Here is a 461373-nt window from a genome sequence, read left to right as displayed (position 1 = left end):
CGCCCGAAATCGAAGTTGAACTTCAAGTCGAGCCCGAAGCCACACCTGTAGAAGAGCAGGAAGAAGAGCAGGAAGAAGAGCAGGAAGAAGAGCAGGAAGAAGAGCTGGAGGATGACGTCCTTGGCGTCGCCGAAGCCCGCGAGAAACTCCTGGCCGCCGTCGCCGCCCTGGAGCAACACAAGCCCGAACCTGAACTGAGCGACGAAGAAGCCGAAGCCAGGGCCCTCGCCGAAGCCATCGAAGCCGAACGCCGCGAACTCGAAGACTGAGCCGAATCTTCGGGCCGGTGAGATCCCTGTGGGAGCGAGCTTGCTCGCGATAGCGGTGGGTCAGGTAACAATGATGTCGATTGACACTCCCTCATCGCGAGCAAGCTCGCTCCCACAGGGGTTATGTGTTCCGGAGTTGGTAATGAGCTCAACCAAAGACCCCTGCATCAGCGTCTGCAAATTCACCGACGACAGCATCTGCATCGGCTGCGGGCGCAGCAAGCGCGAGATCAAGGCCTGGAAGAAACTCGACAAGGCCGACAAGCGCACGGTGCTGGCTGAAGCGGCGCTGCGGTTGATCAGGCTCGGCGCCACCGGTCGGCGGAAAAGCAAATAACCTGGCCTCCATCGGCTAGTCTCTGATGCGCAAACGCTGCCATGAGCGTATGATTCGCGACCCTTCGGCGATCCCTTCGCCCGAGAGCCAAGTTTCAACTCTTCAGGACCCTCACTTCAGGGGTGCCTGAACAGACCACACCGGGAGGTGCCCAGATGAGTATCAAAGACCAGAAAGACGACCAGGAAATCGGCCCAGCAGGCGAAAAGCTGCAGAAAGTCCTCGCCCGTATCGGCGTCGGCTCGCGCCGTGACGTGGAAGCCTGGATCAGCCACGGCCGCATCAAGGTCAATGGCAAAGACGCCACCCTCGGCCTGCGCGTCGACCTGCATGACGCCATCACCATCGATGGCAAGGTGATCAAGCGCGAAGAAGCCGCCGAGTCGGTACGCCGCGTGATCATGTACAACAAGCCCGACGGTGAGATCTGCACCCGTGACGACCCTGAAGGCCGTCCGACCGTGTTCGACAAGATGCCGCGCCCGAAAGAAGGTCGCTGGATCAACATCGGTCGCCTGGACATCAACACCACTGGTCTGCTGATGTTCACCACCGACGGTGAACTGGCCAACCGCCTGATGCACCCGTCCTACGAAATGGACCGTGAATACGCAGTCCGTGTACGTGGCGAAGTCGATGACGAGATGATCGAACGGTTGAAGGCAGGCGTCGTCCTCGAAGACGGCCCGGCCAAGTTCACCGACATCAAGCAGGCTCCCGGCGGCGAAGGTTTCAACCACTGGTACCACTGCGTGGTCATGGAAGGCCGCAACCGCGAAGTCCGTCGTCTGTGGGAATCCCAGGGCCTGGTGGTCAGCCGCCTGAAGCGCGTGCGTTTCGGTCCGGTGTTCCTCAATTCCGACCTGCCGATGGGGCGCTGGCGCGAAATGAGTCAGTACGAAGTCGACATTCTGAGTGCTGAAGTCGGTCTGACGCCAGTGGCCATGCCGCAGTTGAACGCCAAGAGCAAAGACAAGCTCGAGCGTATGCAGCGTAAATCGTCCCGTCCGGTGGGCAAGACCGAGCGTGTACGGACCCTGCGTCCTGCCGCCGGTGCGCCGGCAGCCGGTCCGCGTGCTCCACGTGAGCCGCAGATCGAAGGCGAGCGTCCGGCCCGCAAGCCAGCAGCACCTCGTGCAGACGGCGAGCGCGGTCCACGCACGCCGCGTCCGGCCAACGGTCGCACCGAACGTGGCGAAGGCCGCGGTGCGCCAAGCGGTGGCCGCAGCGATCGCGGTGCGCCGGCCGGTCGTGGTGAATCCCGTGGTGATACGGGTCGCGGTACGCCAGTGGCGGACCGTCCGTCCGACACCAAGCGCCCGGCCAAGCCAGCGCCGAAGAAACGCCCGGGCATCGTCCTGGTCGACAAGGACGCGCCATCGGGCAAACGCCGTGGTGCGCCAGCCGGTTCCGGCCAGCGTCCGGGCTTCGGTCGTCGCAAGCCTGAGTAATCGGTAAGCGCTTCATAAAAAACGCCAACCTTCGGGTTGGCGTTTTTTTTTGGGGTGCTTTCACTTGATGAGGTGGTGCCTGCACTGACGCCTTCGCGAGCAAGCTCGCTCCCACAGGGTGAGTGGGCGTACGCAAGGTCCGTATGCACCCCGGAACACTGTGGGAGCGAGCTTGCTCGCGATGGCGCCAGTGGCAACTCCGACCGGGTTCGGACTGGAATATCAGCGTTACGCCCTGTAACGAAAATCTGACGGAATCTACCGACGGGTCCTTTGAACTCGTGATTTTCAACGCGCTGTAACGAAATACTTCCATCTAGTTGCCATTCCGAACCCATCACAGCGCTCTGGCCCGCTTGTTTCACAGCCTCATCAAGGGTCAGATGCGCCCCATGCCTGTCGTGCAGGTGCATAACAAGAAGGAGGCGCAATGTACGCCGTGACTCATTTTCATCTCTCACCAAAGGGCGCTTTTTCCGCCGCCTCCGTCCATGACCCGCAAAGGTCTGACTCAATTTTTGCAGCCGCCCGAGACGCTCGTGGCGGACACAGGCAATCCCGGCAAACGACACGTTGATCGAGCGGTGTCTGGTAGCAGGGGGTTACAGGTGTACAATGCGCCGCGTTTTAACTGTGACCTCCTGCGCATCTGCGCAAACCTCAAGGTTATCCACCTTGTTCACTCCGACGCGTCACGAGCGTGTCGGGTCCGATTTCGTCACAGATAAAAACAAACAGGTGACGCATGACCGTTGTAAAAACGCTGGACTCCCGGTGCCTGCGCTGGGGTTTGATCGGCGCTGCTTGAAGCCGTAACCGAGCAGCAACGTCTAACGAACATCATCAAACCTTGCGTGAGACCCTTTTCATGAGTGGACAAAACTCGCATTCAGGCGAGCTGAAGCGCGGCCTGAAAAATCGCCATATTCAACTGATCGCCCTCGGTGGCGCGATCGGTACCGGACTGTTCCTCGGCTCGGCCGGCGTACTGAAATCCGCTGGCCCATCGATGATCCTCGGCTACGCCATCTGTGGCTTCATTGCCTTCATGATCATGCGCCAACTCGGCGAAATGATCGTCGAAGAGCCGGTGGCCGGTTCCTTCAGCCACTTCGCGCACAAGTACTGGGGTGGTTTCGCCGGCTTCCTGTCGGGCTGGAACTGCTGGATTCTGTACATCCTGGTGGGCATGTCGGAGCTGACCGCGGTCGGCAAGTACATCCATTACTGGGCGCCGGACATCCCGACCTGGGTCTCGGCCGCCGGGTTCTTCATCCTGATCAACCTGATCAACCTGGCCAACGTCAAAGTCTTCGGTGAGGCCGAGTTCTGGTTCGCGATCATCAAGGTCGTGGCCATCGTCGGCATGATTGCCCTCGGCAGCTACCTGCTGGTCAGCGGCAACGGCGGTCCGCAAGCTTCGGTGAGCAACCTGTGGTCCCACGGCGGCTTCTTCCCGAACGGGATCAGCGGTCTGGTCATGGCCATGGCGATTATCATGTTCTCCTTCGGCGGTCTGGAAATGCTCGGTTTCACCGCGGCAGAAGCCGACAAGCCGAAAACCGTGATCCCCAAGGCCATCAACCAGGTCATCTACCGGATCCTGATTTTCTACATCGGTGCACTGGTCATCCTGCTGTCGCTGACGCCATGGGACAGCCTGCTGGCTACCCTGAACGCCTCCGGCGATTCCTACAGCGGAAGCCCGTTCGTCCAGGTGTTCTCGATGCTCGGCAGCAACACCGCCGCGCACATCCTCAACTTCGTGGTGCTGACCGCCGCCTTGTCGGTGTACAACAGCGGCACCTACTGCAACAGCCGCATGCTGCTGGGCATGGCCGAGCAGGGCGATGCGCCGAAGGCCTTGTCGAAGATCGACAAACGCGGGGTTCCTGTACGTTCGATCCTGGCGTCGGCGGCAGTGACGCTGATCGCCGTGCTGCTCAACTACCTGATTCCGCATAGCGCGCTTGAGCTGTTGATGTCGCTAGTGGTAGCGACCCTGGTGATCAACTGGGCAATGATCAGCTTCTCGCACTTCAAGTTCCGCCAGCACATGGACAAAACCGCACAGACGCCGCTGTTCAAGGCGTTGTGGTACCCGTACGGCAACTACGTCTGCCTGGCGTTCGTGGTGTTCATTCTGGGCGTGATGCTGTTGATTCCGGGGATCCAGATCTCTGTGTATGCGATTCCGGTGTGGGTCGCGTTCATGTGGGTTTGCTACGGCATCAAGAACAAGCGCAGCGCGCAGCATGCGTTGCAGGCTGCAGTGAAATAACGCAGCCGCAGTAACGACAAACCCGGCCAAGTGCCGGGTTTTTTGTTTTCGGGTTCACACATAACCCTGTGGGCTTGCACTACCCCTGTGGGAGCGAGCTTGCTCGCGATGAGGGAGTGTCAGCCGACTCAACACTGCCTGAGACACCGCCATCGCGAGCAAGCTCGCTCCCACATTAATGGCCCGCATTCTCCTTCAGGCTATTCGGGTATCCTGAATGCCCTGAACCCGGACGCTTTTCCATGCTGGTGATTTCCAACAACGTGCATCTGCCGGATGCCGAGATCGAATTGACCGCCATTCGTGCCCAGGGCGCCGGTGGGCAGAACGTCAACAAGGTCTCCAGCGCGGTGCACCTGCGCTTCGACATTCCGGCCTCGTCTCTGCCCGAGTTCTACAAGGAGCGGCTGCTGGCACTGCGTGACAGCCGTATCACCAGCGACGGCGTGCTGATCATCAAGGCCCAGCAATACCGCACCCAGGAAGCCAATCGTGCCGATGCGCTGGAGCGTTTGACCGAGTTGATCCTCAGCGCGACCAAGGTCGAAAAGAAACGCCGTCCCACTAAGCCGACCCTCGGTTCGAAGAAGCGTCGCCTGGAATCCAAGACCAAGCGCGGCAGCATCAAGGCCGGGCGTGGCAAGGTCGATTTCTAGCGGGTTTCTCGCGCTTCGCGGTACTTCTCATTAAAGTGCTTCGGCGCCTGTCGGTACAGGTAAATGCTCAGTGCCAGGCCACTCAGGGCGGCGAGGGCAGCGAACAGAAAGATCGAGGCAAAACCAAATCCCGCCGCAATTGCCCCCGCCAGCGGTCCGGTAATCCCCAGCGACAAATCGATGAACAGCGAATAAGCCCCGACCGCCGCACCACGGCTGGAGGCCGGCACCAGGTTGACCGCTTCAACCCCCAGCGCCGGGAACACCAGCGAGAAGCCGAATCCGCTCAACGCTGCGCCGGCCAGCGCCCAATGCGCATCCGGCGCCAGCCACAGCAATAGCAAGCCCAGGGTTTCCACCGACAGGCAGGCAATCGCCACGCGAAAGCCGCCGAGGCGGTTGATCAGGTTGCCGAACAATAAGCGGGCGCCGATGAAACTGGCGCCGAACAGGCTCAGGCACAGCACCGCGTTGTCCCAGTGTTGCGTGGCGTAATACAGGGTGATGAAGGTCGCGATGGTGCCGAAACCGATGGAGCCCAACGCCAGTCCGCAGCCGTGGGGCAACACCCGCCCGAGCACATGCATGAACGGCAGGCGTTCGCCGGCCACGATCGGCGCTGCGGTTTTCGGCCAGGCCAGCGCCAGTCCGAGCACGGCCAGCAGCACGATACTCATGCCCATGCTCCACAAGCCCACTTGACTGACCAGCAGCACCCCCAGCGGTGCGCCGACCGCCAGTGCGCCATAACTGGCGATACCGTTCCAGGAGATGACCTTGGCGGTGTTCGCCGCGCCGACCCGGCCGATGCCCCAGCCGATCGAGCCTGAACCGACCAGGCTTTCCGCGCTGCCGAGCACCAGTCGGCCAATCAACAGGCTGATCAGGCTCAAGGTCGGCAGGCTCTGGGTCCAAGCCGAAATCAGCATGAACACACCGCTCAAACCGCAACCGGCGAGGCCGTACATCACCGCGAGCTTGCTACCCTTGTTGTCAATGATTTTCCCGGCATAAGGGCGGCTGAGCAGGGTGGCCAGGTATTGCACGCTGATCACCAGGCCGGCGATCACCGCGCCGAAGCCCAGGTCGCTGTGGACGTAGCCAGGCAATACCGCCAGGGGAATGCCGATATTCAGATAGCCGATGAAGGTAAAGAGGACGATGGAGACAACTTGCAGCGTGACCGCCAGGGGGCGCTGGTTTTCAGACATGAGGTAATGGTCCACGGTAAAGCAGGATAGATAGGCTGCTTATGATAACGGCGCGAGCGGCCGCGGACCGGGAAAAAGTAAAACTATTTGCCGCGGGGGCTTATTCAGGGGTGTGCGGAGCAACCAGTTGCGTCGTGACCAGGGCGGCCAAGGCGTTTTCTTCGCTGCCGAAACGGGCGAGCAAGGCGGCTTGTTTCTCGGGTGACAGGCGATTCCAGATCTCGATCATTCTCTCGGCGGTGCCGATCAGAACGCTGGCCTGGCTGTCGTTGAATTCGGTGGTCATGGGGGCGGGGCTCTGGGGTTCAGGCGGTGTGGAAAGCGCATGTTAGCGCTTTCCACACGGTCTGGCATTGCAGGTGTATCAGTCTTCGCTGTCGGCCTTGCGGCGTTCAGTTGCTTCTTCCTTCTCGGGCTGTTGGGCACCGGCTTGTTGCGTGGTCGTCTGCTCAGTTTCGTGCAGGCTTGGGAAGGGGAGATTAGGAATCTCGTGCATATCGCGCTCCTCGCTAAGTCTGTTGATAGATCTGGGTAGATCCGCGCTTTTAAAAAAGCCTGGGAAGGATACAGCAGTGGAAAAGACAAATAGAGTTTTATATCCATTTGTTTCGACGGATGGGGTTGTATAGACAGGTTTGGAAGGGGGGACGCCGACCCACTGTGGGAGCGAGCCTGCTCGCGAATACGACGGCACATTCAACATCAATGTGGCTGAAGAATCGCTTTCGCGAGCAGGCTCGCTCCCACAGGGGATTTGCGGAGCACGATGGTTATTTGCAGACTTCGGCAATGGCCTCGGCGAGCAAGTCCAAGCGTGTGGCATCGATTCCGGCGACGTTCGCCCGGCCCGTGCCGACCATGTACACGCTGTGATGATCGCGCAGGTTTTTCACTTGCTCCGGCGTCAACCCAGTGTAGGAAAACATCCCTCGTTGCACGCCAATGTGCGCAAAACGCTCGCGCAAACCATGGGTCTCCAGCGCTTCGAGCAGGCCGCTGCGCAGCTGAGCGATGCGCAAGCGCATGGTCTCCACTTCATCGGCCCACAGACTTTTCAGCTGCGGATCGCCAAGGATGGTCGCCACCACGGCGGCACCATGATCCGGCGGCGTAGACCACAGGTTGCGGGCGATGTTGGCCAGTTGGCTGCGGATATCCACCAGCTTGTCGGCGGTGTTTGCGCAGACGATCAGCGCGCCGGTACGGTCGCGGTACAGGCCGAAGTTCTTCGAGCAGGAACTGGTGATCAGCACTTCCGGCAACTCGGCGGCGAACAGCCGGGTCGACCAGGCATCCTGTTCCAGGCCATCGCCGAAGCCTTGGTAGGCGAAGTCGATCAGCGGCAGCAGATCGCGACTGCGCACCACCTCCAGCACCCGGCGCCAGTCATCATGGGACAGGTCAAAACCGGTCGGGTTATGGCAGCAGGCGTGCAGCAGGACCACATCGCCCTTGGGCGCGTCCTTGAGTGCCGCCAGCATGGCTTCGACGTCGAGACGATTGTCGCTGCCCACGTAGGGGTAATGACTGACCTTGACCCCGGCGGCGGCGAAGATGGTTTCGTGAATCGGCCAGGTCGGATTGCTCAACCACACGCCACGGCCTGGCAGGCACTGGGCGATGAAGTCCGCGCTCAGGCGCAACGCACCGGTGCCGCCCGGCGTCTGTGTGACGCCGGCCCGTTGTTCGGCGATCAGTGCGGAGTCGGCACCCAGCACCAGCTCATTGATGACCTTGCCGAACGCCGGTTCGCCGTGGCCACCGATGTAGGTCTTGGTGGCCTGGCGATCCACCAGCCGCGCCTCGGCGAGTTTCACCGCCTGCGGGATCGAAGTCAGCCCCTGGGCGTCTTTGTAGACGCCCACGCCGAGGTCGAATTTGCGCGGGTTCGGGTCCTGCGCATAGGCCTCCATCAGGCCGAGGATCGGGTCGCCGGGTACTCGACCTATGGCGTCGAAATGCATTATTTGCGGCCCTCGGCGTCCTTGGCCACTTCGTCAGTGCGTGCGGCCATGATGAAATCGTTGCGGTGCAGGCCCTTGATGGAGTGGCTCCACCAGGTCACGGTGACTTTGCCCCACTCGGTCAGCAGGCCCGGGTGGTGACCTTCGGCCTCGGAGATTTCACCGACGGCGTTGGTGAACGCCAGGGCGTGTTTAAAGTTCTTGAACAGGAAAACTTTTTCCAGCTGCATGACCGCGTCGCGCACTTCAATGTTCCAGTCGGGAATCTGCTTGAGCAGTACCGGCAGTTCTTCGTCGCTGACCTGAGGGGCGCCGGCTTGGCAGGCTTCGCAGTGGGCTTGGTTCAATGTGGACATGATGGGGTTCCTGAAATCGAGTGTTTGAGAAAACGGTCGCCAGTGGGGTCACGCTAAAGCAAAGCGTCGGCCCGTAACAGACTCACCTGATGCCAAAAGGCGCGGGTCACGCGGCCTTTGGCGGAAATTTAGGGGTGTGCAAGCCCAGCTGCATGCCTTGCTTGACCATGCTCATGATGTCTTCATGAGCCACATCAAACAGGCGCTTGAGGTTCGGCAGGACAAAGTACAGCGGTTGCAGAATGTCGATGCGATACGGCGTGCGCATGCATTCCAGTGGATCGAACGTCTGATGCTCAGGTTCGTCCGACAGGCAATAAACGGTTTCTTTGGGCGAGGAGAGAATGCCGCCGCCGTAAATGCGCATGCCTTGCGGCGTATCGACCAGGCCGAACTCGATGGTCATCCAGTACAGGCGCGCCAGGTACACACGCTCTTCCTTGGTCGCCTGCAGGCCGAGTTTGCCGTAGGTGTGGGTGAATTCGGCGAACCAGGGGTTGGTCAGCAGCGGGCAGTGGCCAAAGATCTCGTGGAAAATGTCCGGCTCTTGCAGGTAATCCAGCTCTTCGCGGGTACGAATGAAGGTCGCCACCGGAAACTGCTTGTTGGCCAGCAATTCGAAAAAGGTCTGGAAGGGGATCAGGGCTGGAACCCGGGCGACTTGCCAGCCGGTGGTTTCACCGAGCACCTTGTTGATCTCGCCCAGTTGCGGAATGCGGTCGTGGGGCAGACCGAGTTTTTCGATACCGTCCAGGTATTCCTGGCACGCACGCCCTTCGATCACTTTGAGTTGGCGAGTGATCAGCGTGTTCCACACCGCGTGTTCTTCGGCGGGGTAGTCGATAAAACCTTGCGCATCGGGCTCGCGAGCCACGTATTGCGTCTGCTTCATGCTGCTCTCCTGCTAGGGGATTTCGTTCTTGTTATGTCCTGCTATGGACTTAGAAATACCCCAAGATGTTCGACGTTGCAGCAGGTGGTTCGCAGCAAGCGTAGGAAAAAACCACGGTTTTCGTAAAGTATTCGTTACGGTTTGCCGGGTGCCGCGTAAGCATTGATATCTGCAGGTTTGAAATGGCGTCCAGGTGTCACATAATCTTGACGGCTATCTGAGTTCCTCATCAGAAAAATCGGGCGCCAACCCTGCGGGAGCCAGCCTGCTGGCGATAGCGGTGTGTCATTCGACATCAACATCGCCTGATGCGACGCCATCGCCAGCAGGCTGGCTCCCACAGGTCAATCATCGTTTATAGGTCTTGTATATGCGTATCAAAGTTCACTGCCAGAACCGCATCGGCATCCTGCGCGACATTCTCAACCTGCTGGTGTCGTACGGAATCAACGTCGCCCGTGGCGAGGTCGGCGGTGAGCATGGCAATGCCATCTACCTGCATTGCCCGAACCTGATCAACCTTCAGTTCCAGGCGCTACGACCGAAATTCGAGTCGATTGCCGGGGTGTTCGGCGTCAAGCGCGTAGGACTGATGCCCAGCGAACGTCGGCACATGGAACTCAATGCCTTGCTCGGCGCGTTGGAGTTTCCAGTGCTGTCGATCGACATGGGCGGCTCGATCGTCGCGGCCAACCGGGCGGCGGCGCAGTTGCTCGGGGTGCGTGTCGATGAGGTGCCAGGGATCCCGTTGTCGCGGTACGCCGAGGATTTCGACTTGCCGGAACTGGTGCGCGCCAATAAATCGCGGATCAACGGATTGCGGGTCAAGGTCAAGGGCGACGTGTTTCTCGCCGACATCGCGCCCTTGCAATCGGAGCATGACGACAGCGAAGCCATGGCCGGTGCGGTACTCACGCTGCATCGCGCTGACCGGGTCGGTGAGCGCATCTATAACGTGCGCAAGCAGGAGCTGCGCGGGTTCGACAGCATTTTCCAGAGTTCTAAAGTCATGGCGGCGGTGGTGCGTGAAGCCCGGCGCATGGCGCCGCTGGATGCGCCGCTATTGATAGAAGGCGAAACCGGCACGGGTAAAGAGTTGTTGGCCCGAGCCTGCCACCTCGCAAGCCCGCGCGGGCAATCGCCATTGATGGCGCTCAACTGCGCCGGGTTGCCGGAATCCATGGCCGAGACCGAGTTGTTCGGTTATGGGCCCGGTGCCTTCGAAGGGGCACGGGCCGAAGGCAAGCTCGGGCTGCTGGAACTGACGGCGGGCGGCACACTGTTTCTCGATGGCGTCGGCGAAATGAGCCCGCGCCTGCAGGTTAAATTGCTGCGCTTCCTGCAGGACGGTTGCTTCCGTCGTGTAGGCAGCGATGAAGAGGTTTATCTGGATGTGCGGGTGATCTGCGCGACTCAGGTCGACTTGTCCGAGTTGTGCGCTCGCGGGGAATTTCGCCAGGATTTGTATCACCGCCTGAACGTGCTGTCGTTGCACATCCCGCCACTGCGCGAGTGTCTCGACGGTTTGACACCGCTGGTGGAGCACTTCCTCGATCAGGCCAGCCGACAGATCGGTTGCCCGCTGCCGAAACTGGCGCCGGCGGCCATGGAGCGGCTCAGTCACTACCATTGGCCGGGCAATGTCCGGCAACTGGAGAACGTGTTGTTCCAGGCGGTTTCGTTGTGCGAGGGCGGGACGGTCAAGGCCGAACATATTCGTCTGCCGGACTATGGCGTGCGTCAGCCACTTGGCGATTTTTCCCTGGAAGGCGGGCTGGACGAGATAGTCGGGCGCTTTGAGAAAGCGGTGCTGGAGCGGCTGTATTCCGAGCATCCGAGCAGTCGGCAACTGGGCAAGCGGTTGGGGGTTTCGCATACGACCATTGCCAATAAGTTGCGCGAGTATGAGGTTGGCAAGACGGAGTCATAGCTGGCACTTGCTTTGTTTGTACTGGCCCCATCGCGAGCAAGCTCGCTCCCACATTGGATATGTGTCTCACTGAGATCCCTGTGGGAGCGAGCTTGCTCGCGATGGCGGTGGTGGCCGTTACCCAGAATCAAGCGTTGCCTATTCCCGGCATAACACCGCCGGTTTTTCGTCTTCGATACATTTCCAAAATCCCCGCAAAACCCCTCAAACCCCTTGTTTCCCGGCCCCCGCGCCGCCAGAAAAAAGTTGGTCTGCAAATTGCTTATGGCTCAGCAGTACAGCACTGGGCGGCAAACGTCCGGCAGGCAGAGGAACGACTGTGGACAAGTACCTTTATGTGGCAATGACCGGCGCCAGCCAGAATGCACTGGCGCAGAAGGCTCATGCGAACAACCTGGCGAACATCTCCACCAACGGCTTCCAGAAAGACCTGGAACAGGCGCGTTCGATGCCGGTGTTCGGTGACGGCTTTCCGGCGCGTGCGTTTGCCCTGTCGGAGCGTCCGGCCACTGACTTCTCCCCTGGCGCGCTGGTGCAGACCGGTCGCGATCTCGATGTCGCGGTGCAAGGCAACGGCTGGATTGCGGTACAGAACCCTGACGGCGGCGAAAGCTACGTGCGCACCGGCAGCCTGAACGTCGACGCCCTCGGCGTGCTGCGAGCCGGCAACGGTATGCCGGTACTGGGCAATGGCGGGCCGATTGCCGTGCCGCCCGAGCAGCAGATCGAAGTCGGCGAGGACGGCACCATCAGTATCCGGGCGATGGGCGAGGGGCCTCGGGTGATGGCCGAAGTCGACCGCATCAAACTGGTCAACCCTGACTTCAGGAACATGACCAAAGGCCTGGACGGTTCGATCCACACCAAGGATGGCCAGCCGGCGCAGGCCGATGCCAACGTCAAGCTGGTGTCCGGCTTCCTCGAGTCGAGCAACGTCAATGCCGTGGAAGAGATGACCTCGGTGCTGGCCCTGGCCAAGCAGTTCGAACTGCACGTCAAGATGATGAACACCGCCAAAGAAGACGACCAGGCCATGGCTCGGGTCTTGCAGATCAGCTAATTACCAGAACGTCGCGCCGTAAAACAGGCGCACGAGGAGAATCGAATGCTTCCGGCTCTATGGGTTGCCAAAACAGGCCTGTCCGCCCAGGACACCAACCTGACGACCATTTCCAACAACCTGGCCAACGTCTCGACCACGGGTTTCAAACGGGATCGCGCCGAGTTCCAGGACTTGCTCTACCAGATCAAGCGCCAGCCTGGCGCCCAGACGACCCAGGACAGCGAACTGCCGTCGGGTCTGCAAGTGGGTACCGGTGTGCGCGTCGTCGGCACCCAGAAAAACTTCACCGCCGGCAGCCTGCAAACCACCGAGCAACCCTTGGACATGGCCATCGACGGTCGCGGTTTCTTCCAGATCCTGCAGCCGGACGGCACGACCTCCTACACCCGTGACGGTACCTTCCACCTCGACTCCAACGGTCAGATCGTCAATTCCAGCGGCTTCGCCCTGGAGCCGGCCATCGTCATCCCGAACGATGCCCAGACCTTCACCGTCGGTCGCGACGGCACCGTGTCCGTCACCGTGGCGGGCAACCCGGCCGCCCAGGTGATCGGCAACCTGCAAACCGCTGACTTCATCAACCCGGCCGGCCTGCAGGCCGTGGGCAATAACCTGTTCCTGGAAACCGCGGCCAGCGGCGCGCCGCAGGTCGGAACGCCGGGCCTGGCCGGTTTCGGCACCACGCTGCAGAACACCCTGGAAACGTCCAACGTCAGCACCGTTGAGGAGATGGTCAACATGATCACCACTCAACGCGCCTACGAGATGAACTCCAAGGTGATTTCCACCGCCGACCAGATGCTCTCGTTCGTCACGCAGAATCTGTAATCAAGTCCATGGGGCGGCCACGCGGCCGCCAGCAACACCGTGAGGTAGGGTCATGAAGCGTTTTGTATCTGTTCTGGCATTGAGTGGGGTCACCGCGCTCGCGGGCTGTGTCGCCCCGTCGCCCAAGCCCAACGACCCTTACTACGCCCCGGTGTTGCCCCGTACGCCGCTGCCGGCGGCGGCCAATAACGGCTCGATCTACCAGGCCGGCTTCGAACAGAACCTGTACAGCGACCGCAAGGCGTTCCGGGTCGGTGACATCATCACCATCACCCTGAACGAACGCACCCAGGCCAGCAAGAACGCCAACTCGCAAACCGCCAAGAACAGCAAGACCGACATCGGCCTGAGCTCGTTTTTTGGTGGCGGCCTGAGCACCAATGATCCGGTGGGCAGCGGTAACCTGAGCCTGGACGTCGGTTACGCAGGCGACCGCGCCACCAAGGGCGACAGCAAGTCCGGCCAGAGCAACAGCCTGACCGGCTCGATCACGGTGACCGTCGCCGACGTGTTGCCAAACGGCATCATCGCTGTGCGCGGCGAGAAGTGGCTGACCCTCAACACCGGCGATGAGCTGGTACGGATTGCCGGCCTGGTTCGCGCCGACGACATCGCCACCGACAACACCGTGTCCTCGACCCGAGTCGCCGATGCGCGCATCACCTATTCGGGCACCGGTGCCTTTGCCGATGCGAGTCAGCCGGGCTGGTTCGACCGTTTCTTCCTCAGCCCGCTGTTCCCTTTCTAGGTGGCTACGTTGACTCTTAAACATCTGCTGGTGGCCGCCCTGATGCTGTCCGCCGCGTTCAACGTGCAAGCCGAGCGGCTGAAGGACATCGCCAGCATCTCCGGCGTGCGTTCCAACCAGTTGATCGGTTACGGCCTGGTGGTCGGGCTCAACGGTACCGGCGACCAGACGACCCAGACCCCGTTCACCCTGCAGACCTTCAACAACATGCTCTCGCAGTTCGGCATCAAGGTGCCGCCGGGGTCGGGCAACGTGCAATTGAAAAACGTCGCGGCGGTGTCGATCAGTGCCGACTTGCCGGCATTCGCCAAGCCGGGTCAGCAGATCGACATTACCGTGTCCTCCATCGGCAACTCCAAGAGCCTGCGCGGCGGCACCTTGCTGCTGACCCCGCTCAAGGGTATCGACGGCAACGTCTACGCCATCGCCCAGGGCAACCTGGTGGTCGGCGGTTTCGATGCCGAAGGTCGCGATGGTTCGAAAATCACGGTCAACGTGCCTTCGGCCGGGCGCATCCCGGGTGGTGCCTCGGTCGAGCGATCGGTGCCGAGCGGCTTCAACCAGGGCAACAGCCTGACCCTGAACCTCAACCGTTCCGACTTCACCACCGCCAAGCGCATCGTCGACAAGATCAACGACATGCTCGGCCCTGGCGTGGCCCAGGCCATCGACGGCGGTTCGATTCGGGTCAGCGCGCCACTGGACCCGAGCCAGCGGGTCGACTACCTGTCGATCCTCGAGAACCTCGAAGTCGATCCGGGCCAGGCGGTGGCGAAAGTCATCATCAACTCCCGCACCGGCACTATCGTGATCGGCCAGAACGTCAAAGTGTCGCCGGCCGCTGTGACCCACGGCAGCCTGACCGTAACCATCACCGAAGACCCGATCGTCAGCCAGCCCGGCCCTCTGTCCAATGGGCAGACGGCAGTCGTGCCGCGCTCGCGGGTCAATGCCCAGCAGGAAGCCAAGCCGATGTTCAAGTTCGGCCCGGGCACCACCCTCGACGAAATCGTCCGGGCGGTGAACCAGGTCGGCGCCGCGCCGGGTGACTTGATGGCCATCCTCGAAGCATTGAAACAGGCTGGTGCGTTGCAAGCCGACCTGATCGTGATCTGAGGACGACCACCATGGACATGCGCAAGGGCGGTTTGGGGGTCAGCAGCAGCGACTCGGGTTCCTATTCGGACCTCAATCGCCTGAACCAGCTCAAGGTCGGCGACAAGAACAGTGACGGCAACCTGCGCAAGGTCGCACAGGAATTCGAATCGCTGTTCCTCGGGGAAATGCTCAAGTCCATGCGCTCGGCCACCGACGCGCTGGGCCAGGACAACCCGCTCAACACCCCGGCGGCCAAGCAGTACCAGGAAATGTACGACCAGCAGCTGGCCGTATCCATGTCCCGCGAAGGCGGCGGCATCGGCCTGGCGGACGTGTTGATGCGCCAGATGGCGAAGAACAAACCGCTGGCGCCGGGTGAGGCCGCTGCAGCGTCCGCCGCCAAGCAGGCTGCCGCCAAAGCCGCGGTGGAAACCCCGATTGGCGCCGGAACTGTCGCCACCAACGGACCCTTGTCGCGCCTCAATGGCGAGCGACCGCTGTGGGCTTCACGCTCGATGAAGTCGGCGGCGAACCCGGGCGAGGGCGCGCATCACAACGACATGGCCCTGATCAATCAGCGGCGCCTGGCCCTGCCACCGAAACTGGCCGACCGTCTGCTCGCCGGGCTGGTACCGTCGGCATCGACCAAGGCGCCGGCCGTCAACACAGCGCTGCACAACACCCAGCTGCCGCCAACCACAAGCACCGGTGCCGGTCCGCTGTACAACGGCGATTGGCTGACTGCGCAAACGGACACCACCGCCAGCGGGCGCCTGCAGGTTCAGGGGCGGGTCATGGCGCAAATTCCCCTGGCACCGGCGAAGAAGGCATTCAGTTCCGCCGACGAATTCGTCAACACCATGCTGCCCATGGCCAAGGAAGCCGCCGAGCGCATTGGCGTCGATCCGCGGTACCTGGTGGCCCAGGCCGCCCTGGAAACCGGTTGGGGCAAATCGGTCATGCGCGCCCAGGATGGCAGCAGCAGCCACAACCTGTTCGGCATCAAGGCCGGTAGCAGCTGGCAGGGCGATTCGGCGCGGGCGATCACCAGCGAATTCAGAAATGGCGCAATGGTCAAGGAGACGGCGCAGTTCCGCTCCTACGCCTCGTACAAGGACAGCTTCCATGACCTGGTGACGTTGCTGCAATCGAACAATCGTTATCAAGATGTCGTGAAATCGGCCGATAACCCGGAACAATTTGTGCGCGAGTTGCAGAAGGCCGGTTACGCCACCGACCCGGACTACGCCAGCAAGATTTCGCAGATAGCCAGGCAGATGACCAGTTACCAGAACTACGCTGCGGCGGGCGCTACCACCACGCCTTTATAGGCATAAGGGTCTGAATCATGAGTTTGCTCAATATCGGGATGTCGGGTCTGAACGCCAGCCAGGTGTCGTTGGCGACCGTTGGCAACAACATCGCCAACGCCAACACCGCCGGCTATTCACGCCAGCAAACCATTCAGAGCAGTAACACTTCGCACCTCAATGGCGGGGTGTTTATCGGCAGCGGTACGACGCTGGCCGATGTGCGTCGGGTCTATAACGCTTATCTCGATAACCAGCTGCAAACCTCCACCTCGCTGAGTAACGATGCCAACGCCTACCTCGAGCAAGTGAGCCCGCTGGACAAGCTCTTCTCCGACAAGACCACGGGGATCAGCGCGGTATTGAGCAGCTTCTTTGCCTCGGTGCAGACGTCTGCCGGTGCACCGAGCGACACCGCCGCGCGGCAGTTGCTGCTGACCAATGCGCAAACGTTGAGCAACCGCTTCAACGCCCTGGCGTCGCAGATGCAGCAGCAGAACGAAGGTATCAATAGTCAGTTGACGACGATGACCGACAAGGTCAACCAGCTGACGTCGTCGATTGCCTCGTTGAACCAGCAAATTTCCCAGGCCGGCAACTCGACTGGCAGTGGCCCCAACAACTTGCTCGATGCGCGCAATGAAGCTGTGCGCACGCTTAATGAGTTGGTCGGTGTCACCGTCCAGGAGTACAACGGCAGTTACAACGTTTCCCTGGGAACGGGGCAGTCGCTGGTGATGGGCAATACGGCGAACACACTTTCGACCGTCAGAAGCGGGATCGACAAGAGTCAGCTGAATATCCAGATCAACTCGCCGTCGTCGGTCAGTGACGTGACGTCTGTGATCAGTGGCGGCAAGATTGGGGGGCTGCTGCGTTATCGCAGTGACGTGTTAATCCCGGCACAGAACGAATTGGGTCGGGTCGCGCTGGTGGTGGCAGATAATATCAATACGCAACTGGGGCAGGGCCTGGATGCCAATGGCCAGTTCGGCGCGTCGCTGTTTTCCAGCATCAACAGTGCAACCGCGATCAGTCAGCGCAGCCTGGCTTCGTCAGACAACGACGCCAAGTCCGGTAACCTTGATGTGACCATCGTCACCAGCGGCAACCTGACGATCTACGACTATCAGGTCACCTTTACCAGTGAAACGGCCTACAACGTGGTGCGCTCCGATGGAAAAGCAATGGGCAGCTTCAGTCTTAACGATGACCCGGCCAAGGAAATCGACGGATTTGTGCTCAACCTTCACGGCAAAGATGAAACCATAGCCATGGGCGACAGCTTCAGGATCATCCCGACACGCAACGCTGCCAGCGCTATTGCCACGACCATGACTGATGCCAACAGGCTTGCCTTTGCTGGCGCGATCACGGCCACCACTGGCACCGGTAACGGGGGCACGGGCACCATCACACCACCGACGCTGACCAGCGCCCTAGACATCTACGACACCGGTCTGGCACAAAGCCAGTCGGTCATCAAAGACGCCTTGCCCGTCAAGCTGGTGTTTGGTGCGATCACCAATGGCACCCAGACTTACACCGTGTATGACGCCAAGGGTAAAGATATCGGCAGCGGCGGCAGTATCGTGCCCGGCCGAGCGAATGAACTGGCCATTAACGTGACAATGCTCGATGAGAAGGGCGCCCCTATTCTCGACGCGAACGGCGACCCCAAGCATTTCGAATTCAAAACCACCGTGTCCGGCTCTCCTGCCAATGGCGACAGCTTCACCGTGGCGTTCAATGTCGATGGCAAGTCGGATAATCGCAACGCTCAATCGCTGCTGAACCTGCAGACCAAATCCACAGTCGGCACCAATACCGGCTCCGGTAGCAGTTTCACCTCCGCCTATGCCTCGCTGGTCGAACGGGTCGGCGCCAAGGCGAGCCAGGCACAGATCGACACCAGCGCCACGGGGGCGATCCTGGCGACGGCCAAGTCCAGCCGTGATTCTGCGTCGGGCGTCAACCTCGACGACGAAGCGGCGGATCTGGTCAAGTTCCAACAGTACTACACGGCGTCTTCGCAGATCATCAAGGCTGCGCAGGAAACCTTCAGCACCTTGATCAACGCCCTCTAGGGAAATAGTCGACTATGCGGATTTCCACTTCTCAGTACTTCGAGACCAGTGCGGCGAGCTATCAGAAAAACTTTGCCGACACCGTCAAGACCACGCAGCAGATCAGTTCCGGAGACCGTATCCAGACGGCAGCCGACGATCCGATAGGCGCCGCCAAGCTGTTGATGCTGCAGCAGCAGAGCGAATTGCTGAGCCAGTACAGCGGCAATATGACGACGGCTACCAACGCGCTCAATCAAGAAGAGGGCGTGCTTTCGAGCATCTTCGATGCTATGCAACGCGCAAGCGAATTGGCGATCCAGGCGGGCAGTGGCGCATTGAGCGAGCCGGATCGCGTCTCGATTGCCGCAGAAATCGGAGAAATCGAAAAAAGCGTATTCGGCATGCTCAATTCCAAGGATGCCAATGGCGGCTACCTGTTTGCCGGCTCGAAGAGTTCAACGCCGCCATACGTGCGCAACGGCGATGGTACCTACAGCTATCAGGGTGATCAGACTCAGCTAAGCGTGCAGGTTTCCGACACCTTGCGCATGGCCACCAGCGATACCGGCTACAGCATTTTCGATTCGGCTACCAACAACAGCCGCACTCAGGCGATGCGGACGGCGCCAGCGGACGGCGAGAGTCGTGTTACCGTTTCCGATGGCCTGCTCAATTCGACGAGCCGCTACACCCAATCCTTCAAGGAGGGGCAGCCGTACACATTGACCTTCAGCAGTGCGACCGAGTACAGCATAGTCGGCAACGACGGCATTGTGACGAGTGGTACATTCGATCGTAACGAAGAAAACTCCTTGACCATCAGCTTCCGCGGGGTGGACTTCAAGCTGGGTGTAAACCTGCAGCCAGACGATACCGACGTTGATGCCGCCTTCGCCAAGCATGCCTTTGTGCTGGAAGCCAAGCCTGACTCAATCAACACGACGCGCAGCTCGGGCAATTCGACGGCCCAGGTCACGCGAACGGATATCAGCGACCCTGGCGCTTACCTGAGCACCTTTCCCGGCGGCGGGGCGGTAATCAAGTTCACCAGTGATTCCGAGTTCCAGGTGTATGCCCAGCCCTACAGTGACAGCAGCATGCCGATCGAAAAAGGCACCCTCAGCGGCAAAACCATCACCGCCGCGGGTGTGACCTTCACTTTCGATCCTGCTCCCGCCGCTAACGACCAGTTCTCGGTGCAGGCCAATACCCATAACACCCAAAACGTACTCGACACCCTCAGCCAGCTTCGCCAAGCGTTGGTGCTGCCGGATTCCGATGCCAACTCAGCCAGCAAGCTGAGCAATGCAGTCGCCTCGGCCATCAGTAATCTGAGCAGTGCCCGGGATCGAGTCGATCTGGTCCGTGGGGAGATTGGCGCACGCAACAACGCGCTGGAAATTCAGAAGCAGGAAAACCTGAGCCTGGATCTGGCCAACAAAGGCACCCAGGCGGCGATCGGCGATACCGATATAGCGACGGCCTCCGTGACCCTGACCTTGCAACAAACCATGTTGCAGGCTTCGCAACTGGCCTTCTCGAGGATCTCCCAGCTGAGCTTGTTCAACAAGCTCTGAGGACCTCTGCGACCGGTGTTGGCAGACTTCAAGTAAGTCGCTGGAGCCGGTCGCGCTGCATTTGCCCATCCTTGAGCGATCCATTGAGCAATTTGAGTGTGACCAATAAGTCAAAACGCGCATCTTCCCTGTATTGTATTAGCGGATGACACTGGCCTCGGCCGTCACGATTTGCTTGAATTGCCTCGGGTATCGACTCCGCCGCCTATGCCAGGCGAGGTTATCCCGTTTTCTTTTGGCGCCCCTCAATTCATTCGAGTGGTGATCTTTTAGCTGTTTATTATTGGGAAGCCATGATGATTGGCATAAAAAGCATAGCGAGTTACGTGCCTGCGCAAGGCATTGATAACTACGCCCAGGGTGCCAAGTTCGAGAAGGACGAAGAGTTTATCCTTGGCAAGATCGGCTCGGCCTTCCTGCCGCGCAAGGATGACACTCAGGAAACTTCAGACCTGTGTGTCGAGGCCATCAACGCCTTGTTCGCCCTCAACCCCGCACTTAAGCGCGAATCGATTGACGCGCTGATCGTCGTCACCCAGAACGGCGACGAAGAGGGCCTGCCGCACACCGCAGCCATCGTCCAGGACAAACTGGGCCTGCCGACCTGCGTAGCGGCGTTCGACATCTCCCTGGGTTGCTCCGGCTACGTCTACGGCATCTATGCCCTCAAAGGCTTCATGGAAGCGGCAGGCCTGAAAAACGGCCTGCTGGTGACCGCCGACCCGTACTCGAAAATCGTTGACCCCGAAGACCGCAACACCACCATGCTGTTCGGAGATGCCGCTACCGTTACCTGGATGGGCGAGGACGCGCCTTGGCAGCTGGGCAAGGCCAAGTTTGGCACCGACGGTTCAGGCGCTCCGCACCTGAAAGTCAGCGACGGCGTTTTCTTCATGAACGGCCGCCAGGTCTTCAACTTCGCCCTGCTCAAGGTGCCGGCACACCTGCGCGAATTGCTGGACGAATCGGGCCTCACCTCCGACGACATCGACGCTTTCTGCATCCACCAGGGCAGCGCCGCCATCGTCGATGCCGTGGCTCGTCGATTTGAAGAGCAGCCAGAGCAGCAACAGAAGTTCATCAAGGATATGGTCGAGACCGGCAACACCATCTCCTCGAGCATTCCGCTGCTGCTGGAAAAACACATGTTCGATGCCAGCTGGAAGCGTGTAGCGCTGAGTGGTTTCGGCGTTGGCCTGTCGTGGGGCTCGGCGATCATTTATCGTCCGTGACCTGCTGACGGCGCCAAAAAAGGCGCGCTTGCATATCAGCAAGCGCGCCTTTTTTGTTTAACAGAACCTGTCAAACCGAGTTGGCAGGCGTGCCCCTCTTGGCAGGCTGATGTGATCAGCCTTTTTTCAGGTGCAGCAGCGTGATACGGCTGTCGAGCTGCTCATGCACACCCAGCGCGGCCTTGTGCGGCAGCTTTTGATAATGCTTGAGCTGATAGCCACGCTTGTTGGCCTGCAGCAGATAGTACTCGGCGTCGCGGTATTGGCTGTTCAGATTGAAGGCCTTGTCCCAGCGGGCATCCATGATGTCGAACAGAATGATTTCCGCGGTGTTCTTTGCCAGGCTGTCGAGCGTTTGTTGAAGCTGGCCATCGCTCAGTTCACCGAGTATCTCCCCCAATAGCACAATACTGCCGGGAAATTTTCGACCGATTTCGACCGGGCCGGTGCCCAGGTGTTCACGGGTCTGGCGTTGCAGGTCAAAGGCGATGTAGGCGTTGTCTTCACCTCTGATCAACTCAACGGCGCGGCAGTTTTCCAGGTAACCGCTCAGGAAATCCTTGATTGACCAGCCGCAGGGTGCCTGAGACGGGCCCAGAGGAACGCGTGGCGTCCAATTGCTGGCGGCGGCAACGCCTGCCTGGTAGAAGCCCTTGCGCAACGAGCGAGGGACCAGCAGGTAATTGGAAGCATGCACCAGCTCGAACGCCCGGTGAATCCGATAGTCATTCCTGGCGACCCAGGCGAGGAAAGCGCCTTTATTGGCGTTGCTGATCTCGATCAAAACGATGGGGCGACTGCGCTTGATCAGCGCTTGGGCGCCGCTGAGTACTTCCAGCTCCATGCCTTCGACGTCGATTTTCAGCAAGTCGACCAATGTCTCCGGGTGACGGTTATCCAGTGAATCAACCTGGATCGTGCCGCTGGCATCGTTCTTGATGCTGGTGGCGCCGAGGTTGCTCGCTTCCAGGCGGTCGAAGCTTGCAGTGCCACTGGCAGCGCCCACGCCGATGCGGGTGATGCTGTAGCGGTCGGTGGCGATGTCGTTGATGCGGAAGTTTTCTTCAAGCAAGTCGGCGGTGATGTCGGCCGGTTCGAAGCAATGGATTTCCTTGGCGTCACCGATGCAGGTCAGGAACAAGGCGTGGTTGCCGATATTGCTGCCAACATCGAAGATCACCGCATTGCGAGGCAGCACCAGCATGGTTTCCGACAGCTCTTTTGCTTCGAAGAAGCGCTCCTGGGCCAGTTGGTTCTGAATCAGATCAAGGGTATTGCTCAGGCGAAATTTTACCTGGCGGTCGCCGAAGGGGACGCTGGCAACAATCTCGTTATCACGGCAGAAAGCTGTGAAAACCTCTGGCATCGCCTTGTTCCAGTCCTGCCCGGTGGCCGCGCGAGGGCCTGTCGAATGTTGGCCTCGGATATTGAAGAACAGCGGTTGCTCGATCTTGATGCAGGCATAGTCTCTCCAAATTCGCAGGTAGTATTCGAAGTCTTCCCCACAATCCATTTCTGTATTGAATGGCTGCTTCATTGCCGCTTCAAGTCGAACGAAATGGCCATTGTGTAATGTCAGGAAAGGGTGATTGATCAGCACCTGTTCCAAGGAGGTGATGGGGCTGACTTCATTTTCCCTGCGTTTGATCTGTTGAGTTACCAGATCAGCTTCGTAAATTGCGCCCCACACCGCGTCGTATTCACCTAGCAAGTGCTGCGTATCCACGAATGCATTGGGCGCCATGAGCTCATCGGCATCCATGAAGAACAGCCATTCGGCGCCTTTTTCAGCGGCGGCAGCGACGCCCAGGTTGCGTGCGCGTGACCGCCCTTGGCCTAAAGTGTCATCCTGATCGATGATCTCCACTTCACTGAATGCGCCCATGCCGGTTTCAATGGCCTGTTGCACCGAGTTGATGGCACGCTGGGCTAATAATTTGTGGCCGGGGCCGACGGGGATGATTACGCAGCACTTCATTGCAAATTCCTGCAGTTGATTAGGGGGCGCAAAGGGTTCGGCTTAAACAATCTTGTCAGCCCTGAGTTCTTCACAGGTGCGTGCCAGCGCGTCCTTCCAGTCGTTCAGTTCGCGGTTGCGGATGACCTTTGCATTGCCATACCAGTAGGTGGGGCCTTCATTCAGGCCCCAGCGCCAGTTCGGGTTGACTGGTACGAGAATATAAGTCGGGATCCCTAGTGCGCCGGACAGGTGGACGGTTGTGTTGTCGATGCTGACCACTGCGTCGAGTGCTGAGATCTGCGCCGCCTGGTTATCGAGCTCACGTTTGGGATCTACGAGTTCATCATGGTAGATGTCCACTCCACAGCGTCGGGCTTCAGCCAGTTCTTCGCGAGTATCGCCATATTGCAGATCGATCAATTGGACATTCGGTAGCGAAGCCAAAATCTGCAGGTCCGCCATTGGGATCAGGCGGCTCTGCTTATCGTTCTGAACGGTGCCGCCGCCACGCCAGGACACGCCAATCAGGCGTTTTCCGGGGAACAGGCTCTGATAGTCATTTCGGTAAATCGCAGACTGCGCCTCATCCGCGCGAAGGTACTGCTTTTGCGCTGGAAAGCTCTCGATTGAAGAGCGAAAAAGCGCAGCAAGGCTGGCCATGGGGATTTGAAAATCGCTTTGCGGCCAGCTTTGTTTGAACAGTTGAACGTTGCCATGGTCTTCGCTACCCAGCTGCTCACGTCGAATGAAATTGACGCCGGCAAAGCTGCGCTGAAACAGAGAGTCCAGACGCGAATAGATCTCGAAATGCAACGTCCCGCCCAATGCTCTGAGCTCATTGAGCATACTGGCGAACATGATGTGATCGCCAATGCCTTGCTCAGCCCATACCAGCAATGTTTTGCCCTCAAGTGACTCTCCTTGCCAGCGTGGAATGGCAAACTCCTGGTATTGATCTTTTTGTGCTCGGGCCCAGCGCCATTCGTGGTGCTTCCAGCCCGCTTCGAATTCGCCCAGCCGCAGCATGATCAGGGCAAGGTTGTGGTGGGTGCCAGTGTGCTCGGGCTCCAGTGTCAGGACTTGCTGATAGTAATCAAAGGCTTCCTGGTAGCGACCGACCTGCTCCAGGGTTGCGGCAAGATTCAGCAGTTGCGACTTTTCATTGGGTCTTAATTGCAGCGCAAGCTGATAGCAGCCGATGCTGTCGTGGTAGCGCGCTTGGGCGTAGTAAAGCTGGGCCAGCAGTACCAGCACTTGAGCCTGCTCTGAAGGGGCAAGTTTTTTTTCAAGCATCCGGTGGATCAGGCGTTCACTTGCTTCCTGATCGTTGGCCTTGAGCAGGGCTTCATGCAGGAGTTTGAAACGCCACAGGTTGGGAGCGGCATCGAACCATTGCTGTGCTTGAGGCAGGTTGTCGATAAAACGCTGGCTTTTGCTCAGGTGATTAAACAAGGTCTGATCGACTTTAATCTCCGGTGGGAGTGCTAGGGCCTGCTCAATATGCGGTAAAGCGGCCAGCTCATCCTTTTGCTCCATATAAAGGTGGGCTAGCTGAGCATGGGCGACCGCCAGGTCGGGCGTTAGCTTGAGCAGTTTTCTGTAGAGGCGTACCAGTGCCTCGGTGTTGTTGTTTTTTTCTGCTTGGGTAAGTGCTTTGGCGAGGCTTTGCAGCTCTGCCTGCTGCTGAGTAGTGGGCATCGCGGTGTCCGTGTCGGAAAATGACGTAGCGTTGACGGTAGAAAAACAGGTAGCAAAAACGAGGCCATGCGGCATTCAAAGCTTGAATGCGAGAAAAAAGTTAAAAAAAGCTAAAGCGAGGCGCTTGGCAGACGATAACAACTACGAAGGTTCTCGATACCTGCTTGAAGGCTTAGCCAAGGCAGAGAGCCACAACACCCAGTAGCCCTCCATTCACAAGGATTTCGTCATGGCTCTCACTGTCAACTCCAACGTTACCTCGCTGGCGGTCCAGAAAAACCTCACCAAGGCTTCCAATGCCCTGAGCACGTCCATGAACCGCCTGTCCACCGGCCTGCGTATCAACAGTGCCAAGGATGACGCCGCCGGGTCCCAGATATCCAACCGTCTGACCAGCCAGGTCAAGGGTCTGGACGTGGCGGTTAAGAACGCCAAGGACGCCAACTCCATTGCAGCCGCAGCCGAAGGCGCTCTGCAAGAGTCCAACAACATCCTGCAGCGTATGCGTGAGCTGTCTTTGCAGTCGGCCAACGGCAGCAACAGCACAGAAGACCAGAAGTCCTTGAACCAGGAATTCAAATCGCTGACAGCTGAATTGACCCGTATTTCCGATAATACTTCGTTCGGTGGTGGTCAGTCCGGTATCAAACTGCTCGATGGTCAAGCAGGCAATCAGGGCACCATGACCTTCCAGGTCGGCGCCAACGCTAACGAAACCGTTAGCTTTACCCTGAGCGATATGAGCGCAACTGCGCTTAAAGGTACGGCGGGTCTTGCAACTGCGACCGTTGCCGTCACATTGGATGCGGATGGCAATTTGGCCTCCTCCAGTCTGGTACTTGCAGGGGCGACGATCGATATCGCTTCCGGCTCTTCGATCAATGACGTTGTAAGCTCAATCAACAACAACGTCAGCGGTGTAACTGCAGCTCTTAACAGTGCTGGCGATGCTATTGTTCTGACTTCCGGTAGCGACATCGCCATTGCATCGGGTGCTGGTGCTTTGGCTGATACAACCTCTGTTGCTGTTGTAACTTCGAGCTTCACTGTCCAGGACTTGAACATCACCGACTCCGGCGCCGCGCAACGAGCAACCCAAGTCATCGACGCCGCCCTCAAGCAAATCGATACCCAGCGCGCCAGCCTCGGTGCCGTGCAAAACCGTCTGGACAGCACCATCTCCAACCTGCAGAACGTTGCCGAAAGCGCAACCGCGGCGCGGAGTGCGATCCAGGACGTGGACTTCGCTGCTGAAACAGCGGAAATGACCAAGCAGCAAACCATGCAACAGGCCGGTACTGCCGTATTGGCTCAAGCTAACCAGCTGCCATCTGCCGTACTGAAACTGCTGGGTTAACCATCAGCCTCTCAGGCCGATAACAGAAGGGGCGCCTGGCGCCCTTTCTTGTTTTGCGTATCCGGGGTGATTACCGATGGATGTGAATGGCAATCTGAAAAGCTCAGGCATCGCCGCCTTCGTCGGCATCCGAGACTCCAGCCGGCAACCCTTGCAGGCAGAGGCCGGCAAAGTCTTGCCGCCCAGCGACAGGGCCGAGCGCGACACCGCCGCTCAAAACCTGGCTGACGCCGTCAGCAGCATTCAAACCTTCGTTCAGTCCATCCAGCGAAATCTCGAGTTTTCAGTGGATGACAGTACCGGAGAAACCGTGGTCAAGGTCGTGGCCAGGGACAGTGGCGAGGTGATTCGGCAGATACCGTCCGAAATCGCGTTGAAATTGGCGCAAAGCCTCAAGGATGCCGACAGTCTCTTGTTCAGTGACTGGGCATGACGAATGGCGCGGATTTTGTATGAAAAATTTATAGTTGCCACAAAAAGGGCGCCACGCGCCAATATTTTGTTCTGAGGGAAATGCAAATGGCCACTTCGATCAATGGAGTTGGATCTGGGATCGACATCGATTCTATCGTTACGGCGTTGGTCAACGCCCAGAAAGCGCCGAAGCAAAGCCAGATCACCGATCAGAAATCCACGGCTACCACCAAACTATCCGCCATCGGAACGCTCAAGAGTGCGCTGGCAACCTTCCAGGCCGCCATGAAGGGTGTGAATACTTCCAGTTCCTTCGCCGGGTTGGCCGCCAAGTCTTCCGATACAAACATTCTGACGACGACCCTCGGAACCGATGCGGCCGCCGGCGTTTACAAGATCAAAACATCGGTGCTCGCCACCGCCTCGAAAGTGGCCACCCAGTACATCGGTACCAGTGAAACCTTTGGTGCCGGCAAGCTGACGATCCAGCAGGGAGCCGGTTCACCACTGACGGTTAATGTCGCCGCCAATGCCAGCCTCTCGACCATTCGAGACAGTATCAATACTCAGCTCAAGGACAAAGGCATCACCGCCAACATCATCACCGATGACGGTGGGCAGCGGTTGGTGTTGAGTTCGACCAAGACGGGTGACGGCACCGATATCAGTGTCACGGCCAGCGGCGACAGCAGCCTGAGCAAGCTGGACATCGATGGGCTCGCCACCAAGGCATCACCAACCGCGGGCGGCTATATCCAGGCGCCGGCCGTCGATGCGCAATTCACCATCGACGGGCTGGCGATGACCAGCGCTTCCAATACGGTCACCAGTGCTATCGGTGGGGTTGAGTTCACGCTGGTCAAGGCAGACGAAGCTACCCTGACAGTGGCGACAAACAGCGCTGGCCTGAAGACCTCGGTCAAGACCTTCGTCGACGCCTACAACACGCTGGTGTCGTCGATCAAGAAGCTCACCAGCGTCACCACGGCAACTGACAGTGACGGTGTAACCACCAGCACCGCAGCGGCGTTGACGGGGGACTCAGCTACGCGTTCGATTCTCAGCTCGTTGCGTAATGAACTGCTGGGGTCATCGACCAGTGGCGGCTCCATCAGCATGTTGTCGCAGATGGGCGTGACCTCGAAAAACGATGGCACGCTGGAGATTGACGACAAGAAGCTCGATACCGCCCTGACCAAGAACGCCGCTTCCGTGCAAGGTTTTTTTACCGGTACGGGAGGGCTATTGACGCGCATGTCCAGCAGCCTGGATGTCTACAGCAAAGACAACGGGATGCTCGACCAGCGCACCGACTCGGCAAACGAGACATTGAGCGCTCTCACCAAACAGCAGGAAGCGCTGGATCGCCGTATCGAAAAGGTGGAGGCGACGCTGTACGCCAAATACAACGCCATGGATAACCTGATCGCTCAGCTGAACGCCACCAGCAAAAGTGTGATGACCACGCTGAATGCATTGAACAACGTCAATTCCGACGATTGATTTTTCATGGCTAGACTTTTCTTCGCTAAAAAGGGCAGGTCCAAGACCTGCCCTTCGTATTTGCACACTTCGTAGGCTGGATTGGGCGTTAAGTCAGTCTCGTTGAAAAGGGTTAAAGAATCCTTGAGTTCCGCCGATAGCCTGATATCGCAAGCATCACTGCCAGGTCATCACAAAGGTACCGACATGAACCCGATGAACGCGCTTCGCCAATACCGAAACGTGAACGCTCACTCCCAGATGGCGGACGCCACGCCGCATCAGTTGATTCAAATGCTGATGGCGGGCGGGCTGAGCCGTATTGCGCAAGCCAAGGGTACGATGCAGCGTGGGCAACTGGCCGAAAAAGGCATCATGATCGCCAAAGCATTGAGCATTCTGGGCGGTCTGCGTGAGGCATTGGATTTCGAGAAGGGCGGCGAACTTGCGCAACAGTACGCCAGTTTGTACGACTACATGGTGCGCCGCTTGAACGAGGCGAACCGGTCCAACGACAGCGAAATTCTCGATGAGGTCACAGCCTTGCTGTTAACCCTCAAAGAGGGTTGGGACGCCATCACTATTACCGAATAGGCCTCGGTGCCTGGGGAGAATGACATGAGTGCCTTACAAAAAATTCAGGATACTCGCCAAGCGCTTGTCGATGCCATGCAGTTGCGCGATTGGGAAGCCATCGGCGAGTTGGATCTGGCCTGTCGAGTCTGTGTCGAACAGGTATTGGAGGAGCAGCCGATCAACCAGGCGGTGGTGCGCGAAAACCTCGAGGAGCTTCTCAGCGTCTATGGGCAACTTATTGAAATAACTTCAGGAGAGAGAAAAGCAGTAGTCGACGAAATGTCCCAGATCACGCAAGCGAAAAGCGCGGCAAAGGTTTACCATCTGTTCGGTTGAAAAACCGGCAGTCCAAATGTAGTGCGCCATAAATTTGACTGTGCACGGTTTTTTGACTTAACTAGTGGCTGTTCGCTAATTTCAGGCGTCTACAGGCCTTATGGTCTGCAAGCGCTAGCTTGCCCACTCATTTCGGGCACCGAGTTGACTAGGGAAGTTGCTATTGCATGTGGCGTGAAACCAAAATCCTGCTGATCGATGACGATAGCGTTCGCCGCCGCGATTTAGCGGTGATTTTGAATTTTCTCGGCGAAGAAAATCTCCCCTGCGGCAGCCATGACTGGCAGCAGGCTGTCGGCTCGTTGGCATCAAGTCGTGAAGTAATCTGCGTCCTCATCGGGACCGTCAATGCTCCTGGCGCACTTTTGGGCTTGTTAAAGACACTCTCGACCTGGGATGAGTTCCTTCCGGTGTTGTTAATGGGCGATAATTCTTCCGTTGACCTGCCAGAAGACCTGCGCCGCCGAGTGCTTTCGACCCTGGAAATGCCGCCCAGCTACAGCAAATTGCTCGATTCGCTGCACCGTGCCCAGGTCTATCGCGAGATGTATGACCAGGCCCGTGAGCGCGGTCGTCATCGCGAACCCAATCTTTTCCGCAGCCTTGTCGGCACCAGCCGGGCGATCCAACACGTGCGGCAGATGATGCAGCAAGTCGCGGACACCGATGCCAGCGTGCTGATTCTTGGTGAGTCCGGCACGGGTAAGGAAGTGGTCGCGCGCAACCTGCATTACCACTCCAAGCGCCGGGAAGCGCCATTCGTGCCGGTCAACTGCGGGGCGATCCCGGCCGAGTTGCTGGAAAGCGAACTGTTCGGGCATGAGAAGGGCGCCTTTACCGGGGCGATCACCAGCCGGGCCGGACGTTTCGAACTGGCCAACGGCGGCACCCTGTTCCTCGACGAAATCGGCGACATGCCGCTGCCGATGCAGGTCAAGCTGTTGCGCGTGTTGCAGGAGCGCACTTTCGAGCGTGTGGGCAGCAACAAGACCCAGAGCGCCGATGTGCGGATCATCGCGGCGACCCACAAGAATCTCGAAAGCATGATCGAGATCGGTGCCTTTCGCGAGGACCTGTACTACCGCCTGAACGTGTTCCCTATTGAAATGGCGCCGTTGCGCGAACGTGTCGAAGACATTCCGCTGCTGATGAACGAGCTGATCTCGCGCATGGAGCACGAGAAGCGCGGTTCGATCCGTTTCAACTCCGCGGCGATCATGTCGCTGTGCCGTCACGGCTGGCCGGGTAACGTCCGTGAGCTGGCCAACCTGGTGGAGCGCATGGCGATCATGCATCCGTACGGGGTGATAGGCGTGGTCGAGTTGCCGAAGAAATTCCGCTACGTCGACGACGAAGACGAGCAACTGGTCGACAGCCTGCGCAGTGATCTTGAAGAGCGGGTGGCCATCAACGGGCATACCCCGGACTTCAGCGCCAACGCGCTGCTGCCGCCGGAAGGGCTGGACCTGAAGGACTATTTGGGTGGCCTGGAGCAAGGGCTGATTCAACAGGCGCTGGATGACGCCAATGGCATCGTCGCGCGCGCCGCGGAACGCCTGCGTATTCGGCGCACCACCCTGGTGGAGAAGATGCGCAAGTACGGCATGAGCCGTCGTGACGGTGATGAACAGACGGATGATTGACGCCTGTTTTCCAACCCCTTCATTTATGGGCGGTTTTTTTTAGGCACGGGTATTGCTATAGCCCTCGCAACGTTCCGTTTAACTGACGGTCAGCCAAGCGAGTGAGCCCCGATGCCCCAAGCCGCCCAGATCTCTCCTGTCCCTGACGCTTCGGGGCACCCCTCGTCCGTAGAGCAGGCAAGTCGGCTTGGCCTTGAGCAGTCGTTCGCGCTGTTTAACCAGATGTCGAAACAACTGACCGACTCCTACAGCATGCTTGAAGCACGGGTCACCGAGCTCAAGGGTGAACTGGAAGTGGTCAGCGCCCAGCGCATGCAGGAACTGGCGGAAAAAGAACGCCTGGCCAACCGCCTGCAAAACCTCCTCGATCTGTTGCCCGGCGGCGTCATCGTGATCGACGCCCAGGGCATCGTGCGCGAAGCCAACCCCGCGGCCTGTGAGCTGCTGGGGCTGCCCCTCGAAGGCGAATTGTGGCGGCAGGTGATTGCCCGGTGCTTCGCGCCCCGGGAAGACGATGGCCATGAAATTTCCCTCAAGGACGGTCGGCGCCTGTCGATCTCCACCCGCTCGCTGGATGCCGAACCGGGTCAGCTGGTGTTGCTCAACGACCTGACTGAAACCCGTCACCTGCAGGATCAACTGGCGCGCCATGAACGTCTGTCATCCCTGGGCCGCATGGTCGCCTCACTCGCGCATCAGATTCGTACGCCGTTGTCCGCGGCCTTGCTCTATGCCAGTCATTTGACTGAGCAAGCGCTGCCGGTCGAGACCCGGCAACGTTTTGCCGGGCGCCTCAAAGAGCGTTTGCATGAGCTCGAGCATCAAGTGCGCGACATGCTGGTGTTCGCTCGCGGCGAGCTGCCGCTGACCGATCGCGTCACGCCGAAAATGCTCTTGCAGTCGCTGCAAGCGGCGGCGCTGACCCAGGTGCAGGATTTGCCGATCCGCTGGCAGTGCGATAGCCATTCGGGCGAACTGTTGTGCAATCGCGACACCCTGGTCGGTGCGCTCGTGAACCTCATCGAAAACGCCATTCAGGCCAGTGCCGGTGAGGTGCGCTTGAAGGTCCATTTCTATACCCGCGACAACACTTTGCGTGTCGCGGTCAGTGACAGCGGCAGTGGCATCGACGGTAAAGTCCTGGCGCGCCTGGGCGAGCCGTTTTTCACCACCAAGGCCACCGGCACTGGTCTGGGCCTGACCGTGGTCAAGGCGGTGGCGCGAGCACATCAGGGCGAGTTGCAGCTGCACTCACGGCTGGGTCGCGGCACCTGCGCGCTGGTGAGCCTGCCGCTGTTTGCTGCGGAAAAATCCAGCGTGCAGGGCGCGCAATGAAGACCATGGCGATCAAGGTTCTGCTGGTCGAGGACGACCGTGCGTTGCGTGAAGCATTGGCCGATACGCTGCTGCTCGGCGGTTACGATTACACCGCCGTGGGGTCGGCGGAAGAGGCGCTGGCCGCGGTCGCTGTCGAGGCATTCAACCTGGTGCTCAGCGACGTCAACATGCCGGGCATGGACGGCCATCAACTGCTCGGCTTGCTTCGGGCGCGCCAGCCGCAATTGCCGGTGTTGCTGATGACGGCGCATGGCGCGGTGGAGCGGGCGGTGGATGCGATGCGTCAAGGTGCGGCGGATTATCTGGTCAAGCCATTCGAGCCCAAGACCTTGCTCAATCTGGTGGCGCGGCACGCGCTTGGCAATCTCGGTCCGAGCGAAGGCGAGGGGCCGATCGCGTTCGAGCCCGCCAGTGCGCAATTGCTGGAATTGGCCGCGCGGGTCGCGCGCAGTGATTCCACGGTGTTGATCTCCGGTGAGTCCGGGACTGGCAAGGAAGTGCTGGCGCGTTACATCCATCAGCATTCCCGGCGGGCCAGCCAACCGTTCATTGCGATCAACTGCGCCGCCATCCCCGACAACATGCTCGAAGCAACGCTGTTCGGTCACGAAAAGGGTTCGTTCACCGGTGCCATCGCGGCCCAGGCTGGCAAGTTCGAACAGGCTGACGGCGGGACCATCCTGCTCGACGAAATTTCCGAAATGCCCCTGGGCCTGCAGGCAAAGCTGCTGCGTGTGTTGCAGGAGCGTGAAGTAGAGCGGGTCGGTGCGCGCAAGCCGATCATCCTCGATATTCGCGTGGTTGCGACCACCAACCGCGACCTGGCCGCTGAAGTGGCGGCGGGGCGGTTCCGGGAAGACCTCTACTATCGGCTGTCGGTGTTTCCGCTGGCCTGGCGTCCGCTGCGCGAGCGCACCGCGGATATCCTGCCGCTGGCCGAGCGATTGCTGGCCAAACACGTCAGCAAGATGAAGCATGCCGCGGCGCGCCTGTCGCCCGAGGCGCAGGCGTGTCTGATCGGTTATCCATGGCCGGGTAACGTGCGCGAGCTGGATAACGCGATTCAGCGCGCGCTGATTTTGCAGCAGGGCGGTTTGATTCAGCCGCAGGATTTCTGCCTGGCTGGGCCGCTTGCTTGTGCGCCGTTGCCGGCCCTGGCGCCTGCCACGGTGCGCGCGGTGGAGGTGGAAGTCGAGTCTGCCGGGGCGTTGGGCGATGATTTGCGGCGTCGTGAGTTCCAGATGATCATTGATACCTTGCGCGCTGAGCGTGGCCGTCGCAAGGAAGCCGCAGAGCGTTTGGGCATCAGCCCGCGCACCTTGCGCTACAAGCTGGCGCAGATGCGCGATGCAGGGATGGATGTGGAAGCCTGCCTGTTCGCCACCTGATGCAGAAACGCTCTTGTAGGAGCCGGCTTGCTGGCGATAGCGGTCTATCAGCCACTGCATGTATCGACTGACACACCGCTATCGCCAGCAAGCCGGCGCCTGCAGAGGGGTCGTTGGGGCGGGCTTTTGTTTGACCATGCCATGGAGCTGGCACCCTTGTTGCTAACACCTGATTACCCGCTGAGTGAGCGTCAAAAAATTGCGGGTCGCCAACGAGAGATGACCATGAGCCAAGGTATTGAATTCAATCGGTTGATGCTGGATATGCGGGCCATGCAGATGGACGCCATGTCTGCGCCGAAACCGTCTGCCGCCGTCCCTCAATTGCCGGGCAGCAGCTTCTCCGACATGCTCGGTCAGGCCGTCAATAAAGTGAACGAAACCCAGCAGGCCTCCAGCCAGTTGTCCACGGCGTTCGAGATCGGCAAAAGCGGCGTCGATCTGACCGACGTGATGATCGCCAAGGAAAAAGCCGGTGTGTCTTTCCAGGCGATCACCCAGGTTCGTAACAAGCTGGTTCAGGCGTACCAAGACATCATGCAAATGCCGGTTTAAGGACGATATCGAGTCATGGCAGAAGCCACTGATAACGTTCCGGCCAAGGCCTCTCGGGTAGACGGCAAACCGCCGCTGTTCGGGTTGTCCTTCCTGGAAAACCTCTCCGAGATGACCATGTTGCGTCAGGTCGGCCTGTTGGTCGGGCTGGCGGCGAGCGTGGCGATCGGCTTTGCCGTGGTGTTGTGGTCCCAGCAACCAGACTACCGGCCTCTGTACGGCAGCCTCGCCGGCATGGACGCCAAGCAGGTCATGGATACCCTGGCGGCCGCCGATATTGCCTATTCCGTCGAACCCAATTCCGGCGCCTTGCTGGTCAAGGCCGAAGACCTGTCCCGCGCGCGCCTCAAGCTCGCGGGCGCTGGTGTCACTCCCAGCGATGGCAATATCGGTTTTGAAATCCTCGACAAGGACCAGGGCCTGGGCACCAGTCAGTTCATGGAGGCGACCCGCTATCGTCGCGGCCTTGAAGGCGAACTGGCACGCACCATCTCCAGCCTGAACAACGTCAAGGGTGCCCGTGTGCACCTGGCGATTCCGAAAAGCTCGGTGTTCGTGCGCGATGAGCGCAAGCCCAGTGCGTCGGTGCTGATCGAGCTGTATTCCGGCCGCTCCCTGGAGCCTGGCCAGGTGCTGGCGATCATCAATCTGGTCGCCACCAGTGTCCCTGAACTGAGCAAGTCCCAGGTCACCGTGGTCGATCAGAAAGGCAATCTGCTGTCGGATCAGGCGGAAAATTCCGAGCTGACCATGGCCGGCAAGCAGTTCGACTACAGCCGCCGCATGGAAAGCATGCTCACCCAGCGCGTGCATAACATCCTGCAACCGGTCCTGGGCAACGATCGTTACAAAGCCGAAGTCTCGGCCGATGTGGATTTCAGTGTGGTCGAGTCGACCTCCGAGCAGTTCAACCCGGATCAACCGGCGTTGCGCAGCGAACAATCGGTCAACGAACAACGTACCACCAGCAATGGCCCGCAAGGCGTGCCGGGGGCCCTGAGCAACCAGCCGCCATCGCCTGCGTCCGCGCCTGCAACCACCGGTGGCGCCACCGCGTCGGCCGGCATGGTGCAGCCGGGTCAGCCGCTGCTGGACGCCAACGGTCAGCAAATCATGGACCCGTCCACCGGCCAGCCGATGCTCGCACCGTACCCGGCGGACAAGCGTCAACAGTCGACCAAGAACTTCGAACTCGACCGCTCCATCAGCCACACCAAACAGCAGCAGGGCCGATTGAATCGCCTGTCGGTGTCGGTGGTGGTGGACGATCAGGTCAAGATCAACCCGGCCAACGGTGAAGCCACCCGCGCGCCGTGGACCGCCGATGAATTGTCGCGCTTCACCCGTCTGGTGCAGGACGCCGTCGGTTTCGACGCCAGCCGTGGCGACAGCGTCAGCGTGATCAACATGCCGTTCTCGGCCGAGCGAGGCGAAGTGATCGCCGATGTGCCGTTCTACTCCCAGCCGTGGTTCTGGGATGTGATCAAGCAAGTGGCGGGCGTGCTGTTCATTCTGGTGCTGGTCTTCGGCGTGCTGCGTCCGGTGCTGAACAACATCACCAATGGCGGTAAAGGCAAGCAGCTGGTCGGTTATGGCAGTGATGTCGAGTTGGGCGGCATGGGCGGCCTGGATGGCGAGCTGGCCAATGACCGGGTCAGCCTTGGCGGCCCGCAGAGCATCCTGTTGCCGAGCCCGAGCGAAGGCTATGACGCACAGTTGAATGCAATCAAGAGTCTGGTGGCAGAAGACCCGGGTCGCGTGGCCCAGGTCGTGAAAGAGTGGATTAACGCAGATGAATGATAGAGCCGCTGCCGCCAAACTGTCCAAGGTCGACAAAGCCGCGATCCTGCTGCTGTCCCTGGGCTCCACCGACGCCGCCCAAGTGCTGCGCCACATGGGGCCCAAAGAGGTGCAGCGGGTGGGCGTGGCCATGGCGCAAATGGGCAACGTGCACCGCGAGCAGGTCGAGCAGGTGATGAGCGAGTTCGTCGAGATCGTCGGCGACCAGACCAGCCTGGGCGTCGGCTCCGACGACTATGTGCGCAAAATGCTCACCCAGGCCCTGGGCGAAGAGAAGGCTAACGGCCTGATCGACCGGATCCTGATGGGCGGCAACACCAGCGGCCTCGACAGCCTGAAGTGGATGGAGCCGCGCGCCGTCGCCGACGTGATCCGTTACGAGCACCCGCAGATCCAGGCCATCGTGGTCGCCTACCTCGACCCGGACCAGGCCGGTGAGGTGCTGGGCAACTTCGACCACAAGGTGCGCCTGGACATTATCTTGCGGGTGTCCTCGCTGAACACCGTGCAACCGGCCGCGCTGAAAGAACTCAACCAGATTCTCGAGAAGCAGTTCTCCGGCGCCTCGAATGCCTCGCGGACCAACCTGGGGGGGATCAAGCGCGCTGCCGACATCATGAACTTCCTCGACAGCTCGATCGAAGGCCAGCTGATGGACTCGATCCGCGAAGTCGACGAAGACCTGTCCGGCCAGATCGAAGACCTGATGTTCGTGTTCAACAACCTGGCCGATGTCGACGACCGCGGGATCCAGGCGTTGCTGCGCGAAGTGTCCTCCGATGTGCTGGTGCTGGCCCTCAAGGGGTCGGACGAAAACGTCAAGGAAAAGATCTTCAAGAACATGTCCAAGCGGGCGGCCGAACTGTTGCGCGACGACCTCGAGGCCAAGGGCCCGGTGCGCGTCAGCGACGTGGAAACCGCGCAGAAGGAAATCCTCACCATTGCCCGCCGTATGGCCGAAGCCGGAGAAATCGTTCTCGGCGGGAAGGGCGGCGAAGAGATGATCTAACATCACTATGTCGACCGAACATGATGAGTCCCATACCGACCTGATCCGTGCCAAGGACGTCAGGGGTGTCGATGTCTGGGCGTTGCCCAGTTTCGACCCGAACGTCCCCGAACCCGAGCCGGAACCTGAGCCCGAGCCGCCGCAAATGGAGGAAGTGCCGCTGGAGGAAGTCCAGCCGCTGACCCTCGAAGAGCTCGAAAGCATTCGCCAGGAGGCTTACAACGAAGGCTTTGCCACCGGCGAACGGGAAGGCTTCCACAGCACCACGCTCAAGGTCCGCCAGGAAGCCGAAGCGGCGCTGACGGCCAAGCTTGCCGCGCTGGAACAGCTGATGGGGCACCTGTTCGAACCCATTGCCGAGCAGGACACCCAGATCGAAAAATCCCTGGTGGACCTGGTGCAGCACATCACCAGGCAGGTGATCCAGCGCGAGCTGGCCATTGACTCGACGCAGCTCGAACACGTCATGCGCGATGCCCTCAAGCTGTTGCCGCTGGGTGTGGGTAACGTGCGGCTGTACGTCAACCCACAGGATTTCGCACAGGTCAAAGCCCTGCGCGAGCGACATGAAGAAACCTGGCGCATCGTCGAGGACGAGGCATTGTTGCCGGGTGGTTGCCGGGTCGAGACCGAGCACAGTCGCATTGACGCGTCGGTCGAAACCCGTATTGCGCGGGTCATGGACAAACTGTTCGATCAACTGCACGAACAGGCGCTGCACCCGGCGGCGCCGGACCTGAGCCTGGAGTTGCCGGCCGGCAACACACCGCCAGTCGCCCCCGCACCGGACATGCCCGATGCGCCTTGACCGCACCAGCTTCGCCAAGCGCCTGGGCAGTTACGCCGAGGCCACCACGCTTGCCGGCGCGCCGATCCTCGAAGGACGCCTGCTGCGCATGGTCGGCCTGACCCTCGAAGCCGAAGGCTTGCGCGCCGCCATGGGCAGCCGCTGCATGGTGATCAACGACGACAGTTATCACCCGGTGCAGGTCGAAGCCGAAGTCATGGGCTTCTCCGGCAACAAAGTCTTTCTGATGCCGGTCGGCAGCGTCGCCGGGATCGCCCCCGGTGCGCGCGTGGTGCCGCTGGCGGATACCGGTCGCCTGCCGATGGGCATGAGCATGCTCGGGCGGGTACTCGACGGCGCCGGTCGCGCGCTGGACGGCAAGGGCGGGATGAAGGCCGAAGACTGGGTGCCGATGGACGGCCCGACCATCAACCCGCTCAAGCGCGAACCGATCAGCGAGCCGCTGGACGTGGGTATTCGCTGCATCAACGGCTTGTTGACGGTCGGCCGCGGCCAGCGGCTCGGGTTGTTCGCCGGTACCGGCGTGGGCAAGAGTGTGCTGTTGGGCATGATGACCCGCTTCACCGAGGCCGACATCATCGTGGTCGGGCTGATTGGTGAGCGCGGTCGTGAGGTCAAGGAGTTCATCGAGCACATCCTCGGTGAAGAAGGCCTCAAGCGTTCGGTGGTGGTGGCCTCGCCCGCGGACGATGCGCCGCTGATGCGTCTGCGCGCGGCCATGTACTGCACGCGCATCGCCGAATATTTTCGCGACAAGGGCAAGAACGTCCTGTTGCTCATGGACTCCCTGACCCGTTTCGCCCAGGCCCAGCGGGAAATCGCCCTGGCCATCGGCGAGCCGCCCGCGACCAAGGGCTATCCGCCGTCGGTGTTCGCCAAGTTGCCGAAGCTGGTGGAGCGGGCCGGTAATGCCGAGAAGGGCGGTGGTTCGATCACCGCGTTCTATACCGTGCTGTCCGAGGGCGACGACCAGCAGGACCCGATCGCCGACTCGGCCCGGGGCGTGCTGGACGGGCACATCGTGCTGTCCCGGCGCCTGGCCGAGGAAGGTCACTACCCGGCGATCGATATCGAAGCATCCATCAGCCGGGTCATGCCGTCGGTGGTGACGCCGGAACACATGGCCCGGGCCCAGTATTTCAAGCAGTTGTGGTCGCGTTATCAGCAGAGTCGCGACCTGATCAGCGTCGGCGCCTACGTCGCCGGCGGTGACCGGGAAACCGACCTGGCGATCGCCCTGCAGCCGCAGTTGGTCAAGTACCAGCGCCAGGGCCTGAACGACAGCATCAGCCTGGGTGAAAGCGAAGCCTACCTGGGGTCGATCTTTGCCCCTGCAGCTGGCGGCTGATAGCCGTGGCCCAGACCCGCGCAGCACGCCTGGCACCTGTGGTGGAAATGGCCGAAAAGGTCGAGAAAGCCGCGGTCCAGCGCCTGGGGCACTTCCAGGGGCAGGTCCGCCTGGCCGAAAGCAAACTCGCCGACCTCGAAGCTTTTCGTCTCGACTACCAGGAACAGTGGATCGTGCGCGGCAGCAGCGGCGTTTCCGGTCAATGGTTGCTGGGTTATCAAGGTTTCCTGGCGCAACTGGGCACGGCCATCGATCAGCAACGCCAAAGCCTCGCCTGGCATCAGAACAATCTGAACAAGGCACGGGAAACCTGGCAGCAGGCGTATGCCCGGGTCGAAGGTTTGCGCAAACTGGTGCAGCGCTACCTGGATGAGGCGCGGCGGCTGGAGGACAAGCGCGAGCAGAAGCTGCTGGATGAATTGTCCCAGCGGTTGCCGCGGCAGGATCCGTATTGAATCAATAAGACCGCGTTATCGTTCTTCGCGAGCAAGCTCGCTCCCACAGGTTCTGTGTCGTATTCAAATGTTGTGAACGACACAAAACCTGTGGGAGCGAGCTTGCTCGCGATGACGATCTGACCGACGCTGCATTCCCCAGCCTTGCCCCCGCCCCCGGCAGGTGCTAAACCTTCTACACGTACGTTTACCAATGACAAGGAAGCCGTTCATGTCAGTCTTATCAGAAGTATCCCAGGATGGACAAAAGCTGACGATATCGATCAAGGGACGATTCGATTTCGCCAAGCATCAGGAATTTCGTGAGTCCTACGAAAATCTCCAGCCAAAACCCGAGTCCTTCGAAGTGAACCTGAAGGACGCTACCTACCTCGACAGTTCAGCGCTCGGCATGTTGTTGCTGTTGCGTGATCACGCTGGCGGCGAGAATGCCGAGGTTACCTTGACCAACGCCAATGCAGATGTGCGCAAGATCCTCGCCATCTCCAACTTCGAACAGATCTTCGACGTGGCGTGACTGCCGTGCAATCGTTGTTCGAATCGTTGACGATCCTGATCGCCGAAGACAGCGCGGCTGATCGCATGCTGCTGTCGAGCATCGTCCGTCGCCAGGGCCACCAGGTGCTGACGGCCGCCAACGGTGCCGAGGCGGTCGAAGCCTTCCGTCAGCAACGCCCGCAACTGGTGTTGATGGACGCGATGATGCCGGTGATGGATGGCTTCGAAGCGGCGCAGCAGATCAAGGCGCTGGCCGGGGAAACCCTGGTGCCGATCATCTTTCTGACGTCGCTCACCGAAAGCGAGGCCCTGGCCCGTTGCCTGGAGGCCGGGGGTGACGACTTTCTGGCAAAACCCTACAATCAGGTGATCCTGGCCGCCAAAATCAAGGCAATGGACCGCTTGCGCCGTCTACAGGCCACCGTGTTGCAACAGCGTGACCAGATCGCCAGGCACCACGACTATCTGCTGAACGAGCAGCGGGTGGCCAAGGCGGTGTTCGACAAGGTGGCGCATTCCGGCTGTCTGAACGCGCCCAATATCCGCTATCTGCAATCGCCCTATGCGCTGTTCAACGGCGATCTGCTGCTGGCCGCGTTCACGCCGGCCGGCGACATGCACGTATTGCTCGGGGATTTCACCGGCCATGGCTTGCCGGCGGCTGTCGGGGCCATGCCCCTGGCGGAAGTCTTCTATGGCATGACCGCCAAGGGGTACGGTCTGTCCGAAACCTTGCGCGAGATGAATGCCAAGCTCAAGCGCATCCTGCCGGTGGACATGTTCTGCTGTGCCACGCTGCTGTGCCTGAGTTTTCAGCGGCGTTCGGTAGAGGTGTGGAACGGCGGGATGCCGGACGGTTATCTGCACAGCATCGCCAACGGTGAGCGCACGCCGCTCAAGGCGCGGCATCTGCCGCTCGGGGTGCGGAGCCCGGCCACCTTTGACGATCGCACCGAAGTGTTTCCGATGGCGGTTGGCGATCGGGTGTTCCTGTTATCGGACGGCGTGATCGATACCTGCGATGCCAACGAACAACTGTTTGGCGTCGAGCGACTGCAGCGGGTGTTTACCGCCAATCGTCAGCCTGATGAGTTGTTCAAAGACATCGAGCGGGCGCTGCGGGATTTTCGCGGTGAGGCCCGGGACGATGTCAGTATGGTCGAGGTCAGCCTGCTGGAAGCGGCGCAGGTGAGCCCCAAGGCGCTGGTGTATTCCGACAGCGGCCAGTCCTGCCCGCTGGACTGGTCGGTGAGTTTCGAGTTTCGCGCGGCCACCCTCAAGCGCTTCAATCCGCTGCCGTATCTGTTGCAGCTGCTGCTGGAGGTCCATGGCCTGCGGGCGCAAAGCGGGGCGCTCTACAGTGTGCTGGCTGAACTCTATTCCAATGCCCTGGAGCACGGCGTGCTGGGCCTGGATTCGGGCCTCAAACGGGATGCCTCGGGGTTTACCCGCTATTATCAACAGCGCAATACGCGCCTGGACGAATTGCAGGATGGCTTTGTCCGGGTGCATTTGCAGGTGACACCGAAGGGCGAGGGCGGTTGCCTGACGATTCGCGTCGAAGACAGCGGCAAGGGATTTGATGTCGAGCGCGTGATGGGGCGACCCGCGGATGGTGTCCGTCTGTCGGGGCGGGGTATCAGTCTGATCCGTCAGTTGAGCCATAACGCCAGCTGGTCCGACTATGGTCGAAGTGCCCGCGTGGAATTTTTCTGGGAGGCTCTGGCATAATCCACGCATTCTTGATCAAGGAGTGAGCAAGTGGCAGACACATATCTGGACCGCGACGTGCTGAGCGCGTTGCAAGAGGTCATGGAGGATGAGTATCCAATGCTGCTGGATACCTTTCTCGCCGACTCTGAAGAACGCTTGAATCTGTTGCGCAAGGCGGACAATGCCTTGCAGCTGATGAACGCTGCCCATAGTTTCAAGGGCAGCAGCAGCAATATGGGGGCCACCCACCTTGCCGAGTTGTGTGGCCAGCTGGAGCGGCGCGCCAAGGATAAAACCCTCGCGGGCATTGAAAAGCTCGTGGGTGAGATCGACCAGGAGTTCGCCAGGGTCAAGCCTCTCTATGAGGCGGAGCGCAACCGTTCTCTCTCTATCGACACCGCGTCCCGGCGCTTGTAGTTCCGTTCCCGCAAACCTGGCGCGATCTTTGCTTCATTCTCCGTCAACTGTACCTACGATCCCAGTGCGGCGGAGACCGTTTCATGCCCGTTACCCCCAATATCCTTCTCCAGGCCGCCGCCCAGGCGAAGGCCAAGGCGGCGTCCGCCAATCCGCCGGCGCAGGTCGCCGAGCCCGGGGGCAAGGCATCCAGCTTCGCTCATGTCTACGCCAATCAGGCTCAGAATAAGGTGTCTGCCGGCAACGATGGGCCGCCCAAGCCCGTGCGCGACAGCGCCGCGGATGGCCCGGACAAAAAGGATGTCAGCCACGACAAGCCTGCCGCGCAGAATCCGGCCGTTGCCGATAGCGGCAAATCCTTGCCCGCCGAGAAACAGGCGGCCGAGCACAAGACCGCCGACGATGATTCGGCTGCGGCCGACACCGCTGTCGCCGACGCGGCGGCGGGCGAGCCAGCCGTCGATCCCGCAGCGGCCACTCCCGTTGTGCAAACTCCGCCAGCGGCAGACGCCGCGCAACCACTGGGCGAGCAGCCGATCGTTGTGACAATGACGGCGGCTGCTGTCACCGCGGCCACTGGGTTCGATCCGCAAGCCGACCCCCTCGATGCCCTGCCAGCCTTGCGCATGGCCATGGAGCAGAGCGGGCACGTTTCCGCTTCCAGCCAGGCGCAGCCGACAGCGGCGCCGACCGAGGCCGAGGGCGAGCCGACGCCGGCGCAGAACTTCGTCGCGGGCATGGCGGGCATGCTCGACGTGCAGGCCGACCAGGACAGCACCCGAGGTGGTGACAAGGCCTTCAGCGGCCTGATCGATGACGGCTTGAAGGATTTGAACGCCGCCAGCGGCGATACCCGGGTCGACGATTTCGCCAACCGCCTGGCGGCGCTGACCCAGGCGGCCACGCCGAAAACCGCTAACGCGTTGCCGGTGAACCAGCCGCTCGCCATGCATCAAAGTGGCTGGACCGAAGAGGTGGTGAACCGGGTCATGTACCTGTCCAGCGCCAACCTCAAGGCGGCCGACATCCAGTTGCAACCGGCCGAACTGGGGCGCCTCGACATTCGGGTGAACATGGTGCCGGACCAGCAGACCCAGGTCACCTTCATGAGCGCCCATCCCGGCGTCCGCGAAGCCCTGGACGGGCAGATGCATCGCCTGCGTGAGATGTTTGTGCAGCAGGGGATGGGGCAGGTCGATGTCAATGTGTCCGACCAGTCCCGGGGGTCGCAGCAAGGGCAGGAACAGGCTCAACACAGTCAGAGCGGACGCACCAGTGCCAGCGGCAGTCGCCTCGACTCCAGTAACGACGAGATTGCACCAACAGTCGCCGAAATCGCGGCCAGCCCAACCAGCGTCATCGGCTCCAGCGCCGTCGACTACTACGCCTGATCCAACGCAAAACCACTGTAGGAGCGAGCTTGCTCGCGATGGACTTTAACGATAACGCGTTCTTTCAGGATGCACGCGTTGTCTTGGCGTTTTTCGCGAGCGAGCTCGCTCCTACATGGCATAACACTTGCTCTTGCCTTGCCTTGCGACTGTAAAACCTCGATTAGCGACGGATTATTGGCATGGCGAAGAGCGAAGCAGCAGTAAAAGACCCTGCGACGACAGGCAGGATCAAGTTGATCATTGCGATCGTAGTCGCCCTGCTGCTGGCGATCGGCTTGTCCGTGGGGGCCACCTGGTTCTTCATGCACGAGCCCCGGAGCAAGCCAGTCGCCTCGCCGGAAACTGCGGTCAGCAGCAAGCAGCCGGCGATTTTCGTGCCCCTGCTGCCGGCCTTCATCGCCAACTACACCCAGAACGGCCGTCAGCGCTACATGCAGGTGAGCATCACCATGCTGGGCCGCGACCAGGCCGATCTGGAAGCGCTCAAGGTGCACATGCCGGTCATCCGCAACAACCTGGTCATGCTGTTCTCCGGGCAGGACTTCGCCACGCTGGCATCGCCCGTCGGCCAGGAAATGCTGCGGCAGAAAGCCACGGCCAGCGTCCAGGAACTGGCGCACAAAGAACTCGGCAAAGTGGTCATCGAACAGTTGCTGTTCACCAATTTCGTACTGCAGTAGGAACACGACATGGCCGTGCAGGACCTGCTGTCCCAGGACGAGATCGACGCGCTGTTGCATGGTGTCGACGATGGGCTGGTACAGACCGATATCGCTGCCGAACCCGGCACCGTCAAAAGCTATGACCTGACCAGCCAGGATCGCATCGTCCGTGGACGCATGCCGACCCTGGAGATGATCAACGAGCGTTTCGCCCGCTACACCCGCATCAGCATGTTCAACTTGCTGCGGCGCTCGGCGGACGTCGCCGTCGGTGGCGTGCAGGTGATGAAGTTTGGCGAATACGTGCACTCGCTGTACGTGCCGACCAGCCTCAACCTGGTCAAGATCAAGCCGTTGCGCGGCACCGCGCTGTTCATCCTCGACGCCAAGCTGGTGTTCAAGCTGGTGGACAACTTCTTCGGCGGCGACGGCCGTCACGCGAAGATCGAAGGGCGTGAATTCACCCCGACCGAACTGCGCGTGGTGCGCATGGTGCTCGAGCAGGCTTTCGTCGACCTGAAGGAAGCCTGGCAGGCGATCATGGAAGTGAACTTCGAGTACATCAACTCGGAAGTGAACCCGGCCATGGCCAACATTGTCGGCCCGAGCGAGGCCGTTGTGGTCTCGACCTTCCACATCGAACTCGATGGCGGTGGCGGCGACCTGCACGTGACCATGCCTTATTCGATGATCGAGCCGGTACGCGAAATGCTCGACGCCGGCTTCCAGTCGGACCTCGACGATCAGGACGAGCGCTGGGTCAACGCCCTGCGCCAAGACGTGCTGGATGTCGACGTACCGATCGGTGCCACGGTGGCCCGTCGTCAGTTGCGGCTGCGGGACATCCTGCACATGCAGCCGGGGGACATTATCCCGGTCGACATGCCGGACGAAATGATCATGCGCGCCAATGGCGTGCCCGCATTCAAGGTCAAGATGGGCTCGCACAAAGGCAACCTCGCGTTGCAGGTGATCGAGCCGATCGAGCGCCGTTGACCGGCGCGTTGCCCATTCGCTTTTAACACAAGGCTTCCCGTTTGAAAGGGCAGCCTGCCGAGGACACATGATGGCTAACGATACGCATACCCTGGAAGACCAGGCGCTCGCTGATGAATGGGCTGCGGCCCTCGAAGAAGCCGGTGACGGGCAGGACGACATCGACGCCTTGCTGGCTGCCGGCGCTGCCAGCTCGCCGTCCAACCGTCTGGCGATGGAAGAATTCGGCAGCGTGCCGAAAAACAACAATCCGGTGACCCTCGACGGTCCGAACCTGGATGTGATCCTCGATATTCCGGTGTCGATTTCCATGGAAGTCGGCAGCACCGAAATCAACATCCGCAACCTGCTGCAACTGAACCAGGGATCGGTGATCGAACTCGATCGGCTGGCCGGTGAGCCGCTGGACGTATTGGTCAACGGCACGCTCATCGCCCACGGCGAAGTGGTGGTGGTCAACGAGAAGTTCGGCATCCGCCTGACCGACGTGATCAGTCCAAGCGAACGCATCAAGAAGCTGCGCTAAGTGAAAAAGGTTCTGGGGGTGGTGCTGGCCTTGCCTTTCAACGTTCTGGCGGCCGAGCCGGTGGCGACCGCCGCCACGGCTGCGGCGCCAGCGGTCGGCAGCGGTGTGGCCGGGCAATTGACGCAGCTGGTGTTCGGCTTGCTGCTGGTGCTGGGGTTGATCTTCTTCCTCGCCTGGCTGCTGCGCCGGGTCCAGCAGGCCGGGCCGGCGGGCAAGGGGCAGGTGATCGAGCTGATCGGTTCCCGCGCGCTCGGTCCGCGTGACCGACTGATGCTGGTGCAGGTCGGCAACGAGCAGATTCTGCTTGGCCTCAGCCCCGGCAGCATCACCGCCTTGCATGTGCTCAAGGAGCCGGTGCAGGTACCGAGCACCGAGAAGACCACCCCCGAGTTTGCCCTGCGCCTGATGGAGCTGATGGGCAAGGATCATAAGGATAAGAAGTAATGGCAGCGTTTCGCATCGTCTTGACGCTGGCCCTGTTGCTGGCCGCGCCGCTGGCGTTCGCCGCCGAGCCGTTGTCGATCCCGGCGATCACCCTGGGCACCAATGCCGAGGGCGCCCAGGAATACTCGGTCAGCCTGCAGATCCTGCTGATCATGACCGCGCTGAGTTTCATCCCGGCGTTCGTCATGCTGATGACCAGTTTCACCCGGATCATCATCGTCTTCTCGATCCTGCGTCAGGCCCTGGGCCTGCAACAGACGCCGTCGAACCAGATCCTCACGGGCATGGCGCTGTTCCTCACCCTGTTCATCATGGCGCCGGTGTTCGACCGGGTGAACCAGGATGCCCTGCAACCGTACCTGGCGGAAAAACTCACGGCCCAGGATGCCGTGGCCAAGGCCCAGGTGCCGATCAAGGACTTCATGCTGGCGCAGACGCGCAGCAGCGATCTTGAGTTGTTCATGCGCCTGTCCAAGCGCACCGACATCGCTACGCCGGACCAGGCGCCGCTGACCATCCTGGTACCGGCCTTTGTCACCTCCGAGCTGAAAACCGCGTTCCAGATCGGCTTCATGATCTTCATCCCGTTCCTGATCATCGACCTGGTCGTGGCCAGTGTGCTGATGGCCATGGGCATGATGATGCTGTCGCCGCTGATCATTTCCCTGCCGTTCAAGATCATGCTGTTCGTGCTGGTGGATGGCTGGGCGTTGATCATCGGCACCTTGGCCAGCAGCTTCGGCGGTGTGTCGCCATGACCCCGGAAGTGGCGGTAGACATTTTCCGCGAAGCGCTGTGGCTGACCACCGTGATGGTGGCCGTACTGGTGATCCCGAGCCTGCTGGTGGGCCTGCTGGTGGCGATGTTCCAGGCCGCGACCCAGATCAACGAACAGACCCTGAGCTTCCTGCCGCGCCTGCTGGTGATGTTGGTGACCCTGATCGTGGCCGGCCCGTGGCTGGTGCAGACCTTCATGGAATACATCCTGCAGTTGTACGGCAGTATTCCCCAGGTCATTGGCTAAACCATGCAATCGCTGCTGCAGCTGACCGACACCCAGATCAGCACCTGGGTGGCGACGTTCATGTTGCCGCTGTTTCGCGTGGGGGCGTTGCTGATGGTGATGCCGATCGTGGGCACGTCCCTGGTGCCGATACGCGTGCGCCTGTACTTCGCGCTGGCCATCACGGTGGTGATCGTCCCGGGCCTGCCACCGATGCCGGCGGTCAATGCGCTGGACTTGAGCGGGTTGCTGCTGATTGCCGAGCAGATCCTTATCGGCGCGGTGCTGGGGTTCGCCTTGCAGCTGTTTTTTCAGGCCTTCGTGATCGCCGGGCAGATCGTCTCGATTCAGATGGGCATGGGCTTCGCGTCGATGGTCGACCCCACCAACGGCGTATCGGTGGCGGTGATCGGGCAGTTCTTCACCATGCTGGTCACGCTGCTGTTCCTGTCCATGAACGGCCATCTGGTGGTGTTCGAAATCCTCACTGAAAGCTTCACCACGTTGCCGGTCGGCAGCGGGTTGATGGTCACGCATTTCTGGGAACTGGCCGGCAAACTTGGCTGGGTCCTGGGGGCGGCGCTGTTGCTAGTGCTGCCGGCGATCACCGCGCTGCTGGTGGTCAACATCGCGTTTGGCGTGATGACCCGGGCGGCGCCGCAGCTGAACATCTTCTCCATCGGTTTCCCGCTGACCCTGGTGCTCGGGCTGTTTATCGTCTGGGTCGGGTTGGCGGACATCATCAATCAGTACCAACCGCTGGCCTCCGAGGCCTTGCAGTGGTTACGCGAACTGGCACGGGCGCGCTGAGTCATGGCAGAGAGCGAAAGCGGTCAGGACAAAACAGAAGACCCCACGGAGAAAAAGAAAAAGGACGCCCGGGAGAAGGGCGAAATTGCGCGCTCCAAGGAACTCAACACCCTGGCGATCATGCTCGCCGGTGCCAGCGCGTTGCTGATTTTCGGCGGTGCACTGGCCCAGGAGCTGATGGACCTGATGCGCATGAACTTCACGCTGCCGCGGGAAGTGATCCTGGACCAGCGCGCCATGGGCAGCTACCTGCTGCATTCGGGGCTGATTGCCTTGCTGGCGATCCAGCCGGTGATGATCACCTTGCTGCTGGCGGCGCTGATCGGCCCGATTTCCCTGGGCGGCTGGTTGTTCTCGGCGGGGACCATGGCCCCCAAGTTTAGCCGGATGAACCCCGGCGCCGGTCTCAAGCGCATGTTCTCCTCCAAAGCCGTGGTCGAGCTGCTCAAGGCCCTGGAGAAGTTTTTCATTATCCTGTTCGTGGCGCTGGCCGTGTTGTCCTCGGACATCGACGATCTGCTGCGCATCGCCCATGAACCGCTGGACATGGCGATCATCCACAGCCTGCAAGTGGTTGGCTGGAGCACGTTGTGGATGGCCTGCGGCCTGATCATCATCGCCGCAGTGGACGTGCCGGTGCAGCTGTGGGAAAGCGCCAAGAAGCTGAAGATGACCAAGCAGGAAATTCGCGACGAACATAAGGATCAGGAGGGGCGGCCGGAGGTCAAACAGCGCATTCGCCAGTTGCAGCGCGAAATGTCCCAGCGCCGGATGATGGCGGCAATCCCCGACGCGGATGTGGTCATCACCAACCCGACCCACTACGCCGTGGCGCTCAAATACGACCCGGACAAGGGCGGGGCGCCGACGCTGGTGGCCAAGGGCAGTGATTTCCTGGCGTTGAAGATGCGCGAGATTGCCGTGGCCAATAATGTGCTACTGCTCGAATCGCCGGCGCTGGCGCGGTCGATCTACTACTCCACCGAACTGGAGCAAGAGATCCCGGGTGGCCTCTACCTGGCCGTCGCTCAGGTCCTGGCCTACGTCTACCAGATCCGCCAGCACCGCGCGGGCAAGGGCAAACGCCCGGATCCGCTCAAGGATGATTTGCCGATTCCACCGGATCTGCGCCGCGATTCCTGACCAGCCCCAAACCAATCAGCCACACCAGAAAACCTGTGGGAGCGAGCTTGCTCGCGATAGGGGACTGTCAGCCAACATCAATGTTGGATGTGCCGGCCTCATCGCGAGCAAGCTCGCTCCCACAGGGTATTGCGCCATGGCTCAAGCCGTTCGCTAGCCCTGTGGATCGATGTTATCCAGCGCGCGATTCACCGCCAGTTCGCCCAGCATGATCATCTGCGCAATCGCCATCATCGTATTGCGCTGAGAACCTTTCAGGCATCCAGCAAAGTCATCAGCCACGACCCTGGCCGACGCCAGCGACTCACAGGCGTGCGCCAGCAGGCTCTCGGTATCGATCCCCGGCGCAATGACAAACATCGCGCCGGGCTTTCGCGCGGTGGCATTTATGCGGGCGGACAGCTTGATGTAGTCATCGAGAGCACGGTCGGCGGCTTCGTGGAGTTTTTGCCGATCGATTGAGGCGTCTTGAGAACCGTCTTCGGTTTCCGGCGGGTTGGGCGTTACTTTGAACATAGATGGAACTCCAAATCAGAAATGAGGAGCCATCACCCTCGCTACCAAACGAAGAGGTGGTGGCCATACGCGGGTTGGTAGACCGGTGACTTGGAAACCGGCGCGCCCGAAGGCGCCCTGCGCATGGCCACCATAAAACACAGACCGCAAGGCCTGCTTCAAGTGTGCTACGCACGAAGTCTACCGGGCTACCAAACCCGATCGCTGTTGTTCAGCGACCAAGAAACGATAGAGCCCGGCCCTCAGGCGCACAAGCCAGCGGATTCTGGCAAAGTCGTAGGCTGCGGCGCAAGGATGTGTAGGCTTTGTAAGTGACTGGAGATGTCGATTAAACATAAATGTTTAAAATCAAAAGATCGCAGCCTTCGGCAGCCCAAACAGACGCATACACCCTCTCGGAGCTGCAGAAGGCTGCGATCTTTTGACCTTGAAGCGGCAGGCCGCCAGTTACTGCCTAAAGTGAATGTAGCCGGGTCGTATGCCAGGTGAGCTTGTTGGAGTTGCTGGGCGCGGCCTTTTAACCTTAACTTGAGACCGGCTAAGGGGTGTCCTCTTTTTTGTCGCAGTCCCACTTTTCCTCGATTTTTCTGCGAACTTTTAACTTCAATGTAACTTATTAATTTCAGTCACTGAATTCGCTGAGATTACTGTCGTCTAAATCATCATGGCGCTGAAAATTTCTTCTTATTTTCTGCGTATTAATAAAATGCTCTTCTCTGTTTATAAAGGCCGGGGGAGGTGGGCGCCCGATGTCAGCATTTTTTGCCTCAGATGGGAGCAGAGGTCTTCCCAAAGTTGAAGAGTGTGACTCGATGGCAAATGCACTCTTATGATAATTTGTAACGCTCTTTGCGTGATAAGGCAGTATCCCTTTTTCGAAACCTTGGATGAATGGAGTACCACGATAAGCGCTTGTTAATTTTGGCATTGTTTCTGCCGATTTATATACAATCAATTTCATTTCTTTCGATGCAAGGGCAAGATTGCGCAAATCTGCTCCCACTACTTTTTCGACGATTGCTTTATAAATATATGGATGATTCTCAAATCTTCCAAGCAGCGCGAAATTCCCCAATGCTGAAGCTGGTTTTGCTACTGGGATCACCGAGGTTGGGGTTTCGCTGAACATCATCAGCGCCTTAAGCAAGAGAGCGTGCCCTGTCGGATCCCTCCGATTAACCGGATCACCCGCGCAATACGCATACGCATTTAACCCACCCTTCCCAAACGGACTCCAACTGTCCGGGCTGTTAAATCGCATCAGCACCGGATGAAACGCCCGATATCCATTCCCCAACAAATAACACCCAGTTATCGGATCCGGCCGTTCGCCGTTGAAGCCGAGCAGGCTGAGTAATCCGCTTTCACCAGGACGATGACCATAGGGCGAGTAGGCGATGGGTTGACCGGGACTGTCGGTCTTGAGCGCCTGCAACACCGAACGCTGTTGATCGGTTGCCAGCAGCGTGGAGTCGGGCTCCTCACCCTCACTCCGTTGTTGCGCCAACAACTGGTCGCCATGCTGAATGATCGAATAGCGCATTGCGCCCTGTATCTCGGTGACGAGCCTGCTTTTGCAGTAAAAGCGCTGGCGCTCGGGGATGTCTGGCAGGGCGTGACTGGTCAGTCGATCAAGGGGGTCGTAATGATATTGGCAGAGCACGGTTTCGCGCGGCGATGGCATGGGTGGTTGCTCCGAAGATCCGAAGTGCGGGAGCTCAGTATTGGCGGCTTTGCAAGGGTTGGGTACTAGCAGAACTGATAGGTTCGCTGGGTTTGTGCGTTTTGATTTGCTGGTCAGTAGCGCGCTTTCTGAGATATTCGCTGACCCCAAAAGGGGACGCTGTCCCGTCCTGATTAAGGTTTACACCTTCGGCAGCTCCTACAGGGTGCTCGCAATACCTGTGTAGAAGCTGCCAAAGGCTGCGATCTTTTGATCTTGAAGCGGCTGACCGGCTGTCACCGCCTAAGTGTGATGTAGCCGGGTCGCCTGCCAAGTGAGCTTGTTGGGATTGCTGGGCGCGGCGGTTTTTAACCTTGCTTGAGACCGGGTATTGGGTGACTTGGCCTGCTTTGATGAGTGGATGACTCACTGAGCCCTCCGGACATTATCATTGGAACTGCTTGGTGAATCAGGTGCCCTAAGGGAAAGTGCATCATGATAATTGGGTGGGCCACCAGGTGTATAGTTAATGACTCCATCCTGCGCAAGGCGATTAACTCTTGATTCGGTAACTCGCATAGCCTCGTGATGCACGAATCGAGTGTGTTTGTCAAATATACTAGTTATTTCATCCTCCATGTTTTTGTGTAGCGATTTTCTATTGTTGACTTTAAGGTCGTAAAGGATAGCTGTGTGTTTTTTCATGTTTTGCGTGGTGGATGATCGAAGATAGAATATTTGTTCATTGTTGGTTATCTTGAATGGAGGGTTTTCAAAATAACTGAAGTCGCTGGTTATTTCAGACATGCTCTTGGTTATGGTCTTTTCCAATAAGATTTTTTCGGCTGTTGTGCCTATTTTTGCTGCCTCTTTTCTTAAAGCTCGTGCACCACCCAGACTTCTTTTTGTTGCATATAACGCATCTATGGTGTTTTTTCCTACTGGGGCTGATGAGTTTTTTGACATAGCACTAAGAAGGTTTTTTACCAAAGCGTGTCCTGTTGGGTCTGCTTTATTGATAGGGTCTCCTGCGCAATAAGCATACGCATTCAACCCGCCTTTCCCAAACGGACTCAAACCGTCCGGGCTATTAAACCGCATCAACGCCGGATTAAACGCCCGATATCCATTTCCCAATAAATAACACCCAGTCACCGGATCCGGCCGTTCGCCGTTAAAGCCGAGCAGGCTGAGTAACCCGTTTCCAACAGGGCGGTGACCATAGGGCGAATAGGCTATGGGTTGTCGTGGTTGATTCGTTTTGAGCGTGTGCAACACCGAGCGCTGCTGATCGGTGGCCAGCAGCGTGGTATCAGGCGCCTCCCCCTCACTTCGTTGTTGCGCCAACAGCTGGTCGCCATGTTGGACAATCGAATAAAGCATCGCCCCCTGTATCTCGGTGGCCAGCCTGCTTTTGCAGTAAAAGCGCTGGCGCTCGGGGATGTCTGGCAGGGCGTGACTGGCCAGTCGATCAAGGGGGTCGTAGTGATATTGGCAGAGCACGGTTTCGCGTAGCGATGTCATGGGTGATTGCTCCGAAGGTCCGAAGTGCGGGACCTCAGTATTCGCGGTTTTGCGAGGGTTGGGTACTAGCAGAACTGATAGGTTCGCGTGAGTTAGCCCGGTTGATTCAATGGGCCCGAAGGCTTCCTGAAAAGTGCTGCGGCAGTGTCGACCCCATCGCGGGCAAGCCCGGCTCCCACAGGTTTTGTGTTGTTCGTGAGATGGGCGGCAGCAGGGACGGCCTCTTCGCGAGCAGGCTCGCTCCCACAGGGGATCTGTGTTGTGCACAGAGTATGTGGCCAGCACAGATCCCCTGTGGGAGCGAGACCGGCTTGCCGGTGAAAGCGCCTGTCCTGTCGCCGCAAATTTCCGATAAAACATCACTACCCAAAAAACCCGCAAAAGTTGGAAGGCTTCTTGCAGTACCCCCTCTACGCCCGCATCTGGCGTCAAAAGTTTGCTTTAAAGGAACGGGGAAAGCCGGTGGATCGCTCTCAGTTATTCAACACTGCTCGCACGAATGTCGCCGACTTGAGTCGGGGCAATTTGGGTGTGCCGTTGTTGCTGCTGGTCATGCTGGCGATGATGATGCTGCCGATGCCACCGTTCCTGCTGGACGTGTTCTTCACGTTCAACATTGCCTTGTCGATCGTGGTGTTGCTGGTCTGCGTCTACGCCTTGCGCCCGCTGGATTTTGCGGTGTTCCCGACCATTCTGCTGGTGGCGACGCTGCTGCGGCTGGCGTTGAACGTGGCCTCGACGCGGGTGGTGATGCTCCACGGTCAGGACGGTCATGCCGCCGCGGGCAAGGTGATCCAGGCCTTCGGTGAGGTGGTGATCGGCGGTAACTACGTGGTCGGTATCGTGGTGTTCGCGATTTTGATGATCATCAACTTCGTCGTGGTGACCAAGGGTGCCGGGCGGATTTCCGAGGTCAGCGCGCGTTTCACCCTTGATGCCATGCCCGGCAAGCAAATGGCGATCGACGCCGATTTGAACGCCGGTTTGATCGACCAGAACCAGGCCAAGGCGCGACGCTCGGAAGTCGCCCAGGAAGCCGAGTTCTACGGTTCCATGGACGGTGCCAGCAAGTTCGTGCGTGGTGACGCCATCGCCGGCCTGTTGATTCTGTTCATCAACCTGATCGGCGGCATGGCGGTCGGTATCTTCCAGCACGGCATGACCTTCGGCGATGCCGGCAAGGTGTATGCGCTTTTGACCATCGGTGACGGTTTGGTGGCGCAATTGCCATCACTGCTGTTATCGACAGCCGCCGCGATCATGGTGACCCGTGCTTCCGGTTCCGAAGACATGGGCAAGCAGATCAATCGCCAGATGTTCGCCTCGCCGAAAGCACTGGCGGTCGCGGCCGGTCTGATGGCGGTGATGGGCCTGGTGCCAGGCATGCCGCACTTCTCCTTTCTCAGCATGGCGGCCCTGGCGGCCGGCGGCGCTTACCTGTTCTGGAAGAAGCAGAACTCGGTCAAGGTTCAGGCCCTGCAAGAGGTCAAGCGTCAGCAGGAGCTGCTGCCATCGCCGGCCCGCGCCCAGGAAACCAAGGAGCTTGGCTGGGACGACGTCACGCCGATCGACATGATCGGCCTGGAGGTCGGCTACCGCTTGATTCCACTGGTGGATCGCAACCAGGGTGGTCAGTTGCTGGCGCGGATCAAGGGTGTGCGCAAGAAGCTGTCTCAGGACCTGGGCTTCCTGATGCCGACCGTGCATATCCGTGACAACCTCGACCTGGCGCCGAGCGCCTATCGCCTGACCCTGATGGGGGTGATCCTGGCCGAAGCGGAGATTTACCCGGACCGGGAGCTGGCGATCAACCCGGGGCAGGTCTACGGTACGTTGAACGGCATAAACGCCAAAGATCCGGCTTTTGGTCTGGAAGCGGTCTGGATCGAAGTCAGCCAGCGCGCCCAGGCGCAATCCCTCGGATACACCGTGGTCGATGCCAGTACCGTAGTGGCAACCCATTTGAACCAGATTCTGTACAAGCACTCCAGTGAGCTGATTGGCCACGAAGAAGTCCAGCAACTCATGCAATTGCTGGCTAAAAGCTCGCCAAAACTCGCTGAAGAGCTGGTCCCGGGCGTGGTCTCGCTGTCGCAGCTGCTCAAGGTCTTGCAAGCGTTGCTGGCCGAACAGGTGCCGGTGCGGGACATTCGCAGCATTGCCGAGGCCATCGCGAACAACCCCGCCAAGAGTCAAGATACCGCCGCGCTGGTGGCCGCCGTGCGCGTCGGCGTATCCCGCGCCATCGTCCAAAGCATTGTAGGCACTGACTCCGAGCTGCCAGTGATCACGCTGGAGCCAAGGTTGGAACAGATATTGCTCAATAGTCTTCAGAAGGCGGGACAAGGCTCGGAAGAGGGCGTTCTGCTGGAACCAAGCATGGCCGAGAAGCTGCAACGTTCGTTGATCGAAGCGGCGCAGCGTCAGGAGATGCAAGGTCAACCGGTGATTCTGCTGGTCGCCGGTCCGATTCGCGCGATGTTGTCGCGGTTCGGCCGACTGGCAGTCCCGGGGTTGCATGTGTTGGCGTACCAGGAAATCCCTGACAACAAGCAAGTGACCATCGTTGCGACAGTAGGGCCCAACGGCTGAGGTAGTGGTGTATGCAAGTTAAGCGTTTTTTCGCCGCCGATATGCGTCAGGCCATGAAGCTGGTTCGTGATGAGCTGGGCGCTGATGCCGCCATCATTGGCAACCGCCGGATCGCCGGTGGTGTCGAGCTGACGGCGGCCCTGGATTACAAGCTGTCGGCGCTGGCCCCGCGGGTGCCGAACATGGAACTCGAGGACGAGCTGCGCAAGACCCAGTCGCGGATCGTCACCGCCCAGGCCGAACTGAGCCTGCGCAGCGAAGGCGAGAGCGACAATGCGACCAATCGCCAGTTGTTTGCCGGCCTGCCATTGACCGCCGCCGAACCGCTGATCGAGCCGACTTACACCGAACCCCAGCGTCCTGCGCCAGCGCCTGCCGCGGCAGCAGCAGGGGGTGTCGACCCGCGTGCGTTCGACTCGATGCGTTTCGAACTCAACAGCTTGCGTGAACTGATGGAAGTGCAGCTTGGCTCCCTGGCCTGGAATCAGCTGCAAGGCAGCCGTCCGGCCCAGGCCAACCTCTGGCGGCGCCTGCAACGCATCGGCCTGTCCGGCCCGCTGTCGCGGGATCTGCTGGCCATGATCACTGACATTGAAGAACCTCGTCAGGCCTGGCGCATGTTGCTGGCGCACCTGGCGCGGATGATCTCCACACCGGAAATCGAACCCCTGGAAGAGGGCGGGGTGATTGCCATGGTCGGCCCTGCCGGCATGGGCAAGACCACCACCCTGGCCAAGCTCGCGGCCCGTTACGTGCTCAAGTACGGCGCGCAGAACATCGCGCTGGTGAGCATGGACAGCTACCGTATCGGTGCCCAGGAACAACTCAAGACTCTGGGCCGCATCCTCAATGTCCCGGTGACGCACGTCGACCCGGGGCAGTCGCTGGTGCAGGCGCTGGATCCCTTGCTGCGCAAGCGCGTGGTGCTGATCGATACCGCCGGCCTTCAAGCCAGCGATCCGGCACTGCGCATGCAGCTCGAAAGCCTCGCCGGGCGAGGCATCAAATCCAGGAACTATCTGGTCCTGGCCACCACCAGCCAGAAACAGGTGCTGACCGCCGCTTATCACAGTTACAAGCGTTGCGGCCTCGCTGGCTGCATCCTGACTAAACTGGATGAAACGGCAAGCCTGGGCGAGGTGTTGAGCCTGGCCATCAGCCATGATTTGCCGGTGGCTTACCTGACCGATGGCCCGCGGATTCCGGATGATTTGCATCTGCCGCGTCGCCATCAGCTGGTCAGCCGCGCGGTCAGCGTGCAAATGCAGGAAGAACCCAGCGAGGAAGCCATGGCTGATATGTTCGCCGATATTTATCACAGCCCGACCAAACAGGTCGGCTGAGGTAGCAATGAATCGTTTTTGTACCTACATCGATGGTCTGCCATGCATTGTTCCGTTTGTGAACGCGCAGCCAGTAATGTGGCCTCCGTCTATGCAAGACAAGGTAATGAAATAACATGGGCAGCATGCATCCTGTACAGGTGATCGCGGTGACCGGCGGCAAAGGTGGCGTCGGCAAAACTAACGTGTCAGTGAATTTGTCCCTGGCCCTGGCGGAGCTCGGCCGGCGCGTCATGCTGCTGGACGCCGATCTGGGGCTGGCGAACGTCGACGTCCTGCTGGGACTGACACCCAAACGTACCCTGGCCGACGTGATCGAAGGCCGTTGTGAGCTGCGCGACGTACTGTTGCAGGGCCCCGGCGGCATCCGCATCGTTCCGGCCGCTTCCGGCACCCAGAGCATGGTGCATCTGAGCCCGGCGCAACACGCCGGCCTGATCCAGGCCTTCAGCGATATCGGCGATAACCTCGACGTATTGGTGATCGACACCGCCGCGGGCATTGGTGACTCGGTCGTCAGTTTCGTTCGTGCCGCGCAAGAAGTCCTGCTGGTGGTCTGCGACGAACCGACCTCGATCACGGACGCCTACGCCCTGATCAAGTTGCTGAATCGCGATTACGGCATGAACCGCTTCCGCGTCCTGGCCAACATGGCCCAGAGCCCGCAGGAAGGTCGCAACCTGTTCGCCAAGTTGACCAAGGTCACCGATCGCTTCCTCGACGTCGCCTTGCAATACGTCGGTGCGGTGCCGTACGACGAAAGCGTGCGCAAGGCCGTGCAAAAGCAGCGCGCCGTGTATGAAGCATTCCCGCGTTCCAAGTGTTCGCTGGCGTTCAAGGCGATTGCGCAGAAGGTCGATACCTGGCCGCTGCCTGCCAATCCTCGCGGGCACCTTGAGTTTTTCGTGGAGCGCCTCGTGCAACAAACGGCAGGACCGGTGCTATGACAGCCAGTGGCTATAACCTCTACAAAACGTCGGCCCGTGATTCGCAGTACGAGCTGATCGAGCGTTACGCGCCACTGGTAAAACGCATTGCCTATCACTTGCTGGCGCGTCTGCCGGCCAGTGTCCAGGTCGAAGACCTGATCCAGGCCGGGATGATCGGCCTGCTCGAAGTCTCGACCAAGTACGACGCCAGCAAAGGCGCCAGTTTTGAAACGTACGCGGGCATCCGGATCCGCGGCGCGATGCTCGATGAAGTGCGCAAGGGGGACTGGGCGCCACGTTCGGTCCACCGCAATACCCGGATGGTCAGCGACGCCATTCGCTCGATTGAAGCTAAAACCGGTCGCGACGCTAAAGATCACGAAGTTGCGGCCGAACTCCAATTGAGTCTCGACGATTATTACGGGATTTTGAACGATACCCTGGGCAGCCGGTTATTCAGTTTCGACGATCTGTTGCAGGACGGCGAACACGAAGGGCTGCACGAGGATGGCGCGAGTGCACATCCGGAGCCGTCGCGCGACCTGGAAGATGAACGCTTCCAGGCGGCGCTGGCGGACGCGATCGCCAATTTGCCGGAGCGTGAGCGACTGGTGTTGGCGCTGTACTACGACGAAGAGCTGAATCTCAAGGAAATCGGCGAGGTCCTGGGGGTCAGCGAATCCCGGGTCAGCCAGTTACACAGCCAGTGCGCGGCCCGTTTGCGGGGGCGTTTGGGGGAGTGGCGAGCGCGCTGAAGGCAGTGTGGGGACACTGCGAACGTGGCTGGTGTGGGGTTGAACCGCGCCGGTCGCGATCTGTTGTGCTCCAGACAGTCATCGAGTGCATCGCCGGATTGATTGAAATGGCGCGTCCAGGTGCTGGGCGCGTTTAAGACTGCTTGGAGGTCGAATTGGACAAGAACATGAAAATCCTCATCGTTGATGACTTCTCAACGATGCGGCGGATCATAAAAAACCTGTTGCGTGACCTCGGGTTCACCAACACGGTCGAGGCGGATGATGGCACTACTGCCATTCCGATGCTCAACAGCGGCAGCATCGACTTTCTGGTCACTGACTGGAACATGCCTGGCATGACCGGCATCGATCTGCTGCGTCACGTACGCGCCGATGAAAAGCTCAAGCACCTGCCGGTGCTGATGGTGACCGCTGAAGCCAAGCGCGAGCAGATCATCGAAGCGGCCCAGGCCGGGGTCAACGGCTATGTGGTCAAACCCTTCACGGCCCAGGCGTTGAAAGAAAAAATCGAGAAGATTTTCGAACGCATTGGTTGAGCAACTGCGCCACGGGGGAGCTATGGAACAAAAAGAATGTTCACAGGGCGATTTCGAATCGACCCTGAAAAAACACGCGGTCGAATTGGTCGAAAGCCTGGAAAAAGGCAAGTTCGGCGACGCGGTGCAATTGATCCATGAGCTCAACCAGACCCGTGACCGCGGCCTGTATCAGGAAGTGGGCAAGCTCACCCGCGAGTTGCATAGCGCGATCGTCAATTTCCAGATTGACCCGCACATGCCGCAAGCGGAGGAAGTGTCCCAGATCACGGACGCCACCGAGCGCCTGGGCTACGTGGTCCGGCTGACCGAAGCCGCGGCCAACCGCACCATGGACCTGGTCGAGAACGCCACGCCGCTGGTCAACGGCCTGAGCAACGAAGCCCAGGCTTTGAGCACTGATTGGGGCCGGTTCATGCGTCGCGAAGTCGGGGCTGAAGAGTTCCGCGAACTGGCCCGCAGGGTCGACGGTTTTCTGACTCGCAGCAGTGCAGACAATCGCATTGTGTCGAGCAACCTCAACGACATTCTGCTCGCCCAGGACTACCAGGACCTCACCGGTCAGGTGATCAAGCGCGTGACCCAGCTGGTCACCGAAGTTGAAAGCAACCTGCTCAAGCTCGTGCTCATGGCCAGTCAGGTGGACCGCTTTGCGGGCATCGAACATGACCGTGAAGCGATGCGCGCAGAAAAAGATCCGCAAAAACATCTCTCTCAGGGTGAAGGTCCGCAGATTCATGCCGATAAAAGAGAAGACGTTGTGTCCGGTCAGGACGATGTGGACGATTTGCTTTCCAGCCTTGGATTTTAAGACCTGTTAGGAGCACCCCATTAATGAGCTTCGGCGCCGATGAAGAGATCCTTCAGGATTTCCTGGTTGAGGCCGGCGAGATTCTAGAGCTACTGTCCGAACAGCTGGTCGAGCTTGAAAGCCGACCGGATGATGCGGACTTGCTCAATGCAATTTTTCGCGGTTTTCACACTGTAAAAGGGGGCGCCGGCTTCCTCCAGCTCAACGAGCTGGTGGAGTGCTGTCACATCGCCGAGAACGTGTTCGACATCCTGCGCAAGGGTGAACGTCGCGTCGACTCGGAACTGATGGACGTGGTTCTCGAAGCGCTGGACGCGGTGAACGGCATGTTTACCGAGGTTCGCGAACGCAGCCCGGTCACGGCGGCCACGCCTGAACTGCTGGCGGCCCTGGCGCGTCTGGCCGAGCCGCAATCGGCCGACGAAGCGGCGCCGGTTGCCGAAGTAGCGCCTGTGGCTGAAAGCGAGCCAGGTGACATCACCGATAACGAATTCGAACAACTGCTGGACTCGCTCAACGCCATCAAGGTGCAGGCCGAGGCCGCGCCTGCTGCTGTGACACCGGTCAGCAATCCTGCCGCGGCCAGCGACGAAATCACCGATGCCGAGTTCGAGTCATTGCTTGATCAGTTGCACGGTAAAGGCCAGTTTTGCGTCGATGCTGTGGCTGCGCCAGCCGCTCCAGCAGTGCCTGCCGCACCGACTGCTGCGAAAGCGGCAGGCGACAGCTCCGACATAACCGACGAAGAGTTCGAAGCACTGCTCGATCAACTGCACGGCAAGGGCAACTTTGCGGTCGACGCCCTGGAATCGGCGATTGCTTCGGCACCGGTCCCGGTCGCGCCCGTTGCCGCAGCGGTGGGCAGCGATCTGATCTCCGATCACGAGTTCGAAGCGTTGCTCGACGAACTTCACGGTAAAGGCAAGTTCTCTAAAGTCGGCACCGCTACCGGCGCCAGTGCTTCGGTTGCGACACCGGTCGGCAAGGCAGCAGCCCCCAAACCGGTCGCCAAAGCCCCTGAGCCAAAAGCCGAAGCAGCGAAGGCACCGCCGGCTCCTGCTCGTGCGCCGGCCGCGCCGCCGCCTGAAAAGCCCGCCAGCGAAGCCGAGACCACCGTGCGGGTCGACACCGCGCGGCTCGACGAAATCATGAACATGGTCGGCGAGCTGGTGCTGGTGCGTAACCGCCTGGTTCGCCTGGGTGCCAACAGCGCCGATGAAGCCATGTCCAAGGCCGTGTCCAACCTCGATGTGGTCACGGCCGACCTGCAGACCGCAGTCATGAAGACCCGGATGCAACCGATCAAGAAAGTCTTCGGGCGCTTCCCGCGCCTGGTTCGCGACCTGGCGCGCCAGCTCAAGAAAGAGATCAACCTGGAGTTGGTCGGCGAAGAAACCGACCTCGACAAGAACCTGGTCGAGGCCCTGGCCGATCCGCTGGTCCACTTGGTGCGCAACGCCGTCGACCACGGCATCGAATCGCCGGAAGAACGCGAAGCCTCGGGCAAGTCCCGCGGCGGCAAGGTGATCCTCGCGGCGGAGCAGGAGGGTGACCACATCCTGCTATCGATCTCCGATGACGGCAAAGGCATGGACCCGAACGTCCTGCGTTCCATCGCGGTAAAACGCGGGGTGATGGACAAGGACGCGGCCGAGCGCCTGAGCGATACCGAGTGCTACAACCTGATCTTCGCCCCGGGCTTTTCGACCAAGACCGAGATCTCCGACGTGTCGGGTCGTGGCGTGGGCATGGACGTGGTGAAAACCAAGATTTCCCAGCTCAACGGCTCGATCAACATCTACTCGGCCAAGGGCCAGGGCTCGAAGATCGTCATCAAGGTGCCGCTGACCCTGGCGATCATGCCGACGCTGATGGTCATGCTCGGCAACCAGGCGTTTGCCTTCCCTTTGGTCAACGTCAACGAGATTTTCCACCTCGACCTGTCGCGCACCAACGTGGTGGACGGCCAGGAAGTGGTGATCGTGCGGGACAAGGCGTTACCACTGTTCTACCTCAAGCGCTGGCTGGTCCGCTCCGCCGCTCACGAAGAGCAGCGCGAAGGCCATGTGGTGATCCTTTCGGTGGGCACCCAGCGGATCGGCTTCGTCGTCGATCAACTGGTGGGCCAGGAAGAAGTGGTCATCAAGCCATTGGGCAAAATGCTCCAGGGAACACCGGGCATGTCAGGCGCCACCATCACCGGTGACGGCCGCATTGCGCTGATTCTCGATGTTCCGAGCATGCTCAAGCGTTACGCCACTCGGCGTATTTGATTCTGGCGCGGCGGGGCGACTGAAGCCCCGCTGCGTCTAATGGAGTGTTTATGGCAGTCAAAGTCCTGGTGGTGGACGATTCGGGGTTTTTCCGCCGCCGCGTCTCGGAAATCCTTTCGGCAGATCCGAATATCCAGGTCGTCGGCACGGCGACCAACGGCAAAGAGGCGATCGATCAGGCGCTGGCGCTCAAGCCGGACGTGATCACCATGGACTACGAGATGCCGATGATGGATGGCATCACCGCCGTGCGGCACATCATGCAGCGCTGCCCGACCCCGGTCTTGATGTTCTCCTCGCTGACCCACGAAGGCGCCCGGGTCACCCTCGATGCATTGGACGCCGGCGCGGTGGATTTCCTGCCGAAGAATTTCGAAGACATCTCGCGCAACCCGGAGAAGGTCAAGCAACTGCTGTGCGAGAAGATTCTCAGCATCTCGCGCAGTAACCGGCGTGTCAGCACCTACAGCGCTCCAGCCCCGGCTGCCGCGCCTGCGCCTTCGACTGTCAGCAGTTACGGCAGCAGCGCGCCTGCGCGTCCGGTTCCGTCACCCGCACCGGCACCGATGCCAACTCGCACCTATGCCGCGACGCCGTCGTCGCCAGTGCCGAAACGCAAAGCCTACAAACTGGTCGCCATCGGCACCTCTACGGGTGGCCCGGTTGCTCTGCAACGGGTGCTGACCCAGTTGCCGGCCAACTTCCCGGCACCGATCGTGTTGATCCAGCATATGCCGGCAGCCTTCACCAAGGCCTTTGCCGAGCGTCTGGACAAGCTCTGCCGCATCAGCGTCAAGGAAGCCGAGGATGGCGACCTCCTGCGTCCGGGCCTCGCTCTGCTGGCACCGGGCGGCAAACAGATGATGGTCGACGGCCGTGGTGCGGTGAAAATCCTCCCCGGTGACGAGCGCCTGAACTACAGGCCGTGTGTGGACATTACCTTCGGTTCGGCGGCCAAGTCCTACGGTGACAAAGTTCTGGCGGTGGTGTTGACCGGCATGGGCGCCGACGGCCGCGAAGGCGCGCGCCTGCTCAAGCAGGGCGGCAGTTCGATCTGGGCCCAGGATGAAGCCAGCTGCGTGATCTACGGCATGCCGATGGCCATCGTCAAAGCCGAACTGGCTGATGCGGTGTATGGCCTGGACGACATCGGCAGGCATCTGGTCGAGGCGTGTAGCTGATGGATGTACTGAGCCTGATCGGGATCATCCTGGCGTTCGTTGCCATTATCGGCGGCAACTACCTGGAAGGCGGTCACCTCGGCGCCCTGGCCAACGGCCCGGCGGCATTGATTGTCATCGGCGGCACCGTCGGTGCGGCGCTGCTGCAGTCGCCGATGAGCGCTTTCAAGCGCGCCATGCAGATTCTGGGCTGGATCCTGTTTCCACCCCGGGTGGATCTGGCCGGCGGCATCGATCGCGTGGTGAACTGGAGCCTGACCGCGCGCAAGGAAGGCCTGCTCGGACTGGAAGGGGTGGCCGACGCCGAACCCGACAACTACTCGCGCAAAGGCCTGCAACTGCTGGTGGACGGCGCGGAACCGGAATCGATCCGCAGCATCCTGGAGGTGGATTTCTACACCCAGGAAAGCCGCGACATCGAAGCCGCCAAAGTCTTTGAAAGCATGGGCGGCTACGCGCCGACCATCGGCATCATCGGTGCGGTGATGGGCCTGATCCACGTCATGGGCAACCTGGCCGATCCGTCCCAATTGGGCAGCGGCATCGCCGTGGCTTTCGTCGCAACCATTTACGGCGTGGCCAGTGCCAACCTGTTGCTGCTGCCGATTGCCGCCAAGCTCAAGTCCGTCGCCCTGCGCCAGTCGCGTTATCGCGAAATGTTGCTCGAAGGCATCCTGTCGATCGCCGAAGGTGAAAACCCTCGCTCCATCGAGCTCAAGCTTCAAGGCTTCATGGATTGAGGGGGAGTGGATCATGGCCCGTCGCCGGCAACCTGAAGAGCACGTAAACCATGACCGTTGGCTGGTTTCCTATGCCGACTTCATCACCTTGCTGTTCGCCTTTTTCGTGGTGATGTACTCGATCTCTTCGGTCAACGAAGGCAAGTACAAAGTCATCTCCGAAGCCTTGCTCGGCGTGTTCACCGACGCCGATCGCGCGCTCAAGCCGATCCCCATCGGCGACGAGCGACCGCAAACCGTGACCCCGGCCAAGCCGCTGGTCAAGGACAGCGAGCAGATCGACGCGGGCATCGCCCAGGCCGCCAGCGATCCGCTCAAACGCATCGCCGATGACATCAGCGCCGGGTTCGGCGACCTGATCAGCTCCAACCAGATGACCGTGCGCGGCAACGAGTTGTGGGTTGAAATCGAGCTCAATTCCAGCCTGTTGTTCGGCAGCGGCGACGCCATGCCCAGCGACATCGCGTTCAACATCATCGACAAGGTCGCCGCGATCCTGAAGCCATTCGACAACCCGATTCATGTGGAAGGTTTCACCGACGATCAACCGATTCGCACCGCGCAGTACCCGACCAACTGGGAGCTGTCCTCGGCCCGCTCGGCGAGCATCGTGCGCATGCTGGCGATGCAGGGGGTGAACCCCGGGCGCTTGGCTTCGGTGGGTTACGGGGAGTTCCAGCCGGTGGCCAACAACGCCACGGCAGAAGGCCGGGCGCGCAACCGGCGCGTGGTGCTGGTGGTGTCGCGCAACCTCGATGTACGTCGAAGCATTACCGCTACCGGAGCCGCCAATGCCAAACCGGATGCCGCATTGAAGCGTGCTGGCACACAAACTGCACCGACCCCGGTCAAGTCGCCGGGACGAGAGAGCGCCGTCAATTCTCCGTCACCCGCATTAATACGCTGAGCTATTTCTCGGTCGGGCCTTTCGGCCGGGAGGAACAATCCAATGAGAGTCTGGGCAGTCGCCAATCAAAAGGGTGGTGTCGGTAAAACCACTACCTCCATCGCTTTAGCCGGGTTACTGGCCGAGGCGGGCAAGCGCGTGGTCGTGGTCGATCTCGACCCCCACGGTTCCATGACCAGTTACTTCGGTTATGACCCCGATCGTCTGGAACACAGCGTCTACGACCTGTTCCTGCACAAGGGCAGCGTGCCCGCGGGATTGCCCGGTCAGCTGCTGTTGTCCACCAGTCATGAACACATTTCCCTGTTGCCATCGAGCACCGCGCTGGCGACCCTCGAGCGCCAGTCGCCGGGCCAGAGCGGCTTGGGCCTAGTGATTGCCAAGAGCCTGGCACAGTTGTGGCAGGACTTCGATTACGCGGTGATCGACAGCCCGCCGTTGCTCGGCGTGCTGATGGTCAATGCCTTGGCGGCGAGCCAGCAGCTGGTGATCCCGGTGCAGACCGAGCACCTGGCGGTCAAAGGCCTGGAGCGCATGGTCAGCACCCTGACGATGATCAACCGCTCACGCAACCAGGCGCTGCCGTTCAGTATCGTGCCGACGTTGTACGATCGCCGCACCCAGGCCTCCATCGGGACGCTGCGGTTGTTGCGCGACATGTACCCGGAGGAAATCTGGCAGGGACACATCCCGGTCGACACCCGCTTGCGGGACGCCAGTCGTGCCGGCATGACGCCTTCGCAATTCGACAGCAAGAGCCGCGGCGTTCTTGCTTACCGTGCCCTGCTCAAGCACCTGCTGGCGGCACAACTCGTCCCGCAGGTGGCCTGAGATGAACCCGATCCCTGTAGGAGCAAGCTTGCTCGCGATGGTCGTCAACGATAACGCTGGAAACCTGACACCCCGCGGCGCTCTCAGGTTTTTCGCGAGCGAGCTCGCTCCTACGGTAGGGGTGTGTCATTGCGCAGGTGGCCTGAGATGAACCCGATCCCTGTAGGAGCAAGCTTGCTCGCGATGGTCGTCAACGATAACGCTGGAAACCTGACACCCCGCGGCGCTCTCAGGTTTTTCGCGAGCGAGCTCGCTCCTACGGTAGGGTCGTGTCAGTGAACCGGCCGGTGAAGATCACTTCGCGTCCACAACTGGCGCTGCAGTCGTATCTGGACAGCCTGTTGATGGAGGCGACCGAAGAGCTGCCGCTGGAAAACGAGGCGCTGCCTGAGGTTGCCGAGGTTGAAGCGGCACTGGATGAATTCCAGGCGGCGGTGCTGGAAGAGCAGGCGCTTGATGCGCAGAAATCCGTTGTGGCTGCCGCGCCCGCGGTTGCTCCGGTCGCGCAGGCGCTGGTGGTGCTCGAAGAAGCGCCGGCACCGGTTCTGGCACCCGTTTCGAGCATCGCCCCGCCGTCGCAAACCCTGGTATCGCCGGTGGTCGACGTCCATCAACCGCCCGGCGCCACGCCGCCAACGGTTGAACCAAACGGTCGTCCTGCATGGGCCGCCGAGCCGTTCGAATGCCTGTTGTTCGACGTGGCGGGGTTGACCCTGGCGGTGCCGCTGGTGTGCCTGGGTTCGATTTATTCGTTGGCCGGCCAGGAGCTGACACCGCTGTTCGGTCAGCCGGACTGGTTCCTCGGGATCCTGCCGAGCCAGGCCGGCAACCTGAAGGTGCTGGATACCGCGCGCTGGGTCATGCCCGACCGTTATCGCGATGACTTCCGTCAGGGCCTGCAATACGTCATTTCGGTGCAGGGCTACGAGTGGGGGCTGGCGGTGCATCAGGTCAGCCGCTCATTGCGCCTGGACCCCAACGAAATCAAATGGCGCAGCCACCGCGGTCAAAGGCCATGGCTGGCGGGCACAGTGATTGAACACATGTGTGCGTTGCTCGACGTTGCCGAACTGGCCGAACTGATCGCCAGCGGCGGGGCAAAGCACATGGGCGGCAGCAAGCCGGCCCGTAAACCGACATAGAAGCTACATCACAAACAGATGGCGGCACTCAAGCCGCCGCACGGGACACACACCGCCAGGGCGGTTTATCGAGGGGTCAGGGTATGAATGATAAGGCGTCGTCTGCAAAAGGTTCCGAAGATCCGATCCTGCAATGGGTAACCTTCAAGCTGGACAATGAAACCTACGGCATCAACGTGATGCGTGTTCAGGAAGTCCTGCGCTACACCGAAATCGCCCCGGTACCGGGCGCCCCGAGCTACGTGCTGGGCATCATCAACCTGCGCGGCAACGTGGTCACCGTGATCGACACCCGTCAGCGCTTCGGCCTGATGAACGCCGAGATCAGCGACAACACCCGTATCGTCATCATCGAAGCCGACAAGCAAGTGGTCGGGATCATGGTCGACAGCGTGGCCGAAGTGGTTTACCTGCGCCAGTCGGAAATCGAAACCGCGCCAAACGTCGGTAACGACGAATCCGCCAAGTTTATTCAAGGCGTGTGCAACAAGAACAATGAATTGCTGATCCTGGTCGAACTGGACAAGATGATGAGCGAAGAAGAATGGTCGGACCTGGAGAACATCTGATTGATGCTTGAGGTAGCGGTCATTGTCCTGTTCCTCTTCTGGGCAGGCACGCTGGCAATGTTCCTGGCTTACGTTCGCGCGCAGAAGCTGATCGGCGAGCAACAGGCCCGGGACGATGCGCTGCGCGATCAACGCATCAAGGATCTGGCCAGGCGCGTCGAAGACTACCAGAACGGCAACGTGCGCATGGGTGAAGACCTGCATGCCCTGCGCGCGATGGTCGGGCCGTTGCCGGACAAGCTGGCTCAGCTGGAACAACGCGACCCCTCGAGCCTGTCGTTCGCCCAGGCGGCGCGATTGGTGGGGATGGGCGCAAGTGTCAACGAGCTGACGCAATCCTGTGGGTTGACCCAGGCCGAGGCGGAGTTGATGAGCAAGTTGCACAAGAGCTGACAGAACTGTTCACGACCCCCTGTAGGAGCGAGCTTGCTCGCGAAAATCGTCAACGATAAAGCGTTATACCTGGCACCCCGCGGCGCCTGATGGTTTTTCGCGAGCAAGCTTGCTCCTACAATTGATCGCGCTCTCCCGTAGGAGCGAGCTTGCTCGCGAAAATCGTCAACGATAACGCGTTGTACCTGGCACCCCGCGGCGACTATGGTTTTTCGCGAGCAAGCTTGCTCCTACAAAGATTGCGTCCTCGAATCCTCAATAGCCATCCCGTCGGTCGGTGATGTATTTCTCCGCCATCGGCGCATTCGGATCCTGCCCCTCAGGAAACCTGCCCTTCAGGTTCCAGGCAAACGCAATAATCTCCGCGATCATGCGATACAACTCCTCCGGAACATTCTCCCTGATTTCATCCGCGCCAGCAGCTCACCCGTTCGGCACTCGCCTCTTTGAGCCCTTCGTAATAGTGTCGCGGAGTGGTCCTAGGACGCGGACTACGTCCTCTTAGGACCAAGGCTACAAGTTTTGCGGAATGTGCCGACTTGTGACAATTGCTCGCCGTCAGTACGGTGAAGTTCCTGTATCTGCTCGCTGTTCCGGGCTGATGCCCTGGTCATTGTCGCGCGATTGACGTCCTGCATCGGACGATCCGCCACGACACTTTCAACATCTGGCGCGAATCGACTCGCTCCATGTTTAAACACGGACGTCCACCATGCGAACAATCATCGTCGTCAGCGACCCGACTTCCAGTGGAAGGAGGGTAACTAAAGGATCACCCACTTCCTTGCTCAATGGTCTTTCTCCGAAGTCGGTGATCTGACGATGGTCATACCCTCAATCACCACCCCGATAGCCACCGGCAGAACCTCCTCATGCAACCTCAATCTGCCGTGGTTCGTGCAGAACACCGAGTATGGCCCGGTGCCTGCCACCTTCGAGCCGCTGGTGAATGGCGAGCGCGCGTTCGGTGCGGTATACGACGCCATTCTCGCGGCCAAAAGCAGCGTGGAGATCATCTGCTGGGGCTTTCAGCCTTCGATGTATTTCAAACGGGGTGATACCAGTTCGCTGTGCATCGGCCAGCTGCTCGGGATGAAAGCGGCGGAAGGGGTCAAGGTGCGCATCCTGTGTTGGTCCGACAGCGTGCATTTGACGGCGGCGTTCGCGGAAAACATGACGCCGGGTCGTAACGTTGCATCGTTCATGGCGGGCGGGCGAAACGATGCACAGCGCGAGTTCGACTGGGAATGGTACCGCCGGGCTACGAAGACCGACGTCAAGCAGCGTACGTGGTTTGAAAGCCACACGCCGCTGGGTGTCCTCTCCCGCGCCAGAGGCGATCTACTGAGCAAAGCCTTCAGCTTCGGCAAGGAAGCCTTCGAAAACATCGAGTTCGTTGCACGAGACCTGGGTTTGACGGATCGGGTGGAAATTGCCTGGCAGGTCGCATGGAAAAGCGCTGACAGCAGCCGCTCGACGTTCAACAAGGCTGTTACGACCGGTGCGATGTCCGTGATTCCGACCCACCATCAGAAAATGGTGCTCGTCGACTACGAAACACCCGCCACCGCAGTAGGTTTTGTCATGGGGCATAACACGCTGGACGCATATTGGGACAAGGACGACCACAGCGCGCACAGGATGCATGCGCAATTTGGCCGTAATGGAGAAACCCCGCGTCAGGACATCTCCAGCCGCGTGACCGGGCCGGTTCTTGAGTATCTCAATCACAATTTCGCCCAGGCCTGGTTGCGTGAAACCGGTGTTGATCTGCTGAGTCCGAGACAGGTCCATGCCAAGGAGCTGAAACCGCGGGCCGGGTTCGGGCGGCCGATGATGGCGCAGGTCTTGAGGACCCAGGTTCAGGAAGGCCGCCAAGACATCAAGACCCTCTATCTTCAGGCTGCCAGGAACGTGACGAGTTTCCTGTACCTGGAAAACCAGTACTTTCGCTGGCAACCGCTGGCCGAGGAAATCACCAACGCAGCACGGGTGCAGGTGGCCGGTGGACGAGATACCTCTGTACATGGCCCGATCTATTTGTTTGTGGTCACCAACTCTACAGACGAAGGCATGGGGGATGGCACCGTCAATACCTACCGGATGCTTAAACAGTTAGGACGCCCGGACATTATCCCCAACGTCGCTCGACTGGAGCGCCGCGATGAACTTGAAGCTGAAATCGCGCAAGCCAGGCAAAAGCTGCTCGACGCCCACCGCGAGTCAGAAATATTCAATCGTGCCTATGGTCGAGAGCATGGTGAATGGGTCAGCCGGGCTTACGAACCCGTGGCGGCCAGGTTGAAGGCCGCGCAACAAGACTACGACGACCTGATGACAAAAATGCCTGCCGAAGACGCAAAGCCCGTGGTACCGCAAGATATCCCCGGCCTGAAGGTTATCGTGTGTACCTTGGTTGCTCCGGACTCGCCGCCGGAGAAATGGGTCGACGTGTATATCCATAGCAAGTTGATGATCATTAATGATGTGTTTACCACGCTCGGGTCTACCAACATCAACACCCGGAGTATGGAAGTCGACAGTGAGTTGAATATTTGTGTTGAAGACCCGGCAGTGGCCAAGCCGCTGAGGAAGCGTTTGTGGGGGATACATACAGACGGGAAGGGGGCTGGCGATGATATCAGAACTTCATTTAATACTTGGACCATAACCTCTGGTGACAACGCTGCCCGTAGATCTAGCCCTAAGAACGCGGAGCCTCCCCTTGCTTCTATAACGGAATTTAGAAGGGAAAGCGCCAGTCGCACTTACAAGGATTAATCATGTCCACCAGTATCATGATTTTAGTTTTTTTTGTGGTTGGTCTAGCTGCGTGTAAAAAGGAGGATGATTTGAATATAACATCTGAAAATATGGCGCATGCCTTGGATAAATTGCAGTTCATCTGCACCAAAGAATCAGGTCATTTGCCAGTTATTAGCGAGAGCGCTCAGCTACTGTATGACTATGCGATGTTTCTAAATTCTTCACCACGTAATAAGGACTATCAACAAATTGGTCGGCTTTACCGTTTGGCCTATGCTGCCGGCAGCTTCAAGGCGGGTACAAACCTGCACACAATGATATCGCAAGGTTTAATCAAGAGTGAAGATCCAGGCAAGGAAGTCATTGATATCGTTGACCATCTAATAGCGGCAGGAATCCCCGGTGGATACTATGATATGGGGCATTATCTGGAGCTAGGTTACGGGGTCAAGCAAGACACGAGCAGGGCAAATGTTTATTTTCGAAGAGCCGCTGACTTGGGGAACCCTGATGCGCAGTTTTACGTTTCAAGATTACTGGAGAATATTGAAGCCGCAGAAAATGTCGTCGTCGAGATGCGTCGTTGTGCGATGAATCAGGGGCACGCGCTGAGCGCGTATAATTACGGTATTTTTTTGAAGGTTCGCAAGCGTTATGCCGAAGCTGTGGAAGGTTTTCAGGCGGGTGCGCGTAACGGCAGCGGTAACAGCGCTGGATATTTGAGTGGAGGGTTTTCTACCCCAGATCCTAAAGAACGGTTGTATTACTTTGGATTGCCAGTGGATCCAGAACGCTCCCGTCGCTATGCAAAAATCAATGAGTTTTTAGACCGCTATGAAGACTTCGGTGCCAAAGTCCCCGATATCGACAACATCGTCCCCTTGCCCCCAGCCAAACTGCCCGATTGGGACGGAACCTTTGAATGGCAAAGAAAGCGTGACTCCACCCCAGCACCAGAAAAACCCTCTGAAGAAATGATTCGCGCACTTGCACAGGAAAAAAGCCTTGATCCTGAAACAGGCTTACCTTTGCCGGAAAATAAGTGACGATCATTCGTGTCTGTTAACAAATCAGGCACATCTGCCAAGCAATCATTTAACAAAGGGCGAGCGTCAAATCGCTGTACTTACCGGTGGTCAATGTACCGCCATCCATGTTCAAACACGGAAGTCCACCATGCGCCCCATCATCGTTATCAACGACCCGACCTCTGCTGGGGGCCGGGTGGTTGAAGGATCACCCTCGACTTTTATCAATGGTCTCGCGGTTGCGAGAGTCGGCGATCGCGTGGTTTGCCCCCATGGGGAATGCACGATTGGCAGTGGCGACGAAACGCTGCTGGACGATGACAGAGCGGTCGCGCGCGACGGGGACCTGACGTCCTGTGGTGCGCGGTTGGTTGCTACGCAAAAGGACACCTGCGTTCTCTAAGGATCAGAGATGACAACCCGTACCAGTATTTACGATCGAATATCCGAGCGGCGTTTGGCCGAGCAGGAAAAGCAACGCCTGGCAGAGGCAAAATTTCCCAAAGGCGATTTTGCCTCTACCTGCGTCAGCATTGTCCGGGCCTGGGTCTGGTTACCTTGTGGCGCATTTGAGGCACCGTTGCCAGCGAGCGAGCTGGCACGTTTACCTGCCGACTTTTCCCATGACCCACGCCTGCTCGATGAGTGCGGGCTGCGCAGGCGTATTCGCCGACTCGCCACCCCGGCAACCGAGCGTCCAGACATCGACAGCTGCGCCGCTCCAGCGAAATCCTGGAGGCGGCTTTGAAAAAGTGGGCACCGACATTCCGGGATTCCATTGATTGGCCCAACACTCAGGTGGTGTTGTTCGTTCCAGGTGCCGTGCGCGCAATGGACTGGTTTGATCGAGTCCTGGCCCTATGGCCCCGCGAGCTATTGCCACACCGCGGTTTTGACCTGCAGGCGCAAGTCCCGGCGCAGTGGTTGCCCGAGGTTCTTGCCCGCAGTGCCGGCGCGCGATACCTGTTGTGCCTGAGCCTGGATACCTGGGCCTGCAAGGAGCAGCTATCGGCGTGTTCGCCTGATCAGGTGGCTGGCGAAGCGGTCAGCGCGGTGCTGCTGCGCCGCGAATCCAGAACAGCGGAGCTTCACACCGACAGCCTTCTGAAACTATTTGCTCCAATCAATCTGGGCCACGCCGCGCGCACTTCTCAGAATCGCAACGACACGCAGACACTTGAACAGTTGATGGCAGAACTCAGTCAGCGTACGGCCATCGATCCGTCGCGAGTGAACGTGTTGATCGGCGATGGCGCGCTGGAGGGTCAACGCCTCTACCAGCTCAACCGATACGTCCAGGATTTTCTGCCTGCCCTGGACGTCGAGCAACAGATTCGCCTCAACATCATTGGCGCAGGGTTCGGGCCTGTGGCCGAACAATGGGTGCAAATAGGCCTCGCCTGGCTAACCGCCAGCGCCGAACTTGACAGTGTCGCCTGGATATTGGATCGCACCCGGGCCGACCAGACTCAAGGCTGGCTGATCGGCTGAAGCATCAGGGACTAATGAAACAGGGAGTTTTGAAAGGTGAATTCAATCACTGACATCGGCCAGCCGCTGAGCCAGGCCGAACGCTTGTTGCAACTGACGACGCCCCAAGGGCAAGAACTGTTCGCCCTGCGAGCCCATGCCCGGGAGCGACTGAGCCAAGTGCCTCGCTATACGGTCGACGTGATCAACCAGACCACGGCTTTCGACCCGGAGCAACTCATCGGTCAGGCAGTGCAATTGAGCATCAAGCTGGACGACGGGAGCTTGAGTCCCAGGCATGGCTGGGTGGAAAGTGTGCGTTACCTTGGCAGCGACGGCGGTCTGGAAGACTGGCAACTGGTCTTCGCCCCATGGTTCAGCCTGCTGGAATACCGTGTGGATTGCAGGATCTGGCAGGACGTGAGTCTGCCTGACATCCTCGCCCAAGTGTTCCAGCATTACAGCCAGGCTCGCGGCGCCTATCGCTTCGACCTGTCGCGAGAGTATCCGCTGCTGTCCCATGTCACTCAGTTCAACGAAACCGATGCCAACTTCGTCCAGCGCTGGTGCGAGCAGGAAGGGCTGTTCTGGTATGTGGGGCACAAGGCAGACAGCCACTGCATTGTTTTCACCGACGGTGTCGTGTTTTTGCCGACCTTGATCCCGTCGACCCTGCGATTCCACACGCAACTGGCCGCTGACCTGCAAGACAGCATTACCCACTGGAGTTCCGGTGCGCGCCTGCTCAATGGGGCGGTGCATTTCAGCAGCAATGACTATCAGTGCCATGCCCGTTCACATGCCACTTACGGCAAGGCACTGCCTGCCGCGTCGGCACCGCCGGATCTCGAGCGTTATCAGTACCGAGGGCAATATGCCTGGCAGAACCCCGACCGTGGTGCATGGCTCAGCCGCGTGCAGATTGAACAGGACGAATCTGCAGCCAGGCGCATCCATGGGCAAGGCGGCGTACGACAGATGCAACCCGGTCACGGCTTCGAGTTGAGTCAGCATCCGTTATACGACTACAAGGCTCTAAAGGATCGCCAGTTCCTGATCATCGCGGTGGAGTTCTTTGCCCAGAGCAACCTGCCGGTCGCCACTAAGCGAGTCAGCCCGCCCGGTAGCCTGAAGGCGCTTTGCGAGACCTGGCAGTGCCAGCCAAATCTGGTTCCAGACAGCGAAGGCTTCTACCGTAACCGCTTTGAAGCCCAGCGCCTGGACATTGCTTACCGCAGCCCGTTCGCGCATGTCAAACCACCCAGCCCAGGACCGCAGACCGCAGTCGTCGTGACCCCGAGCGGACGCGAAGTCTTCACCGACAGCCTCAATCGAATCTGCGTGCGCTTTCATTGGGATCGTTTGGTAAAGGATGGCGAACTGGGCTCATGCTGGCTGCGCATGATGCAGGCCAGCAGTGGCGAAGGATGGGGCAGCGTGAATGTGCCGCGCTCAGGGGAAGAGGTGGTGATTACCTTCCTCGACAACGACATTGACCGCCCCCTGGTGATGGGGCAGGTCTATGGCGGACATAAACCCGCCTGGCACTCGAGCGGTCTGATGAGCGGATACAAAAGCCAGGAAATTCAGGGGCGGGGTTATAACCAGTGGGTCATGGACGACTCCACGGGCCAGGTCCGTACGCAGATCCATAGCAGTCACGGACACAGCCAGTTGAACCTCGGCTACCTGATCGACCAGCAGGGCAATCAGCGTGGCGCACTGCGCGGCACCGGTTTTGAACTGCGCACCGATGCCTATGGCGCCTTGCGCGCTCAGCAAGGGTTGTACCTCAGTACCTGGCCGCGAAACAACGCGCAAGGCGGTCAGATGGATGCTCAAGAAGCCCGGCAACAACTGACGAACGCACAGGAGCGGGTCAAGTCATTGTCCGAGGCTGCCCGGCAGCACAATGCCTTGCCGATGCAAGGCGGCGTCGACAGCCTCGAGCAACTGAGCGCTGACACTCAGCTGAACTATGGCAGTGCGGAGAAAAGCATTGCCGGCTCCACAAAACAGCTGCGTAACGCTGGCGATACCGATGCGGCAATCAGCGGCGGTGGCCGTGGCCAAACGACCGGTTACCACAAACCACTGTTGATCGCCTCAGCCCCGGCCGACATCGTCACCGCCACGCCGCAAAACACCCACCTGCACAGCGGCAAGCAATTGAACCTCTCGACAGGGGAGGACATCAACCTCGCCAGCGGCAAATCATTGCTGGCCAGCGTCGCTGAAAGTATCAGCCTGTTCGCCCAAGCCGCTGGCGCCAAATTGTTTGCCGCCAAAGGCAATATCGAAATCCAGGCCCAGAACGATCGCATCGAGCTCACCGCCAGGGACAGCGTGCGCATTACGTCCACAGCCCGGACCGTCGAAATTGCCGCGCAGGATGAGATCCTGCTCACCAGCGGTGGCGCCTACATCCGCATTAAAGACGGCAACATCGACATCCACGCGCCCGGCACCGTCGATGTAAAGGGCGTGAAAAAGACCATCGGCGGGCCGGCGCAACTCAACCGTGAAAACCCGGCGTGGCCGACAGCCTCGATCAGCAAAACCCTCACGTTGGTAGCTGGACAAAGCAGTGCCGCAGGTTATCAGTCGTGGAAGGGCATGCCGTACACGGTCTTCGCCGATGGTGCGCAGGTTGGCAAAGGCGTCATGGATGCCAGCGGCCGGTTCACAGTCGATCATCATGTCACCACCTCCCGCTACCACATCGAACTCGCTAATGGCGTCAGCTACGACGTGCCGGTGGGCGGTGAGTACCTGGGTGATCCGGACAACGCCGAACGCGCCAATCTGGGCTTCCATCGACACGAAAGTCAGCCTCATCCGGACATTTCCGCGCAGAAAGATCGTAGCCGGTTTCGCCAGGCCTACACCCGACTGAACTCCCCGAAACCGGAGGCTTGACGATGGCCACACCCTCAATCACTACCCCGATCGCCACTCGCAAAACCGACTCATGCCAGCTCAATTTGCCCTGGTTCGTGCAAGGCACCGAGTACCCGCCCGTTCCGGCCACCTTCGAGCCGCTGGTGAACGGCGAGCGTGCGTTCGGTGCGGTGTATGACGCCATTATGGCGGCCAAGAGCAGCGTGGAAATCATTTGCTGGGGCTTTCAGCCCTCGATGTATTTCAAGCGGGGAGACACCAGTTCGCTACGCATCGGTGATCTGCTGGTCAAGAAAGCCAATGAAGGTGTTCAGGTCCGAATCCTGTGCTGGTACGACTCGCTGCGCGTCGCCCAGACTTCAGAAAACATGACACCCGGTGACAACGTCACCAACTGGTTCGGCAAGTACAAGCAGAACCGCAACGACGAACAAGTCGAATATGACAAGTTGTGGTATCGCCAGATCAGGCTCGCCTACACCGGAGCAGAAACCGGTCCCATCGAGCTGGGGCAACGTTTCTTTCGCATGCTGATGTGGGGCAATGATCCCTCCCTGGGCATCAAGAACATCGAATTCGTCACCCGCGACTTCGGCTTGCTGGACCGCGCGGAAATTGCCTGGCGGCTGGCGATGAACGCGCTGGATCAGGAGCGCAGCACCACCAACAAAGTCATGAGTACGGTGGCGATGGTTGCCGAACCGACCCACCACCAGAAAATGGTCCTGGTGGATTATGAAAAACCGGAGATCGCCGTCGGGTTCGTGATGGGGCATAACACCCTGGATGCCTATTGGGATGATGACCACCACAGTCACGAGCGTCACCACGCACAGTTCGGCCGCAACGGCGCCACACCCCGGCAGGACATTTCCAGTCGAGTCACCGGCCCGGTACTGGAGTTTCTGAACCACAACTTTTGTGAGGCCTGGCGCAAAGAAACCCATGTCGACCTGCTGACCCCTCGTCAACACATCGCTGCGCAACTGCACGTGCGGCCAGGGCATGGCGTACCGGTCATGGCCCAGGTTCTGCGGACGCAAAGCCAGGAAGGTAAAAGGGACATCGAGCAGCTCTACCTGAAGTCCGTCAACAACATGACCCAGTTCATCTACATCGAGAATCAGTATTTCCGCTGGCCACCGCTGGCGGAAAAGATCAAAAGCGTGGTGCAAAACCTCCTCGACGGTGGCCGCGATCTCGAGACTCACGGGCCGCTTTACCTCTTTGTCGTGACCAACTCTTCCAAAGAAGCCATGGGCGATGGCTCCGTCAATACGTTCCGAATGTTGAAGCAGTTAGGACGCCCGGAACTGATGCCGGAAGTGGCCAGGGCCGAGCGGCGCGACGATCTGACCGCCGAACTTGAGCAGGCCAGGCAAACCGAGCGGTTGGCCAGCGTCAATGCGGGGATCTTCAAGAGAGTGCGGGATGTCGATCGTGATGTAGCGGCGGCTCAATACTACGAAACCTTAAAAGATGATCTGGCCCGGGCGCGTGCCAAGGTGGCGCTGTTGGAAAAGGAATTTGCGGATAAAGACAACGCGGGTATTTCCAATACAGCCATTAATGGCCTCAAGGTACACATCTGTACCTTGGTCGCGCCGGATTCACCGCCGGACAACTGGATGGATGTCTATGTGCACAGTAAGTTGATGATTGTTGATGACGTTTTTACCACGTTGGGGTCGGCGAACATTAATACGCGCAGTATGCAGGTGGACAGTGAGTTGAATGTTTGTATTGAAGATCCGGCGATTACTCGGCCGTTGCGGGAGCATTTGTTTGGGGTGCATACGGGGAGAGTTGAGGGTGGTGATGATATGAATAAAATTTACGAGGATTGGCAGGATATTATTGTTCAGAATAGAAGTGGGGCAACAAGTAATTCTAAAAAACTAGCCGAGCTTGCATTAGAGACTCCTGTTGCATCTTTAATTGAGTTCATGCAAAAAAGCCCTCTCAGAAAAAACCTGGATTGAATGATGAGTAAATTTTTTATAATTCTCGGTATTTTTGCATTCGTCGCTGCCTGCTCAAAAAAGGAAGAACATATGATCGATGCATCACGGTTGGATTTTGCTTACGAACGGTTGGAGTTTCACTGTTCTCGTGAAATTGATTCTTTACCTGCTTTGAATGCGGATGCGGATATTCTCTATCGTTATGGTCTCTACTTGGATAAGCTCAAGGGTAAAAAGAACTACGATGAAATCGCACGGTATTATCGAATAGCTGCTGCGCATGATCACTACAAAGCTGCCACTAATTTACAATTTTCGCTGTCAACGGGGCAAGCCAGGTCGCCTCATGCCAGCAAGGAAACTATTGATCTAGCCGAATATTTTATTGGAAAAGGAATTCCGGGGGCCTACTACGATATGGCGCATTATCTCGAGTCAGGCTATGGAGTTAAACAGGATGTCGCTGCGTCCAGAGCGTATTTTCGCCGGTCTGCCGACATGGGAAATCCGGACGCTCAATATTACATTGGTAGACTGCTTTCGTACGTGCCCAATGGTGGCGATATCATGAGAGCGATGTACAAGTGTGCTATGGAGCAGGGCCATCCATTGGCGGGAAGAGATTACGCAAGTTATTCGAAGGTCTTGGGTCTTTATCAAGAGTCATTGGAAGGTTACCAGTATGCGACTCGGAATGGAAATGCTAACAGTGCTAGGAATTTGTCGAAGTCTTTTAATGGTCCAATAGCGTCCGATAGACTTTATTATTTGTCTTTGGGAAAAGACTTAGAGCGAGTGGAGCGTTACGATAAAATATATGATTTTTTAACACGTCATGAACATCTTGGGGCAAAGATTCCGGACCTTGAAGACATCGTCCCACTACCACCAGCTGTCCTCCCCGAATGGGATGGCACTTTCCAATGGGAACGTGAACGCGACTCTGCTGTTCCAGTCATTCCGTCTACAGAATTGATCGAAAAACTCAGCGCCGAGAAAGGCCTTGATCCTGCCACCGGATTGCCCCTGTCCGTTGGAAAAATCTAGCCAGCTTACATCAGGGCTCGAGGTATTCAGGTAGCAATCCGGGCAGTTCACATCATGCCCGGATGTCATCTGACACATCGCCCGATCATCGAACCGTTAAACAGCTTGTTTCAATCCCGCTCTGCGTTAGCCTTGGGCGTTACATCACGCTCCTCCGCGGGCGCATCCGGATCCTGCCCCTTGGGAAACTTACCCTTCAAATTCCACGCAAACGCAATAATCTCGGCAATCGTGCGATACAACTCCTCCGGAATACTCTCCCCCAATTCCATCCTTGCCAGCAATTTCACCAGCTCGGCGTTCTCGTAGATCGGCACTTCATATTCACGTGCAATCTTCAAAATGGCTTCGGCCAGTGCGTCGTCGCCCTTGGCCGTGAGGGTAGGGGCGTGGCTGCCGTCGTATTTGAGGGCGATGGCCTGGCGCGGGGTGTCGGGGGTTTTCATGCGGTTTCGTCGACCCAGCGTTGTTCGAGACGGGTTTGGGGGCCTTGCGGCGGTGTGCCGAGGTGACAGTCGATGTCGCCGACGTTCAGGCCGCAGGACAGCAGGCGCTGGCGCAGGCCGGCCAGATTGCTTTCGATGAGGCTGGCGGTATACGGCCGCTCGGCCCAGAGTTGGCTGGAGAGGCTGCCTTGGATCAGCTGGGCCTGGATCTGCAGCGGTCCCAACGGTTCCATGTCGAATGCCAGTTCGGCGCGCCAGAGCTGTTGCTTGGGTTGGGGAGCTTCGCGGCGCTCGTTCGGCTGCTGTTTTTCCGGTGCGTCTTCGCGCTGGAACTTGACTTGCAACGGCACGATGTCCTGCAGGTTGCGCATCGGTATTTCCAGCTGCCAGGTGCTCATCAGGCGCCCGTCACTGGTCACGCCGGTCTGTTCCAGGCTCGACAATTGATGACTTTGCAGGCGTGCAACCGCGGCGGCGGCCAGGCGCAGCAGGTGTTCGAGATCGCCTTCGTCGTCCGTGCCCTGCAGCAGCCGCTCGGGTAGCGGGAAACTGGTCGGCGACGGTTTGGCGCTGACCTGCCCCAGCATGCCGAGGGCACTGCGCACGAACCCCGGCATGGCCTGGGCCAGGGTATTGGCGGCAATGATCGCATTCAGGTTGGTGCTGCCCGGCAATTGTGCGATCAGCTTGAGCAGGTCGCCCTTCATGTCCGGGGCCAACGTCGGGTTCTGCCCGCCGAGCAGTTTCGCTTCGAGGAACAGCCCGCTACCAGCCAGTGCCTGGGCCAGGCCCTTGGGCGTACTGAGTTGATGGACGTCCGGCAGGCCGGCGAGGAGCTTGTCCACGGCCGCGCGCAAATCGCTGGAGGTCTGGTCCGTGGACAGGTTTTGCAGCACTTTCAACAGCCCGTCGAGCGAACCCTGGCGACTCTGCTGGCTGAGCAGTTGCTGGGTCACCGCCAGTTGTTCCTGGCGGCTGCTCAACGGGACGAATTTCAAGGTCTGGGCGTCCTGCACCAACGCGCTCAACAAGGTGCCGATGCGCAGCGGCTGCGGGCTGTCGATGCTCAGCGTGCTGCCGCTCAATGCGGTATTGAGCAGGCCCACCATCGAGCGAAAGACCGTCGGCTTGCCCGGTGCCTGGGGCATCGCTTGCGAGGTCAGCACTTTGCCTTGCAGCAGGGTGCCGGCCGGCAGTTGCGTGGGGTCGAGGCGGGTGAGGGTGGCGACGCTGGAAGCGACGGCCTGTTGCACGGTGATCGCCAGATTGCCTGCCGATGGCTGGGTGATCGCCAGGCTGGTGCCCTGGACCAGCGGCTGGGTGCTGGTGGCGCGGACCGTGGTCTGGCGGCCGCTGTCGAGGGTGACCTTCAGCAACAGTTGAAAATTCTGTTCCGCCTGCTTGAGCGACAGCACTTCGGCCTTGGCGCTCTGACCGGTGCTGATCAGGCCCTCCATGGGCGTCAGCAACTTGAGCAGCTCGCCGCCGGTCGCCTGCGCACGTGACGGCGCAGGCGCGGTCGGCGGTAACGGGAGGATGTTCATTTCGCCTGTCATATGCGGTCACAACCTGAGGAAATTGCCCTCTTGAGAGTAGGGCGTGGCATGTATAATGCGGCCCCGTTGTATCCGGGGCGCTGAAATCATTTGCAAATTCTTGATCTGGCTCCTTAGAACGGGTCGCCAAAGCATTTATCCTGCATCTCTTTAGCGGCCGCACCGCTGCCGACTTGAACCGTAAAGGCCCGTGATCTCTTGACCAGTCCTGTCCTGCAAACCGTTGCCCTTGCCTGTGAGCGAGACCTTCGGCTGCTCTTCGAAAATCTCGAATTGAGACTGGTCAGTGGCGAAATGGTGCAAATCAGTGGTCCCAATGGCAGCGGCAAGACCAGTCTTCTGCGTCTGCTCTGCGGCCTGATGCAGCCGACCGCCGGTCAAGTGCTGCTCAACGGCCAGCCGCTCAACGAACAACGCAGTGAACTGGCGCACAACCTGTTATGGATCGGCCATGCCGCCGGGATCAAGGACCTGCTGACGCCGGAAGAGAATTTGAGCTGGCTCTGTGCCTTGCATCAACCGGCCTCCCATGAGGCGATCTGGCAAGCGTTGACGGCCGTCGGACTGCGCGGTTTCGAGGATGTTCCTTGCCATACGCTGTCCGCCGGGCAGCAACGCCGGGTTGCGTTGGCGCGGTTATACCTGGAAAGCCCGCCGCTATGGATCCTCGATGAGCCATTCACCGCGCTCGACAAGCAAGGCGTGGCGCAACTTGAAGAGCACCTGGCCGCGCACTGCGAGCGGGGCGGTATGGTGGTCTTGACCACGCACCACACGCTGAGCCGGATGCCAGCCAACTATCGCGAGATTGATCTGGGGAACTGGGCCGTATGAGTGTTTTCGGCCTGTTGGTCGCCCGTGAGGCCCGTTTGCTGTTCCGCCGTCCCGCGGAATTGGCCAATCCGCTGGTATTTTTCGCGATCGTGGTTTCGCTGTTCCCCTTGGCGGTCGGCCCCGAGTCTCAATTGTTGCAAACCTTGTCTCCGGGACTGGTCTGGGTAGCCGCCCTTTTATCGGTTCTGCTCTCGCTGGACGGGCTTTTCCGCAGTGATTTCGAAGACGGTTCCCTGGAACAGTGGGTCCTTTCGTCGCACCCCCTGCCTCTTCTGGTTTTGGCCAAGGTACTGGCACACTGGGCCTTCTCCGGCCTGGCACTGGTTTTGCTCGCACCCCTGCTGGCGTTGATGCTCGGATTACCTGCCGCCTGTCTGCCGGTGTTGCTGCTTTCCCTGTTGCTGGGTACACCGGTGCTGAGCTTGCTCGGCGCGGTGGGCGCGGCGCTGACGGTCGGATTGAAGCGAGGTGGCCTGTTACTGGCGCTGCTGATCCTGCCGTTGTACATCCCGGTGTTGATCCTGGGCAGTGGCGCCTTGCAGGCGGCATTGATGGGCATGCCGGCGACCGGTTATCTCTTGTGGCTTGGTAGCCTGACCGCCCTGGCGATAACCCTGACACCTTTTGCAATAGCTGCTGGCCTGAAGATCAGCGTCGGCGAATAATAATGAGGCCTGGTTGTTTTTTAACCATTTGTTAAAAAAGCAGGCCCTGGCTAGCTCGTGACAACGAGCAGCAACCGTGATGGAAACTGTAATGAACTGGACCTGGTTTCATAAGCTCGGCTCGCCCAAATGGTTTTACGGCATCAGCGGCAAACTGCTGCCGTGGTTGAGCGTCGCGGCGTTGCTGTTGATCGGCATTGGCGTAGTATGGGGCCTGGCCTTCGCGCCGCCGGACTACCAGCAAGGCAACAGCTTTCGCATCATCTATATCCACGTTCCCGCCGCGATGCTCGCGCAGTCCATTTACGTGATGCTGGCTGTATGCGGCATCGTCGGGCTGGTCTGGAAGATGAAACTGGCCGACGTCGCCCTGCAATGCGCGGCACCGATCGGCGCCTGGATGACCGCCGTGGCGCTGGTCACCGGCGCGATCTGGGGCAAACCGACCTGGGGCTCGTGGTGGGTCTGGGATGCGCGACTAACGTCCATGCTCATTCTGCTGTTTCTGTACTTCGGTCTCATTGCGCTGGGCAACGCGATCAGCAATCGTGACAGCGCGGCCAAGGCCTGCGCGGTGCTGGCGATCGTCGGCGTGATCAATATCCCGATCATCAAATACTCGGTGGAGTGGTGGAACACCCTGCACCAGGGCGCGACCTTCACCCTCACCGAAAAACCGGCGATGCCGGTCGAGATGTGGCTGCCACTGCTGCTGACGGTGTTGGGTTTCTACTGTTTCTTCGGCGCCGTGCTGTTGCTGCGCATGCGCCTTGAAGTGCTCAAGCGCGAAGCCCGCGCCAGCTGGGTCAAGGCCGAAGTGCAGAACAGCCTGGAGGCCGCGCGATGAGTTTTGCTTCATTCGGCGACTTTCTCGCCATGGGCCATCACGGCCTGTATGTCTGGTCGGCCTATGGCATCTGCCTGGCGGTACTGGTCCTCAACGTGGCGGCGCCGGTCCTGGCCCGCAAGCGGTATCTGCAACAAGAGGCGCGTCGTCTGCGCCGGGAGAACGGCAAGTGAATCCCCTGCGTAAAAAGCGTCTTCTCATCATTCTCGCGATCCTGGTCGGCGTCGGTGCTGCCGTCGGCCTGGCCCTGAGCGCCCTGCAACAGAACATCAATCTGTTTTACACACCGACTCAAATCGCCAATGGCGAAGCGCCGCAAGACACGCGCATCCGCGCCGGCGGCATGGTCGAGACAGGTTCGCTGCAACGGTCCGGGGATTCCCTGGACGTGAAATTCATCGTCACCGACTTCAAGGAATCCGTGACCATCAGCTACCGCGGCATCCTGCCGGACCTGTTCCGCGAAGGGCAGGGCATCGTCGCCCTGGGCAAAATTAATGCCGATGGCGTAGTGGTGGCGGATGAAGTGCTGGCCAAGCACGATGAAAAGTACATGCCGCCGGAAGTGACCAAGGCCCTGAAAGACAGTGGTCAATCCGCCCCGACACCCGCGAAGGAAGGTTGATATGACTTCTGGCATCTTTATCCCCGAACTGGGCCACCTGGCGATGATCCTGGCGCTGTGTTTCGCGCTGGTTCAGGCCGTGGTGCCGTTACTTGGAGCCTGGCGCGGCGACCGCTTGTGGATGAGCCTCGCGCAGCCGGCCGCCTGGGGGCAGTTCGCGTTTCTACTGTTCGCCTTCGGTTGCCTGACGTACGCGTTCATGGCCGACGATTTCTCCGTGGCCTACGTTGCCAGCAACTCCAACAGCGCCTTGCCGTGGTACTACAAGTTCAGCGCGGTGTGGGGCGCCCACGAAGGCTCGTTGCTGCTGTGGGCGATGATCCTCGGCGGCTGGACCTTTGCCGTGTCGGTGTTCTCGCGGCAGTTGCCGCAAGTGATGCTGGCGCGGGTACTGGCAGTGATGGGCATGATCAGCATCGGTTTCCTGCTGTTCCTGATCCTGACGTCCAATCCGTTCGAACGGATCCTGCCGCAGATTCCAACAGACGGTCGTGACCTCAACCCCTTGCTGCAGGACATCGGCCTGATCGTTCACCCGCCGATGCTGTACATGGGCTATGTCGGTTTCTCGGTAGCCTTCGCTTTCGCCATCGCCGCGTTACTCGGCGGTCGCCTCGATGCGGCATGGGCACGCTGGTCCCGTCCGTGGACCATCGTTGCCTGGGCCTTCCTCGGTATCGGCATCACGTTGGGCTCCTGGTGGGCCTATTACGAACTCGGCTGGGGCGGCTGGTGGTTCTGGGATCCGGTGGAAAACGCCTCCTTCATGCCTTGGCTGGTCGGTACGGCGCTGATTCACTCCTTGGCGGTCACGGAAAAACGTGGCGTGTTCAAGAGCTGGACCGTGTTGCTGGCCATCGCTGCCTTCTCGCTGAGCCTGCTTGGTACCTTCCTGGTGCGGTCCGGCGTGCTGACCTCGGTGCACGCCTTTGCCTCCGACCCTGAGCGTGGCGTGTTCATCCTGATCTTCCTGCTGTTTGTGGTCGGCGGTTCGCTGACGCTGTTCGCCCTGCGCGCGCCGGTGGTCAAGAGTCATGTCGGCTTCAACCTCTGGTCCAGGGAAACCCTGCTGCTGGGCAACAACCTGGTGCTGGTGGTGGCGGCTTCGATGATTCTGCTCGGCACCTTGTATCCGCTGATCCTCGACGCGATGACCGGCGCCAAGCTGTCGGTCGGCCCGCCGTACTTCAACGCGCTGTTCATTCCGTTGATGGCGTTGTTGATGATGGTGATGGCGGTCGGCATGCTCGTGCGCTGGAAAGACACCCCGGTCAAATGGCTGGTGGGCATGTTGACCCCGGTGTTGCTCGGCAGCGCTGCGCTGGCCGTAGTGGCCGGCGTTTTCTACGGTGATTTCAACTGGGCGGTGATCGCCACGTTCATGCTCGCGGCCTGGGTGTTGCTGGCCGGCATTCGTGACATCTTCGACAAGACCCGGCACAAGGGCCTGATCAAAGGCCTGCCGACCCTGACCCGCAGCTATTGGGGCATGCAGGTCGCGCACCTCGGCATCGCCGTGTGCGCCCTGGGTGTCGTGCTGTCGAGCCAGAATAGTGCCGAGCGCGACCTGCGCCTGGCGCCGGGCGAATCCATGGACCTGGGCGGTTACCAGTTTGTGTTCGAAGGCGCCAAACACTACGAAGGCCCGAACTTCACCTCCGACAAGGGCACCGTACGGGTGATCAAGGGCGGCAAGGAAATCAGCGTGCTGCACCCGGAAAAACGTCTGTATACCGTGCAGAATTCGGTGATGACCGAAGCCGGGATCGACGCCGGTTTCACTCGCGATCTCTACGTTGCCCTCGGCGAGCCGCTGGGCGACGGGGCCTGGGCCGTGCGCGTGCACGTCAAGCCGTTCGTGCGCTGGATCTGGTTCGGCGGGCTGCTCACCGGTCTCGGTGGGTTGCTGGCGGCGCTGGATCGGCGTTATCGGGTCAAGGTGAAAAGCCGTGTGCGCGAAGCACTGGGCCTGTCGGGGGCGACTGCATGAGACGTTGGCTAATGCTGTTGCCACTGGCGATTTTTCTGGTGGTCGCTGTGTTCCTGTACCGCGGTCTGTACCTGAACCCGTCCGAGCTGCCCTCGGCGATGATCAACAAACCGTTCCCGGAGTTTTCCCTGCCCGCGGTGCAGGGCGACAGGACCCTGACCAAGGCCGACATCCTCGGCAAACCGGCGCTGGTCAACGTCTGGGGCACCTGGTGCATTGCCTGCCGGGTCGAGCACCCGGTGCTCAATAAACTGGCCGAGAAGGGCGTGGTGATCTATGGCGTCAACTACAAGGACGTCAACGCCGATGCCTTGAAATGGCTGGATGAATTCCACAACCCGTACCAGCTGGATATCCGTGATGACGCCGGCACGTTGGGTTTGAACCTGGGCGTGTATGGCGCTCCGGAAACCTTCTTCATCGACGCCAAGGGCATCATCCGCGACAAGTTCGTGGGGGTGATCGACGAGCAGGTCTGGCGTGAAAAACTGGCGGCCAAGTATCAGGCGCTGGTAGATGAGGCCAAGCCATGAAGCGCTGGATTGCTGCCCTGGTGTTGGGCTTGAGCATGGCGGGCATGGCGGGGATGGCGCACGCGGCCATCGACACCTATGAGTTCGCCAAAGAGGGCGATCGCGAGCGTTTTCGCGAGTTGACCAAAGAGCTGCGTTGCCCCAAGTGCCAGAATCAGGACATCGCCGATTCCAATGCGCCGATTGCCGCCGACCTGCGCAAGGAAATTTTCCGCATGCTCGGCGAGGGCAAGGACAATCAGCAGATCATCGACTTCATGGTCGACCGCTACGGTGATTTCGTGCGCTACAAACCCGCGCTGAACGCCAAGACCGCAGTGCTCTGGTTCGGCCCCGCTGCCCTGTTGCTGGGCGGGTTCGTGATTATCGCCGTGATCGTCCGTCGTCGGCGCGTGCAACGCACTGCGACCAAGGATGAGCTTTCTGCCGAGGAGCGTGAGCGCCTCGACCACCTGTTGGATAAAACCAAGAATGATTGATTTCTGGCTCGCTGCAGGTCTGCTGCTTCTGGTTGCCCTGAGTTTTCTGCTGATTCCCGTTCTGCGTGGCCGTCGCGCCCAGCTTGAAGAGGATCGTACCGCCCTCAACGTCGCGCTGTATCAAGAGCGCGTGGCCGAACTGCAAACCCAGCAGGAGGAGGGCGTTCTCGACGCCGTGCAAATGGACACCGGCCGTGCCGAAGCCGCTCGTGAATTACTGGCGGACACCGAAGGCGTGGAGGCACCCCGTGTATCCCGGCTGGGCAAGCCGTGGCCACTGCTGGCGGCCATTCTGGTACCGGTACTCGGGCTTGCGCTGTACTTGCATTTCGGGGCCAGCGACAAGGTCGAGCTGACCCGGGAATTCGCCCAGGCGCCACAGTCGATGGAAGAGATGACCCGTCGCCTGGAGCGCGCGGTCGAAGCTCAGCCGGATTCGGCTGAAGGCCTGTACTTCCTTGGTCGCACCTACATGGCCCAGGACCGACCGGCGGATGCGGCCAAGATCTTCGAACGTGCGGCTAATGTGGCCGGTCGTCAGCCGGAGTTGCTCGGCCAGTGGGCCCAGGCCCAATACTTCGCCGACGGCAAGAAGTGGTCGGACAAGATCCAGGCCCTGACCGACGAAGCGCTGAAAGCCGATCCGAAAGAAGTCACCAGCCTCGGCCTGCTCGGCATCGCCGCTTTCGAAAGCGAGCGTTATCAGGACGCCATCGACTACTGGAATCGACTGCTGGCGCAATTGCCGCCGGATGACAGCTCCCGTGCCGCGCTGCAAGGCGGGATCACCCGGGCCAGCGAAAAACTCGTCGCCAGCGGCGGCAAGGTGGCCCAGGCGCCAGCGGCCAAGGTGGCGGCGTCGCTTAAAGTCACCGTCGACCTGGCACCCGAGCTCAAGGCCAAGGTCCAGCCGGGCGACAGCGTGTTCATCTTTGCCCGCGCCACTTCCGGCCCACCCGCGCCACTGGCTGCCAAGCGCCTGACCGTGGCCGACCTGCCGGCGACCGTCGAGCTGGGCGATGCCGATGCAATGATGCCGCAGTTGAAACTGTCGAACTTCCCTGAAGTCCAACTGGTTGCACGCATCTCCCGCGCCGGGCAACCGACGGCCGGCGAATGGATCGGTCGCAGCCAGCCCCTGGCCAGCAGCACCACCGCACAGCAACAACTGACCATCGACAGCCCGGATAAATAACAGGAACGCCACCATGACCGCCATCGCTCGTATCACCCTCCTCAGCATGGTCCTGGGGTTAAGCGCTTGTGCGGTCCAGCGGCCCGAGCCGACGCCGACGCCATTGCCGCCGATCCCGCCTTCGCAGCCCCGGCCAACACCTTCTACCACCCCGACGCCGAGCAAGCCGAGCATCCCGGCCAAGCCCGCCAAACCGCTGCCGCGCACCTCCGCCAGCTTCGCGCCGCCGCCGGGTGGCAACAGCCACTGGGATCCCAAACTTGGGGTTTATGTTCTGGATGATCAGACCAATACCTTCTACCGCCAGCGCACCTACTACCGCTGGAACAATGGCTGGAGCCAGTCGATCAGCCCGAACGGGCCGTGGGAAGACACGGATATCCAAGGCGTGCCGGGCGGGTTGGGACGGCAGTTCGGGCAGTAACAGTCAGCACACAAAAAGGCGACCTTCGGGTCGCCTTTTTTATGTCCGCTGAAAAGAAATGACTGAACCGCTGCCGCAACTTGTGGGAGCGAGCTTGCTCGCGATGACTGAGTGTCAGTCGACATTGATGTTGAATGTACCTCCCTCATCGCGAGCAAGCTCGCTCCCACAGGTTCCCCCACAGGTTCTCGATCGTTCCCGTCTGCTCAACCTTTCACAAAACCTTCATCAAATAGTTAATCCAGCGACATGTGCAAGTCATAGGGCTGACACAGCCCGTGCCTAAAGTCGGTTGAACTTCAAAGCGGCCAGGGACGGCTGTTCAACCAGACAGAGAAGCCCATGAACGCAGCTATCCACGTCGATCATCTGAACAAGACCTTTGCGCGCAAAACCGCACTGGTCGACCTCGAACTCACCATCGCGGCCGGTGAGATGGTCGCGCTGATCGGCGCTTCCGGCTCCGGCAAATCCACGTTGTTGCGGCACCTCGCGGGCCTGGCCTGTTGCGATCGCAATAACGGCGGCAGCGTCAAGGTACTGGGTCGGGAAGTGCAGGCATCCGGGCGGCTGAACGGCAAGGTTCGTCGTTTGCGCGCCGATATCGGCTACATCTTCCAGCAGTTCAACCTGGTCAACCGCCTCAGCGTGCTCGACAACGTGCTGCTCGGTTGCTTGGGGCGCATGCCACGCTGGCGCGGCAATCTGAGCCTGTTCAATGCCGAGGAAAAACAGTTCGCCATGCAGTCCCTGGACCGTGTCGGCCTGGCCGACCTGGCACAACAGCGAGCATCGACCTTGTCCGGTGGCCAGCAACAGCGGGTCGCGATTGCCCGTGCATTGACCCAGCGCGCCGAGGTGATTCTGGCCGATGAACCCATCGCCTCCCTGGACCCGGAGTCGGCGCGCAAGGTCATGGAAATCCTCGCCGACATCAACCGCCGCGACGGCAAGACGGTGGTGGTCACCCTGCATCAGGTCGATTACGCCACACGTTATTGCCCCCGGGCCGTGGCGCTCAAGGGCGGGCGCATCCATTTCGATGGCCTCGCCGCCGACTTGAGCAGTCAGTTCCTCAATGACCTGTACGGCGCCGACCACGACGCCAGCCTGATGTTTTCCGACCAGGCCCGCCGCCCCGAACCCGCACCCCGGCTGGTGCTGGCTCGCGTGTGAACACCCCCATTTCGCACCCTCAGGAAGCCTTTCCATGTTGAACCGTATCGGTCGCGTCTTTGCTGGCGCCGCTTTGCTCGCTGGTTGTGTGCTGGGCAGCGCCCAGGCTGAAGAAAAAGTCATCAACTTCGGCGTCATGTCCACCGAGTCCTCGCAGAACCTCAAGAGCATCTGGCAACCCTTTCTGGATGACATGCAGAAGAAGACCGGCCTGAAAATCAACGCCACCTTCGCCTCCGACTATGCCGGCCTGATCCAGGGCATGCGCTTCAACAAGGTCGACGTCGCCTGGCTGGGCAACAAGGCCGCCATCGAGGCGGTGGACCGTTCCAACGGCGAGATCTTCGCCCAGACCGCTGCCGCCAGCGGTGCGGCCGGTTACTGGAGCGTGCTGATCGTGCGCAAGGACAGCCCGATCAATTCTGTCGACGACATGCTGAAAAACGCCAAGTCCCTGACCTTCGGCAACGGTGACCCGAACTCCACCTCGGGCTATCTGGTGCCGGGCTACTACGTGTTCGCCAAGAACGGCGTCGATGCCGCCACCGCGTTCAAGCGCACCCTCAACTCCAGCCACGAGGTCAACGCCTTGAGCGTGGCCAAGGGGCAACTGGATGTGGCGACTTTCAACACCGAAAGCTGGGATCGACTGGAAGTCACCCAGCCGGACAAGGCTGCACTGCTCAAGGTGATCTGGAAGTCGCCGCTGATCCCCGCCGACCCGCTGGTGTGGAGCAAGGCCCTGAGCGATGGCGAGAAGCAGAAGATCCGCGATTTCATCTTCAGCTATGGCGATACCGAGTCCGAGAAGGCGGTGCTCAAGGGCATGCAACTGGGCAAGTTCCTGGCCTCCAGCGACGACCAGTTGCTACCGATCCGTCAGCTTGAGCTGTTCAAGCTGCGCACCACGATCAGCGCCGACACCAAGCTCGATGCAGCGGACAAGACCCGGCGCCTGACTGAGATCGATGCCGAACTGGCCAAGCTGCAAGAGCGCCTGACCGTGCTCGAGAAAAGCGCCGGCAAAAAGACCGCGGCCAACGCCGGTTGATCACCGCGCGGGGCTCTTGCAGGAGCGAGCTTGCTCCGGGCGGCGCTCCGACGAAGAACTCAAGTGCGCCGCGTTTCTCCCGGTTTCCCGCGTCATCGTTAACGACCATCGCGAGCAAGCTCGCCCCTACATTGAGGGAGACACATGACCACTCTGCACGCTGAAGCCGTCGGCAAGCGCACCTGGCCGCAGTACGCCGGTTGGGGCCTGTTCCTGGTCCTGCTGGCCTGGGCCTGGCAGGGCGCCGAAATGAACCCGATGGCGCTGTACCGCGACTCGGGGAACATGGCGACCTTCGCCGCCGATTTCTTCCCGCCTGACTTCCACGAATGGCGCGCCTACCTCAAGGAAATGATCGTCACCGTACAAATCGCCCTGTGGGGCACGGTGCTGGCGATTGTCTGCTCGATCCCCCTGGGGATTCTGTGCTCCGAGAACATCACGCCCTGGTGGATTCACCAGCCGCTGCGGCGGGTGATGGATGCCTTCCGTTCGATCAACGAAATGGTGTTCGCCATGTTGTTTGTGGTGGCGGTCGGGCTGGGTCCGTTTGCCGGGGTGCTGGCGCTGTGGATCAGCACCACCGGGGTGCTTGCCAAGCTGTTCGCCGAAGCGGTCGAGGCCATCGATCCAGGCCCGGTCGAGGGTGTCCGCGCCACCGGTGCCAGTGCCCTGCAAGAGGTGATCTACGGCGTGATTCCGCAAGTGATGCCGCTGTGGGTGTCCTACGCGCTTTACCGTTTCGAGGCCAACGTGCGCTCGGCGACGGTGGTGGGGATGGTCGGTGCCGGCGGGATCGGGGTGATTCTCTGGGAGAACATCCGCGCCTTTCAGTTTGTTCAGACGTGTGCAGTCTTGCTGGTGATCATCGTGGTCGTGAGCCTGATCGACATTCTGTCGCAACGCCTGCGCAAGCGGTTCATCTGAATTTCGGAGGGGTGCCCCTGGGCGCTTTTTTTTAAGCATGCAGTTGTCTAGACAAGATGAACCGGTGTACCGCGAACTGGCCGACATCCTGCGCCGTGAACTGGCCGATTATCAGGCCGGGGATTTCCTGCCGGCGGAAGTGCAGTTGGCCGAACGTTTTGGCGTCAACCGCCATACCCTGCGCCGCGCCATCGATGAGCTGGTGTTCGAAGGCAGCCTGTTGCGCCGCCAGGGCAAGGGCACCCAGGTGCTGGAACGGCCGCTGATTTATCCGATGGCCGCCGACAGTGCCTACAGCCAGTCTTTGTCGGCCCAAGGGCTGGGCGTGGAGGCTGTATTGCTCAAGCGCCGTTACTGCTTTGCCAGCCGTGAAGAAGCGCAACACCTGGGTCTTGCCGAAATGGCGCCAATGATCGAATTGCAAACCCTGCGCAAGCTCGATCAGCAACCGGTCAGCCTGATCCGCCATCGCTACTGCGCCAGTCACGCGCCGTTGCTGGCGGACTACAGCGGCGGGTCCCTGCGTCAGTACCTGAGCGAGCGGGACCTGCCGCTGACCCGCACCCTAAGCCTGATCGGCGCCCGTTTACCCAGCCGCGAAGAAGCCGCGTTGCTGATGATGCCCCGGCATTTGCCGGCGCTGAGCGTGTTCACTCTTTCCCGCGATCGCGACGGCCGCCCGGTGGAACTGGCCCAGTCCACCAGCCGTTCGGATCGCTTCCAGTACCAGGTCGTCACCTGATGGAGAACCTACCGATGAAGTCTGTCCCTCTCGATCCGCGGCAACACTGGATCGGCGTGCTGGCCCGCGCCCATCGCAGCGAACTGCAGCCCCATGAAGCAGCGCTGCGCGATATCGAATACCAGTTGATCCGCGCTCCGGAAATCGGCATGACCCTGGTCCGTGGTCGCATGGGCGGCAACGGTGCGCCCTTCAACGTCGGCGAAATGAGCGTGACCCGTTGCGTGGTGCGTCTGGCCGACGGTCGTACCGGTTACAGCTACCTGGCGGGCCGCGACAAGCTCCACGCCGAGTTGGCGGCCCTGGCCGATGCGCATTTGCAGGGTGCGCAACAGCGCCATTGGCTCGATCAAGTGATCACGCCGCTGGCCGATGCCCAGGCCCGACGTCGGGCGCAGAAAGAGGCGGAAACCGCCGCCACCAAAGTCGAATTTTTCACCCTCGTGCGAGGAGAGAACTGATGAGCGCACCGTTGTTGCAACCGGCGTTTGCCGACCCGGTGCTGGATGCCCAGCGCGGTTTTCGTGCCGCGCTCAAGGCGCTGGCCGGCCCCGGATTGATCCAGACCCTGCACGCCACCCCCAGCCTTGAAGGGTTGGCGCCGGCCACCTATGCGTTGTGCCTGGCCTTGCTGGATGCCGACACGCCGCTGTGGCTGGCACCGTCCTTCGACACACCGGCGATCCGCGCCAATCTGGCATTCCACTGTGGCTGCCCGCTGACGCCGCGTCGGGAAACCGCGCGATTTGCCTTGCTTGGTGCCGAGGATCTGCTCGACCTCAGCGCCTTCGAGCATGGCAACGACCGCTACCCCGATCAGTCCTGCACCTTGCTGGTCCAGCTGCCGTGGCTCGATGGCGGTGCAAGGCTCGGTTGGCGCGGGCCGGGGATCGAAACCGAACACCCGGTCAGCCTGCCCCTGGCGGACGGCTTCTGGATCGAGCGCGAACGGCGCACCGAATTCCCCCGCGGGCTGGACCTGTTTTTCACCGCCGGTCACGACGTTATCGGCCTGCCGCGCAGCACGCGGATCTTGCGCACAGCACAGGAGCTTGTCTGATGTACGTAGCCGTCAAGGGTGGCGAACAGGCCATCGACAATGCCCACCGCCTGCTGGCAAAAAAGCGCCGGGGCGATACCTCGGTCGCAGAGCTCGGCGTCGAACAGATCCGTCAGCAATTGCCGCTGGCGGTGGCGCGGGTGATGAGCGAAGGCTCGCTGTATGACGAAGAACTGGCCGCGCTGGCGATCAAGCAAGCGGCGGGGGATCTGGTGGAGGCGATCTTCCTGTTGCGGGCTTATCGCACGACTTTGCCGCGCTTCAGCCCGAGCCTGCCCATCGACACCTCGAACATGCAGCTCAACCGGCGCTTGTCGGCCACTTTCAAGGACGTGCCCGGCGGGCAGTTGCTGGGGCCGACCTTCGATTACACCCATCGTCTGCTCGACTTTGCACTGCTCGCCGACGGCGACTATCCGGGGCCGCAGGTTACGCCGAACGCCAGTCTCGAACCTTGCCCACGGGTTCTGGGTTTGCTGGCCAAGGAAGGCTTGATCAAGAACGAGTCCGACAACAGCGACATCGTCGCCGACATCACCCGCGACCCGCTGGAACTGCCCGCCAGCCGCGCCCAGCGCTTGCAGGCCCTGGCCCGTGGCGACGAAGGATTTCTGCTGGCGCTGGGGTATTCCACCCAACGGGGTTACGGGCGCAACCATCCGTTTGCCGGAGAAATCCGCATCGGTGAAGTGGAGGTGTGGATCGATCCCGAAGAACTGGGTTTCCCCATTTGCCTGGGCAGTATCGAGGTGACCGAATGCGAGATGGTCAACCAGTTCGTCGGCTCCGCCACCGAGCTGGCGCAGTTCACCCGCGGTTATGGCCTGGCCTTCGGTCACGCCGAGCGCAAGGCCATGGGCATGGCGCTGGTCGACCGCGCCCTGCGGGCCGAGGAATTCAACGAAGAGATCGTGTCCCCGGCGCAACAGGAGGAGTTCGTGCTGATGCACTGCGACAACGTCGAGGCCGCCGGGTTTGTCTCGCACCTCAAACTTCCTCACTACGTGGATTTCCAGGCCGAACTGGAGCTGATCCGCAAACTGCGCAAGCCGGCCGAGGGCCACAGCCATGAATGACCTGAGCAACCCCATGAAGGGCCGGGCGCCGGAGCGCGACGCGGCGTACAACTTCGCCTACCTCGACGAGCAAACCAAACGCATGATCCGCCGCGCCTTGCTCAAGGCGGTGGCCATCCCCGGTTACCAGGTGCCGTTCGGCGGACGCGAAATGCCGTTGCCTTATGGTTGGGGCACCGGCGGCATGCAGTTGACCGCCGCGATTCTGGGGGCGGACGACGTGCTCAAGGTCATCGACCAGGGCGCGGACGACACCACCAACGCGGTGTCGATCCGCCGCTTCTTCGCCCGCACCGCTGGCGTCGCCACCACCGAAAGCACGCCGGATGCCACGGTGATCCAGACGCGCCACCGCATCCCGGAAACGCCGCTGCACGCCGATCAGATCATGGTCTATCAGGTGCCGATCCCTGAGCCGTTGCGCTTTATCGAACCCTCGGAAACCGAGACCCGGACCATGCACGCCCTCAATGATTACGGGGTGATGCACGTCAAGCTCTACGAAGACATCGCCACCTTCGGCCACATCGCCACCGCTTACGCCTACCCGGTGATGGTCGACGAACGCTACGTGATGGACCCCTCGCCAATCCCCAAATTCGACAACCCGAAACTCGACATGAGCCCGGCGCTGATGCTGTTCGGCGCCGGTCGGGAAAAGCGCCTGTATGCGGTGCCACCGTTCACCCGGGTCACCAGTCTCGACTTCGAGGATCACCCTTTTGAAGTGCAGAAGTGGGACGAGTGCTGCGCCATCTGCGCCAGCCACGATTCGTTCCTCGATGAATTGATCATCGACGACGCCGGGACCCAGAGTTTCGTCTGTTCCGACACTTATTACTGCGCCCGGCGCGTCAGTCAGCAGGAGCAGGGCCAATGAATCAGGCGTTGAAGAACCCACCGTCCACCGCCACCGCCGAGCCCTTGCTGCGAGTGCGTGACCTGTCGTTGCTGTACGGCCTGGAGAAGGGCTGTCAGGACGTCAGCTTCGACTTGTACCCAGGCGAGGTACTGGGGATTGTCGGCGAGTCCGGTTCGGGCAAGTCGACCTTGCTCTCGTTGCTCAGCGGGCGCCTGCCGCCCCAGCGCGGCAGCATCGGTTACCGCGACAAGCAGGGCCAATGGCTCGATCTGTACAGCGCCAGCGAAGCCGAGCGCCGAACGTTGCTGCGCACCGAGTGGGGCTTCGTCGAGCAGAACCCACGGGACGGTTTGCGCATGGGCGTTTCCGCCGGCGCCAACATCGGCGAACGCCTGATGGCCCAGGGGGTACGCAATTACCAGCAACTGCGCGGGGCCGGGATCGACTGGCTGAGCCAGGTGGAAATCGACCCGCTGCGCATCGACGACCTGCCCCGGACGTTCTCCGGGGGCATGCAGCAGCGGCTGCAGATTGCCCGCAACCTGGTGTCGAGTCCGCGCCTGGTGTTCATGGACGAGCCAACCGGCGGCCTCGACGTGTCAGTGCAGGCACGACTGCTCGACCTGTTGCGCGGGCTGGTGCGGGAGCTGGATCTGGCGGTGGTGATCGTCACCCATGACCTGGCCGTGGCCCGCCTGCTGGCGGATCGGCTGATGGTGATGCGTCGCTCGCGGGTGGTGGAAACCGGCCTGACCGACCAGATCCTCGATGATCCGCAGCACCCTTACTCGCAACTGTTGGTGTCTTCGGTGTTGCAGCCGTGAAGCCCCGCCCATCTGTGGAAAATCGAGCGATGAATACCTTGATCGAGGTCCGTGACCTCTCGAAAACCTTCACCCTGCATCAACAGCATGGCGTGGTCCTGAACGTGCTGCGCGGGGTGGATTTCAGCGTCGCGGGCGGTGAATGCCTGGTGCTGCACGGCCAGTCCGGTGCCGGTAAAAGCACCTTGCTGCGCACGCTGTATGGCAACTACCTGCCGGCTGGCGGCAGTATTCGCGTACAGCACGACGGTCACTGGCTGGAACTGGTGGGCGCCGAGCCGCGGAATATTCTGCAAGTGCGCCAGCGAACCCTGGGCTATGTCAGTCAATTCCTGCGGGTGATCCCGCGGGTGGCCTGTCTGGATGTGGTGATGGAGCCGGCCCTGGCCCGTGGCTGGTCGAGAAGCCTGGCGCAATCACGCGCCGAACTCCTGCTCAGTCGCCTGAACATTCCACAACGCCTGTGGCAATTGGCGCCCGGCACTTTCTCCGGTGGCGAGCAGCAACGGGTCAACATTGCCCGCGGCTTTATGGTGACCTGGCCGGTGCTGCTACTCGACGAACCGACCGCCTCCCTGGACGACACCAATCGCCAGGTGGTGCTGGAGCTGATGAACGAAGCCAAGGCGGCAGGCGCCGCGTTGATCGGCATCTTCCACGACCGCACCGCCCGCGAGGCGGTTGCCGATCGCCATCTCGACATGACCCCAGCCGCTGTGAACCACGAGGAATACGCCGATGCCCGCTGAACAGATCCTCAGCAATGCCCGCCTGGTCACCGCTGACCGTGTGTTCCTAGGTACCCTGGTGTTGCGCGACGGCTTGATCGCCGACATTGCCGAAGGCCCGAGCCGGTTGCCCCAGGCCCAGGACTTGAACGGGGATTTCCTGTTGCCTGGCCTGATCGAGTTGCACACCGACAACCTGGAAAAGCACATGACCCCGCGCCCCGGTGTCGACTGGCCATCGACCTCGGCGGTGCTCAGCCACGATGCGCAGATCATCGCCGCCGGCATCACCACGGTGTTCGACGCCGTGTCCATCGGCGACGTGAACCCCAAGGGTAATCGCATGCAGAAACTGCCGGCGATGCTCGAAGCCATCGCCAGCGCTTCCAGCGCGGGGCTGACCCGTGCCGAACACCGTTTGCACCTGCGTTGCGAACTCTGCCACCCGGACACCCTGAGCGTGTTCCGCGACCTGGTGGAACATCCTTTGGTGCAACTGGTGTCGGTGATGGACCACTCGCCGGGTCAGCGCCAGTTTGTGCAGGAATCCAAGTACCGTGAGTACTACATGGGCAAGTACCACCTGACGACGACACAGATGGATGAGTTCATCGTCCTGCAAATGGCCAACTCCCGTGAGTACAGCACCCGCTATCGCACGGCGATCGCGCAGCACTGTCTGGCCCGAGGCCTGTCCGTGGCCAGCCATGACGACGCGACCCTGGCGCATGTCGAAGAGTCGGCGCGCCACGGCATGACTATTGCCGAGTTCCCGACCACTTTTGAGGCGGCGCGGGGCAGCCAGCAACAGGGGATGAAGGTGTTGATGGGCGCGCCGAACATCGTGCGCGGCGGTTCTCACTCGGGTAACGTGGCCGCTGCAGAACTGGCCGCCGCAGGGCTGCTGGATATCCTGTCCAGCGACTACTACCCGGCCAGTCTGCTGCAAGCGGCGTTTTTGCTGGCGGCCCACGACACCGGGTGCAACCTGGCGCAGGCGGTGCGCATGGTCACCCAAGCCCCGGCCAGGGCCGCAGGATTGAACGATCGGGGCGAGATTGCACCGGACTTGCGCGCAGACCTGGTGCAGGCCCGGAGTCAGGACGGGTTGCCGGTGGTCCAACAAGTCTGGCGACAGGCGAAGAGGGTGTATTGATGGCGGGCAGGTTGATCTATCTCATCGGACCTTCTGGTTCGGGCAAGGACAGCCTGTTGGATGCGGCACGAACGGCACTGGGCGCACGCGGCTGTCGCATGGTGCGGCGGGTCATCACCCGCTCGGCGGAAGCGGTAGGGGAAGCGGCGCAAGGTGTCACTGCGCAACAGTTCGCCGAGATGGAGGCTCAGGGCGCGTTTGCCCTGAGCTGGCACGCCAATGGCCTGGCCTACGGCATCCCGCGGGAAATCGACGATTGGCTGGCGGCGGGGCATGACGTGCTGGTCAATGGCTCGCGCGGTCATCTGCCGGCAACACGCCGGCGTTATCCCGGCCTGCTCGTGCTGCTGCTGACCGTCGATCAAGCGGTTTTGCGCAAGCGTCTGCTGGCGCGGGGGCGGGAGTCGGTCACCGAGATCGAGGCGCGGCTGGCGCGCAATGCCCGTTTCAGCGAGCGCGTGCTTGCCGACCATGATCCGGCACTGTATGTGATCGACAATTCAGGGTCGCTGGAGCATACGGTCGAATGCCTGCTGGCCTGCGTCGACGGGCAACCGGAATGCGCCTGACCTTGTTGGGCACCGGTGACGCCCGACAAGTGCCGGTCTATGGCTGCGATTGCGCGGCCTGCGACCTGGCTCGCAAGGACGAAGGCCGAAGGCGCCGCCCTTGCAGCGCGTTGATCGAATGTGGCGACCAGCGCTGGTTGATCGACAGCGGCTTGCCGGACCTGACCGAGCGCTTCGCGCCGCGCAGCTTCAACGGCATTTTCCAGACCCACTACCATGCCGATCACGCTCAGGGCCTGTTGCATCTGCGCTGGGGACAGGGGCTGGTCATTCCGGTGCATGGGCCGGTGGACCTGGAAGGCCTGGCCGACCTCTACAAACACCCCGGCATTCTCGATTTCAGCCAACCGTTCGAAGCCTTCGACACCCGTCAGTTCGGCGCACTCAGCGTCACGGCGTTACCGCTGCAACACTCCAGACCCACCCTCGGCTATCTGCTGGAAGGCGAGGGACGGCGCATTGCCTACCTGACCGACACCGTAGGCTTGCCGCCGGCCACCACAACCTGGCTGCAAAAAGCACCCCTTGATGTATTGGTACTCGACTGCTCGATACCGCCACAGCCTCAGGCTCCGCGTAACCATAACGATCTGAATCTGGCGTTACGGTGCATCGAGGACTTGCGACCGGAGTTGGCGGTGTTGACCCATGTCGGGCATGCGCTGGATGCGTGGTTGCTGGAGCACCGGGGTGAGTTGCCGGGGAATGTCAGGGTTGGATTTGATGGGTGTGTGGTTTAGCGGAAAACGTCCTTAAATCACACGCAGTAAAACAACCGAACGTCGTACTCCGGATTTTTGTGCTTGAGTAAAGATAACTCTGGGGTTACTTTTGTTCAGGCCAAAGCAAGGAGGCTGGGGTGCAAAGCAGGTTATTGATCAAGGAGCTGGAAGAGGCGGGCTGGACGCTGGATCGGGTCACAGGCAGTCATCACATCTTCACTCACCGTTACAACCCATCCACGATTCCCGTCCCCCATCCAAAAAAGGATTTACCGATCGGGACGGTCAAAAGCATCAGGAGGCGTGCCGGGCTGATTGGCCCGCAAGCCGGTTGCACAGGAGATCCATAATGCAATATCCAATCTGTATCGAGTGGGGCGACGAGAACACCGCCATCGGTATTCAGATCCCCGATATTCCAGGCGCGGTAACCGCCGGGGATACGTTCGAAGATGCCTACAATGCGGCAATCGAAATTGCCCACATCATGCTGCAAGAGATGGCGGCTGACGGGGAATCGATTCCAATGCCGAGTTCAGCGGCTGCGCATCGCGGCAATCCTGAGTTTGTCGACATGGGCTGGGGAATGCTGGAGCTGGACATTGCGCCGTACATGGGCAAGACCGAGAAGGTCAATGTCACGCTGCCTGGCTATGTGATTCAGCGTATTGACCGATATGTGCGCGAGCACAATGTCAAAAGCCGCTCCTCCTTTCTGGCGGATGCGGCGATGGAGAAGTTGGTTCGGCATTGAGAGGTGTCAGTCATATCGCCACGCCGGATCGCCCGGGTGGCGATCCGACGATGCTTTTTGACAATTTACGCGGTAGCGAGCGAACGCTTCTCTGAAACACTCAAAAACCGCAACAACGCCAGCAGTGGAAACGCACTACCGACAATCACGATCCACAACCATCCACCCCGTTCATATACCGCACTGGCCACCGACGAGCCAAACGCGCCACCGATGAAGATGCTGGTCATGTAGAGTGCATTCAGACGGCTGCGGCTTTTGGCGTCGAGGGCGTAGATCGCGCGCTGGCCGAGCACCATGTTCATCTGCACGCAAAAGTCGAGTACCACACCGGTAACCGCGAGGCCGATGACGCTGTAGACCGGATGGATGAAAGCCGGCAGGAAGCTCAGGCTGGCGAACAGCAGGGCCAGCAGTGATGCGATGCGGGTGTGTCCGGCATCGGCCAGGCGACCGGCGATGGGCGCGGCAATGGCGCCGATCGCGCCGACCAGGGCGAAGATCGCGATCTGGGTTTGCGACAGGCCATGATTGCGCGCCAGCTCCAGCGGTACGGCGGTCCAGAACAGGCTGAAGGTCGCGAACATGCAGCCCTGGTAAAACGCGCGCTGACGCAATACCGGTTCTTTACGCAACAGGGTCCAGAGAGATCCCAGCAACTGACCATAGGAAGCACTGTGATCAGGCTGGCGCTTGGGAATAGTCACTGCCAGCACGATGCTGATCGCCGCCATCAAGACTGCTGCAATCACAAACATCGCCCGCCAGCCGAAATGATCAGCCACGATGCTGGACACCGGACGCGCCAGCAGGATCCCCAGCAACAGACCCCCCATGATCCCGCCGACCACCCGCCCGCGAGATTCTTCCGGCGCCAGGTGCGCGGCCAGCGGAATCAGAATCTGCACCGACACCGAACTGAAGCCCACCAGCAGCGAAATCAGCAAAAACACGTTTGGCTGATCGGTGAACGCCGCGCCCAGGAGGCTGGCAATCGCCACCACGCTGGTGATGATCATCAGTCGGCGGTTCTCGAGCAGATCACCCAGCGGCACCAGGAATAACATGCCCAGCGCGTAGCCAATCTGGGTCAGCGAAACGATGAGACTGGCCATGTTGTTGGTCAAGCCGACGTCCGGAGCAATCAGGTCGATGATTGGCTGGGCGTAGTAGAGGTTGGCAACAATGGCGCCGCAGCAGAAGGCGAACAGCAGCACCATGCCTCGGGTCATTGTCGCGGTGCCGTGGGACACCTGGGTTGCTGGACTCATAATGGGTCTCGCTAAACTGAAGGGAAGGCGCGCAGGCTAAGCGGCAGGCCAAAACGGCGGAAGAGGGGTTGGATCGATAACAATTATTACAGCGCGTAATGAATGACCCCGGTGTGTGTGGGGTTGCGCTACATCGGCTCAGCTGCGGTGCCACAGGAAGACGGCAGCCTCAAGGCCCTGGAAGTCCACGTCTTCCCACCGGAACTGGCCGGCAGCGGCGACGGGCATCGACCCTTCGACCTGGCCAAGGGCAGCAGCATGACCAACGGCAGTGTCGGCGATCTGGTGGTGAGCAACGGCCGTGTGCTGACCGTCAACTACAAGGGTGGGCAACAGAAGATTCTGATGCCGGAGGATGTGCCGATCGTCAATCTGTTGCCGGGGGATCGTAGCTTGCTGAAGGTTGGGGTGAAGATTGTGACGTTTGTGACCCAGAGTGCTGACGGCACGCTTACGGCCCAGTCAATTTCGGCGGGCAAGGACGGCGTGACACCGCCGATGTAACTGTGTGTCGCAGAACCTGTGGGAGCGGGCTTGCCCGCGAAGGCGGTGTGTCAGTCAACATCTGTGTTGAATGTGAAGCCGCTTTCGCGAGCAGGCGCTCCCACAAAAAAGGCGACCTTCTCAGGTCGCCTTTTCATTGGGCTCAGGAATTACTGACCGCTGTAAATCTGATCAAAAACCCCGCCATCATTGAAGTGGGTCTTCTGCACGGTGCGCCAGTCACCAAAGGTCTTCTCCACCGACAGGAAATCCACTTTCGGGAAGCGATCGGTGTACTTGGCCAACACCGCCGGATCACGTGGACGCAAGTAGTTCGCTGCGGCAATCTCCTGACCTTGCGGCGACCACAGGTACTTCAAGTATTCCTCGGCGGCCGCGCGGGTGCCTTTCTTCTCGACCACTTTGTCGACCACCGAGACCGGCGGCTCGGCTTCCGCGGAAACGCTTGGGTAGATAACTTCGAACTGATCGCGGCCAAACTCGCGAGCGATCATCTCCGCTTCGTTTTCAAAGGTCACCAGCACGTCGCCAATCTGGTTGGTCATGAAGGTGGTGGTGGCTGCACGGCCACCGGTGTCCAGCACTGGCGCTTGTTTGAACAGTTTGCCGACGAAATCCTTGGCCTTGTTCTCGTCACCGCCGTTTTTCAACACATAACCCCAGGCCGAGAGGTAGGTATAGCGGCCGTTGCCCGAAGTTTTCGGGTTCGGCACTATCACTTGCACGCCATCCTTGAGCAGATCCGGCCAGTCTTTAAGGGCTTTCGGGTTGCCTTTACGCACGATGAAGACGGTGGCCGAGGTGAATGGCGCGCTGTTGTTCGGCAGACGGGTCACCCAGTTGTCCGGGACCAGTTTGCCGTTGTCCGCCAAGGCATTGATGTCGGTGGCCATGTTCATGGTGATGACGTCGGCCGGCAGGCCATCGATGACCGAACGCGCCTGTTTGCTGGAGCCGCCGAAGGACATCTGCACCGTGATGTTTTCGTTGTGTTCGGCTTGCCAGTGTTTCTGGAAGGCAGTGTTGTAGTCCTTGTAGAAATCGCGCATCACGTCATAGGACACGTTGAGCAGGGTCGGTGCGGCCTGAGCCACGCTGGTCAATGCCAGGACAACGGCCAGAAGTGAGGCGCCAAAGAGTTTTTTCACTGCGCATTCCTTGTTCTATAAAAGTTTTATTTAATAGTGAGGCAATTTGCCAGCGACTATAGCCGGGCTCGCATAGTCCTTTAAAGATTAAAAAGCACTTTGCTTATTCCAGTTTCTTGAACAGTGCATTACCGCAGCGCGAGCAGAATGCCGCACCTTGCTCGTGGCTGTTTTTCTTGCACACCGGGCAATCGGTCTGTTGCTGTTCACCGCGCATGGCATTGGCCAGTTCGGCGGTGAAGATCCCGGTCGGCACGGCGATGATCGAATAACCGGTGATCATCACCAGCGACGAAATCACCTGTCCCAATGGCGTCTTGGGCACGATGTCGCCAAAGCCCACGGTAGTCAGCGTGACGATAGCCCAGTAGATGCCCTTGGGAATGCTGGTGAAGCCATGCTCCGGGCCTTCGATCACATACATCAGGGTGCCGAACACGGTCACCAGGGTGCAGACGCTGACCAGAAACACCACGATCTTCTGCTTGCTGCCGCGCAGTGCCGACATCAAGTAGTTGGCTTGTTTGAGGTACGGGCTGAGCTTGAGCACGCGGAAGATCCGCAGCATCCGAATGATCCGGATGATCAGCAAGTACTGCGCATCGCTGTAATACAGCGCAAGAATGCCGGGCACGATCGCCAGCAAATCCACCAGTCCGTAGAAGCTGAAGGCATAGCGCAACGGCTTGGGCGAGCAGTACAGACGAAGGCCGTATTCGATGGCGAAGATGAGCGTGAAGCCCCACTCGATGTACGCCAGCACATTGGCGTAGTTCTTGTGGATCGTGTCGATGCTGTCGAGCATCACGATCACCAGGCTGGCGAGGATGATCAACAGCAGAATGCCGTCGAAGCGCCGTCCGGCCTTGGTATCGCTCTGGAAAACCATGACGTAAAGCTCTTCACGCCAGTTTTTGCTTCTGTCCATGGAAAACGCCTGAACCGGGAATCAGCGAAGCCTAGGGCGATTCCCGGTGATTGCGCAAGGTGCACTGTCCACGGCGGCCTGGCGCAGCACACGAATACCGGCACGGATCAGCCAGCAGGCGAGGATAAATGGTGCGGTCAAGGTGGCCAGGCCGAGTGCGGCAAAGCCTGGGGTGAGCAGTATTGCCAGGACGATGCCCAGCAGTGGCAGCCAGGGTTGGCGGCGAACCTGACTGAAGGCGAGGGCGGCGAGCACCGGGTTGTAGCTGCTCAAACCCAGTAGCGCACCTGAAGTTTCGTGATGCAAAAGAGCGAATCCGAGGCCGGCTGCCGAGCCGAGCAACGCCCAGAAAAAAGCCCGTCGATCCGCGATCAGTAACCCCGTCGCAATCAGCGCACCGGCCAACGGATGTCCTAGAAACATCACCTGACCGAGCCCCTTCAATGGGGCGGCGAGGACATTGAGGGTATTGAGTTCAATCAGCGGCGCCGAACTCTGGGGCGCGGCAAACGCGAGCAGCAACCAGCTCAACCCGACAAAGGGGGCGGTGTAGGCAGGCAGGCAATGATGATCGCGGGCGCGTTTGAGCCATTGTTGAGTCAGCATCGCACTCAGGCCGCCGGCGGCGATGATCAGCGGCGGCAAGAGCGCCGACCAGGGAAAATAAAGGCTCAGCAGCAGGCCGAGCAAGACACCGTTGTAACTGAACAGCCCGGCCTGGCGATCGGCCTTGGCGTATCCGCGACGTTGGGCGGTGAGTAAGCCGGCGACACCGCCCAGCAGTGCACCGCCGAGCAGAACTGGCGCGGTGAAGAGAATCGCCAACAGGCACAGCAGGCCGCACAGCGGATGGCGCTGGAGGAAGATCTGGCTGAAACCGTTGAGCAGGGCGGTGGCCCAATCGGGGCAGTGGGTGTTGAAGTGGTTGGCAGGCATTTTGGTTCTGTGGGTCAGTGGGAGCAAGTCGCCTGCTTCGCGAGCAGGCTCGCTCCCACACTGATTCTCTGTTCAGTCATTGAATTTGTGGTGAACACAAATCCAACTGTGGGAGCGAGACCGGCTTGCCGGCGAAGGGGCCGGTGCGGGCGCTAAATCAACGTCTCGATACGCAGTGAGTTAGTCGACCCCGGCTGCCCAAACGGCACACCCGCCGTGATCAGCAACGTATCCCCGCGCTGAGCCATCCCCTGCGCCTGCGCAATCTCCAACGCCGTCGAACACACCTCATCCACCTGCCGCAACCGATCATTGACCACCGAATGCACCCCCCACGCCACCGTCAAACGGCGCGCGGTCTGCAGGTTCGGCGTCAGGTTGAGGATCGGCACCGTCGGCCGTTCCCGCGCCGCACGCAGACTCGAAGTGCCCGATTCGCTGTAATTCACCAGCACCGCCACCGGCAGTACGTTGCTGATACGGCGGATTGCGCAGCTGATCGCATCGGAAACAGTGGCCTCGGCCTTCGGCCGGCTTACGTCCAGTTGCGCCTGATAGTCCGGGCCGTTTTCCACCTGGCGGATGATCTTGCTCATCATCTGCACCGCTTCCAGCGGGTAGTCGCCGGAGGCGGTTTCCGCCGACAGCATTACCGCATCGGCACCTTCGGCCACGGCGTTGGCAACGTCCGTCACCTCGGCGCGGGTCGGTGCCGGTGAGAAGCGCATCGACTCCAGCATCTGCGTTGCCACCACCACCGGTTTGCCCAGCTGACGGCAGGTGCTGATGATGTTTTTCTGAATCTGCGGCACGCTTTCGGCTGGCACTTCCACGCCAAGGTCACCGCGAGCAACCATGATCGCGTCGCTCAATTCGGCGATTTCCCGCAGCTGAGTCACCGCCGACGGCTTCTCGATCTTGGCCATCAGGAATGCTTTATCGCCGATCAGTTCGCGGGCTTCGCGAATGTCTTGCGCACGCTGCACGAACGACAACGCCACCCAATCCACGCCCAGCTCCAGGCCGAAGCTGAGGTCGCGCCGATCCTTGGCGGTCAGTGGACTTAGCTCGAGCACCGCTTGCGGCACGTTGACGCCTTTGCGGTCCGACAGTTCGCCGCCATTGAGCACCGTGGTGTCGATGGCATCGGCGTACTTGCTCACTACCCGCAGACGCAGCTTGCCGTCGTCGAGCAGCAGGTCCATGCCCGGTTCCAGCGCGGCGATGATTTCCGGGTGCGGCAGGTTGACCCGCCGCTGATCCCCCGGCGTCGGGTCCAGGTCCAGGCGCAACGCCTGGCCGCGATGCAGTTGCACCTTGCCCTCGGCAAACTTGCCGACCCGCAGTTTCGGACCTTGCAGGTCCATCAGAATCCCCAGCGGATAGTTCAGCTGGCGCTCGACTTCACGGATCCACTGATAGCGTTGGGCATGGTCGGCGTGATCGCCGTGGCTGAAATTCAGGCGGAAGATATTGACCCCGGCCCGCACCAGCTCACGGATGTCGTCGATCCCTCGGGTGGCCGGGCCGAGGGTGGCGAGGATTTTGACTTTTTTGTCAGGCGTCATGTTTAGGGCTCTCGAGAATCAGGATGGCACGGAAGTCGTTGACGTTGGTGCGGGTCGGCTCGGTGACGATCAGTGCGTCCAGCGCCTCGAAATAGCCATAGCCATTGTTGTTGTCCAGCTCGTCGCTGGCGCTCAGGCCCAGGGCGGCGGCGCGAGCATGGCTGGCCGGGGTCATGATCGCGCCGGCATTGTCCTCGGAGCCGTCGATGCCATCGGTGTCGCCAGCCAGGGCGTAGACGCCGGGCAGGCCTTTGAGGCTGTCGGTCAGGCTCAACAGAAATTCGGCGTTGCGTCCGCCACGGCCGTTGCCACGGACAGTGACGGTGGTTTCACCGCCAGAGAGGATCACGCAGGGGGCCGCCAGCGGCTGACCATGCAGGACCACTTGCCGCGCGATGCCGGCGTGAACCTTGGCCACTTCCCTGGATTCGCCTTCCAGGTCACCGAGGATCAGCGGGCTGAAACCAGCCTGGCGGGCTTTCACCGCAGCGGCTTCAAGCGATTGCTGTGGGCGGGCAATCAACTGGAAGTGACTGCGTGCCAGGCTCGGGTCGCCGGGTTTGACCGTCTCCGATTCCGGGCTTTGCAGCCAATTGCGCACCGAGACCGGGACTTCAATGCCGTAGCGCTTGAGGATCGCCAGGGCTTCGGCGCTGGTGCTCGGATCGGCCACGGTGGGGCCGGAGGCGATGACCGTGGCGAGGTCGCCCGGCACATCGGAAATCGCATAGGTATAAACAGTGGCTGGCCAGCAGGCCTTGCCCAGACGCCCACCCTTGATTGCCGAGAGGTGTTTGCGTACGCAATTCATCTCGCCGATGGTGGCGCCGGATTTGAGCAGGGCTTTGTTGATCGACTGTTTGTCGGCCAGGGTGATCCCCGTCGCCGGCAGTGCCAGCAACGCAGAGCCGCCGCCCGAGAGCAAAAAGATCACTCGATCGTCTTCGGTCAGGTCGCTGACCAGCGCCAGCACCCGTTTCGCGACGGCCAGACCCGCGGCGTCAGGTACCGGGTGAGCGGCTTCGACCACTTCGATTTTTTCGCAAGGGGCACCGTGACCGTAACGTGTCACCACCAGACCTGTCACTTCACCCTGCCAGCAGCGCTCGACCACCTGGGCCATGGCCGCCGCGGCCTTGCCGGCGCCGATGACGATCACCCGACCGCTGCGGTCGGTGGGCAAATGGGCTTCGAGGACTTGCTGTGGATGGGCGGCGTCGATGGCTGTGGCAAACAGCTCGCGCAGCAATTGTTGCGGATCGACCGACATGGCGGGCTCCCGGAATTCTTGTTATTTGGAGGGCGACTCGGTTCCCTGTGGGAGCCAGCCTGCTGGCGATTCAGGCGCCGAGGTCTATCAGACCACCGCGTCGATTTCATCGCCAGCAGGCTAGCTCCCACAGGTTTTGTGGCGGATGTTACTTATCGCGAATCGAGAAGTTCGCCATGTGTTCCAGACCTTTGATCAGCGCCGAGTGGTCCCAGTTGCTGCCACCGATGGCCGCGCAGGTGCTGAACACTTGCTGGGCGTTGGCGGTGTTGGGCAGGTTGATGTTCAGCTCCCTGGCGCCTTGCAGGGCCAGATTCAGGTCCTTCTGGTGCAGGCTGATGCGGAAGCCCGGGTCGAAGGTGCCCTTGATCATGCGCTCGCCGTGCACTTCAAGAATCTTCGACGAAGCGAAACCGCCCATCAGTGCTTCACGGACCTTGGCGGGATCGGCACCGTTTTTCGAGGCGAACAACAGGGCTTCGGCCACGGCCTGGATGTTCAACGCGACGATGATCTGGTTCGCCACTTTCGCGGTCTGACCGTCACCGTTGCCACCGACCAGGGTGATGTTCTTGCCCATGGCCTGGAACAGCGGCAGGACGCGTTCGAAGGCATCGGCATCGCCGCCGACCATGATGCTCAGGGTCGCGGCCTTGGCGCCGACTTCACCGCCGGACACAGGCGCGTCGAGGTACTGCGCGCCTTTTTCGTTGACCTTGGCGGCGAACGCTTTGGTGGCGGTCGGCGAGATCGAGCTCATGTCGATCACGACTTTGCCTTTGCCAACGCCGGCTGCAATGCCGTCGGCGCGGAACAGCACGTCGTCGACTTGCGGGGTATCCGGCACCATGATGATGATGAATTCGGCTTCTTGGGCGACTTCTTTCGGGTTGGCCAGGGCGACGGCGCCGGCGGCGATCAGGTCTGCCGGGGCGGCGTCGTGGTGGGCCGACAGGAACAGGCTGTGACCGGCTTTCTGCAGGTTCAACGCCATTGGGTGGCCCATGATGCCGGTGCCGATAAATCCGATTTTAGCCATGAGAAATTCCTCTTGTTTTTATTGCTGCTTCAAGCGAATAGGGGACTGCTTTTTTGTGGGAGCGAGCCTGCTCGCGAATGCGGTAGAACATTCAATATCCGTGTCGACTGAACCACCGCATTCGCGAGCAGGCTCGCTCCCACAGGGGGGATTGCGTCAGATTGCGTTATGGGTTTTAAGCCAGCCCAGACCTGCTTCAGTAGTGGTCAGCGGCTTGTATTCGCAGCCGATCCAACCCTGATAACCGATGCGGTCCAGGTGTTCGAACAGGAAGCGGTAGTTGATTTCACCGGTGCCCGGTTCGTTGCGCCCAGGGTTGTCGGCCAGCTGGATGTGGTTGATCTCGCCCAGGTGCGCGGCCATGGTGCGGGCCAGGTCGCCCTCCATGATTTGCATGTGGTAGATGTCGTATTGCAGGAACAGGTTGGCACTGCCGACCTGTTCGCGAATCGACAAGGCTTGTGCCGTGTTATTCAGGTAGAAACCGGGGATGTCGCGGGTGTTGATCGCTTCCATCACCAGTTTGATGCCTGCCGCTTGCAGCTTGTCGGCGGCGTATTTGAGATTGGCGACGAAGGTTTTTTCCACCGTGGCATCGTCGACGCCTTGCGGGCGAATACCGGCCAGGCAGTTGACCTGGGTATTGCCCAGCACTTTGGCGTAAGCGATGGCCAGGTCGACACCGGCGCGGAATTCTTCAATGCGGTCCGGCAGGCAGGCGATACCACGCTCGCCCTTGGCCCAGTCACCGGCCGGCAGGTTGAACAGCACCTGGGTCAGGCCGTTGGCGTCAAGTTTGGCCTTGATCTCGGCGGAGCTGAAGTCGTAGGGGAACAGGTATTCGACACCACTGAAGCCGGCCTTGGCGGCCGCTTCGAAACGGGCTAGAAAATCCTGTTCGGTGAACAGCATGGACAGGTTGGCTGCGAAACGCGGCATGGTGGTCTCCCGAAAGTATGTGCAAATCCCCTGTGGGAGCCAGCCTGCTGGCGATAGCGGTGGGACAGTCAACATCAATGTTGAATGTGCCGGCCTCATCGCGAGCAGGCTCGCTCCCACAGGGAGAGCGGTCAGCAGTTAATCAAGCAACGAAATCGCGGTTGGCGCATCGTTGCCGACCAGCGCCAGGTCTTCGAATTCGTTGACGGCGTTGATCTCGGTGCCCATGGAAATGTTGGTCACGCGCTCCAGGATAATCTCGACGATCACCGGCACCTTGAACTCTTCGATCAGTTCCTGGGCCCTGCGCAGGGCAGGCTGGATCTGAGCCGGTTCGAACACACGCAGCGCCTTGCAGCCGAGGCCTTCGGCCACCGCGACGTGATCGACACCGTAACCGTTGAGTTCCGGAGCGTTGAGGTTATCGAAGGACAGCTGCACGCAGTAGTCCATGTCGAAACCGCGCTGGGCCTGACGGATCAGCCCCAGGTACGAATTGTTGACCACGACGTGGATGTACGGCAGCTTGAACTGCGCGCCCACCGCCAGCTCTTCGATCATGAACTGGAAATCATAGTCGCCCGACAGGGCCACGACCTTGCGGCTCGGATCGGCCTTGACCACACCCAGCGCGGCCGGAATGGTCCAGCCCAGAGGACCGGCCTGACCGCAGTTGATCCAGTGACGCGGCTTGTAGACGTGCAAGAACTGCGCGCCGGCAATCTGCGACAGACCGATGGTGCTGACGTAGCAGGTATCCTTGCCGAACACCTGGTTCATCTCTTCATACACGCGTTGCGGCTTGACCGGCACGTTATCGAAATGAGTCTTGCGCTGCAGGCTGGCCTTGCGTTGCTGGCAATCCTGCAGCCAGTCGCTGCGGTTTTTCAGCTTGCCGGCGGCTTGCCACTCGCGAGCGACTTCGATGAACAGGGTCAGCGCGGCTGCGGCGTCGGAAACGATGCCCAGGTCCGGGTTGAACACGCGGCCGATTTGCGTCGGTTCGATATCGACGTGGATGAACTTGCGGCCTTCGGTGTACACGTCGATCGAACCGGTGTGACGGTTGGCCCAACGGTTACCGACGCCCAACACCAGGTCGGACTTGAGCAGGGTGGCGTTGCCGTAACGGTGCGAAGTCTGCAGACCGACCATGCCGACCATCAACGGGTGATCGTCCGGGATGGTGCCCCAGCCCATCAGGGTCGGGATCACCGGAATACCGGTCAGCTCGGCGAACTCCACCAGCAACTCGCTGGCGTCGGCATTGATGATGCCGCCGCCGGCGACCAACAGCGGACGCTCGGCCTGATCGAGCATGGCCAGGGCCTTCTCGATCTGCACCCGGTTGGCGCTGGGCCTGGCCAGCGGCAGCGGCTCGTAGGCGTCGATGTCGAATTCGATTTCCGCCATCTGCACGTCGAACGGCAAATCGATCAGCACCGGGCCTGGACGGCCGGAGCGCATTTCGTAGAAGGCTTTCTGGAACGCGTACGGTACCTGGCCCGGCTCCATGACGGTGGTTGCCCACTTGGTCACTGGCTTGACGATGGCGGTGATGTCGACCGCCTGGAAGTCTTCCTTGTGCATACGGGCGCGGGGTGCTTGCCCGGTGATGCACAGGATCGGGATCGAGTCGGCCGAGGCGCTGTAGAGCCCGGTGACCATGTCGGTCCCGGCAGGGCCGGAAGTGCCGATGCACACGCCGATGTTGCCGGCTTTGGTGCGGGTGTAGCCCTCGGCCATGTGCGAGGCGCCTTCAACGTGGCGAGCGAGGACGTGATCGATGCCACCGACCTTTTGCAAGGCGGAGTACAGCGGGTTGATCGCGGCGCCCGGGATGCCAAAAGCGGTATCAACCCCTTCACGGCGCATCACCAGAACGGCGGCTTCGATTGCTCTCATTTTGCTCATGGTTTTGTGCCTCTTACGTTTTGTAATTGTATACAAGTGGCTTTGCGCAGAGTGTATTCACGGCGGACGGCGCAGGTCAATCCATTTTCTCAAGCAGCTGTTTCATTCGTCGGAAGGCCTGTCTGATGTGGCTTTTCGTCGCATGTGGCGCTTTTCGAGAATTATTGTATACAAAAAAATAACTAATTGTGTTCTATTTATTGCATCGATCTGTTGGACAAGCCAGCAGTCCACGACTTTCCGAAAAACAAAATGAGGACGGCACCATGAGCGCTTTAACCTTGAAAGTTGCAGTCAACCTGACCAGTCAGGCCATCGCGGCAGCGCGTGCAATCAACGCTGCGCCATTGACCATCGCGGTACTGGATGCCGGCGGGCACCTGGTCTCCCTGCAACGCGAAGACGGCGCCAGCCTGCTGCGCCCGCAGATCGCTATCGGCAAAGCCTGGGGCGCGATTGCCCTGGGCAAGGGGTCACGCCTGCTGGCACTGGACGCCCAACAGCGCCCGGCGTTCTTTGCTGCTTTGAATAGCCTGGGGCAGGGCAGCGTCGTGCCGGCACCGGGAGGGGTGTTGATTCGGGATCAGGATGGGAATGTGTTGGGGGCGGTGGGGATCAGCGGGGATCTGTCGGATGTTGACGAGCAGTGTGCGATCAGTGCGATTGAGGCGGTAGGGTTGAGGGCGGATGCGGGGGTGGTGGCTTGATTCTGTATTGATTGATCTATCGCCATCGCCAGCAGGCTGGCTCCCACAGAGGATGTTTGCCGCACACGAATTTTGTGTTCACAGAGATCCAGTGTGGGAGCTAGCCTGCTAGCGATGACGGACTACCAGACACATCCAGCTAAATGTATGCCCTGGCCTTGGGTGATATCAGGTCTAGCCTTCCAGATGAATTAATCATGCAAGGGGCAAGGGAATGCCTGATCTACCCGCTTCAAATCGCTTGCGCATCGGCCGCTATACCGAATCCAATCGGATTTACCTGCTGACTACCAATACACACGATCGAAAGCCAATATTCAAAGACTTCACCTTGGGTAGAGTGGTGGTTAATCAATTTCGCTGCGCTCAGGATCAAGGCATCGCGAATTCACTGGCCTGGGTTGTCATGCCCGATCATTTCCATTGGCTGGTCGAGTTACAGCAGGGGTCGTTGGGTGACCTGATTCAAAAGACCAAATCACTGAGCACCAAAGCGGTGAATCAGTTCACTGGCCGCAAGGTCAATCTTTGGCAGAAAGGCTTTCATGACCGAGCTCTGCGGCGGGAAGAGGATTTGGTGAAGGTGGCGCGGTATGTCGTGGCCAACCCATTACGCGCCGGATTGGTTGAGAAACTGGGCGACTATCCACTGTGGGATGCTATTTGGGTTTGAGCTGAAACCGGGTCCTCTTCATCGCTAGCAGGCTAGCTCCCACACAAATCCCCTGTGGGAGCTAGCCTGCTAGCGATAATGTCACCGTAATCTTAATGATCCGGCTCACACCCCTTCAACACCAACCGAATAATCGTCTGCGCCGCCGCTTCATAATCGCTTTCATCCAGCTTGGCCTTGCCAGTGATGGCAGTGATCTGCCAGTCAAAGTCGGCATAAGTCTGGGTCGCGGCCCAGATGCTGAACATCAGGTGGTTGGGGTCGATGGGGGCGATCTGGCCGCGGTCGATCCAGGTCTGGATGCAGTCGATGTTGTGCCTGGCCTGGCCGTTGAGTTGTTCGACCAGGTCGGGGCTCAGGTGGGGGGCGCCGTGCATGATTTCGCTGGCGAACACCTTGGAGGCGAAGGGCAGGTCGCGGGAGATGCGGATTTTCGAGCGGATGTAGCCGCTGAGCACTTCGCTGGGAACGCCGTCGGCGTTGAACGGCGTCGAGGCTTGCAGGATCGGCTCGATGATACTTTCCAGGACCTCGCGGTAGAGGTTTTCCTTGGATTTGAAATAGTAGTAGACGTTAGGCTTGGGCAATCCCGCCTTGGCTGCGATGTCACTGGTTTTGGTCGCAGCGAAGCCCTTGTCGGCAAATTCTTCACTGGCGGCACGCAGGATCAGTTCTTTGTTGCGCTCGCGGATAGTGCTCATAAACCAGGTGGTTCCTTGCCTGTACTGGCGGTTGCGCATGGTAGCACCGGCCTCGCGCGACGCTCAAGAATGCCCCGCAGCCAGTCGAGCCGCGCTATGCTGCGCAGCATTCATTCAAGAAGGAAGCCTGATTCATGGCAGGAAGCAGTTTGCTGTTGCTGATCGACGACATTGCCGCGGTACTCGACGATGTGGCGTTGATGACCAAAATGGCAGCGAAGAAGACTGCCGGCGTGCTCGGTGACGACCTGGCGCTCAACGCCCAGCAGGTCAGCGGCGTACGTGCCGAGCGGGAAATCCCGGTCGTCTGGGCGGTGGCCAAGGGCTCGTTCCTGAACAAGCTGATCCTGGTGCCATCGGCCCTGGCCATCAGTGCGTTCATTCCATGGCTGGTCACGCCGTTGCTGATGGTCGGTGGCGCCTATCTGTGTTTCGAAGGTTTCGAGAAACTTGCCCACAAGTTCCTGCACAGCAAGGCCGAGGATCAGGCTGAGCATGCAGAGCTGGTCGAGGCGGTAGCCGATCCGGCAGTCGATCTGGTGGCGTTCGAGAAAGACAAGATCAAGGGCGCCATCCGCACCGACTTCATTCTGTCGGCGGAAATCATCGCCATCACCCTGGGCACCGTGGCGGATGCCCCGCTGACCCAGCAAGTCATCGTGCTGTCGGGCATTGCCATCGTCATGACCGTCGGCGTCTATGGCCTGGTGGCCGGCATCGTCAAACTCGACGACCTGGGATTGTGGCTGACCCAGAAACCCGGGCAGATGGCCAAAAGCATCGGCGGCGGGATTCTGCGTGCAGCACCCTACATGATGAAAAGCCTGTCGGTGATCGGCACGGCGGCGATGTTCCTGGTGGGTGGCGGGATTCTCACCCATGGCGTGCCGGTGGTTCATCACTGGATTGAAAGTGTCAGCGCGGGTGCGGGCGGTGCCGGGTTTATCGTGCCGACGTTGCTCAATGCGGTGGCGGGGATTGTGGCGGGTGCGGTGGTGTTGGCCGGTGTGATGCTGGTGAGCAAAATCTGGCGTTCAATCAAAGGCTGAACCTGTGGGAGCGAGCTTGCTCGCGATAGCGGTGTAGCAGTCAACATAGATGTTGAATGTTATGGCCTCATCGCGAGCAAGCTCGCTCCCACAGGTGATTTGCAGGTTTGAAGTACTGCGCATGAAAAAGGCCATTCGACGCGAACCGAATGGCCTTTTTTATTGCCGATGGATTTACTCGGCGATCTGCAACTTGCGCGACTCGGTGTACACGTAACGCACCTTTTCATACTCGAACGGCGTGTTCAGCTGGCCATAGCGGAAGCCGGTCTGATAGCGCTTGTCGACGCTGCGCAGGAGCCAGACCTCGGGATGGTTGGAGCTGACTTCCGCGACGTTCAGGAAGTTGATCGCGTTCTCGGCGGTGAAATCCACGGCCAGGCCGCCGGTGTCGCGGATGTTCGAAGGGCCGAGGATCGGCAGCACGAAGTAGGCGCCGCCCGGTACGCCGTAGAAACCCAGGGTCTGGCCGAAGTCTTCGCTCTGGCGCGGCAGGCCCATGGCGGTGGCCGGGTCCCACAGGCCGGCGATGCCGACGGTGGTGTTGAGCAGCAGGCGCGCGGTGGTTTCCATCGAGCGCTTGCCCTTGAACTGCAGCAGGCTGTTCATCAGGTTCGGCACGTCACCGAGGTTGTTGAAGAAGTTGCTGACGCCGGTACGCAGGAAGCTCGGGGTGATGTAGCGATAACCGTCCACCACCGGCAGGAACACCCATTGGTCGAAGCGATAGTTGAAGTGGTAGACGCGGCGGTTCCACTCTTCCAGCGGGTCGTAGACGTTCAGCGCGTTGAGCGTGGAGCGCTCGAACTCGCGCTGATCCAGCCCCGGGTTGAATTTGAGTTTGCTCAGCGGCTCCTTGAAGCCGTCACTGTCGACCACCACAGGGGCGTTGGCTTTGCTGTTGTCGGCACTGGCGACGCCTGCACAGAGTAACGCTGCGATAAGCAGGAGGTATTTAGCCACGGAAAAACTCCAGCATGGCGTCGCTGTTGACGCGGTAATTAAGGTTGCCGCAGTGGCCGCCCAGTGGATAAACAGTCAAACGATCGCCGAAGGTCTTGCGCAGGAAGCCAAGGTCGCCAGGGCCGAGGATCACGTCGTCGGCGTTGTGCATGACCGCGATTTTCGGGCTGTCGCGCAGGTAATCCTTCAGCGCATACAGACTGACCTGGTCGATCAGTTGCAGCAGGCTGCCGCCGTCGGTGCGGGCGCGCCACATCGGAATGACCTGTTCGGTGATGTAGCAATCGAAGTCGCACTGCAGCGCGCGCTTGAGGAACGGCGTCAGGGTGGTGCCTTCGGTGATCGGGTATTTCGGCGGCGTGATCAGGCCGCGGCGGTTGATCAGGTCCGAAGTGAAGGCGATGTCCGCCGCCGAGAAGCGGAACGAAGTGCCAATCAACATGGCCATCTGTTCGTTGCTCAGGTGCTGCTTGGACTGCTGGAAGTCGTAGAGCAGGGCATCGTTGAGGTCGATGTAGCCCTTTTGCTGGAAGTAGCGGGTCAGTTTGTCCAGCACCAATTCATAGAAGGTGGTGGAATTGTTGATGCCCTTGACCTCGGTCTGCACCAGCTTGTCCAGGTTGGTGATCGAGGTGTACAGGTTGACCGGCGGGTTGAGCAGCAAGACTTTCTTGAAGTTGAAGCTGCGACGGGTTTCGTCCAGGTGTGAGACGAAAGCCGCGTCCAGTGCGCCCAGGCTGTAACCGGTCAGGTAGTAATCGGTGACGTCGACGTTGGGGTTTTGCGCCCGCACGGCCTGCATCACCCGGTACATGTCTTCGGCGTCTTCCTTGGTGATGCCGGGCGTGGCAAAGCGTGAGGCGGCGCTCATAAAGTCGAAGCTGGTCGGCGACGACAATTGCACCACGTGATAGCCGGCCTTGTAGTAGAGCTTCTTCAGGTATTCGTTAAGGGTGCTGTCATAGCGCGCACCGGTGCCGGCGATCAGGAAGATCAGCGGCGCGGCTTTATCTTGCGTGGCGATCCGGTAGGTGAGTTTCTTCACCGGCCAGAAGTTGTCCGGCAGCTCGAACTCACGCTCCGGGCGCAACGTGACGCTGCGGGTTTGCTGCTCGATGTCATCATCGAGCGGCAACTCCGGACGCAGGTCCGGCGGCGTCGTGGCAATGGTCGCCTCGAACGGGTTGGTCAAAGGGTAGCCATAACTGGCAGCGTCGATGTCGACCGCCAGTGCGGACGCACTCAAAATAATGCCGCCAAACAGGGCGGCGAAGCGCAAGGAACGGAGCATGACTAGATCCCTTAGAGGAAGGTGCCGAATGAAGTTCGCAGGCTATGACCACGGGTTTTGCGCCAAAGTGCCATGGAGCGGCACCAATCAGGCCTAATTCGGAGCAATGGTAGCTGGACGATACACTTTGCAGCTGTTCCATGACCAGTTATCTGTGTCGCGCGCTTGCTAACTGCTGCCGGGGGATTAAGCTGGCCGCCGTTTTCGCTTTTTGGAGTGTTTCATGTCCCGCCGTCTGCCTGTGATTCTGCTGCTTGTTTTGCTGCCTTTATGGCTGGCCGCCAGCTATGGCGCGCGTTATGGCTTCATGGAGGATGCGCAGTGGGTCGGCATCTGTGTGGATGAAGCGAGTCGTTGGGAATGCCAGGTTCGTTCCAGCCTTGGGTTGATGATTCATTTCAAAGTGTTGGGCTGGGCGGCATTGGCCGCTGCGGTAATCGGTTTTGTGCTGCCGGGGCGGGCAGGGTGGTGGCTGGCGGTGCTGGCGCTGGTGTTCGGGTTTCCGGCGCTGGCGTTGTACAACACGACGTTGGCGGTGTTTGCGGTGGTGATTGCGGCTTTGCGTCTGGTTCGGGCGTCCCGCAGCGCCTGATAGATCGTCATCGCGAGCAAGCTCGCTCCCACAGGGTTCTTCAGCGAATACAGAATTTGTGTACGACAAAGATCCCTGTGGGAGCGAGCTTGCTCGCGATGAGGCCGGTAGGGGCGCTGAAAATTTACCCCTTGCGCACCCGCAAACTGCGCCACATCGCCCCAACCATCAACACACTCACCAACGCCCACCCCCAAGCCTGCTGGTTCTGCAAACCTTCCTGATACAACTGCGGCGCAATACCGGCACCGATGATGAAGGTCAGCAAGGCAATCTCCCGACGCGGCACGCTCACCGGGCGGCACAGGTAAACCAGCGCTGGCAGGATGAAGGCAACGCTCGGAAAACTGCGATAGCGCGGATCGAATACCAGTTCCAGCATCGTCACCGCCGCGGCAAACCCTGCCGCGGCCAGCCACCAGCCTGCCCGCCGCTCCAGGAAGTTGAACGCCCGTTCACGCCAACCGGTACGGGCGCTCAAGGTCAGCGCTGCATGAGCCAGCACCAACAGATTCAATACCGTCAGCAAGCCGGCCCACAACCACTCGCTGGCAAAACGCGTGGTGACACGCGCCAGGTCGCCCCAGGCGCCGATCGAGCAGGCAGCCAGTGCGCCGAGCAGCGGCAGGACCAACGCGGCACGGGTGCTGCGCACACGACCTCCAAGCACCAGCGTGCCGAGGAAGATCAAGCCACCGACTGCCAGCCATTGCGACCAGTACGGCACGTTCGACACCGGACCGGCCAGCACGCCCTTGTCCTGGCGATCGGCATCGAACAGCCCCCAATAACCGCCGACCGCACCTTCGCTGGCGCGTTTCCACGGTTGGTCGAAGGCTTCGATCAGGTTGTAGTGCCAGCCTTGCTGCTCGGCCATGATCACAAAGTTGCGAATGAACCTGGCCTCGTTGACCCGGCTCGGCAGGGCGGTTTCCCGTTGACGGCCTTCGCTCGGCCAGCCGGTTTCGCCAATCATCACGTCCTTGGGCGCGAACCGGTTGCCGAACACCTGGCGCACTTCGGCCACGTGCTGCAGGGCGGCGTCGATGTTCGAGGGATCGTCTTCCCAGTACGGCAGTAAATGGATGGTCAGGAAATCCACCGCTGGGGCGATCTCCGGATGTTTGAGCCAGAATTCCCAGACGTCGGCATAAGTGACAGGTTGTTTGACCTGGCTTTTAACATTGTCGATCAGCTTGGCCAGCTGCGCGCCAGTGATTTCCTTGCGCAGCAGGGCCTCGTTACCCACGATGACCGAAGTCACCACGTCCGCGTTGGCATTGGCCGAGGCGATCAACAGGTCGACTTCTTTCGCGGTGTCCACCGGGTTGCTGTTGACCCAGGCGCCGATCATCAGCTTCAGACCATGCTTGCGTGCCAGATCGGGCAGGGCCTCGAGGCCGGTCATGGAGTAGGTGCGGATGCATTCGAAGCTTTTGGCCAGCAGCGCGAGGTCGGCGTCCATGCGTTCGGGACGCAAATTGAACGGCACATCGAACGGCGACTGGTCTTTGTCGAACGGGGTGTAGGAGGCACATTGCAGCTTGTGCGTCGCGCTGGCAACGTCCGGCAGAATCACCGGTTTGCCGAGGCCGTACCAGAAGCCACCGAGGGCAAAAAGCCCCAGCAGGCAGGCAAACAGATAAGCAAAAAAAGGAAAGCGGGATGTCGCGGGCATGGTCAGGACGTCTGGGAGCAAAGCCGCGCATGTTACCTGCATTTGCCGCGCGCTTGGTGCCCTGCATGATTTTGACATGCAAAGTTCGGGCGGATTGGCCGGCGGACTTGCGGTGGTCTAGATTAATGGCGTTCTGATGTCGTTTCTCGATGTTTTGAGGTCGCTGGCAGAGCAGGTCGCAGTTGTCGGCAGGTTGATTATCGAGGCGTCAGTGCTCTCATGGAAAATCGGGCTGATGTTCGAACGAGTTTGCGGTGAGGCGTGATGGGGGCGCTGTGCACCATAACAAAACGTTGACGCGACTCGGCATCCGTCGAGCGCAGCACTTTCGGGGAAGTAACGATGAAGATGCGACGACTTTTAGGCGTGGGTGCCGCTCTGGCGCTTGCGATTGGCTCCGCCCAGGCCTTGGCTGCGAAGGCAACGGTGACCATCGGTTACGTCGATGGCTGGTCCGACAGCGTCGCGACCACTCATGTGGCAGCTGAAGTGATCAAGCAGAAGCTCGATTACGACGTCAAGCTGCAAGCGGTTGCCACCGGGATCATGTGGCAGGGTGTGGCCACTGGCAAACTCGACGCCATGCTCTCTGCCTGGCTGCCGGTTACCCACGGTGATTACTGGACCAAGAACAAGGATCAAGTCGTCGACTACGGCCCTAACTTCAAGGACGCAAGAATCGGCTTGATCGTGCCGGAGTACGTCAAGGCCAAGTCCCTCGAAGATCTGAAAACCGATGACAGCTTCAAAAAACGCATCGTCGGCATCGACGCCGGTTCAGGTGTGATGCTCAAGACCGAGCAGGCGATCAAGGACTACGATCTGACCGGGTATCAACTCAAGGCCAGTTCCGGCGCCGGCATGATTGCCGAGCTGACCCGTGCCGAGAAGAAACAGGAATCGATTGCCGTCACCGGTTGGGTGCCGCACTGGATGTTCGCCAAGTGGAAACTGCGCTTCCTGGACGACCCGAAAGGCGTTTATGGCGCGGCTGAGACCGTGAACAGCATTGGCAGCAAAGGCCTGGAGGCCAAGGCGCCTGAAGTGGTCAAGTTCCTGAAGAACTTCCAGTGGGCGTCGAAAGACGAAATCGGCGAAGTGATGCTGGCGATTCAGGAAGGTGCCAAGCCTGAAGCCGCGGCGAAGGACTGGGTGGCAAAGCACCCGGAACGCGTTGCAGACTGGACCAAATGATTTGAGCTGAAGCTTCTGGACAGCACCTTTGAGGGGCTCCTTGGTATTGATGCCAAGGGGCCTTTTGCTTTTAAGGGATAGGAAATGGCATTTGTGTCATGTCGTTCTAATACTAAGGTCGTCTGGAACCAGTTCCGCAGCCGCATAGAGTGGATGACGTTACAACTTCATCTGTGCTGCGAGGATAAAAACAATGAACGACAGCATTTACCTCTCGATTCAAAACAGCCCGCGCTTCAAGGAGCTGGTTAGTAAGCGAGAAAGGTTCGCCTGGATTCTTTCGGCGACCATGCTTGGGCTTTACTCCGGATTCATCCTTCTGATTGCTTATGGGCCGCATCTCCTGGGCGCGAAAATCAGTCCCGATTCGTCGATTACCTGGGGTATACCGATCGGTGTCGGGTTGATTCTCTCGGCCTTTATCCTGACTGCAATCTACGTACGACGCGCCAATGGCGAATTCGACGACCTGAACAATGCGATTCTCAAGGAGGCTCAGCAATGATCCGGCGTCTAATGGCTCTATTGAGCATCGCAGCCTTTGCACCTGGCGCCTGGGCCGCTGAAGCCCTCACAGGCGCAGTGCACAAGCAACCGCTCAACGTTTCCGCAATCCTGATGTTCGTGGCGTTCGTCGGCTTGACCCTGTGCATCACCTACTGGGCTTCCAAGCGCAACAATTCGGCAGCCGACTACTATGCGGCGGGTGGCAAGATCACCGGCTTCCAGAATGGTCTGGCGATTGCCGGTGACTATATGTCTGCGGCGTCCTTCCTGGGTATTTCCGCCCTGGTGTTCACCTCAGGCTACGACGGCCTGATCTACTCGATCGGCTTCCTGGTGGGCTGGCCGATCATTCTGTTTCTGATCGCCGAGCGCCTGCGTAACCTGGGTAAATACACCTTTGCCGACGTGGCGTCCTATCGCCTCGGGCAAACCCAGATCCGCACGCTGTCCGCCTGTGGTTCGCTGGTGGTGGTGGCGTTCTACCTGATCGCGCAAATGGTGGGTGCCGGCAAGCTGATCCAGCTACTGTTCGGTCTCGACTACTACGTCGCGGTAATCCTGGTCGGTATCCTGATGTGCATGTACGTGTTGTTCGGCGGCATGCTGGCGACCACCTGGGTGCAGATCATCAAGGCTGTGTTGCTGCTGTCCGGTGCCTCGTTCATGGCGCTGATGGTGATGAAACACGTCAACTTCGACTTCAGCGCGCTGTTCTCCGAGGCGATCAAGGTTCACCCTAAAGGTGAGGCGATCATGAGCCCCGGGGGGCTGGTGAAAGATCCGGTCTCTGCGTTCTCTCTGGGCCTGGCACTGATGTTCGGTACCGCTGGCCTGCCGCACATTCTCATGCGCTTCTTCACCGTGAGTGATGCGAAAGAAGCCCGCAAGAGCGTGCTGTATGCAACCGGCTTCATTGGCTACTTCTACATCCTGACCTTCATCATCGGCTTCGGCGCGATCTTGCTGGTAAGCACCAACCCTGCCTTTAAAGATGCGGCTGGCGCGCTGTTGGGCGGCACTAACATGGCGGCGGTGCACCTGGCCAATGCGGTGGGTGGCAGTATCTTCCTGGGCTTCATCTCGGCGGTAGCGTTCGCGACCATTCTGGCAGTGGTTGCCGGTCTGACGCTGGCTGGTGCGACGGCGGTGTCTCACGACCTGTACGCCAGTGTGATCAAGAAGGGCAAAGCCAACGACAAGGACGAGATCCGCGTCTCGAAAATCACCACTGTCTGCTTGGGTGTGCTGGCGATCGGTCTGGGCATTCTGTTCGAAAGCCAGAACATCGCGTTCATGGTGGGCCTGGCGTTCTCCATCGCGGCCAGCTGTAACTTCCCGGTGCTGCTGCTTTCCATGTACTGGAAGAAGCTGACCACACGTGGTGCGATGATCGGTGGCTGGTTGGGTCTGATCAGTGCTGTTGGTTTGATGGTGCTTGGGCCAACCATTTGGGTGCAGATTCTGCATCACGAGAAGGCTATCTTCCCGTATGAGTACCCGGCGCTGTTCTCCATGGCCATTGCGTTTATCGGGATCTGGTTCTTCTCGATCACTGACAAATCCGCAGCCGGGGCCAATGAGCGGGCGTTGTTCTTCCCGCAATTTGTTCGCTCGCAGACTGGTTTGGGGGCTAGTGGGGCGGTTTCGCACTAAGTCTTCGCGTTTCCATATATAAGCTGAGCTGAATAAAACGCCCCGGTCGAGAGATCGGGGCGTTTTTTATTGGGCGGTTATCGCCCGCTATAGGTGTGGCTTGCTCGCGAAGGCAGCAAGATCAACAGCTTCGCGGGCAAGCCTCGCTCCTATAGGGGGACGCGCCAAATTGAGTTCAGGCCGGCCGGTAGGCCGCCTCGCTTGGCTTTTGCGGTGCGCGCCCCCTCGAGAGGCCGAGTGGAGGTTCTGCGTAGTGGGCAACCCGGCATGGATGCCGGGTTAGCCGCCCCCGGCCATGGATGGCCGATGGCGGCGGGCCCACGGAGCAGGACCGGAGGGAGGGCATGCCGAGCCTAAGCGAGGCACCGAACGAAAGGGGCAAGAGCGTTTGGTTACTTTGCGCTTTTCAAAGTGACTCGCTGTAAAAGCGAAACCGCCAGCAGCCGCTACCGAAGAAATGGATATGTACACCACCAAACAGCCCGGTCGGCCCACAGGCCGCCGCGTACCCACCATCAGGCACAAACAAAAACGGCCTCTAAATAAGAGGCCGTTCCCGGTACAACTCAAGACATTATCGCAAGACAGGTCTTATTTGCGGTCTTCCAGATTGGGAATGTCACGCGACTCATAACCCGTATACAACTGGCGCGGACGGCCAATCTTGTACGGGCTGGAGAGCATTTCCTTCCAGTGCGAGATCCAGCCGACAGTCCGCGCCAGGGCGAAGATCACGGTGAACATGCTGGTTGGAATACCGATCGCCTTGAGGATGATCCCGGAGTAGAAGTCGACGTTCGGGTACAGCGACCGCTCGATGAAGTACGGGTCGGTCAGGGCGATCTCTTCCAGGCGCATGGCCAGTTCGAGTTGCGGATCATGCTGAATTCCAAGCTCCTTCAGCACTTCGTCGCAAGTCTGCTTCATCACGGTGGCGCGTGGGTCGCGGTTTTTGTAAACCCGGTGACCGAAGCCCATCAGTTTGAACGGATCGTTCTTGTCCTTGGCCTTGGCGATGTACTGGTCGATGTTCGAGACATCGCCAATTTCGTCAAGCATGGACAGAACTGCTTCGTTCGCGCCGCCGTGGGCAGGGCCCCACAGTGCAGCGATACCGGCGGCGATACAGGCGAACGGGTTGGCACCCGAAGAGCCGGCCAGGCGTACGGTGGAGGTCGACGCGTTCTGCTCGTGGTCGGCGTGCAGGATGAAAATCTTGTCCATGGCCTTGGCGAGCACCGGGCTGATCGGTTTGATCTCGCACGGGGTGTTGAACATCATGTGCAGGAAGTTTTCCGCGTACGTCAGGTCGTTGCGCGGGTACATCATGGGTTGACCCATGGAGTACTTGTAAACCATCGCTGCCAGGGTCGGCATCTTGGCCACCAGGCGGATCGCGGAGATTTCGCGATGCTGGGGGTTTTTGATGTCCAGGGAGTCGTGGTAGAAGGCCGAGAGGGCGCCGACTACACCGCACATGACGGCCATCGGGTGGGCGTCGCGACGGAAGCCGTTGAAGAACGTCTTCAGCTGCTCGTGAACCATGGTGTGGTTCTTGACGGTGCTGACGAACTGGGCCTTCTGTTCTGCGGTCGGCAATTCGCCGTTGAGCAGCAGATAGCAGGTTTCCAGGTAGTCCGACTTTTCAGCCAGCTGTTCGATCGGATAACCGCGGTGCAGCAGAATGCCGTTGTCGCCGTCGATATAGGTGATCTTCGACTCGCAGGAAGCAGTCGACATGAAACCAGGGTCAAAGGTGAAACGGCCCGTGGCCGTCAGGCCCCGAACATCGATAACATCGGGACCAACGGTGCCGGTTAAAATGGGCAGCTCGACGGGGGCTGCGCCCTCGATGATCAACTGCGCTTTTTTGTCAGCCATGTGGCCTCCTATTTATGCTTGAAATCATCAGACAGACCCCCCACGCAGGGCCCGCACCACTATAGTGAGATAAATTCGAATGTCAATTTGCCTAAAGTCTTGCTCCAGAAGGCTTTAACCGGACTTTTTCCTCGAAATTGACTGCCATTTACGCCTTTTATACAACTTGTGCAATGAGCTATTAGGGGAAGGCGAACGCGTTGTCATTAGTGACCTAACTGTCTATACTCGGCCTCCGACCGCCAGGGGCTTTTGGGCCTGCTTTACTGGGGGTCGCACTCCCTGGGTGGTGGGTACCTGACCAGTGCACTCCCCAACAACTTTGCCCTGATTGTTAGGGGCTCTTCAGTGTGAAAAAAAGCCGTGAATAGCCAACGACCTGTAAACCTAGACCTAAGGACCATCAAACTCCCAGTCACTGCTTACACGTCCATTCTTCACCGAATCTCCGGAATCATCATCTTTGTCAGCCTGGCCATCATGCTTTATGCATTGGACAAGTCGCTCGACTCGGAAGAAGGCTTCGGTCAGGTGAAAGCGTGTCTGACCAGTCCGCTAGCCAAGCTAGTGACATGGGGCATCCTGTCCGCCTTGCTGTATCACCTGGTTGCCGGTGTGCGCCATTTGATGATGGACATGGGCATCGGCGAGTCGCTTGAAGGCGGCAAACTGGGCTCGAAAATCGTTATCGCCGTTTCCGTGGTGGTAATCGTTCTGGCAGGAGTCTGGATATGGTAACTAACGTCACGAACCTGTCGCGTTCGGGCCTCTATGACTGGATGGCACAACGTGTGTCTGCGGTCGTTCTCGCGGCTTATTTCATTTTCCTGATCGGATACGTCGTCGCCAACCCTGGCATCGACTACGCCCAATGGCATGAACTGTTCGCAAGCAACTGGATGCGTATTTTCAGTCTCCTGGCTCTCGTTGCTCTCGGCGCTCACGCCTGGGTCGGCATGTGGACCATCGCGACCGACTACCTGACGCCAATGGCGTTCGGCAAGTCCGCGACTGCAATACGTTTCCTCTTCCAGGCAGTATGCGGCGTCGCGATGTTCGCCTACTTCGTCTGGGGTGTGCAGATTCTTTGGGGTATCTGATTCATGTCTAATACAGTTAACACGCTTTCGTTCGACGCCATCATCATTGGCGGCGGCGGTGCCGGCATGCGCGCTGCGCTGCAGCTGGCGCAGGGCGGTCACAAGACTGCCGTAGTCACCAAGGTTTTCCCGACTCGTTCGCACACCGTATCCGCCCAGGGTGGCATCACCTGCGCTATCGCGTCCGCTGATCCGAACGATGACTGGCGCTGGCACATGTACGATACCGTCAAGGGTTCCGACTATATCGGTGACCAGGACGCTATCGAATACATGTGTTCCGTTGGTCCGGAAGCGGTCTTCGAGCTCGAGCACATGGGCCTGCCGTTCTCCCGTACCGAACAGGGCCGCATCTATCAGCGTCCGTTCGGCGGTCAGTCGAAAGACTTCGGTAAAGGTGGCCAGGCTGCACGTACCTGCGCCGCTGCCGACCGTACCGGTCACGCGCTGCTGCACACCCTGTACCAGGCCAACCTCAAGGCCGGCACCGTATTCCTCAACGAATACTACGGCGTCGACCTGGTGAAGAACGAAGATGGTGCCTTTGTCGGCATGATCGTCATCTGCATCGAAACCGGCGAAACTTCCTACGTACGCGCTAACGCCACCGTTCTGGCGACCGGCGGTGCAGGTCGCATCTACTCGTCCACCACCAACGCCCTGATCAACACCGGTGACGGCGTCGGCATGGCTCTGCGTGCTGGCGTGCCGGTACAAGACATTGAAATGTGGCAGTTCCACCCGACCGGCATCGCCGGCGCCGGTGTACTGGTTACGGAAGGTTGCCGCGGTGAAGGCGGTTACCTGATCAACAAGCACGGCGAGCGTTTCATGGAGCGTTATGCTCCGAACGCCAAAGACCTGGCTGGTCGTGACGTGGTTGCTCGCTCGATGGTTAAAGAAATCATCGCCGGCAACGGTTGCGGTCCGGATGGCGACCACGTGATGCTGAAACTCGATCACCTCGGTGAAGAAGTTCTGCACAGCCGTCTGCCAGGCATCATGGAGCTGTCCAAGACCTTCGCCCACGTCGATCCAGCCGTGGCGCCGATTCCGGTCGTTCCAACCTGCCACTATATGATGGGCGGCGTTGCCACCAACATTCATGGCCAGGCAATCACCCAGGACGCCGACGGCGTCGACCAGATCATCCCTGGTCTGTTCGCAGTGGGCGAAGTGGCGTGCGTATCGGTTCACGGTGCCAACCGTCTGGGCGGCAACTCGCTGCTCGACCTGGTGGTGTTCGGCCGTGCGGCCGGCCTGTTCCTGGAGCAGACCCTGAAAGAAGGCGTTGATTACGCCCGTCCTCGCCAGTCCGACATCGACGCTGCCCTGGCGCGTCTCGCTGGCCTGAACTCGCGTACCGAAGGCGAAGACGTCGCCACCCTGCGCAAAGAGCTGCAAAGCTGCATGCAGAACTACTTCGGTGTATTCCGTACCGGCGAATACATGCAGAAGGGTATTGCCCAGCTGGCTGATCTGCGTGGCCGTATCGCCAACGTCAAGATCAACGACAAGAGCCAGGCGTTCAATACCGCGCGTATCGAAGCCCTGGAGCTGCAGAACCTGCTGGAAGTGGCCGAAGCCACTGCCATCGCTGCAGAGATCCGCAAAGAGTCCCGCGGCGCTCACGCCCGTGAAGACTACGAAGATCGCGACGACGAAAACTGGCTGTGCCACACCCTGTACTTCCCGGGTGACAAGCGCGTGACCAAGCGTGCTGTGAACTTCTCGCCGAAGACTGTTCCGACTTTTGAACCTAAGATTCGGACTTATTAAGGGTGGCCGCCATGTTGCAAGTCAGTGTTTATCGCTACAACCCTGATCAGGACGCTGCGCCGTTCATGCAGGAATTCCAGGTTGATACCGGTGGTAAAGACCTGATGGTGCTGGACGTGCTGGCCCTGATCAAAGAGCAGGACGAAGGTTTCTCCTATCGTCGCTCTTGCCGTGAAGGCGTTTGCGGTTCCGACGGCATGAACATCAACGGCAAAAACGCACTGGCGTGCGTCACGCCGCTGACTTCTGTCGTAAAAGGTAACAAGCTGATCGTTCGACCTCTGCCAGGTTTGCCGGTTATTCGTGACCTGGTCGTCGATATGAGCATCTTCTACAAGCAATACGAGAAGGTTAAGCCATTCCTGCAGAACGACACGCCGGCTCCGGCCATCGAACGTCTGCAGACCCCTGAAGAGCGTGAAAAGCTCGACGGTCTGTACGAGTGCATCCTGTGCGCTTGCTGCTCGACCTCTTGCCCGTCCTTCTGGTGGAACCCCGACAAGTTCCTGGGTCCAGCTGCTCTGCTGCAAGCGTATCGCTTCCTGGCAGACAGCCGTGACACCAAGACTGCCGAGCGTCTGGCTTCGCTGGATGACCCGTTCAGCGTATTCCGCTGCCGCGGGATCATGAACTGCGTCAACGTCTGCCCGAAAGGCCTGAACCCGACTAAGGCCATCGGTCACGTACGTAACATGTTGCTGCAAAGCGGCGTGTGATTCAGCTGCTGTACCCGTAGAACCGCTGTACCCGTAGATGCTACGGCGCAGGCTTCAACCGGCGCCGTAGTTTTAACCTGAGCAGCAGCTTTAAAGGCTGCGGCTCTTATTTTGAAGAAATGAGACAAGCAGGGGCATCCGGGCTGGTACCCGGACTATCAGCGTGATCCTAAGTGGCTTGTTTTAGTCGCTGCATTCGGACTTCTGCAAGCGTGCTCGGTGTCGACGCCGGTGGTGTTCCCCTAACCGAGGGTGACCAAGCATGCAAGAAAGCGTGATGCAGCGCATGTGGAACAGCGCCTACCTATCCGGTAGTAACGCTGCCTATGTGGAAGAGCTCTACGAGCTCTACCTGCACGACCCTAACGCTGTGCCAGAAGAGTGGCGCACCTACTTTCAGAAGTTGCCTGCTGACGGCAACACTGCCACCGATGTTTCGCACTCCACAATTCGCGATCATTTCGTCTTGCTGGCAAAGAACCAGCGCCGCGCCCAACCGGTTTCCGCCGGCAGCGTGAGCAGTGAGCACGAGAAGAAGCAAGTTGAAGTGCTGCGATTGATCCAGGCCTACCGTATGCGTGGCCACCAGGCAGCCCAGCTTGACCCGCTGGGGCTGTGGCAGCGTCCTGCACCTGCAGACCTGTCGATCAATCATTACGGCTTGACCAATGCCGATCTTGATACGACCTTCCGTGCCGGCGACCTGTTCATCGGCAAAGAGGAGGCGAGCCTACGCGAAATTCACGAAGCGTTGCAGCAGACATATTGCCGCACCATCGGCGCTGAATTTACGCACATCACCGATTCCGAGCAGCGCCAGTGGTTCCAGCAACGTCTGGAAAGCGTACGCGGCCGTCCGACGTACTCCGCCGACATCAAGAGCCACTTGCTTGAGCGCGTTACCGCCGGCGAAGGTCTGGAAAAATACCTGGGCACCAAATACCCGGGCACCAAGCGTTTCGGTCTGGAAGGCGGCGAGAGCCTGATTCCGATGCTCGACGAACTGATCCAGCGTTCCGGTTCCTACGGCACCAAGGAAATCGTCATCGGCATGGCCCACCGTGGCCGTCTGAACGTGCTGGTCAACACCTTTGGCAAGAACCCGCGCGAGCTGTTCGACGAATTCGAAGGCAAGAAGAAGGTCGAGCTGGGTTCCGGTGACGTTAAATATCACCAGGGCTTCTCGTCCAACGTCATGACCACCGGCGGTGAAGTTCACCTGGCCATGGCCTTCAACCCGTCCCACCTGGAAATCGTATCGCCAGTGGTCGAGGGTTCGGTTCGCGCCCGTCAGGATCGTCGTAACGACCCTACAGGCGAGAAGGTTCTGCCGATCTCCATCCACGGTGACGCGGCATTCGCCGGTCAAGGCGTGGTGATGGAAACCTTCCAGATGTCGCAAACCCGCGGTTTCAAGACCGGCGGTACTGTGCACATCGTGATCAACAACCAGGTCGGTTTCACCATCAGCAACCCGCTGGACTCGCGTTCCACCGAGTACGCCACTGACGTCGCGAAAATGATCCAGGCGCCGATCCTCCATGTGAATGGCGATGATCCGGAAGCCGTGCTGTTCGTGACCCAGCTGGCCATCGACTACCGCATGCAGTACAAGCGCGACGTGGTGATCGACCTGGTCTGCTACCGTCGTCGCGGCCACAACGAGGCCGACGAGCCAAGCGGTACCCAGCCCCTGATGTATCAGCAGATCGCCAAGCAGCGCACCACCCGTGAGCTGTATGCCGATCGTCTGACCCAGGCCGGTGTACTCGACGCCGAGCGTGTTCAGGCGAAAATCGATGAATACCGCAACGCGCTGGACAATGGGCTGCATGTTGTAAAAAGCCTGGTCAAAGAGCCGAACAAAGAGTTGTTCGTGGACTGGCGTCCGTATCTGGGCCATGCCTGGACCGCACGTCACGACACTCGCTTCGATCTGAAAACCTTGCAGGAACTGTCCGCCAAGCTGCTGGAAATTCCGGAAGGCTTCGTGGTTCAGCGCCAGGTCTCGAAAATCTACGAAGACCGTCAGAAGATGCAAGCCGGCGGCCTGCCGATCAACTGGGGTTATGCCGAAACCATGGCGTACGCGACCCTGGCGTTCGAAGGTCACCCGATTCGCATGACGGGTCAGGACATCGGTCGCGGTACGTTCTCGCACCGTCACGCTGTTTTGCACAACCAGAAAGACACCGGCAGCTACATTCCGCTGCAGAATCTGTACAAAGGTCAGCCACGCTTCGACCTGTACGATTCGTTCCTGTCGGAAGAAGCGGTGCTGGCGTTCGAATACGGTTATTCGACCACCACGCCTGAGGCGCTGGTGATCTGGGAAGCCCAGTTCGGCGACTTCGCCAACGGTGCCCAGGTGGTAATCGACCAGTTCATCACCAGTGGCGAGCACAAGTGGGGCCGTCTGTGCGGTCTGACCATGCTGCTGCCACACGGTTATGAAGGTCAGGGGCCGGAGCACTCGTCGGCTCGTCTGGAGCGTTACCTGCAACTGTGCGCCGAGCACAACATTCAGGTAGCCGTGCCGACCACGCCGGCCCAGATCTACCACTTGCTGCGTCGTCAGGTGATTCGCCCGCTGCGCAAGCCGTTGATCGTCCTGACTCCAAAATCGCTGTTGCGTCACAAACTGGCCGTATCGACCCTGGAAGATCTGGCCGAAGGTTCGTTCCAGACCGTTATCCCGGAAATCGATGCACTGGACCCGAAAAAGGTCGAGCGCGTTGTTCTGTGTAGCGGCAAGGTCTACTACGACCTGCTGGAAAAACGCCGTGCCGAAGGTCGTGAAGACATCGCTATCGTGCGTCTCGAGCAGCTGTACCCGTTCCCCGAAGACGACCTGATGGAGACGCTCGCCCCTTACACCAACCTCGAACACGTGGTCTGGTGCCAGGAAGAGCCGATGAACCAGGGCGCCTGGTACAGCAGCCAGCATCACATGCGTCGCAGTCTGACCAACCACAAGAAAGGCCTGGTCCTGGAATACGCTGGTCGTGAGGCGTCCGCCGCACCTGCTTGTGGTTATGCATCGATGCACGCTGAGCAGCAGGAAAAACTGCTGCAAGACGCCTTTACTGTTTAACGCCTTCGCGCACCTGAAACCGAATTTAAGGACCCACAGATAATGGCTATCGAAATCAAAGCCCCCACTTTCCCGGAATCGGTTGCCGATGGCACCGTTGCCACCTGGCACAAACAGCCGGGCGACGCCGTCAAGCGCGACGACCTGATCGTCGACATCGAAACCGACAAAGTCGTACTGGAAGTGTTGGCTACTGCTGATGGCGTGCTGGGCGCTATCGTCAAGAACGAAGGCGACACCGTTCTGTCCGACGAAGTCCTGGGCTCCATCGAAGCCGGCGGCGCTGGTGCTGCTCCAGCCGCTGCCGCTGCTCCGGCCGCTGCACAGGCTGCTGCTCCTGCTGCCGAAGGCGAAGACGATCCTGTTGCTGCACCGGCTGCTCGCAAGCTGGCTGAAGAAAACGGCATCAACATCGCTTCCGTTGCCGGCACTGGCAAAGGCGGTCGCGTGACCAAGGAAGACGTGGTTGCAGCCGTTGCTGCCAAGAAAGCCGCTCCGGCTGCCGCGCCTGCCAAGGCTGCTGCTCCGGCTGCCGCTGCTCCTGTATTCGCCGCTGGCGACCGCATCGAGAAGCGCGTTCCGATGACCCGCGTTCGCGCTACCGTGGCCAAGCGCCTGGTAGAAGCGCAGTCGAACATGGCGATGCTGACCACTTTCAACGAAGTCGACATGACCGAAGTCATGGCGTTGCGTTCGAAGTACAAGGATCTCTTTGAGAAGAGCCATAACGGTGTGCGCCTGGGCTTCATGTCGTTCTTCGTCAAGGCTGCCACCGAAGCGCTGAAACGCTTCCCGGCTGTCAACGCGTCGATCGACGGTGCCGACATCGTTTACCACGGCTACGCCGACGTCGGTGTAGCTGTTTCCAGCGACCGCGGTCTGGTTGTACCGGTTCTGCGTAACGCCGAACTGATGAGCCTGGCTGAAATCGAAGGCGGCATCGCCACCTTCGGCAAGAAGGCGCGTGACGGCAAACTGTCGATGGACGAGATGACCGGTGGTACGTTCACCATCACCAACGGTGGTACCTTCGGTTCGATGATGTCGACCCCGATCGTCAACCCGCCGCAAGCGGCCATCCTGGGCATGCACAACATTCTGCAGCGTCCTATGGCGATCAACGGTCAGGTGGTTATCCGTCCGATGATGTACCTGGCGCTGTCCTACGATCACCGTCTGATCGATGGCAAAGAAGCTGTGACCTTCCTGGTTACCATCAAGAACCTGCTGGAAGACCCGGCTCGTTTGCTGCTGGATATCTGATAAAGCAGTTGCAAGCTCCTTACCCCAGGCTGCAAGTCAGCAGCCTGGGGCCGGAGCTTGCGGCTTGAAAGTTGTAGCTAAAGAGGATTCTTTTATATGTCGCAGAAATTTGACGTAGTAGTGATCGGTGCGGGCCCTGGCGGCTACGTAGCGGCTATCAAGGCCGCGCAGCTTGGTCTTTCGACGGCCTGCATCGAGAAATACACCGACAAGGAAGGCAAACTGGCTCTGGGCGGTACTTGCCTGAACGTCGGCTGCATTCCATCCAAGGCGCTGCTGGACAGCTCCTGGAAATACAAGGAAGCCAAAGAAGGCTTCGCGATCCACGGTATCAATCACGCTGGCGTGACCATGGACGTGGCCGCAATGGTTGGCCGTAAAGCCAACATCGTCAAAGGCCTGACCTCTGGCGTTGCGACCCTGTTCAAGGCAAACGGCGTCACTTCCCTGCAAGGCCACGGCAAACTGCTGGCCGGCAAGAAAGTCGAACTGACCAAGCCGGACGGCACCGTCGAAATCATCGAAGCCGAGAACGTGATCCTGGCTTCGGGTTCGCGTCCGATCGACATTCCACCGGCTCCGGTTGACCAGAACGTGATCGTCGATTCGACGGGCGCACTGGAATTCCAATCGGTTCCAAAACGTCTGGGCGTGATCGGCGCTGGCGTGATCGGTCTGGAACTGGGTTCGGTCTGGTCGCGTCTGGGTTCCGAAGTTGTTGTTCTGGAAGCCCTGGAGAAGTTCCTGCCAGCGGCTGACGACGCGGTTTCCAAGGAAGCCTACAAAACCCTGACCAAGCAAGGTCTGGACATCAAGCTGGGCGCTCGCGTCACCGGTTCCAAAGTGAACGGCGACGAAGTCGTGGTGAACTACACCGATGCCAATGGCGAACAGAACATCACCTTCGACAGGCTGATCGTTGCCGTTGGTCGCCGTCCAGTGACCACCGAGCTGCTGGCAGCTGACAGCGGTGTGAACATCGACGAACGTGGTTTCGTTTTCGTTGACGACCAGTGCGCGACCAGCGTACCGGGCGTTTTCGCGATCGGTGACGTGGTTCGCGGCATGATGCTGGCGCACAAGGCGTCCGAAGAAGGCATCATGGTGGTTGAGCGCATCAAGGGCCACAAAGCCCAAATCAACTATGACCTGATCCCGTCTGTTATTTATACTCACCCGGAAATCGCGTGGGTCGGCAAGACCGAGCAGGTCTTGAAGGCTGAAGGCGTTGAAGTTAACGTTGGCACCTTCCCGTTCGCAGCCAGTGGCCGTGCCATGGCAGCCAACGACACCGGCGGTTTCGTGAAAGTCATTGCCGATGCCAAGACTGACCGCGTATTGGGCGTCCACGTGATTGGCCCGAGCGCTGCAGAACTGGTTCAGCAGGGCGCAATCGGTATGGAATTCGGCACCAGTGCCGAAGACCTGGGCATGATGGTTTTCTCCCATCCGACCCTGTCCGAAGCCTTGCACGAAGCTGCTCTGGCAGTGAATGGCGGCGCCATTCACATTGCCAACCGCAAGAAGCGTTAAGACAAGACAATAAGAAACCACGGCGGAAGGCCCGTCGTGAGACTTGCGTGCAAGACTCACCGCGGAATGTCCGCCGGACGCAGCCTTGCGTAGTTTCACCGGTTATCCGGAACACCTACGCAAGCAGCAGTCACAGGTGGTGCGGCACTTGAACAAGTGCAGCACCGAATGCGCAGTACCTAACGAAGACGGTAATAAGCATGAATCTTCACGAGTATCAGGGTAAGCAGCTGTTCGCTGAATACGGCCTGCCAGTATCCCAGGGTTTCGCCGTAGACACCCCGGAAGCAGCAGCAGAAGCGTGCGACAAGATCGGCGGGACCGAATGGGTTGTCAAAGCCCAGGTTCACGCAGGTGGTCGCGGTAAAGCGGGCGGCGTTAAGCTGGTTCGCAGCAAAGAAGACGCCAAAGCATTCGCTCAACAGTGGTTGGGCAAGCGTCTGGTGACTTACCAGACTGATGCCAATGGTCAGCCAGTCACCAAGATCCTGGTTGAATCGTGCACTGATATCGCTAAAGAGCTGTACCTGGGCGCTGTCGTTGACCGTTCGAGCCGTCGTATCGTGTTCATGGCTTCCACCGAAGGTGGCGTGGACATCGAGAAAATCGCTCACGACACCCCTGAGAAAATCCTCAAGGCCACTATCGATCCACTGGTTGGCGCTCAGCCATTCCAGGGTCGCGAGCTGGCATTCCAGCTGGGTCTGGAAGGCAAGCAAGTTGCTCAGTTCGCCAAGATCTTCGTAGGTCTGGCCAAGCTGTTCAAGGATCACGACCTGGCTCTGCTGGAAGTGAACCCGCTGGTGATCAAGGCTGACGGCGATCTGCATTGCCTCGACGCCAAGATCAACATCGACGCCAACGCCATGTACCGTCAGCCTAAGCTGAAGACTTTCCACGATCCGTCGCAAGACGATCCGCGCGAAGCGCACGCTGCCAAGTTCGAACTGAACTACGTAGCGCTGGAAGGCAACATCGGTTGCATGGTCAACGGTGCTGGCCTGGCCATGGGTACCATGGACATCGTCAACCTGCATGGCGGCAAACCAGCCAACTTCCTCGACGTGGGCGGCGGTGCTACCAAAGAACGCGTTACCGAAGCGTTCAAGATCATCCTGTCCGACACTAACGTCGCTGCAGTACTGGTCAACATCTTCGGCGGCATCGTTCGTTGCGACATGATTGCCGAAGGCATCATTGGCGCCGTGAAAGAAGTCGGCGTGAAAATCCCGGTTGTTGTTCGCCTTGAAGGCAACAACGCTGAGCTGGGCGCTAAAGTACTGGCAGAAAGCGGTTTGAACATCATCGCTGCTACCAGCCTGACCGACGCTGCTCAACAAGTCGTTAAAGCTGCGGAGGGCAAATAATGAGCGTCCTGATCAATAAAGACACCAAAGTTATCTGCCAGGGTATTACCGGTTCGCAAGGTAGTTTCCACACCCAGCAAGCCATCGAGTACGGCACCAAGATGGTTGGTGGTGTAACTCCTGGTAAAGGCGGCACCGAGCACCTGGGTCTGCCAGTGTTCAACACCGTGAAAGATGCCGTAGCTGCCACTGGCGCCACCGCCAGCGTGATCTACGTTCCGGCTCCTTTCTGCAAGGACTCCATCCTGGAAGCAGCTTTCGGCGGCATCAAGCTGATCGTTTGCATCACCGAAGGCATTCCTACCCTGGATATGCTGGATGCCAAGGTCAAGTGCGACGAACTGGGCGTAGTCCTGATCGGTCCTAACTGCCCAGGCGTGATCACTCCAGGCGAATGCAAGATCGGCATCATGCCAGGTCACATTCACTTGCCAGGCAAGGTCGGTATCGTTTCCCGTTCCGGCACCCTGACCTACGAAGCTGTCAAGCAAACTACTGACGCCGGTTTCGGTCAGTCAACTTGCGTCGGCATCGGCGGTGACCCGATCCCGGGTTCGAACTTCATCGACATCCTGAAGCTGTTCCAGGAAGACCCGAAGACCGAAGCGATCGTGATGATCGGTGAGATCGGCGGTTCGGCTGAAGAAGAAGCGGCTGCCTACATCAAGGCAAACGTGACCAAGCCGGTTGTTTCCTACATCGCTGGTGTGACTGCCCCTGCGGGCAAGCGCATGGGCCATGCTGGCGCAATCATCTCTGGCGGCAAAGGCACTGCAGACGAGAAGTTTGCTGCCCTGGAAGACGCAGGCGTGAAAACCGTGCGTTCGCTGGCAGACATCGGCAAGGCTTTGTCCGAGCTGACTGGCTGGGCGATCAAGTAAGCCTCGCGCTTATCTGACGCTTTGCCAAGACAAAGGCCACCTTCGGGTGGCCTTTGTCGTTTGCGGGGTTTGTGTGTCGTCAGTGAAGGCCTCATCGCGAGCAAGCTCGCTCCCACAGGATTTGTGAACGGCCGAGATCCAATGTGGGAGCGAGCTTGCTCGCGATGTCGGACTTACAGGCGCAGACCAATTACATGCAAAAACGCGACACCGAAATGTCGTGTATCGGATAGTTCGCACCCTAACAGTGCGTTTCCCGGCCAAATTCGTTAGGCTAGCAGCCATTTTTGCGTCCGCAGCCCACAAGGCCGCTACGCGCTAAACGGGTCAGTCCTATTCGGACCGACAGCATTTCCCTCACCCATAGGGAAATCCCCCTCTAAATTCCGATTCAGTAGTGTGGTATTTCCTTAATGAAAGTGTTGAAAGGCCAGGACATCCTGGCACTTGGATTCATGACCTTTGCCTTGTTTGTCGGGGCTGGCAACATCATCTTCCCGCCTATCGTCGGTTTGCAGGCCGGGCCTCATGTCTGGTTGGCGGCGCTGGGTTTTCTGATCACCGCGGTTGGTCTGCCCGTGATCACCGTGGTGGCCCTGGCGAAAGTCGGCGGCGCCATGGATGCCTTGAGCAGCCCGATCGGTAAAGTCGCCGGGGGCCTGCTGGCCGCTGCGTGCTACCTGGCCGTCGGCCCGCTGTTCGCGACGCCGCGCACCGCGTCCGTCTCCTTCGAGGTCGGCCTGGCGCCGTTGACCGGTGAAAGCCCGCTGGCCCTGTTCCTCTATAGCTCGGTGTACTTCCTGCTGGTGTTCTTCATCTCGCTCTACCCGGGCCGTTTGCTGGATACCGTAGGGCGTTTCCTCGCGCCACTGAAGATCATCGCCCTGGCCGTTCTCGGCATCGCGGCGTTCGCATTGCCGGCCGGCGACATCGGCGTGGGCACTCCCGAGTACGTGGCGGCACCGTTCTCCCAAGGTTTCATCAATGGTTACCTGACCATGGATACCCTCGGCGCTCTGGTCTTCGGCATTGTCATCGTCAACGCCATCCGCTCCCGTGGCGTCGAATCGCCGGCGCTGATCACCCGTTACGCGATTATTGCCGGGCTGATTGCCGGCGTGGGCCTGGCACTGGTGTATGTCAGCCTGTTTCGTCTCGGTTCGGGCAGTCATGAGGTGGCTGCAGGCGCGACTAATGGCGCGGCGGTATTGCACGCTTACGTGCAGCACACCTTCGGCTCCCTGGGCAGTGGCTTCCTGGCGGTGTTGATCTCCCTGGCCTGTCTGGTCACGGCGGTTGGCCTGACCTGTGCCTGTGCCGAATACTTCAGCCGTGTGCTGCCACTGTCCTACAAGACACTGGTGATCATCCTCGCCGCGTTTTCCCTGCTGGTGTCCAACCTGGGCCTCACCAAGCTGATCGCGTTCTCGATCCCGGTCCTGACCGCGATCTACCCGCCGTGCATCGCCCTGGTGGCCCTGAGCTTCTGCAAGGACTTCTGGCATGAGCAGGGCCGTATTGTCGGCCCGGTGATGCTGGTGTCCTTCATCTTCGGCCTGATCGATGCGCTCAAGGGCGCCGGTCTGGCGGACTGGTTGCCGACGCAGCTGGCGAACTTGCCGCTGAGCGAGCAAGGTCTGGCCTGGTTGGTGCCATCGGTGATGACGCTGGTGGTGGCGGTGGTGTGTGATCGTCTGCTGGGCAAGCGCGAAGAAGCGCTGGCTTAAGCGGCTTGAGCGCCCGCTACAAACGGGCGTCGAGCAACAATGGAAATGCCCCGTATCAATCGATACGGGGCATTTTTTATGGGCGTGATGCAGTGTCTTTTTCCTTGAGGTAACGTCGAAGCATTGCAAAGACCTCATGTGGGAGCGAGCCTGCTCGCGAAAGCGGAGTGTCAAACAGCATCAGCGTTTATTGACACTCCGCCTTCGCGAGCAGGCTCGCTCCCACAGGTTTTCGGCCATCCGCACCTACATCACAAGGACCTGCATGTCGTTCATCCACGCCAACCTGATCCACATTCTCGCCGCAATCTGGTTCGTCATCTGCTGGGGCGGCTACACCCGCTATGCGACGTGGAAGGCCCGCGACACCGCGTGCCTGGCCAGTGTGCTGCACCTGTATCGCGAAGACTGGATGCGCCGCATGCTGCTGCGCGACAACCGCATCGCCGACGCCAGCGTGATCGGCAACCTGGAGCGCAACGCCTCGTTCTTCGCTTCCAGCACGCTGATCATCCTGGCCGGTATCCTTACGGTACTGGGTGCCTCCGAGAGGGCGGTGTCGTTGCTGGCCGATATCCCTATGGTGCAGCAAGCATCCCAAGGCATGTCGGAAATCAAGTTGTTGTGCCTGGCGCTGGTATTCGTCTATGCGTTCTTCACCTTCAGCTGGTGCATGCGTCAGTACAATTTTGCGGCGATTCTGGTGGGTTCGGCACCGATGGTCGGTGAACGGCATGTTTCCGAAATGGAGCGAAAGGCCTTTGCCGCCCGTGCCGCCCGGGTCATTTCCATGGCCGCCAACCAGTTCAACTTCGGCCTGCGTTCTTATTACTTCGGCATGACCATGCTGGCCTGGTTCGTCAGTCCGTGGTTGTTCATGTTGATGAGCACCGGGGTGGTCCTGGTGCTCTATCGCCGGGAGTTTCACTCCGACGTTCTCGACGTAATGGTCTATACCCCTACAGAGGCACCCTTGCCCGAGGCAAATAAAGAGGCCGCTTGATGAGTATTCCGTTCTGGTGCGTGATTATCAGTGCCTTGCTGATTTATGTGGCAAAAATCCCGGTGGCAAAGGCCATGAGCGAGCAGGGCGGTTACGACAATCACCTGCCGCGCCAGCAACAGGCACAACTCACCGGCTTCGGCGCCCGGGCGCTGGCGGCGCATCAGAACTGTTTCGAAGCATTCATATTGTTTGCGGTGGGGGTGTTGATGGCGCACACCACGCAGACGGCGGGATGGCTTATCGATTCGCTGGCCATCATCTTTGTGATTACGCGCATCATATACTTGCTGTGTTACTGGGCAGATCTGGCCTGGCAGCGCAGCCTGGTGTGGGGCGTCGGGTTAGTGTGTTCGTTGTTGCTGATGATTAGTCCGACTTTTAGAACTATTTTGCTCTAATGCCCGGATTGCAGACAAAAGAAAACCCGCATTTTGGCGGGTTTTCTTTTTCACGCTAAAAACGTTTTAGTTTTTAGGTGCTTCTTTTGCAGCGGCTTCGTTCGATTCAGCCTGAGCTTTGGCAGCTTCGGCGTTTTCTTTTGCTGCGTCGTTCACTTTATCCTGAGCTTTGTTCATGTCTTGCTGAGCCTGCTCAGCATGTTGGTTGGCATCTTGAGCTTTGTCCTCGGATTTTTTATCGCAAGCAGCGAGACCGAGGGAAGCGGTCAACATCAAGGCAATAGCTAAAGTCTTACGCATGGGGTGTTTCTCCTTATGGAAAGTATCTACTGGCCTTTCGAGCACAGCGCTCAGCGTTAAGTTCCTCAATTCATACAGATATATAAGATTATTCCTACGGGAACTTTCTTTCGACGCGACCTAGTGCGAATCAAGACACTAAGAAGAGTTTTTATCAAATGGCCGAAAACCCCGTTTTTGAGCGTGCGACACGATTCCTGTCGGCGCTGCGACATTGCCAGGTGCTCAATCTTCGCGTTCACAGCGCAAGTAGCGAAGGGCTCACCGTGATTTTGCCGTACAGCCCGCAAATTGTCGGCAATCCGCACACCGGCGTGATCCATGGCGGCGCATTGACGTCGCTGATGGACACCGCCTGTGGCATGTCCACCCTCTGCGTACTGCCCGAGTTCGAAGTCTGCCCGACCCTGGACCTGCGCATCGATTACATGCACGCCGCCGAACCGCATAAAGATGTCTATGGATTCGCCCAGTGCTACCGCGTGACCACCGATGTGATCTTCGCCCGCGGTTTTGCCTATCAGGACGATCCCGAACAACCCATCGCCCATGTCACGGGCACCTTCATGCGCATGGGCAAGGCCATCAAGGTCGCCAAAGGTTTTGGCGGCGTCATTGCCGAAGGTGCAAAATGACCGACACTTTCAAGGAACAACTGCAACAGGCCCATGAACAGGGGGACTACGCCTCGCTGCTGAACCTGATTCCCTACGCCAAGCTGATCGGCGTCGAATGCTCGCGGGTGGGCGACGATTTATTGTTTCGCTTGCCGGCCAACAAGGACAACATTGGCAACCCTCTGCTGCCGGCGATTCATGGTGGCGTGATTGCCGGGTTCATGGAGTTGTCCGCGGCGCTGCACCTGGTGGTTTTCACCGGATCGCCCGGCGTGCCGAAGATCCTCGACTTTTCCCTCGACTACTTGCGCGCGGGGCAATTTCGCGACACCTGGGCCAGATGTCAGGTCTGTCGGCAGGGACGGCGCGTCGCCAACGTAGCGATTACGGCCTGGCAAAGCACCGAATCGGAGCCAATTGCCACGGCCCGGGCCCATTTCAAAATCGACGAGCCCTTGAAATCCTGATCTGAGCCCCCAACTTTGATGACAACCCGCCGCCGACCATCAAGGTCGCGGCTTATGCCATCTGATTGGAGTTTGATGACCATGAGTGTGGAAACTCAAAAGGAAACCCTGGGCTTCCAGACCGAGGTGAAGCAACTGCTGCACCTCATGATCCATTCGCTGTATTCCAACAAGGAAATTTTCCTTCGCGAATTGATCTCGAACGCCTCTGACGCTGTCGACAAATTACGCTTTGAAGCCCTGGCCAAGCCTGACCTGCTGGAAGGTGGCGCCGAGCTGAAAATCCGTGTGAGCTTTGACAAGGACGCTAAAACCGTCACCCTCGAAGACAACGGTATTGGCATGAGCCGTGAAGACGCGATCACCCATCTGGGTACTATCGCCAAATCCGGCACTGCTGACTTCATGAAACACCTGTCTGGCGACCAGAAGAAAGATTCGCACTTGATCGGTCAGTTTGGTGTGGGTTTCTACTCTGCATTCATCGTCGCTGACAAAGTAGACGTGTTCAGCCGCCGTGCCGGTGCTGCAGCCAGCGAAGGTGTGCACTGGTCGTCCAAGGGTGAAGGCGATTTTGAAGTTGCCACCGTTGAGAAAGCCGAGCGCGGTACTCGTATCGTTCTGCACCTGAAGGCCGGCGAAGACGAATTCGCTGATGGCTGGCGTCTGCGCAACATCATCAAGAAGTACTCCGACCACATTGCGTTGCCGATCGAGTTGCCCAAAGAAGTGGCCGCTGCCGAGGGCGAAGAGCAGCCTGCCGTTGAATGGGAAACCGTCAACCGCGCCAGCGCCCTGTGGACTCGTCCTCGTACTGAAGTGAAAGACGAGGAATACCAGGAGTTCTACAAACACGTCGCCCACGACTTCGAGAACCCGCTGAGCTGGAGCCACAACAAGGTCGAAGGCAAGCTGGAGTACACCTCGCTGCTCTACGTGCCGGCCCGTGCCCCGTTCGACCTGTACCAGCGTGAAGCGCCCAAAGGCCTGAAGCTGTACGTGCAGCGTGTGTTTGTCATGGATCAGGCCGAGTCGTTCCTGCCGTTGTACCTGCGCTTCATCAAAGGCGTAGTCGACTCCAACGACCTGTCGCTGAACGTGTCGCGGGAAATCCTGCAGAAAGACCCGATCATCGACTCCATGAAGTCGGCGCTGACCAAGCGCGTGCTCGACATGCTGGAAAAACTGGCGAAGAACGATCCTGAGCAATACAAGAGCTTCTGGAAAAACTTCGGCCAGGTCATGAAAGAAGGCCCGGCTGAAGATTTTGCCAACAAGGAAAAAATCGCTGGCCTGCTGCGTTTCGCGTCCACTCAGGGCGAAGAAGGCGAGCAAGTGGTTTCCCTGGCCGAATACCTGGCTCGCGCCAAGGAAGGTCAGGACAAGATCTACTACCTGACCGGCGAAACCTACGCGCAAGTCAAAAACAGCCCGCACCTGGAAGTCTTCCGCAAGAAAGGCATCGAAGTGCTGCTGCTGACCGATCGTATCGACGAGTGGTTGATGAGCTACCTCAGCGACTTCGACGGCAAGAGCTTTGTCGATGTGGCACGCGGTGACCTGGACCTGGGCAACCTGGACTCGGAAGAGGACAAGAAAGCTGCGGAAGAAGTCGCCAAGTCCAAAGAAGGACTGGTTGAGCGTCTGAAAACGGCGCTGGGCGATTCCGTGGCCGAAGTGCGGGTTTCCCACCGTCTGACCGATTCTCCGGCAATCCTGGCCATCGGTGAGCAGGACCTGGGCATGCAGATGCGTCAGATCCTGGAAGCCAGCGGGCAGAAGGTTCCGGAATCGAAGCCGATCTTCGAATTCAACCCGGCTCACCCGCTGATCGAGAAGCTCGACAACGAGCAGAGCGACGAGCGCTTCGGCGACCTGTCGCACATTCTCTTCGATCAGGCGGCCCTGGCGGCCGGCGACAGCTTGAAAGACCCGGCCGCGTATGTACGCCGCCTCAACAAGCTGCTGGTTGAGCTGTCGGTTTAACTGAGTTGTACAAAAAAACCCGCTTCGGCGGGTTTTTTTATTCTGACCGGGCATTGCCCTAACTCGTGCGTATTTACGTCGATACTTAATCTACGGGATGAGGTGTTCAGAGCTGATTGCTGCTGCCTGGTATTTTCGGTGGCAGTGCCGGCCTCTTCGCGAGCAAGCTCGCTCCCACAATGAAACGCATTCCCCTGTGGGAGCGAGCTTGCTCGCGATGGCGGTGTAACTGACCCCGAAGATCTCAAGGCAATTCGATCCTCTCGCTTTCCCCCGGCACCGTCGGCCAGTCCCCGGCCGCCCAGCGCCGGCGCGCTTCATCAATCGCCGCCGGATCACTCGCCACAAAATTCCAGTTGATCCGCCGTGGCCCATCCAGCGGTGCGCCACCGAACAGCACGGCATGACAATCGCTCTCGGCGAACAACGTCATCTCTTCCCCGGCAGGCAACACGGCCAGCGTATGGGGTTCCAGTAGCTCGCCATCCAGCTGCGCCTCACCACTCAACACATACAGCGCCCGCTCTTCATGCTCGGTGGGTATTAGCAAAGTGGTCGCCGTTTGCAGGTGCAATTCGGCATACAGCGTAGGAGAAAGCACCGGCACCGGCGATTCCAGGCAAAATCCTGACCCGGCAATCATCCGGATCTTCACACCGAGGTTATCGCTGACCGGCAGCGTGGCCGCCGGATGGTGACTGTAATGTCCGGGACCCTGTTCATGCTCCTTGGGTGACGCCAGCCAGATCTGCAGGCCGTGCATCCTGAACCCGCTGTCCTTCAATGCCTGCGGCGTGCGCTCGACATGGGCGATCGCGCTGCCCGCCGTCATCCAGCTGACATCCCCGGCCTCGACCACCTGGTCGGAGCCAAGGCTGTCCTTGTGCTGGATTTGTCCTTCGAGCAGGTAGGTGAGGGTGGACAGGCCAATATGCGGATGTTGCCGGATGTTCATGCCATGGCCGGCTGGGTAAGCGGTTTCCAGCATGTGGTCGAAAAACACGAAAGGTCCGACATTGCGGCATTTGGCTGACGGCAAAGGGCGAAGAATCGGTTGGCCTTCGACATCTTCGGCGCGGGGGCGGATCACGAGCGGAGTGTTCATGGTGCGTTCCAGGCTGAGCGGGTGACGCGTGGAGCATAACCCGCTTGCGCAGCCCTTGCCGCTATTGGCTGAACGCACCTTCGGACAGATGGGTTTCGATACTGACCTCAGTGCTGGTCATCAGCTTGTGCACCGGGCAGCGGTCGGCGACGCGGTGCAGTTCGTCACGCTGGGCATCGGTGAGTACACCCTTGAGGGTCAGTTTGACGTGCAGGGCATATTTGCCTTTTTGCTCTTCACTGTTATCGCGTTTGACCTCGACCGTGACACCGGTCAGCGGAATGTCCTTCTTCCTGGCGTACATCTTCAGGGTCAGGGCCTTGCAGGCACCGAGGGCGGCATCAAAGTAGTCATGGGGCTCGGGCGCCGTGCCTTCGCCGCCGATATCTTTAGGTACATCGGCAAACAATTCGTGCTCATCGATCTGGACGCTGTGACGAAAACCTTCGGCGGAAACGGTATTGACGGTAACAGTCATGGGAAACCTCGCAGGCTGGGAAACATTATTCGATCAAAAAAGACCTTGAAGTTATAGAGCATTCCTACGAAGGCGCGTTCCACTTTCTTGCCCTGATGAACCCTGGACCCTGCGCTGGGGTCTACGCTGTTCCTAAGCTCTGGAGATCGCCCGTGCCTTTGTTCCGCTATAGCGTCGCCTGTCTATTGGCTTTTTCCTGTCACGTTGCCAGCGCCCGGGAATATGCCTACAGCGATGCGCACCTGCACTACGTGGATTTCTTTCAGGAAACGGCGGGCATGCCGAAATTGCTCAAGGCCATGGCCGACAATCGCATCGAACATGTGATGATTTCCGGCATTCCGGTGGCCAAGAAATGGCACGAAGACGAACCCAAGCGTCCGCGTTATTACGCCGGCGATGACGCTGATGCCTACTGGTACAGCGCCACCGATGTCATAGTCGCAGCCGCGGTGAATTCGTTGAGCCCCGAACAGCGTCAGCACTTTCACCCGTTCCTGTCAGGTTTCAATCCCAACGACAAGAACTCCGCGGCGCATATCCAGCGCATGCTCGATCTCAATCCCGGCCTGTGGCAGGGCATAGGCGAGGTCTTCACCCGCCACGATGACCTGACTGCGCTGACGTCCGGCGACACGCCGCGGGCGAATAACGAGGCGATGACGCGGATCTATCACCTGGCCGCCGAAAACGATTTGCCGGTCATGCTGCATTCCAACATCACGTCCAAGCGCGAGAAAAATCCACTGTACCTGGCGGAAGTCGAAGAGCCGCTGCGCAATCATCCGCATACACGGTTCATCTGGGCTCACGCCGGCACCAGCGCGGAGATTCATCGGCACCAGACCCGGCTGGATTTTCTGTTGCCGACCCTGACGCGCCTGCTTGAGAAGCACCCCAATCTGTTCATCGACCTGTCCTGGAGCATGCTGACGCCATATCTGCTGGATGAGCAGGACAAGCCTCGGGAGGAGTGGTTGAAGCTGGTGCAGCGCTTCCCGGAGCGCTTCATGCTCGGCTCCGATGTCGTGGGACGTTTCAACAAGCTCGGTAAGGAAATGCGCGGATTCGACCCGTTTCTCGATGCCTTGCCGGAAGATGTCGCCAAAAAAGTCGCACGGGATAACTTTCTATCGATCCTGCCGCGCCCCCTGTAGGAGCGAGCTTGCTCGCGAAAAGCCAGAGAACGCCGCGGGTGTCAGGCTTTACGCGTTATCGTTGACGACCATCGCGAGCAGGCTCGCTCCTACAGTAGCCACATGGCCTTCGGGTATTGCAGACGAAAAAAAGCCCCGCACAGTGCGAGGCTTGTTTTGTATCGACCCGGATCAGTTGCCTTTGACAGCCTTGCCGTTGACCGTACCGTCCAGGAGCATGATGTTGTACTCCTTGCCGTCAGTCTCGACCTGTTGCAGCCGAACCAGCAGGTAATCCCAGTCCTTGGCGAACCACAGCACGGTGATGCGTTTGCTTTGAGTCGGATCGCGCACGCGCTCGACCTTGATCGCTTCGATCTGACCGGCCTTGGTGTCGACTTTTTCCGAACCCAGCACGCGGAAGTCATAGGTATCGACTTCGCCATCATCGACCACCTGATAGCTCATGCTTTTCTTGCCGGCGGCCACGTCATGCTGCAGGGCCAGCTGATAGGTGGATTTGTCGACCATGCCACGGTTGAGCGGGAGCTTGACCGGGTCGCCGCGATCGGTGCCGGTGACCATCTTGTTGGTCCAGTCGAAGTCCAGGTCGGCCTTCTTGGCTTTGCCCAGGCCACCCCGTTCGAAGTGATAGGACTGCGGCAGCAAGGTGTCCTTGTCCAGGGTCAGGGTGCTTTCTTCGGTCAGGCTGGCGATCATCATCGAGGCCTTGAAGCTGAGCTTCCAGGCGCCGTTGGCTTGCTTGGTCAGGCTGCGCTCGGCGGTGCCGCTCATCGGCAGCTGCTTCCAGTCGGCGGTGTAGCTGGCGGAGAACGGTTGAAGTTCTGCGGCCTGCGCAAAAGGCAGGGCGAGCAGAGCGCAAGCGAAGAGCAGGGCGCGACGCATAAAATCTCCTAGGTTCGAATCAAGTGGCCGCTGGCGGCGAGTAGCCTCCCATCCAGTAAAGCACCTTGCTCGCCGAGTGATAAACGACCTTCGGCAAACCAGCGTACGGCCATCGGGTAGATCAGGTGTTCCCGGGTGTGGACCCGCTGCGCCAGACTCTGCGGCGAATCCTGCAACTCTACCGGTATTACTGCTTGTACGACCAGTGGTCCGCCATCGAGTTCCTCGGTGACAAAGTGCACGGAGCAGCCGTGTTCAGTGTCGCCGGCCTCCAGCGCCCGCTGATGAGTGTGTAACCCTTTGTATTTGGGCAGCAGCGAGGGATGGATGTTGAGCAGGCGACCCTGGTAGTGACGCACAAAGCCAGCGCTGAGAATGCGCATGAAACCGGCCAGTACCACGAGTTTGGGGTTGAAGGCGTCGATCAGGTCGATCAGCGCGGCGTCGAAGGCCTCGCGGCCCTCGAAAGCCTTGTGATCCAGGACGCGGGTGTCGATACCCGCGTCACTGGCGCGTTGCAGGCCGAAGGCATCGGCGCGGTTGGAAATCACCGCAGCAATGCGGGCCGGGCTGTCGCCGGTCCGCGTGCTGTCGATCAAGGCCTGCAAGTTACTACCGGTGCCGGACAACAGCACCACCACATCACAGGTGTGGGACATCCGCTCTTGCATCAGTGTGCCTTGAGGTTTTTCAGTACGACCGAAGCCGCGCCTTCGGCAGCGGTGGAGATCTGGCCGATGACCCAAGGTTGCTCGCCGGCTTCACGCAGGACGTTCAGTGCGGTTTCGACGTGCTCCTGGCCAACGCAGATGACCATGCCGACGCCGCAGTTAAGCACGCGGTGCATTTCGTTTTCGTCGACGTTGCCTTGCTCTTGCAGCCAGTCGAACACGGCCGGGCGAGTCCAGCTTGCCACGTCAACCACCGCTTGAGCGCCTTTTGGCAGCACGCGCGGAATGTTGTCCAGCAGGCCACCGCCGGTGATGTGGGCCATGGCCTTGACCGCGCCGGTTTCCTTGATCAGCTTGAGCAGCGGCTTCACGTAGATGCGGGTCGGAGCCATCAGCAGGTCAGTCAGCGGCTTGCCGTCGAGCTGGATGTTTTCGATGTCGGCGCCTGCCACTTCGATGATCTTGCGGATCAGCGAGTAGCCGTTGGAGTGCGGGCCGGAAGACGGCAGGGCGAGCAGGGCGTCGCCGGCAGCGACTTTCGAGCCGTCGATGATTTCGGATTTTTCTACGACGCCGACGCAGAAGCCGGCCAGGTCGTAGTCTTCACCTTCGTACATGCCAGGCATTTCAGCGGTTTCGCCGCCGACCAGGGAGCAGCCGGACAATTCGCAGCCCGCGCCGATGCCGGTCACGACCTGGGTCGCGGTTTCGACGTTGAGTTTGCCGGTGGCATAGTAGTCGAGGAAGAACAGCGGCTCGGCGCCGCACACCACCAGGTCGTTCACGCACATGGCCACCAGGTCGATGCCGATGCTGTCGTGCTTGTTCAGGTTCAGTGCCAGGCGCAGCTTGGTGCCCACGCCGTCAGTGCCGGAAACCAGCACGGGCTGCTTGTAGCCGGCCGGGATTTCGCAGAGGGCGCCAAAACCGCCCAGGCCGCCCATGACTTCCGGGCGCGCAGTGCGCTTGGCGACGCTCTTGATGCGTTCGACCAATGCTTCACCGGCGTCGATGTCTACACCGGCGTCCTTGTAGCTCAGGGAGGGTTGCTTGCTCATGATCCAGGCCTTTAGGGGGGATTCAGGGGTAACGACCGGGTCCAGCGGGACCACCGAAACTGACGAAGGCGATTGCCGAGCGCATGGTTCAGGGTGCCCGGCTGTTGCCGGTCTGCGAAGGCGCGCGATTTTATCAGGCTTGAGAGGCAGCGGCCATCCTCAGGCCGACAGCAGGGGCATATCGGCTGAAAAAAACCGTAATTGCCCGTGTTGGCACAATCGCGCAGGGCTGTATAAGGTATCGCCATTAACAGTCTATCGTTATGGCAGTGCGAAAAACTTGCCCGGAACCTGTGAATGTTTTGCGCCGGGCGAGGGTCACAGCCTTGCTCGATCATCTTCATGCGGTCTGTTCCAGCCGCTCTTGTCGTCAGGAATCCTCCATGCGTTTTTTCAAATTTCTGTTTGTGGGCGGTTTATCGTTGGTCAGCCTCGCCAGTCAGGCCGAAACCGTCAAAGGCCTTTATCAGGTGCGCGAACCTGTCAGCAGCCAGGCGCCCGCGGAGCGCGATCAAGCCACCCAGCGCGCACTGGATACGCTGGTGCTGCGTCTGACCGGCGATCCCAAGGCTGCGCAAAGTCCGGGGTTGGCGGCGCTGCGCAAGGATCCGCAACAGATCATCAGCCAATACGGGTTTGATGCCGGCCCGCCGGAGGTGCTGAAGGTCGATTTCGACCCGGCCTCCACGCAGCAGGCGCTGCGCCGTGCCGGGTTATCACTCTGGGGCGCGAACCGACCGTCGATCCTGGGTTGGTGGTTGAACGATGCCACCGAAGGATCGACCCTGGTGGGCGATGGCCAGGCCAGCGCGACGCCATTGCGCCGCGCGGCACAACACCGGGGTTTGCCTTTGCGCTTGCCGCTGGCGGACCTGAATGAGCAGATCGTGGCCACCGCACCGAATCTCGAGGCGGCGGATCCGGCGCCGTTGCGTGGCGCTTCGGACCGTTACAATGCCGATGCCTTGCTGGCGGTGCATGCCCGTGAAGAGGGTGGCCAGTGGCAAGCCAAATGGCGCTTGTGGCTGGGCGATCAGAAAGAGGCCGGCAGTGTCCAGGGCGCCGATCAGGCCGCCGTTGCCGATGCCGTGATGTTGGCGGTCAGCGAGCGACTGGCGCCGCGGTTCGTGGTCAAGCCGGGTGCTTCGAGTGAACAATTGCTGGAAGTACAAGGCATGAACCTGGAACGCTATGCAGCTCTCGGGCGTCTGCTGGAACCCTTTGGCGCGCGTCTGCAGAGCGTCGAAGGCGACCGCATTCTGTATCGGGTCAACGGCAGCCCCGAACAGCTGAAGTCGCAATTGTCCCTGGCCAAATTGCAGGAAGTTCCGGCCGGTGAGGCGCCAGCCCCTGCGACGCCTGTCCAGCCCGCGGCTGATGGCTCGGTACCTGCCGCAGCGCCGACCCCAAAACCGACGCCGCAGTTGCGTTTCCGTTGGTAAGTTTTTCTTTCCTTATATAGAAGCTGGAGTGGTTCATGGCCGATACGCGGCGTTGGTTCTGGTTGGGTGGGGTGATCCTGCTCTGCGCGTTTGTCTGGCTGTTGCATCCAATCCTCACGCCCTTTCTGGTCGCGTTGCTGCTGGCCTATCTGTTCGATCCCCTGGTGGATCGGCTGGAGAAGGCCGGCCTGTCGCGGACCTGGGGTGTGATCGCGGTGTTTGCACTGTTTACCCTGATCTTCACCACCTTGCTGCTGGTGTTGGTGCCGATGCTCGCCAAGCAGTTGTTTCGCTTGTACGAACTGACGCCGCAGATGCTCGACTGGTTGCAGCACAGCGCGCTGCCGTGGGCGCAGTCGAAATTCGGTCTGTCCGACGGTTTCTGGAAATTCGACAAGCTCAAGGCAGCGATCAGCGAGCACATGGGCCAGACCACTGACATTGTCGGTGTCGTGCTGAGTCAGGCGACGGCTTCCGGATTGGCATTGATCGGACTGCTGGCCAATCTGGTGCTGATCCCGGTGGTGAGCTTCTACCTGTTGCGGGACTGGGACCTGATGATGGCCAAGATCCGCGGTCTGTTGCCCCGTGATCGCGAAGAGCGCGTGGTGATGCTGGCCGGTGAATGCCATGAAGTGCTGGGTGCATTCGTGCGCGGACAGTTGCTGGTGATGGTGGCGCTGGGAGTGATCTATGCGGCGGGCTTGATGCTGATCGGGCTGGAGCTGGGGCTGCTGATCGGTCTGATCGCCGGCCTGGCCGCGATCGTGCCGTACATGGGGTTTGTCATCGGGATTGGTGCGGCATTGATTGCCGGCCTGTTCCAGTTCGGCGGCGACCTGTATCCCATGGTCGGCATCGTCGCGGTGTTCATGGTCGGCCAGGCGCTCGAAGGCATGGTGCTGACGCCGTTGCTGGTGGGCGACCGGATCGGCCTGCACCCGGTGGCCGTGATCTTCGCGATTCTGGCGGGGGGCGAGCTGTTCGGTTTTACCGGCGTGCTGCTGGCCTTGCCGGTGGCCGCGGTGATCATGGTGCTGGTTCGCCATGTGCACGACTTGTACAAGGATTCCGGCATGTACAGTGGAGTTGATGGGCCTGAACTCTAAGCCGGGTTGATATCCGTCGCGGCTGTCCGGTTCATTGCCGGACTGGCCCTCCTCTTTTGCATGGCGCTCACCCGTCGCGCCAAAGAAACTGCCATGAAACCAGTGCGTTAACGCAAACCTTTGATTTTGCTTATGGTCTGTCGCATTGTGCGGTCAGCTTCACGGGTATAAACTTCGCAAACTTTACACAGAGGCCACTAACGGTTCCCCTGGAACTGTTCAGTCAGCATGAAACCGATTCAGCTGCCCCTAGGTGTGCGTCTGCGTGATGACGCTACCTTTATCAATTACTACCCAGGCGCCAATGCCGCTGCACTCGGCTATGTCGAGCGGCTATGCGAAGCCGACGCCGGCTGGACCGAAAGCCTGATTTATCTCTGGGGCAAGGACGGGGTAGGGCGTACCCATCTGTTGCAGGCGGCGTGCCTGCGTTTCGAACAGCTGGGGGAGCCGGCGGTGTATTTGCCGTTGGCAGAGCTCTTGGATCGTGGCATCGAAATCCTCGACAACCTCGAACAATACGAACTGGTCTGCCTGGATGACCTGCAGGCGGTCGCCGGACGGGCCGATTGGGAAGAGGCGCTGTTCCATCTGTTCAACCGTCTACGCGACAGCGGTCGGCGCTTGCTGATTGCGGCATCGACCTCCCCGCGTGAATTGCCGGTGAAGCTGGCGGACCTCAAGTCCCGCCTGACCCTGGCACTGATCTTCCAGATGCGTCCGCTCTCCGATGAAGACAAACTGCGTGCCCTGCAACTGCGCGCTTCGCGTCGCGGCTTGCACCTGACCGACGAAGTCGGGCATTTCATACTGACCCGCGGTACTCGCAGCATGAGTGCGCTTTTCGAGTTGCTCGAACGTCTCGACCAAGCCTCTCTTCAAGCCCAGCGCAAGTTGACGATCCCGTTTCTCAAGGAAACCCTGGGATGGTGAAGCCGGGGTCCGACGCAGGTTTCGGCAGTTTTCAGACGCCAGAAAATCCGCTGTCCTACAGGGCTGCAGGCTGCAGAACGTCTAAATGGGGCTCAAGCGCTTAGATGTAATCGAGAAACGCAGAAGTCACATAAAGTTCGATTGAATTTGCAAATGGGCATGATTGCGGGCATAGTCGCGGCTTCTTTTATAACTTTAAGCCACGGTCGTGCCCATGCTAAAGCGCTTCGCACCCCTCGTGCCCCTCGCACTCGTCACCCTGTTGTTCGGTTGCGCTGCTCATTCTCCAGTGCCCCAGCAAGAACAAAAACAGCAGGTTATCAATTCAGTTACCGCCCAGTCATCTTCCGTTCTTCTCCAGGAAGCGCTTGATCAGCAAGTGGCAGCCACCGACAAAGAACTGGCCAGCTTCGCCAATGGCAAGTCCTACCAGCTTCCGGTTCTGGCAGACAGCATCCTCGAACGTGGCATGTCCCTGATCGGTACCCGTTACCGTTTCGGCGGCACCTCCGAAGCCGGTTTCGATTGCAGCGGCTTTATCGGTTATCTGTTTCGTGAAGAGGCTGGCATGAACCTGCCACGCTCCACTCGCGAAATGATCAACGTCGACGCACCGCTGGTGACTCGCAGTGATCTGAAGCCAGGTGACTTGCTGTTCTTCGCCACCAATGGTCGTCGTGGGCGCGTCAGTCACGCCGGGATCTACCTGGGCGACAACCAGTTCATCCATTCCAGCAGCCGCCGCAGCGGTGGTGTCCGGATCGATAGCTTGGGCGACAGCTACTGGAGCAAGACCTTCATCGAAGCCAAGCGCGCACTCGCCATGGCGCCGGATTCGTCCCCGGCGATCGTCACCGCACGCAAGTAAGCGGACAGTTTGTAGGGTGAACTTAAAGTCTTACTTGAAGTTTGCGCTATAGTCGCTAGAATCCTGATCTAAGTTTGATGGCAAACCGCCTGCGTGCGCGCAGGCGGTTTTCTTTTCTGCCCTTTCGGTGGAAAAGCCGCAGCCAGATCAGGGTGTTCTGCTTATGACATTGCCAGCCCGCTTCGCAATCCTGTTCTTCGCAGCGCTGCTCAGCGCCTGCGCCAGCCGCACACCGCCGCCAGCACCGGCACCGGTGGTTCGCGCGCCATTGGTATTCGGTCCCTCCCAAGCCTTTTCTCCCGCCGCCGAAGATGTGCTGTTTCGTGCGCTCGGTCTTGTTGGCACGCCCTATCGCTGGGGCGGCAACACGCCGGATTCGGGGTTTGATTGCAGCGGGTTGATCGGCTATGTCTACCGTGACATGGCCGGCATTTCCCTGCCGCGCACCACCCGCGAGATGATCGGCATGCAAGCGGCCAGTGTCGGCAAGGAAGGCTTGCAGACCGGCGACCTGATCTTCTTCGCCACCAATGGCGGCTCCCAGGTCAGCCATGCCGGGATCTATGTCGGCGAAGGTCGTTTCGTCCATGCGCCGGCCACTGGCGGCACGGTCAAGCTCGACAGCTTGTCCAAGGCGTATTGGCAGAAAGCCTACCTGAGCGCCAAGCGTGTGCTACAACCAGAGCATCTGGCACATAACCCATAGATTGCAGAGTCTGGTCATGACCGCTCGCACGCTCAATCTCGATGATTCCCTGTATCAATACCTGCTCGACGTCTCCCTCAGGGAGACGCCGCTGCTCAAACGCCTGCGCGACGAAACCCAGGCGCTGCCCATGGCGCGCTGGCAAGTGGCGCCGGAGCAGGGGCAGTTCCTCGCATTGCTGGTGAAACTCACTGGCGCCAGGCGTCTGCTGGAAGTGGGCACCTTCACCGGTTACAGCGCCTTGTGCATGGCCGCAGCATTGCCGGATGACGGTTCGCTGATTTGCTGTGACATGCCCGGCGACTACAACGCCACCGCCCGCCGTTACTGGCAGGAAGCGGGTCTGGCCGGGCGAATTGACCTGCGTCTGGCACCGGCGCTGGAGACCCTGGCCCGGCTGGATCAACCAGGGCAGTTCGACCTGATCTTCATCGATGCCGACAAGGCCAATTACCCGAGCTACCTGGAGCATGCGCTGCGTTTGTTGCGGGTCGGTGGGCTGGCCGTGTTCGATAACACGCTGTGGAGTGGGCGGGTGCTGGAGGAGAGTCCCGACAGCGCGGACACCCGAGCCATCCAGGCGCTCAATCGCGCCTTGAAGGATGACGTGCGGGTGGATTTGTCGTTGTTGCCTTTGGGGGATGGATTGACCCTTTGCCGCAAGCGCTGATCAATGTGGGAGCGAGCTTGCTCGCGATAGCGGTGGGGCAGCGCCATCAATATTGAATGTGCTGGCCCTATCGCGAGCAAGCTCGCTCCCACAGGTGTTGTGTGTCCAGAAGGTGGCGTGTATTGCAGTTATTTAGCCGTTGATACCCGCCACACCTTGTTCCCCACATCATCCGCCACCAGCAAACCTCCGTGCCGGTCAATCACCACGCCCACCGGACGGCCCATGGCTTTTTCATCGTCGGTGAGGAACCCGGTGAGCACATCAACCGGTTGCCCGACCGGTTTGCCCGCGCTGAAGGGCACGAAAATCACTTTGTAGCCGCTGTGCGGATCGCGGTTCCATGAGCCGTGCTGGCCGATGAATGCGCCTTCCTTGAACTGCGCCGGCAGGTTGTTGCCTTCGGCAAAGGTCAGGCCCAGCGATGCCGTATGCGGGCCGACGGCGTAGTCCGGCGCAATGGCCTTGGCCACCAGGTCCGGATTCTGCGGCGTCACGCGCACATCGACATGCTGCCCGTAATAGCTGTAGGGCCAGCCATAGAACCCGCCGTCTTTCACGGAGGTGATGTAATCCGGCACCAGGTCGCTGCCGATTTCATCCCGCTCATTGACGGCCGTCCACAGCGCACCGCTCTGCGGTTCCCAGGCGAGGCCGTTGGGATTGCGGATCCCCGAAGCGAAGATCCGATGGTTGCCGGTGGCCCGATCCACTTCCCAGATCGCCGCGCGACCTTCTTCCTGATCCATGCCGTTTTCGCCGACGTTGCTGTTGGACCCGACCGTTACGTACAGCTTGTTCCCGTCCTTGCTGGCGATAACGTTCTTGGTCCAGTGATGATTCAGCGTGCCGCCCGGCAGATCGACGACTTTGATCGGCTGCGACTTGATCGCCGTATCGCCCTCTGCATAGTGGAAGCGCAGCAGGCGGTCCGTATCGGCGACGTACAAATCATTACCGACCAGCGTCATGCCGAACGGCGAGTTCAGGTTTTCCAGAAACACCGTGCGGGTTTCGGCGATGCCGTCGTGGTCCTTGTCTCGCAACAGTGTGATGCGGTTCGGGCTGGGTACCCCTGCACCGGCCCGGCCCATGACTTTCTTCATGACCCAGCCTTTGATGCCTTTGCCGTCATCGGGTTTGGGTGGCGCATTGGTTTCGGCGACCAGCACGTCGCCGTTGGGCAATACATAAAGCCAGCGCGGGTGATCGAGACCTTCGGCGAAGGCGGCGACCTGGGTTCCGGTCGCAGCGGTTGGTTTCGCACCGTCCGGCCAGCCGATCGCCGGGGCAATGTTCACCGTCGGGATCAGGGTCTTGTTCGGTTCTGGCAGCTTGGGCTGCGGTCCGGTGCCGTCCATGACTTGCAGGCTGGAGGTTTCACCGCAGGCGGCGAGCCCTCCGGCGAGCGCGATGACGAGAACGAGCTGGGGCTTGCGCATGCTGATCTTCCCTATGAATGCGTAGATACAATCATAGAGAAGCTTGCAGGTGCGATGGTTCAACCGGTCAGCCGCGGGCTTCCTTGAACAGGACGACGGTGCCGGGGTGATAGTGGCCGCCTTCGTTGCGCAACTTGCGCTAGGCGTAGGGGAAATACCAGGCCACGGCGCAGCTGTTTTCCTTTTGCAGGTCGTCGACCATGTCCTGCAGTTCTGGATTGGCGTCAGATAATTGATCGACGGCACTGAATTGCTTGAGCAGGCCCCGTCTTCAATTGACGCTCCACCCCCAACCCTCTAACCTTCGCGGCTTGTTTCAGGTGCTCTGTGGCCATGGCCGACAGAGTGAAACAGGGAAGTCGGTGAGTGATGCTCTTCAAGCGACGAAGAGTCATGATCCCGACGCTGCCCCCGCAACGGTAAATGAGTAAAGGCTGTGCATTGAGCCACTGTGTTGATTATCGACATGGGAAGGCGCGCAGTCAGGCCAGCGCCGCTCATGAGCCCGGAGACCGGCCTGATCCATCCAGCGGCATCACGGTGGGCGATGCCAGGCTTCTTGCCGTCTATTCTTGTGCCTGCCCGCCGTTATCCAGCCCCAACGGAGAGCTCCCCCATGACTGATACTCCCGATCGTGACGAACGTCACCTGGCGCGCATGCTGCGCAAAAAAGCCGTGATCGATGAACGCATCGCCAATTCCCCGAACGAATGCGGCCTGCTGCTGGTGTTGACCGGCAACGGCAAAGGCAAGAGCAGCTCGGCTTTTGGCATGCTCGCCCGCTCCCTGGGCCATGGCATGCAGTGTGGCGTGGTGCAGTTCATCAAGGGTCGCAACAGCACCGGCGAAGAACTGTTCTTCCGCCGCTTCCCGGAACAGGTGCGGTTTCATGTGATGGGGGAGGGCTTCACCTGGGAAACCCAGGATCGCCAGCGTGATATCGCTGCCGCCGAAGCCGCCTGGGCAGTCTCCCGCGAACTGTTGAGCGATCCGTCCATCGGTCTGGTGGTGCTCGATGAATTGAACATCGCCCTCAAGCACGGTTATCTCGATCTGGATCAGGTGCTCAGTGATTTGCAGGCGCGTCCGCCGATGCAGCACGTGGTGGTCACCGGTCGAGGCGCCAAGCCGGAGATGATCGAACTGGCCGACACCGTCACCGAAATGGGTGTGATCAAGCACGCGTTCCAGGCCGGTATCAAGGCACAAAAAGGCGTCGAGCTGTGACGCAACTACGTTATTGCCCGGCGGTATTGATTGCCGCGCCGGCCTCCGGCCAGGGCAAGACCACCGTCACCGCCGCGCTGGCCCGCTTGCATCGTAATCAGGGGCGCAAGGTGCGGGTCTTCAAGTGCGGCCCGGATTTTCTCGACCCGATGATTCTCGAGCGCGCCAGTGGTGCGCCGGTGTATCAACTGGACATGTGGATGGTCGGCGAACAGGAAAGTCGCCGACTGTTGTGGGAAGCCGCAGCTGTTGCCGACCTGATCCTGATCGAGGGCGTGATGGGGCTGTTCGATGGTACGCCGTCCAGCGCCGATCTGGCGCGGCACTTCGGTGTGCCGGTGCTGGGTGTGATCGATGGTACCGCGATGGCCCAGACCTTTGGCGCACTGGCCCTGGGGCTGGCGCGCTATCAGCCGGACTTGCCGTTTGCCGGTGTCCTGGCTAACCGCGTGGGCACATTGCGCCATGCGCAATTGCTCGAAGGCAGCCTGACGGAAGGCCTGCGCTGGTATGGCGCCTTGTCCCGGGAAACCGGGATCGAATTGCCGAGTCGGCACTTGGGGCTGGTTCAGGCCAGCGAGCTCAATGATCTGGATCTGCGTCTCGACGCGGCAGCCGAATCACTGGCCAACAGTTGCGATGTTGCGCTGCCGCCGCCCGTGGCATTCGCCGCTCCTGAAGTGATCGCCGCCGAACCCTTGTTGGCTGGCGTGCGCATCGCCGTGGCCCGTGACGAAGCCTTTGCCTTCACCTATGGCGCGAGCCTGGACCTGCTGCGGGCCATGGGCGCCGAGCTGCTGTTTTTCTCGCCGATCCGTGACGCCGGGTTGCCGGAAGCGGACAGTCTTTACCTGCCGGGAGGCTATCCGGAATTGCACCATGTGGCGCTGGCAAAGAACACATCGATGCTCGATGGGATTCGCGCGCACCATGCGGCCGGCAAACCATTATTGGCCGAGTGTGGCGGCATGCTGTATCTGCTCGATTCGCTGACCGATGTCGAGGGCACTCGTGCCGAATTGGTCGGTTTGCTGCCCGGGGATGCGGTGATGCAGAAGCGTCTGGCTGCATTGGCGTTGCAAACGGTGGAGCTGCCGGAAGGTTTGTTGCGCGGGCACACCTATCATCATTCGCTGACCACTACCGGGCTTGAGCCGATTGCCCGTGGGCTGAGCCCGAATGGCGGGCGTGGGGCGGAGGCGGTTTATCGTCAGGGGCGGATGACGGCCTCTTATGTGCATTTTTATTTTCCGTCGAATCCATTGGCGGTTGCCGCGTTGTTTGCGCCTGACCGTAAGGCTGCCTTCGCGAGCAGGCTCGCTCCCACAGGGGATCGCATTTCTTCTGGCCGCACACCTTCAAATGTGGGAGCGAGCCTGCTCGCGAAGAGGCCATGACCGATAACGCATTTTCCAAGGCCGAACGCGAAGCGATTTATCGAGCCATCGCCGAACGCCGCGACATGCGCCACTTCAGCGGCGGCACCGTCGAGCCCGAATTATTGCGACGCCTGCTCGAAGCCGCGCATCAGGCCCCGAGCGTGGGCCTGATGCAGCCCTGGCGCTTCCTGCGCATCAGCGACCGCAGCCTGCGCGGCAAGATCCAGCAGTTGGTGGAAGAGGAGCGAATCCGCACCGCCGAAGCCCTCGGCGAGCGCAGCGACGAATTCATGAAACTCAAGGTCGAAGGCATCAGCGACTGCGCCGAAGTGCTGGTCGCCGCGCTGATGGATGATCGCGAGCGCCACATCTTCGGCCGCCGCACCTTGCCGGAAATGGACATGGCGTCCTTGTCCTGTGCGATCCAGAACCTGTGGCTGGCCTCCCGTGCCGAAGGGCTGGGCATGGGCTGGGTTTCGTTGTTCGAGCCGCAGGCCCTGGCCGACTTGCTGCAGATGCCCGCCGGCGCCAAGCCGCTGGCCGTGCTGTGCCTGGGCCCGGTGAAGGAATTCTACCCGGCACCGATGCTGGCACTCGAAGGCTGGGCGCAGGCGCGTCCGCTGGGTGAATTGCTGTATGAAAATTATTGGGGAGTGAGTCAATGAGTGTGGCGTTGTTGAGTGTCGCCGCGGTTGCGCTGGACGCGCTACTGGGTGAACCCAGGCGCTGGCATCCGCTGGTGGCGTTCGGCCGTTTTGCCGACCGCATCGAGCAACGTTTCAATGGCGAAGGTCGCGGCTGGCGCAGTCACGGTGTCACCGCGTGGGTGATCGCGGTCGTGCCGCTGACCTTGCTGGCCACGGCGTTTTCCTGGGCGCCTTATGTCGGCTGGATCGTCGAGATCCTCGCGCTCTATTGTGCCCTCGGCATGCGCAGCCTCGGGGAACACGTCGAGCCCGTGGCCAAGGCCCTGCGCAGCGATGATATTGAAGAAGCCCGCAAACGCGTGGGTTATCTGGTCAGCCGTCAGACCAGCGAACTGGATAAAACCGAAGTCGCCCGCGCCGCCACCGAGTCGGTGCTGGAAAACGGCAGCGACGCGGTATTTGCCGCGCTGTTCTGGTTCGCTGTGGCGGGGGCACCTGGGGTGGTGCTCTATCGCCTGAGCAACACCCTCGATGCCATGTGGGGTTACCGCAACGAACGCTTCGAACGGTTCGGCTGGGCCGCGGCAAAGATCGATGACGTGCTCAACTACATTCCGGCACGCCTGGTGGCGTTGACCTACGCGCTGCTCGGCAAGACGCGCCTGGCGTTGAAATGCTGGCGCACCCAGGGCCCGACCTGGGACAGCCCGAATGCAGGGCCGGTGATGGCCGCCGGTGCTGGCGCGCTCGGCGTCGAGTTGGGCGGGGCGGCGATTTATCACGGTGAACTGCATCAGCGCCCGCAGCTGGGTGAAGGCCTGCCGGCGGATGCCGACTCCATCGAGCGTGGCTGGCAACTGGTCAAGCGCGGGGTATGGTTATGGTTGCTGATTCTTTGCCTGGGGGCTGAATTCTATGCTTGAGCACGGTGGTCGATTGCGCAAGGCGGCGCTCGAATACGGCATCGCCGAAGCCGACTGGCTCGACCTGTCCAGCGGCCTCGCGCCCTGGCCGTTTGCGGTCGCGGATATCCCGTTGCGCGCCTGGGCGCGATTGCCGGAAACCGATGACGGTCTGGAGCAGGCGGCCTGCGACTACTACGGCGCCGCCCGAGTGCTGCCGGTGGCCGGATCGCAAATGGCGATCCAGCTGCTGCCGCGTTTGCGTCGCGCCGGCAAGGTCGGCGTGCTGTCGCCCTGTTACGCCGAGCATGCCGAAGCCTGGCGCCGCAGTGGCTACATCGTGCGTGAAGTGCTGGAGCAGGAAGTCGACTTCTTTCTCGACAACCTCGACGTGCTGGTGGTGGTCAACCCGAACAATCCAACCGGCCTGAGCCTGACCCCCAGTCGCCTGCTCGACTGGCATGCGAAACTGGCCCAGCGCGGTGGCTGGCTGGTGGTGGACGAAGCCTTCATGGACAACACGCCGCACCTGAGCCTGGCGCCGTTTGCCCATCAGGTAGGGTTGATCGTGCTGCGCTCTTTCGGCAAGTTCTTTGGTCTGGCCGGCGTGCGCCTGGGGTTCGTGCTGGCCGAGCGCCAGCTGCTTAAATTGCTCGCCGAGCAAGTGGGGCCGTGGGCGGTCAGCGGACCGACCCGGGTCGTGGGGCAGGCCTGCCTGCTGGACACCGAAGGTCACGCCCGCCAACGGCAGCGCACCGAAGCGGCCAGCGAGCGCCTGGCGCGGTTGCTGGTAGAGCACGGGTTCGAACCTCACGGCGGTTGCGCCCTGTTTCAGTGGCTGATCACCGAGAGTGCCGAAGCGCTGCATGAATTCATGGCCCGGCGCGGCATTCTGCTGCGCGTATTCACGCACAACAGCAGCCTGCGATTTGGCTTGCCGGCCGATGAAGCCGACTGGACCCGTCTGGCGCAAGCGTTCGAAGCCTATGCCAAGGAAAGACAATGACTACGTTGATGGTGCAGGGCACGACATCGGACGCCGGTAAAAGCACGCTGGTGACGGCGCTCTGTCGCTGGGTCATCCGTCAGGGCGTCAGCGTCGTGCCATTCAAGCCGCAGAACATGGCGCTCAACAGCGCCGTCACCGCCGATGGCGGCGAGATCGGTCGCGCGCAAGCGGTGCAGGCCCAGGCGGCCAACCTTGAACCGCACACCGACATGAACCCGGTGCTGCTCAAACCCAACAGCGATACCGGCGCCCAGGTGATCATTCACGGTCGCGCCGTCACCACCATGAATGCGGTGGCCTATCACGACTACAAAGCGATCGCCATGCAAGCGGTGCTGGCTTCCCATGAACGGCTGAGCGCGGCCTATCCGGTGGTCATGGTCGAAGGCGCGGGCTCGCCGGCCGAGATTAATCTGCGCGCCGGCGACATCGCCAACATGGGGTTCGCCGAGGCGGTGGACTGCCCGGTGGTGCTGATTGCCGACATCAATCGTGGCGGCGTATTCGCCCATCTGGTGGGCACTCTGGAGTTGCTGTCGCCGAGTGAACAGGCGCGGGTCAAAGGGTTCATCATCAACCGCTTTCGCGGTGACATCGCGTTACTGCAGCCGGGGCTGGATTGGCTGGAGGCGCGCACCGGCAAACCGGTGATCGGCGTGTTGCCTTATGTCATGGACCTGCACCTGGAAGCCGAAGACGGTATCGATCAGCGCCAGACCGACAAGGCGGACCAGGTGCTCAAAGTGCTGGTGCCGGTGCTGCCGCGCATCAGCAACCATACCGACTTCGACCCGCTACGCCTGCACCCGCAGGTGGACCTGCAATTCATCGGCCCCGGCCAGGCGATTCCGCCAGCCGACCTGATCATTCTTCCCGGCTCGAAAAGCGTGCGCAATGACCTCGCGTTTCTGCGGGCCAATGGCTGGGACAGCGCCATCAGTCGTCATCTGCGCTATGGCGGGAAAGTGCTGGGCATCTGCGGCGGTCTGCAAATGCTCGGCGAGCAGGTGCATGACCCGCTAGGCCTTGAAGGCGCGCCGGGCTCCAGTGCCGGACTGGGTTGGCTGGCGTTCGAGACGCAGCTTGAACAAGAGAAGCAGCTGCGCAATGTCCGCGGGCGCCTGGTGCTGGAAGATGCGCCGGTCACCGGCTATGAAATCCATGCCGGGGTGACCACCGGGCCGGCGTTGGAAAACGCTGCGGTGTGGCTGGACGATGGCCGCTGCGATGGCGCGCAAAGCACAGATGGACAGATTTTCGGCACCTACCTGCATGGCCTGTTCGAATCGCCGGCGGCGTGCAGTGCGTTGTTGCGTTGGGCGGGATTGCAGGATGTGCAGGAAGTGGATTACCACGGCTTGCGCGAGCGCGATATCGAGCGGTTGGCGGATCTGGTGGAGAAGCATCTGGATACCCGATTGTTGCGTGAGCTCTGTGGTTTTTGAGTTGATTTTGAGAGCGCCTTCGCGAGCAGGCTCGCTCCCACAGTTGATCGCGTTCCATTGCGGGAGCGAGCCTGCTCGCGAAAAGGCCCGTCACCACACCGCCAATTAGAAGGATGTAACCATGCTGCAACTGATCCTCGGCGGCGCCCGCTCCGGCAAAAGTCGCCTGGCCGAAAAGCTCGCCGCCGACAGCGCTCTGGCAGTGACCTACATCGCCACCAGCCAGCCCCTCGACGGTGAAATGAACGAACGGGTGGCCCATCACCGCGCCCGTCGCCCGGCCGAATGGGCATTGATCGAAGAGCCCGTTGAGCTTGCCCGCGTCCTGCGCGAAACCGCAGGCGTAGATCGTTGCCTGCTGGTGGACTGCCTGACGCTGTGGATGACCAATCTGCTGATGCTCGAAAATGCCGAGCGTCTGGTCGCCGAACGCGAAGCCTTGCTCGACTGCCTGGCCTCGCTGCCGGGCGAAATCATATTTGTCAGCAACGAAACCGGAATGGGTGTCGTGCCACTGGGCGAATTGACTCGTCGTTATGTCGATGAAGCCGGATGGCTGCATCAAGCGTTGGCCGAACGCTGTCAGCGCGTCGTCCTGACCGTCGCCGGCCTGCCCCTGACTTTGAAAGGAACTGCGTTATGACTCAATCCTGGTGGCTGAACCCGTGCAAGCCGATCGATGCCCAAGCCTTCGAGCAGGCTGAGGCACGGCAACAGCAGTTGACCAAACCTGCCGGCTCCCTCGGGCGTCTGGAGTCGGTGGCGGTGCAATTGGCCGGGTTGCAAGGCCGGGTGAAACCGAGTCTGGATCAGCTGTGGATCGCGATTTTTGCCGGTGACCATGGCGTGGTCGCCGAAGGGGTGTCGGCGTATCCCCAGGAGGTCACTGGGCAGATGCTGCACAACTTCGTCAACGGTGGTGCGGCGATCAGCGTGTTGGCGCGGCAACTGGGGGCATCGCTTGAAGTGGTCGACCTCGGCACCGTGACGTCAACGTTGAATCTGCCGGGGGTGCGTCACCTCAATCTCGGCCCGGGCACCGCGAATTTCGTAGCAGGTCCGGCCATGACTCGGGCCCAGGGCGAGCTCGCCTTGCAGGCCGGACGCGACAGCGCGCAGCGTGCCCTCGCGGCGGGCGCGCAGTTGTTCATCGGTGGCGAAATGGGCATCGGCAACACCACCGCGGCCAGCGCCTTGTCCTGTGCATTGCTGGATTGCCCGGTGGCGCATCTGACCGGGCCGGGCACCGGACTCGACGCGGCGGGCGTCAGCCACAAGGCGCAGGTGATCGAACGCGCGTTGATTTTACACGGTGCTCAGCGCGGCGATGCGCTGCAAACCCTGTTCAACCTTGGCGGTTTTGAAATTGCGGCGCTGGTCGGCGCGTATCTGGCGTGTGCCCAGGCAGGCGTCGCGGTGCTGGTTGACGGGTTCATCTGCAGCGTCGCGGCGTTGGTGGCGGTACGTCTGAATGCCGACTGCCGTCAGTGGCTGTTGTTTGGTCATCGCGGTGCGGAGCCGGGTCATCGCCATGTGTTGGAAACCCTGAACGCCGAACCGCTGCTGGATCTTGGGTTGCGTCTGGGCGAGGGCAGCGGCGCTGCATTGGCTGTGCCCTTGCTGCGCCTGGCCTGCGATCTTCACGGGCAGATGGCGACCTTCGCCGAAGCGGCCGTAGCGGATCGTCCGGCATGACGTTGCGCCTGGATCTGTTGCGCCACGGCGAAACCGAGCTCGGCGGCGGCCTTCGCGGCAGCCTCGATGATGCCCTGACCGATAAAGGCTGGGCGCAGATGCGCGCGGCGGTCGTCGCGCAAGGGCCTTGGGATCGCCTGGTCAGCTCGCCTTTGCAACGCTGTGCACGGTTCGCCGAAGAACTCGGCGCACAACTGGGGCTGCCCGTGCACTTGGATAAAGATCTGCAGGAATTGCATTTCGGGGCCTGGGAAGGGCAGAGCGCCGCAACGTTGATGGAGACCGATGCCCAGGCGTTGGGCTTGTTCTGGGCTGATCCCTATTCGTTTACGCCGCCTGAGGGTGAGCGGGTCGAGGATTTTTCCACGCGGGTGTTGGCCGCGGTCGGGCGTTTGCAGGCGAGCTGCGCGGGTGAGCGGGTATTGCTGATCAGCCATGGCGGTGTGATGCGTTTATTGCTGGCCCAGGCCCGGGGATTGCCGCGTGAACAGTTGCTCAACGTCGAAGTCGGCCATGGCGCGCTGTTTTCCTTGAGCGTCGAGGCTGGCGTCATCCTCAAGGAAGCGAACTGAACATGCTGCCGTTCTGGATCGCCCTGCAATTCTTGAGCAGTCTGCCGATTCGTCTGCCGGGCATGCCGGCCCCCCAGGCGCTCGGTCGATCGCTGCTGTTTTATCCGCTGGTCGGCTTGCTGTTCGGCGTTCTGCTGTGGGCGCTGAACGGGCTGTTGCTCGGTACGCCATTGTTGCTTCACGCGGCGCTGTTACTGACGGCGTGGGTGTTGCTCAGCGGTGCATTGCACCTGGACGGCCTGGCTGACAGCGCCGATGCGTGGCTCGGTGGCTTCGGCGACCGTGAGCGCACGCTGACGATCATGAAAGACCCTCGCAGCGGGCCGATCGCGGTCGTGACCCTGGTTCTGGTGCTTCTGCTCAAATTCGCCGCATTGCTGGCATTGATCGAACAGCAGCACAGCGTTGTGCTGATCATTGTTCCGTTGATTGCTCGGAGCGCGATGCTGGGGTTGTTCCTGACCACGCCTTATGTGCGCCCAGGAGGTTTGGGGCAGGCGCTGGCCGACCATTTGCCGCGTCTGGCGGGCAAGCAGGTGTTGGCGGTCAGTGCAGTGGTCTGTGTGCTGGTGGCGGGTTTGAGTGGGGTGTGGGCCGTTGTGCTGGCAGGGTTAGTGTTTGTCTGGTTGCGGCACGCGATGCTGCGGCGATTGGGCGGGACGACGGGCGATACGGCGGGGGCGTTGCTGGAATTGCTGGAAGTAGCGTTGCTAGTGGGCTTGGCTTTAGTCTGATGGGATTGTGGTGAATGTTCTGGCCCTATCGTCGGAACGCCGCCCGGAGCAAGCTCGCTCCCACATTGGATCTTCAGCGGCCATAGCGTTAGTGCTTGACGCCGATCAACTGTGGGAGCGAGCTTGCTCGCGATTGCGATCAACCAGACGCGGCCCAATTACTGAATAAACCCATCTGTAACTTGATTTAACACACTCGCGGGTATATACACGCACCATGCTCGACTCCCAATGTTTATGCATCAACCTGCGTCGCGCCGCCCGTGGCGTCAGCAGGCACTACGACGGCGCTCTCGATGGCTTCGGGATCAACGTTGCCCAGTATTCTCTGCTGTGCAATCTGCAGCGTCTGGATCAACCGAGTATTTCCACCCTGGCCGAGGCCATGGGGCTGGATCGCAGCACCCTGGGACGAAATCTGCGGGTGCTGGAAGGCGAAGGGCTGGTGATGCTGGTCGAGGGCGAGGACATGCGCAATCGCATCGTCAGGCTCACCGAGGCCGGTGCGCAGCGCCTGGCAGCGGCCCTGCCGGCCTGGGAGGCGGTGCAGCAGCGCTTGATCGATCGGCTGGGCGCTGAAAAACGCGAAACCTTGCTGAAACTGTTGGACGAACTGGCTTGAAGCCGGTTTTTCCGATTATAAGCGGGTATATACCCGCAACTGGAGAACAAGAATGACATCGATGTGGCGTACTTGCGGGTGGGTGCTGGTGGGGAGTGCGCTGATTCTTGCATTGTCTCTGGGTGTACGGCATGGCTTCGGGCTGTTTCTGGCGCCGATGAGTGCCGAGTTCGGCTGGGGACGTGAGACATTCGCCTTCGCCATCGCCTTGCAGAACCTGATCTGGGGGCTGGCGCAACCTTTTACCGGCGCCCTGGCCGACCGCTTCGGCGCGGCGAAAGTGGTGGCGATCGGTGGCGTGCTGTACGCCTTGGGCCTGGTGTTCATGGGCCTGTCCGATTCGGCTGTGACCTTATCGTTGAGTGCCGGTCTGTTGATCGGTATCGGTCTGTCGGGCACTTCGTTCTCGGTGATCCTCGGCGTGGTAGGGCGCGCGGTGCCGCCGGAGAAACGCAGCATGGGCATGGGCATCGCCAGTGCCGCCGGTTCTTTCGGCCAGTTCGCTATGTTGCCCGGCACGCTGGGCTTGATCGGCTGGCTCGGCTGGTCTGCGGCGTTGCTCGTGCTGGGCCTGCTGGTGGCGCTGATCGTGCCGCTGGTGAGCATGCTCAAGGACAAACCCTTGCCGGTCTTCGGCCATGAACAGACCCTGTCCGAAGCACTGCACGAAGCCTGCTCCCATTCGGGCTTCTGGCTGCTGGCGTTCGGCTTTTTCGTTTGCGGCTTCCAGGTGGTGTTCATTGGCGTGCACTTGCCGGCTTATCTGGTGGACCAGCATCTTCCCGCCACCGTCGGCACTACGGTGCTGGCGCTGATCGGGCTGTTCAATATCTTCGGTACTTACACGGCGGGCTGGCTCGGCGGGCGGATGTCCAAGCCGCGATTGCTCACCGGCCTGTACCTGCTGCGGGCGGTGGTGATCGGGTTGTTCCTGTGGGCGCCGGTGACGACGACCACCGCGTATCTGTTTGGCATGGCGATGGGTTTCCTGTGGTTGTCGACCGTCCCCTTGACCAACGGCACGGTCGCGACCTTGTTCGGTGTGCGAAATCTGTCCATGCTCGGTGGGATCGTTTTCCTGTTCCACCAGCTCGGATCGTTCCTTGGCGGCTGGTTGGGCGGGGTGGTGTATGACCGAACCGGGAGTTACGACTTGATCTGGCAGGTAGCGATTCTCTTGAGCGTGATGGCCGCTGCCCTGAACTGGCCGGTGCGTGAGCAGCCGGTGGCGCGCCTGCAAACCCGGATGAGTGCGATATGAACAGTCTCTGGCCGCGGCTTGCCATTACGGCTGTCTGCGCCTTGCTGCTGGCCCTGGCGTGGTGGGGCTGGCATCAGGGCGGGCTGGCATTGATGCAGTTGGGCATGGGTGCTTGCTAGCAGGATGTGAGGACGAGTAACTTCGTTGATGACGACTTCTCAAGGATGCACCGACATGCTGATGCGCTGGCTTGCTATTCCCGCGTTAGTGGTAGCGTTTACCGGATTGGCTCAAGCGGCAGAGTGCCCCGACCTGCTGCAAGGCTCGTTGCCCAAGTTGCGCGCCAAGGAATCCATCGACCTGTGCCAGCGCTTTGCCGGCAAACCGCTGGTGGTGGTCAACACGGCCAGCTTTTGCGGCTTCGCCCCGCAGTTCAAGAGCCTTGAAGCGCTGAACCAGCGTTACAAGGATCAGGGGCTGGAGGTGATCGGCGTTCCGTCCAATGACTTCAAGCAGGAGTCGAAGGATGGCGCCGAGACCGCCAAGGTCTGCTACGTGAATTACGGCGTGACCTTCACCATGACCGAACCGCAGAAGGTCCGTGGCGACGACGCAACCCACCTGTTCAAGATCCTGGCCAGGCAGAGCACTGCTCCAAAGTGGAATTTCTACAAATACGTGGTCGATCGCCAAGGTAAGGTGATCGCCGATTTTTCCAGCCTGACCAAGCCTGACGATCCCGAGTTCATTGAGGCTGTGGAGAAAGCCCTGGCTTCGCAACCCTGATCGATGGCCGATTCCTCTGTAGGAGCGAGCTTGCTCCGGGCGGCGTTCCGACGATGAACCCGAGATCACCGCGGGGTGTCAGGCTTAGAGCGTTATCGTTGACGACCATCGCGAGCAAGCTCGCTCCTACAGGGGGGGTGCGATCACCGCCCACTAAAAAGCCCTGCCTCTGTTCAAGAGCGCGGGGCTTTTTCAATTCAGGCGGCGAGGGGTTCAGACTCGCCGAGAATCATCAGAAACGGTAGGTCGCGCCTACACCGAAACCATTCGCATAGTTTTCATACTTGGCGTCGTAGGCCTGGCGGCCGTTGTTGTCGTTGACCTTGACCGACTCTTCACGCAGGTAAGAATACGCCACGTCGATGGTCAGGTCGTCGGTCGGGCTCCAGCCAGCACCAAGGCTGAAGATTGTGCGGTCGCCAGTCGGGATGCGTGGGGAGCGGTTTTCGTTGTTGGTCGGCGCCTGGTCAACGGACAGACCGGTACGCAGTACCCATTGCTTGTTCAACTGGTAGGACGCGCCAATAGCGTGAGCCCAGGTGTCGTGCCAGTTCTGCTCTTCGGTGATGGTGCCGAAGCCGCGTGCGGCCAGAGCGGCAGGAACGCCTTCGTTCTCGACGGTGATTTCCTTCAGGCGACTCCAGCGAGTCCAGGTGCTGCCTGCGTAGAGGGTCCACTGGGCGTCCAGTTTGTGGGTAACCGAGAAGTCGACCGATTCAGGGGTGGTGATGTCCAGCGAAGCGTCGAACTTCTGGTTCGGGTTCTGACCCAGGGCGCCGAGGAGGCCGTAGTTGACCTTGGTATCACCATCAAGCTTGTACTTCACTTTCGAGTGGTAGGTCAGGCCGACGGCGGTGCTGTCGGTGGCTTGAACCAGGATACCAACGTTGTAGCCCAGTGCCGTGTCGTCACCCTTGATCTTGACTTCGCCGTCCGGTGCCAGCGGGTTCAGCGACAGGTTCGATTCCAGCTTGCCGTCGATGCGGTTGATGGTCGGGCCGAAACCGATGGAAACCTTGTCGTTGAAGGCGTAGCTGACGGTTGGCTGGAGGGTGACGATCCTGACTTCGCTCTTGCTGCCGAAGTAACGGCCGGCAAAGCCGTTCTCGTAATCGGTCACCAGGCCAAATGGAGCGTACACGCCGATGCCGAATGCCCACTGGTCATCGATTGGCTTTACGTAGTAGCCCATGGGCACGCCCATGAAAGGGACCATGTCACCTTTGTTGGTGCCACCATTCGGACGGGAGCTGGCATCACTGATGTCAGTGTGTGCATCGATAAATGCAACACCGCCGGTCACTTGTTCGCGTTTGAGGCGAGACATGCCGGCAGGGTTGCCAAAAATGGTGGATGCGTCGTCGGCAGAAGAAGATCGCCCGGCAAAACCTGTACCCATCCCGCTGATGCTTTGTTCGTTGAGGGCGAAGCCACTTGCGAAAATCTGGGTGGATGCCACGGCAACGGCTAGGCTGATGGTGGTTTTGAGCATTACTTTTTTCATTATTAGAACTCCTGGTGATCACCGGGGCGAAAATTACCAAGAATTTCGTCCGGGCGCTATAGCCTGTATCGCTTGATTTAGAGCGGTTTTGTAGGACAATCCGACCAGATTCGCGGCATGTTGCGCGATCTTGCGAAAAGAGCGATCAGCAGGCGACCTGATTCAGCGGTGAAACACAGGTTTGCCAGGCGTAGGTGAAATCTCGCAGGCGCCCTTGGGGCTGGAAGGTCTGGCGCCAGATACGCGCCATTCCCATCAGGTCGTCTGCTGCTTCGGGGAGAGGAGTGTTTTGTTCTTCGACCAGCAGCCAGGCAATGGCAGTGGCGTAACGCAGGTTAACGGTCAATTCGAGGTGCGGGCTACTGAGGAATGCATGCTGGCTGGCCAGGCCGCGGATCAGGCTGGCGCGTTCCGGGTCAAGTGCCAGGTAATGGTCCCAGAGCGCCTGGTGGCGGGGTTCGGCGATTCGGTACAAGCCGTGTCCACGGCGGTCATGCAGGGCGGAACCAAGGGCAGACTGGCTGGCGGCAATGCCCAGCAGCAGGGATTCGGCAGTTGCGCTATGGCGTCCGAGGTAGATCAAGGTCGGACGGATCACATAACGGCACAGTTCGCTGGCAGCGATACCCATAACACCCTCGAAACGTGAAGTAGTTGGCGAGCCTGAAAGGGGGCCTTGGCAGCAGTGGATCGGCTCAGGCTCGCCGGAAGCGGATTAAGCCGCTTGAGTTGAAGTGTAGTGTCATATTCGCGCCGTAAAGGACTGTTTTTAAAATATTTCCGGCTGCGAGTTATAACCGTTATATCGGTTTGTGCTTAGGCAGCTGCAGCGAAATGGGAAACATCGGGCAATAAAAAGCCCCGCTTTTTGAGCGAGGCTTTTGAGGTTTTCAGTCTTGCTGGCGTATCAGGCAACCAGTGCCTGACGGGTACGCTCGATCACGGCCTGCAGCGGCTCGGCGCTGGAGTATTGATCGGGGTACAGGCGTTCGCTGTGACGAGCGATACCGTGTTCGTTGACCAGGGTGAAGCTGAAGCAGCCTTTGCGAGCGGCCATGATCAGGCAGTTCATTGGGGCAAAAGCATTGGTCAGGGTGCGGATAGCATCCTGGGTGTGGATTTGAGCAGACATAGTCATTGGGTGTTCCTACAAGCGACACGGATAAGAGCCGTGCAAAATTAAAACGTTCCAGTGACGACGACCACCGTTGGTCGAACGAAGAACCCGACTGGAACAAAGCAGCCAGTTTGAAGCGCTGATAATTGGCGCGCTTGGGCTGGCAGGTAGGTACTTAGGAGGGCAGGCAACACATCAAGGGCAAAGGTTCTGGGCCCGGGGTGAAGATCCTGATCAATTTGCAGGCTGGTTCGGTCAGAGTAAGTGACTTCGCAACACCCTTTGCTTTCGATTCAAAGGCTGTGTTGACGCAAGATTTACCTGGAAACCATCGAGGTGGTCGATCCCGCTTGTTCGGCAAAGGCTTCTTTTGGGAAGGCAGACCGGGGGGAGTTGTTCGACCAGAATTGACTTTCAGCTTGGTACTAACGCCGCGGATAGTAACGGATTGAATGGCGGAAGGGAAGTCTGTTGGCAAAAAAGTTATAGGAGGCGGCCGTCCTCGCCGAATCCGGCTGGCGGATCAGCTATTTGAAGGAGCGCCCGAGCTGGAGGGGTTGGCTCTGTAATAGCACAGATTCCGACAATCGGTGGTCGCCGTGCATCGAGCTCGCAACAGCCTGGATCAAGGGTTTGCCAAGGTTTATCCCCAGGATAGACGCTAAATTGCTCCGAAAAAACCCACCGATATAACTGCCTGAAAGGTACTTGTGCACATTAATTGCCGGCGCTGTCACGCCGCTGTCATCCTGGCTCCAGGCATAGTGGGTGCCTGTAACCGAAATTTAAGTCAATGAAAAACATCGCTTTTTTTTGCTGGTGAAAAAATCGTCAGTTTGACTGCGGGCCCCGTTCCATAGGGCTTTGCGAGAGTTCAAGGGCGGTTGTCCACTGAGTTATCCACAGCTTCTGTGGATTGTCCCGAGCGCTTGCTCTAGGACGGGCGTGCCGTGTTTTTTTAGGCTTTACCTGTAGGAAAAAAAGAGTAGAGTGGCGCGCCTTCCGATCTGTCCCACAGTGCTTTATGAAGTTTCGCTCAGTATCAGTCTCTGTAACTTCCACGCCCGCCAGTGCTACCCCGCCCAAGCGTTTTTCGATGCGTGTGGCCGAGTGGTTGCTGGACAGCCCGCGCCTGGGTGACAACACCAACGTCAAACATTTCGCCGGACGTCTGCTCAAGCAACCGGCCCGTGAAGGCGTCGTGGCCGCGCAAAGCCGTCTTGGCCAGCTGATGTGTCGCGAGTGCGGCAACGCCCGGGATCGCCGGATCGGTCAGGACCTGCTGCGCCAGGCCGCGCGGGCAGGGGATCGACGCGCCCTGCAGGAACTGGGTCTGATCGAAGACTGAGCTGTCCAAGACCTGACGCCTTGGTTAACCTTCAAGTTTTATCGAATCGGCAGGAGTGGCTATGGCTATGGACTTGACCAGCGCATTGCTCGGTCTGGCGGGTGCTGCGCTGCCGTTACTGGTATTGGCCTGGCAATTACAGCGCCGGGCGAGCGCGATGCAGTCAGAGGTGGCCCTGCTGGAAGAGCGCCTGACCACGGCCCATCTGGCGCAGGACGGACTGAACGCTCAACTCGAAGCCTGTCGTGATGAAATCGCCGATCTGGGCCAGGCCAACACCGCCCGGCAAGCGGACCTCGCCGCCGTGCGCCGTGAAGTCGAATTGCTCCAGGTCGAGCGTGACGACGCCCGCGATGCCGCCCACGCCTGGAATCTGGAACGCGCCGGCAAGGAAACCGAGTTGCGCCGTCTGGACGCCCAGGCCGCCTCGCTTCGTGCCGAGCTGCGTGAGCAGCAGGAAAGCCATCAGCAGCGTCTCAACGACCTTCAGGGCTCGCGAGATGAACTGCGCGCACAGTTCGCGGAGCTGGCCGGCAAAATCTTTGACGAGCGCGAGCAGCGTTTTGCCGAAACCAGTCAGCAGCGCCTGGGGCAGTTGCTCGATCCTTTGAAGGAGCGCATCCAGTCCTTCGAAAAACGCGTCGAAGAAAGTTATCAGGCCGAAGCCCGTGAGCGTTTCTCCCTGGCCAAGGAGCTGGAGCGGCTGCAGCAGCTGAACCTGCGCCTGAGCGACGAAGCCACCAACCTGACCCGGGCCTTGAAAGGGCAGAAAACCCAAGGCAACTGGGGCGAGCTGATTCTGGAGCGGGTGCTGGAACACGCGGGCCTGGAGAAGGGCCGCGAGTACCAGACCCAGGTCAATCTCAAAGGCCCGGACGGCGAGCGTTTCCAGCCGGACGTGATTATCTATCTGCCGGGCGACAAGCAGGTGGTTGTCGACTCCAAGGTCAGCCTCACGGCCTACCAGCAATATGTGGCGGCCGAAGACGATGCCATCGGCCAGATCGCCATCAAGCAGCACGTGCTGTCGCTGCGCAATCACGTCAAAGGCCTGTCGGGCAAGGACTACAAGCGGCTCGACGGCTTGCACAGTCTGGATTTCGTCTTGCTTTTCGTGCCGATCGAAGCGGCGTTTTCCGCGGCGTTGCAAGCGGAGCCGACACTGTTCCAAGAGGCGTTCGATCGCAATATCGTGATCGTCAGCCCGACGACATTGTTGGCCACCTTGCGCGTCATCGACAGCCTGTGGAAACAGGAGCGCCAGAGCCAGAACGCCCGGGAAATTGCCGAGCGGGCCGGTTGGCTGTACGACAAGTTCGTGTTGTTCATCCAGGACCTGGATGAAGTCGGTAATCGCTTGCAGCAACTGGACAAGGCCTACAGTTCTGCGCGCAACAAACTGACGGAGGGCCGTGGCAATCTGGTCAGCCGCAGTGAGCAGCTCAAGTTGCTGGGGGCGCGGGCGAGCAAGAGCCTGCCGGCAGATCTGCTGGAGCGGGCGATGACCGATGTGGATGGCTTGGCGGAGTTGCCGGAGTAGCTGCTTTTGTGGCGAGGGAGCTTGCTCCCGCTCGGCTGCGCAGCAGTCGTAAAGCAGGCAGTGCGGTGTGCCTGACAGCCACAATGGCAGGATTTGGGGCCGCTTCGCAGTCCAGCGGGAGCAAGCTCCCTCGCCACAAGTCATGGGGGCGCGAAAGCGCCACTACAACGGCAAATGCCGACTCAACAACGCCCGCAACGCCGCCGGTTTCACCGGTTTGGCCAGGTAATCCAACCCGGCCGCATGCACCTGCGCCACCATTTCCGGTCGCCCGTCGGCACTGATCACCACGCCCGGTACCGGTTCGCCCAGGCGGGTGCGCAGCCATGCCATCAGCTCGGTCCCGGTCTCGCCATGGTCCAGGTGGTAATCCACCAGCGCCAGCTGCGGACGCACCCCATCGCGCAGCAACACCGCGCATTCATCGCGGTTGCGTGCGGTCCAGACCTGGCAACCCCAGCGTGTCAGCAAGCTGTTCATGCCGATCAGGATGCTGTCTTCGTTATCGATACACAGCACCTGGGCGCCGCTCAACGGATTACCGTTGAGTTCGACGACCTTGGCTGGCATCGCGGTTTGCGCCCGGGCCAATGGCACGGTGACGCTGAACACGCTGCCACGCCCTGGCCAGGAGCGGACCTGCAAGGTGTGGCCCAGTACGCGGCACAAGCCGTCAGCAATCGCCAGGCCCAGCCCCAGGCCTTTCTCGGCGCGGGTCTGGTGGCTGTCGAGGCGTTTGAATTCTTCGAATATCACCCGCTGCTTATCTTCCGGAATCCCGGGGCCTCGGTCCCAGACCTCCAGGCACAGTTGGCCCTTGCGCCGCCGAACCCCCAACAACACTGGCCCTTTGCCGTAGCGGAACGCGTTGGTGAGAAAGTTCTGCAAGATCCGCCGCAACAGTTTGCTGTCGCTGTCGACCCGCAAGGTACTGCCCCTGACCCGGAATTTCAGGCCCTGGTCCCGGGCCAGCACCTTGAATTCGGCACCCAGGACATCGAACAACTCATTGAGCACGAACGGCTTGGGATCGGGGTTGATCTTGCCGTTTTCCAGGCGTGAAATGTCGAGCAGGTCGCTGATCAGGTCCTCGGCCGAGCGCAGTGAAGTGTCCAGGTGATGGACCAGTTTCTGCGCCTCGCCGGACAAGCCGTCATCCTGGTGAGTCAGGGCGGCAGAGAACAGTCGCGCCGCGTTCAGCGGTTGCATCAAATCATGACTGACCGCAGCCAGGAACCGGGTTTTCGACTGGTTGGCCGCCTCGGCGGTGCCCTTGGCTTCGGTCAGGGCCACGTTGAGTTGCGACAGTTCGTGGGTCCGTTCGGTGACCCGACGCTCCAGGCCTTCGTTGGCTTCGGTCAGCGCCTGTTCGGCCTCGCGGAACGCGGTGATGTCGGTGAAACTCATGACGAACCCACCGCCTGGCATCGGGTTGCCGATCAGCTCGATCACCCGTCCATTGGGGAACAATCTTTCAGAAGTATGGGCCCGACCTTGACGCATCCAGTGCAAGCGGCGGGCGACGTGCACTTCGGCTTCGCCGGGGCCGCACAGACCGCGTTCGGCGTTGTAGCGAATGATGTCGGCGATCGGTCGACCGACGCTGATCAAGCCGTCCGGATAATTGAACAGCTCCAGGTAACGCCGGTTCCATGCCACCAACCGCAGTGACTGGTCGACCACGCTGATGCCCTGGGTAATATTCTCGATTGCGCCTTGCAGCAGGGCGCGGTTGAATTGCAGCACTTCCGAGGCTTCGTCGGCGATCCGGACCACATCTTCGAGTTGCATTTCCCGACCTTCAATGGCCGCCTTGACCACCGCGCGAGTCGAGGAAGCGCCGAGTACACCGGCCAGCAGGCGCTCGGTGTGGGAGATCCATTCGCCGTCGGCATTCTGGTTCGGGTTGAAGCTTTTGCCCTGGCGGTAGGCGAAACGGATGAAACTCTGACGGGCGCGTTCTTCACCGACGAAACGCGCCGCCAGTTGCAGCAGATCGTTTATCTGCACGGCCAGCATCGAGCGTGCGCTCGGGCGGGCGCTGATTTCCTGGCCGATGAAGCGACCGGCCTGCCAGTGTTCCGAAACCCTGGTGCGTGACAGCACCGACACCCAGGCGAATAGCGTGAAATTGGCCGCCAGAGACAACACCACACCTTGGGTCAGTGGGGTGAGCGGCAGGTTCAGCGGATTGCCGTGCAACCAGGCCAGGCCCGGGAAACTGCTCAGGGACAATCCGAGACTGTGAGCGGCGATCGGCAGAACCAGGGTGTAGAACCACAGGAATGTCCCGGCGGCGAGGCCGGCGAACACGCCCCGACGGTTGGCCTGCTTCCAGTACAGCGCGCCGAGCATCGCCGGGGCCAGTTGGGTCACGGCGGCGAAGGCAATCTGGCCGATGGTCGCCAGGCTTGCGGTCGAGCCCAGCAGGCGATAGCTGACATAGGCCAGCAGCAGAATCACCACGATGCTCACCCGGCGCACCGAGAGCATCCACTGGCGGAACACTTCGAACGGCCGCTCGGCGTTGTTGCGTCGCAGCAGCCACGGCAACAGCATGTCGTTGGAGACCATGGTCGACAGCGCCACGCTGGCGACGATCACCATGCCGGTCGCCGCCGAAGCGCCCCCGATAAACGCCAGCAATGCCAGGGCCGGGTGGGACTGCGCCAGGGGCAGGCTGATGACGAAGGAATCAGGCAGCACCGAACTGGGCAACAGCATCTGGCCGGCGAGGGCGATTGGTACGACAAACAACGCCGCCAGCGCCAGATAGGCCGGGAATACCCATTTGGCCACGCGCAGGTCCTGGGGGTCGATGTTTTCGACCACGGTCACATGGAACTGTCGGGGCAGGCAGATAATGGCCATCATCGCCACGCCGGTCTGGACCACCATCGATGGCCAGTTGACGGTTTCCTTCCAGTATTGCTCCAGGCGCGGGGCGAGCATGGCCTGGTCGAATAGGTCGTTGGGGCCGTCATAGAGGCCGTAGGTCACGAATGCGCCGACCGCAAGAAACGCGAAGAGCTTGACCAGCGATTCGAACGCGATCGCCAGCACCATGCCGCGGTGGTGTTCGGTGGCGTCGAGGTTGCGCGTACCGAAGACGATGGTAAACAGCGCCAGCACCAGCGATACGACCAGCGCCGTGTCCTGGGCGCGGGTGCCCGTGGCGTCCGCCCCCGCGCCGATCAGCAGGTTCACCCCGAGCACGATGCCCTTGAGTTGCAACGCGATATAGGGCAGCACACCGACCAGGCAGATCAGCGCCACCACCACCGCCAGCGCCTGGGACTTGCCATAGCGCGCGGCGATGAAGTCGGCAATGGACGTGATGTTCTCCTGTTTGCTGATCATCACCATTTTTTGCAGGACCCATGGCGCAAAGACCAGCAGCAGGATCGGCCCGAGGTAGATCGGCAGGAACGACCAGAGTTGTTCGGCGGCCTGGCCCACGGCGCCGAAGAAGGTCCAGCTGGTGCAATAGACCGCCAGGGACAGGCTGTACACCCAGGCGCGCACCCGCGGTGGCAAGGGCGCACTGCGCCGGTCACCATAGAAGGCGATGGCGAACAGGATGGCCATATAGGCCAGGGCGACGGTGGCGATCAGCCCGCTGGACAGCGACATGGGAACTCCAGACAAAAGACACCCGGGACTCCCGCCCGGTCAGACAGTCTCGCACGAGCGCCGGAGTTAGTCAGTGTCGACCAAGGTCGTGGCGTGGCGGGGTGTCGCAGAGTAGGAGTCCGCAGGATCTTCAGTGCCGGTGCGGGCCTCTTCGCGAGCAAGCCCGCTCCCACAATTACCGTATTCTATCTGGAGGAATGCGATCAAATGTGGGAGCGGGCTTGCTCGCGAAGGCGGCTTCACTGATTCAATAAATCGGCATGATGCTGCATTGCACATCGCGCAGCATGTTGCGACCGGGTTCGGAGCTCATCTCGTCCAGATACTGCTCCGCCCAGGCCAGCACGTCACCGCGCAAGCTGCCAGTGTCGTTGGGGGCACTGCTTGGGTTGAAGGTTCAGCGGCCAGCCAAAGTCTGTCGCGCCGATGTCGGATGAATGCGGTGCAGGGGGCGTGGCGGGGGAATTGGTTGTCTTACCTTGTATAGCAGGATTGAAGAAATAACCGGTAAAGATAGGTAATGTGTGGCCTGGATCGACCTTCGACATTCCAATCAAAGTATCAACGCCGCTCTCTCTACCCACTCTCTACCAAAAAAACCAGGGACACATGGAAGATGAGTCACCCCTCACAGTTCACCTTGCTTCGCACCCGGCGCTTCCTGCCGTTTTTCATCACACAGTCGCTGGGTGCGTTCAACGACAACATCTTCAAGCAGTCGTTGATTCTCGCCATTCTGTACAAGCTGACGATCGACGGTGACCGCTCGATCTGGGTCAACCTGTGTGCGCTGCTGTTCATCCTGCCGTTCTTTCTGTTCTCGGCGCTGGCCGGGCAGTTCGGCGAAAAGTTCGCCAAGGACGCGCTGATCCGGCTGATCAAGCTCGGGGAAATCGCGATCATGGCGGTCGGTGCGGTCGGTTTCATGTTCGATCACCTGTCGTTGATGCTGGTGGCGCTGTTTGCCATGGGCACGCACTCGGCGCTGTTCGGGCCGGTGAAATACTCGATCCTGCCTCAGGCCTTGCACGAGGAAGAACTGGTGGGCGGCAACGGCCTGGTGGAGATGGGCACCTTCCTGGCGATCCTCGCCGGCACCATTGGCGCCGGGATCATGATGTCGTCCAGTCACTACGCGCCGGTCGTCTCCACGGCGATCATTGGCATTGCGGTCATCGGTTACCTGGCCAGTCGCAGCATTCCCCGCGCCGCAGCCGCCTCGCCGGAAATGCGCCTGGACTGGAACATCTTCAGTCAATCCTGGGCCACCCTTAAGCTCGGTCTGGGCCAAACCCCGGCGGTGTCGCGCTCGATTGTCGGCAACTCCTGGTTCTGGTTTGTCGGGGCGATTTATCTGACGCAGATCCCGGCTTATGCCAAGGAGTGGATGCACGGCGACGAAACCGTGGTGACGCTGATTCTCACGGTGTTCTCGGTCGGTATCGCACTGGGCTCGATGCTCTGCGAAAAACTGTCCGGGCGTAAAGTCGAAATCGGCCTGGTGCCGTTCGGCTCGTTCGGCCTGACGGTGTTTGGCTTGCTGTTGTGGTGGCATTCCGGCGGCATTGCCGACAGTGTCGACGGCCACGGCTGGATCGAAATCCTGGGCTTTGGCCACGCCTGGCTGGTGTTGATCGATATTCTCGGCCTGGGGATTTTCGGTGGTTTCTACATAGTGCCGCTGTACGCGCTGATCCAGTCGCGCACCCCCGAGAAAGAGCGGGCGCGGGTGATAGCGGCCAACAACATTCTCAACGCGCTGTTCATGGTGGTCTCGGCGATTGTTTCGATCGTGTTGCTGAGCATGGTCAAGCTGTCGATCCCGCAGCTGTTCCTGGTGGTGTCGCTGCTGAACATCGGCGTCAACGCCTATATCTTCAAGATTGTCCCCGAGTTCAGTATGCGTGTCATGATCTGGCTGCTCAGCCATTCCATGTACCGCGTGGAGCATCGCAATCTGCAGCTGATCCCCGATGAGGGCGCGGCGTTGCTGGTCTGCAATCACGTGTCTTTCGTCGATGCGCTGCTGATCGGTGGTGCGGTGCGTAGGCCGATTCGCTTTGTGATGTACTACAAGATCTACAATCTGCCGGTGCTGAACTTCATCTTTCGTACCGCCGGGACCATTCCGATCGCGGGTCGTCAGGAAGACATTCAGATCTACGAAAGGGCCTTCACGCGCATTGCTCAATACCTGCAGGACGGTGAGCTGGTGTGCATCTTCCCTGAAGGCAAATTGACCACCGATGGCGAGATAAATGCATTCAAGGGCGGGCTGACGCGGATTCTGGAACAGACACCGGTACCGGTGATTCCGTTGGCGTTACAAGGGTTGTGGGGGAGTTTTTTCAGTCGCGATCCACAAAAGGGCGTCTTCCGTCGGCTGTGGTCGCGGGTGACTCTGGTGGCGGGACCGGCGGTGGCGGTCGAAGCGGCAGAGCCGGCCAGGCTGCAAGGCCTGGTGGGCGAGCTGCGCGGCGCGGTCCGCTAGCGCTACGCGGGGCGGGCCGCTCTGGCGGCCTTCATCCTGCCATCGCCAACCGGTTGCGACCTGCGCGCTTGGCCACGTACAGGGCGCTATCGGCCCGTCTCAGCAGGCTTTCGGCGGATTCGCCGGGCAGCAGGGTCGAACAGCCAAGGCTGACCGTCAGTTCGATTGACTTGCCATCCGCGGCATACTCCTGCTCCTGCGCGGCAAATCGCAGTCGCTCGCCGACCATGGCGGCGGACTCCCGGCCGGTGTTGGAGAGCAGAATCAGAAACTCTTCGCCACCAAAGCGGAACACCATGTCCACGTTGCGCAACTGGTTCTTGATCGAGGCGGCAACCGCCTTCAACACGTCATCGCCAGCGCTGTGCCCGTGGTTATCGTTGACGTGTTTGAAGTGATCGATGTCCAGCATCAGCAGCGACAACGGTTGCAGGTGCCGGCGCGACATCTCGATCTCCCGTTGCAGCGTTTGGTCCATGGCGATGCGGTTGCCAGTGTCCGTGAGCGGATCGCGCAAGGCGCTTTGGGTGGCGGCGCGGTAGAGCAGGGTATTGCGCATCGGATACAGCAACGCCGACAGAATCGACTCGAGGTTGCCCCTCTCCACGTCGCTGAATCGCTGATTACGACGAAACACGACTTCGCCCAAGTGCTCGCCTTCATGGCTGAGGCTGTAGCTGATCGAGTGCTGGGCGCGCTGGCCGAATGCCAGGCGCAAGTCGCTGGCCTTGTGCTCGTAAGTCAAGGCGTCCAGGGGAACAAGTCGCTGAATTTCGCGAAAAAACAGCCCGAGAATGCGCTGCGGTTCAAGACTGGTTTGCAGCAGCAGGCTCAGTTGCTGGCGCATTTGCGCCAGGTTGGCAGGCCTCTCCGGGAGAGGGGGCTGCTGACCAAAGCCCAGGCGTTGCAATTTGGCGCGATCGAAGTCAATTGCGTTGGTCTGGGAAGAAGATTTCATATGGCGTGCGCCCCTGAGCAGTAAGACTGTCTTACAGGCTGGGTGAGAGCGGCTTTGGGCTGCGCGTCATACTGGTCCATCAGTCCTGTAGGACATCTCCTACGAGTCTAATCCGCTTTGCCGAAGATAAAGTAACTATCGGCGTCCCGTCTGCTTTCACACCGCGTGTCTGAGGAGATATAGAGCGAAAGGCATGCCAGAATGTTCCGCTTAATAAAAACGTTTTAAATCAATGGATTGAAACTGGTGGAGGGAGAGGTGGCAAATGCCGCCGGTTGTTTGACCCGGAAACTGGCGTCGTTCAGAGGCATTTGGAGCACCGCGACAGGATGCTGCCGCGGCACAAATGCGACGCACGGTGTTACTGGGCGTTGAAAGCCTGACCGTTGATGCCGGTGCTGTCCGGTCCCATCAGGTAGAGATAGACCGGCATGATCTCTTCCGGCGTCGGATTGTCCAGCGGGTTTTCCCCGGGATAGGCCTGGGCGCGCATGCTGGTGCGGGTAGCGCCAGGATTGATGCTGTTGGAGCGCACAGGTGCCACGGTATCGACTTCATCGGCCAGGGTTTGCATCAGGCCTTCGGTGGCGAACTTGGAGACCCCGTAGGCGCCCCAATACGCACGACCCTTGCGCCCGACGCTGCTGGAGGTGAACACCACCGATGCATCCTGGGACAGCTTGAGCAGCGGCAACAGGGTGCTGGTGAGCATGAACATGGCGTTGACGTTGACTTGCATGACGCGCATGAAGTTTTCGCCGGACAGTTGCTCGATCGGCGTACGCGGGCCAATGATCGAAGCGTTGTGTAGCAGGCCGTCGAGGTGGCCGAATTCGCTTTCGATCATCGCTGCCAGCTCATCGTATTGATGGGGCAGGGCGGTTTCCAGATTGAACGGGATTACCGCGGGTTGTGGATGGCCGGCGGCTTCGATTTCGTCGTAGACCTGGGTCAGGTTGGCTTCGGTCTTGCCCAGCAGCAGCACGGTGGCACCGTGCGCGGCGTAGGTTTTCGCGGCGGCAGCGCCGATACCGCGACCGGCTCCGGTGATCAGGATGACCCGGTCCTTGAGCAGTTCGGGGCGGGCGGAATAATCAAACATAAAAAAACCTCACAACAATTCAATAGGCAGGCATTGCACTTGTGGCGAGGGAGCTTGCTCCCGCTCGGCTGCGAAGCAGTCGTATAACCGGCAAATGCAGTATGCCTGATGGAGTTCGGTGACCCGGCGGGAGGGGCCGCTTCGCAGCCCAGCGGGAGCAAGCTCCCTCGCCACAATCAGCAGCCACAATCAGCAGCCACAAAGCGCGCTATCGAGCACCTTGCGCAACTCCAGCGGATGATCGACCACCACGTCCGCCCCCCAATGCCGCGGGTTATCGTCCGGATGGATATACCCAAAGGTCACCGCAGCGGTCCTTGTGCCAGCGTCGCGACCGGATTCGATGTCGCGCAGGTCATCACCGACGAACAGCACGCTGGCCGGGTCCAGTTCGAGCATCTTGCAGGCGAGGATCAACGGCTCGGGATCCGGCTTGCTGTTCTTCACGTGGTCCGGGCAAATCAGCAGCGCCGAGCGCTCGGCCAGACCCAGCCGCTGCATGATCGGCTCGGCGAATCGCAGCGGCTTGTTGGTGACCACGCCCCAGATCAAGTTGGCTTTCTCGATATCGGCCAGCAGTTCGCCCATGCCGTCGAACAACTTGCTGTGAACGGCGCAACCCACCAGGTAGCGCTCCAGGAACTCCAGGCGCAACTCTTCGAAGCCCGGCGATTCCGGGTCCATGGAAAAGGTCGCCGCGACCATCGCCTTGGCGCCGCCGGAGATCTCGTCGCGAATGAGTTTGTCGTTGATCGGCGCCAGGCCGCGGTCGGCAAGCATCGCCTGACAGATGGCAATGAAATCCGGCGCGGTGTCGAGCAGGGTGCCGTCCATGTCGAAAAGGACTGCTCTGATACGCATCGGCTTACTCCTCGCGCAGGGTCTGGATCATGTAGTTGACGTCCACGTCGGACGCGAGCTTGTAGTGTTTGGTCAGCGGGTTGTAGGTCAGGCCGATGATGTCCTTGACGGTCAGGCCGGCCATGCGGCTCCAGGCGCCCAGTTCGGAAGGGCGGATGAATTTCTTGAAGTCGTGGGTGCCGCGCGGCAACAGCTTCATGATGTATTCGGCACCGACGATGGCGAACAGGTACGCCTTCGGGTTGCGGTTGATGGTGGAGAAGAACACCTGGCCGCCGGGCTTGACCATGCGGAAGCAGGCGCGGATCACCGAGGAAGGGTCCGGCACGTGCTCGAGCATTTCCAGGCAGGTGACCACGTCGAACTGTTCGGGCAGCTCGCAGGCCAGGGCTTCGGCGGTGATCTGCCGGTATTCGACGCTCACGCCGGACTCCAGCTGATGCAATTGCGCGACCGCCAGCGGCGCTTCGCCCATGTCGATGCCCATCACCGTCGCGCCGCGTTGGGCCATGGCCTCGCTGAGGATGCCGCCGCCGCACCCGACGTCGAGGACTTTCTTGCCAGCCAGGTGGACCCGTTCGTCAATCCAGTTGACCCGCAGCGGGTTGATGTCGTGCAGCGGTTTGAACTCGCTTTCGCGGTCCCACCAGCGATGGGCCAGGGCTTCGAATTTGGCGATTTCGGCGTAGTCGACGTTGCTCATGGTTTAAGTCCTCTAAAACTTGAAAAATCCTGTTGCCCCGAGCACGGGGCTTACAATTCGGTATGGCCACTGATGCGCTGGCCCCACGCCTTGGCGATGGCACACAGCTGTGCTTCATCGAGGCGGGTCAGGCGACGGTCGTCGAGCAGTTGCTTGCCGGCGACCCAAAGGTGTTTAACGCAGTCGCGGCTGGTGGCATATATAAGCTGCGAAACCGGGTCGTAGACCGGTTGCTGCGCCAGGCCCGAGAGGTCGAATGCGACGATGTCCGCGGCTTTACCGACTTCCAGCGAGCCGACCTCGTCTTCGATTCCCAATGCGCGGGCGCCGTTGAGGGTGGCCATGCGCAGCGCGCGATGGGCGTCCAGCGCGGTGGCCGAGCCGGCGACAGCCTTGGCCAGCAATGCGGCGGTGCGGGTTTCGCCGAGCAGGTCGAGGTCATTGTTGCTCGCCGCGCCATCGGTGCCGACGGCGACATTGACGCCGGCCTGCCACAAACGCTCCACCGGGCAGAAACCGCTGGCCAGCTTCAGGTTCGATTCCGGGCAATGGATCACGCTGGTGTTGCTTTCTACCAGCAACACCAGGTCCTCATCGCTGATCTGGGTCATATGAACGGCCTGGAAACGTGGCCCCAGAAGGCCCAGGCGGCCGAGGCGGGCCAATGGGCGTTCGCCGCTTTGCTCGACCGACTGTTGCACTTCGAAGGCGGTTTCGTGGACGTGCATGTGAATCGACGCGTCCAGTTCTTCGGCGATCACCCGGATTTTCTCGAGGTTTTCGTCGCCCACGGTGTAGGGTGCATGGGGGCCGAAGCTGATTTTGATACGCTCGTGGTGCTTGAGATCGTTGAACAGTTCGACGCCCTGGCGAATGGCGTCGTCCGCGGTGCTGGCGCCGGGGATCGGGAAATCCAGGATCGGAATGGCAATTTGCCCGCGAATGCCGCTGTTATGGATTCGCTCGCTGGCGATCTTCGGGAAGAAATACATGTCACAGAAACAGGTGATGCCGCCTTTGATCTGCTCGGCAATCGCCAGGTCGGTGCCGTCGCGGACAAACGCTTCGTCGACCCATTTGCCCTCGGCCGGCCAGATGTGGTTTTCCAGCCAGGACATCAGCGGCAGGTCATCCGCCAGGCCGCGGAACAGCGTCATTGCGGCATGCCCGTGAGCATTGATCAGGCCGGGGCAGAGCAGCATGTCCGGCAATTCGCGGGTTTCGCTTGCGTCAAGCTTCAGTGCCGCGGCCCGCGGGCCGATAAAGACGATGCGCCCGTCACGGATCCCAAGGGCGTGCTCCTTGAGGACAACGCCAGCGGGTTCGACGGGTACCAGCCAGGTCGGCAGTAATAACAGGTCGAGCGCAGCGGCAGTGTTCGGCATCGAAGATGGGTTCCAGTGCTTTTATAAAGGATGGCGAAGTATACCCGAGCGTGTTCGCGGGGGGATCGCTATAATCGGCGGCTTTTGTTTCTGAGTACGGGGTGGGGAATGCGCGATCGACTGTTGGCTGCGGAGAAGGTGAAAGCCATCGATTGGCGTAATGGCGCCCTGCACTTGCTGGATCAACGTATCTTGCCGTTCGAGGAAACGTGGATCGCCTACACCAGCGCCGCGGGAGTGGCCGAGGCTATTCGCTCGATGGTGGTGCGCGGCGCCCCGGCCATCGGCATCAGTGCCGCCTATGGCGTGGTGCTGGCGGCCCGTGCCCGGTTTGCCGAAGGCGGCAACTGGCAGGCGGCGCTGGAGGAGGATTTCGCGCTGCTGGCCGATGCCCGTCCCACCGCCGTCAACCTGTTCTGGGCCCTGGGCCGCATGCGCGAGCGGCTGGGGCGTCTCAAGCATCATGCCGATCCGCTGGCGGTGCTGGAAGCGGAGGCGCTTGCCATTCATGAAAGTGATCGCGAAGCCAACCTCACCATGGCGCAACTGGGTGTGGACCTGATTCGCAAGCATCAGGGCAATGCCCAGGCCTTCCTGACCCACTGCAATACGGGCGCCTTGGCCACCGGCGGCTTCGGCACGGCGCTGGGGGTGATTCGCGGGGCGTTCATTGAAGGCATGGTCGAGCGGGTGTACGCCGACGAAACCCGGCCCTGGCTGCAAGGTTCGCGATTGACTGCATGGGAATTGGCCAACGAAGGCATTCCGGTGACGCTCAATGCCGACTCGGCCGCGGCCCATATCATGAAAACCAAGGGCGTTACCTGGGTGATCGTTGGCGCCGACCGCATCACCGCCAATGGCGACGTAGCCAACAAGATCGGTACCTACCAACTGGCGGTGAACGCCATGCACCACGGTGTGCGCTTCATGGTGGTGGCGCCGAGTTCGACCATCGACATGAACCTGGCCAGTGGCGACGACATTCCGCTCGAAGAACGTGACGGGCGCGAGCTGCTGGAAGTCGGTGGCAAGCGGGTCGGGGCCGATGTCGAGGCGTTCAACCCGGTGTTCGACGTGACCCCGGCGGACTTGATCGATGCGATCGTCACCGAAAAAGGCATCGTCGAGCGCCCGGATACGGCGAAAATGGCACAGTTGATGTGTCGCAAGCGTCTGCATTGATTGGCCGTGGCGTTCGAAAGGACGCCATCGCCAACAGGCTGGCTCCCACAGGGGTTGTGATAAACACAGATCAAATGTGGGGGCCAGCAGGCTGGCTCCCACAGGGGTTGTGATAAACACAGATCAAATGTGGGGGCCAGCAGGCTGGCTCCCACAGGGTTTGTGATAGACACAGATCAAATGTGGGAGCCAGCCTGCTGGCGATTAGGGTCTGAAAGTCAATGAACCTCCATAATTCGACCCCGAATTCTCCATTCAACACGGCTCTAAGCCTCTCTCGTCCCCTTCAAGCCTGTCACCGGTCAACTAACTATGCTCCATGCGCATCAGGGGGATAGGTGCGTGGCGGCTCTTGTGATAACATCCGGCGTTTTCCGAGGCAGTCCCGCGGGGTTGTCTTTACTGCGCAGATCCATGGCATAACTCGTTGATTTGTCGTAAGTCGGTGCATGGCAGTCAGCCTGCGTCGGCGAGCTTCGTTCGTCCCATATGGATGTGACGAAGTTTCACCAGAAAAAGGAATCAGGCTTCTCATGGGCGAACTGGCCAAAGAAATCCTCCCGGTCAATATCGAAGACGAGCTGAAGCAGTCCTACCTCGACTACGCGATGAGCGTAATTGTCGGGCGGGCACTGCCGGATGCGCGCGATGGCTTGAAGCCCGTGCACCGGCGTGTGCTGTTCGCGATGAGCGAGCTGGGCAACGACTTCAACAAGCCGTACAAGAAATCTGCCCGTGTTGTCGGTGACGTGATCGGTAAGTATCACCCGCACGGTGATACCGCGGTGTACGACACCATCGTTCGGATGGCGCAGCCATTTTCGCTGCGCTACCTGCTGGTAGACGGCCAGGGCAACTTCGGTTCGGTGGACGGCGACAACGCCGCGGCCATGCGATACACCGAAGTGCGCATGACCAAGCTGGCGCACGAGCTGCTGGCTGACCTGCACAAAGAAACCGTGGACTGGGTGCCGAACTACGACGGCACCGAAATGATCCCGGCGGTCATGCCGACCCGTATTCCCAACCTGTTGGTCAACGGCTCCAGCGGTATCGCCGTGGGCATGGCGACCAACATCCCGCCGCACAACCTCGGTGAAGTCATCGACGGTTGCCTGGCACTCATCGACAACCCTGAGTTGACCATCGATGAGCTGATGCAATACATCCCCGGTCCGGACTTCCCGACTGCCGCGATCATCAACGGTCGCGCCGGCATCATCGAAGCCTACCGCACCGGTCGTGGCCGCATTTACATGCGCGCCCGCTCGATGATCGAAGACATCGACAAGGTTGGTGGTCGTCAGCAGATCGTCATCACCGAACTGCCTTACCAGCTGAACAAGGCCCGTCTGATCGAGAAGATCGCCGAGCTGGTAAAAGAGAAGAAACTCGAAGGCATCACCGAACTGCGCGACGAGTCCGACAAGGACGGTATGCGCGTCGTGATCGAGCTGCGTCGCGGCGAAGTGCCTGAGGTGATTCTCAACAACCTCTACGCCCAGACCCAGCTGCAAGCGGTGTTCGGTATCAACATCGTCGCGCTGATCGACGGCCGTCCGCGGATCCTCAACCTCAAGGACCTGCTGGAAGCCTTCGTTCGTCACCGTCGCGAAGTCGTTACCCGTCGTACCGTGTTCGAACTGCGTAAAGCCCGCGAACGTGGTCACATTCTGGAAGGCCAAGCGGTTGCCCTGTCGAACATCGACCCGGTCATCGCCCTGATCAAAGCCTCGCCAACGCCGTCGGAAGCCAAGGAAGCGCTGATCAAGACTGCGTGGGAATCTTCCGCCGTGGTCGCGATGGTTGAGCGTGCCGGTGCCGATTCGTGCCGTCCAGAGACCCTGGACCCGCAATACGGTCTGCGTGAAGGCAAGTACTTCCTGTCGCCGGAACAGGCGCAAGCCATTCTGGAACTGCGTCTGCACCGCCTGACCGGTCTGGAACACGAAAAGCTGCTGGCCGAGTATCAAGAGATCCTCAACCAGATCGGCGAGCTGATCCGCATCCTCAGCAGCGCCACGCGCCTGATGGAAGTGATCCGCGAAGAACTGGAAGTGATCCGCGCCGAATACGGCGACGTGCGTCGCACCGAAATCCTCGATGCCCGTCTCGACCTGACCCTGGGTGACATGATCCCGGAAGAGGAGCGCGTGGTGACCATTTCCCACGGTGGCTACGCCAAGACCCAGCCATTGGCTGCGTACCAGGCTCAGCGTCGTGGCGGTAAAGGCAAATCGGCCACCGGCGTCAAGGATGAGGACTACATTGCTCACCTGTTGGTCGCCAACAGCCACACCACGCTGCTGCTGTTCTCCAGCAAAGGCAAAGTGTACTGGCTGAAAACCTACGAAATCCCGGAAGCCTCCCGCGCTGCCCGTGGTCGTCCGCTGGTCAACCTGCTGCCGCTGGACAGTGATGAATACATCACCACCATGCTGCCGGTCGAGGAATACACCGAAGGTCACTTCATCTTCATGGCCACTGCCAAAGGCACCGTGAAGAAGACCCCGCTGGAATCCTTCAGCCGTCAACGCAGCGTCGGCCTGATCGCGCTCGAGCTGGATGAAGGTGACGTACTGATTTCTGCCGCCATCACCGATGGCGAACGCGAAGTCATGCTGTTCTCCGACGGCGGCAAGGTCACTCGCTTCAAGGAAACCGACGTTCGCGCCATGGGCCGTACCGCTCGCGGTGTCCGCGGCATGCGTCTGCCGGAAGGGCAGAAGCTGATTTCGATGCTGATCCCGGAAGAAGGCAGCCAGATCCTCACCGCTTCGGCCCGTGGTTTCGGCAAGCGCACCGCGATCACCGAGTTCCCTGAGTACAAGCGTGGCGGTCAGGGCGTTATCGCCATGGTCAGCAACGACCGTAACGGCCGTCTGGTCGGTGCGGTCCAGGTGCTCGACGGCGAGGAAATCATGCTGATTTCCGACCAGGGCACCCTGGTACGTACCCGTGTCGACGAAGTCTCCAGCCTGGGTCGTAATACTCAGGGCGTGACCCTCATCAAACTGGCCAGCGATGAAACGCTGGTAGGCCTGGAGCGGGTTCAGGAGCCATCGGAAGTCGAAGGCGAAGAGCTGGAAGGTGAAGAGGGTGAAGAAGGTGCAGTGTTCGACGGTGAAGTCGTGATCGACGACGTTGCCGAAGACCAGCAACTCGACGCCGCCGCCGACGAAGAACCGCAAGAGTAAGCGGGCAAACAGGGGGCGGATGAAAATTCGCCCCCTTGTTGTTTGTCCATTATGAAATATCGACACCTATGGGGATCCCATGTGGGAGCGAGCCTGCTCGCGATGCAGGCGACGCGGTATGTCTGAAGCACCGCGCTGATGCAATCGCGAGCAGGCTCGCTCCCACAAATGTTTCAGCAGGGCCCCGTGTCGACTGATAATGCGATTGATACCACCAAATCAGAGCGAGATTGGATGTGAGCAAGAGAGCCTATAACTTCTGTGCCGGTCCTGCGGCACTTCCCGAAGCTGTCCTGAAGCGCGCTCAGGCTGAACTCCTTGATTGGCACGGCAAGGGCCTGTCGGTCATGGAAATGAGCCATCGCAGTGATGAGTTCGTGTCCATCGCCACCAAGGCCGAGCAGGATCTGCGTGATCTGCTGAATATCCCCTCGAACTATAAAGTGCTGTTCCTGCAAGGTGGCGCCAGCCAGCAATTTGCGCAGATTCCTCTGAACCTGTTGCCGGAAAGCGGCACCGCCGACTATATCGACACCGGTATCTGGTCGCAGAAAGCCATCGAAGAAGCCTCGCGCTACGGCCATGTCAACGTTGCCGCCACCGCCAAGCCTTATGATTACTTCGCCATTCCCGGCCAGAACGAATGGAACCTGTCCAAAGACGCGGCCTACGTTCACTACGCCCCGAACGAAACCATCGGCGGCCTGGAATTCCAGTGGATCCCAGAGACCGGTGACGTTCCGCTGGTGGCCGACATGTCCTCGGACATCCTCTCGCGCCCGATGGATATTTCGCGCTTCGGCATGATCTATGCCGGCGCCCAGAAGAACATCGGCCCGAGCGGTCTGGTGGTCAACATCGTTCGCGAAGACCTGCTGGGTCGCGCCCGTTCCCTGTGCCCGACCATGCTCGACTACAAGGTCGCGGCCGACAACGGCTCGATGTACAACACGCCGCCAACCCTGGCCTGGTACCTGTCCGGCCTGGTGTTCGAGTGGCTCAAAGAGCAGGGTGGTATCGAGGCCATCGGCAAACTCAATGACGTGAAGCAGCGCACGCTGTACGACTTCATCGACGCCAGCGGCCTGTATAGCAACCCGATCAACAAGTCGGACCGCTCGTGGATGAACGTGCCGTTCCGCCTGGCGGATGACCGTCTGGACAAGCCATTCCTGGCCGGTGCCGACGAACGTGGCCTGTTGAACCTCAAGGGTCACCGTTCCGTGGGCGGCATGCGCGCCTCCATTTATAACGCCGTCGACATCGTTGCGGTCAACGCACTGGTTTCGTACATGGCAGAGTTCGAGAAGGAACACGGCTAATGTCTGAGCAAGAACTCAAGGCACTGCGCCTGCGCATTGACGCCCTGGACGAAAAAGTCCTGGAGCTGATCAGTGAGCGCGCACGCTGCGCCCAGGAAGTTGCGCGAGTAAAGATGGCCTCGCTGGCCGAAGGCGAAGTGCCGGTGTTCTATCGTCCTGAGCGTGAAGCTCAGGTGCTCAAGCGCGTGATGGAGCGTAACCAGGGGCCGCTGGGCAACGAAGAGATGGCGCGCTTGTTCCGCGAAATCATGTCCTCGTGCCTGGCCCTCGAGCAGCCGCTGAAAGTGGCTTACCTCGGCCCCGAAGGCACCTTCACCCAGGCGGCGGCCATGAAGCATTTCGGCCACGCGGTGATCAGCAAACCGATGGCGGCGATCGACGAAGTGTTCCGCGAAGTGGCGGCCGGTGCGGTGAACTTTGGCGTGGTCCCGGTGGAAAACTCCACCGAAGGCGCGGTCAACCACACCCTCGACAGCTTCCTCGAACACGACATGGTGATCTGTGGCGAAGTCGAGCTGCGGATTCACCACCACCTGTTGGTCGGTGAGAACACCAAGACCGACAGCATCAGCCGCATCTATTCCCACGCCCAGTCCCTGGCCCAGTGCCGCAAGTGGCTGGACGCCCATTACCCGAATGTCGAGCGCGTGGCGGTGTCCAGCAACGCCGAGGCGGCCAAGCGGGTCAAGGGTGAGTGGAACTCGGCGGCGATTGCCGGCGACATGGCTGCAGGCTTGTACGGGCTGACCCGTCTGGCGGAGAAAATCGAGGATCGCCCGGACAACTCCACGCGATTCCTGATGATCGGCAGCCAGGAAGTGCCGCCAACCGGCGACGACAAGACTTCGATCATCGTCTCCATGAGCAACAAGCCTGGCGCGCTGCACGAGTTGCTGGTGCCGTTCCACGACAACGGCATCGACCTGACGCGCATCGAGACCCGTCCGTCGCGCAGCGGTAAATGGACCTACGTGTTCTTCATCGATTTCGTCGGCCACCACCGCGACCCGCTGGTCAAAGGTGTGCTGGAAAAGATCAGTCAGGAAGCAGTGGCACTCAAGGTGCTGGGTTCCTACCCGAAAGCAGTTCTCTAAGGGGTAGCAAATGAGTGGCGACTTCCTCGCTCTGGCACAGCCGGGCGTGCAACAACTTTCGCCTTACGTTCCGGGCAAGCCCGTGGACGAACTGGCGCGCGAGCTGGACATCGATCCGGCCAGCATCGTCAAACTGGCGAGCAACGAAAATCCATTGGGCGCCAGTCCCAAGGCTCTGGCCGCGATTCGCGAAGAATTGGCCGAGCTGACCCGCTATCCGGACGGCAACGGTTTTGCGCTCAAGACCCTGCTGGCCGAGCAGTGCCGCGTCGAGCTGAACCAGGTGACGTTGGGCAACGGTTCCAACGATATCCTGGAACTGGTCGCGCGTGCTTATCTGGCGCCAGGCCTGAATGCAGTGTTCAGCGAGCATGCGTTTGCGGTCTATCCGATCGTCACGCAAGCCGTCGGCGCGACGGCCAAAGTGATCCCGGCCAAAGACTGGGGTCACGATCTGCCGGCCATGCTGGCGGCGATCGATGCCGATACCCGCGTTGTCTTCATCGCCAACCCGAACAACCCGACCGGCACCTGGTTCGGCGCCGAGGCGCTGGACGAATTCCTGCAGGACGTCCCGGCCCACGTGCTGGTGGTGCTGGACGAGGCCTACATCGAATACGCCGAAGGCAGCGACTTGCCGGATGGCCTGGACTACCTGGCGGCTTACCCGAACCTGCTGGTTTCGCGCACCTTCTCCAAGGCTTATGGCCTGGCGGCGCTGCGGGTCGGTTACGGCTTGTCCACCGCCGTCGTCGCTGATGTGCTGAACCGCGTGCGTCAGCCATTCAACGTCAACAGCCTGGCCCTGGCCGCTGCCTGTGCAGCGCTGCAGGACGCCGAGTACCTGGCTGAAAGCCGTCGCCTGAACGAATCCGGCATGCAGCAACTGGAAGCAGGTTTGCGGGAGCTGGGGCTGAGCTGGATTCCATCCAAGGGCAACTTCATCTGTGTCGATGTCGGTCGTATTGCCGCGCCGGTGTTCCAGGGTTTGTTGCGCGAAGGCGTGATCGTGCGCCCGGTGGCCAACTACGGCCTGCCGAACCACCTGCGCATCACCATCGGCCTGCCGACGGAAAACAGCCGCTTCCTTGAGGCGCTGACCAAGGTTCTGGCTCGTGGTTGATGTCACTGCAGAGCAATCTGCTGCACCTGTGATTGGGCGCCTGGTGGTGGTCGGTCTGGGCTTGATCGGCGGTTCGTTTGCCAAGGGCTTGCGTGAAAGCGGCCTGTGCCGCGAAGTGGTCGGGGTCGATCTCGACCCGCAGTCGCGCAAGCTGGCGGTCGAGTTGGGCGTGGTGGATCGCTGCGAAGAAGACCTGGCCGTGGCTTGCCAGGGCGCCGACGTGATTCAACTGGCCGTGCCGATCCTCGCCATGGAAAAAATGCTCGCTCGCTTGGCCGGCATGGACCTGGGGCCGGCGATTCTGACCGACGTCGGCAGCGCCAAGGGCAATGTGGTGCGCGCCGCCACCGCCGCGTTCGGCGGCATGCCGGCGCGCTTCGTGCCGGGGCATCCGATTGCCGGTTCCGAGCAGAGCGGGGTGGAAGCCTCCAATGCCGACCTGTTCCGCCGCCATAAAGTGATACTGACGCCGCTGGATCAAACCGATCCGGCAGCCCTGGCCGTGGTCGACCGCCTGTGGCGCGAACTCGGCGCCGATGTCGAGCACATGCAGGTCGAGCGGCACGACGAAGTGTTGGCGGCAACCAGCCATTTGCCACACTTGCTCGCCTTCGGTTTGGTCGATTCATTGGCCAAGCGCAATGAAAACCTAGAGATCTTCCGTTACGCTGCCGGCGGTTTCCGCGATTTCACAAGAATCGCGGGGAGCGACCCGGTCATGTGGCACGACATCTTCCTCGCCAACCGCGAAGCTGTCCTGCGCACACTCGATACATTTCGCAGCGACCTCGACGCCTTGCGCGACGCGGTCGATGCAGGGGATGGGCACCAATTGTTGGGCGTGTTCACACGCGCCCGGGTTGCCCGCGAACATTTCAGTAAAATCCTGGCCCGCCGGGCTTATGTGGACGCTATGAATTCCAACGACCTGATTTTCCTGGCACAACCTGGTGGCCGCCTGACTGGGCGGATTCGTGTACCGGGCGATAAATCGATTTCCCACCGTTCGATCATGCTCGGCTCCCTGGCCGATGGCGTCACCGAAGTCGAAGGCTTCCTCGAGGGCGAAGACGCCCTGGCGACCTTGCAAGCCTTCCGCGACATGGGGGTGGTGATCGAAGGTCCGCACCACGGTCGCGTGACCATCCACGGCGTCGGCCTGCATGGCCTGAAACCTGCGCCAGGCCCGATCTACCTGGGCAACTCCGGCACCTCGATGCGCCTGCTGTCCGGCCTGTTGGCTGCGCAGAGCTTCGACAGCACCCTGACCGGTGACGCTTCGCTGTCCAAGCGCCCGATGAATCGCGTGGCCAATCCACTGCGTGAAATGGGCGCCGTGATCGAGACCGCCGCCGAAGGTCGTCCACCGATGACCATTCGTGGCGGCAACAAGCTCAAAGGCCTGACTTACACCATGCCAATGGCCAGCGCTCAAGTTAAGTCCTGCCTGCTGCTGGCGGGTTTGTACGCTGAAGGCAAAACCACCGTCACTGAACCGGCTCCAACCCGCGATCACACAGAACGCATGCTGCGCGGCTTCGGCTACCCGGTCAGCGTCAACGGCGCCACCGCTTCGGTCGAGTCCGGCCACAAGCTGACCGCGACCCACATTGAAGTCCCGGGGGATATCTCCTCTTCCGCGTTCTTCCTGGTCGCCGCATCGATCGCCGAAGGCTCGGAGCTGGTGCTCGAACACGTCGGCATCAACTCGACCCGTACCGGCGTGATCGACATCCTGCGCCTGATGGGCGCTGACATCACCCTGGAAAACCAGCGTGAAGTCGGCGGCGAACCGGTAGCGGACCTGCGCGTACGTGCAGCTAAACTCAAGGGTATCGAGATTCCCGAAGCGTTGGTTCCGCTGGCCATCGATGAATTCCCGGTGCTGTTCGTGGCCGCGGCCTGTGCCGAAGGGCGCACTGTCCTGCGCGGCGCTGAAGAGCTGCGAGTCAAGGAGTCGGACCGGATCCAGGTCATGGCCGATGGCTTGCTCACGCTGGGCGTCAAATGCGAACCGACCCCGGACGGCATCATCATCGACGGCGGCCAGATCGGCGGCGGCGAAGTGCACGGACACGGCGATCACCGGATTGCCATGGCCTTCAGCGTGGCCTCGCTGCGCGCCACGGCACCGATCCGCATCCATGACTGTGCCAACGTCGCGACGTCGTTCCCGAACTTCCTCGCGTTGTGCGCGCAGGTCGGTATCCGTGTAGCTCAAGAGGCTCAGTCGTGAAAATCATCGCACCGGTCATCACCATTGATGGGCCAAGCGGCTCTGGCAAAGGCACGGTCGCCGGGATTCTGGCCAAGCGTCTGGGCTGGAATCTGCTGGACTCCGGTGCGCTGTATCGACTGCTGGCGTTCGCGGCGTATAACCACGGCGTCGACCTGACCAATGAAGAGCTGCTCAAGAAACTCGCCGCTCATCTGGATGTGCAGTTCATCGCGGCGACCGACGGTCAGCTGCAACGCATCATTCTGGAAGGTGACGAAGTCAGCGATGTCATCCGTACCGAAAGCGTCGGTTCAGGTGCCTCCCAGGTCGCGGCATTGCCCGCCGTGCGCGAGGCGCTGCTGCAGCGCCAGCGCGCCTTTCAGGAGGCGCCGGGGCTGGTGGCCGACGGTCGCGACATGGGCACGGTGGTGTTTCCCGATGCTCCGCTGAAGATATTCCTCACTGCGAGTGCCGAGGAGCGTGCGCGCCGTCGATACTTCCAGTTGAAGGGCAAAGTCGATGGTGTTAGTCTGTCGAGTCTGCTAGATGAGATCCGAGCACGCGATGAGCGTGACACCCAGCGTGCGGTAGCCCCGCTCAAGCCGGCGGCTGACGCCATACAGCTGGATTCCACGGAATTATCCATCGAGCAGGTGCTGCAACGCATCATGAGCGAGATCGCCCTACGCGATCTGGCCGGGTGACCAAGAAACGACCCAGGGGACCAGTCATAGTCCTGTGTCGTTTCTTTAAATGAACGTAACCCACGTCGTCTGGGATGTGGAGCTGGGCGTATCCTTCGCCCTTATTCAACAGGAATTAAAATGAGCGAAAGCTTTGCGGAACTCTTTGAAGAAAGCCTAAAAACCCTGAACCTTCAGGCAGGCTCCATCATCACCGGTGTTATCGTTGATATCGATTACCAAGCTCGCTGGGTAACCGTTCACGCTGGCCTGAAGTCTGAAGCACTCATCCCGCTTGAGCAGTTCTACAACGATGCTGGCGAACTGACTATCAACGTCGGTGACGAAGTTCACGTTGCTCTGGACTCGGTTGAAGACGGCTTTGGTGAAACCAAGCTGTCCCGTGAAAAAGCCAAGCGCGCTGAATGCTGGATTGTTCTGGAAGCAGCCTTCGCAGCCGAAGAAGTGGTCAAGGGCGTTATCAACGGTAAGGTTAAAGGCGGCTTCACAGTCGACGTTAACGGCATCCGTGCGTTCCTGCCAGGTTCTCTGGTTGACGTCCGTCCTGTGCGCGACACCACGCACCTGGAAGGCAAAGAGCTGGAATTCAAGGTCATCAAGCTTGACCAGAAACGCAACAACGTTGTCGTTTCCCGTCGTAGCGTCCTCGAAGCCGAGAACTCCGCCGAGCGTGAAGCTCTGCTGGAATCCCTGCAGGAAGGCCAACAAGTCAAAGGTATCGTCAAGAACCTCACCGATTACGGCGCATTCGTCGATCTGGGTGGCGTCGATGGCCTGCTGCACATTACCGACATGGCTTGGAAACGTATCAAGCATCCTTCCGAAATCGTCAACGTTGGCGACGAGATCGATGTCAAGGTTCTGAAGTACGATCGCGAACGCAATCGTGTTTCCCTGGGCCTCAAGCAACTGGGCGAAGATCCATGGGTTGCTATCAAAGCCCGTTACCCAGAAAGCACTCGCGTTACCGCTCGTGTAACCAACCTGACCGACTACGGCTGCTTCGCTGAGCTGGAAGAAGGCGTTGAAGGCCTGGTACACGTTTCCGAAATGGACTGGACCAACAAGAACATCCACCCTTCGAAAGTCGTACAAGTCGGCGACGAAGTGGAAGTCATGGTTCTGGACATCGACGAAGAGCGTCGTCGTATCTCCCTCGGCATCAAGCAGTGCAAATCTAACCCATGGGAAGATTTCTCTGGCCAGTTCAACAAGGGCGATAAAATCTCCGGCACCATCAAGTCGATCACCGATTTCGGTATCTTCATTGGTCTGGACGGCGGTATCGACGGCCTGGTTCACCTGTCCGACATCTCCTGGAACGAAGTGGGCGAAGAAGCCGTTCGCCGCTTCAAGAAGGGCGACGAGCTGGACACCGTTATCCTGTCGGTTGACCCAGAGCGCGAGCGTATCTCCCTGGGTATCAAGCAACTGGAAAGCGATCCGTTCTCCGAGTACGTTCAAGAGAACGACAAAGGCGCAATCGTTAAAGGCATCGTGAAAGAAGTTGACGCTAAAGGCGCCATCATCACCCTGGCCGACGATATCGAAGCGACTCTGAAAGCCTCCGAAATCAGCCGTGACCGCGTTGAAGACGCGCGCAACGTTCTGAAAGAAGGCGAAGAAGTAGAAGCCAAGATCATCAGCGTTGACCGCAAGAGCCGTGTAATCCAGCTCTCCATCAAGTCGAAAGACGTTGAAGAAGAGAAAGAAGCCATCCAGAGCCTGCGCGACAAGCCAGCTTCGGATGCTCCTGCAGCTGGTCCTACCACTCTGGGCGACCTGTTGCGTGCACAAATGGAAAAACAGAACTAAGTTCTGTCAGACCATAGAAAAAGGGCGACTTCGGTCGCCCTTTTTTGTGGGCGGGATTTGGTAAAGGCATCGATCTCGTGGCGCTACAATGTTTTCCTGTGCAACCAATGGTCTCGCCTGGTTGTCTGTTTCTTTAATAGGATCAATCGTTTATTTGCAGCTAGTCTATAGCCTGAAGCAAACGACAGTCGGGCAGGGCGTCCGGCATAAGGAAGTGAATGAACAAGCTCATTGTCGCAGTGGCGGTACTGGCATTGGCAGGTTGTACCACTAGCGCCAAGACACACGCTAAGCGTGGGGTCAGTGGCATCGAGATCGATTGCTCCGGACTGGGCTCAGGCTGGGAGAAATGCCGCAAACGAGCGGACAAGGAGTGCAAGGCCGCAGGTTACAAAGTTGTGGCCAGGTCCGATGATGCCAAGGAAGAGGACGAATATCCTTTAGGCTTCAATCCTGCCGGCTACCTGACCCGCACCATGCTGGTTATCTGTAGATGAGCCAATAAGGACGCGATCAGCATTCACTTGCTCCCTCCGCAGGGAAGCTCACAGCTGGTAAAGATATGTGAAAACTCGGGCTGTTCAAATCCATCCGGGCGTGCTAAAACCTTTGAAGCGCTGATCTAGCTGCTTGAAAAAGAAGGGAAAAATATGACGAAGTCGGAGTTGATCGAACGAATTGTCACCCATCAAGGGCTGCTCTCATCCAAGGATGTGGAGCTGGCCATCAAGACCATGCTCGAGCAAATGTCCCAATGCCTGGCCACCGGCGATCGCATCGAGATCCGTGGTTTTGGCAGCTTCTCATTGCATTACCGCGCGCCGCGGGTAGGGCGCAACCCGAAGACCGGGCAGTCGGTTAGCCTGGATGGCAAGTTTGTTCCGCATTTCAAGCCTGGGAAGGAGTTGAGGGATCGGGTGAATGAGGATGAGGAAGAAGGTGAAATTTAAAATCCTTACTCGGGAGCGCTTTGATGAGTAGTCTCAAGAAGGCCATATCAGTCATCTGTTTATCAGTATGTACTGTTGCGGTATTAGTTTTTATGCTTGAAAATCAACAGCCATCGCAGCTTACTTTTTTCGGATTGACAACCCCTCTACTGCCAAGCTCAGTTTTTATGGCGGTATTTTTGCTTGTGGGGATGCTGATTGGCCCTCTTCTCGCGTTGGCGTTTAGACGGAAGCGTAAGCGGCCGGTTGGGTTGTAAGTTTCTTCTGCGGTAGGAGAATCTATGATGGGCGTTGTTGCGGAGCTCTCGAAAGCATCAATGCTATTCGTATATTGAATTAGGCGGCCTACGCATGGCCCTTGCTCATTTGTCAGGGCAGGCAAGATTTACTCGTCACTAATTTAGAAAGAAGTCGGCCGCTCGAATGGGCGACAGACAGTCGAAAATCAGGTGTTATGGAAGCGGCGAATGCTTAACAGTAAAAATTCCAGCAGCATGGGTGAGGTAAGTCTCACCGATTTATTAAGTGTTCTCTGGCTGCAGAAATGGACAATTATTGGGATAACCTGTGTTCTGACCTTGATAGGTGTGGCGTACGCTGTTGTGGCGCAACCGATATACGAAGCTAAGGCTTTCGCTATACCTCCCACGCAGAATGATATCGCCAGCCTAAACTACGGTCGAGTAAAAGACACAGAGCTAAATCCACTCTCAGTAAAGGATGTGTATTCGGTTTTTCTTCAGAGCTTACGGGGCGAAACACTGCGCCAGTCATTCATTTTTGAAGTAATGATGCCTGCGTTGAGAGAGAAAAATCCCGACGGCAGCAAGGACCAGCTGTATTCCGAGCTTTCAAAGCGCATCGTTGTATCTCAGTCTCCGAGGGAGATACCGGATAGATATATGGTAGCTATTCAAGGAACCGATCCTGAACAAGCTGCAAAATGGGCTGAGGACTACATACTCCGTGCAGGAAATTTGTCGAAGCAAGAGATAATCAAGGACGTTTCTTACGAGGCTGAGGTCAGAGTGCGCAGCCTTGAAAAGCAAATTGCCGAGTTGCGGGAGAATGGCCGGAAAGTTCGCGAGGATACGATCACCAAACTGCGCGAAGCGCTGCGGGTGGCTCAAGCCATTGGCTTGGAAAAACCTCCAATCATCTCCGGCAATCCTGCGGTTCAAATTGCAGGTAGTTTGGATGGGCAGCTTATTTATATGCGTGGTACCAAGGCGCTAGAGGCCGAAATCGAGAACCTGGAAAAACGCGAATCCAATGACCCATTTATTCGGCGGTTGCGTGACCTTGAGTCGAAGCAGGCTTTTTATTCGTCGATTCCTTCAAGTCTCTCGAATGTGAAAACCTATCGCATGGATGGTGCTGTCGAGCCAGTTTCGAGCCCAATAAAGCCTAAGAAGTTTCTGATAGTTGTTTTCAGCATTCTTTTCGGTTCGGTAATAGCTTGCGGCTTTGTACTTATCCGGCATCTCATTCGGACGAGATTTGATAGCGCGTAATCTCCATGGGTATAAATATTCGACCTGCCTCGTCATTTAGATGATGGGCGGGTTTTTTTTTGAAGACTTTGTTTATTGCTGGAGGGTTATCGTTGTTCTTTGCTTAAAGTAGTTGTGCCTGTGGGTTCTACATCTTCTTGTCATTTATTACTGCAGTTTTCTGATTGTCAGTTTTCCGGCGCTACATCCGTTGTTTGCGCTAAATGGTGAGCGATGCGGCCTCGCCAAAACCAAAGTTGAAGGTAGGAAGGAAGGGGAAAAGATGTCCATATGATGGCATCCAGGGGGTTGGTCGCTTCCGGGGCGCTGGCGAGAATCTCGCAGGGAGCACCCCGTCGACAAGCATTTTGTCTAATTCCGCGGCAGCGATGTGGCTTGAGCGCAGGTATAATCTTCTTCCGGCGGCCAGTTAGATCTTCAGCGTCACAGTTTTCGTTAAGGTTCGTGATCTTGCAGCCTGAGCCTGCCTGCGCGACCGATACAACAGATGGTCGAAAAGTTTGAGCAAATAGCATAAAATAGTGGGTTAAAATCTCCGGTTTAGGTATTTTTAGTAAATTTGTCGTCGCTATTGGGATTTTGGTCGCTCGCTTGTGCGGTGAGCGCATGGTGTTTTTGGAAAGACCAGATTGGGAAGCCGCTCTTTTTGCTTCTCGCGTATAGGGTTTGGCGATTATACCGTTCTGGAGTGAGGAATTTTCTTACTCGCTCATAGCTCTTTTGGACCACGCATGGTGTCTGGTAAAGGAACATGGAATGAGGTTTGAAGTTTGGCAAGGTTGAGAGCCGGTGTGCATTTTGCCTCCTCAATATTAGTGAAGGCGGTCGCAGGGCTCATAGTGATAAAACTATTAGCTTGGAAGTTGGGGCCTGATGGTTTTGGATTGCTTGGGCAGCTGATGACCTTGGTTGCGATCACTGGAATGTTCGCTGGTGGCGGGATTACTAATGGCTTGATAAAGGTTCTAGCTAAGTCACCTATTGAATCAAAAGACGGACAAGCCTGGCTTTCCACGGCCTTTACTCTGACCACTATTATTTCTTTAATTGTGGCGATTTTGCTTTCGGTTTTTTCCACGGCCCTGTCAGACCATTTAATGCAGGGTGGATTTGCGGCGCTTTTCATATGTCTTGGGTTGGCCCAGGCCTTTGTTGGTTATGGCAGCCTGATTCAAGCGGAGGCAAGCAGTCGCGGGGAAAGTGGTTTCTACGCGAAGGTCAACATACTCGGCACTTTGTTGGGTACGGCTATATTAGCCTTATCAGTTAATTATTTTGGTTTTAATGGGGCGGCCTATTCTGTAATGCTAATGCCAGCTATTACAGGAATTGTCGCATTTTTGTTCATGTTTTTTCATCGTAGACTGCTCTTACAGTTTTTTAAATTTTTGTTTGATCGAGTCAGAATGCGTCATCTGATGTCTTTCTCTGTTTTAGCCTTGGTTGGCTCGACATCAGTACCTATTGCGCAGATTCTTATGCGTGATGGGCTGGCACAGCAGTTTGGCTGGGAGCAGGTCGGATTGTGGCAAGGCGTGATCAAGTTATCAGACGTCTATATGCAGTTCGTCGGCGTTGTTCTGATGAATTATGTTTTGCCCCGATATGCGTCAGCAAGCAATGTTCATTCCGTTATTGAGGAGTTCAAGTTAAGTCTGATGTGGCTGTTGTCGGCCCTCTTGCTAGGATTCGTCGTGCTTTATGGACTCAGGAATTTGATTGTCAGGCTGGTTTTTTCTGACGAATTTCTGCCGATGACAGATTATTTTTTACCTCAGATGGTTGGTGATATCTTCCGAACCGTCGCATCAGCAATATCAATAATTTTCATGGCTAGAGGTGCCGTACGGGTATCCATTCTATTCGAATTTGCGCAAGGTATGTTCCTTTTCCTTGCGTTCATGGTTATGCGCGATAGTTTTGGTGCGATGGCACCAGTGTATGCCCACGTTATAACTTACGGACTATTATCCATTCTCATGGCTATAGGGCTTGGCTATTGGTTTAGGAGAACACAGCCATGAAGATCTTGATATTGTGCAATAAGTTTTCTCTCTCTGAAAACGACCCTTGGCTGACAAATGAGTTGGCTGATTCTTTTCAAGAACTTGGCCACGAAGTTACAGTTGTCCGCCTAGATTGGTGGGCGGCCCCTGGCAGCGCTCGTCTTGATCTGAAGTTGGCAAATGGTATCGAAGTCATATCGATTCCTCCCGTATTGGTGCGTTTTCCTTTGGCGTTCGTTTCACGCATCCTGAAGTGGAGTCTTTCTTCTTTTTCTGCATATTCAGTATCCCGAAAACTATCGAAAGATATCGATTTTGACATGGTGATCTCTTTTTCACCTGCCGTAACCATGGCGTTGCCAATAATGGCGCTTGCGAAGAAGAAAACGCTTACCTCCTTGTTGATTCAATGGGATTTCTTTCCGCACCATCATCGGCAGATCGGTTTATTTTCTTCAAGTATATCTTTTTTCGTTGCGAGGAAAGTTGAAGAAAAGTTGATACGGATGTTTGATGTTGTCGCGTGCATGTCACCGGCCAACGAGGCTTACCTTCGTACGCATTATCCGATTCGTGATGAGCAACGCATTTGTATCGCTCCCGTTTGGGGGAAAGACACCAGTTTGCCTGTAATCGACCGTACGATCGTTCGAAACAAATACAACTTGCCAGAAGGTAATCCGCTGGTTGTTTTCGGTGGGCAGCTGGTTCACGGTCGAGGTCTCGAAGACTTGCTGGTCGCCGCGAAGCTGGCGCACAAAGCCGGATCGCCTGTAATTTTCCTTGTGATCGGAAGCGGGTCCCTTGAATATCTGGTTGAGGAATGTGTCGCCCAAGGTTGCAAAAACCTGATCTGGATTCCTCGCATACCACGCGATGAGTATCTGGGACTTATTAAATCATGTGACCTCGCTCTTGTGTGCACTGTCAGGGACGTTGATGTTCCAAGCTTCCCATCCAAGACTATCGACTATTTGAGGGTGGGGCTGCCGATTGTAGCTTCGGTAGAGTCTTCTACGGACTATGGTGACTATATAACCTCATTAGGTGTAGGCATCAGTGTTGAGGCAGGAGAGCCGGAGGGGCTGCTGAAATCCGTCGAAAATTTACTTAATGATCCTGATAAAATGCGGTCTATGAGCGAGTTTGGGCCTATTAAATTTAAAGAAATCTTTGAAGTGAGACACATTTCGTCAAAACTACTTGATATGGTTGTTTGACGGAATGTATACAGGCGCCACTACCCCCATTTACGTGTTGGGGATTAGTCGCTCCGTTAATAGCGTTTGTAGTTGTCTGATAATTAAAATATTGTGAGGTTGTTATGTTCCAAGATAAGACACTTTTGATTACTGGCGGTACTGGGTCCTTCGGTAACGCAGTATTAAAACGTTTTCTTGATACTGATATCGCCGAGATCCGGATATTCAGCCGAGATGAGAAAAAGCAGGACGACATGCGCAAGTTCTACGCAAGTTCAAAGCTCAAGTTCTATATCGGTGATGTCCGTGACTACCAAAGTGTTTTGAATGCTACTCGCGGTGTCGACTATATTTTCCACGCGGCAGCGCTCAAGCAGGTTCCATCATGCGAATTCCATCCAATGGAAGCAGTGAAAACCAACGTTCTGGGTACTGAAAATGTCTTGGAAGCCGCTATTCAAAATGGCATAAAGCGTGTCGTATGCCTGAGCACCGATAAGGCCGTTTATCCTATTAATGCCATGGGTATATCCAAGGCAATGATGGAAAAAGTCATGGTGGCAAAGTCGCGAAGCGCTGATGACGACAAAACTGTCATTTGCGGTACTCGTTACGGGAATGTCATGGCCTCACGGGGTTCAGTTATCCCCCTTTTCATTCAGCAGATTCGCGACGGCAAGCCGCTAACGCTGACCGATCCTAACATGACTCGTTTCATGATGACCCTGGCTGATGCAGTAGATCTGGTGCTGTACGCATTCGAACATGGCAATAATGGAGATCTGTTCGTACAGAAAGCACCAGCTGCGACGGTGGAAACCCTTGCCAATGCACTGACCCAAATGCTCAACCTTCCAGAACATCCGATTCAGGTGATTGGTACTCGGCATGGGGAAAAGCTGTATGAGGCACTTCTGAGTCGTGAGGAAATGGCGTGTGCAGAGGACCGCGGTGACTATTTCCGCATACCACCAGATCTGCGTGATTTGAACTACGCTAAATTTGTTGAGCAAGGCGAGGAAAAAATTTCTCGTACAGAAGATTATAATTCGCATAACACTGAACGGTTAGATGTTGAAGGTATGAAAAACCTTTTGTTGAAGCTGGAATTCATGCGGGCCATTCAGCGTGGTGAATATGCGACGCCGGAGGAGTGAAACAATGAAAGTGCTGATTACCGGGGCTAACGGTTTTGTGGGTAAGAACTTAGTAGCTCACTTGGGCGAGCGTGATGATATTGAAATTGTCCAGTTTACGCGGGACGATGATGTCAATCACTTATCGACTCTGATGAAAGGTGTAGATTTTGTTTTTCACTTGGCAGGAGTGAATCGACCACAAGATCCAAAAGAGTTCGAGGCTGGTAATACGAACTTGACGCAAGCCCTTTGTGACGCGGTATCAGCGTGCGGTAGATCGGTGCCAGTACTTTATACCTCTTCGATACAAGCAGAACTGGACAATTTATACGGTAGCAGCAAGCGTGGAGCCGAGGAGGCGTTAACCGCGCTCGAAGAGCATAATGGCTGCCCAGTCTACCTGTTCAGGCTTCCAAATGTTTTTGGTAAATGGGCCCGGCCTAACTACAATTCAGCAGTCGCTACATTTTGCCACAATATTATTTTTGGTCTGCCGATCACTATCAATGATCCGCAATCAGTCATTAATCTCGTCTATATAGACGATGTGATCAAGCAATTCATTTCAGTGATGGATGGCAAATCTTCAGGACATCGTTTTGTTAGCGTGGAGCCTCAATACAGTATGACTGTTGAGGCACTTGTAACTCAGCTTGAAGCATTTCGAGAAAGCCGTTCAACTCTGATTTCAGAGCCGGTAGGAAGTGGGCTGGTTCGAGCTTTATACTCTACGTATGTAAGTTATTTACCTCCAGAAAGATTTACGTATGAAGTGCCGAGGTATGGAGACCAGAGGGGCGTGTTTGTAGAAATGCTCAAGACTGGCAATAGCGGCCAGTTCTCATATTTTACCGCCCATCCCGGTGTTACACGCGGTGGCCACTACCATCATTCCAAAACTGAAAAATTTTTGGTGATCAAGGGGCGGGCATGTTTTCGGTTCAAACATATCGTCTCTGGTGAATTCTACGAACTGTTTACTGTTGGGGACCATCCGGAAGTTGTAGAAACTGTTCCAGGGTGGACTCATGATATAACCAACGTAGGAGAAGAAGAGTTGATCGTGATGTTATGGGCTAACGAAATATTTGACCGCGAGTTACCAGATACCTACGCTCGTTCATTAGGAATTGAAGCGTAGGATTGGAAGGCTCTCTGTTTTGATTGGCTATGCCGAGCGAGCAAAACCGGGAGCCGGATTACTCCGGCAAGGAGCTATTGTTGAAATTTGAAGATTTACAAGTATTGTCTGTCGAGCAGGTGCGTTGTTGAAGTTGTTAGCCGGAAAAGTTTGGGCACGCTGAGGCAATGCTCATTAAAGTCCAGTGTACTGGACTTTCAGCCCAGCTTTCAGCGCGCAGATAATAAATAAGGATTTAGAATGTATTTTTATCTTGGCGTCGGTTTTTTATTGTGGGCAATAGCTATTCCTGGGTTGTTCATGAAGACAAAGACCGGTATTAGCTTTTTTTTAGCAATGATGGTCTTCTGGCTGATCTGTGCATTCAGGTATGAAACCGGCTACGACTGGGTAGTTTATGAGCAGTATTTCAATGCTGTGAAAGGCTCTGGGTTCATGGTTTTTCCACAAGATGTGGTCTCGATGGAGCCACTTTACTATTTGTTGAATTATCTTGTTTCTCGAGTGGGCGATTTTCAGTTATTTTTATTGTTGGTTGGCTCATTCAATACCTATTGTGCCTGTCGTTTTTTTTATCGCTTTGATTCCCGGGTGTCACTTGGGTTGGCGTTTGTTTTTTGTTGGGTATTTTTCCCTCTTGAGATGGGGACGATTCGTCAGTCTATCGCTGTTTCTATCATGCTTTTGGCTATGGAAAGCTTTATTTTTGAAAAGCGCAAAAGTGCAGTTTGGAGTTTTATTGTAGCTGTAGGCTTCCAATATTCATCGCTGATGTATGCCGCAATATTCTTTACTCGTGGCATTCGTTGCGTTATTCAGCATATGTGGGTGTATATAGCAACCTGTTTGCTTTTTTACAGTGTCGGTATTGGCGCTGGGCAAATAGCACTAAACATAGGCACCGCCGCGAACATTCCGTTCGTTTCGGAAAAACTGGCAATTTATGCAGGTATAGGGTTTTCACAAAGGTCTGTTGCAGGGGCGGGTTACCTGGTGTTGAATTGCCTCTTGCTCGCTTTAGCCAAGTTGTATATTAAGGAAATAGGTCGCCGCGAGTCTGTATTGGTTGGTGCTCTTATCTGTTTGGTGGGGGCGCAAGCGTTTCTGTTTGATTTTGCATTGATATGGAACCGAATTCAATATTTGGCATGTTTTGCTCAAGCGGTCATCATTTATGAGGTTATGAGGCAAGTGAGTATTCCTGCTCGTGCACTTGTCGTGGTGTGCGTTGCTGTCAGTAGCCTTAGTTCACTTCTGTTTTTTGTATCTGCAAGTTCTTCTTTGCCTTTTGCTCCGTATCATTCGTATATAGAATATATATTGACGGGCGATAAAGGCTCTGGTCGCGAACGAGCAGAGCAGTTCTATGAAGATTTTAATGCTGCAAACAAAAAAATTGAGTGAATCTGTTTACGGAAAAACCCGCCATGCGCTAGGCTGTAATGAATTCGAGTTCAGCTCAGATTATGTAGGAACGGGTGGATGCAGTATCGGAATTATCGTCAGAAGGCAAGATGGCAGCCGAAATGAACGGCATCTGCTTCGCACATGGCGCTTCGCGTACCAGCCAAGCAGTCCCTGAAGACCGTGCGCATGCAACGGCGACGGAATTGCTTAGTATGCAAAATTTGAGCCAGGTGGCTACCGCTAGGCTATCATTTATTATTTAATTCTCAATTTCTGAATGTGAAGTTTAAAATTATGAAAAAATTGAAAGTAGTTACCGTGGTAGGAACCCGCCCGGAAATCATTCGTCTGTCGCGTGTGATGGCCGCTCTGGATCAATATTGCGACCACGTGCTTGTCCACACGGGTCAAAATTACGACTACGAACTCAATGAGATTTTCTTTCAGGATTTGGGAATTCGCAAGCCCGACCACTTTTTGAATGCGGCGGGTGCAACGGGCGCCGAAACCATTGGTAATGTGATTATCAGCGTAGATCGGGTACTGGCGGAAGTTGAGCCGGAAGCTCTGCTGGTCCTAGGCGACACAAACAGTTGCATGGCAGTAATTCCTGCCAAGCGTCGCAAGATCCCGACTTTCCATATGGAAGCCGGCAACCGCTGTTTCGACATGCGCGTTCCTGAGGAGATCAATCGTCGTATCGTTGACCATACCGCAGATATCAATTTGACCTATAGCACCATTGCGCGTGATTATTTGCTGCGCGAGGGGCTGTCGCCAGACATGGTAATTAAAACCGGCAGCCCCATGTTTGAGGTGTTGAATTACTATCGTGAAGGCATCGAGGCGTCGGATGTACTCACCCGTCTTGGTTTGGAGAACGGCAAATTTTTTGTTGTCAGCGCACATCGCGAAGAGAATATTGATTCCGATACAAACTTCGGGAAGCTGGTTGAAGTCCTAAACACTGTTGCTGAGCATTATGGGTTTCCGGTCATTGTCTCCACTCACCCTCGCACCCAGAAACGGGTTGATGCCTTGGGTGTGAAGTTTCATCAAAATATTCGCTTGCTAAAACCACTGGGTTTCAAAGATTACAATAAGTTACAGCTTGAGTCCAAGGCGGTGCTTTCCGACAGCGGTACAATCAACGAAGAATCATCGATTTTAAACTTTCCTGCGTTGAATATTCGTGAAGCTCACGAGCGTCCTGAGGGTATGGAGGAGGCTGCGGTAATGATGGTCGGGCTGGAAACCGAGAGAGTCATGCAGGGCTTGCAGGTGCTGGAAAATCAAAGTCGTGCCGATGAGCGAGGTCTTCGACTCGTAACTGACTACAGTATGCCAAACGTGGCAGAGAAGGTGGTTCGCATTATTCATAGCTACCGTGACTATGTGATGCGCACTGTCTGGAGAAGGTACTGATACGAATGGCCATTCGTGTTTTGCTGTTCACTCAGTGGTTTGAACCCGAGCCGACTTTCAAAGGGATGGTTTTTGCACGAGAGTTGATTGCTCAGGGCTTTGAAGTAGAAGTTGTAACCGGGTTTCCTAATTATCCCGGTGGAAAACTTTATCCAGGCTATAGAATCAAGGCTCTGCAGCGTGAAGTCATCGATGGCGTGCAGGTTACTCGTGTCCCACTCTACCCGAGTCATGGGCAGAGTGGGGTTGGACGATTGGCGAATTACATTAGCTTTGCCGCTAGCATACTGATATACGGGCTTTTTCGGGCAAAAAAACCTGATGTTATATATGCTTACCACCCTCCGCTGACAGTTGGCATTGCTGCTGCACTGGTTCGTTTTTTTCGCCGCATTCCGGTCGTTTACGATATACAAGATATGTGGCCGGACACGCTGAAGGCGACCGGGATGTTTTCTAACGAAAAGTTATTGAGAATAGTATCTCGAGTTTGCGATTGGGTATACGGTCACGTAGATCAAATAGTCGTATTGTCTCCAGGTTTCAAGCGTTTGTTGATCGAGCGAGGAGTGCCGTCGGAGAAGGTCGATGTAATCTACAATTGGTGTGCGGAAAGCTCGATCGATACTATGTTAACCACGCCGCCAGGTAACTTTCCTGTTGTCTCAAAGTTAAAAATTCTATTCGCTGGCAATATGGGTAAGGCTCAATCACTGGAAACCGTTATTGAGGCGGCGAGCTTGGTTCAGGAAAAAACCAGTCAAGTAGCGTTTGTTTTTATTGGCGGGGGGGTTGAGGCTTCGAGTTTAGAAGCACTCGCTAAAACCAAAAAACTTGAAGACGTCTATTTTCTTCCTGCTGTTCCGATGACTGAAATAGGTGCTTATTTATCCAGCGCCGACGCGTTGCTCGTTCATTTGAAGAAAGATCCATTATTTTCGATCACAATCCCGTCAAAAACCCAAGCCTACATGGCCGCGGGCAAGCCGATCTTGATGGGCGTTGATGGGGATGCTGCAGATCTTGTTCGCGCGGCCGGTTGCGGCGTAGTCAGTGAGTCAGGCAATGCGCAGGCTCTCGCCGATGCAGTCCTGGCTTTAATCGATATTTCTGCTGAGGACCGTAATCGGATGGGTGAGAGCGGGAAGACTTTCTATTGCGAAGAGCTGTCATTACGTGTCGGGGTTGAGCGTTTTGGCATGCATTTCAAACGTCTGAGCAAATGATTTTAAACCTGTTTCGAGCGTTATCACATTTTCAAGGATTTCCGATGTTTAAACGCTTCTTCGATATTGTTGCTGCTGCGATTGGGTTGATCGTCTTGTCCCCCGTGATCGCGGTGGTCGCGTACTTGATTCGTAAGCGACTCGGCTCTCCTGTGTTGTTTCGCCAAGTCAGACCAGGTAAGGGGGGGGAGCCTTTTGAGATGGTCAAGTTTCGTACGATGAGAGACGCATTGGACGTTAACGGTAAGCCATTACCGGATTCTGAGCGAATGACAGATTTTGGTAGGTTTCTACGCTCCAGCAGTTTGGACGAGCTGCCCGAGTTGTGGAACGTAATAAAGGGAGACATGAGTTTGGTGGGACCTCGTCCACTGCTGATGGAGTACCTGCCTCTGTACGACGAAGAGCAATTCCGCCGACATGAAATGCGGCCAGGTGTTACCGGCTGGGCTCAGATAAATGGCCGTAACGCGTTGTCCTGGGAGGAAAAATTTAAGCTTGACGTTTGGTATGTGGACAACCAATCACTGTTGCTTGACCTCAAAATCATATTTCGTACCATAAAAAAGGTACTGGTTCGAGATGGGATTAGCGCTGAAGGTGAGGTAACGATGACCAAGTTTACCGGGTCTAAAAAATGAAGCAAATGCATCAGCTGATGGAGTGGTCGTAGTGACCGTCAGTGTAGGTACCGGACGCTTGAGGGTACGGTGCTCGAGATTCGTTCAACTGACAGTCGGGGTGGCGTTGGTTGGCGATATCTCTGATAACATGATTTTAGCTGGGTAATGGCGCAGGCGCTTGGAAAATCCCGAGTGTTTAGCCTCGGATACAAGTGAACAAACAACCGTTGAATAATACGGTTTTTTTTAATTATGGATGGCAGGTAAAAAACGTGTTGAACACTCCATTTTCTCCTTGGCCTTCATTCACTGCAGAAGAGGCCGATGCTGTTCGCGATGTGGTGCTATCCAATAAAGTCAACTATTGGACTGGGCAAGAGTGCCGGGAATTTGAGAAAGAGTTTGCTACGTGGGCAGGCACGGAATATGCCGTTGCGTTGGCGAACGGCACTGTCGCACTGGACTTGGCGCTAAACGCACTTGGGATAGGGCCAGGAGACGAAGTCATCGTTACGCCTCGTACCTTTCTGGCCTCGGTTTCCAGCATTGTTAATGCTGGTGCGACCCCGGTGTTCGCCGAAGTCGACCGTGATACTCAGAATATTACCGCAGAAACCATCCAGGCAGTCTTGACTCCCCGTACCCGTGGTGTGATTTGCGTTCACCTGGCAGGCTGGCCGTGTGACATGGATCCGATAATGGACCTTGCGGCTTCTTATGGTCTAAAGGTCATCGAGGACTGTGCCCAGGCGCACGGTGCAACCTATAAGGGACGTCCAGTAGGTTCCATCGGCCACGTGGGCGCATGGTCATTTTGCCAAGACAAGATTATGACCACCGGTGGTGAAGGCGGAATGGTAACCACCAACGATCGCGATCTTTGGCGGAAGATGTGGTCGTTCAAGGACCATGGTAAAAGCTGGGAAGCTATCTATGAACGGGAGCATACCCCAGGCTTTCGTTGGTTGCATGAAAGTTTTGGCACCAATTGGCGCATGCTTGAGATGCAGGGAGCCATTGGTCGAATTCAGTTGCGTCGTATGCCGCAATGGCATTCTCTGCGGTCTAAATATGCCGAACGCATCTGGGATTGTGCACGAGCGCTTAACGGCCTCCGGGTTCCCGAAGTACCGGACGATTGCACTCATGCGGCATACAAGTGTTACTTGTTCGTCGAGCCGACATTATTGAAGGCTAATTGGAGTCGAGACCGTATTCTTGCTGAAATTACGTCGCTTGGGGTGCCGTGCTTCTCTGGCTCTTGCTCCGAGGTATATCTCGAGAAAGCATTCGACGATACAGGGTGGCGGCCGGAGACTCGTTTCTCTGCGGCGAAGGAACTGGGGGAGACGAGTCTGATGTTCCTTGTGCATCCTACTTTGACAGAAGATGAGATAGGCAGGACCTGTGACGCACTCGAGAATGTAATGTTGCAGGCAGTTAAAGTATAGGTTTTTATATATAGCGATATGAGTTCCTCTTCGTTAGTTGAAGAGGAACTCACATTTCTGGATGATTCTAGATTTTGCATCAATATTCCACCAATGGTGTACGGCAAATTCAGGAAGTGGAGTCTCTCACTAAGCTGCGGACGCAGTCACCGACCCTTTGAATCACTCGGCCAGATAGGCGGTAGGAGCGCTGACAGGTGTGGTTTCACTATCTTTGCCTGACAGCGGCCGATTTCGTATGTAAAATTCCGACGCGCCCATTAAGTCGACAGCCATTTCAAGCCCTACCTGCCTGAAGCAACTGTCTCGACATAGAACTGAAGGATTGAGCATGAAAATTTACGCAATCGTTGGTGCTGGTGGTTTTGGGCGTGAGGTAGCGCCTCTAGCGAAAGACATGCTCGGGAGCTCAAGCGAAGCGGAATTCAAGATTTTTTTCGTCGATGACAACCAATCCGAAAAAATCATCAACGGATTCAGCGTCGTCGATACCGATGAATTCTTCAATATGGATGGCGAAAAATTTTTCAATATCACAATCGCCAATAGCAAAGTCAGACAGGAAATTGCGGAACGATTCATTGCCAAGGGTATAAAGCCTTTTTCGATTTCTGCAATGAATGCCATAAGCTTAAGCCACAATGATATTGGCGAAGGTGCCGTTTTTTGTCCGTTTACCACAGTCACGGCCAATGCGAAAATTGGCAAATTTTTTCATGCCAATATCTATTCATATATTGCGCACGATTGTGTCATTGGTGATTACGTTACATTTGCACCGAATGTGCAATGCAACGGCAGCGTTGTGATAGAAGATCATGCCTACATTGGAACCGGGGCGATGATTCGCCAAGGCACTCCAGAAAGACCAATTGTTATCGGCGAAGGTGCAGTTGTTGGCATGGGTTCCGTTGTCACTAAGAGTGTCGCACCCTATACAACAGTATTTGGCAACCCGGCAAAGCTGCTAAACAAAGGCTCAAGATAAGGATTTACGGCAGCATGAAAGAGATCAAAGTGGCGGTGATTGGGGCGGGGACGATGGGCAAAGGAATTGTCCAGATTCTGGCGCAATCCAATATCGTTTATTCCGTGGTATGGGTAGGCCGTGCCCAATCCAGCTGTCGCTCTTCGCTGGAAGATCTTAATTCCCAATGGGAACGGATGATCAATAAGAAGAGGCTTTCGGCTGAAAATGCCAGAGTCTATTCTGATAAGGTTTGCATTGGTAGCGGTTTCCAGGACATTGCGAATTGCGACTTGATTCTTGAGGCCGTGGCGGAAGACATGCCGGTCAAGCACGAAGCATTCAAGGAAATTGCCAAGTATGCTGATGCAGCCGCGGTTATTGCCACAAATACGTCTTCGCTTTCTATCACCGAGCTGGCGAGTATCACTCGGCATCCCGAGAATGTAGTTGGCCTGCATTTCTTCAACCCCGCCCCAGTTATGAAGTTGGTCGAGGTCATTGTTGGTCTCTCGACTTCGGATGAGACCGCAACTTGGGCATTTGAGTTTGCAAAAGAATTAGGTAAAGAACCCGTCTTGGTCAATGAAGCACCAGGCTTCATTGTTAACCGAATGCTTATACCGATGATAAATGAAGCTATTGGTATTCTCGCGGAGGGCGTTGCTACCGCGGAGGAAATCGACAAAGCAATGAAATTTGGTGCAAATCATCCGATTGGCCCCCTCGCTCTTGCAGATTTGATTGGTAACGATGTAAACCTATCGATAATGGAAACACTGCATAACGAAACGGGTGACTCAAAATACAGAGCCCACCCTCTATTGCGCAAAATGGTCAGGGCCAACAGGCTTGGCCGAAAAACCGGTATAGGTTTTTATAAGTACTAGAAATCAGCTCGCGGATGTCGTTTGTTTAAACCAAGATTCAGGGTGGTTTAAATATTCCGCGCATATACACATTCTGGCGGATTCTAACAAGGTATCCGCCAATTTGTATGGCTGTCCTGCACGCGATCGTAGAACGTATTTCTAGTATTTACTCTACCTTCTTCTTCCCCAAGAAGCGCCATTCTACGAATTTTTTTAGCATTCTCATTTGGGCCATGAAATACTTAGGGTCTTTCCAAATGTTGATGATGATCGATTTGAGTAAGTTGAGAGCAAGAATCATGAAAAAATAAATATCATGTATTTTTCCACGTATATTTTTTTGCGGTAGCTTTGCTTTTACCGAATCGTTGATGTTGCACTCTATGACAATATGAACTCTTGTCTCGGAGCTTTCGTTCTTTACCTCATGCAAATAGGAGGTGTCCAACGCCCATAATTCATCAGGGGACATTACTACCCGTTTTTTTGAAACATTAAAAAAAACGTTATCGTTGGTGATGATCGGGATGTGGAAGCGGATTCTTGCATTACTTGATGCTCCGGTGAGGTCCCGGTGAGCGTGAAGAACGGCGCCAGGAGACAAATAGTAAAACACACAGACACCGCTTTGATCTGCCCCCAGAAAATCATAAATTTCTTGCATGAATGTGTGGGTTTTGGGATCGAGATCTATTTTATGCCATTGGATCCCGGCGTACTTTCCGTCGGCGTGTACGTTGGACTTATTGATCTCCAGTTCTAGAGCTGTTTTTTTTATTTCTGATATTTTTTCTTCGCCAAAGAAATCTTTCTTTATAAGAAAACTGCCGGAGTTCATGGTCTGTTCCTCCCCACACTCTAGGTGTCAGTAGTAGGTTCGTTTGTAAAGGTATTATAAGCTATTTCGATTCGTGTAGGGTTTGCAAAAAAAAAGCGATCATCTCACGAGTAGTGGATTCGTGCCTATGGGGAAAATGGCATTTGCACGCTCTAGGTGGGCCTCAAGGGTGACTTGTATTGATAGCACAAGGGGCGGGTTCGCTCGCCAGGATATCGGACGTTCAGGCATCCGGTCGTTTTGCCAAGATAGATGCAAGACCATCGGGGCGGTATCGCATATTGGTCGCAGCGGGTGATAGCTTGTTTTGAATCTTGCGAAGGTTTGTTGCGGGTGACGAATTTTTCAGTGCCCGGGATGTCGGTTGTTAGTTGAGAACAAGGTGCCGGCGTACAAACGCGAAGAGGCGTAGGTTTTTTGGGGGGGCCAGCTAGCGGGCATCCCGCGCGACATATGACGTTTTTGGGTCTCTTGTGTGTTTCAACGATGGAAAACGAGTTCCGGAACGTAATTTTCCTCCGTTACGAAGGGGCCTGATCTGATTTTTTTGTATCCCCAACCCTGAGAAGATGCTGAAATTGACAGACTACTGAGCGGTAATCAGACCGCGCTGGCGCTCGCAGCACATGCTTGGGACACGCGCGGTAGTGATTCAGGGGAGGTCCGCAGCGGTGTCGAGGCGCAGAGAGCAATGAATTGCCAGCGTTGACGTGTATGATAATGCCATGGCGGAAATGGCCTAAGTTCGCGTTTCAAACCTAACCCTTCAGATGGATGCTTCTGTTCGATGACTTTATGGTTGTCGTTGTTGGTCGTAGCAGGTGTCTCGCTGGTGCTCATTGGGGCTATGCGCCACTTCGCTCCAGCCTGCAGCCTGGCTGAATTGCCGAATGCTCGCAGTCGGCAATTGATTTTGACCTGCGATAAAGGTGAAATTGCGATCGCTTTTGGTTTCCCAGCGTCTTGCCCACTTTCGGTTTGGTCGGGCTTACGGCTGGGGCCCTGGTCATGGTGATTCGTGGCAAGCGTGCTGGAAGGGTGATGCCTCGCCTTGTTGACGGCTATGGATGCATCGCAGAACGACGGTTGTTTCCTTGTCATATCACAGTAGAAGGGCGGACGTTGCTCTGGTCTGGTGGGTTGCCATTGGTAGTTTCTGGCTTGGATGATTTTGGTTTTGGTGTCATGAAAGGTGATCAGGGGTTATGGATAAAATAAGAATTTACTTACTTAATCTTCCGAGGCAACGAAAACGTGTTTTGCAAGTTATTACTGATGTCTTATTAGTATGGCTGGCGTTATGGATGTCGTTTGTCGTCCGTCTCGGGCTGGACGATATGATCGAACCCCTGATTCAGCATTTCTGGTTGTTCATCGCAGCACCAGCTTTGGCAATTCCTTTATTCATTCGTTTTGGCCTGTATCGGGCAGTGATGCGATATTTTGGTAATGATGCGCTGATTGCAATAATTAAGGCAGTCAGCTTGTCGGCGTTAATGTTAGGTGTTGCCGTATATTTGTATAGCAATCACCAACGTACTATTCCTCGATCGATTATTTTCAACTACTGGTGGTTGAGTCTGATCATGGTGGGTGGCTTACGCTTGGCCCTGCGTCAGTATTTTATGGGTGACTGGTTTGCTACGACGCAACATGTCCCATTCACCAATCGTGATGACGGACTTCCCAAAGTCGCTATTTACGGGGCGGGCGCTGCGGGCAACCAATTGGTTGCGGCACTTCGAATGGGGAGGATGATGCGGCCTATCGCTTTTATCGACGATGACAGCAGCATTGCCAATCGCGTTATTTCAGGGCTTCAGGTTTATAAACCGAAGCATATACAACAGATGATTGATGCAACGGGTGCCCAGGAGATATTACTCGCGATTCCTTCGGTTACCCGTGGTCGCCGTCGCGAAATACTCGGTTACCTCGAAGGTTTTCCCCTTCATGTTCGAAGTATCCCCGGTTTCATGGACTTGGCCAGCGGACGGGTGAAAGTCGATGACATTCAAGAAGTCGACATCGCAGACCTCTTGGGCCGAGATGCCGTTCCAGCCCAGGGCGATTTACTTGCCCATTGTATCAAGGGTCAGTCCGTTCTGGTCACCGGGGCGGGGGGGTCCATTGGGTCTGAACTTTGTCGCCAGATTCTAACGCTTCGCCCAACGACACTTCTGTTGTTCGAACACAGTGAATTCAACCTTTACAGCATTTTGTCCGAGCTTGAACATCGCATCGCTCGCGAGTCCTTGTCGGTTCGCCTGTTACCAATACTCGGTTCGGTGCGTAATCCGGAAAAGTTACTGGATGTGATGAAAACCTGGCATGTGGATACTGTGTACCATGCGGCTGCCTACAAACATGTGCCAATGGTTGAACATAACATTGCCGAGGGTGTGCTCAACAACGTAATCGGCACACTTAATACCGCCCAAGCGGCGCTTAAGTCGGGGGTTGCCAACTTTGTCCTGATCTCCACCGACAAGGCGGTTCGACCTACCAATGTGATGGGCAGCACTAAACGCCTCGCCGAATTGACATTACAGGCGCTTAGTCGAGAGCTTGCCCCAGTATTGTTTGGTGACACCACTAACATCTCACATGTGAATAAAACCCGCTTCACCATGGTGCGTTTTGGCAATGTTTTGGGTTCATCCGGTTCGGTAATTCCGTTGTTCCATAAACAGATCAAGTCCGGTGGACCGCTAACAGTTACGCATCCGAAGATTACCCGTTATTTCATGACGATTCCGGAAGCCGCGCAGTTAGTGATTCAGGCTGGCTCAATGGGGCAGGGTGGTGATGTTTTCGTTTTGGACATGGGCGAACCGGTAAAAATAGTTGAACTTGCAGAGAAGATGATTCATCTGTCGGGCCTGAGTGTTCGTTCAGACAAGAATCTGCATGGGGATATTTCCATCGAATTTACGGGGCTGCGTCCCGGCGAGAAGCTTTACGAAGAGTTATTGATTGGCGACAACGTCGCTGCTACCCAGCACCCAATGATCATGAGCGCTAACGAGGACCACTTGGAGTGGGATGTACTCAAGGCAAGGCTTAGTGATTTGCTGAGTGCTGTTGATCAGGATGATTACTCCCGCGTTCGGCAGCTCCTGCGTGAAACTGTCAGCGGCTACACACCAGACGGCGAAATCGTAGACTGGATCTACCAACAACGCCGCCTCGAACCCTGATTGTTTCACATCCCGCAACAGACACATTTTTGACAGTCTCCATCCATCGCCTAAGTTTGGAAGGCAGCTTCGGAAAAAGCTGCTTTCCCAATCGATGTCATGGAGCGTCATTTATGCGTACTGGCTACTTCTATTCTCTGGTTTTTGCCCTGCTCACCACCGCCTCTATCGCCGCCGTTGCTGCGCCCGCAGCCAAGACAGAAGCGGGCAATGCACCCCAGGTGCAACAAATGTCCTCCCAGTCACAGGCCGGCAAAGTCGATCTCAACAAGGCGGACGCATCGACCCTGCAGAGCGAACTGTCCGGTATCGGGGAGGCGAAGGCGAAGGCGATTGTTGCGTATCGTGAGAGTAATGGAGCGTTTTCGTCCGTGGACGAGTTGCTTGAGGTCAAGGGGATCGGTAAAGCCCTCTTGGACAAAAACCGCGAGAAGCTTGAAGTGAACTAAGCTTGTAAGTCAGCGCCACGGGCCGGTCATTTGACCGGCCTTTTTTGCATCTGGCACACCTGAAACAGGCAGCCCTTCGTCGGTAGCAAAAAAATTACGGCTATCATATGGTGTGGAGATTATGCCTATAATATAACGACTTTCTGGCAAAGCGTTCTGAACCCAGGCGCTAGCTTTCCTTTCAAGCTTGTCCCGGAGCACAGTCATGAATTCCGTCCAAACCCAAGGAACAGCCCTCGTCACCGGTGCCTCCTCGGGCATCGGCGCCATCTACGCCGAGCGCTTGGCTGCACGTGGTTTTGATTTATTGTTGGTCGCTCGCGATCAGGAGCGGCTGGATGCGGCAGCGACCAAGCTGCGCGCCGAGCATGGCGTACATGTCGAGGTGCTCAAGTCGGACCTGACGCAAAAGGACGATGTGCTGAAGCTTGAACAGCGCCTACGCAGCGATTCGAGTATCAGTCTGCTGTTGAACAATGCAGGCGTTGCAGCAGACGGTTTGCTGGCCAACGCCGACATGGACCAGCTGGAGCGCTTGATTCAGCTGAACGTCACGGCGGTCACTCGACTGGCTTCGGCAGCGGCGGCCAGTTTTGCCAAGGCGGGCCGGGGGACGATCATCAACATTGGCTCGGTGGTGGCCTTGTTTCCCGAGCGTTTCAATGCAACTTACAGCGCCAGCAAGGCTTATGTGTTAAGTCTGACCCAGTCGTTGAACGCCGAGCTGGATGGCACCGGGGTCAAGGTTCAAGCCGTGTTGCCGGGTGTTACGCGCACCGAGATCTGGGAGCGTTCCGGTATCGATGCGACCCAGATCCCTGCGGATATGGTGATGGAGGCGGGGGAGATGGTCGATGCGGCGTTGTCGGGGCTGGATCAGGGCGAGTTGATCACCATCCCTTCGTTGCCGGATGCCGCCGACTGGGATGCTTTCGTTGCGGCGCGTCTTGTGATGGCGCCGAACCTTTCCAAAAGCAAGGCCGCCTCGCGTTACAAGTGAGGCGCCATCCATTGGCTTGAGGTAATTGCAGTATGAGTGGTCGTCGAGTGGTTGTGACAGGCATGGGCCTGGTGTCTCCGTTGGGTAGCGGTGTCGAAGCCGTCTGGCAGCGTTTGTTGGCAGGGCGTTCCGGGGTGCGCAATTTGCCCGATGAGGTGGTTGCCGATCTGCCGACCAGGGTCGGTGGTGCGGTTCCGACGTTGGCAGAGGACGCCGAGGCGGGATTTGATCCCGACCGGGCCACCTCGCCTAAAGAGCAGAAGAAGATGGACCGCTTCATTCTGTTTGCCATGGAGGCGGCTCGTCAGGCGCTTGAGCAAGCGGGCTGGCAGGCGTTGGACGCCAATGCCCAGGAACGTACGGCGACTATTATCGGTTCCGGCGTGGGCGGTTTCGGGGCGATTGCCGATGCGGTGCGGACCACCGACAGTCGTGGTCCGCGTCGATTGTCGCCGTTTACCATTCCTTCGTTTCTGGTCAACCTCGCCGCGGGTCATGTTTCGATTCAGCACGGGTTCAAGGGGCCGTTGGGTGCTCCGGTGACGGCCTGCGCTGCCGGGGTTCAGGCGATTGGTGATGCGGCGCGGTTGATTCGTTGCGGTGAGGCGGACATTGCGGTGTGCGGCGGCGCGGAAGCGGCGATCGATCGCGTCAGTCTCGCCGGATTTGCCGCAGCCCGCGCCTTGTCCAGTGCTTACAACGACACTCCGGAGCGTGCTTCGCGGCCGTTCGACAGTGGTCGCGATGGCTTCGTCATGGGTGAGGGCTCCGGGCTGCTGGTGATTGAGTCCTTGGAGCATGCTCTGGCTCGCGGTGCTCAACCATTGGCCGAACTGGTCGGCTACGGCACCAGCGCCGATGCCTATCACCTGACCGCAGGTCCCGAGGATGGTAGCGGAGCGCAGCGGGCGATGTCGCTGGCGTTGGCTCAGGGGGGAATTTCAGCGGCGCAGGTACAGCATCTCAATGCCCACGCGACCTCGACGCCCATCGGGGACTTGGGGGAGCTGGCGGCCATCAAGGCAGTGTTCGGCACGGATAACAAAATTGCGGTGACCTCGACCAAATCTGCCACCGGACATCTGCTCGGTGCGGCAGGGGGAATCGAGGCGATCTTCACGCTGTTGGCGATTCGCGATCAGGTGGTGCCGGCCACCCTCAATTTCGATAACCCGGACCCCGCTAGCCAAGGCGTGGACATCGTCCATGGCCAGGCGCGGCCGATGGCCATCGAGTATGCGCTGTCCAACGGCTTCGGGTTTGGCGGGGTCAACGCCAGCGTGCTGTTCAAACGCTGGCAAGGTTAATCCCGGGTTCGTTTGAGATAGGCGCGCGTGATGTCGAGGATCCGCTGGGCGAACTGCGGATTTTCGACACTGCGCGATAGCAGCAGCGCCCCGACCAAGGTCGACATGATGACGATGGCGCGGTCGGCGGCGTCTTCGCTTTCGAGGGTGGCTTGCACCTGGTCGAGCCGTGCGTTGAGCACCGCGTCAGAGGTCGGACTTGGCTGTCCGCGCAGGCCGAGTTCCGACGACATGGTCGGCAGCGGACATCCTTCATCCGGTGAAGTCTGGTGCCATTCAGACAAATAGACGTCGATGAATGTTTCCAGTGGTTGATCCTGGGCAAACAATTCGGCGCAAATAACATCTACCTGATCACCCGCCGCTTGCAGGGCTTTTTCTACCAGTTCGTCCTTGGACTTGAAATGCGAGTAGAAGCCGCCGTGAGTCAAACCCAACGCTTTCATCAGAGGCTGCAGGCCGGTTGCGCCAATACCATCGCGACGAAAACGCGCTGATGCTTCCTCGATGATACGTTTATGGGTCTGAGCTTTATGGTCCTGCGAGTAACGCATTTCGAATCTCCGCAACAATGCACCATCTTAACCAATGAAAATTAAATGGTGACTGTACTTCTACTGCTAAAAAGCATGCAGATGCGTCCAACTTCGTCTTGAAGCTTTCAACTAATTGGCACGAATAGTGATTATTTGTTGATTGAAGATTGTTGAACAATCACAAGGTAACAACTATGAGCAGCGGATTGTCCCTGGCCGACCACATTACTTTGGAGTTGCGCGCCGACATTATTGGCGGTCGTTTGTTGCCCGGAATGGCGTTGGTGGAAAACGAGCTAGTGACGGCCTACAACGCGTCTCGCAATACTATTCGCGAAGCGCTGCACCGCCTGGGGCAGGAAGGTCTGACCCGTTATGTGCGCAACAAGGGGGTGATGGTTCGTCGGCTGGGCGTCGAGGATGTGCGGGATTTGTTCAACGTTCGTCGCACCCTGGAGTTGCAAGCCATCAGCGCGAGTCAACCGTTGCGCGACTATCAGTCCGACCGGATGTGCGAATCCCTGGAAGCCACCGAGCTGGCCCGGGAGCGAGAGGATTGGCGCGCCGTCGGAACCCACAGCCTCGCGTTTCATCAACACATAGTGGGGCTATTGCGCAGCCCGATGTTCGATGAGTTTTTTACCAATGTCGTCGCGCAATTGCGCCTGGTGTTCTGCACCGCGCCTGACGAATCGCAATTTCAGGCGCCTTGGCTCGCGCGTGACCGACAGATCCATGAATGGCTGGTCGAGGGCGACAAGCGTGCGGCCGAGGATGCCATGAGCCTGTATCTCGACGATTCCGAGCAGCTCCTGCTGCAAATGCTTGCCCCGATTTCCCATCACTGATTGAGGATGTGCCATGTACAAAGACTATCCGGCGGCCTATCAAGTCAGCAAAGGCTCGGCCTTGCAGGTAGACACCGCGTTCTACGAACGGATCCGCGATTCGAAGGATGGGCGCACCCTGATCGAGACCTTTGAAGTGCCGATCCGCACCGGGCGGGCATGGAAGGTGCCGGCCGGGCATGTGTTTCGCGTGACTACGCCGGTCGGGCCGCAAGTCGGGGATTTCAATGTGTGGAACGCCAACGACCCGCGAGAACGCTTGTGGGCGGCACGTACCCGACAGCTGCAAGGCGCGCATGTCAGCACCCATGACCGGCTCTGGTCGAACCTGCCGTTTCTGCGGCCGCTGGTGACCATCACCGATGACAGCCTTGCCGGTTATGGTATCGACGAGCACGGTGGTCGCCTGCACGATTTGCTCGGCACCCGTTGCGATCCTTATGTGAACAAAATGCTCACCGGTGAAGACTTTCATCATCACTGTCATTCAAACCTGACCCGTGCGGTGTTGCCCCATGGCTTGACCGAGTTCGATGTGCATGACGTGCTGAACATTTTCCAGTGCACCGGGTTGAATCACGACGACATGTACTTCATGAAAGCCTGTCCGGCACAGAAGGGCGACTACCTGGAGTTCTTTGCCGAAATCGATCTGCTGTGTGCGCTGTCGACCTGCCCGGGCGGCGATCTGTCGCTGGCCATGTGGGGGCCGGATGCGCAGGATCCATTGAGCGTATGTCGACCGCTTGGGGTGGAGATCTATCGGTTGGAGGATTCATTGCTTGCGGGCTGGAGCCAGCCGGAGCGGGCGGCGTACAAAGGGATGCATGGCTTGCACATTGCCAAGGCGGATTGGGAGCAGTAAAAATCGCAAAGATCGTCCGAACGCGGGCCGCGCCTTCGGACGATTTTTTGATCATTGGAAATCAGCGGTCCTGCGCATCCTTGGCATCCGCTTCCGCGTTGCGTTCGGCGATGCGCTTGCGCTGCTCTTCGGTCAGTTCGACCTTGTTGGCGGTGTCGCGCAGCATCATCAAACCGCCAACGATCGAGCCAATAGCAACGATCAGAATCAACCAGGCATACCAGGGCATAGGGCTCTCCTTTAGGGCAGGCCGGTTGGCGGGTTTCGCCAATCGATCGTGCATACCACTTTGAGCGATTTAGTTTCGCGGTGGTTCCATTCTATGCCTGATCTGCCGTACACGCCGAACCTCCTTTGAGGTTCGTCGACATTGCATCCGCCGATGCATCGGCAAACATTCTGTTTAGCCTTGCTCGGCAAGACACTCGCGCAGCGCAGTTTGCCAGTCGGGTTGAATGACGCCCCAATCAAGTAGCAAGCGCCTGCAATCAAGGCGTGAATTGAGCGGCCGTTTCGCCGGCGTCGGATAATCGCAGGAGGGAATGGGCAGCAGAGTGGCGCAAGGCTTCCCCTGTTGCCGTAATCCTTCACCAATGGCCTGGGCGAAGCCGAACCAGGAGGTTTCACCCTGCGCGGTCAGATGATAGGTACCCCAATTAGCGGTCTCACCCTCCCGCCAGCGTTCGATCAGGGCCATGGTGCTGTTGGCGATGGTGCCTGCCCAGGTAGGCGTCCCGAGCTGATCGGCGACAATACGTACCTCCGGTCTCTCTTGCATCAGGCGTTGCATCGTCAGCAGGAAATTGCGGCCATGGGTCGAGTAGACCCAACTGGTACGCAGAATGAGATGTTTGCCTTGCACATCAGTGATTGCCCGCTCACCCGCCAGCTTGCTCTTGCCGTAGACCCCGAGCGGATTTGGAGCATCGTGTTCGTTATAAGGTCCCACCTTCATGCCGTCGAATACATAATCTGTGGAGTAGTGAATCAACGGGATGCCGAGCTTCAGCGCTTCTTCGGCGAAGATGCCGGGGGCTACCGCGTTAACGGCAAAGGCTGTGTCCGGCTCGCTTTCAGCCAGGTCGACCGCGGTATAGGCCGCCGCGTTGATGATCAGATCTGGACGAATATTTTGTACCTGTTGGCGAATCTGATCGGGCTGCGTCAGGTCGAGTTGATAGCGACCCAGCACGATCAACTCGCCGACAACCCCCAGTCGACGCTGCAACTCACGCGAGACCTGGCCATGTTGGCCGCTGATGAGAATTCTCATGAAAGCAGATCAGCCTCTTGCAAGCGTTCACCGAAGACAGTTACACCGCGCTGTTCGATTTCAATCCCATTCATGTGCTTGCCCGGCCAGCTTGGCCAAGTACTGACCATATCCAGTCTTGGCAAAGTAGCGAGCCCGCTCCAGCAGCTGCTCGCGGTTGATCCAGCCTTTTTCATAAGCGATCTCTTCCAGGCAGGCGACTTTCAGGCCTTGTCGATGTTCGATGGTCTGCACGTACTGAGAGGCTTCGAGCAAACTGTCATGGGTGCCAGTGTCGAGCCAGGCGAAACCCCGGCCGAAGCGTTCGACCTGCAGATCGCCCCGTTTGAGATACGCATTGTTGACGTCGGTGATCTCCAACTCGCCGCGAGACGAAGGTTTTATCGATTTGGCGATCTCGACCACATCGTTGTCGTAGAAATACAGGCCGGTGACGGCATAGCTGGATTTCGGTATCTTCGGCTTCTCCTCGATCGACAGGGCACGGCCCTGGTTGTCGAAATCAATCACACCGAAGCGTTCCGCATCCTTGACCCAATAGCCGAATATGGTGGCGCCAGAAGAGCGTGTTGCCGCTTTTTGCAACTGCTCGCTAAAGTACTGACCATGGAAGATATTGTCGCCGAGGATCAGGCACACGGAATCATCGCCAATGAACGCTTCGCCAATCAGTAAAGCCTGGGCCAGTCCATCCGGTGACGATTGCTCGGCATAGCTGAAACTGACCCCGAACTGGCTGCCATCACCCAGCAAATTGCGGTATTGAGGCAGGTCGTTCGGAGTAGAGATCACTAGGATGTCTTTGATACCGGCCAGCATCAGCACCGAAATCGGATAATAGATCATCGGTTTGTCGTAGACCGGCAACAGCTGTTTGGACACCCCGAGCGTGATCGGATGCAGGCGTGAGCCCGAGCCACCCGCCAAAACAATACCTTTAATCATGCGAGCAGCTCCCTGGAATTGAGGGTGCCGAGGCGTTCACGCTGGTAGCTGCCATCTTGAACACGACGGCACCACTCCAGGTTATTCAAGTACCACTGCACGGTTTTGCGTAGGCCGGATTCGAACGTCTCTTCGGGCACCCAGCCCAGTTCGTGTTCGATTTTGCTGGCATCGATTGCGTAACGCACGTCATGGCCAGGACGATCCTGGACGAACGTGATCAGGTCGGCGTAGTGCTCGACACCTTCAGGCTTGTGCGGTGCCAGCTCTTCGAGCAGGGCGCAGAGACTTCGCACCACATCGATATTCTTTTGTTCGTTGTGCCCGCCGATGTTGTAGGTCTCGCCGACAACGCCCGTGGTCACCACTTTGAGCAGTGCCCGGGCATGATCTTCGACGAACAGCCAGTCGCGAACTTGCAGGCCGTCGCCGTACACCGGTAACGGCTTACCGGCCAAGGCATTGAGGATGAACAACGGAATCAGTTTTTCGGGGAAGTGGAACGGTCCGTAATTATTCGAGCTGTTGGTCAGCAGCACCGGCAGGCCATAGGTGCGCTGCCAGGCACGGACCAGGTGGTCGGCTGCCGCTTTGCTGGCGGAGTAGGGCGAACTCGGCGCGTAGGGCGTCGATTCCGTAAACAGATCATCGGTGCCATGCAGGTCGCCGTAGACCTCGTCAGTGGAAATGTGATGAAAACGGAAGGCGATTTTTTCCGGCCCGGCGAGTGTTTGCCACCAGGCACGAGTGGCTTCCAGCAGGCTGTAGGTGCCTACGATGTTGGTCTGGATGAAATCCGCAGGACCGTCGATGGAACGGTCGACGTGGGATTCCGCTGCCAGGTGCATGATCGCCTGCGGTTGGAAACGTGACAGTACCGCGCTGACGGCCACCTGATCAACGATATCGGCTTGAACGAACTCGTAGCGAGTGTCATTGGCAATGCTGCTCAGCGATTCAAGATTGCCGGCGTAGGTCAGCTTGTCCAGATTGAGCACTTCATGCTCGGTGTGCCGAATCAGCTCGCGAATCACGGCAGAGCCAATGAAGCCGGCACCGCCGGTAATGAGAATACGCATGTTGGCCAGCCTTTTTCAGTAAGTCGATAACGCGAATGGACATAGCTTGTGGGCAGGAACGAGGAGGTGCAACTGCTTGTGATCGCTCAGGGTCAGCAAAAGACGTCAGCGTCCTTGAAGAACTTCGCAACCTGATCCTTTGCGGACAGTTGCGGTGCTTCGTCCAGTTGCCAGTCAATGGCCAGGTCCGGATCGTCCCACCGGATGCTGCGCTCGGCAGAGGGCGTGTAGTAATCGGTGGTCTTGTAGAGAGACTCGGCGAAATCACTCAACACCACAAAACCGTGGGCGAAACCTTCCGGGATCCAGAGCTGGCGATGGTTTTCGGCGGACAGGTGCACAGCGACCCATTTGCCGAAGTGCGGCGAGCTGCGGCGAATATCCACGGCTACATCGAGTACTGCACCGGCCGTCACGCGAACCAATTTGCCTTGGGTGTTTTCCAGTTGGTAATGCAGCCCGCGCAATACGTTTTTTTGCGAGCGCGAATGATTGTCCTGAACGAATTGAACGTGCAGGCCAGTGGCATCTTCAAAAGCCTTGGCGTTAAAGCTCTCGTAAAAGAAACCACGTTCATCTCCAAAGACTTTCGGTTCGATGATCAGAACACCGGGAAGATCGGTGGTGATTACGTTCATGGGTATTATTCCGGCAATAGTCATCACCCCATTCTTTACGCTTTCTTTATACCCCGCCACCCCCCTCGATCTCGCTCCTTTACAGCCTCCCTGCCGACAATGACTGCACACGCGGCAATACGCCGTAACACGGAGAATTTCCATGAGCGTTCTGGACGGAGTGTCACTGCTACTGGCAGTGGGGCTGTTCATTTATCTGTTGGTTGCGCTGTTGCGCGCGGACCGGAACTAGGAGCGGCCATGCACAGTTATGACTATTGGCTGATCCTCGCCTTCCTGGCCGTGGTGCTGATTCCGGCGACGTTTCTCGGGCGGTTTTACTACAAGGTCATGGAAGGGCAGCGCACCTGGCTGACCCCGATCCTGGGACCGGTCGAGCGCGGGTGCTACAAAGTGGCCGGCATCGATCCGCAGGCCGAACAGAGCTGGCAGCGATACACCCTGGCCTTGCTCGCCTTCAACGTTGCGGGCTTTTTGCTGTTGTTCACGATCCTGTTGTTCCAGGACCACTTGCCGCTCAACCCGCAGCACTTGCCGGGTCAGGAGTGGACCCTGGCGTTCAACACGGCCATCAGTTTCATGACCAACACCAACTGGCAGGCCTACAGCGGTGAAGCATCCCTGAGCTACCTGAGCCAGATGATCGGTCTCACCGTGCAAAACTTCGTCAGCGCCGCCACCGGCCTGGCGGTATTGGTGGCGCTGTGTCGCGGTATCGGTCGCAAGTCGAGTGCGACCCTGGGCAACTTCTGGGTCGACATGACCCGTGCCACCCTCTATGGCTTGTTGCCGCTGTGTCTGCTGCTGGCGTTGTATCTGGTCTGGCAGGGTGTGCCGCAAACTTTCGCGCAGTACGTGAATGCGGTCACGATGCAAGGCGTCGATCAGGTGATCCCACTCGGCCCGGCCGCCAGCCAGATTGCGATCAAGCAACTGGGCACCAACGGTGGTGGCTTCTTCGGCGTCAACTCGGCGCATCCGTTCGAGAACCCGACGGCCTGGAGCAACCTGTTCGAGGTGGCCTCGATCATCCTGATCCCGGTGGCGCTGGTGTTCACCTTCGGCCACTACGTCAAGGACCTGCGTCAGAGCCGCGCGATCATCGCCTGCATGCTGGCGCTGTTCCTGATCGGTGGCGCGACGTCGCTGTGGGCCGAATCCCAGCCGAACCCGACCCTGAACAACGTCGCCGTCGAACAGACCGCACCGCAGGAAGGCAAGGAAGCGCGGTTTGGTACCACGGCCACGGTGCTCTGGTCGGTGACCACTACCGCGGCGTCCAACGGTTCGGTCAACGGCATGCACGACAGCCTCAACCCGCTGAGCGGCATGGTGGCGCTGGTCAACATGATGGTCGGCGAAGTGATCTTCGGCGGCGTCGGCGCCGGGATGTACGGCATGTTGCTCAACGTGCTGATCGCGGTGTTCCTCGCCGGCCTGATGATCGGTCGCACGCCGGAATACCTCGGCAAAAAGCTGCAAGCCAAGGAAGTGCAACTGTTGGTCGTGACCTTGCTGGTAATGCCGGTAGGCGTGCTGGTGCTCGGTGCGATTGCCGCGAGCCTGCCTGGCCCGGTCGCAGCGGTGAGCAATCCCGGCGCCCATGGTTTCAGTCAGTTGCTTTACGCCTACACCTCGGCCAGTGCCAACAACGGTTCGGCGTTTGGTGGCTTCGGCGCCAATACGGCGTTCCACAACCTGATGCTGGGCCTGGGCATGTTGATCGGTCGCTTCGGTTACATCCTGCCGGTACTGGCCCTGGCCGGCAGCCTGGCGATGAAGAAGACCGCGCCGATCGGCCAGAACAGCTTCCCGACCCATGGCCCGCTGTTTGTGACCTTGCTGACCGTGACCATTTTGCTGGTGGGTGGTTTGACGTTCTTGCCGACCCTGGCGCTGGGCCCGATTGCCGAACATCTGAGCATGGGCTTCTGAGCCTCTTTATTTTAGGAGCAGGATGATGAATATGCCCGTAACCAAAGCCGCCGTCGTGAAGGCCCCGGAACAACCGAAAACCGCAATCTCGGCCCTGTGGCGCCCGGCGCTGGTGCAAGCCTTCGTCAAGCTCGACCCACGGCAATTGCAGCGTGCACCGGTGATGCTGGTGGTGGAGCTGACCGCCATCCTCACCACCGTGCTGTGCTTCATTCCCGACAACGCCGTGCCGACCTTTGTCGCCGCGCAAATCGCGCTGTGGCTGTGGTTCACCGTGCTCTTCGCCAACTTCGCCGAAGCCCTGGCGGAGGGGCGCGGCAAGGCTCGCGCCGACAGCCTCAAGGCCGGCAGCGAAGGCCTGAGCGCCCGGCGCAAGACCAGCAGCGGCGCTTTCCAGGTGGTGCCCGCCGCCAGCTTGCGCAAGGGCGATGTCGTACGCGTCGAAGCCGGGGAGATGATCCCCGGTGATGGCGAGGTGATTGAGGGCATTGCGGCGGTCAACGAAGCGGCGATCACCGGTGAATCCGCACCGGTGATTCGCGAGTCCGGTGGCGACCGTTCGGCGGTCACCGGCAACACCCGGCTGGTCTCCGACTGGCTATTGGTGCGCATTACCGCCGACCCTGGCGAGTCGACACTCGATCGCATGATCGCCCTGGTCGAAGGCGCCAAACGTCAGAAGACCCCGAACGAAGTGGCGCTCGACATCCTGTTGATCGGCCTGACCCTGATCTTCCTGCTGGTGGTCGTCACCCTGCAACCCTTCGCCCACTTCGCCAATGGCAGCCTGCCGCTGGTGTTCCTGGTGGCGTTATTGGTCACGCTGATCCCGACCACCATCGGCGGTTTGCTGTCCGCCATCGGCATTGCCGGGATGGATCGTCTGGTGCGCCTGAACGTCATCGCCAAATCCGGTCGCGCCGTGGAAGCGGCGGGGGACGTGCACGTTCTGCTGCTGGACAAGACCGGCACCATCACGTTCGGTAATCGTCGTTGCACCGCGGTTTATGCGGCGCCAGGTGTCAGCGCCGGGGAGTTGGCCGAAGGCGCGCTGTTCGCTTCGCTGGCCGATGACACGGCGGAGGGCAAGTCCATTGTCGAGTACCTGCGCGGGATTCATCCACAGCCTGAGCCGGCCACCGAAGTGCTGACGGCGGTGCCGTTCAGTGCCGAGACGCGCCTGTCCGGTGTCGATTATCAGGGCCGGGTATATCGCAAAGGCGCGGTGGATTCACTGCTGGCATTCGTCGGCCTGAAACGTGCCGATCTGGCGCCGGCCCTGTCCCGTGAAATCGACAAGATCGCCCAGAGCGGCGGCACGCCATTGCTGGTCTGTGCCGACGGCAAACTGCTCGGCGCGATCCACCTCAAGGACGTGGTCAAGCCGGGCATCCGCGAACGTTTCGCCGAGCTGCGCAAGCTAGGCATCCGCACGGTCATGGTGACCGGCGACAACCCGCTGACGGCGGCGGCGATTGCGGCCGAGGCGGGCGTCGATGACGTGTTGGCCGAAGCCACGCCGGAGAAGAAGCTGGCGCGCATTCGCCACGAACAGAATGACGGTCGCCTGGTCGCCATGTGCGGCGACGGCGCCAACGATGCCCCGGCCCTGGCCCAGGCGGACGTCGGCATGGCGATGAACGACGGCACGCAAGCCGCGCGCGAGGCGGCCAACATGGTCGACCTCGACAGCGACCCGACCAAGTTGCTGGACGTGGTGCAGATCGGCAAGGAACTGCTGGTGACCCGCGGCGCCCTGACGACCTTTTCGATTGCCAACGACGTGGCCAAATACTTCGCGATCCTGCCGGCGTTGTTCGCCTCGATCTACCCGCAACTCGGCGTACTGAATGTAATGCAGTTGAGCAGTCCGCAGAGTGCGATTCTCTCGGCGATCGTGTTCAACGCCTTGATCATCGTGGTGCTGATCCCTCTGGCCTTGCGCGGTGTGCGGGTGCAGGCGGCGAGTGCGGCGGCGTTGCTGCGACGCAATCTGTTGATTTATGGGGTGGGCGGGATTCTGGTGCCGTTCGTGGGCATCAAGGCGATCGACATGTTGTTGACTGGGTTGCATCTGGTTTGACCGACCCCCCCTTGTAGGAGCGAGCTTGCTCCGGGCGGCGTTCCGACGATGAGCGTTAACGATAACGCGTACTGTCTGGATGAACGCGGCGCCCTCTGGTTCTTCGCGAGCAAGCTCGCTCCTACAGGGTGGATATCTAATGAATTCGAGGATTTTGCAATGTCCACAATGATACGTCCGGCCCTGAGCCTGTTGGTCCTGATGACCCTGATCACGGGCGTCGCCTACCCCTTGGTGGTCACCGGCGTCGCCCAGGTCGCGTTCCCGGATCAGGCCAATGGCAGCCTGGTGCGCGACGCCGATGGCAAGGTCCGCGGATCGGCGCTGATTGCCCAGGATTTCGCCGGTGATGCCTGGTTCCATCCACGGCCATCGGCGGGTGCTTTTGCCACTGTGTCGAGCGGTGCCAGTAACCTTTCGCCGAGCAACCCGGCGCTGGCCGCTCGGGTGATCGATGAGGCCAATAAACTGCGGGTGCCGGGCCAGGGGCCGGTGCCTTTGGCGCTGCTGACCACCTCCGGCAGCGGGCTTGATCCGCACTTGCCACCGGCGGCGATTGCCTATCAACTGGCGCGAGTGGCGGCGGCGCGTAATCTGCCGGTGTCGACGCTTCAGCAGCTGCTGGAGGCGCACATTGAAAAGCCGTTGGTGGGGCCGCCGGTGGTGAATGTGCTTGAGTTGAATGCTGCGTTGGAAAAACTTTAGATCTGCAGTGCGGCCATTCGCCGGCAAGCCGGTCTCGCTCCCACAGGGGATCTTAAGCATTCACAGATCCAATGTGGGAACGAGCTTGCTCGCGAAGACGGCCTGCCAGACACCCCATCACTACCTGAATAAAGAGATCTCCAAGCATGAGCAACTCCGGCCGCGCCGACGCGCTGTTAGCAGACCTGCCCCGGGATGGCCGTGGCCGGCTCAAGGTGTTCCTCGGCGCCGCACCGGGTGTCGGCAAGACCTACGCCATGCTGCAGGCAGCCCACACCCAGCTGCGTCAGGGCGTCAAAGTCATCGCCGGGGTGGTCGAGACCCACGGCCGCGCCGAAACCGAAGCACTGCTCGGCAGCTTGCCGCAGCAACCTCTGGTGCGTTCGGAATACCGCGGCGTGATACTCGAAGAAATGGACCTCGACGGCTTGCTCGCAGCCAAACCGAAACTGGTGCTGGTGGATGAGCTGGCTCACAGCAACGCCCCCGGCAGTCGTCACGCCAAGCGCTGGCAAGACGTCCAGGAACTGCTCGCCGCCGGCATCGACGTGTTTACCACGGTCAACGTCCAGCACCTGGAAAGCCTCAATGACCAGGTGCGCGGCATCACCGGGGTGCAGGTTCGCGAAACCTTGCCGGACTGGGTGCTGCAGGAAGCCTACGAATTGCTGCTGGTCGACCTGCCGCCGCGGGAGCTGCTCGAGCGCCTGCGCGATGGCAAAGTCTACGTGCCGGAGCAGGCGCGGGCGGCGATCGACGCGTTCTTTACCCAGACCAACCTCACCGCCCTGCGCGAACTGGCGATGCAGACCGCTGCCGCCCAGGTCGATAACGATCTGGCCCAGGGCTATCGTCAGCTTGGCCAGGCCGCACCGGCGGTGCGCGGTCGATTGCTGGTCGGCGTCGATGGCGATGCCCAGGCCGAACGCCTGGTGCGCCACGCCAGCCGCGTCGCCCAGCGTCGGCATCTGCCCTGGAGCCTGGTGCATGTGGACAACGGCAGCGTGCGCGACGAGCAATCTCGCTTGCGCTTGCAAAGCGCCCAGCAACTGGCCGAACGCCTCGGCGGTGAAGTGGTGTTGCTGCGGGCCGGCGAGGTGGCGAAAACCCTGATCCAGCACGCCGCCGAACGCCGTGCCAGCCTGGTGCTGGTGGGCCAGTCCCGACAGCGTTTGCGTCGACGCTTGTTCGGCGGTGGCCTGGCGTCACGCTTGCTGCGTAATGCCCGCGGCCTGGAAATCAACGTCATCGACAGTGACCACGAACAGCATCAGCCGCGCCAGCGCCCGGTACAGTCGCTGGCCTGGTTCGACTATGCCCTGGCGGTGGTGGCAACGGTGTTGGCCAGTGCGCTGGCCTGGGCGGTGGCGAGTGTTTTGCCGCTGCCGAACATCTCGCTGGTGTTCCTGGCCGCCGTGTTACTGGTGGCGGTGCGCAGCAGCCTCGGTCCGGCGTTGGCCTGTGCGGCGTTGTCGTTTCTGACCTATGACTTTCTGTTCATTCCGCCGAATTTCTCCCTCAGCATCCAGCGCGAAGAAGACGTGCTGACCTTGCTGTTCTTCCTGCTGATGGCGGCGCTCACCGGCAACCTGGCGGCCCGGCAGCGCCGGCAATTGCAGGCGTTGCGCGACACCCAGGAAGAAACCACGGAATTGCTCGACCTGTCGCGCAAACTCACCGCCGCCACCGACCGCCAGGCGGTGGTCAGCGCGGCGGCCCAGCACCTCGACGGCTGGACCGGTCTGAAAGTGTGCCTGCTCAATCGCGACGGGCAGAGTGGCTGGAAAGTCGAAACCGGTGGCCCGCTGGAGTTTTCCGAAGCCGAACGCGCCGCTGCCGATTGGGCCTGGCAACACGATCAGCCGGCGGGCGCCGGGACCGGTACATTACCGTTTGGCCGTTGGTGGTGGTGGCCGCTGTCGGTGGAAGACGGCCCGCTGGCGCTGCTCGGTGTGTGTGCCAGGGAAGGTCAGGCCTTGAGCGGCCAGCGTCGGCGTTTGTTGACCGCGTTGAGCCAGCCGCTGGCCCAGGCGCTGGCCCGTGCGCAATTGGCCGAGGATCTGGAAGCGGCGCGGCTGCACGGCGAAACCGAACAACTGCGCAGCGCCTTGCTGGCTTCGGTGTCCCATGATTTGCGCACGCCGCTGACCTCCATGCGCGGCAGCATCGACAGTCTGTTGGCCCTCGGTGAAGCCATCCCGCTGGAGGATCGCCGGGAGTTGCTCGAAGGCACTCGTGATGAGGCCGAACGCCTTGATCGCTACATTCAAAACCTGCTGGACATGACCCGTCTCGGTCACGGCGCACTGAAGCTGGCGCGGGACTGGGTATCGCCGGCGGACATCGTCGGCAGTGCGCTCAATCGCCTGCGTGCGGTGCTGGCGCCGTTGCAGGTCAGCACCGAAGTGCCGGCGCAGTTGCCGCTGCTGTTTGTCCACGCCGCGCTGATCGAGCAGGCGCTGGTCAACGTGCTGGAGAACGCTGCACGCTTTTCACCGACTCACGGGCGCCTGCAATTGTGCGCCGGGGCCGACGGCGGCGAGCTGTTTTTCTCGGTGAGCGATGAAGGACCCGGAATTCCGGAGGAGGAGCGGGCGAAGATTTTCGACATGTTCTACACCGCTGCGCGCGGCGATCGTGGCGGGCAGGGTACGGGGCTGGGGCTGGCAATCTGTCAGGGCATGGTCGGTGCCCATGGCGGGCGGATCAGCGTTGCCGACGGCCTACAGGGGCGTGGCACCTGCATCACCCTGCACTTGCCCTTGCAGGAACAGCCAGACGCTGAAATCGACAACTGAATATGAGCGCTGAAAGTGAAGCCTGATACCCTTTGCATCTCCTCTTGCCTCGAACGGAAACCATGAGCCAGACCACGACCATCCTGGTCATCGACGACGAACCGCAGATCCGCAAATTCCTGCGCATCAGCCTCGCGTCCCAAGGTTATAAGGTGCTGGAAGCCGGCACCGGCACGGAAGGTCTGGCGCAGGCGGCGTTGAACAAGCCGGACCTGCTGGTGCTTGATCTCGGGTTGCCGGACATGGACGGTCAGCAAGTCCTGCGCGAGTTTCGCGAATGGTCGACGGTGCCGGTGCTGGTGCTGTCGGTGCGTGCCAATGAAGGGCAAAAAGTCCAAGCCCTCGATGGCGGCGCCAATGACTACGTGACCAAGCCGTTCGGCATCCAGGAGTTTCTGGCGCGGGTGCGTGCCTTGTTGCGCCAGGCTCCGGCGGGTGAAGCCCGACACGCGGCACTGACCTTCGGCCCGTTGACCGTGGACCTGGCGTATCGCCGGGTGCTGCTGGACGGCGTCGAAGTGGCATTGACCCGCAAGGAATACGCGGTGCTGGCGCAACTGGCCAGGCATCCGGGGCGGGTCATCACCCAGCAGCAATTGCTCAAGGATATCTGGGGGCCGACCCATACCGAAGACAGTCATTATCTGCGGATTGTGGTGGGGCATCTGCGGCAGAAGCTGATGGATGATCCGACCCGGCCGCGGTTTATCGTGACTGAGGCGGGGGTGGGGTATCGGTTGTTGAGTGAGGGTGGTCTTTAGTTACAGTGTTGAAAGTTCCGGCCTCTTCGCGAGCAGGCTCGCTCCCACAGGAGGAAAGCATTCCAATGTGGGAGCGAGCTTGCTCGCGAAGGGGCCCTTACAGCCAACCGAAAACTTCAGGAATCACGCTTCTGATCATTCTCATACCGATCCAGCGTATCCCGCGCAATCTCCCGCCCCAACGCGATCAACTCCGGCGCCTTGTAGAACTCGAAAAACCGGCATACCCGCTTCGGTACGTTGATCAGGATATCCGGCGGATACCCGGCAATCTTGTACTGCGCCAACGACGTCTGCATCACCTCGAAACTCTGGTTGATCAAATCCAGCAACGACGCCGGGCCCACGTTGTCGATGATGAACGAACCGGTAGCGGACTTCGGCGCGCCGTCGCGTTCAGGGGCGGCCGCCGGTTGCTGGGCTTCAGGTTCGGCGGATTCGATCCAGGGATTGATCTCGGCAGCCTCCGCCAGCAACGCTTCCTTTTCCAGCAACAGTAATTGTTCCGCCTGTTTGCGGCGAAATGGCATTTTCGATCCCAACGAATTGATCAGGCTGTCGAATCGGGTCTTGAATGCGGCGGGGCGCTGGATCACCGGCAGTTGATAGTGGCGCTGGTTGGTGGAGTTGAGGTTGACCGCGATGATCAGGTCGCAATGACTCGACACCACCGGCACGATCGGCAAGGGGTTGAGGATCCCGCCGTCCACCAGCATGCGATTGCCTTGCATCACCGGGGTAAACAGGCTGGGGATCGCCGCCGAGGCGCGCATGGCCTGGTGCAGGCAACCTTCCTGGAACCAGATTTCCTGCTGGTTGGTCAGGTCGGTGGCCACCGCCGTGTAAGGAATGCGCAGGTCTTCGATATTGATTTCGCCGACGATCTTGCGGATTTGCCCGAAGACCTTCTCCCCGCGAATCGCGCCCAGGCGAAAGCTGACGTCCACCAGGCGCAACACATCGAGGTAATCGAGGCTCTCGATCCAGTCGCGATAATCGTTGAGTTTACCGGCGGCGTAGATCCCGCCGACCACGGCCCCCATGGAACAACCGGCAATACAGGCGATGTCGTAGCCACGCCGCTCGATCTCTTCAATGACCCCGATATGGGCATAGCCCCGGGCCCCACCTGAGCCCAGGACCAGTGCGACACGCTTTTTCATTAATCGCCCTCGTCTGAAGGTTCAACAATGCACCCATCGAGGGGCGTGCTTCAATCGCCAAGGTCGCTCGGCGGTGTAACAAGTCGTTTTTTCGACACTCCATGGCGGTAGATGAGTATTCTTCCCGGCGCTGCAGTTTGCGCGGCGGGGTCAAGGCACTTTTCACGCGCCAGACCGTCTTACCTGCACGACTGTTTACCTATCTTTGAGGTGTAATTGATGAAAGCCTGGATCTGCGTGCCCCTGATTGCGCTGGCACTCGCCGGTTGTGCCGGCAAAACTGCTTATCGCGACAGCTGCGCCAGCGGGATCGATGCCGCGTGGCATGAACTGGACCTGGCCAAGGCCGAAGGTTTGGCCGGGACCGTCAGTTACTCCAAGGCCCTGTCGCTGTTGACCGGCGCCAAGACCCAGCAGCAATTCGAAGCATTCGAAGGCTGCTCCAAGAAGGCCGAGAAGGCGCGGTTCTATATTCGTGAGTCCCGCGCCGGCCGTTGAGGCATGATGCAGCCATTGGGGAAATTCGATTCAGGGAGCTAGTGATGTCTGCCTTGGTTGATCGGTTGGTGGCTCGAGTCCTGGGCCTGGAAGTTCGGTTGCTGGCCTGCCAGGCGCGCTTGAGTGCCCGCACCGACCCTGAAGCGCTGCACGACCTGCGCACCACTGTTCGCCGTTTGCGCAGTCTGCTGCGACCATTGCGCGGCTTGCCCGGCGTCGAACAGCTGGAAACGGCGGCGTCCGCAGTCGGTGACCTGTCCACGCCATTGCGCGACCGCGAAGTGCTGGCGGCGTATTTGCTCGAGCATGATCAACCGGCGGCGGCGCATCGACGCATGGCGCAGATGGCCGAGGCCTATCCGGCAGTAGCGGCCAGTCCCGAGCTGGCGCAATTGTTGATGATCCTCGACGCTTTTCCGCGGTTTTTGCGGGCTGCCCAGCGACAGGGCTTGCTCAAGGGCCTGCGCACCCGCATCGAAAAGCGCCTGGCCAAGCAATGGAAAAAGCTTGATAAGGCGCTGCATGATCCTGCCCATGATCGCCATCGTCTGCGCCTGTTGATCAAGCGCGTGCGCTATGGCATCGAAGCCTATCCCGAGCTGGACCGTTTACCGAAGGCGGCCATGCCCAGGTTGAAATCCGCCCAGGGCGCCCTGGGCGATTGGCACGATTGCTGGCAATGGCTGGCCAGGGCTGAAGAGGAAGCGGATTTGCAACCTTGTGTGGCCGGTTGGAAAACCGCCCTTGCCATGGCCGAAGCACGCGCCGACCGTGTCCTCGACAAATTCAGCGCCGCCTGCTTCAAATCCTGAGAGATGCATAGGAAAAGGGCCTTACCAATATAGGTATGGGCAACGCTGAACCCCTGTGGGAGCGAGCCTGCTCGCGAAGGCGGCAGCACATCCAGAACAGATGTGACTGACAGACCGCTTTCGCGAGCAGGCTCGCTCCCACATTTGTTTTGTGTTGGGCAAAGGAATCAGTGTTCGAGCCGAGTGCGGCTTATCTGTCAGTCAATTTGGCCAGAATAAGCGCTGTGCCGTCCTCGCCGGCTGGTTAAGATCCTTACATCCTTTTCCTGCCTTTGAGGTTTTCATGCGCTTTTCCGATCTGCTCGACGCCGTCCGCAGCCAGCCGCTGGAGCTGTCTATCCCGGCCGAATGGGCACAGGGTCGCGCCAGCTTTGGCGGCCTGGTGGCCGCTTTGCAATATGAAGCCATGCGCGCCAAGGTGCCGGCGGATCGTCCGGTGCGATCGCTGGCGATCACCTTTGTCGGGCCGGTAGAGCCCGAAGTGCCGGTCAGCTTCGAAGTCGATGTGTTGCGCGAAGGCAAGGCCGTGAGCCAGGTGCTGGGCCGGGCGATTCAGAAGGGCCAGGTGGTGACCTTGATCCAGGGCAGTTTCGGTGCCTCGCGTCCCTCCGAAGTGGCTGTGACCGCCAACCCGGCGCCGGAAATGAAACACTGGGACGACTGCCAGGAATTGCCCTATATCAAAGGCGTGACCCCGGAGTTCATGCGTCATCTGGCGATGCGCTGGAGTGTCGGCGGGCTGCCGTTCACTGGTAACAAATCGCGCGACATGGGCGGCTGGGTGCGTTTGCGTGGGGACGTGAAGGAAGAGGCGGTCAACGAGTCGCATATTCTGGCGCTGGTTGACGCCTGGCCACCGGCGCTGTTGCCGCACCTGAGCAAACCGGCGATGGGCAGCACGCTGACCTGGACCATTGAATTCGTCCAGCCATTGCTTGAACTGAGCACGCTGGACTGGTGCAAATACCTCGTTGAAATCGAACACGCCGCTGACGGCTACGGTCATGCCGCGGCGAAGTTGTGGAGCGCCCAAGGTCAGTTGATTGCCATGAGCCGGCAGACCGTGACGATTTTCGCCTGAATCAGTGACGACGGTGGCGCTCACGCCACGCGCGCCACCAGCCGCCGCTGAGGAAAAACCGCGGGAAAGTCAGGAACTGCTCGACCAGCAAGCGCGACACCGCATCTTGGCGATCACTGAACGGCTCGGAGGTTTGCGCCTCCAGGCGGTGACCGTGGCGTTGCAGGCCCAGGGCAGCCAACACGCCGATAACGCCGATGGCGAAATTGGCCAGGTTAAGGCTGAAAACCCCGCATGCAATCAGCAGGAACCCGACGATGAACAGCGGTACGGCAATCAGGTGCAGCACCAGGTTGGTCGGGTGCTGATGATTGTTGGGGTACGCTCGCCATTGCCAGGCGGGAAGGTTGGGGTGACGTTTGCCCATGATGCCGATCCTCGATCCGTGTTCAACGCATGATTGAAGAATAGGCCCGGCGTCAGTGCGCGGCGAATCAAAGGTGGCTATCGATGTGATAGGTGCTCATGTTCGCAATTGATGCTGGTCAGGCTGGCCCTTTCGCCGGCAAGCCGGTCTCGCTCCCACAGGGGCTCAGTGTCGTACCCGGATTTTCTGGTTAAAGAGAAACCCTTGTGGGAGCGGCTTGCTCGCGAAGGGGCCGTCACAGCTTGAGCTGCCCTATAGCCCTGTTCAACTCCCCCGCCAGCGCAGCCAATTCATTACTGGTAGTCGCCGACCCCACTGTTTGCTGCACCGTATTCTCGGTCACATCCCGAATGCTCACCACCGCCCGGTTCATTTCTTCCGCCACCTGACTCTGCTGCTCGGCCGCTACCGCGATCTGCGTGTTGCTTTCACGCATCTGCGCCACCGCGCTGGTGATTTCGGCCAAGGCTACCCCGGCCTCCTGCGCCTGGCGCACGCAGTCGTCGGCCTTGAACGAGCTTTCCTGCATGAAATCCACCGCGTCCCGCGTCCCGGCCTGCAACGTCGTCACCATGATCGTGATCTCGTCGGTAGACACCTGCACACGCTTGGCCAGGTTGCGCACTTCATCGGCGACGACCGCAAAGCCGCGCCCCATTTCACCGGCCCGGGCCGCTTCGATGGCGGCGTTGAGGGCCAACAGATTGGTCTGCTCGGCGATGCTGTGAATCACCCCGACCACGCCGTTGATTTTCTGGCTGTCCTCGGCCAGGCGCTGAATCATCTCGGCCGTCTGCTGCCCCCGTGGACAACCCGCTGATCGACTTCTGCACCCGGCTGACCACGGCCTGGCCGCAGCCGGCCAGGGTATCGGCGGTTTGCGAGAGATCGCGGGTCGCACCGGCGTGCTGGGCGATGTGATAGACAGTGGCGGTCATCTGGTTGATCGCGGTGGCGGCCTGATCGGTTTCGCTTTGCTGGCCGAGCATGCCGAGCCGCACCTCGTTCATGTTCGACGCCAATCGCGCCGCGCCGACATCCAGTTGCCGGGCGGTACTGGCGACGGTGTTGACCACCCGTTGATAACCGGCCTGCATCGCGTTGAAAGCGTTGGCCATCTGCCCGACTTCGTCCTTGCAGGCCAGCGGGACACGGGCCGACAGATCGCCGGTTTGCTCGACGTGGAGCATCACGTCTTTCAAGGTATTGAGCTGGCTGAGCAAGAAGCGGATCAACAATTGCGAAGCGCCGAGCATCGCCAGCATCAAGACGAACACCGCCACCGCGTAGTGGGTGAAACGTTCGCCGAATACCTGGGTCAGGCTCGGCCCATAGGCAATCGCCGCGACCTGCTGGCCATCGGCGCGCGTGAACACCTCGGCGCCCAGCAATGGGTTGTCGCCGAACAGTGGCATGGAATTGATCTGCACCCAGCCGTTGGAATCGGCCAGCTCCAGCACCGGTTGTCCATTGAGCAGCGGCGCCTGCCCGCGACTGAAGGTCAGCAGGTTATCGGCCTTCGGTAACGGTTGCCCGGCTGGCCACGCCGTCAGCAGCCGTGCCTGGGCCTGGGCCGACGCTTGGGCTGCATGGCTGCGCGACTGTTGTTCAAGCTGCACGGCGTACAACACCAGCAACAGGGTCGTGACGAACGCGACGGCGTTGACCGCCCAGAATTTGTACTTCAACGAGATATTGCTAAGCCAGGCACCCATGGAGGTCTTCTCTGATAGCGGAAACAGTTTTGGCAAGGTGCCATTATTGTGCCGCTACTGAGCCTGCCCGACCTTGATATGGGTCAACATTGCCGGCTGTGCTCCCGGGCAGCCATGGCGGGGCGGAATGCGCTATCCTTCGCGCCTTCAAATTTCCCTCGCTACAGGATTCCGTCCCATGAAAGCCGCACTCGTCGAACTCATCAGCAAAATCAGCTCCGGGTGCATGAGCGATGACGAAATCCAGAAGGTCGCTGACGAAGCGGCCCAGGCCTACGCCGATCCGGAGGCTTTTCTGACGGCCAATCCGGATATCAACTACGACGACACCTTCCCGATGCCTCTGGGTGAGTGGGTAGTCGTCGGCAGCCTGCCGGAGACCGTGCTGTTCCAGGCCGACACTTACATGGACCTGTTCGCCCATATCGTTGCTTCGTTCGGCCCTGGCGTTGATTTCAATATCAAACCCAAACAGTTGGCGAAGACCGAAGCCCTGACCGCGCTCAATCGCATCCAGGTGCAGATGAGCAGCATGAACAAGGAAAACGGCGGCTACGTGTTGATGAACTTCAGTCAGTTGCTCGACGACGAGCTGCAAGTGGTCCTGGTCTATGGCAACGACGTGCCGCGAGTGCTGGAGTTGTGCGCCGAAGTCGGCATCGCGGCCGCGCCGTCGCTGGAAGCCCTGAAAGTGGCGATCCACCTCTGACGCCGCCACAGGCTTAATAAAACGGAACCCTCGCAGGGGCCAGCTATCCTAAGAGTGCACACCACTCTTAGGGAGCGACACCATGGGTTCCACGTTCAATGGTCTGGTTGGCCTGATCATTCTTGTCCTGGACATCTGGGCAATCATCAACGTGCTGAAAAGTGGCGCCGACACCGGGATGAAAATCGTCTGGGTGCTGTTGATCCTGTTGCTGCCGGTCCTGGGTCTCATCATCTGGGCCATCGCCGGGCCGCGGGGCAATGTGCGGGTCTGACCGGACCTCACAAACAACACCAAACCCTGTGGGAGCGAGCCTGCTCGCGAAGGCAATCTTCCAGTCGATAGAGATGTTGACTGACACAGCGCTTTCGCGAGCAGGCTCGCTCCCACAGATTATGTGTTTTTTCAGCCGACACCCCGTAATCCGTTTGAACGATCAGTCAGGGCAAAAGTCCAGATGGTTGTAAGCCCATTTGCGGGTTTGTTCGAGGAGGCACTGATGCAAAAGTGGAAAATCACTTTCGTGGATGATCACGGTGAAACAGTCGACGAAGTCTTCGAGTGCGACGAATGCCCGGATAACGAGCAGGCCGCCAAACTCATCAAGGCCCGTCTCCTTCCTGTCGCCGCCGAACTGGATCTGAATGATCTGGAAGGGCGAACCGCTGATGCGAGCGTCAAAAGTCTCAAGACCCAGAACAGCATACAAATCCTCGGCATTACTCCCGTCTGAAACACCTCCTGGCACATTTGTGAAACAACCAGACCTTGGCAGCGCCTCTCTCTTGGGGCTACTCTGCAAGCGAGATCAGCGAATGGATCGCTAAGGTCTGGTCTTGTCAGCTACATGCTTGCTTCCCACCGGCAATATTGTTGCCGCATCACTCGCACCAATCGGTTGCGTGCGCCGGGAATACGGAAAGTCTATCCATCAAGTTGAGGGGGACGTTTCATGAGCACAGCCTATCAAGAAGACATCAGCAGCAGCGTGCTGCGCCGCATGAAAGAAGGCGGTTTCGACTTTTCACGATTCCATCCGATCGAGTTCTACGCCATTTTCCCGGACGAGGAGCGGGCACGCAGGGCGGCAGGGCAGTTTTGTGGTGAATCCTTGAATGCCCAGATCAGCGTGCGCGATGACGGCGCGTGGTATCTGGAACTCAGTAAAGTGATGTACGCCACCTACGACGGCATCGGCGACTTCGAGCAGGACTTCGAGGCGGTGGTCGAGCCTCTGGGCGGCATCATCGAAGGATGGGGTGTCAAGCAGGAGGTACGAGGGCGACTCGCATAACACTATGAACAGCGACAACATGCAGCAACGGCTGACCCTCGGGTTGGCCGTTTTCGTTTGCGCTATCCGCGTCGACGTCCGGGCAATGAAATCAACTCTGTCTATGCTGCTGATAGGCGAACACATTGCTTCGCAATGAAGCGGGGACGATCGGGTTGGGGCATTTGCCGCACAGGATTGGTGCGGTAGTTGCGGAGTCATTATCCAACCGATTGATATTAAAGCGTTTATGCCGATGGCACGGGCCTTGCGAAGGCCTGTCAGTCCGGGTGACAAGGAGTACGGCATGATCCGCACCTATTTTGATGAGATGTACGATGCCGGCGGCCAGGTCCGCCCGCATTACCGGGAGTTTGCCCGTTGGCTGGCCGAAACGCCTGATGAGCTATTGGCCCAACGGCGACGCGAGGCCGATCTGCTGTTTCATCGCGCCGGGATTACCTTCACGCTCTACGGTGACGAGCAAGGGACAGAACGCCTGATTCCCTTCGACACCATTCCGCGCAGCATCCCCGCCAGTGAATGGCGGGTGGTCGAGCGTGGCTGCATTCAGCGGGTCAAGGCGTTGAACATGTTCCTCGCCGATCTTTATCACGAGCAGCGCATCATCAAGGCCGGGATCATCCCGGCCGAGCAAGTGCTGGCCAACGAGCAGTACCAGTTGGCGATGCAAGGGCTGGATCTGCATCGGGATATCTATTCGCACATTTCCGGTGTCGACCTGGTGCGCGATGGCGACGGCACCTACTACGTGCTCGAAGACAATCTTCGAACGCCCAGTGGCGTGAGCTACATGCTCGAAGACCGCAAGATGATGATGCGGCTGTTTCCCGAACTGTTCTCGGCCCAGCGTATCGCCCCCATCGACCACTATCCGAACCTGTTGCTCGATACCCTGAAAAGCTCAAGTCCGATCGATAACCCGAGCGTGGTGGTGCTGACGCCGGGCCGCTTCAACAGTGCGTTTTTTGAACACGCCTTTCTCGCTCGGGAAATGGGCGTTGAACTGGTGGAAGGCGCGGACCTGTTCGTGCGGGACGACAGGGTGTTCATGCGCACCACAGACGGACCGAAAGCCGTCGACGTGATCTACCGTCGCCTCGACGATGCCTTCCTCGATCCGCTGGCGTTCAACCCGGACTCGATGCTTGGCGTGCCAGGACTGCTGTCCTCGTATCGCTCCGGCAACGTGGTGCTGGCGAATGCCATCGGCACCGGGGTGGCGGACGACAAGTCGGTGTACCCATTCGTCACCGACATGATCCGGTTCTACCTGGATGAAGAGCCGATCCTGAAGAATGTGCCGACGTGGCAGTGTCGTAATCCCGCCGAACTTTCCCACGTGCTGGCCAACCTTCCAGAGTTGGTGGTCAAGGAGACCCAGGGTTCCGGCGGTTACGGAATGCTGGTGGGACCGGCGGCCACGGCGGCGGAAATCGAAGCCTTTCGCGCTCGGATCAAAGCCAAGCCCCACGCGTACATCGCGCAACCGACCTTGTCGCTGTCGACCTGTCCGACCTTTGTCGAAAACGGCATCGCGCCACGCCATATCGACCTGCGTCCGTTTGTATTGTCTGGCCGCGAAACCCGGGTTGTGCCCGGCGGTTTGACCCGTGTCGCCCTGCGTGAAGGCTCCCTGGTGGTGAACTCCTCCCAGGGCGGCGGAACCAAGGACACCTGGGTGGTCGAGGATTGAAGGAAGCCTGCCATGTTAAGTAGAACTGCCTCGGATTTGTATTGGATGTCGCGTTACCTGGAGCGGGCGGAAAACCTCGCGCGGATGCTCGACATCAGTTATTCGCTGTCGCTGATGCCACAGGATGGTCGCGGTGACGGTTTGCACGAACTCGCCATGCCCTTGCTGATCACTGGCACCCTGGACGATTACCTGGAGCGCCATGGCGATTTGCACGCCGAGCGGCTGCTGCATTTCTTCGCCCTGGACGCAGCCAACCCGGCGAGCATCTACAGTTGCCTCGGTGCCGCGCGGGCCAGCGCCCATGCGGTGCGTGGACGAATCACCGCCGACATGTGGGAAAACATCAACGCCACCTGGCTGGAGATTCGCGGGATCGCCGATCAGGGCCTGAGCCGGTATGGCATGAGCCGATTCTGCGAGTGGATCAAGGAACGTTCCCACCTGTTTCGCGGTGCGTCCTACGGCACGATCATGCGTAACGATGCGTTCCGCTTTATTCGCCTGGGGACCTTTATCGAGAGGGCAGACAACACCTTGCGCCTGCTCGATGCCCGCTACGAAATGGCCGGTGACCAGGCCGAAGCGGTCAGCGACGGCACCGCCCACGCCTATTACCAGTGGAGTGCCTTGTTGAGGGCGTTGTCCTCGTTCGAGGCCTACACCGAAATCTACCGCGACGCCCCCGGCGCCCGACACGTCGCCGAATTGCTGCTGCTGCGCGCCGACGTCCCGCGTTCGCTACGGGCCTGTACCGAAGAAATCGACCAGATCCTCGCCCAGCTGCCGGGGGCCAATGGCCGTCCCGCGCAACGCCTGGCCGCGGAAATGGACGCGCGCCTGCGCTACACCGGCATCAGCGAAATTCTCGACGAAGGCCTGCACGCCTGGCTGACCGAGTTCATCCCGCTGGTGCGCCAGTTGGGCAACGCCATTCACAGTTCCTACCTGGAGGCTGCATGAGACTTTCCATTAGCCACGAGACCACCTATCACTATGAAGATAAGGTGCGGGCGAGCATCCAGTACCTGCGACTGACCCCCCACGACAGCGAGCGCCAGCACGTGCTCAGCTGGCAGCTCGACCTGCCGCGCCCGGTGCGTGCGCAACTCGACCCGTTCGGCAACATCCTGCATGTGCTGACCCTGGACGAGCCCCACGAGGCGATCATCATCGGTGCCCGTGGGCAGGTGGACATCGACGAGCTGCGCGAAGCCGAGCACGAGAGCCAGTCGGCGCTGCCGTTCCTGCGTTTCACCCGGCTGACCGAAGCCGACGAAGCCCTGCGCGCGTTCGCCGAAAAACATTGCAAGCAACGTCGCGATCGCACAGCGTTGATCGACTTGATGCATGGCCTGAACCAGCACATGACCTACACCCCGGGCTCCACCGAAGTGGACACCAGCGCCGCCCAGGCCTTTGCCGGGCGTTCCGGCGTGTGCCAGGACCACGCCCATGCGTTCCTCGCCTGCGCCCGCAGCCTGGGCGTTCCTTCGCGTTATGTGTCGGGCTATTTGTACAGCGAGGACTGCGAACACCTGGCCAGTCACGCCTGGGCTGAAGCGTGGCTCGACGACGCGTGGTACAGCTTTGACGTGACCAATGAGCTGGCGCGGCCCGAGCGGCATTTGAAACTGGCGGTAGGCCTGGATTATCTGGACGCCTGCCCGGTGCGCGGCATGCGTCGGGGCGGTGGGTGCGAGCAGATGCATGCGAAGGTGTTTGTGTCACCGACACCGATGCCGATTATCTCAGTCCAACAGCAATAATCTGATACACCGCAAACCCCTGTGGGAGCGAGCTTGCTCGCGATGGCGTCTTATCAGCCAACAAATCTTTGACTGACACACCGTCATCGCGAGCAAGCTCGCTCTTACAGGGGAATGGTGTCAGGGTTTAACTTTGCGCCCAGCCATGTGCTTCAAATACCCCACCAACTTCTCCAGATCCCCGTCCGGCAACACCGTCGCCGAAAACCCGGGCATCTTCGCCTGTGGCCACTGGCGCAAGCTCTGTGGATCACGAATGTAGCGCTTGAGGAAATCCGCGCCGAAGTACTCGGTCGGGTTAAATGGAATATTCAGGTCCGGCCCAAACTGCGCATCCCCGGCGCCGTTCAATCGATGGCACGCCAGGCAGTTCTTCTGGAACAACGCAAAACCCTTGTTCACCGGATCGTCTGCGGCCAGCGCAGGGTCGGGCAGCAGGGCAGGGAAGCGCTGCGCCACCGGTGCCAGGCGCTTGATGCTCGCCACTTCGAACGGCCATTGCTCAGGGCTGATATTGCCCGCTTGTGGATCGGTCCAGACCAGATAAAAAGGTCCGGCGCTGTGCTTGCCCTCGGACAACGCCGGCCACGGTCTGGCCGGGTCTTCAATCGCCAGCCAGGCCCGCGCACCCTCGGCATTGAGCAGCGGCGCCGCCGACAACTCTGCCGCAAACCCGTCCAGCGCCACGGCTTGCAAGTGATCTTCGGGCTTGATACCGGTCAACAATGCCGCCACGGGAACGGCGCGATAGCTCATGTCCCGCTTATAGGAAACGTCGTTGGTGATGGTGATGGTCTGGACCTGAGGATGCTTGAGCAATTCCTCGGTCTGCCAGGTGCGACTGTTCGCGCCCAGCTCCAGGTTCAGCTGTGCGGCAGGGAGGGGCGTGCTCAGCAGCATGGCCCCGAACAGAATGAGCGTTTTCAAGTGATCGCCGTCCATGTCGTGCAAGTGCCACAAAGGTTGGCACACCCACACTGGCCCGGGTAGCGAGCCAGTCACATTTTTAATGAGGCGATATAAAAAACCTGACGCCGTATTTTCTATCGACCGACTAACCGATCACCTTGGTCAGGTTCGGCAAAATCAACAACAGCGTAGTGGCGAAAAGAATGAGCCCGGCTTGACGAACTTTCGATTGTTTGAACATGGCTGACCGCCTTTTTTTTGTTATTTCCTGATGCCTGCCTGCATATCTCCATGACGGCAAAGCGTTGCACTTCCTGTAGAACGAGCGCCTCGGCAAAACCCGACGACAACATCGTACAACTTCACCTTAGAGCCCGCGTCATGCTTGGTTTAGATCCATTTCATATGATTTAGTCATTAATAGCTCTTAAAAAGCTATGAGGCCTATTGCCAGCTTCTTGGCCGCCCGTTTGCTAGACAGCTTCGTGTCCCGAATCGGTTAATTGCATAGCGGGCTACCGTCCGTCTGAGCGTGTGGGTCAACGTCGCTGAGCGTTGCGGTCATTGAATAGGTAGCGGCTCGGCATAAGGTGAGTGATCAAGGAATCACTCACCATCAGGTTCGAGAACGTCATGACCCAGGCTTTGATTTTCGACGCGTTACGCACACCCCGCGGCAAGGGCAAATCCGATGGTGCCTTGCACAGCGTGAAACCGGTGAACCTGGTGGCCGGGCTGCTCAGGGCGCTGCAGCAGCGCACAGCCCTCGACACCAGCCAGGTCGATGACGTGGTGCTCGGTTGCGTCACGCCCATTGGCGATCAAGGCTGCGACATTGCCAAGATCGCGACCCAGGTGGCCGATTGGGACGTCAGCGTGGCGGGGGTGCAGATCAACCGTTTCTGCGCCTCGGGGTTGGAAGCGGTCAACCTGGGGGCCATGAAAGTGCGGTCCGGCTTCGAAGACCTGGTGGTGGTCGGCGGTGTCGAGTCCATGTCCCGGGTACCGATGGGCAGCGATGGCGGGGCCTGGGCGCTGGATCCGGAAACCAATTTGCACAGTCATTTCACCCCTCAAGGGGTGGGCGCCGACCTGATCGCCACCCTCGAAGGTTTCAGCCGGCAGGACGTCGATGCCTATGCGCTGCACTCCCAGCGCAAGGCTGCGCGAGCGCGGGCGGACGGCTCGTTCAACAAGTCACTGGTGCCGGTGCAGGATCAGAACGGCATCATCCTGCTCGATCACGATGAGTTCATTCGCGCCGAATCGACCCTGGAAGGGCTGGGCACCCTCAAGCCGAGTTTCGAAATGATCGGGCAAATGGGCTTCGACGCCACCGCGTTGCGGGTCTACAGCCACGTGGAGCGGATCAACCACGTGCACACCCCGGGCAACAGTTCCGGGATAGTCGACGGCGCGGCCTTGATGCTCATTGGTTCCGAAGCCAAGGGCCGGGCATTGGGCCTGCAACCCCGGGCACGGATCGTCGCCGCGGCGGTCACCAGCACCGATCCGACCATCATGCTCACCGGTCCCGCACCAGCCACGCGCAAGGCCCTGGCCAAGGCCGGGTTGCGGGTCGAGGACATCGACCTGTTCGAAGTCAACGAGGCCTTCGCCTCCGTGGTGCTGAAGTTCATCAAGGACATGGCCATCGACCCGGACAAGGTCAACGTCAACGGCGGCTCCATCGCCATGGGCCACCCGCTGGGCGCCACCGGATGCGCCATCCTCGGCACGCTGCTCGATGAACTGGAAACCCGGCGCCTGCGTTATGGCCTGGCGACCCTGTGTGTCGGCGGCGGCATGGGCATCGCCACCATCATCGAACGCCTCTGAGCCCCGACTTCAAGGAAACATTTCAATGACCGAAGCCATTCGTTATGAAAAGGGCCAGGACCGGATCGTCGTCCTGACCATCGATATGCCGGGCCAGAGCGCCAATACCATGAACGCGGTCTACCGCGACGCCATGGCCGCCTGCATCAGCCGACTGGTCGCGGAGAAAGACGCCATTGCCGGCGTCATCATCACCTCGGCCAAAAAAACCTTCTTCGCCGGTGGCGACCTCAATGAGCTGATCAAGGTCGGCAAACCTGAAGCCAAGGCCTTTTACGCCATGGTGCTGAACCTCAAGGGGCAACTGCGCACCCTGGAAACCCTCGGCAAACCGGTGGTCGCCGCGATCAATGGGGCGGCGCTGGGCGGTGGCTGGGAAATTTGCCTGGCCTGCCATCATCGCGTGGCCCTGGATCAACCCGGCGTGCAGCTCGGCCTGCCGGAAGTGACCCTCGGCCTGCTGCCGGGCGGTGGCGGGGTGGTGCGCATGGTACGTCTGCTGGGCCTGGAAAAAGCCCTGCCGTATCTGCTCGAGGGCAAGAAAATCCGGCCACAACAAGCGTTGCAGGCGGGTTTGATCGACGAGCTGGCAGCCGATCGCGACGAGTTGCTGGCGAAGGCTCGGGCCTGGATCATTGCCCATCCGACGGCGGTGCAGCCCTGGGATGTGAAGGGCTACCAGATACCGGGTGGCACGCCGTCGAATCCGAAAGTCGCGCAGATGCTGGCCATTGCACCGTCGATCCTGCGCAGCAAAACCCAGGGCTGCATGCCCGCACCGGAGAAAATCCTCTGCGCCGCCGTTGAAGGTGCCCAGGTGGATTTCGACACCGCACACCTGATCGAAACCCGATACTTCACCGAACTGACCACCGGCCAGGTATCGAAGAATCTGATCGGCACCTTCTGGTTTCAGCTCAACGAAATCAATGCCGGCGGTTCGCGGCCACAGGGTTTTGCGCCTTATGAGACGCAAAAGGTCGGGGTGCTCGGCGCCGGGATGATGGGCGCCGGCATCGCTTTCGTCAGCGCATCGGCCGGCATTGAAGTGGTACTCAAGGACATCAGCCTCGCGGCAGCGCAGAAGGGCAAGGCCCACTCGGCGATGCTGCTGGACAAGAAAGTCGCGCGCGGCCAATTGACTGCCGAACAGCGCGAAGCCACGTTGGCGCGGATTCATACGACGGAAAACGATGCGGATTTGGCGGGATGCGATCTGATTATTGAAGCGGTATTCGAAGATCGCGAACTCAAAGCCAGGGTCTCTTCGGCTGCGCAAAAAATTGTCGGCCCGAATGCAGTGCTCGCCTCCAACACCTCGACCTTGCCCATCAGCGGCCTCGCCACGGCAGTGCCAGACCAGACCCGATTTATCGGTCTGCATTTCTTCAGCCCCGTGGAGAAAATGCCGCTGGTGGAAATCATCAAAGGCGTCCATACCAGCGACGAAACCCTGGCCCGCGGGTTCGATTTCGTCCTGCAAATCAACAAAACGCCGATCGTGGTCAACGACAGTCGCGGCTTTTTCACCTCGCGGGTATTCGGCACGTTCACCAACGAAGGCATCGCCATGCTCGGCGAAGGCGTGAGCGCGCCGATGATCGAAACCGAGGCGCGCAAGGCCGGCATGCCCATCGGCCCTCTGGCGATCTCTGACGAAGTTTCCCTCAGCCTCATGAGCCATATCCGCCAGCAAACGGCCAAAGACCTGCAAGCGGAAGGCAAACCGCTGATTGAGCACCCGGCCTTAGCCGTGATTGACTTGCTGCTCAATGAATACAAACGTCCGGGCAAGGCCGCTGGAGGCGGTTTTTACGAGTACCCGGCCGGTGGCCAGAAGCATCTGTGGCCAGAGCTGAAATCCCGTTTCGAGAAAGCCGACGGGCAGATTTCGCCGAAGGACGTGCGGGACCGGCTGCTGTTCGTGCAAGCCATCGAAACCGTGCGCTGCCTGGAAGAGGGCGTGCTGACCTCGACGGCGGATGCCAACGTCGGCTCGATCTTCGGTATCGGCTTCGCGGCCTGGACCGGCGGCGCGCTGCAATTCATAAATCAGTACGGCGTGAAGGACTTCGTTGCCCGCGCCCAGTACCTGGCGGGGCAATATGGCGAGCGATTCGCTCCGCCCGCACTGTTGCTGGAGAAGGCGGCAAAAGGCCAGGCGTTCTAAGGGGGGGGACGCATTCCGGGCTTGCCTCGCTACCTGTTTCGAGGCACGCTCTGGGGTGTGCATTATTCCCATCACGTGTCAGGTATTTTTTATGTCGTTACGCATCTGCATTCTGGAAACCGACATTCTGCGTCCAGAACTGGTCGATCAGTATCAGGGTTACGGGCAGATGTTCCAGCGTCTGTTTTCGCAGCAACCCATCGAGGCCGAGTTCACCGTCTACAACGTGATGCAGGGCGAATATCCCCCTGACGAGCTGACCTTTGACGCTTACCTGGTAACTGGCAGCAAGGCCGATTCCTTCGGTACCGACCCCTGGATCGAAACCCTCAGGGCTTATCTGCTGAAGCGCTACGAGCGTGGCGACAAACTGCTGGGCGTGTGTTTCGGCCATCAGTTGCTGGCGTTGCTGCTGGGCGGCAAGAGCGAGCGCGCGACCCAGGGCTGGGGCGTCGGCACGCATAACTATAAACTGGCCGCCAAGGCACCGTGGATGAGCCCTGTGCGCGAAGAACTGACGTTGTTGATCAGTCACCAGGACCAGGTAACGTCACTGCCGGAAAACGCCACGGTGATTGCCTCGAGCGATTTCTGCCCGTTCGCCGCGTATCACATCAACGATCAGGTGCTGTGCTTCCAGGGGCATCCGGAGTTCATTCACGATTACTCCCGGGCGTTGCTGGATATTCGTCAGGAAGCGCTGGGCGAGCAGATTTATAGCAAAGGCATGGCGAGCCTGGAACATGAGCACCACGGCGCTACGGTGGCAGAGTGGATGATGCGGTTTGTGGCGCATAAGGCTGAAGCGGCTAAAAGCTAAAAGCTAAAAGCTTCGCGAGCAGGCTCGCTCCCACAATGGGTCGTGGTGTCACCTGATGTGTGAACACCCAATATCTAATGTGGGAGCGAGCCTGCTCGCGAATGTAGCAACAGGCTCTTACTGAAAGCACACGACTCTACAACCACCCGGATCTCTTGAAACTCGCCCACAACCCCACACACCCCACCGCAATAAACCCCAACACCGCGAAATACCCGTAATGCCAGGTCAACTCAGGCATGTTCTGGAAATTCATCCCGTAAATCCCCGCCACCGCCGTCGGGAATGCCAGGATCGCCGCCCACGCCGCAAACTTGCGCTGCACCACGCTCTGCCGTGACGCCTCCAGCAACACCCCGACTTCAATCGTCTGACTGGCAATGTCCGCCAGGGTCGTCAGGTCTTCCATCTGTCGGGTCACGTGGATCTGCACATCGCGAAAATACGGGCGCATGTTCTTGTCGATGAACGGGAAGCTCAGTTTCTGCAGTTCCTCGCCGATTTCCACCATCGGTGCCGCATAACGGCGCAGCCGCAAGACATCACGGCGCAGGCTATGGAGTTTTTGAATGTCGCGCTCGTTCAGCGAGCCGCACATGACGTTGCGTTCCAGCTCGTCGATCTCGGCATGGATCGCTTCGCCCATGGGCTGGTAGTTTTCGATCACGAAATCGAGGATGGCATAGAGTACGAAATCTTCGCCGTGCTCCAGCAACAGCGGACGTGCCTCACAGCGCTGTCGGACATAAGCGTAGGACGCCGAGTGACCGTTGCGTGCGGTAATGATGTAGCCGTTACCGGCAAAGATATGAGTCTCGATGAACTCCAGCTTGCCTTCATTGCGGATTGGCGAATAGGTAACGATAAACAATGCGTCGCCGAAGGTTTCGAGTTTAGGTCGGCTGTGTTTTTCCAGGGCGTCTTCAATGGCCAGTTCATGCAGGTTGAACTGGCGTTGCAGATTGAACAGTTCCTGGGCGTTCGGCTCCTCGAGGCCGATCCATACAAAGTGGCCCGGTTTTGCCGCCCAGGCCGCGCCTTCGTCGAGAGTGATATTGGTGACTTTCTTACCGGCGCTATAAACCGCAGCAGCAACAACTCTACCCATGATGGTGGTTCACTTCTTATATGCAGATGGCAGTGGCAGGCAGTATTCAGCTTAGCCTTGTCTGCTGTTTGAGAGTCAGCAAAGTCTGCAGAGTTCGTAGGCAAGAAGCTCGCGGGCAAAAGAAAACCCGCACCAGGCGGGTTTCTTTTCAAGCAGCTTGCAGTTGCCGGTCCATCGACTCAATGCACTCGCGCATCTGCTCGCGGCACTGCTCAATCAACAGCGGCATGTCATCCAGGCTCATTCCCGTCGTAGGAATCGCCGGCAGCGAGCGGATCATAATTTTCCCACTGCGCCAGCGGTTCAAGCGCATGTGTTTGACGTAAGTGCTGACACACACCGGCACGATCGGCACGCCTGCGGCAATCGCCATCTGGAATGCGCCTTTCTTGAACGGCAGCAACTCTTCGCCGAGGTTGCGCGTGCCTTCCGGGAACACCCAGATCGACGTGTCCTCGTTTTGCAAGGTGTTAGTGGTGGTCAACATCGACTTGCGCGCCTTCTGCGCATTGCCACGGTCGATCAACACATTGCCCGCCAGCCAGAACAACTGCCCGAACAGCGGCACCCACTTCAGGCTCTTCTTGCCGATGCACACGGTGCGGCGGGGCACCACATTGCCGAACACAAACAGGTCGTAGTTGGACTGGTGGTTGGCGATGATCACGCAACTGTCGGGTTTATTCATCAGCGGCCCGACGTCGGCCTTGACCCGTAAACGCAAAATACACATCGCCGGCCACGCATATAAACGCGCACACAAGCGGCTGTTGTCCGGATTGAACGGGCGGCACAGGCCCAGCATCACTCCGAGCACACCGGCCAGAATAAAGTGCAGCCCCATCAATAACATACGAAACACAAACAGCATTTACAGGCCCCACCGGGACAAAAGGTGGCGCAGTGTACGGATGTGCACTGTTTTCGGCAATTGCCGCTATAGACGTCGGAGATAGCGATATTTGAGCGCATGTTTCCGACTTGCTGGTCAGACGCGTCCTAGAGCAATCGCAGGCTTTTCAACAGCGCCTGTATGAAAAAGCCCGACACGACGGTCGGGCTTTTCGCTGTGGCAGGCCTGGGCTTAACCCAAATGCTCCTGATCCAGGATGATCGCCTTGTCCAGGGTTTCCAGGAATGCCTTGCGCACCTTGAGCTTGGTGTTCTTGTGCGCCGTCATGTTGATCTTCTTCAACTGACGCGCCGCGGCCAACGCTGCACCTTGCAGTTCCTCGGCCGATACCACCACGTCCAGGAAACCGGCATCCATGGCGCTCTGCGGATTGAACATCTCGCCGTTGATCACCGAACGGTGGAACGCCGACTTGCGCAGGCGATCACGGGCGATCTCGATGCCGGCGTGGTGCATGGTCATGCCGATCTGCACCTCGTTCAGACCGATGCTGAACGGACCGTCGACGCCAATGCGGTAGTCGGCCGACAACAACAGGAACGCACCCTTGGCCACCGCATGCCCAGGGCAGGCGACGATCACCGGGAACGGGTGCGACAGCAGGCGACGGGCCAGGGTGGAACCGGCCGTCACCAGCGTCACGGCTGCTTCAGGACCGGATGTCATCACCTTCAAATCATAGCCACCAGACAGGATCCCGGGCGTACCGGTAATGATCACCACCGCACGATCGGTCACCGCCCGATCCAAAGCAGCGTTAAACGCAGCAATCACGTCTGGCGAAATTGCATTGACCTTGCCATTGCTCAAGGTCAGGGTCGCGATACCGTCTTCGAGATGGTAGGAAATCAACTCACTCATGACGCTATTCCTTTCGATAAAGTTGGGCAGACGTTACCCACCGCCATAGGCCAGGTAAAGCGCTATGACTGACCCGCCAGTCACCCTTTCCCCGCCCGCCAAGCGTAGCCGGCCATGCCAGCGGCGCATTGCCCTCCCTATAGAAGGGGGCGCCACGCCGGAGATTGGCAGGTTTGCCATGGCCTGGAATCCGCCGGAACAACTAAATCGCTAACCGCATGAAAATTCTGCAAAAAAAGTTTGCCATCGGAAAAGCTTTCGACTACATTAGCGCGCCTCGACAGACAGAACATGTTTGACGAGATACGGTGAAGTGTCCGAGTGGCTTAAGGAGCACGCCTGGAAAGTGTGTATACAAGAAATTGTATCGAGAGTTCGAATCTCTCCTTCACCGCCAAATTCGATGTAACCAGAACCCCTGATTTCGAGAGAAGTCAGGGGTTTTGTGGTTTCTGGTGTCTGAATTTTCGTTCATGGCTTTGCTGACGGCCCAGGCGTATCAGCGAAGTTGTTTTCCTAATTTGTAAGTATGACCCGATCATTCACCCGAATAGCCCGGTCTTCAGCCTCTGCGCCCACCATGAACAAGGAAACTCCATGATCACCACCACAACCCATTCCATCGAAGGCCGGCAAATCACCGCTTACCTGGACATCGTCAGCGCCGAGTCGGTGCAGGGGGTCAATGTCATTCGTGACCTGTTCGCCGGGATGCGGGATTTTTTCGGTGGGCGCTCTCAGACATTGGAGCGGGCGTTGAAGGAAGCGCGGATTCAAGCGACCGATGAGCTCAAGGAGCGGGCGCGGGCGCTGCAGGCGGATGCGGTGGTGGGGCTTGATTATGAGATCAGCATGCCGGCCGGGAAGAGCGGGATGGTGGTGGTGTTCGTGACCGGGACGGCGGTCAAACTGAAGTAAGTCCGACAGGCGCCATTCGTCGGGCACGGGGCAATCTGAATTACAAGTCCAGTAATGACCGACTAGTCTAAAACGCCTTGGCGGTCGATATTCTTTCAGGCAAATGGGCTTGCCGGTGTCGATCCCGTTTTTGAGAGGGGCGAAGGTATGGCTGATCCGTATATCGAAGACGACGGCGCGGAGTTTCCGATCAACAACTGCGTGCAGTGCGGGCAGACCGATTATGTGGCGGGTTTCGGTGAAGACCAGATCCAGATCGACAAGATGAAATCCATGACGCGACCAGGGCCGAAAGCCAAATTTTTACCCAAGGTAGCGGCACCTTCCAGGAAGTAATGCACCACCAACAAACCCCGTCATTGAACGGGGTTTTTTTGCGCCTGAAGAAATATCTGCAAGCGCGTATTTCCTTCAGCATCCTTTCACAAAGTTTTCACACGATGCTGCGTAATCTCAGCTCATCCGTTAGAAAGCAATACTCCAGCCCGTCTCCCCAGCGGGCTTTTTTTTGCCTGTCATAAAACCTTTTCCATAAACGCTGTCCAACCGTCGCCCACTGTGTGGTTGCGGCGACTCGTCTGTGGTCGTTGTTTCATAAGAACATTCAATTATTGCCCTTTCGGTTTCCCTTTTTTTGAGGTTTCTCGTCATGCGTTTAACTCTGCCCGCTCTGGTTCTGGGACTTTTGGTTGCTCAAGGTGCAATGGCTGCCGGTGACGGTACTGCCGCGTTGGGCGGCGGCCTGGGTGGTGCGCTGGGTAATGTGGTCGGCCAGAAAATGGGCGGCAGCACCGGTGCCGCCATTGGTGCCGGCGTGGCAGGCGCGGCGGGCAGTGCGGTTGCCGCTCGCAAAGGCAGCCGTACCAAGGCAGCCATCGGAGGTGGTGTCGGTGCAGCTGGCGGTTCGGTGATCGGCAACAGCCTGGGTGGCAAGACCGGTTCCACTATCGGCGCCGGCCTGGGTGGTGCATTGGGCGGCGGGGTGGGCAGCAACCTGTCCAAGGGCCACAAGCGCCATTGATTGTGAGTTTGATTGACTAGAAGCCCGGCGAAATGCCGGGCTTTTAGTATCCGGATGTGTCGTTTCCTACACTTTTGATCGATTGGCTGTCCAACCTTCATCGCTGGCCGGATTCAGCGGGCGCAGATGCTAGACTCCTGCCCATCCGCAGCATGTTCACTTCCCCCGATGCGGAATTAGAGGTTCATATCATGCGTTTGACATTGTCCACAGTAGTTCTGGGACTTTTGGTCGCTCAAGGTGCAATGGCTGCCGGTGACGGTACTGCTGCAGTTGGCGGTGGTATTGGCGGTGCGCTGGGTAACGTGGTCGGCCAGCAAATGGGCGGCAGCACGGGGGCAGCGATCGGTGCCGGTCTCGGCGGCGCGGCGGGCAGTGCGGTGGGCGCCCCTAAAGGCAGCCGAACCGCAGCCGCTGTCGGTGGTGGTTTGGGCTCGGCGGGCGGCTCGGTGATCGGTAATAGTCTCGGCGGCTCGACCGGCTCCACCATCGGCGCAGGCCTGGGTGGTGCCGCGGGTGGCGCGGTGGGCAATAACCTGGGGACCGACAGCGGCAAATCCCATTCCGGGAGCGGCCACAAACACAAACACAAGAACAAGAATAAGAACAAGCATCACTGATTCGACTTTGACTCACAGCGTAAACCCGGCCTGGTGCCGGGTTTTTCACATCTGCGCAAAGCACTCTGGAACGATTGACTGTCAGCCGCCTCGAACTTGATACACCCCTGAATGTTATGAGGCATGCCATGACTCCTGAAACCGAAGGCACGGAAGAAAAAGGTCCGAGCGGACTTCCGTTCATCAACGATCCCGGCAATGAAGACCCGGGTTCTTTGATGGATGACGCCACGGTGCCGCTCAACGACGCCGACGATGCAGGCGATGTGGGTCAAACCGAGTTCGACGACGAGGATGAAGACGAAGACGAACAATGACCTGGGTCACCGACCAGGCAGACCGGCCGTCCGCCTGATCGAACCGCGTTCATCGGGCTGTCATCGAATTTTCAGGACCTGTTTCTCAGGCCCCTTGAGAGGTGCTTTATGAACGCTGACCCGAAAGATACCGACATCGATGACACGCCTGAATATCCGCTGCCTTCACCTACCGACCCGCTTCCTCGAGACCAGCGTCCGCCGGATGACGACGCCGGCGTGGAGCAGGTGCCGAACGAAGATGTCAGACGGACCGATGTCGAAGCAGACCCCGACGACCCGGACATCGCCGGCAATGATGCCTCTGGCGAACCCAGTTGAGGCATATCCGGGGTGTCTCGCCGCTTGTCGATAGAGCGGCACCTTTGAAACGCGATACTTGCCACACATCAGGTAAGCAACGCTTGAAGGAGAAACACCATGATCAGGTCAACATTGACAGCCTTGACGGTGGCCGGAGTGTTATCGGTCAGTACCATGGCGGTGTTTGCCCAGTCCGACGCGCCAGTCGATAAAGGTGGCATGCCGCCCTCTACGGAAATGAATGCCGGTGCCGGGCAAGGTAACGCGCTGCCGCCTGACGCCATCAAGGGCGGAAACGGTGATGATGCCAGTGGGAGCAGCACCAGCCCGGGGGCGGGAAGCGGTTCCTTGAGTGGTGGAAGTTCGATGGGGAGCGGTTCTGGGAGTGGGTCTGGAGAATCCGGTAGTTCAGGAATGAGTGGCAGTGGCAGCGGTGGCAGTTCCGGGAGCGCCGGTGGTGGCACGGGCAGCGCCGGAGGAGGTACGGGAGGATCGGGAGGTTAATCGCCCTCTTGCAAGGACCCATCGCTGAATCAGGAACCGCGTCTGGCACGGATTTGTGCATTCATCGGGCATTGCCGGTTGCTCCAGGCAGACCGCGCTCGTTATGCTGCTGAAACCTTTAATCGATCACGGGCCGTCGCTGAGGCGCCCGGGATGTCATTAAAAACGGATCAGATGCGATGAATGCACCGCGCAACGAGTTCGGCCCGATCAAGGCCGTGATTTTCGATATGGATGGCTTGCTACTGGACACGGAGGGCATTTACACCGAGGTCACTTCCATCATTGCCGGGCGTTACGGGCGGACCTTCGACTGGAGTGTCAAACAGAACATTATCGGCCGTGGTGCGGGGGATCTGGCGCGGTATGTGGTCGAGGCGCTGGACCTGCCAATCACCGCGGAAGAGTTCCTGGTGATCCGTGAACCGCTGATGCGCGAGCGGTTTCCTGCCGCGCTGGCGATGCCGGGCGCTCAGGAGCTGGTTCGGCACCTCAAGGCCAACAAGATTCCAATCGCTGTCGGCACCAGTTCTTCGCGGCAATCCTTTGGCCAGAAAACCACCTTGCACCGCGACTGGTTCGCGTTGTTCGACTTCATCGTCACTGCTGATGATCCGGAAGTCGGCGCGGCCAAACCGGCGCCGGATATCTTTCTCACGGCGGCGCGACGCCTGGGCGTAGCGCCCGAAGATTGCCTGGTGTTCGAGGATTCGCCCTTTGGCGTCACGGCGGCAAAAGCGGCGGGGATGACGGCGATCGCAATCCCGGACGCGGCGATGGCCGATGAAAAGTACGCACATGCCGATGGCATTCTTCGTACGCTGAAGGCGTTCAATCCGAGTGCCTGTGGGTTGCCGCACCTCGACTGGGCTTGACGACGAGAAATAATGGGGGAGCGACGGTGCGACGATTCGACCTGCTCGCGAAGGCGGCGTATCAGCCAACATCGATGTCGACTGACAGACCGCCTTCGCGAGCAGGCTCGCTCCCACAATGAACTACGGTTGGCTGACGCGTATCAGGCGCCGAAACCACCGTCGATGGTCAGGCTGGCACCGGTGATGTAGCCGGCTTCCGGCCCCACCAGATAGGCGACGAAACTGGCGATTTCTTCCACTTTGCCATAACGGCCCACCGCCATCAGCGGGATCAGGTTGTCGGCGAAGTCACCGCTGGCCGGGTTCATGTCGGTGTCGACCGGACCCGGTTGCACGTTGTTGATGGTGATGCCACGTGGGCCGAGGTCGCGAGCCAGGCCTTTGGTCAGGCCGACCAGTGCCGCTTTGCTCATGGCGTATGGGCCACCACCGGCGAAGGGCATGCGGTCGGCGTTGGTGCTGCCGATGTTGATGATGCGACCGCCTTCGGTCATGTGTTGGGCCGCCGCCTGGGTTGCGATGAATACGCTGCGTACGTTGATTGCCAGGGTCTGGTCGAAGTCTTCCAGTTTGAACTCTTCCAGCGGGGCGACCGCCAGTACGCCGGCGTTGTTGACCAGGATATCCAGGCGACCGAAGGCTTCGACGGTGGCGGTCACGGCGTTACGGATAGCCTCGGCGTCGGCACTGTCAGCCTTGATCGCCAGGGCTTTGCCGCCGTTGGAGGTGATGCTGTTCTGCAATTCTTCGGCTTTGGCCGTGGAGCTGACGTAAGTGAAGGCGACTGTCGCGCCTTCAGCGGCCAGGCGTTGAACGATGGCCGCGCCGATGCCGCGGGAACCGCCTTGAATCAACGCCACTTTGCCGCTGAGGTTCTGGGTAGTCATATCGATCTCCAAAGTCCCGGGGCGAGATGCCGCGGTTGATGGAGCCTAGTATCGATTCAGGATTACCCGCTGTGTAGACGGTAATTGCGATAGTCTGTGTAAACCAGAAGTTTATAGTGGCGCTTATGGAAACCTTCAGCAGTATCGAATGCTTCGTGCGCAGCGCCGAGGTCGGCAGCTTCGCCGAAGCCGCGCGGCGCTTGAGTCTGACCCCGGCGGCGGTGGGTAAAAGTGTCGCCAAGCTTGAGGCTCGGCTCGGTGTGCGGCTGTTCCAGCGCAGCACCCGCAGCCTGACGCTGACCGAAGCCGGTCAGCTGTTTCTCGGTGAAGTCAGCGCCAGCCTGCTCACGATCCAGAATGCCGTGGCCAATCTGGCCAGCGCCGAAGGACGACCGGCGGGCACCTTGAAGGTCAGCATGGGCACGGTCTTCGGGCGCTTGTACATCGTGCCCTTGCTGGGGGAGTTTCTGCGACGGTTTCCGGCGATCAACCCGGACTGGCATTTCGATAACAGGCAGGTCGACCTTATCGCCCAGGGTTTTGACGCGGCCATTGGCGGAGGATTCGAACTGCCCCAGGGCGTGGTGGCGCGCAAGCTGACGCCGGCGCATCGGGTGTTGGTCGCGTCAGCCAGCTACCTGGCGGAGCGTGAGGCGATCGTCGAACCCGAGGATCTCCAGCATCACGATGGCATCCTGATTCGATCGCCGCAAACGGGGCGCGTGCGTTCCTGGCAATTGACCGGTCGCACCCGGCAACACAGTCCGTTGATGCTCAAGGCGCGCATGACCATGAGCGATTCCGAAGCTGCCTGCGCCACGGCGGTCCAAGGCTTGGGCATCGGGCTGGTGAGCATGCCGTTCGCCGTGGGGTATCTGGAGGCTGGGACGTTGCAGCGGGTGTTGCCGGACTGGTATGTCGACGACGGCAATATTTCCATCTATTACGCGGAGCACAAGCTGCTGCCGGGCAAGACCCGGGCGTTTGTGGAGTTCATCATCGAGCAGTTTGCGCAGCAGGGGTTGGGGCAGCGGTTCAGTGCGATTTGAGCCTGGCTTTGGACCGAGGTGCTGCCTTCGCGAGCAGGCTCGCTCCCACAGGGTTTTGTGTCGTTTACATAACCATCGTACGACGCAGAACCCTGTGGGAGCGTGGCTTGCCCGCGAAGAACGATAACGCGGTCTACCTGCCAAAACGCCCCGGCCAACCAATCATTTTCTTCGGCCGAGGCGTCGCATAAGTCCGCACCTTCGACGTCGACAGCCCCAGTCGCACCAGCGACTCGGCAATGGTCACCGCCGCTGTAACACCGTCCACCACCGGCACCCCCGTACGCTGACGAATCTGCTCATCCAGCCCTGCCATGCCGCCGCAACCCAGGCATATCACCTCGGCCTTGTCCTCAAGCACCGCCAACTCCGCCTGGCGCACAATGGCCTCCAGCGCACGTTCGGGATCGGATTCCAGTTCCAGCACCGCCAGGCCACTGGCCCGCACCGACGCGCAGCGGTCCCACAGCCCTGACAGTTTGAGGCGATCCTCGATCAGCGGGACGGTGCGATCCAGCGTCGTGACCACCGAATAGGCATGGCCGAGGAACATCGCGGTGCTGGCGGCCGCGTCCGTGATGTCCACCACCGGTACCTTGAGCAGTTCCTGCAAGCCTTCGCGGCCGTGCTCGCCGTAACCGGCCTGGATCACGGCGTCGAAGGGTTGGTCGTAGGCCATCACGCGATCCATCACGGCGATGGCGGCCAGGTAGCTTTCGAAATTGCCTTCGATGGAGTCGGCACCGAAATACGGCGTCAGGCCGACAATTTCGGTGCCGGGTGCGGCCACGGACTGCGCCGAACGTGCGATGGCCTGGGTAATGGATTCGGTGGTGTTGACGTTGACCACGAGAATGCGCATGGGAAGTCCTTATGACGGGTGGTTCTGCGCCCGACATCGCCGGGCCGTCGTGGGATTAATGGCTGACGTTGTCGACCGCGATGGATTTACCACTGACGTCGGCGTAGTGGGGCTGACGTTTGGGCGTTTCAGGCTTGCGGATCTAAAGTGTGTGTATATTTTGCGATGATTGTATACAAAACATGTATGCATTTAAGCCAGATCCATGCCAGTCGGCGGTATAAAAATCACGGTGCTAATTTCGTTTTGTTATCTTACTTACATAAGTGACTGAAACTAAGACGATATAAATTGACCGATTGAACAGGTATTTATTTTTCGGCGAGGAGTGTGAAAAAGTTCGACCGGGAAAGTCGGGAAAGATGGATGTAACTTTTTGGCGCGCTGAAATAAAAGTGCACACACAAATGGCACCTATGGTGACATTCTTGTGTACACATTTCTTGAGGCGGTCATAGACTTTGTGGGAGCGAGCCGCCCGGAGCCGGCTCGCTCCCACAGGGGGATTTCACAAGGCTTGAGGTTATGCCTTTGATTTACTGATGATATTCCCCGCATGCAAGCCACATTCTTTCTGCGTCGCTTCCTCCCACCACCAGCGACCTTCACGCTCGTGCTGGTTCGGCAGCACCGGGCGGGTGCAAGGCTCGCAGCCAATGCTGATGAAGCCACGTTCATGCAGGCTGTTGTACGGCAGCTCGAGCATGCGGATGTAACCCCAGATCTCTTCGCTGGTCATCTGCGCCAGTGGGTTGAACTTGTAGAGGGTGCGTTCCGGGGTGGAAAACGCGGTGTCGATTTCCATTACCGCGACGGCGCTGCGGGTGCCAGGGCTCTGGTCCCGACGCTGGCCTGTGGCCCAGGCCTTTACGCCCGAGAGCTTGCGGCGCAGCGGCTCGATCTTGCGGATACCGCAGCATTCGCCATGGCCGTCCTTGTAGAAACTGAACAGGCCTTTTTCCTTCACGAAGGGTTCAAGTTTCGTGTAGTCCGGCGACACCAGTTCAATCTCGATCTTGTAGTGCTCGCGCACCTGATCGATGAACCGATAGGTCTCGGGGTGCAGGCGGCCGGTGTCGAGGCTGAACACCTTGACGTTTTTGTTCAGCTTCCAGGCCATGTCCACCAGCACCACGTCTTCGGCGCCGCTGAAAGATATCCACAGGTCATCGCCGAACTCGGCGAACGCGAGTTTCAGGATGTCCTGGGCGGATTTGTTGGCATAGGTCGTGGCGAGTTCCACGACATCGAACGATGGGCTCATCAGGGCGGTTTCCTACAGGTCGGTGGCGCTGGGCGCTCTATATGGGGCTGATGGTAACAAAATCCTGCGGCGCCTGGCGCGCCCTCTGCGTTGCGCAGGTCCGCCCGAGTCGCTAGAGTTCGGCAGTCCTTTTACTCGCTCGACTCGATAATCAATACAAATGGGAGTGTCTTGTGGAAATTGCCTGTCTGGATCTTGAAGGTGTGCTGGTCCCGGAAATCTGGATCGCCTTCGCCGAAAAAACCGGGATCGAATCCCTCAAGGCCACTACCCGGGACATTCCCGACTACGACGTGCTGATGAAACAGCGCTTGCGGATTCTCGATGAGAACGGCCTGAAGCTTTCCGATATCCAGGAAGTGATCGCCACCCTCAAGCCGCTGGACGGTGCCGTCGAGTTCGTCAACTGGCTGCGTGAGCGGTTTCAGGTGGTGATTCTGTCGGACACCTTCTACGAATTCTCCCAGCCGCTGATGCGTCAGTTGGGTTTCCCGACGTTGCTGTGCCATCGCCTGATTACCGACGATTCGGGACGGGTGACGAGCTATCAGTTGCGTCAGAAAGATCCGAAGCGGCAGTCGGTTCTGGCGTTCAAGAGCCTGTATTACCGGGTGATTGCGGCGGGGGATTCCTACAACGACACCACGATGCTGGGTGAGGCGGATGCAGGGATTCTGTTTCATGCGCCGGATAATGTGATTCGCGAGTTTCCGCAATTTCCGGCGGTGCACAGCTTTGAAGAGCTGAAGCAGGAGTTCATCAAGGCCTCGAATCGGGCACTGACCTTGTAAACCCGATCCCCTGTAGGAGCGAGCTTGCTCGCGATGGTCGTGAACGATGACGCGTGCTATCTGGAAACAAGCGGCGCCTTCGAGTCCATCGCGAGCAAGCTCGCTCCTACAGGGGGGCGGTGTTGGTCAGAGGTTTTGCAGGGTATCGAGCAACACCTTCACCTTGGTAATCGATTCCTGATACTCGTCCTGCCACTGCGAGTCGGCGACGATCCCGCCACCGCCCCAGCAACATACCTGCCCATCCTTGACCAGCAAGCTGCGGATGGCGATGGAACTGTCCATCTCGCCGCGCACGTCCAGGTACAGCAACGAACCGCAGTACAAGCCGCGGCGGGTCGGCTCCAGTTCATCGATGATCTGCATTGCCCGAATCTTCGGCGCGCCGGTAATCGACCCACCGGGGAAGCTGCCGGCGATCAGGTCCAGGGCATCCCGCTCATCTGCCAGTTCCCCGGTCACGCTGCTCACCAGGTGATGCACGTTCGGGTAGCTTTCCAGGCTGAACAACTCCGGCACCCGCACCGAACCGATGCGGCACGTGCGACCGAGGTCGTTACGCAGCAAGTCGACGATCATCAGGTTTTCCGCGCGGTCCTTGGGGCTGGCCAGCAGTTCGGCGGCGTTCGCCGCATCTTCGGCAGCGGTCATGCCGCGCGGGCGGGTGCCTTTGATCGGGCGGGTTTCCACATGGCGTTCGCTGACTTTGACGAAACGTTCCGGCGACAGGCTCAACACCGCGCCGCCATCGGGCAGGCTCTGGAAGCCGGAAAACGGCGTCGGGCACGCCGCACGCAAGGCGCAATAGGCGGCCCACGGATCACCCTGGCATTGCGCACGGAAGCGCTGGGCGAAGTTGACCTGATAGCAGTCGCCGGCCTGGATATAGTGCTGGATACGCTCCAGCGCGTGGCGATAGTCGTCAGCGCTCAAGTCGGCGCTCATCGGTGCTTTCAGTTTGAAAGGTTCGATCGGTTCAATGCCAGGCTGACTGAACAAGGCGATCAGACGTTGCTGCTCACTATCGATCAGCGTCGGGTGAAACACCAGCTGACTGGTCTTCAGTTGGTGATCGCTGATCAGTGCCCAGTCATAAAGCCCGAATCGCGCATCGGGCAAGTGCAGGTCGTCCTGCGCCAGGCTCGGAAGATGTTCCAGGTGACGGCCGAAGTCATAACTCAGGTAGCCGATCAACCCGCCAGCGAAAGGCAGGTCTAGCGGCAGCGCTGCTTTCCCCAGGCGTGTCAGGTTATCACGCAGGCGTTGCAGGAAAGCGCTGCCACTTTCGTCAGGCAAAACCGCCAGTTGTTCCAGCGGCCAGGCGCTGAGCAGGTCATAGCGACCGCGATCGGCAGTCGGCCGGCCACTGTCGAGCAGCACGGCGCCGGGAGCATGACGAATCGCCGCGAAGTAGTCGGCGGGATTGGCGCGGTAGGGGAGTGGGTGTACGGAACAGGTCAGCATGGGCGGGGCAGATCAGCCATCGAGGCGGGGTGGCGATTGTAGTCTGCTCGGCGGAATGCTCCTAGAGGGGATGTCGGGGATTGGCAGGTTGGCGGCAGGGCCGAGAGCTGTAGTGGCAGGGAGTCAGTCTTCGCGAGCAGGCTCGCTCCCACAGGGGATTGCGTACTCCTGTGGGAGCGAGCCCGCTCGCGAAGGGCGCGACTCGGTCTTGGATCAGCCCTCAACCCCAGGAATATGCCCGAACATCTCCTGAACGAACTCCACCCGCTCCTCAACCGTCTCGCTGATCCCGCGAGCCTTCAATGCTTCCAGTCGCGCTTCAACGGCATGGGTGCGCAACGTCAGCCCGCAATCATTGGCAATCTGGATGTTCAACCCGGGCCGAGCATTGAGCTCCAGGATCAACGGGCCTTTTTCCTGGTCCAGCACCATGTCGACGCCGATGTAACCCAGCCCGCACAACTCGTAACAGCCGGCGGCGAGTTTCATGAAACCGTCCCAATAGGGCAGTTGCACGCCGTCCACCGCGTTGGTGGTGTCCGGGTGCTTGGTGATGATGTTGTTCAGCCAGGTGCCGCGCAGGGTCAGGCCAGTGGCGAGGTCCACGCCGACGCCGATGGCGCCCTGGTGCAGGTTGGCTTTGCCGCCGGACTGACGGGTCGGCAGGCGCAGCATGGCCATGACCGGGTAGCCCATCAGCACGATGATGCGGATGTCCGGCACGCCTTCGTAGCTGATGCTCTTGAAGATCTGGTCCGGGGTCACGCGGTATTCGATCAGCGCCCGGTCGCGGTGACCGCCAAGGGAATAGAGGCCGGTGAGGATGCTGGAAATCTGGTGCTCGATTTCCTCGTGGCTGATGATCTTGCCGGACACCGTGCGATAGCGCCCCTCGAAGCGGTCGGCGATCACCAGGATGCCGTCACCGCCGGCACCCTGGGCCGGTTTGACCACGAAGTCGTTGCGCCCGCCGATGATCTCGTCGAGGTTGTCGATTTCCTTCTCGGTGGAAATCACGCCATACAGTTCCGGCACATGAATGCCGGCGGCGATGGCGCGCTCCTTGGTGATGATCTTGTCATCGACGATCGGGTACAGGCTGCGCTTGTTGTACTTGAGCACATAGTCCGCGTTGCGGCGATTGATGCCCATGATGCCCCGGGCTTCCAGGGCCTTCCAGGTTTTCCACAGGCCGAACATCAGGCGTCAGCCTTCTTCAGGAAGGCCTTGAAGCGCACCAGTTCGGTCAGGCGGTAGCCGCGATAGCGACCCATCGCCAGCATGAAGCCCACCAGGATCAACAGGATCGCCGGGAAGGTGAACACGAAGTACACCAGCTCCGGGACGCTCATGATCAGGTGCGCCAGGGCCGCGGCGAACAGCGTACCGATCGCCACCTTCATGGCATGGCCGCCGCCGCGTTCTTCCCAGGTGATCGACAGGCGTTCGATGGTCATGGTCAGAATCACCATCGGGAACAGCGCTACCGACAACCCGCGTTCCAGGCCGAGTTTATGGCTGAGCAGGCTGATCGTCGCGATCAGCACCACCACGAAGGTCAGCACCACCGACAGCCTCGGCAACATTTGCAGCTTCAGGTGTTCAAGGTACGAGCGCAGCGACAGCCCCAGCGCCGTAATGATGGTAAACAGCACGATCCCGAAGCCAAGCTGGGTTTCGCGGAAAGCCAGGGCGATCAGCACCGGGGTAAAGGTGCCCAGGGTCTGAATGCCGATCAGGTTGCGCAGGATCAGGATCACCAGCACGCCGATCGGGATCATCACCATGATCATGAAGGTCTGCTGGGTTTGCAGCGGCAGGCCGTACAGCGAGTATTCGAGGAAGTTGGCGTCGGTGTTTTCGTCGGTCAGCTTGGCCAGGCGAATGGCGTTCATTTCGCTGTTGTTCAGGCTGAAGGTCACGTTGGCTTTTTTGCCGCCATCGACGGTGATCAGGTTTTCGTCGCCGGTCCACCACAGCAGGCGGTCGGTCGGCAGGCCTTGTTCGCCGGTTTCCGGGTTGAAGTACAGCCAATCGGTGCCGTTGAAGCTGCGCAGCCAGAGTTCCGGTATTTGCGGCTGGTCGGCCACCAGACGAATGGTATGGACCTTTTCCACCGGCACGTGGGCGATGGACAGGACCAACTCGACGATTTTGGATTTGTTCGCGGTGGACGGATCGCCGCCCAGCAGCAGCTTCACATTGTCATCGTTGACGTTATTGACGCGCTTGATGGCTTCGCCGATGAAGGTCTCGACGTCGGCCGAGTGCTGGCGGATCGGCGCGAGCAGGGCTTCGGCGGCGATTTTTTCCGGGCCTTCCACGGCAATGCTGTCGCGGAAAGTCGGACCCTTGATCTTCAATTTCTCGCCGCTGTAACGCTTGGTCAGCACCAGGCGGTAATAGAGGGTCTGGTTGCCCTTGGCCCGACGCGCCGACCAGGTGACCTTGCGATTACCGTCAACCCGGTTCACCGCAACGCCATAGTTATTGGAGATGAAACTCTCGTTGAGGCTGACGTAGTCGCGGCTCAGCGGTGGCACGAACATCTGGATCTTGACCGGGTCTTTGGTGCTGGCGACGAACTCGACCTTGGCGTCGATGTTCCACAAGTCGTCGGTAGCGTCTTCGGTCACGGGAATGCCGAGCACAAAGATCTGATAGGCCGTAACTGAAATGCCCAGCACCACCAGGATGGCGATCAGGAATTTCAGGTGGAGGGTAAGAGCGCGCATTGGAATTACTCTGCGGTATGTGCGTCGGTGGCGCAGGCGGGTTTGCCAGCAGCGTATTTAAGGCTGGGGTCGACCAGCGCATCGAAGCGTTTCAAGGCTTCGGAGCCGATCAAGAGCGGGTATTGGAAGGCGCTTCGGTCGGTCAAGTTCACTTCGATGCTGCGTAAAGCTGAACCCATGCAGATATCGAGCTCGATCACCGGACGGGCGGTGTACTTCTTGCCAGCCTCTGGATCGTAGTCACCGGCCCTGCGCTTGATCTTGCTGACCCGCGCCAGTGGTCGTTCGATCGGGTGCGAATGGGCGGCGTCGATGGCGAGGTAGAAACGGACCCAGGATTCGCCATTGCGTTTAAAGCGTTTGATGTCGCGGGCACTCAGGGAGGCGGTTTTCGCCCCGGTGTCGAGTTTGGCGGCGACTTCCAGGTTGATGCCGCCCAGGGAGGCGTACTCGTTGAGGCCGTACACGGTTTTTTCCCCCGCCGCGGCATAGCCGGGCAGGCAAAGCATAAAGAAGAATGCGGGGAAGGGCTTGAGTCTCATAAATCCTGATGCGCGGCGGTCCATACTTCAATTCAAGGCCCTGGCATCGCTGCGCAAGCTCCCTCGTATGCCTATCAACTATGACAAGCCGTGCAGATGTCACAAACAAATGCGGCCGGCATTCTAGCACGGTGGTTTTATGGCGCCAGCGCTGGCCGCTGGCTATAAACAGACGAGCTGACTCGTTAAGGTGCAGTCGGTTATTAGACGATTGTCGACAATATCTATTTATCCTTTGACTATAGAGCCTGTATTCGTTAGTTTTTGCGGCATTGGCTTTCAAGGTGTCGACAATATGCTGGATCAACTCGATCCGCCGGTCATTGCGCAGGACGATTCGGAAACACTTTCCGAGAATGTCTTCCGACGCATTCAGGCGGCCATCGTCAAGGGCGAAATCGCTCCGGGCAGCAAGATCTCCGAGCCGGAGCTGGCGCGTACCTACGGCATCAGTCGGGGGCCGTTGCGTGAGGCGATCCACCGTCTGGAAGGCCAGCGCCTGCTGGTGCGGGTACCGCACGTCGGTGCGCGGGTGGTGTCGCTGAATCACGCGGAGCTGGTCGAGCTTTACGAAATCCGCGAATCCCTCGAAGGCATGGCCTGCCGCCTGGCGGCCGAACGCATGACTGTCGAAGAAATCGACGAGCTGCGCCGGGTCCTCGAAACCCACGAGCGCGATGCGGCGTTTCAGGCCGGTGTCGGCTACTACCAGCAGGAAGGCGATTTCGACTTCCATTACCGAATCATTCAGGGCAGCGGCAACCGCACCCTGACCCAGATGCTCTGCGGCGAGCTGTATCAACTGGTGCGCATGTACCGCATCCAGTTTTCCACCATGCCCAATCGGCCGCGCCAGGCCTTTGCCGAGCACCACCGGATTCTCGATGCCATCGCCGACCGTGACGGTGAACTGGCCGAGTTGTTGATGCGCCGCCACATCGGCGCCTCCAAACGCAATATCGCCCGTCACTACCAGGACGGCGCTAACCCGACAGCCACTGAACGAGGTGAGTCATGAGTTCCAACAAGAGCACTCCAGGCCAGCGTTTCCGCGATGCGGTCGCCAGCGAACATCCGCTGCAAGTGGTCGGCGCGATCAACGCCAACCACGCGCTGCTGGCCAAGCGCGCCGGTTTCAAGGCTATTTATCTGTCCGGTGGCGGGGTGGCTGCAGGCTCCCTCGGCGTGCCGGACCTGGGCATTACCGGCCTGGACGACGTGCTGACCGACGTGCGCCGCATCACCGACGTCTGCGACCTGCCGCTGCTGGTGGACGTGGACACCGGTTTCGGTTCCTCGACGTTCAACGTCGCACGCACCGTCAAGTCGATGATCAAGTTTGGCGCGGCCGCGATCCACATTGAAGACCAGGTCGGCGCCAAGCGCTGCGGCCACCGTCCCAATAAAGAGATCGTGTCCCTGCAGGAAATGGTCGACCGCATCAAGGCCGCCGTCGATGCCCGCACCGATGACAGCTTCGTGATCATGGCCCGTACCGACGCCCTGGCGGTGGAAGGACTGGAATCGGCCCTGGATCGCGCCGCGGCGTGCATCGAGGCCGGCGCCGACATGATCTTCCCGGAAGCCATCACCGAACTGGATATGTACAAGCTGTTTGCCAGCCGCGTGAAAGCGCCGATCCTGGCCAACATCACCGAATTCGGCGCGACGCCGCTGTACACCACCGAGCAGCTCGCCGCCGCCGACGTGTCGCTGGTGCTGTACCCGCTGTCGGCGTTCCGTGCGATGAACAAGGCCGCGGAAAACGTCTACACCGCGATCCGTCGCGACGGCACACAACAGAACGTCATCGACACCATGCAGACGCGCATGGAGCTTTACGATCGCATCGATTACCACGTGTTCGAGCAGAAGCTCGATGCGTTGTTTGCGGCGAAGAAGTAATGAAAACCCTGTAGGAGCGAAGCTTGCTCGCGATGGTCGTTAACGATGACGCGGGAAAATTGGCTCCCCGCGGTGTGCGGTCCGCCATCGTCGGAACGCCGCCCGGAGCAAGCTCGCTCCTACAGGGTCGGAGTCAATCCCGACCCGTGTATTTGCCGATTCCCTAACAAATTCAAGAAAACTGGAGACAGCAATGGCCGAAGCAAAAGTACTCAGTGGCGCCGGGCTCCGTGGTCAGGTTGCCGGGCAAACCGCACTGTCCACCGTGGGCCAGTCGGGCGCAGGCCTGACCTATCGTGGCTACGACGTTCGCGAACTGGCGGCTGACGCCCAATTCGAAGAAGTGGCCTACCTGCTGCTTTACGGCGATTTGCCGACCAAAGCGCAACTCGCTGCCTACCTCGACAAACTGGGCAAGCTGCGCGACCTGCCGCAAGCCTTGAAAGAAGTGCTCGAACGCATCCCCGCCGACGCCCACCCGATGGACGTGATGCGCACCGGTTGCTCGTTCCTGGGCAACATCGAACCGGAGAACGACTTCTCCGAGCAGCACGACAAGACCGACCGCCTGCTGGCCGCGTTCCCGGCCATCATGTGCTACTGGTATCGCTTCAGCCACGACGGCAAGCGCATCAGCTGCGTGAGCGACGAGCAGACCATCGGCGGCCACTTCCTGCACTTGTTGCACGACAAGAAGCCGAGCGAATTGCACGTCAAGGTCATGAACGTTTCGCTGATCCTCTACGCGGAGCACGAGTTCAACGCCTCGACCTTCACGGCACGGGTTTGCGCCTCGACATTGTCCGATCTGTTTTCCTGCGTGACGGCGGCCATCGGCTCCTTGCGCGGTCCGCTGCACGGCGGCGCCAACGAAGCGGCGATGGAAATGATCGAGCGTTTCTCGACGCCGGCAGAAGCGATCAAGGGCACCCTCGGCATGCTCGAGCGCAAGGACAAGATCATGGGCTTTGGCCACGCGATCTATAAGGACAACGATCCGCGCAACGAGGTCATCAAGGCCTGGTCGAAAAAACTCGCTGACGAAGTGGGCGACACGGTGTTGTTCCCGGTCTCCGAAGCCATCGACAAGACCATGTGGGAACAGAAGAAACTGTTCCCGAACGCCGACTTCTACCATGCGTCGACGTATCACTTCATGGGCATCCCGACCAAGTTGTTCACGCCGATTTTCGTCTGCTCGCGCCTGACCGGCTGGGCGGCCCACGTGTTCGAACAACGTGCCAACAACCGCATCATCCGCCCGAGCGCCGAGTACGTCGGCGTCGAACAGCGCAAGTTCGTGCCAATCGAACAACGCTGACCGGTGAGGGCCTGAGCATCGGCAACTGAAGTAACCGAGTACCCCTGTGGGAGCGAGCCTGCTCGCGAAGACGGACTGACATTCAACAATGATGTCGACTGATACACCGCTTTCGCGAGCAGGCTCGCTCCCACAATGGATCCTGTGAACTTCAAGGTCTGTGCCAGGCCCCACCCTTTGTAATCACCGTGACCGAGTCCCTGACGATGAACACTGAATTCCGCAAACCGCTGCCCGGCAGCCATCTGGATTACTTCGACGTCCGTGCGGCTGTCGAGGCCATCCAGCCTGGCGCCTACGACACTCTGCCGTACACCTCCCGCGTGCTGGCGGAAAACCTGGTGCGCCGCTGTGACCCGGCCACGCTCACCGAATCGCTCAAGCAATTCATCGAGCGCAAACGCGATCTCGATTTCCCCTGGTTCCCGGCCCGGGTGGTGTGCCACGACATTCTCGGCCAGACCGCGCTGGTCGACCTCGCCGGCCTGCGTGACGCCATTGCCCTGCAAGGCGGTGACCCGGCGCAGGTGAACCCGGTGGTGCCGACCCAATTGATCGTCGACCACTCCCTGGCCGTCGAGCGCGGTGGCTTCGATCCCGAGGCGTTCGAGAAGAACCGCGCCATCGAAGACCGTCGCAACGAAGACCGTTTCCACTTCATCAACTGGACCAAGAAGGCCTTCAAGAACGTTGATGTGATCCCGCCGGGCAACGGGATCATGCACCAGATCAACCTGGAGAAAATGTCTCCGGTGATCCAGGTGCGTGATGGCGTTGCCTTCCCCGACACCTGCGTCGGCACCGACAGCCACACCCCGCACGTCGATGCCCTGGGCGTGATCGCCATCGGCGTCGGCGGCCTGGAAGCGGAAAGCGTGATGCTCGGCCGCGCGTCGTGGATGCGTCTGCCGGAAAGCGTCGGCGTCGAACTGACCGGCAAGCTGCAACCGGGCATCACCGCCACCGACATGGTGCTGGCGCTGACCGAGTTTCTGCGCAAACAGAAAGTGGTCGGTGCGTGGCTGGAGTTCTTCGGCGAAGGCGCCTCGGCCCTGACCCTCGGCGACCGTGCGACCATTTCCAACATGGCCCCGGAGTACGGCGCCACCGCAGCGATGTTCTACATCGACCAGCAGACCATCGATTACCTGAAACTCACCGGCCGTGAAGACGAGCAGGTGCAACTGGTCGAGAATTACGCCAAGACCACAGGTCTGTGGGCTGACAGCTTGAAGGGCGCGCAATACGAGCGCGGTTTGACCTTTGACCTGTCCTCGGTGGTGCGCAACATGGCCGGCCCGAGCAACCCGCACGCTCGCGTCGCCACTTCCGATCTCGCCGCCCAAGGCATCTCCGGCCAGTGGACCGAAGTGCCCGGCCAAATGCCGGACGGCGCGGTGATCATCGCCGCCATCACCAGTTGCACCAACACCAGCAACCCGCGCAACGTGATTGCCGCCGGCCTGCTGGCGCGCAATGCCAACAAGCTCGGGCTGACTCGCAAGCCGTGGGTCAAATCGTCCCTGGCGCCGGGTTCGAAAACCGTGGCGCTGTACCTCGACGAGGCCGGCCTGACCAGCGAGCTGGAGCAACTGGGTTTCGGCATCGTCGCCTTTGCCTGCACCACGTGCAACGGCATGTCCGGCGCGCTGGACCCGGTGATTCAGCAAGAAATCATCGACCGCGACCTGTACGCCACCGCTGTGCTGTCCGGCAACCGCAACTTCGACGGGCGGATTCACCCGTACGCCAAGAACGCATTCCTCGCGTCGCCGCCATTGGTGGTCGCTTACGCCATCGCCGGGACCATCCGTTTCGACATCGAAAAAGATGTGCTGGGCGTGGTGGATGGCAAGGAAATCCGCCTGAAAGACATCTGGCCAAGCGACGAAGAGATCGACGCCGTGGTCAAGGCATCGGTCAAGCCTGAGCAGTTCCGTCAGGTCTACATCCCGATGTTCGCCATCCACGAAGACACCGGTCCGAAAGTGACGCCGCTGTACGACTGGCGGGAAATGAGCACCTACATCCGCCGTCCGCCGTACTGGGAAGGTGCGTTGGCCGGTGCGCGTCCGCTCAAGGGCATGCGTCCGCTGGCGGTGCTGCCGGACAACATCACCACCGATCACCTGTCGCCGTCGAACGCCATCATGCTGGACAGCGCCGCCGGCGAATACCTGGCGAAAATGGGCCTGCCGGAAGAAGACTTCAACTCTTACGCGACCCACCGCGGCGACCACTTGACGGCGCAACGCGCGACCTTCGCCAACCCGAAGCTGTTCAACGAAATGGTCCGGGAAAACGGCAAGGTCAAGCAGGGTTCGTTGGCGCGCGTCGAGCCGGAAGGCAAAGTGATGCGCATGTGGGAAGCCATCGAAACCTACATGGAGCGCAAGCAGCCGCTGATCATCATTGCCGGCGCCGACTACGGCCAGGGCTCGTCCCGGGACTGGGCGGCCAAAGGTGTGCGACTGGCGGGTGTGGAAGCGATTGCGGCCGAAGGTTTCGAGCGCATTCACCGCACCAACCTGGTGGGCATGGGCGTGTTGCCGCTGGAATTCAAACCGGGCACCGACCGCCACACTCTCGGTATCGACGGTAGCGAAACCTACGACGTCATCGGCGAACGTACGCCGCGTGCCGAGCTGACGCTGGTGATCAACCGCAAGAATGGCGAACGCGTCGAAGTGCCGGTGACCTGCCGCCTCGACACCGCCGAAGAAGTGTCGATCTATGAGGCCGGTGGCGTTCTGCAGCGTTTCGCCCAGGACTTCCTCGAAGAATCGGCGGTCGCCGTCTAAAACAGATGTTCGGGCAGGGGATTACAAGTCCTTTGCCCGCTTGAAGGAGCACCCATGGCTCACGCACCTCATTTCGCACCGCAGATCAAAATCCCCGCCACCTACATGCGTGGCGGCACCAGCAAAGGCGTGTTCTTCAGCCTCAAGGACTTGCCTGAGGCGGCACAGGTTCCAGGCCCCGCTCGCGATGCGCTGCTACTGCGGGTGATCGGCAGCCCCGACCCCTACGACAAGCAAATCGACGGCATGGGCGGCGCAACGTCCAGCACCAGCAAAACCGTGATCCTGTCGAAAAGCATCAAGGCTGATCACGACGTCGATTACCTGTTCGGCCAGGTGTCCATCGACAAGCCGTTCGTCGACTGGAGCGGCAACTGCGGCAACCTGTCGGCAGCGGTCGGTTCGTTTGCCATCAGCAACGGCCTGGTGGACGCCAGCCGCATCCCGCACAACGGTGTGGCCGTGGTGCGCGTGTGGCAGGCCAACATCGGCAAGACCATCATCGCCCACGTACCGATCACCAACGGTGAAGTACAGGAAACCGGCGATTTCGAACTCGACGGCGTGACCTTTCCGGCCGCTGAAGTGCAAGTCGAATTCATGGACCCGGCGGCGGAAGAAGAGGGCGGGGGCGGCTCAATGTTCCCCACCGGCAATCTAGTGGATGACCTGGAAGTGCCCGGTGTCGGGACCTTCAAGGCGACCATGATCAATGCCGGCATCCCGACGATTTTCGTTAACGCTCAAGACATTGGTTACACCGGTACCGAGTTGCAGGGCGCGATCAACGGCGATCCGAAAGCCTTGCTGATGTTCGAGACCATCCGCGCTTACGGTGCGCTGCGTATGGGCTTGATCAAGGATCTGGACGAAGCGGCCAAGCGCCAGCACACGCCCAAGGTGGCGTTCGTGGCAAAACCGGCGGATTACGTGGCGTCCAGTGGCAAGGCCATCGCGGCGGGGGATGTCGACCTGCTGGTGCGGGCACTGTCCATGGGCAAGCTGCACCACGCCATGATGGGCACGGCCGCGGTGGCCATCGGCACGGCCGCTGCGATTTCAGGCACCCTGGTCAACCTCGCGGCGGGCGGCATCGAACGCAATGCCGTACGCTTCGGGCATCCGTCCGGCACCTTGCGCGTGGGCGCCGAGGCCAGCCTGGTAAACGGCGAATGGACAGTCAACAAGGCCATCATGAGCCGCAGTGCGCGGGTGTTGATGGAAGGCTTCGTGCGCGTGCCGGGTGATTCGTTCTGACCCAAATCCTGAGATAAACGCTGAACCCTGTGGGAGCGAGCCTGCTCGCGATAAGGCCATAAGATTCAACATCCTTGTTGCCTGTCATACCGCCATCGCGAGCAGGCTCGCTCCCACAGTGGATCGTATTTCAATAATAAGAATGTTGTAACTAATCGAGAGTGCCCTGAACCGAGGTCCCATCAACGAAGCACTAACCGAGTGAATCGAACATGAGCGCCAACGTCGACCTGAACAACCGCCCCGACTACGACACCGTCCTGCAGGACATCGCCGATTACGTCCTCAACTTCGAAATCGAATCCAAGGAAGCGCTGGACACCGCCCGCAACTGCCTGATCGACACCCTCGGCTGCGGCCTGCTGGCCCTGCGTTTCCCCGAATGCACCAAACACCTCGGGCCGATCGTCGAAGGCACCGTCGTCCCGTTCGGCGCGCGGGTTCCCGGCACCAGTTTGCGTCTCGATCCAGTCAAGGCAGCCTGGGATATCGGTTGCATCGTCCGCTGGCTCGACTACAACGACACCTGGCTCGCCGCCGAATGGGGCCATCCGTCCGATAATCTCGGCGGCATTCTGGCGGTGGCCGACCACTTGTCGCAAAAACGCCTGGCCAATGGCGAGGCACCGCTGACCGTTCGCGCGGTGCTCGAAGCGATGATCATGGCCCACGAGATCCAGGGCGTCATCGCGCTGGAAAATTCCTTCAACCGTGTAGGCCTCGATCACGTCATCCTGGTGAAAGTCGCCTCGACGGCCGTCACCGCCAAATTGATGGGGGCCAATCGCGAGCAGTTGCTGTCGGCGTTATCCCACGCCTTCGCCGATGGCCAGGCACTGCGCACTTATCGTCATGCACCGAATGCCGGGTCACGCAAATCCTGGGCGGCGGGCGACGCGTCCAGCCGTGGCGTGCGACTGGCGGACATCGCCATGCGCGGTGAAATGGGCATCCCCGGGGTGCTGACCGCCAAACAGTGGGGCTTCTACGACGTACTGTTCAGTCACACCAACAATGATCTGGCGCTCAAACCCGAAGACAAGCGTGCCTTCAGCTTCTCCCGATCGTTCGGCAGCTACGTGATGGAAAACGTGCTGTTCAAAATCAGCTTCCCTGCCGAATTCCATGCGCAAACGGCCTGCGAAGCAGCGGTGATCCTGCACCCGCAGGTCCGGAATCGCCTGCACGAGATCGACAGAATCGTCATCACCACCCATGAGTCGGCGATTCGCATCATTTCCAAGGTCGGCCCGTTGGCCAACGCTGCCGACCGCGACCACTGCATTCAGTACATGACGGCCGTGCCGCTGGCTTTCGGCAATCTGGTGGCCGAGCAGTACGAAGATGACTTCCATGCCGCCCATCCGGTCATCGATGTGCTGCGCGAGAAAATGGTCATCGTCGAAGACCCGCGCTACACCCGCGAGTATCTGGAAGCCGACAAGCGCTCAATCGCCAACGCAATCCAGGTGTTTTTCAAGGACGGGTCAAGCACCGAGAACGCGGTGGTCGAGTACCCCATTGGCCACCGCCGTCGCCGTGCTGACGGGATTCCGCTGCTGGAGGACAAGTTCAAGGCCAACCTGGCGACACGCTTTACTGCCCAGCGAAGTGTCGAGATTTTCGAGTTGTGCAAGGATCAGTCGAAGCTTGAAGCGACACCGGTGAACCGGTTTGTGGACTTGTTTGTTATCTAGGAGGCCGCGTAATCGTTCAATCGCGAGCAGGCTCGCTCCCACAATTGATTTGTGTCCACCGCAGATCAAATGTGGGAGCGAGCCTGCTGGCGATGAGGCCAGAACAGGCAATAGAGAACTACTTAAAACGCCGCTCCACACCTTTTTCAACGAGGATCTTCGCCGAAATCTCTTCCACCGAAAAATGCGTGGAATTGATGTGCGGGATATTCTCGCGACGAAACAGGTTCTCCACCTCACGCACTTCGAACTCGCACTGGGCGTAGCTCGAATAGCGGCTGTTGGGCTTGCGCTCGTGGCGGATCGCGGTGAGGCGGTCCGGGTCGATGGTCAGGCCGAACAGCTTGTGCTGGTGGGTGCGCAGGGCCGTTGGCAGCTGCAGGCGCTCCATGTCGTCTTCGGTCAACGGGTAATTGGCCGCGCGGATGCCGAATTGCATGGCCATGTACAGGCAGGTCGGGGTTTTGCCACAACGGGACACGCCCACCAGGATCAGGTCGGCCTTGTCGTAATAATGCGTACGGGCGCCATCGTCGTTGTCGAGGGCGAAGTTCACCGCCTCGATCCGCTCCATGTAATTGGAATTGCTGCCGATGGAGTGGGATTTGCCGACGGTGTAGGAAGAATGCTCGGTCAATTCCTGTTCAAGAGGCGCCAGAAAGGTCGAGAATATGTCGATCATGAAACCATTGGACGTTGCGAGGATCTCACGGATGTCCTGATTGACGATGGTGTCGAAGATGATCGGCCGGAAGCCGTCGTTTTCGGCGGCTTTGTTGATTTGTTGTACCATGGCCCGCGCTTTATCCGCGTTGTCGATGTACGGTCGCGTAAATTTGCTGAAGGTAATGTTTTCGAACTGCGCCAGAAGGCTTTGGCCGAGGGTTTCGGCTGTGATGCCGGTACCGTCGGAAATAAAGAAGGCAGATCGTTTCATTTGCACCTTGGGCCTTAAGCTAATGTTCATTCTTGGATATGATAGGCGCGATTTGCCGGCCGCCAGTGGCCCGCATTCTCACTTATTTTCCAGGTCCAGGCCATACAGCTGGCAAAGGCTCCCTGGAGCAGCCGGCTTCTGAGCTTATCCAACACAGTTAGTGGAGAGATCACCTTGGTAGAGTACGTAGTTTCCCTCGATAAGCTCGGCGTCCATGATGTGGAGCACGTAGGGGGCAAGAACGCATCCCTGGGCGAGATGATCAGTAACCTGGCCGGTGCCGGTGTATCGGTGCCCGGTGGCTTCGCCACGACAGCTCAGGCTTATCGTGATTTTCTGGAGCTGAGCGGCCTGAACGATCAGATCCATGCCGCGCTCGACGCCCTGGACGTCGACGATGTGAACGCCCTGGCCAAGACCGGTGCGCAGATCCGCCAATGGATCATGGAAGCCGAATTCCCCGAGAAGCTCAACGCCGAAATCCGCACCGCGTTCGCCACGCTGTCGGCCGGCAACCCTGACATGGCCGTGGCCGTGCGCTCTTCGGCTACCGCTGAAGACCTGCCGGACGCTTCCTTCGCCGGTCAGCAGGAAACCTTCCTGAACATCCGTGGTGTCGAAAACGTCATTCGCGCTGCCAAAGAGGTGTTCGCTTCACTGTTTAACGACCGCGCCATTTCCTACCGCGTCCACCAGGGCTTCGACCACAAGCTGGTGGCGCTGTCGGCGGGTGTGCAGCGCATGGTCCGTTCCGAAACCGGCACCGCCGGCGTGATGTTCACCCTCGATACCGAATCGGGCTTCCGTGACGTGGTGTTCATCACCGGCGCCTACGGCCTGGGTGAAACCGTCGTACAAGGCGCGGTGAACCCGGATGAGTTCTACGTCCACAAAGGCACGCTGGCAGCCGGTCGTCCGGCCATCCTGCGTCGCAACCTGGGCAGTAAAGCCATCAAGATGATCTACGGCGAAGTCGCCACGGCCGGTAAATCGGTCAAGACCATCGACGTCGACAAGGCCGATCGCGCACGTTTCTGCCTGAGCGACGCCGAAGTCAGCGAACTGGCCAAGCAGGCGATGATCATCGAGCAGCACTACAAGTGCCCGATGGACATCGAATGGGCCAAAGACGGCGACGACGGCAAGCTCTACATCGTTCAGGCCCGTCCTGAAACCGTGAAGAGCCGTACTTCGGCCAACGTCATGGAACGCTACCTGTTGAAAGAAACCGGCACCGTGCTGGTGGAAGGTCGCGCCATTGGCCAGCGCATCGGCGCCGGCAAGGTCCGCATCATCAAGGACGTGTCCGAGATGGACAAGGTCCAGCCAGGCGACGTACTGGTCTCCGACATGACCGACCCGGACTGGGAGCCGGTCATGAAGCGCGCCAGCGCCATCGTTACCAACCGCGGCGGGCGTACCTGCCACGCTGCGATCATCGCGCGCGAGCTGGGTATCCCGGCCGTGGTCGGTTGCGGCAACGCCACCCAGCTGTTGAAAGACGGCCAGGGCGTGACCGTTTCCTGCGCTGAAGGCGACACCGGCTACATCTTCGAAGGCGAACTGGGCTTCGACATCAAGAAAAACTCCGTGGACGCCATGCCGGATCTGCCGTTCAAGATCATGATGAACGTCGGCAACCCGGACCGCGCCTTCGACTTCGCGCAACTGCCGAACGCCGGTGTGGGCCTGGCCCGCCTGGAGTTCATCATCAACCGCATGATCGGTGTGCACCCCAAGGCGCTGTTGAATTACGACGGTCTGCCGCAGGACATCAAGGACAGCGTCGACAAGCGTATTGCCGGCTACGACGATCCGGTCGGTTTCTATGTCGAGAAACTGGTTGAAGGCATCAGCACCCTGGCCGCTGCGTTCACGCCGAAAAAGGTCATCGTGCGTCTGTCGGACTTCAAGTCCAACGAATACGCGAACCTGATCGGCGGCAAGCTCTACGAGCCCGAAGAAGAAAACCCGATGCTGGGCTTCCGTGGCGCCTCGCGTTACATCAGCGAAGCGTTCCGTGACTGCTTCGAACTCGAATGCCGTGCCATCAAGCGCGTGCGCAACGAGATGGGCCTGACCAACGTTGAAATCATGGTGCCGTTCGTCCGTACTTTGGGCGAAGCGAGCCAGGTGATCGATCTGCTGGCCGAAAACGGGCTGGCTCGCGGTGAAAACGGTCTGCGCATCATCATGATGTGCGAACTGCCATCCAACGCGATCCTCGCTGAAGAATTCCTCGAGTTCTTCGACGGTTTCTCCATCGGCTCCAACGACCTGACCCAGCTGACCCTGGGCCTGGACCGTGACTCCGGGATCATCGCGCACCTGTTCGACGAGCGTAATCCGGCGGTCAAGAAGCTGCTGGCCAACGCAATTCAGGCCTGCAACAAGGCTGGCAAGTACATCGGCATTTGCGGTCAGGGCCCTTCGGACCACCCTGACCTGGCCAAATGGCTGATGGAACAGGGCATCGAAAGCGTTTCGTTGAACCCCGATTCCGTGCTGGAAACCTGGTTCTTCCTGGCTGAAGGTCAAGCTCAGGCTTGATGGTGTGTGAAAGGGCTCGCTCTCTGTGGGAGCGAGCCTGCTCGCGAAGGTCGTAAACGATAACGCGTATTGGCTGGATAAACGCGTTGTTCTGGCGTCATTCGCGAGCAGGCTCGCTCCCACATTGGCCGGCCTTTTTAGAGAATCAAGTAGGGCGGGCTCCTCTGGAAGCCGCCCTTTTTTGTGCAAGAGCATTATGCAAAGCAGCAGCAACCTATTTCCTGTCGCCCTGATCAGCGCCGAGCGGCGCGGCGATCTGAGCGAAGACGTCTATCGTTTGAAACCCGGCAACAGCCCTGACGGCACCGTCGAACTGGCTGTGACACGGCTTGGCATGGCCGACGAGCCCGCTGTGCGTGGCGTGCCGGTGATCCTGTTGCACGGCAGCTTTTCCAATCGGCGGTTCTGGTTTTCCCCCAAAGGCCTGGGGCTGGGTGCTTATCTGGCGCGCCTGGGGTTCGATGTGTGGATTGCGGAAATGCGCGGCCATGGCTTGTCCCAGCGCAACCAGAACTATCGCAATAACCGCGTTGCCGACTACGCTCGATACGATCTGCCCGCCATTGGCGCCTTTGTGCATGAGCAAAGCGGCCAGGCCCCGCACTGGATCGGTCACTCCCTCGGCGGCATTACCCTGGCCGCGGCACTGGGTGGCGCGTACATCGGCGAGCCCGTCGTGGCTTCTGCGGCATTTTTTGGCACCCAGGTCAGCCGTACGTACTGGCCGTTGAAGCTGCCGCCGGTGGAATGGGGCGGACGCTTCCTTCTCAAGCGTTTCGCCCAACTGTCGGGTTCACGGCTAAAGCGCGGCCCGGAGGACGAGCCGATAGGCCTGGCCCTGGAAAGCATGCGCTGGTACGGCCTGTTCGGGCGCTTTGGCGATGCCGACAAGGACTGGTGGGCCGGTTTGGCCGACATCCAGGTGCCCGTGCTGGCCGTGAGTGCGGCGGGCGACCACCAGGACCCTGCGTGGGCCTGTCGCAAACTGTTCGAGCAGGTAGGTTCCGAGCACAAGCAATTTATCAACCTGGGTCGCGAGCAGGGCTTTGGCGATAATTTCGGTCACGTGGAAATGCTTGTCAGCAAAGCCGCCCAGGTCGAGGTCTGGCCATTGGTCGCACGCTGGCTGGTGGATCAACAGACGCCCTTGCTGGATGGAAACCCGGATTCGGCATCGGTGATCCGGGCCTGATGCTCTAACAAGGGCATTTCGCTCTGATCGGCTTGCGGCTAAGATATGACGCATTAAGCTGTTTTAGTCATTTTCTATGACTGAATCATCAGTGATGTTCGTGCTGTCTTCCTTTTTACAGGAGTTACTCGATGAAACATTACCTCACCCCTGACCTGTGCGACGCCTATCCGGAGCTGGTGCAGGTGCTGGAACCGATGTTCAGCAATTTCGGCGGCCATGATTCCTTCGGTGGCGAAATCGTGACCATCAAGTGCTTCGAAGACAACTCGCTGGTCAAGGAGCAGGTCGAGCTCAAGGGGGAGGGCAAGGTATTGGTCGTCGACGGCGGCGGTTCTCTGCGCCGCGCACTGCTGGGCGACCTGCTGGCCGAGAAAGCCGCGAAAAACGGCTGGGAAGGGCTGGTGATCTACGGTTGCATCCGCGATGTCGACGTCATCGCGCAAACCGAGCTGGGGGTCCAGGCCCTGGCCAGCCACCCGATGAAAACCGACAAGCGCGGTATCGGCGATCTCAACGTACCCGTGACCTTTGCGGGAGTGACTTTCCATCCAGGCCACTACATCTATGCGGACAACAACGGCGTGATCATCTCGCCAAGCCCGCTCGAAATGCCTGAATAAGCAGCCGTTCCAACAAAGGGGTGAGGATGTTCGAGGAAGACAACGCGCAGTGGGGGCTGGTGCATGCCCTGGTGCTGGACGGTAAAGGCGGTGCGCGTTCGATAGCCCGGACTGAACTCGATGACTTGCAGCTGCAGGCCCATGAAAGCCTGTGGCTGCACTGGGATCGCAGCCATCCGCAAACCCGGACCTGGCTGCGTAAATCCAGCGGGTTGAGCGAATTCAGCTGTGACCTGCTGCTGGAAGAGAACACCCGTCCGCGTCTTTTACAGCTTCCAGACAGCGAACTGCTGCTATTTTTGCGTGGCGTCAATCTGAATCCGGGAGCGGAGCCGGAAGACATGGTATCGGTGCGGATCTTCGCCTCGGCCCAGCGGGTGATTTCCCTGCGCTTGCGTCCATTGCGTGCCACCGACGAGCTGCTGGTGCAGCTGGAGGCAGGCAAAGGGCCGAAAACCGCCTCCGAACTCATCCTTTATATGGCTCAGTACCTCACCAACAAGGTGCAGGATCTGGTCACTTGCCTCTCGGAAGTGGTCGATGAGGAAGAAGAAAAGCTGGATACCGACGAACGGTACACTCCTGAGCATGGAGCCGTTTTGCAGATCCGTCGCAGGGCTGCCGCACTGAAACGTTTCCTTGCTCCGCAGCGGGAAATTTTCGGTCAGCTGACACGGATAAAACTGCCCTGGTTCGTCGAAGACGATGGCGATTACTGGAACGAGTTGAACAACAGCCTGACCCGCTATCTCGAGGAGCTGGAATTGACCCGGGAGCGAGTGGGGCTGGTCCTCGAGGCCGAGGATAGACGTTTGAGCGTGCGCATGAACCGCACGATGTACCGCTTCGGGATCATCACCGGGATCTTTTTGCCGATGAGTTTCCTGACCGGTCTTCTGGGGATCAACGTCGGCGGAATTCCGTTCTCCGAAAGCCCCTACGGCTTCCTCATCGCCTGTCTGCTGGTGCTCTCTGTGGCGCTGGGACAGTGGTGGTTATTCCGACGTTTGCGCTGGGTCTGAACGTGCGCCATGTGACCCGGGCAAATTTGATCGCGTCTTTTCACAGACATCACGAGAGGTGCGTATGCACGATCCGTTTGAACAGTCTTTGCGTGACATGCTCAAGGCATCACCGTCCTCCCGGGACGACGATGCGTGCCTTGGCCGTGTACTGAAAACCGCCAACCGCCAGGTCGGCGCCGGTGATCTGTTCAGCCTGCTGGGCCGCTGGCTGCCCGCGCTGATGATCGCCCTGAATAACGGATCGGCCCATGTCTCACCGGTCTCCCGTCACCGTAAACCTACCGCTCGCACTGCTGATAAGGCTGATTGAATATGGAACTTGATCTCTGGACTCAGAGCCTCGTCACTGCAATGACTGCGTTATGGACCAAGGTAGCGAATTTCATCCCGAATCTGTTCGGCGCACTGGTTGTTTTGCTTTTGGGTTTCGTCGTTGCGAAACTTTTGGATACTTTGTTGTCCAAGTTGCTCGCCAAGCTTGGACTCGATCGTCTGATGGGCGGCACCGGTCTGACCAAATTGCTGTCCCGGGCCGGTCTTCAAGTGCCGATCTCGACACTGATCGGGAAGATCGTCTACTGGTTCGTTCTGCTGATTTTTCTGGTTTCTGCAGCAGAATCCCTTGGACTTGAGCGAGTTTCAGCTACGCTTGATATGCTTGCGCTGTATTTGCCGAAAGTATTTGGCGCCGCGCTGGTACTGCTGGTGGGTGTGCTGCTGGCGCAATTGGCCAATGGGCTGGTGCGTGGTGCGGCAGAGGGTGTAGGACTGGATTATGCTGCCGGCCTGGGGCGAATTGCCCAGGGGCTGGTGATTATCATCAGTATTTCGGTCGCAATCAGCCAGTTGGAGGTCAAGACCGACCTGCTCAACCATGTGATTGTGATTGTTTTGATTACCGTTGGTCTGGCGGTTGCGCTGGCCATGGGATTGGGAAGCCGGGAAATTGCCGGTCAGATTCTTGCGGGAATCTATGTGCGTGAGTTGTATCAGGTTGGGCAACAAGTGAGTGTTGGCGAGGTCGAAGGTCAGATCGAAGAGATCGGCACGGTTAAAACCACATTGCTGACCGATGAGGGTGAGCTAGTCTCTCTCTCCAATCGGATCCTCCTGGAGCAGCATGTGAGTAGCCGCTAACCCGGCAAACCCTGCTAATGTATGCCGCCGCTAAACGCCCCGAAAGGGCGGCGGCGGACATTGACCTGACTGTCGGCCCGACTTGTTTTGAATAAAGCTCAATCGCTCTCCACGCGCTACGACCCCCGCGAGCTCTCTGATGAGGAGTTGGTCGCGCGCTCGCATACCGAGCTGTTTCACGTAACGCGCGCCTATGAAGAACTGATGCGGCGTTACCAGAGAACATTATTTAACGTCTGTGCACGGTACCTTGGGAACGATCGCGACGCAGATGATGTCTGTCAGGAAGTGATGTTGAAGGTGTTGTATGGCCTGAAGAACTTCGAGGGCAAATCGAAGTTCAAGACATGGCTCTATAGCATCACGTACAACGAATGCATCACGCAGTATCGGAAAGAACGGCGAAAGCGTCGCTTGATGGACGCTTTGAGTCTGGACCCCCTCGAGGAAGCGTCTGAAGAAAAGGCGCCGAAACCCGAGGATAAGGGTGGACTTGATCGCTGGCTGGTGTATGTGAACCCGATCGACCGTGAAATCCTGGTGCTACGATTTGTCGCAGAGCTGGAGTTTCAGGAGATCGCAGACATCATGCACATGGGTTTGAGTGCGACAAAAATGCGTTACAAACGTGCTCTAGACAAATTGCGTGAGAAATTTGCAGGCGTTGCTGAAACTTAGTTCAGCGCAAATATCTCTTACGTGTAGGCAAGTTCTGATAGACTTGCCGCCGAGTTGTCCCCCGGTTTGCGGGACTGCTTCACAATCACCAGATGGGGATTTAACGGATGAAACTGAAAAACACCTTGGGCTTGGCCATTGGTTCTTTGATTGCCGCCACTTCGTTCGGCGCTCTGGCACAAGGCCAAGGCGCAGTTGAAATCGAAGGCTTCGCCAAGAAAGAACAATTCGACAGCGCTCGTAACTTCAAGAACGACGGCAACCTGTTCGGCGGTTCCGTAGGTTACTTCCTGACCGACGACGTTGAACTGCGTCTGGCCTACGACGAAGTGCACAACGTTCGTTCTGACTCCGGTCAGAACATCAAGGGCGCCAACACCGCTCTGGACGCTCTGTACCACTTCAACAACCCAGGCGACATGGTCCGTCCGTACGTCTCGGCTGGCTTCTCCGATCAGAGCATTGATCAGAACGGCTCGAACGGTCGTAACCGTTCCACCTTCGCCAACGTTGGCGGCGGTGCCAAGCTGTACTTCACCGAGAACTTCTACGCCCGTGCTGGCGTTGAAGCTCAATACAACATCGACCAGGGCGACACCGAGTGGGCTCCAAGCGTCGGTATCGGTGTGAACTTCGGTGGCGGCTCCAAGCCTGCTGCTGCTCCAGTTCCAGCACCAGCTGAAGTCTGCTCCGACAGCGATAACGATGGCGTGTGCGACAACGTCGACAAGTGCCCGGACACCCCAGCCAACGTAACTGTTGACGCTGACGGCTGCCCAGCAGTTGCTGAAGTTGTTCGTGTTGAGCTGGACGTGAAGTTCGACTTCGACAAGTCGGTAGTCAAGCCTAACAGCTACGGCGACATCAAAAACCTCGCTGACTTCATGAAGCAGTACCCATCGACCAGCACCACTGTTGAAGGTCACACTGACTCCGTCGGTCCTGACGCTTACAACCAGAAACTGTCCGAGCGTCGTGCAAACGCCGTTAAGCAAGTTCTGACCAACCAGTACGGTGTTGAATCGTCCCGCGTTCAGTCTGTTGGCTACGGCGAATCCCGCCCAGTTGCCGACAACGCTACTGACGCTGGCCGTGCAGTAAACCGTCGCGTAGAAGCGCAGGTTGAAGCTCAAGCTAAGTAATTAGCTCGCAGCTACGAGAAAGCCCGGCTTCGGCCGGGCTTTTCTTTGTCTGCGATTTGGGTTTTGGCATTACGTGCAGGAGCGAGCTAGCTCCGGGCGGCGTTCCGACGATGGTCGTCAACGATAACGCTGCCAGCCTGACACTCCACGATGTTCTCGGGTTCATCGCGAGCAAGCTCGCTTCTACAGTTATGAGAGCGGGCTGCCACGGTCCCGATCACCAGGATCGCCGGGCTCTTCAACTCAAAGGCGCAGGCATCGTCTTCCATCGCCGTCAGATCACTGCGACATTCCCGCTGATGCGGCAGTGACGCATTTTCAATCATCGCCACTGGCATATCCGCCGCCATTCCGCCGGCCAGCAGTTGCTCGCGGATCTCGCTCAGCTTCGCCACTCCCATGTAGATCACCAGCGTCGTGCCGCCCTGGGCCAGGGCTTGCCAGTTCAGGCTGCTGCCATCCTGGGTGTGGGCCGTCACCAGCGTCACACCTCGCGCTACGCCACGCAGCGTCAACGGAATATCGCATTGCGTCGCGCCGGCAAGCCCGGCGGTGATGCCATTGACCAGTTCAGCCTCGACTCCACGTTCACGCAACCACTGCGCCTCTTCGCCGCCACGGCCAAAGATGCACGGATCGCCACCCTTGAGCCGCACCACGCATTTTCCATGGCGGGCATAACGCAGCATCAGGCGATGGATGAACGCCTGGGGCGTGGAGCGACAGCCGCCACGCTTGCCCACGGGAATGATCCGCGCCTGGGGGCAATGCTCCAGCACCGCGACATTGACTAGATCGTCGATCAGCACCACATCCGCTTCTCGCAGGGCCCGTACCGCTTTGAGGGTCAGCAATTCCGGGTCGCCAGGACCCGCCCCCACCAGCCAGACTTTTGCGCTCATAGTGTTTTTCCTCACGAGACAACGGCGATCGGCTGCGCAGTGGCGGCCAGCAAACGCTTGATTTCCGGGACACAGGAGCCGCATTGCGTGCCGCAGCCCAATTCTTGTTTTAGACCCTGCAAGTCCAGGCCGCGGCCGATGCCGGCACAGACTGCGCCCTGGCTGACGTTCATGCAGTTGCACAGGGTTTTGCTCCCGGAGGCTGACGCATTGGCCTGGCCTGGTGGTGCGCTCAGGGGGGCGAGCAGCCAGCGGCGCAGTTGTGCGTCGGCGCGACCTTCGAGCCACAGGTTCTGCAACCAGTGCTGGGCGAGGGTTTCGCCGGCCAGGCGAATCGCGGTGATCCGGCCATTTTCGATCCGCACCCGTTTGCCGATGGAGCGCCGAGGATCGTCGTAGGCCAATACCGGGCCGTCGTTGAGGCCCAGGCATTGATCGATCTCACGCAATAGTTGCGGATCCGGCGCGACGGCGCTGGCAGCGCGTATAAGCAGCGCTGGGCGTTCGCGGCCGGCGATGCTCAGGCTGGCGTAGGAAAATGCCTCGCAGAGTGGTCGTAGGGTCTCAAAATGCTGTTGAACATTGCCCTCGATGAGGGCGAACAGCTGCCAAGGCAGATGCACGGGTTCAAGACGCACGCCGCTGTGCTTGAGTTCCGGTTGTTTCGACAAGTGATCGAACGCCGGTTGGGTGAGCGCATTCACGCCGCCCTTGAGGAAACGGTCGCCCCAATGCATTGGCAGAAACGCCTGGCCGGGTCGCACGCTGTCATCGCTGTCGACGGGCACGATCACAGCGCCCCGACGACTTTTCAGGCTGATCAGGTCCCCCGGTTGCAGGCGATGGCGGCGCAGTTCGTCCGGATGCAGGCTTAGAACGGCTTCGCTGACATGACCGAACAATTGAGCGGCGGTGCCGGTGCGGCTCATGCCGTGCCATTGGTCGCGCAGACGGCCGGTGATCAGGGTCAGCGGGAAGCGCGCATCCCTTTGTTCTTTGGCCGCGCGATATGGATCGGCGACAAACTGCGCGCGTCCGCTGGCGGTCGGGAAAATGCCGTCCAGGTACAACCGCGCCGTGCCTTCACTGGCGCCCGCAGGGAAGGGCCATTGCTGTGGGCCGAGACGGTCGATCAGCGCATGGCTGAGGCCGGACAGGTCCAGGTCGCGGCCGCGGGTCAGTTGCTTGTACTCATCGAAGATCTGCGCCGGTGTGTCGAACGCAAACAGACTGGCAAGCCCTGGACGCAGATGTTTTTCCAGACGCTGTGCGAAATCCACGGTGATCGCCCAATCGGAACGGGTCTCGCCGGGTGCGACGATTGCCTGCCGGACGTGGGAAATACGCCGCTCGGAATTAGTCACCGTGCCCTCTTTTTCACCCCAGCTGGCGGCGGGCAACAGCAGATCGGCGAACTTGGCGGTCTCGGTGGTGCGAAAAGCTTCCTGCAAGACCACGAATGGACAGGCTTGCAGTGCCGCGCGTACGGCACTCTGATCGGGCATGGATTGCGCGGGGTTGGTGCAGGCGATCCACAGCGCCTTGATCTTGCCGCTGCGCACCTGTTCGAACAGTTCGATGGCGGTCAGGCCGGTGGTTTCCGGGAGTTGCTCGACACCCCAGTAAGACGCCACTTGCGCCCGGTGTTCGGCATTGCCGGCTTCACGATGGCCCGGGAGCAGGTTCGACAGGCTGCCGGTTTCCCGCCCGCCCATGGCATTGGGCTGACCGGTCAGGGAGAAAGGTCCTGCACCGGGGCGACCGATCTGCCCGGTGGCCAGGTGCAGATTGATCAGCGCGCTGTTCTTGGCGCTGCCGGCGGTGGACTGGTTCAACCCCATGCACCACAACGACAGGAAACTTGGCGAAGTACCGACCCATTCGGCACATTGCTGCAGTTGTTGCTGGCTGATCCCGCACAGCTGCGAAACCATTTGCGGCGTGTAGTCGCGCACCAGGCTCTTCAACTCGGCCAGGCCTTGGGTGTGCGCCTTGATGAAATCGCGGTCGATCCAGTCTTCCCACAGCAGCAGGTGCAAAATCCCATGGAACAATGCGACGTCGGTACCCGGAAGAATCGCCAGGTGCAGGTCGGCCAGGTCACAGGTGTCGGTCCGCCGTGGGTCGATGACGATGACTTTCATCTGCGGCCGGCGGGATTTGGCTTCTTCCAGGCGACGGAACAGCACCGGATGCGCGTAGGCCATGTTGCTGCCGACGATCATCACGCAATCGCTCAACTCCAGGTCTTCGTAGCTGCACGGCGGCGCGTCGGCGCCGAGGCTGCGCTTGTAGCCGACCACCGCCGAAGACATGCACAACCGTGAATTGCTATCGATGTTGTTGGTGCCTACCAGCGCTCGCGCCAGTTTGTTGAAGCTGTAGTAATCCTCGGTCAGCAATTGCCCGGAGATGTAGAACGCCACACTGTCAGGGCCGTGTTCGGCAATGGTTTGGGCGAAGACACTGGCGGCGTGATCGAGGGCGGTGTCCCAATCGGTACGGCTGCGGGCCAGGCCTTTGCCGAGGCGCAATTCGGGGTACAACGCCCGAGCGGCCAGGTCGCCCGTCAAGTGCAGGGTCGAGCCCTTGCTGCACAATTTGCCGAAATTGGCCGGGTGAGCCGGATCGCCGCTGACGCCGAGGATGTGCTCGCCGTCGTGCTCGATCAGCACGCCGCAGCCGACCCCGCAGTAGCAGCAAGTGGAGGCGGTGATCTGATGGTTCATTAGCTTGCTTCCCGCAGGGCCAGCAGCACCCGGCCGTTTTCGACCCGTGCCGAATGGTGGTGAGCGCAACCGATATCCGGCGCCTGGGCTTCGCCGGTTTGCAGATCGATCTGCCAGTTGTGCAGCGGGCAGGCCACGCGTTTGCCGTAGATCAGGCCTTGTGACAGCGGGCCGCCCTTGTGCGGGCAGCGGTCGTCGAGGGCGAAGACCTCATCGTCGCTCGTGCGAAAAATCGCGATGTCGCCTTTCGGTCCGGCGATAATCCGCGAACCCAGGGCGTTGATCTCTTCCAGTGCGCAGATATCGAGCCAGTTCATGCCAGCACCTCCAGGTTCTTCACGGGGATGACGTCGAACTCTTTCTTCAGCAGCGGCTGCTCCAGGCGTTCCTTCCACGGATCCTGTTCGAACGACAGAGAGAATTGCAGGCGCGCATTGAGCGCCTTGCGCCGCTCCGGGTCTTCCAGCACGGCTTGCTTGATGTGTTCCATGCCGACCCGTTGCAGGTAATGCACGGTGCGCTCGAGATAGAAGGCTTCTTCGCGATAGAGCTGCAGGAAGGCACCGTTGTATTCGCGCACTTCTTCGGCGGTCTTGAGCTTGACGAAGAACTCGGCGACTTCGGTCTTGATCCCGCCATTGCCGCCGATGTACATCTCCCAGCCGGAATCCACGCCGATGATTCCGACGTCCTTGATGCCCGCTTCCGAGCAGTTGCGTGGGCAACCGGAGACCGCCAGCTTCACCTTGTGCGGTGACCACATGTTGAACAGGTCATGCTCAAGTTCGATCCCCAGTTGCGTCGAGTTCTGCGTGCCGAAGCGGCAGAACTCGCTGCCGACGCAGGTCTTCACGGTGCGGATGGATTTGCCGTAGGCGTGGCCGGACGGCATGTCGAGATCCTTCCAGACCCCCGGCAGGTCCTGCTTTTTGATCCCCAGCAAGTCGATGCGCTGGCCGCCGGTGACCTTGACCATCGGCACGTTGTACTTGTCGGCCACGTCGGCGATGCGCCGCAGTTCCGAAGGATTGGTCACACCCCCCCACATCCGCGGGACTACCGAGTAAGTGCCGTCTTTCTGAATGTTGGCGTGGGCGCGTTCGTTGATCAGGCGCGATTGCGGATCGTCCTTGGCCTCACCCGGCCAGGTGGAGATCAGGTAGTAGTTGAGCGCCGGGCGGCAGGTGGCGCAGCCGTTCGGGGTGCGCCAGTTGAGGTAGCTCATGGTGCCGGCGATGGTCAGCAAATGCTGCTCGCGGATGGCCTGGCGGATTTGCCCGTGATTGAGATCGCTGCAACCGCAGATGGCTTTTTCGCTTTTGGGTTTGACGTCGGCCGCGCCGCCCACGGTGTTGATCAGGATCTGTTCCACCAGGCCGGCGCAGGAACCGCAGGAACTGGCGGCCTTGGTGTGCTTCTTGACGTCGTCGACGCTGAACAGCCCGTGCTCCTGAATGGCCTTGACGATGGTGCCTTTGCACACGCCGTTGCAGCCGCAGACTTCTGCAGTGTCGGCCATGCTCATGGCTTTGTCCTGGCCCTGGTGTCCTACGTCCCCGAGGGCGTTTTCGCCGAACATCAGGTGGTCGCGGATCTCGCCGATGCCGTGATTCTCACGGATCTGCCGGAAATACCAGCCGCCGTCTGCGGTATCGCCGTACAGGCAGGCGCCGACCAGCACGTCATCCTTGATCACCAGCTTTTTGTAGACCCCGCCGATCGGATCGGAAAGGGTGATGGTCTCGGTGCCTTCGCCACCCATGAAGTCGCCGGCGGAAAACAGGTCGATGCCGGTGACTTTCAATTTGGTCGAGGTCACCGACCCCTTGTAGGTGGCGAAGCCCAGTTGGGCGAGGTGGTTGGCGCAGACCTTGGCCTGTTCGAACAGCGGCGCCACCAGGCCGTAGGCGGTCCCACGGTGGCTGGCGCATTCGCCGATGGCGTAGACCCGCGGATCGTAGGTCTGCATCGTGTCGTTGACCAGAATCCCGCGGTTGCAGGGGATGCCGGCTTTTTCCGCCAGTTCGGTGCTGGGGCGAATGCCGGCGGCCATCACCACCAGGTCGGCGGGGATGATGTCGCCGTTCTTGAACTGCACCGAACCTACGCGGCCATTGCCGGCGTCATGCAAGGCCTGGGTCTGTTCGCTGAGGCGAAAATGCAGGCCGCGGGCTTCCAGGGCCGTTTGCAGGAGTTGGCCGCTGGTCTTGTCCAGTTGCCGTTCCAACAGCCATTCACCGATGTGCACCACGGTGACGTGCATGCCGCGCAGCATCAGGCCGTTGGCGGCTTCAAGGCCGAGCAGGCCGCCGCCGATGACCACGGCGTGCTTGTGGGTCTTGGCGGTGTCGATCATCACCTGGGTGTCGGCGATGTCGCGGTAGCCGATCACGCCCTGCAGGGTATTGCCCGGGATCGGCAGGATGAACGGGGTCGAGCCGGTAGCGATCAGCAGGCGATCGTATTCGGCCTCGCTGCCGTCTTCGGCAATGACCCGGCGTTTGATCCGGTCGATCTCCACCACTTTACGGTTGAGCAGCAGTTTGATGTTGTTGTCCAGGTACCAGTCCAGGTCGTTGAGCACGATCTCTTCGAAGGTCTGTTCGCCGGCCAGTACCGGGGACAGCAGGATGCGGTTGTAGTTGGTATGGGGTTCGGCGCCGAAGACCGTGATGTCGTACAGCTCATTGCTCAGCTTGAGCAGTTCTTCCAGGGTGCGGACCCCGGCCATGCCGTTGCCGATCATCACCAGTTTGAGTTTTTTCATCAGGTTCTCCGGGGAGCTCAGACCCGCCTCATCAGGGCTTTTCAGGTCTTGCTCGACAAATTTTGCGCAAACAAAAAAAGGCGTCCCGCCAGTTACCTGGCGAGGACACCTTTGTCCTTGTCCCGTTCTCTCGGGCAGCGCAGCCTTCGTCGTTGAAGGTTGGCCTTTATGTTAGTTGAGAGAAGTAATGCAATGGTTGTGCCAAGTTGCGCAAAGTCCGGTATTACCGGGCCGTGGGCAGGCATTCAGGATCAGCTTTGATTTTTCTGCACCGATTCGAGGCGGGGCGCCCGGTCGTGGGGCATATAGCTCCCTCGCCACAGGTATTGTGATCACTTCAGGATGAGTGAAACACCAAAATCAGCAGCACCAGATTCACCACCAACGACACCAGCGCCAACGTCCGCCAAACCTTCAACGGCTCCCGTTCCAGCAAGGGCCTTGGCCGCACGCTCAAGCTGCGCCGCTCGCCCTGTTCCAGCAGCAGCAACCATTCTTCCGCCGTTTCAAAGCGCTGCGCCGGATCCGCCGCCACGGCGCGCTCCAGGCTTTGCGCGATCCATTCCGGCAGGTCGGGTCGGTAGCGACTGGCGCTGACCGGCACGCCAAAGCGGGGACGCTGGAACGCTTCGATTTCGCCGTAGGGATAGTGCCCGGTGAGCAGGAAATACAAGGTCACGCCGACCGCATACAGATCCTGTTGCGGAGTCGGCGCATCACCGCCAAAGGCTTCCGGTGCGATATAGCTTGGCGTTCCGGGCAGGGCAGAGGGCTGATCCTCGGACAGGCCGGGGCAATAGGCGAGACCGAAATCCAGCAGGCGCAACTCACCGTCGTCCCCCAGCAGCAGGTTCTCCGGCTTGATATCGCGATGCAGAATCTGTCGTCGGTGCAGCATGCCCACCGCCCGCAGCAGGCGTTCGGCCAGATCCTGCCATTGGGCGAACGGCAGCGCCCCGACTTTTTCCTGCAGTTGGGCCAGGGTCGATCCCGAATATTCGCGCATCACGTAGTACAAATGCTGACGCTGGCTGGCGGCATGAACCTCAGGGAAATGTCGTCCGGCGACGCGCTTGAGAAACCATTCCTCCGACAGCAACGCTTGCCCGGCCAGATGGTCGTCGCGCAACGCACCGGGCAAGGTTTTCAATAGCCAGGGTTGCTGCTGCCCGTCGCGAACCCGGTAAAGCAGCGACTGCTGGCTCTGGCCGAGGATCCCTTCGACTTCCCAGCCTTCGAAGGTCTGCCCTGGTTTGAGCGCTGGCGGCAGCGGCCATTGCTGCAAATGAATCAAGGCGTCGCCGATGCTGGTTTCTCCCAGGGCATCGACCCGCACCAGCAGGGCGCTGGCATTGTCCTGACTGCCGGCCAGGTGCGCCGCACTGACCAACGTCTGCGCGGCACTGTGCAGATCCGGTTGATCGCGCAGAATCGCCGCAATGGCGGTATCGCCCAGCACGGCCCAGATGCCATCGCTGAGCAGTGCAAAGCTCTCGTTGACGCGCAATTCGCCGTCGAGAAAATCCAGTACCAGGTGCTGATCCAGTCCCAGCGCCCGCTTGAGCACATGCTGCATGCCCGGTTGGTCCCAGACATGATCCTCGCTCACCCGTTGCAAGGTATCGGCGTGCCAGCGATAAACCCGGCAATCGCCGACATGGGCCAGGGTGAAACGCCTGCCGCGCATGACCAGCGCACTGACCGTGGTGAGCAGTGGTTGCCCGCCGCCGTTGGCCTGCAACCAGCGATTTTGTGCCAGCAACAGGCGATCCAGCGCCTGGGCGACACCCCAGGTTTCCGGGGTGGCGTAGTAGTCCAGCGCCAGCGCCTGCAAGGTCGAACGGGCGGCGAGGCCGCCATCGGCGCACTGGCTGACGCCGTCGGCGATGGCGAACAGATAGCCTTTGCTCGCCGCCAGCGCCGGGGTCGGAGTGACCAGGCGCAAGGCGTCCTGATTCTCCTCGCGAGGGCCAATGGCGCTCGCTTCGGCAAAACTCAGCTGCAGGCTCATTCAGCCCTCACACCCGTGCAGCGGTGACGGCGGCCGAACCCCAGGTGGTTCTCCAGCGACGTTTGACGCCATGCAGGCCGAACCAGGCAAGTACCCCGAGGCTGGCGAACAACCACAGCGCCAATTGATAGCTGCCGGTGCTTTGCTTGATCGCACCCATGCCGGCCGCCAGCGCAAAACCGCCGATACCGCCGGCCATGCCGATCAAACCGGTCATCACACCGATCTCCCGACGGAAACGCTGCGGGACCAACTGGAATACCGCGCCGTTGCCCGCACCCAGACCGAGCATGGTGCACACGAACAGTGCCAATGCCGCGTAGGAACTCGGCAGATTGAAACCCACCGCCGCAATGCAGATCGCTGCCAGGGTGTACATCACCAGCAGGGTGCGAATCCCGCCGAAACGGTCAGCCAGGGCGCCGCCCAACGGACGCATCAGGCTGCCGCCGAACACGCAGGCTGCGGTGTAATAACCGGCGGTCACCGGGTTCAGGCCGTATTGGTCGTTGAAGTAGCCAGGCAGCGCGCTGGCCAGGCCGATGAAACCACCGAAGGTGACGCTGTAGAAAAACATGAACCACCAGCTGTCGCGGTCGCCCAGGGCCTTGAAGTAGTCGGACACGGACTTGGCTTTCGGCCGTTCAGGCGCGTTTTTCGCCAGCCAGGCGAAGACGATGATGGTCAGGATCAGCGGGATCAGGGCGAAGCCGAACACGTTGCTCCAGCCAAACGCAGCGGCCAGGACCGGGGCGATCAGGGCGGCGAGCACGGTGCCCGAGTTGCCGGCACCAGCGATGCCCAGGGCCTTGCCTTGATGCTGCGGCGGGTACCATTGCGAGGCCAGCGGCAGCGCGACGGCGAAGGAGGCGCCGGCCATGCCGAGGAACAGGCCCAGCAGCAGCGCTTGTTCATAGCTGTGAATCCCGTGTTTCCAAGCGACGAACAGGGCGCAGATGACGATCACCTGGCCGATCAGCCCGGCGGTCTTAGGCGACAGGCGGTCAGCCAGCAGGCCCATGACAAAACGCAGTATGGCCCCGGCCAGGATCGGCGTGGCGACCATCAACCCGCGTTGTTGGGTGGTCAGTTGCAGGTCGGCGGCGATCTGCACTGCCAGTGGGCCGAGCAGGTACCAGACCATGAAGCTCAGGTCGAAATAGAGGAAGGCTGCGAACAGGGTCGGGGTATGGCCGGATTTCCAGAAGCTTGAATTCATCGCGCACCTCAGCTGTTAGTCGTCTCGAGAAGGAGTCATGAGCTTGCAAGTGGGGCGCCGCTACGGCCGCACCACCGGCCCCGGACTGTGGGGCCAAAACAAAAAAACGCCGCCACCCGATACGCCAGTAGCGAAGGGGGTGAGCGACGTCTTTGTCGTAGGTGGGGCAACCGCCGTTGGTTACCTGTGGTGATTACCTAGCGAGATCTGTGCCAACACCTTGATACCGAGTGTCGGCCATTCGCGAGCAGGCTCGCTCCCACAGGTTTTGTGGCAATTCAAGATGTTGTGAGCGACACAAAACCTGTAGGAGCGAGGCTTGCCCGCGAAGGCGTCCTTCAGCCAAGCAACTCACTCATGGCAATAATCTGCTCCGCCACCTGAATCAACTTCTGCTGGCGGCTCATGGCCTGGCGGCGCATCAGGGTGTAAGCCTCTTCTTCGTTGCAATCCTTCATCTTCATCAGCAGCCCCTTGGCCAGCTCGATGCGCTTGCGCTCGGCCAGTTGCTGGTCCCGGGCGTGCAGTTGCGCACGCAGGGCCTGGTCGCTTTCAAAGCGCGCCATGGCCACGTCGAGAATCGGTTGCAAGCGTTGGGCGTGAATGCCTTCGACTATGTAGGCGCTGACCCCGGACTTGATCGCCCGGCGCATCACATCGGGGTCATGCTCGTCGGTAAACATCACGATCGGCCGCGGTTGGTCGCGGCTGACCAGCACCACTTGCTCCATCACATCGCGACTCGGTGACTCGGTATCGATCAGGATCACGTCCGGACGCACCGTTTCGACGCGTGCGGGCAGGTCGATGGTCAGGCCGGATTCGTCGATCACCTCGAACCCGGCTTCGGTCAGGGCCGCCTTGAGGCGACCGACTTTTTTCGCGGTGTCGTTGATCAGCAGGATTCGCAACATATTTGCAGTCTCCTGTCAGCGGCTGGCGAAAAGGGGCGAGCTGTCGCTCATGGCGTGCAGCTTGAAACTGCGGGCATAACCGCCTGGGTCCGAACCGTCCCAGACCTTGCCGTCGATCAACTGGCTGCAGCGCATCGACTGGCTCCCGGCAGCAACACCGACTGCGGTGGCGGCCTCTCGATACAAGTCTAGTTGCTGCACCTGACCGGCCACTGCGAGGTAGTCCGGGTCGTCGCGCAACAAACCCCAGCGGCGGAACTGGGTCATGAACCACATGCCGTCGGACAGATAAGGCAGGTTGACCTCGCCAGCGCCATGCAAGCGCAGTGCGTGCGGGTCCTGCCAGCGATTGCCGAGGCCATCGGCATACTCGCCGAGCAAGCGCGGTTCGATGCAGTCCAGTGGCGCGTCCAGGTATTGCGCTGCGCTGAGCAATTGCGCGGTGCTGCGGCGATTCTCGGTGCTGGCTTCGATGAAGCGGCTGGCCTCCAGAATCGCCATCACCAGTGCCCGGGCGGTGTTGGGGTATTGCTCGACGAAGGCGCGGGTGCAGCCGAGGACTTTCTCCGGGTGGTCGGGCCAGATGGTCTGGGTCGTCGCCAGGGTGAATCCGAGGTTCTGCTTCACTGCACTGGCGGACCAGGGCTCGCCGACGCAGAAACCGTCGATGCGCCCCGCCTGCAGGTGCGCGACCATTTGCGGCGGCGGCACCACCACGCTGTCGACGTCGTGCAGCGGGTGGATGCCTTGGCTGGCCAGCCAGTAATACAGCCACATGGCGTGGGTTCCGGTCGGGAACGTCTGGGCAAACGTCAGTTTTGGGCGACTTTGGTGCACGTGTCGGTCCAGTGCTTCAGGACTGGTCACGCCCTGGGCCTGCAGACCATGGGACAGGTTGATGCTCTGGCCGTTCTGGTTCAGGCCCATCAGCACGGCCATGTCGGTCGCCGCCACCCCGCCGATCCCCAGGTGGACCGCGTAAATCAACCCGTACAGGCTGTGAGCGGCATCGAGTTCACCGCTGACCAGTTTGTCCCGCAGATTGGCCCATGACGACTGGCGCTTGAGGTTCAGGGTCAGGCCGTAGGGCTGGGCGAAACCCTGGGTGGCCGCGACCACCACCGACGCGCAGTCGCTGAGGGCCATGAAGCCGAGGTTGATTTCGGTCTTTTCCGGGGCATCGCTGCCGTGGACCCAGGCCAGAGGGTTGGCTGCAATTTCAATCATCGATAAACACCTTCCATAAAAAAGCGTCGTACCGGGCCGCTTGCCGGAGCAAGGCCAGGTGACGACGCCGTTGTCTTTCGACTCATCCCGCCGTTGGCATGAGTGCTGATAGCGATGACGGTGCAAGGCATATGCCATCGCCGGCTGTTTTTGCGGCGTGCCTCGCCTGCGGCGCCGATGCCCGGCTATAATCGCCGCCTCATTTCGCCGCCAATCGAGTCAAAGCCGCCCATGTACAACTTGGCCCGTCAGTTGTTGTTCCAACTTTCCCCGGAAACCTCCCACGATCTGTCCCTGGACCTGATCGGCGCGGGCGGGCGTTTGGGCCTCAACGGCTTGCTGTGCAAGGCGCCGGCAAAAATGCCGGTGACCGTCATGGGCCTGGACTTCCCGAATCCGGTCGGGTTGGCAGCCGGCCTGGACAAGAATGGCGCGGCCATCGACGGTTTCGCTCAGCTGGGTTTCGGTTTCGTCGAAATCGGCACCATTACGCCGCGTCCGCAACCGGGCAACCCCAAGCCACGGATTTTCCGACTGCCGGAAGCAGAGGCGATCATCAACCGCATGGGTTTCAACAACCTCGGCGTCGATCACCTGTTGGCCCGCGTCGCAGCGGCCAAGTACAAGGGCGTGCTGGGCATCAATATCGGCAAGAACTTCGATACCCCGGTCGAGCGAGCGGTCGACGACTACCTGATCTGCCTGGACAAGGTTTACGCCCATGCCAGCTACGTGACGGTCAACGTCAGCTCGCCGAACACACCGGGCCTGCGCAGCCTGCAGTTCGGCGATTCGCTCAAGCAGTTGCTGGCTGACCTGGCCACGCGTCGCGCGGAACTGGCGCTGCGCCACGGCAAACATGTCCCGCTGGCGATCAAGATCGCGCCGGACATGACCGACGAAGAAACCGTGCAGGTCGCGCAAGCATTGATGGAAACCGGCATGGACGCGGTCATTGCCACCAACACCACCCTGAGTCGCGTCGGCGTCGAAGGCATGGAGTACGGTGACGAGGCGGGCGGTCTGTCCGGCGCACCGGTTCGCGAGAAGAGTACCCACACCGTTAAAGTGCTGGCGGCGGAATTGGCCGGTCGTTTGCCGATCATTGCCGTGGGCGGCATCACCGAAGGAAGGCACGCGGCCGAGAAAATCGCTGCGGGGGCGAGCCTGGTGCAGATTTACTCCGGCTTCATCTATAAGGGCCCGGCGCTGATTCGTGAGTCCGTGGACGCAATAGCAGCCCTGCGCTGAACCCATGTAGGAGCCGGCTTGCTGGCGATGGCGTCCTTGAGATCGCTATCGCCAGCAAGCCGGCTCCTACAGGGGAAGGTGTCTGGGGCCAGAGAGCAGGCATAAAAAGGGCTCCTCGAGGGAGCCCCTGGGCCGGAGCCCGCCGCCCGGATGGGGCGTGCGTGGTAAGTCGTTACGTAATCAGATTGTCGTGTCGGAGTGTTGTGCCCTGTGTTAGCCGACGGCGTGAAGTTCGTTGAGTCTGTGGATTCCCGCAGTGCCGGTCATACCGTCCCAGTTGTCGCCGCGTCCTTCTCGCCAGCCGTTAATCCAGGCTTGGCGTACCGACGGTAGAGTAAATGGGCAAAGCTCACGGGATTTGCCACCAACGCCATATTGATATCCGCGCAAAAATGCTCTTTCCAACGGATCACGCTTAAGTCTTCTCATAGGGTGTTGCCCTCACTTGTTGACTGTATTTATCGCGTCGACCTCAATTGAGGTCTGGCAGAAAAAAAATCTGCCGTTGGGGCTCGCTGCCGGCGTCGCGAGCCAAGGTGTTGACGCCGTTGCGACGTCAACCTGTGTTGAGTTCTAACCAATGCGTCACATCGAGGGAATGATCGTTTTGTCATAAGGACGTAACGTTAAAGATGGTAAGGCGATAAGTAACACGATGTTTGTTCGCCGTTTATTGACCAAACCCCGGTATGATCGGCCCTGCGCTACATGATGGGGTTAATCCTTTGCTGAGAATGGCTCGCGTTTCCGCCGGCATTATTCGACGAAGGGTCAACTTATGACATTTTGTTGCACCAACTATTTTATCTACCCGTGCATCTAAGCTCTTTTGACCCGAGCAGCAGGGGTGGGACGGCACACCTTCGTGCCACGCGGGCGCTCTTTTAGAAAAGCGCCTGATTGAAAACCGGGCCGGCAATGCGTTGTCGGTCCACTCAGCTAAAGGTTCTGGAATTCCCATGTCCGATCGTTTCGAACTCTTCCTCACTTGCCCCAAAGGCCTTGAAGGCCTGCTTATCGAGGAAGCCGTCGGGCTTGGCCTTGAAGAAGCGCGTGAGCACACCTCTGCCGTGCGCGGCATGGCGACCATGGAAACCGCTTATCGCCTGTGCCTGTGGTCGCGTCTGGCGAACCGGGTCCTGCTGGTGCTCAAGCGTTTCCCGATGAAGGATGCCGAAGACCTCTACCACGGTGTGCTCGATATCGAGTGGCAAGACCACATGCTCAATGACGGCACCCTGGCCGTTGAGTTCAGCGGTCACGGCTCGGGCATCGACAACACCCACTTCGGCGCCTTGAAGGTAAAGGATGCCATCGTCGACAAACTGCGCACCCCCCAGGGCGACCGTCCGTCCATCGACAAGCTCAATCCGGACCTGCGCATTCACCTGCGCCTGGATCGCGGCGAAGCGATTCTCTCCCTCGACCTCTCCGGCCACAGCCTGCACCAGCGCGGCTACCGCCTGCAGCAAGGCGCGGCACCGCTGAAGGAAAACCTGGCGGCCGCGATCCTGATCCGTTCCGGCTGGCCGCGCATTGCAGCCGAAGGTGGCGCCCTGGCTGACCCGATGTGCGGTGTCGGTACTTTCCTGGTCGAAGCGGCGATGATCGCTGCCGACATGGCACCTAACCTGCGCCGCGAACAGTGGGGCTTCACCGCCTGGCTGGGTCACGTGCCGGCGCTGTGGAAAAAACTTCACGAAGAAGCCACTGAGCGTTGCGCGGCCGGCCTGGCCAAGCCACCCCTGTGGATTCGCGGCTACGAAGCCGACCCGCGCCTGATTCAACCGGGCCGCAACAACGTCGAGCGTGCCGGCCTGAGCGAGTGGATCAAGATCTACCAGGGCGAAGTCGGCACCTTCGAGCCGCGTCCGGACCAGAACCAGAAAGGCCTGGTGATCTGCAACCCGCCGTACGGCGAACGTCTGGGTGACGAGGCGAGCTTGCTCTATCTCTACCAGAACCTCGGCGAACGTCTGCGTCAGGCCTGTCTGAACTGGGAAGCCGCGGTCTTCACCGGCGCCCCGGAGCTGGGCAAGCGCATGGGCATCCGCAGTCACAAACAATATTCGTTCTGGAACGGCGCCTTGCCGTGCAAATTGTTGCTGATCAAGGTCACGCCGGACCAGTTCGTCACCGGCGAGCGTCGCACCCCGGAACAGCGTCAGGTCGAGCGCGAGCAAGCGCAAGTAGAGGTCGCCGCGGACGATGTGGCGCCGGGCAAGTACGAGAAGTACAACAAGAACGGCAACCCGATCAAACCGGCACCGGTGGTGGTCGAGCAACCGCGCTTGAGCGAAGGCGGGCAGATGTTCGCCAACCGCCTGCAAAAAAACCTCAAGGCCCTGGGCAAATGGGTCAAGCGTGAAGGCATCGACTGCTACCGCGTCTATGACGCCGACATGCCGGAATACTCCATGGCCATCGACCTGTATCAGGATTGGGTCCACGTCCAGGAATACGCCGCGCCGAAATCCATCGATCCGGAAAAAGCCTCGGCGCGCATGTTCGATGCCCTCGCGGCCATTCCCCAGGCGCTGAACATCGACAAGAGCCGCGTGGTGGTCAAGCGTCGCGAGCGTCAGAGCGGCACCAAGCAGTACGAGCGCCAGGCGGCCCAGGGCAAGTTCGTCGAAGTCAATGAAGGCGGCGTGAAGCTGCTGGTCAACCTCACCGACTACCTCGACACCGGGCTGTTCCTCGACCACCGGCCGATGCGCATGCGAATCCAGAAAGAGGCGGCCGGCAAGCGCTTCCTCAACCTGTATTGCTACACCGCGACCGCCAGTGTCCACGCCGCGAAAGGCGGTGCGCGCAGCACCACCAGCGTCGACCTGTCGAAAACCTACCTGGACTGGGCACGTCGCAACCTGTCGCTCAACGGCTTCTCCGACAAGAACCGCCTGGAGCAGGGCGACGTGATGGCCTGGCTCGACGCCTGCCGTGACGAGTACGACCTGATCTTCATCGATCCGCCGACCTTCTCCAACTCCAAGCGCATGGAAGGGATCTTCGACGTGCAGCGTGACCAGGTGCAATTGATCGACCTGGCCATGGCGCGTCTGGCACCGGGTGGGGTGTTGTACTTCTCCAACAACTTCCGCAAGTTCACCCTGGAGGAGAACCTCACCGAGCGTTACGCGGTCGAGGAAATCACCGCCCAGACCATCGATCCGGATTTCGCCCGTAATGGCAAGATCCACCGCGCCTGGAAAATCACCGCTCGTTGACGCTTGAAAATGTTGGATCCACAGAGCCTTGATTTTAAAAGGCTCTTGGTTTCCTTCAATACTGGTGAAATTAGTGGCTAATAGCTATAACTCAAGGTAGCCATCGCGCTTTCCCGCACCTGGCGTTTTGAGTTGCATCTATGTCGCTGAACGCCGTGCGCCCGAAGATCCTGGGGTTTATCAGTGAAGACGTCTCGGCCTGGCTGGTCCCGCTGCTGGTGTTGCTTGTCGGCGGGATTCTCACCGGATTGCTGGCCTGGTCGACACTCAATCTGTTTCACCAACAATTGCGGCAACGCTTCCAGCTGCTGGCCAGCGAGCGTTACAGCCGAATCGAAGAACGCCTGGAAGATCAGGAGCAGCGCCTAGATGGCCTGCGCCGGTTCTTCGCCAATTCCGACTCGGTGTCCCGTGAGGAATTCGACGGCTATACCCAACCTTTGCTGCATCGAACCCAGGCGTATTCGTTCGCTCGGCGGGTGACTGCTGCCGAACGATCGGAGTTCGAGCGCCAGGCCGGCTTCAGCCTGCGTGAGCTCAATGCCGACGGTCAGTTGCAGCGGGCGGGGGAACGGGATGAGTACGTGGTGGTGCTCTATAGTCAGACCCAAAGCAAACTCGGCTCGCCACTGGGCTATGACTTGCTGGCCCAACCCTTGCGTCGCTCCACGCTTGAGCGGGCGGACGCGCTTGGCAGTATGGCGGTGTCGCAGCCGATGCATCTGGTCAATGTCGAACCGGCTTTCGCGCGTGGCGTGTTGCTGGTGGCGCCGGTGACCGGGCGCAACAGTCCGGGCACGGCGGCAGCCAAACCCTTCGGCTATGTGATAGCGGTGATCAGCATGCGGCAGTTGCTGGCGGACGGATTGCCGGAGGCCGATGATGATTATCTCTCGGTTCGTATCTTCGACTTGTCCATCGACGATCAGCGCGAAGTGCTTTTCGAATCGTCCAACACGCCGGCTACCAGTGAGTTGGCTGCGACCCGCCTGCTGCAAATGGCCGACCGCCACTATCAAGTCGACATAATGCCCAGCGAGGCCTTTGTGCAGGCCAACCATTCTTCGGTGACCAGCCTGGTGGTGCTGGGCAGTTTGCTCAGTGTGTTGCTCAGTGCCTTGTTGTACGTGCTGGTCAGTCAGCGTCAACGAGCGCTGCAGATGGTCGAACAGCGGACCCGGGAACTGCGCGCCCGCGAACAGGAGCTGCGCGGCACCCATGGCCAGTTGCGCGGGGTGCTGGATGCCGCGACGCAGGTGGCGATCATCTCCACCGACCTGCGGGGCATCATCAGCACGTTCAACGCCGGTGCGGAGCAGATGCTCGGCTATACCAGCGCGCAAGTGGTGGGCCATATGACCCTGGAGAACCTGCACCTGCCCCGAGAACTCCTGGCGCGCTCGGCGGAATTGAGCGCGCGTTATGGCAAGCCGATTCCGACCTGCCAGGCGATGTTGGTCGAGGGTGGCGAGGAGGGCGGTCACGAAGCGCGGGAGTGGACGCTGCTGCGCAGCGATGGCAGCCACCTGACAGTGAACATGCTGGCCACCCCGGTGCTCGACGAGCAAGGGCTGTGGGTCGGCCACCTGGCGATCTGCATCGACATCACCGAGCGCAAACGGGTTCACGAGGCCCTGGCGGCCCGGGATCTGTTGCTGAAGAAACTCAGCGCCCATGTGCCTGGCGGCATTTACCAATTCAAGATGGAGTTCGACGGGCGCTTCAGTGTGATCTACGCCAGCGACGGTATCCGCGAGATCTACGAGCTGGAGCCGGACGTGTTGTTGCTCAATGCCGAAGCAATTTTCACCCGGATTCATCCCCAGGACACTACCCGGGTCCGCGCCTCGATCCGCGCGTCGGCGGACACCCTCAGCCCCTGGCGTGAGGAATATCGCGTGCAGCTGCCCGTGCGCGGCCTGCGTTGGGTCCGTGGCGAGGCGACCCCGGAGGAGCTGCCCGGCGGCGGAGTGCTCTGGCATGGCTACGTCTCGGACATTTCCGACCTGAAACGGGTGGAGGAAGAGTTGCGGGCGCTATCGGTCACGGACGCCCTGACCGGGATCCACAACCGCCGTTATTTCCAGGAGCGCCTGACCACCGAAATGGCCCGGGTCGAGCGCGGTGGCGGCCAATTGTCGGTGATCATGCTCGATATTGACCACTTCAAGCGCATCAACGATCAACATGGCCACGCCGTAGGCGATCGGGTATTGCAGGCAGTCTGCGAGCGCATCGGTCATCGGTTGCGGCGCACCGATGTGTTTTGTCGCCTCGGTGGCGAGGAGTTCATGGTGCTGTGCCCGGATATCGACGGTGAAAGGGCCCAAGTGCTGGCGCTGGAGTTGTGGCATGGGTTGCGCAGCTCACCGATCGACGACGTCGGATTTGTCACCGCGAGTTTCGGTATTGCCAGCTGGCGAGCGGGAGAGGGCGCGGATGCGCTGCTGCTGCGGGCGGACTCGGGGGTGTATGCGGCGAAACAGGCCGGCAGGGATCGGGTTGTAAGCGAGATGAATTAAGGCTGTACGCATACCCCCTGTAGGAGCGAGCTTGCTCCTACACAGGGGGCCTGTGGTGTTCATTGGATCTTCTTACAACACCGAAGCCGTTTCCGGCTGTTTCGGCTGGCGATACAAGTCCAGCAGCACCTGATCCAGCACCGAGGAGGCGCCAAACGGTGCCTTGTCGTTGAGGATCGCCACCACCGCCCAGGTATTGCCATTGATGTCGCGGCTGTAGCCGGCAATTGCCCGAACGGTATTCAGGGTGCCGGTCTTGACGTGGGCTTCACCGCGCATGGCGGTGGTCTTCAGGCGTTTGCGCATGGTGCCGTCGGTGCCGGCAATCGGCATCGAGCTGATGAACTCGGCCGAATACGGGCTTCTCCAGGCCGCTTGCAGCATCCCGGCCATTTCCCGGGCACTGACTCGTTCGGCGCGGGACAGGCCTGAGCCGTTCTCCATCACCAGGTGCGGCGCGGTGATGCCTTTCTTCGCCAGCCATTGGCGTACCACGCGCTGGGCGGCCTTGGCGTCGTCGCCGTCGGCGTCGGTGCGGTACCTCTGGCCAAGGCTCAGGAACAACTGCTGGGCCATGGTGTTGTTACTGTATTTGTTGATGTCGCGGATGATTTCCGCCAGATCCGGCGAGAAGGCGCGCGCCAAAACCTTGGCGTTTTTCGGCGTTGGCGCCAGCACATCCCTGCCCTGGATGCTGCCGCCCAGCTCCTTCCAGATCGCCCGCACCGCACCGGCGGTGTAGGTCGCGTGGTCGAGCAGCGACAGGTAAGTCTGGGAGCTGCAGCCCTCGCCCAACTGGCCGCCGACGGTCACGGTCACGCTGCCATCGGCCTGGGTGACAGGGTTGTAGCGCACGCCACCGGTGCATTGCTTGGAGTTGACGGCCTTGACCTGGTTTTCGATGCGGATGCTGGCGATCGGCGGTTCCACCGACACCAGCACCCGGCCGTTGTCGTTACGCGCCACAAAACGCAGGGCCTTGAGGTTGACCAGCAGCGAGTCGGGCTTGACCAGGAACGGTTTGTTCTCGTCATTGCCGTCGTCGTTGAACTCGGGCAGTTGCGGTTGCATGAAGAAGTTGCGGTCCAGCACCAGGTCGCCGGTGACTTGCGTCACGCCGTTGGCGCGCAGGTCGCGCATCAGCAGCCAGAGTTTTTCCATGTTCAGCTTGGGGTCGCCGCCACCCTTGAGGTAGAGGTTGCCGTTGAGAATGCCACCGCTGAGGGTGCCGTCGGTGTAGAACTCGGTTTTCCACTGGTGGTTCGGGCCGAGCATTTCCAGGGCCGCGTAAGTGGTGACCAGTTTCATGGTCGAGGCCGGATTGACCGAGACGTCAGCGTTGTAAATGGTCGGGGTGCCAGGGCCGTTGAGCGGGATCATCACCAGCGACAGGGCGTTGTTCGGCATTTTGCTGGCCTTGATGGCCTTTTCGACGTTGGGCGACAGACCGGTGTTGATCGGCGCGGCGCAGACAGGGAAGGCCAGGGGAAGGAGCAGACCGGCCAGCAACAATGGGCGCAAAGACTTGATCATGTGCAATAAAACCCTACAGGCGAGGGGAAAAAAACGAGGGCATGAAAATGAATTCCCTCAGTGGTCATGAAAGTGTCGGCATTATGCCCCAAGGTGTATCGGCTTGTGCCGTGCCCTGGCCTTCAAATCCGCTATTTTTTTACCGACGGTAGGCGTGGCGCCGTCGAGAGACGGGCAATCGGCGTCTTAAACTGCTAAAGTGCCGCCCGTTATTACTTATGAGGATTGTTCCAATGGCGACTAACCGTTCCCAGCGTCTGCGCAAAAAATTGTGCGTCGATGAATTTCAAGAGCTGGGTTTCGAGCTGAACCTGGATTTCAAAGAAGATTTGGCTGATGAAGCCATTGATGCTTTCCTCGACGCGTTCCTCAAAGAAGCCATGGAAGCCAACGGCCTGGGCTATGTTGGCGGCGACGACTTCGGTCTGGTTTGCCTGCAGAAGCGTGGCTCGGTGTCCGAAGAGCAGCGTGCTGCCGTTGAAGCCTGGCTCAAGGGCCGCAGCGAACTGACCGAAGCAACCGTCAGCCCGCTGATCGACGTCTGGTACCCGGAAAAGCCGATCAATCCGGTAGCTTGATGTTGTAAAAAAACGGCGGCCCAAGGGTCGCCGTTTTTTTATGTGTTTTTTGTAGGAGCGAGCTTGCTCGCGAAGGACGTCAACGATAACGCGTTCATCCTGAATAAGCGCGTCGCCCTTGAGACCTTCGCGAGCAAGCTTGCTCCTACAGGGCCTTACGCCAATTCAGGATCACCAACGTCAACACCCCCGCCACAATCCCCCAGAATGCCGAACCGATGGAAAACAGCGTCAACCCCGACGCCGTGACCATGAAGGTGATCAGCGCCGCTTCCCGTTCCTGCGCTTGTGCCATGGCAATGCTCAAGCCATTGATGATCGAGCCGAACAGCGCCAGCGCGGCAATCGACAGCACCAACTCTTTGGGCAGCGCGGCAAACAGCGCCGCCAAGGTTGCGCCGAACACCCCGGCGATGCCGTAGAAAATCCCGCACCAGACCGCTGCCGTGTAGCGCTTGTTGCGATCCTCATGGGCATGGGGCCCGGTGCAGATCGCCGCGCTGATGGCCGCCAGGTTGATCCCGTGGGAGCCAAACGGCGCCAGCAGCAACGAGGCAATGCCGGTGGTGGTGATCAGTGGCGAAGCCGGCACGGTGTAGCCGTCGGCGCGCAAAACGGCGATACCCGGCATGTTCTGCGAAGTCATCGCCACCACGAACAGCGGGATACCGATGCTGATGGTCGCGGCCAGGGAGAAGTGCGGGGTAGTCCAGACCGGCGTCGCCAGTTCCAGATGGAAACCGCTGAAATCCAGCAACCCCATGAACCCCGACAGCGCCGTGCCGATCAGCAATGCCGCCAGCACCGCATAACGCGGTGACAGGCGCTTGACCAGCAGATAAGTGAAAAACATCCCCAGCACCAGCGCGGTGCGATGTTGCGCGGCGACAAAGATTTCGCTACCGATCTTGAACAGAATCCCGGCCAGCAAGGCCGCGGCCAACGAGGCCGGAATCTTTTTCACCAGGCGTTCGAAGCTGCCGGTCAAACCGCAGGCCGTCACCAGCACCGCGCAAGTGATGTAGGCGCCGATGGCTTCGCTGTAGCTCACGCCGCCCAGGCTGGTGATCAGCAAGGCGGCGCCGGGGGTCGACCAGGCGATGGTGATTGGTGTGCGATAGCGCAAGGACAGGCCGATCGAGCACACCGCCATGCCGATCGAGATCGCCCAGATCCACGATGAAATCTGCCCGCTGGTCAGGCCCGCCGCTTGCCCGGCCTGGAACATCAGCACCAGGGAGCTGGTGTAGCCGGTCATCATCGCGATGAAGCCGGCGACGATGGCCGAAGGTGACGTGTCGGCCAGGGGGCGGAGCTGGGTGTGGGTGGCGTCGGTCATGACAGCGGTGTTCCTTATACGTACGAAAATATCCGTAGCAACGCAGCCCCCCTGCAGGAGCCGGCTTGCTGGCGATGGTGTGTCGGCTGACATAGATGTATCTGACCCACAGTGGGACTTCGTTCAGGCGGCGGATCCTGTGATCAAGCCTAAACTCAAAAGTAACCAGTCGTTGCGATACAGCGAAGGTGCCAAACAGCCGTACAGTCGTGTTGCCACCATCCATTGTGTACAATCGCAGTGATTTTTAAGCGATACTTGCCAGTGACCCGCTGTGCCGTATTACAGTCACGGTCAATTCGCCGCCGTTCTCCCGACTCGAGTGCCCATGAACGAACAGTTGCAGCCCCTAAAGAAACAACCGCGCGCAGGCAAAGCCGGCCGCAGCGGTACCCAGGATGATATGGTCTACGCGCATATCTTCGAGGCCATCCTCGAACAGCGTCTGGCGCCCGGCACCAAGTTGAGCGAAGAAGCGCTGGGGGAAATTTTCGGGGTCAGCCGCACCATCATTCGCCGTGCGCTGTCGCGCCTGGCCCATGAAGGCGTGGTGCTGCTGCGTCCGAACCGCGGCGCGGTCGTTGCCAGTCCGAGTGTCGAAGAAGCCCGCCAGGTGTTCCTGGCCCGGCGCCTGGTCGAACGTGCGATCACTGAACTGGCGGTTCAGCACGCCACCGCCGAGCAGATTGCCGAATTGCGCCAGATGGTCGACGACGAGCGCGACAGCTTTTCCCGTGGCGATCGGGGTGCCGGGATCCGTCTGTCGGGCGAATTCCATTTGAAACTGGCCGAAGCGGCGAAGAATGCCCCGCTGATCAGCTTCCAGCGCAGCCTGGTGTCGCAGACTTCGCTGATCATCGCCCAGTATGAAAGCGGCAACCGGTCCCACTGCTCTTACGACGAGCACACCCAATTGATCGACGCCATCGAAGCGCGCAACGGTGAGCTGGCGGTCGACCTGATGATGCACCACATGGATCACATCGACAGCAAACTCAACCTCGACGAAGAAAGTGCGTCGGATGATTTGCATGCGGTGTTCTCGCATTTGCTGCAGACCAAGAAGCCGGGGCGTTCGCCAGCGAAAATCTGATGGACCGAGGCGACCCAATCGCTGGCAGGCCAGCTCCCACAGTGATTGGTGGTGCCCACACTATTTGCGGTATATCCAAAAACCTGTGGGAGCTGGCCTGCCAGCGATATCGATCTGACAGGCAATAAAAATCCCCCGGGCTGAAAAGCTGCGGGGGATTTTTTATGCCCGGAATAACCTAGCGCTGATGCACCTGATTCCCCGCCGCATAAGTCTGCAGAACAGTCCGGTCATCCCCCAGCGTCATCAACACAAACAACGTCTCGGCGATGTTATTGGTTTGCTTCAAGCGATAGCTCAGCAATGGCGTGGCGTTGTAGTCCAGCACCAGGAAGTCCGCATCGGTGCCCGGTTGCAGGGTGCCGATCTTGTCCTCCAGGCGCAGCGCGCGGGCGCCGCCGAGGGTTGCCAGGTACAGCGATTTGAACGGGCTCAGTCGCGCCCCTTGCAGCTGCATGACCTTGTAAGCTTCGTTCAAGGTTTGCAGGAGCGAGAAGCTGGTGCCACCACCGACATCCGTCCCCAGGCCGACATTCAGTTTGTGCTTCTCGGCCATCGGCAGGTTGAACAGGCCACTGCCGAGGAAGAAATTCGAGGTCGGGCAGAAGGCGATGGCCGAACCGGTTTCCGCCAGCCGCGCGCATTCGTCGTCGCACAGGTGCACGCCGTGGGCGAACACCGAGCGCTCGCCGAGCAACCGGTAGTGATCGTAGACGTCCAGGTAGCCCTTGCGCTCCGGGAACAGTTCCTTGACCCACTCGACTTCCTTGAGGTTTTCGCTGATGTGGGTCTGCATGTACAGATCGGGGTATTCACCCAGCAACTGGCCAGCGAGGGTCAGTTGTTCCGGGGTACTGGTCGGTGCAAAACGCGGGGTGACCGCATAGTGCAGGCGGCCCTTGCCGTGCCAGCGCTCGATCAGCGCCTTGCTTTCGACATAGCTGGATTCGGCGGTGTCGGTCAGATAGTCCGGCGCGTTGCGGTCCATCATCACCTTGCCGGCAATCATCCGCAGGTCCAGTTGCTCGGCGGCCTCGAAGAACGAGTTCACCGATTGCGGATGCACGCTACCGAAGACGAGGGCGGTGGTAGTGCCGTTACGCAGCAGTTCCTTGATGAAAATGTCCGCGACTTCATCGGCGTGGGCCTTGTCGGCGAACTGGCTTTCGCAGGGGAAGGTGTAAGTGTTGAGCCAGTCCAGTAGTTGCTCGCCATAGGCGCCGACCATGCCGGTTTGCGGCAGGTGAATGTGGGTGTCGATGAAACCGGGGGTGATCAGCGCATCCTGGTAATGGGTGATCTGGATGTCGGCTGGCAGGGTCGGCAGCAGTTCGCTGGCGTGGCCGACGGAGATGATCTGGCCATTATCGACCACCAGCAGGCCATCCTCGAAATACTCGTAGGAGGCTTCGATACCCACCTCGGCGGGGTCGGCGATGCTGTGCAGGATGGCGGCGCGGTAGGCTTTGCGAGTCAGGGGCATTGTCGTTCTCAATTCGTCTAATCAGTTCAAGGCTTGGCTGCGGCGTGAAGCAGGCAGCAGTTTGGCGATCGATGATCCGGCGCTGGCAGTGTGCTGGCCGAAATCGGCGTTATAGGTGGCGATGATTTCGCCGGCGATGGAGATGGCGATTTCCACCGGCAACTTGCCTTTGACTTCGCCGATGCCCATCGGGCAGCGCATGCGCTGCAGCACGGCGTTGTCGAAGCCACGCTCACGCAGGCGGTGTTCAAACTTCACCCGCTTGGTCTTCGAACCGATCAGGCCGAAGTAGGCGAAGTCGTTGCGCTTGAGGATCGCGGCGGTGAGTTCCAGATCGAGCTGGTGGTTGTGGGTCATGACGATGCAATAGCTGCCGGCGGGCAAGTCGTCGATTTCGTCTACCGGTTCTTCGCTGACAATCTTGCGAACGCCGTGGGGGATCTGGTCCGGGAACTCCGCTTCCCGGGAGTCGATCCAGCGCACCCGGCAGGGCAGGCTGGCGAGCAGCGGCACCAGCGCCCGGCCGACGTGGCCGGCACCGAACACGGCGATCTGCGCCTGGACCTGGCCCATCGGTTCGAACAGCAACACGGTGACGCCGCCACAGCACTGGCCGAGGCTGGCGCCGAGGCTGAAGCGTTCCAGATGGGTGTCCTGCCTGCCGCTGGCAAGCATCTCGCGGCCGATCTGCATGGCCTTGTATTCCAGGTGCCCGCCTCCGATGGTGTCGAACGCCTGGGTGGCGCTGATGACCATCTTCGAACCGGCATTGCGCGGCGTCGAGCCGAGCTCTTCGATGATGGTTACCAGCACGCAGGGTTCACCCTTGGATTGCAGGTCGGCGAGGGCGTCGATCCAGTTGTACATGTTTCACCTCAACATTTCTGTTGTCTGTTCGGGCCTCATCGCCAGCAGGCTAGCTCCCACATTGTTTTGTGGTGTCCACACATGTTGGATTCCCCACGAAGCCTGTGGGAGCTAGCCTGCTAGCGATCGGCCGCGCCTCGGTATCAAAGCGAAGCCAACTCAACTTCGGTTTCGGCAACCTTCGCCGCCGTCGACTGCCGCATCTGCTCACACCCCCACAACACCCGCTCCGGTGTCGCCGGTGCATCGATCTTCGGTTGATGCCTGTAATCCCCCAAACTCGCCACCGCATCCTTGATCGCACACCACGCCGCAATGCCCAGCATGAACGGCGGCTCACCCACCGCCTTGGAATGGAACACCGTGTCTTCCGGGTTCTTGCGGTTTTCCACCAGCTTCACCCGCAGGTCCAGTGGCATGTCCGCCACCGCCGGGATCTTGTAGCTGGCCGGGCCGTTGGTCATCAGCTTGCCCTTGTTGTTCCACACCAGCTCTTCCATGGTCAGCCAGCCCATGCCCTGGATGAAACCGCCCTCGACCTGGCCGATGTCGATGGCCGGGTTCAATGAGTCGCCGACGTCGTGAAGAATGTCGGTGCGCAGCATCTTGTACTCGCCGGTCAGGGTGTCGACGATCACCTCGGCGCACGCCGCACCAAACGCGTAGTAGTAAAACGGCCGGCCACGGGCCTGGCTGCGGTCGTAGTAGATTTTCGGGGTCTTGTAAAAGCCGGTGCTCGACAGTGACACCTGGGCGAAATACGCCTGCTGGATCAGCGATTCGAAGGTCAGGATGTGATCGCGGACCCGCACGTGACCGTTGTGGAATTCCACGTCCTCTTCGCTGACCTTGTATTGCCGCGCGGCGAATTCCACCAGGCGCTTCTTGATGATTTCAGCCGCATTCTGCGCCGCTTTACCGTTCAGGTCGGCGCCGCTGGAAGCCGCGGTCGGCGAGGTGTTCGGCACCTTGTCGGTGTTGGTTGCGGTGATCTGCACGCGGTCCATTTCCACCTGGAACACTTCGGCCACGACTTGTGCAACCTTGGTGTTCAGACCCTGGCCCATTTCCGTGCCGCCGTGGTTCAGGTGGATGCTGCCATCGGTATAGACGTGGATCAGCGCACCGGCCTGGTTAAGGAAGCTGGCGGTGAAGGAAATTCCGAATTTCACCGGCGTCAGTGCCAGGCCTTTTTTCAGGATCGGGCTGTTGGCGTTGTAGCGCCGGATCGCTTCGCGGCGCTCGGCATACTGGCTGCTTTCCTCCAGCTCGGCGGTCATTTCCTCGAGCATGTTGTGCTCGACGGTCTGGTAGTAATGGGTGACGTTGCGCTCGGTCTTGCCGTAGTAGTTGGCCTTGCGCACCGCCAGCGGATCGAGGGCCAGATGCCGGGCAATAGCGTCCATCACTTCTTCGATGGCGACCATCCCTTGCGGGCCGCCGAAGCCCCGATAAGCGGTGTTCGACGCGGTGTTGGTCTTGCAACGATGACCGTTGATGGTCGCATCGCCCAGGTAGTACGAGTTGTCGGCGTGGAACATCGCACGGTCGACAATCGATGCTGACAAATCGGGCGAACAGCCACAGTTGCCGGCCAGTTCCAGAGCAATCCCGTGAAGGCGACCGGTGCTGTCAAAGCCGACGTCATACTCGACGTAGAACGGGTGACGCTTGCCGGTCATCAGCATGTCTTCGACCCGCGGCAGGCGCATCTTGGTCGGCTGGCCGGTGAGGTGCGCGATCACCGCGCACAGGCACGCGGGGCTCGCCGCCTGGGTTTCCTTGCCGCCGAAACCGCCGCCCATGCGGCGCATGTCGACGACGATCTTGTTCATCGATACGTCCAGTACCTCGGCCACCAGCTTCTGCACTTCGGTGGGGTTCTGGGTCGAGCAGTAGACGATCATGCCGCCATCTTCCGTCGGCATGACAGAAGAGATCTGGGTTTCGAGATAGAAGTGTTCCTGGCCGCCGATATGCAATGTGCCCTGGATACGATGTTCGGCAGTCGCCAGCGCCCCAGCCGAATCGCCCCGCTGATGGGTGTGACTGTCGAGCACAAAGTGGCGCTTGCGCAACGCTTCGACCACGTCCAGCACCGGTTCGAGATCTTCGTACTCGATGATGGCGGCCATGGCGGCCTTGCGCGCGGTTTCCAGGTCTTTCGCGGCGACGGCGAGCACCGGCTGGCCGACGAATTGCACGTCATCGATGGCCAGCAGCGGATCACCCGGCAGCAACGGCCCGATGTCTTTCAGGCCCGGTACGTCTTCATGGGTGATGGCGATGCGCACGCCTTCAAAGGCGTAGCAAGGCTTGGTGTCGATGCTGATGATTTTCGCATGGGCGCGGTCCGACAGTCGTGCGTAGACGTGCAGCTGGTTGGGAAACTCCAGCCGGTCGTCGATGTACTGCGCTTCGCCGGACACATGCTTGGCCGCGCTGTCGTGCTTGACGCTGCGGCCGACACCGGTGGTCAGGTCCTTGGCGAACAGTTCAGCCAGTTCGGCCTGGGTCTTCTCTACGGCGTGATGATTAGACATAAGCGGTCACCCGGGTCTCGATGTGCGGCGTTTGCAATTCTATGAAGTATTTGCGCAGCAGGTTTTGCGCGCTGAGCAGGCGATATTCCTTGCTGGCGCGGAAGTCCGACAGCGGTGTGAAATCCTCGGCCAGTGCGGCGCAGGCCCGTTCGACGGTATCGTTGTTCCAGGTGGCGCCCAGTAACACGGCTTCACAGTGCTTGGCGCGTTTCGGGATGGCGGCCATGCCGCCAAACGCCACGCGAGCATCGGCAATCACACCGTTGTCGATGCGCAGGTTGAACGCGGCGCAGACCGCGGAAATGTCATCGTCCAGACGCTTGGACACCTTGTAGGCGCGGAACAATTGTTCGGCGCTGGCGCGGGGCACGATGATCTTCTCGATGAACTCGCTTTCCTTACGCGCGGTGACCCGGTAATCGATGAAGTAATCTTCCAGGGCCAGGGTGCGGCGGGTTTCGCCTTTGCAAAGGACAATCTGCGCGCCGAGGGCGATCAGCAGCGGCGGCGAGTCACCGATGGGCGAGGCGTTGCCGATGTTGCCGCCGAGGGTGCCCTGGTTGCGGATCTGCAAGGAGGCAAAGCGCTGCAGCAATTCGCCGAAGTCCGGGTATTCGGCTTTCAAGGCGTCGTAGCAATCGGAAAGGGCGGTGGCGGCACCGATTTCCAGGCGGTCGTCGAACACCTCGATGCGCTTCATCTCGGCGACGTTGCCGACATAAATCATCACCGGCAGGGTGCGGTGAAACTGTGTGACCTCCAATGCCAGATCGGTACCGCCGGCCAGCAGGCGCGCCTGTGGATAAGCGTCGTAGAGGTCGGCCAGGTCGGCGACGGTCAGCGGCACCAGGCAGCGCTTGTCGCCACTGTTGAGTTCGCCGATGTCGGTGGGGGCGATGGCCTTCAGGCGGGCGATGGTGTCGGCTTCGCGCGCATCGAATTGGTCCGGTTGTTTGCCGCAGCAGGACTGCGAGGCGGCTTCCAGGATCGGCCGATAGCCGGTGCAGCGGCACAGGTTGCCGGCCAGGGCTTCGTGAGCTTTATGGGCGTCCGGTTGATCGCTGTTCTTTTGCAGGGCGAACAGCGACATGACGAAGCCCGGCGTGCAGAAGCCGCATTGCGAACCATGGCACTCGACCATGGCTTTTTGCACACTGTGCAATTCGCCTTGGTGCTTGAGGTCCTCGACGCTGATCAGTTGTTTGCCATGCAACGACGAAACAAACGTCAGGCAGGAGTTGAGGCTGCGATAGCGAATGTGTTCACGGCCTTCGTCATCCGTTTGCAATTCGCCAACCACCACGGTGCACGCGCCACAGTCGCCGCTGGCGCAGCCTTCTTTGGTGCCGGGTTTGCCCACATGGTCGCGCAGGTAATTGAGCACGGTCAGGTTCGGGTCCAGGGCGTGCTCGCTACGGAGTTCCTGGTTAAGTAAAAACTGGATCACGGAAGGCCTCGCAGACTCATTATTGTTGTTAACCGACATGAACCGAATTTAGCAGGTCTGACTTTTCGGTCAATGATTTTCTGACTTAAAGGTCAGGAAATTATCAAATGTCGATCAACGACTGGTTTTCTTCAGTATTGACCCTCGTTCATCAGCCTGCTTTTTGCTTGAATCGTGCCAAAAACCACCGAGCGGGCACTCCGCCATGTCGTATCAATTGCGCTACACTGCGCCGCTTGTGCAAATCGAAGAGTTTGAAGGACAACCATGACGTTCAAGGCGCCGGACAGCCTCGCCGAGCAAATCGCTCACCACCTCGCCGAACGCATCATTCGCGGCGAAATGAAGCCCGGGGAGCGCATCCAGGAACAGAAGGTCACGCTGGCCCTCAATGTCAGCCGCGGTTCGGTTCGCGAAGCCTTGCTGATCCTCGAGCGCCGCCACCTGATCGCGATCCTGCCGCGACGGGGCGCCCATGTCACCGAGCTCACCGTGCACAAGGTGCAGAGCCTGTGCACGCTGATGAGCGAGTTGTACATCCTGCTCGGCAACGCCGTGGCCAGTGGCTGGCAAGTCCAGGCCGACATGGCGCCGTTCGTGCAGATCCAGCAGCGCCTGAGCGCCAGCTACGAACGCCAGGACATCCGCACGTTCGTCGATGACAGCTTCAACGTGATGCGCGCCGCGTACCCGTTCGCCAACAACCCTTACTTGCAGGAAACGGTCGAGAATCTGCAGCCGGCCATGAGCCGTGCGTATTTCCTCGCCCTGGACCAGCGAAAGGCGTCGATGAGCGAGTTCCTCGAGCTGTTCAATCATCTGCTCGCCGCCGTGCTGGCCCGTGACTTTGCGCAGATCCGCGTAGTGCTGACGGCGTATACCCAGCGCAGCTGCGATCTGGTGGTTTCCGCCCTGACGGACGTTTAAGCGTGCGGCTCAAGTGCATCAAACTGGCGGGGTTCAAATCCTTCGTCGACCCGACCACGGTGAACTTCCCCAGTAACATGGCGGCGGTGGTCGGGCCTAACGGTTGCGGCAAGTCGAACATCATCGACGCCGTCCGTTGGGTGATGGGCGAGAGCTCGGCCAAGAACTTGCGCGGCGAGTCGATGACCGATGTCATCTTCAACGGCTCCACCAGCCGTAAACCGGTGAGCCAGGCGAGTATCGAACTGGTGTTCGATAATTCCGATGGCACGCTGATTGGCGAATACGCCGCCTATGCGGAAATATCGATTCGCCGCAAAGTCACCCGCGACAGCCAGAACAGCTACTTCCTCAACGGCGCCAAGTGCCGTCGTCGTGATATTACCGACATCTTCCTCGGCACCGGCCTCGGCCCGCGCAGCTATTCGATCATCGAGCAGGGGATGATCTCCAAGCTGATCGAAGCCAAGCCGGAAGACCTGCGCAACTTCATCGAAGAGGCGGCGGGTATCTCCAAATACAAGGAGCGCCGGCGCGAGACCGAAAACCGCATCCGCCGTACCCACGAAAACCTCGCCCGCCTGACCGACCTGCGCGAAGAACTCGAGCGCCAACTCGAACGCTTGCACCGCCAGGCCGAGGCCGCGAAGAAGTATCAGGAGTACAAGGGCGAGGAGCGTCAGCTCAAGGCTCAATTGTCGGCCCTGCGCTGGCAGGCGTTGAACGAGCAGGTCGGCCAGCGCGAAGCGATCATCGGCACCCAGGAAATCACCTTCGAAGCCCTGGTCGCCGAACAGCGCAATGCCGATGCGGCGATCGAACGCCTGCGCGACGGGCACCACGACCTGTCCGAACGCTTCAATCTGGTGCAAGGGCGCTTCTATTCGGTCGGCGGCGACATCGCCCGGGTCGAGCAGAGCATCCAGCACGGACAGCAGCGCTTGCGCCAGTTGCAGGACGACTTGAAGGAAGCCGAGCGCGCGCGCCTGGAAACCGAATCGCACCTGGGTCATGACCGCACGCTGCTGCTGACCCTGGGTGAAGAGCTGGACATGCTCACCCCGGAACAGGAAGTCACCAGCGCCGCCGCCGAAGAAGCCGCCGCCGCGCTGGAAGAATCCGAAACCACCATGCACGGCTGGCAGGAGCAGTGGGACACCTTCAACCTCACGGCGGCCGAGCCCCGGCGCCAAGCGGAAGTCCAGCAGTCGCGGATCCAGCAGCTGGAAACCAGCATGGAGCGCCTGGCCGATCGGCAGAAGCGCCTAGGCGAAGAGCGCGCCTTGCTCTCGGCGGACCCGGAAGACGCGGCGATCATGGAGCTCAGCGAGCAGCTGGCCGCGAGTGAAGCGACCCTTGAAGACTTGCAGGCCAGCGAAGAGGCTCAGGTCGAACGCCTTGAGCAACTGCGTCAGGAATTGCAACAGGCGCTGACGGCGCAGCAGCAGGCCCAGGGTGATCTGCAGCGCCTCAATGGACGCCTCGCTTCCCTGGAGGCCTTGCAGCAAGCGGCCCTCGATCCTGGCACCGGCACCGCCGAATGGCTGCGCGAACAGCACCTGGCGGATCGCCCGCGCCTGGCCGAAGGCCTCAAGGTCGAGGCCGGTTGGGAGCTGGCGGTGGAAACCGTGCTCGGCGCCGATCTGCAAGCGGTGCTGGTGGACGATTTTGCCGATTTCGATCTGGCCGGGTTTGCCCAGGGCGATCTGCGCTTGCTCAGCCCCGCCAGCGATGGTGTGCGCATTGCCGGCAGCCTGCTCGACAAGGTCGAGGCACAGATCGATCTGGCGCCGTGGCTGGGGCAGGTCAAACCGGTCGACACTCTCGAACAGGCCCTGGCCCTGCGCAGTCAATTGAGCGCCGGCCAAAGCCTGATCAGCCGTGACGGCTACTGGGTCGGCCCACACTTTTTGCGAGTGCGTCGGGCCAGCGAAGCGGAAAGCGGCGTGCTGGCCCGCGGCCAGGAAATCCAGCGCCTGGGCCTTGAGCGCGAAGAGCGCGAAGCCACGGTGGAAACCCTGGAAACCCGTCTGCAAAACCTGCGGGCACAGCAACGCCAGCAGGAAAACGGTCGTGAACATCTGCGCCGTCTGCTGCAAGACGAAGCTCGGCAGCAGGGGGAATTGAAAGCCCAGTTGTCGGCCGGCAAAGCCAAGGTCGAACAGCTGACATTACGCCGTACCCGCCTGGACGAAGAACTGGTCGAGCTCGGCGAGCAACGCGCCCTGGAGCACGAAAACATCGGCGAAGCGCGCCTGCAACTGCAGGAAGCGCTCGACAGCATGGCGCTCGACACCGAGCAGCGCGAGTTGCTGCTGGCCCAGCGCGACAGCCTGCGCGAACGCCTTGATCGGGTGCGTCAGGAAGCCCGGCAGCACAAGGATCACGCGCATCAGTTGGCGGTGCGCCTGGGCTCGCTCAAGGCCCAGCACGACTCGACGCGCCAGGCGCTGGAACGCCTGGAGATGCAGTCTGAACGCCTGACTGAAAAACGCGAACAGCTGAGCCTCAATCTGGAGGAGGGCGAGGCGCCGCTGGAAGAGTTGCGCCTCAAGCTCGAAGAGTTGCTCGACAAGCGCATGACCGTCGATGAAGAGCTCAAGACCGCGCAAATCGCCCTGGAAGACGCCGATCGCGAATTGCGCGACGCGGAAAAACGGCGTAACCAGGCCGAGCAGCAATCGCAATTGATCCGCGGCCAGCTCGAACAGCAACGCATGGAATGGCAAGCCCTGACCGTGCGCCGCAAGGCCCTCGAAGATCAGTTGCTCGAGGACGGCTACGACCTGCACGGCGTGCTCGCCACCCTGGTGGCCGAGGCCAACGAGAAAGACGCCGAGGAGGAACTCGAACGCATTGCAGCGAGGGTCCAGCGCCTCGGCGCGATCAACCTGGCGGCCATCGATGAATACCAGCAACAATCCGAGCGTAAGCGTTATCTGGATGCCCAGAACGACGATCTGGTGGAAGCCCTGGATACGCTGGAAAATGTGATTCGCAAGATCGACAAGGAAACCCGAAACCGCTTCAAGGATACCTTTGATCAGATCAATGCCGGAATTCAGGCACTTTTCCCAAAAGTTTTCGGTGGAGGCAGCGCGTATTTGGAACTGACGGGCGAAGATCTACTCGATACAGGGGTAACGATCATGGCGCGACCGCCAGGAAAGAAGAACAGCACCATCCATTTGCTCTCCGGTGGCGAAAAAGCCCTGACCGCATTGGCCCTGGTATTTGCCATCTTCAAGTTGAATCCGGCGCCGTTCTGCATGCTCGATGAAGTTGACGCGCCACTGGATGACGCTAACGTTGGACGCTACGCACGGCTGGTCAAGGAGATGTCGCAGACGGTGCAGTTCATCTACATCACCCACAACAAGATCGCCATGGAAATGGCCGATCAGCTGATGGGGGTGACGATGCACGAGCCGGGGTGTTCGCGTCTGGTGGCAGTGGATGTCGAGGAGGCGATGGCGATGGTAGAGGCCTGAGTCAGCGCTTGCAGGGCAGGTATTAACGACCTGCGGCACCTTATCGGGTGCTGCGACTTGCTGGCCAATCGACATATTCGCGCAAGCCATCGAGACAGACGGTGTAAAGTTGGCTTTGGTCGTGCTAGTTTAATGTCAATTTATCGTATGCGTGGGCAAAACGCCTGTCAGAACATAGAGTTGGCGCCACGTTTTAAAGCGGTTTACCAGCTGTAAACCCCTTATTTTTCAGCATTTTTTATAGAGGCACGGGATTACATGGAAATCGGTCTGCGCGAGTGGCTGATCCTTATCGGCATTATTGTCATTGCCGGTATTCTTTTCGACGGCTGGCGCCGCATGCGCGGCGGCAAGGGGAAACTGAAATTCCGTCTAGACCGGAATTTGTCCAATTTGCCCGAAGAGGACAGCAGCGCCGAGCTGTTGGGCCCGCCCCGGGTGCTGGACACCCATAAGGAACCGCACCTGGACGAGCACGATCTGCCGTCGGTGAGCATGCCTGCCCGCGAACAGCGCGAATCGGGTTCCAAGCGCGGCAAGCGTGGCCAGGGCGAGCCATCCCAGGGTGACTTGAACCTCAACCTGGATCTGGAAAACGGCCCGGGTTTCAGCAGCCGTGACGACGATTTCCCTGACGACACCAAGCCCTCGGGCGCGGCCAGTGACAGGGAACAACCGCAAGCCGAAGAAGTGCTGGTGATCAGTGTGATCTGCCGCGACGCTGCCGGCTTCAAAGGTCCGGCGCTGCTGCAGAACATTCTGGAAAGCGGTCTGCGTTTCGGTGAGATGGACATTTTCCACCGTCACGAAAGCATGGCTGGCAACGGCGAAGTCCTGTTCTCGATGGCCAACGCGGTCAAGCCGGGCGTTTTCGACCTGGACGACATCGACCACTTCAGCACGCCAGCGGTAAGCTTCTTCCTCGGCCTGCCGGGCCCGCGTCATCCGAAGCAGGCTTTCGACGTGATGGTGGCGGCGGCACGTAAATTGTCGCAAGAGCTCAATGGCGAATTGAAAGACGACCAGCGCAGCGTTTTGACTGCCCAGACGATCGAGCATTACCGTCAGCGCATCGTCGAATTCGAACGCCGCGCCCTGACCCAGAAGCGCTGATTCAAAATATTGGAACGGGCTCCTGTGGCGAGGGAGCTTGCTCCCGCTGGGCTGCGAAGCGGCCCCAAGGTTTGACAGTCAATACACGTTTGCAGGATTTACGACGGCTTCGCCGCCGAGCGGGAGCAAGCTCCCTCGCCACAGTGTCTACAGCGTTAAGCTATCGTATTTAGAAGATTGAGCAGCCACGGCTGCTCTTTTGCTTTGTGAGAGAACACCCATGACCGCCGCCAAAAACCGCATTCTAGAGCTGCGCGCTGAGCTGGATCAGCACAACTATCGCTACCATGTGCTGGACGAGCCGAGCATTCCGGACGCCGAATACGATCGGTTGTTCCAAGAGCTAAAGGCCCTCGAAGCGGCCAATCCCGAATTGATCACCAGCGATTCGCCAACCCAGCGTGTCGGCAGCGCGGCGCTGTCGGCGTTCACTCAGGTGCGCCACGAAGTGCCGATGCTCAGCCTCGGCAACGCCTTCGAAGAAACCGACATGCGCGAGTTCGACCGCCGGGTCAACGAAGGCCTGGATCTGCCCACCGGCGATTTGTTCGGCGGTGCCGCCGCGGTGGAATACAGCTGTGAACCCAAGCTCGATGGCCTGGCGGTCAGCCTGTTGTATCAGGATGGCGTGCTGGTGCGCGGCGCCACCCGCGGCGATGGCACCACCGGCGAAGACATCAGCGTCAATGTGCGCACCGTGCGCAATATCCCGCTCAAGCTGCATGGCAGCGGCTGGCCGGCGACCCTGGAAGTGCGCGGCGAAGTGTTCATGTCCAAGGCCGGTTTCGAGCGGCTCAACGCCACGCAACTGGAAGTGGGTGGCAAGACCTTCGCCAATCCGCGCAACGCGGCGGCGGGCAGTCTGCGCCAGCTGGATTCGAAGATCACCGCCAACCGTCCGCTTGAATTCTGTTGCTACGGCATCGGCCAGATTTCAGCGGATATTGCCGACACGCACATCGGCAATCTCAAGCAGCTCAAAGCCTGGGGCCTGCCGATCAGTCACGAACTGAAACTGGCGTACGGCATCGATGAATGCCTGGATTATTACCGTGACATCGGTGAGCGCCGTAATGCGCTGTCCTATGAAATCGACGGCGTAGTGTTCAAGGTCAACAGCATTGCCTCCCAGCGGGAACTGGGCTTTCGCGCGCGCGAACCGCGCTGGGCCATCGCCCATAAATTCCCGGCCATGGAAGAACTCACCGAGTTGCTCGATGTGGAATTCCAGGTGGGGCGTACTGGCGCCGTAACGCCGGTGGCGCGCTTGAAGCCGGTCAAGGTGGCCGGCGTTACCGTGGCCAATGCGACCTTGCACAACATGGACGAGGTCGCGCGCCTGGGCCTGATGATCGGCGACACGGTGATCATCCGTCGCGCCGGCGACGTGATTCCGCAAGTAGTGCAAGTGGTCGCCGAGCGGCGTCCGGACAATGCCCGGCCGGTACAGATTCCCGAGCAGTGCCCGGTGTGCGGCTCCCATGTCGAGCGCACGCAACTGGTCAAGCGCAGCAAGGGTCGCGAGACCGTCAGCGAAGGCGCGGTGTATCGCTGCGTCGGTCGGCTGGCCTGCGGTGCGCAACTCAAGCAGGCGATCATTCACTTCGTTTCCCGTCGCGCCATGGACATCGAAGGCCTGGGCGACAAGAGTGTCGAGCAACTGGTGGATGAAGGCCTGGTGAGTTCGCCGGCAGATCTGTATGCGCTGAAGTTCGACGACATTGTCGACCTGGAAGGGTTTGCCGAGCTGTCGAGCAAAAAGCTACTCAGTGCGATCGAGGACAGCAAGCAGCCAAGCCTGGCGCGCTTCATCTATGCCCTGGGGATCCCTGACGTCGGCGAAGAGACGGCCAAGGTGCTGGCACGCTCCCTCGGCTCGCTGGAGCGGGTGCAGCAGGCATTGCCGCAAGTGCTCACGTACTTGCCGGATGTCGGCCTGGAGGTGGCTCACGAGATCCACAGCTTCTTCGAAGATGCACACAACCAGCAGGTGATCGAGGAGCTGCTCAAGCACGGCCTGCAGATTCAGGATCAGGGCGAGCTGGGCGCCGAATTTTCCGCCAGCACCACGCTCGGCGGTTTCCTCGACAAGCTGCACATTCCGTCGGTAGGGCCGGGCGGGGCGCAGAAGCTGGCTGACAAATTCGGTTCGCTTGAAGCAGTGATGAACGCCGACTGGCTGGACATGCGTCAGGCGTTGCCGGAGAAGCAGGCCAATTCTGTTCGGGAGTTTTTTGCGATAGCGGAAAATCGCCAGCTCGCTGAGGCCGCCGAAAAGCAGCTGAGCGATTTCGGCATGCACTGGCAGAGCGAGAAGAAAGTCGTCGAGGGTTTGCCGCTGGCGGGCCAGACCTGGGTATTGACCGGTTCGCTGGAGCTGATGAGTCGCGATATCGCCAAGGACAAGCTCGAAAGCCTCGGTGCCAAGGTGGCGGGCTCGGTGTCGGCCAAGACCCATTGCGTGGTCGCCGGGCCGGGTGCCGGTTCGAAGTTGACCAAGGCCAATGAGCTGGGGTTGAAGGTGCTGGATGAAGAAGCGTTTGTCGTGTTCCTGGGCAAGCACGGCATCACCGTCTGACACCTGACCTGTGGCGAGGGAGCTTGCTCGCGCTGGACCGCGTAGCGGTCCCTTTGGCCTTTGCGCCTGCTGCGCAGGCGAGCGGGAGCAAGCTCCCTCGCCACAGGTAATGGAACGATCTTAATCCGGGAGTGATCTAGTCTTGGCAAGCCCCAAGGAGAGATCGCCATGTACCGTTTCTTCGAACAGCTCAGCTCACGCATCGCCGCGCCTTTCATCGCCGAACGCTCGCGCAACAGCAAAGTCTGGCAGTGCCGCTGCGGCCAGTCGCTGTTCTTTCGCAACAGCCAGTGCCTGGCCTGTTCGGCGGCACTGGGTTATCAACCCGAGCAGAGCCGTTTGTCCTCGCTGCAGCCCGGCCTGCAGGCAGACACCTGGCTGCTCGACGCCGACCCCGAGGCGGGTGTGTTTCGCCGCTGCGCCAATCTCGATTCCCCGGCCGCCTGCAACTGGCTGCTCCCCGCCAACAATCACGATGCGCTGTGCATCGCCTGTAGCCTGAACCACACCATTCCCGACCTGTCGATTGCAGAAAATCATGAGCGCTGGCGCAAGGTCGAAACCGCCAAGCGGCGCCTGGTCGCACAGTTGGTCAGCCTTGGCTTGCAGGTGATTCCCAAAAGCGTCAACGAGGAAACCGGCCTGGCCTTCGATTTCATCGGCGTCGACCTCGAAGGCAATCCTCCGACCACGGGCCATGCCAACGGCCTGATCACCCTCGACATCAAAGAGGCCGACGACGCTCACCGTGAACAGGTCCGGGTACAAATGCGCGAGCCCTATCGCACGTTGCTCGGGCACTTTCGGCATGAAGTGGGGCATTACTACTGGGACCGCCTGATTGCCAACAGCCACTGGCTGGAACCGTTCCGCGCCCTGTTCGGCGACGATCGCGCCAGCTACGCCGACGCCCTCGAACGCCATTACCAGCAAGGCGCGCCGCTCGACTGGCAACAACATTACGTCAGCGCCTACGCGACCATGCATCCGTGGGAAGACTGGGCTGAAACCTGGGCGCATTACCTGCACATGATGGATGCGGTGGACACCGCCTTGGGGTTCGGCATGAGCGCCCGGGAAATGGATTTCGACTACCAGCCATTTCCCTCCAGCACCCTCTACGACCCACAACATCCCGGAGGCGCGGCGTTCCTGGCATTCGTCAACGCATGGATCGAGCTGGCCGGCATGCTCAACGAACTGTCGCGCAGCATGGGGCAACCGGATTTCTATCCGTTCGTCCTGCCACCGGCGGTGATCGCCAAGCTGCACTTCATCCATCTGGTGATCCAGGAGGAGGGCGGCAGGGCGGATGAAGTGTTGGTGCGGTGAGATTTTACAGGCCACTGCATGTCCTTGAGCGGCCTCATATTTTTTAATCCGCACGAACGGTTGTAACTTCGTCTCAGATAGGTACAATGGCGCGGCTCGCCGTCAGGTGAGCGTCGTTATGGTGACCCCATCGGTCCCCCCGCAACGATCAACCGTGAACCCGGTCAGGCCTGGAAGGGAGCAGCCGCAGCGGTGACATTGTGTGCCGGGGTGTGGCTGATGGGGTTACCACCTTAACGGGCTGCGAAACCCTTTCGCGTTATCTGTTCAAAACCAATTTCTTGCTGCTCTGTCATGGATATCATCCGCGGCGGGTTTTTGTCGTTTCCGATTTTTGAACTCGTACTTGGAAAAGGAGGCCGACCTCTCGAGCAGACAGGTCGGTCTCCTTTTTCATTTCTTGCCTAAGGCTTGGACAAGGCCTGGTCAACCGCAGCAATCAACTTTCCCAGATCCTTCGGAGTGGCTTTATGAATGACGCCGAATAGATACGCCCGCTGTTCATCTTCATCGCCCGGATCGGCGAAAAAGGCTTTCAGCTTCACGCCCAGTACATCGGCAAGCAGGAATAAGGCGTCCACGCTGGGGGTGTAAGTGCCGGTTTCGAAGCGGCTGATGGTTTTAGGGTCAAAACCGGCTTTTTCGCCGAGTTCAGCCTGAGTAAGCCCCGCGACCTTGCGGTAGCGCCGTATGGCTGGACCCAAACTTGAAATTTGCATCGCTCGATTCCCATTTAGAATCAAGAACTTAACGATAGATTTTTGCATTTGACAACTGCATGATCCATCACCTTGACTTGCAAAATGTGATGCGTTTCGTAGAATCGCCGCTCCGAAAGGGCAGCAGTCACATATTCTCGACATTGAGGATGATGTGAAAGCGCCAGTATTACGCGTTCGCGCAGGGTTTGCAGGCAGCCACAACGTGGCGCTCAAACCTTGCAAAATATTCGCTGAAATCCTGTTGCTGCTCTTTCACAGGGTCTTGAGATTAGTTGATCTCAGGCTGTCCCGGAGCCGTCAAACGCTGTTCATGGAGTGATCACGTGTTTTTGCACAGTCCGTCTCAAAACATTTCTTCCGGGCATCCTGCACTGGTCGAACGGTCCCACCGCTAGCGACAACGAGCCTGACTCATGGACGAGCAATACCGCAGGGCTGTGGATGCCGCAGCGATTTTTTCCGAGACCGATCTGGGTGGCCGGATCACCTACGTCAATGATCAATTCTGCGCCGTGTCCGGGTATAGCCGCGAGGAACTGCTGGGGCAGAACCATCGGCTGCTCAATTCCGGCCTGCACTCGGCTGAATTCTTCGCTGGTATGTGGCGCACCATCGCGCTGGGCAGTGTCTGGAAGGGCGAGATCTGCAATCGGGCGAAGGACGGCAGCCTGTATTGGGTCGAAAGCACCATGGTGCCGGTGCTCGATGACGCTACCGGCAGGGTTGATCGCTACTTGTCGATTCGTTTCGACATCAGTGAAAAACGCCAACTGCTGCATTCCTTGCAATGGCGGGTCGGCCATGATGTGTTGACCGGGTTGCCCAATCGCGCGTTCCTTTCGGATTTGCTGGACCAGGCCCTCGAGTTCTCCCGACAGGAAAACATCCCGCTGGCGGTGTGCATGCTCGACCTCGACGGCTTCAAGGCGGTCAACGATGGCTACGGGCATGCCAGTGGCGATCTGTTGCTGGTGGAAGTGGCCAGGCGCTTGCGCAGTATCGTGCGCGGTGAAGACGTGGTGGCCAGGCTGGCCGGTGACGAGTTTGTGCTGGTGTTGCGTTACGTGCGTGATCTGCCGGAACTGCGCGCGGCATTGAACCGGGTGTTGGGCGCGATTTCGGCGCCGTACACACTGCACGACAAAGAGCTCAATGTGTTTGCCAGCATCGGCGTCACCCTGTTTCCGCACGATAACGAAGATGCGGAAACCTTGCTGCGTCACGCCGATCAGGCGATGTACGTGGCCAAGCAGGGTGGGCGCAATCGTTTTCATTTGTTCGACGTGTACCGGGATCGGGAAGTCAAGGTCACGCACCAGACCGTCGAGCGAGTCCGCCAGGCATTGCTGGCCGATGAGCTGCGTTTGCATTTTCAGCCCAGGGTGAACATGCGTCGCGGCGAGGTCGTCGGTTTCCAGGCGTCGCTGCGCTGGGAGCATCCCCAGGACGGCCTGGTGCCCTTGCGGGACTTTCTGCCGCTGGTGGAGGAGACGGACCTGATCATCGATATCGGTGAATGGGTCATGGACCAGGTGCTTTCGCAGATGCACCGTTGGCAGCAGGCCGGGCAGGGCTGGCCAGTAAGCATCAATATTGCGGCACGCCATTTTCAACGCGCGGATTTCGTCGACCGGCTCGGTCAAGTGCTCGCCCGCCATGCCCAGGTAGCACCGCAGATGCTCGACCTGGAAATCGTCGAGTCGGTGGCGGTGGAGAACATTCAACATGTCAGCGCCTGCCTGAAGGCCTGTCAGGCACTGGGCGTGCAGTTTTCGCTGGGGGATTTCGGCACCGGTTATTCGTCGCTGAGCTACCTCAAGCGCTTGCGAACCCAGACCATCAAGATCGACAAGTCTTTTGTCCGCGACATCCTTCATGATCATGATGACCTGGCGCTGACCACGGCGGTCATTGGCCTGGCCCGGGCATTCGGGCGGCAGGTGGTCGCCGAGGGGCTGGACAGTATCGAGCAGGGTGAAATGCTGATGCGGCTGGGTTGCGACGTTGCCCAAGGCCATTTCATCGCCCGGCCGATGCCACCGGCGCACGTACCGGCCTGGGTAGAAGGTTTTGTGGCGCCGGTGCGATGGCAGGTGCTGGATCAGATAGCCTGACCTTCGATCTGTCAGGCATATGAAGATCAAATGTGGGATAAACGCTCCGGTACTGAACAATCCCGAGCCGATAAAAGCCCAAAAGTGCATCTTAGCCAGATTAGACGAGCGCGCCGGATGCAATTTTAGCCTTGCTCCGCTAGCATTAGGCGCTTCAGCTTCCTTCGTGGCGACGGTTTTCGATGAGTTATCAGGTTCTTGCACGTAAATGGCGTCCGCGCTCGTTTGGCGAAATGGTCGGCCAGACCCATGTGCTCAAGGCTCTGATCAATGCCTTGGACAGCCAGCGGCTGCACCATGCCTACCTGTTCACCGGTACCCGCGGCGTGGGCAAGACCACCATCGCGCGGATCATCGCCAAATGCCTGAACTGTGAAACAGGTATCACTTCGACGCCTTGCGGCGAGTGCTCGGTGTGCCGTGAGATCGATGAAGGCCGTTTCGTCGACCTGATCGAGATCGACGCCGCCAGCCGGACCAAGGTCGAGGACACCCGCGAGCTGCTCGACAACGTGCAGTACGCGCCGAGCCGCGGGCGCTTCAAGGTCTACCTGATCGACGAAGTGCACATGCTTTCCAGCCATTCCTTCAATGCGCTGTTGAAAACCCTCGAAGAGCCGCCGCCCTACGTCAAGTTCATCCTGGCCACCACTGACCCGCAGAAACTTCCTGCAACGATTCTGTCGAGGTGCCTGCAGTTCTCCCTGAAAAACATGACGCCGGAACGCGTGGTCGAGCATTTGACCCACGTGCTGAGTGTCGAGAACGTGCCGTTCGAAGACGATGCGTTGTGGCTGCTGGGCCGCGCCGCCGATGGCTCCATGCGCGATGCCATGAGCCTTACCGACCAGGCGATCGCTTTCGGTGAAGGCAAGGTCATGGCCGCCGATGTGCGGGCGATGCTCGGCACGCTTGATCACGGGCAGGTCTACGACGTCCTGCATTCGCTGATCGAAGGCGATGCCAGGGCGTTGCTTGAAGCTGTCCGTCACCTGGCTGAACAAGGCCCGGACTGGAACGGCGTGCTCTCGGAAATTCTCAACGTGCTGCACCGTGTCGCCATCGCCCAGGCGTTGCCTGAGGGGGTCGACAACGGTCATGGCGACCGTGATCGGGTGTTGGCCCTGGCCCAGGCCTTGCCGGCCGAAGACGTGCAGTTCTACTACCAGATGGGCCTGATTGGCCGCCGCGACCTGCCGTTGGCGCCGGACCCGCGGGGTGGTTTCGAAATGGTCCTGCTGCGCATGCTCGCGTTCAGGCCGGCCGACACCGAGGACGCTCCGAGGCAACCGCTAAAGACAGTAGGGATCAGCCAGGCCACAGTTGATTCCGCCCATTCAGTGGCTGCCGCGCGAGTAGCCGCGCCGGTAGTTGCTACGGCAGTTGCACCGGTTGCGGCGGTGGTTGCTCCGGCTCCAGTTCCAGTTCCAGTTCCAGCTCCCGCCTCGACATCTGAACCGGTTGCGCCGGTCGTCGTGCCGGAGCCGGAGCCCGTGTCGGTGCCTGCGGCGGTAGCGATCGAAGCAGTCGTCGACCTGCAGTGGAACGACCCGGTAGAGCCCGAAGTTGTCCTGCAACCCGCGGTCGAACCGGTGCTGGAAACCGCCGCTGAACAACCCGAATTGCCGCCGATGCCATTGCCGACACCAGATAGCGTGGTGCCGGACGCTCCGGAGTGGGCTGCCGCGCCCATCCCGGAACCCTCGGTGTCCGAAGTCGATGCGGCCACGCCGGGGATGGACCTGGACGACGAGCCGCCGCTGGACGAGGACTACATCGAGCCGGACATGGATTCGTCCTATAGCTACCTGGACGAGCTGGCCAGCGAACATGCCGCCGATCCGGCGCCCGAGCCCGAGCCCGAACCGGCCGCCATGCCGGCGACCGGCCTGGCCCTGCAATGGCTGGAGCTGTTCCCGAAACTGCCGATCTCCGGCATGACCGGCAGCATCGCCGCCAACTGCACCCTGATCGCCGTCGATGGCGACAACTGGCTGTTGCACCTGGACCCGGCCCATAGCGCCCTGTTCAACGCGACGCAGCAACGTCGGCTCAACGACGCGCTGAACCAGTTTCACGGACGTACGCTGAGCCTGAGCATGGAGCTGATCAAGCCGGAGCAGGAAACGCCGGCCCAGGCCGCATCGCGCCGACGAGTCAATCGTCAGCGCGAGGCCGAGGAATCGATCCACGGTGATCCGTTCATCCAGCAAATGATGCAGCAGTTCGGTGCGGTGGTCCGTAACGATACTATTGAACCTGTCGAAGCTCTGGTCAGTCAGGGCTAATAACTGAAGGCGTCTGGCCCCAATGGCCGGACGCCATTTTTATCCAAGTACGTTGAGGTGATTACCATGATGAAGGGTGGCATGGCCGGCCTGATGAAGCAGGCGCAGCAGATGCAGGAAAAAATGGCCAAGATGCAGGAAGAACTGGCCAACGCCGAAGTCACCGGTAAAGCCGGCGGCGACATGGTTACCGTGGTCATGACCGGTCGTCACGACGTCAAGCGCGTGACCATCGACCCAAGCCTGGTCGAAGGCCTGAGCGAAGACGACAAGGAAATGCTGGAGGCTGTATTCGCCGCCGCCGTCAACGATGCCGTGCGCAAGATCGAAGCCAACAGCCAGGACAAAATGTCCGGCATGACCGCTGGCATGCAACTGCCACCGGGCATGAAACTGCCCTTCTGATCCACGCTGAACAAACGCAGCCCCCCTGTAGGAGCGCGCTTGCTCGCGAAGAACGTCAACGATAACGCGCTCATCTTGAATGAACCCGTTGTCATTGAAACCTTCGCGAGCAAGCCCGCTCCCACAGAAGGGCGTCGGGCATTATCTCTACGTCACAGCTTGATCAACACCGACTTCAACTCGGTGTAATGCTCGATCGCCGCATACCCCATTTCCCGCCCGACCCCCGACATCTTGTACCCGCCAAACGGCAGCGCCGGGTCCAGGGCGCTGTGGCAGTTGACCCACACCGAACCCGACTTGATCCGCGGAATCATCCGGTGCACCGCCGCCAGATCATTGGACCAGACACTCGCCCCCAAGCCATAGGGACTGTCATTGGCCATGCGCAATGCATCAGCCTCGTCATCGAACGGAATCGCCACCAGCACCGGACCAAAGATTTCTTCCTGCACCAGTGAGTGCTTCTGGTCGACATCGACAATCACCGTCGGTTTGACGAAGAACCCCGGCCCGAACTGCTCGCCACCACAGGCGATGGTCGCGCCACTTTCCCGGCCCATTTCGATGTAACGGTAAACCCGCTCCTGCTGGCGCGCCGAGATCAATGGCCCCATCTCGACGCTCGGATCCAGGCCGTTGCCGAGCTTCATCGCGTTGGCAATGTCGGCGATGTCCGCCACCACATTGTCGAAATGCTTGCGCTGCACATACAGCCTGGACCCGGCGCAGCACACTTGGCCCTGATTGAAGAAAATCGCGCTGGCCGCACCTGCCGCGGCGGACTTGAGGTCGGCATCGGCCATGACGATGGTCGGTGATTTACCGCCCAGTTCCAGGGTGACCCGGGTCATGGAGTCCATGGCGATCTTGCCGATCTGCTTGCCCACGGCGGTGGAGCCGGTGAAGGTCAGCTTGTCCACCAGCGGGTTGTGGGTCAACGCCGAGCCGGCCGTGATGCCAGTGCCGGTAACCACGTTGAACACGCCTTCGGGGTAACCGGCTTCCAGCACCAGTTCGGCCAGCTTGAGCGCGGTCAGCGGGGTTTCGTCGGCGGGCTTGAGGACCATGGTGCAACCGGTGGCCAGGGCCGGACCGAGTTTCCAGCAGGCCAATAGCAGCGGAAAGTTCCAGGCGACGATGGCGCCGACCACACCCACGGCTTCGCGACGGATGAAGCTGTGGAACTGGTCGTTGGGCATCAACGGCATCGACACTTCAACGCTGGAGCCTTCGATCTTGGTCGCCCACCCGGCCATGTAGCGCAGGAAGTCGATGGACAGCTGCACATCCATCACTTGGGCGACCGCTGCGCTCTTGCCGTTGTTCAGGCATTCCAGTTGCGCCAACAGTTCGGCATCACGCTCCATCAGGTCGGCGAGTTTCCACAGCAGGTTCTGCCGCTCCCGAGGCCGGGTGCGGGTCCAGGTTGAGTCGTCGAAAGCCTGGCGGGCGGCCAGTACTGCCCGGTCGACATCCTCAGGCGTGGCCCTTGGCACGACGCATAGCACTTCGCCGGTGGCGGGGTTGTGCAGGGGCATGGTCTGGCCGTCGGCGGCCTCGACCCAGTCACCGCCGATAAGCATGCGCGGGGCGCGCTGGATGAACGCCGAGGTGGCGGGAAGCAGATAAGGGAGCGACATGGCGAGGCCTCTTGTTGTTCGTGAGAACAGGGCTTTCGCAATGGCTGTGCCAAGTGCCCGTAACGGCGCGCCGACCCTTGACTGGCGGGTTTCGGCGCACGCAACGGCAGGCGCCAGGGGGATTTTTTTCGCAATTTGCGACAGCGGCTGAGACGACGAGCAACCCTGTTACAAACTTGAGACCTCCACCATTGAGGATTAAAATTTTCTGGCTCGGAGGATGAAATGACGGCCCGTTCATACGGCAACACTTCTGGCGCGGAGGAGGTAGTGATGTTCCTTTCAACCCTGGAAATTCAAAACATAATTGAGCACAGTTTTCTGCCCGCGGTATGCACGTGCAGAATGGAGGCAGACCAGTCCCTGACGATTCGGGTCTGTGATTGCATGACCGGCAAAGTGGATCTGGTGGCCACTCACGTTCCGCTGTGGACACTGGACAGTCCCCACGCCATCGCCTCGCTGGTGGCGGACATGCGGCAAGAGATCGAAGCTCACAAAAGTATCCAGCCTACCTATACCATTTGAAACGGCGTCAAGCCGCACCGTTGAGCGCGGTGCGGCTTGCGCCGATCATTCACGGGGAAACTTCCGGGAAATCTCGTCGAACGTGTCGCCATCCACGGCAACGAGCAGTTTTCTGTCGTCCTTGAGCGTTGCCAGGAAGGTGACTTCCGTGTCCTTGCCGGCCAACATGAAACCGGCAATCGCGCCGATGGGGCCCAGCAACATCGCGCCGGCCACGCCGAAGCCGATGGCATCCTTGATGTTGTTGATCGAATCCTCGTTGGCCACTTCCAGGCGCTTGAACGATGAGAGCGGCAGGGTAATGCCGGGCCACGGGTGAAGCGATGTCCTGAGGGTGAAAACGCCGTCTCTGTAATCTCCGTCACCCTGCAGAAAGTCCCCCGCCAGGACAGTGATGCTTGCCATTTCCTATCTCCTTGTCGGCAACTGGTGAATACCCATTTCGCGCCTGCGGGGGAAGCTCGTCAATCGTCGGGCGATGAACTGTCCGGGCTGCGACATCTATGCTTGTCTCAGACTGCAACACCTGTCGCGATATAAGACGCAGACCGACTCGATCAGGCGCTGCCTGCAGCCCTCAGCCTCACGTAACTGCTTGATAAAAAAGGTTATCCGCAAGCTGGCACGCTCCGTGTATTGCTCATTGCAGACGTTTCTCCAGCCTCCGTCCGCGGTTCGCCGCCGGCGGCAGAAACCATAAAAACGATAAGCCACAAAAATAAGAAAGCACCGTGCGAGGTTCGACGTTGATGAAGAGAACACTACGATCAGGCCTGAGCGCCAGTCTGCTGGCCATTGCGGCGTGTGTGGCGCTGCATTCGCCCTACAGCCTGGCAGCTCGCGACGCCCAGACCATCCTCAAGGAAACCTGTCAGGGCTGCCATACCCCCGAAGCCGACAACGCCCTGAGCCGCATCAGTCACCAGCGCAAAAGCCCGGAAGGCTGGCTGATGAGCATTGCCCGGATGCAGGTCATGCATGGTTTGCAGATCAGCGATGACGACCGTCGCACCCTGGTCAAATACCTGGCCGACACCCAGGGCCTGGCGCCCAGCGAAACGGACGGCGTGCGTTATGCGCTGGAGCGGCGGCTCAACACGGTCGAGAAGTTCGACGACCAGCTCAGCCAGATGTGCGGTCGCTGCCACTCGGGCGCACGGGTCGCCCTGCAAAGGCGCCCGGCTCAGGAATGGGAGCGCCTTGTGAATTTCCACCTCGGCCAATGGCCGTCCCTGGAATACCAGGCCCTGTCTCGCGATCGGGACTGGTTCGACCTGGCTCGCAAAGAAATGGTGCCGCTGCTGGCCAAGCGCTTTCCGCTGGACAACCCGGCCTGGAAAAAATGGCAGGCCGGCGCGCCGAAAGCCGAAACGCTCGCGGGTGACTGGAGCTTCAGCGGCCACTTGCCGGGCAAAGGCGAACTGGCCGGAGTGATGAGCGTCACCGCCGATACCGGCGACACCTTCAAGGTCAGCGTCAAAGGCCAATATGCCGACGGCAGCCCGTTCAACGGCGACGGCAGCGCGATTCTCTACACCGGCTACGAATGGCGCGGCAACGTGACCATCGACGGCGTGACTATGCGCCAGGTGTTCGCCGCCCAGGGCAATGCCCTGCAAGGCCGGATGTTCGAAGCCGAGCATGATGAACGCGGTCTGGACTTCGTCGCCGCCAAACAGGGCAGCAGTCGTTTGCTGGCGGTGCAGCCGGGTTATCTGAAGGCGGGCGGCGAAACTGAAGTCACCCTGATCGGCAGTGGTCTCACCGGGAAGCCGAACTTTGGCAAAGGTGTGGAAGTGGTCGAAGTACTCGAGCAAAGTCCGCAGCGTATGCGCGTCAAACTGAGGGCCGCCGCCAATGCCCAGCCAGGCCTGCGCAACGTCACCGTCGGCACGCTGAAAGGCCCGACCCTGTCGGTCTACAGCAAGATTGCCCACGTCAAAGTCGTTCCCGAATTCTCGGTGGCGCGAGTCGGTGATGGCGGTGGTTCAACGCCGAAAGTCCAGGGTAGGTTCGATGCCGAAGCCTGGGGCAAGGGCACCGATGGCAAGCCGTTCCGTATCGGCGTGTTCCCGGCGCAATGGTCGGTCGAAGCCTTCGACGATCGGGCCAGGGAAGATGAAGACGTCAAGTTTGCCGGCACCATGCAGGCTGACGCCGGCGTGTTCACACCGGGCGATGCCGGGCCGAACCCGCAACGCAAAATGTCCACCAACAATGCCGGCAACCTCAAGGTGATCGCCGCCGTCGACGACGCAGGGAAATCCCTGAAAGGCGAAGGCCAGATGATTGTCACCGTGCAACGCTGGAACAATCCACCCATTCCATGAGTTGGCCGATTCCATCGGTTTCCAGACACTTTTCGGAATGACCGCAAGCCCCGTCAAACGGGGTTTGCACAGGAGGTTTGCAATGGGCGCTATCTTGAATCTGGTCGAACGCAACCTGCACGAAGTGCACGTCGACGCCGACCGCATGCTGTTCCACATCCCCAGCAGTTCGCTGTTCGCCAGCGATGAGTTGACGGGCACCATCATCGACACCTTGCGCGGTCCCGGCTGTTCCTCGGAAGACCTGATCCAGCGCCTGGCTGCACGTTTCAACGGTGAAGAAATCACCGAGACCCTGCGCGAGCTGATGTCCCTGGAACTGGTCAGCGACGGCTCGCCGCTGACCCCGGACATCGGCACCAAACGGGTCGAGCGCACCGCGATCAATACCGTGGTGCTCAACGTCAACACCGGCTGCAACCTGAGCTGCACCTACTGCTACAAGGAAGACCTGGACAAGCCGTCGGCCGGCAAGAAAATGGACATCGATACGGCAGTGGCGTCGGTGGAAATGCTGCTGCGCGAATCCCCGGATGAAGAGCGCTTCACCGTGGTGTTTTTCGGCGGCGAGCCGCTGAGCAACCGCAAGCTGATCGAGTACATGGTCGATTACTGCGAGAAGCGTTTCCGCGAGGCCGGAAAGTTCGTCGAATTCGTCATGACCACCAACGCCACGCTGCTCACCGAAGAGACCGTGGACTACCTGAACGCCCACCGCTTCGGGCTCTCGGTGAGTATCGACGGGCCAAAAACCGTGCACGACCGCAACCGCATCACCGTGGGCGGGCAGGGCACTTATGACGTGGTACGGCGCAAGGCCGAGATGCTGCTATCGCGTTACAACAGCCGTCCGGTCGGCGCCCGAGTAACCCTGACCACCGGGGTCACCGACGTCGAAACCATCTGGGATCACCTGTTCAACGAACTGGGGTTTGCCGAAGTCGGCTTTGCCCCGGTGACCTCCGGCGATATCAGCACCTTCAATCTGTCCAGCGACGAGTTGATCGAGGTCTTCGCCAACATGAAGAAACTCGGCCGACGTTATCTGGAAGCAGCGCTTGAGCACCGCAACATCGGCTTCTCAAACCTGCACCAGTTGATCACCGACATCCACGAAGGCCACAAGAAAGCTTTGCCGTGCGGCGCGGGCCTGAAGATGCTGGCGGTGGACCACAAGGGCGAACTGAACCTGTGCCATCGCTTTACCGGTTCATCGCTGCCGACCTTCGGCAACGTGCACAGCGGGGTGAAACAGGTCGAGTTGAACGACTTCCTGTCCCAGCGCCTCGACCGCAGCAACACCGGCTGCGAAGACTGCCAGATCCGCAACCTGTGCTCCGGCGGCTGCTACCACGAGAGTTACGCCCGCTACGGCGACCCGACCCACCCAACCTATCACTACTGCGAACTGATGCGTGACTGGGTCGACTTCGGCATCGAGGTCTACACCCGGATCATGGCCCACAACCCTGCGTTTATCAGCAGCTACATCACTCCGCGCAAGGCTCACTGATATGAAACATCTCAAGGCAATCAATAACAAAGCGCTGAAACTCGATGAGGCCGCGGCCGAAAACCGCATCGAAGAAGTGGTGGCGATGAGCTCCGTCGCCGGCTGCGCCTCCACCACCGACCCGGGCTGGGAGATCGACGCCTTTGGCGGTGTGTCGTCGCTGTGCCAGCCGATGGAAGCCGATCTGTATGGCTGTTCCGACCCTTGCTGGTGGCCGGCCCAGGTGCCCGACATGATGAGCACTTACCCGGACTGGAACAAGGATGCTCAGGCGTCCAACGACAACTGGCGCAACCTTGGCACTGTCTTCCCTAAAGACAAGTGACCGGACAGAGAAGAAGGATTCCAGCATGCCTAGCATCAACGCCTGCGGCCTGGCCGCTTTCGCCGTCCTGAGCGCCTGTTCGCTCAACGTTCTGGCCGATGAAAACACTGCGCTCGAAACTGGTCACGAGTACATGGTGACCACCAATTACCCGAACAACCTGCACGTCATCGACTTGGCCACGGACACTCTGTTCAAGACCTGCAAGATGCCGGACGCTTTCGGTCCCGGCAGCGTGCAGATGTCACCGGATCGCAAGACCGCCTACGTGCTGAACAATCACTACGCGGATGTCTACGGCGTCGAACTCGACAGCTGCAAGCAAGTGTTCCACGCCAGCATCACCCAGAAGCCGGGGGAGAAAGCGAAGTCCATGTTCGCCTTCACCCTCAGCCATGACGGCAAGGAACTGTTCGCCATTGCCAATCCGACGCTGATGCTCAATGACCGTTACGAAGTGCAGCAGCCTCGCCTGGATGTCTACGCCACCGACGCCGGCCTGGACGCCAAGCCGGTACGCAGTTTCCCGGCACCCCGGCAGCTGACCATCATGCAGAGTGGCGACGATGGCACGCTGTATGTGGCCGGGGCGGACATCTACAAGGTCGATGTCAAAACCGGCAAGTTCGACGTGCTGATTCCCAGCCGCCACTGGAAACGCCCCAACTACAGCGCGCCGGATGTGCTTTACGTGTGGAACCAGCAGACGTATCGGCATGATTTCTCGCTGCTGTATACCGCTGCGAAGTTCAAGGACAAGAAGCAGGACCCGGCCACCGCCGAGTATCTCTATGGGCTGTTCAGCGTCGACCTGAAAACCGGCAAGACCGAAACCACCGACTTCGGCCCGCTGACGGAAATCTACTTCAGCGGCATGCGCTCACCCAAGGACCCGAACCTGATGTTCGGCGTACTCAACCGTCTGGCCAAGTACGACATCAAGCAGAAGAAAATGCTCCAGGCAGCGACGCTGGATCACTCCTACTACTGCATTTCCTTCAACAAGGACGGGAGCAAGATCTACCTGGCCGGGACCTTTAACGATGTGGCGATCTTTGATCCCGAGACCATGAAGCAGATTGGCACTATCAAATTGCCGGGTGGGGATATGGCGATCACCACCGCGCAGGTATTTGTTCGGTAATTGCGGCGTCTGAGCTCACGCCTTCGCGAGCAAGTCGAATCGTCGCACCGCCGCTCCCACATTGGATTTTCGATGAACACAATTTTTGTGTACGACCGAAAACCCCTGTGGGAGCGAGCCTGCTCGCGAAGAGGCCCTCAAGAACACCGAAAAATCAGGCCCCAGGCACCGGACAACTCAAATCCCCCTCCTGACACTTCAAGTAATTCTTGAATGTCTCCACCCGCGCCTTGGTCAGGTCAGTAATGCAATTGCTGTAAATCAGCGGATAAACACTGCCGCCTTCCACCGCCGAGGCGGAAAACTTGCACTCGGCATCCCGAAACGCAATCCACGACCGCTGGGTGCTGACCAACAGCTTCTTGCTGTCGGGGTTGCTCTTCAATCGCGTGGTCATCTGCTGGTACAGCGCATTCAACTCCTTGTCCGCCGCCTTGTGCTGCTGCGCCGCACACTGACTCATGGTGGCCTGATCCGTAGCGTTGTCGCAGTCAACGGCCTGGGCAAGGGTAGTGAACAGCAAAGGCGTCAACGCAAGAAGAACGCGTGGGTACATGGAGATTCTCGCTATGAGAGGGAAATTGAGCTGCAGTGTAGCGAACAGGCTGGTCAACCCGTAATGAAGTCTGGCAGCACCGCTGCACAGCGGCGCGGTCGCTGACATTCGTCCTCAGCCAGAACTTACCGCCGCAAATACAGCCGAATATTACAGACAGGGTTGATTGCTCAGCCCGATTGATACAACTTAGGGTTGGTCTTGTGGTCTTACAGGCCTACTGTTCAGTACAGGAGGTGACTTATGAATCCAGCATCAGATCGCATCGAAAGGAAGATCCTGCTCAAATCGCCGCGTTCGCACGTGTGGCGTGTGCTGGCCAATGCCGAAGCGTTCGGGCAGTGGTTTGGCGTGGCGCTGGAAGGTAAGCGTTTTGTCGCCGGCGAGTGGACCCAGGGGCAGATTACCTACCCCGGTTATGAACACTTGCTGTGGAATGTATTGGTGGAACGGGTCGAGCCGGAGCGGGTGTTTTCGTTTCGCTGGCACCCGTATGCCGTGGAGCCGGAAGTCGATTACTCCCAGGAGCCCACCACACTGGTGAAGTTTGAACTCGAGGATATGGATGAGGGCACCTTGCTCAAGGTCACCGAGTCGGGGTTTGACCACATACCGCAAGCCCGCAGGCTCAAGGCATTCCGCATGGATAGCCGTGGCTGGGACGAGCAGATGAGCAATATCGAGGAATTCCTGAAAACCACCGCCAGGGCGCGCGAACCTCAGGGAGAGTGATCGCCGCATGTTCGAGCCGTGGTTGAAACGCTGGGCGCTGGTGCCGGACGGTGCGCCGATCATCACGCCTGGCAGTCGTTTGCTGCCGGTGCGCATGGATGCCGTACCCGCGATGTTGAAGATTGCCGTCGATGCTGAAGAACAGTTCGGCAACCTGTTGATGACATGGTGGGGCGGCGAAGGCGCTGCCCGCGTTTATGCCCATGAGGGTGACGGGGTGTCCTCGCCACCGCCGAAGCCTTGCTGGCCGACCCCCAAGACGTCTTGGTGTTGCATGGCGATATGCATCACGACAATGTTCTGGATTTCGGTGCGCGGGGCTGGCTGGCCATCGATCCCAAACGGGTAATCGGCGAGCGCGGATTCGATTACGCCAACCTGATCTGCAATCCCGAATTGCCCACGGCGTCCGATCCGCAGCGTATGCGCCGGCAGGTCGAGGTGGTGGCCGTTGCGGCCGGACTCGAGCGTGGACGGTTGCTGCAGTGGGTGCTGGCGTTTGCCGGATTATCGGCGTCCTGGTTTCTGGAAGATGACGATGCCCTGGCTGCCGAAGGTCAGCTGCAGGTCGCGAAACTCGCGGCTTGCATGCTCGCTACCAGCGGAGTCGAGGGGTATCCGAAGGGATTGGTATAGCGAATGTCTTACACGCAATAGTAACAATGTCGCCTGTTACAGATTGGATCCGAAGCGTAATCTAGCCTCATCAACTGAAGCACAGGAAGCGCTTCAGGATCACGGATGATCGACCATAGGCAAGGACTCGCCGGCGACAGGGAGTCGACAATGGTCTTGGGAAAACCCGCTTCGGCGGGTTTTTTTTCGTCTTCTTGTAGGAGCGAGGCTTGCCCGCGAAGAACGATAACGCGGTCCCACTGATACACCGCGTTGCCTGCTTCGCGAGCAGGCTCGCTCCCACATGTCCGCGTACAGGTTTGGGTCGTTAATGGTCAATCGCTTACACCAGAGCGCTGGTATCTCCTCTGTTTATGTTTCACCAAGGCGCTTATTCTGGATCCATCAACTGAGTAGCGGGATGCACTCAGGATCACGGATGATCGACCATAGGCCTGGATGGCCGCAGACAGGATGTCGTCATGGTCTTGAGAAACCCGCTTCGGCGGGTTTTTTTGTGGGTGATGGAAAGTCCTCGGTGCATCACCCTGGCCCAACAGCGCCGACAGCCATGACTGACTGCCGGCCGGCCAGAATGGATCAGCGTGCCGACACCTGATCGAGCTTCGCCGCTGCTCGCGCAGTGATTTCGGAGCGTAATTTCAACGACCCGGCCGCACGTTGCCGGGCTTGCTCCAGCACGCCTCCCGGAGCGGTTTGCGGACTGCCCGAAGCAAACGGCGGCGCCGGAGCGTATTCCAGCTGCAGTTGCACCAGCTGCGCCGTGTCCTTACCGAACAACTCAGCCGCCAGGGTCAGGGCAAAATCGATCCCCGCGGTGATCCCGCCACCGGTCAGCAGGTTGCCGTCGCGCACCACCCGGTCGTTCACGGCGATGGCGCCCAGTGGCTTGAGCAATTCGTGATAGGCCCAGTGTGTGGTGGCCCGCTTGCCCTTGAGCAGACCCGCGGCGCCGAGCACCAGTGCGCCGGTACACACCGACGTGACATAACGCGCACTGGCCGCCTGAGTCCTGATGAACGCCAGGGTTTCGTCATCCTCCATCAACGGTCCGACACCACTGCCACCGGGAATGCAGATCACATCCAGTGCCGGGCAATCGTCGAAGGTCACGGTCGGCTTCAGCACCAGGCCGGTGCTCGCGGTGACCGGCACCAGGTCCTTCCAGATCAAATGCACCTTCACGTCCGGCAGCGAGGCCAGCACGTCGTAAGGGCCGGTCAGGTCCAGTTGCTGAAGCTGGGGGAACAACAGAAAACCGATCTGCAAGGTCATGGTGTTTTTCTCATGAGGTGGGTGGACGGCTTCACTCTAGGCTCGTAGGATTTGGCGCATACGCCAATAACCCCACAAATTACGCCAAACATGCCTAAAGCCATTCATGTGCTTGCCTTCGCCAACGTGCAGCTGCTCGATGTGACCGGGCCGTTGCAGGTGTTCGCTTCGGCCAACGACATTGCCCGCCAGAAAGGAATGGCGCCGCCCTATGCGCCGACGGTCATTGCCCGTGATGGCGGGGCGGTAATGTCGTCGGCGGGATTGGCGTTGCTGGCCGGACCCTTGCCCGAGGAGGGCAGTGACACCTTGATCATCGCCGGTGGCTGGGGTGTGTACGCGGCGGCGCAAGATACGTCGCTGGTGGCGTGGGTGCGTGAGCATGCGAAAGGATGTCGGCGCGTGTCATCGGTGTGTACCGGGGCGTTTTTGCTGGCAGCCAGCGGCTGGCTCGATGGCCGGCGGGTGGTGACCCACTGGACCCGCTGCGAGCAGTTGGCGCAGCAACATCCACGCCTGCGGGTCGAACCCAATCCGATCTTCATTAACGACGGTCCGGTATGGACCTCGGCCGGCGTCACTGCCGGTATCGACCTGGCACTGGCCATGGTCGAGCAAGACCTGGGCCGCACCATGGCGCTGGAAGTCGCCCGGCAACTGGTGGTATTCCTCAAGCGTCCGGGCGGCCAGTCACAGTTCAGCGTGACCTTGTCCCTGCAAAAGCAAGGCAGCCGTTTCGACGACCTTCACGCCTGGATCAGCGAAAACCTCACCATGGACCTCGGCATCCCGACCCTGGCCCTGCAAGCTGGCATGAGCGAGCGCAGCTTCGTGCGCCACTACCGCGCCGACACCGGCCAGACCCCGGCGCGGGCCATCGAACTGATCCGGGTCGAGACCGCCCGACGATTGCTCAGCGACACCGGCGTGCCGGTCAAACGGGTGGCGGTGCAGTGCGGGTTCGGCAGCGAAGAAACGCTTCGGCGCAGTTTTCTGCGAGTCATGGGGGTGACCCCGCAGGCCTATCGCGAGCGGTTTTGCGTCAGTGCTCAAGCAGATCCAGTAATGCCTTGATCGTCGCTTCGGGCGCTTCTTCGGGAATGTCGTGCCCGACGCCCGCCAGCACTCGCCGCTCGTAGCGTCCGGTGAAGTGCTCGGCATCGTCATCGACTTCAGGTGCAGGGCCTACGCCATCGTCGGCACCACACAGGGAAATCGTCGGGACGCTGATCGGTGGTTGTCTGGTCAGTGCTTCTTCCATCCACTCCAGTGCCGGATCGCCGGGGGCGTACATGAAGCGGTGGCGGTAAGAGTGAATCACTACCTCGACGAAATCCGGGTTATCGAAGGCCGGAGCGCTTAGTGGGTACAACTCGGGACCTTTTTTCCAGGTCGGTGACCACAATGTCCAGAGTAATCCACACAGGGCTCGGCGATTTTCAGTCAGGCCTTCAATGCCGCGAGGTGTGTGGAAGTAGTACTGGTACCACAGGCGATGTTCGGTTTCCGGGTCCCGCGGTCGGGTCGAGTTGGGAATGTCCTGAAGGTTATAGCCGTCCCCTGTGACCAGGCAGCGAACCCGCTCGGGCCATAACGCCGCTACGATACACGCTGCCCGACCGCCCCAGTCGTAGCCGCAGAGGGCGGCTTGCTTGATGCCCAGGGCGTCCATCAAATCCAGAAGATCCTGGGCGAGGGCGGCTTGTTGCCCGGAGCGCGGGGTGTCGGGGCTGTTGAAACGGGTCGGGCCATAACCACGCAAGTACGGGACAATGACGTGGTAACCCTTCTCGGCGAGCACCGGGGCGATTTCGTCGTAGGCGCGAGGGGAGTAGGGGAAGCCGTGGAGCAGGATGATCGGGTCGCCGGTGATGGGGCCGTGTTCTTCATAGGCGAGGTCAAGGTGGGGTGTTCGGGTAATCGTGATTGCATAGCCAGTCATGACAAGCTCCAGATTATTTGAGCATTCTGAATCGCCCGAGGTGGCCGTAATCATCGCAAGCAGGATGTAGTCGTATTGCCGTTACAAAGGCTCGGGCGTACCACTCAGTGTCAGCACGCCAATCTGGCACATGAAGCAATACAGACACGATCGGATTACCAGCCACAGCTGGGGACTCCTCTATGAACCTCAGGCTTCGGCTTCCGCCAACTGATTGAAATACTTCGACCGATCCGGCGTAAAGGTCACCACCATTTTGGTCCGGGAACAGGTCAACGCCCGTTCTTCACTCAGATCAATATCCAGATCCTCCCCACGCAACCCCTGCCATTGGGCGAGGTACTTGAGGGATCCGTATTTTTCGAGTTTTTTCAGGCTACGGCTGACGCCCCCTTTCCAGCCCAGCACCGGCAGTTCATCGGCGAGGCATCGTTGGGCGAGTTCGGGGAAGCGGACGGCGCGTTGGCGGCCGACTTCCCAGCATTTGATCAGGCCTTTGTCGGGGGCTTCCCACAGTTCATTCCGGTTCAGGCCTGAGCGGAGTGGGGTGTCGATGCTGCGGTGGATGCGCCGGGTCATTCTGGTTCCTTGAATTCGGGTTTTGTTGGACAGCTCCGCTGTGCCCGTTGAGGGTCGATGTTAGGGGGGGATGTAGCGGCTGGCAACAGGGTATTTCGGGTACTGAATGTGGATGTTGTTTATAAAATGTAGGACTTGGTCTTACACAAAATCTGTGGCGAGGGAGCTTGCTCCCGTTCGGCTGCGAAGCAGTCGTAAACCCTGCACCGCGTTTTACCTGGCGCACCGGGTCGGCTGGTTTCAGGGGCTGCTTCGCAGCCCAGCGGGAGCAAGCTCCCGCGCCACAGGGGGCGATGCGGTCTCAGGGCTGCCAGTAATTCTTCTCCCCGCTCAATTTCCGATCCAGAAAACACGCCGCGCTGATCAGTGCCAGATGCGTCAGCGCTTGCGGGGTGTTGCCCAGGTGCCGGGCATGGCTGTCGAATTCTTCAGCATACAACCCGAGCGGATTGGCAAAGCGCAGCAGTTGTTCAAATTCCAGATGGGCCTTCTCCACCTGACCGGCCCGGGCCAGGCATTCGACGTACCAGAACGAGCAGGCGGCAAAGGCGCCTTCGGTACCGGCGAGGCCATCGATCCCGCTGTCTTCGTTGCGGTAGCGGTAGACCATGCCGTCGCGCACCAGGGTTTTTTCGATGGCGTTGAGGGTCGAGAGCCAGCGCGGATCCTTGGCGCTGACGAAGCGCACCAGCGGCATCAACAGCATCGAACCGTCGAGTGCGGTGCCACCGATGTGCTGGACGAAATGCCCTCGTTCCTCGTTCCAGAAATTTTCCCAGATGTCGGCGTAGATCGCCTGCCGGGTCTGGTCCCAGCGGGCGAACGGGGCTGGCAACGAGCGTTTGGATGCGAGGCGAATGGCGCGGTCCAGCGCTACCCAGCACATCAGTCGCGAGTGCAGGAAATGATGTTGTTCGCCACGCATTTCCCAGATGCCGACATCCTTTTGCTCCCAGGTCACGCAGACTTGATCGACCACTTCCACGGCGTGTTTCCAGCCTTCGTGGGAGATGGCGTCGCCGTATTTGTTGACCAGGTACACCGCGTCCATCAGTTCGCCAAAGATGTCGAGCTGGATCTGGTCGTAAGCCTGATTACCAATGCGCACCGGCACCGCGCCGCCATGGCCGGACAGGTGCGGCAGCTCGGTTTCCGGCAACTCCTGGCGACCGTCGATGGCGTAGAGGATGTTGATTTTCATTGGCTTGCCCTGGCAATCGCTGACCCGCCCACGCAACCAGCGCATGTAGTCGTTGGCTTCCTGGACGTATCCCAGGCGCATGAAGGCGTAGACGGTGAATGACGCATCGCGGATCCAGGTGTAGCGGTAATCCCAGTTGCGTTCGCCGCCAGGCGTTTCCGGCAGACCGAAGGTGGCGGCCGCGAGGATTGCGCCGTGTTTGCGCGAAGTCAGCAGCTTCAGGGCCAGGGCCGAGCGATTGACCATTTCCCGCCAGCGCCCCCGATAACTGGATTGGCCGGACCAGTCGCGCCAGTACTTGAGGGTGCGCTCCAGGCACAACGTGGCGCCTCCTTCCTTGAAGCGCGGATCGTCGATGCCGCCGAGCAGGAACTCGGCACTCTGGTCCTGTTCGAGGGTGAATTCGGCGACCGCCGCATTGCCATCGATGCGTAACGGCTGATCCGAAGACAGACGCAGGGATGGCTGGTCGGCGGCCTCGAAGGTCACGTGTTTGTCATCCATGCGCGCGCGGGTCCTGGCGCGTGCGTAGTCGTGCCGCACGGCGCAACGCATATGAAGGGTGACTTGGCCACTGACTACCCGCACCCGTCGCATCAACACCGGCAGATCATCTTCGCTGTCGCCGATCGGCAGCAGGTCGGTGACTTCCACCACTGCGCGGTCGCTGAGCCAGCGGGTTTGCAGCACGTTGGTTTCCGGCAGGTAAATCTGTTCGCGACGGGCATCGGGCAAGTCCGGCGCCAGTTGGAAAATGCCGGCTTCTGGAGTGTCCAGCAGCGAGCAGAAGATCGACGGGCTGTCGAACTCCGGCCAGCAGAAAAAGTCCACGCTGCCCTTGTCGTTGACCAGCGCCGCGCTGCGCATGTCGCCGATGATGCCGTGGGCGTTGATGGCGCTTTGTCGCTCAAGAGGATGTTCAGCCATTGCCGCGAAACTCCGGATAGAGGCTCATGCCACCGTCGATGAACAGGGTGGTGCCGACGATATAGTCGGAGGCATCGCAGGCGAGAAACACCACCGCGTTGGCGATGTCCTCGACCTCGCCGACCCGCCCGTAGGGGATGAGTTTGAGCAGTTCCTGCTCGGCGGCACCTTTCGTTTCGCGACGGTTGATCGCCGTGCGAATCGCCCCCGGCGCGATGCCGTTGATGCGGATCCGCTGGTGGCTGACTTCCTGAGCGAGGGTTTGCATCAGCATGTCGACGCCGCCCTTGGACGCGCTGTAATTGACGTGGCCGGCCCAGGGAATTCGCTGGTGCACCGAACTCATGTGGATGATCTTGCCGGCGGCCCGGGACACACCTTCGCGGATGCCTTGATGATTGAAAATCCGCAGCGCGGCACGGGCACAGAGGAACTGCCCGGTGAGGTTGACGCCGATTACCTGATTCCAGTCGTCGAGGGTCATGTCCACAGTAGCGGCGTCTTTCTGCATCCCGGAATTAGCCACCAGGATATCCAGGTAACCGAAGGCATCGAGCGTTTGCGCAAACAGCCGCTCGACGTCTTTTTCTTTGGAAACGTCGGCGCCAATGGCGATGGCGCGACCGCCTTCATTGTTGATCTGCCGGGCCAGTTCTTCGGCAGGTTCGGCCTGGGAATGGTAGTTGATCACCACGGCGGCACCGGCAGCGGCCAACGCTTTGGCAGCAGCGGCGCCGATGCCGGAGCTGGCGCCGGTGATCAGGGCGATTTGTCGGTCGAGGGATAGATGCATGAACCTTAGCGCCTTGAGTTGAGGGCCTAAGTAGCTGACTGGTTTGAGCGGCAGAGAGTTCATTTACCCGAATTCAACGGTGTCTGTACGGGTCCGATGGGGAATTAACATTCAACCAACAATTACCTGCTTTCCCCGTGATCAGCCATATGGCAACTTGCAGGCCCTTGTTGAGACCTGCACCCCATGGCCAACCCCTACCGCGAGCTATTCAAAGCCCCAGGCGCCCGAGCTTTTGTGCTGGCGGGCATGATCGCGCGCATGCCCATCTCCATGACCGGCATCGGCCTGATCACCATGCTCTCGCAACTGCAAGGCGGGTACGGATTGGCGGGTGCGGTGGCCGCCACCTTTGCCTTGGCCACGGCATTTTGCGCACCGCAGGTTTCACGCCTGGTGGACCGTTTCGGTCAGCGCCGCATTTTGCCGATCTCGGCGCTGATCGGCGGCGGGGCGCTGTTGCTGGTGTTGCTTTGCACCCGCCTGCAGGCGCCGAACTGGACCTTGTTCCTGTTCGCCGCGCTGGCCGGTTGCATGCCGAGCATGTCGGCGATGGTGCGGGCGCGCTGGACCGAGGTGTATCGCGGGCAACCTCAGCTGCAAACCGCCTATGCCCTGGAGTCGGTGCTCGACGAAGTCTGCTTCATCGTCGGGCCGCCGTTGTCGGTGGGGCTGTGCGTGGTGGCGTTTCCCGAGGCCGGGCCCTTGGCGGCGTTGCTGATGCTGGCGATCGGGGTCAGCGCGTTTGTGTTGCAACGGGACACCGAGCCGCCCGTGCATCCCCATGAAGAACATCATCAAGGTTCGATCATCCGTACCAGCGAGATTCAATGGCTGGTGCTGTTGATGGTCGCCATGGGTACCATCGTCGGCGTCATCGATGTGGTCAGCGTCGCTTTCGCCCAGCAACAGGGCCAACCGGCGGCGGCGAGCATTGTGTTGTCGGTGTATGCGATCGGCTCGTGCCTGGCGGGATTGGCGTTCGGCGCGTTGCGTTCGAAGGTGCCGTTGCCTCGGTTGTTTCTGTACGGCGGGGTGGCGACGGCGGTGACCACGTTGCCGCTGCTGCTGGCGGTGAATATTCTCGGGTTGTCGCTGGCGGTATTCGTCGCCGGGCTGTTTTTCGCGCCGACCCTGATCGTGGCGATGGCCCTGGTGGAGCAAATCGTGCCGCCGGCCAAGCTCACCGAAGGCCTGACCTGGCTGGTGACCGGGTTGAGTATCGGCGTGGCGATGGGTGCGGCCAGTTCGGGGTGGTTGATAGATGCCTTTGGCGCCCGCAGCGGGTTTTGGGTGGCGATTGCGGCGGGCGCCGTGGTCCTCGGTTCCGCAGTCCAAAGCTTCCGCCACTTGAAATAGAGACCAACTGTGGGAGCAAGCCCGCTCCCACATTCAGATCTTCGACTAATTCAGGACCTGCCTCATCCGTTCTCCTATACAGACAACTTTTCGAGGTAAGCCCGGTGACCCAGCTGACATTGCTGTGCCTGCCCTATTCAGGCGCGAGCGCCATGGTCTACAGCCGCTGGCGGCGCAAACTGCCTGAGTGGCTGAAACTGCAGCCCGTGGAGTTGCCCGGCCGTGGCGCGCGGTTTGGCGAACCGTTGCACACCGACATGCGGCGCCTGGCGCTGCAGCTGGCCCATGAACATAAAGCCACGCTCAAGGCACCCTACGCGTTGTTCGGCCATAGCCTGGGCGCGTTGCTCGCGTGTGAAATGGCCCATGCCTTGCGCTCGCTCGGCTGTCCGGAGCCGGTGGCGCTGTTCGCGTCGGGCACGGCCGCACCGACGATGCGTGCCGACTATGATCGTGGCTTTGCCGAACCGAAGACGGATGCCGAGTTGATCGAGCAGTTGCGCACGCTCAACGGCACCAGCGAAGAGGTGCTGGCCAACGAAGAGCTGATGAGCCTGACGCTGCCGGTGCTGCGGGCGGACTTTCTTCTGTGCGGTCGATTCGAGCCCATTCAGCGCCCCTTGCTCAAGTGTCCGGTGCATGTGCTTGGCGGTACGACTGACCGGGCTACCACCGAGCAGTTGATCGGCTGGAGCAAGGAAACCCGCGGCAGTTTTTCCGTGGACATGCTGGCCGGCGGGCACTTCTTCATTCATGAGCATGAGGCCAAGGTGTTGCGGGTGATCAAGGATCAGCTGGAAGCTCATCATCGGCGGCATGGAGTGATGGCTGTCAGCTAGTCTTGAACATCACTCCCCCCTGTGGGAGCGAGCTTGCTCGCGATGGCGGAATCACATTCAACATAGATGTGACTGACAGGCCGCCATCGCGAGCAAGCTCGCTCCCACAGTGAACTGTGACCACCTCAAATTCCTCGTTTCACCCTCCTTCCTGATACTTGTTCTCAATCGCTAATTTTTCCGGTCTGCATTCGTTTTATAGGGACGACGTGCCTTTGTGCTTCCCGCCACTGATCCGGATACCCAGAAATGAACGCTGAAGACTCCTTGAAACTTGCTCGCCGGTTTATCGGGTTGCCCCTGCAAAAGCGCCAGATGTTCCTTGCGGCCTTGCACAAGGAAGGCGTTGATTTCGCCCGGTTTCCGATTCCTGCCGGGGTCGAGGCCGAGGATCGCCAGGCGTTGTCCTACGCCCAGCAGCGCATGTGGTTTCTCTGGCAGCTGGACCCGCAAAGCGGTGCGTACAACCTGCCGGGCGCAGTGCGCCTGACCGGGCGGTTGAACTTGCCCGCCCTGGAGCAAGCCTTCGCCAGCCTGGTTGAGCGTCACGAAACCATGCGTACGGTGTTCCAGCGCCAGGCCGACGACACCCTGCTGCAAATGCCGGCCAGTGCGTCGCTGGTCATTGATCATGTGGATTTCAGCCCGTTGCCGGCCGCCGAGCGTGAAGTGGCAGTCGCCCGAGCGGCTGAGCAACAATCGGTGCTGGCGTTCGATCTTTCGGTCGGTCCGCTGCTGCGCGTCACCTTGCTCAAGCTCGCCGATCAGGAACACGTGCTGCTGCTGACCCTGCACCACATCGTGTCCGACGGCTGGTCGATGAACGTGCTGATCGACGAGTTCATCCGTTGCTACGACGCCTTTGAAGCGAGCACGCAACCGCAACTCGCGCCGCTGCCGATCCAGTACAGCGACTACGCCTTGTGGCAGCGCCGCTGGCTGGAGGCGGGGGAGCAGGCGCGTCAACTCGAGTACTGGCAGACACAGCTAGGCGCCGAGCACCCGGTGCTCGAGTTGCCCACCGATCACCCGCGCCCGGCGATGCCGAGCTACCGTGGCACCCGCTACGAATTCGCGGTCGACGTGCAACTGGCCGAGCAGCTGCGCACCACGGCGCAGAAGCACAACATCACGCTGTTCATGCTGTTGCTCGGCGCCTTCAATGCGCTGCTGCATCGCTACACCGGCCAGACCGACATTCGCGTCGGCGTGCCGATCGCCAACCGTAACCGTGCCGAAATCGAAGGCCTGATCGGCTTCTTCGTCAACACCCAGGTGCTGCGCACGCAGCTCGACGGCCAGACCCGGGTCGACGAGTTGCTGCGCGCCATCAAGGAAGCGGCCCTCGGCGCCCAGGCGCATCAGGACTTGCCGTTCGAACGCCTGGTCGAGGCGCTGAAACTGGAGCGCAGCCTCAGCCACACGCCGCTGTTCCAGGTGATGTACAACCACCAGCCGCAGGTCGCCGATATCTCGACCGTCAGCACCGCATCCGGCCTGGCGCTGGGCGTGATCGAGTGGGAAGGGCGCACCACCCAGTTCGACCTGACCCTCGACACCTACGAAAAGGGCGGCAAGCTGCACGCCGCGCTGACCTACGCCAACGACCTGTTCGACGCCGCCAGCATCGCGCGCATGGCGCAGCACTGGACGCACCTGCTGCGAGGCATGGTCAGCGATTCGCAGCAGCGCATCAGTGAATTGCCGCTGCTGGAGACGACCGAATACCAGCGCATCGTGCATGACTGGAATCGCGCGGATGAAAGCTTCGCGCAAGACGCCTGCATCCACGAATTGATCAGCCAGCAAGTCGCCGCGAATCCGACTGCACTGGCGGTCACCTTCGCCACCCGGCAACTGACTTACGCCGAACTCGACGTTCTGGCCAATCGCCTGGCCCACAAGCTGATCGAGTTGGGCGTGGGCCCGGAAGTCCGGGTCGGCGTGGCGATGCAGCGTTCCGAGCATCTGCTGGTAGCGCTGCTCGCCGTACTCAAGGCCGGTGGCGCCTATGTGCCACTGGACCCGGACTACCCGGCCGAGCGGGTCGCCTACATGCTGGAAGACAGCCGCGCCCTGGTGCTGCTGACCGAGCAGGCAGTCGCCGCGACATTGACCGTGACGGCCGACACCCAAGTGTTGCTGATGGAAGACAAGGCGTGGGCCGATTACCCGGGCAGCGCACCGGTCACCCGCGTCACGCCTGACAACCTGGCCTACGTGATCTACACCTCCGGTTCCACCGGCAAACCCAAAGGCGTGGCCATCGCCCACCGCAACGTGCTGGCGCTGATCGACTGGTCGAAATCGGTCTACAGCCGCGAAGACATTCAAGGCGTTTTGGCCTCGACTTCGGTCTGCTTCGACCTGTCGGTGTGGGAGCTGTTCGTCACCCTGGCCAACGGCGGTTCGCTGATCATCGCCCGCAATGCCCTGGAGTTGCCGCAACTGCCGGCCCGGGATCAGGTACGCCTGATCAACACCGTGCCATCGGCGATCAATGCGTTGCAGCGCGACGGGCAGATCCCGCCAAGCGTACGCATCATCAACCTGGCCGGCGAGCCGCTGAAACAGAGCCTGGTCGAGGCGCTGTATCAGCAGCCCACCGTCGAACACGTCTACGACCTGTATGGCCCCTCGGAAGACACCACCTATTCGACCTGGACCCGCCGCGAAGCCGGTGGCCGGGCGAACATTGGCCGACCGCTCAAGCACACCGCCAGCTATGTCCTCGATGCCGAGCTGCAACCGGTGCCCCAGGGCGTGTCGGCTGAGCTGTATCTGGCCGGTGCCGGCATCACTCGCGGTTACCTGGCACGTCCGGGCTTGACCGCCGAAAAGTACGTGCCGAACCCGTTCGCCAGCAATGGCGAGCGCCTGTACCGCTCTGGCGACCTGACCCGCTACCAGGTCGACGGCACGCTGCAATACGTCGGCCGCATCGACCATCAGGTCAAGGTCCGTGGCTTTCGCATCGAGTTGGGGGAGATCGAAGCGCGGCTGTTGCAGCAGGACGCCGTGCGCGAATTGGCGGTGCTGGCGCAGGACGGCGTCAACGGTCAGCAACTGCTCGCCTACATGGTGCCGAGCGATCCGGCATTGCTGGATGACATCGACGCTCAAGCGACCCTGCGGGAAACCCTGAAAGCGGCGCTGCGTCAGCATCTGCCGGACTACATGGTCCCGGCGTTTTTGCTGTTCCTCGACCACCTGCCGCTGACGCCCAACGGCAAGCTCGACCGCAAGGCCTTGCCGGCCATCGACGGCACCCAACAGCAACGTGAACACGTCGCCCCGCGCAGCGCGCTGGAAAAATCCCTCGCCGCCATCTGGCAGGACGTGCTGGCCATCGACAACGTCGGCCTGGAAGACAACTTCTTCGAACTGGGCGGCGACTCCATCGTCTCCATGCAGGTGGTCAGCCGTGCGCGGCAGGCCGGGATTGTGTTGAGCCCCAAAGACCTGTTCCAGCACCAGACCATCCGCAGCCTGGCCCAGGCTGCCCGCAGCGGTGAGCAACAACTGATAGATCAAGGCCCGGCCGTTGGCGCGGTGGCGTTGGCGCCGGTGCAACAGTGGTTCTTCGAGCAAGCGATCCCCGAGCGTCAGCACTGGAACCAGTCGTTGCTGTTGGTGCCGCGCGAGGCATTGAACGTCGAAGCGCTGGATCGTGCGCTTGAGCAATTACTGACCCATCACGACAGCATGCGGCTGCGTTACCAACAGACCGAAAACGGCTGGCAGCAGGCTTACGCCGCGCCGACCACTGAATCGGTGCTGTGGCATGGCCAGGCGCAGTCGGTGGAGGAACTCAACGCTCTGTGCGACGAGGCCCAATGCAGTCTCGACCTGCACAACGGTCCGTTGCTGCGGGCGCTGCGGGTGGCGATGGCTGACGGCACCGAGCGTCTGCTGCTGGTCATTCATCACCTGGCAGTGGACGGTGTTTCCTGGCGTGTGCTGCTGGAAGACCTGCAGCAGTTTTACGGCGGCAACGCTTCGATAGCAAAAACCAGCACCTATCAGCGCTGGGTTGCCCGTCTGCAGGCTCATCTTCCAGCCTTTGAAAACAGCCTCGGTCACTGGCAGACCCAGCTGCAAGGCGCGCCCACCGACCTGCCGTGCGAGCATCCCGCCGGCGCGCTGGAAAATCGCTTCGAACAGAAAATCGAACTCAAGCTCGACACCGAACAAACCCGCAAACTGCTGCAGCAAGCCCCGGCGGCCTATCGCACCCAGGTCAACGACCTGCTGCTGACGGCATTGGCGCGGTCGGTGTGCCGCTGGAGCGGGCAGGGCAGCACGCTGATCCAGCTGGAAGGCCATGGCCGCGAAGACCTGTTTGATGACATCGACCTGACCCGCACCGTAGGCTGGTTCACCAGTCTGTTCCCGGTCAACCTGATACCGGCGGCTGACCTCGGCGCGTCGATCAAGTCTATCAAGGAGCAACTGCGCGCCGTACCGGATAAAGGCCTGGGCTACGGCGCGCTACGCTACCTCGGCACTGCGGCGATTCGTGCTGAACTGGCAGCGCTGCCGCAACCGCGCATCACCTTCAATTACCTGGGGCAGTTCGATCGTCAGTTCGACGACGGCGCGATGTTCGTACCTTCCACGCAAGGCAGTGGCGTGGCCCAGGACCCGTCGGCACCCCTGGGCAACTGGCTCACCGTCGAAGGCCAGGTCTATGGCGGCGAGTTGTCGCTGAGCTGGGGCTTCAGCCGCGCGATGTTCGACACCGCGACGATCCAGCGCCTGGCGGACGACTACGCGCAAGAACTGAACGGGCTGATCGAGCATTGCTGCGCGCTGGAGGTGACCCAGGCCACGCCGTCGGACTTCCCGTTGGCACGTATCGATCAACGACAGCTCGATGCGTTGCCGGTGGCGATCTCGACGCTGGAAGACCTTTATCCACTGTCCCCGATGCAGCAGGGCATGTTGTTCCACACCCTGTATGAACCCGAAGTCGGCGCCTACATCAGCCAGTTGCGTCTGGACATTCAGGGGCTTGACCCGAAGCGTTTCGCCGAGGCCTGGCAAACCGCCCTGGAACGTCACGACATTCTGCGCAGCAGTTTCCACTGGCAGGGCCTCGACACCGCGCATCAGGCGATTCTCCGTCAGGTGACGTTGCCGCTCGAAGTGCTGGAAGCGACCGATGCCGACGCATTGGCCGACGCCGAACGCGCCCAGGGTTTCGAACTGGGCAGCGCACCGCTGTTTCGCTTGAAACTGGTAAGCACCGGCTCTGAAGCCTGGCACCTGATCTACACCAGCCACCACATCCTGATGGACGGCTGGAGCAACGCGCAATTGCTCGCCGAAGTCATCCAGCACTACGCCGCTGGCCAATCGCTGCCGTCGCCGTCGGGGCAATACCGTGATTACCTGGGCTGGTTGCAGCAGCAATCGGCCGCCGCTGGCGAGCAATTCTGGACCGCCGCACTGTCGCCGCTCGAAGCACCTGCATTGTTGGCTGAAGCCTTGCGTGCGCCCGTCGGCGGCGAAGGCAGCGAGGAGCATCGCGTCGCCCTCGATAGCCGCACGACCAAAGGCCTGGCCGAGTTCGCCCGTCAGCAGAAAGTCACCCTCAACACCTTGCTGCAAGCCGCCTGGAGCCTGTTGCTGCAGCGCTACACCGGCCAGGATTGCGTGGTGTTCGGTGCCACCGTCGCCGGTCGCTCGGCACCGCTGCCGGGGATCGAGGAACAACTGGGGCTGTTCATCAACACGCTGCCGCTGGTGTGCGCGATGAAGCCGGATCAAACCGTCAGCCAGTGGCTGGGCGAGTTGCAAGGGCTGAACCTGGCCATGCGCGAGTTCGAGCATGTGCCGCTCTACGACATTCAGGGTTGGGCGGGGCAGCAGGGTTCGGCGCTGTTCGACACATTGCTGGTGTTCGAAAACTTCCCGGTGGCCGAAGCGCTGAAGCAAGGCGCACCGGCCGGATTGTCGTTCGGCAACCTGCACAACCACGAACGCACCCACTATCCGCTGACCCTGGGTATCGAACTGGGCGAAAGCTTGAGCCTGGACTTCAGCTACGACGCGGCCCGATTCAGTGCCGCGCAAGTCGCCGGACTGTCGGCCAATCTGCAGCACCTGCTGGTGCAGATGGTTGCGCAGCCGAACGCGGCATTGGGCGAGCTGGAATTGCTTGACGAGGCGGCAAAAACTGCGCTGCTCGCAATCAGCCAGCCGCCTGCGTTCGAGTTATCCACAACCCTGTTGGCGCACGAACGAATCGCCGCCCAGGCCGCGGCGACTCCACAGGCATTGGCATTGCAGATCGAGGGTCAATCCCTGAGCTACGGCCAGCTGAACATCCAGGCCAACCGCCTGGCCCATCGTCTGATCGAGAACGGTGCCGGCCCCGGCAAGCGCGTCGGCCTGGCCTTGCATCGCGGTTCGCAATTGATCGTCAGCCTGCTGGCCGTGCTCAAAAGCGGCGCGGCGTATGTACCGCTGGACCCGAAATACCCGGCTGAACGCCTGGCCTACATGATCGACGACAGCCGTCTCGACCTGCTGCTGTGCGAATCCGGCCTGCTGGAAGAGGTGCCAGGCGTGCTGCACCTCAGCCTCGAAGACAACGCCGGTTACCCGGACAGCGATCCACACCATCACGCAGTCGCCGAAAACCTGGCCTACATCATCTACACCTCCGGTTCCACCGGCCAACCCAAGGGCGTGGCCATCGCCCATGCCGCACTGCGCGAGTTCTGCCAGAGCGCCGCCGACTATTCGTTGCTGTCGGCCTCGGAACGCGTGTTGCAGTTCGCGACCTTCAGTTTCGATGGCTTCGTCGAGCAGTGCTTCCCGGCGTTGTGCGTCGGCGCGGCGTTGATCATGCGGGGCGATGACGTGTGGGACGCCGGCCGACTGGCTGCCGAAATCGTCCGGCACGGCGTGACCGTTGCCGATTTGCCGGCGGCGTACTGGTACTTGCTGGCGCGCGAATGTGCCAGCGGTGTGGTGAGCAGCCTGGGCGATTTGCGCCAGGTCCACGTCGGCGGCGAAGCGATGTCGGTCGAAGGTCTGCGCTTGTGGCATCAGGCCGGTTTGAGTCATGTGCGATTGCTCAACACCTACGGCCCGACCGAGGCGACCGTGGTGTCCAGCGTGCATGAATGCCGTCTCGAAGACGCGAGCGATGCGTTCGGCATTCCGATTGGTCGCGCCATCGCCGGTCGTGCGCTGTATGTGCTGGACGCGGCGGGTCAATTGCTGCCGTCCGGTGGCGTCGGCGAACTGTGCATCGGCGCCCCGGCCTGCCTCGCCCAAAGCTACTTCGATCGTCCGGCCCTGACCGCCGAGCGTTTCCTGCCGGACCCGTTTGCCCGTGAGCCGGGTGCGCGGCTGTACCGCAGCGGCGATCTGGCGCGCTACAACGCCGAAGGGCATCTGGAATACGTCGGCCGTATCGACCATCAAGTGAAGATTCGCGGTTTCCGCATCGAGATGGGCGAGATCGAAGCCTGCCTGCAAGCCCGGGAAGAGGTGCGCGAAGCGGCGGTCATCGCTCAGGACGGCAAGCAACTGGTGGCGTACATCGTGGCCAACGGCGTGGTGGTTTCCGAGATGGAGTATCTGGAAGGCCTCAAAGCCGTCCTGCGTCAGTCGCTGCCGGAATACATGGTGCCGAATCACCTGGTCCTGCTGCCGAAACTACCGCTCAACAACAACGGCAAACTGGATCGCCGAGCCTTGCCGCGCGCCGAAGCAAGCGATGCGCAACGGGCGTTCGTGGCCCCGGTCGAAGGGCTGGAAACGCAACTGGCGCTGATCTGGCAGGACGTGTTGCAGGTCGAGCAAGTCGGCCGCGACGACAACTTCTTCGAACTGGGCGGTCACTCGTTGCTGGTGCTGCAAGTGATCTCTCGCGTACGTCAACAGTTGCAGCTCGAACTGTCGGTGAGCAGCCTGTTCTCCGCCGCAAACCTGGAGCAATTCGCCGAACGTGCCGCCCTGGCGAACGTCAGTGGCCAACCGCTCCTGCAACCTGCAGCAGGCGACCAGCCGCGGGTCCTGTCTTACGCCCAGCAGCGCCAATGGATTCTCTGGCAGCTCGACCCACAGAGTCCGGCCTACAACATTCCGGCCGCACTGCGCCTCAAGGGCCCGCTCAACCGCGAAGCCTTGCGCGAAGCCTTCGCTCAATTGCAGGCCCGCCACCAGACCCTGCGCACGACGTTCGAACAGGATGGCCTGCGGGCGCGTCCGGTGTTGCACGACAATCTGGCGCTGCAACTGGAACAGCGCACGCTCGATCAGTTGTCGGTCGACACGGCCGTGGCCGAAGAAATCGCCCGTCCATTCGATCTGCGCAACGGCCCGCTGTGGCGTGTATTGCTGCTGCAAGTGAACACCGACGAACACGTGTTGGTGCTGACCGTGCACCACATCGCCGCCGATGGCTGGTCGATGCAGGTCATGGTCGATGAATTCAGCACGCTGTATCAGGCCGGAATCGAGGGTAATGCCGCGAACCTGAACAGCCTGCCGGTCAACTACAGCGACTATGCCCGCTGGCAGCGTGACTGGCTCGAAGCCGGGGAGGGCGCACGCCAACTCAATTGGTGGCGCGAGCAACTGGCGGGCAGTCAGGCGCCACTTGAGTTGCCGAGTGAGCTGACCCGTCCGGCCCGTCGCACCGAGCGCGGCGCCAGTCTGGTGCTGAACGTCGATCGCGAGCTGCTGGCCGGTTTGCGTCAGCGCGCCCAGGAACAACAAGTGACGCTGTTCATGCTGTTGCTGGCGAGCTTCCAGACCTTGCTCCATCGCCAGAGCGGGCAGGCGAGCATCAGCGTCGGCGTGCCGAGCGCCGGGCGTTCGCGGATTGAAACCGAAGGCCTGATCGGCTTCTTCATCAACACCCAGGTGCTGCGTGCCGAGATCGACGACCATCTGCCGTTCAGTGCCCTGCTGCAACAGGTCAAGCAGGTTGCACTGGGAGCGCAGGCCAATCAGGACCTGCCGTTCGAGCAACTGGTCGACGCCTTGCAGCCTGACCGCAGCCTCAATCACAGCCCATTGTTCCAGGTGCTCTACAACCACCAGCAACAGTTGGGCGCCAGCGTCGAGCGGACCGTTGCCGAGCTGCAGGTCGAGCGTCTGCACTGGCAGCAGCACACCACGCAATTCGATCTGGTGCTCGATACCCAGGAACAGGGCGACGCGCTCGACGCCAGCCTGACCTACGCCACGGATCTGTACGACGAGGCGTCCATGCAGCGCCTCGCCCAGCAGTGGCTGAACCTGTTGCGTGCGGTGGTCATTGATCCACAGCAGCGGGTTGCCGAACTGCCGTTGCTGCAAGCGCCGCAACGCGATGCGTTGATCCAACACTGGAACCCGATGTACCAGGCGCAACCGCCTTCGCCAACTTTGCATCACTTGTTCGAAGCCCAGGCTGCCGAGCGGCCGAACGCAGTCGCCCTGGTCCACGAAGGCGAGCAACTGACCTACGCCGCGCTCAACGCCCAGGCCAACCGCCTGGCGCGCAAACTGCGCGAGCAGGGCGTCGGCCCCGAGGTTCGGGTCGGCATCGCCACCGAGCGGGCGATGCCGTTGGTGATCAGCTTGCTGGCGATTCTCAAGGCCGGTGGTGCCTACGTGCCGCTGGACCCGCAATACCCCGCTGAGCGTCTGAGCTACATGATCGAAGACAGCGGCATCACGCTGCTGCTGACTCAACAACACCTGATCGACGGCCTGCCGTCCTGTGATGGCGTGCAGGTGTTGAGCCTGGAGTCGTTGCAACTGCACGCCTACAGCGCCGACAACCTGCCGGCGCTGGCAACCCCGGACAACCTCGCCTACGTGATCTACACCTCCGGTTCCACCGGTCGGCCGAAGGGCGCGCTGCTCAGCCATGGCAACGTCGGGCGTCTGCTCACGGCCACCGCTGGCGAGTTCAACTTCGGCCCGGACGATGTCTGGACCCTGTTCCATTCCTACGCCTTCGACTTCTCGGTGTGGGAGCTGTTTGGTTCGCTGTGCACCGGCGGGCGCCTGGTGATCGTGCCGTATTACATCAGCCGCGAGCCGCAGGAGTTCCACCGCCTGCTCTGTGATGAGGGCGTGACGGTGTTGAACCAGACCCCGACCGCCTTCCGCCAGCTGTTGCCGATTGCCTGCGCCAGCCCACGAAGCATGGCGCTGCGCCAGGTGATTTTCGGCGGTGAAGCCCTGGAAGTTGCGAGCCTGCGTCCCTGGTTCGAGCGCTTCGGCGACCAGCAACCGACCCTCGTCAACATGTACGGCATCACCGAAACCACGGTGCACGTGACCTACCGCGCCATTCGCCTGGCGGATCTCGACGGCAAGGCCCAGAGCCCGATCGGCCTGCCGATCCGCGACCTGCGCTGGTACTTGCTCGACAGCCAGTTGCAGCCGGTGCCGGTGGGTGTGGCAGGGGAGCTTTACATCGCCGGCGCCGGCCTGGCCCGGGGTTATCTCGGGCGTTTCGGCCTCACCGCCGAGCGCTTCGTGCCGAGCCCGTTCGATGCCGCGCAACGCCTGTATCGCAGTGGCGACCTGGCGCGCCAGCGCGCCGACGGCAGCATCGATTACCTCGGGCGGATCGACCAGCAAGTGAAGATCCGCGGTTTCCGCATCGAGTTGGGCGAAATCGAAGCCGCGCTGCTGGCCCAACCGGGCGTGCGCCAAGCGGTATTGAGCGTGCATTCGGGCGATGGTGGGCCGCAGCTTTGCGCCTACGTCGTGGCCGAGCAGAACCCGATTGACCCGATCGCCTGGCGCGACAATTTGCGTGCCGCGCTCAAGGTGGATCTGCCGGATTACATGGTGCCGAGCCATTGGCTGCTGCTGGATGCCTTGCCACTGACCGGCAACGGCAAGCTCGACCGCAAGGCGCTGCCGGTGCCCGATGCCCAGGAATGGCAGCGTCCGTTCGAAGCCCCCGAGGGCGACCTCGAACAGCAACTGGCCGCGATCTGGGCCGACGTGCTGGGCGTGGCGCAGATCGGTCGGCGCGACAACTTCTTTGAATTGGGCGGGCATTCGCTGCTCGCCGCCCAGGCCAGCGCCCGCGTGGAACTGGAACTGGGCATCGAGCTGCCGCTGCGCGCGCTGTTCGAATCCACCGACCTGCAGGCTTATGCCGCCATGGCCGGGCAACACGCCCCGGCTGACAACGATGCACGTCTTGATGCGCTTGAGTCGCTTCTGGACGAGATGGAGATCAACTGATGGAACACACCACTGCCCAGCGTATCGCCACCCGCTTCGCCGGCCTGCCCGCCGACAAGCGCCGCGAGTTTCTGCAACGCATGCAAGAGCAGGGCGTGAGCTTCGGCCAGCTGCCGATTCCGCCCGCTGTCGAGCCGCAAGCCACGTTCGAACTGTCTTATGCGCAGCAGCGCCAATGGTTCCTCTGGCAGCTCGATCCACAGAGCGCTGGCTACAACATTCCGGCCGCCCTGCGGTTGCACGGGCCGTTGAATGTCGCGGCATTGCAGCAGAGCTTCGATGTGCTGCTGGAGCGGCATCAGAGCCTGCGCAGCCGTTTCGTCGAAGATGACGGGAAAGTGGTGCAGACACTGGCCGGGTTCACCTCGCTGCCCATCGAGCAGATCGACCTGCGCAGCGAACCTCAGGCTCAACGCCTCGATCAGGCAATGAACAGCGTCGAACAGGAAATTGCCCGGCCGTTCGATCTTCAGCACGGTCCATTGTTGCGGGTCACCTTGCTGCAACTCGACACCGAAGACCACGTGCTGCTGCTGACCCTGCACCACATCGTCACCGACGGCTGGTCGATGGGCGTGCTGGTTGAAGAGTTTTCCCGGCTCTACGCCGCGCATTGCCAAGGCCAGAATGCTGCGCTGGAAGCATTGCCGATTCAGTATTGCGACTACGCGCTGTGGCAACGCCGCTGGATGGAAGCGGGCGAGCTGGAACGTCAGCTCAACTGGTGGCGTGAAACCCTGGGCAGCGAACAACCGCTGTTGGAACTGCCGACGGATCGCCCGCGCCCGGCGCAACCGAGCCAGCGTGGAGAGCGTCTGGATTTCGCTCTCGACACGAATCTGGCCAGCGGCCTCATGACCTTGGCCAGGCAGCGCGGTGTCACCCCGTTCATGCTGTTGCTGGCAAGCTTCCAGGCCTTGCTCTATCGCTACAGCGGCCAGTCCGACCTGCGCGTCGGCGTGCCGATTGCTAACCGCAATCGCGCGGAAACCCGGGGCCTGATCGGCTTCTTCGTCAACACCCAGGTGATGCGTGCCGAGCTTGATGGGCGTCTGCCGTTCAGCCAATTGCTTGACCAGACCCGCGCGGCGTCGCTGGATGCCCAGGACTATCAGGACTTGCCGTTCGAGCGCCTGGTGCAGGCACTGCAAGGTGAACGCAGCCTGAGCCACAGCCCGTTGTTCCAGGTGATGTTCAACCACCAGCAAGCCAAGCCGGCGGCAGTCAGTGGCTTGCTCGCCGAGCTGCGGGTCGAGGCGCTGAACGCCACGGCCCACACCACCCAATTCGACCTGCAACTGGACACGCAGGAGGAGGGCGACAAGCTGTTCGCCAGCCTGACATACGCCACCGACCTGTTCGACGCCGAGCGCATCGAACACCTGGCGCGCCATTGGCGCAACCTGCTGGCCGGTGTACTGGCGAACCCGCAATGCCCGCTCGCCGAGTTGCCGCTGCTGGATGCCGACGAGCGCCTGCGCATTCTGGATGACCTCAACGCCACCGCTCAGGTTTACCCGGGCGAAGTCTGCGTGCAGCGCCATTTCGAAGCGCGCGTGATCGAAGACGGTGACGCGACCGCCCTGGTGTTCCAGGGCCAGTCCTTGAGTTACGCCGAGCTGAACCTGCGCGCCAACCGCTTGGCCCATCACTTGCGCGCCCAGGGCGTCGGCCCGGAAGTGCTGGTGGGGATTGCCTGCGACCGCTCGTTCGACATGGTCGTCGGCCTGCTGGCAATCCTCAAGGCCGGTGGCGCCTATGTGCCGCTGGACCCGGAATACCCCCTCGATCGCCTGAGCTACATGATCGAAGACAGCGGCATTGCGCTGTTGCTGACCCAGGAACATTTGCTGGCGCAACTGCCGACGCCGGACAACGTGCGCACCCTATGTCTGCATGCCGAGGCCGATTGGCTGAGCGATCTGCCGGGCACCGATCTACCCAACCTGGCTGTTGCAGAAAACCTTGCCTACGTCATCTACACCTCCGGTTCCACCGGCAAACCCAAGGGCGCCGGTAACCGCCACGTGGCGCTGCACAACCGTCTGGAATGGATGCAGCAAGCTTATAAGTTGCTGCCTGCGGACCGCGTGCTGCAAAAGACGCCGTTCAGTTTCGACGTGTCGGTGTGGGAGTTTTTCTGGCCGCTGATGAAGGGCGCCACCCTTGTGATCGCTGCACCGGGCGAACATCGCGATCCTCAACGTTTGGCGGCATTGATCGTCGAGCAGGCGATCACCACGCTGCATTTCGTGCCGTCGATGCTCTCGGCGTTTATCGGTGCCGATGAGTCGCTGGCCTGCACCTCGCTGCAGCGGATCATTTGCAGTGGCGAAGCACTGCCGATGGAGTTGCAACGCCAGACTCTGCGCAGCCTGCCCCAAGCCAATCTCTACAACCTCTATGGCCCGACCGAAGCGGCCATCGACGTGACCCACTGGACCTGCGTGGAAGAGGGCCGCGACAGCGTGCCGATCGGCCGGCCGATCGCCAACCTGCGCACCTGCATCCTCGACAGCGAACTGCAACCCTTGCCGCTGGGCGCGGTGGGCGAGTTGTACCTCGGCGGCATTGGCCTGGCGCGCGGTTATCACCGGCGTGGGGCGCTGACTGCCGAGCGCTTTGTGGTCGACCCGTTCGGCAGCGGCGAGCGTCTGTACCGCACCGGTGACCTGGCGCGTTATCGCGCCGATGGCGCCATCGACTACTGCGGGCGGATCGACCATCAAGTGAAGATTCGCGGTCTGCGCATCGAACTGGGTGAAATCGAAGCGCGCCTGCAAGAACATGCCGACGTGCAGGAAGCAGTGGTGCTGGCCCTCGATGGCCCGAGCGGCAAGCAACTGGTGGCTTACCTGGTGCCGCAGGATCAGGCATTGCTCGAGGCCACGGCCGAGCAGCAAGGCGCCTGGCGCGAAACCCTGAAAAGCCATCTGCTGGCGAGCCTGCCGGATTACATGGTGCCGGCCCAGACCGTACTGATCGAGCAAATGCCCCTGAGCCCCAACGGCAAACTCGACCGCAAACGCTTGCCGGTGCCGACCGCCCAGGTCGGCCAGCGCGCCTTCGAAGCGCCACGCAGTGAACACGAGCAGATGCTGGCGCAGATCTGGCAGGATGTATTGGGTGTGGAGCAGGTCGGACGTCAGGACAATTTCTTCGAATTGGGCGGCGACTCGATCATTTCGATCCAGGTGGTCAGCCGTGCCCGCCGCGCAGGCCTGAGCCTGCAACCGCGGGATCTGTTCCAGCAGCAAACCCTGCAGGCGCTGGCCGCCGTGGTCAAAGAACAAGCGGCACCGCTGGCACAACAAGGGCCGGTGGAGGGGGTGCAAACACTCACGCCGATCCAGCGCTGGTTCTTCGACGAGCCAATCCCGCAGCGCGCGCACTGGAACCAGGCGGTGCTGCTGGTGCCGCGCGAAACGTTGGAACTGCCACGCCTGCAAGCGGCGCTGCAACGCCTGCTCAAGCAACACGACGCCCTGCGTTTGCGCTTCAGCCAGGTCGCCACGACACCGCAATCCCTGCAGAATCCCTGTGGGAGCGAGCCTGCTCGCGATGGCGGTGGGGCAGACAACATCAATGGTGCCGGTGCTGGCCTCATCGCGAGCAGGCTCGCTCCCACAGAGTGGTCGGCACGCTATGTCGGAGCCGACAGCGCCGATGTGATCGACATGCTCTGGACCGCCAGCGTGGCCAGCGATGCGTCGCTGGAATCGGTGTGCGACGAAGCCCAGCGCAGCCTCAGCCTGCAAGACGGGCCGATGTTGCGCGTGGCCTTGATCGCCCAGGCCGATGGCTCCCAGCGCTTGCTGTTGGTCATCCACCACTTGGCGGTGGACGGTGTGTCCTGGCGGGTGTTGCTGGAAGATTTGCAGGCGGCCTACCAAGGGCAGGACCTGCCGCCGAAGACCAGCTCGTTCCAGACCTGGGCCGACAAGCTCGAGGCGTACGCACGCTCCGAAGCCGCTGCCAGCGAATTGGCCTGGTGGCAGGCGCAGCTGAGCCTCGCCAATGATTCGCTGCCAGCCGCCAATGCCCAAGCCAGTCAGGCCGGGCATCTGCGCCAAGGCGTCAGCATCGGCCTGGACCGCGAGCAAACCCGCCAGTTGCTGCAACAGGCGCCGGCGATCTACCGCACCCAGGTTAACGACCTGTTGCTGACCGCACTGGCTCGAACCCTGAGCCGCTGGACCGGCAACGAATCAGCCTTGATCCAACTTGAAGGCCATGGCCGCGAAGAGCTGTTCGACGACATCGACCTGACCCGCACCGTCGGCTGGTTCTCCAGCCTGTTCCCGGTGCGCCTGACGCCGACCGTCGATCTTTCGGGTTCGATCAAGGCGATCAAGCAGCAACTGCGCGAGATCCCCGGCAAAGGCATGGGCTACGGCCTGTTGCGTTACATGGGCGATGCCACGACCCGGGCGGCGTTGGCCGCGTTGCCGCAAGCGCGGGTCACCTTCAACTACCTCGGGCAGTTCGACCAGAGCTTTGCCGAGGACGCGCTGTTCACTCCGGCGCGCGAATCCAGCGGTGCTGCACAGTCGGCAGACGCACCGTTGCCGAACTGGCTGTCGGTGGATGGGCAGGTCTATGGCGGTGAACTGAAACTGGACTGGACCTTCAGCCGCGAATGCTTTGACCAACGTGAAATCGAAGCGCTGGCCGCAGATTATCAAAGCGAGTTGCTGGCGCTGATCACCCACTGCCTGAGCGATGGCGCGGGCGGCGTGACCCCGGCGGACTTCCCGTTGGCGCGTCTGACCCAAGCGCAACTCGATGGCCTGCCTGTGCCGCCGGCGCAGATCGAGGACCTGTACCCGCTGTCGCCGATGCAGGCCGGTTTGCTGTTCCACAGCCTGTACGAGTCGGAGTCCGGCGCGTACGTGAACCAACTCAGCGTCGAAGCCTGCGGGCTCGATGCCGAACGGCTGGGGCGCGCCTGGCAAGCGGTGCTCGACACCCATCCGATCCTGCGCAGCAGCTTCCACTTCCCGGACGGATTCGAAGCGCCGGTGCAATTGGTCCATCGTCATCTGCACCTGCCGCTGACCTGCCACGACTGGCGCAACCGCAGTGATCAGGCCCAAGCACTGCTTGAACTGATCGACAGTGAACGCCTGCAACTCGATTCGACCCGGGCGCCGCTGATGCGCCTGACCCTTGTGCGCCTGGACGACGAGCGTCAGCAACTGATCTACACCCACCATCACCTGTTGCTCGATGGCTGGAGCAACTCGTTGCTGTTGAGCGAAGTCCTGCAGCGTTATGCCGGGCAAGAAGTACAGGCAACCACCGGACGTTTCGCCGACTACATCGGCTGGCTGCAACGTCAGGATGCCCAGCCCGACGAGCTGTTCTGGCGCGAGCAACTGGCAACCCTGGACAACCCGACCCTGCTGGCCCAGAGCCTGGCCCATGGCGCCAGTAAAAACCTGTCCGCCGCCGAGTTTGCCGACTATTGCCAGACCTTTGATGTCACCACCAGCAAAGCCTTCAGCGACTTTGCCCGGCAGCAGAAGGTCACTCTCAACACCTTGGTGCAAGGCGCCTGGGCCCTGTTGCTGCAACGCTACAGCGGTCAGCGCAGCGTCGCGTTCGGCGCGACCGTGGCGGGGCGTCCGGTGGACTTGCCGGGGGCTGAAAGCCAGCTCGGCCTGTTCATCAATACCTTGCCGGTGATCAGCAGCCCGGATGCCGTTGAAAGCGTCGGCCAGTGGCTGAGCCGTTTGCAGGCGCAGAACCTCGAATTGCGTGAGCATGAATTCACCGCCCTCGGTGACATCCAGCGTTGGGCCGGACGTGCCGGCGAGCCGCTGTTCGACAGCCTGCTGGTGTTCGAAAACTTCCCGGTGGCCGAAGCGCTGCAACAGGGCGCGCCGGCCGGTCTGAGCTTCTCGATCCCGCAGAACCATGAACGCACCAACTTCCCGCTGACCCTGGCGGCCACTGCCGAAAGCCAGCTCAGCCTGAACTGGAGCTACCAGTGCGCGCACTTCAGCAGTGACGCCATTGCCCGCATGAGCGAGCATCTGGCCGCGCTGCTGGCGGCGATGGTCGCCGCGCCACAGGCAGCCTTGAGTGAACTGGACCTGCTGACCGCGCCGGAACGTGTGCAGCAGTTGGTGGAGTGGAACCCGGCGTTTACCGCGGCGCAAAACCCGCTGTGCGTGCATCAGTTGATCGAGGCCCAGGCCGTTATCCGACCGGACGCCACGGCGTTGATCTTCAACGATCTGCAATTGAGCTTCGACCAGCTCAACCGTCGCGCCAACCAGTTGGCCCACCGCCTGCGCGCACTGGGCATCGGCCCGGAGGTGCGGGTTGGCCTGGCGATGCAGCGCTCGCCAGAGATGATCGTCGGCCTGCTGGCGATCCTCAAGGCGGGTGGCGCTTACGTGCCGCTGGACCCGGCTTACCCGACGGAGCGCCTGCGCTACCTGATGGAAGACAGCGGCATTTCGCTGATGATCAGCCAATCGTGGCTACGGGAAAAACTGCCGTTGCCCGAAGGGCTGCCGGTGCTGGAAATCGACCGCGAGCCGCTGGAACTCATGGCGGACGCCAACCCGGTCAACCTGACCTGCGGCGAGAACCTGGCCTATCTAATCTATACCTCGGGCTCCACCGGCCGGCCCAAAGGCGTGAGCGTGGCCCACGGTCCGCTGGCCATGCATTGCCTGTCGATCGGCGAGTTGTACGGCATGACCCCGGACGATCGCGAGCTGCAATTCGCCTCGATCAGCTTCGACGGTGCCCACGAGCGCTGGTTGACGCCGCTGGTGTTCGGTTCGGCGGTGATGCCCCGCGACGATGAATTGTGGAGCGTGGAGCGCACCTGCGCCGAGATCGAAAAACACGGCATCACCATCGCCTGCTTCACCCCGACCTACCTGTCGCAGATTGCCGATTTCATGGGCGAGGCGGGGCGTGATCTGCCGATCCGTTCCTACACCCCGTGCGGTGAAGGCATGGCCAAGCACGCGTTCGATGAAGTGCAGCAGGTGCTGCAACCCAAGCGCCTGATCAACGGCTATGGCCCGACCGAAACGGTGATCACGCCGCTGATCTGGCTGGCGTATCCGGATACCGAGTTCGACTCGGCGTTCATGCCGATCGGTCGACCGGTGGGCAACCGCAGCGCCTACATTCTGGACGGCGGCTTGCAGCCGTTGCCGGTCGGCGTGGCGGGCGAGTTGTACCTGGGCGGCGAAGGTGTCGCGCGGGGTTACCACCAACGTCCGGACCTGACCGCCGAGCGTTTCGTGCCGGATCCGTTCGTGCCGGGTGGTCGCTTGTATCGCAGTGGCGACCTCGCGCGGTTCCGTGCCGATGGCGTCGTCGAATACCTCGGCCGTATCGACCAGCAAGTGAAGATTCGCGGGTTCCGTATCGAGCTCGGCGAAATCGAAGCCTGCCTGCTGGAACACCAAGGCGTGCGTGAAGCCTTTGTGATCGATCGCGAAGGCCCGGTCAGCCGGCAGTTGGTCGGTTACGTGGTGCCGCGCGATCCGCTCGCCGATGAGCAGGCGTTGCGTGAAGCGCTGACGTCGCACCTGCGCAGCCGTCTGCCGGCGCACATGCTGCCGGCGCATTTGATGTGCCTGGCCGCGTTGCCGCTGACGCCTAACGGCAAGCTCGACCGTCAGGGTTTACCGGCCCCCGAAGCTTCCCGTGAAACCCACGACCAAGTGGCCGCCGCATCGCCGGCCGAAGCCTTGCTGGTGGAGATCTGGCAGGAACTGCTGGGCCTGGATTCGCTGGGTGTCACCGAGAATTTCTTCGAGCTCGGCGGGGACTCGATCATCTCCCTGCAGGCAGTGAGTCGCGCCGGGCAGCGCGGGCTGGTGTTCAGTCCCAAGCAACTGTTCGAGCAGCAGACCATTCGAGCGCTGGCCGCCGTGGCCAGCAGCCGTGAAGCCGCGTTGGTTGAAGCGCCGAAAGTCGACGCTTTCTCGCTGGTGCCGCACATTGATATCGCCACCCGCGAGGGTCTGCAAGACCTCTATCCGTTGTCGCCGATGCAGCAAGGCATGCTTTTCCATTGCCTCGATTCACCGGAGCTGAACCCCTACGTCAACCAGTTGAGCGTGGCGGTGGACGGTTTGCAGGTGCCGCGTTTCCGCGCCGCTTGGCAAACGCTGGTCGAGCGTCACGAAGTACTGCGCGCGGCGTTCCGCTGGCGCGATGGCCTGGCGGATCCGCTGCAAGCGGTGTTCGCCGAGGTCGAGTTGCCGATCGAAGAACTCGACTGGCGCGAGCGCACCGACACCGAGCAGGCGCTGAGCAAATTGGCGGCAGCGGAACAGGCCAAGGGCTTCGACCTGAGCTGCCCGCCGTTGATGCGTTTCATCCTGGTGCGCCTGGGGGAAGACCGTTACCAGATGATCTGGATCTACCATCACCTGTTGCTCGACGGCTGGAGCGCTTCGCGACTGTTGGGCGACATGCTGCGCCTGTACCACAACGACAGCCTGCCGACCCTGACCGGGCGCTACGCCGACTACATTGCCTGGCTGCAACGACAGGACGGTGCACAGGCCGAAGGCTTCTGGCGCGAGCGCCTGGCGTTGCTTGAAGAGCCGACCATCCTGGCCAAGGCTTCGGGTGCCACAGGCTCCGGTCACGGCGTGATGTACAGCAACCTCGACGCCGAGGCGACGCGCAAACTGCACGCCTTCGCCAAGCGTCAACGCGTGACCCTCAACACCCTGGTGCAAGGCGCGTGGTTGCTTCTGCTGCAACGTCACAGCGGCCAACGCAGCGTCGCGTTCGGCGCCACGGTGGCGGGGCGCCCGACCGGGCTGGCCGGTGCGCAGGACATGCTTGGCCTGTTCATCAACACCTTGCCGGTGATCCAGACCCTCGATCCGCAGCAGCCGTTGGGCGAGTGGTTGCGAGACTTGCAGGATTACAACCTGATGGTGCGCGACTACGAGCACACGCCGTTGTCGGACATCCAGCGCTGGGCGGGGCAGGGTGGCCAGGGCTTGTTCGACAGCATCATCGTGTTCGAAAACCATCCGGTGGACCGTGCCTTGAAAGGGGGCGAGGAAGGGGAGCTGCGCTTTGCCGAAGTCGGCAGCGGCGGTGTCACCAACTTCCCGATGGACTTGATGGTCAGCGCCAACGAGGAAGGCCTGGAAGTCGAGTACCTGTTCCTGCGTGATCGCTTCAGCGAACGGGAAGTTGAGCGGATTCGTGCGCAGCTTGAAGGGTTGCTGCGAGCGTTGCCGGAGGATGCCGCGTGCCTGCTCGGCAATATTGGTCTGCCGCAAGCGCGTTTGAGTCTGCCGCAGGTGTCCGACGACAACGCCGATTTTCTGCACGCATTCAATCAACACGTAAAAGCGCAGCCGCAGAAAATTGCCTTGATCTGTGAAGATCGGCAAGTCAGTTATGCCCAGCTTGAGGCGCAGGCCAATGGACTGGCGCAGCAATTGATCGGTCGCGGTATCGGTGCCGAAAGCCTGGTGGCTGTGGCGTTGCCTCGCTCCGAGCGCACCATCGTGGCGTTCCTTGCGGTGCTCAAGGCGGGTGCGGCTTACCTGCCACTGGACCTGGCGTACCCGGCCGAGCGACTGGCCTACATGTTGAGCGATTCAGCGGCGAGCCTGTTGCTGTGCGACAGCAATCTGGGTGATCGACTGACCATGGCCGACAGCCCGCCACGCCTGCTGCTGGATCTATTGAGCGTTGCCGACAACGTTGCGTGTCCGGTTTCCCAACCATTGCCGGGACACCTGGTGTACCTGATCTACACCTCCGGCTCCACCGGTCAACCGAAAGGCGTGGCCGTGGCGCGCGGGCCGATTGCCCGGCATTGCCGTGGCATCATCGAGCTCTACGAACTGGCACCGCGCAGCCGCGAGTTGCACTTCATGTCGTTCGCCTTCGACGGTGCCCAGGAGCGTTGGCTGAGTGTGATGTTGGCCGGCGGCAGCCTGGTGATCCGCGACGACAGTCTGTGGACCCCGGAACATACCCTGGAAGTGCTGCATCGGCACAACGTCACCGTGGCCTGCTTCCCGCCGGCCTATCTGCAACAGATGGCCGAAGTGGCCGAGCGCCTGGGCAATCCGCCGGCGGTCGAGGTGTATTGCTTCGGCGGTGATGCGGTACCGCAAGCCAGCTTCGAACAGGTCAAGCGCGCCTTGCGTCCGCAGCGTCTGGTCAACGGCTACGGGCCGACCGAGACCGTGGTCACGCCGCTGTTGTGGCGTGCCGAGGTCAGCGAAACCTGCGACGCGGCCTATGCGCCGATCGGGCGTGGCGTCGCCGGGCGTGGCTTGTACGTGCTCGACGCCGACCTCAATCCATTGCCGGTGGGTGTCAGCGGCGAGCTGTACCTGGGCGGCGAATGTCTGGCCCGGGGTTACCACCAGCGTCCGGGCATGAGTGCCGAACGCTTCATCCCCGATCCGTTCGAGGCCGGTGGTCGCATGTACCGCACCGGCGACCTGGTGCGTCAGCGCGACTGCGGGTTGATCGACTACCTGGGGCGTCTCGACCAGCAAGTGAAGATCCGTGGGTTCCGCATCGAGCTCGGCGAAATCGAAGCCCGCCTGCGCGACTGCGCCGGGGTCCAGGATGCCGCCGTGGTGGTGCACGACACGCCGACCGGCAAGCAGTTGGTTGGCTATGTGGTGGCTGGCGGTGCTGTCGGGCTGGATCGTCGCCTGAAGTCTGAACTGCAAGCGCAACTGCCGGACTACATGGTGCCGGCGCGAATCATGGTGCTGGAACGCTTCCCGCTGTCGGCCAACGGTAAGCTCGATCGTCGCGCACTGCCTGTGCCTGAATGGGCGCTCGGCGGTTATCGCGCACCGCGCAACGCACTGGAAACGGCGCTGACCGCGATCTGGCAAGAAGTGCTCGGCGTGCCGCAGGTGGGCATCGACGACAACTTCTTCGAACTCGGTGGCGACTCGCTGCAGGTGCTTAAAGTCATCTCCCGGGTGCGCAGTCAGCCGCAACTGGGCTTCGAATTGAAACTGCGCGACCTGATGCAGAAACCCTGCATCGCCGAACTCAGCGGCTATCAAGCCGCCGAGCCGGTTGCCGCGGCGCCGGACCCCTTGCTGGCGCTGAATGCGCGAATCCCCAACGTGCTGGCGCTGTTCTGCCTGCACGCCGGTTTCGGCACGGTGTTCGACTATGAGCCGCTGGCGCGGCGCCTGGAAGGACGGCGCACGGTGTATGGCCTGCAATGCCGGATGTTGCTCGATCCGCAGTGGCAGGACGAGTCGCTGCTGGCCATGGCCCAGGCCTACTCGCAGCGAATTCGCACGCAACAGCCTGAAGGCCCGTACTACTTGCTCGGCTGGTCGCTGGGTGGCGCGTTGACGCAACTGGTTGCCCATGAACTGGAATCCCAGGGGCAGACGGTGGCGTTTGCCGGGCTGGTCGACAGTTATGTGGCGGGCACGGCGCAGGCGGGGGACTGGCGCGAAGATTTGGCCGACTTCCTGAAGTTTGTCCTCGGTCAGCCGTCTGAAGAAGCACAGGCGTTGATTACCTCGAAAGCCGCAGGCCTGAACGAGCGCGAAGGCGCCGGCGCAGTGATCGAAGCGGCCATGCACGGCTCCAATGACCACGCGGCGTTGGGGACGGGGGAGCTCACGCAGATCTTCGCCACCGGTTCGTCACTCAAACGACTGGCCCTGGCCCAGCGGCAATTGCCGAAGGTACAGGTTTGCACCCATCGCTGGTGGGTGGCCGAGCGCGACGACGAACGCCGGGTGTTCGAGGCCCAGGTGGGCGGTCATGGCATCGATCGATTGCTGGCTGGCGGACACTACGAACTGCTGCGCGGTGATGAGTTGCTCGACGAACTGGAAGACCTCCTGGAGCGCCGCATGGTCACTGCATAAAAACAAAGCCCCCCTGTAGGAGCTGGCTTGCCAGCGAAGGTCGTTAACGATAACGCGTGTTCCCTGATTAAACGCGGCGTTCTCGAGCCCTTCGCTGCGGTGCGACGATTCGACAAGCCAGCTCCTACAGGGGATCCTCGTTCGATTCAATAGTGTGTATTGCCCGATTATTGACCTCATTGCGTAAAAGGATTCCCCCCCATGGCCGTACTGCCAGAGCTTGAAGCTTTCCTCGAACTCGCCGAATTCGGCCGTCTGACCGGCAAAAGCCGCGCCATGCATGAACAGTCGCCGCAACAGGCGCGAATCGACTTCGAAGCCTCCTCGGGCTTTCTCGATGTGCCGCTGGACAGTGTTGCCTGTGAGGAATTCACCATAGCCGCGCGGGATGGCCATAGCCTCTCGGCGCGGTTGTATCGCGATGGCAAGCCGGTCGATGGACTGCAGCCCGTGGTCCTGTATTTCCACGGCGGCGGTTACGTGGTCGGCAGTCTTGAATCCCACGACGCACTGTGCCGACGCCTGGCAGCCCAAGGCGGTTTCGCCCTGTTGACGGTGGATTACCGCCTGGCACCGGAATGGCGTTTCCCGACCCCGATACAGGACGCCTGCGATGCCGGCAACTGGCTGGTCCGCGAAGGCGCGGCCCGTGGCCTGGATGCCACACGGGTGGCACTGGCCGGTGACAGCGTCGGTGCGACCCTGGCCACGGTGCTGTCGATCATGGCCGTGCGCGAACCTGCAGAATTACTGCTGAAACCCAAGGCCCAAGTGCTGGTGTATCCAGTGACAGATGCCACCACCAAACGCGCCTCGCACCGCGACTTCGCCGAAGGCTACCTGCTGGAAACGCCGACGCTGGACTGGTTCTACGCCCATTACGCACGCACGCCCCAGGACCTGGCGGACTGGCGCTGCTCGCCGTTGCTGGCTGACGATCTGTCAGGCGTTGCGCCGGCACTGGTGTACCTGGCCGGCCATGACCCCTTGCATGACGAAGGGCTGGCCTACGCCGAGCGCTTGCGCGCTGCCGGTAATGACGTGACGCTGCTGGAACAGCCGGGTATGACCCATGATTTCATGCGTATGGGTGGGTTGTTGAGTGAAGTGGAAGGGATTCATGCAGAAGTGGCGGGGTGGGTGCGGGCGCGGCTTCGAGGTGAAATAACAATGCCCGCCATTCCTAGTTAAAGAATGGCGGTTGATTATGTCTGATCAAAATCAACTAATATCTCATTAGAATAGTTAAATCAGTCTTGCATAAAGAAACTTTCGTAACCTGCTCTCCGTACCTCCGAATCATCATTGAGGCATTTTATGGAAGCAAGAGTTTTCTCATCACGTCTGATTGTTATTTCGCTAAGACCCTCAAAACCCTCTCCCGCCACTGGAGCATCTCGTTCATGAATGATGTACAAAAACTCTTTGTTTGAAAATTTAATTTTAACATCAATTCCACCCGGCAACGGCTCGGTCGCCATAATGAAATTCCGACCAGGGGGTGTGGGCTTTTCTGGGAAAACAAACTCGATCATGTTTTTATCTATATCAAAAACTCTGTACTGAGCAAAGCCTGTTAAATTGCTAAGGTTTTTAGATGCACAAATCCCTGCAATTTTATACTCTGCCTTGCAGAAAAAGATGATTTGTTCATCTGGCGAACATAGATCAATGTCCTTGGTGGTAATTGATTCCTTCGCAACAATGACAGTAGAGACAAACAAAAAGAAAAATATTGAGAGTTTTTTCACAAGATTATATCCCCATAATCAATTTTATGTTGTTCAGGATTTTCTTTCGTTCATGCAGGCCATTGTGCCCACCATTAATTATCTGCGTTGTTTTTTCTATGTTGTCTTCATCGGCAGCCGAATTAAAATTAGTCATTGAGCAATAAACAAATGCCGACTCTACCCCATATTGTAGTTCGTCAATAATTAGATCAGGGTTCCCTGCAAAATCTTTCAAATCACTTGGGTTTGCGGTGTTGTGAATTCTAGTGTAGCGCTCGTAGTTAAATCTACCGGTAAGTTGAATAATTCCTCTGCCTCGGTATTTATACCCATCTTGCGTATCTTCCCCTCCATTCCCCATTCTGTCGGCATATACATAGCTGAGTAATTTTGTCGCGTTGTTAGCGTAGAGATGTTCATGACTCCAAAGTTTGCTTCGAAGCCGACCTAGATCGCAGTCATCCTCTCCTGTGTTGTAATTTTTTTGACCTCCTTTGCATCCAAATATCTCGCGCATTCTCCTAGGGCTATAATTACCGTTTTCGCTTTTTACTTTGAATTGGCTTTCGTGACCAACTTGTGCAAGAAAATGTACAATGCGCAATGGGGTATCGATTTTATATATGGGGGCATACATATTTAGATAAGGCAAGATTTCTTGGTGGTAAATGGACGTTCCATGCGGATCTGCAGCTTTCAACATCTCCATGGTGATTAGCTCTTGCGTTTCCGAAAACAAACCTACCAACCCAATCGGATGAAAGTGGTATGGCCTCCCCCAAGACGGCAACCCCACCTTATCCGCAACTTCCTCCCACCAACTCATTTCTTTGATCCGCTGTTTCTCCGCCAACCAATTCAAGTGCGGCGTCGAGCCGCTGTGGCCGAGCAACTCATCCAGCGCATCCCATTTCTGCGGCTGGTGAAACCACTCGCTTTCCTTGCGCAGGATCAATTGTGAGATCGCTTGCGCGTGGGCCGGTAGGCGCAGGGCAGCTTGCAATTCTTCGGCGGTCATCTTGCCGTCGCGATTACGGTCGATGATGTCGTACAGCCGGCTCTTCATCGGCCCGTGATTGTCTTTCTCGGCCAGAGGACGAAAGTGCTCGCGTTGCGCATCGCTGAAGCGGTTGACAGCGCTGAAAAACGACGCCATGGCGTGCTTCGGCATGCTGAAGTCGAAAATGACGTCATAACCTTCCCAGGACCACGGACTGAACCAAGGCGTGACGCCGACTTCTTCGCACACCCAGCCTGTGAGCAGGTTGTTGTTCGCGTCATGCAGTAGTCCATCGAGGCGATACCAGTTGCGGGCTTTGTGCACACTCGTTGAGGCAACGATAATTTTGTCCTCTGCCCGCAGACCATCCAGCACCCTCTTGGGGAGCAGCAGGTCGGCGGCACTGAGTGGACTGTCTGCACTCATCGCCTTCAGTTGTGCGGCCGTGACATTGTCTTCATGAGCCACGACGGCCGTGCCTTTGGCCAGTTTCAGCCAGGTTTTATCTTTGTCCGGCAGGCGCTGAGCCCACTCGCGGCTGGCCTCGATAAACATATCGATGTCATCGCCACTGAACACTTCCAGGTGGAGCTTGTGTTCCGGCTGCTCCGCGCCGCTGTCCTGATACTTACCGAGGTGACCGATCAGATCCCCTGCCTTGATGGGAACGGGCTGGTCGAGCACGACTATACGATCTGCTGCCAGGGGTTCCTGCTCGCCTTCCAGCCAGTTGAAATGCACGTACTGGTTGATGCGCTCCAGCTTACGGAAATCGCCCTCTCCGCTGACCGTGACGACCGTTCCGGTCGGCAGCTCTGCAATCACCTTGCAAGGAATGATCGGTTCAGATCGAACATTGACCAACTCTTTCGACGACGTGATGCGGTACTCGTTGCCAGCAATCGGTTGCAGAATGCTGGCGGCGATGTAGCCCGCTAGCGAACCATCGGCATTGATCAGCTTGGCGGGGCCAAGACGGTTTTCCAGCTTGCGGTAGAGCCCGGTACCACTGACGGTCACTTCTGCTCCGCGTGGCAGCAAGTCAATCACCTTACCCTGCTTCCGATCCATGTGGCGCACGTTCAGGCCAGGCTGATCCAGCTGGCCGGAGCGGACATCGTTCGCTGTCTGCTTGACGCGCAGGGTCGGGCTCTGCGGCCAGGACGCCGGGCGCGCGATGGCAGAATTCTTCTTGTACACCGCCCAATCCTGCAGGTGCATGTACAAGCTGTAGAAGGTCAGGCTGGGCGGTGTATTCGGGCTGCCTTCGATTTTCGGTGGTTGTAACCGATGGCGCACCAGCACGAAGTTGCGTGAAAAAGGTTTGCCGACAGTGGTGGTGTTGACGAAGTAGCGCGTGGTCGGCGATTGCGTGTCGACGCGGTAGGCCACTACTTCACCGTCAGCCAGACAGCACACGGATTTATCCGGGGGGATGCCGGTACCGCTGTCGAAATGCACACCGCCGTGAAACAGCCCGCTGCGGCCGATCGGGTAGTAACCCGCGGCGGCTTTGGCCATGTGAGTCAACTGTGCCAGCGGATTGCCCGTGTCCTTAAGCGGATGACTCCAATTCTTCAGCGGCTGCAATACGTCGACGCTGAATTCCGAGGCCGTAGATGTCTGGACTGCCCGGGTATCGGGCGTCGGCAAGACTGGGACGCTCGGCCCATCAAATCGCGTGTCCCTGCGGTTGTCGTGAAATCCAAAAAGTCGGGAAAGCAAGCTGGCCATGTTGAGTGTCGCTCCTTGTTCTGCGTAAAGAGTCCGGCAGAGAAATCCGTCAGTGCCAAGGACTTCTGGATGGCGTATGGGGAGGCTTTATGTCCGCCCTCGATCAAACGCTCGACAGCTTTCTAGAAGCTGATAACGATTGAAATAGGATGCGTCCGAAATGCGCGTAGGACGCGTCCGGGTGTTGGGCTGTCAGATCTGTAGGAGTTTTTTATGGTGTGGTTAAAGGCATTGCGCCGAGGGTTGTTCGACCTCTATCCGGAGCTTTTTTTACATGTAATTTTCTGCGTGTTTAAAGCCAGCCAGGTTCCTTCCCGAAAGCCACACAGCCTTGCGCCATTGCCTACAGTTACGCCAGAATCCGCCGGCTTGTGCGCCTTGGGTGCGGGCTCTATCGTTTGTCGGTCGCTGAAAAACAGCGATCGGGTTTGGTAGCCCGTTTCGTATTAGGCGCATAGCGCCACCTTACGCAGTCGCTTTCTCCGGACTCTGTTTTATGGTGGCCATGCGCAGGGCTCCTTCAGGGGCGCCGGGTTCCTAATGCGACCGGTCTACCAACCCGCGTATGGCCGCCACCTTTCGTTTGGTAGCGAGGGTGATGGCTCCTTTGTTCTTCGCATTAGGAGTTTCATCTATGTTCAAGGTAACGCCCAATCCGCCGGACACCGATCCGGCATCACCCTCCGAAAACCTCGATTCAAAAAAACTCCACGAAGGCGCCGAGCGCGCCCTCAATTACCACCTCAACCCGGCCGCCAACATCATGGCCAGCCCGCGCAAGCCCAGCACCATGTACACCGTCAACCCGGAACTCGATACCGAAACCCTGCTGGTCCATGCCTGCGAGTCGCTGGCGTCGGCCAATGTCATGGCCAGTGATCTGGCGGGGTTTCTGGAGGGGGCGCATCGCAATACCCTGCTGGGGATTGCGCAGGTGATCATGCTGGGGGAGCTGGCGGTGAACCGGGCGCTGGATCGGCTCGACCCGCCTTAGTGGTCACTGCCCCTTCGCCGGATGTCTGGTGCCGGGATTTGTAGAAGGGCGGCCATCGCCTTCGCGAGCAAGCTCGCTCCCACAGGTGGCCGCTGTGAACATAAATTCTGTGTTCACCGAAGATCCCCTGTGGGAGCGAGCTTGCTCGCGAAGGCGGCATAACAGTCACCATAAAACTCTCAGCAAAAAAAATGCCCGCATCTCACGACACGGGCATTTTTCAATTCAGCTCAACGCTCAGAAATCATACTTCGCGGTGACTTGCATGTTACGCGGCTCGCCGGAGAAGGTGGTGCCGAAGTTGCCCAGGCCCGTCAGGTACTTCTTGTCGAAGACATTGTTGGCATTGACGGTGAAGCTCAGGTGTTCGTCGTACTTGTAGCGAGTCATCAGGTCCACCAGGGTGTAGCCGCCTTGCTTGAGATTGACGCTGCCATCGGTCGGGCTGAAGGTCTGGCCGTAGAACGCGCTCTGCCAGCTGATACCGCCACCGACGGTGACCTGGTTCAGCGCGCCCGGCAGGCGGTAGGTGGTGAACGTACGTACGCTGTGTTCCGGTTTGCTGGTGGCCAGCGGGAAGCCGAAGATGCGCTGTTCGTCCTGGTCGCGGGTGCGGGCGTAGGTGTAGCCGGCAGAGACGTTCCAGTCTTGCGCCAGCTCGCCGGCCAGTTCCAGTTCCACACCGTTGGTGGTGGCGCCGGAGATGGCTTCGTACACGTCCTGGCCGGTGCCGTCGGTGGTGACGTATTGGGCGACGTTGTCCTGTTCGATGCGGAAGAAGGCCAGGCTGGCGTTCAGTCTGCCGTCGAAATAGGCCGCTTTCAGACCGGTCTCGTAGGCGTCGCCTTCAACCGGCTCCAGGGTCTTGCCGCTGGCGTCCTTGTAGATCTGCGGCTGGTAGATGCTGGTGTAACTGGCATAGACCGAGTACGTGTCGTTCAGGTCATAGACCACACCGGCGTAAGGCGTGACCACGCCGTGTTCCTTGTAGCTGGCGTGGGTGTCGGACAAGGTGCCGCCCGGGTAGTAGGTGTAATCTTCGTTGTATTTGAAGGTGCTCAGGCGGCTGCCGAGGATGAACGACAGGTCGTCGGTCGGACGCAGGCGCGTGGCCAGGTAGACGCCGTTCTGGCTGGTGGTGCGCTCGTACTTGCCGTTTTTCGGGAAGTCCTGCACCGGCAGGTTGCCTTTCCAGTCGAAGATGCTGCCCGGGACCAGTTCGAAGGCGCTGGTGTCGTAGGTGGCACCGGTCTGGCGCGAGTGCGAAGTCATGAAACCAGCAACCAGTTCGTGCTCGCGACCGCCCAGGGAGAACGGGCCGGAGACATTCACGTCAGCGGTGTTCTGCACGCGATGGCCTTCCCAGCGACCCCAGTAAAAGAACATCCCTTCACCGGTGGTGCGGTCCGGGTTGCCGCCACTGGCCGAGGCCAGGCGGGTATCGTGATCGGTGGTTTTCTGGTCGAGGCTGACCTTGAGTTTCCAGTCGTTGGCCAGGGCCTGTTCCAGCGAGGCGAAATAAGTGGTGCTGTCGAAATCACGACGGCTCCAGTCGGCGCCCGGGTTGAAGCTGCGCGAGAAATCGGTACGGCCACCGTCGGTGAAGAACGGCGAGTTACCGGTCCAGGAACTGCCGCGCGGGGTGGCGCTGGACTTGTCGATGCCGAAGGTCAGCAGGGTGTCGTCGGTGAGGTCGGCTTCGAGGACGCCGTAGAACAGGTCTTTCTTCTGGCTGTAGTGGTCGATGTACGAATCTTTGTCCTGGTAGGCGCCCACGAAGCGGCCACGCACGTTGCCCGAATCGGTCAGCGAACCGGAGATGTCGCCTTCGGTGCGGTAGTTGTCCCAGTACCCGGCGGTGGCGCTGACCGAGGCCTTGAATTCCTTGGTCGGTTTCTTGCGCACCAGGTTGACGGTGGCGGACGGGTCACCCGAGCCGGTCATCAGGCCGGTCGCGCCTTTGATGACTTCGATGCGGTCGAGGCTGGCGGAGTCGTCGCTGTTGTTGGGGTTTTCTCCGTAAACGCCGTCGTAGGGGATGTTGACGCCATCGTATTGAAAGTTGGTGATGGCGAAGCCGCGGGAGGAAAACTCGGTGCGGTCACTGTCGTACTTCTGCATCGTGATGCCGGGGGTATTGCGCAAGGCGTCGGCGACGCTGGTGACACCGCGATCGTCCATTTGCTGACGAGTCACCACGGTCACCGATTGTGGTGTTTCACGCAGGGTCAGCGGCAGCTTGGTCGCGGTGGTGGTCGCGCCGGTGGTGTAGGAACCGGTGTCTTCGGTATTAAGGCCCAGGGCCTGGCCGGAAATGGTGGTCGCGCCCAGTTGCAGGCTCGAGCCGCCGCCGGACACCAGGGTGACGCTGTTGCCGTTGATCTGGAACGAAATGCCGGTGCCCTTGAGCAGTTCCGCCAGGGCCTGGGACGGTTCCAGCGAGCCGGACACCGTGCGGGACTTGATCCCGGCGACCTGGTCCGGGCTGTACAGGATCTGCAGGTTGGTCTGCATGCCCAGTTCGGTCAGGGCGCTGGACAGCGGCTGGACCGGGATACTCACTTTTACAGGTGCAGCATTGGCCATCGAGCTCCCCAGCAAGGTGGCGGTCAGCAGTACGCTAGTGAACAGGGTGCGATGCAAAGTCGGGCGCTGTACGGCCAGCGCGAGAGGTGTGCGGCGGGTTTGAGGTCGCATTACTTACCTGAGCTCCTGAAAAAGTGTTGTGCAGCATTTTTTGTTAATAGGAATGATTATTAGACGCAGCACTAATGGAAAACCGGAAAGAAACCGGCAAAATAAATTTCTGGAGGGAGGAGTCAGTTGGTTTTTGTGTGGTCCTGCAGTGAGTCAGCTGCCCGACACTGAACCTGTGGCGAGGGAGCTCGCTCCCGCTTGACTGCGCAGCAGTCCCTTTCTTGTCAGGGATAAGGTGGGGCCGCTTCGCAGCCCAGCGGGAGCAAGCTCCCTCGCCACAAAGAGCCCCTCGCCACAGGGAAGCCCTGCACCACAGATGTGTGTGAAGCCAGTCTTCAGGCAGGGGCCATTTCGGTGATGACCTTTCCGCTTTCCATGCGCACCAACTGATCCGCCACATCGAAATAGCGGTCGTCGTGGGAGATCACGATGATGGTCTTGCCCAAGCGTTTGAGGTCCGGCAGCAGCTCGGTGTAGAAGATCCGGCGGAAGGTCGGGTCCTGGTCGGCCGCCCATTCGTCGAACACCAGCACCGGGCGCTCCTCGAGCCAGGCATTGACCAGGGCCAGGCGCTTGCGCTGGCCGGTGGAGAGGTCGGTGGTGGTGAAATTGCCGTCCTTGACGCTGACCTTGTGCGCGATCTCCAGCCGTTGCAGGTACTTGTTGGCGTCCTCGGGGATGTGCGTATCGCCCTGGACCACATCATCGAACAGGTAATAGTCGGCAAAGATGGTGGTGAACAGCTGGCGATAGTCGTCGCGGTTCTGCGCGTCGATGGCCACGCCGTTGACGTGGATTGCACCCTGCTGCGGCGGGTACAGGCCCAGCAGCAACTTGATCAGCGTGGTCTTGCCGCAACCGTTCTCGCCGACGATAAAGGTGATGTCGCCTTGTTTGATCGTCAGGTTCACCGGCCCGAGCTGGAAAGGCGCGGCACCTTCAGCCGCCGGGAAAGTGAAACGCACATCCGCCAGTTTCAATTCGTGCACCGCCAGCTTGACGTTGCCCTGATCACTCAACAGCAGATGAGGTTCAGGGGTGGAAAACTGCTCGGACAGCTCGGCGATGCGGCGGAAGGCAATCTGCGCGCGGCTGACGATGGGCAAGGTGCTGATCAGGTGTTCCAGCGGACCTTTCATGTACAGCAGCACCAGCACGAAGCCGCTCATCACGGTCTTGTCGGCGCTCGGCCAGTAGGTTTGCAGCGCCAGGGCCAGGCCGATCACCACGAAGAACAGCATCGAGCCGAAGGTCTTGGCGATGACGAAGGTGTTGATCGAGCGTACCTGGGTGTTGCAGATGAACTCGGCGGTGGCCTTGATGCCCGAGACGAACATGCGCTGGCGGCGAGGGCGGTGAATGCGCAGTTCCTTGGCGCCTTCGGCAATCGCGTTGTAGTGCTTTTGCAGTTCGTCTTCGGCGTCGCGGGCGGCCATGAAACCCTGCACGCCCTTGCTCTGGGCGTAGGCCTGGATCGCCGTGCCGATCAGGATCGCGGCGACCATGATCAGGAACATCGGCCACGACAGGATCGCCAGGTAGCCCATGCAGCCGAGGGTCACGGTGACGGAAATCGCCAGGGGGGCGAAGGCGAAGGCGAAGTCGCTGATGGTGTCGACGTCGTGGGTCAGCACCGGGATCAGGCGATGGCTGCGATAGCGCTCGATTTGTTCGATCGGGGCCGACAGGACTTTTTCACCGAGCTGTTTACGCAGTTTGGCGATGATGTGCTGGCCGACGTAGTTGGTGCCGATGTCGGAGCAGATCGAACTGGCCAGCGCCAGCAGGCACAGGCCGGCGAACAGCGCGACCACGCCTTGGGTCAGGCCGGTTTCCGAATGCAGGGCGTTATTGATGGTTGCCAGCAGTACCGTGACGCTCAGGCCGCCGACCATGCCCAGGAAGATGGACGCGGCGACGATGAGCCGAAAGGGTTTCAACAGGGCGAACAATTCGCCGATGGCGCCACGGGTTGGCTGGGTCATGGAAGACGGTTCCTTGGGTCGTAAAGGCAGATACCCAGTAGAACGTCTGGTGGAGGGGTTAATTTAGAAGGGTGGCGACTGGCGGTGGGGCTGATCGACACCGACCCTGTAGGAGCGAGCTTGCTCGCGATGGACGTGAACGATGACGCGTGCTGTCTGGAAAAATGCGTCGCGTTCAAATTCTTCGCGAGCAAGCTCGCTCCTACAGGGATCACCGTCGCCCCAAAAACAGGGCGGGCTTAGAGGTCGCGCACTATGCGAAAGCCCATCCAGTCCCCACGCTCTTGCGGGTACTGGCTGTTGCGGTTGCCCGAGCGCGAGAACACCGGGGCTTCACCCCAGTCGTTGCCGCGAATCCGTACGGCTTCGCAATTGGCCTCGACCCAGGCGCTGCCATCGGTGGGTGCACCGACGTAATCGGGGTGTTCGCAGTCTTCGACCCATTCGTAGACATTGCCATGCATGTCATACATCCCGAACGCGTTGGGCGGGTAGCTGCCCACCGGCGAGCTGTAGCTGTAGCCGTCCGCCGGGCCGTAGGTGTTGGCGTGCCTGGCGATGCTGTATGGCTTGCCTTCATCGAACGGGAAGGGGAACGGGCCTTTGCTGCCACCACGTGCCGCGTATTCGCGTTGCGCCTCACTGACCATGCGGTACGGCTGCCCGGTTTTTTTCGACAGCCAGGCGACGTAGTTTTTCACGTCATCGAAGTTCATGCACACCGCCGGCTGGCGCGGGCTTTGGGGATAGCGTGGCTTGCTGGCGATGCACTCGCGGCCGGGCCGGGTATCGCCGTTGGCGATGGTCACGCCGCTCTCGCGCACGTAGCTGTCCCACTCACCGGCGGTGACCTGGAAACGGCTCATGGCGAACGGCTTGGCGAAGGTCACTTCATGCATCGGACCTTCGTCGGGTTCACGCCCGACTTCGTCGTCAGGGGTGCCCATGGAGAAGGTCCCGGCGGGCAGTACGACCATTTCCGGGCAATCCCGGCAGTCCTTGAATACCTTGCCTGGTTGCGCAGCGGCAGCGGCTTGGGCGGTGGTTGGTAGCAGACCGGCCATGAGGGCGGTGAGGGCGAGCGCCTTGAGCGGGCGGGGCAACAGATTACTGTTCATGAGTCATCTCGATATAAAAAAACGGGTGTCACGCAAATCCAATGTGGGAGCGAGTCTGCTCGCGAAGGCGGCGTGTCAGTCGACGTCAATGGTGGCTGAGAGTCCGTCTTCGCCGGCAAGCCGGTCTCGCTCCCACAGGGTTCGGCGTCATGCCGTCAGCTGGTCTTGCTCAGCAATGCGATAAAGCGGTCGATATCGTTTTCAGTGTTAAGCAACCCGGGCGCAATGCGGATCACCGGGCCGACGTCGCGTTCCACTGAGTCGCAGACCACGCGATTCTGCATCAGTTGGAGTGCGACTTTTTCACAGTCCCGGTCCTTGATCCGGAAGAAGGTGAAGCCGGCCGACAATTGCGCACTTTTTGGTGTCACCAGTTCTATCTGCCGGTCTTCCAGCAGGCGGTTTTTTGCATAGGTATTGAGCGCATGGATACGCGCCTGGACCTCGGCCTTGCCCAGGTCCAGGTGCAGCTTGAAGGCTTCGTCCAGGGCCCAGCGGTGCTCGAAACTGTGATAACCGCCCGGGGTCATGATGGTGGAGAAGGTGGTGGCTTCGGAGAAGGTCGGGATGGTCGGCGTCACGTCCTTGAGCTCGGCTGAACGGGCGCAGATGATCCCGGTGCCGCGCGGGCCGAACATCCATTTGTGGGTGCCGGCAATGAAGAAGTCGCAGTGCATGTCGGGGAAGTCGAGGTCATCGACGCCGAAGCCGTGCACACCATCGACCACATACAGAATGCGGTCCTTTTCCTCGCGGTTGCGGTTGCGTTCCTCCACCAGTTTGCCAATCTCGCCGATCGGCAGTTTCACGCCACTGCCCGATTGCACCCAGGTCATGCCCAGCACACGGGTTTCGGGGCGAATGCCTTTGGCGATCGTACCGAGCACTTCATCCGCCGAAACGCTGTGGCTGTGCTCGAACAGCTTGAGCTTGCGCACCTTGACCCCGTCCTTTTGCTGGCGGTACGCCAAGGCATAGTTGGTGGCGTAGTGTTCGTGTTCGCTGGTGAGGATTTCCTGGTCCGGGCGCACGTGGATGCCGCCATAGATCAGCGACAGGCCTTCGGTCGTACTGCCGGTGAGGGCGATCTGTTCCGGCGCGGCTTTCAGATAACGACCGGCCCAGACTCGCACTTCATGCTCGCGCTTTTCGGTTTCCCCCAGGTCCCAGTCCATGGCCAGGCCGGGGTTGCGGTCGAGGTTGGCGCGGTGCAGGTCGATCGCCTCACGCACGGGTCGTGGGTGTGAAGTCACCAGGAAATTGGCGAAGTGCAGATAGTCCGGGTCCTGGTTGAACAGCTGGCGCAACTGCGCCCATTTGTCCCTGGCCAGCGGTGCCGGGCTGGCGGCCGACGCCGGCAGGTTCACGGCGGCGCCCAAGGGCAGGCCCGCCGCGAGAATGCCGGCCTGTTTGAGGAATGTACGTCGGTTGGTCATGGGTTCGTTTCGCCTGGCAAAGTCGGGATCAGTTATTGGCCACAGGTCTGGATGATTTTTGCACCTGGTCCCAGACCCGCAGGAAATTGCCGCCCCAGAGCTTGGCGATATCGGCTTCGCTGTAACCGCGGCTGATCAGCTCGGCGGTGACGTTGCGCCCCTCGCTGACGTCCTTCCAGCCATCGAGGCCGCCGCCATCGTTGAAGTCGGAACTGATACCGACATGGTCGATGCCGATTTTCTTCACCGCATAGTCAATGGCGTCGCCGTAGTCCTTGAGCGTGGCCTTGGGTTCTTCGTCGACAATCGCGTAGAGCTGGCTAGCGTATTCGCCGAAACGTTGCTCGGACCAGACGGTGATCACCGGATCGCCAGGCATCAGCGCCATCTCCAGGCCTTGCAGCGGTTGCAGGTCGAAGCGGGCGCGCAGGGCGTTGAGTTTGTCCTGGGTGGCCTGGCTCAGGGGGCGGATGTAGGTCGGGAAGCCAACGATCTGCACCACGCCACCGCTGTTCTTGATCAGTTGCATTTCCTGGTCGCTGAGGTTACGCGGGATGTCCACCAGGGCTCGAGGCGCCGAGTGGGAGGCGACCATCGGGGTGCGGCTCAACCGGGCGACCTGCTCCAGGGCCTTGGTCGACATCTGCGACACATCGATGATCACGCCGAGGTCGTTGAGACGCTGCACGGCTTGTTTGCCGATCTCCGACAAGCCGCCGAGGGCGTCCCGGGAGTCGTTGAAAAACGGCAGCGGTCGGGATGAATCAGCCCAGGCGTTGTTGCCCACGTAACTGAAGCCGAACATGCGCATGCCGCGAGCCGCCCATTTGTCCAGGGCGTTGAGGTCGTTGCCCAACGGATAGGCGTTGAGCATGCTCAGGAAGATCGCGAACTTGCCTTCGCCATGCAGGCGGCGGAAGTCGTCGGGGGTGTAGGCGATGGCAACCTGATTGGGGAAATCGCGGACCATGGCGTTGATGATTTTGTAGCGGGTTTCCTGTTCGAAGCGTGCTTCGTCGACGAACCCTGCGGTAGGGCGGTGCGGGGCGTTTTCGCCGTTCCAGATTTCCGGCCAGCCAAAGATCGTCAGGGCCGCGCCGGACAGGCGCCCGCGCCCGCTCTTGACCAGGTCGAACTGGCCGCTGCCGTCCTTGTCGGCTTCGTTGCCGGCGGTGCCGAAATCCATGGGCACGGTGATGTGGCTGTCGAATGAAAGCATGCGTTCCTGCAGTTCATCGGCCTGTTTCATCACCTTGACCGGGTACCCGGGGTTGTCCTTGAACCAGTAGTCCCAGGCCGCAAAGCCGGCACCGGCACTGATCGCCAGGGCCAGCGGCAGGCCGATGTAGAGCGCTTTTTTCGAACGTGGTTTGGTCATTGCCGTCTCAGTCAGGTTCGCCGCCCCGGTGCGTGTGTGGGGGCCTTTGCTATCTGGGAAGAACGAGTGGCCGAGGAAGGAATTTAGTGTTTGTGCTGGCCTCTTCGCTGGCAAGCCAGCTCCTACAGGGAATTGTGTGAACACCGAAGAACCCTTGTAGGAGCTGGCTTGCCAGCGAAGCTCTTAAATTTGTGAAGGCAACAAACGTTCTAGCTTGGATAAAGCCTGCTTCATGGCTGACACAGGTAGGGCAATGACGATTTCTCGACGATGGTTCATGGCAGGCCTGGCGCTGACCGGCGCCGCGGTGCCTGCGGCTTTTTATGGGCATCGCCAATGGACGAAAGCGGATCCGACGATCACCCCCGGGGAAGCTTCGTTCGATGTCGCCGATGTCGCGGGCCAGCATTTGGCGAACACCTTGCGCGGGGTCTGGCAGATTCGTTTCGAAGGCCGCGATGCCGGCATTGAAGGTTTGCCCCGGGACGGCCTGGAAGTGTTCCTCGACGTCGGCCATAAAGGCCGCGGCTTGATCGGCTATCTCGATACCGCCGAGCGTTTGCGCTCGAGTGAAGAACCGCGCTACCGGGTGCTCGGCGATCTGGCCGAGGCCAAGCCAGCCCAATTAAGCTGGCGGCTGGTCGGCGCCCATGCGGCCAACGGCACGCCGGATTACGAATTCAGCATGGCGCTGGATGAAGTCTGGGCCGGTTTCGGCAACGCCGGCAGCGGCACCCTCAGCGGCCGGGTGCTGAACCTGGACCGTCCGTTGATGATGACCGCCCAGGACAACCGCTTCATCGCCGTCAAACGGGTATTCCCCGAAGCCCGCGAACGCACCGGCCTCAATCCGGCACTGTTGGCCTGGCTGGTGTCCCCCGAACATCGACTGTTCCACCAGCTCTGGCATGCCTCCCGGGACAAGTGGCACACCCTGTCCGAAGACCAGCGCGGCGCGCTGCGCGGCATTGGCTGGCAGCCGGGGCCGCGGGACAAGGAGCGTGATGCCCGTGGTACACGCAAGGATCGCAATGGCTCGGGTGTGGATTTTTTCTTCATGCACCGACAAATGCTCGGTAAAGCGCGCTCCCTGCAAGACCTGCCGTCCTGGCCGCATTTCCCCTTGCCACAGCCGGAACTGGCGCGCGATCGCATCGGCTTCGCCAATTATTGCGACAACCACGACGGCACCGCGCTGCCACCGACCTGGCTGGCGGACGACGATGCCGAGTATTCGCAATGGGTCGCCGACATCAAGACCGCCGAGACTTACCACAGCAATTTCCAGGTCTGGGAGTCGCGCTACCGCGATCCGCGCTATCTGTCGAAGCTGACCCTGGGCCAGTTCGGTTCGGAGGTGGAGCTGGGCCTGCACGACTGGCTGCACATGCGCTGGGCCTCGGTGCCCCGGGATCCGTCCAACGGCCAGCCGGTGCCCTTCGCGCGGGATCCGTCGGACTTCTCCGCGCGCTGGTTTGCTCCGGAAAACGACTTCCTCGGCGATCCGTTTTCTTCCCACGTGAGCCCGGTGTTCTGGCACTTTCACGGCTGGATCGATGACCGTCTGGAAGACTGGTTCCGCGCCCATGAGCGGTTTCATCCGGGAGAAGTCAGTCGGCTGGAAGTCAATGGCGTGGCGTGGTTTGCGCCGGGTCGCTGGGTCGAGATCGACGACCCATGGCTGGGCCCGAGCACCCATGGCTGTAGCACTACGCCGGGGTTGCAGGTGGGCAAGTCAGTGGAAATGGACCCGGAAACCATGAAGCTGGCGTTGCGCATTACCTTTGGCGAGGACGAGAAGAAGCTGGCGGACCTGATGCGCAAGGTGCCGCAGCGGCCTTGGTATGCGCGGCATTTGAAGGCCAAGCCGATTACGAGTTGAGCAGGGAGACCGCGTTATCGTTCTTCGCGGGCAAGCCTCGCTCCTACAGTTTTATGTGTGCCTTGGGGCATACCACAAAACCCGTAGGAGCGAGGCTTGCCCGCGAAGGCGGCCGAACAGACGCCGCAAAATTATAAAGCCTGCCACCCACCCCCAAGCGCCTTGTACAACGCAATACTCGCCTGCAACCGCGACAACCGCAGCTGCACATTCAAATCCTGCGCCGCATACAAGGTGCGCTGCGTCTCCAGCACCGTCAGCAAATCCTCGGCCCCGGCCTCGTAACGACTTTGAGCAATATTGAAAGCGGTCTGCGCCTGGCTCAGTTCCTCACTTTGCCACTGCCGCTGTGCATCCAGCCCACGAATGCTGTTCAGCGCTTTCTCCACGTCGGCGAAACCATTGATGATTGCCCCGCGGTAGTTCTCCAGCAGTTCTTCCTGGCGCGCCGTGGCCTTGTCGCGCTCGGCGCTCAGGCGGCCGTTGTTGAACACCGGCGCGAGCAGCCCGGCGGTGAGGTTGTAGAACGGATTGCGCAGGATGTCCGCGGCGCGGTCGGCACCGGAGCCCAGTTCCGCGCTCAGGGTCACGGCAGGCAGCATGGCCGCGCGAGCGACGGTGACATCGGCTTGCGCGGCGGACAGTTGTGCTTCGGCCCGGGCGATGTCCGGGCGGCGGGTGAGCAACTCGCTGGGCACGCCGGCCGCGATGGTCGGCCATGACAGCTGATCAAAGCGTTCCGCGCCCAGACGCAATTGCTGAACCGGCTGGCCGAGCAGGGCGGCGAGGCTGATCAACGCGTCCTGGGCCTGTTGCTGTACCAGCGGCAATTGTCGCTGTTGTGCGGCGACCAGGCTCTTCTGCTGAGCCAGTTCCAGGGCGGTTGCCGAGCCCGAATCAAAACGGGTCTGTACCAGTGCCAGGACATTCTGTGCGTTGGCCAGGTTCAACTCGGCAATGCGACTCTGCTCGTGCAACGACAAGGTTTGCGCGTAGCTGTTGGCGACGCCGCTGAGCAGCGTCAACTCCACCGTCGCCTGATCGAATTCGCTGGCCTGCAAGCCGAACTGCGCACTGTCGCGGGAGGCGCGTTGGCCGCCCCAGAAATCGATTTCGTAACTGGCGCTGAGGTTGGCGTCGAAATAATCCACCGCCTTGTTGCTGCTGTCGGCGTCGAGTTGGCTGTAGCCATCGCCGCGCAGCAGTTTTTGCCGATTGGCATTCAGGGCGGTGGTCACCTCGGGCAGCAGCGAGCCGCCGGCAATCACCGTGTCCGCCTGCGCCTGGCGCACCCGGGCGATGGCGGCGGCCAGGTCGTAGCTGCCGACCCTGGCTTGCCCGATCAGGCGATCGAGCTGCGGGCTGCCGAATTGCGTCCACCATTGCAGGTTGCGCTGCGTGGCATCCTGCGTATGCGGCGACTGCCATGACGAAGGCGGCTGGATGTCGCTGTCCGGACGCTGGGCGGGACTGCCACAGGCGCCGAGCAACAGGCAAAGGGTCAGCAAACTCAGTTGCGGCTTCATGGAGAGATCATTCACTGGTAAGGGCCGTGACCGGGTCGAGCCGGGCAGCTTTGCGGGCCGGCATGAAGCCGAAGACAACACCGGTGACCAGGGCGCAGCCGAAGGCGCCGAGCACCGCTATCAAGGAGAACGCGACCGCGACTTCGCTGAGGATCAGCACGCCGCCGACGATCAGTGCCAGGGCAATCCCGGCGAGGCCACCGACCACTGAAAGCATCACCGCTTCGGTGAGGAACTGGCGCAGAATGTCGCGCTGGCGGGCGCCGGTGGCCATGCGGATGCCGATCTCGCGGGTCCGTTCGCGCACGGTCATGAGCATGATGTTCATCACCCCGATGCCACCCACCAACAGTGAAATCGCCGCAATCGAGCCGAGCATCAACGACAGGGTATTCTGCGTGCGCGCTTCGGCCTGGATCATCGCCGCGTTGTTGGTCAGCTCGAAATCCTTTTTGCCGTTGTGCAGGCGCAGCATCAACTGTTCGATGGCATGTTCCGTTTCCTTGACCTTGCGCGCATCGGCGGCGGCGATGGCCACGTATTCGGGGTTGTGGGTGCCGAACAGCCGCACACTGGCAGCGGAGTAGGGGATGGCGATGCGGTCGTCGCTGTCGGAGTCGCCGGAACTGGCGCCTTTTTCGGCCAGCACGCCGACCACCTGGAACGGCACGTTTTCGATCAGGATGTACTGGCCGATCGGGTTGGCGACGTCCTTGAGCAACTTGGTCCGGACCTTGTGCCCGATCACCGCCACCGCCGCGGCATTGCGTTCATCGGCTTCGGTGAAGTAGCTGCCTTCGACCACGGGCCAGTTGAAGATCGCCGGGAAGTTGGTGTCGTTGCCGCCGACGTAACTCAAGTGATCGAGGTTGCCGAAGCGCACCCCGGCTTCCTGGCCGTTGACCGGCATGATCCGTGTCACCTGCGGCAGGCTGGCCACCGCGGCGACGTCGTCCAGGGTGACGATGCCCAAGGGCGTGCGTGGGTTCGGTGACGAGCCGCTGAGGTAAATGATGTTGGAGCCAAACGCGCCCATCTGCGCCATCACTTGGCGCTTGCTGCCTTCACCGACCGCCAGCATCACCACCACCGACGCGACGCCGATGATGATCCCCAGTAACGTCAGCGCCGTGCGAAAGCGGTTGATCCACATCACCCGCCACGCCGCTTGCACCGCATCCACCAACTCGCCTTTCCAGGCGCCGGTGGCTTCGGCGCCCTCGGTCAGGCGCTTGCGCAGATCCACCGCTTGCAACGCGCCGGGATTGGCCGACCTCTGTGCGTCAGGGTTGTCCACGGCGCTGTCGCTGATGATCAGCCCGTCGCGGATTTCGATGATGCGCTTGGCCCGGGCCGCGACTTCGCGGTCGTGGGTGATGAGGATCACCACGTGACCCTGGCTCGCCAGCTCGTCGAGCAGGGTCATGACCTCGGCGCCGCTGTGGCTGTCGAGGGCGCCGGTGGGTTCGTCGGCGAGGATGATATGGCCGCCGTTCATCAAGGCGCGGGCAATGGACACCCGTTGTTGCTGGCCGCCGGAGAGTTGATGCGGACGATTGCCGGTGCGCGAGGCCAGCCCCAGGCGGTCCAGCAGGGCGGCGGCGCGGGCATGGCGTTCGGCCGCCGGAGTTCCGGCATAGATCGCCGGCATCTCGACGTTTTCCTGGGCCGAGCCGGACGGAATCAGGTGGTAGCCCTGGAACACAAAACCAAAGGCTTCACGTCGCAGCCAGGCCAGTTCGTCGCTGTCGAGTGCGGCGACGTTTTCCCCGGCGAAGCGGTATTCACCCGATGTGGGGCGGTCGAGGCAGCCGAGAATGTTCATCAGCGTCGACTTGCCGGAGCCGGACGCGCCGACGATCGCCACGAACTCCCCGGCATGGATCGACAGGTCGATGCCGCGCAACACGTGAACTTCAGGTGAATCGCCGCCGCCGTAGGCTTTGCGGATGTCCTGCAGGTCGATCAGGGGCGTCAGCATTCAGCCGCCACTCCCGTCGGCCGGACCGATCAGCAAGTGATCGCCTTCCTGCAAGCCCTCGAGGATCTGCACCCGCAGGCGATCGCTGATCCCGGTGCGAACGTCGCGTTGCTCGACGCGACCGTTTTCGGCGACGACCCGGGCGGTCTGGCTGTCCGCTTGCGTGCCGGCTTGCAGGGCCGCAATCGGCGCGGTGAGGACATTTTTCGCCTGATCGGCGACAAAGAATACTTGCGTGGTCATTTCCGCCATCAGTGCGTTGTCGGCGTTATCGACGTCGAGCAACACCGTGTACAGCACGACGCGGGCGCTGCCGCTTTTGCTCGAGCTGGCCGGGCTGCCGCCGCCCTGGCTGGTCTGGTCCAGCGGCTTGGGCGGCACCGGCAGGATTTGCCGCACGGTGCTGTTCCAGCGACGCTTGCCACCGCTGAGGGTGGTGAACCAGGCCGTCATGCCAGGCTTGACGTGACCGATGTCGGCTTCCGACACCTCGGCCCAGACCGTCATCGGTGACAACTTGGCGATGCGCAGGATCAGCGGCGTCTGTTGCTGGGCGTTGAGCGTCTGGCCGACCCGGGCGTCGAGGGCGACCACGGTGCCCGCCATCGGCGCGTAAATCCGCGTGTAACCGAGTTCGGCCTGATCGCTGCGCAGGCTGGCCTGGGCCTGGCGGATCTGCGCCTGGAACATATCGATGCGGGCCTGGGTGGCGCGCAGTTCGGCCTCGGCGGTCTGCACGTCTTCTTCCCGGGTGGCGCCCCCGGCCTTGAGGTTCTGCTGGCGCTGGTATTTCTGTCGCGCGAGGTCGTGCTGCGCCCGTTGCTCCTGCAGCTGCGCCTTGAGGTTTTCGATGGAAAAGCGCCCGGCGTCGAGTTTGGCCTGTTGCGTGGAGGGATCGATTTCCACCAGCAGTTCGCCTTCCTTGACCACGTCGCCGACTTCCACATGGATTTTCTGGATCTGCCCCGACGCCTGGGCGCCCACGTCGACGTAACGCCGAGGTTGCAGGGTGCCCAGGGCCGTGACGCTGCTTTCGATGTCGCCCCGAGTGACGGGCACGGTGGCGAACTGGTCGCGACCGGGCGGGATGAACTGCCAGGCGGCGACGGCGAAAACGGGGATCAGGCAAAGTGCTGCAAGCAGTGCGCGTCGGGTCTGTCGGGGGCGTTTCATGCAGGGTTCCGGCCAATGACTATCGGCCCGTCGCTCAGCCTGTGCAGGAAATCCGGCAACAGTTGAACGCTGTCGGGAAACCGACAGAGACGGGGAGCTGTCCTTTATACGAGAAATGCGACCGGGAATTTAGCCGCAGACACATAGCGTTACACCTATAGATCAAGACTATTTATCGGGCAAGACAAAGCAACACTTTAAATCTATATGAGAATTACTATAAATTACACGACTCAGATTGCCACTATCGTGCCACTGCCTGTTTTGGCGGTCGTCGCGGTGGCTCAAGGATAGAAACCGCGCGGGTGCGGCCGGGAGTCATGTTGGAAAACTACTATCGCGAGCTGGTGTGTTTCCTGAACGCCAAGCTGGGCAACCGTCAGGTGGCCGAGGATGTGGTGCATGACGCTTATCTGCGGGTACTGGAGCGTTCCAGCGACACGCCGATCGAACAGCCCAGGGCCTTCCTTTATCGCACCGCGCTCAATCTGGTGATCGATGACCATCGGCGCAATGCCCTGCGTCAGGCCGAGTCGCTGGACGTGCTCGACAACGAAGAGCGTTACTTCACACCATCCCCGCACATTTGCCTCGATCACGGCCAGCGCCTGGAAATGCTCCAGCGTGCACTGGCGGAGCTGCCGCGGCTGTGTCGCGAGAGCTTCCTGCTGCGCAAGATTGATGGTTTGTCCCACCCGCAAATCGCTGAACAGCTCGGCATTTCCCGTGCGCTGGTGGAAAAACACATCGTCAATGCGATGAAGCATTGTCGGGTACGGATGCGGCAATGGGATGCGCATTGATCGGTTCTGATTCATATTAAAACAGTATTAAATTTTGTTTCATTGTCCTCGTTCCATAGCAACAGACGATCTGCTGTCCTGCTCCAGGCCGGTCAGGTCACTTAGGCTTACGCCCCGTTGCTAGGGGGTTCATCCAGAGGACACTGGAAATGACACAGGCAATTGCATCGCCCATCGTTCACGACCTGATCGGCGTCGGCTTCGGCCCTTCGAACCTGGCGCTGGCCATCGCTCTGCAAGAGCGCGGGCCCGATCAGGGCGAACTGGATGTACTGTTTCTCGACAAGCAGGCGGACTACCGCTGGCATGGCAACACCCTGGTGACCCAGAGCGAGTTGCAGATTTCCTTCCTCAAAGACCTGGTGACCCTGCGCAACCCGACCAGTCCTTACTCGTTCGTCAATTACCTCAAGCACCACGGTCGCCTGGTGGACTTCATCAACCTCGGCACCTTTTATCCATGCCGCATGGAGTATAACGACTACCTGCGCTGGGTCGCCGGGCAGTTCGAAGCGCAGAGCCGCTACGGCGAAGAAGTGCTGACCATCGAGCCGGTGCTGCACAACCAGCAGGTCGAAGCGCTGCGGGTGATCTCCCGCGATACCCAGGGTCAGCAACACGTGCGCACCACTCGCTCGGTGGTAGTCAGCGCCGGCGGCACCCCGCGGATTCCCGAAGCGTTCAAGGCGCTCAAGAATGACGCTCGCGTGTTCCATCATTCGCAGTACCTGGCGCAGATGGCCAAGCAGCCCTGTGTGAACAACCAACCGATGAGCATCGCGATCATCGGCGGCGGACAGAGCGCGGCGGAAGCCTTCATCGACCTCAATGACAGCTTCCCGTCGGTGCAGGTGGACATGATCCTGCGCGGCTCGGCACTGAAGCCGGCCGATGACAGCCCGTTCGTCAACGAAGTGTTCTCGCCGGAGTTCACCGACCTGGTGTTCCAGCAGGCGAGCAGCGAGCGCGAGCGTCTGGTCAACGAGTACCACAACACCAACTATTCGGTGGTCGACATCGACCTGATCGAACGCATCTACGGCATCTTCTACCGGCAGAAAGTCTCGGGCATCGCTCGCCATGCCTTCCGCACCCTGACCACCGTCGAAAAAGCCACCGCCACCGAACGCGGCATCGAACTGGCCGTGCGCAACAACGCCACCGGTGAAGTCACGGTGCGTCATTACGATGCCGTGGTGCTCGCCACCGGTTACGAGCGCCAGACACACCGCAAGCTGTTGGCGCCGCTGGAACAGTACCTGGGTGATTTCGAAGTGGATCGCAACTACAAGCTGATCACCGACGAGCGCTGCAAGGCCGGCATTTACATGCAGGGCTTCTGCCAGGCCAGCCATGGCTTGAGCGATACCTTGCTGTCGATCCTGCCGATCCGTGCCGATGAGATTGCCGGTTCGTTGTATGACCACGGCAAGGCGCGTGGGCATGGGCGGTCGGTGATGGATCTGTTGCTCGCGACTGCCAGCTGATATTTGTAGCGCCTGTACGGCCGCCTTCGCGAGCAGGCTCGCTCCCACATTTGATCTCTGTCGTACACAAGTTCGGTGTTCACAGAACGATCCCCTGTGGGAGCGAGCCTGCTCGCGAATAGGCCTTCAAGCACACAAAAGTGTTGAACCCTGAACCCCTGCTTAAGACCCCGCAATTTCCCCTCCCCGCAATGCAGCATTTTCTCGCCAGCCGCAACCCACCCCATAACATTCACACATGACACCAGATGAGACGCTCCTGATTTTCGGAATAGTCCTACAGAAAGCTTGCCGGGTCTTCCGTAGCCTTGTGCCCTCACGAAACTCACACCCTGCCGGGGGCCTCTGTTGTCGAACAAAGCGTTACGTATCCTGATTGCCGACGAGCAGCATTTTCAGCGGATGAGAATCGAGCGCCTGTTCAACCGGCTCGACTACCACCGGGTGGCTCCGGTGCAAAGCCTGGCGGAACTGCTGACGCTGGTCGATTACAGTGGCACGCCATTCGATCTGGTGGTCATCAATGCCTCGTTGGCCGGCAGTGCGATGGACTTGCTCGATTTTTTCCTCGATCACCCGCAGGTCCGGTACGTCTTGATCTATGACGGCCAACAGGCGGATTTGCCGCCGATTCCGGCCTGCGGTCAGCAGAAGATTCACGTGAGCCATGGGTGGCTGCCTGATCTGGCGTGCATTGAGCGACTGATGGCGATCATTGATCCACAGCTACCGTTCGTCGGCACTGTCATTTCTGTCAGGTAGATTCACCCGAAATTCCATGCAACAGTCTCTGCGCAGCCGTTGTGTTTAACCCGGGCCTGGCCCAAGGGCATCGATTGCCCACTCGTAGTGCCTTTGCACAGGGAGTTGCCATGAAGTCAGCGAAGTCTGCGCTGATAGCGGACGATCATCCGGTGGTTCGTGCTGCAGTGAAAATCCTGCTCAAACTGGAGGGCTTTAAACAGATCTACGAGGTGTCCAACGGTAACGAAGTCTTGCCGATGATCCGCGAACATAAACCTGATCTGGTGGTGCAGGATCTGGTCATGCCCTCGCTGGACGGGCTTGAAGTGCTGGCACGAATCCAGGCCGGTGACGAGCCGTGCCGGGTCGTGGTGTTCACCTCCCAGGAAGGCCTGTTCTATCAGGATCGTTGCATGCGTGCCGGTGCTTCGGCGTTTGTGTCCAAGTCCAATGATCTGCAACATCTGCACAAGGCCGTGCAGGCCGTCATGGCCGGTTATAGCTATTTCGCCAGGCTGCCTTCGAGCTCGGTGTCGCTCAATACCTTGCAACGCAGCGAAAAAGACTTGATCGACAAGCTCTCCGACCGGGAACTGACGATCTTCCAGTATCTGGCCCGTGGCATGAGTAACAAGGCCATCGCCGAAATCATGAACCTGAGCCACAAGACCGTCAGCACCTACAAGACCCGTACGATAGAGAAGCTCAACGTGGAATCCCCGGTGCACCTGAGGGATTTCGCCCTGCGTAATCATCTGATCTGAATGAGGACCTTGTGGCGTGGGCGTAGCCTGGCAATCGTGCTGCTGGCAGGTTGTCTGTGGATATCGAGTGTCTGTGCGCAGCCGCAGACCCTGACATTGCTGGGGCGCTCCAGTGCCGAGGGCCATGCCTTGAAACTGGCAGAGACCGATTCACGCTGGCTGCGGCAAAAGGGGCGGTTGGTGCTCGCGGTTTCCGCACCGGATTATCCGCCTTTCGACATCACCACCACCGGCACTGACTACGAGGGGTTGACCGCTGACTATGCCGGTCTGCTGCAGCAGCTCCTGCACGTGGAGATCGATGTTCAGCGTTACGAATCGCGAAAGGACGCCGTGCGAGCAATCAAACAGGGCAGCGCGGATTTGCTTGGCACGGCCAACAGCTATGAGGCCGAAAACCAGGGGCTGCGCATGTCCAGTGCCTATGCCGTCGACCAACCGGTGCTGGTGACGCGTACCGGGTCGTCGCAGCCGCTGGACCCGGACCTGGCCGGCAAACGGCTGGCGACGCTTTACCACTATTTGCCTGAGCATAGGGTGCAGGCGTTCTATCCCAAGGCCGATGTTCAGTTATTTCCCTCGACGCTGAGTGCGGTGGGAGCCGTAGCGTTCCGGCAGGCGGATGTCTATCTGGGCGATGCGATCAGCGCCCATTACCTGATCAGCAAAAACTACCTGAACAATGTTCAGTTGGCCGACTTTTCACGCATGGAGCCCGGTCGGTTTGCGTTTGCGATGGCCCGCGACAATGAACAGTTGCATCGCATCGTCAACAAGGCGCTGGCGGCGGTGAGCACCAATGAACAAATGAACATCCTGCGTCGATGGGACGCCAGCGGGGCTTCCATCCCCGGTAGCCAACCGCTGCAATTGAGCGAAGCCGAGCAGCGTTGGCTCGATCGACATCCCCGAGCAAGCGTAGCGATGAACGAAAACATTCTGCCGATTTCTTTTATCGACAGGGATGGAGAGTTCCGCGGGATCAGCGCAGATGTTCTGGCCAAAATCAGTCTGCGCACCGGGTTGCAGTTCGATATACGGCCCGCCAGATCAATAGCCCAGATGTTGGAGTCGCTCAAGAACGGAGAGGTCGATCTGGTGGCGGGGATAAGCCCCAGTATCGAACGTGAGGCCGAGTTGCGCTTCACTCGGCCGTTTCTCACCAGCCCGAATGTGCTGGTGACCCGCCTGGGGCCGAACAATCCCAAGACCCTGGATGAAATGGCCGGAAAAACCCTGGCTGTCACCCAAGGCAACAGTGCCGGTGAATTCATTCGTCAGCATTTCCCGCAGATCAGGCTGGTCAATGCGCCCTTGACCGCGGATGCGATGGAAATGGTCGCCCGGGGCAAGGCTGACGGCGGCATCAACTCGTTGATCGCTGCCCGCTACATGATTTCCCGGCGATACCCGGATCAACTGAAGGTGACCAGCACCGTCGGTACCGATCCGGCCCGCAGCACCCTGGCGACCAGTCGCGAGGCCGTCGAGCTGCATTCGATCCTGGACAAGGCGCTGCTCAGTATCGCCCCCGACGAAATCGATGATCTGACCCTCTATTGGCGTAATGATCTGATGGTGGAGCAAAGCTTCTGGCTGCGCCATCGACAGAGCATTTTCCAGGCCTTTGCCGCTGCCGGCGCCTTGCTGGTGCTGGCCCTGGTCTGGATCGGTTACCAGCGTCGGCAGATCCGCCAACGCCAGCTGTTGCTCAGTCAACTGCAGGACGCCAAGGACGCCGCCGACGAGGCCAATCGTGCCAAGACCACCTTTCTGGCGACCATGAGCCATGAGATCCGCACGCCGATGAACGCGCTGATCGGCATGCTCGAATTGGCGCACAAGCAAGCGCAGGAGGGCGTTGCCGACCGTGCCGCGATAGAAGTGGCATCGGATGCCGGGCAACAATTATTGGCATTGATCGGCGACATTCTGGACATCGCCCGCATCGAATCCGGGCATTTGTCGCTGACCCCTGACCGAGCCAACCTGCGCATGCTGGTGGAGTCGGTGTGTCGGGTGTTCGAGGGCCTGGCCCGGCAGAAGAGCCTGGGGTGGCGAGTCGATCTGGATCCGCACAGCGACTGTGATGTGTTGGTCGACCCCACGCGCTTCAAGCAGGTGTTGTCCAATCTGTTGAGCAATGCCATCAAGTTCACCCCGGCAGGTGAAGTGAGCCTGACACTGCGGGTCGAGCCTGTCCTGTCGGGGCATCTGGCGGTCAATGTGCGCATCGAAGACAGCGGCATCGGCATCGGCACAGTGGATCAGCAGCGCTTGTTCAGTCCTTTCGTTCAGGCTGGCAACAGCCAGCAATCAGGCCGCAGTGGGTCCGGCCTGGGGCTGGTGATCAGCCGGTCTTTGTGCGAAATGATGGGGGGGCGCTTGCAGCTCGACAGTGTTCTGGGGCGCGGTACCCGAATCGATGTCAGCCTTGAATTGGTGGCGTTGCAACCGTTGCCTCGCAGCGACGTCCCCGCAGGCGACGTGCAGGTGCCCATCCGGTCGCTGGTGATCCTGGTGGTGGACGATTACCCAGCCAATCGATTGTTGCTGTCACGCCAGCTGAGCTTTCTGGGGCACCATGTTCTGGAGGCCGAGGACGGCGAGCGCGGCCTTGCGCAGTGGCGCGAACATGAGTTCGATCTGATCATCACGGACTGCAACATGCCGGTGCTCAGCGGTTATGAATTGGCCGGGGCCATACGCGATGAAGAGCGGCTGCAGGGATTGCAGCCGACGCCGATTCTGGGTTTTACCGCCAATGCGCAGCCCGAGGAAAAAATCCGCTGCGTCGAAGCGGGGATGGACGACTGCTTGTTCAAGCCGATCCGGCTGGCAGACCTGAGTGAATGGTTGGCATCGAGATTCGCCGGTGAATTGCCCTTGGCAATCGCAGCACCTGCCACCTCGGAAATGGACCTGATCGGCCTGGAACGTTACGTCGGGGCAGACCGAGAGCTGATCGATCAATTGCTGCAGGATCTGGCCGAGACTAACCGGCAGGACCGCGATCTGCTGCTGCAGCTGCACACCAGCGGTGACCTGCATCAATTGCAGACCCTGGCGCACCGCATCAAGGGCGGCGCGCTGATGGTTTGCGCGGTCGGTCTGATCCAGTGTTGCGAGCAGCTGGAGCGTGCCTGTGGCGAGGGCCGCGCAGCACTGATCGACGAGGCCGTCGATCAGTTGCAACAGGCCATGACGCGCCTGGATCTTCGTCTTGCACAGGGCTGACGTTTAGTCCCAGTTCGGGGCGATGCCTTTGGGACTGGTCAGCCGATGGCCGCGATCCAGGCCAGCGATCAGGGCCATGTCAGCGTCGCTCAATTTCATCGCGCAGGCTTTCAGGTTGCTGGCCAGATTGGCGCGTTTGGTGGACGAGGGAATCACGGCGTAACCCCGTTGCACGGCCCAGGCCAGGGTGACCTGTGCCGGTGTCGCCTGCAGGCGATCGGCGATCTGCTGGATGAGCGGGTCCTTGAGGACTTCCCCGTAAGCCAGGGTCATGTACGAGGTGATCCGGATGCCCTGGCTCTGCGCGAACTCGACGACCTTGCGGTTTTGCAGGTACGGATGCAATTCGATCTGGTTGGTCGCGATGTGCTCGGCACCGACCGCAGCGATCGCCTGTTGCATCAGGTCGACGGTGAAGTTGGACACACCGATCTGCCGGGTCAGGCCGAGCTTTTTCGCTTCAAGCAGGGCACCCATGAGTTCTGCCACCGGCACCTGGTCATCCGGCGACGGCCAGTGGATCAGGGTCAGGTCAAGGTAGTCGGTCTGCAGTTTTTGCAGGCTCTCTTTGAGGCTGTCGATCAGGCGGTCCCCGGCGAAATTGGCGACCCAGATCTTGCTGGTGATGAACAGTTCTTCACGAGCAATACCGCTGGCGGCAATGGCCTGGCCGACCTCGGCTTCGTTCTCGTAGATTTGCGCGGTATCGATGGCCCGGTAGCCGAGCTCAAGGCCAGTACTCACCGAATCGATGACCACCTGGCCTTGCAAACGAAACGTACCAAGACCGAATGCGGGAATAGACATCAATGACTCCAGGGTTGCAGTGGGAATGGGCACGAGTATCCCCGGCTGCATCCTTGAGAAAAACCGCTGGATCGGCAAAGCAATGTTTACCGCAAATCACGAATGGGGGCGACCTGGGTATTGAAAGTGTTTGTTCTGACGCTTTCGCCGGCAAGCCGGTCTCGCTCCCACATTTGATTTTTGTCGGACACCAAACCGGTGTTCACTGAAGATCTAATTGTGGGAGCGAGCCTGCTCGCGAAGGCCACGACTCGGTATTGGCACTTGGATTCAGGCATGTCCAGCGCGCGCCCGGCCGCAGCGAAACCGCGGTGCTCCACCACCTGGGTGAAGTAGTAGAGGGTGTTGAGGTCTTCCACCATCGTTCTCCATATAGAACGCTAAGGCTGAATCCATGCGACAGCGCTATGGCTGATCATCGCTGGGGTAGTGACCGAGGTGTGCGTGGCGTTCCCGGACTCTCGGCCCTGGCTGAAGGCTTCGATGTGTTTAAGGTTACTGATGCTTCCGGCACCTTCAACGAACTGACCCGCCAATCGGCCTGGGACCGCATGTCATCCTCCGGCGCGCAACTGATGACCTGGTTCGGCCTGGCCTGTGAGCTGCATAGCGACTGGCGCAACGACGTGGAAGGCCTGGGCACCTTGTTCTCCAACCACATCCCGGACTACCGCAACCTGATGACCAGCTACAGCACCCTGACCAACAGCAAATAACACTGACTACACAGACCCATTGTGGGAGCGAGACCGGCTTGCCGGCGAAGGCGGTAGAACAGACACATTTTCAGTGACTGTCAGACCGCTTTCGCCGGCAAGCCGGTCTCGCTCCCACAGGTTTTGTAGTGTTCTGACGGTATCAATTGCTCCTACACTTGTGCCCATCCGCACTTGCCTGGAGTTGCTTCATGCTGTCATTGCTCACCGATCACCCATTGGTCTGCGCCCTGGTCCTGATCCTGATCGATCTCGGCCTCTGGCGGTTGATCAGTGCCACCGGCAGCAACTGGAAACTGGTGGTGCGGCTGGTGATTTTCTCGCTGTTCAGCGTCGTGCTGTTCAACGAAGGCCTGAACCCGCTGGAGCCGGCGCCCTGGGCTGACAACATCCCGTTGCACCTGGCGGCGATCGGATTGCAGATCGGTTGGTGGCTGTTCGGCGCGCGAACCCTGACGGTGCTGATCGGCGCGCTGATGATGCAACGGGTCGGGCACACCGGGCGGTTGTTGCAGGATTTGCTCGGTGCGGTGATCTTCCTGATCGCTGTCATCGCCGCCCTGGCCTACGTGCTCGAACTCCCGGTCAAGGGCGTTCTGGCCACGTCCGGCGCGTTGGCGATCATCGTCGGCCTGGCGTTGCAAAGCACCCTCAGCGACGTGTTCTCCGGGATCGTCCTCAACACCACCAAACCCTATCAACTGGATGACTGGATCTCCATCGACGGCACCGAAGGCCGGGTCACCGACATCGACTGGCGCGCCACGCGCCTGCAAACCGCCCAGGGCAGCATGGCGGTCATTCCCAACTCGCTGGCGGCCAAGGCCAAGATCATCAACTTCAGCCGCCCGAGCGACATTTTCGGCGTCTCGATCAGCCTGCAACTGAGCCCCCACGCGCGTCCGAACACGGTGATCGAAGCCCTGGAACGGGCCATGCAGGGCTGCCGTCAGTTGTTGAGCAAACCGGCACCCAGCGTCTCGTTGAAGAGCTCCAGCAGCGCCGGCATGGAATACGAAATCAGCGGTTTCGTCGAGTCCATGGACCAGAAACGCATGGTGCGCAATCAGCTGTTCGACCTGGCGTTCCGACACTTGCACGCTTCCGGCGTCAGCCTATTGTCGAGCGTCGAATCGAATGCACCGGCCAACCTGTCTCGACCACGGGTATTACTGGACACCTCGAATATCTTCTCGACCCTGCGTCAGGAAGAGAAGGAAACCCTTAGCCAGAACATGACACTGCAAACCTTCCGCGCCGGGGAACTGATCCTGCCGGCAGGGGCGGTCAGCGATCATTTGATGATCATCGAATCCGGCGTGATCTCGGTGGAGCTGAGCCGTGGCGGCGTCAATTTCGAGTCCGGCCGCATGGGGCCGGGCGAGGTGATCGGCGAGGGCGGAATCTTGTCCGATACGGCGCTCCCGGCGCAATTCACCGCCAAGACGTTCTGCAGCCTGTACCGGATCGAGAAGGAATACCTCAAACCCTACCTGGACGCGCGGCATGACATCAGCGAGGCGATGAAGGCGTTGCTGGATTTCCGCTTGGACAAGGCCCGGACGCTGACCCAGGAAGTGCCTAAGGTCGCGCAGAAGAAGGGGTTCCTGCAGTGGTTGCGCAATCGAGCGTAGGGGGCGCAGTCGAGTGAGCCATCAGTTGGCGCCTGGCTCACGGTCATGGGCAATTGCCATCACCGCACCGCCCTCATTAGAGCGCGACTCATTATTGATAACTCGGCCTGGATATTTTGAGCCCGTCCATTGGCATCCTCGACTTCTCAATAATTGGCTATTTGCTGGCTGTCGGTGCGGGATTAACGTAGCTCCACACTTTGTGTAACTGGAGCCCACCATGCAACCTCGTATCGATTTCTATACCGCTTCCCCCGATGCCCTCAAAGCCATGATCGCGCTCGATACCGCAGTGTCGAAACTGCCGCTGGAAAAGCCGCTAATCGAACTGGTCAAGCTGCGTGCCTCGCAGATCAACGGCTGCGCCTTCTGCGTCGACATGCACACCGCCGACGCGCGCAAGGCCGGTGAAACCGAACGCCGGCTGTACGCGGTGTCGGTCTGGCGCGAAACGCCGTTCTTCACCCCCCGTGAACGCGCGGCACTGGCCTGGACCGAATCCCTGACGCAACTGTGCCTGACCCATGCGCCGGACGAAGACTATGAACTGGCCTCGGCCCAGTTCACCCCCAAGGAACTGGTCGACCTGACCGTGGCGATTGCCACCATCAACAGCTGGAACCGTCTGGCGGTAGGCTTCCGCAAGATGCCCAAGGAGTAACACCGAGGGTCAATGTGCATCCGCACTCGGCGCAGCCGGTGGTTGTACCTTGCGCATCAAGGGCACCATCGCCGTGGCGAGGACGAAGCCGACCATGATCATCAGGAACGCGTCGCCGTAGGTTTGCGTCTGGGCTTCGCGGTAGGTCAGCAGCCAGAGTTGACGCAGGCTGGCGGTGACGCCGACGTCGCCGCTCTGACCCAGGGCGGCGAAGTTGTTGCCGACCTGGGACAGCCACTGATTCAAGGCTTCGTTGCTGCTGTTGAGGTTTTCGGCCAGCCGGGTGAAGTGCAGGTTGGTGCGGTCATTGAGGATGGTCGCGCACGCGGCGATGCCGATGGCACCTCCAAGGTTGCGCATCAGGTTGAACAGTCCCGAGGCATGCTTGAGCCGCGACGGGGCCAGGCCGCCGAGGGTCAGGGTGACCGCGGGCGGTACCGCCAGTTGCTGGGCAATCCCGCGCAAGGCTTGCGGCAGCATCAGTTCTTTGGCCCCCCAGTCATGGGTGATCGGGCTGAAATCCCACATCGACAGGGCAAATAGCCCAAGGCCGGTCATCATGATCCAGCGCAGGTCGATACGGTTGGCCAGGAACGCATACAGCGGAATCGCCATGATCTGGAACACCCCGGTGGAGAAAACCGCCAGGCCAATGTCCAGCGCGCCATACCCACGCACCCGGCCGAGAAACAGCGGGGTCAGGTAAATGGTGGCGAACAGGCCGATACCGGTGACGAACGAGAAGAAACAGCCAAGGGCGAAGTTGCGGTCTTTCAAGGCGCGCAAATCGACGATCGGGTTGGCCACGTGCAGGGTGCGGCCGATGAACGCCAGGCCCGCCAGGCCGCTGATCCACGCGGTGGTGAGGATGGTGCTGTCGCTGAACCAGTTCCAGCGCGGGCCTTCTTCGAGGGTGTATTCCAGGCAGCCGAGAAACAGCGCCAGGAACAGCATGCTCAGGTAGTCGGCACCCTTGAGCAGCGACAGTTCCGGTTGGTCGATTTTCACCAGCATCGGCACCGCCACCGCAACAAAAATCCCCGGTACCAGGTTGATGTAGAACAGCCAGTGCCAGGACGAAATGTCGGTGATCCAGCCACCGATCACCGGCCCCAGGGTCGGTGCCAGTGAGGCCACCGCGCCGATGGTCGCTGCGGCGATCACCCGTTGTTTGCCGCTGAAGAAAATAAACGCGGTGGTGAATACCAACGGGATCATCGAACCGCCGAGAAACCCCTGCAGGGCACGAAAGGCGATCATGCTCTGGATGTTCCAGGCCGCGCCGCACAGCAGGCTGGCCAAGGTGAAACCCACCGCCGAGGCGCAGAACAACCAACGGGTCGAGAACACCCGGGACAACCAGCCAGACAGCGGAATCACGATGATTTCGGCGATCAGGTAACTGGTCTGCACCCACGCGGTTTCGTCGGTGCCGGCCGAAAGTCCGCCGCCGATGTCGCGCAACGAGGCGGAGACGATCTGGATATCCAGCAGGGCGATGAACATACCGATGCACATGCTGGCGAAGGCGAAGACCTTGGTCGCCGTCGTCATGTTCGCGGCATTGAACGGTGCCGCGGGGGCGGCGAGGGCGCGGCTCATGGAACGTTGGCCACGGCAGGGCTTTCAGGCGTCGTGCGGGTGTCCACTTCAGCGGTCACCGACAGCCCGGGACGCAGGTGGCCGAGCACGCCGTCGGCCGGGTCGAGCAGGATCCGCACCGGCACCCGCTGCACGATCTTGGTGAAGTTGCCGGTGGCGTTTTCCGGTGGCAGCACGCTGAATTGCGAACCGCTGGCCGGGGCGAGACTGTCCAGATGGCCGTGGAATTCCTGTCCCGGGAGCACGTCGGCATGGATGATCACTCGCTGGCCCGGCGTCATGCGCGCCAGTTGATCTTCCTTGAAGTTGGCGTCGACCCACAACCCGCGTGCCGGCACCACCGACAGCTGTTGCGAACCGGCCTGGGCATAAGCGCCGGTCCGTGCCCGTCGATTACCGATCACGCCATCAATCGGCGCGCGCAGCTCGGTGTAGCCGACGTTCAACTGCGCCAGGTCACGCTCGGCCCGGGCCTGCATCAACGCTGCCCGGGCTTGTTGTTTCTGGGTTTCGATCACCGCCAACTGGCGTTGTGCGGCCAGCAGTTCGGCCTGGGCCCGGGCACTCAAGGCCTGGGCTGTCTTGAAGGTAGCGTCGGCACGCTGGGCACTTTCCACCGAGACGGCATTGCTGCTCACCAGACGCTTGTAGCGCGTGTTGTCATCCCGTGAACGAGCCGTCTCGGCGCCGGCGGCATCGATCCCGGCGCGAGCCTGGCCGATCACCGCGTGTTGCAGTTGTTCGGTGGCGTCGAGGTTGGCGAGTAAAGCTTGCTCGGCAGCCACCGCACCTTCGGCCTTGGCGAGGTTGGCGCGGTAGTCACGGGAATCGAGCCGAATCAGCACATCACCGGCCTTGACCTTCTGGTTGTCGGTGACCAGCACTTCTTCGATATAGCCTGCAACCTTTGGCCCGATCACCGTCACGTCGCCGCCGATGTAGGCGTCGTCGGTTTCTTCGATGAAGCGGCCTGCAGTCCACCAGTGCATCGCGTACAGCCCGGCGAATATCAGGGCCGCCAGGGCAGGAGTCAGCAGCAACAGCTGTTTGAGCAGGGCGCGCCTGGGGGATATCACGGGGACCGCAAGGTCGGGGCTGGGCATGCTGGTCATGGTGGATGGCCTGGGTAGCGGGTTGTTATTACGATCATAATATGACGTATGTAATATTTCGTTGCAATTGATTTTTTCAACCGGTCGTCCAGTCGGAAGTAGGACGCGGGACAGTGCTAAAAAGCTGGAGTGTAGGAAGCGGTAACCAGAGATGTAGGAAGTCAGTAATTAGTTGCTCAAAAAAGTAGGAATCGACAAGTAATAAATTAAATAAGGATGTAGGGCGCAGGAAGTTGCAAGTAAGAGCGGTCAGGTGAAAGTAGGGCGCCAGTTATACGATTATATTGAAGATGTTTAAGCGTTTTAATCGGCGTATTGCATAAACATGTCCCATGCGCCAACTATTAAACGCATAGACGAAACGGCATAGCGCCCTTTCAAGAACGCCAGGAAGTCAGGTGCCGAATAGTATTCGCGTTGTACCTCGTCATCCCAAAACTCGCTCGCCCTTGTCGGCCTTGTTGCTGGGTTTGAGTATTTCACCGCTGTATGCCGCCGAGTCTTCCGCGCCCGGACAGGAAGGTTTACGCCAACAACAACAGCAACAACGAGACCTGCAACAGATACAACTGGAGCAACGCCGGCGACAACTTGAGCGCGGCAGTTTTGGTGGTGCGCCGTCCGCGCCACAGACATCCGACACAATGGCGGTCGATGAGCGATGCTGGTCCATCAACGGAGTGCGCATTGGTGGCGTCACGCTGATCAATCGCAAGACGCTCAACCAGCGCATCACCCCGAAATTGTCGCCGTGCATGGGCGTAAACCAGATCAACCAGGTACTGGCGACCATTACCGAGCTCTATGTAAAGGCGGGTTACATTGCCAGTCGGCCCTACCTCAGTACGACCCCAGAGACCGGGCAGTCGCTGGATATCCTGGTCGATGAAGGCTACGTCGAGTCCATCGAACTGGCCGACCAGAACCTTCCCGTTGCCCTTGGTGGAGCGTTTCCGGGAATGCTCGGCAAGGCGCTGAACCTGCGGGACCTGGAACAGGGTCTTGATCAATTGAATCGCCTGCGCTCCGTGGACCTGAGCGCCGACATCGCCCCCGGCAGCGAGCCTGGCGCCTCGCGGATCATCTTGCGCTCGCGCACCCGTGATCAATCGCGCTGGGCGTTGAACCTGGGCCTGGACAATCTCGGCAGCGCCAGCACCGGGCGCGATCGTAATTCGCTCAATCTTGGACTGGACTCGCCGCTGCAAATCAATGATGTGCTTCATTTCGGCTTCAGCGACACCGTCAATCAGGGTGATCGCTACAGCCGCAGCGCCAGCCTGTATTACGCCATTCCCTACGGTTACTGGACCTGGAGCGTGTTGGCCAGCCATGCCGAATACCGTGCACCGTTGAAACTGAGCAACCTGACGTTGTACAGCACCGGCACGACCGATCAGCTCAGCCTGCGCGCCGATCGGGTGTTATGGCGCGGCCAGGGCCATCAACTCAGCGCCAACCTGCAACTGTCCCACAAGGATGTCGACAGCTACTTCGACATTTTGCACCTGTCGATTCAGAGCCCGACCCTGACCGTGGCCGAAGCCGGGCTGAATCTGTTCTGGCTCGACAGTGCGGTGTGGAACCTGGACGTGAATTACGCCCAGGGCCTGCGGTGGTTTGGCGCGGACGATGATGCCGGGCGTTGGTTAATCCGTCAGCCCAAGGCGCAGTTTCGCAAGTACCGCGCCAGCCTCGGTCAGTGGCGCAACGGCCGCTTTGGCCAGCAGGCCTGGCAATGGCAAAGCCAGCTCAACGTGCAATACAGCCCTGACCCATTGCCGGCCATCGAGCAACTGCTGGCCACCGACGATTCGGCAGTGCGCGGATTTCGCATCAACAGCGCGTCCGGTGCCAGCGGGGCTGTCTGGCGCAACACCCTGCGCCTGCCATTGCGCAGCGACTTGCCGATGCAGATCACCCCGCGCCTGGGGCTGGACAGCGGTGTGGTCCAGGCCGATCGCGGTGCCCCGAGTCAACGCCTGAGTGGGGGCAGCGTCGGGGTCAACCTGAGCTGGAAAAGCCTGCAAGTCGACCTCGATTACCAACGCAGCTTCAGCCTGCCCAGCCATTTCAAGCACGAGCCACCGACCTGGCTGATGCGCGTCGGCTTGCAGCTATGAACCTGACAAAACTGCCGATGGTGCTGTGCGCGCCAGCCACGGCAGTCCTTCCAGCGCGCCGTGATACTGCACTTGAATTGAGAGGTTTTTATGTCAGCAAAACCCTTTGCGTTCCATCTCGCCCCCGGCGGCAAATTGCGCTGGGCGATTGCCAGCCTGTTTTTCATCGCGCCAATGCCAAGCGCCCTGGCGACGGGGGTCGTGGTTGCGCCCGGGCCCGGCGGCACCGCGCAATTGCAAACCCGGGACGGTGTGCCCATCGTCAATATCGTTGCGCCCAACGGCTCCGGCCTGTCCCATAACCAGTTTCTCGACTACAACGTCGACCGCCAGGGCCTGGTCCTGAACAACGCCCTGCAAGCCGGGCAGTCGCAACTCGCCGGGGAACTGGCCGCCAACCCGCAGTTCCAGGGGCAGGCGGCGAGCGTGATCCTCAACGAAGTGATCAGCCGCAACGCCTCGGCGATCAATGGCATCCAGGAAATCTTCGGCCGTGGCGCCGATTACGTCCTGGCCAACCCCAACGGCATTTCGCTCAATGGCGCAGGGTTCATCAACACGCCAAACGCCAGTCTCGTGGTCGGGCGCCCCGAGCTGAACGAAGGCAAGCTGCACGCCCTGAGCACCCGCGATGCCACGGGTGAGCTGAGCATTCGGGGCGCGGGCCTGCAGAACAGCGAAGGCTCGATCAACCTGATCGCTCCGCGTATCGACAGCGACGGCAAGCTTGGCGCCCGCGATGACTTGAACCTCACGGTCGGGCGCAATTCAGTGGACTACGCCAGCGGGCAGGTGCGGGAGGTCGACCCGAGCGGTCACAGCAGCGACGGCCGCATCGACGCTCGCCTGTTCGGCGCCATGCAGGCCGGGCGCATCAACATCATCAGCACCGCAGAAGGCGCGGGCGTGCGGGTCGGTCCGGTGCAGGTTGCCGGTCGCGACGGTGTGCAGATCCGTTCAGCCGGCGATCTGGTCATCAGCGGCGGGCCCGCATCGGACAGCCTCGAGGTCATACGCGCCGGCGTGCATAGCAGCCAGGGCGATGTCGGTTTGCACAGTGGAAAGGACCTGACCCTGGCGGCCGCCGATGTCAGTGGTCGTGACGTCAAGGTCGGTGCCGGGCGCAACCTGAACCTGACGACCGTAGAAAGCCGCAAGCTGCGGGAAAAACGCGATAGCTGGAGCAAGGACACCCTCGGTATCACCTGGGAAACCTACGAGCAGACCCGGACCGAGGGCGATTCGCGGCAGCACGGCAGTCAGATCATGGCCCGCCGTGACGTTGATCTGTCCTCGGGCGGCGATACCGAACTCAAGGCCGCGCGGGTCGAGGCGGCGAAGGATCTCAGGGTGCAGAGCGGTGGCGATCTTCGCCTCACGGCGGCCATCGAAAGTAAAACCAGCACCGATCAGGGCAAACACCGCAAACACCTGTGGAAAGAAAGCTGGGACAGCCGCAGTGAAGAGCAACGCAGCGTCACCACTCAATTGAAGGGCGACAACATCGCGTTGACCGCGGCCGGATTGCTGCGCTCCGAAGGCGCAGAAGTGACCAGCAAGCACGATACCCTGCTCGCCGCCAAACAGGTGGACATCACTACCGCCACCCGCACCGAGTTCAAGCGCGACGACCGCTACTCCGGCGATCTGGTCGGCGGCGGGTTCTTTGGCAAGACCGGCGATACGGATCAGGGCAAAACCCTGCATCAGGGCAGTGCGATCAATGCCGCCGGCAAACTGGTCGTCAAGGCTGACGGCGACGTGCGCATCAGCGGTAGCCAGGTGCGCGGCACTACGGAGTCCAGCGTCATCACTGAAAAGGGTTCACTGATCATCGATGGCGTGCAGGACAAGTCCCACGTCAAAAACCACGACAAGGACAGCAAATTCTTCGGCATCAGCAAAAATGAAACTCGCGAAAACACCCGTGACAGCACCACGGTGCGCAGCGAGTTGACGTCGGACACCAACCTCACCCTCAAGAGCGCCAGGGACATCGAAGTGGCGGGCTCCACGGTCAAGGCGGGCGGTACGCTCAAAGCAGATGCGGCGGGAGATGTGAATGTGCATTCGGCGCAGGACACCCACGATAGCAGCACAACCACTGCCAGCCGCGGCCTGGATGCCTACGCCAAGGAGAACGCGCCGGCTGCCGGCCAGTACAGCGCAGGCGTGCGTTATGAAGACAAGACGCAAACCCTGACCGACAACGAAGTGCGCCAGCAAGGCTCCAGCCTCGCCGGGTCTGAGGTGCAATTGACGGCAGGTGGCGACCTGACGCTCAAGGGTGCCGATGTCACGGCCACCGCGGGCGATACGTCCCTGACGGGCAAAACCGTGGCACTGCTGGCCGAGCAGGACAGTCAACACACCTCGACGGACCGGCGCAGCACCAGCGGGGGTTTCAACTACACCGGCGGCCTTGATCGGATAGGCAGTGGCCTGGACTTCGCGAATTCGACGTCCCGGGACACCCGCGACACCACCACTGCCCAAACCAGCAAGGTCCAGAGCAGCGGTAACCTGAACATCAATGCCGACAAGCTGATTACTGAAGGGGCGCAAGTCAGGGCTGGCAAAGGCCTGGTGGTCGACGCCGGTGAAATCGACAACCGGGTGGCGCAGGACACGGACAGCAGTACACACAAGGAAAACAACTGGCAGGCAGGCATCGGCATCGATCTTGCGTACAAGGACATCACCCGTCCCATCGCCGACGCCGTCAAAAGCGCCATCGATGCAAAAGTCCCGGACGTGGGTGCATTGGGCAAGCTCGGTCAGCCTGATATCGGGGTCAGCGTCGCCATCGCTCATCAAAATGCCGACCGCCAGGTGCGCAACGGCAGCGATGTGGTCAGCCAGTTCAAGGGCGGCACGGTAGACGTCAAGGTCGCCGGCACGTTGCAGGACCAGGGCACCCGGTACGAAGCCAGCGCCGGAAAGGTCAACATCAGTGCCGACCGGTTGATCGCCAACGCCGCCAGCATCACCCATGGCAGCACCGATCAGGCGCTGGACGCCAAGGTTGACGTACGGGTCTACACCAAGACCGGGCAAGACCTGAACGTGGCCGGCAGCGGTGAGGGTGGCAGCCGTCGGGCGCAGCAGAACACGTCCACCGCTGTGGTCGGCAGTTACGCCGCCAGCCATGGGGTGAACATCAACCTGGGGGGCGACGGGCAGTTCGAGGGCAGCCGGTTCGAGGGCGGGGAGGGTGGCGTGACGATCAAGGCCGGTGGCGCACTGGCGTTGAATCAGGCCAACGACCGTCAGGACAGCGACACGTCCAGCCTGCGCGGCAAAGCCTCGCTGAAAGTCGGCACCATGCCTGGCACAAACGGCACCAATATCGATCTCGGCGCCGGTTTGCAGCTCGATCACAAAGGCAGCCAGACCCGGGACAGTCAGGCCCAGGTCGCCGATATTCAGGGTCAAGGCCCGGTACAACTGAGCAGCGGCGGCGATCTGGTGCTGCAAGGGACCAGAATCGACATACCGGGCGCGATAGACCTCAAGGCCGGCGGCAAACTCGATCTGCAAGCGGCCACCGACACCCATCTTGTCAAGGGCAGCAATCTGGGCGGCGGCCTGGATCTGGGCGGCGGTAAAACCAGCACAGAGAAAAGCGCCGACAAGAGCGGCACCCTCGGCATCAACGTCAATGCCGGTCGGGTTGATGAGTCGGCGCAGACCTTGGCGGGCGTCCAGCTCAAGAGCCAGGACAGGATCGGTCTCAGCGGCGATTCGATCCACCTGCAAGGCACCCGGGCGAGCGCCCCCGACGTGCGTCTCGATGCACAGAAGGGCGGGATCCAGGTGCAATCCGCCCAGTCCACGCAGAACCGCAACAGCTTGAGTCTTGAGCTCAAGGCCGGGGGCAACCTGGGCAGCAGCACACCCATCGCCACCGAAGACGTCGCCACCAATGACTACGGGTTGAATGCCGGAGCCAAGGCCGGGGTTGATTACCTGGAAGGCACGACTGAGCAGAACAGCCAGATCACCGCGGGCAATGTCCAACTTGACAGCGCGGGCGATGTGCAATTGGCGGGCGCGCGGATCGATGCCGGGAAGGTCAGTGGCACGGTCGCAGGCAATCTGGGCGTCGAAAGCCGTAAGGACAACCAGACCACGGTGAAGGCTGATCTTGACCTGGGGCTGACCGGCAAAAAAGCGGCGCCGGTCGACCAGGACAAACTGGCGACAAATACCGGGCTCAAAGCCATGGATTACAAGCCGACGCTCAAGTTCGACGGTAACTATGCGTACAAGGACAGCGTGAGCCAGGCTTCCGGCATCAGCGGTACACAGGGCGTGAATCTCAAGGTCGGCGGCACCACGCAACTGACGGGAGCACGGATTGCGTCAGCTGAAGGCCGTGTCGATCTGGGTGGCTCGGGGGTCAATGCCACGACCTTGAGCGGCCTCGATTACAGTGTCAGGGGTGGACTCGATCTGCCGCAGAAACCGGCCACCGCGGGCGGTAAAACCGAGGCTTCGATTCCGGGTGAGCGCAGTATCAAAGTCGGGCCCGCGACCATTGGCGGTCGTACCGACCGGCAATCGTTGAAAGCCGGGATTGACGAGAACGCGGGTTAAACAAGCACCGTGCAACCCCCGAACAGGGTCCTGATGACCCCAGGTTGTCATTCTGACCCTGTTCTGGGGGGTGTCCATTAGGATTATTAAAAGGGTCCAGTTCGGCGGTGCAATCGCGTGATGCGTCCCATGGGTCGCTGCTGTCGGAGCGCCCGTTTACCGTATAGGCCATTGACAGGGTGGGGTGCCGGTCTGGAATCCATTGCGTCCGGTTAATAGGAAGCATTACTATTCACGCCCCGTCTCTACAGCACGCCGCAATGACCCCCAAGCTGCCCCGCAGACACGGCTTTTTCGAGCATTACGAAGAGTTGGTTGGCACCTGGACCCGTCGCCTGAGAAATCGTCAGCAGGCCGAGGATCTGGCCCACGACACCTTCGTGCGGGTGCTTGAGTCCGATTCGGCCGCTGTGGTGCAACCTCGGGCGTACTTGCACCAGACTGCGCGCAATATCGCGGTGGATGGTTATCGACGTGAGGATCGGCGGGGCGCCATGGAGTCGGAGGCGATCGATCACAGTGTGTCGTCGTCCGGCGACCCGGAGCATTTCATGCATGCGATCCAGTTGGCTGATTCCATCGAGCGGGCGCTCACCGAACTTCCGGTCAACTGCCGCAAGGTGTTCGTCTGGCAAAAGATCGAAGGCCTGACCCAGGCCGAAATCGCCGAACGCCTGGGGCTGTCCAAGAACATGGTGGAAAAGTATATGATCCGCACCCTGCGGCATTTGCGTGACCGCCTGGACGGGTTGCAATCATGATGGATCGCGCCTTCTCATCCCCGGCCAGACAGGAACTTCCATGATGGATACTCGTGATTGCGCGTGCGGGCAAACAGCGGTTCGCGACGAGGCGGCGCAGTGGTTTGTGCGTTTGCAGGAACCGGCGGTGGACGTTGAAGAACGTCGACGCTTCGAGCTATGGCTGAACGAACACCCCCAGCATCGCGACGAGTTTCAATTGCTTGAGGGGATGTGGAGCGCGGCTGATCTGCTGCCCCGCGCGCGTCTGCAAGCGTTGTGTGAAACCCCGCCGGCCCGCGGCAAACGTCGCTCGCTGCTGCGATATGCGGTGGCCGCCAGCGTCTTGGCCGTGACCGTCGGGGTAGGGCTGTTCAGCGGTTTGCATCGCCCGGCGATCTACACGGCCGAGTTTTCCACGGCACCGGGTGAACGACGCCAGGTGGCGTTGCCGGATGGTTCGCTGATCGACCTGAACAGCCGCAGCCGCGTTCAGGTGCGCTATGCAAAGGATCATCGTGGCATCGAGCTGATGCAAGGCGAAGCGATGTTCAGCGTCGAGCACGACAGTGACCGGCCGTTCGTGGTCGAGGCCGGCAGTGGCAAGGTCACGGTCACCGGCACCCGTTTCGACGTGCGTCGCGGTGCCACTGAAACCCGGGTCGTGGTGGAGCAGGGCACGGTCAAGGTTCAAGGCCGAGAGGCTGGCGACAATGATTTCATCAGCCTCACCGCTGGCCTGGGTACCCGGGTCGATGCCCAGGGCAAAGTGGCCGCCGCCTATGCGGTCAATCCTGCGCAACTGACCGCCTGGCGCAGCGGCAAACTGGTGTTCAACAACGCCAGCCTGGCCGAAGTCGCTGAAGAAGTGTCGCGCTATCGGGACAAACCGCTGACCGTCGGCAACGACAAAGTGGGCAATCTGCGCCTGACCAGCGTGTTCAAATCCGACAATACCGACGCGCTGCTCAAGGCTCTGCCGAGCATCCTGCCGGTGGCCGTGCGCACCCTCGATGATGGCAGCCAGCAAATAATTTCAAAATAGATTCAGGTTTTTTTCGAGTTCATCGTCTTCTAGTCCAACTGCAACTGGTTTGCATTAACAAGCGCACACTCTTGCGATCCACAGGGCTAGGTTCGACGTGAATAAATCCACCGCTAAAAACAACAAATTACCTTGGCTGCCGCTGGCCCTCGCGCTGGCGGTCAACGTTGCGCTGCCCCAGGCCTTTGCCGCCGATGCGATTCATATTCCGGCGCAACCCCTGGGTCAGGCCCTGAGTGAACTGGGCCAGCAAACCTCGTTGCAGGTGTTTTTCAGCCCTGAGCTGGTCGCCGGCAAACAGGCCCCGGCGGTGGATGGCAACCTTTCGCCAGAAGACGCGTTGCGCCAGCTGCTGCAAGGCAGCGGTCTGCAATACCAGATCGACCAGGGTTCGGTGACGTTGCTGCCGGCACCGAGTTCGGCGGCCAATGGTCCGCTGGAACTGGGCGTGACCGACATCAAGGTGGTTGGCGACTGGCTCGGTGACGCGGATGCCGCCGTGGTGCAAAACCACCCTGGCGCCCGCACCGTGATCCGCCGCGAGGCGATGGTCGAGCAAGGCGCGATGAACGTCGGCGACGTGTTGAAGCGCGTGCCCGGTGTGCAAGTGCAGGAGGCCAACGGCACCGGCGGCAGCGACATTTCCCTCAACGTCGGCGTGCGTGGCCTGACCTCGCGCCTGTCGCCACGCTCCACCGTACTGATCGACGGCGTGCCGGCAGCCTTCGCCCCGTATGGCCAGCCGCAACTGTCCATGGCTCCGATTTCCTCCGGCAACCTCGACAGCATCGACGTCGTTCGCGGTGCCGGTTCCGTGCGCTACGGGCCGCAGAACGTCGGTGGCGTGATCAACTTCGTGACCCGCGCGATCCCGCAGAAAGCTTCCGCCGAAATCGGCAGCACCCTGGAAACCTCCCAGCACGGTGGCTGGAAGCACATCGACACGGCGTTCGTCGGCGGCACCGCGGACAACGGCATCGGCGTGGCGCTGTTGTACTCGGGCGTGAACGGCAACGGTTACCGGGAACGCAACAACGGTAACGACATCGACGACGTGCTGCTCAAGACGCACTGGGCGCCCACCGATGTCGACGATTTCAGCCTCAATTTTCACTACTACGACGCCAGTGCCGACATGCCCGGCGGCCTGACCCAGGCGCAGTACGACGCCAATCCGTTTCAGTCCGACCGCAACAACGACAATTTCAGCGGGCGCCGCAAGGACGTTTCGTTCAAGTGGATCCGGCAGATCGACGATCGCACCCAGGCCGAAGTGCTGACCTACTACACCGACAGCTTCCGCGGCAGTAACATCGCCGCCCGCGATCAGCGGACCCTGGGCTCGTTCCCGCGTACCTACTACACCTTCGGCATCGAGCCGCGGGTGTCCCGTGTGTTCGACGTCGGCCCGACCACCCAGGAAGTCAGCGTCGGTTATCGCTACCTCAAGGAAGCCATGCACGAGGAGGCCAGCCGCCTGGCGCTGGTCAACAACGAACCGGTGGTGCGTCCGGGTTCGGACGGCCATGTCTACCAGGACCGTACCGGAGGCACTGAAGCCAACTCGGTGTACGTCGATAACAAGATCGATGTCGGTAACTGGACGATCACCCCGGGTATCCGCTTCGAACACATCAGCACCGACTGGCACGACCGCCCCGTGCTCGACACCGCGGGCCGGCCGGTGCCGGAAAAGCGCCGCAGCATCGAAAGCAACGAACCGCTGCCGGCCCTGAGCGTGATGTATCACCTGTCCGATGCCTGGAAGCTGTTCGCCAACTACGAAACCTCGTTCGGCAGCCTGCAGTATTTCCAGCTCGGCCAGGGTGGCACGGGTGACGAAACCGCCAGTGGCCTGGAACCGGAAAAGGCCAAGACCTATGAGGTCGGCACGCGCTACAACAATGATGTGTGGGGTGGCGAGGTGACGCTGTTCTACATCGACTTCGATAAAGAGTTGCAGTACATCAGCAACGACGCGGGCTGGACCAACCTCGGCGCGACCACGCACCAGGGCATCGAAGCGTCGGTGCACTACGACATGGCCGCACTCGACCCACGGCTCGACGGCCTGACCGCCAATGCCGGGTTCACCTACACCCGCGCCGTCTATGAAGGTGAAATTCCAGGCTTCAAGGGTCGTGACCTGCCGTTCTACTCGCGCCAGGTGGCAACCGCCGGCCTGCGTTACGACATCAACCGCTGGACCTACAACCTCGATGCCTTCGCCCAGTCCAGGCAGCGCTCGCCGGGCGTTGCGGTGAATGCCGATGGCAGCTTCAGCGGCAATTACATCACCGAAGGCACTGCAGATGGCCAGTACGGCGACATTCCGGGTTACGTCACCTGGAACGTACGTGGTGGTTATGACTTCGGACCGACGCTGTCGAACCTGAAGGTCGGCGCCGGCGTGAAAAACATCTTCGACAAGCAGTACTTCACCCGCTCCAGCGACAACAACTCGGGGATGTACGTGGGTGCGCCGCGCACGTTCTTTGTGCAGGCCAGTGTGGGGTTTTGATAGATCGAGGTGCCTGACACATCGCTTTCGCGAGCAGGCTCGCTCCCACAGGGATCTTCAGCGTACACAGCTTATGTGTACGACGCCGATCAAGTGTGGGAGCGGGCTTGCCCGCTAAGCTTTTAAACCTTCAACACCTTCCCGCCAATGGCCACCGCCACCAGCAACACCGCCATCAGCCCAAACGCAAAACTCAAACTGCTGCCATGGGCGATAAACCCGATCACTGCGGGCCCGGCCAGAATCCCGGCATAACCGAGGGTGGTAATGGCCGGCACCGCGACGCTTTCAGGCATGACCGTCTGTTTGCCGACGGCGGTGTACAGCACCGGAACAATGTTCGAACAACCTGCCCCGAGCAGCGCATAACCCACCAGCGCCATCTCCCAGTCCGGCGCAAACGTCGCGAGGAACAGCCCGGCCGCCGCCGTCAGCCCACCGAACACAATAACTCTGGTGGCGCCCAGGCGCCGCACAATCGCGTCACCGGTCAGGCGCCCGACGGTCATGGTCAGCGCAAACGCCGCATAACCCAGCCCTGCATAGGCGGTGTCGAGCCCGCGCTCCTGGGCCAGGAACACCGCGCTCCAGTCCAGTGCCGCGCCTTCGGCGAGGAACACGATGAAACACATCCCGCCGATGAACAGCACAATGCCGTGGGGCACGGCAAACGCCGGTCCCGAACTTTCGCTGCCGTAGGGCAACAGGTGCGGCGCGGCCTTGCACAGCGCGATCAGCAGCAGCACGTTCACCACCAGCGTCGCCCCCAGTGGCGATACGCCCAGGCCCAGCAACCCGCTGACGCCCGCCGCACCGACGATGCCGCCAAGGCTGAACAAGCCATGAAAGCCGGACATCATGGTCTTGCCGCTGGCCCGCTCGACGATCACCGCTTGCAGGTTCACCGTCGAATCCACGGTTCCCAGGCCTGCACCGAACAGGAACAAGGCCGCGATCAGCGCCGGAATCGACGACACCGTCGCCAGCAACGGCAAGGCCAGGCAGATCAGCAACGTCCCGCCCACAGCCACCCGGCGACAGCCGAAGCGCGTGGCCAGGATCCCGGCCATCGGCATCGCCAGAATTGAGCCCACCCCCAGGCTCAGCAACAGTAAACCGAGGGTGCCTTCATCCAGCCCGGCCCGGGCCTTGGCATAAGGCACCAGCGGCGCCCACGCGGCGATGCCCGCGCCTGCGATGAAAAACGCGATGCGCGTGGACATTTGTTCCAGGCGACCGGGAACGAATGAGGTCGGGGTGTTGAGGTTGGTCATATCAATCCTTGGCAAAAAACGTCGCGTCTCCAAGGGACAGTGGCTCACCGGTGAGGTTCGATCAGCGTCCCGACGGGTTCGCGGTCAGGCAGGGTGACATCCTTGCACAGCCAGGTGCTGTTTCGCGATATGTTGTGCCCCAATCGATGCCTTCAGAGGGGGCGCCATGGCGCGAAGATACGATGCACGAGGCAATATCTACCTGGTCGTGGCGCCTGAGGAAATGCGCCGCGACGGTATCGACTTGCCCGATCAGGCCGGCCTTGCAGCGCATACCCGCGAAGCCTGGGCGTTGGCGGCCATCGAGGCTTACTGTGGGTGGGCCCCCGGCACCCGACCACCCGGCAGCAAGGACCATCGCAGCGATGGTTTACTGGTGGGCCCGTTCCAGTCAGCGCGGCCCTTTGATCTGCTGATCGTCAATACCGACGGCACCCTGGCCGAGCGCAGTGGCAATGGGCTGACGATTTTTTCCCAGGCGCTCTGCGACCAGGGGCTTTGGCCTGAGGGCGAGGCGTGTTGGCTCAGGGTTCATCACGACAAGGCCGACGTGGGTTCACCGGGGGAAACATTGGTGAAGCCGGCGCAGGTTGAAGGTGTTGACGGGTTTTGGCTGGACCTGGGCAAACCCTCGTTCGGGCCCGGGGCTGTCAGTGCCCAGGGGGTTGAAAGCGTAGCGTTGAACGGGCGCGAACTCAGCCACGTGCAGCCTTTGTCGTCACTGAATGCGGCATGGTCACGCAGCCAGTTCACGCGGGTGGGCAATCCGCATTGCGTGACCCTTGTGGAGGATGCAGCTGCCTTGCCCAGTAATGAACAGATGCGCCAACCGGGCGTGTCCGAAGGGTTGACGCGGATCGCCTATGCCATGCCAACCGGGGCAGGCGTGCCGTGTCCCGCCGGGATCAATTTGCAATGGGCGATGCTTGAGTCCGAAGGGCGGATCGTTGCCCGGGTGTTCGAGCGTGGCGAAGGGCCGACGGCGTCGTCGGGGACCAGCGCCAGTGCGGTGGCTTGTGCGGCGTGGCGGGTGGGGTGGGTTGCTGCGGGTGAAGTTAAAGTTGTCATGCCCGGCGGCACGGCGCCGATCTTGCTGGAAGAAGAGCAGGGGGAGTTGAGTCGGGTCAGCCTGTTTGGTATGGCTCAATTGATTGGTTGATTGATAGATCCCCATCGCGAGCAAGCTCGCTCCCACAGGGGATTTGTGAACGACACAGATCCAATGTGGGAGCGAGCTTGCTCGCGATGGCGTCAGCCCAGTCAACGCAACATTCAGCCCTGCCCCCCGAAAAACTCCACCACCGGCATCTGCCGCTTCATCAACACCTTGCCCGCGCGCACCGAATACAGCGGCAAGCCCTGGCTGCGAATCACTTCATAATCGCTGTCCGCCGACAGGATCAGCAAATTCGCCGGCCGTCCCCGTTCCAGTCCATAGCGATCACCCAGGGCCATGGCCTTGGCGCTATTGTCGGTCACCAGGTCCAGCGCACTTTGCAGGTTGCGGTAACCGAGCATATGGCAGATGTGCAAGCCGGCTTCCAGCACCCGCAGGATGTTGCCGTTGCCCAGCGGATACCAGGGGTCGACGATCGAGTCCTGGCCGAAACACACGTTCATGCCCGCTTCGAGCAATTCATTGACCCGGGTCACGCCCCGGCGTTTCGGGAAGTTGTCGTAGCGCCCTTGCAGGTGAATGCTTTCGGTGGGACAGGAGACAAAACTGATCCCGGAATGCCCGAGCAGGCGAAACAGCTTGGCGCAGTAGGCGTTGTCATAGGAGCCCATGGCCGTGGTATGGCTGGCGGTGACCCGTGAACCCATGTCGCGGCTGCGGGCTTCTTCGGCCAGCACTTCGAGAAAGCGCGAATGCGGGTCGTCGGTTTCATCGCAGTGCACGTCCACCAGGCAACCCGTACGCTCGGCCAGGTCCATCAGGAACTTCACCGAGCTCACCCCCTGATCCCGGGTGTACTCGAAATGGGGAATGCCGCCGACCACATCGGCGCCCATGCGAATCGCTTCCTCCATCAACTCCCGGCCATTGCGGTACGACTCGATGCCCTCCTGGGGGAAGGCGACGATTTGCATGTCGACCAGGTGCCGGCTTTCTTCGCGCACTTCGAGCATTGCCTTGAGCGCCGTCAGTTGCGGGTCGGTGACGTCAACGTGGGTGCGCACATGCTGGATGCCATGGGCCGCGAGGCTCTGGATGGTTTTCCTGACGCGGGTCCTGGTGTCTTCCTCGGTGATCGTCACCTTGCGCTCGCTCCAGCACTCGATGCCCTCGAACAGTGTGCCGCTCATGTTCCAGCGCGGCTCGCCGGCGGTCAGCGTGGCATCGAGGTGGATGTGTGGCTCGACGAAGGGTGGCACCACCAGATTGCCACCGGCATCCAGGTCATCGGGACCCAGGGTCGGTGCCTCGATCTGTCGGCCGATGTTGCTGATCAGGCCGTTTTCCAGGTGCAACTCATGCAACCCTTCTTGGTTGCGCAGGCGAGCGTTGATGATGTGCATCAGGCGAATCCTTTTATAGATCTTCGAGTGGCGCGTTGGCGGTACGGGCGCCGAGTACCCCGGTCAATATCACATACGTTAGCGCGGCAGCGGCGATCCCTACCAGTGGCGCGATCCATGGCGAACTGAACGCAGCGATGGTGCCGACCGCATAGGCGCTCAGACCTGACCAGTTGAACGCCGGCAGCCGGGCATCGGCCAGACGTGGATATTGACCGCGGTAGCGATAAAAAAAGTCCGCCATGATCACGCCACCGATCGGTGGAATTACCGTGCCCAGCAGAATCAGGTACGGCACCAGATAGTCGTACATGCCCAGCAGCGCCAGCAGCGTGCCGATCACCGCGCCGGCCAGGGTCAAGGTCTTGCGCCGACCGGTACGCAGCAGGTTGCAGCCGGCGACCGCGAAGTTGTAGATGGTGTTGTCCTGGGTGCTCCAGATATTGAGCAGCAGCATCGCCATCGCGGCCATGGCGAACCCCTGCAGCAGCAACACTTCGACCACGTCCGGCTGCTGGTAGACGATGGCACCGTAGGCGCCGATCAACACCATCAGGCCGTTGCCGATAAAGAAACCGATCAGGCTGGCCAGGACCGCGACCCTGGCAGAGCGTGAGAAGCGCGTCCAGTTGGTCGCCTGGGTCGCGCCACTGACAAAGGTGCCGAACACCAGCGTAATGGCGGTCGACCAATCCAGGGTGGCCGTCGGCACGACCGCGAGCAAGCCGTCAAGCCCGCCAACCTTTACCGTGGCGACCCACATCGACAGCATCAGCAACACCATCATGGCGGGCACGGCGATGTACGACAGAATTTCCAGTCCGCGATAACCGACATAGGCCGTGGCGCAAAACACCAGGCCGAACAGCACCATCAGGCCGAGGATGGCGGCTTCGCTCAGTTCGAAATACTTGCCCAACACCACGGCCGCGGTCGCCGTGCCCCAGGCGTACCAGCCGATCTGGGTAAAGCCGAGGATCAGGTCGCTGAGCTTGCTGCCCACTTCACCGAAGCAGAAACGCCCCATTAGTACCGAATTGAGGCCACTCTTGAATGCGATGTAGCCCAGTCCCGCGGCGTACAGTCCCAGCAGCAGATTGCCGACGACAATCACCGCCATCATCTCGCCAAAATCGAACGCAACACCGAGCTTGCCGCCGGCAAACATGGTCGCGGTAAAAAAGGTGAACCCGAGCAGCACCATGGCGGTGGAGGCCAGGCCTTTGCGGGCGTGCATCGGCACTTCGCTGAGGGGGTAATCGTTGCCGGGATCGTTCTGCGTCATGGGGCGTTCCTTGCTGGGGTGGGGACGCGAAGGGTGTTGCAGTGGTCGTGCCAAGCGGGGGTGGTGTTGTTATTTATAGACGAGCGAGGGCGTTTGGTTGGGGGAGGGCGCGAAAGCGGTGCCTCTGAAGCAACACAGGATCTCTGTGGGAGAACTCCTGTGGGAGCGAGCTTGCTCGCGATAGCGGTGTGTCAGTCGATACAATGTTTACTGAACCACTGATATCGCGAGCAAGCTCGCTCCCACAGGGGATACAGGTTGCTTCAGGGGGATTTGTGTAGCGGCAAAAACCGCAGCAATGCCGCGACGATGGCTTCAGGTGCATCTTCCTGAACCAGATGTGCGGCATTCGGAACCGGATAAAACTGCGACCCCGGGATCATCTGGTGCAATGCCCTGCCACGCTCGATGGGAATCCACTGATCATCCTCGCCCCAAAGAATCTGCACCGGGCAGCGGATCGCCGGGTATTGGCCCTCGACCTCCCGGGTATAACGCTCATCCATCTGCGCAATCTGCCGATAGAACGCCGCTTGCCCCGGATCGCCCAGCCACGGCTGCACATACGGCGCGAGTTCCTCATCGGCGATGTCGCGCTTGATCGCCCCGCGGATATAGGCCGGGACGATCGCCCGCTGGATGTAATCGGGCAGCCCGCTGAAGGCCGCTTCATGCTGGCGCACATGCTGCACGAACGGCGACCCCCAGGGCGACAGCGCCACCGGGTCGATCAGCGTCAGGCTGCGGTAGTCCTTGCCATTGAGCAGATGAGCACGCAACACGGTCGCGCCGCCGAAGTCGTGGGCCACCACATCCGGGCAATCCAACCCCCAATGCTCCAACAGTCGGGCCAGCAATTCGTTCTGCACACCCAGCGACACGTCGCCCTCGACTTTATCGGACAGCCCATAACCCAGCAGGTCGAAGTAATGCACCCGGTGGCTGGTGATGAAATGCGGCGCAATCCGGTGCCATACGTAAGAAGAGAAGGGCGTGCCATGCACGAACACCAGCGGTGGGCCGTCGCCCCGGACGGCGAAGCGCACGGAGTGCCCGTTGAAACGAAAGGTCTGAGCCAGCGGCCAGTCAGTCATGGGTACGTCCTCTTGGCGTATTGCGAGCCAAAAAGCATAGGCATAAAAAAACAGCCAATGAAGGCTGTTTTTTTATTCACTGACGAAACGCGGTTCTCTGTGGGAGCGAGCCTGCTCGCGAAAGCGGTGTATCAGTCAATGCAGTTGGCGACTGATAGATGGCTTTCGCGAGCAGGTCGCACCGTCGCTCCCACAGGGACTTTTATCGGCCTTTAGATCGGTTTTACTCGCCGTGATAGATGCAGCCGCTGGTGCAGGTTTCGTGGATACGAATTGCGCTGAGTTCCGGCAATAGTGGCTTCAATTCATTCCAGATCCACTTGGCCAACACTTCACTGGTAGGATTCTCCAGGCCAGGAATGTCATTCAGATAATTATGATCCAGCCGCTCATACAGCGGCTTGAAGATCGCCTTGATCTCCGAAAAATCACGAATCCAGCCGGTATGCGGATCAAGATCGCCACTCAAATGAATCGCCACTTTGAACGAGTGACCGTGCAGGCGACCGCACTTGTGGCCTTCCGGGACGTGGGGCAGGCGGTGGGCGGATTCGAAAGTAAACTCTTTGAAGATTTCCACAGTGGTTTGAGCTCTGTCAGGTGGCGATCGCCGCGGCGATGAGGGCAGGCGGCGAGTTTAACAGTTTGCGTTTGGGCTTGCGGGAAAACACTGACTAAAGGGTCAGCAAGCGCTCGCCGAGACGACCGCTCGAGGCGAGTTCGAGGAACTCGTCACCCAGCCTGCGGCTTTCATCCATCGCCGCGCGCCAGTACTTTTGCCGGCTCGGGGCATCGCCCATGAAGCGCTTGAAATCATTACGATCCGGCAGCTTGCCGTAGGGCAGGCGCGCCAGGTATTGCTTCGACGGCGCCAGCAGCAGCACGTCCTGCAGGCGCGCTGGACAGGCACGGCGCCAGGGCAGGGTCTTGTCGAACCAGCCGGGAATGACCCGGTCGGTGAAGTGCGGATAGAGCACGATGTCATTGCCGCTGTAGGGCAGGTCCAGGTGATAGTCCAGCAGACCGCCGTCGCGGAAAGTGCCTGTGCCGGCGCCCGGCAGGTCGCGCACGCCTTCCATCACCATCGGAATCGAGCCTGACGCGAGCAAGGCCTGGCGCAGGTTGCCGGCATCCAGGGCGATGAAGCGCGACGGGAAATCGTTCAGCGCATTGAGCGGTGGCGCCAGGCGCGGGTCGTGGATGATCAGCCGTTCGAAATGCCGCGACAGCCGCGCGCGACCGCGCAGGTTGTCGGCGATCACCGACGACAGGCCCAATCCCAGCCGGCCGCGATGATCCTGCGCGAGCAAGCCGTGGCTTTTGACCACCATGATGTTCAGCCGGTAATGGGCGTTGTTCAGGATTGAGGCGTCGCGGCCGTCGAGCAGTTCATCCAACATGCGCTGGGAGCTCTGGCTGATCTGCGCCATGGTCACGCCTTTGGCGAAGTTCTGCTCGGTGTACAGATGACCGAGGCGGCGAATGCCCTCGACAGCGTCCGGCAGGCAGGCGCTGGCGAAGCGCCACGAGCCTACCGAGGCACCGATCAACGAACGCTCCCGCGGTACCGCCGGCAGCCATTCGCCGAACAGCGCCAGGTCCAGACCTTGAATGCCCAGCGCCTTGGGACCTCCTGCGGCACCGGGCAGCGTGCCAACGTCGGCGGCGCTCAGACCGTTCTCACGGATGCGCGCGAAGGCACGGGGGCCGGCTTTGAGGGTCAGGGACGGGAACTTGATGTGGATGGCGGTCATACCGGTCTCAGTGTCTGGCGAACGAAGGATTATAAGCCCCCCGCCCCCTGTAGGAGCGAAGCTTGCTCGCGAAGGACGAATCGGCGCCGCGTTGTTTCAGAGAACCCCCGTCATCGTTGGCCAGCATCGCGAGCAAGGGGCGGGGCAGGTCCGCGATATCGTGGTGCCAGCTCCAATGATGGCAATTCAGTTTCAGTTAAGTTGCAATCGCTAAAGTGGCCGCCGTAAGCAACACATAAAAATACGGAGACACCCATGAAACCTTTGACTGCCCTGTTCACCGCTACCCTCATCACCCTGACCGCCGGCATCGCCCAGGCTCGCGACCTCGGCCCCGACGAAGCCCTGCGACTGCGCGACGCTGGTACCATTGTGTCTTTCGAGAAGCTCAACGCCACGGCATTGACCAAACACCCAGGTTCCACCATCACCGAAACCGAACTGGAAGAAGAATACGGTAAGTACATCTACCAGGTGGAAATGCGTGATCCACAAGGCATCGAGTGGGACCTGGAACTGGACGCCGTCAGCGGGCAGGTGCTCAAGGATCATCAGGATACGTAATGAAGGTGCTTTGTATTGCAGACCGGCGCGCCAGCCGCCTGGCCCTGGCGCTGCTGGTTTTTTGCTCGATGGCGATGGCCCGCGACCTGGATCAGGACGAAGCCCTGCGCCTGCGTCAGCAAGGGGTGATCCTGCCGCTGGAGCAGCTGCTGCAGCAGGCGCTGGACCGTTACCCCGGAGCCAAGCTGCTGGAAGCCGAGCTCGAGGAAAAGCACGACGTCTACATTTATGAAGTCGAATTGTTGACCGCCGAAGGCGTGGTCCGTGAACTGGACCTTGACGCCACCACTGGCCAGTTATTGAAAGACAAGGAAGATTGACCGATGCGTTTGCTCCTGGTGGAAGACCACGTGCCCCTGGCCGATGAATTGATGGCCGGCCTCAACCGCCAGGGCTACGCCGTGGACTGGCTGGCGGACGGTCGCGACGCGGTGTATCAGGGCAGCAGCGAGCCTTATGACCTGATCATCCTCGACCTTGGCCTGCCGGGGTTGCCGGGCCTCGAGGTGCTGACCCAATGGCGGGCCGGCGGCCTGACCACCCCGGTACTGATCCTCACGGCCCGCGGCTCCTGGGCCGAACGCATCGAAGGCCTCAAGGCCGGCGCCGACGACTACCTGACCAAACCTTTCCATCCTGAAGAGTTGCACCTGCGAATCCAGTCGCTGTTGCGCCGCTCCCACGGCCAGGCCAACCAGCCGACACTCAAGGCGGCGGGTTTGCATCTGGATGAAGGGCGCCAGTGCGTGACCCGCGACGGCGCCGACATCCAGCTCACCGCCGCTGAATTCCGCCTGCTGCGCTATTTCATGCTGCACCCCGAACAGATCCTGTCCAAGAGCCACCTCGCCGAACACCTCTACGACGGTGAAACCGAGCGCGATTCCAATGTGCTGGAAGTCCACGTCAACCACCTGCGGCGCAAACTCGGTCGCAGCGTGATCGAAACCCGTCGCGGCCAGGGTTACCTGTTCGGCGGGCAAGCCCGGTGAGGTCGATCCAGCGCCGCTTGAGCCTGGGCCTGATCAGCGTGATGGTGATCGTCGGCCTGGTGCTGGCGCAGACCAGCCTGTGGCTGTTCGAAATGGGCTTGCAGCGCTACCTCGAAGCCGGGCTGCGCAACGACAGTGAAAGCCTGCTGGTGGCACTGGTGCGCGGGCCCCAGGGGTTGCAGCTGGATGAGCGACATCTGTCGCCGGCTTATCAGCGACCGTTCTCCGGGCATTATTTCCGCATCGATTTTGCCGACAGCCATTGGCGCTCCCGTTCACTTTGGGATCAGGAACTGCCGCGCCTGGACCATCCCGGCCTGCACAGCAACCTGCAACTGGGGCCGGAAGGGCAGCAGCTGCTGATATTGCGTTCGGACTATCGGCGCCTGGGTCAGTCGATTTCCATCAGCGTCGCCCAGGACTACACCCCGGTGCGCGACAGTTTTTTGCGCATGCAACAGGTCGGTCTCGGCCTGGGCCTGGCGGGGTTGCTGCTGATTCTGTTGTTACAGCGGATCACCGTGCGCCGCGCCTTGCGTCCGCTGGAAAAGGCCCGTGAACAAATCGCCCAGTTGCAGCAGGGACAGCGCTCGCAACTCGATGATCAGGTGCCGGTGGAGCTGGAGCCGTTGGTGGCGCAGATCAACCATTTGCTGGCCCATACCGAAGACAGTCTCAAGCGTTCGCGCAATGCCCTGGGCAACCTCGGGCATGCCTTGAAAACGCCGCTGGCGGTGTTGTTGAGCCTGGCTTCAAGCGAGAAGCTCGACGCACATCCGCAACTGCGTGCCACCCTGAAGGCGCAGCTTGAGCAGGTTCAGCAGCGGCTCAATCGCGAACTCAACCGCGCCCGATTGTCCGGCGATGCGTTACCGGGGGCGCTGTTTGATTGCGATGCGCAACTGCCAGGACTGCTGGCGACCTTGAACATGATCCACGGTGAACACCTGGACCTCAGCTATGTCGCGCCACAGGGGTTGCAACTGCCGTGGGACCGGGAGGATTTGCTCGAGTTGCTCGGCAACCTGCTGGACAATGCCTGCAAATGGGCGGATGCCGAAGTTCGGTTGAGTGTGGCCGAGACCGCGCAAGGGTTTGTGCTAAGCGTGGAAGACGATGGTCCGGGGATCCCCGAGGACCGGCGCGAGCAGGTGTTCAGTCGGGGCACGCGGCTTGATGAACAGATGGATGGGCATGGGCTGGGATTGGGAATCGTGCGCGACATCGTTGATACGTGGGGCGGGGTGATGCGGCTGGAGGAAAGCGAGTGGGGCGGGCTGAAGGTGGTGATCGAATTGCCCAAACGCTGACCCCGATTTAAAGCACACCGAGAAACCTGTGGGAGCGAGCCTGCTCGCGAAAGCGGTCTGTCAGTCACATCAATGCTGAATGTGCCGCCGTCTTCGCGAGCAGGCTCGCTCCCACATTTGGATCTTCAGTGGGCGCACATCAGGATCACACCCGAAACTGATCCATCAAACTCTGCTGCTGATTGGCCAGGCTGTTGAGCGACTGGCTCACCCGCGCCGATTCATTGGCCTGGCCCGACAGCGACTCGGTCACATCCCGAATCGTCGCCACGTTGTTGTTGATCTCTTCGGCCACCGCGCTTTGCTCTTCCGCGGCACTGGCGATCTGCAGGTTCATGTCGCTGATCACCGTCACCGCTTCACCGATCTGGCGCAGCGCCGTCACGGCCTGGCCCACTTGCTCGACGCTGCCCTGAGCCTGTCGATGGCTGTTGCTCATCGAACCCACCACCTCCTGAGTGCCGCTCTGCAACTGCTCGATCACCAGGCGGGTTTCTTCGACTGACTCCTGGGTGCGGCGTGCCAAGTTGCGCACTTCATCGGCGACCACGGCAAAACCGCGTCCGGCCTCACCGGCGCGCGCCGCTTCGATCGCGGCGTTGAGGGCCAGCAGGTTGGTCTGTTCGGCGATGGCACGGATCACTTCCAGCACCGAACCGATTTTCTCGCTGTTGGCCGCCAGGCCTTCGACCTGGACCATGGCCGCGCTCATGTCGGCGGCGAGGTTGTCGATGCTGGTGGTGGTCTGGTCGATCACGCTCAGGCCACGACGGGTGGCGTGATCGGCATCCCGCGCCGCCTGTGCCGCTTGCGCGGCGCTGCGGGCGACGTCCTGGGCGGTGGCGCTCATTTCGTGGGAGGCGGTCGCGACCTGATCCACCTGGCGGTACTGCTGTTCCATGCCGGCACTGGTCTGGGTGGCAATGGCGGAGGACTGGTCCGCCGTGCTGCGCGCGTCCTGCACCGAGCGTTTGACCTCGGCAATGATCGGTTGCAGCTTGTCGAGGAAGCGATTGAACCAGCCGGCCAACTGGCCCAGTTCATCCTGCTTGTCGTAGGCCAGGCGCCGGGTCAGGTCGCCTTCGCCGCTGGCGATGTCTTCGAGCATGTGCGCCACGCCGAGAATCGGTCGGGTCACGCTGCGGGCCATCAGCCACACCAGCAACAGGCCGATCAACGCCGCCACTGCGCCCAGGCCCAGTTCCATCAGGGTGCCGGCGGTATTGCTGTCATCGAGTTGTTTCTCCAGGGCTTCGGCAGGGCCGACCAGCACCTGATCCGGCACCTCGAGCAATACGCCCCAGGATTTGCCATCGGGAATCGGCTGGAACGGCGCCAGCACCTTCAACTGTTGTTTGCTATGCAGGCTTTCGGTCTGGCTACTGGCGGCCAGCATGCGGATCAGTTCGGCACCGTTGGTCGGGTCCACGGTCTCCAGGCGCTGGCTGAGTTTACTGGCATCGGGGCTGTAGCCGGCGAGCAAGCCGACCGGGCTGATGATGCTGACATGGGTCTGACCGTCATACAGCTTCTTGCTGGCGCCCTGGCTGATCGCTTGCAGGCTGTCGAGGTTGATGTCCACCGACAGCGAGGCGATGACCTTGCCGTTGACCATGAGCGGGAAAACGATGCTGGTCATCAGCACCTTCTGCCCGTCGATCACATAGAAGTAGGGCTCGATCACGCAGGGCTTGAGCGTGGCGCGCGGGCAGGTGAACCAGGCGTTGGCCGGTTCGCCGCTGGGGCCGGTGCTGGTGTCGGCCATGTCGCTTTCCGGCAGCGCCATGGAGGCCACCTTGCCGGGTGTCGGTTGCGACCAATACAGGGCGAAACGGCCCTTGTCGTTGCTGCCCAGCTCGGCCTGGCCGGCAAACAGATCGTCCTTGCCGTCCAGCGCGTTGGCTTCGAATACCAGCGACAGGCCGAGCAGCTCCGGGTTGGCTTGCAGCGCCGACTTGACCTGGCGTGTCAGGTCTTCGCGCAGGTCGAAGGCGTCGAGAAAGCGTTTTTCCGCCTGGTCGCGCAGGAACAGCACCTGGCGGGAAAAGCCGTGGCCGTACTGGTAGGCGTCCATGAACTGCTGGCGAATCACCAGTGCCTGGTTTTCACCCTGGGATTCGATCCGGGCCTGGGCGGCTTCGGTGAGCATCTCCATGCTCGAGGCTTTCACCAGCGCGGAGCTTTGCTCCATGCGGTACAGCGAAAGACCCACCAGCAGGGTCACGATACCCGCCAGGCACAGCCCGGCGAGCAGGGTGATCTTCCATTGAATGGAAAGTTGTCTGAGCGACATGGAGACGTCCTTTATTCGATAATTATCTGAGACCCGGCACTGTAACGGCCGGGTTTCGGCTTTCTTTATGCCGCGTGGCGAATAAGCGGCAGGCCTGAAATTGCCGACTTGCAAAGGCCCCCCTACAGGGGGCGCCGTTGTTCATCCCTGCGGGTATTGGCTTTGACAAGGCCGCGACGGTCCGGCACAGTGCGCGCCCTCTAATAAAACCCATTCTTCAATCCGCTGGCGGCTCACGCAGACTGCCGGCCGGACTCATTCCGATTGCTTGAGGTTTTGATGATTAATGCAGTAATTGCCGCGGTCGGCGTCATGCTGGTACTCAGCCTGTCCCGCGTGCATGTGGTGATCGCCCTAATCGTGGGCGCGCTGGTCGGTGGCTTGACCGGTGGCCTGGGCATCGACGCGACGCTCAAGGCGTTCAACAGCGGTCTCGGCGGCGGGGCGACGGTCGCTTTGTCCTACGCCCTGCTCGGGGCGTTCGCGGTGGCCATTGCCAAGTCCGGCCTGGCCCATGCCCTGGCCGACAAGGCCCTGGCGATGGTCGATCGCCAGCACGCCACCGGTGGCCGCCAGGTCAAATGGCTGCTGATCGGCCTGCTCTGGGTGGTGGCCATCGCCTCCCAGAACATCCTGCCGATACATATCGCCTTTATTCCGCTGCTGGTGCCGCCACTGCTCTATGTGCTGACCAAGCTGCAACTGGACCGCCGGCTGATCGCCTGTGTCATCACCTTCGGCCTGATCACGCCGTACATGTTCCTGCCCGTGGGCTTCGGCAACATCTTCCTCAATGAAATCCTGCTGGCCAACGTCGCCCGCAGCGGCGTCGATATCAGTGGCATCAACGTCACCCATGCCATGGGCATCCCGGCGTTGGGCATGGTGTTCGGGCTGGCGGCAGCCTTTATCAGCTACCGCAAGAAGCGCGTCTACGACCTGGAAAAAATCGAACAGGTCGAGCAGGTGGCGGTGCAGTACAACCCGCTGAGCCTGATGGTGGCCGGCCTGGCCATCGCCGCGGCGTTCATCATTCAGTTGCTGCTGGACTCGATGATCATCGGCGCGCTGGTGGGGTTCCTGATTTTCTCGGTGTCGGGCATCGTCAAATGGCGCGACACCGACGACCTGTTCACCGAAGGCATGAAGATGATGGCGATGATCGGCTTCATCATGATCGCCGCTTCCGGCTTTGGCGAAGTGATCAAGGCCACCGGGCAGGTGCAGACCCTGGTCGAGACCTCGGCCTCGTGGATCGGCCACAGCAAGGCTATTGGTGCGTTGCTGATGTTGCTGGTGGGCCTGTTGGTGACCATGGGTATCGGCTCGTCGTTTTCCACCGTACCGATCCTGGCGGTGATTTTCGTGCCGCTGTGCGTGCAACTGGGCTTCAGCCCGCTGGCGATCGTCAGCATCGTCGGTACCGCCGGCGCGTTGGGTGACGCCGGTTCGCCCGCCTCGGACTCGACCCTCGGCCCGACCTCCGGCCTGAACATCGACGGCCAGCATCACCACATCTGGGACACCGTGGTCCCGACCTTCCTGCACTACAACCTGCCGCTGCTGGCGTTTGGCTGGGTGGCCGCGATGGTCTTGTAACCCACAGTATTCAGTCCTTAACTGACAGGTTTACGGCCTGTCCCAATACGGCACCGCCCCAAAACACTCGACATAGAAATCGATCACCGTCCTGACCTTCACCGACAACCTTCGGCTGCCCGGCCAGAGTACGGCGATTTGCTGCGGTTCGAGGCTGTTGGACACCTCATAGTTCTTCAGCACCGGCACCAGCGTGCCGTTACGCACCGCTTCGCCAATCAGCCACGACGGAAACATCACCAGCCCCAGGCCCTGCTCGGCAGCCTGGGTCAGGGTGTCGGCGTGGTTGCCGGTGATCGGCCCTTTCACCGAACAGGGCGTCCAGTCCTGTTGGCCCTGGCGAAAAAACCAGCGCTGCTGGCCGGTCACGCCTTTGTAGGCCAGGCACTGATGGGCCGCCAGGTCTGCGGGATGTTGCGGCGTACCGTGGCGCTCCAGATAAGCCGGGCTCGCGGCGACCTGAAAACGATGGGGCGCCAGAATTCGCGCCTGCATGCTCGAGTCATGCAGCGGGCCGATGCGAAACAGCAGGTCGGTGCCTTCCTGCAGTGGATCGACGTAACTGTCCGTCTGCTGGATATCCAGTTGCAGCTTGGGGTAACGCGCGCATAGCGCACCCAGCCACGGCGTCAGATGTCGCTGGCCAAACACCACCGGTGCATTGATCCGTACCAATCCGCTCGGTTCGCTTTGCTGTTCCTGCAATGCTTGTTCAGCCTCTTCCAGTTGCACCAGCACCAGGCGCGCGTGATGCCCAAGCATCCGCCCGGCCTCGGTGGGCGTCACGGCGCGGGTATGGCGATAGAGCAATTGCTGGCTCAAGGCCTGTTCCATCAACTGGATCTGCCGCGAAATCGAAGAGGGCGCCAGGCCCTCGCGGCGGGCAACTTCGGAAAAGCTGCCGTGATCCAGCACCGCGACAAATAGCCGAAGTGCCTTGAAACCTAATTCATTAAGGCCGTGCATGGTCAGACCTGCTGTGCAAGTTGCGCAAAAGTGTTGTTCGAATGCTCCCATTTATCGCAAAGCATCGCCAGCCGATAATGCACGCCTATCCCACGGACAACGCGAACCCCTTGTAGGAGCGAGCTTGCTCGCGAAGAACCTGAGGGCGGTGAGTTCATCCAGACAGCACGCGTGATCGTTAACGTCCTTCGCGAGCAAGCTGGCTCCTACAGGGTTTGCGCTTTGATCGACTACACAGGAGCTCCCGATGCAATCTTCTTCAATCGACAACCTTGATATTGTCGCAACGCCAACCACCAAACCCGGGTTGCGGCTATTGCTGCTGCCGCTGGTGATCCTGGCCGGCATGGGACTTTCCGTGGAAGCCGGCCTGCTCGGGCCGCTGGGAGTTCAGGTCGGGCACTTGTGGGCGACCTTGAGCATCTTCGGCGTCGGTTCGGCGATTCTGTTTTTGTTGCTGTTGTTCAGCGGCCCGCAACAGGGGCCGGCCTTGAACGAGTTGCCGCGCTGGCAATTGATCGGTGGGTTTCTCGGGCCGATCTACGTGGTGGTGCTGACCATGGCCACGCCGCATATCGGCATCGCCATGACCATGATCGCGATTCTCTCCGGGCAGGTCGGAAAGAGCGTGCTGATCGATCACTTCGGCTGGTTCGGCGCCACCCGCAAAAAGGTCAACGGCGAACGTTGGCTGGCTTTGCTGCTGATTTTCGCGGCACTTGTTCTGATCGCTCGGGGTTGATGATGAATCTGATTATTTTATTGGCAGTAGTCGTGGCCGCCGGTGCGGTATTGAGCGTGCAGGCGGCGATCAACGGGCGACTGGGTGAAACGGTCGGCGTCTTGCGCAGCAGTTTGCTGACCTTCGTGGTGGGTGCCGTGGTCACCGGGTTGTTGATCCTGTTTTTCGAACCGGCCCATGCCGTGAGCCTGCTGGACGTGCCGAAATGGCAGCTCGGTGGTGCGCTGTTCGGCGTGGTGTACATGATGGTGATGGTCGGCGCGGTGCCCCGGGTGGGGACGGCAGTGGCAACAGTCGCGGTGATCGTCGGGCAACTGGGCATGGGCATGCTGATCGACAACTTCGGCTGGCTCGGCAATCCGGCGATCGAGTTGTCCGGTAGTCGGGTACTGGCGATGGTGCTTCTCGCCCTGGCGTTGCTCTTCATGTACCGCAGCAACACCCGGCAGGCATAACGCGAATCCACGGACGGGCGCCAGCTCCTACACTGGTATGACGGTGCGCATTACAGCGCCGGACAACCATACCGATGGAGTCAGACTCATGATCGACAGTGAAAGCATCTGCGACTGCCCCAAATGTTCCTGCAAGCTAGGCGAACATCCGATCGCACGCCACGGCAAGCACTATTGCTGTGAAGCCTGTGCCAAGCACCATGAAAACGGCGAAGAATGCGCCAGCAAAGGCTGCAAGTGCGCCCACGGCAAATAGCTCACCAGGCCAGAGTGGAGCCTAGTCAGGCTCCACTTCCAGTTTCAGACTTTGATCATCCAACCGCTCGGTATGGCGAATGTTGCCGTTGAGCCGTCGTCCTTCAACCACCACCACCAGGGTTTTTGCCTGCTCCAGATCTTCCGGCAAGGGCGGCTGGACACGTAGCGCGAAGCGCATCGGATCATGTTCGACCTGTTCAAGGCCGACCTGACACTCGGCACTTTTGGTGACCCGACCGAACAGCGTATCGAGGCCGTAATCGATGTGCGCCTTGCTGGTGACTGGGGTCGTTGTCATGCGCTGATTCCTCCCGATATCCGAGCTGCGCGACCGGCTAATTCGCCGGCCGCCACTTGACGTTCTCCACGCCGAATTTTTCCGCCATCGGCTTGCTGGTCTTTTGCACCTTTTCCCGGCCGAAGCGCGGGATCCGACCCACGCCGGCATCACAGCTCGCCCAGTGCCAAGCCTCCGCGTTATCCATTTTTTCCAGGCGGATAATGAAAGACTTGGGAGCGCCATGAAGGGTGTATTCAATGACGAACAGTTTTGCATTGTTCATAGAGCCCGTATTCCTCCCTGTGGTATTAGAGGGATCGTCGGGGAGGCGGAAAATTCATTCGGATTGTCGAACGGCTGCCGCCGCCTTCGCGAGCAAGTCGAATCGTCGCACCGCCGCTCCCACACTGGATCTTTGCTGGACATGGGATTTGTGTACGCCCCGATTAGCTGTAGGAGCTGTAGACTCTTGGGCAATGACTTCACGAGGTGTTCCCCCCATGAGCGAGCCGATCCGTCTGACCCAATACAGCCACGGCGCAGGTTGTGGCTGCAAGATTTCACCCCAGGTGCTGGAGGTGATCCTGGCCGGCAGCGGGGCGCAGAACCTTGATCCGAAGCTGTGGGTCGGCAACGCCTCGCGCGATGACGCGGCGGTGTATGCCATCGACGAAGAGCGTGGCGTGGTGTCGACCACCGATTTCTTCATGCCGATCGTCGACGATCCGTTCGATTTCGGCCGCATCGCCGCCACCAACGCTATCAGCGACATCTATGCCATGGGCGGCGATCCGTTGATGGCGATCGCCATCCTCGGCTGGCCGGTCAATGTGCTGGCGCCGGAGATTGCCCGGGAAGTGATTCGCGGCGGGCGCTCGGTGTGCGATGAGGCAGGGATACCGTTGGCCGGCGGGCATTCCATCGACGCGCCGGAGCCGATCTTCGGCCTGGCCGTGACCGGTCTGGTGGAAAAGCGCCACATGAAGCGCAACGACACCGCCACCGCCGGTTGTCTGCTCTACCTCACCAAGCCCCTGGGCATCGGCATCCTCACCACCGCCGAGAAAAAGGGCAAGCTGCGCCATGCCGACATCGGCCTGGCGCGCGACTGGATGTGCACCCTGAACAAGCCCGGCAGCCATTTCGGCAAACTCGACGGCGTGACCGCGATGACCGACGTCACCGGTTTTGGTCTGCTGGGCCATCTGGTGGAAATGGCCGATGGCAGCCAGTTGACCGCGCGCATCGAATACGCGCGTGTGCCGCGCTTGCCGGGGGTCGAGTATTACCTTGAGCAGGGCTGCGTTCCCGGTGGCACCTTGCGCAACTTCGACAGTTACGCCAGCAAGCTCGGGCGGCTGCAGGAACTGCACAAGCGTGTGCTCTGCGACCCGCAGACCAGCGGCGGCCTGCTGATCGCGGTCAGCCCCGAAGGCAACGCGCAATTTCTCGAAGTGGCGGCCGGGCTGGGCCTGAGCCTTGAGCCGATTGGTCATTTGGTCGAGCGACAGACCCACGCGGTTGAGGTGTTCTGATGTCACTGGACTTCACCGATTACCGCGACATCTTTATCAACGCCCGGCCGATGATGGATGTTCGCGCGCCGGTCGAATTCACCAAGGGCGCCTTTCCCGGCGTGGTCAACTTGCCGCTGATGAATGACAGCGAGCGGCAACGGGTCGGCACTTGCTACAAGCAGCACGGCCAGCAAGCGGCCATCACCCTGGGCCATCAATTGGTGTCCGGCGACATCAAGGCCGAGCGCATTCAAGTCTGGGCCGATTTCGCCCGGGCTCATCCCGATGGCTATCTGTACTGTTTTCGCGGCGGTATGCGCTCGCAGATCGCACAGCAATGGCTCAGGGATGAAGCGGGTATCGACTATCCGCGAGTCGGTGGCGGCTACAAGGCGATGCGCACGTTCCTGCTGGACACCGTCGATCAGGCCATTGCCCAGTGCGATTTCGTCCTGTTGGGCGGCATGACCGGCACCGGCAAGACCGAGGTGCTCACGCAGCTGGGCAATGCGCTGGACCTGGAAGGTCACGCCAATCATCGCGGCTCCAGCTTCGGCAAACGCGCCACCGGCCAGCCCTCCAACATAGACTTTGAAAACCGTCTGGCCGTGGACCTGCTGAAGAAGCGCGCCCGTGGCATCGAACAGTTCGTGCTGGAAGACGAGAGCCGCGCGATCGGCAGCTGCGCGCTGCCCTTGCCGCTGTATCAGGGCATGCAGCAGTTACCGATGGTCTGGCTGGAAGACAGCCTGGAAGGGCGGGTCGAGCGGATTTTGCGCGACTACGTGGTGGATTTGTCCGCAGAGTTTATCGAGGAGTATGGCGATGAAGGTTTCGGGCAATTTTCCGAGCGGCTGCTGGCGAGCCTGAACAATATTCAGAAGCGCCTGGGCGGCGAGCGTCATCGGCGGATGTTGATCTTGATGGAAGAGGCCCTGGCGGAGCAGGCGAGCACTGGGGCGGTGGATTTTCACCGGGGGTGGATCGAAGGGTTGCTGCGCGAGTATTACGACCCGATGTATGGGTTTCAGCGGGAGAAGAAAGGGGCGCGGATCGAGTTTGCTGGGGAGCGGGGGGCTGTGCTTGAGTATCTGCGCGAGCGGGTGATCCTGCGAGGTTGATGGTGGTTTTGCCGGCCTCTTCGCGAGCAGGCTCGCTCCCACAGTGGATCTCGGCAGTACACAACATCGGTGTTCACCGAAGATCAAATGTGGGAGCGAGCCTGCTCGCGAAGGGGCCCTCGCAGACGCTATAAACCTGGAAGCAATACCGCCTCGATCAACTCACTGATGCTCAGGTCGGACAAGTCTCCTGACCATTATCCAGCCCTTGCTTGTAGCTGTGGCTCACCAGGCTGGCCTTGCCGTTGTGCCAGGTCAGGGTGAGCACGTACAGCGAGTCGTAGTCGCTGGACTCCCAGTCCTCGGTGATGTTCTGTTTCTTGCCGACGGCTTCGCCCGCGACCTTGTTGATCAGCTCCGGCAGGTAGCCGTGGGACCAGGCGGTGTAGATGACCGAGTTGTGGTACTTGTCGTGCAGCAGTTCATCCGCCAGGTCGCTGGTGTCGTTGGCCGAGAAGTTGATGTTCACCGGCAAACCGAGCTTGATCGCGCTGGGGCTGATGGTCATCAGGGGACGAATGTAGCTGTAGGAATTGTCGAGTTCGCCTTCCTCGACATTGCGCGTCGGGTTCGCTGCAAACACGTAGTTGGCCTTGCCGAATTTTTCCGGCAGCAAGGTGGCCAGGTCGATTGCGCGGTTCAAGCCCTGACAATTGAGCTGACCCAGGCCGCCGGCGGGTTTTTCCGCGTGGCGCAGGAATACCAGGGTCTGGGTGCCGTCCGCCGGTTGGGCGCGGCTTTCGCTGGATTCCAGCGACAGGAACAGCGCGCTCACTGCCAGCAAGGTGGGCAGGAAGATGTACGCGCGATGTTTGAAGCGTTTGGCGAATTTCAAAGGGTTCATCATGTAGGTGATCTTCGGCGTATTCGGTTAAGGCTGACAAACCTCTACACCGCGAGCTCCCGGCATCGGGTGTTTTCCATGTCATGGGGCCGGTCCTTTGAGTCCTCTGAAGCGATTTGGTTCGATTCGGACGAGCGCAGCACTCTAGCGGCACTTTATGCGAATTGGAGCAAAGGTTATCGACAGGATGTTGCAAATTGATGGACAGATTACCTCTGATTGCACAGAAAAAAGCGGCGATGTTTCGATCTTGCTCATCAGCGATATCGATAACGCCAAAAAATTGCAGCCTTCAGCGGCACCTGAATTATGATCGGCAGTCTCAAAATTTCCCGTGGATTTTCCCCAATGACCGATCTGTCCGCGTTCCCGATCACCCGAAAATGGCCGGCCCGATACCCCGACTGGATCCAGCTTTACTCCTTGCCGACCCCCAACGGCGTCAAGGTGTCGATCATGCTCGAAGAGATCGGGCTGCCCTATGAGCCGCATCGTGTGGGCTTCGATACCAAAGATCAGCTGTCCGCCGAATTCCTCTCGCTGAACCCCAACAACAAGATTCCCGCCATCCTCGACCCCCATGGACCGGACGACAAGCCGCTGGCGCTGTTCGAGTCCGGGGCGATCCTGATCTACCTCGCCGACAAGAGCGGGCAATTGCTGGCCCAGGAGTCGGCTGCACGCTACGAGACGATTCAGTGGCTGATGTTTCAGATGGGTGGTATCGGCCCGATGTTCGGTCAAGTGGGTTTTTTCAACAAATTCGCCGGCAAGGAGTATGAGGACAAGCGTCCGCTGCAACGCTACGTCGAGGAGAGCAAGCGGTTGTTGAGCGTACTCGATGGGCGACTCGAAGGGCGCGACTGGATCATGGGCGAGCGTTACACCATCGCCGACATCGCGACTTTCCCCTGGGTGCGCAACCTGATCGGCTTTTATGAAGCCGGGGATCTGGTGGGCATCAAGGACTTCGCCAACGTCACCCGGGTGCTGGAGCGCTTCCTGGCGCGGCCGGCGGTGATGCGCGGGCTGGAAATCCCCAAATCCATGTAGGAGCGGGCTTGCCCGCGAAGAGGCCGGCACATTCAACATCCATGTTGACTGGACGGCCGCCTTCGCCGGCAAGCCGGCTCCTATAGGGTTTTGTGTTGATGCCGATGATTGTTGCCGTTGCGGTAACGCAGTCTTGAGCGTTCGATGTTTGTGCGCTGCGCCTTGCAGGGCATAAGCTTTCGTCCCTTACGACTTTCGTCCCATCCCCCGATCTCCAGGAACCCCAATGTCCAGTCAGTTCCCCGAAGCACGTCCACGCCGTCTGCGCCGCAATGCGAGCCTGCGCAGCCTGTTCCAGGAAACCGAGTTCAGCCTGAACGACCTGGTGCTGCCGATTTTCGTCGAGGAAGAAATCGATGACTTCGTGCCGATCAAGAGCATGCCCGGGGTGATGCGTATTCCGGAATCGAAACTGGCTGGCGAGATCGAGCGTTATGCCCGCGCCGGGATCAAGTCGGTGATGACCTTCGGCGTGTCCCATCATCTGGACAGCAATGGCAGCGATACCTGGAGCGACAACGGCCTGGTCTCGCGCATGGCGCGCATTGCCAAGGATGCGGTACCGGACATGATCCTGATGTCTGACACCTGCTTCTGCGAGTACACCGACCACGGTCATTGCGGCGTGCTGCACAACCATGAAGTCGACAACGACCAGACCCTGATCAATCTCGGCAGACAAGCCGTGGCCGCCGCCCGGGCCGGGGCCGATGTGATTGCCCCGTCAGCCGCCATGGACGGGCAGGTCCAGGCCATTCGCCGGGCTCTGGATGAGGCGGGTTTCAGCCAGATCGCGATCATGGCCTATTCGACCAAGTTCGCCTCGGCGCTCTATGGCCCGTTCCGTGAGGCGGGTGGCAGTGCGCTCAAGGGCGACCGCAAAAGCTATCAGATGAATCCGATGAACCGCCGTGAAGCGGTGCGCGAATCGCTGATGGACGAGCAGGAGGGCGCCGACGCGCTGATGGTCAAGCCGGCGGGCGCGTACCTGGACATCATCCGCGACATCCGCGAAGTGTCGCGCCTGCCGCTGTCGGCGTACCAGGTGAGCGGCGAGTACGCGATGATCAAGTTCGGCGCCCAGGCCGGGGCGATCGATGAGGATCGGGTGGTGCGTGAAAGCCTTGGGGCGATCAAGCGGGCGGGTGCGGATCTGATCTTCACCTACTTTGCGATGGACCTGGCCTTGGCCGGGATCTGAAAACCACCACAAGACCCCTGTGGGAGCGAGACCGGCTTGTCGGCGAAGGCTGTGTGTCAGGCAGCATCAATGTCGACTGACACTCCGCTTTCGCCGGCAAGCCGGTCTCGCTCCCACATTTGATGGTGGTTCACCGGTTCAGGCAAAAAACGGCCTGATCCCATGATCCCGGAAGTACCGCTCGATCACCTTCGGATCGGAACACGTCTCGGCAATCGCCACATAAGTATCCGGCCGCAACAGATAAAACCCGTTACGCCCCAGGCCCGCCGCTTCAAACGCCGGACGCCAGCCGAACACGTGCAGCGGCAAATGATGTTCGTTGCACCAGGCAATCATTTCATCGCTGGTGTCGCCATACACATGCACCTGCCAGGTCAGGTTTTTCAGCGATTCGAAATTGTCCCCTTCACCGTCGTGGGCCCAGGGTAGCCGGTCGCCACCGTGCACCTGCCCGGCCACGCCTTTGCTCAACGGCATCCCGCGATAATTGAGGGTGATTTGCGACACGGTGCGAAAGAGGAACTCGCGGCTCGCTTCCAGTGACGCCACCTTGGGGATCAGGAACGGCGCCACACGAGTACGCAGCAAGTCGGCCAGGTTTCCGTCGGCGATCACGAAACTGAACACCCGATCGGTGGTGGCGACCAGTTTGCGGGCAAATGCGATGCGTTCGGTTTCATAGGTGTTGAGCAGTCTGGCCTCGGCACCGCCACTCAGTACCGCCGCCAGTTTCCAGGCCAGATTGATCGCATCGCCAATTCCGGTATTCATGCCCTGGCCGCCGGCGGGACTGTGGACGTGAGCGGCGTCGCCCAACAAAAACGCACGGCCGGTGCGAAAGTGATTCGCCACCCGATGATGCACGCGGTAGGTCGAGAACCAGTTGAGCTTTTCGACCTGCACCTTCATGTGCTCGATGGCCCGGCTGCTGACGTCTTCAAAACGCAGGGTCTCGGCCTGCTCGGCGCGCTCATCGCGCACCGTACCGATCAGTCGGGCTCGACCCTCATCGGCCAATGGAAATACCGCGAGAAAATCCGCTTCATCCAAGTCCAGGTGTAGCTCGCCATTGAAGGTCGGCCCACTGCCTTGCACGTCGGCGACGTAGAAAATCTGCTGATAAGTGCCACCCGGAAAGCCGGTGTCCAGGGCCTTGCGCACGATCGACCGGGCACCGTCGCAACCGGCCAGGTAACAGGTTTGACAGAGTTCCAGCTGGCCATCGGGCAAGCGCAGGCGGGCACTGATGCCGTCGCCGGTTTCCTCGAAACCCTCCAGCTCGGTGGTGCGCTCGACCCTGATGCCAAAGGCTTCGAGGCGCTCTATCAGCAGCTGTTCATGCTCGTCCTGGGGGTATATTTCGAGGAATGCGTAGGGCGTCAGGCCCTCGCCAATCGTGGTCAGTGGCAAGCGCGCCACGGGTTCGCCCTTGACCCAGAAGTTCGCCGCGGCGACTCGATGACCGTTCTGCACCACGGCCTGGCTGAGGTCGAGCTGGCGATACAGCTCCAGCGTCCGCGCCTGCACGGCCAGCGCCCGCGACGTGGTGCCGGGGCTCGACGCCTTGTCGATGATCCGCACGCGGATCCCCAGTTTGCTCAGCCACAGCGCCAGGACCAGGCCGGTCGGGCCGGCACCGATGATCAGCACGTCGCTACGGTTCATGTGCCAACCCTCCTCGATCTGTTGATCAAGTATGGTTCAGTCGAGGCGTTGGGGCAGGCTGGCCGCCCAATGGAAAAGGATGCAGCCGTACCTGCAGGAGCGAGCTTGCTCCGGGCGGCGTTCCGACGAAGAACCTGGGAGCACCACGGGGTGTCAGCTTCCCAGCGTTATCGTTGACCACCTTCGCGAGCAAGCTTGCTCCTACAGGGCGGTCTGTAATCTGCAGAGGGAACAGTGCCTGCTCTGCACAGTCATAGCCTGCGCCATGCCATTGATCGTATGGTTAACCCGGCTCAACGGATTTGATGGAGCACCATGCAAGCCAATCGATTGATCATGAGTATCGCCGCACTGCTGGTTCTCGCCGGTTGCGGCACTCAGCGCGTCCAGGAACCGCCTGTTCGCAAGCCCGCCGAGGTCAAGGCCGAGATCGTGCGCCTGCTGCCAGCCAAAACCGTCGACCGCCAAGGCTGGGCCACCGACATCTATGTAGCCTTTGCCGCCCAGAACATTTATCCCTCCACGCAAAACCTGTGCTCGGTACTCGCGGTCACCGAGCAGGAGTCAACCTTTCAGGTGGACCCGCCGGTGCCGGGCCTGGGCAGGATCGCCCGCGACGAGATCGACCGCCGGGCCGCCAAGGCGCACATCCCCGGCCTGCTGGTGAGCGGTGCGTTGCAGGTGAGTTCCAGCAACGGCAAAAGCTATAGCGACCGTCTGAATGCCGCGCGCAGTGAAAAAGAGCTCAGCGCGATCTTCGATGATTTCATCGGCATGGTACCCATGGGCCGCACCCTGTTTGGCGGTTTCAACCCGGTACACACCGGCGGACCGATGCAGGTCAGCATCGATTTCGCCGAGGAGCAGGCCCGGGATTATCCGTATGCGGTGGAAGGCTCGATTCGTCGTGAAGTGTTCAGCCGTCGCGGGGGCATGTATTTCGGCATCGCCCACTTGCTTGGTTACCCGGTGAGCTACAAGCAGCCGCTGTACCGCTTCGCCGATTTCAATGCCGGTTGGTACGCCAGCCGCAATGCCGCATTCCAGAACGCGGTGAGTCGTGCTTCGGGCATCCCGCTGGCGCTGGATGGCGACCTGGTGCGCTACGATTCGATCATGCCCGGCACCACGGAGCTGGCGGTGCGTACCCTGGGCAAGCAACTGGGCATGCGCAATCCGACCATCCGCGATCAGCTGGAGGAGGGCAAAAGCCTCGAGTTCGAGGACAGCGAGCTCTATCAGCGTGTCTTCGAGCTGGCCGAACAGGCCGAAGGCCGTTCATTACCCCGTGCGGTGTTGCCGGGGATCGTGCTGCAGAGCCCGAAAATCACCCGCAAGCTGACCACGGCGTGGTTCGCCAAACGGGTCGATGAGCGTTATCAGCGGTGTATGGCGCGGGAGTAGAAGCCGGCTTGCTGGCGAAGGCGTCTGCATGGGCGCTGCATGGCTTGAGGCCGCCTCGGCTTGGGCGAGTCCATTCAATTACAGGGGGGGCGGGCGCCGCCTGAATCCCGGTTTATTGCCGGCATCCATGGGCACTTCTACACTGATGAGCATCGCAAATTCGTTTGATGAAGCGGAACGAGGCCGGGTGAGAGCGCCTCTACTGACTATATTCTCGTCTCGCCAGGAGGCTGCACCATGTACCAGCTCTATGGACACCAGAACTCCGGCGCAGCCGCAATCGAAGCAGCACTCGAGCTCTGTGAAATCCCTTACCGCTTTATCGACGTCGAGTTGTCCCCGCAGGACGCCATGGCGTTGGAGAAACTCAACCCGCTCAAGCAGATTCCGACCCTGCAATTGCCCGACGGCAGCATTCTCACCGAGAGTGCGGCGATCCTGATTCACCTGGGGCTGACCTTTCCCGCTTCCAAGCTGCTGCCGGAAAACGCCGCCGAGCGCGACCAGGCCATCCGCGGCCTGGCCTTCATCGTCAGCAATTGCTATGCGGCCATCGGCATCATCGACTACCCCGAGCGCTGGTTGGCCACGGCGGATGAAGCGTCCAGGCACAACCTCATGGCCGGCGCGCGCCGTCGCCTGCATTGGAGCTGGGAGGTGTTTGCCGATCAGTTCTCGGGTGAGTTGTACCTGGGCGATGAAAGCCCCAGAGCCCTGGATGTGCTGGCGGCGGTGGTAAGCCGGTGGGCAGGCAGCCGGGAGCATTTGCGCACTACCCGGCCGGGGTTTTTCACGTGGCTGGAACGCATCGACCGGCACCCGACGCTGGCACCGGTCTTCGCCCGGCATTGGCCGTCCTGAGAACACCACAAAACCCTGTGGGAGCGACGGTGCGACGATTCGACTTGCTCGCGATGACGGACTGACATTCAACATTGATGTCGACTGTGATGGCCGCATCGCGAGCAGGCTCGCTCCCACAAGGGGTATGTGGTGTCAGGGTAATTATTCCCCGCGAATGTACTGCTCCAGCTGCCGGATCAGCTCGGCCTGCTCGGCGATGGCTTCCTTGACCAGGTCGCCGATCGACAGCAAGCCGATCAACGTGCCGCCTTCCACCACCGGCAAGTGCCGCAGGCGTTTGTCGGACATGATGCCCATGCAGGTTTCCACCGTTTGGTGGGTGTCCACGGTGATGACCGGCGACACCATGATGTCTTCGACCGGGGTACCGACGGACGAACGGCCCTTGAGCACCAGTTTACGAGCATAGTCACGCTCGCTGATGATGCCGATGACCTCGCCATTCTTGACAACCGGCAATGCGCCGACATTTTTCGCGGCCATGACCATCAGCGCTTCCAGCACCATTTGATGTGGCGCAATGGTATGCACTTCCTGATTTTGCTGGGCCTTTAACTTGAGCAGTTGGGCGACGGTTTTCATGGCGGTTTCTCAGGTGTTGTCGTTGTCCTTGAAGAATCGTAGACCCAGGCTCACAGAGCAAGACAGAAAGCGGCAGATAACACACAAAAAACGTCATTCGGCGGTTTTTCTCGTGCCGAGGGCCGCGATCGTTGCGTTTAACTCAACTCAAGCCAGATCGGCGCATGGTCCGAGGGTTTTTCCATCCCGCGCAGTTCGTAGTCCACGCCCGCGTCCTTGACCCGCGGCAACAAGCCGTGGGATGCCATGATCAAGTCGATCCGCAACCCGCGCTTGGGTTCGTCCTCAAAGCCGCGGCTTCGGTAGTCGAACCAGCTGAATCGGTCGGCCACCTGCGGGTTGAGGTGGCGGAAGCTGTCCACCAGGCCCCAGTTCTTCAACCGCGCCATCCACTCGCGTTCTTCGGGCAGGAAGCTGCATTTGCCGGTTTTCAGCCAGCGTTTCATATTGTCCGCACCGATGCCGATGTCGCAGTCTTCCGGGGAAATGTTCACGTCGCCCATCACCACCAGCGGCTGATCGTTGCTGAACCGGCTTTCCAGCAATTGCTGCAAGTCGCCGTAGAAGCGTTCCTTGGCCGGAAATTTGGTGGGGTGGTCACGGCTTTCGCCCTGGGGGAAATAGCCGTTCATGATGGTCACCGGCACGCCATTGGCGTCGGCGAAGGTGCCCCAGATGAAGCGGCGCTGGGCGTCTTCTTCATCGGTGGCAAACCCCTTGTGCAGCGCCAGCGGCTCCTTGCGCGAGAGCAGGGCGACACCGTAGTGGCCCTTTTGCCCGTGGAAGTACACGTGGTAGCCCAAGGCCTGAACCTCGGCCAGGGGGAATTGCTCGTCGTGGACCTTGGTTTCCTGCAGCCCGATCACGTCAGGTTGATGCTTCTCGATCAGCGCCGCCAGCTGATGCGGGCGAGCGCGCAGCCCGTTGATGTTGAAGGAGACGATCTTCATGGTCGGCAGTCCTGGCAAAAGGGCGATGCTAGCCGACATGAAGGAATGGGGCCAGCTTGGGGTGAGGCGATTCGCATTCCTCGATGGTCCTGTGTCGTCTGTTCCGGCCTCTTCGCCGGCAAGCCGGTCTCGCTCCCACATTGATATTGGTACGGACCACTGATTTCTTCAGTCTGGTCTATACCTTGTGAGAGCGAGACCGGCTTGCCGGCGAAGGCGGCCCCTGCACCCGCACTGATTTTGGATCAGCACGGAACTGTGCCGGCGCCGAAGGGCTCGTACCCATAAGAACGCGGCCTTTTGAGCTGCGCCCCAAAGAGATCAACCGTTATGCCCGAAACCTCGACCGCCATCGCCGATATCCACATGCTCGATAGCGGCTATTCCCGCGAAGCACGCTCTCTGTTGTACCAGGCCTATCGGCACGAACCGACCTTCGGTTATCTGTTCGAAGCGGAACGCCCCGGTTATGAACAACGGGTTCGCGCCACCGTGCGTGAACTGGTCAAGCAGCACTTCCTGCAGGACCTGCCGGCCATTGGCCTGCTGGTCAACGACCGGTTGATCGGCATCGCCCTGATCGCGCCGCCGCAACGGCGCCTGGGCATCACCGAAAGTTGGGCCTGGCGCCTGCGGATGGTGCTCAGCACCGGGTTTCGCTGCACCCGCCGCTACCTCGAGTATCACGATGCGGTGATGGCGTGCGTGCCGTCCGACTCGGTGCACCTTTTGCCGTTGCTGGGGATTCATCCACAATTCCAGGGCAAGCACTTCGGCGAACAGCTGCTGCAAGCGGTGCACAACTGGTGCGCGGTGGATGAACACTCACAGGGCGTCGTGCTCGATACCGGGAATCCTCGTTATCTGGAGTTCTATAAGCGTCAGGGCTATGAGGAAATCGGCGAAGTGGCCGTAGGACCCATCCGCGAACACGTATTTTTCCACGCTAATCCGCAGGTGTTACAAACAGCAACGGCATAAAGGTAGAACTTTCGTGCAAAGCGAGGCTCTATCACGCTCCCACGCTCGTGATAGCATCCGCGCCTATGAAGTTTCCTGGAAGATTTACCAGCGGCATGCTGATGCTGATCACCAGCTGCGCGGCGCTGGCGCAAAGTGAATTGGATGTTCGGATCAAACCGTCCAACGATGAACTCAAAGCCAATATAGAGGGCTATATCGGCAGCCTCGGCGATCGTGACGAGGAAGCCTTGCTGCGCTTCAGTCGTGGCGCTGAGGAACAGGCGCGCAAGGCCGCCCAGGCCCTGGGTTACTACCAGCCGCAGATCGACAGCGACGTCAAGGGTGGCAAGAAACCACGCCTGGTGCTGAACATCGATCCCGGCGAGCCGGTGCATTTGCGCAACGTCACCATTCGCGTTGAGGGGCCGGCCGCATCCCTTAAATCCTTTCGTGTGCCCAAAAGCGCTGCGCTGAAAACCGGCGCGGTGCTTAACCACGGGCATTACGAAGACGCCAAGCGCCTGATCCAGAATCAGGCCTCACGCTACGGCTTCTTCAGCGGACGATTCACCAGCCAGAAACTGGCGGTAGACCCGCGAGCCGGCGTCGCCGACATCGAGTTGGTCTACAACAGTGGCCCACGCTACTCCCTGGGCAAAGTCAGTTTTGAAGGCGACACGCCCTTCGATGAAGACCTGCTGCAGCGCATGGTGCCGTTCAAGGCGGGCGCCCCCTATGACTCCGAACTGATCGCCGAACTCAATCAGGCCCTGCAATCGAGTGGCTATTTCGAAGGGGTGCGGGTCGATGCGGCACCCACCGCGTCCAAGGACAATGTGATCCCGGTGGACGTCAAGCTCGACACCCGCAAGCCGCGGACCATGGGTTTGGGCCTGGGTTACTCGACCGACGTCGGCCCGCGGGTCAAGGCCAACTGGACCCGGCATTGGGTCAACCCCCAGGGGCACAGCTACGGCTGGGAGACCGAAGTCTCGGCGCCACGGCAGAACGTCGGGCTGTTCTACGACATTCCGCTGGACCCGCCACTGACCGACAAGCTGCGCTTCGCCGGTGGCTATCAGTATGCGGAAATCGCTGACAAGGACAGCCTGAGCAAGCTGCTGACCCTGGGGCCCGAGTGGCACAGCAAGTTGCCCAGCGGTTGGCAACGCGTGGTGTCGCTCAAATGGCAGCGCGAGGAATATCGCCTCGGTGATGACTCGGGCCTGAGTACGTTGCTGATGCCGGGGGTCAGCTATTCCTACCTTAAAAGCGACAACCGCATCGACCCGCACAACGGCTATCGCCTGGAATTCGAGACCAAAGTGGCCAAGGAAGGGCTGGGCTCGGACAACAACCTGCTGTACGGCACGGCGCTGGTGAAAGGCCTGACCACGGTCTTCGACAAACACCGCTTGCTCGGTCGGGTGCAGGTCGGCGGCAGCGCCACCAACGGCTATAAATCAGTGCCGCCGTCGCTGCGCTTCTTCGCCGGTGGCGATCAGAGCGTGCGCGGTTACGATTATCAGAGCCTGTCGCCGGAAAACTCCAACGGTGATCGCATCGGTGGTCGTTACATGGTGGCCGGCAGCGTCGAATATCAGTATTCCGTCGCCGAAAAATGGCGGGTTGCGACCTTCGTTGACCAAGGCAACTCCTTCAATACGCTAGAACTGCCGAACCTCAAGACCGGCGTTGGCATCGGCGTGCGCTGGGTGTCGCCGGTGGGGCCGATTCGTCTCGACCTGGCCCATGCCATAGAGGACGGCGGGTTTCGACTGCACTTTTCCATGGGGCCTGAGCTGTGAAGCGTGGTTTGAGAATAACGCTGCTGGCGGTACTGGCACTGTTGATGCTGGTCATCCTGACGCTGGCCACGGTGTTGGGAACGGTGACCGGCAGTCGCTGGGCGCTCGGGTTTGTGCCGGGTTTGACCGTGGAGAATTTCCAGGGTCGCCTGGGCGGGCAGTGGAGCGCCGACCACCTGCTGTGGCAGCAGGACAGCAGCCGGGTCGAGCTGAGCAAGGCGATTTTCGCCTGGTCGCCGTTGTGCCTGACGCGCATGACCCTGTGCATCGAGCAACTGAAGGCCGATCAGGTCAGCCTGCAATTTCCACCCGGTGAAGAAGATCAGAGCAGCGGACCCATCACCCTGCCGGACCTGACATTGCCACTGGCGATCGAGTTGGGCGACGTCCAGGTTGGCAGTCTGCTGTTCAATGGCAGTGAAGAGCTCAAGGGCCTGCAACTGGCGGCGCACTGGACCGAACAAGGTTTGCGGATCGACTCCGTGCACCTGCAACGGGATGAACTGAGCCTGAATCTTTCCGGCCTGCTGCAACCCTCTGGCAACTGGCCGCTCCAAGCCGAAGGCAAACTGACCCTGCCGTCACCGGGCACCGAACCTTGGGCGCTGGCCCTGAAGGTCGACGGCGATCTGCTGAAAACGCTGAACCTCAAAGCCGACAGCAGCGGCTATCTGAACGGACAACTAACTGGCCAATTGCAACCATTGGTGGACAACCTGCCGGCCAAGGTGCGGATCACCGCCGACGGCTTCAAGCCCAGTGCCGATCTGCCGGATACCCTGCAGCTCAATCAGCTGGAACTCACCGGCGACGGCGACCTGAAGCGCGGCTACCAGCTGCTCGGCAAGGCCACGCTGCCCGCCGAAAAAGGCCCGGTCGCGTTGTTGCTGCAAGGCAAGGTCGACGCCAATGGCGCGCAGATCGCCGGCCTGGACCTGACCGCCAACGATAAGCAAAGCCTCAAGCTCACCGGGCTTCTGGACTGGAGCAAAGGCCTGAGAGCCGAGGCGAAAATCGATTGGCTGGATTTCCCGTGGCACCGCCTTTATCCAGTGATCGACGAACCGGAAGTGGCGCTGCGCAGCTTCAACGGCCAAGTCTCTTATACCGACGGCAAGTACCTCGGCCATTTCAAGGCGGCGCTGGATGGCCCGGCCGGGGCGTTCAGCCTGAACAGCCCGTTCGCCGGCGACCTGACGAAAATATACCTGCAACAGATCCAGCTCGAAGCCGGGCAGGGCAAGGCCCAGGGACACCTGAACCTGCAATTTGCCGATGGCATTGCCTGGGACACGGCGCTGGACCTGTCGGCAATCAATCCGGCGTACTGGGTGGCGGAGTTGCCGGGCACCCTGGCCGGGCCATTGCGCAGCAAAGGCGAGCTCAAGAATGACCAGCTCAGCCTCAACGCCGACCTGGACCTGAAGGGCAAGCTGCGCGGCCAACCCGCAGTGATCCAGGCCAAGGCCGATGGCGGCGGCGAGCAATGGAACCTCAGTGCGCTGCAGATCCGCCTGGGCGACAACAGCATCAATGGCAAGGGCAGCCTGCAGCAGAAGCTCGCCGGCCAGATCGACATCAAGCTGCCGCGCCTGGCGCAGCTCTGGCCGCAACTGCGCGGTCAACTCAATGGCCGGGTCGATGTCGCCGGCACGCTCAAGGCGCCGCAAGGCAAACTCGGGCTGCAAGGCACGCGTTTGGCGTTCGAAGACAATCGTCTGCAAAGCCTGAACCTCGACGCGACGCTCGACAGCGCGCAACGGGCGAAAATCGATCTCAAGGGCAGCGGCATCCAGGCCGGCGACACTTCGCTGGGTACGCTGACCGCCAGTGGTCAGGGTGATATCAAGAACCAGAAGCTGGCTCTCGAGCTGCAAGGGCCGCAGCTGAAACTGGCGTTGGGATTCGACGGCGCGCTGGACAAGGGCAACTGGCGCGGACGCCTGGCCAGTGGCGATATCCAGGCCGGTGGCCAGGACTGGAAGCTGCAAGGTCCGGCGAAGCTCGAACGGCTGGCCGACGGCAAGATCAACTTCGGCGCCCACTGCTGGATGTCCGGCCCGGCCAGCCTGTGCGGTGAAGACCAGCGTCTGATGCCGGAGCCGAAGCTGCGGTATCACCTCAAGCAATTTCCGATCGACAGCCTGGCGCAGTGGTTGCCCAAGGATTTCGCCTGGAAAGGCCGGCTCAATGCCGACCTGCAACTGGACATGCCTGCCAGCGGCCCGAACGGTCAGATCAGCATCGATGCCAGCGGCGGCACCCTGCGCATGCGCGAAAAAGACCAGTGGCTGGACTTCCCGTACCAGACCCTGAAACTCACCAGCAAACTCACGCCGAAGCGCATCGACACCGACCTCAACTTCGTCGGCGGCAAGCTCGGCGAATTGATGGTACAGGCGCAAATCAATCCTTTGCCAAAAGACAAACCGCTGACCGGCTCTTTCCGTTTGAATGGACTGGACCTGTCCGTGGCGCGGCCGTTTGTGCCCATGGTCGAGAAAATGACCGGGCGCCTGAATGGCAGCGGCACGATCTCCGGTGCCTTGCTGGCGCCTCAGGTCAACGGCAGCCTGTTGCTCAGCGACGGCCAGATTTCCGGGCCTGAACTGCCGATGGAACTGGAAGCCTTGCAGGTGCGGGCGGTGATTGCCGGCGAAACCGTGCAATTGGATGGCCGCTGGAAAAGCGGCAAGGCCGGGCAGGGCAGCCTCAATGGCGACATCGCCTGGGGCCAGGCGCTGGTGGTGGACCTGGTGCTCAAGGGCTCGCAGTTGCCGGTAACCGTCGAGCCCTATGCCAAGCTGGAAATGGCGCCGGACCTGAAGATCTCGATGAAGGACGACAAACTGGCGATTGCCGGCAAGGTGCGGGTGCCCAAGGGTGAAATCACCGTGCGCGAGTTGCCGCCGTCGACGGTCAAGGTCTCCGATGACACGGTGATCATCGGCCAGCAGACCGAAGAGGGCAAACCGCCGATGGCCATGGCGATGGACATCGATGTGGTGGTGGGCGAAGAAAAACTCAGCTTTGCCGGGTTTGGCCTGACCGCCAACCTGCAAGGGCATGTGCACATCGGCGACAACATGGACACCCGCGGTGAGCTCTGGCTCAACGACGGGCGTTACCGTGCCTATGGCCAGCGGTTGACGGTTCGCCGGGCGCGTTTGCTGTTTGCCGGGCCCATCGATCAGCCCTACCTGGACATCGAAGCGATACGCCAGACCGATGACATCATCGCCGGTATCCGCCTCAGCGGCAGTGCCGAGCAGCCGACCACGCAAATCTTCTCCGAGCCGGCCATGAGCCAGGAACAGGCGTTGTCCTACCTGGTGCTGGGGCGTCCGATCAGTACCACCGGTGAAGACAACAACATGCTGGCCCAGGCCGCCCTCGGGTTGGGCTTGATGGGCAGCTCGGGGGTGACCGGCGGGCTGGCGAAAAACCTGGGCATTCAGGACTTCCAGCTCGATACCGAGGGCAGCGGCAACACCACCAGCGTGGTGGCCAGCGGCAATATCTCGGAGAAACTCAGCCTGCGTTACGGCGTTGGCGTGTTCGAGCCGGCCAACACCATCGCCTTGCGCTACAAGCTGAGCAAGAAGGTGTACCTCGAAGCAGCGGGTGGCGTGGCCAGTTCGCTGGATATCTTCTACAAGCGGGATTTCTAGGCCCCGTTCCCTTTCGGAAATTGAGTCGCCCCCATCGCGAGCAAGCTCGCTCCCACAGGTTCAATGCGATCCCTGTGGGAGCGAGCTTACTCGCGATGGCGTCGGCGTGGACGCCACATAATCCGGTGCCATTTATCAACTAAATAGCAAGCAACCTAACTATTGCGTTGACATTCGCTGCCTAAGCAGTAACATCTCGACATACATTCTCTGCCTAGGCAGCTAATTGGTGGCTAGATGAAACATTTCACTCCGGACGAATTCCATACCTGCCACCTCGGCCTCCTGCTCGGGCGCGCGGCGCTGCTCAAGGACCGGATCATCGACACCCACATGGAACCCCACGGCATCACTGCCGCGCAGTTCAAGGTGCTGATCATCATGGCCCAGTTCGGTGTCGATACCCCGGCCGAGCTGTGCCGCCACCTGTCCCTGGACAGCGGTTCGATGACACGCATGCTCGATCGTCTGGAACAGAAAGGTTTCCTCGCCCGCCAACGTTGCGCGGCGGACCGCCGCCAGGTGCAACTGGTGCTGACCGAACAAGGCCAGCGGTTGACTGAACGTTTGCCCGAGATCGGCGCCGACGCCATGAATGAACTGGCCGGCGCCATCACCCCGGAAGAATTGAACACCCTGGAACAAATCCTCAAGAAAATCCTGGTGGCTGCCGGTGACTCGATCACCCTGCTGCGGGTAGGTGACAAATGAACAGTAAAACCTTGCGCACCGGCCTGAGTCTGGTGCTGTTGGCCATGACCCTGGCCGGTTGCGCCAGCTACAGCGGCCTGACCACCGAAGGCGTCAGCCTCGAAGCGAAAAATCTCAAGGCCGGGCAGACCCTTGGCGGCGTGACCCTGTCGCTGGCGGCCTGGCCGAAAAGCGACTGGTGGACCAGCCTGGGCGATCCGCAACTCGATGGCCTGATCCGCGAAGCCCTGCACGACAGCCCGGACATGCAGATCGCCGACGCCCGTGCCCATCAGGCCAGCGCCGCCGCTTATGCCGCCGACGCCGAGCGGATGCCGACCCTCGATGCCAGCGCCGGCGTCAGCCGTTCGCGCCTGGCTCGCGATCAAGACCCGCGAGGGGAGGGTGATGCGTACTCCACCGTGCGCAACATCAGCGCCGGTTTCAATTACAACTTTGACCTCTGGGGCGGCCAGCGCGATGCGTGGGAAGCCGCACTGGGCCAGGCCCGTGCCGCCGAAGTCGATCAACAGGCGGCGCAATTGACCCTGGCTGCCGACGTCGCCCGCGCCTACAGCGATCTGGGGCAGGCGCACATCGTCCATGACCTGGCCAGCGAAGACCTCAAGCGTACCAGGCAGATGCTCGACCTGAGCCAGCGTCGCTTGAGTTCGGGGATCGACAGCCAGTACCAGTTCCAGCAGACCGAAAGCCTGCAAGCGTCGTCCGAAGCCAGCCTGATCGACGCCGAAAAACGCCTGCAGAGCGCGAAAATCGCCCTGGCCGTCTTGCTCGGCAAAGGCCCGGACCGCGGCAACGAGATCGCCCGGCCGAACGTTCTCCAGGCCAGCGCCGTGGCGCTGCCATCGGTATTGCCGGCCGAGTTGCTCGGTCGTCGTCCGGACCTGGTGGCCGCGCGTTGGCGGGTCGAGGCGGCGAGCAAGAACATCGACGCCGGCAAAACCCGCTTCTATCCCAACCTCAACCTGAGCGCCGCGGCCGGTGCCGAGTCGTTGCTGGGCGATGCGATGTTCGGTTCGGCCAGCCGTTTCTTCAACATCGCGCCGACGATCTCCGTGCCGATTTTCGACGGCGGCCGTCTGCGTGCCGACCTCGATTCCCGCGACGCCGATTACGACCTCGCGGTGGCGCAGTACAACAAAAGCCTGGTCAAGGCCTTGGGCGATGTCAGCGACACCATCAACCAGTTGCGCGATATCGGCCGGCAGATCGGCGCCCAGCAACACGCCACCGACATTGCCCAGCAGTCATACAACACCGTGGTCCAGCGCTACGGTTCCGGCATCGGCAACTACCTGGACGTGCTCAGCATCGAGCAGCAATTGCTCCAGGCCCAGCGTCAGCTGGCCAACTTGAATGCCGAGCAGATCGACCTGTCGATCCAACTGATGCAGGCACTGGGTGGCGGTTACCAGGGCGAAACCCTGACCGCCGCCAACGCAACCCCAGCCACGCAGCACCACTAATTCAAGGTATTCGTCATGGCTACTGCCGATACAACTCAAGCCCCTGACAACACACAAGACATCCGCAATCAGCGCAAACGCAAAGTCATGCTGCTGGTGTTGGCGCTCGTGGTAATACTCGCCGGCCTGGGTGTCTGGGGTTATCACCAATTCTACGGGCGCTGGTACGAAAGCACCGACGACGCCTATGTGAACGGCAACGTGGTGGAAATCACGCCGCTGGTCACCGGCACCGTGGTCAGCATCGGTGCCGATGACGGCGACCTGGTCCATGAAGGCCAGGTGCTGATCAACTTCGACCCTAACGACGCCCAGGTCGGTCTGCAAAGTGCCCAGGCCAATCTGGCCCGCACCGTGCGCCAGGTGCGTGGTTTGTACAGCAACGTCGACGGCATGAAAGCCCAGGTCAATGCGCAGCAGGCTGAAGTGCAAAAGGCTCAGGACAACTTCAATCGTCGGAAAAACCTGGCCGCCGACGGGGCGATTTCCCAAGAGGAACTGTCCCACGCCCGCGACGACCTGACCTCCGCCCAAAACGCCTTGGCCAACGCCCGGCAGCAGCTGAAAACCACCAGCGCCCTGGTGGATGACACTGTGGTCTCGTCGCACCCGGAGGTGATGTCGGCCGCCGCACAACTGCGTCAGGCCTACCTGAATAATGCGCGCAGCACCTTGATCGCGCCGGTCACCGGTTACGTCGCCAAGCGCACCGTGCAACTCGGTCAGCGAGTGCAACCGGGCACGGCGCTAATGGCGGTGATCCCGCTGGATCAACTGTGGATAGACGCCAACTTCAAGGAAACCCAACTGCGTGACATGCGCATCGGCCAACCGGTGGACATCGAAGCCGACCTGTACGGCAGCGACGTGAAATACAGCGGCACCATCGACAGCCTCGGCGCCGGCACCGGCAGCGCGTTTGCCCTGCTGCCGGCGCAGAACGCCACCGGTAACTGGATCAAGATCGTCCAGCGGGTGCCGGTACGGATCCACATCAACGCCGAAGAGCTTGCAAAACATCCATTGCGGGTCGGCCTGTCGACCCAGGTCGATGTGAACCTGCGCGACCAGAGTGGCCCGGTGCTGGCGCAACAGCCGCCGCAAAAGGCTTCGTTCAGCACCAACGTCTACGACCGTCAGTTGGCCGAAGCCGACGCGATGATCACCCGGTTGATCCACGACAACAGCGCCGCGGTCACCAAAACCGCGCAACGCTGACACCAACCCTGTGGGAGCGAGCCGTTGTGGCGAGGGAGCTTGCTCCCGCTGGGTCGCGAAGCGACCTCCAAAGCTCTGCGACTGCTTCGCAGCCGAGCGGGAGCAAGCTCCCTCGCCACAAAAGCTCGATCCCACAGGGTCAGCTGCGCCTGTAAAGGGACGCAGCGTCAGCCAGTTTCAAAGGATTCGCGATGAGCAATAACGCATCTTTCACGCCGCCCAGCCTGCTGCTCAGCACCATCGGCCTGTCGCTGGCGACCTTCATGCAGGTGCTCGACACCACCATCGCCAACGTCGCGTTGCCGACCATTTCCGGCAACCTCGGCGTAAGTTCGGAGCAGGGCACCTGGGTTATCACCTCGTTCGCGGTGAGCAACGCGATTGCGCTGCCGTTGACCGGTTGGCTCAGCCGCCGCTTTGGTGAAGTGAAACTGTTTCTCTGGGCGACCATTCTGTTCGTGCTGGCGTCGTTCCTCTGCGGTATCTCGACCTCTATGCCTGAGTTGATCGGCTTTCGGGTACTACAGGGGCTGGTCGCCGGCCCGTTGTACCCGATGACCCAGACGCTGTTGATCGCGGTCTATCCGCCGGCCAGGCGCGGCATGGCCCTGGCGTTGCTGGCGATGGTCACGGTGGTCGCGCCGATTGCCGGTCCCATCCTTGGCGGCTGGATTACCGACAGTTATAGCTGGCCGTGGATTTTCTTCATCAACGTGCCGATCGGGATTTTTGCGGTGATGGTGGTGCGCCAGCAACTCAAGGCGCGTCCGGTCGAGACCAGTTATCAGCCGATGGATTACGTGGGGTTGATCACCCTGATCATCGGCGTCGGCGCCTTACAGGTGATCCTCGACAAAGGCAACGACCTGGACTGGTTCGAGTCGAACTTCATCCTCATCGGCGCGGCCATTTCGGTGATTGCGCTGGCGGTGTTCGTGATCTGGGAAATGACCGACAAGCACCCGGTGGTCAATCTGCGGTTGTTCGCCTACCGCAACTTCCGTATCGGCACCATTGTGTTGGTGGGCGGTTATGCCGGGTTCTTCGGTATCAACCTGATTTTGCCGCAGTGGCTGCAGACCCAGATGGGCTATACCGCGACCTGGGCCGGTCTGGCGGTGGCACCGATCGGGATTCTGCCGGTGCTGATGTCGCCGTTTGTCGGCAAGTACGCGCACAAGTTCGACCTGCGGTTGCTGGCCGGCGGAGCGTTCCTGTGCATCGGCTTGAGCTGCTTCATGCGTGCCGGGTTCACTAATGAAGTGGACTTTCAGCACATCGCCCTGGTGCAGCTGTTCATGGGCATCGGCGTGGCGCTGTTCTTCATGCCGACCTTGAGCATTCTGATGTCTGACCTGCCGCCGAGCCAGATCGCCGACGGTGCGGGGCTGGCCACCTTCCTGCGGACCTTGGGCGGCAGTTTCGCGGCGTCGCTGACCACCTGGATCTGGATTCGCCGGGCCGATCAACACCATGCCTATATGAGCGAAAGCATCAGCACCTATGAGCCGGCGACCCGCGAGGCGCTGAACGCGCTGGGCGGGCCGAGTCATCCGGCCTATGCGCAGCTGGACCATGTGTTGACCAGTCAGGCGTACATGCTCTCCACCGTGGATTACTTCACGTTGCTGGGGTGGGCGTTCATGGGGTTGATTCTGCTGGTGTGGCTGGCAAAGCCGCCGTTTGCGGCTAAGGCGGGGCCTGCTGCCAGTGGTCACTAAGCCAAACACAGCGGATATGTGACTGGCTGAAAACTTGAAGAAAACACTGACCCCCTTGTGGGAGCGAGCTTGCTCGCGATGGCGGTGGATTAATCAATAAAGATGTTGAATGTGAATCCGCTATCGCGAGCAAGCTCGCTCCCACAAGGGTTTTGTGTCTGGCTGTCAGTTAGCGGGTGCTGCCAATTGCGGCGGAGGGGTGAAGTCGAAAGGCGCCAGCGCAAACCCGTTCTCATCCACCTGCAACGCCCAACCCTGGCGATCCCAATCCCCCAACACAATGCGCCTGGCCGCCTGCTCGCCAATTTGCAACTTGTGGATCGCGGGGCGATGGGTATGCCCGTGGATCAAGGTCTTCACGCCATATTCGCGCATGACCCGCGGCACTTCTTCCGGCGTGACATCGACGATGTCGTTGGCCTTCATCCGTGTCTGGGCGGTGCTTTCACGGCGCAGCTTACGCGCCAGTTTTTGCCGGGTACCCAGGGGCAAATGGCGCAGGATGAACAAGGTGACGGGATTGCGCAGGTAGCGGCGCAGCTTCATATAGCCGACGTCGCGGGTGCACAGGCTGTCGCCGTGCATCAACAGCACCGGCTCGCCTGCAAGCTGCACGACACTCGGGTCCTTCAATAACGTGCAGCCGGCCTGTTTGCAGAAGGCCTGGCCGAGCATGAAGTCGCGATTGCCGTGCATCAGAAAAATCGCCGTGCCGCTGTCGCTGAGATCGCGCAGGGCCTGGCAGATGGAACGCTGAAAGGGCGTCATGGCATCGTCGCCGATCCACGCCTCGAAAAAATCGCCCAGTATGTACAACGCACTCGCCGAACGGGCCCGTGCGGCGAGCAAATCCAGAAACGCCCGGGTAATGTCCGGGCGCTCCTCTTCCAGATGCAAGTCTGAAATCAGCAGTATCACCCAATGATCTCGGCTTTCTCGATGATCACGTCTTCTGCTGGCACGTCCTGGTGGCCGGCTTTCATGGTGGTGGAAACACCCTTGATCTTGTCGACGACGTCGGTGCCGGCAACGACTTTGGCGAATACCGCGTAGCCCCAGCCCTGAGTGGTCTTGGCGCTGTGGTTCAGGAAGCTGTTGTCAGCGACGTTGATGAAGAACTGCGCGGAAGCCGAATGCGGCTCCATGGTGCGAGCCATGGCCACGGTGTACTTCTCGTTCGGCAGGCCGTTGTCGGCTTCGTTCTGGATGCTTGGGCGCTTGTCTTTCTTTTCTTTCATGCCTGGCTCGAAACCGCCGCCCTGGATCATGAAATTACCGATGACACGGTGGAAAACGGTGTTTTCGTAGTGACCGGCTTTGACGTACTCGATGAAGTTGGCAACGGTCAGCGGTGCCTTTTCAGCGTTCAGTTCCAGGACGATGTCGCCATGGTTGGTGGTCAGTTTGACTTGGGTCATGGTCGTTACTCTTTTAATGAATTCGTGGGTTTAGGGGCGTTCGGGCCCTCAACCGGTCTGGTCTGCATCGACCAAGGTGCGCAGTTTAGCGCGACAGGCAACAATTTCGAGGCTGTTTTTCATCAGCAGCCGATTAAATGCAGCCGTTTTCGGACCTGCTCTGTCAGCAACTTGACGGCATCGGCTATGATAGCGGCTTTGTTTTGTCAGGCTGTCTTCCGGCCGCGCACTTGTACGTTCAAGGATCCTATGAGCAAGCCCACTGTCGACCCTACCTCGAATTCCAAGACCGGCCCTGCCGTGCCGGTCAATTTCCTGCGCCCGATCATCCAGGCGGACCTGGACTCGGGTAAGCACACGCAGATCGTCACCCGTTTCCCGCCCGAGCCCAACGGTTACCTGCACATCGGTCACGCCAAGTCGATCTGTGTGAACTTCGGCCTGGCCCAGGAATTCGGCGGCGTCACGCACCTGCGTTTCGACGACACCAACCCGGCCAAGGAAGACCAGGAATACATCGACGCGATCGAAAGCGACGTCAAATGGCTGGGCTTTGAATGGTCCGGCGAAGTGCGCTACGCCTCGCAATATTTCGACCAGTTGCACGACTGGGCCGTCGAGCTGATCAAGGCCGGCAAGGCTTATGTCGATGACCTGAGCCCGGAACAGGCCAAGGAATACCGCGGCACCCTGACCGAGCCGGGCAAGAACAGCCCGTTCCGTGACCGCTCCGTGGAAGAAAACCTCGACTGGTTCGCCCGCATGCGCGCCGGCGAGTTCCCGGACGGCGCACGTGTGCTGCGGGCCAAGATCGACATGGCTTCGCCGAACATGAACCTGCGCGACCCGATCATGTATCGCATCCGTCACGCACACCACCATCAGACCGGCGACAAGTGGTGCATCTACCCGAACTACGACTTCACCCACGGTCAGTCGGACGCCATCGAAGGCATCACCCACTCGATCTGCACCCTGGAGTTCGAAAGCCACCGTCCGCTGTACGAGTGGTTCCTGGAGAACCTGCCGGTTCCAGCGAACCCGCGTCAGTACGAGTTCAGCCGTCTGAACCTGAACTACACCATCACCAGCAAGCGCAAGCTCAAGCAGCTGGTGGACGAGAAACACGTCAATGGCTGGGACGATCCACGCATGTCCACGCTGTCGGGCTTCCGCCGCCGTGGCTACACGCCGAAATCGATCCGCAACTTCTGCGAAATGATCGGCACCAACCGTTCCGACGGCGTGGTCGACTTCGGCATGCTCGAATTCAGCATCCGTGACGACCTCGACCACAGCGCCCCGCGGGCCATGTGCGTGCTGCGTCCGCTGAAAGTCGTGATCACCAACTACCCGGAAGGCCAGGTCGAAAACCTCGAACTGGCGTGCCACCCGAAAGAAGACATGGGCATGCGCGTGCTGCCGTTCGCCCGTGAGCTCTACATCGACCGTGAAGACTTCATGGAAGAGCCGCCAAAAGGCTACAAGCGCCTGGAGCCGAACGGCGAAGTGCGCCTGCGCGGCAGCTACGTGATCCGTGCCGACGAAGCGATCAAGGACGCCGATGGCAACATCGTCGAACTGCGTTGCTCGTACGACCCGGAAACGCTTGGCAAAAACCCTGAAGGCCGCAAGGTCAAGGGCGTGGTGCACTGGGTGCCGGCTGCGGCCAGCGTCGAGTGTGAAGTGCGTCTGTACGATCGCCTGTTCCGCTCTCCGAACCCTGAGAAGGCCGAAGACAGCGCCAGTTTCCTGGACAACATCAACCCTGACTCCTTGCAAGTGCTCACCGGTTGTCGTGCCGAGCCGTCGCTTGGCAATGCACAGCCGGAAGACCGTTTCCAGTTCGAGCGCGAAGGTTACTTCTGCGCAGACATCAAGGACTCGAAACCTGGTCATCCGGTGTTCAACCGTACCGTGACCTTGCGTGATTCGTGGGGCCAGTGATTCAAGGAACCTCTAAAGTGCTTTCGATCTACAACACGCTCACCAAGAGCAAAGAAGTCTTCAAGCCGCTGGATGGCAATAATGTGCGCATGTACGTCTGCGGGATGACCGTGTACGACTACTGCCACATTGGCCACGGCCGCAGCATGGTCGCGTTCGACCTGGTGACCCGCTGGTTGCGCTTCAGCGGTTACAACCTGACGTATGTGCGCAACATCACCGACATCGAAGACAAAATCATCAATCGGGCCAAGGAGAACGGCGAGCCGTTCGACGTGCTGACCGAGCGCATGATCACCGCGATGCACGAGGACGAGGCGCGCCTCAACATCCTCAAGCCGGACATGGAGCCGCGGGCCACCGATCATATCGCTGGCATGCAGAGCATGATCCAGACCCTG

At 60.0% G+C, this 461373-nt stretch carries 387 protein-coding genes, 1 tRNA gene, 1 other RNA gene, 9 pseudogenes and 1 riboswitch (2 of these 399 only partly in view); of the genes and pseudogenes, 274 read left to right on the top strand and 124 right to left on the bottom strand.

Going from position 1 to position 461373, the window contains the following annotated elements; translation table 11 throughout:
* From scpB to arfB, 5 genes are all read left to right on the top strand, one after another.
* On the top strand, window positions 1-269 hold the final stretch of the coding sequence (scpB, locus tag ACA041_RS23560; protein ID WP_497437934.1) for an SMC-Scp complex subunit ScpB. 754 nt of this gene lie to the left of the window's left edge; 269 of the gene's 1023 nt are visible here — the last part of the coding sequence; its start codon lies beyond the left edge, outside the window; the stop codon is at window positions 267-269.
* Window positions 270-411: 142 nt separating this feature from the next.
* Complete coding sequence (locus ACA041_RS23555; protein ID WP_497437933.1) at window positions 412-606, top strand: DUF1289 domain-containing protein; 195 nt, start codon at window positions 412-414, stop codon at window positions 604-606.
* A gap of 155 nt (window positions 607-761) precedes the next feature.
* Complete coding sequence (gene rluB / locus ACA041_RS23550) at window positions 762-2057, top strand: 23S rRNA pseudouridine(2605) synthase RluB (RefSeq protein WP_497437932.1); 1296 nt, start codon at window positions 762-764, stop codon at window positions 2055-2057.
* 868 nt (window positions 2058-2925) lie between these two features.
* Window positions 2926-4338, top strand: coding sequence for an amino acid permease (locus tag ACA041_RS23545; protein WP_497437931.1), 1413 nt, complete (start codon window positions 2926-2928; stop codon window positions 4336-4338).
* 242 nt (window positions 4339-4580) lie between these two features.
* On the top strand, window positions 4581-4994 hold the full coding sequence (gene arfB / locus ACA041_RS23540; protein WP_003222786.1) for an alternative ribosome rescue aminoacyl-tRNA hydrolase ArfB: 414 nt from the start codon (window positions 4581-4583) through the stop codon (window positions 4992-4994).
* On the opposite strand, the gene ACA041_RS23535 is transcribed toward arfB, so the two are convergent.
* From ACA041_RS23535 to phhA, 6 genes are all read right to left on the bottom strand, one after another.
* Window positions 4991-6205, bottom strand: coding sequence for an MFS transporter (locus ACA041_RS23535; protein WP_497437930.1), 1215 nt, complete (start codon window positions 6203-6205; stop codon window positions 4991-4993). The genes arfB and ACA041_RS23535 overlap by 4 nt on opposite strands.
* Before the next feature lie 100 nt (window positions 6206-6305).
* Complete coding sequence (locus ACA041_RS23530) at window positions 6306-6491, bottom strand: hypothetical protein (protein WP_497437929.1); 186 nt, start codon at window positions 6489-6491, stop codon at window positions 6306-6308.
* Window positions 6492-6569: 78 nt separating this feature from the next.
* The gene (locus ACA041_RS23525) at window positions 6570-6701 is read right to left on the bottom strand and encodes a hypothetical protein (protein ID WP_497437928.1); all 132 of its coding nucleotides are present in this window, start codon (window positions 6699-6701) and stop codon (window positions 6570-6572) included.
* 274 nt (window positions 6702-6975) lie between these two features.
* Entirely contained in the window at window positions 6976-8169 is a 1194-nt protein-coding gene (locus ACA041_RS23520) for an amino acid aminotransferase (protein WP_497437927.1), read from the bottom strand.
* Window positions 8169-8525 carry a 4a-hydroxytetrahydrobiopterin dehydratase gene (locus tag ACA041_RS23515; protein WP_497437926.1) on the bottom strand — a complete coding sequence of 119 codons (357 nt, stop codon included), beginning with the start codon at window positions 8523-8525 and terminating at the stop codon, window positions 8169-8171. The genes ACA041_RS23520 and ACA041_RS23515 overlap by 1 nt, the downstream gene beginning before the upstream one ends.
* A 106-nt stretch (window positions 8526-8631) precedes the next feature.
* Window positions 8632-9417, bottom strand: a complete 786-nt coding sequence (gene phhA / locus ACA041_RS23510) for a phenylalanine 4-monooxygenase (RefSeq protein ID WP_497437925.1) — start codon at window positions 9415-9417, stop codon at window positions 8632-8634.
* Between the two features lie 370 nt (window positions 9418-9787).
* Here phhA and ACA041_RS23505 point away from each other — a divergent pair, with 370 nt between their 5' ends.
* From ACA041_RS23505 to ACA041_RS23465, 9 genes are all read left to right on the top strand, one after another.
* Window positions 9788-11347, top strand: coding sequence for a sigma-54-dependent transcriptional regulator (locus ACA041_RS23505; RefSeq protein WP_497437924.1), 1560 nt, complete (start codon window positions 9788-9790; stop codon window positions 11345-11347).
* Window positions 11348-11666: 319 nt separating this feature from the next.
* Window positions 11667-12407, top strand: a complete 741-nt coding sequence (locus ACA041_RS23500) for a flagellar basal body rod protein FlgF (RefSeq protein ID WP_497437923.1) — start codon at window positions 11667-11669, stop codon at window positions 12405-12407.
* Window positions 12408-12452: 45 nt separating this feature from the next.
* Window positions 12453-13238, top strand: a complete 786-nt coding sequence (gene flgG / locus ACA041_RS23495; RefSeq protein WP_497437922.1) for a flagellar basal-body rod protein FlgG — start codon at window positions 12453-12455, stop codon at window positions 13236-13238.
* A gap of 52 nt (window positions 13239-13290) precedes the next feature.
* Window positions 13291-13986: a flagellar basal body L-ring protein FlgH gene (gene flgH, locus ACA041_RS23490; RefSeq protein ID WP_497437921.1), complete on the top strand. Its 696-nt coding sequence runs from the start codon at window positions 13291-13293 to the stop codon at window positions 13984-13986.
* A gap of 42 nt (window positions 13987-14028) precedes the next feature.
* Window positions 14029-15102: a flagellar basal body P-ring protein FlgI gene (locus tag ACA041_RS23485; protein WP_497442163.1), complete on the top strand. Its 1074-nt coding sequence runs from the start codon at window positions 14029-14031 to the stop codon at window positions 15100-15102.
* A gap of 11 nt (window positions 15103-15113) precedes the next feature.
* Window positions 15114-16415, top strand: a complete 1302-nt coding sequence (gene flgJ, locus ACA041_RS23480) for a flagellar assembly peptidoglycan hydrolase FlgJ (protein WP_497437920.1) — start codon at window positions 15114-15116, stop codon at window positions 16413-16415.
* A gap of 14 nt (window positions 16416-16429) precedes the next feature.
* Window positions 16430-18481 (top strand): flagellar hook-associated protein FlgK, encoded by a 2052-nt coding sequence (gene flgK / locus ACA041_RS23475; protein ID WP_497442162.1) that lies wholly within the window; start codon window positions 16430-16432, stop codon window positions 18479-18481.
* 14 nt (window positions 18482-18495) lie between these two features.
* Window positions 18496-20040, top strand: a complete 1545-nt coding sequence (locus ACA041_RS23470) for a flagellar hook-associated protein 3 (RefSeq protein WP_497437919.1) — start codon at window positions 18496-18498, stop codon at window positions 20038-20040.
* Between the two features lie 296 nt (window positions 20041-20336).
* Window positions 20337-21272 (top strand): ketoacyl-ACP synthase III, encoded by a 936-nt coding sequence (locus ACA041_RS23465; protein ID WP_497442161.1) that lies wholly within the window; start codon window positions 20337-20339, stop codon window positions 21270-21272.
* Window positions 21273-21387: 115 nt separating this feature from the next.
* Here ACA041_RS23465 and ACA041_RS23460 read toward each other — a convergent pair whose 3' ends face one another.
* Complete coding sequence (locus tag ACA041_RS23460) at window positions 21388-23250, bottom strand: FkbM family methyltransferase (RefSeq protein ID WP_497437918.1); 1863 nt, start codon at window positions 23248-23250, stop codon at window positions 21388-21390.
* 42 nt (window positions 23251-23292) lie between these two features.
* Window positions 23293-24930 (bottom strand): tetratricopeptide repeat protein, encoded by a 1638-nt coding sequence (locus ACA041_RS23455; RefSeq protein ID WP_497437917.1) that lies wholly within the window; start codon window positions 24928-24930, stop codon window positions 23293-23295.
* 229 nt (window positions 24931-25159) lie between these two features.
* Between ACA041_RS23455 and ACA041_RS23450 the strand changes: the two genes are divergently transcribed.
* The 26 genes from ACA041_RS23450 (at window position 25160) to flhB (ending at window position 49045) form a co-directional block, all read left to right on the top strand.
* Window positions 25160-26287: a flagellin N-terminal helical domain-containing protein gene (locus ACA041_RS23450; RefSeq protein ID WP_497437916.1), complete on the top strand. Its 1128-nt coding sequence runs from the start codon at window positions 25160-25162 to the stop codon at window positions 26285-26287.
* Window positions 26288-26363: 76 nt separating this feature from the next.
* The gene (locus ACA041_RS23445; RefSeq protein ID WP_497437915.1) at window positions 26364-26720 is read left to right on the top strand and encodes a flagellar protein FlaG; all 357 of its coding nucleotides are present in this window, start codon (window positions 26364-26366) and stop codon (window positions 26718-26720) included.
* Between the two features lie 86 nt (window positions 26721-26806).
* The gene (gene fliD, locus ACA041_RS23440) at window positions 26807-28204 is read left to right on the top strand and encodes a flagellar filament capping protein FliD (RefSeq protein WP_497437914.1); all 1398 of its coding nucleotides are present in this window, start codon (window positions 26807-26809) and stop codon (window positions 28202-28204) included.
* A 186-nt stretch (window positions 28205-28390) separates the two neighbouring features.
* Window positions 28391-28777, top strand: coding sequence for a flagellar export chaperone FliS (fliS, locus tag ACA041_RS23435; protein WP_497437913.1), 387 nt, complete (start codon window positions 28391-28393; stop codon window positions 28775-28777).
* Window positions 28778-28801: 24 nt separating this feature from the next.
* Window positions 28802-29095 carry a flagellar protein FliT gene (gene fliT, locus ACA041_RS23430; RefSeq protein WP_497437912.1) on the top strand — a complete coding sequence of 98 codons (294 nt, stop codon included), beginning with the start codon at window positions 28802-28804 and terminating at the stop codon, window positions 29093-29095.
* A 167-nt stretch (window positions 29096-29262) separates the two neighbouring features.
* Entirely contained in the window at window positions 29263-30738 is a 1476-nt protein-coding gene (locus ACA041_RS23425; RefSeq protein ID WP_497437911.1) for a sigma-54 dependent transcriptional regulator, read from the top strand.
* Between the two features lie 111 nt (window positions 30739-30849).
* On the top strand, window positions 30850-32073 hold the full coding sequence (locus ACA041_RS23420) for a sensor histidine kinase (RefSeq protein ID WP_497437910.1): 1224 nt from the start codon (window positions 30850-30852) through the stop codon (window positions 32071-32073).
* A 5-nt stretch (window positions 32074-32078) separates the two neighbouring features.
* Window positions 32079-33464 (top strand): sigma-54-dependent response regulator transcription factor FleR, encoded by a 1386-nt coding sequence (fleR, locus tag ACA041_RS23415; protein ID WP_497442160.1) that lies wholly within the window; start codon window positions 32079-32081, stop codon window positions 33462-33464.
* 225 nt (window positions 33465-33689) lie between these two features.
* Window positions 33690-34019 (top strand): flagellar hook-basal body complex protein FliE, encoded by a 330-nt coding sequence (fliE, locus tag ACA041_RS23410; protein ID WP_497437909.1) that lies wholly within the window; start codon window positions 33690-33692, stop codon window positions 34017-34019.
* 15 nt (window positions 34020-34034) lie between these two features.
* Entirely contained in the window at window positions 34035-35819 is a 1785-nt protein-coding gene (fliF, locus tag ACA041_RS23405; protein WP_497437908.1) for a flagellar basal-body MS-ring/collar protein FliF, read from the top strand.
* Window positions 35812-36828, top strand: coding sequence for a flagellar motor switch protein FliG (gene fliG, locus ACA041_RS23400; RefSeq protein WP_497437907.1), 1017 nt, complete (start codon window positions 35812-35814; stop codon window positions 36826-36828). Before fliF ends, fliG begins: the two co-directional genes overlap by 8 nt.
* A 7-nt stretch (window positions 36829-36835) precedes the next feature.
* Window positions 36836-37636 carry a flagellar assembly protein FliH gene (gene fliH, locus ACA041_RS23395; protein WP_497437906.1) on the top strand — a complete coding sequence of 267 codons (801 nt, stop codon included), beginning with the start codon at window positions 36836-36838 and terminating at the stop codon, window positions 37634-37636.
* Window positions 37626-38984 carry a flagellar protein export ATPase FliI gene (fliI, locus tag ACA041_RS23390; RefSeq protein WP_497437905.1) on the top strand — a complete coding sequence of 453 codons (1359 nt, stop codon included), beginning with the start codon at window positions 37626-37628 and terminating at the stop codon, window positions 38982-38984. Before fliH ends, fliI begins: the two co-directional genes overlap by 11 nt.
* A 5-nt stretch (window positions 38985-38989) precedes the next feature.
* A complete protein-coding gene (gene fliJ / locus ACA041_RS23385; RefSeq protein WP_497437904.1) occupies window positions 38990-39439 on the top strand; it encodes a flagellar export protein FliJ in 450 nt (149 codons plus the stop codon).
* A 211-nt stretch (window positions 39440-39650) separates the two neighbouring features.
* The gene (locus tag ACA041_RS23380) at window positions 39651-39956 is read left to right on the top strand and encodes an STAS domain-containing protein (RefSeq protein ID WP_497437903.1); all 306 of its coding nucleotides are present in this window, start codon (window positions 39651-39653) and stop codon (window positions 39954-39956) included.
* Window positions 39957-39961: 5 nt separating this feature from the next.
* Complete coding sequence (locus tag ACA041_RS23375) at window positions 39962-41668, top strand: ATP-binding SpoIIE family protein phosphatase (RefSeq protein ID WP_497437902.1); 1707 nt, start codon at window positions 39962-39964, stop codon at window positions 41666-41668.
* A gap of 30 nt (window positions 41669-41698) precedes the next feature.
* On the top strand, window positions 41699-42067 hold the full coding sequence (locus tag ACA041_RS23370) for an Hpt domain-containing protein (protein WP_497437901.1): 369 nt from the start codon (window positions 41699-41701) through the stop codon (window positions 42065-42067).
* A gap of 83 nt (window positions 42068-42150) precedes the next feature.
* Window positions 42151-43458 carry a flagellar hook-length control protein FliK gene (locus ACA041_RS23365; protein ID WP_497437900.1) on the top strand — a complete coding sequence of 436 codons (1308 nt, stop codon included), beginning with the start codon at window positions 42151-42153 and terminating at the stop codon, window positions 43456-43458.
* A gap of 182 nt (window positions 43459-43640) precedes the next feature.
* Entirely contained in the window at window positions 43641-44141 is a 501-nt protein-coding gene (gene fliL / locus ACA041_RS23360; protein ID WP_497437899.1) for a flagellar basal body-associated protein FliL, read from the top strand.
* Window positions 44142-44150: 9 nt separating this feature from the next.
* Window positions 44151-45119, top strand: coding sequence for a flagellar motor switch protein FliM (gene fliM, locus ACA041_RS23355; RefSeq protein WP_497437898.1), 969 nt, complete (start codon window positions 44151-44153; stop codon window positions 45117-45119).
* Window positions 45120-45189: 70 nt separating this feature from the next.
* Window positions 45190-45645, top strand: a complete 456-nt coding sequence (gene fliN / locus ACA041_RS23350; RefSeq protein ID WP_497442159.1) for a flagellar motor switch protein FliN — start codon at window positions 45190-45192, stop codon at window positions 45643-45645.
* Window positions 45646-46089: a flagellar biosynthetic protein FliO gene (fliO, locus tag ACA041_RS23345; protein ID WP_497437897.1), complete on the top strand. Its 444-nt coding sequence runs from the start codon at window positions 45646-45648 to the stop codon at window positions 46087-46089.
* Window positions 46089-46847: a flagellar type III secretion system pore protein FliP gene (fliP, locus tag ACA041_RS23340; RefSeq protein WP_497437896.1), complete on the top strand. Its 759-nt coding sequence runs from the start codon at window positions 46089-46091 to the stop codon at window positions 46845-46847. Before fliO ends, fliP begins: the two co-directional genes overlap by 1 nt.
* On the top strand, window positions 46844-47113 hold the full coding sequence (fliQ, locus tag ACA041_RS23335) for a flagellar biosynthesis protein FliQ (protein WP_150748843.1): 270 nt from the start codon (window positions 46844-46846) through the stop codon (window positions 47111-47113). Before fliP ends, fliQ begins: the two co-directional genes overlap by 4 nt.
* Window positions 47114-47116: 3 nt before the next feature.
* Complete coding sequence (gene fliR / locus ACA041_RS23330; RefSeq protein WP_497437895.1) at window positions 47117-47902, top strand: flagellar biosynthetic protein FliR; 786 nt, start codon at window positions 47117-47119, stop codon at window positions 47900-47902.
* 3 nt (window positions 47903-47905) lie between these two features.
* The gene (flhB, locus tag ACA041_RS23325; RefSeq protein ID WP_497437894.1) at window positions 47906-49045 is read left to right on the top strand and encodes a flagellar biosynthesis protein FlhB; all 1140 of its coding nucleotides are present in this window, start codon (window positions 47906-47908) and stop codon (window positions 49043-49045) included.
* Between the two features lie 153 nt (window positions 49046-49198).
* Here flhB and ACA041_RS23320 read toward each other — a convergent pair whose 3' ends face one another.
* The 3 genes from ACA041_RS23320 to ACA041_RS23310 form a co-directional block, all read right to left on the bottom strand.
* Window positions 49199-49561: a DUF6124 family protein gene (locus tag ACA041_RS23320; protein ID WP_497437893.1), complete on the bottom strand. Its 363-nt coding sequence runs from the start codon at window positions 49559-49561 to the stop codon at window positions 49199-49201.
* 622 nt (window positions 49562-50183) lie between these two features.
* Window positions 50184-51245, bottom strand: a complete 1062-nt coding sequence (locus ACA041_RS23315; RefSeq protein ID WP_497437892.1) for an RHS repeat-associated core domain-containing protein — start codon at window positions 51243-51245, stop codon at window positions 50184-50186.
* Window positions 51246-51650: 405 nt separating this feature from the next.
* Window positions 51651-52748, bottom strand: a complete 1098-nt coding sequence (locus tag ACA041_RS23310; protein ID WP_497437891.1) for an RHS repeat-associated core domain-containing protein — start codon at window positions 52746-52748, stop codon at window positions 51651-51653.
* 462 nt (window positions 52749-53210) lie between these two features.
* Between ACA041_RS23310 and flhA the strand changes: the two genes are divergently transcribed.
* From flhA to ACA041_RS23235, 15 genes and pseudogenes are all read left to right on the top strand, one after another.
* Entirely contained in the window at window positions 53211-55340 is a 2130-nt protein-coding gene (gene flhA, locus ACA041_RS23305; RefSeq protein ID WP_497437890.1) for a flagellar biosynthesis protein FlhA, read from the top strand.
* A gap of 11 nt (window positions 55341-55351) precedes the next feature.
* Window positions 55352-56683, top strand: coding sequence for a flagellar biosynthesis GTPase FlhF (gene flhF, locus ACA041_RS23300; RefSeq protein ID WP_497437889.1), 1332 nt, complete (start codon window positions 55352-55354; stop codon window positions 56681-56683).
* A 116-nt stretch (window positions 56684-56799) separates the two neighbouring features.
* On the top strand, window positions 56800-57630 hold the full coding sequence (gene fleN, locus ACA041_RS23295; RefSeq protein WP_008001746.1) for a flagellar synthesis regulator FleN: 831 nt from the start codon (window positions 56800-56802) through the stop codon (window positions 57628-57630).
* Entirely contained in the window at window positions 57627-58367 is a 741-nt protein-coding gene (fliA, locus tag ACA041_RS23290) for an RNA polymerase sigma factor FliA (protein WP_497437888.1), read from the top strand. The genes fleN and fliA overlap by 4 nt, the downstream gene beginning before the upstream one ends.
* Before the next feature lie 167 nt (window positions 58368-58534).
* Window positions 58535-58906: a chemotaxis response regulator CheY gene (locus ACA041_RS23285; protein WP_162493647.1), complete on the top strand. Its 372-nt coding sequence runs from the start codon at window positions 58535-58537 to the stop codon at window positions 58904-58906.
* Between the two features lie 22 nt (window positions 58907-58928).
* Window positions 58929-59717, top strand: coding sequence for a protein phosphatase CheZ (locus ACA041_RS23280; RefSeq protein WP_497437887.1), 789 nt, complete (start codon window positions 58929-58931; stop codon window positions 59715-59717).
* Window positions 59718-59740: 23 nt separating this feature from the next.
* The gene (locus ACA041_RS23275) at window positions 59741-61990 is read left to right on the top strand and encodes a chemotaxis protein CheA (RefSeq protein ID WP_497437886.1); all 2250 of its coding nucleotides are present in this window, start codon (window positions 59741-59743) and stop codon (window positions 61988-61990) included.
* Between the two features lie 50 nt (window positions 61991-62040).
* Window positions 62041-63171 carry a protein-glutamate methylesterase/protein-glutamine glutaminase gene (locus ACA041_RS23270; RefSeq protein ID WP_497437885.1) on the top strand — a complete coding sequence of 377 codons (1131 nt, stop codon included), beginning with the start codon at window positions 62041-62043 and terminating at the stop codon, window positions 63169-63171.
* Window positions 63171-63911: a flagellar motor protein gene (locus tag ACA041_RS23265; RefSeq protein WP_497437884.1), complete on the top strand. Its 741-nt coding sequence runs from the start codon at window positions 63171-63173 to the stop codon at window positions 63909-63911. Before ACA041_RS23270 ends, ACA041_RS23265 begins: the two co-directional genes overlap by 1 nt.
* Window positions 63912-63924: 13 nt before the next feature.
* Window positions 63925-64818, top strand: coding sequence for a flagellar motor protein MotD (gene motD / locus ACA041_RS23260; protein ID WP_497437883.1), 894 nt, complete (start codon window positions 63925-63927; stop codon window positions 64816-64818).
* Window positions 64819-64860: 42 nt separating this feature from the next.
* Window positions 64861-65649 (top strand): ParA family protein, encoded by a 789-nt coding sequence (locus ACA041_RS23255; RefSeq protein WP_497437882.1) that lies wholly within the window; start codon window positions 64861-64863, stop codon window positions 65647-65649.
* Between the two features lies 1 nt (window position 65650).
* Window positions 65651-65767, top strand: a pseudogene (locus ACA041_RS23250) (outer membrane lipoprotein carrier protein LolA); the annotation flags it as partial.
* 157 nt (window positions 65768-65924) lie between these two features.
* Window positions 65925-66791, top strand: a complete 867-nt coding sequence (locus ACA041_RS23245; RefSeq protein ID WP_497442158.1) for a CheW domain-containing protein — start codon at window positions 65925-65927, stop codon at window positions 66789-66791.
* 83 nt (window positions 66792-66874) lie between these two features.
* Complete coding sequence (locus ACA041_RS23240) at window positions 66875-67360, top strand: chemotaxis protein CheW (RefSeq protein WP_128869458.1); 486 nt, start codon at window positions 66875-66877, stop codon at window positions 67358-67360.
* Complete coding sequence (locus ACA041_RS23235; protein ID WP_497437881.1) at window positions 67361-67753, top strand: DUF2802 domain-containing protein; 393 nt, start codon at window positions 67361-67363, stop codon at window positions 67751-67753.
* A gap of 255 nt (window positions 67754-68008) precedes the next feature.
* Here the strand turns inward: ACA041_RS23235 and ACA041_RS23230 are convergent.
* A pseudogene (locus ACA041_RS23230) lies at window positions 68009-68146 on the bottom strand (EscU/YscU/HrcU family type III secretion system export apparatus switch protein); the annotation flags it as partial.
* A 429-nt stretch (window positions 68147-68575) separates the two neighbouring features.
* Between ACA041_RS23230 and ACA041_RS23225 the strand changes: the two are divergent.
* The 8 genes from ACA041_RS23225 (at window position 68576) to ACA041_RS23190 (ending at window position 78929) form a co-directional block, all read left to right on the top strand.
* Complete coding sequence (locus ACA041_RS23225; RefSeq protein ID WP_497437880.1) at window positions 68576-70534, top strand: phospholipase D-like domain-containing protein; 1959 nt, start codon at window positions 68576-68578, stop codon at window positions 70532-70534.
* Between the two features lie 2 nt (window positions 70535-70536).
* The gene (locus tag ACA041_RS23220; RefSeq protein WP_497437879.1) at window positions 70537-71565 is read left to right on the top strand and encodes an SEL1-like repeat protein; all 1029 of its coding nucleotides are present in this window, start codon (window positions 70537-70539) and stop codon (window positions 71563-71565) included.
* Window positions 71566-71695: 130 nt separating this feature from the next.
* The gene (locus ACA041_RS23215) at window positions 71696-71950 is read left to right on the top strand and encodes a PAAR domain-containing protein (RefSeq protein WP_497437878.1); all 255 of its coding nucleotides are present in this window, start codon (window positions 71696-71698) and stop codon (window positions 71948-71950) included.
* A 9-nt stretch (window positions 71951-71959) separates the two neighbouring features.
* Window positions 71960-72295 carry a hypothetical protein gene (locus tag ACA041_RS23210; protein WP_497437877.1) on the top strand — a complete coding sequence of 112 codons (336 nt, stop codon included), beginning with the start codon at window positions 71960-71962 and terminating at the stop codon, window positions 72293-72295.
* The gene (locus tag ACA041_RS23205; RefSeq protein ID WP_497437876.1) at window positions 72292-73038 is read left to right on the top strand and encodes a hypothetical protein; all 747 of its coding nucleotides are present in this window, start codon (window positions 72292-72294) and stop codon (window positions 73036-73038) included. The genes ACA041_RS23210 and ACA041_RS23205 overlap by 4 nt, the downstream gene beginning before the upstream one ends.
* 36 nt (window positions 73039-73074) lie before the next feature.
* Window positions 73075-75936 (top strand): type VI secretion system Vgr family protein, encoded by a 2862-nt coding sequence (locus tag ACA041_RS23200; RefSeq protein WP_497437875.1) that lies wholly within the window; start codon window positions 73075-73077, stop codon window positions 75934-75936.
* A 2-nt stretch (window positions 75937-75938) separates the two neighbouring features.
* Complete coding sequence (locus ACA041_RS23195) at window positions 75939-77900, top strand: phospholipase D-like domain-containing protein (protein WP_497437874.1); 1962 nt, start codon at window positions 75939-75941, stop codon at window positions 77898-77900.
* A complete protein-coding gene (locus ACA041_RS23190; protein WP_497437873.1) occupies window positions 77901-78929 on the top strand; it encodes an SEL1-like repeat protein in 1029 nt (342 codons plus the stop codon).
* A 110-nt stretch (window positions 78930-79039) separates the two neighbouring features.
* Here ACA041_RS23190 and ACA041_RS23185 read toward each other — a convergent pair whose 3' ends face one another.
* Window positions 79040-79375 carry an EscU/YscU/HrcU family type III secretion system export apparatus switch protein gene (locus ACA041_RS23185; protein ID WP_497437872.1) on the bottom strand — a complete coding sequence of 112 codons (336 nt, stop codon included), beginning with the start codon at window positions 79373-79375 and terminating at the stop codon, window positions 79040-79042.
* Window positions 79372-80931, bottom strand: coding sequence for a flagellar hook-length control protein FliK (gene fliK / locus ACA041_RS23180; RefSeq protein WP_497437871.1), 1560 nt, complete (start codon window positions 80929-80931; stop codon window positions 79372-79374). Before fliK ends, ACA041_RS23185 begins: the two co-directional genes overlap by 4 nt.
* Before the next feature lie 198 nt (window positions 80932-81129).
* On the opposite strand from fliK, the gene ccmA reads away from it, so the two are divergent.
* The 25 genes from ccmA (at window position 81130) to ACA041_RS23055 (ending at window position 100170) form a co-directional block, all read left to right on the top strand.
* Window positions 81130-81765, top strand: coding sequence for a cytochrome c biogenesis heme-transporting ATPase CcmA (ccmA, locus tag ACA041_RS23175; RefSeq protein ID WP_497437870.1), 636 nt, complete (start codon window positions 81130-81132; stop codon window positions 81763-81765).
* Window positions 81762-82430: a heme exporter protein CcmB gene (gene ccmB / locus ACA041_RS23170; RefSeq protein ID WP_266018381.1), complete on the top strand. Its 669-nt coding sequence runs from the start codon at window positions 81762-81764 to the stop codon at window positions 82428-82430. Before ccmA ends, ccmB begins: the two co-directional genes overlap by 4 nt.
* Before the next feature lie 91 nt (window positions 82431-82521).
* The gene (locus ACA041_RS23165) at window positions 82522-83277 is read left to right on the top strand and encodes a heme ABC transporter permease (RefSeq protein WP_497437869.1); all 756 of its coding nucleotides are present in this window, start codon (window positions 82522-82524) and stop codon (window positions 83275-83277) included.
* Window positions 83274-83450: a heme exporter protein CcmD gene (ccmD, locus tag ACA041_RS23160; protein ID WP_064679077.1), complete on the top strand. Its 177-nt coding sequence runs from the start codon at window positions 83274-83276 to the stop codon at window positions 83448-83450. The genes ACA041_RS23165 and ccmD overlap by 4 nt, the downstream gene beginning before the upstream one ends.
* A complete protein-coding gene (gene ccmE / locus ACA041_RS23155; protein WP_497437868.1) occupies window positions 83447-83902 on the top strand; it encodes a cytochrome c maturation protein CcmE in 456 nt (151 codons plus the stop codon). Before ccmD ends, ccmE begins: the two co-directional genes overlap by 4 nt.
* Before the next feature lies 1 nt (window position 83903).
* Window positions 83904-85892 carry a heme lyase CcmF/NrfE family subunit gene (locus ACA041_RS23150; RefSeq protein WP_497437867.1) on the top strand — a complete coding sequence of 663 codons (1989 nt, stop codon included), beginning with the start codon at window positions 83904-83906 and terminating at the stop codon, window positions 85890-85892.
* Window positions 85889-86425, top strand: a complete 537-nt coding sequence (locus ACA041_RS23145; protein WP_497437866.1) for a DsbE family thiol:disulfide interchange protein — start codon at window positions 85889-85891, stop codon at window positions 86423-86425. The genes ACA041_RS23150 and ACA041_RS23145 overlap by 4 nt, the downstream gene beginning before the upstream one ends.
* Entirely contained in the window at window positions 86422-86904 is a 483-nt protein-coding gene (locus ACA041_RS23140) for a cytochrome c-type biogenesis protein (protein ID WP_497437865.1), read from the top strand. Before ACA041_RS23145 ends, ACA041_RS23140 begins: the two co-directional genes overlap by 4 nt.
* Entirely contained in the window at window positions 86897-88099 is a 1203-nt protein-coding gene (gene ccmI, locus ACA041_RS23135; protein ID WP_497437864.1) for a c-type cytochrome biogenesis protein CcmI, read from the top strand. Before ACA041_RS23140 ends, ccmI begins: the two co-directional genes overlap by 8 nt.
* A gap of 13 nt (window positions 88100-88112) precedes the next feature.
* Window positions 88113-88523: a hypothetical protein gene (locus tag ACA041_RS23130; protein WP_497437863.1), complete on the top strand. Its 411-nt coding sequence runs from the start codon at window positions 88113-88115 to the stop codon at window positions 88521-88523.
* 342 nt (window positions 88524-88865) lie between these two features.
* Window positions 88866-89699, top strand: coding sequence for a phosphonate ABC transporter ATP-binding protein (phnC, locus tag ACA041_RS23125; protein ID WP_497437862.1), 834 nt, complete (start codon window positions 88866-88868; stop codon window positions 89697-89699).
* 34 nt (window positions 89700-89733) lie between these two features.
* Entirely contained in the window at window positions 89734-90750 is a 1017-nt protein-coding gene (gene phnD / locus ACA041_RS23120; RefSeq protein WP_497437861.1) for a phosphonate ABC transporter substrate-binding protein, read from the top strand.
* A gap of 144 nt (window positions 90751-90894) precedes the next feature.
* Window positions 90895-91677, top strand: coding sequence for a phosphonate ABC transporter, permease protein PhnE (gene phnE, locus ACA041_RS23115; RefSeq protein WP_497437860.1), 783 nt, complete (start codon window positions 90895-90897; stop codon window positions 91675-91677).
* Between the two features lie 37 nt (window positions 91678-91714).
* Window positions 91715-92419, top strand: a complete 705-nt coding sequence (gene phnF, locus ACA041_RS23110) for a phosphonate metabolism transcriptional regulator PhnF (protein WP_497437859.1) — start codon at window positions 91715-91717, stop codon at window positions 92417-92419.
* A 14-nt stretch (window positions 92420-92433) separates the two neighbouring features.
* Window positions 92434-92880 (top strand): phosphonate C-P lyase system protein PhnG, encoded by a 447-nt coding sequence (phnG, locus tag ACA041_RS23105; RefSeq protein WP_497437858.1) that lies wholly within the window; start codon window positions 92434-92436, stop codon window positions 92878-92880.
* Window positions 92880-93479 (top strand): phosphonate C-P lyase system protein PhnH, encoded by a 600-nt coding sequence (phnH, locus tag ACA041_RS23100; RefSeq protein ID WP_497437857.1) that lies wholly within the window; start codon window positions 92880-92882, stop codon window positions 93477-93479. Before phnG ends, phnH begins: the two co-directional genes overlap by 1 nt.
* Window positions 93479-94555, top strand: coding sequence for a carbon-phosphorus lyase complex subunit (locus ACA041_RS23095; protein ID WP_497437856.1), 1077 nt, complete (start codon window positions 93479-93481; stop codon window positions 94553-94555). Before phnH ends, ACA041_RS23095 begins: the two co-directional genes overlap by 1 nt.
* Window positions 94556-94568: 13 nt before the next feature.
* Window positions 94569-95435 (top strand): alpha-D-ribose 1-methylphosphonate 5-phosphate C-P-lyase PhnJ, encoded by an 867-nt coding sequence (locus tag ACA041_RS23090; RefSeq protein ID WP_497442157.1) that lies wholly within the window; start codon window positions 94569-94571, stop codon window positions 95433-95435.
* Window positions 95432-96241 (top strand): phosphonate C-P lyase system protein PhnK, encoded by an 810-nt coding sequence (gene phnK, locus ACA041_RS23085; RefSeq protein WP_497437855.1) that lies wholly within the window; start codon window positions 95432-95434, stop codon window positions 96239-96241. The genes ACA041_RS23090 and phnK overlap by 4 nt, the downstream gene beginning before the upstream one ends.
* A gap of 29 nt (window positions 96242-96270) precedes the next feature.
* Window positions 96271-96990 (top strand): phosphonate C-P lyase system protein PhnL, encoded by a 720-nt coding sequence (gene phnL / locus ACA041_RS23080; RefSeq protein WP_497437854.1) that lies wholly within the window; start codon window positions 96271-96273, stop codon window positions 96988-96990.
* Complete coding sequence (locus ACA041_RS23075) at window positions 96980-98125, top strand: alpha-D-ribose 1-methylphosphonate 5-triphosphate diphosphatase (RefSeq protein WP_497437853.1); 1146 nt, start codon at window positions 96980-96982, stop codon at window positions 98123-98125. Before phnL ends, ACA041_RS23075 begins: the two co-directional genes overlap by 11 nt.
* Complete coding sequence (gene phnN / locus ACA041_RS23070; protein WP_497437852.1) at window positions 98125-98694, top strand: phosphonate metabolism protein/1,5-bisphosphokinase (PRPP-forming) PhnN; 570 nt, start codon at window positions 98125-98127, stop codon at window positions 98692-98694. Before ACA041_RS23075 ends, phnN begins: the two co-directional genes overlap by 1 nt.
* Window positions 98685-99434, top strand: a complete 750-nt coding sequence (phnP, locus tag ACA041_RS23065; protein ID WP_497442156.1) for a phosphonate metabolism protein PhnP — start codon at window positions 98685-98687, stop codon at window positions 99432-99434. Before phnN ends, phnP begins: the two co-directional genes overlap by 10 nt.
* Window positions 99435-99553: 119 nt before the next feature.
* A complete protein-coding gene (locus ACA041_RS23060; RefSeq protein WP_497437851.1) occupies window positions 99554-99766 on the top strand; it encodes a type II toxin-antitoxin system HicA family toxin in 213 nt (70 codons plus the stop codon).
* Window positions 99766-100170 carry a type II toxin-antitoxin system HicB family antitoxin gene (locus tag ACA041_RS23055; protein ID WP_154851222.1) on the top strand — a complete coding sequence of 135 codons (405 nt, stop codon included), beginning with the start codon at window positions 99766-99768 and terminating at the stop codon, window positions 100168-100170. Before ACA041_RS23060 ends, ACA041_RS23055 begins: the two co-directional genes overlap by 1 nt.
* 65 nt (window positions 100171-100235) lie before the next feature.
* Here ACA041_RS23055 and ACA041_RS23050 read toward each other — a convergent pair whose 3' ends face one another.
* Window positions 100236-101441, bottom strand: a complete 1206-nt coding sequence (locus ACA041_RS23050) for an MFS transporter (protein WP_497437850.1) — start codon at window positions 101439-101441, stop codon at window positions 100236-100238.
* Window positions 101442-101570: 129 nt separating this feature from the next.
* Between ACA041_RS23050 and ACA041_RS23045 the strand changes: the two are divergent.
* A pseudogene (locus tag ACA041_RS23045) lies at window positions 101571-101945 on the top strand (hypothetical protein); the annotation flags it as partial.
* 149 nt (window positions 101946-102094) lie between these two features.
* Here ACA041_RS23045 and ACA041_RS23040 read toward each other — a convergent pair.
* From ACA041_RS23040 to gcl, 8 genes are all read right to left on the bottom strand, one after another.
* On the bottom strand, window positions 102095-103093 hold the full coding sequence (locus ACA041_RS23040) for a sulfate ABC transporter substrate-binding protein (protein ID WP_497437849.1): 999 nt from the start codon (window positions 103091-103093) through the stop codon (window positions 102095-102097).
* A gap of 103 nt (window positions 103094-103196) precedes the next feature.
* Window positions 103197-104021 (bottom strand): ion transporter, encoded by an 825-nt coding sequence (locus ACA041_RS23035; RefSeq protein WP_497437848.1) that lies wholly within the window; start codon window positions 104019-104021, stop codon window positions 103197-103199.
* A 21-nt stretch (window positions 104022-104042) separates the two neighbouring features.
* Window positions 104043-104957: an urea transporter gene (locus ACA041_RS23030; protein WP_497437847.1), complete on the bottom strand. Its 915-nt coding sequence runs from the start codon at window positions 104955-104957 to the stop codon at window positions 104043-104045.
* Between the two features lie 152 nt (window positions 104958-105109).
* Window positions 105110-106525 (bottom strand): pyruvate kinase, encoded by a 1416-nt coding sequence (gene pyk / locus ACA041_RS23025; RefSeq protein WP_497437846.1) that lies wholly within the window; start codon window positions 106523-106525, stop codon window positions 105110-105112.
* Complete coding sequence (locus ACA041_RS23020; protein ID WP_497437845.1) at window positions 106515-107795, bottom strand: glycerate kinase type-2 family protein; 1281 nt, start codon at window positions 107793-107795, stop codon at window positions 106515-106517. Before ACA041_RS23020 ends, pyk begins: the two co-directional genes overlap by 11 nt.
* A gap of 148 nt (window positions 107796-107943) precedes the next feature.
* Complete coding sequence (locus ACA041_RS23015) at window positions 107944-108834, bottom strand: 2-hydroxy-3-oxopropionate reductase (protein ID WP_497437844.1); 891 nt, start codon at window positions 108832-108834, stop codon at window positions 107944-107946.
* A 156-nt stretch (window positions 108835-108990) separates the two neighbouring features.
* Window positions 108991-109773 (bottom strand): hydroxypyruvate isomerase, encoded by a 783-nt coding sequence (hyi, locus tag ACA041_RS23010; protein WP_497437843.1) that lies wholly within the window; start codon window positions 109771-109773, stop codon window positions 108991-108993.
* A gap of 138 nt (window positions 109774-109911) precedes the next feature.
* The gene (gcl, locus tag ACA041_RS23005; protein WP_497437842.1) at window positions 109912-111687 is read right to left on the bottom strand and encodes a glyoxylate carboligase; all 1776 of its coding nucleotides are present in this window, start codon (window positions 111685-111687) and stop codon (window positions 109912-109914) included.
* Window positions 111688-111953: 266 nt separating this feature from the next.
* Here gcl and ACA041_RS23000 point away from each other — a divergent pair, with 266 nt between their 5' ends.
* Both ACA041_RS23000 and ACA041_RS22995 read left to right on the top strand, forming a co-directional pair.
* The gene (locus ACA041_RS23000) at window positions 111954-112394 is read left to right on the top strand and encodes a GlcG/HbpS family heme-binding protein (RefSeq protein WP_497437841.1); all 441 of its coding nucleotides are present in this window, start codon (window positions 111954-111956) and stop codon (window positions 112392-112394) included.
* A gap of 214 nt (window positions 112395-112608) precedes the next feature.
* Window positions 112609-113067, top strand: coding sequence for an REP-associated tyrosine transposase (locus tag ACA041_RS22995; protein ID WP_497437840.1), 459 nt, complete (start codon window positions 112609-112611; stop codon window positions 113065-113067).
* 92 nt (window positions 113068-113159) lie between these two features.
* Here the strand turns inward: ACA041_RS22995 and ACA041_RS22990 are convergent, their stop codons facing one another.
* Window positions 113160-113768 carry a TetR/AcrR family transcriptional regulator gene (locus ACA041_RS22990; RefSeq protein ID WP_497437839.1) on the bottom strand — a complete coding sequence of 203 codons (609 nt, stop codon included), beginning with the start codon at window positions 113766-113768 and terminating at the stop codon, window positions 113160-113162.
* 134 nt (window positions 113769-113902) lie between these two features.
* Between ACA041_RS22990 and ACA041_RS22985 the strand changes: the two genes are divergently transcribed.
* Window positions 113903-114817 carry a DUF808 domain-containing protein gene (locus ACA041_RS22985; protein ID WP_497437838.1) on the top strand — a complete coding sequence of 305 codons (915 nt, stop codon included), beginning with the start codon at window positions 113903-113905 and terminating at the stop codon, window positions 114815-114817.
* 174 nt (window positions 114818-114991) lie between these two features.
* Here the strand turns inward: ACA041_RS22985 and ACA041_RS22980 are convergent, their stop codons facing one another.
* Window positions 114992-115780 carry an MlaA family lipoprotein gene (locus ACA041_RS22980; protein ID WP_497437837.1) on the bottom strand — a complete coding sequence of 263 codons (789 nt, stop codon included), beginning with the start codon at window positions 115778-115780 and terminating at the stop codon, window positions 114992-114994.
* Window positions 115773-117071, bottom strand: a complete 1299-nt coding sequence (locus ACA041_RS22975) for a serine/threonine protein kinase (protein WP_497437836.1) — start codon at window positions 117069-117071, stop codon at window positions 115773-115775. Before ACA041_RS22975 ends, ACA041_RS22980 begins: the two co-directional genes overlap by 8 nt.
* A gap of 223 nt (window positions 117072-117294) precedes the next feature.
* Here ACA041_RS22975 and ACA041_RS22970 point away from each other — a divergent pair, with 223 nt between their 5' ends.
* The gene (locus ACA041_RS22970) at window positions 117295-117663 is read left to right on the top strand and encodes a hypothetical protein (RefSeq protein WP_497437835.1); all 369 of its coding nucleotides are present in this window, start codon (window positions 117295-117297) and stop codon (window positions 117661-117663) included.
* Between the two features lie 124 nt (window positions 117664-117787).
* Here ACA041_RS22970 and ACA041_RS22965 read toward each other — a convergent pair whose 3' ends face one another.
* Entirely contained in the window at window positions 117788-119383 is a 1596-nt protein-coding gene (locus ACA041_RS22965) for a glycoside hydrolase family 17 protein (protein WP_497437834.1), read from the bottom strand.
* A 300-nt stretch (window positions 119384-119683) separates the two neighbouring features.
* On the opposite strand from ACA041_RS22965, the gene ACA041_RS22960 reads away from it, so the two are divergent.
* From ACA041_RS22960 to ACA041_RS22950, 3 genes are all read left to right on the top strand, one after another.
* Window positions 119684-120535, top strand: a complete 852-nt coding sequence (locus ACA041_RS22960; protein WP_497437833.1) for a glycine betaine ABC transporter substrate-binding protein — start codon at window positions 119684-119686, stop codon at window positions 120533-120535.
* Between the two features lie 193 nt (window positions 120536-120728).
* Entirely contained in the window at window positions 120729-121040 is a 312-nt protein-coding gene (locus ACA041_RS22955; RefSeq protein ID WP_497437832.1) for a DUF485 domain-containing protein, read from the top strand.
* Window positions 121037-122695 (top strand): cation acetate symporter, encoded by a 1659-nt coding sequence (locus ACA041_RS22950; RefSeq protein WP_497437831.1) that lies wholly within the window; start codon window positions 121037-121039, stop codon window positions 122693-122695. The genes ACA041_RS22955 and ACA041_RS22950 overlap by 4 nt, the downstream gene beginning before the upstream one ends.
* A 591-nt stretch (window positions 122696-123286) precedes the next feature.
* On the opposite strand, the gene gltA is transcribed toward ACA041_RS22950, so the two are convergent.
* Window positions 123287-124576, bottom strand: coding sequence for a citrate synthase (gene gltA, locus ACA041_RS22945; RefSeq protein WP_497437830.1), 1290 nt, complete (start codon window positions 124574-124576; stop codon window positions 123287-123289).
* A gap of 363 nt (window positions 124577-124939) precedes the next feature.
* Between gltA and sdhC the strand changes: the two genes are divergently transcribed.
* From sdhC to ACA041_RS22885, 12 genes are all read left to right on the top strand, one after another.
* Window positions 124940-125314, top strand: a complete 375-nt coding sequence (sdhC, locus tag ACA041_RS22940) for a succinate dehydrogenase, cytochrome b556 subunit (RefSeq protein WP_497437829.1) — start codon at window positions 124940-124942, stop codon at window positions 125312-125314.
* Window positions 125308-125676 carry a succinate dehydrogenase, hydrophobic membrane anchor protein gene (sdhD, locus tag ACA041_RS22935; RefSeq protein ID WP_497437828.1) on the top strand — a complete coding sequence of 123 codons (369 nt, stop codon included), beginning with the start codon at window positions 125308-125310 and terminating at the stop codon, window positions 125674-125676. The genes sdhC and sdhD overlap by 7 nt, the downstream gene beginning before the upstream one ends.
* Before the next feature lie 3 nt (window positions 125677-125679).
* Window positions 125680-127455, top strand: coding sequence for a succinate dehydrogenase flavoprotein subunit (gene sdhA, locus ACA041_RS22930; protein ID WP_497437827.1), 1776 nt, complete (start codon window positions 125680-125682; stop codon window positions 127453-127455).
* Between the two features lie 11 nt (window positions 127456-127466).
* A complete protein-coding gene (locus tag ACA041_RS22925; RefSeq protein WP_497437826.1) occupies window positions 127467-128171 on the top strand; it encodes a succinate dehydrogenase iron-sulfur subunit in 705 nt (234 codons plus the stop codon).
* Window positions 128172-128433: 262 nt separating this feature from the next.
* Window positions 128434-131265: a 2-oxoglutarate dehydrogenase E1 component gene (locus tag ACA041_RS22920; RefSeq protein ID WP_338920011.1), complete on the top strand. Its 2832-nt coding sequence runs from the start codon at window positions 128434-128436 to the stop codon at window positions 131263-131265.
* Between the two features lie 42 nt (window positions 131266-131307).
* A complete protein-coding gene (gene odhB / locus ACA041_RS22915) occupies window positions 131308-132528 on the top strand; it encodes a 2-oxoglutarate dehydrogenase complex dihydrolipoyllysine-residue succinyltransferase (protein WP_497437825.1) in 1221 nt (406 codons plus the stop codon).
* A 96-nt stretch (window positions 132529-132624) separates the two neighbouring features.
* Entirely contained in the window at window positions 132625-134061 is a 1437-nt protein-coding gene (lpdA, locus tag ACA041_RS22910; protein ID WP_497437824.1) for a dihydrolipoyl dehydrogenase, read from the top strand.
* A gap of 200 nt (window positions 134062-134261) precedes the next feature.
* Window positions 134262-135428, top strand: coding sequence for an ADP-forming succinate--CoA ligase subunit beta (gene sucC, locus ACA041_RS22905; RefSeq protein WP_008148602.1), 1167 nt, complete (start codon window positions 134262-134264; stop codon window positions 135426-135428).
* Window positions 135428-136309, top strand: coding sequence for a succinate--CoA ligase subunit alpha (gene sucD / locus ACA041_RS22900; RefSeq protein ID WP_007898976.1), 882 nt, complete (start codon window positions 135428-135430; stop codon window positions 136307-136309). Before sucC ends, sucD begins: the two co-directional genes overlap by 1 nt.
* A gap of 413 nt (window positions 136310-136722) precedes the next feature.
* Window positions 136723-138036: a branched-chain amino acid transport system II carrier protein gene (gene brnQ, locus ACA041_RS22895; RefSeq protein ID WP_497437823.1), complete on the top strand. Its 1314-nt coding sequence runs from the start codon at window positions 136723-136725 to the stop codon at window positions 138034-138036.
* Between the two features lie 265 nt (window positions 138037-138301).
* Window positions 138302-139039, top strand: a complete 738-nt coding sequence (locus ACA041_RS22890) for a DUF599 domain-containing protein (RefSeq protein ID WP_497437822.1) — start codon at window positions 138302-138304, stop codon at window positions 139037-139039.
* Complete coding sequence (locus tag ACA041_RS22885; RefSeq protein ID WP_497437821.1) at window positions 139039-139440, top strand: MAPEG family protein; 402 nt, start codon at window positions 139039-139041, stop codon at window positions 139438-139440. Before ACA041_RS22890 ends, ACA041_RS22885 begins: the two co-directional genes overlap by 1 nt.
* A gap of 66 nt (window positions 139441-139506) precedes the next feature.
* Here the strand turns inward: ACA041_RS22885 and ACA041_RS22880 are convergent, their stop codons facing one another.
* The gene (locus tag ACA041_RS22880; protein WP_064679026.1) at window positions 139507-139740 is read right to left on the bottom strand and encodes a hypothetical protein; all 234 of its coding nucleotides are present in this window, start codon (window positions 139738-139740) and stop codon (window positions 139507-139509) included.
* A gap of 158 nt (window positions 139741-139898) precedes the next feature.
* Here ACA041_RS22880 and ACA041_RS22875 point away from each other — a divergent pair, with 158 nt between their 5' ends.
* From ACA041_RS22875 to htpG, 3 genes are all read left to right on the top strand, one after another.
* On the top strand, window positions 139899-140375 hold the full coding sequence (locus ACA041_RS22875; RefSeq protein WP_497437820.1) for a PaaI family thioesterase: 477 nt from the start codon (window positions 139899-139901) through the stop codon (window positions 140373-140375).
* The gene (locus tag ACA041_RS22870; RefSeq protein ID WP_497437819.1) at window positions 140372-140824 is read left to right on the top strand and encodes a PaaI family thioesterase; all 453 of its coding nucleotides are present in this window, start codon (window positions 140372-140374) and stop codon (window positions 140822-140824) included. Before ACA041_RS22875 ends, ACA041_RS22870 begins: the two co-directional genes overlap by 4 nt.
* Window positions 140825-140905: 81 nt before the next feature.
* Window positions 140906-142810 carry a molecular chaperone HtpG gene (gene htpG, locus ACA041_RS22865; RefSeq protein WP_497437818.1) on the top strand — a complete coding sequence of 635 codons (1905 nt, stop codon included), beginning with the start codon at window positions 140906-140908 and terminating at the stop codon, window positions 142808-142810.
* A gap of 244 nt (window positions 142811-143054) precedes the next feature.
* Here htpG and ACA041_RS22860 read toward each other — a convergent pair whose 3' ends face one another.
* Together ACA041_RS22860 and ACA041_RS22855 are read right to left on the bottom strand one after the other, a co-directional pair.
* A complete protein-coding gene (locus tag ACA041_RS22860) occupies window positions 143055-143915 on the bottom strand; it encodes a pirin family protein (protein WP_497437817.1) in 861 nt (286 codons plus the stop codon).
* A gap of 61 nt (window positions 143916-143976) precedes the next feature.
* Window positions 143977-144393, bottom strand: coding sequence for an OsmC family protein (locus ACA041_RS22855; protein ID WP_497437816.1), 417 nt, complete (start codon window positions 144391-144393; stop codon window positions 143977-143979).
* Between the two features lie 152 nt (window positions 144394-144545).
* Here ACA041_RS22855 and ACA041_RS22850 point away from each other — a divergent pair, with 152 nt between their 5' ends.
* Window positions 144546-145550, top strand: coding sequence for an amidohydrolase family protein (locus ACA041_RS22850; protein ID WP_497437815.1), 1005 nt, complete (start codon window positions 144546-144548; stop codon window positions 145548-145550).
* Between the two features lie 171 nt (window positions 145551-145721).
* Here the strand turns inward: ACA041_RS22850 and ACA041_RS22845 are convergent, their stop codons facing one another.
* Genes ACA041_RS22845 through purM form a run of 3 tightly spaced genes read right to left on the bottom strand, consistent with a single transcriptional unit; the run spans window position 145722 to window position 148164 of the window.
* Window positions 145722-146435, bottom strand: a complete 714-nt coding sequence (locus tag ACA041_RS22845) for a DUF3108 domain-containing protein (protein ID WP_497437814.1) — start codon at window positions 146433-146435, stop codon at window positions 145722-145724.
* Window positions 146436-146443: 8 nt separating this feature from the next.
* Entirely contained in the window at window positions 146444-147094 is a 651-nt protein-coding gene (gene purN / locus ACA041_RS22840) for a phosphoribosylglycinamide formyltransferase (RefSeq protein WP_497442155.1), read from the bottom strand.
* An 11-nt stretch (window positions 147095-147105) separates the two neighbouring features.
* Entirely contained in the window at window positions 147106-148164 is a 1059-nt protein-coding gene (purM, locus tag ACA041_RS22835) for a phosphoribosylformylglycinamidine cyclo-ligase (RefSeq protein ID WP_497437813.1), read from the bottom strand.
* 383 nt (window positions 148165-148547) lie between these two features.
* Between purM and ACA041_RS22830 the strand changes: the two genes are divergently transcribed.
* The 6 genes from ACA041_RS22830 to ACA041_RS22805 all read left to right on the top strand — a co-directional run bounded on the left by ACA041_RS22830 (window position 148548) and on the right by ACA041_RS22805 (window position 153892).
* A complete protein-coding gene (locus ACA041_RS22830; RefSeq protein ID WP_497437812.1) occupies window positions 148548-149606 on the top strand; it encodes a DUF2066 domain-containing protein in 1059 nt (352 codons plus the stop codon).
* Window positions 149607-149641: 35 nt separating this feature from the next.
* Window positions 149642-150715 (top strand): AI-2E family transporter, encoded by a 1074-nt coding sequence (locus ACA041_RS22825; protein WP_497437811.1) that lies wholly within the window; start codon window positions 149642-149644, stop codon window positions 150713-150715.
* A gap of 228 nt (window positions 150716-150943) precedes the next feature.
* The gene (gene hda, locus ACA041_RS22820) at window positions 150944-151648 is read left to right on the top strand and encodes a DnaA regulatory inactivator Hda (RefSeq protein ID WP_008033543.1); all 705 of its coding nucleotides are present in this window, start codon (window positions 150944-150946) and stop codon (window positions 151646-151648) included.
* A 214-nt stretch (window positions 151649-151862) separates the two neighbouring features.
* Entirely contained in the window at window positions 151863-152516 is a 654-nt protein-coding gene (locus ACA041_RS22815; RefSeq protein WP_497437810.1) for a C40 family peptidase, read from the top strand.
* A 163-nt stretch (window positions 152517-152679) separates the two neighbouring features.
* Entirely contained in the window at window positions 152680-153222 is a 543-nt protein-coding gene (locus ACA041_RS22810) for a C40 family peptidase (protein WP_497437809.1), read from the top strand.
* A 16-nt stretch (window positions 153223-153238) separates the two neighbouring features.
* Window positions 153239-153892 (top strand): O-methyltransferase, encoded by a 654-nt coding sequence (locus tag ACA041_RS22805; RefSeq protein ID WP_497437808.1) that lies wholly within the window; start codon window positions 153239-153241, stop codon window positions 153890-153892.
* Between the two features lie 128 nt (window positions 153893-154020).
* Here the strand turns inward: ACA041_RS22805 and ACA041_RS22800 are convergent, their stop codons facing one another.
* On the bottom strand, window positions 154021-155334 hold the full coding sequence (locus ACA041_RS22800; protein ID WP_497437807.1) for a PQQ-dependent sugar dehydrogenase: 1314 nt from the start codon (window positions 155332-155334) through the stop codon (window positions 154021-154023).
* Between the two features lie 301 nt (window positions 155335-155635).
* Window positions 155636-155869: riboswitch (cobalamin riboswitch) on the top strand.
* Window positions 155870-155950: 81 nt separating this feature from the next.
* On the opposite strand from ACA041_RS22800, the gene cobO reads away from it, so the two are divergent.
* The 14 genes from cobO (at window position 155951) to ACA041_RS22730 (ending at window position 167554) form a co-directional block, all read left to right on the top strand.
* Window positions 155951-156562 carry a cob(I)yrinic acid a,c-diamide adenosyltransferase gene (cobO, locus tag ACA041_RS22795; protein WP_064679011.1) on the top strand — a complete coding sequence of 204 codons (612 nt, stop codon included), beginning with the start codon at window positions 155951-155953 and terminating at the stop codon, window positions 156560-156562.
* Window positions 156559-157959, top strand: coding sequence for a cobyrinic acid a,c-diamide synthase CobB (locus ACA041_RS22790; protein ID WP_497437806.1), 1401 nt, complete (start codon window positions 156559-156561; stop codon window positions 157957-157959). Before cobO ends, ACA041_RS22790 begins: the two co-directional genes overlap by 4 nt.
* On the top strand, window positions 157956-158606 hold the full coding sequence (gene bluB / locus ACA041_RS22785) for a 5,6-dimethylbenzimidazole synthase (protein ID WP_497437805.1): 651 nt from the start codon (window positions 157956-157958) through the stop codon (window positions 158604-158606). The genes ACA041_RS22790 and bluB overlap by 4 nt, the downstream gene beginning before the upstream one ends.
* The gene (gene cbiB / locus ACA041_RS22780) at window positions 158603-159511 is read left to right on the top strand and encodes an adenosylcobinamide-phosphate synthase CbiB (RefSeq protein WP_497437804.1); all 909 of its coding nucleotides are present in this window, start codon (window positions 158603-158605) and stop codon (window positions 159509-159511) included. Before bluB ends, cbiB begins: the two co-directional genes overlap by 4 nt.
* Window positions 159504-160496 carry a threonine-phosphate decarboxylase CobD gene (cobD, locus tag ACA041_RS22775; protein WP_497437803.1) on the top strand — a complete coding sequence of 331 codons (993 nt, stop codon included), beginning with the start codon at window positions 159504-159506 and terminating at the stop codon, window positions 160494-160496. The genes cbiB and cobD overlap by 8 nt, the downstream gene beginning before the upstream one ends.
* A complete protein-coding gene (locus tag ACA041_RS22770; RefSeq protein WP_497437802.1) occupies window positions 160493-161944 on the top strand; it encodes a cobyric acid synthase in 1452 nt (483 codons plus the stop codon). Before cobD ends, ACA041_RS22770 begins: the two co-directional genes overlap by 4 nt.
* A 121-nt stretch (window positions 161945-162065) precedes the next feature.
* Entirely contained in the window at window positions 162066-162587 is a 522-nt protein-coding gene (gene cobU, locus ACA041_RS22765; protein ID WP_497437801.1) for a bifunctional adenosylcobinamide kinase/adenosylcobinamide-phosphate guanylyltransferase, read from the top strand.
* Complete coding sequence (gene cobT, locus ACA041_RS22760) at window positions 162584-163639, top strand: nicotinate-nucleotide--dimethylbenzimidazole phosphoribosyltransferase (RefSeq protein WP_497437800.1); 1056 nt, start codon at window positions 162584-162586, stop codon at window positions 163637-163639. The genes cobU and cobT overlap by 4 nt, the downstream gene beginning before the upstream one ends.
* On the top strand, window positions 163636-164211 hold the full coding sequence (gene cobC, locus ACA041_RS22755; RefSeq protein WP_497437799.1) for an alpha-ribazole phosphatase family protein: 576 nt from the start codon (window positions 163636-163638) through the stop codon (window positions 164209-164211). Before cobT ends, cobC begins: the two co-directional genes overlap by 4 nt.
* Window positions 164212-164213: 2 nt before the next feature.
* On the top strand, window positions 164214-164945 hold the full coding sequence (locus ACA041_RS22750) for an adenosylcobinamide-GDP ribazoletransferase (protein ID WP_497437798.1): 732 nt from the start codon (window positions 164214-164216) through the stop codon (window positions 164943-164945).
* Between the two features lie 217 nt (window positions 164946-165162).
* Window positions 165163-165567, top strand: coding sequence for a MarR family winged helix-turn-helix transcriptional regulator (locus tag ACA041_RS22745; RefSeq protein ID WP_497437797.1), 405 nt, complete (start codon window positions 165163-165165; stop codon window positions 165565-165567).
* Window positions 165568-165619: 52 nt separating this feature from the next.
* Entirely contained in the window at window positions 165620-166828 is a 1209-nt protein-coding gene (locus ACA041_RS22740) for an MFS transporter (RefSeq protein ID WP_497437796.1), read from the top strand.
* A complete protein-coding gene (locus ACA041_RS22735; RefSeq protein ID WP_497437795.1) occupies window positions 166825-166947 on the top strand; it encodes a hypothetical protein in 123 nt (40 codons plus the stop codon). Before ACA041_RS22740 ends, ACA041_RS22735 begins: the two co-directional genes overlap by 4 nt.
* Before the next feature lie 55 nt (window positions 166948-167002).
* Window positions 167003-167554, top strand: a complete 552-nt coding sequence (locus ACA041_RS22730) for a glutathione peroxidase (RefSeq protein ID WP_497437794.1) — start codon at window positions 167003-167005, stop codon at window positions 167552-167554.
* A gap of 232 nt (window positions 167555-167786) precedes the next feature.
* Here the strand turns inward: ACA041_RS22730 and ACA041_RS22725 are convergent, their stop codons facing one another.
* The 3 genes from ACA041_RS22725 to ACA041_RS22715 all read right to left on the bottom strand — a co-directional run bounded on the left by ACA041_RS22725 (window position 167787) and on the right by ACA041_RS22715 (window position 170190).
* Entirely contained in the window at window positions 167787-169058 is a 1272-nt protein-coding gene (locus ACA041_RS22725; RefSeq protein ID WP_497437793.1) for an OmpP1/FadL family transporter, read from the bottom strand.
* A gap of 145 nt (window positions 169059-169203) precedes the next feature.
* Window positions 169204-169689 carry a hypothetical protein gene (locus tag ACA041_RS22720; RefSeq protein WP_497437792.1) on the bottom strand — a complete coding sequence of 162 codons (486 nt, stop codon included), beginning with the start codon at window positions 169687-169689 and terminating at the stop codon, window positions 169204-169206.
* 276 nt (window positions 169690-169965) lie between these two features.
* On the bottom strand, window positions 169966-170190 hold the full coding sequence (locus ACA041_RS22715; RefSeq protein ID WP_154851410.1) for a hypothetical protein: 225 nt from the start codon (window positions 170188-170190) through the stop codon (window positions 169966-169968).
* 1009 nt (window positions 170191-171199) lie between these two features.
* Between ACA041_RS22715 and ACA041_RS22710 the strand changes: the two genes are divergently transcribed.
* Together ACA041_RS22710 and ACA041_RS22705 are read left to right on the top strand one after the other, a co-directional pair.
* Complete coding sequence (locus ACA041_RS22710) at window positions 171200-171523, top strand: sel1 repeat family protein (protein WP_497437791.1); 324 nt, start codon at window positions 171200-171202, stop codon at window positions 171521-171523.
* Between the two features lie 175 nt (window positions 171524-171698).
* Window positions 171699-173063: a DNA recombination protein RmuC gene (locus ACA041_RS22705; RefSeq protein ID WP_497442154.1), complete on the top strand. Its 1365-nt coding sequence runs from the start codon at window positions 171699-171701 to the stop codon at window positions 173061-173063.
* 162 nt (window positions 173064-173225) lie between these two features.
* Here the strand turns inward: ACA041_RS22705 and ACA041_RS22700 are convergent, their stop codons facing one another.
* Both ACA041_RS22700 and ACA041_RS22695 read right to left on the bottom strand, forming a co-directional pair.
* Window positions 173226-176696 (bottom strand): hybrid sensor histidine kinase/response regulator, encoded by a 3471-nt coding sequence (locus tag ACA041_RS22700; protein WP_497437790.1) that lies wholly within the window; start codon window positions 176694-176696, stop codon window positions 173226-173228.
* 250 nt (window positions 176697-176946) lie between these two features.
* Window positions 176947-177084 (bottom strand): annotated as a pseudogene (locus tag ACA041_RS22695) (TetR-like C-terminal domain-containing protein); the annotation flags it as partial.
* 228 nt (window positions 177085-177312) lie between these two features.
* Here ACA041_RS22695 and ACA041_RS22690 point away from each other — a divergent pair.
* Window positions 177313-179187, top strand: a complete 1875-nt coding sequence (locus ACA041_RS22690) for an MFS transporter (protein WP_497437789.1) — start codon at window positions 177313-177315, stop codon at window positions 179185-179187.
* Window positions 179188-179218: 31 nt separating this feature from the next.
* Here ACA041_RS22690 and ACA041_RS22685 read toward each other — a convergent pair whose 3' ends face one another.
* The 5 genes from ACA041_RS22685 to ACA041_RS22665 all read right to left on the bottom strand — a co-directional run bounded on the left by ACA041_RS22685 (window position 179219) and on the right by ACA041_RS22665 (window position 184196).
* Entirely contained in the window at window positions 179219-180145 is a 927-nt protein-coding gene (locus ACA041_RS22685; protein ID WP_497437788.1) for a GGDEF domain-containing protein, read from the bottom strand.
* A gap of 361 nt (window positions 180146-180506) precedes the next feature.
* Window positions 180507-181247, bottom strand: coding sequence for a YciK family oxidoreductase (locus ACA041_RS22680; protein WP_497437787.1), 741 nt, complete (start codon window positions 181245-181247; stop codon window positions 180507-180509).
* Between the two features lie 189 nt (window positions 181248-181436).
* The gene (gene mupP / locus ACA041_RS22675) at window positions 181437-182108 is read right to left on the bottom strand and encodes an N-acetylmuramic acid 6-phosphate phosphatase MupP (protein ID WP_497437786.1); all 672 of its coding nucleotides are present in this window, start codon (window positions 182106-182108) and stop codon (window positions 181437-181439) included.
* A 4-nt stretch (window positions 182109-182112) separates the two neighbouring features.
* Entirely contained in the window at window positions 182113-182811 is a 699-nt protein-coding gene (ubiG, locus tag ACA041_RS22670) for a bifunctional 2-polyprenyl-6-hydroxyphenol methylase/3-demethylubiquinol 3-O-methyltransferase UbiG (protein WP_497437785.1), read from the bottom strand.
* Between the two features lie 50 nt (window positions 182812-182861).
* Complete coding sequence (locus ACA041_RS22665) at window positions 182862-184196, bottom strand: TRZ/ATZ family hydrolase (RefSeq protein ID WP_497437784.1); 1335 nt, start codon at window positions 184194-184196, stop codon at window positions 182862-182864.
* Window positions 184197-184304: 108 nt separating this feature from the next.
* Here ACA041_RS22665 and mtnA point away from each other — a divergent pair, with 108 nt between their 5' ends.
* The 22 genes from mtnA (at window position 184305) to ACA041_RS22555 (ending at window position 212795) form a co-directional block, all read left to right on the top strand.
* A complete protein-coding gene (gene mtnA, locus ACA041_RS22660; RefSeq protein WP_497437783.1) occupies window positions 184305-185381 on the top strand; it encodes an S-methyl-5-thioribose-1-phosphate isomerase in 1077 nt (358 codons plus the stop codon).
* Window positions 185382-185914: 533 nt separating this feature from the next.
* On the top strand, window positions 185915-188578 hold the full coding sequence (gyrA, locus tag ACA041_RS22655) for a DNA gyrase subunit A (RefSeq protein ID WP_497437782.1): 2664 nt from the start codon (window positions 185915-185917) through the stop codon (window positions 188576-188578).
* A gap of 236 nt (window positions 188579-188814) precedes the next feature.
* Window positions 188815-189900, top strand: a complete 1086-nt coding sequence (serC, locus tag ACA041_RS22650; RefSeq protein WP_497437781.1) for a 3-phosphoserine/phosphohydroxythreonine transaminase — start codon at window positions 188815-188817, stop codon at window positions 189898-189900.
* On the top strand, window positions 189900-190994 hold the full coding sequence (gene pheA, locus ACA041_RS22645) for a prephenate dehydratase (RefSeq protein ID WP_007899727.1): 1095 nt from the start codon (window positions 189900-189902) through the stop codon (window positions 190992-190994). The genes serC and pheA overlap by 1 nt, the downstream gene beginning before the upstream one ends.
* Before the next feature lie 10 nt (window positions 190995-191004).
* On the top strand, window positions 191005-192117 hold the full coding sequence (gene hisC / locus ACA041_RS22640; RefSeq protein WP_497437780.1) for a histidinol-phosphate transaminase: 1113 nt from the start codon (window positions 191005-191007) through the stop codon (window positions 192115-192117).
* Between the two features lie 28 nt (window positions 192118-192145).
* Window positions 192146-194353 carry a bifunctional prephenate dehydrogenase/3-phosphoshikimate 1-carboxyvinyltransferase gene (locus tag ACA041_RS22635; RefSeq protein WP_497442153.1) on the top strand — a complete coding sequence of 736 codons (2208 nt, stop codon included), beginning with the start codon at window positions 192146-192148 and terminating at the stop codon, window positions 194351-194353.
* Window positions 194350-195039: a (d)CMP kinase gene (cmk, locus tag ACA041_RS22630; RefSeq protein ID WP_497437779.1), complete on the top strand. Its 690-nt coding sequence runs from the start codon at window positions 194350-194352 to the stop codon at window positions 195037-195039. Before ACA041_RS22635 ends, cmk begins: the two co-directional genes overlap by 4 nt.
* A gap of 120 nt (window positions 195040-195159) precedes the next feature.
* Window positions 195160-196854: a 30S ribosomal protein S1 gene (gene rpsA / locus ACA041_RS22625; RefSeq protein ID WP_213939899.1), complete on the top strand. Its 1695-nt coding sequence runs from the start codon at window positions 195160-195162 to the stop codon at window positions 196852-196854.
* Window positions 196855-197072: 218 nt separating this feature from the next.
* Window positions 197073-197351 carry a hypothetical protein gene (locus tag ACA041_RS22620; protein WP_497437778.1) on the top strand — a complete coding sequence of 93 codons (279 nt, stop codon included), beginning with the start codon at window positions 197073-197075 and terminating at the stop codon, window positions 197349-197351.
* Window positions 197352-197504: 153 nt separating this feature from the next.
* Window positions 197505-197804, top strand: coding sequence for an integration host factor subunit beta (gene ihfB, locus ACA041_RS22615; protein ID WP_497280876.1), 300 nt, complete (start codon window positions 197505-197507; stop codon window positions 197802-197804).
* 467 nt (window positions 197805-198271) lie between these two features.
* The gene (locus ACA041_RS22610) at window positions 198272-199318 is read left to right on the top strand and encodes an LPS O-antigen chain length determinant protein WzzB (protein WP_497437777.1); all 1047 of its coding nucleotides are present in this window, start codon (window positions 198272-198274) and stop codon (window positions 199316-199318) included.
* Between the two features lie 791 nt (window positions 199319-200109).
* A complete protein-coding gene (locus tag ACA041_RS22605; RefSeq protein WP_497437776.1) occupies window positions 200110-201342 on the top strand; it encodes an O-antigen translocase in 1233 nt (410 codons plus the stop codon).
* Window positions 201339-202544: a glycosyltransferase family 4 protein gene (locus ACA041_RS22600; RefSeq protein WP_497437775.1), complete on the top strand. Its 1206-nt coding sequence runs from the start codon at window positions 201339-201341 to the stop codon at window positions 202542-202544. The genes ACA041_RS22605 and ACA041_RS22600 overlap by 4 nt, the downstream gene beginning before the upstream one ends.
* 104 nt (window positions 202545-202648) lie before the next feature.
* Complete coding sequence (locus tag ACA041_RS22595) at window positions 202649-203683, top strand: polysaccharide biosynthesis protein (RefSeq protein WP_497437774.1); 1035 nt, start codon at window positions 202649-202651, stop codon at window positions 203681-203683.
* A 4-nt stretch (window positions 203684-203687) separates the two neighbouring features.
* Entirely contained in the window at window positions 203688-204806 is a 1119-nt protein-coding gene (gene wbjC, locus ACA041_RS22590) for a UDP-2-acetamido-2,6-beta-L-arabino-hexul-4-ose reductase (RefSeq protein WP_497437773.1), read from the top strand.
* 240 nt (window positions 204807-205046) lie between these two features.
* Window positions 205047-206210, top strand: coding sequence for an EpsG family protein (locus ACA041_RS22585; RefSeq protein WP_497437772.1), 1164 nt, complete (start codon window positions 205047-205049; stop codon window positions 206208-206210).
* Between the two features lie 297 nt (window positions 206211-206507).
* On the top strand, window positions 206508-207638 hold the full coding sequence (gene wecB / locus ACA041_RS22580) for a non-hydrolyzing UDP-N-acetylglucosamine 2-epimerase (protein WP_497437771.1): 1131 nt from the start codon (window positions 206508-206510) through the stop codon (window positions 207636-207638).
* Between the two features lie 5 nt (window positions 207639-207643).
* Window positions 207644-208864, top strand: coding sequence for a glycosyltransferase family 4 protein (locus ACA041_RS22575; protein ID WP_497437770.1), 1221 nt, complete (start codon window positions 207644-207646; stop codon window positions 208862-208864).
* Window positions 208865-208908: 44 nt separating this feature from the next.
* Entirely contained in the window at window positions 208909-209505 is a 597-nt protein-coding gene (locus ACA041_RS22570; RefSeq protein WP_497442152.1) for a sugar transferase, read from the top strand.
* A 254-nt stretch (window positions 209506-209759) separates the two neighbouring features.
* Window positions 209760-210938 (top strand): DegT/DnrJ/EryC1/StrS family aminotransferase, encoded by a 1179-nt coding sequence (locus ACA041_RS22565; RefSeq protein WP_497442151.1) that lies wholly within the window; start codon window positions 209760-209762, stop codon window positions 210936-210938.
* A gap of 331 nt (window positions 210939-211269) precedes the next feature.
* Window positions 211270-211926 (top strand): acetyltransferase, encoded by a 657-nt coding sequence (locus ACA041_RS22560; RefSeq protein WP_497437769.1) that lies wholly within the window; start codon window positions 211270-211272, stop codon window positions 211924-211926.
* Between the two features lie 14 nt (window positions 211927-211940).
* On the top strand, window positions 211941-212795 hold the full coding sequence (locus tag ACA041_RS22555; RefSeq protein ID WP_497437768.1) for a 3-hydroxyacyl-CoA dehydrogenase family protein: 855 nt from the start codon (window positions 211941-211943) through the stop codon (window positions 212793-212795).
* A 148-nt stretch (window positions 212796-212943) separates the two neighbouring features.
* Here the strand turns inward: ACA041_RS22555 and ACA041_RS22550 are convergent, their stop codons facing one another.
* Window positions 212944-213615 (bottom strand): aspartyl/asparaginyl beta-hydroxylase domain-containing protein, encoded by a 672-nt coding sequence (locus tag ACA041_RS22550; RefSeq protein ID WP_497437767.1) that lies wholly within the window; start codon window positions 213613-213615, stop codon window positions 212944-212946.
* Window positions 213616-214623: 1008 nt separating this feature from the next.
* Here ACA041_RS22550 and ACA041_RS22545 point away from each other — a divergent pair.
* The 5 genes from ACA041_RS22545 to fabF all read left to right on the top strand — a co-directional run bounded on the left by ACA041_RS22545 (window position 214624) and on the right by fabF (window position 219571).
* Window positions 214624-214833: a hypothetical protein gene (locus ACA041_RS22545; protein WP_497437766.1), complete on the top strand. Its 210-nt coding sequence runs from the start codon at window positions 214624-214626 to the stop codon at window positions 214831-214833.
* The gene (locus ACA041_RS22540; RefSeq protein ID WP_497437765.1) at window positions 214821-216815 is read left to right on the top strand and encodes a polysaccharide biosynthesis protein; all 1995 of its coding nucleotides are present in this window, start codon (window positions 214821-214823) and stop codon (window positions 216813-216815) included. The genes ACA041_RS22545 and ACA041_RS22540 overlap by 13 nt, the downstream gene beginning before the upstream one ends.
* A gap of 113 nt (window positions 216816-216928) precedes the next feature.
* Window positions 216929-217264: a ComEA family DNA-binding protein gene (locus ACA041_RS22535; RefSeq protein WP_497437764.1), complete on the top strand. Its 336-nt coding sequence runs from the start codon at window positions 216929-216931 to the stop codon at window positions 217262-217264.
* Window positions 217265-217469: 205 nt separating this feature from the next.
* Window positions 217470-218264 carry an SDR family NAD(P)-dependent oxidoreductase gene (locus ACA041_RS22530; protein ID WP_497437763.1) on the top strand — a complete coding sequence of 265 codons (795 nt, stop codon included), beginning with the start codon at window positions 217470-217472 and terminating at the stop codon, window positions 218262-218264.
* A 32-nt stretch (window positions 218265-218296) separates the two neighbouring features.
* Window positions 218297-219571 carry a beta-ketoacyl-ACP synthase II gene (gene fabF, locus ACA041_RS22525; protein ID WP_497437762.1) on the top strand — a complete coding sequence of 425 codons (1275 nt, stop codon included), beginning with the start codon at window positions 218297-218299 and terminating at the stop codon, window positions 219569-219571.
* On the opposite strand, the gene ACA041_RS22520 is transcribed toward fabF, so the two are convergent.
* Window positions 219568-220125 carry a TetR/AcrR family transcriptional regulator gene (locus ACA041_RS22520; protein ID WP_497437761.1) on the bottom strand — a complete coding sequence of 186 codons (558 nt, stop codon included), beginning with the start codon at window positions 220123-220125 and terminating at the stop codon, window positions 219568-219570. The two genes, fabF and ACA041_RS22520, sit on opposite strands and share 4 nt — an antisense overlap.
* Before the next feature lie 176 nt (window positions 220126-220301).
* On the opposite strand from ACA041_RS22520, the gene ACA041_RS22515 reads away from it, so the two are divergent.
* Window positions 220302-220955: a GntR family transcriptional regulator gene (locus tag ACA041_RS22515; RefSeq protein WP_497437760.1), complete on the top strand. Its 654-nt coding sequence runs from the start codon at window positions 220302-220304 to the stop codon at window positions 220953-220955.
* 13 nt (window positions 220956-220968) lie between these two features.
* Window positions 220969-221820, top strand: coding sequence for an urea carboxylase-associated family protein (locus tag ACA041_RS22510; protein ID WP_497437759.1), 852 nt, complete (start codon window positions 220969-220971; stop codon window positions 221818-221820).
* Window positions 221821-221881: 61 nt separating this feature from the next.
* Here ACA041_RS22510 and ACA041_RS22505 read toward each other — a convergent pair whose 3' ends face one another.
* The 5 genes from ACA041_RS22505 to rfbC form a co-directional block, all read right to left on the bottom strand.
* Window positions 221882-222049, bottom strand: a complete 168-nt coding sequence (locus ACA041_RS22505) for a DUF2897 family protein (RefSeq protein ID WP_497437758.1) — start codon at window positions 222047-222049, stop codon at window positions 221882-221884.
* Window positions 222050-222223: 174 nt separating this feature from the next.
* Complete coding sequence (rfbD, locus tag ACA041_RS22500) at window positions 222224-223093, bottom strand: dTDP-4-dehydrorhamnose reductase (RefSeq protein WP_497437757.1); 870 nt, start codon at window positions 223091-223093, stop codon at window positions 222224-222226.
* Between the two features lie 60 nt (window positions 223094-223153).
* The gene (rfbA, locus tag ACA041_RS22495; RefSeq protein WP_497437756.1) at window positions 223154-224038 is read right to left on the bottom strand and encodes a glucose-1-phosphate thymidylyltransferase RfbA; all 885 of its coding nucleotides are present in this window, start codon (window positions 224036-224038) and stop codon (window positions 223154-223156) included.
* Window positions 224035-225117, bottom strand: a complete 1083-nt coding sequence (gene rfbB, locus ACA041_RS22490; RefSeq protein ID WP_497437755.1) for a dTDP-glucose 4,6-dehydratase — start codon at window positions 225115-225117, stop codon at window positions 224035-224037. The genes rfbA and rfbB overlap by 4 nt, the downstream gene beginning before the upstream one ends.
* Before the next feature lie 92 nt (window positions 225118-225209).
* Window positions 225210-225755 (bottom strand): dTDP-4-dehydrorhamnose 3,5-epimerase, encoded by a 546-nt coding sequence (gene rfbC, locus ACA041_RS22485; protein ID WP_497437754.1) that lies wholly within the window; start codon window positions 225753-225755, stop codon window positions 225210-225212.
* Between the two features lie 142 nt (window positions 225756-225897).
* Between rfbC and kdpF the strand changes: the two genes are divergently transcribed.
* From kdpF to ACA041_RS22455, 6 genes are all read left to right on the top strand, one after another.
* On the top strand, window positions 225898-225987 hold the full coding sequence (gene kdpF, locus ACA041_RS22480; protein ID WP_007899818.1) for a K(+)-transporting ATPase subunit F: 90 nt from the start codon (window positions 225898-225900) through the stop codon (window positions 225985-225987).
* Between the two features lie 8 nt (window positions 225988-225995).
* A complete protein-coding gene (gene kdpA / locus ACA041_RS22475; RefSeq protein WP_497437753.1) occupies window positions 225996-227690 on the top strand; it encodes a potassium-transporting ATPase subunit KdpA in 1695 nt (564 codons plus the stop codon).
* 25 nt (window positions 227691-227715) lie between these two features.
* Complete coding sequence (kdpB, locus tag ACA041_RS22470; protein WP_497437752.1) at window positions 227716-229773, top strand: potassium-transporting ATPase subunit KdpB; 2058 nt, start codon at window positions 227716-227718, stop codon at window positions 229771-229773.
* 159 nt (window positions 229774-229932) lie between these two features.
* Window positions 229933-230478 carry a potassium-transporting ATPase subunit KdpC gene (gene kdpC / locus ACA041_RS22465; RefSeq protein ID WP_497437751.1) on the top strand — a complete coding sequence of 182 codons (546 nt, stop codon included), beginning with the start codon at window positions 229933-229935 and terminating at the stop codon, window positions 230476-230478.
* 146 nt (window positions 230479-230624) lie between these two features.
* Window positions 230625-233276, top strand: coding sequence for a DUF4118 domain-containing protein (locus tag ACA041_RS22460; RefSeq protein ID WP_497437750.1), 2652 nt, complete (start codon window positions 230625-230627; stop codon window positions 233274-233276).
* Between the two features lie 62 nt (window positions 233277-233338).
* Entirely contained in the window at window positions 233339-234037 is a 699-nt protein-coding gene (locus tag ACA041_RS22455; protein ID WP_497437749.1) for a response regulator, read from the top strand.
* Window positions 234038-234153: 116 nt separating this feature from the next.
* Here the strand turns inward: ACA041_RS22455 and ACA041_RS22450 are convergent, their stop codons facing one another.
* On the bottom strand, window positions 234154-235200 hold the full coding sequence (locus tag ACA041_RS22450) for a patatin-like phospholipase family protein (RefSeq protein WP_497437748.1): 1047 nt from the start codon (window positions 235198-235200) through the stop codon (window positions 234154-234156).
* A gap of 219 nt (window positions 235201-235419) precedes the next feature.
* Between ACA041_RS22450 and ACA041_RS22445 the strand changes: the two genes are divergently transcribed.
* The 3 genes from ACA041_RS22445 to ACA041_RS22435 all read left to right on the top strand — a co-directional run bounded on the left by ACA041_RS22445 (window position 235420) and on the right by ACA041_RS22435 (window position 237591).
* A complete protein-coding gene (locus ACA041_RS22445) occupies window positions 235420-235698 on the top strand; it encodes a hypothetical protein (RefSeq protein WP_497437747.1) in 279 nt (92 codons plus the stop codon).
* 44 nt (window positions 235699-235742) lie between these two features.
* Window positions 235743-236510: a CHAD domain-containing protein gene (locus tag ACA041_RS22440; protein ID WP_497437746.1), complete on the top strand. Its 768-nt coding sequence runs from the start codon at window positions 235743-235745 to the stop codon at window positions 236508-236510.
* A gap of 283 nt (window positions 236511-236793) precedes the next feature.
* Complete coding sequence (locus ACA041_RS22435) at window positions 236794-237591, top strand: acyl-CoA thioesterase (protein WP_497437745.1); 798 nt, start codon at window positions 236794-236796, stop codon at window positions 237589-237591.
* Window position 237592: 1 nt separating this feature from the next.
* Here ACA041_RS22435 and ACA041_RS22430 read toward each other — a convergent pair whose 3' ends face one another.
* The 3 genes and pseudogenes from ACA041_RS22430 to ACA041_RS22420 form a co-directional block, all read right to left on the bottom strand.
* On the bottom strand, window positions 237593-237958 hold the full coding sequence (locus ACA041_RS22430) for a terminase (RefSeq protein WP_497437744.1): 366 nt from the start codon (window positions 237956-237958) through the stop codon (window positions 237593-237595).
* A 235-nt stretch (window positions 237959-238193) separates the two neighbouring features.
* Window positions 238194-238700: pseudogene (locus ACA041_RS22425) on the bottom strand (methyl-accepting chemotaxis protein); the annotation flags it as partial.
* Window positions 238618-239148: a HAMP domain-containing protein gene (locus ACA041_RS22420; protein WP_497442150.1), complete on the bottom strand. Its 531-nt coding sequence runs from the start codon at window positions 239146-239148 to the stop codon at window positions 238618-238620. The gene ACA041_RS22420 and the pseudogene ACA041_RS22425, both read right to left, overlap by 83 nt.
* 703 nt (window positions 239149-239851) lie before the next feature.
* On the opposite strand from ACA041_RS22420, the gene ACA041_RS22415 reads away from it, so the two are divergent.
* The 7 genes from ACA041_RS22415 (at window position 239852) to ACA041_RS22385 (ending at window position 245141) form a co-directional block, all read left to right on the top strand.
* Window positions 239852-240382 carry a hypothetical protein gene (locus tag ACA041_RS22415; RefSeq protein ID WP_497437743.1) on the top strand — a complete coding sequence of 177 codons (531 nt, stop codon included), beginning with the start codon at window positions 239852-239854 and terminating at the stop codon, window positions 240380-240382.
* 82 nt (window positions 240383-240464) lie between these two features.
* On the top strand, window positions 240465-240656 hold the full coding sequence (locus ACA041_RS22410) for a PLDc N-terminal domain-containing protein (RefSeq protein ID WP_497437742.1): 192 nt from the start codon (window positions 240465-240467) through the stop codon (window positions 240654-240656).
* A gap of 225 nt (window positions 240657-240881) precedes the next feature.
* Window positions 240882-241115, top strand: coding sequence for a hypothetical protein (locus tag ACA041_RS22405; protein WP_150764367.1), 234 nt, complete (start codon window positions 240882-240884; stop codon window positions 241113-241115).
* Window positions 241116-241334: 219 nt separating this feature from the next.
* Entirely contained in the window at window positions 241335-241676 is a 342-nt protein-coding gene (locus ACA041_RS22400; protein WP_497437741.1) for a ribonuclease E inhibitor RraB, read from the top strand.
* Between the two features lie 286 nt (window positions 241677-241962).
* A complete protein-coding gene (locus tag ACA041_RS22395) occupies window positions 241963-243372 on the top strand; it encodes a circularly permuted type 2 ATP-grasp protein (protein WP_497437740.1) in 1410 nt (469 codons plus the stop codon).
* Between the two features lie 12 nt (window positions 243373-243384).
* Complete coding sequence (locus tag ACA041_RS22390; protein WP_497437739.1) at window positions 243385-244335, top strand: alpha-E domain-containing protein; 951 nt, start codon at window positions 243385-243387, stop codon at window positions 244333-244335.
* Complete coding sequence (locus ACA041_RS22385; protein WP_497437738.1) at window positions 244332-245141, top strand: transglutaminase family protein; 810 nt, start codon at window positions 244332-244334, stop codon at window positions 245139-245141. Before ACA041_RS22390 ends, ACA041_RS22385 begins: the two co-directional genes overlap by 4 nt.
* A 120-nt stretch (window positions 245142-245261) precedes the next feature.
* Here ACA041_RS22385 and ACA041_RS22380 read toward each other — a convergent pair whose 3' ends face one another.
* Window positions 245262-246083, bottom strand: a complete 822-nt coding sequence (locus tag ACA041_RS22380) for a c-type cytochrome (RefSeq protein WP_497442149.1) — start codon at window positions 246081-246083, stop codon at window positions 245262-245264.
* 600 nt (window positions 246084-246683) lie between these two features.
* Here ACA041_RS22380 and ACA041_RS22375 point away from each other — a divergent pair.
* The 3 genes from ACA041_RS22375 to ACA041_RS22365 all read left to right on the top strand — a co-directional run bounded on the left by ACA041_RS22375 (window position 246684) and on the right by ACA041_RS22365 (window position 250879).
* A complete protein-coding gene (locus tag ACA041_RS22375) occupies window positions 246684-247889 on the top strand; it encodes an acetyl-CoA C-acetyltransferase (protein ID WP_497437737.1) in 1206 nt (401 codons plus the stop codon).
* A 25-nt stretch (window positions 247890-247914) separates the two neighbouring features.
* Window positions 247915-250059 carry a 3-hydroxyacyl-CoA dehydrogenase NAD-binding domain-containing protein gene (locus tag ACA041_RS22370; protein ID WP_497437736.1) on the top strand — a complete coding sequence of 715 codons (2145 nt, stop codon included), beginning with the start codon at window positions 247915-247917 and terminating at the stop codon, window positions 250057-250059.
* Window positions 250060-250150: 91 nt separating this feature from the next.
* On the top strand, window positions 250151-250879 hold the full coding sequence (locus tag ACA041_RS22365) for an amidotransferase (RefSeq protein ID WP_497437735.1): 729 nt from the start codon (window positions 250151-250153) through the stop codon (window positions 250877-250879).
* A gap of 136 nt (window positions 250880-251015) precedes the next feature.
* On the opposite strand, the gene ACA041_RS22360 is transcribed toward ACA041_RS22365, so the two are convergent.
* From ACA041_RS22360 to ACA041_RS22350, 3 genes are all read right to left on the bottom strand, one after another.
* A complete protein-coding gene (locus tag ACA041_RS22360; protein WP_497437734.1) occupies window positions 251016-251987 on the bottom strand; it encodes a magnesium and cobalt transport protein CorA in 972 nt (323 codons plus the stop codon).
* A gap of 148 nt (window positions 251988-252135) precedes the next feature.
* Window positions 252136-252858, bottom strand: coding sequence for a lysophospholipid acyltransferase family protein (locus ACA041_RS22355; RefSeq protein WP_497437733.1), 723 nt, complete (start codon window positions 252856-252858; stop codon window positions 252136-252138).
* A 213-nt stretch (window positions 252859-253071) separates the two neighbouring features.
* Window positions 253072-253761: a crotonase/enoyl-CoA hydratase family protein gene (locus ACA041_RS22350; protein WP_497437732.1), complete on the bottom strand. Its 690-nt coding sequence runs from the start codon at window positions 253759-253761 to the stop codon at window positions 253072-253074.
* Window positions 253762-254068: 307 nt separating this feature from the next.
* On the opposite strand from ACA041_RS22350, the gene ACA041_RS22345 reads away from it, so the two are divergent.
* The 7 genes from ACA041_RS22345 to ACA041_RS22315 all read left to right on the top strand — a co-directional run bounded on the left by ACA041_RS22345 (window position 254069) and on the right by ACA041_RS22315 (window position 256958).
* Window positions 254069-254158 (top strand) — tRNA-Ser (locus tag ACA041_RS22345).
* Window positions 254159-254358: 200 nt separating this feature from the next.
* On the top strand, window positions 254359-254679 hold the full coding sequence (locus ACA041_RS22340) for a YbjQ family protein (RefSeq protein WP_497437731.1): 321 nt from the start codon (window positions 254359-254361) through the stop codon (window positions 254677-254679).
* 147 nt (window positions 254680-254826) lie between these two features.
* Window positions 254827-255015 (top strand): hypothetical protein, encoded by a 189-nt coding sequence (locus ACA041_RS22335; protein WP_497437730.1) that lies wholly within the window; start codon window positions 254827-254829, stop codon window positions 255013-255015.
* 313 nt (window positions 255016-255328) lie between these two features.
* The gene (locus ACA041_RS22330) at window positions 255329-255700 is read left to right on the top strand and encodes a bacteriocin (RefSeq protein WP_338919913.1); all 372 of its coding nucleotides are present in this window, start codon (window positions 255329-255331) and stop codon (window positions 255698-255700) included.
* A 191-nt stretch (window positions 255701-255891) separates the two neighbouring features.
* Window positions 255892-256320: a glycine zipper domain-containing protein gene (locus ACA041_RS22325; protein ID WP_497437729.1), complete on the top strand. Its 429-nt coding sequence runs from the start codon at window positions 255892-255894 to the stop codon at window positions 256318-256320.
* A 128-nt stretch (window positions 256321-256448) separates the two neighbouring features.
* Entirely contained in the window at window positions 256449-256637 is a 189-nt protein-coding gene (locus ACA041_RS22320) for a hypothetical protein (protein ID WP_497437728.1), read from the top strand.
* A gap of 108 nt (window positions 256638-256745) precedes the next feature.
* Complete coding sequence (locus ACA041_RS22315; protein ID WP_497437727.1) at window positions 256746-256958, top strand: hypothetical protein; 213 nt, start codon at window positions 256746-256748, stop codon at window positions 256956-256958.
* A 68-nt stretch (window positions 256959-257026) separates the two neighbouring features.
* Here ACA041_RS22315 and ACA041_RS22310 read toward each other — a convergent pair whose 3' ends face one another.
* Window positions 257027-257161 carry a hypothetical protein gene (locus ACA041_RS22310; RefSeq protein ID WP_497437726.1) on the bottom strand — a complete coding sequence of 45 codons (135 nt, stop codon included), beginning with the start codon at window positions 257159-257161 and terminating at the stop codon, window positions 257027-257029.
* A gap of 462 nt (window positions 257162-257623) precedes the next feature.
* Between ACA041_RS22310 and ACA041_RS22305 the strand changes: the two genes are divergently transcribed.
* The gene (locus tag ACA041_RS22305; RefSeq protein WP_497437725.1) at window positions 257624-258319 is read left to right on the top strand and encodes an HAD-IA family hydrolase; all 696 of its coding nucleotides are present in this window, start codon (window positions 257624-257626) and stop codon (window positions 258317-258319) included.
* A 143-nt stretch (window positions 258320-258462) separates the two neighbouring features.
* Here ACA041_RS22305 and ACA041_RS22300 read toward each other — a convergent pair whose 3' ends face one another.
* Window positions 258463-259209: a 3-oxoacyl-ACP reductase family protein gene (locus ACA041_RS22300; RefSeq protein WP_497437724.1), complete on the bottom strand. Its 747-nt coding sequence runs from the start codon at window positions 259207-259209 to the stop codon at window positions 258463-258465.
* Window positions 259210-259334: 125 nt separating this feature from the next.
* Between ACA041_RS22300 and ACA041_RS22295 the strand changes: the two genes are divergently transcribed.
* Window positions 259335-260258 (top strand): LysR family transcriptional regulator, encoded by a 924-nt coding sequence (locus ACA041_RS22295; protein WP_497437723.1) that lies wholly within the window; start codon window positions 259335-259337, stop codon window positions 260256-260258.
* A gap of 133 nt (window positions 260259-260391) precedes the next feature.
* On the opposite strand, the gene ACA041_RS22290 is transcribed toward ACA041_RS22295, so the two are convergent.
* Both ACA041_RS22290 and ACA041_RS22285 read right to left on the bottom strand, forming a co-directional pair.
* A complete protein-coding gene (locus tag ACA041_RS22290; RefSeq protein ID WP_497437722.1) occupies window positions 260392-261120 on the bottom strand; it encodes an aspartate/glutamate racemase family protein in 729 nt (242 codons plus the stop codon).
* Between the two features lie 523 nt (window positions 261121-261643).
* Window positions 261644-262384, bottom strand: coding sequence for a phosphoadenylyl-sulfate reductase (locus ACA041_RS22285; protein ID WP_497437721.1), 741 nt, complete (start codon window positions 262382-262384; stop codon window positions 261644-261646).
* A 173-nt stretch (window positions 262385-262557) separates the two neighbouring features.
* On the opposite strand from ACA041_RS22285, the gene thrH reads away from it, so the two are divergent.
* Window positions 262558-263175, top strand: coding sequence for a bifunctional phosphoserine phosphatase/homoserine phosphotransferase ThrH (gene thrH, locus ACA041_RS22280; protein WP_497437720.1), 618 nt, complete (start codon window positions 262558-262560; stop codon window positions 263173-263175).
* Between the two features lie 126 nt (window positions 263176-263301).
* On the opposite strand, the gene pabB is transcribed toward thrH, so the two are convergent.
* The 4 genes from pabB to rloA form a co-directional block, all read right to left on the bottom strand.
* A complete protein-coding gene (gene pabB, locus ACA041_RS22275) occupies window positions 263302-264639 on the bottom strand; it encodes an aminodeoxychorismate synthase component I (RefSeq protein WP_497437719.1) in 1338 nt (445 codons plus the stop codon).
* 213 nt (window positions 264640-264852) lie between these two features.
* On the bottom strand, window positions 264853-265839 hold the full coding sequence (locus ACA041_RS22270) for an alpha-L-glutamate ligase-like protein (RefSeq protein WP_150800678.1): 987 nt from the start codon (window positions 265837-265839) through the stop codon (window positions 264853-264855).
* Window positions 265839-267374 (bottom strand): osmotic stress tolerance membrane protein RloB, encoded by a 1536-nt coding sequence (gene rloB, locus ACA041_RS22265; RefSeq protein WP_497437718.1) that lies wholly within the window; start codon window positions 267372-267374, stop codon window positions 265839-265841. Before rloB ends, ACA041_RS22270 begins: the two co-directional genes overlap by 1 nt.
* A 5-nt stretch (window positions 267375-267379) precedes the next feature.
* Window positions 267380-267916, bottom strand: coding sequence for a retropepsin-like aspartic peptidase RloA (rloA, locus tag ACA041_RS22260; protein WP_497437717.1), 537 nt, complete (start codon window positions 267914-267916; stop codon window positions 267380-267382).
* Between the two features lie 298 nt (window positions 267917-268214).
* On the opposite strand from rloA, the gene ACA041_RS22255 reads away from it, so the two are divergent.
* The 6 genes from ACA041_RS22255 to prpD all read left to right on the top strand — a co-directional run bounded on the left by ACA041_RS22255 (window position 268215) and on the right by prpD (window position 276897).
* On the top strand, window positions 268215-268934 hold the full coding sequence (locus tag ACA041_RS22255; RefSeq protein ID WP_497442148.1) for a GntR family transcriptional regulator: 720 nt from the start codon (window positions 268215-268217) through the stop codon (window positions 268932-268934).
* On the top strand, window positions 268931-269821 hold the full coding sequence (gene prpB, locus ACA041_RS22250; RefSeq protein ID WP_497437716.1) for a methylisocitrate lyase: 891 nt from the start codon (window positions 268931-268933) through the stop codon (window positions 269819-269821). The genes ACA041_RS22255 and prpB overlap by 4 nt, the downstream gene beginning before the upstream one ends.
* A gap of 193 nt (window positions 269822-270014) precedes the next feature.
* Entirely contained in the window at window positions 270015-271142 is a 1128-nt protein-coding gene (prpC, locus tag ACA041_RS22245; protein WP_497437715.1) for a bifunctional 2-methylcitrate synthase/citrate synthase, read from the top strand.
* Between the two features lie 206 nt (window positions 271143-271348).
* Window positions 271349-273943, top strand: a complete 2595-nt coding sequence (acnD, locus tag ACA041_RS22240; protein ID WP_497437714.1) for a Fe/S-dependent 2-methylisocitrate dehydratase AcnD — start codon at window positions 271349-271351, stop codon at window positions 273941-273943.
* A gap of 54 nt (window positions 273944-273997) precedes the next feature.
* Window positions 273998-275200, top strand: coding sequence for a 2-methylaconitate cis-trans isomerase PrpF (gene prpF / locus ACA041_RS22235; RefSeq protein WP_497437713.1), 1203 nt, complete (start codon window positions 273998-274000; stop codon window positions 275198-275200).
* A gap of 212 nt (window positions 275201-275412) precedes the next feature.
* Window positions 275413-276897 carry a 2-methylcitrate dehydratase gene (prpD, locus tag ACA041_RS22230; protein ID WP_497437712.1) on the top strand — a complete coding sequence of 495 codons (1485 nt, stop codon included), beginning with the start codon at window positions 275413-275415 and terminating at the stop codon, window positions 276895-276897.
* A gap of 118 nt (window positions 276898-277015) precedes the next feature.
* Here prpD and ppsR read toward each other — a convergent pair whose 3' ends face one another.
* Window positions 277016-277834, bottom strand: a complete 819-nt coding sequence (ppsR, locus tag ACA041_RS22225; RefSeq protein ID WP_064678891.1) for a posphoenolpyruvate synthetase regulatory kinase/phosphorylase PpsR — start codon at window positions 277832-277834, stop codon at window positions 277016-277018.
* A gap of 174 nt (window positions 277835-278008) precedes the next feature.
* On the opposite strand from ppsR, the gene ppsA reads away from it, so the two are divergent.
* The 8 genes from ppsA to ACA041_RS22185 all read left to right on the top strand — a co-directional run bounded on the left by ppsA (window position 278009) and on the right by ACA041_RS22185 (window position 286181).
* Window positions 278009-280384: a phosphoenolpyruvate synthase gene (gene ppsA, locus ACA041_RS22220; RefSeq protein WP_497437711.1), complete on the top strand. Its 2376-nt coding sequence runs from the start codon at window positions 278009-278011 to the stop codon at window positions 280382-280384.
* A 196-nt stretch (window positions 280385-280580) separates the two neighbouring features.
* Entirely contained in the window at window positions 280581-281576 is a 996-nt protein-coding gene (locus tag ACA041_RS22215; RefSeq protein WP_497437707.1) for an alpha/beta fold hydrolase, read from the top strand.
* A gap of 131 nt (window positions 281577-281707) precedes the next feature.
* The gene (gene rraA / locus ACA041_RS22210; RefSeq protein ID WP_154998250.1) at window positions 281708-282199 is read left to right on the top strand and encodes a ribonuclease E activity regulator RraA; all 492 of its coding nucleotides are present in this window, start codon (window positions 281708-281710) and stop codon (window positions 282197-282199) included.
* A 26-nt stretch (window positions 282200-282225) separates the two neighbouring features.
* The gene (cmaX, locus tag ACA041_RS22205; RefSeq protein WP_497437703.1) at window positions 282226-283221 is read left to right on the top strand and encodes a divalent cation transporter CmaX; all 996 of its coding nucleotides are present in this window, start codon (window positions 282226-282228) and stop codon (window positions 283219-283221) included.
* Between the two features lie 64 nt (window positions 283222-283285).
* Window positions 283286-283534: a CrfX protein gene (locus ACA041_RS22200; protein WP_497437698.1), complete on the top strand. Its 249-nt coding sequence runs from the start codon at window positions 283286-283288 to the stop codon at window positions 283532-283534.
* A gap of 2 nt (window positions 283535-283536) precedes the next feature.
* Window positions 283537-284361 carry a mechanosensitive ion channel family protein gene (locus ACA041_RS22195; protein WP_064678885.1) on the top strand — a complete coding sequence of 275 codons (825 nt, stop codon included), beginning with the start codon at window positions 283537-283539 and terminating at the stop codon, window positions 284359-284361.
* Between the two features lie 87 nt (window positions 284362-284448).
* Complete coding sequence (gene sigX, locus ACA041_RS22190) at window positions 284449-285039, top strand: RNA polymerase sigma factor SigX (protein WP_054054007.1); 591 nt, start codon at window positions 284449-284451, stop codon at window positions 285037-285039.
* 107 nt (window positions 285040-285146) lie between these two features.
* On the top strand, window positions 285147-286181 hold the full coding sequence (locus ACA041_RS22185) for an OmpA family protein (protein WP_497437693.1): 1035 nt from the start codon (window positions 285147-285149) through the stop codon (window positions 286179-286181).
* A gap of 86 nt (window positions 286182-286267) precedes the next feature.
* Here the strand turns inward: ACA041_RS22185 and cobA are convergent, their stop codons facing one another.
* The 8 genes from cobA to ACA041_RS22145 all read right to left on the bottom strand — a co-directional run bounded on the left by cobA (window position 286268) and on the right by ACA041_RS22145 (window position 297950).
* Window positions 286268-287083, bottom strand: coding sequence for a uroporphyrinogen-III C-methyltransferase (gene cobA, locus ACA041_RS22180; protein ID WP_497437690.1), 816 nt, complete (start codon window positions 287081-287083; stop codon window positions 286268-286270).
* Window positions 287084-287094: 11 nt separating this feature from the next.
* Window positions 287095-289812 (bottom strand): nitrate reductase, encoded by a 2718-nt coding sequence (locus ACA041_RS22175; RefSeq protein WP_497437686.1) that lies wholly within the window; start codon window positions 289810-289812, stop codon window positions 287095-287097.
* Window positions 289812-290129, bottom strand: a complete 318-nt coding sequence (nirD, locus tag ACA041_RS22170) for a nitrite reductase small subunit NirD (protein ID WP_134421789.1) — start codon at window positions 290127-290129, stop codon at window positions 289812-289814. Before nirD ends, ACA041_RS22175 begins: the two co-directional genes overlap by 1 nt.
* A complete protein-coding gene (nirB, locus tag ACA041_RS22165; RefSeq protein ID WP_497437684.1) occupies window positions 290126-292579 on the bottom strand; it encodes a nitrite reductase large subunit NirB in 2454 nt (817 codons plus the stop codon). The genes nirD and nirB overlap by 4 nt, the downstream gene beginning before the upstream one ends.
* 337 nt (window positions 292580-292916) lie before the next feature.
* Entirely contained in the window at window positions 292917-294590 is a 1674-nt protein-coding gene (locus ACA041_RS22160) for a bifunctional protein-serine/threonine kinase/phosphatase (RefSeq protein WP_497437680.1), read from the bottom strand.
* 7 nt (window positions 294591-294597) lie between these two features.
* Window positions 294598-295809 (bottom strand): nitrate/nitrite transporter, encoded by a 1212-nt coding sequence (locus tag ACA041_RS22155; protein WP_497437675.1) that lies wholly within the window; start codon window positions 295807-295809, stop codon window positions 294598-294600.
* Window positions 295810-296147: 338 nt separating this feature from the next.
* Window positions 296148-296723 (bottom strand): ANTAR domain-containing response regulator, encoded by a 576-nt coding sequence (locus ACA041_RS22150; RefSeq protein WP_367372268.1) that lies wholly within the window; start codon window positions 296721-296723, stop codon window positions 296148-296150.
* 15 nt (window positions 296724-296738) lie between these two features.
* Complete coding sequence (locus tag ACA041_RS22145; RefSeq protein ID WP_497437670.1) at window positions 296739-297950, bottom strand: CmpA/NrtA family ABC transporter substrate-binding protein; 1212 nt, start codon at window positions 297948-297950, stop codon at window positions 296739-296741.
* 231 nt (window positions 297951-298181) lie between these two features.
* On the opposite strand from ACA041_RS22145, the gene ACA041_RS22140 reads away from it, so the two are divergent.
* Window positions 298182-299201 (top strand): quinone-dependent dihydroorotate dehydrogenase, encoded by a 1020-nt coding sequence (locus tag ACA041_RS22140; protein WP_497437666.1) that lies wholly within the window; start codon window positions 298182-298184, stop codon window positions 299199-299201.
* Between the two features lie 213 nt (window positions 299202-299414).
* Here the strand turns inward: ACA041_RS22140 and rmf are convergent, their stop codons facing one another.
* Window positions 299415-299630: a ribosome modulation factor gene (gene rmf / locus ACA041_RS22135; RefSeq protein WP_003223300.1), complete on the bottom strand. Its 216-nt coding sequence runs from the start codon at window positions 299628-299630 to the stop codon at window positions 299415-299417.
* A gap of 530 nt (window positions 299631-300160) precedes the next feature.
* Between rmf and rlmKL the strand changes: the two genes are divergently transcribed.
* Window positions 300161-302431 (top strand): bifunctional 23S rRNA (guanine(2069)-N(7))-methyltransferase RlmK/23S rRNA (guanine(2445)-N(2))-methyltransferase RlmL, encoded by a 2271-nt coding sequence (gene rlmKL / locus ACA041_RS22130; RefSeq protein ID WP_497437661.1) that lies wholly within the window; start codon window positions 300161-300163, stop codon window positions 302429-302431.
* Between the two features lie 140 nt (window positions 302432-302571).
* Entirely contained in the window at window positions 302572-304953 is a 2382-nt protein-coding gene (locus ACA041_RS22125) for a sensor domain-containing diguanylate cyclase (protein WP_497437657.1), read from the top strand.
* A 72-nt stretch (window positions 304954-305025) separates the two neighbouring features.
* Here the strand turns inward: ACA041_RS22125 and dacB are convergent, their stop codons facing one another.
* Window positions 305026-306486, bottom strand: a complete 1461-nt coding sequence (gene dacB / locus ACA041_RS22120; protein ID WP_497437653.1) for a D-alanyl-D-alanine carboxypeptidase/D-alanyl-D-alanine endopeptidase — start codon at window positions 306484-306486, stop codon at window positions 305026-305028.
* A 233-nt stretch (window positions 306487-306719) separates the two neighbouring features.
* Here dacB and ACA041_RS22115 point away from each other — a divergent pair, with 233 nt between their 5' ends.
* Entirely contained in the window at window positions 306720-307064 is a 345-nt protein-coding gene (locus ACA041_RS22115) for a YggL family protein (protein WP_007896965.1), read from the top strand.
* Between the two features lie 145 nt (window positions 307065-307209).
* Here the strand turns inward: ACA041_RS22115 and ACA041_RS22110 are convergent, their stop codons facing one another.
* The gene (locus ACA041_RS22110) at window positions 307210-308403 is read right to left on the bottom strand and encodes a benzoate/H(+) symporter BenE family transporter (protein WP_497437649.1); all 1194 of its coding nucleotides are present in this window, start codon (window positions 308401-308403) and stop codon (window positions 307210-307212) included.
* Between the two features lie 328 nt (window positions 308404-308731).
* Here ACA041_RS22110 and ACA041_RS22105 point away from each other — a divergent pair, with 328 nt between their 5' ends.
* Entirely contained in the window at window positions 308732-309496 is a 765-nt protein-coding gene (locus ACA041_RS22105) for a GntR family transcriptional regulator (protein WP_497437645.1), read from the top strand.
* A gap of 178 nt (window positions 309497-309674) precedes the next feature.
* Here the strand turns inward: ACA041_RS22105 and guaD are convergent, their stop codons facing one another.
* From guaD to xdhA, 4 genes are all read right to left on the bottom strand, one after another.
* On the bottom strand, window positions 309675-310979 hold the full coding sequence (gene guaD / locus ACA041_RS22100) for a guanine deaminase (RefSeq protein WP_497437640.1): 1305 nt from the start codon (window positions 310977-310979) through the stop codon (window positions 309675-309677).
* A 21-nt stretch (window positions 310980-311000) separates the two neighbouring features.
* Window positions 311001-311846, bottom strand: a complete 846-nt coding sequence (xdhC, locus tag ACA041_RS22095) for a xanthine dehydrogenase accessory protein XdhC (protein WP_497437636.1) — start codon at window positions 311844-311846, stop codon at window positions 311001-311003.
* A 143-nt stretch (window positions 311847-311989) separates the two neighbouring features.
* Window positions 311990-314389, bottom strand: coding sequence for a xanthine dehydrogenase molybdopterin binding subunit (xdhB, locus tag ACA041_RS22090; RefSeq protein WP_497437634.1), 2400 nt, complete (start codon window positions 314387-314389; stop codon window positions 311990-311992).
* The gene (gene xdhA, locus ACA041_RS22085) at window positions 314382-315836 is read right to left on the bottom strand and encodes a xanthine dehydrogenase small subunit (RefSeq protein ID WP_497437632.1); all 1455 of its coding nucleotides are present in this window, start codon (window positions 315834-315836) and stop codon (window positions 314382-314384) included. Before xdhA ends, xdhB begins: the two co-directional genes overlap by 8 nt.
* 267 nt (window positions 315837-316103) lie before the next feature.
* Here xdhA and ACA041_RS22080 point away from each other — a divergent pair, with 267 nt between their 5' ends.
* From ACA041_RS22080 to ffs, 6 genes are all read left to right on the top strand, one after another.
* Entirely contained in the window at window positions 316104-316763 is a 660-nt protein-coding gene (locus tag ACA041_RS22080) for a GntR family transcriptional regulator (protein ID WP_497437629.1), read from the top strand.
* A 2-nt stretch (window positions 316764-316765) separates the two neighbouring features.
* Window positions 316766-320254, top strand: coding sequence for a chromosome segregation protein SMC (gene smc / locus ACA041_RS22075; protein WP_497437627.1), 3489 nt, complete (start codon window positions 316766-316768; stop codon window positions 320252-320254).
* A gap of 258 nt (window positions 320255-320512) precedes the next feature.
* Entirely contained in the window at window positions 320513-321367 is an 855-nt protein-coding gene (gene zipA, locus ACA041_RS22070; protein WP_497437625.1) for a cell division protein ZipA, read from the top strand.
* Window positions 321368-321587: 220 nt separating this feature from the next.
* Window positions 321588-323945 (top strand): NAD-dependent DNA ligase LigA, encoded by a 2358-nt coding sequence (gene ligA / locus ACA041_RS22065; protein ID WP_497437620.1) that lies wholly within the window; start codon window positions 321588-321590, stop codon window positions 323943-323945.
* A gap of 168 nt (window positions 323946-324113) precedes the next feature.
* Entirely contained in the window at window positions 324114-325277 is a 1164-nt protein-coding gene (locus tag ACA041_RS22060; RefSeq protein ID WP_497437613.1) for a zinc-binding metallopeptidase family protein, read from the top strand.
* A gap of 128 nt (window positions 325278-325405) precedes the next feature.
* Window positions 325406-325502: signal recognition particle sRNA small type (gene ffs, locus ACA041_RS22055), an RNA gene on the top strand.
* 179 nt (window positions 325503-325681) lie between these two features.
* On the opposite strand, the gene ACA041_RS22050 is transcribed toward ffs, so the two are convergent.
* Complete coding sequence (locus tag ACA041_RS22050) at window positions 325682-325996, bottom strand: helix-turn-helix domain-containing protein (protein WP_497442147.1); 315 nt, start codon at window positions 325994-325996, stop codon at window positions 325682-325684.
* A 416-nt stretch (window positions 325997-326412) separates the two neighbouring features.
* Here ACA041_RS22050 and ACA041_RS22045 point away from each other — a divergent pair, with 416 nt between their 5' ends.
* From ACA041_RS22045 to ACA041_RS22035, 3 genes are all read left to right on the top strand, one after another.
* Window positions 326413-328113 carry a putative bifunctional diguanylate cyclase/phosphodiesterase gene (locus ACA041_RS22045; RefSeq protein WP_497437609.1) on the top strand — a complete coding sequence of 567 codons (1701 nt, stop codon included), beginning with the start codon at window positions 326413-326415 and terminating at the stop codon, window positions 328111-328113.
* Window positions 328114-328295: 182 nt separating this feature from the next.
* Complete coding sequence (gene dnaX / locus ACA041_RS22040) at window positions 328296-330401, top strand: DNA polymerase III subunit gamma/tau (RefSeq protein ID WP_497437603.1); 2106 nt, start codon at window positions 328296-328298, stop codon at window positions 330399-330401.
* 66 nt (window positions 330402-330467) lie between these two features.
* The gene (locus ACA041_RS22035; protein WP_008028561.1) at window positions 330468-330806 is read left to right on the top strand and encodes a YbaB/EbfC family nucleoid-associated protein; all 339 of its coding nucleotides are present in this window, start codon (window positions 330468-330470) and stop codon (window positions 330804-330806) included.
* Window positions 330807-330958: 152 nt separating this feature from the next.
* Here ACA041_RS22035 and ACA041_RS22030 read toward each other — a convergent pair whose 3' ends face one another.
* On the bottom strand, window positions 330959-332449 hold the full coding sequence (locus tag ACA041_RS22030; RefSeq protein ID WP_497437600.1) for an aldehyde dehydrogenase family protein: 1491 nt from the start codon (window positions 332447-332449) through the stop codon (window positions 330959-330961).
* Window positions 332450-332722: 273 nt separating this feature from the next.
* Between ACA041_RS22030 and ACA041_RS22025 the strand changes: the two genes are divergently transcribed.
* Window positions 332723-332977, top strand: coding sequence for a DUF1652 domain-containing protein (locus ACA041_RS22025; RefSeq protein ID WP_497442146.1), 255 nt, complete (start codon window positions 332723-332725; stop codon window positions 332975-332977).
* Window positions 332978-333022: 45 nt separating this feature from the next.
* On the opposite strand, the gene ACA041_RS22020 is transcribed toward ACA041_RS22025, so the two are convergent.
* Entirely contained in the window at window positions 333023-333382 is a 360-nt protein-coding gene (locus tag ACA041_RS22020) for a hypothetical protein (protein ID WP_497437597.1), read from the bottom strand.
* A gap of 344 nt (window positions 333383-333726) precedes the next feature.
* Between ACA041_RS22020 and peaA the strand changes: the two genes are divergently transcribed.
* The 4 genes from peaA (at window position 333727) to peaD (ending at window position 338289) form a co-directional block, all read left to right on the top strand.
* Complete coding sequence (gene peaA / locus ACA041_RS22015; protein ID WP_497437593.1) at window positions 333727-335307, top strand: quinohemoprotein amine dehydrogenase subunit alpha; 1581 nt, start codon at window positions 333727-333729, stop codon at window positions 335305-335307.
* A gap of 82 nt (window positions 335308-335389) precedes the next feature.
* Window positions 335390-336820 (top strand): quinohemoprotein amine dehydrogenase maturation protein, encoded by a 1431-nt coding sequence (gene peaB / locus ACA041_RS22010; RefSeq protein ID WP_497437591.1) that lies wholly within the window; start codon window positions 335390-335392, stop codon window positions 336818-336820.
* Between the two features lies 1 nt (window position 336821).
* The gene (qhpC, locus tag ACA041_RS22005) at window positions 336822-337145 is read left to right on the top strand and encodes a quinohemoprotein amine dehydrogenase subunit gamma (RefSeq protein ID WP_008027961.1); all 324 of its coding nucleotides are present in this window, start codon (window positions 336822-336824) and stop codon (window positions 337143-337145) included.
* A 25-nt stretch (window positions 337146-337170) separates the two neighbouring features.
* Window positions 337171-338289, top strand: coding sequence for a quinohemoprotein amine dehydrogenase subunit beta (gene peaD / locus ACA041_RS22000; protein ID WP_497437588.1), 1119 nt, complete (start codon window positions 337171-337173; stop codon window positions 338287-338289).
* Between the two features lie 154 nt (window positions 338290-338443).
* Here the strand turns inward: peaD and ACA041_RS21995 are convergent, their stop codons facing one another.
* Complete coding sequence (locus ACA041_RS21995) at window positions 338444-338845, bottom strand: lysozyme inhibitor LprI family protein (protein ID WP_497437583.1); 402 nt, start codon at window positions 338843-338845, stop codon at window positions 338444-338446.
* Between the two features lie 243 nt (window positions 338846-339088).
* Between ACA041_RS21995 and ACA041_RS21990 the strand changes: the two genes are divergently transcribed.
* Both ACA041_RS21990 and ACA041_RS21985 read left to right on the top strand, forming a co-directional pair.
* A complete protein-coding gene (locus ACA041_RS21990; protein ID WP_497437580.1) occupies window positions 339089-339577 on the top strand; it encodes an SRPBCC family protein in 489 nt (162 codons plus the stop codon).
* Between the two features lie 7 nt (window positions 339578-339584).
* Window positions 339585-340213 (top strand): annotated as a pseudogene (locus ACA041_RS21985) (aminoglycoside phosphotransferase family protein).
* A gap of 579 nt (window positions 340214-340792) precedes the next feature.
* Here ACA041_RS21985 and inhA read toward each other — a convergent pair.
* Complete coding sequence (gene inhA, locus ACA041_RS21980) at window positions 340793-341488, bottom strand: isonitrile hydratase (RefSeq protein WP_497437576.1); 696 nt, start codon at window positions 341486-341488, stop codon at window positions 340793-340795.
* Window positions 341489-341578: 90 nt separating this feature from the next.
* On the opposite strand from inhA, the gene ACA041_RS21975 reads away from it, so the two are divergent.
* Window positions 341579-342562, top strand: coding sequence for a GlxA family transcriptional regulator (locus tag ACA041_RS21975; RefSeq protein WP_497437572.1), 984 nt, complete (start codon window positions 341579-341581; stop codon window positions 342560-342562).
* Here ACA041_RS21975 and ACA041_RS21970 read toward each other — a convergent pair.
* From ACA041_RS21970 to ACA041_RS21955, 4 genes are all read right to left on the bottom strand, one after another.
* Window positions 342531-343430, bottom strand: a complete 900-nt coding sequence (locus ACA041_RS21970; protein ID WP_497437568.1) for an alpha/beta fold hydrolase — start codon at window positions 343428-343430, stop codon at window positions 342531-342533. The genes ACA041_RS21975 and ACA041_RS21970 overlap by 32 nt on opposite strands.
* A 189-nt stretch (window positions 343431-343619) precedes the next feature.
* Window positions 343620-344009 (bottom strand): hypothetical protein, encoded by a 390-nt coding sequence (locus tag ACA041_RS21965; protein WP_497437566.1) that lies wholly within the window; start codon window positions 344007-344009, stop codon window positions 343620-343622.
* A gap of 301 nt (window positions 344010-344310) precedes the next feature.
* Window positions 344311-346137 (bottom strand): glycoside hydrolase family 15 protein, encoded by a 1827-nt coding sequence (locus tag ACA041_RS21960; protein WP_497437560.1) that lies wholly within the window; start codon window positions 346135-346137, stop codon window positions 344311-344313.
* The gene (locus ACA041_RS21955; RefSeq protein ID WP_497437555.1) at window positions 346130-346930 is read right to left on the bottom strand and encodes a glucose 1-dehydrogenase; all 801 of its coding nucleotides are present in this window, start codon (window positions 346928-346930) and stop codon (window positions 346130-346132) included. The genes ACA041_RS21960 and ACA041_RS21955 overlap by 8 nt, the downstream gene beginning before the upstream one ends.
* 186 nt (window positions 346931-347116) lie before the next feature.
* On the opposite strand from ACA041_RS21955, the gene ACA041_RS21950 reads away from it, so the two are divergent.
* The 5 genes from ACA041_RS21950 to ACA041_RS21930 all read left to right on the top strand — a co-directional run bounded on the left by ACA041_RS21950 (window position 347117) and on the right by ACA041_RS21930 (window position 373418).
* Window positions 347117-348289, top strand: coding sequence for an MFS transporter (locus ACA041_RS21950; protein ID WP_497437551.1), 1173 nt, complete (start codon window positions 347117-347119; stop codon window positions 348287-348289).
* A gap of 104 nt (window positions 348290-348393) precedes the next feature.
* On the top strand, window positions 348394-349128 hold the full coding sequence (locus ACA041_RS21945; RefSeq protein ID WP_497437547.1) for a thioesterase II family protein: 735 nt from the start codon (window positions 348394-348396) through the stop codon (window positions 349126-349128).
* 249 nt (window positions 349129-349377) lie between these two features.
* Window positions 349378-360348 carry an amino acid adenylation domain-containing protein gene (locus ACA041_RS21940; RefSeq protein WP_497437544.1) on the top strand — a complete coding sequence of 3657 codons (10971 nt, stop codon included), beginning with the start codon at window positions 349378-349380 and terminating at the stop codon, window positions 360346-360348.
* Window positions 360348-372227 (top strand): amino acid adenylation domain-containing protein, encoded by an 11880-nt coding sequence (locus tag ACA041_RS21935; protein ID WP_497437541.1) that lies wholly within the window; start codon window positions 360348-360350, stop codon window positions 372225-372227. The genes ACA041_RS21940 and ACA041_RS21935 overlap by 1 nt, the downstream gene beginning before the upstream one ends.
* 201 nt (window positions 372228-372428) lie before the next feature.
* Entirely contained in the window at window positions 372429-373418 is a 990-nt protein-coding gene (locus ACA041_RS21930; RefSeq protein WP_497437539.1) for an alpha/beta hydrolase, read from the top strand.
* 59 nt (window positions 373419-373477) lie between these two features.
* On the opposite strand, the gene ACA041_RS21925 is transcribed toward ACA041_RS21930, so the two are convergent.
* Together ACA041_RS21925 and ACA041_RS21920 are read right to left on the bottom strand one after the other, a co-directional pair.
* Window positions 373478-373978, bottom strand: coding sequence for a hypothetical protein (locus ACA041_RS21925; RefSeq protein ID WP_497437534.1), 501 nt, complete (start codon window positions 373976-373978; stop codon window positions 373478-373480).
* 4 nt (window positions 373979-373982) lie between these two features.
* On the bottom strand, window positions 373983-376694 hold the full coding sequence (locus tag ACA041_RS21920) for a hypothetical protein (protein ID WP_497437529.1): 2712 nt from the start codon (window positions 376692-376694) through the stop codon (window positions 373983-373985).
* A gap of 634 nt (window positions 376695-377328) precedes the next feature.
* Between ACA041_RS21920 and ACA041_RS21915 the strand changes: the two genes are divergently transcribed.
* Window positions 377329-377688: a DUF6124 family protein gene (locus ACA041_RS21915; RefSeq protein ID WP_497437525.1), complete on the top strand. Its 360-nt coding sequence runs from the start codon at window positions 377329-377331 to the stop codon at window positions 377686-377688.
* A 237-nt stretch (window positions 377689-377925) separates the two neighbouring features.
* Here the strand turns inward: ACA041_RS21915 and ACA041_RS21910 are convergent, their stop codons facing one another.
* From ACA041_RS21910 to pvdM, 5 genes are all read right to left on the bottom strand, one after another.
* The gene (locus tag ACA041_RS21910) at window positions 377926-380385 is read right to left on the bottom strand and encodes a TonB-dependent siderophore receptor (RefSeq protein ID WP_497437522.1); all 2460 of its coding nucleotides are present in this window, start codon (window positions 380383-380385) and stop codon (window positions 377926-377928) included.
* Window positions 380386-380720: 335 nt separating this feature from the next.
* The gene (locus ACA041_RS21905) at window positions 380721-382370 is read right to left on the bottom strand and encodes a cyclic peptide export ABC transporter (RefSeq protein ID WP_497437519.1); all 1650 of its coding nucleotides are present in this window, start codon (window positions 382368-382370) and stop codon (window positions 380721-380723) included.
* Window positions 382371-382609: 239 nt separating this feature from the next.
* Window positions 382610-383488: a dihydropyoverdine dehydrogenase gene (pvdO, locus tag ACA041_RS21900; RefSeq protein ID WP_497437517.1), complete on the bottom strand. Its 879-nt coding sequence runs from the start codon at window positions 383486-383488 to the stop codon at window positions 382610-382612.
* Between the two features lie 155 nt (window positions 383489-383643).
* A complete protein-coding gene (gene pvdN, locus ACA041_RS21895) occupies window positions 383644-384924 on the bottom strand; it encodes a pyoverdine-tailoring periplasmic protein PvdN (protein WP_497437513.1) in 1281 nt (426 codons plus the stop codon).
* Between the two features lie 28 nt (window positions 384925-384952).
* On the bottom strand, window positions 384953-386302 hold the full coding sequence (gene pvdM / locus ACA041_RS21890; protein WP_497437508.1) for a pyoverdine-tailoring dipeptidase-like protein PvdM: 1350 nt from the start codon (window positions 386300-386302) through the stop codon (window positions 384953-384955).
* A gap of 253 nt (window positions 386303-386555) precedes the next feature.
* On the opposite strand from pvdM, the gene pvdP reads away from it, so the two are divergent.
* Window positions 386556-388184: a pyoverdine maturation tyrosinase PvdP gene (gene pvdP, locus ACA041_RS21885; RefSeq protein WP_497437504.1), complete on the top strand. Its 1629-nt coding sequence runs from the start codon at window positions 386556-386558 to the stop codon at window positions 388182-388184.
* A gap of 131 nt (window positions 388185-388315) precedes the next feature.
* Here pvdP and ACA041_RS21880 read toward each other — a convergent pair whose 3' ends face one another.
* Genes ACA041_RS21880 through ACA041_RS21870 form a run of 3 tightly spaced genes read right to left on the bottom strand, consistent with a single transcriptional unit; the run spans window position 388316 to window position 392864 of the window.
* Window positions 388316-389710 carry an efflux transporter outer membrane subunit gene (locus ACA041_RS21880; RefSeq protein ID WP_497437499.1) on the bottom strand — a complete coding sequence of 465 codons (1395 nt, stop codon included), beginning with the start codon at window positions 389708-389710 and terminating at the stop codon, window positions 388316-388318.
* A 7-nt stretch (window positions 389711-389717) separates the two neighbouring features.
* The gene (locus ACA041_RS21875; RefSeq protein WP_497437496.1) at window positions 389718-391691 is read right to left on the bottom strand and encodes a MacB family efflux pump subunit; all 1974 of its coding nucleotides are present in this window, start codon (window positions 391689-391691) and stop codon (window positions 389718-389720) included.
* Window positions 391692-392864 carry an efflux RND transporter periplasmic adaptor subunit gene (locus tag ACA041_RS21870; protein WP_497437494.1) on the bottom strand — a complete coding sequence of 391 codons (1173 nt, stop codon included), beginning with the start codon at window positions 392862-392864 and terminating at the stop codon, window positions 391692-391694.
* 320 nt (window positions 392865-393184) lie between these two features.
* On the opposite strand from ACA041_RS21870, the gene ACA041_RS21865 reads away from it, so the two are divergent.
* The 5 genes from ACA041_RS21865 (at window position 393185) to ACA041_RS21845 (ending at window position 399899) form a co-directional block, all read left to right on the top strand.
* Complete coding sequence (locus ACA041_RS21865; RefSeq protein ID WP_497437492.1) at window positions 393185-393667, top strand: sigma-70 family RNA polymerase sigma factor; 483 nt, start codon at window positions 393185-393187, stop codon at window positions 393665-393667.
* A 149-nt stretch (window positions 393668-393816) separates the two neighbouring features.
* Entirely contained in the window at window positions 393817-395154 is a 1338-nt protein-coding gene (locus tag ACA041_RS21860; protein ID WP_497437487.1) for a lysine N(6)-hydroxylase/L-ornithine N(5)-oxygenase family protein, read from the top strand.
* A 348-nt stretch (window positions 395155-395502) separates the two neighbouring features.
* Window positions 395503-395916, top strand: coding sequence for a response regulator (locus ACA041_RS21855; RefSeq protein ID WP_497437481.1), 414 nt, complete (start codon window positions 395503-395505; stop codon window positions 395914-395916).
* A 110-nt stretch (window positions 395917-396026) separates the two neighbouring features.
* The gene (locus ACA041_RS21850) at window positions 396027-396662 is read left to right on the top strand and encodes a response regulator (protein ID WP_497437476.1); all 636 of its coding nucleotides are present in this window, start codon (window positions 396027-396029) and stop codon (window positions 396660-396662) included.
* Window positions 396663-399899, top strand: a complete 3237-nt coding sequence (locus tag ACA041_RS21845; RefSeq protein ID WP_497437472.1) for a transporter substrate-binding domain-containing protein — start codon at window positions 396663-396665, stop codon at window positions 399897-399899.
* A 3-nt stretch (window positions 399900-399902) separates the two neighbouring features.
* Here the strand turns inward: ACA041_RS21845 and dkgB are convergent, their stop codons facing one another.
* On the bottom strand, window positions 399903-400706 hold the full coding sequence (gene dkgB, locus ACA041_RS21840; RefSeq protein ID WP_497437469.1) for a 2,5-didehydrogluconate reductase DkgB: 804 nt from the start codon (window positions 400704-400706) through the stop codon (window positions 399903-399905).
* A 256-nt stretch (window positions 400707-400962) separates the two neighbouring features.
* Window positions 400963-401068, bottom strand: a pseudogene (locus ACA041_RS21835) (LysR family transcriptional regulator); the annotation flags it as partial.
* Between the two features lie 49 nt (window positions 401069-401117).
* On the opposite strand from ACA041_RS21835, the pseudogene ACA041_RS21830 reads away from it, so the two are divergent.
* The 3 genes and pseudogenes from ACA041_RS21830 to ACA041_RS21820 form a co-directional block, all read left to right on the top strand.
* Window positions 401118-401422, top strand: a pseudogene (locus ACA041_RS21830) (isochorismatase family protein); the annotation flags it as partial.
* A gap of 191 nt (window positions 401423-401613) precedes the next feature.
* Window positions 401614-403056: a mechanosensitive ion channel domain-containing protein gene (locus tag ACA041_RS21825; RefSeq protein ID WP_497437464.1), complete on the top strand. Its 1443-nt coding sequence runs from the start codon at window positions 401614-401616 to the stop codon at window positions 403054-403056.
* Window positions 403057-403276: 220 nt separating this feature from the next.
* Entirely contained in the window at window positions 403277-403717 is a 441-nt protein-coding gene (locus ACA041_RS21820) for a carboxymuconolactone decarboxylase family protein (protein WP_497437461.1), read from the top strand.
* 9 nt (window positions 403718-403726) lie between these two features.
* Here the strand turns inward: ACA041_RS21820 and ACA041_RS21815 are convergent, their stop codons facing one another.
* Window positions 403727-405319, bottom strand: coding sequence for a DHA2 family efflux MFS transporter permease subunit (locus tag ACA041_RS21815; protein WP_497437457.1), 1593 nt, complete (start codon window positions 405317-405319; stop codon window positions 403727-403729).
* Window positions 405316-406431, bottom strand: a complete 1116-nt coding sequence (locus tag ACA041_RS21810; protein ID WP_497437453.1) for an HlyD family secretion protein — start codon at window positions 406429-406431, stop codon at window positions 405316-405318. The genes ACA041_RS21815 and ACA041_RS21810 overlap by 4 nt, the downstream gene beginning before the upstream one ends.
* A 398-nt stretch (window positions 406432-406829) precedes the next feature.
* On the opposite strand from ACA041_RS21810, the gene ACA041_RS21805 reads away from it, so the two are divergent.
* The 5 genes from ACA041_RS21805 (at window position 406830) to ACA041_RS21785 (ending at window position 417459) form a co-directional block, all read left to right on the top strand.
* A complete protein-coding gene (locus ACA041_RS21805) occupies window positions 406830-408554 on the top strand; it encodes a ShlB/FhaC/HecB family hemolysin secretion/activation protein (protein ID WP_497437449.1) in 1725 nt (574 codons plus the stop codon).
* Window positions 408555-408644: 90 nt separating this feature from the next.
* Window positions 408645-413153 carry a hemagglutinin repeat-containing protein gene (locus ACA041_RS21800; RefSeq protein WP_497437444.1) on the top strand — a complete coding sequence of 1503 codons (4509 nt, stop codon included), beginning with the start codon at window positions 408645-408647 and terminating at the stop codon, window positions 413151-413153.
* Window positions 413154-413413: 260 nt separating this feature from the next.
* Window positions 413414-413914, top strand: coding sequence for a sigma-70 family RNA polymerase sigma factor (locus ACA041_RS21795; protein ID WP_497437439.1), 501 nt, complete (start codon window positions 413414-413416; stop codon window positions 413912-413914).
* A gap of 40 nt (window positions 413915-413954) precedes the next feature.
* Window positions 413955-414938 carry a FecR family protein gene (locus tag ACA041_RS21790; RefSeq protein ID WP_497437437.1) on the top strand — a complete coding sequence of 328 codons (984 nt, stop codon included), beginning with the start codon at window positions 413955-413957 and terminating at the stop codon, window positions 414936-414938.
* Window positions 414939-415035: 97 nt separating this feature from the next.
* The gene (locus ACA041_RS21785) at window positions 415036-417459 is read left to right on the top strand and encodes a TonB-dependent siderophore receptor (RefSeq protein WP_497437433.1); all 2424 of its coding nucleotides are present in this window, start codon (window positions 415036-415038) and stop codon (window positions 417457-417459) included.
* Between the two features lie 122 nt (window positions 417460-417581).
* On the opposite strand, the gene ACA041_RS21780 is transcribed toward ACA041_RS21785, so the two are convergent.
* Window positions 417582-418733, bottom strand: coding sequence for an MFS transporter (locus ACA041_RS21780; RefSeq protein WP_497437428.1), 1152 nt, complete (start codon window positions 418731-418733; stop codon window positions 417582-417584).
* 166 nt (window positions 418734-418899) lie between these two features.
* Here ACA041_RS21780 and ACA041_RS21775 point away from each other — a divergent pair, with 166 nt between their 5' ends.
* Window positions 418900-419892: a diaminopimelate epimerase gene (locus ACA041_RS21775; protein WP_497437425.1), complete on the top strand. Its 993-nt coding sequence runs from the start codon at window positions 418900-418902 to the stop codon at window positions 419890-419892.
* 113 nt (window positions 419893-420005) lie between these two features.
* On the opposite strand, the gene codA is transcribed toward ACA041_RS21775, so the two are convergent.
* The 5 genes from codA to ACA041_RS21750 form a co-directional block, all read right to left on the bottom strand.
* Window positions 420006-421253 (bottom strand): cytosine deaminase, encoded by a 1248-nt coding sequence (gene codA, locus ACA041_RS21770; protein ID WP_497437421.1) that lies wholly within the window; start codon window positions 421251-421253, stop codon window positions 420006-420008.
* Window positions 421254-421266: 13 nt separating this feature from the next.
* Window positions 421267-422538 (bottom strand): cytosine permease, encoded by a 1272-nt coding sequence (codB, locus tag ACA041_RS21765; protein WP_497437417.1) that lies wholly within the window; start codon window positions 422536-422538, stop codon window positions 421267-421269.
* 263 nt (window positions 422539-422801) lie between these two features.
* Window positions 422802-423632: an alpha/beta fold hydrolase gene (locus ACA041_RS21760; RefSeq protein ID WP_497437414.1), complete on the bottom strand. Its 831-nt coding sequence runs from the start codon at window positions 423630-423632 to the stop codon at window positions 422802-422804.
* 223 nt (window positions 423633-423855) lie between these two features.
* Window positions 423856-424212 carry a 6-carboxytetrahydropterin synthase QueD gene (gene queD / locus ACA041_RS21755; RefSeq protein ID WP_019692825.1) on the bottom strand — a complete coding sequence of 119 codons (357 nt, stop codon included), beginning with the start codon at window positions 424210-424212 and terminating at the stop codon, window positions 423856-423858.
* Between the two features lie 94 nt (window positions 424213-424306).
* Window positions 424307-425386 (bottom strand): patatin-like phospholipase domain-containing protein, encoded by a 1080-nt coding sequence (locus tag ACA041_RS21750; protein ID WP_497437409.1) that lies wholly within the window; start codon window positions 425384-425386, stop codon window positions 424307-424309.
* A 255-nt stretch (window positions 425387-425641) separates the two neighbouring features.
* Here ACA041_RS21750 and ACA041_RS21745 point away from each other — a divergent pair, with 255 nt between their 5' ends.
* From ACA041_RS21745 to ACA041_RS21730, 4 genes are read left to right on the top strand one after another with little or no spacing between them, the layout of a single operon-like run.
* On the top strand, window positions 425642-425950 hold the full coding sequence (locus tag ACA041_RS21745) for a PepSY domain-containing protein (RefSeq protein WP_497437406.1): 309 nt from the start codon (window positions 425642-425644) through the stop codon (window positions 425948-425950).
* Window positions 425950-426270 carry a PepSY domain-containing protein gene (locus tag ACA041_RS21740; RefSeq protein ID WP_497437402.1) on the top strand — a complete coding sequence of 107 codons (321 nt, stop codon included), beginning with the start codon at window positions 425950-425952 and terminating at the stop codon, window positions 426268-426270. The genes ACA041_RS21745 and ACA041_RS21740 overlap by 1 nt, the downstream gene beginning before the upstream one ends.
* Window positions 426271-426273: 3 nt before the next feature.
* Entirely contained in the window at window positions 426274-426942 is a 669-nt protein-coding gene (locus tag ACA041_RS21735; protein WP_497437399.1) for a response regulator transcription factor, read from the top strand.
* Window positions 426939-428252 (top strand): sensor histidine kinase, encoded by a 1314-nt coding sequence (locus tag ACA041_RS21730; protein ID WP_497437396.1) that lies wholly within the window; start codon window positions 426939-426941, stop codon window positions 428250-428252. The genes ACA041_RS21735 and ACA041_RS21730 overlap by 4 nt, the downstream gene beginning before the upstream one ends.
* 145 nt (window positions 428253-428397) lie before the next feature.
* Here ACA041_RS21730 and ACA041_RS21725 read toward each other — a convergent pair whose 3' ends face one another.
* Window positions 428398-429153, bottom strand: coding sequence for a methyl-accepting chemotaxis protein (locus tag ACA041_RS21725; RefSeq protein ID WP_497442145.1), 756 nt, complete (start codon window positions 429151-429153; stop codon window positions 428398-428400).
* Between the two features lie 102 nt (window positions 429154-429255).
* A pseudogene (locus ACA041_RS21720) lies at window positions 429256-429402 on the bottom strand (HAMP domain-containing protein); the annotation flags it as partial.
* A gap of 1425 nt (window positions 429403-430827) precedes the next feature.
* On the opposite strand from ACA041_RS21720, the gene ACA041_RS21715 reads away from it, so the two are divergent.
* Window positions 430828-432144: a Na+/H+ antiporter family protein gene (locus tag ACA041_RS21715; protein WP_497442144.1), complete on the top strand. Its 1317-nt coding sequence runs from the start codon at window positions 430828-430830 to the stop codon at window positions 432142-432144.
* 30 nt (window positions 432145-432174) lie between these two features.
* Here the strand turns inward: ACA041_RS21715 and ACA041_RS21710 are convergent, their stop codons facing one another.
* On the bottom strand, window positions 432175-433110 hold the full coding sequence (locus ACA041_RS21710; RefSeq protein WP_497437392.1) for a LysR family transcriptional regulator: 936 nt from the start codon (window positions 433108-433110) through the stop codon (window positions 432175-432177).
* A gap of 247 nt (window positions 433111-433357) precedes the next feature.
* Here ACA041_RS21710 and ACA041_RS21705 point away from each other — a divergent pair, with 247 nt between their 5' ends.
* From ACA041_RS21705 to ACA041_RS21695, 3 genes are all read left to right on the top strand, one after another.
* A complete protein-coding gene (locus tag ACA041_RS21705) occupies window positions 433358-433852 on the top strand; it encodes a DMT family transporter (protein ID WP_497437387.1) in 495 nt (164 codons plus the stop codon).
* A gap of 2 nt (window positions 433853-433854) precedes the next feature.
* Window positions 433855-434307 carry a DMT family transporter gene (locus ACA041_RS21700; RefSeq protein WP_497442143.1) on the top strand — a complete coding sequence of 151 codons (453 nt, stop codon included), beginning with the start codon at window positions 433855-433857 and terminating at the stop codon, window positions 434305-434307.
* Between the two features lie 88 nt (window positions 434308-434395).
* Window positions 434396-434563 carry a metallothionein gene (locus ACA041_RS21695; protein WP_150800966.1) on the top strand — a complete coding sequence of 56 codons (168 nt, stop codon included), beginning with the start codon at window positions 434396-434398 and terminating at the stop codon, window positions 434561-434563.
* Window positions 434564-434584: 21 nt separating this feature from the next.
* On the opposite strand, the gene ACA041_RS21690 is transcribed toward ACA041_RS21695, so the two are convergent.
* The gene (locus ACA041_RS21690; protein ID WP_497437382.1) at window positions 434585-434863 is read right to left on the bottom strand and encodes a hypothetical protein; all 279 of its coding nucleotides are present in this window, start codon (window positions 434861-434863) and stop codon (window positions 434585-434587) included.
* A gap of 37 nt (window positions 434864-434900) precedes the next feature.
* Window positions 434901-435128 (bottom strand): DUF6555 family protein, encoded by a 228-nt coding sequence (locus ACA041_RS21685; protein ID WP_064678785.1) that lies wholly within the window; start codon window positions 435126-435128, stop codon window positions 434901-434903.
* Between the two features lie 217 nt (window positions 435129-435345).
* Between ACA041_RS21685 and selD the strand changes: the two genes are divergently transcribed.
* Window positions 435346-436380, top strand: a complete 1035-nt coding sequence (gene selD / locus ACA041_RS21680) for a selenide, water dikinase SelD (protein ID WP_497437377.1) — start codon at window positions 435346-435348, stop codon at window positions 436378-436380.
* Window positions 436380-437483 carry a tRNA 2-selenouridine(34) synthase MnmH gene (mnmH, locus tag ACA041_RS21675; RefSeq protein WP_497437372.1) on the top strand — a complete coding sequence of 368 codons (1104 nt, stop codon included), beginning with the start codon at window positions 436380-436382 and terminating at the stop codon, window positions 437481-437483. Before selD ends, mnmH begins: the two co-directional genes overlap by 1 nt.
* A 172-nt stretch (window positions 437484-437655) precedes the next feature.
* Here the strand turns inward: mnmH and ACA041_RS21670 are convergent, their stop codons facing one another.
* Entirely contained in the window at window positions 437656-438327 is a 672-nt protein-coding gene (locus tag ACA041_RS21670; protein ID WP_497442142.1) for a histidine phosphatase family protein, read from the bottom strand.
* A gap of 187 nt (window positions 438328-438514) precedes the next feature.
* On the opposite strand from ACA041_RS21670, the gene ACA041_RS21665 reads away from it, so the two are divergent.
* The 3 genes from ACA041_RS21665 to hemB all read left to right on the top strand — a co-directional run bounded on the left by ACA041_RS21665 (window position 438515) and on the right by hemB (window position 440581).
* Window positions 438515-438640, top strand: a complete 126-nt coding sequence (locus ACA041_RS21665) for a hypothetical protein (protein ID WP_497437368.1) — start codon at window positions 438515-438517, stop codon at window positions 438638-438640.
* A gap of 35 nt (window positions 438641-438675) precedes the next feature.
* On the top strand, window positions 438676-439380 hold the full coding sequence (locus ACA041_RS21660; RefSeq protein ID WP_497437364.1) for a glutathione binding-like protein: 705 nt from the start codon (window positions 438676-438678) through the stop codon (window positions 439378-439380).
* Between the two features lie 226 nt (window positions 439381-439606).
* On the top strand, window positions 439607-440581 hold the full coding sequence (hemB, locus tag ACA041_RS21655; RefSeq protein WP_497437361.1) for a porphobilinogen synthase: 975 nt from the start codon (window positions 439607-439609) through the stop codon (window positions 440579-440581).
* Window positions 440582-440719: 138 nt separating this feature from the next.
* Here hemB and ACA041_RS21650 read toward each other — a convergent pair whose 3' ends face one another.
* Entirely contained in the window at window positions 440720-442249 is a 1530-nt protein-coding gene (locus ACA041_RS21650; protein ID WP_497437358.1) for an FAD-dependent oxidoreductase, read from the bottom strand.
* 315 nt (window positions 442250-442564) lie between these two features.
* Between ACA041_RS21650 and ACA041_RS21645 the strand changes: the two genes are divergently transcribed.
* Both ACA041_RS21645 and ACA041_RS21640 read left to right on the top strand, forming a co-directional pair.
* Window positions 442565-443653: a DUF1615 domain-containing protein gene (locus ACA041_RS21645; protein WP_497437356.1), complete on the top strand. Its 1089-nt coding sequence runs from the start codon at window positions 442565-442567 to the stop codon at window positions 443651-443653.
* Between the two features lie 237 nt (window positions 443654-443890).
* Window positions 443891-444514 (top strand): glutathione S-transferase, encoded by a 624-nt coding sequence (locus tag ACA041_RS21640; RefSeq protein ID WP_497437351.1) that lies wholly within the window; start codon window positions 443891-443893, stop codon window positions 444512-444514.
* A 144-nt stretch (window positions 444515-444658) separates the two neighbouring features.
* On the opposite strand, the gene ACA041_RS21635 is transcribed toward ACA041_RS21640, so the two are convergent.
* Window positions 444659-445099 (bottom strand): CBS domain-containing protein, encoded by a 441-nt coding sequence (locus ACA041_RS21635; protein WP_154998438.1) that lies wholly within the window; start codon window positions 445097-445099, stop codon window positions 444659-444661.
* A 137-nt stretch (window positions 445100-445236) separates the two neighbouring features.
* A complete protein-coding gene (gene xthA, locus ACA041_RS21630; RefSeq protein WP_497437346.1) occupies window positions 445237-446049 on the bottom strand; it encodes an exodeoxyribonuclease III in 813 nt (270 codons plus the stop codon).
* Window positions 446050-446379: 330 nt separating this feature from the next.
* Here xthA and ACA041_RS21625 point away from each other — a divergent pair, with 330 nt between their 5' ends.
* The 7 genes from ACA041_RS21625 (at window position 446380) to ACA041_RS21595 (ending at window position 457607) form a co-directional block, all read left to right on the top strand.
* Window positions 446380-447030 (top strand): GNAT family N-acetyltransferase, encoded by a 651-nt coding sequence (locus ACA041_RS21625; RefSeq protein ID WP_154977717.1) that lies wholly within the window; start codon window positions 446380-446382, stop codon window positions 447028-447030.
* A gap of 65 nt (window positions 447031-447095) precedes the next feature.
* Entirely contained in the window at window positions 447096-448820 is a 1725-nt protein-coding gene (locus ACA041_RS21620) for an autotransporter assembly complex protein TamA (protein WP_497437344.1), read from the top strand.
* Entirely contained in the window at window positions 448817-452491 is a 3675-nt protein-coding gene (locus tag ACA041_RS21615) for a translocation/assembly module TamB domain-containing protein (protein WP_497437343.1), read from the top strand. Before ACA041_RS21620 ends, ACA041_RS21615 begins: the two co-directional genes overlap by 4 nt.
* A gap of 237 nt (window positions 452492-452728) precedes the next feature.
* Window positions 452729-453202: a MarR family winged helix-turn-helix transcriptional regulator gene (locus ACA041_RS21610; RefSeq protein WP_497437341.1), complete on the top strand. Its 474-nt coding sequence runs from the start codon at window positions 452729-452731 to the stop codon at window positions 453200-453202.
* Window positions 453199-454668, top strand: coding sequence for an efflux transporter outer membrane subunit (locus tag ACA041_RS21605; protein ID WP_497437339.1), 1470 nt, complete (start codon window positions 453199-453201; stop codon window positions 454666-454668). Before ACA041_RS21610 ends, ACA041_RS21605 begins: the two co-directional genes overlap by 4 nt.
* 15 nt (window positions 454669-454683) lie before the next feature.
* A complete protein-coding gene (locus tag ACA041_RS21600) occupies window positions 454684-455886 on the top strand; it encodes an HlyD family secretion protein (RefSeq protein WP_497437334.1) in 1203 nt (400 codons plus the stop codon).
* Window positions 455887-456077: 191 nt separating this feature from the next.
* Complete coding sequence (locus tag ACA041_RS21595; RefSeq protein WP_497437330.1) at window positions 456078-457607, top strand: DHA2 family efflux MFS transporter permease subunit; 1530 nt, start codon at window positions 456078-456080, stop codon at window positions 457605-457607.
* Between the two features lie 165 nt (window positions 457608-457772).
* Here the strand turns inward: ACA041_RS21595 and lpxH are convergent, their stop codons facing one another.
* Window positions 457773-458525 (bottom strand): UDP-2,3-diacylglucosamine diphosphatase, encoded by a 753-nt coding sequence (lpxH, locus tag ACA041_RS21590; RefSeq protein ID WP_497437326.1) that lies wholly within the window; start codon window positions 458523-458525, stop codon window positions 457773-457775.
* The gene (locus ACA041_RS21585) at window positions 458522-459025 is read right to left on the bottom strand and encodes a peptidylprolyl isomerase (RefSeq protein WP_497437323.1); all 504 of its coding nucleotides are present in this window, start codon (window positions 459023-459025) and stop codon (window positions 458522-458524) included. Before ACA041_RS21585 ends, lpxH begins: the two co-directional genes overlap by 4 nt.
* A 249-nt stretch (window positions 459026-459274) precedes the next feature.
* On the opposite strand from ACA041_RS21585, the gene ACA041_RS21580 reads away from it, so the two are divergent.
* Both ACA041_RS21580 and cysS read left to right on the top strand, forming a co-directional pair.
* Complete coding sequence (locus ACA041_RS21580; protein ID WP_497437321.1) at window positions 459275-460972, top strand: glutamine--tRNA ligase/YqeY domain fusion protein; 1698 nt, start codon at window positions 459275-459277, stop codon at window positions 460970-460972.
* 17 nt (window positions 460973-460989) lie between these two features.
* On the top strand, window positions 460990-461373 hold the start of the coding sequence (gene cysS / locus ACA041_RS21575; RefSeq protein WP_497437319.1) for a cysteine--tRNA ligase. Its footprint extends 999 nt past the window's final position; 384 of the gene's 1383 nt are visible here — the first part of the coding sequence; its start codon is at window positions 460990-460992; its stop codon lies beyond the right edge, outside the window.

It is taken from the genome of Pseudomonas sp. LBUM1676 (genome assembly GCF_059695605.1).
Note: the sequence above shows the minus strand (reverse complement) of the source record. Positions and strands in the feature narration are given on the sequence as shown.

Coding starts and splice junctions, on each gene's coding strand:
- ACA041_RS23015 (WP_497437844.1), bottom strand. CDS start 108,834: ATGGCTAAAATCGGATTTATCGGCACCGGCATCATGGGCCACCCAATG.
- ACA041_RS21790 (WP_497437437.1), top strand. CDS start 413,955: ATGATGGATACTCGTGATTGCGCGTGCGGGCAAACAGCGGTTCGCGAC.
- wecB (WP_497437771.1), top strand. CDS start 206,508: ATGAAAAAATTGAAAGTAGTTACCGTGGTAGGAACCCGCCCGGAAATC.
- ACA041_RS22330 (WP_338919913.1), top strand. CDS start 255,329: ATGCGTTTAACTCTGCCCGCTCTGGTTCTGGGACTTTTGGTTGCTCAA.
- ACA041_RS23545 (WP_497437931.1), top strand. CDS start 2,926: ATGAGTGGACAAAACTCGCATTCAGGCGAGCTGAAGCGCGGCCTGAAA.
- peaA (WP_497437593.1), top strand. CDS start 333,727: ATGAAGAGAACACTACGATCAGGCCTGAGCGCCAGTCTGCTGGCCATT.
- ACA041_RS23265 (WP_497437884.1), top strand. CDS start 63,171: ATGGATGTACTGAGCCTGATCGGGATCATCCTGGCGTTCGTTGCCATT.
- ACA041_RS23090 (WP_497442157.1), top strand. CDS start 94,569: ATGAAGGGCCGGGCGCCGGAGCGCGACGCGGCGTACAACTTCGCCTAC.
- ACA041_RS23185 (WP_497437872.1), bottom strand. CDS start 79,375: ATGAAAACCCCCGACACCCCGCGCCAGGCCATCGCCCTCAAATACGAC.
- ACA041_RS22060 (WP_497437613.1), top strand. CDS start 324,114: ATGTACCGTTTCTTCGAACAGCTCAGCTCACGCATCGCCGCGCCTTTC.
- ACA041_RS22365 (WP_497437735.1), top strand. CDS start 250,151: ATGTCGTTACGCATCTGCATTCTGGAAACCGACATTCTGCGTCCAGAA.
- ACA041_RS22305 (WP_497437725.1), top strand. CDS start 257,624: ATGAATGCACCGCGCAACGAGTTCGGCCCGATCAAGGCCGTGATTTTC.
- ACA041_RS22995 (WP_497437840.1), top strand. CDS start 112,609: ATGCCTGATCTACCCGCTTCAAATCGCTTGCGCATCGGCCGCTATACC.
- ACA041_RS21740 (WP_497437402.1), top strand. CDS start 425,950: ATGAAGGTGCTTTGTATTGCAGACCGGCGCGCCAGCCGCCTGGCCCTG.
- rfbD (WP_497437757.1), bottom strand. CDS start 223,093: ATGAGAATTCTCATCAGCGGCCAACATGGCCAGGTCTCGCGTGAGTTG.
- ACA041_RS22725 (WP_497437793.1), bottom strand. CDS start 169,058: ATGAAAAAAGTAATGCTCAAAACCACCATCAGCCTAGCCGTTGCCGTG.
- ubiG (WP_497437785.1), bottom strand. CDS start 182,811: ATGAGCAACGTCGACTACGCCGAAATCGCCAAATTCGAAGCCCTGGCC.
- flhF (WP_497437889.1), top strand. CDS start 55,352: ATGCAAGTTAAGCGTTTTTTCGCCGCCGATATGCGTCAGGCCATGAAG.
- rfbB (WP_497437755.1), bottom strand. CDS start 225,117: ATGCGTATTCTCATTACCGGCGGTGCCGGCTTCATTGGCTCTGCCGTG.
- xthA (WP_497437346.1), bottom strand. CDS start 446,049: ATGAAGATCGTCTCCTTCAACATCAACGGGCTGCGCGCTCGCCCGCAT.
- ACA041_RS23365 (WP_497437900.1), top strand. CDS start 42,151: ATGCCCGTTACCCCCAATATCCTTCTCCAGGCCGCCGCCCAGGCGAAG.
- ACA041_RS22750 (WP_497437798.1), top strand. CDS start 164,214: ATGCTGCCGTTCTGGATCGCCCTGCAATTCTTGAGCAGTCTGCCGATT.
- ACA041_RS22920 (WP_338920011.1), top strand. CDS start 128,434: ATGCAAGAAAGCGTGATGCAGCGCATGTGGAACAGCGCCTACCTATCC.
- ACA041_RS22665 (WP_497437784.1), bottom strand. CDS start 184,196: ATGCCGAACACTGCCGCTGCGCTCGACCTGTTATTACTGCCGACCTGG.
- ACA041_RS22185 (WP_497437693.1), top strand. CDS start 285,147: ATGAAACTGAAAAACACCTTGGGCTTGGCCATTGGTTCTTTGATTGCC.
- kdpF (WP_007899818.1), top strand. CDS start 225,898: ATGAGCGTTCTGGACGGAGTGTCACTGCTACTGGCAGTGGGGCTGTTC.
- fliM (WP_497437898.1), top strand. CDS start 44,151: ATGGCCGTGCAGGACCTGCTGTCCCAGGACGAGATCGACGCGCTGTTG.
- purN (WP_497442155.1), bottom strand. CDS start 147,094: ATGTCCCACACCTGTGATGTGGTGGTGCTGTTGTCCGGCACCGGTAGT.
- guaD (WP_497437640.1), bottom strand. CDS start 310,979: ATGCCCCTGACTCGCAAAGCCTACCGCGCCGCCATCCTGCACAGCATC.
- ACA041_RS21650 (WP_497437358.1), bottom strand. CDS start 442,249: ATGAACCGTAGCGACGTGCTGATCATCGGTGCCGGCCCGACCGGCCTG.
- ACA041_RS21775 (WP_497437425.1), top strand. CDS start 418,900: ATGGCGCGAAGATACGATGCACGAGGCAATATCTACCTGGTCGTGGCG.
- ACA041_RS23020 (WP_497437845.1), bottom strand. CDS start 107,795: ATGTCGGTCGATCCGCAACAATTGCTGCGCGAGCTGTTTGCCACAGCC.
- ACA041_RS22415 (WP_497437743.1), top strand. CDS start 239,852: ATGAAAGCCGCACTCGTCGAACTCATCAGCAAAATCAGCTCCGGGTGC.
- ACA041_RS22050 (WP_497442147.1), bottom strand. CDS start 325,996: ATGCAAATTTCAAGTTTGGGTCCAGCCATACGGCGCTACCGCAAGGTC.
- ACA041_RS22150 (WP_367372268.1), bottom strand. CDS start 296,723: ATGTTGCGAATCCTGCTGATCAACGACACCGCGAAAAAAGTCGGTCGC.
- ACA041_RS22355 (WP_497437733.1), bottom strand. CDS start 252,858: ATGCTGTTTGTGTTTCGTATGTTATTGATGGGGCTGCACTTTATTCTG.
- phnL (WP_497437854.1), top strand. CDS start 96,271: ATGAATACCTTGATCGAGGTCCGTGACCTCTCGAAAACCTTCACCCTG.
- ACA041_RS23320 (WP_497437893.1), bottom strand. CDS start 49,561: ATGTTCAAAGTAACGCCCAACCCGCCGGAAACCGAAGACGGTTCTCAA.
- ACA041_RS22890 (WP_497437822.1), top strand. CDS start 138,302: ATGTCGTTCATCCACGCCAACCTGATCCACATTCTCGCCGCAATCTGG.
- ACA041_RS22310 (WP_497437726.1), bottom strand. CDS start 257,161: ATGCCACCTTTATCGACTGGCGCGTCGGACTGGGCAAACACCGCCATG.
- ACA041_RS22545 (WP_497437766.1), top strand. CDS start 214,624: ATGGTGATTCGTGGCAAGCGTGCTGGAAGGGTGATGCCTCGCCTTGTT.
- brnQ (WP_497437823.1), top strand. CDS start 136,723: ATGAAAGTGTTGAAAGGCCAGGACATCCTGGCACTTGGATTCATGACC.
- ACA041_RS22140 (WP_497437666.1), top strand. CDS start 298,182: ATGTACAACTTGGCCCGTCAGTTGTTGTTCCAACTTTCCCCGGAAACC.
- motD (WP_497437883.1), top strand. CDS start 63,925: ATGGCCCGTCGCCGGCAACCTGAAGAGCACGTAAACCATGACCGTTGG.
- ACA041_RS21705 (WP_497437387.1), top strand. CDS start 433,358: ATGCAATCTTCTTCAATCGACAACCTTGATATTGTCGCAACGCCAACC.
- codA (WP_497437421.1), bottom strand. CDS start 421,253: ATGCACATCATCAACGCTCGCCTGCGCAACCAAGAAGGGTTGCATGAG.
- ACA041_RS23515 (WP_497437926.1), bottom strand. CDS start 8,525: ATGTCCACATTGAACCAAGCCCACTGCGAAGCCTGCCAAGCCGGCGCC.
- ACA041_RS23505 (WP_497437924.1), top strand. CDS start 9,788: ATGCGTATCAAAGTTCACTGCCAGAACCGCATCGGCATCCTGCGCGAC.
- fleR (WP_497442160.1), top strand. CDS start 32,079: ATGGCGATCAAGGTTCTGCTGGTCGAGGACGACCGTGCGTTGCGTGAA.
- dnaX (WP_497437603.1), top strand. CDS start 328,296: ATGAGTTATCAGGTTCTTGCACGTAAATGGCGTCCGCGCTCGTTTGGC.
- ACA041_RS22025 (WP_497442146.1), top strand. CDS start 332,723: ATGTTCCTTTCAACCCTGGAAATTCAAAACATAATTGAGCACAGTTTT.
- fliN (WP_497442159.1), top strand. CDS start 45,190: ATGGCTAACGATACGCATACCCTGGAAGACCAGGCGCTCGCTGATGAA.
- rraA (WP_154998250.1), top strand. CDS start 281,708: ATGAAACATTACCTCACCCCTGACCTGTGCGACGCCTATCCGGAGCTG.
- ACA041_RS21645 (WP_497437356.1), top strand. CDS start 442,565: ATGCAAGCCAATCGATTGATCATGAGTATCGCCGCACTGCTGGTTCTC.
- sdhD (WP_497437828.1), top strand. CDS start 125,308: ATGGTAACTAACGTCACGAACCTGTCGCGTTCGGGCCTCTATGACTGG.
- ACA041_RS22515 (WP_497437760.1), top strand. CDS start 220,302: ATGAGCAGCGGATTGTCCCTGGCCGACCACATTACTTTGGAGTTGCGC.
- ACA041_RS22195 (WP_064678885.1), top strand. CDS start 283,537: ATGGAACTTGATCTCTGGACTCAGAGCCTCGTCACTGCAATGACTGCG.
- ACA041_RS22860 (WP_497437817.1), bottom strand. CDS start 143,915: ATGAACACTCCGCTCGTGATCCGCCCCCGCGCCGAAGATGTCGAAGGC.
- ACA041_RS21725 (WP_497442145.1), bottom strand. CDS start 429,153: ATGGAACAGCAGTACCGCCAGGTGGATCAGGTCGCGACCGCCTCCCAC.
- ACA041_RS22730 (WP_497437794.1), top strand. CDS start 167,003: ATGCTGATGCGCTGGCTTGCTATTCCCGCGTTAGTGGTAGCGTTTACC.
- kdpB (WP_497437752.1), top strand. CDS start 227,716: ATGAATATGCCCGTAACCAAAGCCGCCGTCGTGAAGGCCCCGGAACAA.
- ACA041_RS23055 (WP_154851222.1), top strand. CDS start 99,766: ATGCAATATCCAATCTGTATCGAGTGGGGCGACGAGAACACCGCCATC.
- ACA041_RS23225 (WP_497437880.1), top strand. CDS start 68,576: ATGGTCATACCCTCAATCACCACCCCGATAGCCACCGGCAGAACCTCC.
- ACA041_RS22620 (WP_497437778.1), top strand. CDS start 197,073: ATGAACAAGCTCATTGTCGCAGTGGCGGTACTGGCATTGGCAGGTTGT.
- gltA (WP_497437830.1), bottom strand. CDS start 124,576: ATGGCTGACAAAAAAGCGCAGTTGATCATCGAGGGCGCAGCCCCCGTC.
- ACA041_RS21800 (WP_497437444.1), top strand. CDS start 408,645: ATGTCAGCAAAACCCTTTGCGTTCCATCTCGCCCCCGGCGGCAAATTG.
- ccmD (WP_064679077.1), top strand. CDS start 83,274: ATGAGTTTTGCTTCATTCGGCGACTTTCTCGCCATGGGCCATCACGGC.
- ACA041_RS21875 (WP_497437496.1), bottom strand. CDS start 391,691: ATGCTGACGCCCCTGATCGACCTGCAGGACATCCGCAAAGCCTACGGC.
- ACA041_RS21640 (WP_497437351.1), top strand. CDS start 443,891: ATGTACCAGCTCTATGGACACCAGAACTCCGGCGCAGCCGCAATCGAA.
- ACA041_RS23420 (WP_497437910.1), top strand. CDS start 30,850: ATGCCCCAAGCCGCCCAGATCTCTCCTGTCCCTGACGCTTCGGGGCAC.
- htpG (WP_497437818.1), top strand. CDS start 140,906: ATGAGTGTGGAAACTCAAAAGGAAACCCTGGGCTTCCAGACCGAGGTG.
- ACA041_RS21965 (WP_497437566.1), bottom strand. CDS start 344,009: ATGACCCGGCGCATCCACCGCAGCATCGACACCCCACTCCGCTCAGGC.
- ACA041_RS22460 (WP_497437750.1), top strand. CDS start 230,625: ATGAGCAACTCCGGCCGCGCCGACGCGCTGTTAGCAGACCTGCCCCGG.
- ACA041_RS21620 (WP_497437344.1), top strand. CDS start 447,096: ATGAAGTTTCCTGGAAGATTTACCAGCGGCATGCTGATGCTGATCACC.
- ACA041_RS22375 (WP_497437737.1), top strand. CDS start 246,684: ATGACCCAGGCTTTGATTTTCGACGCGTTACGCACACCCCGCGGCAAG.
- ACA041_RS22990 (WP_497437839.1), bottom strand. CDS start 113,768: ATGAGCACTATCCGCGAGCGCAACAAAGAACTGATCCTGCGTGCCGCC.
- ACA041_RS22970 (WP_497437835.1), top strand. CDS start 117,295: ATGTCCCGCCGTCTGCCTGTGATTCTGCTGCTTGTTTTGCTGCCTTTA.
- phhA (WP_497437925.1), bottom strand. CDS start 9,417: ATGAAGCAGACGCAATACGTGGCTCGCGAGCCCGATGCGCAAGGTTTT.
- ppsR (WP_064678891.1), bottom strand. CDS start 277,834: ATGAAACGATCTGCCTTCTTTATTTCCGACGGTACCGGCATCACAGCC.
- ACA041_RS21930 (WP_497437539.1), top strand. CDS start 372,429: ATGGCCGTACTGCCAGAGCTTGAAGCTTTCCTCGAACTCGCCGAATTC.
- pabB (WP_497437719.1), bottom strand. CDS start 264,639: ATGCTGACCTGTTCCGTACACCCACTCCCCTACCGCGCCAATCCCGCC.
- rfbC (WP_497437754.1), bottom strand. CDS start 225,755: ATGAACGTAATCACCACCGATCTTCCCGGTGTTCTGATCATCGAACCG.
- xdhB (WP_497437634.1), bottom strand. CDS start 314,389: ATGTCTAATCATCACGCCGTAGAGAAGACCCAGGCCGAACTGGCTGAA.
- ACA041_RS22550 (WP_497437767.1), bottom strand. CDS start 213,615: ATGAACTCCGGCAGTTTTCTTATAAAGAAAGATTTCTTTGGCGAAGAA.
- ACA041_RS23275 (WP_497437886.1), top strand. CDS start 59,741: ATGAGCTTCGGCGCCGATGAAGAGATCCTTCAGGATTTCCTGGTTGAG.
- ACA041_RS21605 (WP_497437339.1), top strand. CDS start 453,199: ATGAACAGTAAAACCTTGCGCACCGGCCTGAGTCTGGTGCTGTTGGCC.
- ACA041_RS21745 (WP_497437406.1), top strand. CDS start 425,642: ATGAAACCTTTGACTGCCCTGTTCACCGCTACCCTCATCACCCTGACC.
- ACA041_RS22540 (WP_497437765.1), top strand. CDS start 214,821: ATGGATAAAATAAGAATTTACTTACTTAATCTTCCGAGGCAACGAAAA.
- bluB (WP_497437805.1), top strand. CDS start 157,956: ATGACCGATAACGCATTTTCCAAGGCCGAACGCGAAGCGATTTATCGA.
- ACA041_RS23270 (WP_497437885.1), top strand. CDS start 62,041: ATGGCAGTCAAAGTCCTGGTGGTGGACGATTCGGGGTTTTTCCGCCGC.
- fliK (WP_497437871.1), bottom strand. CDS start 80,931: ATGACAGGCGAAATGAACATCCTCCCGTTACCGCCGACCGCGCCTGCG.
- ACA041_RS21610 (WP_497437341.1), top strand. CDS start 452,729: ATGAAACATTTCACTCCGGACGAATTCCATACCTGCCACCTCGGCCTC.
- fabF (WP_497437762.1), top strand. CDS start 218,297: ATGAGTGGTCGTCGAGTGGTTGTGACAGGCATGGGCCTGGTGTCTCCG.
- ACA041_RS22870 (WP_497437819.1), top strand. CDS start 140,372: ATGACCGACACTTTCAAGGAACAACTGCAACAGGCCCATGAACAGGGG.
- kdpA (WP_497437753.1), top strand. CDS start 225,996: ATGCACAGTTATGACTATTGGCTGATCCTCGCCTTCCTGGCCGTGGTG.
- ACA041_RS23455 (WP_497437917.1), bottom strand. CDS start 24,930: ATGCCCACTACTCAGCAGCAGGCAGAGCTGCAAAGCCTCGCCAAAGCA.
- ACA041_RS22600 (WP_497437775.1), top strand. CDS start 201,339: ATGAAGATCTTGATATTGTGCAATAAGTTTTCTCTCTCTGAAAACGAC.
- ligA (WP_497437620.1), top strand. CDS start 321,588: ATGACCGCCGCCAAAAACCGCATTCTAGAGCTGCGCGCTGAGCTGGAT.
- hemB (WP_497437361.1), top strand. CDS start 439,607: ATGTCCAGTCAGTTCCCCGAAGCACGTCCACGCCGTCTGCGCCGCAAT.
- rloA (WP_497437717.1), bottom strand. CDS start 267,916: ATGAGACTCAAGCCCTTCCCCGCATTCTTCTTTATGCTTTGCCTGCCC.
- ACA041_RS21685 (WP_064678785.1), bottom strand. CDS start 435,128: ATGAACAATGCAAAACTGTTCGTCATTGAATACACCCTTCATGGCGCT.
- ACA041_RS22690 (WP_497437789.1), top strand. CDS start 177,313: ATGAGTCACCCCTCACAGTTCACCTTGCTTCGCACCCGGCGCTTCCTG.
- ACA041_RS23285 (WP_162493647.1), top strand. CDS start 58,535: ATGAAAATCCTCATCGTTGATGACTTCTCAACGATGCGGCGGATCATA.
- ACA041_RS22370 (WP_497437736.1), top strand. CDS start 247,915: ATGACCGAAGCCATTCGTTATGAAAAGGGCCAGGACCGGATCGTCGTC.
- ACA041_RS21935 (WP_497437541.1), top strand. CDS start 360,348: ATGGAACACACCACTGCCCAGCGTATCGCCACCCGCTTCGCCGGCCTG.
- ACA041_RS22340 (WP_497437731.1), top strand. CDS start 254,359: ATGATCACCACCACAACCCATTCCATCGAAGGCCGGCAAATCACCGCT.
- ACA041_RS21820 (WP_497437461.1), top strand. CDS start 403,277: ATGCAACCTCGTATCGATTTCTATACCGCTTCCCCCGATGCCCTCAAA.
- ACA041_RS23215 (WP_497437878.1), top strand. CDS start 71,696: ATGCGCCCCATCATCGTTATCAACGACCCGACCTCTGCTGGGGGCCGG.
- ACA041_RS21860 (WP_497437487.1), top strand. CDS start 393,817: ATGACACAGGCAATTGCATCGCCCATCGTTCACGACCTGATCGGCGTC.
- phnE (WP_497437860.1), top strand. CDS start 90,895: ATGACCACTCTGCACGCTGAAGCCGTCGGCAAGCGCACCTGGCCGCAG.
- ACA041_RS22385 (WP_497437738.1), top strand. CDS start 244,332: ATGAGACTTTCCATTAGCCACGAGACCACCTATCACTATGAAGATAAG.
- ACA041_RS22715 (WP_154851410.1), bottom strand. CDS start 170,190: ATGTCTGCTCAAATCCACACCCAGGATGCTATCCGCACCCTGACCAAT.
- prpB (WP_497437716.1), top strand. CDS start 268,931: ATGAGTTCCAACAAGAGCACTCCAGGCCAGCGTTTCCGCGATGCGGTC.
- selD (WP_497437377.1), top strand. CDS start 435,346: ATGAGCGAGCCGATCCGTCTGACCCAATACAGCCACGGCGCAGGTTGT.
- ACA041_RS21950 (WP_497437551.1), top strand. CDS start 347,117: ATGGCCAACCCCTACCGCGAGCTATTCAAAGCCCCAGGCGCCCGAGCT.
- rluB (WP_497437932.1), top strand. CDS start 762: ATGAGTATCAAAGACCAGAAAGACGACCAGGAAATCGGCCCAGCAGGC.
- ACA041_RS22815 (WP_497437810.1), top strand. CDS start 151,863: ATGCTAAAGCGCTTCGCACCCCTCGTGCCCCTCGCACTCGTCACCCTG.
- ACA041_RS22880 (WP_064679026.1), bottom strand. CDS start 139,740: ATGCGTAAGACTTTAGCTATTGCCTTGATGTTGACCGCTTCCCTCGGT.
- ACA041_RS23130 (WP_497437863.1), top strand. CDS start 88,113: ATGACCGCCATCGCTCGTATCACCCTCCTCAGCATGGTCCTGGGGTTA.
- ACA041_RS21710 (WP_497437392.1), bottom strand. CDS start 433,110: ATGCACGGCCTTAATGAATTAGGTTTCAAGGCACTTCGGCTATTTGTC.
- cobD (WP_497437803.1), top strand. CDS start 159,504: ATGCTTGAGCACGGTGGTCGATTGCGCAAGGCGGCGCTCGAATACGGC.
- pvdM (WP_497437508.1), bottom strand. CDS start 386,302: ATGACCAAACCACGTTCGAAAAAAGCGCTCTACATCGGCCTGCCGCTG.
- ACA041_RS22200 (WP_497437698.1), top strand. CDS start 283,286: ATGCACGATCCGTTTGAACAGTCTTTGCGTGACATGCTCAAGGCATCA.
- ACA041_RS23255 (WP_497437882.1), top strand. CDS start 64,861: ATGAGAGTCTGGGCAGTCGCCAATCAAAAGGGTGGTGTCGGTAAAACC.
- ACA041_RS21735 (WP_497437399.1), top strand. CDS start 426,274: ATGCGTTTGCTCCTGGTGGAAGACCACGTGCCCCTGGCCGATGAATTG.
- xdhC (WP_497437636.1), bottom strand. CDS start 311,846: ATGTACAACTGGATCGACGCCCTCGCCGACCTGCAATCCAAGGGTGAA.
- phnC (WP_497437862.1), top strand. CDS start 88,866: ATGAACGCAGCTATCCACGTCGATCATCTGAACAAGACCTTTGCGCGC.
- ACA041_RS22145 (WP_497437670.1), bottom strand. CDS start 297,950: ATGATTGAAATTGCAGCCAACCCTCTGGCCTGGGTCCACGGCAGCGAT.
- sucD (WP_007898976.1), top strand. CDS start 135,428: ATGAGCGTCCTGATCAATAAAGACACCAAAGTTATCTGCCAGGGTATT.
- ACA041_RS21585 (WP_497437323.1), bottom strand. CDS start 459,025: ATGACCCAAGTCAAACTGACCACCAACCATGGCGACATCGTCCTGGAA.
- ACA041_RS22445 (WP_497437747.1), top strand. CDS start 235,420: ATGAAAGCCTGGATCTGCGTGCCCCTGATTGCGCTGGCACTCGCCGGT.
- ACA041_RS22965 (WP_497437834.1), bottom strand. CDS start 119,383: ATGCAGGTAACATGCGCGGCTTTGCTCCCAGACGTCCTGACCATGCCC.
- ACA041_RS22320 (WP_497437728.1), top strand. CDS start 256,449: ATGACTCCTGAAACCGAAGGCACGGAAGAAAAAGGTCCGAGCGGACTT.
- ACA041_RS22295 (WP_497437723.1), top strand. CDS start 259,335: ATGGAAACCTTCAGCAGTATCGAATGCTTCGTGCGCAGCGCCGAGGTC.
- cobT (WP_497437800.1), top strand. CDS start 162,584: ATGACTCAATCCTGGTGGCTGAACCCGTGCAAGCCGATCGATGCCCAA.
- ACA041_RS21915 (WP_497437525.1), top strand. CDS start 377,329: ATGTTCAAGGTAACGCCCAATCCGCCGGACACCGATCCGGCATCACCC.
- nirB (WP_497437684.1), bottom strand. CDS start 292,579: ATGAAAAAACTCAAACTGGTGATGATCGGCAACGGCATGGCCGGGGTC.
- pvdP (WP_497437504.1), top strand. CDS start 386,556: ATGACGATTTCTCGACGATGGTTCATGGCAGGCCTGGCGCTGACCGGC.
- ACA041_RS23190 (WP_497437873.1), top strand. CDS start 77,901: ATGATGAGTAAATTTTTTATAATTCTCGGTATTTTTGCATTCGTCGCT.
- ACA041_RS22155 (WP_497437675.1), bottom strand. CDS start 295,809: ATGAATTCAAGCTTCTGGAAATCCGGCCATACCCCGACCCTGTTCGCA.
- phnP (WP_497442156.1), top strand. CDS start 98,685: ATGCGCCTGACCTTGTTGGGCACCGGTGACGCCCGACAAGTGCCGGTC.
- ACA041_RS23310 (WP_497437891.1), bottom strand. CDS start 52,748: ATGACATCGCTACGCGAAACCGTGCTCTGCCAATATCACTACGACCCC.
- ACA041_RS21850 (WP_497437476.1), top strand. CDS start 396,027: ATGAAGTCAGCGAAGTCTGCGCTGATAGCGGACGATCATCCGGTGGTT.
- ACA041_RS21920 (WP_497437529.1), bottom strand. CDS start 376,694: ATGGCCAGCTTGCTTTCCCGACTTTTTGGATTTCACGACAACCGCAGG.
- ACA041_RS23145 (WP_497437866.1), top strand. CDS start 85,889: ATGAGACGTTGGCTAATGCTGTTGCCACTGGCGATTTTTCTGGTGGTC.
- ACA041_RS22455 (WP_497437749.1), top strand. CDS start 233,339: ATGAGCCAGACCACGACCATCCTGGTCATCGACGACGAACCGCAGATC.
- ACA041_RS23030 (WP_497437847.1), bottom strand. CDS start 104,957: ATGCCTGCCAACCACTTCAACACCCACTGCCCCGATTGGGCCACCGCC.
- ACA041_RS22215 (WP_497437707.1), top strand. CDS start 280,581: ATGCAAAGCAGCAGCAACCTATTTCCTGTCGCCCTGATCAGCGCCGAG.
- ACA041_RS23555 (WP_497437933.1), top strand. CDS start 412: ATGAGCTCAACCAAAGACCCCTGCATCAGCGTCTGCAAATTCACCGAC.
- ACA041_RS22740 (WP_497437796.1), top strand. CDS start 165,620: ATGACATCGATGTGGCGTACTTGCGGGTGGGTGCTGGTGGGGAGTGCG.
- ACA041_RS23095 (WP_497437856.1), top strand. CDS start 93,479: ATGTACGTAGCCGTCAAGGGTGGCGAACAGGCCATCGACAATGCCCAC.
- fliE (WP_497437909.1), top strand. CDS start 33,690: ATGAGCCAAGGTATTGAATTCAATCGGTTGATGCTGGATATGCGGGCC.
- ccmB (WP_266018381.1), top strand. CDS start 81,762: ATGAGTGTTTTCGGCCTGTTGGTCGCCCGTGAGGCCCGTTTGCTGTTC.
- ACA041_RS21795 (WP_497437439.1), top strand. CDS start 413,414: ATGACCCCCAAGCTGCCCCGCAGACACGGCTTTTTCGAGCATTACGAA.
- ACA041_RS21845 (WP_497437472.1), top strand. CDS start 396,663: ATGAGGACCTTGTGGCGTGGGCGTAGCCTGGCAATCGTGCTGCTGGCA.
- ACA041_RS22985 (WP_497437838.1), top strand. CDS start 113,903: ATGGCAGGAAGCAGTTTGCTGTTGCTGATCGACGACATTGCCGCGGTA.
- ACA041_RS22810 (WP_497437809.1), top strand. CDS start 152,680: ATGACATTGCCAGCCCGCTTCGCAATCCTGTTCTTCGCAGCGCTGCTC.
- ACA041_RS21940 (WP_497437544.1), top strand. CDS start 349,378: ATGAACGCTGAAGACTCCTTGAAACTTGCTCGCCGGTTTATCGGGTTG.
- lpdA (WP_497437824.1), top strand. CDS start 132,625: ATGTCGCAGAAATTTGACGTAGTAGTGATCGGTGCGGGCCCTGGCGGC.
- ACA041_RS22510 (WP_497437759.1), top strand. CDS start 220,969: ATGTACAAAGACTATCCGGCGGCCTATCAAGTCAGCAAAGGCTCGGCC.
- ACA041_RS23195 (WP_497437874.1), top strand. CDS start 75,939: ATGGCCACACCCTCAATCACTACCCCGATCGCCACTCGCAAAACCGAC.
- ACA041_RS22925 (WP_497437826.1), top strand. CDS start 127,467: ATGTTGCAAGTCAGTGTTTATCGCTACAACCCTGATCAGGACGCTGCG.
- fliL (WP_497437899.1), top strand. CDS start 43,641: ATGGCGAAGAGCGAAGCAGCAGTAAAAGACCCTGCGACGACAGGCAGG.
- ACA041_RS22955 (WP_497437832.1), top strand. CDS start 120,729: ATGAACGACAGCATTTACCTCTCGATTCAAAACAGCCCGCGCTTCAAG.
- ACA041_RS21580 (WP_497437321.1), top strand. CDS start 459,275: ATGAGCAAGCCCACTGTCGACCCTACCTCGAATTCCAAGACCGGCCCT.
- fliA (WP_497437888.1), top strand. CDS start 57,627: ATGACAGCCAGTGGCTATAACCTCTACAAAACGTCGGCCCGTGATTCG.
- ACA041_RS22680 (WP_497437787.1), bottom strand. CDS start 181,247: ATGTTTGATTATTCCGCCCGCCCCGAACTGCTCAAGGACCGGGTCATC.
- ACA041_RS22290 (WP_497437722.1), bottom strand. CDS start 261,120: ATGCGCATTCTCGTGGTCAACGTCAACACCACCGAATCCATTACCCAG.
- ACA041_RS23240 (WP_128869458.1), top strand. CDS start 66,875: ATGAATGATAAGGCGTCGTCTGCAAAAGGTTCCGAAGATCCGATCCTG.
- ACA041_RS22975 (WP_497437836.1), bottom strand. CDS start 117,071: ATGCTCCGTTCCTTGCGCTTCGCCGCCCTGTTTGGCGGCATTATTTTG.
- ACA041_RS21665 (WP_497437368.1), top strand. CDS start 438,515: ATGTTGCAAATTGATGGACAGATTACCTCTGATTGCACAGAAAAAAGC.
- ACA041_RS21760 (WP_497437414.1), bottom strand. CDS start 423,632: ATGACTGACTGGCCGCTGGCTCAGACCTTTCGTTTCAACGGGCACTCC.
- prpC (WP_497437715.1), top strand. CDS start 270,015: ATGGCCGAAGCAAAAGTACTCAGTGGCGCCGGGCTCCGTGGTCAGGTT.
- zipA (WP_497437625.1), top strand. CDS start 320,513: ATGGAAATCGGTCTGCGCGAGTGGCTGATCCTTATCGGCATTATTGTC.
- kdpC (WP_497437751.1), top strand. CDS start 229,933: ATGTCCACAATGATACGTCCGGCCCTGAGCCTGTTGGTCCTGATGACC.
- ACA041_RS23450 (WP_497437916.1), top strand. CDS start 25,160: ATGGCTCTCACTGTCAACTCCAACGTTACCTCGCTGGCGGTCCAGAAA.
- ACA041_RS22745 (WP_497437797.1), top strand. CDS start 165,163: ATGCTCGACTCCCAATGTTTATGCATCAACCTGCGTCGCGCCGCCCGT.
- pvdN (WP_497437513.1), bottom strand. CDS start 384,924: ATGACCAACCGACGTACATTCCTCAAACAGGCCGGCATTCTCGCGGCG.
- ACA041_RS23530 (WP_497437929.1), bottom strand. CDS start 6,491: ATGACCACCGAATTCAACGACAGCCAGGCCAGCGTTCTGATCGGCACC.
- ACA041_RS21960 (WP_497437560.1), bottom strand. CDS start 346,137: ATGGCTGAACATCCTCTTGAGCGACAAAGCGCCATCAACGCCCACGGC.
- ACA041_RS22030 (WP_497437600.1), bottom strand. CDS start 332,449: ATGTCGCTCCCTTATCTGCTTCCCGCCACCTCGGCGTTCATCCAGCGC.
- sdhA (WP_497437827.1), top strand. CDS start 125,680: ATGTCTAATACAGTTAACACGCTTTCGTTCGACGCCATCATCATTGGC.
- nirD (WP_134421789.1), bottom strand. CDS start 290,129: ATGAACTGGCTCGATATCTGCGCACTGGAAGAGATCAACGCCCTGGGT.
- ACA041_RS21870 (WP_497437494.1), bottom strand. CDS start 392,864: ATGAAACGCCCCCGACAGACCCGACGCGCACTGCTTGCAGCACTTTGC.
- ACA041_RS22555 (WP_497437768.1), top strand. CDS start 211,941: ATGAAAGAGATCAAAGTGGCGGTGATTGGGGCGGGGACGATGGGCAAA.
- fliQ (WP_150748843.1), top strand. CDS start 46,844: ATGACCCCGGAAGTGGCGGTAGACATTTTCCGCGAAGCGCTGTGGCTG.
- ACA041_RS22175 (WP_497437686.1), bottom strand. CDS start 289,812: ATGAACCATCAGATCACCGCCTCCACTTGCTGCTACTGCGGGGTCGGC.
- ACA041_RS21810 (WP_497437453.1), bottom strand. CDS start 406,431: ATGACCAGCATGCCCAGCCCCGACCTTGCGGTCCCCGTGATATCCCCC.
- ACA041_RS22735 (WP_497437795.1), top strand. CDS start 166,825: ATGAACAGTCTCTGGCCGCGGCTTGCCATTACGGCTGTCTGCGCCTTG.
- ACA041_RS22300 (WP_497437724.1), bottom strand. CDS start 259,209: ATGACTACCCAGAACCTCAGCGGCAAAGTGGCGTTGATTCAAGGCGGT.
- ACA041_RS21780 (WP_497437428.1), bottom strand. CDS start 418,733: ATGACCAACCTCAACACCCCGACCTCATTCGTTCCCGGTCGCCTGGAA.
- ACA041_RS22325 (WP_497437729.1), top strand. CDS start 255,892: ATGCGTTTGACATTGTCCACAGTAGTTCTGGGACTTTTGGTCGCTCAA.
- fliD (WP_497437914.1), top strand. CDS start 26,807: ATGGCCACTTCGATCAATGGAGTTGGATCTGGGATCGACATCGATTCT.
- ACA041_RS22380 (WP_497442149.1), bottom strand. CDS start 246,083: ATGGACGGCGATCACTTGAAAACGCTCATTCTGTTCGGGGCCATGCTG.
- gcl (WP_497437842.1), bottom strand. CDS start 111,687: ATGAGCAAAATGAGAGCAATCGAAGCCGCCGTTCTGGTGATGCGCCGT.
- cobA (WP_497437690.1), bottom strand. CDS start 287,083: ATGAGCGCAAAAGTCTGGCTGGTGGGGGCGGGTCCTGGCGACCCGGAA.
- rloB (WP_497437718.1), bottom strand. CDS start 267,374: ATGCGCGCTCTTACCCTCCACCTGAAATTCCTGATCGCCATCCTGGTG.
- ccmI (WP_497437864.1), top strand. CDS start 86,897: ATGATTGATTTCTGGCTCGCTGCAGGTCTGCTGCTTCTGGTTGCCCTG.
- ACA041_RS23315 (WP_497437892.1), bottom strand. CDS start 51,245: ATGCCATCGCCGCGCGAAACCGTGCTCTGCCAATATCATTACGACCCC.
- ACA041_RS21595 (WP_497437330.1), top strand. CDS start 456,078: ATGAGCAATAACGCATCTTTCACGCCGCCCAGCCTGCTGCTCAGCACC.
- ACA041_RS22520 (WP_497437761.1), bottom strand. CDS start 220,125: ATGCGTTACTCGCAGGACCATAAAGCTCAGACCCATAAACGTATCATC.
- fliS (WP_497437913.1), top strand. CDS start 28,391: ATGAACCCGATGAACGCGCTTCGCCAATACCGAAACGTGAACGCTCAC.
- ACA041_RS22115 (WP_007896965.1), top strand. CDS start 306,720: ATGGCGACTAACCGTTCCCAGCGTCTGCGCAAAAAATTGTGCGTCGAT.
- ACA041_RS23445 (WP_497437915.1), top strand. CDS start 26,364: ATGGATGTGAATGGCAATCTGAAAAGCTCAGGCATCGCCGCCTTCGTC.
- pvdO (WP_497437517.1), bottom strand. CDS start 383,488: ATGAACAGTAATCTGTTGCCCCGCCCGCTCAAGGCGCTCGCCCTCACC.
- cobO (WP_064679011.1), top strand. CDS start 155,951: ATGACTGATACTCCCGATCGTGACGAACGTCACCTGGCGCGCATGCTG.
- ACA041_RS23075 (WP_497437853.1), top strand. CDS start 96,980: ATGCCCGCTGAACAGATCCTCAGCAATGCCCGCCTGGTCACCGCTGAC.
- purM (WP_497437813.1), bottom strand. CDS start 148,164: ATGAGCAAGCAACCCTCCCTGAGCTACAAGGACGCCGGTGTAGACATC.
- fliI (WP_497437905.1), top strand. CDS start 37,626: ATGCGCCTTGACCGCACCAGCTTCGCCAAGCGCCTGGGCAGTTACGCC.
- ACA041_RS23210 (WP_497437877.1), top strand. CDS start 71,960: ATGACAACCCGTACCAGTATTTACGATCGAATATCCGAGCGGCGTTTG.
- pheA (WP_007899727.1), top strand. CDS start 189,900: ATGTCTGAGCAAGAACTCAAGGCACTGCGCCTGCGCATTGACGCCCTG.
- phnH (WP_497437857.1), top strand. CDS start 92,880: ATGAGCGCACCGTTGTTGCAACCGGCGTTTGCCGACCCGGTGCTGGAT.
- ACA041_RS21670 (WP_497442142.1), bottom strand. CDS start 438,327: ATGAACCCTTTGAAATTCGCCAAACGCTTCAAACATCGCGCGTACATC.
- ACA041_RS22335 (WP_497437730.1), top strand. CDS start 254,827: ATGGCTGATCCGTATATCGAAGACGACGGCGCGGAGTTTCCGATCAAC.
- ACA041_RS21955 (WP_497437555.1), bottom strand. CDS start 346,930: ATGCATCTATCCCTCGACCGACAAATCGCCCTGATCACCGGCGCCAGC.
- arfB (WP_003222786.1), top strand. CDS start 4,581: ATGCTGGTGATTTCCAACAACGTGCATCTGCCGGATGCCGAGATCGAA.
- ACA041_RS23050 (WP_497437850.1), bottom strand. CDS start 101,441: ATGAGTCCAGCAACCCAGGTGTCCCACGGCACCGCGACAATGACCCGA.
- phnN (WP_497437852.1), top strand. CDS start 98,125: ATGGCGGGCAGGTTGATCTATCTCATCGGACCTTCTGGTTCGGGCAAG.
- ACA041_RS22420 (WP_497442150.1), bottom strand. CDS start 239,148: ATGCTCCACGTCGAGCAAACCGGCGATCTGTCGGCCCGTGTCCCGCTG.
- ACA041_RS22395 (WP_497437740.1), top strand. CDS start 241,963: ATGATCCGCACCTATTTTGATGAGATGTACGATGCCGGCGGCCAGGTC.
- ACA041_RS23485 (WP_497442163.1), top strand. CDS start 14,029: ATGCTGTCCGCCGCGTTCAACGTGCAAGCCGAGCGGCTGAAGGACATC.
- ACA041_RS22575 (WP_497437770.1), top strand. CDS start 207,644: ATGGCCATTCGTGTTTTGCTGTTCACTCAGTGGTTTGAACCCGAGCCG.
- ACA041_RS22855 (WP_497437816.1), bottom strand. CDS start 144,393: ATGACTGTTACCGTCAATACCGTTTCCGCCGAAGGTTTTCGTCACAGC.
- fleN (WP_008001746.1), top strand. CDS start 56,800: ATGGGCAGCATGCATCCTGTACAGGTGATCGCGGTGACCGGCGGCAAA.
- rlmKL (WP_497437661.1), top strand. CDS start 300,161: ATGTCCGATCGTTTCGAACTCTTCCTCACTTGCCCCAAAGGCCTTGAA.
- ACA041_RS22080 (WP_497437629.1), top strand. CDS start 316,104: ATGACGTTCAAGGCGCCGGACAGCCTCGCCGAGCAAATCGCTCACCAC.
- cobU (WP_497437801.1), top strand. CDS start 162,066: ATGCTGCAACTGATCCTCGGCGGCGCCCGCTCCGGCAAAAGTCGCCTG.
- ACA041_RS23380 (WP_497437903.1), top strand. CDS start 39,651: ATGTCAGTCTTATCAGAAGTATCCCAGGATGGACAAAAGCTGACGATA.
- mupP (WP_497437786.1), bottom strand. CDS start 182,108: ATGCGTATCAGAGCAGTCCTTTTCGACATGGACGGCACCCTGCTCGAC.
- ACA041_RS22110 (WP_497437649.1), bottom strand. CDS start 308,403: ATGACCGACGCCACCCACACCCAGCTCCGCCCCCTGGCCGACACGTCA.
- ACA041_RS22045 (WP_497437609.1), top strand. CDS start 326,413: ATGGACGAGCAATACCGCAGGGCTGTGGATGCCGCAGCGATTTTTTCC.
- ACA041_RS23470 (WP_497437919.1), top strand. CDS start 18,496: ATGCGGATTTCCACTTCTCAGTACTTCGAGACCAGTGCGGCGAGCTAT.
- odhB (WP_497437825.1), top strand. CDS start 131,308: ATGGCTATCGAAATCAAAGCCCCCACTTTCCCGGAATCGGTTGCCGAT.
- sucC (WP_008148602.1), top strand. CDS start 134,262: ATGAATCTTCACGAGTATCAGGGTAAGCAGCTGTTCGCTGAATACGGC.
- peaD (WP_497437588.1), top strand. CDS start 337,171: ATGCCTAGCATCAACGCCTGCGGCCTGGCCGCTTTCGCCGTCCTGAGC.
- prpF (WP_497437713.1), top strand. CDS start 273,998: ATGGCTCACGCACCTCATTTCGCACCGCAGATCAAAATCCCCGCCACC.
- flhB (WP_497437894.1), top strand. CDS start 47,906: ATGGCAGAGAGCGAAAGCGGTCAGGACAAAACAGAAGACCCCACGGAG.
- ACA041_RS22830 (WP_497437812.1), top strand. CDS start 148,548: ATGCGTTTTTTCAAATTTCTGTTTGTGGGCGGTTTATCGTTGGTCAGC.
- hyi (WP_497437843.1), bottom strand. CDS start 109,773: ATGCCGCGTTTCGCAGCCAACCTGTCCATGCTGTTCACCGAACAGGAT.
- ACA041_RS21815 (WP_497437457.1), bottom strand. CDS start 405,319: ATGAGCCGCGCCCTCGCCGCCCCCGCGGCACCGTTCAATGCCGCGAAC.
- ACA041_RS22035 (WP_008028561.1), top strand. CDS start 330,468: ATGATGAAGGGTGGCATGGCCGGCCTGATGAAGCAGGCGCAGCAGATG.
- ACA041_RS22950 (WP_497437831.1), top strand. CDS start 121,037: ATGATCCGGCGTCTAATGGCTCTATTGAGCATCGCAGCCTTTGCACCT.
- ACA041_RS23220 (WP_497437879.1), top strand. CDS start 70,537: ATGTCCACCAGTATCATGATTTTAGTTTTTTTTGTGGTTGGTCTAGCT.
- ACA041_RS22685 (WP_497437788.1), bottom strand. CDS start 180,145: ATGAAATCTTCTTCCCAGACCAACGCAATTGACTTCGATCGCGCCAAA.
- cobC (WP_497437799.1), top strand. CDS start 163,636: ATGACGTTGCGCCTGGATCTGTTGCGCCACGGCGAAACCGAGCTCGGC.
- ACA041_RS23465 (WP_497442161.1), top strand. CDS start 20,337: ATGATTGGCATAAAAAGCATAGCGAGTTACGTGCCTGCGCAAGGCATT.
- ACA041_RS22350 (WP_497437732.1), bottom strand. CDS start 253,761: ATGAGTGAGTTGATTTCCTACCATCTCGAAGACGGTATCGCGACCCTG.
- ACA041_RS21865 (WP_497437492.1), top strand. CDS start 393,185: ATGTTGGAAAACTACTATCGCGAGCTGGTGTGTTTCCTGAACGCCAAG.
- ACA041_RS22405 (WP_150764367.1), top strand. CDS start 240,882: ATGCAAAAGTGGAAAATCACTTTCGTGGATGATCACGGTGAAACAGTC.
- ACA041_RS22270 (WP_150800678.1), bottom strand. CDS start 265,839: ATGTTCGGCCTGTGGAAAACCTGGAAGGCCCTGGAAGCCCGGGGCATC.
- ACA041_RS22805 (WP_497437808.1), top strand. CDS start 153,239: ATGACCGCTCGCACGCTCAATCTCGATGATTCCCTGTATCAATACCTG.
- dacB (WP_497437653.1), bottom strand. CDS start 306,486: ATGATCAAGTCTTTGCGCCCATTGTTGCTGGCCGGTCTGCTCCTTCCC.
- ACA041_RS22560 (WP_497437769.1), top strand. CDS start 211,270: ATGAAAATTTACGCAATCGTTGGTGCTGGTGGTTTTGGGCGTGAGGTA.
- ACA041_RS23520 (WP_497437927.1), bottom strand. CDS start 8,169: ATGCATTTCGACGCCATAGGTCGAGTACCCGGCGACCCGATCCTCGGC.
- rmf (WP_003223300.1), bottom strand. CDS start 299,630: ATGAGAAGACTTAAGCGTGATCCGTTGGAAAGAGCATTTTTGCGCGGA.
- flgG (WP_497437922.1), top strand. CDS start 12,453: ATGCTTCCGGCTCTATGGGTTGCCAAAACAGGCCTGTCCGCCCAGGAC.
- mtnA (WP_497437783.1), top strand. CDS start 184,305: ATGCGCGATCGACTGTTGGCTGCGGAGAAGGTGAAAGCCATCGATTGG.
- ACA041_RS22770 (WP_497437802.1), top strand. CDS start 160,493: ATGACTACGTTGATGGTGCAGGGCACGACATCGGACGCCGGTAAAAGC.
- wbjC (WP_497437773.1), top strand. CDS start 203,688: ATGAAAGTGCTGATTACCGGGGCTAACGGTTTTGTGGGTAAGAACTTA.
- ACA041_RS22430 (WP_497437744.1), bottom strand. CDS start 237,958: ATGGGCAAACGTCACCCCAACCTTCCCGCCTGGCAATGGCGAGCGTAC.
- ACA041_RS22410 (WP_497437742.1), top strand. CDS start 240,465: ATGGGTTCCACGTTCAATGGTCTGGTTGGCCTGATCATTCTTGTCCTG.
- ACA041_RS22535 (WP_497437764.1), top strand. CDS start 216,929: ATGCGTACTGGCTACTTCTATTCTCTGGTTTTTGCCCTGCTCACCACC.
- ACA041_RS23460 (WP_497437918.1), bottom strand. CDS start 23,250: ATGAAGTGCTGCGTAATCATCCCCGTCGGCCCCGGCCACAAATTATTA.
- ACA041_RS22845 (WP_497437814.1), bottom strand. CDS start 146,435: ATGCGTCGCGCCCTGCTCTTCGCTTGCGCTCTGCTCGCCCTGCCTTTT.
- ACA041_RS22585 (WP_497437772.1), top strand. CDS start 205,047: ATGTATTTTTATCTTGGCGTCGGTTTTTTATTGTGGGCAATAGCTATT.
- ACA041_RS22360 (WP_497437734.1), bottom strand. CDS start 251,987: ATGGGTAGAGTTGTTGCTGCTGCGGTTTATAGCGCCGGTAAGAAAGTC.
- ACA041_RS22570 (WP_497442152.1), top strand. CDS start 208,909: ATGTTTAAACGCTTCTTCGATATTGTTGCTGCTGCGATTGGGTTGATC.
- ACA041_RS22710 (WP_497437791.1), top strand. CDS start 171,200: ATGAAGTTTCGCTCAGTATCAGTCTCTGTAACTTCCACGCCCGCCAGT.
- ACA041_RS21905 (WP_497437519.1), bottom strand. CDS start 382,370: ATGACCCAGCCAACCCGTGGCGCCATCGGCGAATTGTTCGCCCTGTTG.
- acnD (WP_497437714.1), top strand. CDS start 271,349: ATGAACACTGAATTCCGCAAACCGCTGCCCGGCAGCCATCTGGATTAC.
- ACA041_RS22595 (WP_497437774.1), top strand. CDS start 202,649: ATGTTCCAAGATAAGACACTTTTGATTACTGGCGGTACTGGGTCCTTC.
- ACA041_RS22960 (WP_497437833.1), top strand. CDS start 119,684: ATGAAGATGCGACGACTTTTAGGCGTGGGTGCCGCTCTGGCGCTTGCG.
- ACA041_RS22450 (WP_497437748.1), bottom strand. CDS start 235,200: ATGAAAAAGCGTGTCGCACTGGTCCTGGGCTCAGGTGGGGCCCGGGGC.
- flgH (WP_497437921.1), top strand. CDS start 13,291: ATGAAGCGTTTTGTATCTGTTCTGGCATTGAGTGGGGTCACCGCGCTC.
- ACA041_RS22125 (WP_497437657.1), top strand. CDS start 302,572: ATGTCGCTGAACGCCGTGCGCCCGAAGATCCTGGGGTTTATCAGTGAA.
- ACA041_RS23150 (WP_497437867.1), top strand. CDS start 83,904: ATGACTTCTGGCATCTTTATCCCCGAACTGGGCCACCTGGCGATGATC.
- inhA (WP_497437576.1), bottom strand. CDS start 341,488: ATGACCTTGCAGATCGGTTTTCTGTTGTTCCCCCAGCTTCAGCAACTG.
- cbiB (WP_497437804.1), top strand. CDS start 158,603: ATGAGTGTGGCGTTGTTGAGTGTCGCCGCGGTTGCGCTGGACGCGCTA.
- ACA041_RS23035 (WP_497437848.1), bottom strand. CDS start 104,021: ATGGACAGAAGCAAAAACTGGCGTGAAGAGCTTTACGTCATGGTTTTC.
- ACA041_RS21750 (WP_497437409.1), bottom strand. CDS start 425,386: ATGACCGCCATCCACATCAAGTTCCCGTCCCTGACCCTCAAAGCCGGC.
- fliF (WP_497437908.1), top strand. CDS start 34,035: ATGGCAGAAGCCACTGATAACGTTCCGGCCAAGGCCTCTCGGGTAGAC.
- cmaX (WP_497437703.1), top strand. CDS start 282,226: ATGTTCGAGGAAGACAACGCGCAGTGGGGGCTGGTGCATGCCCTGGTG.
- qhpC (WP_008027961.1), top strand. CDS start 336,822: ATGAAACATCTCAAGGCAATCAATAACAAAGCGCTGAAACTCGATGAG.
- ACA041_RS22105 (WP_497437645.1), top strand. CDS start 308,732: ATGAACGAACAGTTGCAGCCCCTAAAGAAACAACCGCGCGCAGGCAAA.
- ACA041_RS23000 (WP_497437841.1), top strand. CDS start 111,954: ATGAGCGCTTTAACCTTGAAAGTTGCAGTCAACCTGACCAGTCAGGCC.
- phnG (WP_497437858.1), top strand. CDS start 92,434: ATGAAGTCTGTCCCTCTCGATCCGCGGCAACACTGGATCGGCGTGCTG.
- ACA041_RS22700 (WP_497437790.1), bottom strand. CDS start 176,696: ATGTCGCTGTCCAGCGGGCTGATCGCCACCGTCGCCCTGGCCTATATG.
- ACA041_RS23140 (WP_497437865.1), top strand. CDS start 86,422: ATGAAGCGCTGGATTGCTGCCCTGGTGTTGGGCTTGAGCATGGCGGGC.
- flgJ (WP_497437920.1), top strand. CDS start 15,114: ATGGACATGCGCAAGGGCGGTTTGGGGGTCAGCAGCAGCGACTCGGGT.
- ACA041_RS21825 (WP_497437464.1), top strand. CDS start 401,614: ATGCTGTCATTGCTCACCGATCACCCATTGGTCTGCGCCCTGGTCCTG.
- prpD (WP_497437712.1), top strand. CDS start 275,413: ATGAGCGCCAACGTCGACCTGAACAACCGCCCCGACTACGACACCGTC.
- ACA041_RS22440 (WP_497437746.1), top strand. CDS start 235,743: ATGTCTGCCTTGGTTGATCGGTTGGTGGCTCGAGTCCTGGGCCTGGAA.
- fliR (WP_497437895.1), top strand. CDS start 47,117: ATGCAATCGCTGCTGCAGCTGACCGACACCCAGATCAGCACCTGGGTG.
- ACA041_RS23425 (WP_497437911.1), top strand. CDS start 29,263: ATGTGGCGTGAAACCAAAATCCTGCTGATCGATGACGATAGCGTTCGC.
- fliH (WP_497437906.1), top strand. CDS start 36,836: ATGTCGACCGAACATGATGAGTCCCATACCGACCTGATCCGTGCCAAG.
- ACA041_RS23535 (WP_497437930.1), bottom strand. CDS start 6,205: ATGTCTGAAAACCAGCGCCCCCTGGCGGTCACGCTGCAAGTTGTCTCC.
- hda (WP_008033543.1), top strand. CDS start 150,944: ATGAAACCGATTCAGCTGCCCCTAGGTGTGCGTCTGCGTGATGACGCT.
- ACA041_RS22435 (WP_497437745.1), top strand. CDS start 236,794: ATGCGCTTTTCCGATCTGCTCGACGCCGTCCGCAGCCAGCCGCTGGAG.
- ACA041_RS23280 (WP_497437887.1), top strand. CDS start 58,929: ATGGAACAAAAAGAATGTTCACAGGGCGATTTCGAATCGACCCTGAAA.
- ACA041_RS22020 (WP_497437597.1), bottom strand. CDS start 333,382: ATGGCAAGCATCACTGTCCTGGCGGGGGACTTTCTGCAGGGTGACGGA.
- phnD (WP_497437861.1), top strand. CDS start 89,734: ATGTTGAACCGTATCGGTCGCGTCTTTGCTGGCGCCGCTTTGCTCGCT.
- ACA041_RS22800 (WP_497437807.1), bottom strand. CDS start 155,334: ATGCGCAAGCCCCAGCTCGTTCTCGTCATCGCGCTCGCCGGAGGGCTC.
- ACA041_RS21600 (WP_497437334.1), top strand. CDS start 454,684: ATGGCTACTGCCGATACAACTCAAGCCCCTGACAACACACAAGACATC.
- ACA041_RS22875 (WP_497437820.1), top strand. CDS start 139,899: ATGGCCGAAAACCCCGTTTTTGAGCGTGCGACACGATTCCTGTCGGCG.
- ACA041_RS21970 (WP_497437568.1), bottom strand. CDS start 343,430: ATGACTGGCTATGCAATCACGATTACCCGAACACCCCACCTTGACCTC.
- dkgB (WP_497437469.1), bottom strand. CDS start 400,706: ATGTCTATTCCCGCATTCGGTCTTGGTACGTTTCGTTTGCAAGGCCAG.
- ACA041_RS21990 (WP_497437580.1), top strand. CDS start 339,089: ATGAATCCAGCATCAGATCGCATCGAAAGGAAGATCCTGCTCAAATCG.
- ihfB (WP_497280876.1), top strand. CDS start 197,505: ATGACGAAGTCGGAGTTGATCGAACGAATTGTCACCCATCAAGGGCTG.
- ACA041_RS22610 (WP_497437777.1), top strand. CDS start 198,272: ATGCTTAACAGTAAAAATTCCAGCAGCATGGGTGAGGTAAGTCTCACC.
- fliT (WP_497437912.1), top strand. CDS start 28,802: ATGAGTGCCTTACAAAAAATTCAGGATACTCGCCAAGCGCTTGTCGAT.
- ACA041_RS21660 (WP_497437364.1), top strand. CDS start 438,676: ATGACCGATCTGTCCGCGTTCCCGATCACCCGAAAATGGCCGGCCCGA.
- ACA041_RS22160 (WP_497437680.1), bottom strand. CDS start 294,590: ATGAGCCTGCAGCTGAGTTTTGCCGAAGCGAGCGCCATTGGCCCTCGC.
- peaB (WP_497437591.1), top strand. CDS start 335,390: ATGGGCGCTATCTTGAATCTGGTCGAACGCAACCTGCACGAAGTGCAC.
- ACA041_RS22885 (WP_497437821.1), top strand. CDS start 139,039: ATGAGTATTCCGTTCTGGTGCGTGATTATCAGTGCCTTGCTGATTTAT.
- ACA041_RS21635 (WP_154998438.1), bottom strand. CDS start 445,099: ATGAAAACCGTCGCCCAACTGCTCAAGTTAAAGGCCCAGCAAAATCAG.
- mnmH (WP_497437372.1), top strand. CDS start 436,380: ATGTCACTGGACTTCACCGATTACCGCGACATCTTTATCAACGCCCGG.
- phnK (WP_497437855.1), top strand. CDS start 95,432: ATGAATCAGGCGTTGAAGAACCCACCGTCCACCGCCACCGCCGAGCCC.
- ACA041_RS22530 (WP_497437763.1), top strand. CDS start 217,470: ATGAATTCCGTCCAAACCCAAGGAACAGCCCTCGTCACCGGTGCCTCC.
- ACA041_RS23165 (WP_497437869.1), top strand. CDS start 82,522: ATGAACTGGACCTGGTTTCATAAGCTCGGCTCGCCCAAATGGTTTTAC.
- ACA041_RS23525 (WP_497437928.1), bottom strand. CDS start 6,701: ATGCACGAGATTCCTAATCTCCCCTTCCCAAGCCTGCACGAAACTGAG.
- pyk (WP_497437846.1), bottom strand. CDS start 106,525: ATGACGCCTGACAAAAAAGTCAAAATCCTCGCCACCCTCGGCCCGGCC.
- codB (WP_497437417.1), bottom strand. CDS start 422,538: ATGACGCAGAACGATCCCGGCAACGATTACCCCCTCAGCGAAGTGCCG.
- rpsA (WP_213939899.1), top strand. CDS start 195,160: ATGAGCGAAAGCTTTGCGGAACTCTTTGAAGAAAGCCTAAAAACCCTG.
- ACA041_RS21995 (WP_497437583.1), bottom strand. CDS start 338,845: ATGTACCCACGCGTTCTTCTTGCGTTGACGCCTTTGCTGTTCACTACC.
- gyrA (WP_497437782.1), top strand. CDS start 185,915: ATGGGCGAACTGGCCAAAGAAATCCTCCCGGTCAATATCGAAGACGAG.
- ACA041_RS22285 (WP_497437721.1), bottom strand. CDS start 262,384: ATGAGCCCATCGTTCGATGTCGTGGAACTCGCCACGACCTATGCCAAC.
- phnF (WP_497437859.1), top strand. CDS start 91,715: ATGCAGTTGTCTAGACAAGATGAACCGGTGTACCGCGAACTGGCCGAC.
- ACA041_RS21700 (WP_497442143.1), top strand. CDS start 433,855: ATGAATCTGATTATTTTATTGGCAGTAGTCGTGGCCGCCGGTGCGGTA.
- ACA041_RS22720 (WP_497437792.1), bottom strand. CDS start 169,689: ATGGGTATCGCTGCCAGCGAACTGTGCCGTTATGTGATCCGTCCGACC.
- ACA041_RS21880 (WP_497437499.1), bottom strand. CDS start 389,710: ATGAAGCCGCAACTGAGTTTGCTGACCCTTTGCCTGTTGCTCGGCGCC.
- fliG (WP_497437907.1), top strand. CDS start 35,812: ATGAATGATAGAGCCGCTGCCGCCAAACTGTCCAAGGTCGACAAAGCC.
- ACA041_RS22400 (WP_497437741.1), top strand. CDS start 241,335: ATGAGCACAGCCTATCAAGAAGACATCAGCAGCAGCGTGCTGCGCCGC.
- ACA041_RS22315 (WP_497437727.1), top strand. CDS start 256,746: ATGAACGCTGACCCGAAAGATACCGACATCGATGACACGCCTGAATAT.
- ACA041_RS22825 (WP_497437811.1), top strand. CDS start 149,642: ATGGCCGATACGCGGCGTTGGTTCTGGTTGGGTGGGGTGATCCTGCTC.
- ACA041_RS21690 (WP_497437382.1), bottom strand. CDS start 434,863: ATGACAACGACCCCAGTCACCAGCAAGGCGCACATCGATTACGGCCTC.
- ACA041_RS21975 (WP_497437572.1), top strand. CDS start 341,579: ATGCCTAAAGCCATTCATGTGCTTGCCTTCGCCAACGTGCAGCTGCTC.
- rfbA (WP_497437756.1), bottom strand. CDS start 224,038: ATGATTAAAGGTATTGTTTTGGCGGGTGGCTCGGGCTCACGCCTGCAT.
- fliP (WP_497437896.1), top strand. CDS start 46,089: ATGGCAGCGTTTCGCATCGTCTTGACGCTGGCCCTGTTGCTGGCCGCG.
- ACA041_RS21910 (WP_497437522.1), bottom strand. CDS start 380,385: ATGCGACCTCAAACCCGCCGCACACCTCTCGCGCTGGCCGTACAGCGC.
- ACA041_RS21695 (WP_150800966.1), top strand. CDS start 434,396: ATGATCGACAGTGAAAGCATCTGCGACTGCCCCAAATGTTCCTGCAAG.
- ACA041_RS22505 (WP_497437758.1), bottom strand. CDS start 222,049: ATGCCCTGGTATGCCTGGTTGATTCTGATCGTTGCTATTGGCTCGATC.
- ACA041_RS21625 (WP_154977717.1), top strand. CDS start 446,380: ATGCCCGAAACCTCGACCGCCATCGCCGATATCCACATGCTCGATAGC.
- hisC (WP_497437780.1), top strand. CDS start 191,005: ATGAGTGGCGACTTCCTCGCTCTGGCACAGCCGGGCGTGCAACAACTT.
- ACA041_RS22390 (WP_497437739.1), top strand. CDS start 243,385: ATGTTAAGTAGAACTGCCTCGGATTTGTATTGGATGTCGCGTTACCTG.